Origin of the sequence: Sphingomonas hankyongi, assembly GCF_023516575.1 — a bacterium.
In the GTDB taxonomy this organism is placed as follows: domain Bacteria; phylum Pseudomonadota; class Alphaproteobacteria; order Sphingomonadales; family Sphingomonadaceae; genus Sphingomicrobium; species Sphingomicrobium hankyongi.
Map to the genome: position 1 here is coordinate 332406 of NZ_JAMGBE010000001.1, position 441870 is coordinate 774275.

Consider the following 441870-nt stretch of genomic DNA (forward strand, 5'->3'; position numbering starts at 1 on the left):
CCGCGACCGCCTTCGTCATCCCGCCATGCTCTTCGACTTCCTGGATCAAGGCCCAGGCCTTATCCTCCAGCTCGCGCGTCAATCTCTCAACGTAGAAGCTGCCTCCGAGCGGATCGGCGACCGCCGTCACGCCGCTCTCCTCAGCGAGGATCAGCTGCGTGTTGCGGGCGATGCGTGCGCTGAAATCGGTGGGCAGCGCAATCGCCTCGTCGAAGCTGTTGGTGTGGAGCGACTGGGTGCCGCCCAACACCGCGGCGAGCGCCTCGATGGTGGTGCGGATGATGTTGTTGTACGGGTCCTGCTCGGTGAGGCTGACGCCCGACGTCTGGCAGTGGGTGCGGAGCATTTTCGACCGGTCGTTCTTGGCGCCGAGATCGGTCATGATCCGGTGCCACAAAGTGCGCGCGGCGCGCAGCTTCGCGATCTCCATGAACAGGTTCATGCCGATGCCGAAGAAGAAGCTTAGGCGAGGCGCAAAATCGTCAATGTCGAGCCCATCGGCCTTAGCGCAGCGAACATATTCCATGCCGTCGGCGAGCGTGTAGGCGAGCTCCTGCACCGCCGTCGCTCCCGCCTCGTGCATGTGATAGCCGGAGATGGAGATCGAATTGAACTTCGGCATCTCGGCCGCGCAATAGCCGATGATATCACTGACGATCCGCATCGAGGGCTCGGGCGGGTAGATGTAGGTGTTCCGGACCGCGAACTCTTTCAGGATGTCGTTCTGGATCGTGCCGGTGAGCTTGTCGTGGCCGACGCCCTGCTCCTCGCCGGCGACGATGAAGAAGGCCATGACCGGAAGCACCGCCCCGTTCATGGTCATGCTGACCGACATCTCGCCGAGCGGGATGCCGTCGAAGAGCAATTTCATGTCCTCGACGGTATCGATCGCAACGCCCGCCATTCCGACGTCGCCGGCGACGCGCGGGTTGTCGCTGTCGTAGCCGCGGTGGGTGGCGAGGTCGAAGGCGACGCTGAGGCCCTTCTGCCCCGCCGCGAGGTTACGGCGGTAGAAGGCATTGGACTCCTCGGCGGTCGAAAAGCCGGCGTACTGCCGGATCGTCCAGGGCCGGCCCGCGTACATGGTCGCGTAGGGCCCGCGTGTAAAAGGCGCGAGGCCTGGATAACCGCTGTCGATGCCGCCCGCCGCATCGGGTCCGTAGACCGTCTCTAGCCTGATGCCCTCGAACGTCTCGCGCGACAGGTCCTTCCCGCGCGATTCCTTCGCGGCGAGGGTTTCCCAGTCCTGGCGCTTGTCAGAGGTCATATGCGGCACCCGTGTACCCCGGCGAAGCCGGGGGTCCAGTCAAAAGAGCAAAGTCGGGGCTCCTGCCTTTACAGGAGCACAGGTTCAATCAGCAGATTTGCTCAACGTCCAAACTGCCCGCGGGAAGCGGACTGCAAAGTTCGGCAGCGGGCACTGTCGGATCCAGCCACGCGCCGAAATCGTCGGGGGCGAGCACGACGATCTGGCGGTTGTGATAGGGCTGCACGTCCTCTCCGGGCTCGGTCGTCAGCATCGTGAACGCCTCGCCGACCTGCGGATCGGTGCGCCACAAGCCCGCGATCGCGAACTGGTTCGCGTCCTTCATCGTGAAGCGCCATTTGTGCTTGCGCTTGGCCTTGGGGTCCTCCGGCTTGGTGAATTCGAAGAAACTATCCGCGATGATCAGGCAGCGGCCGCTTCCGAATTCCCGCCCGTCGGAGCGGAAGTTGAACACTGGCTTTCCCCCCGGCGCGGGCCAGCTCCAGCGCCTCACCACAAGGTCGAAATCGCCATCGTCGGCGACGCGCACGATCGGCCCGGGATCGGTGATCGCGACCTCGCGAGGCTGGAGGTTCGGGACGCCTTCAGGAAAGCGCAGCGGAATCTGGATGTCGCGGAACAATTGCGCGACCTCGTCCACCGATTTGGACTGCGTGTAGAGGTTGCACACGGGCTAGTGCGCCGGCGTTTCCATGATTTCGGTCAGAACGCCGCCCATGTCCTTGGGGTGGACGAAGAAGACGAGCGTCCCGTGCGCGCCGATGCGCGGCTCGCCCAGGACACGCGCGCCCTTCGCCTCGAATTCGGCCTTGGCTGCGTGGATCTCCGGCACTTCGAAGCAGACATGATGCTGACCGCCGAGCGGGTTCTTCTCGAGGAACTTCACGATCGGGCTATTCTCGCCAAGCGGCTCGATCAGCTCGATCTGGCTGTTCGGCGTGTCGACGAAGCAGACGCGCACGCCCTGCGCGGGAAGGTCGAAGGCAGGCCCGTGCGGCTCCGCGCCGAACATGTCGCGGTAAAGCTCGAGGCTCTGCTCGATCGACGGCGTCGCAACGCCGACATGGTTGAGGCGGCCTAGTTTCATGAACTTACTCCGTCATGCTGAACTTGTTTCAGCATCCATTCCTTCGCATGCACTGCCGCCGTGAAACAGCCGTGCGTCTACATGCTTGCCAGTCAGGAATATGGGACGCTTTACGTCGGCGTCACCTCCGACCTGATCGCGCGACTCTATCAGCACCGAACCGGCGGTGTGAAGGGATTCACAGCAAGGTATGGCGTAAATAGGCTCGTGCGGTTCGAGCAATTCGAGACGATGCTCGATGCCATCTCAAGAGAGAAGCAGCTCAAGCGGTGGCATCGTCAGTGGAAGATCAACCTCATAGAGAGCGAGAATCCGCGGTGGGCGGATTTAGCTCCTAGCTTGGGCCTGCCGCCGCTTCCGTCACCCTGAGCTCGCTTCGTTTTCACTCTCGGCAATGGATGCTGAAACAAGTTCAGCATGACATTGCCTAAGACTCGACCGTAACCTCGGTCGTCACAGAGTTGGCGATGAAGCAGGCTTCGTGCGCGCGGTGGTGCAGGTCGGCGATGTCCGCTTCGTCGGGCGTGCCGCCGTGCCAGATGATGCGCGGACGCAGGGTTACGCGGGTGATCGCAATCTTCCCGGCGCCGTTCTTCTCCATCACGCCCTCGGCCTCGTCGTGATAGCTGTCGACCGTCCACCCGTCGCGCCGGGCGAAATCCAGGAAGAACAGCATGTGGCAGGAGGCCAGCGAGGCGACGAACGCTTCTTCGGGATCGACGCCCTTCGGATCGTTCCACGGTGCGGGGACGACATGCGGGCTGGGACTTGCCGGAACCACCGCGCCGCCGTCGAACGCCCATTCGTGCGCGCGGCTATACTGACCTTTGGTGAAGTCCCCATCGCCGGTGCGGTGCCAGTGAATCGAGGCGCTGTAGGTGCTCATGACTGCCTCACAGCGGAATGTTGTCGTGCTTCTTCCACGGGTTCTCGAGCTGCTTGTTGCGCAGCTTTCGCAGGCCCATCGCCACGCGCCGTCTCGTCGAATGCGGCATGATCACCTCGTCGATGAAGCCCTTGCTCGCCGCCACGAAGGGGTTGGCGAAGCGTTCCTCATATTCGGCGGTCCGCTTGGCGATCTCTTCCGGATTGTCGGCGTCCTTGCGGAAGATGATCTCGACCGCGCCTTTGGCGCCCATCACCGCGATCTCGGCGGTCGGCCAGGCATAGTTCAAGTCGCCGCGAAGATGCTTGGAGGCCATGACGTCGTACGCCCCGCCATAGGCTTTGCGGGTGATGACTGTGATCTTCGGCACCGTCGCCTCGGCATAAGCGAAAAGCAGTTTCGCGCCATGCTTGATGATCCCGTGATGCTCCTGCCCGACGCCCGGCAGGAAGCCCGGCACGTCGACGAAGGTCAGGATCGGGATGTCGAAGGCGTCGCAGAAACGAACGAAGCGCGCCGCTTTCTTCGAAGAATTGATGTCGAGCACGCCCGCAAGCACCATCGGCTGGTTGGCGACGATGCCGACGGTTCGCCCTTCGATCCGAATGAAGCCGACGAGGATGTTCGGGGCATGATTGGGCTGGATCTCGAAGAAATCGCCTTCGTCCGCGACCTTCCGGATCAGCTCATGCATGTCATAGGGTTGGTTGGCCGACGGCGGGATAAGGGTGTCGAGGCTGTCCTCGATCCGGTCGACCGGATCGTCGCACGGCCGCTCCGGCAGGTCGTGGCGGTTCGACAAGGGCAGGAAGTCCACGAACTCGCGGGTCGCGATCAGCGCGTCGATGTCATTCTCGAACGCCACATCAGCGACCCCGGACCTTGTCGTGTGGGTGACGGCGCCGCCCAGCTCCTCCTGGGTGACGATCTCATTGGTGACGGTCTTCACCACGTCCGGCCCGGTGACGAACATGTAGGAGCTGTCCTTCACCATGAAGATGAAGTCGGTCATCGCTGGTGAATAGACGGCACCGCCCGCGCATGGCCCCATGATCAGGCTGATCTGCGGGATGACCCCCGACGCGAGCACGTTGCGCTGGAACACCTCGGCATAGCCGGCGAGGCTGGCGACGCCCTCCTGTATGCGAGCGCCGCCGCTGTCGTTGAGGCCGATCAGTGGCGCCCCGACCTTCATCGCCATGTCCATGACCTTGCAGATTTTCTCGGCATGGCGCTCGGAGAGCGAACCGCCAAAGACCGTGAAGTCCTGCGCGAAAACATATACAAGGCGACCGTTGATAGTGCCCGAGCCGGTGACGACTCCATCGCCCGGGACCTTCTGCTTTTCCATGCCGAAGTCGGAGCAATTGTGCTCGACGAACATGTCATATTCCTCGAAGCTGCCGGGATCGAGCAGCACCGAAATGCGCTCGCGGGCGGTCAGCCGCCCTTTGGAATGCTGGGCCGCGATCCGCTTCTCGCCGCCGCCAAGGCGGGCGAGCTCACGGCGCTTTTCGAGCTCTTCAATGGTCGTCGCCAAGCCTGTTTCTCCTCGGCGTTATCCCTTCCACAGCCCCGCTTGGCGCGTCAATCGGTCACCTCGGCGAATGTTGCGCCGCACAACAGCAGGAATCGCCCTAATTTCGATCAGTGTTGCGGAACCGGAATGGCCGCTGCCCCGTTCATCCATTGGGTTTCCAACAGCAAGAGGTAGAACCAGAAATGCTGACTCGCGTCGGGGTGCCAGTTGACCGTGTAGCCGAGCCCTCGGTCCCGGATCAGCACCCTACAACTTTGATCTGTTTTTCGCACCTGCGGTGGGACTTCGTGTTCCAGCGTCCGCAGCATCTGATGAGCCGCTTTGTGAGGGACATGGAGGTTATCTTCTGGGAGGAACCGATCGAAATCGGACCGAAGGAAACATCCTACCTCAAAGTTCGCGAGGCTGAAGGCGTCGCGAATTTGCGGATCGTCGTCCCCCACCTTCCCGAAGGCATGCCGGAGGACGCCCGCGAAGCGACCCTGAAGCGCCTGCTCGATGCGCATCTTTCGACCATTAAGGGTCGGTTGGTCTCCTGGTATTACACGCCCATGATGCTGCCATTCTCGCGGCATATCGAGGCAGACGCCGTCGTGTTCGATGCGATGGACGAGCTCAGCAAGTTCAAGTTTGCGCCGACCAAGCTGCTCGATCTGGAGCAGGAGCTGATCGACAAGGCAGACGTCGTGTTCACGGGCGGGTCGAGCCTCTTCGAGGCGAAGAAGGACCGCCATCGCAGCGTCCACTGCTTCCCTTCTTCAGTCGACCGCACGCACTTCGCGAAAGCGCGCGCCCAGATGTTCGATCCTGCGGACCAAGAGGACCTGTCGCGTCCGCGCCTCGGCTTTTACGGCGTGGTCGATGAGCGCTTCGATATCGAGCTACTCGACCGGGTTGCCGCGATGCGCCCGAACTGGTCGTTCGTGATGGTCGGTCCGGTGGTCAAGATCAGCGAGGACGAGCTGCCGCGCCGGCACAACATCTGTTACCTCGGTGGAAAGACGTATGAGCAGCTCCCCGCTTATCTGTCCGGCTGGGACGTCGCCCTGATGCCGTTCGCGATGAACGAATCGACCCAGTTCATCTCGCCGACCAAGACTCCTGAATATTTGGCCGGCGGGAAGCCGGTGGTCTCGACTCCGATCAAGGACGTCGTGCGCCACTATGGGCACCTCCAGGGCGTCCAGATCGCCTCGACGCCCGAGGAATTCGTCGCCGGGTGTGAGAAGGCGCTCGAGCTTTCGCGAAATCCAGAAAGCGGATGGCTCGCCGAAGCCGACCTGATGCTTTCCGCGACCAGTTGGGACACGACGCAGGCGCGCATGGCCGGCCTCATCGCCGAGGTTCTCGGCGAGCCGGCAGCGACACGCTCTTCCGCCTTGCTCGTGGCGGCAGAATGACCGGCGAAAATCGCGGCACCAGCCGCTACGATTATCTGGTCGTCGGGGCCGGCTTCGCTGGCTCCGTGATCTCCGAGCGCCTTGCTTCACAGCATGGCGCGCGCGTCCTGCTGATCGACCGCCGCCCGCACATTGGCGGAAACGCTTACGACGAGCCAAATGAGGCCGGGATCCTCTACCACAAATACGGCCCGCACATCTTTCACACGAACAGCGACCAGGTCGTGGACTACCTCTCGCAATTCACCGAGTGGCGGCCCTACGAACATCGCGTTCGCGCGGTCGTGCGCAACAAGCTGGTGCCGATCCCGATCAACCGGACCACGCTCAACAAGCTGTTCGATCTCGACCTCGAGACCGACGAGGAAGCGGCCGAATATCTGGCATCGCGCGCAGATCCAGTTGCCGACATCCAGACGTCCGAAGACGTCGTCATCAATGCGGTCGGCCGCGAGCTCTACGAGCTGTTCTTCCAGGGCTACACCCGCAAGCAATGGGGGCTCGACCCAAGCGAGCTCGACAAGTCGGTGACGGCGCGCATCCCGACGCGGACCAACACCGACGATCGCTATTTCACCGATACGTTCCAGGCCATGCCGCGCGACGGCTACACTGCCATGTTCGAACGAATCCTCGACCATCCGCTGATCGAGGTTCGGACCGGCGTCGATTTTCGTGAATTCAAGGATCGCGCGCACGAGATCGCCGACCACGTCGTCTACACGGGACCGATCGACGAATATTTTGATCACCGCTTCGGCAAGCTGCCCTACCGCAGCCTGAAGTTCGATCACCAGACGCTTCAGCAGGACCGGTTCCAGGAGACCGGAACCGTCAATTACCCCTCGCCCGAAGTGCCTTACACCCGGATCAGCGAATACAAGCATCTGACGGGCCAAGAATCCGACGTCACCACGGTGACCTACGAATATCCGTCGGCAGAGGGCGATCCTTATTATCCCATCCCGCGCCCCGAGAATCAGGAGCTATTCAAACGTTACGAGGCGCTTGCGGACGCTACCGAGAATGTGACGTTCGTCGGCCGCCTCGCGACCTATCGCTATTACAATATGGATCAAATCGTCGGGCAGGCGCTCGCGACCTTCCGGCGCATCGACGAGCGCAAGCAGCGTGACGGGCTTCAGCCGGCGGCCGTTGCCGCGGAATAGCAACGTTCCCGCTTCCCCGTCGCCCGCGCGAGCAATATGTGCGGGCCATGGCTGCATCGCTTGATTCTCCCGGCGTTGCCGAGCCGGCGGCGAATGGCGTGTCGGTCCCGGCAGCGAGATCCTACGTCAATCCAGTCCTGGACGAGGATTTCCCAGACCCGGCAGTCGTCCACGCCTACGACGGCTATTATTACGCTTACGCGACGCAGACACTGCGCGAGGGCAAATGGATCAACATCCAGGTCGCGCGCTCGTCTGACCTGGTTCACTGGCAGCATCTCGGGGATGCACTGCCGGACAAGCCCGCGTGGGCCCAGGGCACGCAGGATTTCTGGGCACCTTACGTGCTCAAGGACGGCGACCGCTACCTGATGTATTATTCGGCGACGCCCGATCTTTGTGACGTCCCCGAGCGAGGACATTGCCTCGCCATCGCAAGCTCCTTGTCTCCGGCGGGTCCGTTCGTCGACATCGGCCTCCCGCTGCTTCTGGGCATGGGGTTCGAATATATCGACCCGATGGTCTTCGATGACCCAGTCAGCGGCAAAAGATACCTCTACTGGGGATCGGGATTCCAGCCGATCAAGGTGCAGGAACTCGCCGATGACCACATGTCATTCGCGCCGGGCAGCGAGCCGGTCGACGTCATATGGCCGAACCCGATCGAGGGCGCATTCCCGCGCCTCGTGGAGGCCGCCTGGGTCGTGCACCACGACGAATATTATTACATCTTCTACTCGGGCGATAATTGCTGCGGGCCGGACGCGGAATATGGCGTCATGGTAGCCCGGTCTCGCGAGCCCACAGGACCGTTTGAGACCCTCGAGGAAGCCCGGGGCATCCCCCACAGCCTGATGCTCTTCAAAAGCGATCGCTGGCTAGCGCCCGGACATAATTGCATCGTGACCGACGCCGCGGGCGAGACCTGGATCATTTATCACGCGATCGACGTAAACCGGCCCCGCCAGCGCCAGGAAGATGAGATCAACAGCCGCCGGATCATGCTTATCGACCGCATCCAGTGGCGCGACGGATGGCCGTTCGTCGGCACTCCCTCCGAGGATCCTCAGGCCGCGCCGGTGACTTGAACAACCGTCGCCGCGGCGTGTTGTCACCCCATGGCTGAACGCAGCGCCGACGCGATCTTCCCGACTTTCTTCATGGCGGGTTTCGAATGCTCGACCTTCGTGTGGAAGGACCGCCAGCGAAAGGATTATGTCAGCGCGACGGGCCACGACCTCCATCTGGAGGCCGATTTCGAAGCGGCGATGGATCTCGGCATCGGGACGGTCCGCGAGGCGGTTCGCTGGCCGGTCGTCGATCTCGGCGGAGGTCGCTATGACTGGTCGAGCGTCGAAGCGGTCCAGAAGGCCGCGACGCAATGCAAGCTGACGCCGATCTGGGACCTTTGCCATTACGGCTTTCCCGACGGCTGCGACCCGTTTTCCGATGAATGCCGCAAGCGCTTCGTCAATTACTGCCGGGAAGTCGCCCAATTCGTCACGAGCACCGCCGACGGACCGTATTTCTTCACGCCGATCAACGAAATCAGCTTCTTCTCCGCCGCGGCCACCGACCTCGAATGGATGTATCCGTTCGCGAAGGGGCGGGAGGATGAGCTCAAGCGCGCGCTCGCGCACATGGCGATTGAAGGCGCCAAGGCGATCCGCGAGGTCGAGGCAAAGGCGCGGATGGTGCATGTCGATCCGATCGTGCACGCGGTTCCCCCGCCCGACCGACCGGACCTCGCCGACGAGGCGCGGGACGAAGCTCACCGGAAAGCTTTTGAAGCGTGGGACATGCTGTGCGGCCGGCTCGCACCCGAGCTCGGCGGCTCAGCCGACATCCTCGATATCGTCGGCGTCAACGTCTACCATTATAGCCAGGTCCAGCTCGACGCCGACAAGAAGCGCGAAATCCTCGGCCCACGCGACCCACGTCGCAAGCCTTTGAGCGAGTTGCTTCAATTCGCCTGGGAGCGGTACCGCCGACCGATCATCATCGGCGAGACCAGCGGCTTCCAGGACAATCGCGCCCAATGGCTGCGCATGACGATGGAAGAGTCGTTCAAGGCCATCAACGCCGGCGTCGATCTTCACGGGGTGTGCCTCTACCCGTTCGTCGACCTACCCGACTGGTGGTCGCAGAAGTGGGCGAAGATCGGCATTTACGATGTGGCCGACAAAGAGGCCTTCGAGCGCGTGCCCTACGATCCGTACATCGAAGAGCTGCGGCGATGGCAGAAATTGCTCGACCAGCCCGAAAATGTCGAACCGGACGGCTATGGCCACGAATGGGGCCGGGTCCAGCTTGCCGAAGTCCGGAAATATGCAGCGAAGTCGGCTGCGCCCGCGGAACAGCCTGCCTAGCGGGCTATTCGAATCCGCCGGAAGTTGCCTGAAGACTCCTCATCCACGCCGAAGATCGTCCGTTGTCTTTCAAGCTCGTCGGCGAGCGGCCGATAAACGTGTCGCTTGCCGTCCGAACCGATCGGCGAGAACAGGCCGACCTCGCAGTGCCGGCTATTGTCCCAGCCGGGATAAGCGGTGACCGGGTAGATGCAGATGCCCTTTACGTCGGCACCACGCGTGAGCGCGTCGCGTACCTCATCGCAGACATAATGCAGCCACGCAGGACGGCCCGACCCCTCGGCGCCGGTTTCCGAAATGAAGACCGGCTTGCCATAGCGTTCGGCTACCTCGACTAGCATGTCGGACAGGGGCCGATATTCGTGGTGTCCCATCGGTATCGTGGGGCCTTCGAAATACCATTGGTTGTGCGGATAGAAGTTGAGCCCAACGACATCGACGAGCGACGGATCGCCGCCGAGCTGGGGCTCGGCCCTGCCCGTGATCCAGTCGTAAGCCTCGTACATCCCCTGCAAATTCCTGCGGGCGGCACGGATGGTGGGCCGGCGCTGGTTATGCGGTGCGATGTGGATCAGTGGCTCGGCCCACACGATCGTGGCGTCGGGCCAGCGTTGCTTGATTTCTCGCGAGGCCATGATGCCGGCGCCGACGAGTTGATATTTGAACCAACCCTGCTCGTCCGGGCCAACCCTCGGAAAGTAGCCGTCGTCGACCGCCCAGGACAGGAAGTTGATCTCATTCAGAGGGCAAACGACCGGCGTGCGTCCGCTTACCGTTTGATGCAACTCGAGCGCGGCGACGGCGAAGTCGGTGAAGCGCTGCGCAAAGCCCGGGGCCGCTTGGTCCACGCAGTCCGGGGAGCCGTAATGGAAAAGGTCCCAGATGATCTGCAGGTCGAGCTGTTCTGCGGCCTCCAGGGCGGGAAGCCAGCTCGACCAGTCGTAATTGCCCGGGGTCTTCTCGATCAGGTGCCAGCGAAGGCCGTCCCGCAGCGTCCTGAGGCCCAGTTCGGCGCATTGCCGATAATCGGACAGGACGTGACGGTCGTGCGAGGTCGCGCGTATCAGGTCGAGACGCACGCCATCACGCCGCCGGTGCGAAGAACATTCGAACCCTGCCTGAAAGAAGCTCGCGAAGATGTTGCCCTTGTCGCTCATTGACGCAACCAATGCGTGATCATGGGAAATAGAGCCTCATCGGCCCCGCAAATAGCACGGCCCGTCCGAACCAGGCTAATTTGCGGCCGTTTTGGCATGCTTGGCACATTCGTCTGCCTCGTGCTTTGAGCGAGCAGGAGGATAGGCCCGATGCGCCAGAATTGGCCTGAGCGACTTTGGCTGGTCAGGCACGGCCAGAGCCAGGGGAATGTCGCGCGCGATGCGGCCGACGCAGCCGGGCACCACGAGATCGCGATCGACGTTCGCGACGTTGACGTGCCGCTGTCTGAGCTCGGACATCGCCAGGGCGAGGCGGCCGGCCGGTGGTTCGCTTCGCTACCCGCTAACGAGCGGCCCGAGGTCATACTCGCCTCCCCATATTTGCGCGCAAAACAGACGGCTGAGCTGATCTGCAAGGCGGGAGCGCTTGCAGGGGGCCCGGCGCGCACGATTATCGACGAACGCCTCCGCGAGCGTGAATTCGGCGTGTTCGACCGGTTGACCACTGCCGGGATCCGCGCGCGTTTCCCCGAAGAGGCCGCTCACCGCACCCGCCTCGGCAAGTTCTACCATCGACCGCCCGGCGGAGAGAGCTGGGCCGACGTCATCCTTCGCCTCCGATCGATGCTGAACACGATCAACCTGCATTACTGCAATCGGCGGGTCGCCGTCGTCTGCCATCAGGTCGTTGTCCTGTGCATGCGCTACATCCTCGAGGAACTCGATGAGCAGCAAATCCTTGCGATCGACAAGCAGTCCGAAGTTTTGAACTGCGGCATCTGCGCCTACGAGTTCGAACCTGATGCAAAGGGCCTTTGTGTGCCGGAACTCGTGCTGTGGAATTATGGCGCGCCACTCGAAACCGAAGGCACCGCGAAGACCTCGGCGCCGGACGCTCTTGCAGGGTCACGGTGAGCGAGGGCCAGGTGCTCGACCGGAGCGCGCTCGAAGCTCATCCCCTGCCCCCGGTCGTCGACGGCGATAAGGAGACCAAAGGTCGCATCCTCATCGTCGCAGGGAGCCGCGAGGTCCCCGGCGCCGCGATGCTGACCGCAACCGCGGCCATGCGCGCTGGCGCGGGCAAGTTGGCCATCGCGACCATGGAAAGCGCGGCGCCCTACCTTGGGGTGTCGATGCCCGAGGCGATGGTCGTTGGCCTGCCCGAGGATGAAGATGGCGGTTTCGGCGGCGACGCCGTCGAGCTTTTGCGCGGGTATGCCGACGAAGCAGACGCCGTCGTCGCGGGGCCAGGCATGACGCAGAACGAATCGTGCGAACGCATTTCCCGCGCGCTGCTCGAATGCTCCGCTGCGGTCGCTTTGGACGCCGCGCTTCTGCACGCGCTGTCATCACCGATACCCGAACGCGACCAGGCGCCAGTGCTGCTTCCCCATGTGGGAGAGCTCGCGTCGCTGCTGGGCTGCGATGAGGAGGATATCGACCGCGACCCGATCGGCTGCGGTCATCGCGCAGCTCAGCTCTATCGATCGATCGTGCTGGTCAAAGGGGTGAAGAGTCACGTCGTCGCGCCGGACGGGTCGACGTGGACATATCAAGGCGGCGCGCCGGGGCTCGGTGTATCGGGCAGCGGCGACGTGCTTGCCGGCATCGTGGGCGGCCTGCTCGCGCGCGGGGCCGAGCCGCTCAATGCATTGCTTTGGGCGGTCTGGCTTCACGGCGAAGCCGGCGCGGCCCTCGCGAAGGAGGTGGGTCCAATCGGCTTTCTCGCTCGCGAGATCGCAGACGAGTTGCCCGCGCTACTTCCGCGTTGAGCTGTGCCGCTCGAGCTCGTCGCCAATCAGCCTGACTACGTGCAGCACGTTGGTGGATCCTGCGGTCCCGAAAGGAATTCCTGCCATCAGCACGATCCGCTGGCCACCCTGCGCCAGGCTGTGGCGCAGCGCCATGCGCTTACCCTTCTCCACCATTTCCTCGAAGCTCGCGACATCTCGCGTGTGCACGGCGTGCACACCCCAAAGCAGTCCCATCCGGCGCGATGTATTGATCGACGCGCTCATTGCCAGCAGGGGCACCGGCGGCCTTTCGCGTGCGATGCGCCGGGCCGTCGAGCCTGAGCTCGTGTAGCAAACCATCGCGCTGGCCGAGACGGTACTGGCGATCTGACGGGCGGACCCTGCGAGAGCATCAGCGGTGGTGGGCTCGAGCTGGGTTTGCGTAAAGTGCACTCGCGCCTGGTAGGTATGATCGCGCTCCACGCTTACCGCGATCCTGTCCATCATCGCGACTGCCTCGACCGGATATTGGCCGGCCGCACTTTCCGCGGACAGCATCACCGCATCGGCCCCGTCGTAGATGGCCGTGGCAACGTCGCTGACCTCGGCGCGCGTAGGCGTCGGCGACGTGATCATGGATTCGAGCATCTGCGTCGCGACGACGACAGGCTTTCCGAACTGGCGCGCGCAGGCAACGATCCGGTTCTGGAGCGGCGGAACCTCCTCGGGTGGAAGCTCCACGCCAAGGTCGCCGCGCGCGACCATCACGCCGTCCGCAAGCGCGATTATGTCGTTCAATCGGTCGATCGCCGCCGGTTTCTCGATCTTCGCCATCAGCGCCGCGCGCTCGCCGATGAGGGAGCGCGCCTCCGCCACGTCTTCCGGCCGCTGGACAAACGACAATGCGATCCAGTCGGCGCGCTGCTCCAGCGCGAACTCGAGGTCCGACCGGTCCTTCTTCGTAAGCGCCGGGATCGGCAGCAATACATTGGGAACGTTGACGCCCTTGTTGTCCGAAACGCGCCCTCCAACGACGACCTCCGCCTCGATGCGATTGTCGTCGGCCTTGAGGACCTTCAGCCTCACCTTGCCGTCGTCGACCAGGATATGGGCGCCCGGATTTACCGACTGGAACAGTTCGGGATGCGGGAGCTGCACGCGCTCGCTGCTGCCCGGTGCCGCGTCACGGTCGAACAGGAAGCGCTGGCCGCGTTCGAGCGTTGCCTGTCCGCCTTCAAAGTGGCCGACGCGCAGCTTTGGCCCCTGCAGGTCGAAAACAATGGTCGTCGGTCGGTGAAACTCCTTCTCGAGGCCACGGATGGCCTCGACGAGACGCGCCTTCTGGCGCTTGTCGCCGTGACTCATGTTGATGCGAAATGCGTCAGCGCCGGCCGCCATCAATTTGCGGATCGTCTTGGCGTCGCTTGAAGCCGGTCCGAGCGTCGCCAGGATCTTCACTTTACGAGCGCGGGGCGGAAGCGTGTCAGTCGCGGAGGCAGTCATGAGCGTCCGCCCTTAACCGGTTAAGATGACGGTTCAACCCGTGCGACCAGCGTTTCCAGGAAGCTGTCGATTGCCGCGACGGCTTCCGGTTCACTCAGTTCCGGCGCATGGCCTGTCGCGGGGATGACGGCGAACTGCATGGACGGCGCAAGCTCGCACATCTTTTGGGCAGCACGCGCCCCAAGCAACTCGCTGATCTCCCCTCTGATCACAAGAAGCGGTTTTTGCGCGAGTGCGAGGAAAAGCGGCCACGTGTCGATCTTGGGGACGGGGCCCGCAGTCTTGAACGGCTCCGCAATGGCCATGTCATAATCGAAGCGGATTTCGCCATCCTGCTCGCGGCAATTGCGTCTTGCCATGGCAAGCCAATCACTCTGTCCGTAGTTGGGAAAGGCCGGGCCATGCTTCTCGGCAACCGCCGCCGCGGCTTCTTGCCAGCTGCCAAACCGGGCATCGTTGCCAAGGTAGGTCATGATCCGGTCGATCCCGACATCCTCGAGCTCCGGGCCCACATCGTTGAGAATCGCGGCGTGGATCCGATCCGGCACAGTGGCAGCGATCGCCATCGTGACCAGGCCGCCAAGCGAGGTGCCGACGAAGATCGCCTCATCAATCCCCAGGCTGTCCAGCAGTTCGATCACGTCGCCGGCATATGTCAGAGGATTGTACCGCGCGGGGATGGGATCATGGTCGCTATCCCCCCGGCCGCGAAAGTCGACGACGATGACACGAAAGCGGGGGGAATAGCGCTCCGCGAATTGAGCGAAATCCCGAGCGTTGCGGGTCAGCCCGTGCAGGCAAAGCAGCGGTGGCAATTCCGAGCTGCCCGGATAGTCGCGATAATGCATGCGCAAGTCATCGCGAAGCTGCACGTAGCCATCGCGGTAGGCCTGCTCTCCGGCGGCTTCTCCGGAAGCCATCACTTGCCTAGCCCCGCGCGCAATGCCCGGCTCGTCGCGGCTGCGACGGACGCGGGGTCGGCGCTGGCCCACACCGAATAGCGCAACCCCAGGAACACGTTCGCGCCCATCAAAGCCCAGGCGAGGACTTCCAGATCCTCATGTGAATAAGAAGATGCAATTTCACCCCGCTCCCGCCCGGCGATGAGCCGCGCAGCGATGCGCTCGGCGGTGGTCTCATAATGCGCCCGAAAGCCCGCGGGATCCACGAATTCGGCTTCATCGATGATCCGGTACACGTGGCGATATTCGCGTGCGAACCGCAAAAAGGATTCGAGCGCTAGACGTTCGCCGTCGAAAACGTCTCCGGCTTCCTCCAGCGCCGGCGCAACATGGTCGCGGACCTGCGCCGACATGTCCCGGACAAGCGCTTCGAACAGCGCCTCCTTGGAATCGAAGTATGTGTAGAAGGTCCCGAGAGCGACGCCGGCCCGCTGGGTGATCCCGACGATCGAGCTGTCTGAAAAGCCGCGCTCCCCGATTTCGTCGCGGGCCGCATCGAGGATCTTCCTCAGCGTGCGCTCGCCCCGCGCCGTGCGGGGAGCCTTGCCGCTGCTGGCAACGCCGATCTGCCCGTCATTGCTCAAGCCAGCCCCCATGAACGCTCCCTACCGAGTCCCCGCGCAAAATCGCAAGTTGAAAGCCGGTTCAACTTTCATTATGCCTGCGATTATCGACGCGCGCAACGCACATGCGCCGTCCAAGGGGAGATACAAAAAATGCGCGTTTCGATCGCACGCGCCGCGATGTTCGGCACGGTTGCCGCGGCGGCCCTTCTTGCAGCTCCAGTTCTGGCGCAGCCGACCCAGTCGAGCGATCCCGCGCCGGCTACCGATGCGCCGAGCGACGCCGCACCGGCTGCTGATGTGCAGACCGAGGATGAGGCCGCCGCCGCGAGCGACCAGCAGATCGTCGTGACTGCCCGCCGCCGCAATGAGTTGCTGCTCGACGTGCCGGTTGCTGTCACGGCTTATTCCGGAGAGCAGCTTGAGCGTCAGGGCGCGCTGGACATCACCGACATCGGCGACACCACTCCAAACGTCACGCTCGAAACCTCACGCGGCACGAACACGACGCTTACCGCCTTCATTCGCGGCGTCGGCCAGCAGGATCCCGTGGCGGGCTTCGAGCAGGGCGTCGGCATCTATCTCGACGACGTATACCTCAACCGCCCTCAGGCAGCTGTGCTCGACATTTATGACGTCGAGCGGATCGAGGTCCTGCGCGGCCCGCAAGGCACGCTTTACGGCCGCAACACAATCGGCGGCGCGGTGAAATACGTGACCCGGCGAATCCCGGGCGACGGCCCGCACGTCAATGCGCGCGTGAACGTGGGCACGTATGGCCAGCTCGACGTCGTCGGCTCCGCTTCGACGCCGCTGACCGACGGTTTCAGGATCGGCGGTTCGGTCGCGCGCCTGACGCGCAACGGGTTCGGCGAGAACCTCACGACCGGCGAAGAGAATTACAACAAGGACATTTGGGCGATCCGCGGCACATTTGAGGCCGTCCCAAACGATGACATGTTCCTGCGCTTTTCCGGCGACTACAGCTGGGACGACAGCAACGCGCGCGGCGGCCATCGCCTGATTCCAAGCCTGGTGACCCATCAGCCTGTGCTCGACGACGTGTTCGACACCCGGGGCGGCCTTGCCGACCCGAAGCAGAAGGTGACGGGCGGCGGCCTCGCGCTGCACGGTGAAATCGGAGTCGCCGAAGGGATCAAGATACGTTCGATCACCGCGTATCGAAAGGACACGAGCCATACGCCGATCGACTTCGACGCGTTGGAAGCCGTGGATGTCGACGTGCCGGCCATCTACAAGAACAAGCAGTTCAGCCAGGAGCTGCAGGCGGTCATCGAAAAGGGTCCGTTGGGCGGAGTCGTCGGCGCATATTACCTCAGCGCCAACGCCTTCACCGCCTTCGACGTCCGGCTGTACACGTCCGCCCCAACGGTCCTGCCCGGCCTCACCGGTCTCACCCAGGGGGACGTCGACACCAATACCTGGGCGGTGTTCGGCGACTTCAGCTACGACATCAACGACATGTTCAGCGTGTCGCTGGGCGGGCGATATACGAACGACAAGCGTAAATCCCGCATCTTACGCCAGAATTACATCAACGGCGGCTCACCCTTACTCGGCGGCTCAAACGGTTTCGGGGTCGGCGTGCCGTTCCTCGACCCCACTTCGGATTATCTCGGGCGGCGCACCGACAAGGCCTTCACGCCCCGCGCCTCGATCAGCTTCAAGCCGAACAGCGATCACAATTTCTACCTGAGCTATTCGCAGGGATTCAAAGGCGGCGGCTTCGATCCGCGCGGCCAAAGCACGGCATGCCGCGGAGCGACCGGCGGCACCTGCACCGAGGACGAGCTGTTCGAATTCATGGCGTTCGATCCTGAAAAGGTGAACAGCTATGAACTCGGCTGGAAAGGAGCCGCGCTCGGCCGCCGCCTCAAATGGGCGCTCGCCCTGTTCCATGCCGACTACAAGGATGTTCAGGTACCCGGCTCGTTCGGGACCGTGCTTCAGGGCGTTCCCACCTTCATCGGCGTGACCACCAATGCCGGCAAGGCGCGCTTCAACGGAGTCGAGCTGGAAACCACTGCGGACGTTGCCGAGAACCTTGCCGCCGCCGGGGACAGGCTGCGGCTGTCCGGCACGGTCGGCTACCTCGACGGCAAGTACAAAGAGTTCATCACGACGACGCTATTCGATCCGGTCACCGGCGCACCGTTGCCGAGGGCGATTGAGATCGACGCCGCCGACTTCTTCCACATCCAGAACACACCGAAATGGACGCTCAGCGGCACGGTTGAATATGACGTACCCGTTGCCGGCGGACGCCTGAACGCCAACACCACCCTATCCTACCGCAGCGCCAGCCAGCAGTTCGAATGGAGCACGCCGCCGCTCGACCAGTCGGGCTTCGCACTGTGGGACGCCAACCTCGTCTGGCGCTCGCCGGGAAGCCGTTACACTGTTGGTCTTCATGGCAAGAACCTGACGAACAAGAAGTACATCGTCTCCGGCTACAACTTCCTCAGCCAGAATTTGCTGACCGGTCAGTTCGTGGGCAATAATCAGGCACCGTTCAACGTACCGTTCGGCCAGCCGGGCTTCGACCCGACGCTCGGCACCGAAGGCGTGCTCACGGCCTTCTACGGAAATCCGCGCCAGGTCTGGCTATCGCTTGGCGTGAACTTCTGACCGTTACGACCAGCTCGATTGAATGAAAAGGGCGGCTTCACGGCCGCCCTTATTCATTGGAGTTTATTCGAAGATCCGGGTTTTGAGCGTCGAAAAGCCACGCGACAGCATCCACGAAGGCCTCGATAACGGCGCGCTTGGGTGAGCTGCCGTTCCAGACGGCCCAATATCCATATTCCGCAAGTACGGAGCGCTCGAATATACGTACCAGCCGGCCGGAGGAGAGATCATTCCGCGCCAGTTGCGCTCGAGCAAGCGCTATACCATGGCCGGCGACCGCCGCTTCAAGGACCGTCGCCGAGTCATCGATGTGAAGACTGGATGTTTCCGGCTCAGTCCCCGCGATGAACCAAAGGCGCCAGCTGCTTTCCGGATGGTGGATCAGGACGTGGTTTCGAAGCCCGGCCTCATCTTTGGGAAACGCGCCTCGAAGATATTCGGGGCTCGCGACCGGAAAGAGTTCTTCCTGCGACAGGAGCCTGCTCTGAACTCCGCGCCAACCGCCAGGGCCGAAGCGGATTGCCACGTCCACGCCGTCGTCGAAGTTGGCCAGACCGTTCGACGTGCGAAAATCGAGCGAGGTATCGCCGCACGCGTCCCGCAGCGTCCGCAGCTCCGGCAGCAAGATTTTCTGCGCGATCGACGCAGTCGTGGACACAACGAGCCGATCGAGCGTGCGCCAGGGAGCGATGTCGAAGGCATCGGACAGCAGGCCCAGGCTAAGCCTGACGCGCGCCGCTAGCGTCTGACCCGCGGGCGTCAGGGCAACCGAGCGGCCTTCCCGAATGAACAATTGCTGGTCAAGACGATCCTCCAGGGCTTTGATCGCATGACTGATCGCTCCGGGCGTAAGGTTGAGCTCTTCAGCTGCACGGGTGAAGCTTGCATGACGAGCGGCCGCCTCGAAGGCGGCTACCGAACGGAGCGAAGGCGGCCTGACGGGCAAGTTGCGCACAAGCTGCCATCTGAGTGAATTTTATTCAACGATCCGCAGATTCATCCGCGAGAAAACCGGCAACTTGATTCCATAGCAGAAGCCCGTCATGCCGGCCCGACCGAGAAGGCTCCAGCCAACAGATGCGACTGAATCAGCCCCTTACGCAGCTGCCGAGCCGCTTCACGATCTCTCAGGCTCCGGCGCGAGACCGCGAAGAGCTCTGCGAAGCGGGATGACCGAAATCCCTTATCGCGATCGCTTCGATCGCCCGACGCTGATCCTGAGCAGTCCACGCTCGGGGTCGACCTTATTGTTCGAGACGCTTGCGCATGCGCGCGGGCTCTTCACCGTAGGCGACGAGAGCCACGGGCTGATCGAACGCATTCCGGGACTCGGCCCGTTCACTCGCGGCTGGGATTCAAATCGGCTCACCGAGCACGACCTCAACCCCGAGGTCGCGGAGCGGCTTGCCCAATCGTTTTACGAGGCCCTCCGCGATCGAGCCGGCGCCCGCCCGGAGGGGCGAGTGCGGATGCTCGAGAAGACGCCCAAGAATGCGCTGCGGATTCCCTTTTTCCGGGCGCTGTGGCCAGACGCCAAATTCATCTATCTCTATCGCGACCCACGCCAAACTCTTGCGAGCATGATGAGGGGCTGGGAGTCAGGACGTTTTCGAACCTACCCGCGTTTGCCCGACTGGACCGGCCCTTCATGGTCGTTCCTGCTCGTCCCTGGCTGGGAGTCGCTTCGCAATCTGCCCGGGCCGGAAATCGTCGCGCGCCAATGGGCAATCACCACAACCATTCTGGTCCGGGACCTCGAAGAACTGCCTCCGGACCAAGTGCGCGTCCTCGATTACGATGAGTTCCTTGCTAGTCCCCAGCAGAGCGTTGAAAGGCTGGCAAGCTCGCTGGAGCTGGGCTGGGATCGAGAGCTTCCCGCAACCCTCCCGCCTTCCCGGATGACGTTGACCGCGCCCCGGCAAGACAAGTGGCGGTCGCTCGAAAGTGAAATCGAGGCTGTCCGGCCTCTGTTTGCTACAGCCGACGACTTAGCGCGCGACTTCATCGCGCGGGTGAAAAAGTCGAGCGGAGACGCTTGCGCCTCGCGCGAATAGGACTATATCGGGCAAATCCAACAAATAGACGGCTCCGCCGCACGGTGACGTGCGCCCCGGGGCTTTTCCCGTCCTCTCCGGGACAGGGCCCGAACGGCGCACGGGCCAAACGCATTGGAGAGGGTTGCGGGTACAGCGCTCCAGACAACGACCGGCTGAAGCCGGAAACCATTGCGGGGCGCTCGAAATGCGTCCCCGCGCAGCGCAGGGAAGCAAATGGCCACCAAAGCGATCGACGCACCTCGCAATATCTCCAGCGGGGCCAAGACCAAGCAGCGGCGCATCCGCAAGATCTTCGGCAATATCCACGAGATCTCCGAAATGCCGAACCTCATTGAGGTTCAGCGCGAGAGCTACGAACAGTTCCTCCGTTCCGATCCGAAGACGGGCTACGTCTCGGGCCTGGAAAAGACCCTTCGCTCGGTTTTCCCGATCGTCGACTTCGCGGGCACCGCGCACCTCGATTTCGACCATTATGAGCTCGAAGATCCGAAGTACGACACCGACGAGTGCCGCCAGCGCGGTCTTACCTATGCCGCGCCCATGCGCGTCACCCTGCGCCTGACCACCTTCGAAATCGATCCCGAGACCGAGGCCAAGTCCGTCATCGATATCAAGGAGCAGGACGTCTACATGGGCGACATGCCGCTCATGACGATGAACGGCACCTTCATCATCAACGGCACCGAGCGCGTCATCGTGTCCCAGATGCACCGTTCACCGGGCGTCCTGTTCGATCATGACCGCGGCAAGACCCATGCGTCTGGCAAGTATCTCTTCGCCGCCCGCGTCATCCCTTACCGCGGCAGCTGGCTCGATTTCGAGTTCGACGCCAAGGACATCGTCAACGTCCGTATCGACCGCAAGCGCAAGCTGCCGGTCACAGCCCTGCTTCACGCTCTCGGCTTGTCCAGCGAGGAAATCCTCAACACGTTCTACAACCGCGTCTCCTATGCGCGTGGCAAGAACGGCTGGCAGATCCCGTATTCGGCCGAGGCATGGCGCGGCCTGAAGCCGACGCACGACGTTGTCGATGCCGACACCGGAGAGATCATCTTCAAGGCCAATGAGAAGATCACGCCGCGCCGCGCCAACCAGGCCGGCAAGGACGGGGTCAAGAACCTCATCATCCCGACCGAAGAAATCTTCGGCCGCTACTCGGCTTACGATCTCGTCAACGAGAAGACCGGCGAGATCTACATCGAGGCCGGCGACGAGGTCAGCGAGGAGAATCTCGCGAAGCTCGACGAAGCAGGCGTGAAGACGCTCGAGCTGCTCGACATCGACTTCGTCAACACTGGACCCTGGATCCGCAACACGCTGAAGGCGGACAAGTCCGAGGACGGCGACAGCGCGCTTGCCGACATCTATCGCGTGATGCGCCCCGGCGAGCCGCCGACGCGCGAAACGGCCGACGCGCTCTTCTACGGGTTGTTCTTCGACCCCGAGCGCTACGACCTTTCCGCGGTCGGCCGCGTGAAGCTCAACATGCGCCTTGGCCTCGACGCCGAGGACACCGTGACCACGCTCCGCCGCGAGGACATCCTGGCGGTCGTTCAGGAACTCGTGAACCTGAAGGACGGCAAGGGCGAGATTGACGACATCGACAACCTCGCCAACCGCCGGGTTCGCTCGGTCGGTGAGCTGCTGGAGAACCAGTATCGCGTCGGCCTCCTCCGCATGGAGCGCGCGGTCAAGGAGCGCATGAGCTCGGTCGACGTGTCGACGGTCATGCCGAACGACCTCATCAACGCCAAGCCGGCGGTTGCCGCGGTGCGCGAGTTCTTCGGATCGTCGCAGCTGTCCCAGTTCATGGACCAGACCAATCCGCTTTCGGAAGTCACCCACAAGCGCCGTGTCTCGGCGCTTGGGCCGGGCGGCCTCACGCGTGAGCGCGCCGGCTTCGAGGTCCGCGACGTCCATCCGACGCACTATGGCCGTATTTGCCCGATCGAGACGCCGGAAGGCCCGAACATCGGCCTCATCAACTCGCTGGCGAGCTTCAGCCGGGTCAACAAGTACGGATTCATCGAGACGCCGTACCGGAAGGTCGTCGACGGCAAGGTTACGAAGGAAGTCGTCTACCTTTCGGCGATGGAAGAGGCGAAGCACACGATCGCTCAGGCCAATGCCGAGCTGAACAAGGACGGGACCTTCGGCGAAGAAATCGTTTCGGCACGCCGCAACGGCGACTTCCTGATCGCTCCCCGCGAGCAAATCACCCTGATGGACGTCAGCCCGAAGCAGCTGGTGTCGGTCGCCGCCTCGCTCATTCCGTTCCTCGAAAACGACGACGCCAACCGCGCGCTCATGGGCTCGAACATGCAGCGGCAGGCCGTGCCCCTGCTCCAGGCTGAAGCGCCGCTCGTCGGCACAGGCATGGAGGAGACCGTGGCTCGCGATTCCGGCGCAGCCATCGCGGCCCGCCGGTCGGGCGTCGTCGACCAGGTCGACGCTACCCGTATCGTGGTTCGCGTCACGGGCGAGCTGAAACCCGGCGAATCCGGCGTCGACATCTACACGCTGATGAAGTTCCAGCGCTCGAACCAGAACACCTGCATCAACCAGCGTCCGCTGGTGAAGGTGGGTGACACGGTCGAGGCCGGCGAGACAATCGCCGACGGACCTTCGACCGAATATGGCGAGCTGGCGCTCGGACGGAACGTGCTCGTCGCGTTCATGCCGTGGAACGGGTACAATTATGAGGACTCGATCCTGATCTCCGAGCGGATCGTGAAGGACGACGTCTTCACCTCGATCCACATCGAAGAGTTCGAGGTCATGGCCCGCGATACGAAACTTGGGCCGGAAGACATCACCCGCGACATCCCCAACGTCGGCGAGGAAGCGCTTCGCAACCTCGACGAGGCGGGGATCGTCTACATCGGCGCCGAGGTTGAGCCGGGCGACATCCTGGTCGGCAAGATCACGCCGAAGGGCGAAAGCCCAATGACGCCGGAGGAGAAGCTTCTCCGCGCCATCTTCGGCGAAAAGGCCTCGGACGTTCGCGACACGTCGCTGCGGCTTCCGCCGGGCGTAAGCGGAACGGTTGTCGAGGTGCGCGTCTTCAACCGGCACGGCATCGACATCGACGACCGTACCCGCGCCATCCAGACCGAGGAGAAGGAGCGGCTCAAGAAGGACGCCGACGACGAGCGCGGCATTCTCAACCGCGCCACCTTCTCCCGCCTTCGCGAGATGCTTCTGAAGCAGGTCGCGACGGCTGCTCCGAAGGGCATCAAGAAGGGCTCGACCCTCGATGACGAGACGCTGGAGTTCGTCGATCGTCACGAGTGGTGGAAGGTCGCCGTCAAGGACGACAAGCGCCAGGCCGACATCGAGGCGCTCAAGGCTCAGTATGACGAGGCCAACAATGCCATCACCCGGCGCTTCGAGGATCGCGTCGAGAAGCTCGAGCGCGGCGACGAGCTGCCGCCGGGCGTGCTCAAGATGGTCAAGGTCTTCGTCGCCGTTAAGCGCAAGCTTCAGCCGGGCGACAAGATGGCCGGCCGTCACGGCAACAAGGGCGTGATCAGCCGCATCCTGCCGCAGGAGGACATGCCGTTCCTCGAGGACGGAACGCCGGTCGACATCGTGCTCAACCCGCTGGGCGTGCCCTCGCGCATGAACGTCGGGCAGATCTTCGAAACGCACCTGGGCTGGGCTTCGCGTGGTCTTGGCCGGCAGATCCAGGAGATGCTCGAAGGCATGCACGAGCGCGGCAAGGAGCTTTCAGGCAAAGACGCCAAGTCGCTGCGGACGAAGCTCAAGGACGTCTACGGCGATCATTATGCCAAGGACATCGACGCGCGCGACGACGATGCGGTCATCGATCTTGCCTCCAACCTCACGGCTGGCGTCCCGATGGGCACCCCGGTGTTCGACGGCGCTCGCGAGCCGGATGTTTCGGCGATGCTCGAAAAGGCGGGTCTCGATCCGTCGGGACAGGTGACCCTGTTCGACGGCCGTACCGGCAATCCTTTCGACCGCAAGGTGACGGTGGGCTACATCTACATGCTGAAGCTGCATCACCTCGTGGACGACAAGATCCACGCGCGCTCGATCGGCCCCTACTCGCTCGTCACCCAGCAGCCGCTGGGCGGCAAGGCGCAGTTCGGTGGCCAGCGCTTCGGCGAAATGGAGGTGTGGGCGCTCCAGGCTTATGGCGCCGCCTACACGCTTCAGGAGATGCTGACGGTCAAGTCCGACGACGTGATCGGCCGCACCAAGGTCTACGAAGCGATCGTCAAGGGCGATGACACGTTCGAGGCGGGCATTCCGGAGAGCTTCAATGTGCTCGTCAAGGAAATGCGCTCGCTCGGCCTCAGCGTGGAACTCGACAGCGTCGCGGATCCGGACGCGGAACCGACCGCAATCGCCGCCGAATAACAGAACTTCCAATCAGGCCCCTCCCGTCCGCGGGAGGGGTCAGGAGCCTAAAGAATGAACGAACTGACCCCCTTCGCCAATCCGATCGCCAAGCCGGAGACCTTCGACGAGATCCGCATCGGCATCGCGTCGCCGGACAAGATCCGCAGCTGGTCGTTCGGCGAGATCAAGAAGCCGGAAACGATCAACTACCGGACGTTCAAGCCCGAGCGTGACGGCTTGTTCTGTGCGCGCATCTTCGGCCCGATCAAGGACTATGAGTGCTTGTGCGGCAAGTACAAGCGCATGAAGTACAAGGGCATCGTTTGCGAAAAGTGCGGCGTCGAGGTGACCGTGTCCAAGGTTCGCCGCGAGCGCATGGGCCATATCGAGCTTGCCGCCCCGGTTGCGCACATCTGGTTCCTGAAGTCGCTGCCGAGCCGCATCGGCCTCCTCCTCGACATGCAGCTCAAGCAGCTGGAGCGTATCCTCTATTTCGAGAGCTACGTGGTGATCGAGCCGGGCCTGACCGCGCTCGAGAAGTACCAGCTCCTGACCGAAGATGAGCTTCTGTCCGCGCAGGATGAATATGGCGAAGACGCCTTCTCCGCCGGCATCGGCGCTGAAGCGGTCAAGACCATGCTCATGGACCTCGACCTCGCGGGTGAGAAGGAAACGCTGCTCAAGGAGCTCGCGGAGACGAAGTCGGAGCTGAAGCCGAAGAAGATCATCAAGCGGCTGAAGGTCGTCGAAAGCTTCCTCGAGTCTGGCAATCGACCTGAGTGGATGATCATGGAAGTCATTCCGGTCATTCCGCCGGAACTCCGTCCGCTGGTGCCGCTGGATGGCGGCCGCTTCGCTACGTCGGACCTCAACGACCTTTATCGCCGCGTCATCAACCGTAACAATCGCTTGAAGCGGCTGATGGAGCTGCGTGCCCCGGACATCATCGTCCGCAACGAAAAGCGAATGCTGCAGGAAGCAGTCGACGCATTGTTCGACAATGGCCGCCGCGGCCGCACGATCACCGGCGCCAACAAGCGTCCGCTGAAGTCCCTGTCCGACATGCTCAAGGGTAAGCAGGGCCGATTCCGCCAGAACCTGCTCGGCAAGCGCGTCGACTATTCAGGCCGTTCGGTCATCGTGACCGGTCCGGAGCTCAAGCTGCACCAGTGCGGCCTGCCGAAGAAGATGGCTTTGGAGCTCTTCAAGCCGTTCATCTACTCCCGCCTCGACGCCAAGGGCCTCTCAATGACCCTCAAGCAGGCGAAGAAGTGGGTCGAAAAAGAGCGCAAGGAAGTCTGGGACATCCTCGATGAGGTAATCCGCGAGCACCCCGTTCTTCTGAACCGCGCACCGACGCTTCACCGCCTCGGCATCCAGGCGTTCGAGCCGGTCCTGATCGAGGGCAAGGCGATCCAGCTTCACCCGCTGGTCTGCGCCGCCTTCAACGCCGACTTCGACGGCGACCAGATGGCCGTGCACGTTCCGCTGAGTCTTGAGGCACAGCTGGAAGCCCGCGTGCTGATGATGTCGACCAACAACATCCTCTCGCCCGCCAACGGCAAGCCGATCATCGTCCCTTCGCAGGACATGGTCCTCGGCCTCTATTATCTCTCGCTCGAGAAGGAGGGAGAGCCGGGCGAAGGCATGCTGCTATCCGACATGGCCGAGGTGCACCAGGCGATCGCCGCAGGCGCCGTGACGCTTCACTCGAAGATTGTCAGCCGTGTCCCGCAGACCGACGAGCAGGGCAACACCTACATGAAGCGGTTCGAGACGACCGCTGGCCGCATGCTGCTCGGCGAGACGCTTCCGAAGAGCCACAAGGTCCCCTTCGAGACCGTCAACAAGGTGCTGACCAAGAAGGAGATCGGCGACGTCATCGACATCGTCTATCGCCACACTGGCCAGAAGGAGACCGTGCTGTTCGCCGACGCGATCATGCAGCTCGGCTTCCGCCACGCTTTTGCGGCCGGCATTTCGTTCGGCAAGGACGACATGGTCATCCCCGCCGCCAAGGAGAAGCTGGTCGACGAGACGCGCGCGCTCGTGAAGGACTACGAGCAGCAATATCAGGACGGCCTGATCACCCAGCAGGAAAAGTACAACAAGGTGATCGACGCCTGGTCGCGTTGCGGCGATCAGGTTGCAAGCGCCATGATGAAGGAAATCTCGGCGACCCCCAAACTGGCCAACGGTCGCCAGGCAGACCTGAACTCCATTTACATGATGGCCCACTCCGGCGCTCGTGGCTCGCAGGCCCAGATCAAGCAGCTCGCGGGCATGCGCGGCCTCATGGCCAAGCCCTCAGGCGAGATCATCGAAACGCCGATCATCTCGAACTTCAAGGAAGGCCTGACCGTCCTTGAATACTTCAACTCGACCCACGGCGCCCGCAAGGGACTTGCCGACACCGCGCTCAAGACGGCGAACTCGGGTTACCTGACCCGCCGTCTCGTCGACGTGTCGCAGGATGCCGTGATCATCGAAGAAGATTGCGGCACCGACCGCGCTCTTGAGATGCGTGCCATCGTTCAGGGTGGCGCGACGATCGCGTCGCTGGCCGAGCGCGTGCTCGGACGCACGACTGCCGAAGACATCATCGATCCTAAGACGAGCGAAGTGGTCATTGCCGAAGGCGCTCTGCTCGACGAGGCGATGGTCGCAAAGCTTGAGGAGATCGGCGTCCAGGGCGTCAAGATCCGCTCGCCTCTGGTCTGCGCCTCGAAGCAGGGCGTGTGCGGCAAGTGCTACGGCCGCGACCTTGCGCGGGGTACGCCGGTGAACATCGGAGAAGCGGTCGGAGTTATCGCTGCCCAGTCGATCGGTGAGCCGGGCACGCAGTTGACGATGCGGACCTTCCACATCGGCGGCGCGGCGCAGCTCAACGAGCAGTCGAACCTTGAGGCGCCGGTGGACGGCACCATCGAGTTTCGCGACATGCCGACGATTGTCGACCCGCGCGGTCGCCACCTGTCGCTGTCGCGCTCGGGCGAGATTGCGATCGTCGACATGGACGGCCGCGAGCTCTCGACGCACCGCGTCCCATACGGCGCCCATTTGCTGTGTGAGAGTGGCCACATCGTGAGCCGTGGCGATCGCATCGCCGAGTGGGACCCGTCGTTCAGCCCGGTGATCACCGAGAAGGCCGGTACCGTGAAATACCAGGACCTGATCGAGAACCGGACGATGACGGAGCAGCTCGACGAGTCGACCGGAATCACGCAGCGCGTCGTCACTGACGATACGGCCAAGTCGAAGAAGGAAAGCCTGCATCCGCGGCTGACCCTGACCGGCAAGGCCGCAAAGGAGGCGGGCGTTTATCGTCTCGCGGCCGGAGCGATCGTCGCTGTGGAAGATGGCCAGACGGTCGAAGCCGGCGAGGTGCTCGCCCGTATGCCCCGCGAAGCGGCGCGTACGCGTGACATCACCGGCGGTCTTCCCCGCGTCGCCGAGCTCTTTGAAGCACGCAAGCCGAAGGAAAACGCGATCATCGCGAAAGTCTCCGGCAAGGTGACCTTCATGCGCGACTACAAGGCGAAGCGTAAGATCGCGATCGTGCCGGACGACGGTTCGGAGCCGGTCGAGTATCTCGTGCCGAAGTCGAAGATCATCGACGTCCAGGAAGGCGATTATGTGAAGCGCGGCGACAACCTCGTCGGCGGTTCGCCCGATCCGCATGACATCCTGGAAGTGCTCGGGATCGAGGCCCTGGCCGAGTATCTCGTGAGCGAGATCCAGGAAGTCTATCGACTGCAGGGCGTGAAGATCAACGACAAGCACATCGAGGTGATCGTTCGCCAGATGCTGCAGAAGGTTGAGATCACGGACGGCGGCGACACGACGTTGCTGCCGGGCGAGCAGGTCGACCGCGAGGAGATGGACGACATCAACTCGAAGCTGGAGAAGAAGCAGAAGCGCGCCGAAGGCAAGCCGGTTCTCCTCGGCATCACCAAGGCGTCGCTCCAGACCCGCAGCTTCATCTCTGCGGCATCGTTCCAGGAGACGACGCGCGTGCTGACCGAGGCTGCCGTGCAGGGCAAGACGGACACGCTCATGGGTCTCAAGGAGAACGTGATCGTGGGTCGCCTGATCCCCGCCGGAACCGGTGCAGGCATGAACCGCCTGCGGGTCGCTGCGTCATCGCGGGACACGGCGCTTCGCGCTGCACACCGCCGGATGCAGGAGGCGCTGATTGCTCCGGATTCTGCGGAAGAGCTGCGCGCGGCCGAAAATGCACGTTCGCCGCGGGATAACACCGGAACGGGCGACGATCCTCTCGCCGCAGTCGTTCCGAGCGGTCACGGCACCGATGCCGACGCCGGCGATTATCTGCAAGACTAACTAAACCCTTCTAGCGAGGGCAAAATAAAGACCCCGTCGGAGCGATCCGGCGGGGTCTTTTTTACCGCTGTCGAGCGGTCAAACGCGTTACTTGCAGTGGCCTGTGTTCATCGTGTTCTCGGTACAGTTCGCAACCGAGTTCACATCAGCGGCGGCCCCGCGGACGGTGTTGCAAGCGGCGATTCCGAGAGCTCCGCCGATGAGAACAACCGTCATTATCTTCCGAACCATTGATCGCTCCTCCATTAAGCATCCGGAACAATCATGGCGTTACGAACAGCAGTTTGTCTACTGGCTGAACGACTTCAGCACTTGCCGCCGTTGATCGTGTTCTCGGTGCAATTCGCGACCGAATTGACGTCCGCCGCAGCCCCGTGAACGGTGTTGCAGGCCGCAATCGCCAAGGTGGCGCAGATCAAGGCAACGCTGGCAACTTTCTGAAGCATGTGAGCCTCCTCTTTCTTATCAACGGCAGGTCTAACGCGGCGAACGGCATTGCGCTCCATTCCGGAAGCGCAATCGTCTTGTCGGTTATCGGCGAATTGCCGTCAGACGGCGACGGGCGCCGAAATGTGCGGGTGCGGTTCGTAATTCTCGAAGACGAAGTCTTCAGGCTCGTAGTCGAACAGGCCTTGGCCACGATCCTTGATCACGAGCTGGGGCAGCGGTCGCGGATCGCGCGATAGCTGAAGGCGGGCCTGCTCCAGGTGGTTCGAGTACAGGTGGACGTCGCCTCCGGTCCACACGAAAGTCCCCGGCTGCAGCCCCGCCTCTCGAGCCAGCATGTGCGTAAGCAACGCATAGCTGGCGATGTTGAACGGGACGCCAAGGAAGAAATCTGCGCTGCGCTGGTAGAGCTGAAGGTTCAGCCTGCCGGCGGCAACTTGCGTCTGGAACAGGCAATGGCAGGGCGCCAGCGCCATCCGCTGTATTTCCCCCGGATTCCAGGCGGTGACGATCTGTCGCCGCGAATAGGGGTCGCGACGAATGAGATCCACGAGATTGGCGATCTGGTCGACATGCCGCCCATCGGCCGTTTCCCAGTTGCGCCATTGCTTCCCGTAGACAGGGCCGAGGTCGCCCTCCTCGTTTGCCCATTCGTCCCAGATGCTGACGTTGCGATCCTTCAGCCAGCGGATGTTCGTGTCGCCCCGCAGGAACCATAGAAGCTCGACTATGATCGAGCGCAGGTGCAGCTTCTTGGTGGTGAGCAACGGAAAGCCATCCGCCAGGTCGAATCGCATCTGCCCCCCGAAGAGCGACAAGGTGCCGGTTCCGGTACGGTCCTGCTGCTCGACGCCCTCGTCGAGGATTTGCTGCATCAAGGCGAGATATTGGCGCATGGCTCTACCCTAACGAAGACGGCGGCCTCGTCCAACGGCTGTCGATACATCCATAACGGAGTCCAGTTCCGACTTGGTTGAACTGGCCATCACGGCACTCACTCTTAAGCTGGCACGATGCGTTACCAGCGTGCCGAACCGCCGCTCAAGCTCGATGGCCTGAGCGTTGCGCAATCCTTCTTCGCGGCTTGCTTTTCAGACGCCGACCCCTCGCGGGAACGGCTGATCGTCGCTCATCTCGACGACGAGGCGCGCTGCCTCCACCTGTCCCAGCACCAAGGAGACGAAACCGGTACGTCGTTCCCGCTTCGCGAGATCGTGGTCGATGCGGCGATTCATGGCAGCGCTGGAATCGTGCTCGCCCACAATCATCCGAGCGGAGATGCGACGCCCGGCGATTCGGATTGCCGCGCTACCCGCCGCCTCGCGGCGGCCGTTCAAGCGCTCGACTGTGCCGTGATTGACCACCTCATATTCGCCGGTGGCGACTGCACGAGCTTGAGGAGCATGGGGCTGCTCTAGGATCGCATTGGGCAGCTAGTGCCACCGCACTCCGTGGAGTAGTGGGCCGCCATGGCTGTTGTTGCCGCATATCTGTATCGCGACGGGCACCGTGTGAGGTCGATCAAGATCGACGAGCCGGTCAGTTGCCGGGAGGTGAAAAGCGAGTTCGTCTGGATCGGGATCGCCGATCCCACACAGGACGAGATGCGCTCGCTCGCCAATTGCTACGATCTCCACCCACTGGCAGTCGAAGACGCGATCAAGGCGGATCAGTTGCCGAAGATCGACGTTTACGGCGACCAATTGTTCGTGGTGGCCCGCACGGCGCGCCTGGAAGGCGATCATATCGATTATGGTGAGACAGCGATCTTTGTCGGGCACAGCCACATTATCAGTGTCCGCCATGGATCTACCCGAGCGCATACGGCGCTGCGCGAACAGCTGGAAAAGGCGCCCAGGCTGCTCATGCACGGGGTCGATTACCTGCTTCACGCGATCCTCGACTATATCGTCGACGGATATCTGCCTCTCATCGAGGACCTCGAGGAAGAGGTTCTGGAGATGGAGACCAAGGCCATCGACAGCTTTCTGGGCCGCGATGAGGTCAGTCGCATTTTCACCGTCCGCCGCGAGCTCATCCGCTTCCAGCGCATCCTCGGTCCGATGGGGGAAGTGGCGAGCAAGCTCGCCCGGCAGGAGCTGCCCTGCGTAGACCCGGAAGCGCGAATCTACTTTCGCGATGTTTCGGACCACATCCGACGGGTCCAGGCTCGCGTAGACGGACTTCGGGACGTCCTTGCCGGCGTTTTCGAGTTCAGCTCGCTACTCGAGCAACAGCGGCAGGGCACGATCACTCGGCAGCTTGCCGCCTGGGCGGCGATTCTCGCGGTTCCGACGGCGATCGCGGGCATCTACGGCATGAACTTCCACAACATGCCGGAGCTGAGCACCCAATATGGCTATTACGTCGTTGTCGGGGTCATCGTCATGATCTGCCTGCTGCTCTACGCACGTTTCAGGCGGACGGGCTGGCTTTAGCTTCGTTCGGATCGGCAAGGTTTGATTTTGGAGGGTTCCGGCTTCGGCCCGGCCGACCGAAACGCCATCAGATAAGCGTCGCTGCTCGGCAGTTCCTCGAAGTGGGCCGACTGGAGCGCTAGCGCGGCGAGTTCGCAGCGAAGCTGCTGCGGTGGGATGCCATGACGATCCGTGGCTCGATTGGAATCGACCACGATCACCAGACCGCCCGGCTTCAGGGCATCTCGCAAGTGCCACAGGAACGCGTAGGGCGATTGCACCTCGTGGTACATGTGGACGAGGAAGACTCGATCGAACGACTGCTGCGGGAGCATCGGATTGTCGGGGCTCCCGAGCTTCACCGCGACGTTGTCGAGCTGTTCTCGCTGGACCCGCTGACTCAGCGAATCCCGGACCGCCGGCATGATGTCCTCCGCGAGGACCCGTCCCTTCGGCCCGACCGTGCGGGCCAGCCGAACCGTGTAATAGCCTTCGCCGGCGCCGACGTCGGCTACGGACATTCCGGGCTTCACGCCGGCAAGTTGTATGACCTGTTCGGCCTCGCCGACGCGGTCGCGAGCATCTTCCGTTGAGAATGCGTCGCCGACAATCGGAGAGACCTTGCGTTCCGCCTTCGGGAATTGCGGCTGGGACGGCTCCGCGCGGCACGCGGCCAGCCCAAGGATTAGCGCCGCCGCTGCGCGCCTATTCCACATCCTCGACCTCGACGGTCTCTCCGGTCACGCGTTGGGACAGGGCCGCGGCCATGAACCGGTCGAGGTCGCCATCCAGCACATCCGTCGGCGACGTCGAAGTCACTCCTGTGCGCAGGTCCTTCACCAACTGGTATGGTTGCAGCACATAGGATCGTATCTGGTGGCCCCACCCGATATCGGTCTTGGCGGCATTGGCAGCGTTCGCCTCGGCCTCCCGTTTTTGCAGCTCCGCTTCGTACAGGCGCGCCTTCAGCTGCTTCATCGCCGAGGCGCGGTTCTTGTGCTGCGACCGCTCGTTCTGGCAGGCGACGACGATCCCAGTGGGAATGTGCGTGATCCGGACTGCGCTGTCCGTCGTATTGACGTGCTGACCTCCCGCGCCGGATGCCCTGTAGGTGTCGATCCGAAGGTCCTTGTCCTCGACCTGGATGTCGATATCCTCGTCGACTTCCGGATAGACCCACACGCTCGAGAAGCTGGTGTGGCGCCGAGCGTTGGCATCATACGGGCTGATCCGTACCAGCCGGTGGACCCCGCTCTCCGTCTTCAAGTTGCCGTAGGCATTCTCGCCTTTGACGAGGATCGTTGCCGACTTGATGCCCGCCTGCTCGCCTGAATGATGGTCGATCATCTCGACTTTGTAGCGGTGGCGCTCGCCCCAGCGCGTGTACATGCGGAGCAGCATCTCCGCCCAGTCCTGGCTTTCGGTGCCCCCTGCCCCGGCGTTCACCTCGATATAGGCGCTGTTCGCGTCGGCTTCCCCGGCCAGGAGGGCCGCCACCTTGTCGCGCTCCGCGCGGTCGGCGAGATCGGCGAGGCTGCGGATACCGTCCTCGACGAGGGCGTCGTCCCCTTCTGTCTCGGCAAGCTCGATCAGCTCGGCGGTATCGGCCAGTTCCCTCTCGATCGCGCGCGTCGCTCCGATCGCCTCGTCCAGGCGGCGCCGTTCGCGCATGACGTCCTGCGCCGCCTTCGGATCGTTCCAAAGGCTAGGGTCCTCGACCTTCGCATTCAGCTCATCCAGTCGCTTCATGGCGCGATCCCAATCGAGAAAGCGGCGGAGAAGCGCCGTGGCGGCATTGATCTGATCGATATGGGCCTGCGCTTCGGCGCGCATGTCGCTGAACCTTCGTAAATCCTATCGGGCAACAGCCCTATTATTGCGTATTCGTCGTTGGCAAGACGCTGGGCTGCGGCTGGGGTGCGACTTGCCTCGGCCGCTGCGCCGCGGCCGCTCTCTGCTGCTGCCGCAACTGCTGCAGCCGTTGCAGCTGCTGCAGCTGTTGCTGCCTTGGGTCGACATCCTCTTCGCCATAGGGGTTGCCCGACCGCCGATACGAGCGCCGCGGTTCGGTCTGCGGCTGGAACGCCTCCCAGATCACCGAGGATTTCGGGTCTTCCTTGGTCGGGAACACGCCGTAGACGCGCTTGCCGCTCGCCCTGTCGATTCGAACCCAGCGAATGCCGGCGGGCGCAACGAACGGCACCTTTGGCTGGTCCTTGAGTGCGGTCTGCGCCCATTGCTTGAAGATCGGCGCCGCGATGCGGCCGCCCTGCGCGGCATGACCCATCGGCCGCGGCTGATCGTAGCCCATGTACACTCCACCGACGATGTCAGGGGTGCCGCCGACGAACCACACGTTGGTCGGTCCTGACGTCGTTCCCGTCTTGCCGAATAGCGGCCGGTCGAGGTCACGCAGCACGGTCGCGGTGCCGCGCTCGATCACGCCGGTCATGATGTGGACCATCTGGAAGGCGGCCATCGGGTCGAGCAATTGACGCGTTCGGCTGGGGGGGCGCGGCATCGTCTTGCCGTCCCAATCCGCCGCATTGCAATTTTCCATCAGAGCGCAGCGATTGTCGGTTCGGAAGATCACCTTGCCGTTCCGGTCCTGCACATAATCGATCGTGGTGGGACGCACCGACCGGCCCTGGTTGGCCAGGATCGCATAAGCGTTGACGAGCCGCTGAACGGTCGTTTCGCCCGCGCCCAGCGCGATAGACAGATAGTTCGGGAAGTCGCCGACGCCGAGCTTCTTCGCATTGGCGATGACCTTCGGCATGCCGGTCTCAGACGCGGCCCGAACCGTCATCAGGTTACGGGACTGCTCGACGCCCCAGCGCATCGTATGCGGCCCCGCATAACGGCGGTCGAAGTTCACGAAGCACTTATTGCCGAGCCCCGCGCCCTGATAGACGCAGAAAGGCGCGTCCACGATGATCGACGCAGGCGTCATTCCGTTCTCAAGCGCCGTCACATAAACGATGGGCTTGAACGCCGAACCCGGCTGGCGAAGCGCCTGCGTGGCGCGGTTGTAGGCCGACCCGACGACATCGAAGCCGCCCTGCATCGCCAGGACGCGGCCCGTGTGCACTTCTTCTGCGACAAATCCACCGCCGATCTTCGGCACCGAGCGCAGCGCATAGGCGCCTGGGCTCTCTTGCTTGACGATGATGATCATGCCCGGACGCAGATAATCGAACGCAACGCCGCCCACGCCCCGCTTAGGCATGGCGGCTGCCGACCGAGCTAGCGTTCCGGACGATCCGTTGGTGAATCCGATCCGGGCTTCTCCTGCGTTCTTGGAGAGCACGACTGCCTTGCGCCAGTCTGTGAAACCGACGCCGATCGGCGCCCGGTCGAGCGCACCCGCCCAATCGCCGGAGAGATCGACGCTCTTTTCGGTGTCGATCCAGCCGCGCCCCGCGCCGTCGAACTTCGCAAGTCCTTCTCGGAGGGCTTCGGCGGCCGCGTCCTGCATCATTGGGTTCATCGACGTGCGAACCCACAATCCGCCGGCGTAGACGCTGTTTGGCCCATTGTCGGCATTCTCGCCGAACTGCTTCATCAGGCTGCGGCGAACATCTTCCATGAAATAGCCGCCCTGCTGGCGGAACTTCTCGTTGCTGCCGTAGCGGATCGTGCCGAGCGGCATCGTGGCCGCCTCGCGCCATTGCTCCTCGCTGATGTAGCCGTTGCGATACATCTCCCGCAGCACGTAGTTGCGGCGATCGAGCGCCTTCTGCGTCGCTCTGACCGGGTCGTAATTGGCTGGAGCCTTGGGGAGGACTGCGAGATAAGCGGCTTCCGGCAGCGTAAGCTCGTTGATGTCCTTGTCGAAATAAGCGCGCGCGGCCGACTGGACGCCGTAGGCATTGCGGCCAAGGAAGATAGAGTTGAGGTAGATTTCCAGGATCTGCTGCTTGCTCAGGGTCGATTCGAGCCTGAACGCCAGGATCGCCTCGCGGATTTTCCGGCCGATATTGTAGCTGCTGTCCTTGAGCAGATATTTAGCGACCTGCTGCGTGATCGTGGAGCCGCCTTTCGCGCGTCCACCGCCCGTCACGCTCTTGGTCGTGAAGTCGGCGACCGCTCCGATCAGCCCCGCATAATCGATGCCGCCGTGACGGAAGAAGGTCTTGTCCTCGGCCGAGATGAACGCATTGACGACCAAGGGCGGGAATTCGTCATAGGCGAGCTCGACGCGTCGCTCGCGCGCGAAAGTCTGTACCAGGTCTCCGTCATAGCCGCGCACGTTGGTCGGAAGCGGAGGCTCATAGGCCAGGAGTTTTTCCGAAGATGGAAGGCCGCTAGCGAAATACAGCCACACTCCGGAGAAAAAAACGAACAGGCCGAGCGCGGTCCAGGTGCCGCGACGGACCCATTTGCGCTGCCACCAAGGCTCGATTCGATCCCGGACCCTCTCATTGAAGGCGACGAGGTCAGGTAGCTGCCATTGAGGAACGGTGAGGCGTTCGAACTTCATTCCGCGCGGCTCTAGCCCTTTCGGCGAGTGGCTGGAAGCAGTTAACGGCGTGAACGTGTTGCGACGTCCGCCTCAACGGCCTGGGCCAGGGCGAGGACCATCGCACTGCGATGCTCTGGCGAGCGCAAAAGAGCCTCGTCGTCGACGTTGCTGATATAGCCTGCCTCGAACAGCACGGCAGGCGTGTCCGCGCGGCGCAGCACGTGAAATGCCGCGAACCGATGAGGATCGGGTCGTAGTTCGAACCGCCCTGCGGACTTCCTGAGCAGCCGCATCGAGAAATCAGCCGAGGCGTTCATCTCCGATCGCATCGCAAGGTCCGCCAGCATCGATGCAACCGGGGACGCATCCTGGGCAGTCGCTACGGCGTCGCCGTTCTGGGCGGCCGCGAGGCGCGCTGCCTCCCCGTCGGACGCCACGTCAGAAAGGGAATAAACGGTTGCCCCACGCGCGAGAGGGTTGGGCGCGCTGTCGGTGTGGAGAGAGATAAACAGGCTTGCGCCGAGCCTCCGCGCCACCGCGGCGCGGTCTTCGAGTGTCAGGTAACGGTCATCGTCGCGCGTAAGGGCGACACGCACCCGGCCCCGCTCGACCAGGATATCGCGAAGCTCCCGCGCAAGCGCGAGCGTCAGCTCTTTCTCCCGCACCTCGCCCGAAACGCTCGTGGCCCCCGGGTCGCGTCCTCCATGGCCAGCATCGATGACGATGATGGGGCGCCCTGCAGCGGAGGGGGCGCCGTAAATGCGGTCGTTGGTGGCAACCGGCATTCCAACGGTCAGGCTCGCCTGTCTCGCCTCGCCCAGCAGGGCGGGCCGGTCGTCCACCGCCGACGCGCCGCTCCTGCCGGCCGCGGTAAGACCGAATAGCGCCACGGCAGCGACGACCAAAGTCACGCCGGCGAGCAGTTTTTCGCGAGGAACGCGATCCTTCACCCAAATTCCGCCAAACCGTTGAGCCACAAGCCAAGTTATCATGCCTGATTGGTTAATGGTAAATTATCCACGATTTCCTATTTATGGAGTGGCGGTGCGGTTGCGACGGTTACGAGCCGGTGCTAACCGCTCTGTCGATCTCCAGCTTTTGCCTGGAGATATCCGCCGCCGCCGGTGCGAAAGGTGCGCGGCTTTCGAGGTTGACGCTTGCATGATGCCACAGAACGCCCTTTGTCCGCTCGAATGTGAAGCGGCGGTCGCGTTCCCTGTGCCGAGGCGCGGGATGGCACGTGCAGCAGACGCAACAATCATAAATCACCCCGCTCCATTGGGCCGCAGTACGGCCCGGGCGGCACTAATCATGGCGCGGCGCCGGCACGGCCGGCTGCATCTTCGCGCCCGGAGAATTTTCAATGTCCATGCGCATGCTGATCGACGCGCGCCACCCGGAGGAGACCCGGGTTGCGGTCGTGAAGGGAAACCGGATTGAGGAGTTCGACTTCGAATCCGCGGAGCACAAACAGCTCAAAGGGAATATCTATCTAGCCAAGGTTACCAGGGTGGAGCCGTCGCTCCAGGCGGCCTTCATCGATTATGGCGGCAACCGCCACGGCTTCCTGGCCTTCAGCGAGATCCATCCGGATTATTATCAGATTCCCAAGGCGGATCGCGAGGCTTTGCTTCGCGAAGAGGCCGAGCACGCCGCCGAGGAAGAGCGGCTTCGCGCGGCCGAATATGAAGCCGCGGAAAGTGACGAAATCGACGACGACGAGGGCCCTGCGGACGCAGAGGTCACCGAGGCCGCCGCGACCGCCACGGCCTCCGAGGCGGGCACCGGTTCGAACCGCTCTCCAGTCGATGAATCCGCGGCGGATGAGCTCCGGCGCAAGCGCCAGGAGCTGCGCCGGCGCTACAAGATCCAGGATGTCATCCAGCGGCGTCAGGTCCTGCTCGTGCAGGTCGTCAAGGAAGAGCGCGGCAACAAGGGTGCGGCGCTCACCACCTATCTGAGCCTGGCGGGCCGCTATTGCGTGCTGATGCCGAATACCAGCCACGGCGGCGGCATTTCGCGCAAGATCTCCAACGGCGCCGACCGCAAGCGCCTGAAGTCGATCATGACGGACCTGAAGCTGCCATCGACCATGGGGCTGATCGTCCGCACCGCTGGCCTCCAGCGGACCAAGACCGAGATCAAGCGCGATTTTGACTATCTCGCGCGGCTTTGGGACGAGATCCGCGAGCGCACGCTTTCGAGCACCGCTCCTGCATTGATCTACCGCGACAGCGACCTCATCAAACGCGCCATCCGCGATCTCTACCACCGCGAGATCGAGCAGGTGATCGTCGAGGGCGAGGAGGGGTTCAAGGCTGCCCGCGGCTTCATGAAGCTGCTGATGCCGAGCCACGTTCGCCGCGTTCAGCTTCACAGCGAAAGCACGCCCCTGTTCCAGCGCCACGGCGTGGAAGACCAGCTCAGCGCGATGTACCAGCCGGTCGTCCAGCTGAAATCGGGCGGCTACCTGGTCATCAATCCGACCGAGGCGCTGGTCTCGATCGACATCAACTCCGGGCGGTCGACGCGCGAGCACAATATCGAGCAGACCGCGTTCAACACGAACATCGAAGCCGCCACCGAGATCGCGCGCCAGTTGCGCCTGCGTGACATGGCCGGCCTCGTCGTCATCGACTTCATCGACATGGAACAGAACAGCCATGTCCGTAAGGTCGAGAAGGCGATGAAAGAGGCGCTCAAGAACGACCGCGCCCGCATCCAGGTCGGCCGAATTTCCAGTTTCGGCCTCATGGAGATGAGCCGCCAGCGGCTGCGCACCGGCGTGCTTGAAGCCTCGACCAAGCCATGCCCGCATTGCGAAGGCACGGGACTGATGCGGACGGCGGCATCGGCAGGCCTGTCCGCCCTGCGGATCATCGAAGATGAGGCAGCGCGCGGCCGCGGCGAAAAGGTGTTGCTCCGCGCCGGTCGCGAAGCAGCGGTCTACGTCCTCAACAAGAAGCGCTCCGAGCTTGCCGACATCGAGCTTCGCTACGGCGTCTCGATCGAGATCGCGATCGACGAGACGTTCGAAGGTGCCAAGATGGCCGTCGAAGCGTCCGGCCCAAGGCCGGTCGCGGCGGCCCCGCGCGCCGAAGCACCTGTCGTCGAAGAGGACGAGGACGAGGAGGAAACCCTCGAAATCTCGCTGGAGGAAGAAGAGGGCGAGGACATCGAGGCCTATGCCGAGGAGCCGGCCCGCGAAGAGCGCCAGGGTCGTCGTCGGCGCCGCCGCCGTCGCGGCGGGCGCGGCCGCGGCCGCCGTGAAGAAGCGGAAGGCGGCGCGGAGGAAGCGAAGCAATCCGAAGCATCCGAAGAGGCGCCGGCGCAATCTCAAGAACAAGTCGACGAGGAGCCGCAAGCCGAGCGCGAACAGGCCCCTCGGAAGCGTCGTCGTCGCGGCAAGCGAAGCGACGTGGAGGCGATCGAACCGGACAGCTCGCCGATGGTAGAGCGGCCGATCGACGAGGAACCGCCGATCGCCGAGACCCAGCCGGCCGAGGAGTCGAAGCCCAAGCGCCGGCGGTCGAAGAAGGTGGCCGCCGAAGAGACTCCGGTGTCGGTGCCTGAGCCGGCTCCAGCCGAAGCTCCTCCGGCCGAAACCGTCGACCAGGCAGCGCCTGCTACGGAGACACCGGCAAAGCGCGCCCGGAAGCCACGAGCCAAGAAGGTCGCTGACCAGGCCGCACCAGCAGAGGCCGCTCCGGCCGATGCGGTCGCCGTACCGGCAGCGAACAACGATACCGCGCTGGACGAGGGCGAGCCGCGTCGCGGCTGGTGGCAGCGCACCTTCGGGTAAGTAGGCAGCTTTTCATCGCGCGTTCAGGCGCAAAGATGGTAAGCCGCCCCCGATGACATCACCGGTCTCCCGGCTTGCGCGTCTGGTAATGCTCGCGCTGATGCTGTTTTCTGTCAGCTGGCAGCCCGCAGCCGCGCAGGACTCTGGTCCCTCGATCCTTCGCGACAGCGAGACGGAAGCCCTGTTCCGCGACGCCTCTCTGCCGCTCATCCTGGCTGCCAACCTGGATCCGAACAGCGTGCAGGTCGTCCTTTTGGGCGATCCGGAGATCAACGCCTTCGTCGCGACGGGGCAGACCGTCTACATTCAGTCCGGCCTGCTGCTTGCTGCGGACGACGTTGGTCAGGTCCAGGGCGTGATCGCGCACGAGCTCGGGCACGTTGCCGGCGGTCACTCGATCCGCCTGCAGCAGGGTGCAAACCAGGCCACGGGCATAACCATCGCGACGATGGTGCTCGCCGTTCTTGCGATGGCGGCAGGCGCCGGCGAGGCAGGCATGGGCATCTTGGCGGCCGGCCAGCAGGCCGCGATGGGGGAGTTCCTGGCTTTTAGCCGAACCCAGGAAAGCTCAGCAGACCAGGCCGGCGCGAAATATCTGTCGAAAGCGGGCATCAGCGGGCGCGGGCTGCTGAAGTTCTTCAGCAAGCTGCAGAATCAGGAATATCGGCTCGCGATCTATGCAACCGACAGCTACGCCCGGACGCACCCGCTCTCATCGGAACGCATTCAGGCACTAGAGCAGGAATTCCGGCAGGATCCGGCCTGGTCGCACCCTGTCGACCCCGGGCTCGAGGCGCGCTTCGAGCGCGTAAAGGCGAAGCTTCTCGGCTTCTCGAACCCGAAGCAAGCCGTTGTGAAATATCCCGAGACGGACCAAAGCATTCCGGCACATTATGCGCGAGCCTATGCCTACCACGTCGGCGGTTATCCGGACAAAGCGCAGTCCGAGGCCGATGCGCTGCTGGCCGCCGACCCCCACGATCCCTATTTCCTGGAGCTTAAGGGACAGGTCCTGCTCGAAGGCGGCAAGCCTGCCGAGGCCATAGCGCCGCTTCGCGAGGCGACTACGCGTTCCGGAAATGCACCCCTCATTGCGGCCATGCTCGGGCATGCCCTCGTGGCGACCGAGGATGCCAAGAACTTCGTGGAGGCGAAGCAGGTCCTGAAGACCGCCGTGGCCCGCGACAATAAGAACCCATTCGCCTGGTATCAGCTGGGGATCATTTACGACCGCGAGGGCGATCAGGCGCGCGCCGCGCTGGCGACTGCCGAACGAAACAATCTCGAGGACAATCCGAAGCTCGCCCTCGCCAGCGCGCAGACCGCAATGAAGGGCATCCCGCAAGGGTCGCCCGACTGGCTTCGCGCGCAGGATATCGCCATGGTTTCCAAGGCCGAGCTGGCCAAGAAAGACAAACGCTACCGGGACAAGGACGAAAGCAAGCAGTGAACGAAAAGAGAGGATCGTCGCTGATGACGGCGGCGATCGCGGGGGGGTTGATAGGGTCGCTGCTCACCGCGGCTTTGCTCATCTTCGCGATGCCGGAATATCTCAGCAGCCGCATCGTGCGGCAGGGCATGTTGGCTAATCCCAACATCCTGTCGGAGACGGTCGATGCTCTGCGGGATCAGCAATATGCTCCAGTGCTGGCCTCAAACCGCCGCGCCCTGGAAACGCCCTTCGGAAGCTCCTGGAAAGGCGCCGAGAAGCCCGAGGTGACGCTGGTCGAGTTTTACGATTACGCCTGCCCCTATTGTAAGGCGAGCAACCCCAGCGTCGACCGCTTGCTGCGCGAGGATCCGGGCTTGCGCATCGTCTATCGTGAGCTTCCAATCCTGGGCCCCGACAGCGTCGTTGCCGCCCGCCTCGCTCTTCAGGCTTCCAAGCAGGGCCGTTTCGGCCAGTTCCACGACACCTTGTGGAAGGCGGGCAGGCCGGCCCCGCAAACCATCGCCGTAGCGGCGCAGGCCGCGGGCATCCCGGCGCAGCCGGTCAAGGACCCGGCAATCGAAGCGGAGCTGAAGAGCAATTTCCAGCTCGCGGGCCAGCTGGGCGCAACGGGCACTCCGGTGTTCATCGTCGGCGATAGGGTGATGAACGGGGCAGTGGGCTACGAAGCGCTGAAGAAGGCGATAGCGGACGTTCGCGCGAAAGGCTGAGCTACCCGCCCTCGCCTTTGAATCCTTGCGCGATCACGTACCACTCGCTCGAATCCTTGCGGCTTGCCGGAGGCTTCGCGTGCTTCACGCTCGTGAAGCTCCGCTTGAGCTCGGCCACGAGCTGATTGTCGGCTCCGCCGGCGAGGACCTTGGCGACATAGGCGCCGCCGGGCCGCAGCACTTCCTGCGCAAACTCCAGGCCCGCCTCGACCAGCGCCATGGTGCGCAAATGGTCGGTTTGCTGATGGCCGACCGTATTAGCCGCCATGTCGGAAAGCACGAGGTCTGCCGGCCCTCCAAGAGCCTCGTTGAGCTTTGCAGGCGCATCCTCGGCCATGAAATCCATCTGGAGGATGGCGACGCCGTCGAGCGGGTCCGTCGGAAGCAGGTCGATGCCGACGACGCTGGCCTGCGGAGCCTTCCGGCGCACGACCTGGCTCCAGCCGCCGGGAGCAATACCGAGGTCCACGACGGACTTCACACCCTTGAGCAGTCCGAAGCGCTCGTCGAGCTCGATGAGCTTGTAGGCGGCGCGGCTTCGATAGTTCTCGGCTTTCGCGCGCTTAACGTAGGGGTCGTTGAGCTGTCGCTCGAGCCAGCGCGTCGATGAAACCTTGCGGCCCTTGGCCGTTCTGACGCGCTTCACAATTGCCAGCCGTCACGCGCCATCAGCGAGCGCAAAATGCCCTCGCGGATGCCACGATCGGCGACACCCAGGTTCTTCGCCGGCCAAATCTCCATGATGGCTTCAAGGATCGCGCACCCGGCAACCACCAGATCGGCCCGTTCGGTTCCGATGCATGGAAGGCACGAACGTTCCTCATAGTCCATGCCCGCGATCATGCCGCTGATCTTCTGCATGGCTTCGATAGGCACATGAAGACCGTCTACGGCGCGGCGGTCGTAAGAAGGCAGCGCGAGATGAACACTCGCCAGTGTGGTCACGGTGCCGCTCGTGCCAAGCAGGCGAATACCCTCGCGCGTGTCGGGCAGCATGAGCGCGAAATTGGCGAACGCGCGCCGCACGCGCTCGCGCATGCGCTTGTAGGCCTTGATTCGGTCGGGACCTTCGAGCGCCTCCCGCCCCTCGCTCTCCGTAAGCGACACGACGCCCCACGGAGCGCTCCACCAGCTGTGGATTCGTGGCGTTCCGTCCACCTGGTCCACCAGGACAAGCTCGGTCGAACCGCCGCCGATGTCGAAGATAAGCGCCGGTCCATCGCCCGGCTCGAGCAATTTGTGGCAACCCAGCACGGCGAGGCGCGCCTCTTCCGCCGGCTCGATAATATCCAGGACGATGCCCGTCTCGTCGCGGACCTTGTCGGCGAACTCGTCGCCGTTTGCCGCGCGACGGCACGCCTCGGTCGCTACTGAGCGTGAAAGCGACACGTTGCGCCGCCGGAGCTTGTCCGCGCAGATCGAAAGCGCGCCGAGCGCCCGGTCCATGGCGTCCTTCGAAAGGGCGCCCGATTGGGAAAGGCCCTCGCCCAGCCGAACGATCCTTGAAAAGGCATCGATGACGGTGAAGCCGCCCTCCTTGGGCCGCGCGATCAGCAGGCGGCAATTGTTCGTTCCAAGGTCGATTGCGCCGTACGTGTGGCGATGCGTCTCGCGCTTCCACGGCGGCCTGGGTTCTGATGGCCTGCTCTGCTCAACATGCCCCTGCAGAGCCGGCGCACTGGCGACTTGCTGCGCCATCACACACGCCCATTCTTTTTCACCGCTCAGATCAGCGGCTAACTTGATCCCGTTTAATCACATCAGGGGTGCGTTGGGCAAGGTCCTGCCGGTTTCGCGCCGTTGACACGGCCCGGGCGGTGTCTCTATCTCGCCGCCTTTCCGCCGCCTGCCGGCGTTGCCCCGTCGTCTAATGGTAAGACTACGGACTCTGACTCCGTCAATCGTGGTTCGAATCCACGCGGGGCATCCAGGATTATTGAACGCGCTCGACCGTTCCGCCGCTCGACACCGCCGAAGAAACGTCTGGATTGCCACGGTAGCGAATGGCTCCGCCGCTGTTGACGGCGGCGGACAATTTGGCCGGCGTGCCTAGCTCGATGCTCCCGCCGCTGTTGACGGCGGCGGAGACGTCGCTCGCGCGCAAGCTGCGCATGTCGATCTTGCCACCGTTGGAAACCGCGACCGCGATGTCGCCCTGCGAGGCGAAGCCGTCGCCGAAACGCATTTCGCCGCCGTGCGAAACGGCAACGGCATCGAGGTTCGGCGTTTGGATCTCGACATCGAGCCGATAGCCCTCGGGACAGCGCACATTGCAGTTCTCAATTTCGAGGCTCGCATGCTTCACTTTGAAGCTCGTGTAGGCGCTGCTGCCGTTGCGAATCGTCACGCGCTGAACGGCGCCTGGAACAATCCTCACCGTTCCACCGCCTTTGAGGCCGACCGCGTTGAAATGCGGCACTGCGACGGCTTCGGCTGCGCGCGATTGCGCGGCCGGAAATAGGACCGTGGCGGAGGCCAGGCAGAATATCGTGACGATCGGGCGCATGATTCACTTCCTTCGTGGGGGCATTCGCTACATTTGTAGCGCTCTGTTCGAAGGCTGTCCAGCCGCTTGCCGATAAGCCTTCCCCTATGCATGAGGTGCCGAATGGACCGCCCTCTCACCGTCATCGGCAGCTTCGTCAGTCCCTATGTGCGCAAGGTTCTCGCCTGCCTGTCGCTCAAGGGCCTGGCCTATGAAGTCGATCCGATCACGCCGTTCTTCGGCAATGACGAGTTCGAGCGGCTGAGCCCGCTGCGGCGCATCCCGGTGCTCACCGACGGGGACTTTCACATCAGCGATTCCTCGGTGATCTGCGCCTATATCGATGAAGCTTATCCCGGCCATCCCCTGTACCCCCGGGACCCGAAGGACCGGGCACGCTCAAGGTGGGTGGAGGAGTTCGCAGACAGCCGGCTGGGCGAATTGTTCATCTGGGACCTATTCTACCAAAAGGTCGTCCGCCCCCTGGTTTGGGGTGAGGCAGGCGATCAGGAGCGGATCGATCGCGCCCTGACCGAAGGCATTCCCGCTGCCCTCGACTATCTGGAGGAGGAGCTGCCCGCCGAAGGGTGGCTATTCGAGGAAATCGGCGTCGGCGACATTTCCGTCGCCAGCTTCTTCCGCAACGGCGCCTACGCTGGCTTCGAGGTCGACGGAGATCGCTGGCCGCGAACTGCGGCGTTCGTTCAAAGGGTGCTGGAGCACTCCGCCATGGCATCGCTTCTGCCGTTCGAGGACGTTCAGCGAAGCGTGGACATCAAGGGTCGCCGGCAGGCACTGCTGGATGCCGGCGCGCCGCTTTCGCCACACACGTGGGGCGTGCGGGAGGCCCGGAAAGGCCCGATGCGCCTCTGAAGCTAAGCCGCTCGCTGGGACCCGCCGAGCGGCCCGGAAATCCAGTGTTCGAAGCGCGTCAGCAGCGAGGGCTTGGATGGGATGAAGCCCGGCTCTACGGGCGGCGCGACGCTTTCCGTTTCGTAGAGCATCAAATTCTGCGGAATCTTTGGCCTTAATGTCTCGCGACCGCGCAGCAAATCCTCGGCCATGGCGAGCGACCGGTGCACATCTTCGGCCGTGAATGGCTTGGTCAGGCAGCCAAGGGCAAGGTCCGGCATGGGAAAGCTCGGCGCCTTGCCGCTTACGAACAGGCAGGCGACGCCTATGTCGTTCAGCCGAACGGCCACCGAAAAGCCGGTCGTCGCATGGGCCAGGTGCAGGTCGAGCAGGACCAGGTCCGGATCATGCTCCTCCGCGGCAGCGATTGCGGCATCTGCGTCCGCCGCCATCGCCACTACGCGATATCGCGGATTATCCTCGACCAGATATTTGAGCGTCGTTGCAAGCTGCGTGTCGTCCTCGACAATTTGGATCCTCAGCACTCGCGGCCTCCCCTCTTCCGAAGATTCCCCCCGGAAAATCCGTAACTTGGAGACTCACCCGAAATGAGTCTGCTGCGAATCCCCCTTGAACGAGATTATCGGCGAACCGAGTCCCGCCCGCGCCGAAGCGCAAAAAGAAGGCGCCCCGGGATAACCCGGAGCGCCTCCACCCCCTCCAGCCTTGGCTGGTTAAGCGCGATAGAAGATATGCGCGCCGATCTGTTGAGCGCGGCTCAGGCGACGGCCCCACGAGGGCGCGACATAGGTCGCATGATACCAAAGGACGTCGTCGGAGACGCTCGGAACGATGTTTGCGGTCGCGAGGCGAACGATTCCCACCGCGTGCCTCCAGGAGGCGGACGCTTCGTCCACCGACGGGAACTGGCCGCTGTGCGGATTGACGAAGGAGAACTGCCACGGCTGCCTGACCACGCCGCACCAGCTCCCGGGGTACTTGCCCGAAGCGGCGCGGTTCATGATGACCCGCGCAACCGCAAGCTGCCCTTCCAGGGCTTCGCCGCGCGCCTCGTGATAGACGGCAACCGCCATGCAGCGCGATTCCTCGTCGAGCTGCGCGCTCGCGCCATATTTGTCGACCAGGGCGTAAAGCGGCCAGCCGGCCTTGTAGAGCCACGACGCTTCCGTGGTGATGGACGGCGCCAGCTGCAACGTCACCGAGCGCGCGGGCTGCGCCTGCACGACCGAGCCGTTGCCCAGCGTGACCGCAGTGGTCGTCGCAACGGCCTTCTGGACCAGGTTTGCGACCGGCGCGGCCACGTTACCGAGCGGCTTGGCAGCCGCATTGATGTCCAGCGCCTGCACGGCGGCCGGATTTGCGGTCAGCTTAGAATAATCCTGAGCAACCGCTTCGCTCGAACCGAGCGCAAGCATAAACATGCCCATCACCGCGGACGCACCGCGGCTGCCAAGCAGCTTGATCACTTACCTTTTGCCCTCAAATGGCGGACGAAGGGCGCTCACTGGCCACCTCTGCTCGTCCGTCTTGCTCTCGAGCCTGGCGTCTAACGCGCCGCTGGCTCACTCGCTTTTCAATCGCTGAAGCCCAGATATGGAATGTGTTAACCGGTTCCAAGCAATGAGCGGTGAACCGTTTAACACCCGCGATGGAATCCGGAACACTTTCAATTTGTTCACTTTTTCGGCCATTTGGCGCGATTTGCGGCTCAACTGGCCGTCTCTACCCATCGGCTCATCGGACGGGTAACGATTAACTGTTTCACCCAGGGACAAGTTGAATGGCTTATTGGCTGATGAAGTCGGAACCTGAGAGCTACAGCTGGAGCGATCTTGTGCGCGATGGCGGTACCGAATGGGACGGAGTGCGCAACAATGCGGCTAGGCCGCACCTGAAGGCCATGAAGGTCGGCGACCGGGCGTTCCTTTATCATAGCATGAGCGACAAGGCGGTCGTCGGCATCATGAGAATCGTGCGCGAGGCACAGCCGGATCCGAAAGATGCCGATTGGGTCTCCGTCCGCGTCGAGCCGATCGAAGCCCTCGCGCCCGTCACCTTGTCGACGATCAAGGCGGAACCTCGCCTCGCACAGATGGAGCTGATCCGGCAGTCGCGGCTGTCGGTCGCCCCTGTCAGGGAGGCCGAATGGGACGTCGTCCTCGAGCTTTCGAAGCGCGACTCTCCGTAGAGACAGGTGTGCCGCCCTTGGACACATTCTCACTTCAGCCTCGACTTTGGGCTTAGATTAAAAGAAATTAACCGCGATCGGGCGCGTGAGTCGCGGCACGCGTGTGTCCCTGTGCCTGCGTAGTGCAGCCGCGATATTGAGCTGAGCGCAGTCTCAGCGGTGAAGGAGCGGGGACTCTGTCCGGGACTGATCTTTTCATTTCCTACGCCCGTGCGGATCGCGCGACTGCGCGCATGTTCGCCGACGGCCTCGCTGCGGAAGGTTTCAGCGTCTGGTGGGACGCTTCGCTTCACTCGGGCGAGACGTTCGATGAGGTCATCGAGCAGAAATTGCGGGATGCCGGCGCGGTTGTCGTCCTGTGGTCGCCGCGCTCGGTAAGCTCGCGTTGGGTGCGCGCCGAAGCGACGCTCGCCGACCGCCGCAAGAAACTGGCGCCCGCAATCATCGAACAATGCGACCGCCCGATCATCTTCGAGCTGACCCATGCCGCGGATCTCTGCGAGTGGACCGGCGACGTCACTGACATCCACTGGCGCACGTTCGTCGACGATCTTCGCAGGCTGCTCGAAACCCGCAGGAATGAGGAAGCAGCCGCGCAGGGGCACGCAGCGCCGCACCCGGCGCCAAAGCCCGCTCATCATCCGGCTCCGCAAGCGCAGCCTGCTACCCGTCAGCCGCTGCGGCCCGGCAGTCACGAGGTCATCTTCGCTGGACGCAGCCGCGCTCCGGCCGCAACCGACGAAAGGCAGGAGCATGCCGGCGAGCTGCCGGTTCAGCAGGCGCCGGCGGCAGACCCCCAGGGAGAGGTGCATTGCCTCGAATTGGAGGATTCAGCGCTCGGCGACGACGTGTTCATCATCGACTCTTCAGGCGTGAAGATCGGCCGCAAGGATCCGGCGGACATCGTCCTTTCGGACAAGAGCATTTCGCGCGAGCATTGCATCATCGGCCTGGCCAGCGACGAGTTGCTCGTCACAGACCTGAACTCGACCAACGGGACTTATATCGATGATTCCCGCATCACTCGGGCGACCATCCTGCCTGTCGGATCGCTCCTGCGGATCGGCCAGGTCGCCTTGCGGCATAACGTGCGCACGCGTGCCGAAGCCGAAGCGCACGGCAGCTTCGTCAGTCCGAACAGGGGCTTGCCGCCGGGCAGGCTGGCCGCGGCGTCCTGACCTGACGCTTGGCAAGCTAAACGCTTATTGATCCTTGCCCAGGAACTGAACGTAGGCGCGCGTCTGGTTCGCCTGCTTGATGAGGCGATCGGCATCCCGGTCCGACTGAATGCCGCGCATCGAATCTCTTAGGGTCTTGAGATTGGCGTCGTAATTCCTCGCGAGCGCTGCATTCTGGCTGTTGCCCGATTTCATGACCCTTTTCGCCTGCGAACGGGCATCGTCCACGATCGAATAGAATTGCGCGAGCTTGGCCTTGGACACGCCCCCGCCCGAGCTTCCGCTTTCTTCGCTGGCCGTGCTGGTCGAGGCAGTGGCAGTCGCGGCCTTCGATTTCGCGGCGACGGCTGACTGCGCACCGGTCTTGGCCTGCTGCGCGGCCTTCATCTGCGCTTTCTGCAAAGCCTCCAAGCGGGCTTCCGCGGCCGCGGCCTTTGCCTGTTCCTTGCGCAGGGCCACATCTTCGGTGGGCTGTTCGGTCGTCGGCGCCGCCTCTTCGACCGCTGCATTGCCTGTTTCGTTGACGGCGGCGTTCACGTCGGTCGTCTCACCCGTTCCGAGCGCTGCAATCGCGCCTTCCGAATTATCGGTTCCGGTCGTCGCGATCTCGGACGCGTTGGTGTCGGCGCCGGACCCTCCGCGCATGGTCAGCGCGCCCACTCCCACGACTGCAAGCACCGCCGCGGCCGCGCCCGCCATGACTGCAGGACTGACCTTTTTCTTTTCGGATGGCGTTCCGGCAGCGCCTGCCTTCGGAGCCTTCGCTGCCGGCGGCGGAGCCGGCGTTTTGGTCGGCGTAGCGGCGGCCGCCGCACCGGCAGCCCCAACGGCGGCTGCAGCCAAGCCAGCGCCCGCGGTCCCGTCCGCTTCGGCGGGCTCGGCGGCTTCGTCTTTCTGCCCCTTGCGCTTCTTGGCTCCAGTCTCTTCACCGGCGCGCTTGAAGCTCGCCTCCTTGGGATCCTTCGGAACGCCCGTCTCCACCGGCTCCTTGAGATCCACCGGCGTCGGAGGCACCGGGACTATGCCTTCGGATTCGACCTGACCGGCGTAGAATCGCGTAGCGTCGTCGCCATCGACGATTCCGACATTCTCGTCCTTGCCGAACATCGCGAGCCAGTCGCCGATGGACTGCGGCCGCTCGTCCGGTTTCACGACCATCGCGGCATCGACGCCGGCGAGGAACCTCTTGGTGTAACCCGGCCATTTGCCTTCCGACAGCGGCTTCCCGAGCCCGGCATGCAGCCGCTCGAGCACTTCCGGCGGCTTCTCGCCGGTGATGCACTCGTACATGACGACCCCAAGGGCATAGATGTCGGTCCACGGCCCCTGCGGATATGTTTTCACATATTGTTCGATCGCGGCGTAGGGCGGCGTGTGGAACGTGACCTTCGTGCTCGTGGCCTCAGCGGCTTCGAACCGGGCGGAGCCGAAATCGATCAGGACCGGCCGATTGTCCTCGTTGATCAGAATGTTCGGCGGCTTGATGTCACGATGGAGCACACCAACGCGATGAGCCCGGTCGAGCCCTTCCGCGATCGGCCGGAGGATGTTCCACAGGCTGCGCTCGTTGAAGCGCCGGCCCTGCTTGACCATCTTCGACAATGACGTTCCGTCTTCGAAGTCCATCACCATGTAGGCGGTGCCGTGGATCTCGAAGAGGCTCCGAACGCTGACGATGTTGGGATGCCTGGAAGGGGTGGACAAGTTCCAGAGGAGCTTCGCTTCCTCGACGAACTTCTTGAGGCCGAGCGCGTGCACTTCTTCGGCGTCGGAATCGATCGGGACGACCGTGTCGTCCGAATCCCGCTCGCTGATCGAGCTCGGGAAATATTCTTTGATCGCGACGAGTTCGTCGAAATAGATGCCGCGGCCCTTGTAGACTATGCCGAAGCCGCCAACGCCCAGAACTTCCTCTAGCCGCCACTCACGCAGCACAGTGCCCGCAGGCAACGCCTTATTGCTGTACGCCTTGGTCATTCGCCGAGAGCCCCCCTCGACATTGGTTATGAAAAAGGAAATCGCACGAACGTTAAGCGATTGCTAGTCTGCGCTTAGCAGGATTCGCGGGGGCAGAATGCGCTTTGAATGCGTCAGTCGCACTCATGTTGGTCTGAAGCGCAAGATCAACGAGGATTCGATCCTCGTGGAAACGCCGCGCGGCCTGTGGGCGGTCGCCGATGGAATGGGTGGCCACGAGGCGGGGGAAGTCGCAAGCGCGATGGTCGCCGAGGCACTCCGGAACCTGCCGAGCAGCGATAATCTCGACGAATTCGCCACCAGCGCAACGGACTCGCTCCGTCGGGTGAACGACGATCTGATCCGGCTCGCCCAGACCATGGATAGTGAACGAACGATCGGCACGACCGTCGTAGCGCTAGCGATCGATGGAGACCGCTTCCGCTGCCTGTGGGCTGGAGACAGTCGCGCCTATTGGCTCCGTGGTGGCCAGATCATGCGGATCAGCCGCGATCACAGTCTGGTCCAGGACTTGGTCGACGTCGGGATGCTCAAGCCGGAGGAGGCCGAGGGCCACGAGAACGCAAACGTCATTACCCGCGCCGTGGGGGTGCGGGAGACGCTAGAGCTGGATAGCGTCAGCGGAGACGCGCGGCCAGGCGATCTTTTCCTTCTCGCAAGCGACGGGCTGACGAGGCTCGTCGACGATCAGGAGATCGCTGCCGAGATCACCCGCGGGTCGCTGGACGAGGCGGCCGACAATCTGATCGAGAAGGTCCTCGAGCGCGGAGCGCCCGACAACGTATCGCTGATTATCGTCCGGCAGAACTAAAGGCTTAAGCCGCTTCGAGCTTTCTCGCCTGGCGCTTGCGCTCGTGCGGGTCGAGGAACCGCTTGCGGATACGCACGACCTTGGGCGTGACTTCCACCAGCTCGTCGTCCTGGATGTAAGCGATTGCCTGCTCGAGGCTCATGCGCCGCGGCGGGGTGAGGCGGATGCCTTCGTCCTTGCCGCTAGCCCGGAAGTTGGTGAGCTGCTTCGATTTGAGCGGATTGACCTCGAGGTCCTGCGGCTTGGCATTCTCGCCGATGACCATGCCCTCATAAAGATCCTCGCCGGGCGAGATGAACAGCACGCCACGCTCTTCCAGCGCGTTGAGAGCGTAGGCGACCGCCTTCCCCTGCTCCATCGAGATGAGGACGCCGTTCTGCCTTCCGGTAATCGGCCCCTTGTACGGCCCGTAGCGTTCGAACAGCCGGTTCATGATGCCGGTGCCGCGCGTGTCGGACAGGAACTCGCCGTGATAGCCGATGAGGCCGCGGCTGGGCGCGCTGAAGGTCAGCCGCGTCTTGCCGCCGCCCGACGGACGCATGTCGGTCATCTCGGCCTTGCGGAGCGCCATCTTGTCGATGACGGTGCCGCTGAACTCGTCATCGACGTCGACGACGACGGTCTCATAGGGTTCCTCGCGGCCCGACGGGCCGTCGCGGAACAGGACGCGCGGCCGGGAAATCCCAAGTTCGAATCCTTCGCGGCGCAAAGTCTCGATGAGCACGCCGAGCTGAAGCTCGCCGCGACCCGCGACCTCAAAGCTATCGTTGTCGGCGGCGGTAGTGACCCGGATCGCGACATTGCCCTCGGCCTCGCGCTCGAGCCGCTCGCGGATCACGCGGCTCTGCACCTTGTCGCCGTCCCGCCCGGCATAGGGGCTGTCGTTGACGGCGAAGCTCATCGCGAGCGTCGGCGGGTCGATCTCTCGCGCGTGAAGCGGCGCGGCGATCGACGGGTCGGCAATGGTGTTGGAGACGGTCGCCTTGATCAGGCCGGCGATGGCGACGATCTCGCCCGCTTCGGCGCTGTCGACCGGCACGCGCTCGAGCCCGCGGAAAGCGAAGATCTTGGTCGCACGGCCATCCTCGACGAGGTTGCCGTTCACGTCGAGCGCCTTGATCGGCATGTTGACGTCGAGGCGGCCGCTATCGATGCGGCCGGTGAGGATCCGGCCCAAGAACGGGTCGCGGTCGAGAAGCGTCGCGAGCATCCGGAACGGGCCGGCGTCGACGCGCGGCGCCGGAACGTGGCTGACAATGGTCTCGAACAAGGGCGTGAGGTCGCCTTCGCGAACGTCGTCGGTGAGGCCAGCGTAGCCGGCGCGGCCCGAGGCGTAGAGCGTCGGGAAATCGAGCTGCTCGTCATTCGCCTCGAGGTTGAGGAACAATTCGAACACCTCGTCGAGAACCTCGGCCGGGCGCGCGTCGGGGCGGTCGATCTTGTTGACGACGACGATCGGCTTGAGGCCGAGCGACAGCGCCTTGCCGGTGACGAACTTGGTCTGCGGCATTGGGCCCTCGGCGGCGTCGACGAGCAGGATCACGCCGTCGACCATCGACAGGATGCGCTCAACCTCCGCGCCGAAATCGGCGTGGCCGGGTGTGTCGACGATGTTGATATGCGTTCCATGCCAATCGACCGAGGTGCACTTGGCGAGGATGGTGATCCCGCGCTCCTTTTCGAGGTCGTTCGAATCCATCGCCCGCTCCTCGACGCGCTGGTTGTCGCGGAACGTGCCGGACTGGCGGAAGAGCTGGTCGACAAGTGTCGTCTTGCCGTGATCGACGTGCGCGATGATCGCGACGTTGCGCAGGTTCATGTCAATTTTCCCGGAAAATTCGAGCCGCCCCCTAGCTCAAATTGGCTCATGCTGCAATGCAGCATGGCAACAGCTTTCGAGGCAAAGCGTTCATCGCACGAGGGAAATGTGCAGGAGATGAACCATGCCCCGTGGTGCGTACACGAGTAAGCAGGACCGCAAGGCTGACCATATCGAAAAGAGCTACGAGAAGCGTGGCGTTTCCAAGAAGGAAGCCGAAAGCCGGGCCTGGGCAACGGTCAACAAGCAGGACAAGGGCGGCAAGAACGCCGGTCATGGCCGCTCGTCGAGCCGCAGCGCCGCCGCCAAGAAAGGCTGGGAAACGCGCCGCCGCCGCGGCAACGGCTGAGGATTAGCGCTCTAGGATTTCGATTGCGCGTTCGATCGCACGAAGCTCGCTATGAGCTAGCCGCTCCAGCCTCAGCGCCAAACCTGAGCTCGATCTCGGCTGATCGGCGAGTTCGTCTCGCCCCGCCTGCGTAAGCCGTAGTGCAAGCCGCCGACGGTTGTCGGGATCCTGCGTGCGCTCGACAAGGCCAGCGCGGACCAGCAGGTCGACCGACCGGCTGACGGCTGGCGCTCCGCGTCCCACCGCCTTCGCGATCTCGTTCAGGGTCGCCGGTGCACGGGCGCCGATCTCGGCCATCAACCGGCGCCGGGCGCGCTCGGCTCGTTCGGCCGGGCCGTCCGCGACCCAATTGTTTGCGATAATGGTGAAACGCTGCGCAAGCGCGGCTGGAGAGGATCCGCCAAACATCGTTTGCAGACTAACAACAATGACGCGTCCCGCAATATTGTTGATCTGAATTTGACGCTTCGGTTGCACTCGTGAACGCGCCCGGCGATGACGCGCCCATGGCAACCCGCCCGCGTCTTCCACGAAACGTCTGGACCCTGGGTTTCGTCAGCCTGCTGATGGACCTGTCGAGCGAGATCTATCACTCGCTGCTCCCGGCCTTCATCACGCTGGTCCTGGGCCTCCCCGCGACCGCCCTGGGTGCGATCGACGGCGTCGCAGAAGCGACGGCCAGCTTCGCCAAGCTCGCTTCCGGCCGGCTGTCGGACCGCACCCTGAGACGCAAGCCGTGGGTCGTGGCAGGCTATGGCCTTGCCGCGCTTTCGAAGCCGCTCTTCCCTTTGGCGATGAGCGCAGCCGCAGTCATGGTCGCTCGCTTCGCCGACCGGGTAGGCAAGGGCATCCGCGGCGCCCCCCGGGACGCGATGATCGCTGACGAAACGCCGGCGGAGATCCGCGGCAAGGCCTTCGGGCTGCGCCAGGCGCTCGACACCGCCGGAGCACTGCTCGCCCCGCTCGCCGCCATCGCGCTGATGGCCTTGCTCGCAAGCGACATTCGCGCAGTCTTCTGGTTCGCCGTCGTTCCGGCAGCCTGCTCCTTCCTTCTTGCCTTGCTCGTCCTACGCGAGCCCGAGCATCACAACCCACCGACCAAGCGCGCTCCGCTCTTCTCCGGCTTCCGGGAGCTTAACCGGCCTACCAAGCGGCTTCTCGCCGTCGGCTTCCTTTTCATGCTCGCGCGTTTCTCCGAAGCCTTCCTGATCCTGAAGGGCATCGAAATCGGCCTGTCGGAAGCGCTCTCGCCGCTGACGCTTGCCCTTTTCAATCTGGCCTATGTCGTGCTCGCCTACCCGGCCGGCGCACTCAGCGACCGGACTAGCCCGCGGACATTGCTCGCCGCGGGGATCGTCGCCTTGATCGGAGGCAATTTGATCCTGGCGTGGACCAGCAGCTATGCCGGGCTGATCGTCGGCGTCCTTCTCTGGGGGGCGCACATGGCGCTTACCCAGGGCATATTCTCACGCATGATCGCCGACAGGGCTCCGGAGCACCTGCGCGCCACGAGCTTCGGCGCCTTCTGGTTCGTCAGCGGCATCGCCTCGCTACTCGCCAGCCTTGCCGCTGGCCTGCTGTGGGACCGGGACGGGAGCTCCGCGACCTTCATTGCCAGCGCCGGTACGGCGACGGTGGCCCTGGCGATGCTCAGCCTGCTTTCGAGCGAGCCTCCTGTCCCTGCCCGATGACGACTGGCTCATCGACGGGGTCCTTGAACGGCGGCATCCGACCCGACGCACGATTGCGATCGACGAACTGGTGCTTCAGCGCGGCAGCGACGTGGAGCGCGATCAATCCAATCAGAAGGAAAGCGGCGAGTTCGTGGACCCCACCTGCGAATTCTCCCATCTGCTTCGATATTCCCGGTAGAACCGGGATCCGCAAACCGCCCAGCAACTCCGTGGTGGACCCCTTCGACTGACCCGAGACGGCGAGGTAACCGCCGATCGGCATGACGATCAGCAGCAAGTAGAACAAGCGATGGTTCCAGGTGCCCGCGATCCGTTCCCATTGCGGCAATTCCGGCGGATAGGGCGGGGGCGGATTCTGCAGCCGGTAGGTCAGCCGCGCGAGCACGGTCAGCAGGATGATCGAGCCGATCGTCTTGTGCCAGGCGAATAGCTCTCCCCGCTCGGGTCCTTGCGCCATGTCGGCAAAGCTCAGGCCCAGCCAGATCTGGAAAAGCACCAACGCGACGGTGACCCAATGGAAGGCCACGGCAATGTTGGAATAGCGGCGAAGCGGATGCTGTTCGCGTGCTTCGGTGGCGTAATCGGCCATTACTCGTCTCCGACTCTGAGATCGGAGAAACGAGCGGCGGCTTCAAAAGGTGCCTAGCGCGTGAAGCGCTCGCCCTTCCCGGCCTTGTCCAGAAGCAGCTGCGAGAAGCTGAATTCCGGCTTCATCCGCTCTTCCTGGCGCTTCAGGCCCTCGACGATCTTGTCCAGCCCCTCGGTATCCGCCCAGAACATCGGGCCGCCGCGATAGACCGGCCAGCCGTATCCGTAGACCCAGACGACATCGATATCGGAAGCGCGCTGGGCGGTGCCCTCCTCCAGGATCTTCGCGCCTTCGTTGACCATCGTGTAGAGCGTGCGCTCGACGATCTCTTGGTCGCTGATCTCCCGGCGCTCGACGCCCTGTTTCTCGGCGAAATCCTCGATGATCTGCTGCACGACGGGTGACGGGCTGGGCCTGCGCTTCTCGTCATAATCGTAGAAGCCGGCACCCTTCTTCTGGCCCCACCGATCGATTGCGCAGAGGGCGTCGCGAACATTTTCCACGCGGTTCGGGTCGCGGTGCCAGCCGATGTCGACACCGGCGAGGTCGGCCATCTGGAACGGCCCCATCGGCATTCCGAATTCGACGTGGACGCGATCGACCTGCTGGGGGCTGGCCCCCTCAAGCAGCAGCTTGGTCGCCTCGACTTGCCGCGGCATCAGCATACGGTTGCCGATGAAGCCGTGGCAGACGCCGGCGACAACCGGCACCTTCCTGATCTTCTTGCCGATCTGCATCGCCGTCAGAAGCACGTCGGGTTCGGTCTTGTCGCCGCGTACGACCTCGAGAAGCTTCATCACGTTGGCCGGCGAGAAGAAGTGCATCCCCACCACGTCGCCAGGACGCGAGATGCTCGCGGCGATCTCGTTGACGTTGAGGTAGCTGGTATTGGACGCGAGGATCGCTCCGGGCTTGGCGATCTTGTCGAGACGCCCGAAGACCTCCTTCTTCACGTCCATATTCTCGTAAACCGCCTCGATGATCAGGTCGCACTGACCGAGGGCCTCGAAATCGAGCGTCGGCTCGAGCAGGCCCATCGCCTTGCCCACCTGCTCCGCGGTCAGCTTCCCTTTGGCCGCGCTCGCCTCATAATTGCGCAGCATCACGCCCGTGCCCCGGTCGAGCGCTTCCTGGCTCATCTCGACGATCGTCACCGGGATGCCGGCCGACAGGAAATTCATCGAGATCCCGCCGCCCATCGTGCCTGCGCCGAGAACGCCGACGCGCTTGATGTCGCGCGGCTGCGTGCCTTCCGGGAGCCCGTCGATCTTCGCGGCCTTGCGCTCCGCGAAGAAGAAATATTGCTGCGCCTTCGCCTGGGTGCCGCTCATCAGCTCCATGAACAGCTTGCGCTCTTCCAGCACGCCCTCGGCATATGGCTTCTCGCACGCGACCTTCACGGCGCGGACATTGGCCTCCGGAGCGTCGAAGCCACGAAAACGCTTGGCGTTGGCGGCCCGAAATTCCTCGAACACCGTCGGGTCGCACTCGTTGAGCTTATATTGCCGCTCCGAACTCTTCGGGAGGGGACGCACGTCACGCACCTCCTCCGCATAGCCGACGGCATGAGGGATTAGCTCGTCCTCGATCAGACGGTCGATCAGTCCGCAATCGAACGCCTGCTTGGCGCCGATCGGGTTGCCGGTCGCGCACATTTCGAGTGCTTGCCGGACACCGGCCACTCGCGGCAGGCGCTGCGTTCCACCGGCTCCCGGCAACAGCCCGAGCTTCACTTCCGGAGTGCCGAGCTTCGCCGAAGGCACCGCAACGCGATAGTGGCAGGCCAGCGCGACCTCGAGGCCGCCGCCGAGTGCCGTCCCGTGGATCGCAGCCACGACCGGCTTCGTGCAACTCTCGATTCGATCGACGACCTGCGGCAGCATCGGTTGCTCGAAAGCCTTGGGGGTGCCGAACTCGGAAACGTCGGCACCGGCGAAGAAGGTCTGTCCCTCGCACGCGATGACGACGGCGCTGACGCTGTTGTCGGCCTCCGCTTCCTCGATCGCAGCTACAAGACCATGCCGCACCGCATGGCCGAGCGCGTTCACCGGCGGGTTGTTCGACAGGACGATCAGGACGTCGCCATGCTTGGTCGTCGAGATCGGGCTGGTGGTCGGCTTTTCCATCACGTCGCTCATCGGTTCCTCCGAGGCGCCGTGGCTAGGCTCCGTAACCGTTGCTGACAAGGCTGTTAGGCTCGACAAGCGCAGCCTCGCGGCGGATAGACGCCGCATGAGCGACCTCGACAGATTCCGCGCCGAAACCCGCGAGTGGCTCGAGGCTAATTGCCCGGCCGAGATGCGGCATCCGATCCGATCTGAAGCCGACCTTTGCTGGGGCGGACGCAACTGGGCCTTCCAGTCGGACGCGCAGAAGCGCTGGCTCGAGGTCATGGCGGATCGCGGCTGGACGGTTCCGGAATGGCCGAAAGACTATGGCGGCGGCGGGCTCACGCCCGTGGAGGGGCGAGTCCTCAAGCAGGAGATGGCAAGGATCGGCGCCCGATCTCCGCTCACCAGCTTCGGAATCTCGATGCTCGGCCCCGCTTTGCTCAAATTCGGGACCGAGGAGCAGAAGCGCCACTATCTTCCGCAGATCGCTCGCGGCGAAATCCGCTGGTGCCAGGGCTATTCGGAGCCGGGCGCCGGGTCGGACCTCGCGGGACTTCAGACCAAGGCGGAAGACAAGGGCGACCACTGGCTGGTCAACGGCCAGAAGGTATGGACCAGCTACGCCGACAAGGCCGACTGGATATTCTGCCTGGTGCGCACGTCGAGCGAGTCCAAGCAGGGTGGCATCAGCTTCCTCCTCTTCGACATGCTCACGCCAGGCGTGTCCACCAAGCCGATCCTGCTGATCAGCGGTTCGTCGCCCTTCTGCGAGACCTTCTTCGACGATGTGAAAGTCCCGAAGGGGCAGATCGTCGGCGAAGTGAACCGCGGCTGGGACGTCGCCAAATATCTGCTCGGCCACGAGCGGGAGATGATCGCGGGCATGGGGCTCGGCAGTGGGATAGGCACCGGCGGCACCAGCAATACGCTCGGCGGCTGGCTGACGCCGGCCGACCCGATGCTGCGTGCCGACATCGCCGCGTTCGACGTGGATGCGCTCGCCTTCGCGGCAATGAGCGAGCGCTTCGCGGCAATGTGGAAGGCTGGTGAGGCGCATCCCGCCAGCCCGTCGATGATGAAATATGCGGGCACCGAGCTTAACAAGCAGCGCATGGAGCTGGTGATCGCGGCCGGCGGTTCCGATGCGCTTGAGTGGGACAGCGAACGGTCGAACAATGGCAAGGCGCCGCGCGACTGGCTGCGCAGCAAGGGCAACTCGATCGAGGGCGGCACGAGCGAAATCCAGCTGAACATCGTCGCAAAGCACATATTGGGACTGCCCGGAGCATGAGCCTGCTCACCGACGACCAGAAGATGCTGCAGGAGACCGCGGCGAGCTTCCTCCGCGAGGAAGGCGCGATCTCGAAGCAGCTTCGGCATTGGCGCGATACTGGATGCACGGACGGCTATGGCACGGCCCTCTGGAAGCAGTTCGGCGACCTGGGTCTGACGGGCATTTGCATCCCGGAGGATCCGGGCGGTCTGGGTCTCGGCGCACTGGAATCCGCACTGGTGCTCGAAGAGGTGGGTCGCAACCTGACGCCTTCGCCGTTCCTCGCCTCGGCGGTCGTTGGAACTCGCGCCATCGAGGGCACGGCGCATGCCGATCGCTGGTATCCGGCCATTCTGTCCGGGGAGGCGGTGCTGACGCTCGCCGTGGACGAGAACAAACGCCACGCGCCACTCGAAACCGCATTGAAAGCCGAGCGCAGAGGCAACGGCTTCGTTCTGAACGGATCCAAGCAATTCGTCGTCCACGGCAATTCAGCCGACATGGTGGTCACCGCGGCACGGACGTCGGGATCGCCCGGCCAAGCCGAAGGCCTCACCCTGTTCGCAATTCCCAAGGGCAGCGCGCAGGTCGAGACCGCGTCGCTCGTGGATAGCTCGAAGGCCGCCCGGCTGGTGTTCGAGGATGTTGCCGTCGATTCAGACGCGGTGATCGGCGAGGTCGACAAGGGCTGGTCACGGCTGTCGCGCGCGCTCGATGCCGGCCGTGCTGGTGCAGCCGCGGAGCTGGTGGGTGTCGCTGCGGGCGCGACGGCGATGACGCTCGACTACCTCAGGCAGCGCAAGCAATTCGGCAAGACGATCGGCGAGTTCCAGGCGCTGCAGCATCGGGCTGCGCATCTTTATGGAGAGATCGAGATTGCGCGCGCTGCTGCGCTCAAGGCCGCACAGCTGATCGATTCAGGGGATGAGAAGGCCGAGCTTCACGCCGCCGTTGCGAAAGCCAAGGCCGCTTCGGTCGCCTCCCTCGCGGTTCGCGAGGGTGTGCAGATGCATGGCGGCATCGGCATGACCGACGAGCACGACATCGGATTGTTCATGAAACGGTCCGCCGTCCTCGGCGAGCTGTTCGGAGACGTCTATTATCACCGCAATCGGGTTGCGGAGCTGAGCGGCTATTAGCCGCCCTTGGCCTTGTAGCCGCCGATTATGCCCAGGATGAAGCTGGTGAACAGGGCGAGCTGGACCTTCCCTTCCGGATCGTGCCAGCCGAAATAGCCGGCGCCCCACCCAAAGAGCGCGATGAACATGGCAATTGCCACCCCCATTACCATCGCTGAGTCTCCCCCTTTACGAGTACAAACGGGCATCTTCGGCCCACAAGGTAAACAGATCGTAAAACTTGCCCGGTCCCGCGCCCCGCGCCATAGGGCCTCCCGCACCCTCCAACTGCAGGCAAACACATGAAAGCGCGCGTCTTCGTCACACTGAAGCCCGGCGTCCTGGACCCTCAGGGCAAGGCCATCCACCATGCCCTGGAAGGACTGGGATTCGCGGGCGTCAACGACGTGCGCGCCGGAAAGCTCATCGAGCTCGACCTTGCCGACGGCACCAGCGACTCCGACATCGAGGATATGTGCCGGAAGCTGCTTGCCAACACGGTGATCGAGAACTTCCGGATTGAACGGCTGGAGCACGCCTGACTGCCACTTTTCCCGCATATTTGGCGGGTAGGAGCGCCGTGTCGGCCAGGAGCATGTGAATGAAGAGTGCGGTCATCGTCTTCCCCGGATCGAACTGCGATCGCGATCTCGCGGTCGCGCTCGAGCAGGTGACCGGCCGCAAGCCCGAGATGGTCTGGCACAAGGACGCCGATCTGCCCGAGGGCATCGACTTCATCGGCATTCCCGGCGGATTTTCCTACGGCGACTATCTGCGATCCGGAGCGATGGCCGCGCGTTCGCCGATCATGCGAGCAGTCAAGGATGCCGCCGATCGCGGAGTCCCGACGATCGGCATCTGCAACGGCTTCCAGGTGCTGACGGAGACCGGCTTGCTGCCCGGCGCCTTGATGCGAAACGCCGGGCTGAGCTTCGTCTGCAGGCCCGTGTCGCTCAAGGTCGAGAACAGCCAGAGCCTTTTCACCAGCGGCTACGAAACCGGGCAGACGATTACCGTCCCGGTCGCCCATCACGATGGCAATTATCAGGCAGACGAGGCGACCCTCGATCGTCTCGAAGCAGAGGGCCGCGTCGCATTCCGCTACCTTGAGGAAGTCAACGGCTCTGCGCGACGGATCGCCGGCATCCTCAACGATACGGGCAACGTCCTGGGCCTGATGCCTCACCCCGAGAGGGTCATCGAGGCCGCGCACGGCGGCACCGACGGGCGCCGCTTGTTCGAGGGCCTGCTGGAGACGGTGGCCGCTTAAGGCCCGACGCTGAACGGAGTGAACTCAGTCTTCTCGTCGTAAACGTCAAAGCCTTCGCGGCGCTTGAGCCAGCCGACGACCGCATAAGTGACGGGCGTCAGGATCGCTTCCCACGACACCTTCAGCACCCATTGGGTCAGCATCACCTTCAGCAAGGTCGCGCTGTCCAGCACCCCGAAAAAGGCGAGCGGGTAGAAGAACAGGCTATCGACGCCCTGCCCCGCGACGGTCGAGCCGATGGTCCGCGTCCACAGATGCTTTCCCTCGGTCCAGATTTTCATCTTGGCGAGCACGAGGCTGTTGACGAACTCGCCCGCCCAGAAGGCGATGATCGAAGCCGCGACGATGCGCGGCACCTGCCCGAACACCGCGTCATAGGCCTGCTGACCGGTCCAGCCCGGATCGGCCGGCAAGGCGACGACCACCCAGCTCATGAAGGCCATGAAGATCAGCGCGACGAAGCCTGCCCAGATGCAGCGTCGTGCGCGGGCGAACCCGTAGACCTCCGTCAGCACGTCGCCGATGACATAGGAGAGCGGGAAGAAGAGGATGCCGGCACCGAACGGCCAGGGGCCGATCCCGGGCAGGTTGATGTTGGCGATCTTGCCCGCGCCGATGACGTTCGACAGCAGCAGGATGGCGACGAAGGCGGCCATCACGAAATCGAAATAGCGGAACCGGCGATGCGCAACTTCATGCGCCTCGACGTGCTTCAGCCCCTCCCCCTCGGCATCCATCGCGCGGAAGCTAGCGCGGTTCCGCTGCGGGTCAATTCCGGTTAGGTCATCCCCACGCGCGCCCGTAGCTCAGTTGGATAGAGCACGAGCCTTCTAAGCTTGAGGTCGTAGGTTCGAATCCTACCGGGCGCGCCAGCAGCCGGATGCCGCTAAGCGGTTTCCGGACGCTGGAGTGCTCTAGGGTTCGAACCTTTTCGGGGTCGAAGCGAAGCGGAGACGACCGAGCGAAGCGAGGGCAATCCTACCGGGCGCGCCAGGCTTTCCCGGACGTCGCGGCTAGAAAGAGATTGGCATGGCAAAGCTCGTGTTTGGGATGAACCAGTCGCTGGACGGCTACGTCGACCACACGGCTTTCGGGCCCGGTCCCGTGCTTTTCAGGCACTTCATCGAGCAGGCGCGCGAGCAGGTCGGCAGCATCTATGGCCGCAACCTGTACGAGATCATGCGCTATTGGGACGAAGATCATCACGAATGGGACGAACCGGAACGCGAGTTCGCCGACGCCTGGCGACGACAGCGGAAATGGGTCGTTTCTCATACCCTGAATTCGGTCGGCCCCAGCGCCTCGCTCATCGTCGATGACCTGGAGGGCGAGATACGACGGCTGAAAACGGAACTCACCGGGGAAATCGAAGTCGGTGGGCCCAATTTGGCGCGAACCCTGACCAGGCTCGGCCTGATCGACGAATATAGGATTTACCTGCACCCGGTCGTGTTGGGCCGGGGCAACCCTTATTTCGCCGAAGCTCGACCGCCGCTTCGGCTCGCGGGAAGCGATCAGATCGACGAAAATGTAATCCGGCTCACATACGTTCCCGATTGATTGGTGCAGCGCGCCTCAAGGAACCAACTTGCCCGGATTCATAATCCCGAGCGGGTCGAGCGCCTGCTTGATCGCCCTCAGCGCGTGGATACGCGCGGGCGAGCTCAGCCTCTCGAGCTCGGCGCGCTTCAGCTGGCCGATGCCATGCTCGGCCGAGATCGAACCGCCAGCAGCGGTGACCAGATCGTCGACCAACCGCGTGATCGCCGCGCCTTCAGCCTCGTACCAGTCCGGCGAAGCATGGCTTGCCGCCCGCACGTGGAAGTGGATGTTGCCATCGCCCAGGTGACCGAAGCCGCTTGCTATGACGCCTGGAAATGCCCGCTCGACCTCGGCGCTGGCCTCGACGAGGAAGCGCGGCATGTCGGCTACCGCGACCGAGATGTCGTGAGCGAGCGTCTGGCCTTCGGCTCGCTCCGCTTCCGAGATGCTGTCGCGGATCTTCCAGAATGCCTCCGCCTGTGCCTCGTTCGAGGCGATTGCGGCGTCGGCGATAATCCCCTGCTGCAATGCTTTGCCGAGCAATGCCTCAAGCTCCGCCGCGATGTCCACGTGTGCGTCGGGCGTGGTGGCTTCCACCAGAGCGTGCCAGCGATGCTCGCCCGTCAGCGGAGCGCGCGTGCCGGGGATATGCTTGAGCACGAGATCCAGCGAGTCCTGCGGAACCAGCTCGAAACCTTCGACGGTGCCGGTCCGCGCTTCGAGGAACCTCAGGAGGTCGAGGGCGCGGCTTGGGCTGTCGAGCCCCGTCCAGGCAACGGCGCGCTGCGCGATGGCGGGAACCAGCCGGACCGCAACCGCCGTGACGACGCCGAGCGTGCCTTCCGCTCCAATCAGCAATTGGTCGAGGCTGTAGCCGCGATTGTCCTTCTTCAGGCCGGATAGCCCGTCGTGCACGGATCCGTCAGGCAGCACCGCCTCCACCCCCGTCACCAACGCACGCATCGTGCCGAACTTCAGCACCTGGGTACCTCCCGCGTTGGTCGAGGTGAGGCCGCCCAGCGTGCAGCTTCCGCGGGCTCCGAGCGTAAGAGGAAAGCGCATGCCGACCTCGTTCGCAGCGTCGTGAAGCGTCGCCAGGATCACGCCGGCCTCCGCCACCGCGCACCGGTCCTCTGCGCTGACCGAGCGGATGCGATTCATGCGCCGCAGCGAAAGCAGCAGGGCGGAGCCGTCCGACGGAGGCGTCGCACCCGCCGCCATGCCCGTATTCCCACCCTGCGGCACCAGAGGCACGCGATGCTCGGCGGCGAGCCTGACGATCTCCGCCACTTCCACGGTCGACGAGGGAGCCAGGACCGCCGCGGATGCGCCATGGACACGGCCTCTCCAGTCACTCACCCATGGCTCGATCTCGGCCGGATCGGTGATGACGCCCCTTGGCCCGAGCCTCTGCCTCACTTGCTCGATCAGCTGCGACTGTGCGCTCATGGTTCGTGCCGCTTGGCACGCACGGTCGGGCGCGTCAAAACGACGGCATGGAGAAATGTCCCGTCACGATTGTCGTCGCCCGCGCGCAAAATGGGGTCATCGGCCGCGGCGGGAAGCTTCCATGGCATCTCCCCGCGGACCTCAAGCGCTTCAAGCAACTGACGATGGGCAGCGCGATGGTGATGGGACGCCGCACCTTCGACAGCCTGCCCGGCATCCTTCCGGGCCGGCGCCACATTGTCCTGACGCGCGACCGCAACTGGTTCGCGATCGGCGCGGAGAAAGCCTGCGGAGCGCAGGCCGCGCTGGACCTCGCGGGCGGGGAGCCGGTCTCGGTCATCGGCGGCGCCGATATCTTCGCCCTGTTCCTGCCTCTCGCGGACCGGATCGAGCTCACCGAAGTGCTCGAGGATATTCAGGGCGACACGTCCTGGCCCGATCCTCGCCACTCGGGCGACTGGCGCGAGGTCTCGTCGGAATTGCATCCGGCGGAGGACGGCCGGCCGGCCTTCCGCTTCGTAACCCTCGAGCGCGGCTAGGTCCGCGGACGCGCGGTCGCAAACGCGCGAAGCCGCTTCATCTGCCCGGCCAGGACGCCGTCGACGAGCGGCGCAAGCTTGTCGGCGCCACCGTTCGCAAAGCCCGCGGCCCGATAGTTCAGGGTCAGCTGGGAGCCGGCGGCGGTCGACTTGACCTGCACGTCCATCACGCCCGTCGTCGCCTCGTAAAGCAGGGGCCCCAGCGCACCGGTGAGGACGACGCGCTTACCGGGTTCGACGTAAACGACCCGCATATGCTCAACTCCGCCGCCGCCCTCCGGGAAGCGCTCGCAGAAGCATCCGCCCGGGCGCAGGTCGAGCGAGAGGTTGCTGGAATCGCCGCTGTAGGTGTGTTCCGCGTCCCACCAGCCGCTGACGTTGCTGAAGGCGGCGAAGGCGACCTCGGGCTTCACCACGAGACTGACCGTCTGGCGGACTTCGAAGCCATTGGATGAAGCGCTTACGACTTCGGCCGGCGCAGCGGAGGCGGCCATCAACGACGCTAATGCAACCCATGCCTTCATTCGCTCGACCCCCTGAGCGAATGATGCAGCGATCAGGCGTTCCCGTCTAGGATCGCATCGATCTGGGCCGCGACTGCTTCGACGGACGCCATGCCGTCCACGCGGCGCACGAGGTCCTTCGCCTCATAATAGGGAAGGATCGGCTGCGTCTTGGCGCGATATTCGGCCATGCGGGTCCGGACCGTCTCTTCATTGTCGTCCGGGCGCCGCTTGAACTCGGTCGATCCGCAGGCGTCGCAGACTCCTTCGATCTTCGTAGGCCGGAAGCTGTCGTGATATCCCGCGCCGCAATTCGCGCAGCTGAAGCGGCCGGTGATCCGCTTGACCAGCTCATCCTCGTCCACCGCCAGCTCGATCACATGGTCAAGCCGACGTCCGCGCTCGGCAAGCAGAAAATCGAGAGCCTCAGCCTGCGCCTGCGTCCGCGGAAAGCCGTCGAAGATGGCGCCCTGCTCGGATGCGGCGTCGAGCCGCTCCCCGATCAGCGCGCTGACGATCGCGTCGCTGACGAGCTCGCCGCGTTCCATCACGGCCTTGGCCTGGAGGCCGACGGGCGTGCCCGCGGCGACCGCCGCGCGGAGCATGTCCCCGGTCGACAGCTGCATCATGCCGCGCGCCGCCTGAAGGCGTGCCGCCTGCGTGCCCTTGCCCGCCCCCGGCGGCCCCAGAAGAATGATGTTCAGCAACGCGAACCCTCCCCCCTCGTTCGCCGCGGACTAGCGCCTGCGCGGCGTCGTCTTGAGCTTAGCCTTCTTTATGAGGTCGCCATATTGGTGAGCAATCAGATGGCTTTGGATCTGGCTGACCGTGTCCATCGTCACGTTGACGACGATGAGCAGGCTGGTGCCGCCGAGACGGAAACTGAGACCTGCCTGCGCGGTGAGCATCTCCGGGATAAGGCAGATGAGGACCAGATAGGCGGCGCCCACGACGGTGATGCGGTTGAGCAGGTAATCGAAATATTGCTCGGTCGCCTTGCCCGGGCGGATGCCGGGAATGAATCCGCCATGCCGCTTCAGATTGTCGGCCGTTTCCTCGCTGTTGAACTGCACGGCCGTGTAGAAGAAGCAGAAGAAGGCGATGCCGAGGCCGTAGAGCAGCATGTAGAGCGGCGAGCCGTGCTGCAGATAGGTGCTGACGGTGATCAGCCAGTCGCTGGCGCTCCCTTCGGCCGACGTCCGGTTACCCGCCCACTGCAGGATCGTCAGCGGCATCAGCAGGAGCGACGACGCGAAGATCGGCGGGATGACGCCTGCGGTATTGAGCTTGATCGGCAGGTGCGAGCGCTCCTGCTGCATCCCGCGCGCGGTTTGCCGCTTCGGATATTGGATCAGCACGCGACGCTGCGCCCGCTCCATGAAGCAGATGAACAGAACGAGCGCGGCGGCGATGGCGACGATGCCCACAACCACCAGCGGGTTCAGCGTGCCTGTGCGGCTGCCTTCCAGCAGCTGGGCAATGCCCTGCGGCAGACGCGCGACGATGCCGGCCATGATGATGAGCGAGACGCCGTTGCCGATGCCTCGGCTGGTGATCTGCTCACCGATCCACATGAGGAACAGGGTGCCGCCGACAAGAGAGACGGTTCCGGCGATCTCGAACAGGAGACCCGGCTGTACGACCGCCTGGATGCCCTGGTTGACCGACTGGGATTCGAGCCCGCGGATCGCCAGATAGCCTTGCACCAGGGTGATCGCGACCGTCAGGTAGCGAGTATATTGGTTGAGCTTCTTGCGGCCGGTCTCGCCCTCTTTCCTGAGCTGCTGCCAGGACGGGTAGAGCGTGGCCCCCAGCTGCACGACGATCGACGCCGTGATGTACGGCATGACGCCGAGCGCGATGATGCTGAAGCGCTCCAGCGCGCCGCCGGAGAATGTGTTGAACACGTCGAGGATGCCGCCGCTCTGCGTCTGGTAAAGCGTCTGCATTGCGACTGGATCGATGCCGGGGACCGGGACGAACGACAGCAAGCGGAACAGGATCAGCGCGCCAAGCGTGAACCAAAGCCTCTTCTTAAGCTCGGTCGCCTTCGAAAAATTGGCGAGACTGATGCTGGAGGCAAGTTGTTCGGCTGCGGATGCCATTCAAAAAATTCCCTGGAAAAACAAACGGCGGCGAGAGGCCTGAAATCCCCCGCCGCCGATATAGTGGCTCATCGCCTGTTGTCTAAGACCCTTAGGCTTCGGCGGCGGCGCGCTTGCGCGAACCCTTCTTCGCGGCAGCGAGCTCGGCCGGATTCTTGCGCTCGATCAGCTCGATCGATCCGCCAGCCTTCTCGACTGCCTCGCGGGCACCCTTCGACACGCCGGCGACCTTGAAGGCCAGCTTGGCCTTGATTTCACCCTTGCCGAGCAGGCGGACCCCGTCCTTGCCGCCACGGGCAAGGCCGGCAGCCTTGAGCGCGTCATGGTCGAGCGTGCCCTTGGCTTCGAGCTTGCCGGCGTCGATCGCCTTCTGGACCGCACCGAGGTTCACCTCGGCATAATCCTTGGCGAAGATGTTGTTGAAGCCGCGCTTCGGCAGCCGCATGTGAAGGGGCATCTGGCCGCCTTCGAACCCGGCGATCGACACGCCCGAGCGCGACTTGGCGCCCTTCTGGCCGCGCCCGGCAGTCTTTCCGAGACCGGAACCGATGCCGCGGCCGACTCGAACGCGTCCCTGACGGGCACCCTTGTTATCGCGAATTTCGTTAAGTTTCATATCGTTGCACTCGCTTTCGCTTTTGTCGCGCATGCCCAAGATGGGCAGGATTGGTTATGCCGCTTCTTCGACCCGAACGAGATGCTGCACCTTGCGGACCTGGCCGAGCACTTCGGGCGTGCCCTCCACTTCCACGCTGCGGTGCAGCTTGTTCAGCCCGAGACCGACGAGCGTCGCGCGCTGCGTCTTGTCGCGGCGGATCGGCGATCCGGTCTGGGTGATCTTGATCTTCGCCATCACTCTTACTCCGCGATCGCTTCGGCCTGGGCTTCCGCCTCGGCAGCGCTTGCGCCGCCACGGCCGAGCAGGTCGGCGACCTTCTTGCCGCGACGCTGGGCGACAGCGCGCGGGCTGGTCTGTTCCTTGAGCGCCTCGAAGGTCGCACGGATCATGTTGTACGGGTTCGAGGTGCCGACCGACTTGGTGACCACGTCGTGGACGCCGAGACTCTCGAAGATCGCGCGCATCGGGCCGCCGGCGATGATGCCGGTTCCGGCCGGAGCCGAACGGATCGCAACGCGGCCGGCGCCGAAATGGCCGATGCCGTCATGGTGCAGCGTGCGGCCGTCGCGCAGCGGAACGCGGACCATTGCCTTCTTGGCAGCCGCAGTCGCCTTGCTGATCGCTTCTGGAACTTCGCGAGCCTTGCCGTGGCCGAAGCCCGCACGGCCCTTGCCGTCGCCGACCACCACCAGCGCCGCGAAGCCGAAGCGCTTACCGCCCTTCACGGTCTTGGAGACGCGGTTGATGTGGACGAGCTTCTCGATCAGCTCCTCGCCGCCTTCCTCGTCGTCACGACGCCCACGGCGATCGTCACGACGCCCGCGGCCGCCACGGCCGCCGCCATCGCGCCCGCCGCGTCCGCCGCGAGGACCGCGCCCGCGCGGAGCCTGCTGCTGCTGCTCCTCAGCCTGGGCCGGGGCCGCCTCGGCGACCTGCGCGACCTCGGTCGGGTCGGTGTTGGTCTCGTTGGTCTGGTTCTCGTCTTGCATTCTAGAACTCCAGTCCGCCTTCGCGGGCGGCGTCGGCCAGCGCCTTCACGCGGCCGTGAAACAGGAACCCGCCACGATCGAAGACGACGCTCGACACGCCGGCCTTCTTCGCGCGCTCCGCAAGCGCCTTGCCGACAGCGACGGCGCTATCCTTCGTGGCGCCCGTCTTGAGCTTGATGTCCTTGTCGAGGGTCGAGGCCGCGGCGAGCGTCTTGCCCGCGCTGTCGTCGATGACCTGCGCATAGATGTGACGGCCCGAGCGGTGGACCGAAAGACGCGGCTTGCCGGATGCACGCGAACGAAGCGACGTGCGAACGCGGCGGCGGCGACGATCGAAGAGAGAGAGTTTCGCCATGGCTTACTTCTTCTTGCCTTCTTTGCGGAAGATATACTCGCCGCGATACTTGATGCCCTTGCCCTTGTACGGCTCCGGCTTGCGCCAGCGGCGGATCTCGGCGGCAACCTGACCGACCTTCTGGCGATCGATACCGGTGATCTCGACCGTGTTCTGGTCGGGCGTCTTGATGTCGATGCCTTCAGGAACCGGGAAGTTCACGTCGTGGCTGTAGCCGAGCTGTAGGCGCAGGTTCTTGCCCTGGGCCTGCGCGCGGTAGCCGACGCCGGTGATCTCGAGCACCTTGGTGAAACCTTCGGTGACGCCGGTGACGAGGTTCTGCACCAGCGTGCGCTGCATGCCCCACGCCGCGCGATTGCGTTGCGCGTCGACGAGCGGGGTGACGCGGATCTCGCCTTCGGCAACCTCATATTTCACGAGATCGTCGAGCAGCTGCATCGCGAGCTGGCCCTTCGGCCCTTTCACGGTGAGCGTGCCGCTTTCGACCGTCGCGGTGACGCCGGTCGGCACGGCAATCGGTTTCTTGCCAATGCGGGACATTAGAACACCTCCGCCAGCACTTCGCCGCCAACGTTCTGCTCGCGCGCTTCGGCGTCCGACAGCACGCCGCGGGGGGTCGACACGATGATCGTGCCGAGACCGTTGCGGATGCGCGGAAGCTCACGCGCCGCGGAATAAACGCGACGGCCAGGCTTGGACACGCGGGCCAGGTGCTGGATCGCCGGCTGGCCCTCGAAATACTTCAGCTCGATGCGCAGGCCCTTCTGCCCGGCAAGTGCTTCTTCGGAATATCCGCGGATATAGCCCTCGCGCTGAAGCACATCGAGCACGCGCGTGCGCAGCTTCGACGCCGGCGTCAGGATGCTATCCTTGCGCGCCTGCTGGCCGTTGCGGATGCGGGTGAGCATATCACCCAGAGGATCGGTCATCGCCATCCGTTACAATCCCTTACCAGCTCGACTTGATGACGCCCGGAATCAGGCCCTTGTTGGCCAGCTCCCGAAGCATGATCCGCGAAAGACGGAACTTGCGATAATAAGCACGGCTGCGGCCGGTCAGCTCACAGCGATTGCGGACGCGCGTCGGGTTCCCGTTGCGCGGCAGCTCCGCCATCTTGAGCCGAGCGATCAGCCGCTCGGTCTCGTCGCGCGATTCATCGTCCGCGATCGCTTTCAGCTTCGCGTACTTCGCCGCATTCTTCTCAACGAGCTTCTTGCGACGCTCGTTCTTGTTGATCGAACTCAGTTTCGCCATGACTTAAGTTCTTCTCTCCTAACGGGCAGACCGCTTACGCGGCCTGCCGCTGCTCCTCAGTCGGGAAGGGGAAGTTGAACAGGCGCAGCAACTCGCGCGCCTCTTCATCCGTCTTCGCCGTCGTTGTGATGATGACGTCCATGCCCCGGACCTTGTCGATCTGGTCGTAGTTGATCTCGGGGAAGATGATCTGTTCCTTCAGGCCCATCGCATAATTCCCGCGGCCGTCGAACGACTTGGGGTTGAGGCCGCGGAAGTCGCGGACACGCGGGAGGGCGATCGTCACGAGACGATCGAGGAACTCGAACATGCGGTCGCGACGCAGCGTGACCTTGCAGCCGATCGGCATGCCTTCGCGCAGCTTGAACTGAGCGATCGACTTCTTCGCCTTGGTGATCACCGGCTTCTGGCCCGAAATCTGCTGCATCTCGGCGGCAGCGGTCTCGACGCGCTTCTTGTCCTGCGTTGCCTCGCCGACGCCCATGTTGATGACGATCTTCTCGAGGCGTGGAACCTCGAGCCGGTTCTTGTAACCGAACTTTTCGATCATCGCCTTGACGATCGTGTCCTCATACTCGGACTTCAGGCGCGGCTTGTAGTTCGCCGGCGTCTTCGACGGCTTGTCGGCCGTCTTCGCGGCCTTGGGCACCGAAGCCTCTTCGACCTTCGGCAAGGCTTCGATCGCCTCGGCTTCGGCCTTCTCAGCCTCGCCGACGCGCTCGACCTCTACCTGCTCGGTCTCGGGCGTCTCAACCGCCTCTTCGACCTTCTTTTCCTTATCAGCCATGGATCAGCTCTCCAGACTTGGCCGCAACGCGGACCTTCTTGCCGTCACGCTCCTCGAAGCGGACGCGGGTCGGCGCACCGGTCTTCGGGTCGGCGATTGCGACCTTCGACACGTGCAGCGGCGCTTCCTTGCGCTCGATCCCGCCTTGGGGATTGAGCTGCGACGGCTTGCGGTGGCGCGCATGGACGTTCACGCCCGACACGACGACCTTCATTTCCTTCGGCATCGCCTTGACGACCTCGCCGGTGCGGCCCTTGTCCTTGCCGGACAGGACCACGACCTTGTCGCCCTTCTTGATCTTCTGCGCGGCCATTACAGCACCTCCGGCGCAAGGCTGATGATCTTCATGTGCTTCTTCGCGCGAAGCTCACGGACCACCGGGCCGAAAATACGAGTGCCGATCGGCTCCTCGTTCTTGTTGACGAGCACCGCCGCGTTCGAATCGAAGCGGATCACCGAACCGTCGGGACGGCGGATGTCCTTCGCGGTGCGAACGATCACCGCGCGGTGAACGTCGCCCTTCTTCACGCGGCCGCGCGGAGCGGCTTCCTTGACGCTGACGACGATGATGTCGCCGACGCCGGCGGTACGGCGCTTCGAGCCGCCCAGCACCTTGATGCACTGAACGCGCTTGGCTCCGCTGTTGTCCGCAACGTCCAGGTTGGACTGCATCTGGATCATGGTTCGACCCTACCTCTTCCCAAATCTACTCAGGCGTCCGCTTCGGCGACGTCTTCGGCCTTGGCCTTCTTCGTCGACTTCTTGGCGGGCTTCTCAGCCTTTTCCTCTGCCGGCTGCGAAGGCTCGGCGTCGGTCGGCGCAACGATTTCCGGCTCGTCGATCTCGACTGCGCCGATCTTGGCTGCACCGATGCGGTCGACGACCTTCCACGTCTTCAGCTTCGAGATCGGGGCGCATTCTTCGATGCGCACGATCTCGCCGACGTGGAACTCGTTCGCCGCGTCGTGAGCGTGATACTTCTTCGACAGCTTGATGATCTTGCCGTACAGCGGGTGCTTCACCCGCCGCTCGACGCGGACCACCACGGTCTTGTCACCCTTGTCGGACACCACGGTGCCGGTGAGGACGCGCTTTGGCATTCCTATTCTCTCCTCAACCCTGCTGCGTTTCGGCAGTGCGGGCGCGCTGGTGCTGAAGCGTCTTGATGCGCGCAATCGTGCGGCGCACCTCACGCACGCGGCTCGGCTTTTCGAGCTGGTTGGTCGCCGACTGGAAGCGGAGGTTGAATTGCTCGCGCTTCAGTTCGATCAGCTGCTGCTGCAGCTGGTCGTCGGTCTTGACCTTGAGATCGTCGATCACGGCCACCTTACTTTTCCTCTTCCATCAGGCTCTCGCCCAGGCGGGCGACGACCTTGGTCTTGATCGGCAGCTTTTCCGCCGCGCGCTCGAAGGCCGTCTTGGCGATCGCGCCGGGGACGCCGTCGAGCTCGAACAGGATCCGGCCAGGCTTCACTCGGGCGACCCAGAATTCCGGCGAGCCCTTGCCCGAGCCCATGCGGACTTCGGCAGGCTTCGACGACACTGGCACGTCCGGGAAGATGCGGATCCACAACCGGCCCTGGCGGCGGATGTGACGCGTGATCGCGCGGCGAGCCGCCTCGATCTGGCGGGCAGTGATCCGCTCCGGCTCCATGGCCTTCAGGCCGAAAGCGCCGAAGTTGAGCTCGGTCCCGCCCTTGGCATTGCCATGGATGCGGCCCTTGAAGGCCTTGCGGAACTTGGTGCGCTTGGGTTGCAGCATCTCTTACTTTCCTTCGCGCTTACCGGTTGCCACGCTCTTCGCGCGCCGGACGGACGCCGGAGGTTTGAGCCTCCATCATCAGCCGGTCCTGCGCGAGCGGGTCGTGGCCGAGAATCTCGCCCTTGAAGACCCACACCTTCACGCCGCAGACACCGTAAGCGGTATGCGCTTCGGCCTCGGCGTAATCGACGTTGCCGCGCAGCGTGTGCAGCGGAACGCGGCCCTCGCGGTACCATTCGGTCCGCGCGATCTCCGCTCCGCCCAGACGGCCCGCGCAGGTGATACGAATGCCCTCGGCGCCAAGGCGCAGCGCGGACTGCACGGCGCGCTTCATGGCGCGGCGGAACGCGATACGGCGCTCGAGCTGGTCGGCGACGCCCTGCGCGACGAGCTTGGCGTCGATCTCCGGCTTGCGGATCTCGACGATGTTGAGGCTGACCTCGGAGCCGGTCATCTTCTGAAGCTCGCGCTTCAGCTTCTCGATGTCCGCGCCCTTCTTGCCAATGATGACGCCGGGACGAGCAGCATAGATGCTGATGCGGCAGATCTTCGCGGGACGCTCGATAACCACCTTCGAGATCGCCGCCTGCGGCAGCTTCTCGACAATGTAGCGGCGGATCTTGAGGTCCTCGAGGAGCAGCCGGCCGTAATCGTCGCCTTCGGCGAACCAGCGGCTGTCCCAGGTGCGGTTGATCTGCAGGCGAAGCCCGACAGGAGACGTTTTCTGACCCATTACGCTTCTTCCTGCTCGCGCACGACGACGCGGATGCGGCTGAACGGCTTGACGATGCGCGACGAACGGCCGCGCGCGCGGGTCGCGAAGCGCTTCATCGAGATCGACTTGCCGACGCTTGCCTCGGCGACGACCAGAGCGTCGACGTCGAGATTGTGGTTGTTCTCGGCATTCGCGACGGCGGAGGCCAGGACCTTGTAGACATCCTCGCTCATGCCCTTGGGGCTGAACTTCAGGATGTTCAAAGCCTGCTCGACCTTCTTGCCGCGGATCATCTGGGCGACGAGATTGAGCTTGCGCGCGGAGCCGCGGATCGTGTTGCCGATCGCGAGCGCTTCCTTCTCGGCCACCTTGCGGGGTGCAACTGGCTTGCTCATCAGCGCTTGCCCTTCTTGTCAGCGGCATGGCCGTGGAACGTGCGCGTCGGTGCGAACTCGCCGAGCTTCATGCCGACCATCTCTTCATTGACCGACACCGGCACGAACTTGCGGCCGTTGTAGACATTGAAGGTGAGGCCGACGAACTGCGGCAGGATCGTCGAGCGGCGCGACCAGGTCTTGATCGGCGCTCGGCCACCCTTGTCCTGCGCAGCTTCCGCCTTCTTCAGAAGCGAAAGCTCGACGAACGGACCTTTCCAGACGGAACGGGCCATGGATTAACCCTTCTTCTTCGCGTGACGCGACCGAATGATGAACTTGTCGGTCGCCTTGTTGTGACGGGTACGAGCACCCTTGGTCGGCTTGCCCCAGGGGGTAACCGGATGACGGCCGCCCGAAGTCCGGCCTTCGCCACCGCCGTGCGGGTGGTCGACCGGGTTCTTGGCGACGCCGCGGGTCAGCGGACGCTTGCCCAGCCAGCGCGTGCGGCCGGCCTTGGCAAAGGTCTGGTTCGCATTGTCCGGGTTCGACACGGCGCCAACCGTCGCCATGCAGTCGGAGCGCACATAGCGCTGCTCGCCTGAATTGAGCCTGACGATGACCATCCCGCGATCGCGGCCGACGACCTGGACGTAGGTGCCTGCGGCACGCGCAATCTGGCCGCCCTTGCCGGGCTTCAGCTCGACATTGTGGACGATGGTGCCGACCGGCATCTGGCCGATCTCCATCGCATTGCCGGGCTTCACGTCGACCTTCTTGCCGGCGATCACCTTGTCGCCCTGAGCGAGACGCTGCGGAGCGATGATGTATGCCTGCTCGCCACCCTCATAGGTGATGAGCGCGATGAAGGCCGAACGGTTCGGATCATACTCGAGCCGTTCGACGGTCGCGGCGACGTCCCAGGTACGGCGCTTGAAGTCGATGTAGCGGTACTTCTGCTTGTGACCGCCCGCGATCCCGCGCGAGGTCACGTGGCCCTTGTTGTTGCGGCCGCCGGTCTTGCGCTTGCCTTCGGTCAGCGCCTTGACGGGCTTGCCCTTCCACAGCGCGGACTTGTCGACCAGGATCAGGCCGCGGCGGGCCGGAGAGGTCGGCTTATATTGCTTGAGTGCCATTACGCCCGCACCCCTTCCGTAATGTCGATCGACTGGCCCTCGGCGAGGGTGACGATCGCCTTCTTCACGTCCGAACGCTGATAGGGCCTGCCCTTCCAGCGCTTGGTCTTGCCCTTGCTGACGATCGTGTTGACGCCCGTCACCGTGACTCCGAACAGCGCCTCAACGGCCGCCTTGATCTCGGGCTTGGTGGCGCGCGGCGCGACCTTGAACACGACCGAGTTCGTCTCCGACAGCATCGTCGACTTCTCGGTGATGTGCGGCGCGAGCACGATGTCGTAGTGGCGCGCGTCTGCCGCCGCCTGCTGCTTCTTAGCCATTGAAGCGGTCCTCCAGCTTCTCGACCGCGGCGCGGGTCAGGACCAGCGTCTCGTGGCGCATGATGTCGTACACATTGGCTCCGATCGCCGGCAGCAGGTTGACGCTCTCGAGGTTCGAGGAAGCGCGCGCGAAACCGACGTTCAGCGCATCGCCGTCGATCACCAGCGCGGTCTTGCCGAAACCGAGCTTTCCAAGCTGCTGCTTCAGCGTCTTGGTCTTGCCCTCGGCGACGTCGAGATTGTCGATAACGATCAGCTGGCCGTCGCGGGCCTTCGCGGACAGCGCCATCTTGAGACCGAGCTGCCGAACCTTCTTGTTGAGGCTCGACGTGAAGACGCGGGCACGCGGGCCGTGCGCCTTGCCGCCGCCGATGAAGATCGGAGCCTTGCGATCGCCGTGGCGAGCCGTTCCGCCGCCCTTCTGGCGACCGAACTTCTTGCCCGTGCGTGCAACATCGCTGCGCTCGCGGGCAGCGCGCGCCGGAGCGCGGCGGTTGACCAGCTGCCAGGTTACGACGCGGTGCAGGATGTCGGCTCGCGGCTCGACGGCGAAGATCTCGTCGTTGAGCTCGATGTCACCGCCCTTGCCGGCGTCGAGGGTCTGTACTTTGACCTTCATCGCTTGCCTTCCTTGCCTTCGTCGGCGTCAGAGGCAGGCTTTGCGCTGTCCTCAGCCGCTTGGGCTTTTTCATTTTCTGCAGTCTGGGCCTCGTCGGCTGCTCCGGCCTCTGCGGCAGCTTGGGCTTCCGCCTCGGCGGCAGCGCCAGCTTCCTGCTCGGCCGCGATCGCCGCCACTTCTTCGTCGCTCGGCAGCGCCGGAATCTCATGTACCGCCGCATCGTCGACCAGGCCGGCCTCCGGCACTTCGATCTCGTCGAGCTTCTTGGTGTCAAGGATACCGGCCGGATATGGCGCGGTCTCATTGCGCGGCAGCTTGATCGCGTCGGTGACGGTCAGCCAGCTGCCCTTGTGGCCGGGAACCGAGCCCTTGATGAACAGCAGGCCGCGGATCGGATCGGTGCGCACGACCTCGAGGTTCTGCTGCGTGCGGTTCCGGGCGCCCATGTGGCCGGCCATCTTCTTGTTCTTGAAGACGCGGCCCGGATCCTGGCGGTTGCCCGTCGAACCGTGCGAGCGGTGCGAAACGGAGACGCCGTGGGTCGCGCGGAGACCGCCGAAGCCCCAGCGCTTCATGGCGCCCGCGAAGCCCTTGCCCTGCGTCACGCCGGCAACGTCGACGAACTGGCCAGCGACGAAATGGTCCGCGCTGATCTGCGCGCCGACGTCCAGCAGCGCGTCGTCAGCGACGCGGAACTCGACGACCTTTGCCTTCGGCTCGACCGAAGCCTTGCCGAACGCGGAGCGCTGCGGCTTGTTGACGTTCTTGGCCTTGGCCTTGCCGGCGCCGAGCGCAACGGCAGTGTAGCCGTCACGATCGCTCTCGCGACGCGCGACAACCTGCAGCTCGTCGAGCTGCAGAACGGTAACTGGAACGTGCCGGCCATCCGCCTGGAACAGGCGGGTCATGCCGACCTTCTTCGCGATCACGCCAGTGCGCATGATCAAACTCCTCCACAGAGGCACCCGGCCCATCCGGGTGCGTGCAGCCCGTCAAAATGTTTGCGTGCCCCGCCTGGGCTAGTGCTCCCTTGAAAGGAGCGGCGGGGACGCAGCCCGGAGCTAGTCTCCGGCGGTATCCTCGCTGTGCTCCCGCGAAGGCAGGAGCCCAGTACTGGGTCCCTGCCTTCGCAGGGACGCACTGGCGTCAAGCCAGCTTGATCTCCACATCGACGCCGGCGGCGAGATCGAGCTTCATCAGCGCATCGACCGTCTGCGGCGTGGGCTGCACGATATCGAGCAGCCGCTTGTAAGTCCGGACCTCGAACTGCTCGCGCGACTTCTTGTCGACGTGAGGCGAGCGGTTGACGGTGAACTTCTCGATACGCGTCGGCAGGGGAATGGGACCGCGGATGAGAGCACCCGTACGGCGCGCCGTGTCGGCGATGTCGCCAGTGGCCTGGTCGAGCACTCGATGATCGAACGCCTTCAGGCGAATACGGATATTCTGCGTTTCCATGTCCCTACCGATGCGAAAGAGCCACGGACCGTTGCCGGTCCAAAATACAAGAGGCCGCACCCGTTTGATCCGGTTTCCCGGAACGGACGACCTCAGCTTGAATATTGGTGACGGTGACGAATCCCCGTCGGTGGAGGCGCCTCTACAGAGGACGGCCGGTCAGATCAACCCCTGTGCGCCAAGTTCGCGCGGCAAATGTCACCTTTGGGTGGAAAGCAGACATTTGCGGCTAGCAGGATCTGGGACGGAAAGGGCGAGTCGCATCGATTGGCTAGGCAGACGCCTTACCAGACGATGAACTCATACGGCGTCACCGGCAGGCCATTGACGATGCCGGTTATCTCACCCGGTTGGTATTGCCCTTCGAATTGCAGAGTCATGTACGCATCACTGCTGCCATAGCGGTAGAGCGTTAGCGTCGTCACGCCGTTGGAATAAGCGAGAGTCGCTTGGCCGTTGCCGTCCGACAATTCGCTCGCGAGCCGAGTTTCCCCGACATACTCCCAGCGCTGAAGACCCGACGCACTCGTGTTCGCGTCAATCCAAGCGAGATCGCCTCCAAATTCGAGTAGATCCTCGGCAGGATTGAAGTCCCTGATGGTGTCTATGCCTCCGATCGAATTGGAGTCGTCCGGACTTATGTATGCGAAGAAATCGGCGCCGGCTCCGCCCGATAATAGATCGGCACCCAGATAACCATGGATTGAATCGCCATCAGCACCGCCGTCGAGAATGTCGTTGCCTACCCCTCCGTTCAGGAGGTCAACCCCCGCGCCGCCTGAAAGTGTGTCATTACCTGATTCGCCAAGGAGGCGATCATCGCCATTGCCACCGTCGAGCAGGTCATTTCCGTTGCCGCCATAGATGCTGTCGTTGCCATCATGACCGTAAAGCTTATCGTTCCCGCCCTTGCCGTTGATGTAGTCCGCTTTGCGGCTCCCGTTGATAATGTCGTCACGGCGATCGTTACCCTGGTACGTGCCCATGGATTTGCTCCCCGACTCTAACGGATGCTGTTAAATTATCATTTATCATGATGATGGTAAATGAGCGCCGCCGCGGTCTGCTAGTGTCCGCTTTGGGTCGAAAGCGGACGTAGCGTCGCCGTTCTCAGGTCGGGAAATGCCCTAAAGAAAAGGCCCGGCGCTTCGACAGAAGCACCGGGCCCTTCATGATCTAGCGCCCTCAGGCGCGAGACTTACTTGGAGATCGTGCCGACGACGCCTGCACCGACGGTGCGGCCACCTTCACGGATCGCGAAGCGCAGACCCGGGTCCATGGCGATCGGAGCGATCAGCTTCACGCCCAGGCTGACGTTGTCGCCCGGCATGACCATCTCGGTGCCTTCCGGCAGCTGCACTTCGCCCGTCACGTCGGTCGTGCGGAAGTAGAACTGCGGACGGTAGTTCGCGAAGAACGGCGTGTGACGGCCGCCCTCGTCCTTCGACAGGACGTAAACTTCCGCCTGGAAGTCGGTGTGCGGCGTGATCGAGCCCGGCTTGCACAGGACCTGACCGCGCTCGACATCCTCACGGCCGATGCCGCGAAGAAGCGCGCCGATGTTGTCGCCTGCCTGGCCCTGGTCGAGCAGCTTGCGGAACATCTCGACGCCGGTGACGACGGTCTTCTGGGTGTCGCGGATGCCGACGATTTCGACTTCCTCGCCAACCTTCACGACGCCGGTCTCGACGCGGCCAGTCACGACGGTGCCGCGGCCGGAGATCGAGAACACGTCCTCGATCGGCATCAGGAACGGCTTGTCGAGCGGACGCTCGGGCTGCGGAATCCAGTCGTCGACCGCCTTCATCAGCTCCATGATCTTCTCTTCGCCGATGTTGGCGTCGCGATCCTCGAGAACCGCGAGAGCCGAACCGGAGACGATCGGAATGTTGTCGCCGTCGAAGCCGCGCTTGGAAAGCTCCTCGCGGATTTCCAGCTCGACCAGCTCGAGAAGCTCGGGATCGTCGACCTGATCGACCTTGTTGAGGAAGACGACCATGGTCGGAACGCCGACCTGCGCCGCGAGCAGGATGTGCTCCTTGGTCTGGGGCATCGGGCCATCGGCGGCCGACACGACCAGGATCGCGCCGTCCATCTGCGCGGCGCCGGTGATCATGTTCTTCACATAGTCGGCGTGGCCCGGGCAATCGACGTGCGCATAGTGACGCTTGTCGGTCTCATATTCGACGTGCGCGGTCGAAATCGTGATGCCGCGCTCGCGCTCTTCCGGCGCCTTGTCGATGTTCGCGAAGTCGACCGCTTCGCCGCCGCCGTGCTTCGAAAGCACCTTCGTGATCGCGGCCGTCAGCGACGTCTTGCCATGGTCGACGTGACCGATCGTGCCGATGTTGCAGTGCGGCTTATTCCGCTCGAATTTAGCCTTAGCCATTTTACGCCTCTTCTTCTGGAAATCGGGCGCGCCGCCCGTTCGCGAGCGCGCCCATAGCTAACAAAATACGGTTACGCCAGCTTCGCCTTCACCTCGTCGGCGACGTTCTGCGGCACTTCGTCATAGTGCGAGAACTGCATCGTGTACTGAGCGCGGCCCTGCGTGAAGGAACGCAGTTGGTTCACATAGCCGAACATGTTCGCCAGCGGCACGATTGCCTCAACGACCTGCGCGTTGCCACGGCTGTCGGTGCCCTGGATCTGGCCGCGCCGGCTGTTGATGTCGCCGATGACGTCGCCGAGATAGTCCTCCGGCGTCACGACCTCCACCTTCATCATCGGCTCGAGGATCTTGATGCCCGCCTTCTGGGCCGCTTCACGCATCGCACCGCGACCCGTGATCTCGAACGCGAGCGCCGAAGAGTCGACGTCGTGATACTTGCCGTCGAGCAGGTGCACTTCGAAGTCGACGATCGGGAAGCCGATCAGCGAACCGGTCTCCGCCGTTTCCTTCATGCCCTTCTCGACCGACGGGATATATTCGCGCGGAATATTGCCGCCCTTGATCTCGTCGATGAACTGGAAGCCGCTGCCGCGCTCGCCGGGAACCACCTTCACCTTCACTTCGCCGAACTGGCCGGAGCCGCCCGACTGCTTCTTGTGGGTGTAGGTAAGCTCGATCGGCTTCGCGAGATATTCGCGATAGGCGACCTGCGGAGCGCCGACGTTGGCCTCGACCTTGAACTCGCGCTTCATGCGGTCGACCAGGATCTCGAGGTGGAGCTCGCCCATCCCCTTGATGATGGTCTGGCCCGACTCATGGTCGGTGGTGACGCGAAAGCTCGGATCCTCGGCGGCCAGGCGGTTGAGCGCGATGCCCATCTTTTCCTGGTCGGCCTTGGTCTTCGGTTCGACTGCGACCTCGATCACCGGGTCCGGGAATTCCATGCGCTCCAGGATGATCGGCTTGTTCGGATCGCACAGGGTGTCACCCGTCGTGGTCTCCTTGAGGCCGGCGATCGCGACGATGTCGCCGGCATAGGCCACGTCGATGTCCTCACGATTGTTCGCATGCATCAGAAGCATGCGCCCGATCTTTTCCTTCTTGTCCTTCACCGAATTGGCAACGGTGCCCTTCTCGAGCTTGCCCGAGTAGATGCGCGCGAAGGTGAGCGAGCCGACGAACGGATCGTTCATGATCTTGAACGCGAGCGCCGAGAATGGAGCGCTGTCGGACGCCTCGCGGGTGTCCTCGGCCTCGTTCGCCGGGTTGATGCCTTCGACGGGTGGAATGTCGAGCGGGCTCGGCAGATAGTCGACGACCGCGTCGAGGAGCGGCTGGACGCCCTTGTTCTTGAAGGCCGAGCCGCACAGAACCGGCACGAACGAGAAGTTGAGCGTGCCCTTGCGGATCAGCTTCTTCAGGGTCGCGGTGTCGGGCTCATTGCCTTCGAGATAGGCCTCCATGACATCGTCGTCCTGCTCGACGGCCATCTCGATCAGCTCCTGGCGGGCTGCGGCGGCTGCATCGGCAAGGTCGGCCGGGATCTCTTCGTACACGAACTTCGCGCCCAGGCTCTCGTCGAGCCAGATGATCGCGCGGTTCTCGACGAGGTCGACCAGGCCCTTGAAGCCGCTCTCGATGCCGATCGGCAGGTAGAGGACCGCGGGGCGGGCGCCCAGGCGATCCTTGATCATGCCGACGCACATTTCGAAGTTGGCGCCCGTGCGGTCGAGCTTGTTGACGAAGCACATCCGCGGGACCTTGTACTTCTCCGCCTGGCGCCACACGGTCTCGGACTGCGGCTCGACGCCGGCGACGCCGTCGAAACAGGCGACCGCGCCGTCGAGCACGCGCAGCGAGCGCTCGACTTCGATGGTGAAGTCGACGTGGCCCGGCGTGTCGATGATGTTGATGCGGTGCTCCGGCCCGTCACCCGCCGTCCAGAAGCAGGTGGTCGCGGCCGACGTGATGGTGATCCCGCGCTCCTGCTCCTGCTCCATCCAGTCCATGGTCGCGGTGCCCTCGTGGACCTCGCCGATCTTGTAGGACTTGCCGGTGTAATAAAGGATGCGCTCGGTCGTCGTCGTCTTGCCGGCGTCGATGTGCGCCATGATGCCGATGTTGCGGTAACGCTCGAGCGGATGGCTGCGGGCCATTGTCTTGTCTTCCTTCGATGTGTGGAGAAGCGCCTCGGCGGCTTCCCCACCTATATGGGTAGTAAAATTACCAGCGGTAGTGGCTGAAGGCGCGGTTCGCCTCGGCCATGCGGTGCGTGTCCTCACGCTTCTTGACGGCGTTTCCACGGTTCTGCGCGGCATCCATCAGCTCGCCCGACAAACGCGCGGACATGGTCTTCTCGGATCGCGCGCGCGCCGCAGAGATCAGCCAGCGTATGGCGAGCGCCTGGGCGCGCTCAGGACGAACCTCGACGGGGACCTGGTAGGTCGCGCCGCCGACGCGGCGGGAGCGGACCTCGATGCCCGGCTTCACATTGTTCAGCGCATCATGAAACACGCCGATCGGCTCGCGCTTGAGGCGGGTCTCGACATTGTCGAGCGCGCCATAGACGATGCCTTCAGCGACGGACTTCTTGCCGTCCAGCATGACGCTGTTCATGAACTTCGAGAGGACGATATCCCCGAACTTCGGATCGGGAAGGATTTCGCGCTTTTCAGGGCGACGACGACGAGCCATTGGATAATTCCTTTCTCTTCAGCCGGTCCGGAACCTGTCCGGGGCTTACTGCTGTCGGTTATTTCGGACGCTTGGCGCCGTACTTGGAACGGGACTGCTTGCGGTCCTTCACGCCCTGCGTGTCGAGCACGCCGCGAAGCACGTGATAGCGAACGCCCGGAAGGTCGCGCACACGGCCGCCGCGGATCAGCACCACGCTGTGCTCCTGGAGGTTATGGCCCTCGCCGGGAATGTAGCTGATCACTTCGCGCTGGTTGGTCAGGCGGACCTTGGCAACCTTGCGCAGCGCCGAGTTCGGCTTCTTCGGGGTCGTCGTATAAACACGGGTGCAAACGCCGCGCTTCTGCGGGTTCTGCTCCATCGCAGGGACCTTCGATTTGGCCTTCTGCGGTTCGCGACCCTTGCGGATCAGCTGGTTAATCGTTGGCATGAAGCCCTTCACCTTTCATTGCCGGAAAACCCGGCGGTTACTTTGCTCAACACGAAAAGCGCGACGCCCAAGCAGCTTCAGGCCGCTTGGCCACGCGCAGATTGAGCAATGTTCAGCTCTTGCCCGGCGCTAGCGGTGCGCTCGGACGGGCGGGCACATAGGGGAGAGGCTGCTAACGGTCAACCGCCGGATGGGGAGGAAGCGGCACCTTTCCGTCGAAATCGCATCGCGTCCGATCGAAACTAGCAGTAAATCTGCGGCGTTGAGCGATATGCCAGCGTTGCCATTCCAAGGAGAATATAAGATGGCACACAAAGGATTGATCGTCGCATTCAGCGCGATCTTCGCCGCTTCCCCAGTAGCCGCCACCCAGACGGATCCCACATCATCGCAAGAGCCGGCGATGACCGCTCCTGCCGGGACCCCTGAAACCAAATATTGCATGCACATCGAAGCGATCACCGGCAGCCGCCTCGAAGAGGTAAAGTGCTGGACCCGCGCCGAGTGGGCCGAGCAAGGGGTCGACGTCGATCACGATTGGGCCAAGGAAGGTGTTCGCACCGTAGGCTGAGATCGATCAGGTGGCTGAGATCGATCAGGGCCTGAGGCGATATTCCGCCAGCCGCACGTAAAAGGGTCGGCAGCGATCCGCGAGGCGTTGCGCCTCCTGGGGTAGCTCGACAGGTTCGGTCTCCGGCGGTCCAAAGCCGGTGCTGGCTTCGACCGTCGCATACCAGTGGGGCGCCCAGGGGCCATCCGTGTCGCGCGGGCCGGGCTCCCAGCATAGCATGTGCGCATCCCACTCTATGTCGAGCGCTTCGCAGAGCTTCGACAATGTGGATTGCGGGTCGGCAAGCACGTCTGCGGCATCGATGACCGGCGGCGCGCGACCGAGACGATCTGCCTCTCGCTCGAAGAACTCGGCCTGCCGTTCCATGCCGAAATCCTCAAACTCCGCTACCTCCCGCTTGCGCAGATAAGATGCGATCATTCGCTCCGGCTCGCGGATCAGGAACGCATGGGTGAAGCCTTCAAAATCCTGATATCCAATCGGCCCCGCCATGTGATGCCACATGTGCTTCTGGTACCAGATGGGCGATCCGTCCGGGAGCACTCCTCGCAGCGACGCCATGACGCTTGCCCAGTCGCAGTCCATTTGCGCGATGACCTCCTCGCGCATCGGATGGTCGGCACCGGTCTCTTTCAAGAAGCAGCCGTAGAAAGGCTCGTCCGACACGAACGTATCGGAGCGGTTGCCGAAGCTGCGCATCATCGCGGTGGAGAGGTTCCTGGGGCCGGACCACATCGCGATGCGCGTGGTCACGGACGATTCTGCTCCATTACGTCACGCTCGACACGATCGGCGTAGAGCTGCTGCAGGCGTTCGACCATTGGACCGCGGCATGTGAGGCCACGGCCGTCGATTTCCCGAACGGGCACAATTCCGGCGAAGGTTCCAGTGACGAAAGCTTCGTCCGCGCCGTAGACATCGGTCAAGGAGAAATCCTTCTCGATCGCTGGAATTCCCGCTTCGCGCGCGATCTCCAGCGCCAGCCCGCGCGTGATCCCGCCGAGGCAATATTTGCCGCTCGAGGTCCAAACCTCTCCGCTGCGAACGATGAAGAAGTGCGTCGAGTTGCAGGTCGCCACGAAGCCATGGGGATCCAGCATCAGCGCTTCATCTGCGCCTGCCTGCGTCGCCTGTATCGAGGCCAGAATGCAGTTCAGCTTGGAGTGCGAGTTGATCTTCTGATCCTGCACCGCGGGATCGCCGCGGCGGACATGGACCGTGAACAGCTTGAGCCCATGCTCGTTAACGCCCTCCGGCGGCTGCTTGTATTCCGGCACCACGACGACGGTCGCAGGCGTAACCACGACGCGCGGGTCCTGATAAGGCGTCGACCGCACCCCCCGCGTCACCATCAGACGAACGTGGACCCCCTCGTCCATGCCGTTCGCGTCGAGTGTCTGGTACAATCGCTCGGTCACGGCTTCGCGTGTCAGGCCTACGTCCATGGCGATGGCCTTTGCGCCTTCGAACAAACGGTCCAGGTGGCGGCCCAGGAAGGCTATCCGGCCTTTGTGAACGCGCAGGCCTTCCCAGACTCCGTCGCCGAGCATGAAACCGGAATCGAAGACGGAGACCACCGCCTCCGCCCGGGGCTTCAGCTCGCCATTGACGTTGATCAGGATCGACGCGTTCCGAGGGTCGGACACGTCATGCATCGATTTTCCCATGGCGCAGTCGTGCAGTGCCCGATCGCGGTTGGCAACTATTCGGTAGTCTTGCCGTCCCATTCCTCGTGGGTGGCCATCGCTTCGTCCCTCGTATGCTCGACCAGTTGGTCCACGTGCTCGGGTGGGCCATAAATTGTGTAGAACCTGAGTGGCTCGCTTCCCGTGTTGCGAACGTTGTGCCGCGCACCAGCGGGAACAATGATTCCGCTGCCGTCGCTCACATCATAGGTGTTGTCGTCGATGTCGACCTGACCGTGCCCATCCTCAAAGCGAAAAAACTGATCGCGGTCCTGATGGACTTCGGCGCCGATGTCACAACCGGGGGGTAGGCTCATCAGCACCAGCTGAAGATGCCCGCCGGTATAAAGGACACGCCGGAAGTCGGAATTGGCCGTCGTCTGCCGCTCGATATTGTCATGATAGCCCTTCACCGCTCGTCCTCCTTCGTGGGGTCGTGGCCCCAGTTCATCAGGCTGTACCGCCAGCGCGACGTATATAGGTTATCCGGGCGCTGAGCCGAATGGCGTCGGATGTAGCCGACCACCTTGCGCATATGTGCATAATCGTCGGCGGTAAGCTCAGGCTGCTTCTTTTGCAGGATTCTCGCGATGCGCCGGCCGCTCGCATGACCTATACTTTCCCTTGCGTTGCCGTCAGGGCCCTTCCAGCCCACCTTGCGGCTCTCTTCCGTCTTGAGCCAGCGTTCGATCTCACTGGCGGTCATGTTGACGAGCGAACGGAAGTCCTTGCGGACCTTATCGGGGTCGAAATCCGGCACAAACGTCGAGATGGGCGTTCAGCGCACAACGGCAATATGGCCAAAGGTCCGGCTACTTCTTCCGTTCTTTGGCAGCGCCTTCCATCGGACGAACGAAGACACGGCTAACCTCCGGCCATTGGTCGCGAGCCTCTGTCTCAACGCCCTGGATGATGCGCTCCACATCGCCCGCTCGCATGTCGTTGTCGAAATCGACGTTGATCATGACAGTGATCTGATCGGGAGAGGCGTGAAGAGTCAGCACATGACCGACGCCGACCACCCCCGGCTGACTGCTTACGAGCTCACGCAACCTGCGAACGAGCGCGGGGTCGGCAGCCTCGCCGATCAACAGGCCCTTGGACTCGTACGCAAGGACGGCAGCGGTGATCGCGAGGATGACGCCGATCACAATGGAAGCGGCACCGTCATAGAACGGGTCGCCGGTAAGTTGGGCCATGGCGAGGCCGATCGCCGCAGCGATGATTCCAGCCATTGCAGCGCCGTTTTCCAGCAGGACGATGAAGGCGGGCGGATCTTTCGATTGGCGAATTGCCTTGAACCAGCCGGTCCTGCCCTTCGCTTCCTTGAACTCGCGGTACGCTTCGAGCGTGGACCAGCCTTCCAGCAGAAACGCGATGAGCAACACGCCATAGGCGATGATCGGCGACACCGCTTCTTCCGGATGCGCGATGTGGATGATGCCTTCGTAGATGGACACCCCGGCGCCGAGGGCGAACACGAGGACAGCCACCACGAAGCTCCAGAAATAGAGCTCCCGCCCGTAACCGAACGGATGGTATTTGTCGGGTGGCTTCCTGGACTGCCTCCGACCCCACATCAGCAGCAGCTGGTTGGTTGAATCTACGACGCTGTGAACGCCCTCGGTCAGCATCGCCGAGGAGCCGGTAATTGTTGCCGCGACGAACTTCGAAGCCGCGATTCCGAGATTCGCCGCCAGCGCAACGACGAGGGTTCGCGTGCTGGCCGTAGGCGCGCTCATGGCTGCGGGCTGCGCGCTTTCACTACGGTCCCGCCCTTGATCACCGCATCGACATGCTCGAGCAACGTCACATCGCGCGTCGGGTCCCCGCGCACTGCGACCAGATCGCCATAAGCTCCCGGGGCTATCGTCCCAACGTCGGTTCGGCCGAGAGCCTCCGCCGCGTTACGGGTCGCCGCCTGGATCGCTTCGAGCGGGGTCATCCCGTACTGGACCATCACCCGGAACTGCTGGGGTACCATCGCATGCGGCATCACACCGGCGTCCGAGCCGAAGATCATGCGAACGCCCGCGGCATGCGCCTTGCGGAAATTGTCGCGCTGGATCTGGCCGATCTCCGCGTCCTTTCGGATATTCTCCTCAAGCTCGCCGTTCTTGCGCCCCTCGGCCTGCGTATAATCCGTGTTTTTGATATCCATCGAGAACCAGACAGGCCGGGCGCGGGCCTTCGCAAGCTTGATGCTTTCGTCGTTGAGCAGGCTCGCGTGCTCGATCGTGTCGATGCCCGCGCGGATCGCGGCATTGATCCCGTCCGCGCCATGGGCGTGCGCGGCAACTCGGAGGCCCGCCATATGCGCCTCGTCGGCGATCGCTCGCAGCTCTTCCTCCGTCAGCTGCTGCTGACCCGGAGTATCTCCGCGTGAGAAGACGCCGCCGGTGGCGCAAACCTTGATGACCTCGGCGCCGAACTTGCGCTGACGCCGCACCTGATATTTCAGCTCCTCCGGGCTGTCGCCAATACCTTCCTCTTTCTCCTTCTTCTGCATGCTGGGCGGAAGATAGGTATCGTCGCAATGGCCGCCCGTCGCACCCAAAGCGTGACCGGCAGGAACGATACGCGGTCCCACCACATATCCGGCCTCGATCGCCTGTTTGAGCCCGACGTCGGCCCAATCGCCGGAGCCCACAACGCGCATCGTCGTGAAGCCTCCGTTCAGCATGTCGCGGGCGGTGCTCGTCGCTACGACCGGCCAAAAGCTGTCGGTGTATTCGAGATAGCGGTACCCCCCGATGTTCGCCGGACCAAGATGCGTGTGCATGTCGATCAGGCCTGGCAGCAGCGTCTCACCGGAAAGATCGACATGCTTGACCTCGGCGCCCCAACGAACGGTGCGCGCATCGCCGACCGATGTGATGTGACCGCCATCGTCGATGAAGATGGCCGGGTTCTCCACATAACGACCGCTATTCACGTCCAGGTATCGGTCGGCGGTTACGACAGTGGCGGCGGTCACCGGCCCCGCCATCAACGACGCCACGGCAGCGATAAGACCAAGCTTCATATCTTCCCTCGGCAAGTCAGCGCGAAAATTTGAGCGCCCTGAGCGCCGAGATGCCGAGATAAAGCGTGCATCAGGAACTGCAACCGGCTTCCCTTTGCGAAGGCGCGATTGGTCAAATGTGCGACGATTTGCGCTGTGCCAACGTGGGAATATCACGTTGAAACAAGGGCTTGTTCATCCACCCCTTTCGGTTAAGCTGACGGCGGCAATAGCTGCAGCTCGCACGCAGCTAAACAGGGGAGAGTGCGATGCGTGAAGATCGATTGAACGACGCCGCCTTGGGCGGAGGCCACGGGCGCGGGATGGATATGAGGCCCGACATCCCGTTCTCGACGGACAAGATTGTCGGAATTGACCTCACGCATGTAATTCACAGCGACTTCGCCGCAGCCAGGGGCGGTCCTGGCGGCGGTGGTGGTGGCGGCGGTGGCGGTGGAACCTCCTTCCCGTCCTACATCAGCGGCGCGGCCGACGGCAAAGCGGGTTTTGATATCCAGATCGACTTCATCGGAACGAGCTGGACGCAGCCGCTTCATGACGTGTTTGTCAGCGCCGCCGACCGGCTGACTTCCCTGATTACCGCCGACATTCCCGACGTCAGCGTGCGCAGCAGGGGCAAGATCACCACGGTGGACGACATCACGATCACCGCGGAGCTCGGCCAGATTGACGGGCTGTACGGGGTCCTCGGTCAAGCTGGCCCAACCTCGGTCAGAACGACGGGCTCGCTTCCGGCCACGGCGCAAATGAAGTTCGACATCGTCGATGTGAATGACATGGGCATCACCGTATTCAGCGAGGTTGTGCTCCATGAAATGGCGCATAGCCTCGGTTTCGGCTCGATCTGGGGCCGTCTGGGGCTTGTGACCAACGGCGAGTTCACCGGCACGAGCGCGAACAACGAATATCACGCGATGGGCGGTTCCGGGCTCATTCCGGTCGAACAGGATGGCGGATCGGGCACCGCCGGCTCGCACTGGGATGAGGAAACCTTCGGCAATGAATTGATGACCGGCTACATCAACGACGGCCAGAATTACTTCACCGCGATGAGCGCGGCCTCGTTCCGTGACCTCGGCTACGTCATCACACCGAACTACTCGACCTGGGCCGATACGGGATATCACCTCGTCTAGGACGGTCGGAACTCAGTGCCGGGCCGCGTGGGCGGCCCGGCACTCATCCCTCAGATGTGAATGACCCGGCCGAAGGCTGCGAGCACGCTTTCGTGCATCATTTCGCTAAGTGTCGGATGCGGGAATACGGTCTGGATGAAATCGTCCTCGACCAGTTCCGCCTGCTTGCCGACCGTATAGCCCTGGATCAGCTCGGTGACTTCGGCGCCGATCATGTGGGCGCCCAATAATTCGCCGGTCTTCGCGTCGAAGACGGTCTTCACAAAGCCTTCCGTCTCACCCAGCGCAATCGCCTTGCCGTTGCCGATGAAGGGGAACTTGCCGACCTTCACCTCGTAACCCGCCTCCTTGGCCTTGGCTTCGGTGAGACCGACGCTCGCGACCTGCGGACGGCAGTAGGTGCAGCCGGGGATATTCCTGGGATCGGTCGCGTGCGGGTGCGCGTCCTTGTTTCCAAGATCCTTGGCGATGGCCTCCGCAGCTGTGACGCCTTCGTGGCTCGCCTTGTGCGCAAGCCAGGGTGGCGCAGTGACGTCGCCGATCGCCCAGATGCCGGGGACATTGGTGCGGCAATGCTCGTCGGTGTCGATATGGCCCTTGGTCGTCTTCACGCCCAAAGCCTCGAGGCCGATATCCTCGGTATTGGGGACGATGCCGACCGCAACGATGCAGTGGCTGAAGCGATGATCGGCGGACTTTCCGTCGCTTGCCTTGATCTTCGCGGTTACGCCCTTCGCATCGACCTTGAGGCTCTCGACGCCGGCGCTCGTCAGGACTGTCATTCCTTGCTTCTTCAGCTGTTTTGCAAGGAAGTCGCTGATCTCAGCATCCTCTACCGGCACGACGCGGTCGAGCATCTCAACGACAGTGACCTTCGCGCCGAGCTCGGCATAGAAGCTTGCGAACTCGATCCCGATGGCGCCCGATCCGATGACCAGAAGCTCCGTCGGCATTTCGGGCGGGGTCATTGCATGCCGATAGGTCCAGATCCGCTTGCCGTCCGCCTTGGCGAACGGCAGGTCGCGCGCTCGAGCGCCCGTCGCCACAATGATGTGCTTCGCGGCGAGGTCGGTCGCCTTCCCATCGGCGGCGGTGACTTTGAGCCTGCCTTTGCCCGTCACCTTGCCCTCGCCCATGTGCACGGCGATCTTGTTCTTCTTCATCAGGCCGGTGACGCCCTTGTTGAGCTGCGAGGCGACGGCACGACTGCGCGCAACGACCTTGGCCAGGTCGAAGCCCGCCCTTTCGACCGACAGGCCGTAGGCGGCGGCGTTCTGCATCTGGTGGAGGACCTCGGCGGAGCGCAGGAGCGCCTTGGTCGGGATGCAGCCCCAATTGAGGCATATTCCCCCCAGCTTCTCTCGTTCGACGATCGCCGTTTTGAGGCCGAGCTGCGCCGCCCTGATCGCGGCGACGTACCCGCCGGGTCCCGAGCCAAGGACGATCACGTCGTAAGTTTCAGCCATTTGCCTGTTCCTCTGCCGCGATTTCGCGCGGCCTGTTGCTGTCGTCGAGTGCGACGAAGGTGAATTCACCTTCCGCGACGATCGTTTCCTTTTCTCCGTCGCGCTCACGCGCGACCGCTTCCGCCTTGAGGCGAAGCGAAGTCCGCCCTTGCTTGAGAAGATCGACGTAGACGCTGAGCTCGTCCCCGACCGCCATCGCGCCTGGGAACTTCACCGCGTCAGCGGCGACGAGGATCGCTTTGCCGTTCGTGCGCCGCGACGCGAACGAGCCGCAGGCGAGGCCCATTTGCCCCATCAGCCAGCCGCCGAACACGCCGCCATAAGGATTGGTGTCCGCAGGCATTGCAGTGACCCGGATCAAGGGAGCGCGGCCAGCCAATCCCGCGGCCTCAGCGGGTATGCCAGTTGAACACGAGCCGCAGGAAGATTGCCGAGCCAAGAAACACGGGGATCGAGAATAAAAGGCCAGGAGATCCTGCGTGAGGATGGATGGTTCCCCAGCCGGTCCAGTTGTTCATCCAGACGCCGGACCGCAGGTCGAGGCCCGTGGGCAGCACGAAACCCAGGATCGCGCCCAGGACAAGTGCGGTCATCCATTTCATGTCAGGCCAGCATTCCCAGCGGGTTTTCGACCAGCCGCTTGAAGGCCTGCATCAGCTTAGCGCCGTCGGCCCCATCGATCGCGCGGTGGTCGAAGCTGCCGGTTGCCGACATGACGGTCGCAATCTGGAGCGAGTCGTTGATGACATATGGCCGTTTCTCGCCGGCTCCGATGGCCATGATCATGCCCTGCGGCGGATTGATGACAGCCTCGAACTGCTTGATGCCGTACATGCCCATGTTGGAAAGGCTGGCAGTGCCACCCTGATATTGCTGGGGCTGCAGCTTGCCGTCGCGCGCAAGGACGGCCAGCTCCTTCATCTCCGTGGAGATGGCGGAGACGCTCTTGGTGTCGGCGCCCACGATGATCGGCGTAATCAGCCCCGCGGGGATCGAGACCGCGACCGAGATGTCGGCGCGGTTATATTTGAGCATGTGGTCGCCGGCGAAGGCGACGTTGCATTCCGGGACTTCCGCCAGAGCCTGCGCCAACGCCTTGATCAGCAAATCGTTGACCGAAAGCTTCACGCCGCGACTTTCGAGGCCGGCGTTGAGCTCCGTGCGGAGCTTGAGCAGCGCGTCGAGCTGGATGTCGACGGTGAGGTAGATGTGCGGAACCTGCTGCTTCGCCTCGGTCAGGCGGCGCGCGATGGTCTTGCGAATGTTCGAAAGCTTGACCTCTTCGTGCGGGATTCCCTGCTCGATCGGGCCCGGCATGACGAGATGCGTTCCGAGAGCGGGAGCGACCGCTTGGGAAGGCGCGGCGGTCGGCGCAGTCGCCGGAGCCTTGCCTGCCGCCGCATCGATATCGGCCCGAACCACGCGGCCGCCCGGACCGCTGCCCTGGACCTTCGAGAGGTCGATGTTTTGAGCCTGCGCCAGACGGCGCGCGAGCGGCGACGCTTTAACCCGGTCGCCTTCCGCGCGGGCCGGAGTTGCCGCGGGCTGGGGCGGCGCAGCCGGAGTTTCGACCGGCGCCTGCGGCGGAGGCGCGCTCTTTGGAATCGCGTCCGCCTTGGGCTCGGCAGCCGGCTTGGGCGGAGCAGGCGCGGCGGTGTCGGCTTTGGGCGGCGTCGCCGCGGATGCATCCTCCCCCTCGCCTGCAAGTATGGCGATCGGCGCTCCTACCTTCACCCCTTCGCTGCCTTCGGGAACCAGGATCCTCGCGACTGTCCCCTCGTCCACCGCCTCGAATTCCATCGTCGCCTTGTCGGTTTCGATTTCCGCCAGGATGTCGCCCGAAGCGACCTTGTCGCCCTCCTTGACGAGCCATTTGGCGAGAGTTCCCTCCTCCATGGTCGGGGAGAGTGCGGGCATCTTGAGTTCGATCGGCATGCTGATCTGTCCTTGGCAGGCTCGCGCGGGTCAAAGCCAATGCGGCAGGCGGGGTCAAGGGGCAGCTGGAAAACATCGCACCGGCTTGCGCTTAAGCCCGGTTTAACGCAGCACTCGAAATTGCATGGGGGGACAGGAACTCAAGCGCACCTATCTGGTGGTCGTCGACGACAGCGCGGAAGCTGCCGTCGCGCTACGCTTCGCTGCCCGCCGTGCCGCCAAGACGAACGGGCGGATCGAAGTGCTGGGAATCGTCGAGCCCCAGGATTTCGTGCAATTTGGCGGGGTCCAGGCTGCGATCGAGGAAGAACAAAGGTTGCGCATCGAAGGCGTAGTCAGCGCGTCGGTCGGCGAAATCCTCAATGAAGCCGGGATCGAAGCTACGATCATCGTTCAGCACGGTGAGCCCGCAAAAGCCGTGCGCGACTATGTTGGCGAACGTGAAGAGGTTGCGGCGCTGGTGCTCGGTGCGGCTCCAAGCGGCAATCCAGGCCCGCTCGTGTCCAACTTCTGCGGGACCGACGCCGGCAAGCTGCCCTGCCCGGTCATGCTGATACCGGGCGGCCTGACGGACGAGCGCCTCGAGCAGCTCAGCTAGAGCGCTTTCGAGAGTATCTCGGCCAGCTTCACCACACCGGCCTCGTCTTCTTCCGAGAAGCGCGCAGCCTTCGGGCTATCGATATCGAGCACACCCAGCAGCTCGCCGTCGCGGATCAGCGGCACCACGATCTCGCTGTTCGATGCGCTGTCGCAGGCGATGTGGCCCGGAAAGGCGTGAACATCCTCGACGCGCTGCAGCTTGCGAGTTTCCGCGGCCACGCCGCAAACGCCTGTCCCGAAGGGAATGCGGATACAGGCAGGTCGGCCCTGAAACGGGCCCAACACCAGCTCGCCCCCGACATTGCGGTAGAAGCCGACCCAGTTGATGTCCGGCAGCGATTCCCAGATCAGCCCGGCGGCATTGGCCATATTGGCGACCGCATCGCTTTCGTCGCCGATCAGCGCCTCGAGAGCGGCCGCCAGGTCACGGTAAAGGGTAGCAGTGTCGGCTGCCGCAATCTTGAAGTCGTACATCAGTCCAGTTGCACCTTTCCGCGCGCCTGCTTCACTACGCTGCGCTGCCGTTTCCTCTCGACTCGCTCCGCCTTCGCCGCCCGGCTTGGGCGGGTAGGCCTGCGCTTCGCTTGTACGATATGGGCTTCGGCGATCAATTCCGCCAGTCGTCGCCGGGCGTCGGCGCGGTTGGCATCCTGGGTCCGGAACTTCCGGGCGGTGATCAACAGCTCGCCGGAATTCGTCATTCGGCTGCCGGCGATTGCTTTCAGCCGAGCATAGGCGTCGGGGTGCAGGCCGAGCCTGAACACGTCCACTCGGAGCTGGACGGCGGTCGCGACCTTGTTGACGTTCTGGCCGCCTGGCCCCGTCGCGGCGAGGAAGCTCTCGCTGAGCGCGTCCTCCGGAATGATGACATCTTCAGGCCGCATCGCGCCACTCGCCGAAATGCTCCGGGAGGGGCGCTGAAACGTCGATCAGCTCGCGCCGCTCGCGCGGCACCACCAGCCGAGATGCATGGAGGAGCATATGTCCGCCCGGAACGCCATAGACGCGATCGCCAACGATCCCGGTGCCGAACGCCTCGCGCGCATGCGCGCGTATCTGGTGTGTGCGCCCGGTGATGGGCGCGAACTCGATCAGGCTGCGGCCATCGCGCACCGCGACCCGCCGCCAATTCGTCACCGCTGACTTTCCTTCGGGATCAGCGACCATCCGCCACCCGGCCTCAGCGCTGGATTTCTTCGCCAGCGGCACATCGATGGTGCCCGTCTCCTCCTGCACTGAGGCTGCAACGACGGCGAGATAATATTTACGGACCTGGCGCGCCTCGAAAGCCTGCTGAAGCGCGGCCCGGACGCGTGCGTTGCGCGCAAGCAGCAGGCACCCCGAAGTATCCTGGTCCAGCCGATGCATCGGCGTCGGCGAGGAACGGAAACCGCAGCGCAACTCGGCCAGCCGCGCAACGACGCTGTCCCCGCCGCGCCTGGGCTCATCGACAGGGAGACCGGCAGGCTTGTCGATGACCATCGCTTCGCCATCGATAAAAATGATGCGGTCGGAGAGGTCCATCCGCTCCGGATGCACCAGCGCAACCATGACCGCAAATCCAGGCGTTCTCTCTGCGCTGTGGATGGATTTGTGACTCCTTTGCAACGAAACCAAGGAATCCAGCGTGTTACACAATATTAACCTTTTCCCTGCAGACCACGAATGGTTAATGCAGGCTTCAAGGCCGTTAAGAGTGAGTAACGCTCAGGCCGTGAACGGGGGGACCAGCCATGCGCGTGCTGCTGATTGAAGACGAGCCGACGACGGCAAAGAGCATCGAGCTGATGCTTGGGACCGAAGGCTTCAACGTCTACACGACCGATCTTGGCGAAGAGGGCCTCGATCTCGGGAAGCTGTACGATTACGACATCATCCTGTTGGACCTGAACCTGCCGGACATGCACGGCTATGACGTGCTGAAGAAGCTGCGCACGGCCAAGGTTTCGACTCCGGTGCTGATCCTGTCGGGCATCGGCGAGATGGACTCCAAGGTTCGCGCTCTCGGTTTCGGCGCCGACGATTATGTGACCAAGCCCTTCCATCGCGACGAGCTGGTTGCGCGCATTCATGCGATCGTCCGCCGCTCTAAGGGCCATTCGCAATCGGTCATTCGCACCGGCAAGCTCGCGGTGAATCTCGACGCCAAGACGGTCGAGGTCGACGGCGCCCGCGTGCATCTGACCGGCAAGGAATATGCAATGCTGGAGCTGCTTTCGCTCCGCAAGGGCACGACCCTCACGAAGGAAATGTTCCTGAACCACCTCTACGGCGGCATGGACGAGCCCGAGCTCAAGATCATCGACGTGTTCATTTGCAAGCTGCGCAAGAAATTGAGCCTGGCCTGCGGTGGCGCCAATTACATCGAGACCGTCTGGGGTCGCGGGTATGTGCTGCGCGATCCGGAGGAGGCGAGCGAGCCGGAGCCTCAAGCGGCGGTCGCCTGACAATATTCAAAGGGGCGATGGGGAGAGAAGGCGGGGCCGCGAGGCTCCGCCTTTTTCTTTTCGTCAGGCGTCGATCAGCAGGCGCTTGCGATCGCGGCGGGTCGGAAGCGTGATCTCTTCCGGTCCGAGAGCTTCGAGGACGTCTTCATCCATCCGCCGCCAACCGTCGCGGCCGAGCCGCTCCAGCGGCTTGAAAGCCGTCTTGTACGCCATGCGCGAAGAGCCTTCGACCCAATAGCCAAGATAGACATAGGGCAGTCCAGCCCGAGCCGCGCGGATGATGTGGTCGAGGATGATGAAGGTGCCCAGCCCCTTACGAGCATCCGGACCGACATCGAAAAAGCTGTAGATCATCGACAGGCCGTCGCTCTGCTGGTCGGTAAGGCAGGCGCCGATGAGACGGCCCTGCCGGCCATCAACCGACGGCTCGCGGTACTCGATCACGAACGTGCGGACCGGCGTCTGCTCGACCATGTCGGCGAAATCGCTCTCGTCCATCTCAGCCATGCCCCCGCCCGGATGACGTGCCGCCAGGTAGCGGCGCAGAAGGCTGTATTGCTCGTCCGTCGTCCACGGCTTGCAAGCGGCGACTTCAAGATCGGCGTGGCGCCGCATGAGCTTCCGTTGCGTCGAATTGGCTTCGAACTCGGCCGCGAGCACGCGGACCGAGACGCAGGCCGAACAATCGATGCAGCTCGGCCGGTAGGCGACCGACTGGCTGCGTCGAAACCCGATCCGTCCCAAGGCTTCGTTGAGTTCGCTGGCGTGGCGGCCGCTGAGTTCCGTGAATACCTTCCGCTCGACCTTGCCCGGAAGGTACGGGCACGGGTTCGGGCTCGTTACGAAAAACTTGGGAAAGCGGAATGGTGCGCTCACCCGCGGCCTCTCCAATGATTACCTTGCTCTTTATGCGGCTGGTAAACGCCGAAGAAAAGAGTTGGGAGGCCTGAATCAGGCCAAAGTTCTGCACTGTCCCGCTGCGAGACAGGAAGATTCAGCCGTTCGGAGCCAAACTAGTCGAGCGAAGCGCGCTCCACTTTGAATCCGGCAGCTTCGAGTCGCGCCACGACATCGTCGATCGCGCTGGCATCCCGAGCCTCGCATTCGACCTCGATCATCGTGTCCTTGGCCGGCAGCCGAGTGAAGATCCGGCTGTGATTGATCTCGATGACGTTTACGCCCGCTTCGTAGACCTTGGCGGTGATCGCCGCGAGCGCGCCGGGCTGGTCATGAGCCGCGACATGAAGCCGGGCGATGCGGCCTGCGCGCACGAGGTCGCGGACCAGCACGTTGGCCAGCAGGTGCGTATCAATATTACCGCCGCAAAGTACGGTTGCGACCTTCTTGCCTTTGAACCTTTCCCGGTCGGAGAGGATCGCTGCGAGACCGGCCGCGCCCGCGCCTTCGACGACAGTCTTTTCAATGCCGACCAGCATGGCGACCGCGCGTTCGAGATCGCGCTCCGATACCAGCATCACATCGTCCGCGAGGTCTTTCAGGATGCGTGAGGTCAACTCACCCGGCTGCTTTACAGCAATGCCTTCTGCCAGCGTGTCGCCGCCAAGCGGCATCTGGCACTCCTGGATCGCGCATTTCATCGACGGGTAAAGCTCGGCCTCGACGCCGATCAGCTCGATGTCGGGCTTCAATGCGCGCGACGTGATGGAGATTCCGGACATTAAGCCGCCGCCGCCGATCGGAACCACGATCGTGTCGAGATCGGGCGCTGTGTCGAGCATTTCGAGCGCCACCGTTCCCGCGCCAGCGATGATCTGGGGATCGTCGAACGGATGGACGAAGACATAGCCCTTCTCGAGCGTAAGCTCGCGCGCCTTTGCATAGGCATCGTCGAACATGTCGCCGTGCAAGACGACATGCGCGCCGTGGCCTTCGGTCTGAGTCACCTTCACCGTCGGCGTCGGCTCAGGCATCACGATCGTCGCCGGGATACCGAGCCGCTTGGCGTGATAGGCCACAGCCTGCGCATGATTGCCCGCCGACGCCGCGATCACGCCGCGAGAGCGTTCCTCGGGCGTAAGTTGGAGCAGCTTATTGAGCGCGCCCCGCTCCTTGTAGGCGGCGGTGAACTGCAAGTTCTCGAATTTGAGCCAGACTTCCGCTCCTACGATTTCGGAAAGCGTACGGCTGACCAGCATCGGCGTTCGCACCACCGCGCCGTCGATGCGTTGCTGGGCTGCGCGGACATCATCGATCGTCGGCGGTTGCATGGAAGAAGACTGGAGCATTCGGCTGCTGCGCCTACTCGTTCCCCCGCCCGCAAACAATGCTAAGCCGTGGCATGCTTAGACCCGCTCTCGCCCTCGCCCTCGGACTTCTCGCCTCAGCGGCTTACGCCGACACGCTTATCGACAACGTCAACGGGATGCAGGTCGGTGCGGACGGCAAGCTCCAGCACTTCACCGGCTTGCTCCTCGGGGATGACGGGAAGGTCAAGGAAGTGCTCAATGGCCCGCCTCCCGCAGTTCGCTATCCGCATATCATCGACGGCAACGGCCGCACGCTCCTTCCCGGGCTGATCGACGCGCACGGGCACGTGATGGGGCTCGGCCTGGCCGCGCTCCAGCTCGACCTGGTCGGGACCAATTCCATCGCCGACCTGCAGCGGCGCCTGCGCGATTATGCGGCCGCGCATCCGGGCAATGACTGGATTAGCGGCCGGGGTTGGAACCAGGAGCTGTGGCCCGAAAAGCGCTTCCCCACCGCAACAGACCTGGACGCTGCCGCTCCCGACCGCCCGGTGGTCCTGGAGCGCGTCGACGGTCACGCGGTGATCCTGAACGGCGCCGCGCTGAGGGCCGCCGCGATCACGTCGGCGACGAAGGATCCCGTCGGCGGCAAGATCGAGCGGGATGCGAGCGGCAAGCCCACCGGCCTGCTCATCGACAATGCGATCGACCTGGCGTCGAAGGTTGTTCCAGCGCCGTCCGATACGGTTCGAGACGAAGCGCTGATCAAGACGCAGGACGCTTTGCTCTCGGTGGGCATCACCGCCGTAGGCGACATGGGCACGGAGCCGCAGGACTGGGGCGCTTTCCGCCGCTCAGCGGAGGCTGGCAGATTGCAGTTCCGGATCATGAGCTACGCGCTAGACAGCAAGTCGATGCGTGCATTGATCCCGAACGGTCCGACCTCCTGGCTCTACAATGACCGTCTGAAGATGGGGGGGATCAAGCTTTATGCCGACGGCGCGCTCGGCTCGCGTGGCGCTTGGCTGAAGCAGCCTTATGCGGACAAGCCCGACACGCGCGGCCTGCAATTCCTCAAGGATGAAGAGATCCTCGCTAAGGCCGAAGAGGCCGCGCAGCATGATGTGCAGGTCGCGGTGCACGCGATCGGCGATGCCGCGAATGCGCAGGTGATCTCAACCTATGAGCAACTGGCCCGCAAATATCCGGGCGACCGTCGCTGGCGCATCGAGCATTTCCAGATCGCCGACCCGGCCGACATCCCCCGCCTCGCGCCGGCGGGAATCATCGCCTCGATGCAGCCTACGCATCAGACCAGCGACCGCCTGATGGCCGAGAAGCGGCTCGGCCCGAACCGGCTCGCCGGCGCTTATGCATGGCAGACGGTCCTCAAGAGCGGCGCGAAGCTAGCCTTCGGGTCCGACTTCCCGGTGGAATCGCCAAATCCCTTCCCCGGCCTTTCCGCTGCCGTGAGCCGGCAGGACATGAACGGACAGCCTCCGGGCGGCTGGGTCCCGAGCGAGCGACTGACCTTTGCGCAGGCGCTTAGCGCCTTCACTCGGGGCGCGGCTTATGCAGGCTTTGCGGAGGACAGGATCGGCGCGCTGGAACCAGGCAAATGGGCAGACTTCATCATTGTCGATCGCGACGTCAGCAAAGTCGACCCTCAGGCACTCGCGCGAACCCAGGTGCTGGAAACCTGGGTAGGAGGCAAGAAAGTGTGGGAGCGCTCCGCTAGCGCCGTGCAGTCTGAGCGCGGGAAATAAGCATCGACGGCGTCAGGATCTGCGGAAGCTCCTCCGGCGCCTTGCCCGGCCGGTACCAGAGATAGAGCGGCACTCCTGCCCGGCCGCGTGACTCCAGGAAGCGGGTGATATCAGGATCGCCGTCCGTCCAGTCGCCCGCGAGTACCGCAACGCCACCGTCGTAGAACGCCTGGCGTACCTCTTCGCGATCGATCGCAGCAGCCTCATTCGCCTTGCACGTGAGGCACCAGTCCGCGGTGAAGTAAACGAACGCATTATGTCCGGCGCCGAGCTCGGCCTGCACGCGAGCTTCGCTCCATCGTTCCGCGCCCTCGACGACGCGCGAAGCGGGGTGCGGTGCTGGCATTGCCCACAGCGCGAGGGCGGCGATCGCGACCGCAACCAACGTGGCCGCATAGCCGGTCTGCTTTGCCTTTTTCTGGAACAGGCCGGCTCCTGCCAGAAGGAGCGAGAACAGGACAACGGCGACGAGGCCGATCTCGAGTCCCTTCGCGCCTCCGAGCCGCCACAAAAGCCACAGGCACGCCAACGCCGTGGCACCCATTGGAATGGCGAGGAAGCGCTGCAGCTTCGCCATCCATGGTCCGGGCTTGGGTAGCCTCGTCCTCAATGCAGGCACGTAGGCGACCGCCAGGAAGGGAAGCGCGAGGCCAAGGCCCAGCGCGGCGAACACCGCGACCCCGCCAGCGGGCGGGAGCAGCAGGGCGGTCCCAAGGGCCGCGCCGAGAAACGGGCCGGCGCAGGGCGTTGCGACAAAAGCCGCTAATGCTCCGGTGCCGAAGCTTCCGCTCATCATCCTCGCGCCGCCGACAGCAGGCAGCTCGTACAAGCCAAGCAAGTTCAGCGTGATCGCAGTCGTGAGCAGCAGCAGGATCAGGATCGTGCGTGGATCCTGTAGCTGGAAGGCCCAGCCCGCTTCGGCCCCTGCCGCGCGTATCGCCAGAAGCGCCACGCCCAGCGCGCCTGTGCCGACTATCGCGCCGGCAGTGTAGGCAAGCCCGTCGCGCTTCGCTTCAGGCGCTTCGCCGCCGGCGCGGGAAAGGTGCAGCGCCTTCAATGCGAGGATCGGGAACACGCACGGCATGAGGTTCAGAAGGATTCCGCCCAGAATTGCGGCAAGAACCGCCCAAACGACCGCCGTTGCGTCCTTGCCGCCGATTCGCGTGCCGCCTTTGGGCACCTCCCCCGGGACGGCGTTGAATTCCAGTCCGCGGCCATCGCCAAGCGCGAGCACGCCCGCAAAGCGCTGCGGCGCGTTACCATTGCGCCTCAATTCCGCGACTAGCAGGTCGCCCGCGCGGCGGAACGACTGCCTGGCCTGGTAATCGACGACCCCGTCTGTTTCCGGAAACAAGTAAGCCTGCTCTGCGGCCACATTTGCGGGAAGCGGTATCGCGACGCGCAGCGTGTTGCCGGCGACTTGGAGCTTGCCGAGAGTCGCAAGCGGCTGCGGAATAGCTCGACGCCACTGGTCGAATTGCGCTCGGTTCGGCGTACCGCTGCCGATCGGCAGGTCCAGAGCAAGTTCGCCCTGCTCCGGCACGCAGATCTTGTCCGTACAGGCAAGCCAATGCGCCTGCGCGCGGATCGGCACCGTGCCGCTCGCGTTGCCCGGCACCTTCAAGCGGACGAGCAGGGCGTAGTCGCTCTCATAGACATAGTTCATGAGATCGGCGACGGTCAGGCGGCTCGGGACCGGATACTGGAGTTCACCGGCAGTAAATCCGGCCGGAAGCTGCCAACGGACATCCATTGGCAGGCCCGCGTCGCCCGGATTGAGCCAATAGCCATGCCAACCCGGGTTGGGGCGCATGTGGATCGCGAGCTCGACCTCGCCGCCGGCTGGTGCGGGCCCCTCGGCGACCAGCCGCGGTTCAATGCCGCGTGCGTGCACAGCCGCCGGCATCAGCAGGACTGCGAGAAGCAATATCAGCCGGCGGATCATTACACTGCCGTCATTGCGAGGAGCATGGCGACGAAGCAATCCACCTTTTGCTGCTGACTGGATTGCTTCGCTTCGCTCGCATGACGCCGAACGTCAGTCGAGGTTCGGTCTCAACCAGCGTTCCGCCTGATCCATGGCTACATTCCGGCGAGGAGCATAATCCTCGAGCTGGTCGCGGCCGATCCTCGCAACGCCGAAATATTGGCTGTCGCGGTGGCCGAAATAGAACCCCGAAACCGCTGAGGTCGGCAGCATCGCGAAATTCTCGGTCAGCGTGACTTCGCCGGGATGGCCGCCGAGCATGTCGAACAGGATCGTTTTCAGGCTGTGATCGGGGCAGGCCGGATAGCCCGGCGCTGGTCGGATTCCCTGATATTTTTCGCGGATCAGCTGCTCGTTCGAAAAGTGCTCGTCGGCATAGCCCCACAGGCGGTTTCGAACGGTGGCGTGAAGGACCTCGGCGAAGCTCTCGGCAAGCCGGTCGGCGAGCGCCTTAAGCAGGATGTCGTCATAATCGTCGATGGTCTGCTTGAAACGCTCGAGATGCGGCTCGAGCCCGTGAATGCCGACCGCGAAGCCGCCGATCCAATCCTCGCCGTCGGGATTGATGAAGTCCGCCAGGCACATGTTCGGGCGGCCCTCGCGTTTTTTCACCTGCTGGCGAAGGAAGGGCAGCCTGGTCCAGTCGTTGCCGGCGAGTACCAGGACATCGTCGCCCTCACGCTTGCAACGCCACAAGCCGACCGTGGCCTTGGGCGTGACCCACCGCTCGGCAATAAGCTGCCCGAGCATCTCGTTTGCGTCCTTGAACAGGCTGCGCGCGCTTTCACCGACGATCGAATCATCGAGAATTGCGGGATAGTTCCCAGCCAGCTCCCAGGCGCGAAAGAACGGCGTCCAGTCGATCGATGCGCGAAGATCTGCGAGCGGCCATTCGCCAAAATGATGAAGCCCCGGATAGGCGGGAGCCGGCGCCTGGCCCGAAGGGTCGAACGGAAACGCGTTCGCCCGCGCCTCCTCCAGGCTCGCGAGCTCGCTCTGACCGCTGCGTTCACGCGACTTCCTAAGCTTGTCGTAATCGTCGGCGGTCGTGGCAATCAGCGGCTCGCGCTGCGTGTCCGAAACGAGCGACGATGCGACACCAACTGCACGACTGGCGTCGAGCACATGGATCACAGGGCCTTCATAAGCCGGGTCGATACGCAGCGCCGTGTGCGCCTTGCTGGTGGTCGCACCGCCGATCAGCAGCGGCAGCTTCATCTCCGACCGCTGCATCTCTCCGGCAACTGTCACCATCTCGTCCAAAGACGGGGTAATCAGCCCTGACAGACCAATCATATGCGCCTGATTGCCGTTGGCGGCCTTCAGAATGTCCTGCCACGGAACCATGACCCCGAGGTCGATCACTTCGAAGCCGTTGCACTGCAGCACAACGCCCACGATGTTCTTGCCGATATCGTGAACGTCCCCTTTGACCGTCGCCATCACGATCCGGCCCTTACCAGCGGTGGCGCCGCTTTTTTCCTTCTCCGCCTCGATGAAGGGAATGAGATGCGCCACGGCCCGTTTCATGACGCGTGCCGACTTCACGACCTGCGGCAGGAACATCTTGCCCGACCCAAAGAGGTCGCCGACGACGTTCATGCCATCCATCAGCGGGCCTTCAATTACCTCGATCGGTCGGGCAAACTCTTGGCGAGCCTCCTCCGTGTCCTCGACGATATGCGCGTCTATGCCTTTCACAAGCGCATATGACAGCCGCTCGGCAACCGGCAGGGATCGCCATTCGGCAAGCTTCTTCTCTTCCGCTGCGTCGGTCCCTTTGAAGCGCTCCGCTAGCGCAATCAGCCGCTCGGTCGCATCATCACGCCGGTCGAGGATCACGTCCTCGCAGGCGTCCCGGAGCTCGGGATCGATCGCATCATAGACGTCGAGCTGGCCGGCGTTGACGATTCCCATGTCCATTCCTGCGGGGATCGCATGGTAGAGGAACACGCTGTGCATCGCCCGGCGAACGGTCTCATTTCCGCGGAAGGAAAAGCTCAGGTTCGATAGGCCGCCCGAGATGTGCACTCCGGGGCAGCGCCGGCGAATTTCGCGTGCGGCTTCGATGAAGTCCATCGCGTAGCGACGATGCTCGTCGATCCCGGTAGCAACCGCAAAGATGTTGGGATCGAAGATGATATCCTGCGCATCGCTGCCGTCAGCGACGAGCAGCCTATAGGCACGCTCGCAGATCGCGACCTTGCGCTCCGCAGTGTCAGCCTGGCCCACCTCGTCGAAAGCCATGACGACAACTGCTGCGCCATAGGCGCGGCACTTGCGTGCAAGCTCCAGGAAAGGCCCTTCGCCCTCCTTCAAGCTGATCGAGTTGACGATCGGCTTGCCCGAAACGCATTTGAGCCCGGCTTCGATGACGCTCCACTTCGAGCTGTCGATCATCACCGGCACGCGCGCGATATCCGGCTCAGCTGCGATGCGCTTCAGGAAGGTGGTCATCGCGGCTTCGGAATCGAGCAGCGCCTCATCCACGTTGACGTCGATGATCTGCGCGCCGTTCTCGACCTGGTCGCGCGCGACCACAACGGCCCCCTCATAGTCACCGGCCAGAACCAGCTTCTTGAACTTGGCGGAGCCCGTCACATTGCAACGCTCGCCGATGTTGACGAACCGGGCGCCGGCGCCCGCCTGCTCCACTTTCGAGAGCTCCATGCCTCAGGCCGCGATCAGCATAGGCTCGAGGCCGGCCAGCAAGGTGCCGTCTCGTGCCGCCGGGACGACGCGCGGCGTGCAATCACGCGCCGCCCCGGCGATTGCGGCGATGTGCTGCGGCGTAGTGCCGCAACAGCCGCCGACGACGTTGACCAGGCCGCCTTCGACCCAGTCGCGAACTTGCGCGGCAGTTTCGGCCGCCGCTTCGTCATATTCTCCCAATTCGTTGGGCAGCCCGGCATTGGGGTAAGCCATGACCAGGGTGTCGGCGATCGACGCCAGCGCCGCGAGGTGCGGTCGAAGCTGGGATGCTCCGAACGAGCAGTTGAGCCCGATGGTGACCGGTTTTGCGTGCCGAACGCTCGCCCAGAAGGCTTCGACCGTGTGTCCGGACAAATTGCGCCCCGACAGGTCGGTGAGCGTCATCGAGATCATCAACGGCAGCTCGCGGCCGAGCGCCTGCTCCGCCTCCAGCGTCGCCATGATCGCTGCCTTCGCGTTCAACGTGTCGAAGATCGTCTCGATGAGGATGAAGTCGACACCGCCTCTCGCCAGCGCGTCGATTTGTTCGCGATAGACGGCCTTGACCTGGTCGAAGTCGACTTCGCGATAAGCCGGATCGTTGACGTTCGGCGAAAGCGACAGCGTCTTGTTCGTCGGCCCGAGCGCCCCGGCGATCCAGCGCGCCTTGCCGTCGCGAGCGGAATAACGATCGGCGACTTCCCTGACGATGCTCGCCGACGCTTCATTGATCCGCGACACGAGCGTTTCCGCTGCGTAGTCGGCCTGGCTGATCGCATTGGCGTTGAACGTGTTCGTGGCCAGAATCTCCGCCCCCGCCTCGGCGAAGCTTTCACAGATCGACCGCACCACCTCAGGCTGCGTGATATTGAGAAGGTCGTTGTTTCCGCGCTGATCCTTTATGAGGTCGAGACCGGCGCAAAAATCCGCGCTCTGCAGCCTGTGCGCCTGGATCAGCGTGCCGTAGGCCCCGTCCTTTATCAGGACCCGCTTCGCCGCGGCGGCGCGCAAGTTCGCGCTGTTGCTCACCGCGCCCGCACACCGAGGAGGTGACAGATCGCGTAGCTTAGCTCCGCCCTGTTGAGCGTGTAGAAATGGAAGTGGCGAACGCCGCCAGCGTAGAGCTGACCGCAGAGCTCCGCCGCTACCGTGGCCGCGATCAGCTGCCGCGCCGCCGGCAAGTCGTCGAGACCTTCAAAAAGGCCGTTCAGCCAGTCCGGGATCGCCGCGCCGCACATTTCCGCGAACCGGCGCGTCTGCGCGACGTTCGAGACCGGAAGGATGCCGGGGACGATCTCGATCTCGATTCCGGCCGCGGCAGCTTCATCCTGGAAACGGAAGTAACAGTCTGCAGAGAAGAAGAATTGGGTGATGGCCCGGTCCGCGCCTGCATCCACCTTGCGCTTGAGGTTCTCCAGATCGAACGCCCGCGACGACGAGTCGGGATGCACCTCCGGATAGGCAGCGACCGATACGTCGAATGGAGCGACGCGCTTAAGCCCGGCGACCAGGTCAGCAGCGTCGCGATAACCCTGCGGATGCTGCCGGTATTTCGTGCCGGGCTCGGGCGAATCGCCCCGCAAAGCCACGATATGGCGAACGCCGAGATCCCAATATTCCCGCGCGATTGCGTCGATTTCGTCGCGCGGGGCGCCGACGCAGGTGAGGTGCGCGGCGGGCGTAAGCGACGTCTCCTTCAGGATGCGCTCCACCGTCGCGTGAGTGCGCTCTCTTGTCGAACCGCCGGCGCCGTAGGTTACCGACACGAAACGAGGCTCGAGCGGGGCAAGCGTCTGGATCGACGACCACAACGTCTCGGCCATCGCATCGGACTTCGGCGGGAAGAATTCGAAGCTCACGGCAATGTCCCCGCGAGCCTGTGCAAACAATGGCTCGTGATGACGCAGCTGTTCCCACGGATGCCGGTTCATGCGGCCCTCCGTTCGCGTTGCTGCTGCTCGGACTTGGCGCCGCGCCAAAGCGCGACGGTCAACTCGCCCCCTGGCAGATGCTCGACGTGATTCAAGGCGAGACCCGCAGCAGCGAACCAGGCCCTAATCGATTCATCATCGAAGCCGAGACGGATATGCGCGTCCGTCTCCCGAAGCTCTTCGCGGTCGTGCGCCGCAAAGTCGACGATCAGCAAGGTTCCGCCGGGGCTGAGCACGCGCGCGGCCTCGGAGATCGCAGCCGCGGGCGAATGCGCATAGTGGAGGACCTGGTGGATGATCACGCAATCGGCGCTCTCGTCCTGCAGGGGCAAGGCGTACATGTCTCCCTGCCGAAGGTTGGAGCTTACGCCGGCCTCCTCTAGCTTCACGCGAGCAAGCCGAAGCATCTCCGACGATTTATCGATGCCGATGGCATAAGCGGCGCGTGGCGCGAATAGCTCGATCATCCGGCCGGTGCCGGTTCCGATATCTACGAGTCGGCCCAGCGGACGCTTGCCCAGGGTGCGATCGATCGCTTTCTCGACATCAGCCTCTGCGACATGAAGCGAGCGGATCTGGTCCCATATTCCCGCGTGGGCGCTGAAATATCGCGCGGCGGCCTCGGCGCGCTCGGCGCGAACGACCTCCAGACGAGCCGCGTCTGCCGCAAACAAGCCCTCAGTTCCCGCATCCGCCCACAGTTCGATCAGCGCGAACATCGGACTGACCTGTTCTTCATGGGACAGTGTCAGGAAAACCCAGCTGCCTTCCTTCCGGCGCTCGAGAACGCCGGCGTCGGCGAGGATCTTGAGATGGCGAGAGACGCGCGGTTGGCTCTGGCCAAGAACCTGCGCAAGTTCGCCGACCGAGAGCTCCATCTGCCGCAACAGACCCAGGATCCGCAGCCGTGTAGGGTCTGCGAGCGCCTGGAAGCGGTCAGCAAGCGGGAAGGTCGCAGTCACCGGATAACGATATAAAGATATCTTTATATGGTCAATTCGAATACAAACATTGATGTCTTGTGCACTGCTAGGGATTGTAGCTATGCCAGGACATTCGGCTCTGGCGAATCGCGAGAGTCGGGGGAGATGCCTGTCCCCATGGCATCAATGAAGGGAGTGAAACGAACATGAAGAAGGTTGCACTGACCGCTGTTGCTCTTCTCGGCCTCGGCCTCGCCGCGTGCCAGAACAATGCTGGCGATAACAACGCCGCCAATGAGACTGCGGTTGAGAACAACGCGGAAGCCGACGTCAACGCGGCCACCGACGACGCCGCGACGAGCGCCGACAACGCGCTGAACGCTGCGAGCAACGCCGTCGAGGATGCGGGCAACGCCGTCGACAACGCCGGTGAGGCACTCGAGAACGCAGCCGACAACGCTGCGCACTAAGTTGCGTTAGTTCCGAGCCTTTTTCGGAGATGGGCCGTCCGGATGCCGGGCGGCCCTTTTTTTATGCGCGGAGCATCGCCGCGCTTCAGGATGCGATGCGCTTGCGCCCAAATCCGCCAGCTGGCCTCAGCGCGGCCAATGAGCATCGACAGCCATCCGGTCGAATTGCGCCGGCTGAGACCCCAGGGCGAGCGAATCCGCATGACCCTCGGCGCGATCGGCGGCGCGTTCCAGTTCCTCGAAGCGGCTGAGGGCGTCCTTCACGTGCTCGCCGTACAGGAGTTGTCGCGCACGAGCGCTGCTCTCGGCAGCGTGAAGGCGCGTCTCCGCCATATGATTGCGGCGGTAAATGCCGCTGAGATTGATCTCCAGGCTCTGGATGTCGCTCGCGTGCGTCGTAAGCAGGCGCCGCATCTGGGAGACATCCTTTTCGAGGTCGGCGACGCGTTGCTGCGTCCGCATGCGCTCCTCGATCGCAGCGCGCGCAAGATCATTGCGCTCGTGGGAAAGTGCGACCGCCGCTTTCTCCGTCCAATCATCGGCCGCACGCTTCAGCTGCTCGATGGCATGCTCCCAGTCGGCGATATCGCGACCGAGACGCTCCGCCATCCGCCTTTCTTCGTCGAGCGCCTGCTGCATGTCTTGGGTGACGTTGTGGATGGCGGGAACCGGCGTTCGTGCCGCGCGAGCCGAGAGCTGGCGATATTCCTCGTCCGACCAAGACTGGCCCATCGAACCGCGCAGTGTCGGGAACAGATCGCCAGTGCTGCCCCACGGCGTGCACAGCCAAGTCCAGAATTGCGCCATGCGGCCGACGAGACCCTTGATGCCAAGCACCAGGATCCAGGCCCACAGGAGCATGAACAGCAACGGCCACACTACGAGATCCACACCCACGCAACCCCTTCACCCGCAAAGGTAACCCGCAGATAAGGAAGTTTCGTTGACGAACCGTTGAAACGCGAAAGACGTTAAGCACCGAGATGCCGATCCTCAGACCTCTGTTCCTTTGCGCAGCCCTTCTGATCGCATCGTGCCGCGACAAGGAACCTCCGGCACCGACATCCGCGGAGTCCGCGCAGCTCAACGAGGCCGAGGAAATGCTCAACGGGCTCGCCCAAAATGAAGAAGGGCCGGAGCAAAGCCCCGGCCCTTCCAATTCGTCGGAGTGAGCTCCGGACCTAGAAGTCCATTCCGCCCATTCCGCCCATGCCGCCACCGGCCATCGCCGGCGCCGGCTTGTCGTCCGGGGCTTCGGCAATGGTCGCCTCGGTGGTGATCAGCAGGCCAGCGACTGAGGCTGCGTCCTGAAGAGCCGCGCGGACGACCTTGGTCGGATCGATCACGCCTGCCTGGACGAGATTCTCATATTCCTCCGTCTGGGCATTGAAGCCGAGCGTCGCATCGGCCGCGTCGATCAGCTTGCCCGCGACCACGGCGCCGTCATGACCGGCATTCTCCGCAATCTGGCGGACCGGAGCCTGCAGCGCCTTGCGGATGATGTCGACGCCACGAGTCTGGTCGTCGTTCTCGCCCTTGAGGCCTTCGAGCGCCTTCGTCGCATAAAGCAGCGCAGTACCGCCGCCTGGAACGATGCCTTCCTCGACCGCGGCGCGGGTCGCGTGGAGAGCGTCGTCAACGCGATCCTTGCGCTCCTTCACCTCGACTTCGGACGCGCCGCCGACCTTGATCACCGCCACGCCGCCGGCGAGCTTCGCCAGCCGCTCCTGCAGCTTCTCGCGGTCATAGTCGGAAGTCGTGCTTTCGATCTGCTGGCGGATCGCGCCGACACGGCCCTCGATATTCTCCCGGGTGCCGTTGCCGTCGACGATCGTCGTATTGTCCTTGTCGATCGTGACGCGCTTGGCCTGGCCGAGCATGTTGGTCGTCACATTCTCGAGCTTGATGCCGAGATCTTCGCTGATCATCTCGCCGCCGGTGAGGATCGCGATATCCTCGAGCATCGCCTTGCGGCGATCGCCGAAGCCCGGAGCCTTGACCGCTGCGACCTTCAGGCCGCCGCGCAGCTTATTGACGACGAGCGTGGCGAGAGCTTCACCCTCGATGTCCTCGGCGATGATCAGGAGCGGACGGCCGCTCTGAACAACCGCTTCCAGGATCGGGAGCATCGCCTGCAGGTTGCTGAGCTTCTTCTCGTGGATCAGGATATAGGGATCCGAAAGCTCGACCTGCATCTTCTCAGGGTTGGTGATGAAGTAGGGCGACAGATAGCCGCGGTCGAACTGCATGCCCTCAACGACGTCGAGCTCGAACTCGAGACCCTTGGCCTCCTCGACGGTGATCACGCCTTCCTTGCCGACCTTCTCCATCGCCTCGGCGATCTTCTCGCCGACTTCCCTGTCGCCATTGGCGGAGATGATTCCGACCTGTGCGATCTCGTTGGAGCCGGAAACGTCCTTCGAACGGCTCTTGAGGTCCTCGACGACCTTGCCGACGGCGAGGTCGATGCCGCGCTTGAGGTCCATCGGGTTCATGCCCGCTGCGACCGACTTCATGCCCTCGCGGACGATCGACTGCGCAAGCACCGTCGCGGTCGTCGTGCCGTCGCCAGCGATGTCGTTGGTCTTCGAGGCGACCTCGCGGACCATCTGCGCGCCCATGTTCTCGAACTTGTCCTTGAGCTCGATCTCCTTGGCGACGGTGACGCCGTCCTTGGTGATGCGCGGAGCGCCGAAGCTCTTGTCGATGACGACGTTGCGACCCTTGGGACCGAGCGTCACCTTCACGGCATTCGCAAGAATGTCGACGCCGGCGAGGATGCGCTCCCGCGCATCACGGCTGAATTTCACGTCCTTGGCTGCCATTTGGCTACCCTTTCGTTCTCAGATTTGCGTTGCTGTTTGGAAGCGAAGGCTCAGCCCACGATTCCGAGGATGTCGCTTTCCTTCATGATGATCAGGTCTTCACCGTCGATCTTCACCTCGGTGCCCGACCATTTGCCGAACAGGATCTTGTCGCCAGCCTTGACGTCGAGCGGCGTAACCTTGCCCTCTTCGCTTTTGGCGCCGCCACCGACGGCGACGACTTCGCCTTCCTGCGGCTTTTCCTTGGCGGTGTCGGGAATGATGATCCCGCCTGCAGTCTTTTCATCAGCCTCGACTCGACGGACGAGGACGCGGTCATGAAGCGGCCTGAAACCCATGGGTCTTAACCCCCTCTTTCTCTCTAGTTAAACTTCCGTTGGCACTCTCCCCACGAGAGTGCCAGCGATGGCGCGCATGTGGTTGTCGGCTGTTCATCTGTCAACGGGTGACGAGACGGACTTTTTTCAGCCGTGCCGAAGATGGGTCAGCCCGAGACTTTCACGCATGATCCAACGCCAGATCATCAAGACGGCGACCGCTGCCAACCCGCTGGCGAGGCCGATCCAGATGCCGACGCCGCGCCAATCGAGGCTGAAGGCCAGCCAAAGGGCGATGCCGAGGCCCACCACCCAATAGCCGACAAGCGCGAAGACCAGCGGCCACTTGGTGTCGCGAAGCCCGCGAAGCATGCCGGCGCCTATCACTTGTGCGCCGTCCACGAGCTGGAATGCCGCTGCGACGCGCAGGAAGCCGACCGCAAGACCGATCACCACCGCGTTTTCGGGCACGTCCGCAAGGAACAGCGTGACCAGCGCGCGCGGCACAATCCACATGATGAGGGCCATGGCTCCCATGAATCCGACGCCTACGATCCACGCCGTCCAGCCGGCGCGCGCGATGCCGGCCCGGTCTCCGCGGCCGAGCGCCAGGCCCACCCGAACCGTAGCGGCTTGCCCAAGGCCGAGAGGGACCATGAACGTCAGCGCAGCGAGCTGAAGCGCAACGGCATGGGCCGCGACCGCCGGTGTCCCGATCCAGCCCATAAAATAGGCGGCAAGCGCAAATACGCCCATCTCGAGCGCCATCGTGGCGCCGATCGGCCAACCGAGCCGCACCAATGCCAGCGTGCGCTCCCAGTCGAGCCGCCAGAAACGGCCGAATAGATGGAAACGACGAAAATGCCGATCGCTCGATACGAATAGGATGAGGGCGCCGCACATCGTCGCCCACGTCAGGGTGCTGCCAAGCCCCCCGCCGACGAGTCCGAGGGCGGGCAGACCGAAATGGCCAAAGATCAACGCCCAGCTAAGCGCCGCATTCACACCTATGCCGGCGACGCTGAGCCACAAGACAACGGCTGGCCGCTCGAGTGCTGAAACGAAGTTTCTCAGCAGCTGGAAGAGCAACCACGGCGCCGTGCACCACATGTAAGCGCGCAGAAACGTCTGCCCCTGGCTAGCCAGCTCCTCCGTCTGGCCGAGCGCCCGCATGATGTCGCCGACATGCCAGAGCAGCAACCAATAGGGCGGCAGGGTGAAAGCAAGCAGCCAAAGGCCGGCGCGGAACGTCCGCCTCACGTCCCGGACAGCATTGGACCGTTGACCCAGCGCCGTCGCCATCATGGGTGAGGAGGCTATCAAGAGGCCAAGCAACAGCAGGTTGAACGTGTAAGTCAGATTCAGCGCCAGCGTAGCGGCGGCCAGCTGGGTCGCGCCGAGCCATCCCATCAATAAGACGTCGGTCGCAGTGATGATTTGGGTCGTCAGGTTCGCGAGCATGAGAGGCCAGGCCAGCGAAAACATGGCGCGAAGCTCGTCGCGCCACTCGCTTCGCCCGGCGACCGGTAAAATCTCGGCATCGCTCTCCACAGCTGCCGCGCGTAGCTGCAAGGACTCCGGTCGAAAAGGTTTGGCCGGGCCGCCTCGCGTCCGCTACCGGGGCACGAGCAAGTTGAGGAGCGAAGATGAAGTTCGTCCGTGCGGTGTGGAAGTTGCTTGTCGGGATCAAGGACGCACTCGTCCTGATCTTCATGCTGCTTTTCTTCGGTGCCCTTTACGCGGCACTTTCCGCTCGGCCCGCTCCCATCGGGGAGGGCGTTCTCGACCTGGCGCTCACCGGCAACGTCGTCGAGCAGCCGGCGCGGATGGATTGGGCCGACCTCGCAGCCGGGGGGACTGTGATCCGCGAGCACAGGCTGCGCGACCTCGTCGCTGCAATCGACTCCGCGCGCACCGACAAAAGGGTCAAGGCGCTGGCGCTCGACCTCGACAGCTTCACCGGTGGCGGACAGACGGCAATCGGCGACGTCGCCGACGCGATCCGCCGCGTGCGCGCGTCGGGTAAGCCGGTCGTCGCCTATGCGACCGGATATACGAACGACAGCTACCAGCTCGCCGCGGCCGCGTCTGAAATCTGGTTGAATCCGCTCGGCGCCGTAGTTGTGACCGGACCTGGCGGATCCAACCTCTACTACAAGGGATTGCTCGACAAGCTCGGCGTCACCGCCAATATCTACCGCGTCGGCACGTACAAGGCGGCAGTCGAGCCGTTCATGCGCGAAGACATGTCTCCGGAAGCCAAGGAGAATGCGCTTGCGCTGGGCCAAGCGACCTTGGAGACGTGGCGGCAGTCGATCCGCCAGGCCCGTCCCAATGCCGATGTCGACGCCATCCTGCGAGACCTGCCGGGCGCAGTCGCCCGCGCCAATGGCGACATGGCCAAGGCGGCGATCCAGGCTCATCTCGTCGACAAGATCGGCGGTCGCGACGCTTTCGAGGCGCGGCTGGCGCAGCTCGGAGGCGAGGACGCCGACGACGAGGCCGGTTTCAAGCGAATCAAGCTTCCGGCTTACATCAGCGACAAGGTCGATCGCGATCCGGACGGGCCGATCGGAATCGTCACCGTCGCCGGCATGATCGTCGACGGGGAAGCTGCCCCCGGCACCGCGGGCGCGGACACGATCGCCCATGCGATCGAGCGCGGCCTGCAGGATGGAGGACTCAAAGCCCTCGTGGTTCGCGTCGACAGTCCCGGAGGCTCGGTCTTAGCTTCTGAGCGCATTCGCGACGCCCTTCTCACAGCGAAGGAAAGCGGCATCCCGATCGTCATCTCGATGGGTAGCGTCGCCGCTTCCGGTGGCTACTGGGTGGCAACCGCGGGAGATTATATCTTTGCCGAGCCTTCGACGATCACGGGCTCGATCGGAGTTTTCGGCGTTCTCCCCAGCTTCCAGGGGACCCTGCAGAAGCTGGGTCTGGGCGCGGACGGCGTGAAGACGACACCACTTGCCGGCGAACCGGACCTGCTGAAAGGCCCCTCGCCTGAAGTGAACCAGCTCATCCAGACCGGCGTCGAAGCGACCTACGCACGGTTCCTCAACATTGTGGCGAAGTCGCGGAAGAAGAGTCCCAGCGAAATCGATCGTATCGCGCAGGGCCGCGTTTGGGACGGCGGAACCGCTCGCCAGCTCGGTCTCGTAGACGGCTTCGGCGGCATGGACGAAGCAATCGCCAAGGCGGCCGAGCTCGCCAAGCTCGGTGACGAACGCGACGTCCGCTACCTCGAGCCACCCAAGAGCTTCCGCGAGGAGCTGGTGGAGACGCTGGCTGGCGAGGAGTCCGGCGAGCCCGCGGAAACGAGCGACGCATTTGCGGCATTCGCGCGCCAGCCTCAGGCGCAACTCAGCGCCGCGCTTTATGAGCTAAGGATGATCCTTTCGGGTCCGACTATTCAGGCGCGCTGCCTTGCCTGTCCGCCGGTAACATCCGTGGCGCTTCGTCCGCGCGACGTGGGCCTCCTCGACCTGGTGAAGGCGTGGCTGTCCTAATTCGGCCCGCCCGGGCAGACGACGCAGCGGCGCTTGCAGGGATTTACGCTCCCTACGTTACGGATAGCCGGATCAGCTTCGAGGAAATCCCTCCGGAAGCGGATGAGATGGCGCGTCGACTGACTGGCGATCGGCCTGGATACTATCCATGGTTCATCGCCGAAGTTGACGGCAAGGCGTGCGGCTTTGCGTCAAGCTCGCCCTTCCGCGCGCGGCCCGCATATCGCTGGACTGTCGAAACCGGCATTTATCTTTCGGCCGACATGTGCGGTCAGGGCATTGGCCGGGACCTCTTGGCAAGGCTGCTCACAGTGCTCGAGGGGCAAGGTTATGTCGCCGCAATAGGCGCCATTACGCTGCCGAACGCGGCGAGCGTCATCCTCCACGAACGGCTGGGATACGCCCAGGTCGGCACTTATCGCCGCGTGGGCTTCAAGCTCGGCGGTTGGCTGGACGTTGGCCTGTGGGAAAGGAACCTCGCGGCGCGAGAAACCGACCCGGAAGAACCGAGACCCTTTACCGAGGTGCCGGCCTAGCAGCTCAGATGTGGATCGGTTTCCCGGTGACCGCCATCGCCGCTTCCTTGAGCGCCTCGCTATGCGTCGGATGAGCGTGGCAGGTGTAAGCGATGTCTTCGCTGGTCGCGCCGAACTCCATCGCCTGAGCGGCTTGGGCGATCATGGTCCCCGCGACGGAGGCGATCATCCACACGCCGAGGACGCGATCGGTCTTGGCGTCCGCAATGACCTTCACGAAACCGTCGGGCTCATGGTTGGTTTTGGCGCGGCTGTTGGCGAGCATGGGGAACTTGCCGACCTTGACCTCGCCATGTTCCTTGGCCTGTGCCTCTGTGAGGCCGACGCCGGCGATCTCCGGCATGGTGTAAACGACGCTCGGAATGACGTCGTGGTTCACGATGCCGGTGAGCCCCGCGATATTCTCCGCGACGGCGATGCCTTCATCCTCAGCCTTGTGAGCAAGCATCGGGCCGGGGATCACGTCACCGATCGCCCAGATGCCTTTGACGCTGGTGCGGAAGTCGTGATCGGTCTCGATCTGCCCGCGCTGGTTCGCCTGGAGGCCTGCCTTGTCGAGAGCGAGACCTTCGGTGTTGGGCCGCCGCCCAATCGATACAAGGACGGCATCCGCTTCGATCGTCTCGGCGGCCCCGCCCTTGGCGGGCTCCACAGTCAGCCTGGCTTTCCCGCCGTCGACCTTGACGCCCGTCACCTTGGTTCCGAGCTTGAACTCGACGCCCTGCTTCTTGAAGATCTTGTTCGCTTCCTTGCGAACGTCGTCGTCGAAGCCGGGGAGGATCTGGTCGAGAAACTCGACGCAGGTGACCTTTGCGCCCACGCGGCGCCAGACGCTGCCAAGCTCGAGGCCGATGACTCCCCCGCCGATCACCACGAGATGCTGGGGCACCTTCTCCAGCTCTAGCGCGCCGGTCGATGAGACGACGATCTTCTCGTCGATCTCGACGCCGGGGAGCGGCGTGACCGATGAGCCGGTTGCGATGACGATGTTCTTTGCGCGGACCGTGCGATCGCCGACCTTTACGGTATCGCCGCTTTCGAAGCTCGCATGGCCCTTCAGCCACTCGACCTTGTTCTTCTTGAACAGGAACTCGATGCCGCCAGTGAGGCCTTTCACAGCATCCTTGCGCTGGCCGTGCATGGCCTCGAGATCCAGCTCCGGCGTGACCTTGATGCCCATCTTGGCCATCGCACCGCCCGCGGCGGCCTCATAATATTCGGAAGCGTGGAGCAATGCCTTTGACGGAATGCAGCCGACGTTGAGGCATGTGCCACCCAAAGTGTCGCGGCTTTCCGCGCAAGCCGTTTTAAGGCCGAGCTGCGCGGCGCGGATCGCGGCGACGTAGCCGCCGGGGCCGGCGCCAATCACCAAGACGTCGAAATCATATTCAGCCATGTTTCTCTTTCGGGGGACGATGCTTTGGCGCGCGACATAAGCGGGCACCGGCCTTGAATCCACCCCGGCCTATTTCTGTCGTACTCAGCCAGCCCCGCGCCGGCATCGTTTGGCGTTCCCGAGCTTGCGGTCGGCACGAGCGCCAATTAACCCTGACGCCATGATAAAAAGCCGTTCGGTCGCGTTGCTTTGCGCACTTCCCGTTCTGATTGCCGCCGCGCCGAACTGGAAGGCGCAAGCCCTCGCTGCCGCCGCGCCATTCATCGATAGGGCCAATGCCGAATGGGAGACCGCTATCGTCACGGGTGACGCAAATAAGCTGAGCGCGCCTTACGCTGACGGCGGAATCTTCATCGGTCCGGACGGGTCGACGATCGTCGGCCATGACGCCGTTCGCGCGATGTACGCAAGGCCGCGATCCGCGCAGGTGGTCAAGGCCCGCATCAGCAGCGACGGTCGTGCTGCAGCCGACCCCGATGACGTCTATGAATGGGGAAGTGCGACGATGACCGTGAGGCGGGACGGCAAGATCAAGAGCGCAACGGGGCGCTATCTAACCGTCTGGCACCGTGACGGCCGCGCCTGGCGCATCACGCGCAACATCGCATTCTGATTTTTACGTCCCGGATCAGAGATCGATCAGCAGCCGCGTTGGGTCCTCGATCGCTTCCTTGACGCGCACCAGGAAAGTAACGGCTTCGCGGCCGTCAATCAGCCGATGGTCGTAGCTGAGCGCCAGATACATCATCGGACGAGCAACGATCTGCCCGTCCTTGACGACCGGCCGCTCCTCAATCCGATGCATGCCCAGCACGGCGGACTGAGGCGGATTAATGATCGGCGTCGAAAGTAGCGAACCGAACACCCCGCCATTGGAGATGGTGAACGTGCCGCCGGTCATCTCATCGACCGAAAGCGTGCCTTCCTTTGCCCGCTTGCCGTAATCGGCAATCGTCTTTTCGATTTCCGCGAAGCTCAATTTATCGGCATTGCGCACCACCGGCACAACGAGACCCTTGGGCGCGGATACCGCTACCGAAACGTCGAGATAATCGCGGTAGACTATCTCGTCGCCTTCGATGCTCGCGTTGACCGCCGGCACGTCCTTCGCGGCAAGCGCGCACGCTTTGACGAAGAAGCCCATGAAACCCAGCCGGATGCCGTGCTTCTTCTCGAACAGGTCCTTGTAGCGGCCCCGCGCCTCAATCACCGCTGACATGTCGACGTCGTTGAACGTCGTCAGCATCGCCGCCGTATTCTGCGCTTCCTTAAGGCGCCGGGCGATCGTCTGACGTAGGCGCGACATCTTGATTCGCTCTTCGTGCCGATCTCCGACTGCGGGAGCCGGCACTGCCTTCGCCTGTGGAGCGGGCGCGGACGCGCGAACCTCCGGCTCCGGCTGGGGGGCTCGCGCCGTCTCGCCGTCCTTCTGCGATTGCGCGGCCGCCAACACGTCGTCCTTCGTCAGCCGGCCATCCTTGCCCGTGCCCTTAATCTTGCTCGGATCCACGTGATATTCGAGCACGGCACGGCGAACCGCGGGCGACAAGGTGGTGATGTGATCGTCGTTGGCATCCGGCGCATGCTCATCGCCGCGCAAGGCCGGCGTCTCGCCAGCTCCCGCCGGATTGGTGGTGGCGTCTGCCACTTCCTGCGCCGGAGCAGCAGCAGCTTCCGCCGCTTCGCCGATCCGCGCGATCACTGCGCCCACGGCAACGGTGTCGCCTTCCTTGACGAGCTGCTCGGTCAGCACTCCAGCAGCGGGCGCCGGCACATCCACGGTGACCTTGTCCGTCTCGAGGCTGGCGATTGCCTCATCGGCCGCCACGTTTTCACCAGGCTTCTTCAGCCACTGGGCGAGCGTGCCTTCGGTGATCGATTCCCCGAGCGCGGGGACCTGGACGTCGGTTGCCATTCTAATCCTTCATTCGGCGGCCACGGCCGGGCTTGCGGAGTGGCTGCTATGACCGAGCGCGGCGGCGATCAAGGCCGCCTGCTCCGCGGCATGCCGCTTGGCAAGCCCGGTCGCCGGAGAGGCGCCAGCGTCGCGACCCGCATATTGCGGCCGCAACCGATCGAAGCCGGCCTCGGCGAGAGCTGCCTCGATCAAAGGCTCGACAAAGAACCATGAGCCATTGTTACGTGGTTCTTCCTGCGCCCAGACGATGTCCTGAAGCTTCGGCATGGCCTTGAGGCGCTTGACCAACGGTTCGGACGGGAACGGATAGAGCTGCTCGACGCGAACGATCTCCACGCCGAGATCTCCGCCGGCGTCGCGCGCTTCCATCAGATCGTAGGCAAGCTTGCCCGAGCACAGGACGAGACGTCGCGTCTCGCCTTCCGCAGGCCCATTCAGATCGGACAAAAGACGGCGGAAATGACTTTCGCCGGTGAAGTCTGCCTTGGTCGAAACCGCAAGCTTGTGACGCAGGAGCGACTTCGGCGTCATCATCACGAGCGGCTTCCGGAAATCGCGCCGCATCTGCCTGCGCAGGATGTGGAAATAGTTGGCAGGCGTCGTGCAGTTGGCAACCTGGATATTATCCTCGGCGCATAGCTGCAGATAGCGCTCCAGCCGAGCCGAGCTGTGCTCCGGCCCCTGCCCTTCGAAGCCGTGCGGCAACAGCATGACGAGGCCGCTGGCGCGGAGCCACTTGGCTTCGCCGGCGGCTATGAATTGATCGATGATGGTCTGCGCCCCATTCGCGAAATCGCCGAACTGGGCTTCCCACAACACAAGCGTGCGCGGATCGGCGAGCGAATAGCCATATTCGAAGCCGAGGACGCCGAACTCCGAAAGCGGGCTGTCGCGGACTTCGAAACGCCCGCCGCCAGCAGTCGTAAGCGGAATATATTTCTCGCCGCTTTGCTGATCGACCCAAACCGCGTGGCGTTGGCTGAACGTGCCGCGGCCGCTGTCCTGGCCCGAAAGGCGAACGCACTGACCCTCGGCGAGCAGGCTTCCATAGGCGAGCGCTTCGGCCGTCGCCCAGTCGAACCCCTCGCCGCTTTCGAACATCTGCTTCTTGGCGTCGAGAATGCGCTGCAGCGTCTTGTGGATGTTGAAGCCCGCAGGAACCGTGGTCAGGACCTGACCAAGGCGCTCGACCTCCGCATCGCCGATGGCGGTCTGGATGTTGCGGCGCCCAAGCACCGGCTCCTCCGGCCGCCCGAGGCCCGCCCAGCGGCCTTCGAACCAGTCCGCCTTGTTCGGCAGATAGGATACCGCAGCCTCGAACTCCTGCTCGAGGTGAGCGATATAATCCTTCGTTTCGCGCTCAACCCAGGCCTGATCGACGACGCCCTCGGAGATGAGACGCTTCCCGTAGATCTCACTGATCGGCGGATGCTTCTTGATCGCAGCATACATCTGCGGCTGGGTGAAGCTCGGCTCATCGCCTTCGTTGTGGCCGAAGCGCCGGTAGCACCACATGTCGATGACGATGTCGCGGTTGAACGCCTGCCGAAACTCGATGGCCAGCTTGCAGACCCAGGTCACCGCCTCGGGATCGTCGCCATTGACGTGCAGGATCGGCGCCTGGATGCCCTTGGCCACGTCCGAAGGATATGGCGAGGAGCGGCCGAATTGCGGGCTGGTCGTGAAGCCGACCTGATTGTTGATTATGAAATGGATCGTGCCGCCGGTGCCGTAGCCGGGAAGACCGGAAAAGCTCAGGCATTCCCACACCACGCCCTGCCCGGCGAACGCGGCGTCTCCATGCAGCAGGATTGGCAGGACGGTATCGCCTTCCGGATCGCCCTTGATCGTCTGCGAAGCCCGCGCCTTGCCAAGTACGACTGGGTCAACTGCTTCTAGGTGGGACGGGTTCGGAAGCAGCGACAGGTGCACCTTGTTGCCGTCGAACTCCCGGTCCGACGATGTCCCGAGATGGTATTTGACGTCGCCCGAGCCCCCGACGTCGGCAGGATTGGTCGCCCCGCCGGCAAACTCGTGGAAGATGGCCTGCGCCGGCTTGCCCATCACGTTCGAGAGGACGTTGAGTCGACCGCGATGCGCCATGCCGACGTCGATCTCCTCGACGCCGAACTGGCCGCCATATTTGATCACCGCCTCGAGCGCAGGGACCGCGCTCTCCCCACCGTCGAGGCCGAATCTTTTCGTCCCGACATATTTGCGGGCGAGGAACTTCTCCCACTGCTCGGCATGGATCACCTTGGTCAGGATCGACTGCTTGCCCTCGGGAGTGAATTGGACCGTGTCCTCGGGCTTCTCAATTCGCTCCTGGATGAAGCGCCGCTCCTCCAGGTCGTTGATGTGCATGTACTCGAAGCCGATGTGACCACAGTAGGTCTCTCGAAGTATCTTCTCGATCTCGCGCACCGTTGCCGTCTCGAGGCCAAGCGCTCCGCAAATGAAGATCGGCCGGTCCAGGTCAGCGTCTGAAAACCCGTGATAGGCGGCCGTAAGGTCTGCGGGGATTTCCCGCTTGGAGAGGCCGAGCGGATCAAGATCCGCCGCAAGATGACCGCGCACGCGATAAGTACGGATCAGCATCATCGCGCGGATGCTGTCCTCCGCCGCGCGGCGGACATCGTCAGGCTTGGCGCCTGCAGTCGCCGCCCTTTCCGCAACCGCAGACTTTAATTTCTCGATCGTCGCCTGCGTAGGATCCAGCCCAAGGTTGATCTCGTCCAGGTCAGACAACGGCCAGTTCGGGCGCGCCCAGCTCGGACCCGCTTCTCGCTCGATCATGAAGGCTTGTTCGTCTGCCATCGATTACGCCGTTGCCAGCAGCTCCCTGAGGGTCCGGCCCAGTTCAGATGGGCTCGGGCTAACCGTTATTCCAGCGGCCTGCATCGCGGCGATCTTGCTGTCCGCATCGCCCTTGCCGCCGGAGATGATTGCGCCAGCGTGGCCCATGCGCCGTCCCGGAGGGGCCGTGCGCCCGGCGATGAAGCCGACAACGGGCTTCTTGCGGCCGCGCTTCGCTTCGTCGGCGAGGAACTGGGCGGCATCCTCTTCGGCGCTGCCGCCGATTTCCCCGATCATGATGATCGACTTGGTCTCGTCGTCGGCGAGGAACATCTCGAGGACGTCGATGAACTCGGTCCCCTTCACGGGATCGCCTCCGATGCCGACCGCGGTCGACTGGCCCAAGCCTTCATTGGTGGTCTGGAATACCGCTTCATAGGTTAGCGTGCCGGAGCGGCTGACCACGCCGACGCTGCCCTTCTTGAAGATGTTGCCCGGCATGATGCCGATCTTGCACTCGTCCGGAGTGAGAACCCCCGGGCAGTTCGGGCCGATCAACCGCGATTTCGAACCCGACAGGGCGCGCTTGACCTTGACCATGTCGAGAACCGGAATGCCCTCGGTGATCGTGACGATGAGCGGCACTTCGGCGTCGATCGCTTCGAGGATCGAATCCGCCGCGAATGGTGGCGGCACGTAGATAACCGATGCCGTGGCGCCAGTTTTCGCCACGGCCTCCTCGACCGTGTTGAACACGGGAAGGCCGAGATGCTCTGTACCGCCTTTGCCTGGAGTGACTCCTCCGACCATCTGCGTCCCGTAGGAAAGCGCTTGCTGCGTGTGGAACGTACCAGTCTCTCCGGTCATCCCCTGGGTGATGACCTTCGTATTCCTGTCGACCAGGATGCTCACGCCATTGCCTCGGCGACGAGGCTCTCGTCGATCTGCTTGCAGGCTTCGAGCAACTCCTTCACCGCGTCGACGCTAACCTGGAAGTTCTGCTTGGCTTCGTCATCCAGCGCGATCTCGATCACTTCTTCAGCGCCGTTGGCACCGATCACTGTGGGAACCCCCACGTAAAGACCGTCGAGACCATATTTGCCGTCGACATAGACGGCGCAGGGAAGGATCCGCTTCTGATCGCCCAGATAGGCTTCGGCCATCGCAATGGCGGACGTTGCCGGCGCATAATAAGCGCTGCCCGTCTTCAGCAGCGCTACGATTTCACCGCCGCCACCACGCGTGCGCTTCACGATCTCGTCGATGCGCTCCTTCGTCGACCGGCCCATCTTGACCAGATCGTCGACCGGGATGCCGGAAATGGTGGTGTAGCTGGTGACCGGGACCATCGTATCCCCATGCCCACCGAGCACGAAGGCATTCACGTCCCTGACCGACACGCCGAATTCCTGCGCCAGGAAAGTCGCGAAGCGCGCCGAATCCAGGACGCCGGCCATGCCGACCACCTTGTTGTGCGGAAGGCCGGAGAATTCGCGCAGCGCCCAGACCATCGCGTCGAGCGGATTGGTGATGCAGATCACGAAGGCGTCGGAGCAATGCTGTTTGATGCCCTCACCGACCTGCTTCATCACCTTGAGGTTGATGCCGAGAAGGTCGTCGCGGCTCATGCCGGGCTTGCGCGGCACGCCGGCAGTGACGATCACGACGTCTGCGCCGGCGATGTCGGCGTATTCGTTGGTGCCTTTGAGATTCGCGTCGAACCCGTCGATCGGTCCGCATTGGGATAGATCGAGAGCTTTCCCCTGCGGAATGCCCTCCGCAATGTCGAATAGGACAATATCGCCAAGCTCGCGCATCGCCGCGAGGTGAGCGAGGGTTCCGCCGATCATTCCGGCGCCGATCAACGCAATTTTCTTGCGGGCCATTTTCGCTGGTGCTTTCCTCTATGTTCCGGGTGCGCCAAGGTGCGGCGCGTACGTGGGCGGCGCTCTAGCCCCGTGGAAAGAGTCGGGCAACCGAGGAGCCGTGGCTTTTGATGTAACAACGAGCGTCAAAGTTCGTTCATGTCGCGAACAATAGGATGACGACCTATGAAACAACTATTCTTGATCGCGGGCGCCGCAGCGGTTTCGCTGGCCGCGCCGACATTCGCGAAGCCGGGACAGGGTCACGGTCAGGGTCAAGGGCACGGCAACCCGCATGCTTACGGCGCCGCGGGCCCAGTCGGATATGGCGCAGGCGGTTGTCCGCCAGGGCTGGCGAAGAAGAACAATGGCTGTCTTCCGCCCGGCCAGGCGAAGAAGCTCTACAACGTCGGTCAGCGCTTCCCGACCGGCTACGGCTATGCCTGGAACTACAACCAGATCCCGTACGATATCCGCACACACTACGGCCTGCCGCAGGCCGGCAATTACTATTATGGCGATGGGTACATCTATCGCGTCGATCCGCGGACCATGCTGATCCAGCAGGCGGTGAGCGCGCTTCTCTACCGCTGACGTCGATCGGGAAACATGGCCGTCCGCTTCGCCGGGCGGCCTTTTCTTTGAGGCTCCGCCCATGCTAGCGGCTCCGCCCAAGCAAGGAGTTGTCGCTTGGCCGAATTCACGCTTCCCAAGAACAGCAAGATCCAGAAGGGCCGCACCTACGAGCCCGAGCAGGGCAAGCGCCTAAAGTCGTTCAAGATCTATCGCTACGATCCGGACAGCGGCGCCAATCCCCGCTTCGATCGCTACACCATCGACCTCGACAAATGCGGCCCGATGGTCCTCGACGCGCTGATCAAGATCAAGAACGAGATCGACCCGACGCTGACCTTCCGGCGGTCCTGCCGGGAAGGCATCTGCGGATCGTGCTCGATGAACATGGATGGCCGCAACAGCCTGGCCTGCACGACGGCGATCGAAGACTTGAAGGGCGACGTCCAAATCACGCCCCTGCCGCATATGGAGGTGGTGAAAGACCTCGTTCCCGACCTTACCCATGCCTACGCACAATATGCGCTCGTGCAGCCATGGCTCAAAAGTGCGACGCCACCGCCCTCGCGCGAGCGGCTCCAATCGCCGGAAGATCGCACCAAGCTCGATGGGCTTTACGAGTGCATCCTCTGCTTTTGCTGCTCGACGAGCTGCCCAAGCTACTGGTGGAATGCCGACCGCTTCCTAGGCCCGGCGATCCTGCTCCAGGCTTATCGCTGGCTGGCCGACAGCCGCGACGAGGCGACCGGCGAGCGGCTCGATCAGCTTGAGGACCCATTCCGGCTCTATCGCTGCCACACGATCATGAATTGCGCGAACGTGTGCCCGAAGGGCCTAAATCCGGCCAAGGCTATCGCCGAGACCAAAAAGCTGATCGCAGAACGGGCCGCGTGAGCGACGTTCCAACTGGCAACCCGGGCTCCGCCGACCAGGCGGGCATCCCCCGAGGCGCCTCGCCCGATCCGGACAATCCCGGCTGGTACAGTTGGGGGGATTTTCCCCGCGGAAGTTTTGCCGGCGCGACTGGTCGCCTGCTGTTCAAGCCCGATGGGCCGGGCCGGGGCATCGCACGCATGTTTCCGACCGAGGCGCATATGAACATGGGCGGATCGCTGCACGGCGGCTCGGTCATGAGCTTCATCGACATGTCGATGTTCGCGGGCGGTCTGTGCGCCGGCATGGCGCCGGGGCATTTCGTAACACTCGATTTGACCACCCATTTTCTCGCCCGCGGTCAGCCCGGGCCGCCGCTCGACGCGCATGTCGAGCTGGTACGAGAGACGCGGGGACATGCTTTTCTCCAGGGCGTGGTCAAGCAGAACGGCGAAAATTGCTACAGCTTCAGCGGTACGTTGAGGCGCATCCGTGAGCGCAACGCCCCGGCATGATCGGACCCGTCCGGGCTGCCTATGACGAGCTTCTCACGGCGGGCGAGCTGAAGGCCGATCCGGCTCAAGCGAGAGCGGTCGCGGCACTGGATCGGCTAGCGGCCGCTGCCTCCCCAAGATCCTTCCTTTCGAAGCTGTTCGGTAAGGAAAGCGATGGACCCGCAGGGGTTTATCTTTGGGGCGGTGTCGGACGGGGCAAGTCGATGCTGATGGATCTTGCATTCGACACGATCGCGACCGAGCCCAAGCGCCGGGTCCATTTCCATGCCTTCATGATCGAGACACATGCGCGTCTGAAGAACGCCAGAGCGAAAGAAGAGGGCGACCCAATCGAGCCGGTCGCCGAACAAATCGCTGCTGAAGCGAGCTTGCTATGCTTCGACGAGATGCAGGTTACCAACCCTGCGGATGCGATGATCCTATCGCGACTATTCGAGAAGTTGCTCGATCTCAGGGTGATGGTGGTCACGACGTCGAACCGCCCACCAACGGACCTGTACAAGGGCGGGCTCAATCGCGAGCTCTTCCTGCCCTTCATAGGGCTGGTGGAGCGGTGCATGCTCGTGGTCGAGGTCAACGGACCGACTGACTATCGGCTCGATCGCTTGACAGGCGTCGACGTATGGCATGTGCCCAACGGCCCGAAGGCAACCGCCGACCTGAGCCGCGCCTTCTTCCAACTGACCGACTATCCCGTGGAGGACCGGGCGAAGGTTCCGACCGAAGATCTCGATGTCGGCGGTGGCCGGACCTTGCACGTGCCGAAAAGCCTGAAGGGTGTCGCGGTCTTCTCATTCAAGCGGCTGTGCGGCGAGCCTCGGGGCGCGGCGGATTACCTCGCGATCGCGAGACGCTACCACACGGTGATCATCGTCGGCATCCCGGTCATGGGGCCCGAAATGCGCAATGAGGCCGCGCGGTTCGTCACGCTCATCGATGCGCTTTACGAGCATAAGGTGAAGCTGCTGGCCGCGGCCGATGCCGAACCGGCCGGCCTTTACGCGTCAGGCGACGGCAGCTTCGAGTTCCAGCGGACCGTCAGTAGGCTCGAGGAAATGCGAAGCGCCGAATATCTTGCCGAGGGCCATGGCGTAGCGGCTTGACGGTTGCGTAATGCAACCTAGCGTGCGCCGCCTCGAGGGGAGATTCTTTTATGCGCTTTGTCGCCGCACTTGCCGTTGCCTTGTCGTCCAGCGTCGCGTTCGCCGCAATTCCGATCGACGTTCCTTCCAAGCTTGATCCGACTTGGCAGGCCAAGACGCGCGAGTTCTTCAAGCAGACGATTGAAACCCCTTCGGTCGTGGGTCGCGGCCAGGTGGGCCGGGTGGCCGAGCTCGTGGCGGACCAGCTTAAGGCCGGCGGTTTCCCGGCATCGGATATGCAGATCATCCCCTACGAGGGGCTCAACGGCGACAAGACCGCGGCGTTCGTTTTCCGCTGGAAGGCAGCCAAAGCGACCAAGAAGCCGATGCTGATCATTGGCCACATGGACGTGGTCGAGGCCAAGCGTGAGGATTGGAAGCAGGATCCCTTCCAGTTCATCGAGAAGGACGGCTATTTCTACGGGCGTGGCACGTCCGACATGAAAAACGGCATCGTCGCGACCACGCTTTCGCTGGTGAAGCTGAAGAAGGAAGGCTTCAGGCCGGACCGGGACATCATCCTCTATTTCACCGGAGATGAAGAGACCAAGATGAACGGGGCGCTCTTCGCCTCGACGAAGTGGCGCAATCTTATCGACGCCGACTTCGCTCTTAACGCGGACGGCGGCGGCGCATCGTTCGACAAGGAGGGCCGCCCGCTCGGTTTCTCCCTGGGCGCAGCAGAAAAGGTCTACCAAACTTACTTCTGGACCGTTCACAACCGCGGCGGGCACAGCAGCCGCCCTCGGCCGGACAACGCCATCTATGAGCTCGCAGACGCACTGAAGAAGCTCCAGAACTACCGTTTCTCGCCACAGCTCAACCCCACGACGCGCGCCTACTTCCACGAGCGCCAAAAGGCCGAAAAGGGCGCGCTTGGGGATGCCATGCGGAGGTGGCTGGCAAACGAGAAGGACGAGCAGGCGGCCGACCTTATCGAGGCCAATCCTCTCGAAGTCGGCCTGACGCGCACTCGTTGCGTGGCGACGATGCTCAAGGGCGGTCACGCCGACAACGCTCTCGCGCAAAGCGCGACTGCCGTGGTCAATTGCCGGATGATGCCCGGGACGGAGCCCAAGAACGTCCAGGCCGAGCTTCAGCAGCTCGTGGGGCCCAATGTGGAGATCGTCCCCGATCCGGAGTTCATCGGCCAGCCGACGCCGGTCCTGCCCCTGCGTGACGACGTCACAGCAGCGGTCAGGAAAGCCGTCACCAAATTCTACGGCGCGGACATGGCCGTCATCCCGTCCATGTCGACCGGAACCAGCGACGCCTCATTCTTCCGCGCGGTGGGCATACCGGTTTACGGAACCGATGGAGCCTTCGGAATCAGCCCGGACGACGAGCGTGCGCATGGACTGGACGAGCGTATCCCGGTCCGCGCGATGTATGACGACGTGCTGTTCTGGGAAGAACTGGTCCGCGACCTCGCGAGCTAAGGCGGCTCAGGCGGCGGCGGTTGCGCTGGCCGCCTTCAGCACCTCCTCGGCGTGCTTCGGCACTTTGACCTTGCGCCAAGATCGTAGCACCCGGCCGTCGGCGCCGATCAAATAGGTCGCGCGTTCCATTCCCATATATTTGCGCCCGTACATCGACTTCTCGACCCAAGTGCCGAAAGCGTTTGAAATCCGTCCGTCCTCGTCCGAGGCTAACGGCACGGCGAGCCCATATTTGCCGATGAACTTTTCATGGCTCTTCATGGGGTCGCGCGACACTCCGACGACCTTCACTCCGGCTTTATCGAAGTAGTTTGCGAGCGCCGTAAAATCCTGTGCCTCACGTGTGCAGCCCGACGTATCGTCCTTCGGATAAAAATAGAGCACCAGCGGCTGGCCGGGTGCGGAAAGATCGATCGCGGAGCCGTCGCTAGCGCTGATCGTAATCGCCGGAGCCTTGTCACCTTCCCCAATCATTGTTCACCCTCTCGCTTGATGCTGTCCCAGAGCTCGGCGACGCTTTGTCGCGCTGCGTCGTGGCCGGCGAGCAATGCGTCCCAACTCCCCGCGCCGCAAGCCTCAGCAACGAGCTGCCAGGTCTCCGCCGTGGGCTTCACGTCATCGGGCGCCACCAGCCGCATCAACACCAACATCCTGGTGAGCAACTTTTGTGCATCAACAATATTTGAGTTCAGTAAAGAATCGGCTTCCAGTTCTGAGAGGGCGACATCGAGACGGGGATCGAGACCAACATGCCTTGTTAACTGCAACACGTGGACCGCGAATTCGAGATCGACGAGGCCCCCCGGTCCCAGCTTCACGTCGAGCGCGCTCTTCGCGGGTTTGTGGTGCTCCATATCGGTGCGCATCTTCGCGGCATCGCGGGATACCTGCGCGATGTCGCGCGGCCGCCGAAGGATCGCATCGATGACGCCCTGCACTTGCGCCCTGCCCTCGTGTGACCCGAAGACCGGGCGCGCGCGGCACAACGCCATATGTTCCCATGTCCAGGCTTCGTCTCTCTGGTAGCGTTCGAAGGCTTCTAGCGAGACGACGAGCATGCCTTTCGCACCCTCAGGGCGGAGGCGGATGTCAACATCGTAGAGCGGGCCCGCGGCCGTCGGCACGCTGAGGGCCGCCGTCACTCTGCTCGCGAGCCGATTGAAGTAGTCGTTTGGCCCAAGTGGCTTTGCACCGTCCGAGACGGAGCCTTCGGGCGCGGTGTGCAGATAGATGATGTCGAGGTCCGAGGCGTGCGTCAGCGCGCAGCCGCCGAGGCGCCCAAGCCCCAATATCAGCAGTTCGCCGGCCGCAAAACTGCCATGGCTTTCCTCAAACTCTCGGCACGCCGCGGACGCGAGCGCCCGCACTGCCCCTTCCGCGACCCGCGCATAACCGAAGGCGACCTCAAGAGGGTCGCGATGCCGATCGATGAGCTGGACGCCGAGCGCGAACCGCCGCTCATTCACGAGCCTTCTTACCCGGTCCAGCGCGACGTCGTAGGGATGACCGTGCATGGCCGCTGTCAGCTGATCCGCAAGTTCCTCCGCAGGCGGAGGCATCTCGAAGCTCGAAGCGTCGAAAAGACCTTCCAGCAGCTCCGGTCGGCGAGCCAGCTGATCCGCAAGGGTGGGGGCATGGGCCAGTATCTTGGCCAGGAGTCGCGCAAGGTTGGGGCGGGCTCCAAGCAGGCGGAACAGGTTGATGCCGCTCGACAGCCGCTCGACGATGTCGCTGAGGCGGTTGAGCGCATGGGCCGGATCGGCGCCACTGGCGATCGCCTGGAGCAATCCGGGCAGCATGGCTTCGAAGGCCTGCTGTGCCGCCGGCGACCTCAGCGAGCGGGCCTTGCCCGACCGCCAGGCCGCGACGTGCCGCGTGGCGAGTTCCGGTTCGGTAAAGCCTAGTCCCTTGAGCTCGCTCGCAAGAAGGTTCGGGTCGTTCGAAAGGCGGTCGTCGCCCTCCGGCGACAGGCTGTCGAATAATGAGCCGGCCGCTTCCACATGGGGTTCGAGCAGGCGCAGGAGAGCGCTGCCCGAATCGAGCCCATGCAGATGCGCGACATTCTCGAGGGCCTCGGGCACCGCGGGAAGCATGTGAGTCTGAGCGTCCTCGACCATTTGAACACGATGCTCGATCGTTCGCAGCAATCGGTATGCTTCGCTGAGCACCGACGCAGACTTCTCATCCATTCTCCCCGTCTCAACGAGCGCCGCTAATGCATCCAGCGTGGCGCGGTTGCGCACCGACATGTCGCGGCCGCCATGAATCATTTGCTGGATCTGGACGAAGAATTCGATTTCGCGGATTCCCCCGCGCCCGCGTTTCAAGTCGTACCCGGGGCCAATCTTCGCGCCTTGGGCGAAATGGTCGCGGATCCGCGCGGAAATCTGCCGCACGTCCTCAATAACGCCGAAGTCGAGCGACCGCCGCCAAACGAAGGGGCGTATCGCCTCCAGGAAGCGCTCGCCGAGTTTTTTGTCGGCGGCGCAGGCGCGCGCACGGATGAAGGCAGCACGCTCCCACGGCGCGGCGCTCGACTCATAGTGAGAGATGGCGGCGTCCACCGGCAGAACGATGGGCGTGACCTCTGGCGAGGGCCGCAGTCGAAGATCGACCCGTGCGACATAGCCGTCGGACGTCCGCCGCTGGAGAAGTTCGATCACCCGCCGGCCGATGCGGACCGCCGACTCCCCCGCGTCGTCACGATCGCGCTTTGCGAGCATTGCGGGATCGAACAGGAAAAGCAGGTCGACGTCAGACGAATAATTCAGCTCACCGCTGCCGAGCTTGCCCATTGCGATCACAGCAAAACCCGCGGCACCGGCGCCCGGCACCCGCTCCTCGATCGCTTGAGCCAGCGCACGATCTATTGCGGAATCCGCAAAATCGGAAAGCAATGTTGTCACCTGTTCGAGCTCGATCTCTCCCGAAAGGTCCCCCAGCGCGACTGCGAGGGCCAAAGCGTACCGACGCCTCCTCAGCTCGACTTCGACTTCGGGCGCGACTTTAGAGAGAGCGACGTCAATTGCCGCCGAAGTCCCAATGCCAAGGAACGTCTCGGCCACATCCGGAAGCTGCTCGATCGCTTCACGCAGGAAGGGAGAATGAGCCTTCGCGCGGATGACCGCGCTTTCACGAGTCTTAGTGTTGCCGTCAGACCTCATTCGACGAACAGATGGCCGAAAATGCCCTTCGACGAAACTTCCCCCGCGTTTTAGTCGTTTGTCTCTCAAATGAAGCTGGAACGAGAAAACGTTGCGGCGTCGGAATTAGATAGCATGGACCGTCGGGTCATTCGTGTGGACATTCCGCCCGCTCACGCCGGTATCACGGCCGCGCTGCGCCGCGCCTTCGAGGCTGCGGCGGCAGAGCCGAGCGACCGTGATTTTGCGGAGCTGTTGCGGAAGTTGAACTGAAAGGAATCGCCGCGATCACTCGCGTTCGTGGTCCCGGCTTAGTTCATCCACCTCGCCCATGATTGTCTGCAGGGCTGACTTGTCAGGGTCGGTCCGGTGTTGCCGACGCGATGGCAATTTGCCGCTCGAAAGCAATTGTTCGAGCGCAACCCTTCCGCGCGCCACGCGGCTTTTGATCGTGCCGACCGCGCAGCCGCAGATTTCCGCAGCTTCTTCGTAGGCGAACCCGCCCGCGCCCACCAGGATCAGCGCCTCGCGCTGGGGCTGCGGCAAATGCATCAGCGCCCGCTGCATGTCGCCAAGCTCGATGTGCCGGTCCTGGCTTGCGGGTGCTGCGAGGATCTTCGACGCGGTAATATCGTCCCATTCGCCCTTGAACCGGGCTCGCCGCATCTGGCTCAGGAACAAGTTGCGCAGAATAATGAAGGTCCAGGCACGCATGTTCGTGCCGGCCTGGAAGCGCTGGCGCGCAGCCCATGCCTTCAACAGCGTTTCCTGGACGAGGTCGTCCGCAAGATCGCGGCTTCCCGAAAGGGACCGGCCGAATGCACGCAAATGCGGAATAACCGCCGACAGCTGTTCCTTGAATTCCGGATCCGACAACGGGACGTGTTCGGCCGGGGCTTCGCTCAGTTCCTCAATACGATCTTCAGCCAAGGACTGATCCCCACCCGTTATGCACACGGCCTTGGAGCCGTGAGGTTTGATCCAAGATGAACAGCGAACGTGGCAGAAGCTAGGTGCTCAAGACCGCCCGACGAAGACGATGATCGCAAAAAAAATCACGACCAACAGCGTACCGATGACCAGCACGTTGCGCGCAACGCCGGGCGTTGACCCGGCTCGCGCCTCAGTGGTGGTTTCCCGAACGGAGGGTTCGGTGTGCAGCGGATCGACCATTAAGCTCTCGTCACGAAATCACTGTTCCCCCGGCCAACGCGCCTGCCCGGCCCCTGTTCCGTGATCAGGCGGCAGGAACGGTGGCTGCGTCGAAGAACAATGCTTGTGCGATCGCCGCTTTAACGGTCGAACGCTGGAATGGCTTGGTGATCAGGAAGGTAGGCTCCGGTCGAGTTCCGGTCAGCAAGCGCTCCGGGAACGCTGTGATGAAGATCACCGGTACCGAGAACTCGGCTAGGATGTCCTTTACCGCGTCGATACCGCTTGAATCGTCGGCAAGCTGAATGTCGGCGAGCACCAATCCCGGCGGGTGCTGCCGCGCCTGGGCGACCGCTTCGTCGCGCGTGACGGCAACGCCAGTCACGTTGTGGCCGAGGTCACGAACGATCGTCTCGATATCCATCGCGATGATCGGCTCGTCCTCGATGATGAGCACATCCGCCAGCGTCTGGCGCTCGATTTCCTCGAGCGCCTCGGCGACGAGCGAATCCACGTCCGCGGGAGACGCGCCGATCAGATAGGCGGTGTCCTCCGAGGAAAATCCCTCGAGCGACGTGAGCAACAGCGCCTGGCGAGACAAAGGGGTGATTCGCGATAGGCGCGCCTGCGCGATGCCCTCTGCGCCAGTCAGGCTCTGGGATGGCTCCTCGCCTTCCTCGATATTGGCGGTCGACCAGATCGCATGGAACGTCTTGTAAAGTCCAAGCCGCGGATCGACGTCGCGCGGGAATTCGTCGGGCTGCGCCACGATTGCCTCTAACGTCGCGCGAACGAACGCATCCCCGTGCGCCTGGCTGCCCGTCAGGGCACGCGCATAACGGCGGAGGAATGGCAAATGTGGAGCGAGTTCCTGGCCAAGCGACATAAGTGAAGGCTCTCCATCAAATCGATTTGCCGCGTCTTTGGCGGCGCCTCGGAATTGTTGCAACCCTGGAAGGACCGTTCGTCAGCCCGGCTTTCTTCCGCCCCCAGAGAATGATCAGCACTGGAACAAAGCACCGGCCATTTGGTTTCCCTCCCGGGCTAACCGCACGTGAAATCTACGACTGTGGACGAAGCAGTGGTTGGCCCAAGCTGTATCGGGGTTGGACAGATCCACAGTTAGACCGTTGCGCCGCAAGGCTGAATTTGTATGACGCGCGCTTGTACCCGCGCGAGGGGGGACGAGAGGTTGAGTGCCAAAAATAAGGGCGAGGCGGAAGGAGCAGGGAACATCAGGCGCTCCAGGTCATCCTCGGCTTCCGACAGAAAATCCCGCAAGCAGCGATCCGGCGACCTCGGACGCGCCTTGCGCACGATTTACGACGATACGCTTCGCGAGCCCGTCCCCGACGATTTCGCCGATCTCATCGGGAAGCTCAGCTAGGTTCGTCGGCTGGAGCGCTGAATGAGCGCGGCGGAACGATTCGCCCGTCTTCCGACGGCAGCCAAGCTCCTCCTCATACTCACCGCGGTGCTCCTGCCGATCGGTATCGGCCTGGCCTACGTCGGTCAGGAAGGCATTCGCGAAGCCAATTCGGCATTGGAAGGCCGCAGCCAAGACCAGGCGCAGGTGGCCGCTCGGTCAATCGAAAGCTTGATTGCCCGTAACGCCCTGGCGTTGCGCATTGCCGCCAACGGCGGCCTTGAAGGCGGCGCATCGAGGGCTTGCGACCGAGCGCGCAACGCGCTTGCGATCGCGCCGGCGGTGTCCCAAGCGTTCGAACTCGAATCTCCGGATGGGAATCCCATCTGCCAAACCGTCAGCCTCGGCGACACGAGCTCGCTCCCGGTGACGGCGCCCGGCGCAATTACGGTGCAAATCTCTCCTGCGGGGAATGCCATCGCGCTTCGCACCGGAGTCATCAATGGCATGGCTACAGCCGTGATCCCCCTGCAGGAGCTGCGCGCCGCCATCTCGGACGCGGGATTCGACATCCCTCTCCTCGTCATTCGCGACCGCGACGACGAACTAACGCTCATCGACCCGGGCGAGGGCGTCGACGATCTCGCAGTCAGCGACTGGCCCATCGCCGGCACCGATCTGAAAGTTCGTGTGGGCATGGCCGAACAGCGCATCACTACCGCCGACCGTCTCTTATTACTCCTTCCGCTCCTGATGTGGGTCGCGGCCGCGCTGATCGCCTGGCTGCTCGTTTCGCGGTTGCTCATCCGCCCTCTCAAGCGGCTCCAGCGATCCGTTCAGGGATACGACCCGGCGCAAGGCCCGCTCCAGCTTCCGCGAAAGGTAGGCCCGTCGACCGAGATACAGGACCTGCGCGATGCCTTTGGGAGGGCGTTTTCACGGGCCGAGGAATCCGAACGTGAGGTCACGACAGCTCTCGAAGGGCAGAAGCGGCTGGTGCGGGAAGTCCACCATCGCGTGAAGAACAACCTGCAGGTGGTGGCCTCCCTGCTAAACATTCACGGACGCAGCGCGGCGACCACGGAAGCGCGCGCCGCTTATGCCTCGATCAGCCGGCGAGTGGGCGCTCTTTCCATCGTACACCGGAACCATTTCGCCGAGATGGAGGAAAGCCGGGGAATCGCGCTTCGGCCGCTGCTTACCGAGCTTGCCGCGGAGCTCCGCGCAAGCGCACCGGAGGCCGCGCGTGGACTGATGATCGAGCTGGACCTCGACAGTGTTTACACGACCCAGGATGCCGCGGTTGCCGTGGCGTTCCTCGTCACCGAAATCGTTGAGTTCGCGATGCTGAACTGTCCGCAGGACCCAATCGAGGTATCGCTTCGGCGGAGCAGTGAGCTGACGGGCCGGCTTACTCTCAACAGCCGGGTGCTCGTTCCCGAAGGCGACTCGAACGAAACGCCAGAGAAAGTTCAATTCGAGCGGATCGTCGGGGGTCTGGCGAAGCAGCTCCGATCCAACCTCGACCGCAAGCTGGGCCGCTATAGCGTTGATCTGCCGGTGTTTCCCGCCTGATGCGATCGCCGAGATCGTTACGGCTGTAGCCAAAAAAAGATTCTGATCGCCGGAACTGTTCTCGAAGAAGGGGCGTTATGCAGTTCGGATAGTGACCTTTTGCCCCCCCGCTCTCGCTATCCGCTTAAATGGGCCCGGAACCGCCAACCCTCCCCCCCCCCGGTGGCGCTTCCGGGCCCTCTTCTGTCTGGGGCTCAGCAACTTCGGCACCTTCTGACCGCGCGGCTCGCCTCGCGGCGCGCCAGTGCGTGATACGGATCGCCAGGATCGCCAATTCGTAAAGGCCGTACAGCGGCACTAGCAGGATCAGCATTGACACGACGTCGGGTGGCGTCAGCACCGCAGAAACCGCGGCGGAGGCCACGATGGCGTAGCGCCGTGACTTCGCGAGTTGCTCGCGCGTGACGATTCCTGCCCGCTCGAGGATCATCAGCAGGATCGGCAGCAGGAACGCGGCGCCGAAACCAAACAAAAATCGGGTGACGAAATTAAGGTAGTTTCCGACGCCGGGCAGAGCTTCCTGGCTGACGCCGCCCACATCGCCTTGGAACCCAAGCAGGAAATGCAGGGCCCAGGGCATTGCGATGAAATATGCAAAAGTGGCCCCGCCGGCGAAAAAGAAGGGTGTCGCCAGCAGGAAGGGCAAGAAAGCCTTTTTCTCCTTCGCGTAGAGGCCGGGCGCGGTAAAACGCCACAGTTGCGTCGCAAGCATCGGGAAGCTGAGCATGAAGGCCGCGAACAGCGCGACCTTCACCTGCACGAAGAAGGCTTCAAAAATGTCCGTGTAGATGAGCTTGCCTTGCCCTGCTTTCAGCAGCGGCTGCACCAGGATCGCGAAGATATCCTTCGCGAATGCAAGGCAGATGAAGAAGGTCACGACCAAGGTCGCAAGGCACCATAGGAGGCGGCGCCGGAGCTCGATCAAATGCTCGAGCAGCGGCTGCTTTGTCTCGTCGATGTCCTTCATGGAAGGGGCCGCTCGGTGGGCGGGCGCGGGTCTTCGTCGGCGTCACCGGGCTTCATGACCGGAGGCATCGCATCTGGCTGGCCAGCGCCGCCGAGCTCATGGTCCGGCGGATAAAGCCGCATGATCCGCTCATTCTCCTCGCGCCACTTCTTCTCCATTTCTTCCAACTCGGCTTCGCGCATCATGCTTTCGATGCCGGAAGTGAAATGGCGCGCCATGCCTCGAACGCGGCCCATCCAATAGCCGATCGCCCGCAAGACTTTCGGGAGGTCCTTGGGACCGATGAAGATTAGAGCAAGGATCGCGACGACCGCTAGCTCAGTGCTGTCGACGCCAAACATGGCGGATGCCCCTCAGGGCTTAGCGCGCTTGATCGTCCCGCGGCGGCGGGGCGGCGCTGTCCTCACGGCGGGGCGTCACGTCGATCGGTTCGTCCTGGCGAATCTGGCGCGGCGGCTCGGAACGACGCTGCTCGTCGTAGCGCTGACGCTTTTCGTCATCCTCGTCTGCCATGCCCTGCTTGAAGCTTTTCAGGCCTTTGGCAACGTCTCCCATCATCGCGGAGAAGCGGTTGCCTCCAAAGAGCAGCAACACGATGACCGCGAAGATCAGGATATGCCAGATGCTAAAACCGCCCATGGGGAAACTCCTTTGAGGCGGGTATCTAGCCCTCCTCGTCCTCGCTTTCCAGTTGCTCTTCGCCGAGCGACTGGAACATGCCCTCATCGAGCGGATCCAGCAGCCCGGCAGCCTTCAGATCGTCAATGCCGGGCAGGTCGCGGCGCGAACCAAGGCCGAAGTGGGTGAGGAACTCCTGCGTGGTCGCATAAAGCAAAGGCCGACCGGGCGCTTCCCGTCGCCCAGCAGGACGAACCCACCCCGCATCCATCAGCACGTCGAGCGTACCCTTGGAGATCTGCACTCCGCGAATTGCCTCGATCTCAGCCCGGCTGACGGGTTCATGATAAGCGATGATCGCCAGGGTCTCGGTCGCTGCCCGGGAAAGGCGGCGCGGCTCCTCCCGGGTTCGACGCAGCAAGTGCGCGAGATCGGGTGCGGTCTGGAAGTGCCACCGGCCGCCACGCTCGACCAGCTCTATCCCGCGCCCCTCATAGTGCGCCGAAAGTTCGCCAAGCGCGATCTCTATGTCGCCGTCGCCAACATGCTCGCGAAGCTCGTCGGTGCTGAGTGGTGACGCAGAAGCGAACAGGGTCGCTTCCACAGCTCTGGCAAACTCATCCATCAGGCCGCCCTTCGGAGGCGGATCGGCGCGAAAGCGTCCTCCTGGACGAACTCCAGGCGACCGCGTCTGGCCAGCTCCAGCATCGCCAGGAAACTTGACGCGAGCGACGAGCGCCTGAACTTCGAGTCTTGAGTTGTCGGCAGGAAGCTTTCGAGGAAAGTCCAGTCCAGCGCTGCCCCGATCATTCGTCCGACGCGCTCGATCGCCTCGTCCAGCGTCATCACCGAACGCGCGTGAACGACGTGCATCGCCGGCGCCGTGCGCGCCTTGACGGCACCATAAGCGGCAAAGAGGTCGAAATCGCGCACCTGCCACGCAGACTTCCGAACCAGCCGGAGGCCTTCCGGCGCGCCGCGAAGGAATACGTCGCGCCCGACGCGATCGCGCCCGAGCAAGCGAGCACCGGCCTCGCGCATCGCGTCGAGCCGCTGAAGGCGCATCTGCAGGCGGAGGGCGATCTCTTCAGGACTCGGATCCTGCTCCGGATCCTTGGGAAGCAGCAGGCAAGATTTGAGATATGCCAGCCAGGCGGCCATCACCAGATAGTCGGCAGCAATCTCAAGCTTCAGCGCGCGGGCTTCGGCAAGATAGGTCAGATATTGCTCGACCAGTTCCAGGATGGAGATTTGCGCGAGATCGACCTTTTGGGCCCGAGCCAGGTTCAGCAGGAGGTCGAGAGGCCCCTCCCAGGCGCCCAGGGTCAGCGTAAGCTCGTCCGACTGGCGGACCGGTTTGCTGTTGAAATCCGCGTCGGTGTCCATCTCAGGCCAGCGCCAGCAAGGCGTCGCGCTTCGCGACCATCTCGGCAAACTCCGGCCCTTCGTCGTCGACGAGCGTCGACGCCATAGCCCGCGCCAATCTCGCCTCCGCCTCGGGCGCGAGATCGCCAACATGCGCGGCCACATCGAGCATTTCATCGAACTTGCCGGAGCAATGCAGCACGGCATCGCAGCCTGCCAGGAGCGATCGCTTTGCGCGCTCTCCCGGCGTTCCGGACAAGGCCTCCATCCCGATATCGTCGGTCATCAGGAACCCGTCGAAGCCAATGCGCGTGCGAATGATGTCTCGAATGATTCCCGGCGATTGGCTTGAGGGCCTTTCGTCATCCCATTGGGTGAACAGGATGTGGGCGACCATCCCCATGGGTGCCCATGCAAGCCGCTCGAACGGCTCAAGGTCGGTCTCAAGATCCTCGGCGCTGGCAGTAACCACCGGCAGTTCCTTGTGGCTGTCGACCAATGCGCGTCCATGTCCCGGAATGTGCTTGACGACGCCGACGACCCCGGCGGAGGCGAGCCCATCGAGCACCGCACGTCCGAGCGCCGCGACCTGCATCGGCTCCGAGCCCATTGCCCGATCGCCAACGATGTCACTGGCCCCTTTCTGCCGGACGTCGAGCACGGGCAGGCAGTCGACGTTCACGCCGACCTCTCGAAGCATCAAGGCGAGGGCGCGCGCATTGGCGCGAGCCGCCTCGATCGCGGACGAAGGAGCGATGCGGTAGAGGCGGTCGAACGCCTCGCCCGGTGGAAAGGCAACCCACTCGGGTGGCTTCATCCGCGCAACGCGACCTCCCTCCTGGTCGATCAGGACAGGAAGGTCGGCTCGTCCATGGATTGCGCGAAGATCGTCCGTCAGGCGCGCAAGTTGCGCGCGATCGATGCAATTGCGCGCGAACAGAATATATCCCGCGGGATCGGCATCACGGAAGAAAGTGCGTTCGTCTTCGTTCAGCTCGGCGCCGGCCAGGCCATAGATCGCCGCCTGCATCAGCGTGCCACGAAGCAGTTCTCGCCTGCTGCCTTCAATGCCTGGCAGGCTTCGCGGGCTGCGGCCGGCGAGGGAGCGCCAGCGCGAAGTCGGATCCCGCCGGGAAAGGGCACGATCATCTTGCTGAGCGCCGCAACGCTAGGGAACCTCGCGGCAAGCGCGCTCCATGCCCGCTCCGCCTGCGCCTGATTCTGGAAGGCACCGAGCTGGATTACGCTGCCGGAGCCGCCGGACGTGGGAGGTTCCGCCGGGAGGGGAGTTTTCCCTTCGGCGGGCGCCGCCGTCGGCTTCGGCTCCTGCTTGGGTTCGGGCTTGGGCGCCGCGACCGGCGTTTCCGGCACGGCGCTGAGATCCAGCTGTGCGTCCTTGTCCTCACCGGCGCTGGTCTCGAAGGCGGTCTGGCTTTCGCCGGCAACATCGAGACCACCCGGGTTCGGTGGCTTTACTTTGTACGGCCCGGCTTCTGCCCGGATCAACTCGGGCGGGCCGCTAACATCGCCGCCGCGGCTGCCGAGCCAGAAAAACGTGCCCGCCACCAGTGCTCCCGCAGCAAGGACGACGAGGAGGGCGGCAAGCATCTTGCGCCCCGAAACGCCGCGCGGCTCGTCTTCGTCTTCAACCGCCTGCAGCCAGGGCAGTTGTCCGTCGTCGTAAGTGCCGCGCTGGTCTGTCATCGCTCAACCTTGGCCTTCCAGGGCAGCCCGACCACGGCACAGCTGAAATGAATCGTCTGCATCCTTTGGCAAAGAACCTCCGAATGCGCCTGCGATGTCGTTCCGATCTGGAAGCGATAGAAAGTCCTTCCGCGCGAATTGCGGTCCGTGACGACAGTGGCCGGAAGCCGGCCGACTGCAGGATAGGCACGCTGCATGCGCCGCCAGCCGAGCTTGGCCTGCTGCCGAGTCCCGAATGCGCCTATCCTCACGACCCGGCCGTAGGCGCCCTTGCTTTCGGTCGATGGCCACAGCCGCAGCGGTTGCGGCTTTGCAACCGCCGGCGGAGTTGCAGCCGCTGGCGCGGTGGCCGGTTTCGCCACTTCGGATTTCGCCGATTCTGGCTTCGCAGTCGCGCGCTCCTGTTCCTCCACGGTCTTGGACAAATCGCTGCTCTTCATGTCCATCGGCGAGAGTTTTCTCGAGCGAACTAAGGTTCGCCGAACCGGTGACGGCGGCACGGCGATGGTAGGGGTCGGGGACGGCAGAACTTCAGGCGCGGTAGCGATCGGCACCTGCGGCTGAATATTTGAGGCGGCTTCAGGAAGCTTTGCCGTCGACTGCGTTGGGGGAGGTGCGAGCGCTTCCGGGGACTCCCGGGCCGACTGCGTGCCCAGCCAGAAGGAGCCGCCCGCTACCAGCAGTGCAGCCGCCACAGCCCATCCAGCCAACTCACGACCGCTCGGCGACCTCGGCCGTGACTTCGTCCGAACAGGTGTGGGTGCGGCGCGCGGCGTTTGAGCCGGCTCGTCGTCAAGCCACGGCAGCCGGTCCATGCCGACCGCCGCCTGGGCGTCGGTCATTGTCAGCGCATCTCCTCGGTCGCGGTGACCCCCATGAGCCCTAAACCGCTCCGAATAATTTGCGCGATTCCGAGAGCCAGTTCCAGCCGCGCGCGAGAAAGCTGTGGATTGTTTTCAAGCAGGAAACGCCGCGAGGGATCGTCGTTTCCCCTGTTCCACAAAGCGTGAAATTCGGCAGCCAAATCATAGAGGAAGAAAGCGATCCGGTGCGGCTCGTGCGCCATGGCCGCGCTTTCGATCGCTCTTGGGTATTGGGCGGCTCGCCTAACGAGAGCGAGTTCCTCATCATCCAGCAGCGCCAGATCGGGATGCTCAGAGAGATTAACGCCGGCATCCGCAGCCTTGCGCTTCAACGAGCTGATCCGCGCATGGGCATATTGGACATAGAAGACCGGATTGTCCTTGGAAGCTTCGAGGACCTTCGCGAAGTCGAAATCCAGGGGCGTGTCCGCGCGCTTCGTGAGCATCATGAAGCGCACGACGTCCTTGCCGACCTCATTTACGACGTCAGCGAGCGTAACGAAGTCGCCGGCCCGCTTCGACATCTTCACCGGCTCGCCGGCGCGGAACAGGCGCACCATGTTCACGATCTTGACGTCGAGATCGACGCGACCGTCGGTTAGTGCCTTCACCGCCGACTGCACCCGCTTCACGGTGCCGGCGTGGTCGGCGCCCCAGATGTTGACCAGATGGTCCGCGGATTGAGCCTTTTCCCAATGATAGGCCGCGTCCGATCCGAAATATGTCCAGCTGCCGTCCGACTTCTTCATCGGGCGGTCCTGATCGTCGCCGAACTGCGTCGACCGGAACAATGTCAGCTCGACGGGCTCCCACTCGTCGTGGGGATCGATGCTCTTCGGCCGCTCAAGCTCACCTTCGTAGACGAGGCCTTTCTCGCGAAGGACCTCCATCGCGCGGGTGACGGAACCCGATGCCTGCAACTCCGCTTCGGAAGAAAATTTATCGTGATGGATATCGAGGAGGCCAAGATCGTGCCGGATAAGGTCGAGCATCGCCTTGATGGCAGCCTCCCGAAACGGAGCTAGCCACTCTGTCTCGGGCGCATCGACGAATTTGTCGCCATATTCGGCAGCGAGCAGCGTGCCGACAGGCTTCAGATAATCGCCCGGATAGAAGCCTTCGCCAATCTCCCCGATCTCCTCGCCCAGCGCTTCGCGGTACCGAAGATGCACGGACCGGGCGAGCGTATCGACCTGCGCGCCCGCGTCGTTGACATAATATTCCTTCGTGACGCGGAAGCCGGCGGCCTCGAGAAGGCGGGCGAGGCTGTCCCCCACGACTGCTCCCCGGCAATGACCCACGTGCATCGGCCCCGTGGGGTTTGCCGAGACATATTCGACGTTCACGCGCTCGTTCGCGCCGATCTTCGACAGGCCATATTTCTCCCCGTCCCGAACGATAGTGCGCAATTCGTCGCGCCAGGCGTCCGGGGACAGGCGAAGGTTGATGAAGCCGGGTCCCGCGACCTCCACAGAAGCCACGGGCGGCAATGCCTGAAGCTTTGGCTTGATCGCCTCGGCAAGCACCCGCGGATTCGTCCCGGCCGGCTTCGCCAGCACCATCGCAGCATTGGTGGCGAGATCGCCATGGGAAGGGTCGCGCGGCGGCTCTACAGTTACGTTCTTGCGGTCAAGCTCCGGAGGCAGCGTGCCGTCGGCAACGAGGTCGTCAAGCACTCCATCGAGAAGCGCGGCATATTGGGCGTACAGGCTCAATTTCAGTCCCGAATTTCCGGAAAGCGTGCGCCTCTAGCGCAGCCGCGCCCGAACGTCACCTGTCAGAACCGGTCGGGCAGATGTACCGGTCCAACCAGCTCTTCATGCCGGGCGATTGCGAACCGATCCGTCATCCCGGCGATGAAGTCGCCCATGTTCCGCAGCTTTCGCTCCTCGTCGCCTTCGCCGCGCCAAGCCTCCGGCAGGAGTGATGGGTCGTTGCGATAGGCGGCCGCGAGGTTCGTCACGACCCGCTCGGCCTCAAGCCGCACAGCTTCGAGCTCCGTTGATCCATAGAGGCGATCGTAGAGGAAGCGCTTCAACTCGCGCTCTTCCGCCGCGAGATCGACTGAAAAGCCGGCAAGCTGCACGCCTGCCGCGCGAACATCGTCAATCGTTTCGACTCCAGCTTCTGCGACGCGCCTCTGAGTCTCCGCCAGCACATCTTCGACCATGGTCCCGATCATGTCACGGGTGAGTGCGCGTTGCCGCTTATCCGTGGAGATTCCGGGATGACGCTCGGCCACCCGATCCCACAGCCGGTTGACGATCGACAGCTCCCGCAGCTCGTCGATGTCTAGCAGGCCGGCCCGCAGTCCGTCGTCGACATCGTGATTGTCATAAGCAATGTCGTCCGAGATCGCTGCGACCTGGGCTTCAAGGCTCGGCCAACTCGTCAGGTCGAGGTCCCACTGGCTGTTCGCTTCCCTGAGCGCCCATGAGGGATCGAGCACCGGCCCGTTATGCTTTGCCAAGCCCTCGAGCGCTTCCCAGCTGAGGTTGAGTCCGTCGAAGTCCGGATAGGGCATCTCCAGCAAGGTGAGGATGCGTATGGTGTGCGCGTTGTGGTCGAACCCGCCGGCCTCGGCGAGCGCTGCGTCTAGCGCATTTTCACCCCCGTGACCGAAGGGAGGGTGGCCGAGATCGTGGGCAAGACAGAGCGCCTCGGTCAGGTCTTCGTTCAGTCCCAACGCTCGCGCAATGGTGCGGCCGATCTGCGCGACCTCAATGCTGTGCGTCAGCCGCACCCGATAGTGATCGCCGTCAGGAGCAACAAACACCTGCGTCTTGTGGCGCAGGCGGCGGAAGGCGACAGAATGGATGATACGATCGCGGTCGCGCTGGAAGATGTCGCGCGGACCGCGCGGACCTGGGTCAGGCTCTGGATGGCGACGGCCCACCGACATTGCCGGCTGGGCGACGACGCCTGGAGGAAGCTTCATTATGTGCCGAGTGGCACAATCGTATCGGATTCGGAACTGGTCCAGCTGAATGCGTTGATGCCCACGGATTCCAGGTCCTGCTGGAAGATCTGCGCGTCGGAGCTGCCGCGGAACGGTCCGATCACAAGTCGAGAACGGTCCGGGCTCCTGGCGACATAGCCGCTTATACCGTCAAACAGGTCGCTGTTGCGGGACTTGATACGGCGGAACTGACCCGAAAGCGCATCGGCATTCTGACCGCTTGCGAGCTGTAGCCAGAGCTTTTTCTCTGAGGCCGTGGCGGGACTTGGCCGGGCTTGGGCAGCGCGCGCCGGAATCTGGGCTGACGCCAAATGCGCAGGCGGCGCCGATTGCCAGCTCGGAGTTGCTTGCGCAGCGGGCCTCGGAGCGCGCAGCAATTGATCGATCGGCAGAGCCGGAGAGTCGGCGGATGAGTAATTCACCGACGGAGCTGAAGGCGCCGGTGGCGGTCCGCCGTAAGCATAAGTGTCGGACGTATCCGGGAAGATTCCGAGGTTGACGGCAGCAGCCTTCTGGCCCGCCGGCAGCGCGGGCAGACGCTTCAGGAACGGCGCGATGCTCGACCAGCTACCGGGCATTGCGGCATCGAACGCGGCCATGGCCCCGTTGCTGTCGCCGCTCAACGCGAGAATGAACGCACGGCAGCGCCGCGCACCGGCATCGCCGCCGAGCGACGCCAGCGTCTGTAGCGCCTCGGACTGTTTACCGCTTATCGCCAGGCTCAGCGCCAACCGGCGGCGAGCTTCCGCGCCATCGGATCCAATGAGTGCGGCACGGTAATCCGCCTGCGCCTCCGCTTGACGGCCGAGCAGATCGTAGGCGAGGCCACGATCGGCACCGATCACAGCAACAGGCGCTCCGAGCTGCTGCGCGCGGGCGAAATATGGAAGGGCGGCCTGCGCCTCTCCGTTGGCTACTGAAACTGCGCCCATGCCTGCCTGCGGCAGCGGACTGCGCGGGTTTGCCTCGTCGGCACGCGCGAAGAAGCCCGCAGCAGCCTGCGCGTCACCGACCGCGAGAGCGGCTCGGCCCGCGCCAATCAACGCCGAAAAATCGGTGGGGGTGGACGCCAGCAGGCGCACGTAGCGCGCGAGCGCGGCAGAAGGGGTCTCCGCATATTGTGAATAGCTCGACTGAGCCGACGCAGGCGCGACTGAAAAGGCCGCACCCGCACAGGCCAGCGCCAAAACCAGTGATCTGCGCATCGCTCCCCGCATCAAACTCCCCGTGGAGTAGAGAATCTTACGGAGAGCTTTCTGCCTAGATGCTTTACGATGAGCCGTGCCGACGCGGCGGTGAGGCGGCTGCTGTTTCGCATTTCCCGCCGCCGAATAGACAAAAAAGGCGGCCCCGGAGGGCCGCCCGATGGTGTTTGAGGACGTCTGACTACTGGTTATTCTGCCGGTTGAGGAAACGCGGAATATCGATCGGCTCGCGGAAGCCGGGTTCATCGCCCTCGATCTGCGCCTTGGGAGCGCCGCGAGCGATGTTCGACATACGCTCGAACAGGGTTCCCCCGGCAGTTCTAGTACCCGCATCCACGGCGTCGTCATCGTCCGGCGGAGCAATCGGCGGCGCACCCACGGGTGCCGTCAGGATGTCGTCGGCATCCAGGAGAAGCTCGTTCTCGTCATCTGTCTCATCGCCGAGTTCGAGCGCCGCCTCTTCGTCGGATTCAGGCGCTTCCGCTGTTTCCGGCTTTGCGAAGTTGGCAGCGGGCACCGGGGCAGCGGCACGCTGCGGGAAGGTGAAGACCTTGCCCGGAGCCGGCTGGGCCGAGGCCTCCGCCTCGATGCCGGTCGCAACCACCGAAACCCGAATCTTGCCGCCAAGGTCGTTGTTGAAGGCCGAGCCCCAGATGATGTTCGCGTCGGGGTCAACCAGCTCCTTGATATGGCTGGCGGCCTCGTCGACCTCCATTAGGCGCATATCCTCGCCGCCGGTGATCGAGATGATGACGCCCTTGGCGCCCTTCATGCTGACCCCGTCGAGCAGCGGATTGGAGATCGCCTTTTCTGCCGCCTCGATCGCCCGGTTGTCTCCGTCTGCTTCGCCCGTTCCCATCATGGCCTTGCCCATCTCGCTCATCACCGAACGAACGTCGGCGAAATCGAGGTTGATGAGTCCCGGCATGACCATGAGGTCGGTGATGCCGCGAACGCCCTGTTGCAGCACCTCGTCCGCCATCTCGAAGGCTTCCTTGAAGGTCGTCTCCGAATTGGCGAGCCGGAACAGGTTCTGGTTCGGAATGACGATCAGCGTGTCGACGTGCTGCTGAAGCTCCTGGATTCCGGAGTCGGCTGAGCGAGAGCGACGGGCCCCCTCAAACGCGAACGGCTTGGTCACGACACCGACGGTCAGGATGCCCTTGTCCCTGGCGGCCTTGGCGATGACCGGGGCCGCGCCGGTTCCGGTGCCGCCGCCCATGCCGGCCGCGATGAAGCACATGTGTGCGCCCTCGAGCGACTGGATGATCTCGTCGAGGGTCTCTTCCGCCGCGGCACGTCCGATCTCGGGCCTGGAGCCTGCGCCCAGTCCCTGCGTGATCTTGAGGCCGAGCTGGATCCGGCGGTCCGCGTCGGAAGCGTTGAGCGCCTGGGCGTCAGTGTTCGCAACGACGAAATCGACACCTTGCACGTCGGCACGCATCATGTTCGCGATCGCGTTCCCGCCCGCACCGCCGACGCCGATCACGCTGATCCGCGGACGAAGTTCGTCGACTTCCGGCCGGATGAAATCGATGCTCATGACCAAAATCCCCCCAAAAGCAGCAACGCGTTGAGCCTACAGGATGAATCTTTGAATCATCGCGAGTCGCAAGCCAAGCGAAAAAGTTAACAATCGCGACGAAAGTGGGGAAAAAGTGGCTAGAAAGACTCACTTTCCGCGTAAACGGCCCCGCCCGGCCGGGGCAGTTGCTCGCAACTCGTCGCGAATTGGCTTAGCTGCGCGGGCTCAGGGGGCTTCGCTGACCGCATACACACCACAAAACGGGTGCCATTTTGTTCGACACGTACACCGAGATCTTCGCGGATCGGGCGAGCAGCTACCATCAGGCAATGGGGCTCGCGCCTGAGGCACGTGCAGCCGAGTTCGAGGCAGTCCTAGAGCCGCTGCGAGGACGGGGCCCGGGCGTCGTGTGCGACATTCCCGCGGGCGGCGGCTATCTTGCTCCCTATCTTCCTCCGTACCTGTCTTATGTCGGGGTCGAGCCGGTTGAAGAGTTCCGGGAGCTTGCGCCAAAGGACCGCGAGACCATCCTCGCGCCGATCACCGAAATTCCGCTTCCCTCGCAATCAGTGGATCACGTGATCAGTCTTGCGGGCCTTCACCATGAAGAACAGCTTCCCCTGGTCTTCAGAGAAATGCGGCGCCTGATTCGCAAGCGAGGCACGGCTGTCCTCGCGGACGTCGCAGTCGGCACGGCGCCTGCTCGCTTCCTGAATGGGTTCGTCGCCTGCCACAACCCTCGAGGGCACAACGGCCGATTCCTCGACGACAAAACATGCCTTTCGTTGGCGGAGTCGTCCTTCCGCGTCGTCGATGACAGCTTGATCAGCGTCCCCTGGCAGTTTCGCGACAGGATCGAGGCAGGCGAGTTCTGCTCGGGCCTCTTCGGCATTGACGCACTCTCGCCGCCCGAGGTCGCCAGTTCCCTCGAGCGCGAGATAGGCCTGGACGCCGCGGGGAGCGGTGTCGAGCTTCGCTGGGTATTGCGGCGCATCGTCTGCGAAGCGGCCTGAGCGACCGATGGCGAAGCTTGTGATCGTCACGCACGAGTTCGACGTATTCGTCCGGCGCGATCCGTCTGGCGCAATTTCCAGCATGTACATGCTCTGGGATGTCATGAACCACCTCGCCGCCATGGGTCACGATTGCCACGTGACGACGGGGCCAAAGCCCCATCCGGGAGATATCGCTCTGTTGCACGTCGATGCGTCGGTGGTCCCTGAAGAATATCTCGCCCTTGCCGCACACTATGAAGCAACGATCAATTTCGCGGCCACGGATATCACCAAGCGCCGTATTAGCAGTCTCCGCTTGGCGCCGGGAGACGATTGGTCCGGGCCGGTGATCGTGAAGTCAAACCTCAACTCGGAGGGCAAGCCGGAAGTCGCCCACAATCGTCTTGCCGAAAACCGCAAGCGAGCGATGCCGCACCCGGGCGCGATGCGCACTCCCTACCGCATCTTCAATCATCGAGACGAGGTCGACGACGCGGATTGGCAAGACCCGTCGCTTATCGTGGAGAAGTTCATCACCGAGCCCGATGCATCGGGCGGCTTTGCGTTCCGCACCTGGGTTTTCATGGGATCGCGGGAGCGCTGCACGCGCTTTGTTGGCCCGAAGCCAATCGGCAAGGCGAACGACGCTGTGGAAAATAAACCGGTCGACGTTCCGCCTGAGCTTCGCGCCGAACGCGAGCGGCTGGGCTTCGACTTCGGCAAGTTCGACTGGATCATGCACGACGGGCACGCGGTTCTGATCGACGCGAACCGCACGCCAGGTACGGCGCGATCGATAGAAAGCTTCATAAGCGCGGGATCCAAGAACCTGGCCGATGGGTTGAATGGACTGATCGCCGACCGGCTCCCGAGGCGATTCAAACGGGGATCTGTTGGATCCTTGGCACGCCAATGACCCACCACAAAGCACCGGCAGCCGCGACCGCGGCGGTCACTACGAACGCAGTGCCGTAACCAGCGCTATCTACGATCGCACCCGTGGCGACCGGACCGAAGATTCCCGAAAGATTCCCGACGGCATTCTGGAAGCCTACCCAGGTTCCCGCCGCTCTCGGCCCGGAGAACATCTGCGCTACTGCATATGTGTTGAGGGACAGCGCTCCGGTCGCCATTCCTGCGACACAAAGCAGCACAGCGATTTCGACCTTCGTGCTTGCATAAGCGAGGCCGAGAACCGCCCCTGCGGCCACCAGCTGACCGAGCATCATCATCCCTCTGCGAACCGACGCTTCGCTCCGGCCATTCCTCGTCCACCAATCGGAGATGCCGCCGAACGTCAGTGCGGCGACGGCCTGCGCCGCATAGCCCAGTGTAGCGAGCAACGTCATTTCGGGGATCGACAGGCCGCGCGACTGTGTGAGGTACAGCGGCAGCCAGGCCAGTATGAAATAGAAGACGTAGTTGCTGGCGATGTGCGCGATGGACATCGACCACAGCGACCACCGCCCGATCAAAAAGCGAATGGGGACATTCGGTTCGACCTTTTCGTCCACAACGTCCAGTCCACGCGTTGTCCTGTGCCAGGGCAGCAGCCAAACGAGCGTCACAACGCCGAAGGCGAGGAAGATCGCGCGCCACCCGAAGGAGGCGAGGATCATCCCGCCGACCAAAGTTCCCGCCGCAGGCCCGAGGGCGATGCCTAGCGCCAGTGCAGCGTTGGCCATACCGCGCCGCTCCGGTGGGACATGGCGAGTGATGATCTTCGATCCGCCAGGAAAAGCGATCGTCTCTCCGACCCCCAGCAGGATTCTGAGTACCAGCAGCGACGCAAAGCCGCCGGCAAGGCCCATCGCCAGGGTGCTCAGCGCCCACAGGACCAAGCCGCCGGCCATCAGGCGATAAACAGAGAAGCGATCGACGAGCCAGCCGACGAAGAGCTGGACCGGCGCGTAAACCCAGAAGAAGGCCGAGACGATGAGGCCGAACTGGGTGGCGCTGAGGCGCAGCTCGGTCTTCATCAAAGGCGCGGCGATACCGATGGCGCCGCGGTCGACATAATTGAGGAAGACGGCGGCGCCCAGGAGCAGCACGAGCAGCCCCACCGACGGCCTTGCTCCACGCGCCGTCAGAAGCCGCCCTTCATGGCGCTGATCAGCCGGCCGAACATCCCCGTGGCCTGCCTGCGCTGGGCGATCGGACCGAGCGCGATGTCGCGAATGTCGCCAGTCCCCGAGCCGGCCAGCAACGCGAGGCCAACGAGCGTCGAGAAAGCCGGGCCGCTGTGGGCGTCCGGAAGGCCGGTAATCTGCTTCGGCCGGCCCACGCGAACTGCACGTCCGAGCACACCCTGCATATAATCCGCGATATTCTTGAGCTCGGCCCCGCCGCCCGTCAGCACCACCTGCCGGCCTACGGGCCCGGTGAAACCGAGGCCTTTCAGCGCTGCCTCAACCTCGTTGGTCAGCTCCTCCACGCGCTGGCGGATCACCATCATCAGCTGGGCGCGCGTGATCTTCATCGGCTCGGCGCCGGGCTCCGCACCAATCTGCGCCGCTTCGATCATCTCATGATTGTCGCGCGGGCTCGTCATCGCAGAGCCGTAGAAGCATTTGAGCCGTTCCGCGTCGCGCCGCTGCACAGCGAAAGCCGCAGCTATGTCGTTGGTAATGTCGCGAGCACCCAGCTCTACCGAGCGCAGACCGACGAGCATGCCGCCAAAGTGCACGGACACATTCGTCACCTCGGCACCAAGCTCGACCAGCGCCACACCGAGTTCGCGTTCCTCTTCGCTGAGGCACGCAAGCGCTGCCGCAATCGGCGAAGCGACGATCGCCTTGACGCCCAGGTGCGCCGAGCGGATGACCGTATCGATATTCCTGAGCGGAGCAGGATCGGCAGCGATGACGTGGATGTCGACGCCGAGCCGATTGGCGAAAAGGCCGATCGGCTGCTGCACGCCCTGCGCGCGATCGATCGTATAGAGGGCTGGGTGAGCGTGCAGAACGACCTGCCCATTGCGGTCGATTGCCCGCCGGCCCGCCCCCATCAGTTCATCGATATCCGATTGCTCGATCGGATGACCGCCGAGCTCGACCTCGACGTTTGCGACATCGCTCACAAGGCCGCCGGCACCGTAGCTCGCCCAGACATCGTCGACCGTCACCGCCGACATGCGCTCGGCGAGCTCGACTGCCTCGCGCACTGCGAACTCGCTTGCTGCCATGTCGGTGATGTATCCGCGCTTGACGCCGCGGCCCTCGCGCTGTCCCGTGCCCAACACCGTCAACCGGCCATCATCGCCGCGCGTGACTATCAAGGCGCTGACCTTCGACGAACCGATGTCGAGTGCCGCGATTACCTCTTGCTCGCTCGGCTGGGCCAACTCGTCGTCCTCAGCCCTTGTTCGCGGCGTCTTCGCCGGAAATCGGCTCGCCGGGAGCACGCGGCAGACGTGCAATCATCTTGCCGGGGATGCGAAGGTCGAAGCGCAGGATTCCGCGGCCGAGCAACCCGGTGGACCGGTCCATCTTCGCGAATTTCTGGAGTGCTGCACCGGCCGCCTGGTTCCCTTCGGGGAGGGCAATGGTCTCGCCCGATTGGAAATTAAGGTCCCACCGACGGCGGCCGACCCATGTGGCGGAAGCTAGCTGCGGCTTGAGGGTCGGAACCCCCGCCATGAGCTGGTCAAGCTCCTGGCTGTGCGCATTCGCCCCCGGCCCAATGAGGAGCGGCAGGTCGGGCATCTTCGAAATCGGAACGCGATCCAGCACCACGCCCTCACCATCGATCAAGGCAAGCTGCCCCTGGTTCTGCCAAAGTGCTGCGGGCGTGCGCTCGACGATATCGATAACCAGCGTGTCGGGCAGTCGCCGCGACACTCGGGCGTCGCTCACCCAACCGAACTGCAGTAGCCGATCGCGGATCGCGCTGACGTTCACAAGCGGCTGCGGCGCCTTGGATTTGCCAGTCGTCTCCGCTGCGCGACGCAATTCATCGGTCACGACTTCATCGACCAAACGGCGGTCCATGCGATTGATCCCGACGATCTGGTACCCGTTGACGATAAAGCCTGCGCGCCCGACGGCGGCAGCGGCCGAACGCTCGGCTTTGGCGGGAACGTCGAGCGCGACCAGCACTACGACGCCGATAGCGAGCATGAAAGCTGCGAAGGTCAGGCCAGCCAGCTTGTTGGCCCGGGCCTGGTCTACGGGCAGCTTCTTGGCGATGTTCTTCGGAACCGTGACCTTGGCCGGCTTGCGCGTCTTGTTGCGCGCGCCGCCCCCGCGACGGACATGGCTGGCGCTCATTTGAGCGCCTCCTCGATCAGCCGCTCGACCAGCTCGCCGTAAGCGATGCCCTTGAGTTTCGCCTGCTCCGGGACGAGGCTCAGCGGCGTCATCCCGGGCTGTGTGTTCACCTCGAGCAGGTAGATGCCGGCTTCCCCTTGCTCATCGTCCCAGCGGAAGTCCGATCGCGACGCCCCCTTACAGCCAAGCAGGCGATGGGCCTTGGCCGCCATGGCCATCATTGATCCGGCGATATTGTCAGGGACCTCGGCGGGGCAGACATGGACAGTCAACCCGTCCGTATATTTCGCGTCATAATCGTAGAAGCCGGCGACCGGCTTCAGCTCGGTGACGGCCAGCGCTTCGTCGTTGATCACCGCGACAGTCAACTCGCGCCCCTTGATGAAGGGCTCGGCGAGAAGCTGGTCGAAATGATGCCACGGTCCTTCGACATCGCGGCCGATCGGCGAGCCGTAATTGCCGTCCGCGGTGACGATCGCGACCCCGACCGACGAACCCTCGTTGACGGGCTTGAGAACGTAAGGCCGCGCAATCGGGTCACGCTCGAACAGGCGTTCACTGTCGACCAAAGTACCCTCGGGCATGCGGACGCCATGCGGGACGAGCACCATCTTGGTCAGCTCTTTGTCGATGGCGATGACTGAAGTTTCGAGACCGCTATGTGTATAGCGCAGGCCCATCAGGTCCATCATGCCCTGCACCGTCCCGTCTTCGCCTGGCGTTCCGTGGAGGGCGTTGAAAACGACGTCAGGCTTCAGCTCCGCCAGCCGCGACGCAACATCACGGTCCATGTCCAGTTCGGTCACATTGGTCCAACCGCGTTCGCGCAGCGCCTCCGCCACCCCGCGGCCGCTCGTCAGCGACACTTCTCGCTCGGAAGACCAGCCGCCCATCAACACGACGACATGCAAATCCTTGTTCATTCCGTGCCGACCCGCTGGATTTCCCATTCGAGAGTGATGTTGCTTTTTGCCTTAACTCGGCGGCGAACTTCCTCGCCCAATGCCTCGATGTCGGCACTGGTTGCGCTACCGAGATTGAGCAGGAAGTTGCAATGCTTTTCCGAGACTTGTGCGTCGCCGATTGTCAGTCCGCGGCATCCTGCCGCGTCGACGAGGGCCCACGCCTTGTGACCAGGCGGATTCTTGAACGTGGATCCCCCCGTCCGGCTGCGCAGGGGCTGCGACTCCTCGCGGGCTCGCGCGATGGCATCCATCTCCGCGCCGATCGCGTCGGGCTTGCCGGGGATCCCGCGAAAGGTCGCTTCCAGGACCACGGCGCCTTCGGGCACTTCGCTGTGCCGATAGGTGTAACCGAGCTTGTCGGCCGGCCATTCCTCTACATCGCCTGATCGCAGCGCGAGCTTTGCCGAAACGAGAATGTCGCTGACTTCGCGGCCATATGCGCCGCCATTCATGCGGACGAAACCGCCAACCGTCCCTGGAATGCCGCGCAGGAATTCGAGCCCGGCGATGCCGGCGTCGCGAGCAGTGGAGGAGACAAGGATACCGCTGGCTCCGCCGCCACAGCGCAACGTCACCTCATCCACACGCTCGATCTTCGCAAAAGGCTTGCCGAGTCGAATGACCACACCGCGAACTCCTCCGTCGCGCACGATCAGGTTGGACCCGAGCCCGAGCGCCATGACCGGCATGTCGCTCTCAATCTGCCGCAGGAACTGAACGAGGTCCTCGGCATCGCTCGGCTCGAACAGCCATTCCGCACTTCCGCCGCTCTTGAACCAGACAAGCGGCGCCAGCGGCGCGTTCGGCGTCAGCTTGCCGCGTACGGCCGGCATGGTTGCGACGGCGCTCATTTAGTCGCCCTCGCACCGCGGACGCCATCCGGAATGGCCGCCGCCCACCTGGTGATGTCACCCGCGCCCATACAGATGATCATGTCGCCTTCGGCGGCGAGGTCCCTCAATTCCCGGCTCAACTCGCCAAGGTCGGCCACGGCGCGGACCATGCGGTGGCCGCGCGCGCGCAGGCCCTCGACAAGAGAAGCCGAATCCACGCCCTCGATCGGCTCCTCGCCGGCCGGATACACCGGCGCGACGAAGACGACGTCTGCGTCATTGAACGCGCTCTGGAAGTCTTCCATCAGCGCCTCGAGCCGGGTGTAGCGATGAGGCTGCATCACGGCGATCACCCGCCCTTCGGCGCCTTCGCGCGCCGCCGAAAGCACGGCGCGTATCTCCGTCGGGTGATGAGCGTAATCGTCGATGACCATCGCACCGTCGACTTCGCCGACATGGGTAAAACGCCGCTTCACGCCTTCGAACTTCTCGAAGCCTGCAACGATCGCGTCGTCAGCGATGCCAAGCTCCAATGCGACCGCGATTGCCGCGAGCGCGTTCTGGACATTGTGACGGCCGGGAATCGGCACGTAGATGGCAACAGTGCGGCGCTCGCCGTCCTTGCCCAGGATGACGGCATCGAACCTGCTACCCCCGGGAACCGGAGTGACATTATCCGCGCGGACATCTGCGAGCGCCGAGAAGCCATAAGTCACGATGCGCCGGTCGCGAATTCGGCCGATGACGTTTTGCACTTCCGGATGGTCGACGCACAGGACGGCGAGGCCGTAAAAAGGCACGTTCTCGATGAACTCGACGAACGCGTCCTTTACCTTGTCGAAGTCGCCATAGTGCTCGAGATGTTCGGGATCGATGTTCGTCACGACCGCGATCGTGCCGTCGAGCCGAAGGAAGCTGCCGTCGCTCTCGTCGGCCTCGATCACCCACCAGTCGCTCTTTCCGAGGCGCGCATTCGATCCGTAGCGATTGATGATGCCGCCGTTGATGACTGTCGGGTCGAGGCCGCCATTGTCGAGGAGGGCCGCGATCATCGATGTAGTCGTCGTCTTCCCATGCGTGCCTGCGACGGCCACCGTCTTCTGCATGCGCATAAGTTCGGCGAGCATCTCGGCGCGCTTGACCCGCGGCAGGCGCCGCTCGGCCGCGGCATCCATCTCCGGATTGTTGTCCTTAATCGCGGAAGAGCAGACGACGACCGCCGCCTCGCCGATATTTTCGGCCGAGTGGCCGATCATGACCTTTATGCCCTCCTTGCGCAGCTTTTCGACGACATAGCTTTCGGCGACGTCGGATCCCTGCACTGTGTAGCCAAGCTGGTGCATCACCTCCGCGATGCCGGACATTCCGATCCCGCCGATCCCGACAAAGTGGATCGTCCCGATGTCCGTGCCCAAGGCCTTCATCATGCGGGGACGCCCCCCGCAGGAGCTCCAACGCGAACGCGAGGTGTGAGTCCCGCTCCGACTTCCACTGGGGCAAGCCCGTTCCCGATCCGCTCGACTAGGTCGGCAAGGTCGCGGGCCGCATGGGGACGACCGACGGAAAGTGCGCGGGCGGCGGCATTGTTCAACGCAATAGGATCGGCCGCCATCGCCTCGATCTGCCGCGCCAGCACTTCGGCCGTAAAGCTCGCCTGCTGGATCGTGCGCGCGCCGCCTGCCTTGGTCATCTCGCGCGCATTGGCCGTCTGATGATCGTCGGTCGCGGCGGCAAAAGGGATCAGGATGGCAGGCCGACCGGCCGCGCTTAGCTCCGCAATGGTCGAAGCGCCCGCGCGGCCAATGAAGAGGTGCGCATCGGCGAGCTTCTCGGCCATGTCCTCGATGTAGGTTGTGAGCTCCGCTGGAATGCCCAGTTCCGCATAGCGGCCGCGAACACCTTCGATGTCCTCCGGCCGGCATTGCTGCACGACCTGCAGGCGCCTGCGCAAAGAGGCTTCGAGCATGCCGAGGCCTTCGGGCACAACCTGCCCGAGCACCGTCGCGCCCTGACTTCCACCCGTGATCAGTATTTTCAATGGTGCGAATTCGTCGAACGGCGGGAACGGAAGTTCGCCAAGTTTCGCGATTTCGATCCGAACCGGATTGCCGACCAGCACCGTCTTCGCGCCATATTTGGGCTTGAGCCGATCGACCTGGTCGTAAGCCGTGCCGATCGCTTCTGCCTCGGCAGCGAGGAGTCGATTAACCCGCCCCAGCACCGCATTCTGTTCGTGAAGCACGGTGGGGATTCGAAGAGCACTCGCTGCGAGCAGGGACGGAAACGCCGGATAGCCTCCGAAACCTACGACTGCATCGGGCCGGTGTTCGCCGTACAACCGCTTGGCCTGCGCCCGCCCGCGGGCCACGGCTCCGAGCGCCTTGATCCATCCGACCGGCCCCCCGCCCAGGCGCCCGGCAGGCAGGATGTGAACCGGTACATTTTCGAAGATGCCGGGGAAGCGCGCCCCGCGCTCATCGGTGATGAGAAGCACGCCATGGCCGCGACTTTTCAATTCCACGGCTAGCGCATGGGCGGGGATCATGTGCCCGCCGGTGCCGCCCGCCGCCAATACAAAGTTCATGCCGTTAAGCTCTCCCCGCTCCATCTCACCACGTAGGGCGAGCGGGTCAGATACGGGTTCCGCCGCGTGAAGGCGAGCAGCAACCCCATGCCGATCGAGAGTGCCAACATCGAGCTTCCGCCATAGCTGATGAACGGCAACGTCATTCCCTTGGAAGGCGCCAGTTGCACGTTGACCATCATATTGATCAGCGCCTGCAGTCCGAACTCGATCACCAGGCCGGCGGCGGCAAGGATCGCGAAGCTGTTTTCCTCGTCGAGCAGCTTGATCAGCACGCGCGCGACAATGCCCAGATAGAGGCACGCGATCGCGAGGCAGGCAATCAGCCCGAACTCCTCGCCGATGACGGAGAAAATATAGTCGGTGTGCGGCTCCGGGAGCCCGAACTTGCGGGTGCCTCCCCCCGGGCCCATGCCGAACAGGCCTCCCGCGGTCAGCGTCCGCATCGCATTCTCGACCTGGAAATTGTCGCCTTCGCCGAAGAGGAAGCCGTCAATGCGAACCGTCGCGACCGGATAAAAGAAATAAGCGAGGATCACCCCGGCGACCGCAGCACCGGCGAGGATACCCAGCGTACGGAGGCTCACGCCGGCCAGCGCAAGCATCGCAATCCATACGCAGCAGTAGATGATGGTCGATCCGAAGTCCGGCTGCTGCATGAGAAGCGCCGCAACCGCTCCCGTGATCAATGCCGAAAGGAGGAACACCGGAAGCGACTTGTCTGCCTCCTTCAGGCTGAGCAGCCAGGCCATGGCGATGACGAAGAAGGGCTTCAGGAATTCGGAAGGCTGGAGCTGGCCGACGCCGATTTCGATCCACCTTTTCGCGCCGTTCACCTCCGGCCCCAGCACGGGCACGAAGATCAGCAGCACGAAGAAGAATGCCGCGCCGAACAGCGAGAGGCGGCGCGCGCGGTCCCTGGGCATCATCGAAATGCCGATCATCACCGGAACGCCGAGCGCGATCCACGCAAGCTGGCGCCAGAAATAATAGAGCTCGGAGAAGTGGACTTTGCCGCCCGAATAGCGCTCGGCGGCGGCCGGCGACGCGGCAGCGACTGCGATCAGCCCGATGCCGATCAGCGTCGCGACAAGCAGGAGCAGGACCTTGTCGATCTCCCAGAACCAGCGTCCCAACGGCGACGTGTCGGAACGGCCGTAATTGCCGGGGTCCATCAACGCTGCCTTGGCTTTGATCTTGCCCGAGATGCTCCCGATCATAACCCCTCCACCAATGACCGGTATTGGTCCCCCCGGTCCTCGAAGTCGCGGAACTGGTCGAAACTCGCGCAGGCCGGCGACAGCAGCACCGTATCACCGCTCTGGGCGTCCGCAGCGGCCTGACGCACAGCATCAGCCAGTTTTCCACAGTTTTTCACGGACATGTGAGGACTTAACAGTCCATCGAACAGCTCAGCGGCTTCGCCGATCGTGTAGGCGGAGCGGACGTGGCCGAAGTGCGGCGCGCATTCGTCGAGATTGTCGGTCTTCGCCTGCCCGCCCAGGATCCAGCGGATCGACGGGAAGGCCGCGAGGGCGGGAGCGGTGGCGGTCGGGTTGGTCGCCTTGCTGTCGTTGACGAACAGGACGCCGTGCTTCTCGCGGATGCGCTCCATGCGATGCGGCAGGCCGGGGTAGGTCCGGAGGCCTTCCTCTATCTCACCGGCGCCTATGCCGAGAATCTCACAACTCTCGATCGCGGCAGCGGCATTCTGAGCATTGTGCGGACCTTGCAGAGAGGGCCAATTCCTCTGATCAAGGCCCGCATCGCGGCCGCGAACCGTGACACCCGTCGACATTTGAAGCAGCCGCTCTTTCGACGCGCAATATGCCTCGAAGCTATCGTACCGATCGAGATGGTCGGGCGTGATGTTGAGCAGCACCGCGACGTCGCAGTCGAGGCTCTGCGTCAGGTCGATCTGGTAGCTTGAAAGCTCCAGAACATAGACCCCGCCTTTCGGAAGCGGGTCTTGCGCGAGGATTGGAAGCCCGATGTTGCCGCCCATCGTCGTCGGCACTCCGGCGGTTTCGAGGATATGATGAACGAGCGCGGTCGTCGTGGACTTGCCGTTGGTGCCGGTGATTCCGACGACCTTGTGCGGCGGCAGCTCGAGCCGCGCGCGGGCGAAAAGCTCGATGTCGCCAATGATCTCGACGGCGGCATCCCGCGCCCGCTTCGCAATCGGGTGACGATTGAGCGGAACGCCGGGTGAAACTACCAGCGCATCAAAGTCGCCGATTTCGCGAAAATCTGTGTCCCCGCGGAGGCGGGGATCCAGCACGAGGCTCCTGCCTTCGCAGGAGCACAATTCTGCGTTTGCCCGTGCATTCGGATTTTCATCCCACGCCGTGACCTTCGCGCCGCTGGCAAGCAGCGCCTCGACCGTCGCCAGCCCGGAGCGAGCGAGACCGTAAACCGCGTAGTGCTTGCCGGCGAAGGCCCGGGCCGTGATCACCGCAGCTTCAGGGTTGAAAGACCGGCAAGCGCAAGAATGAATGCGATGATCCAGAAGCGGATCACCACCGTCGGCTCCGACCAGCCCTTATGTTCGAAGTGATGGTGGATCGGCGCCATCAGGAATACGCGTTTGCCCGTGCGCTTGAAGACCGCCACCTGGATCACGACAGACAAGGCCTCGACTACGAACAGGCCGCCGATGATGACGAGCACGAATTCGTGATGCGTCGCCACGGCGACGGCTCCGAGCGCTCCGCCGAGCGCCAGGCTGCCGGTGTCCCCCATGAACACCGCGGCGGGAGGCGCATTGAACCACAGGAAGGCCAGGCAGGCTCCGACCACTGCGAGCAGCAATACCGTGAGGTCGCCCACGCCGAGGATGTGCGGAATCCCGAGGTAATTGGCGAAGCGCGCGTTACCGACGAGATAAGAGATGAGGAGGAAAGCGATCGCCGCAATCACGACCGGCATGGTCGCCAGGCCATCGAGCCCATCCGTAAGATTTACGGCATTGCCGAAGGCGACAATCACGAACGCGCCGAACGCAATGTAACCCCAACTGAGGTCGACGACCGGGCCTTGAACGAAGGGTAGATAGAGGTTCGTCGTGCCTTCCTTGACGATGAGCCAGGTGGCGAAACCGGCGATCAAGAATTCGAGCGCGAGGCGAGTCTTCCCCGAGAGCCCGGCATGGTGCGCCTTCTTCACCTTGTCATAATCGTCGAGGAAACCGATCGCGCCGAAGCCGGCGGTCACCAGAAGGCAGGCCCAGACATATGGGTTCTTGAGGTCCATCCAGAGCAGGACCGAGACCGACACGGAGATGAGGATGAGGAGCCCGCCCATCGTCGGCGTTCCCCGCTTGGCGAGGTGCGTCTGCGGGCCGTCGGCGCGAATGGGCTGGCCCTTACCCTGGCGTTCGCGAAGGTAGGAGATGAACCAGGGACCCAAGAGCAAGCCGATGAGCAGTGCAGTCGCGCTCGCCGCGCCCGCGCGAAAGCTGATGTAACGGATCAGGTTGAGGACGCCGGGGAAGCCCAGCTGCTCGGCAATTACGTAGAGCATGACGGCGCCTTCGCCACATGCTCGACCAGCTTGGCAAGCCCCACGGAGTTCGACGCCTTGACCAGGACCGCGTCGCCGGGCCGGAGCATCTGCATCAGGTCCTCGATGGCCTCGTCGACGGTCGCGGTCAGGTCGAGCGCGATCTTTCCGACGATCTGCTCTGCAAGCGGCCGCATCTCGTCTCCGATCAGGATCAGGCGATCGACATGCGCGCCGAGAACGGCGGGGGCGAGGCCGGCGTGAAGGGCGTCGCTATGTTCGCCCAGCTCCCGCATCGGTCCCAGGACCGCGATCCTGCGGCCCACGTCGCGTTCATCGCCGAGGCTTTTCAGCGTCGCCGCCATCGACGCGGGGTTCGCGTTGTAGCTTTCGTCGATGAGGAGCACTTCGCCGTCTTCGAGCGGCACCATGTGGCGCTGCCCGCGTCCCTTGAGCCCGGCCATGTCGGCGAGCGCCAATCCCGCGACAGCCACATCTTCGCCCAATGCTTCGACCGCGGCGAGCACTGCGAGCGCGTTGGTGACCCAATGCTCGCCGCGCTGCGAAATTGTGAAGGTGAGCTCCCGTTCCAGGAGGGCCGCGCTGATCAGGCTTCCGCCCCCTTCTGCCGCCACCGCATGAATCGCGTGAACGTCTGCGTCGCCGCCCCCAAAGGTGATGATCCGATCGGCATAACGGCGCGCGGCCCTCACCAGACGATCGCGGTGTGCCGTGTCGTTCGGGACGATTGCGATGCCGCCGGGCTCGAGACCCTGGAAGATCTCGCCTTTCGCGTCCGCGATGGCTTCTTCCGAGCCGAGGTTTTCGATGTGGGCGGGGGCGATGGCCGTCACCAGCCCGAGGTCGGGTCGGATCTGCCGGGTCAGCGCTGCAATCTCACCCGCATTGTTCATGCCCATTTCCAACACCGCGAATTCGGCATCGCGCGGCATGCGGGCGAGGCTCAGCGGAACGCCCGTATGATTGTTATAGCTTTTAACCGAGCGGTGAACCTTGCCTGGTCGGCACCGGTCCAGCGCGGCGTAGAGCGCCTCCTTCGTGCTGGTCTTGCCGACCGATCCCGTGACCCCGAGGATCGTTGCGCTGGTCCGCTCGCGCGACGCCCGACCGAGCGCCTGCAACGCTGCAAACGTGTCTTCCACCAGCACGTGGGGACCACTGACGGGCTGCGACACGATCGCGCCCGCCGCTCCCGAGGCAAATGCCTGATCCACGAATTTGTGGCCGTCATGGACCGTGCCGGGCATGGCGACGAACAGGTCTCCGGGCTGGACCTCGCGGCTGTCGAAAGTCACGCCGCTCACCACGAAAGGTGTGCTCGCGATCCCGCCGGTCGCCGCCGCGATCTCCTCGGAGGTCCAGAGAGCGCTCAAGCGGCGACCTCCCGCGCGACCAGCGCGTCGTCGAAGGGCAGCACGCGGTCTCCGACGATCTGGCCCGTCTCATGACCCTTCCCGGCGACGAGGACGATGTCTCCGGCTCTCGCGCGCCGAACCGCCTCGGCGATCGCTTCGCGCCGTCCGCCCACTTCCAGGGCTCCCGGCGCCCCGGCGAGGATCGCAGCCCGGATCTCCGCAGGGTCTTCGCTGCGGGGATTGTCGTCGGTGACGATGACGATGTCCGACATGCGGGTCGCGACTGCGCCCATTTCGGGCCTCTTGCCTTGATCTCGATCACCCCCCGCGCCGAAAACGGTGATCAGTCGCCCCTCGACGTGCGGCCGCAAGGCCCCGATCGCCGCGTCCAGCGCATCGGCGGTGTGCGCGTAGTCGATATAGATTGGCGCGCCGGCACTGGTGATCACCGCGCGCTCCAGACGGCCCCGAACCGGAGCGACGCGCTGCATCGCCGAGAAGACAGCGTCCCACTTGCCCGCCGTCGCCAGCGCAAGCCCGGCCGCGGTGAGGACGTTGGCAGCCTGATAAGCACCGATCAGCGGCAGAGCGAGCCGGTACGGCCTCTCGCCATGCTCGAGCATCAGAGTCTGACCCAGCGGCGTCGGAACCTGCTCGACAAGGCGGATGGTTTCGCCCCTGCGGCCTACCGTCAGGACCTCATGACCAGCCCGTTTCGCGCGTTCGATCACCTCTTCGGACTTGGCATCGTCGGTCCAGACGACCGCGGGCTTGCCGGCCGGAAGTAGCTCTTCGAACAGCCGCATCTTGGCTTCGAAATAGGCCTCCATCGTCTCATGATAATCGAGATGATCGCGGCTGAAGTTGGTGAACGCGGCAGCGGCCAGCGGAACTCCTTCGGCGCGATGCTGGTCGAGGCCGTGGCTGGACGCTTCATAAGCGACATGGCTGATGCCCATGCGCTTCAGGCCCGCGACATTGTTGAGGAAGGTGACGATGTCCGGCGTCGTCAAACCCGTCTTCACCTGGTCGTCGGACGTCGTCACTCCAAGCGTGCCGATGGAAGCCGAGCGATGGCCCGACATGCGCCAGATCTGGCGCGTCATCTCGACCGTTGAGGTCTTGCCGTTGGTCCCCGTCACCGCAACGACGGTCTCCGGATAAGGCGCGTAGAATTTGGCCGCGAGATCGGCGAAGCGTCTGCGCGGCTTATCATCGGCGAGATGCGGGACGCGTGTAACGGCGGCTTCAGGCCGGGCAACCACCGCCACCGCCCCGCGATCGACGGCGATTGGGATGAAATCCTCGCCATTGAAGACCTCGCCTTTGAACGCGCCGAACACGCTGCCCGGAGCAACCTTTCGATGGTCGATCGCAAAGCCCGTCACTTCGGAATCGCTATCGACCCCGGCGAGGTCACGAAGGCGCATCGCGATTAGTGCTCCGCTTTTTCGTGAACGAACGGAAGCACTTCCGCCATGTTCGGCTCGCGCGTCTTGTTCGGGTGCACGCCAAGCATCGGAGCGATCCGGCTGACAGTCCGGCTGATCACCGGTGCGACGTTCCAGCCGGCGGTATGGAAGCCGTAAGTGTCGGCGGTTGCTTTGGGATCGTCCAGCATTGCGACGACCACATAACGGGGTTCGTCCATCGGGAAAACGCCCGCGAACGTCGTGACCACCGCGGAGGATGTGTAATGGCCGTTGAGAAGCTTCTCCGCGGTGCCGGTCTTGCCACCGACGCGATAGCCGGGCGCATCCGCCTTCTTGCCGGTGCCTTGAGTGACAACCAGCCTGAGCAAAGCGCGCATGCGGTAGCTCGTATCCTCGGTGAACACGCGCACGCCCTTCGCCGGCGGATGGCGGCGGTCGACCTTCAACAAGGTCGCGGGCCGGTAGATGCCGCCGTTGAACAAAGTCGCATAGCCCGTCGCCAGGTGCAGCGGTGTGACCGCGATTCCGTGGCCGTAGCCGACGGTCATGACCTCCAGCGGCCCCCAATTGTTGCCCGGCGTGAGCGCCCGGGCCCGCTCCTTGAGCTCAATCTTCACCGGCCCAAGGAAGCCCATCTTCCCGAGGAAATATTGCTGTCTCTGAGCCCCGACCTGAGCGGCAATCTGCGCCGTCCCGATGTTGGAGCTTTCCTTCATGATCTCGGCGACGGTGCACGGACGCCCGAAAGGATGGGTGTCCGTGATCGTGTGCCCGTAGGCTCTCAAAGCGTCGGGACAATTGTAGATCTGGCCGAAGCTTTTGATGATGCCGCTATCCATCGCCATCGCGACTGTGAACGGCTTGAACGTCGAGCCGAGCTCGTAAACGCCGAGCGTAGCACGATTGAATCGTGCTTCCTGGCTGCCCTGGCCGGCTGCGTTCGGGTTCAGTTGCGGAAGCGAGGTCATCGCGAGGACTTCGCCGGTATGAATGTCCATGACGATGCCGGCCGCCCCTAACGCCGAGAACGTTGTCATCGCGTCGAGCAACTCATGCTCGAGAGCCTGCTGTAGCCGACTGTCGATCGACAATATCAAAGGATCGCCGCGGGTGGCCGCGTCCGACAAATAACCATCGAACGCGCGTTCCATGCCGGCAACGCCGTGCCCGTCGATATCTGTGTAGCCAATCACGTGCGCGCCAAGGCTCGTCTGAGGGTAGAGCCGGTCCGGCTCGCGCTGAACCGCGAGGCCTGGCTCACCCAGTGCGTTCACCGCTTCGACCAGGGCCGGTGCCGCGCGCCGGCGTAGGTAGAAGAACGGCTTACCCGAGGTCAGCAGCGCATAATATTGCTCTTCGCTCTTCTCCGGCATGAGCCGGGCAAGATTGCGAGCAAGCTCCAGCTTGCTGCCGATCACCTTGGTCGGGTGAAGCGCGATGATCCATGCGTCAATCGTTCGCGCCAGCGGCTCGCCGTCGCGGTCGACGATATCGCCGCGGTCCGGGATGAGCGTCGTCAGCCCGACCTTCCGCCCAGCATGATCGCCGAACGCTGCGAGGTACAGGATTCGGAGCGCGATCAACGCGATCACGCCGGCGTAGACCAGCATGCCGAACATCAGCCGCTGGTGCATCAGGGCGAGGAGCTGGCGACGCTGGCCGACGAGCCGAAGCCGCTCGGGCCGTGGCGCGACGAGAGCGGGCGTCGGAGCGTTCATTGCGTCTTGGCGGAGTCCTTGGGCGTTTTCTTGACGGTGGGCGTAGCGGGCTTGGCCTGCAGCGGCGCGAGCGGATCGACCTTCGCCATCCGCACCTCTTTTGTCACCGGTTTGGCGGCCGCGAGGCCCGGCTTATCCACGGATTTCTTTTTGTCCGGCTTCGCCGCCGCGGCCGGAGCATCCGTGGACTTCAGCCCGGACGCCGGGGGCACGGCGGCGGGCTTTGCCGGGACCTCGCGCGTCCCGGATATCTTCAAACTTGCTTCATGGAACAGCGCGCGTGGATTCGACGCGGGGACCTTGCCCGTGTCATCCGCAGCAGGCTCGCCGATCGGCGCGCTCGCACCAGGCGCCGGCGCCGCGGCAAGCACGACAGGCGCGTCAAATTCCACCTTGCGCTCCGGCCTTGCGAGGCGGGCGAGCTCAAAGCTCCCCCCGAGCAACTGGTCGGCGGACGGCGCCGACAAGGCGAGCACCTTCACATTCCAGCGCTCCAGCTGGGCGAGGCGTCCGCGCGTACCGATCTCCGTCTGGAGCACGCGAAGGTCGCGCTGTGCCAGGACGATCTTGGTTTCGACATCTTCCAGCGAAGCGCGTTCGGATGCGACGCGAAGCGACACGAGATAGCAGCCAAGTGCTGCACCGGCGCAACTCGCGACCATGAAGACGGAGCGGAAGCTACGGGCACTCATTGCAAGGTGGCCTTCCATGCTGGGGCCGAGGTGCGCACCGCGCTGCGCAGCCGCGCCGAGCGGGCACGGGGATTCGCGGCCAGTTCGCGCTCCGTCGGGGAAACCGGCTTGGCGACCCGATCGAAAGTCGGTTCCTTCGGGTCGACAAGCACGGGACGGTGGCGCGAACCGGCCGGCGTCCCTCCGCTGCGCTCGCGGAAGAAGCGTTTAACGATGCGGTCCTCGAGACTGTGAAAGGTGACGACGGCCAGCCGGCCGCCAGGACGAAGTGCGCGTTCGGCGGCTTCAAGGCCCTGCTCGAGCTCCTCGAGTTCCGCGTTCAGGTGGATGCGGATCGCCTGGAATGTTCGCGTCGCCGGATCGCTCTTCTGCCCCGGCCAGAAGCCGGCGGCGCGGCGCACGATTGCAGCGAGCTCACCGGTGCGCCCGATCGGCCGTCCGGCCACGATTGCGCGTGCGATCGAACGGGCGCGCGGCTCCTCGCCATATTCGCGAAGGACGCGTGCGATCTCCGCTTCGTCGGCCTCGTTGACGAATTCGGCGGCGGTGAGCCCCGCCTGGCTCATCCGCATGTCGAGCGGCCCGTCAGTCTGGAAGGAGAAGCCCCGTTCCGCGCGGTCGAGCTGCATCGAGCTCACGCCGATATCCAGGGCGATTGCGTCGACCTGCCCGATGCCGCGCTCCGCCAGGACGCGGTCCATCTGGCTGAAATTCTCATTCACCAATGTCAGCCGGGCGTCCGGGACGAGTGACCTTCCTTCCTCGATCGCGTCGGGGTCGCGATCGAAGGCGATCACTCGTCCCGCCCCCCAGGCAAGAATGGCTTTGGTGTAACCGCCCGCTCCGAATGTCCCGTCGACGACCGTCGCGCCCTCCTGAAGAGCGAGCGCCTCGACGACCTCGCCGACCAGCACAGGCACATGGGGGCCGATGTTCCTGCCGGCGCCGGTCATGCGGAGGCTCCGCGCTCTTCGAGGCGGAAGCGAGCGATGTCCTTGAGGTCCTCAGGGATGCGCGCGTCGCCCAGCAGCAATTGCGGGTTCCAGATCTGGAATGTCTCACCGGTGCCGAGGAAAAGGACGAGATCTTCGATCTGCCCTTTGCGGCGCATCATCGGGGGCATGAGGATTCGGCCCGAACTGTCGTAAGGCACTTCCTCGGTGGCGGCGAACGCCATCAGATTGCGCTGCTGATATTCCAGCTGCGCGTCGGGGCTGGTCTCTTCCTTCTCGAGCAGGCGCTCCAGCTTGGCATGCTTGAGCGCGGCATATGCGGGGTCGTAGGCGCTGAGGCAGGGGAAAGCCTCGTGCTTGGCGAGGACCACGGTGCGGGCGTCGCCGCGGCGTTCGATCACGGTGCGCAGGAATGACGGGATGGATACGCGGCCCTTTCCATCGACCGCGTTCAGCGCGCTGCCCTGAAACAGATGCTCTAGCGCCACGCCAAACCACTCCCCTTCGCAGCGCGCGAGACGTCGTTCGCGGAGACGCGCTTTCACGTGCTCCGCGGCAGGATCGAATCAACGGGATCGCCCCCCGCGCTACAGCCTGTGTTGGTAACTCAACGGGCTGCGGGATACAACGGGATTTTATGGGATTTTATGGGATTGATTGGAAAATCGCGGTTTTCAGCGGTTTTCTTTGACGCTCATGCGGGATGTTCGATGCTCCTGCCAACCCTTTGAACCCTGTGGATAAGTCTGTGACTCGCGAATCGCATGGCTCACTCGCGCTCAAGCGTATTGAGCTCCGCGAGCACAGCATCGAGATTCTGCTGTGCGCCGGCGATATGATCGACGTCGATCAGGTCGGCGTCGGCAATCACCGTCGCCTTGCCCCGGCCCACAGCGCAACGGGCCACGAGGCCGTTTGCCTCGATTTCGCAATCGCCGACCAGCGAGCCCGGTGAATTCGCGATGATGTCGTAGCTCCCCAGCTTCATCTGCCGCGGTCCGCGGCGATCGGGAGCGTCGAGCCTCAGACCCCAGTGCCCGAGCAGCCCGGTGTCGGCAAACGTCGGCGTCGGCCGCAGTGGGTCGCCGAGCGGCCTTTCGCTTGGCCATTCCAGCATAGGATCCGCGAGCAGGAGCACGCGCCCGCCGCTGCGAACCCAATCATCCAGCGCGACCAGATTTTCTGGCGTCTGGGCGCGAGGATGCGCCATCAGGAGCAGACGGCCCTTGGCGAGCTCATTTGAGTCGGCAACGCTGATCGGCAGTACGCGATAGCGACCTTGCAAAGCCCTGAGCGCAGGCGAGCCAACATTGTTGATCGCGAAGTCCTCGCCGAACATCAGCGGCAAGCTGGTCAACAGGAGCAGTGGCGGCTTCGAAGCCTCGTTCGGCCTGCTGCCTAGACTATCTCGCCGAGCGGCAAAGGCAATCGCCGCGAGTATCAGCGCCAGCAACACGGCCGCCGCGACGGCGGCCCGCAGCCGCCGGCTCATTGTCCGTCGGCGGCGCTGTTATTCGACGTGGCAGAAGCGCCCGGCGCCACGCCCAGCTCGGCGAGCGGTTCGTTCGGCTCGTTCTGCACGACTTGCTGCGACCCATTTGAATTATCGTCGCCGCTCGATTTGCTGATGATCGAGCCGAGCAGAACGAGCAGGAAGGCAAAGGCCAGACCCGTCAAGCCGATGCGAATCCGCTGGGCGCTGCTACCGGCTTGATCAGGCATCGCAATCGACGAAGCTATGTCCCGCTTCGACAATATGCAAGCAGCCCGATTGACTGTTGTTCACTATGGTGCGCAAGGCGCGCTCATGACTCGCACTCCTCTGCTCATCACGCTCGCGGCGGCCGCTGCGCTCGCCGGCTGCAACAGCGAAAGCCACACCATCGTTTCGGGACCCGACGAAGGCGAGCCGACGAACGTCGCCGCCAACGCCAACGTGACGCTTCCTCCGTCGATCTCGGCGAGCAAGGTCTATCGTTGCGCCGACAATGACGTCGTGTACGTCGACTGGATGTCGGACGGAACGGCGAACATCCGCGCCAAGAAGGACGATAATCCAACGCACCTGAGCGCGGCCCAGCCGGGCAAGCCTCTGACCGCGCAAGGTTTCTCACTCAACGGCGCGCCAACGGCGTCCAGCGTGAAGATCGCTGTCCCCGGCCAGTCGGAAGAGACCTGCAAAGCTTGATCGGTCTTTTCCGTATTCTTGCTCCGTGGCCTCATCTCTGCTGAGGCTGCGGAATTCTCCCATGCTTGCAACCCGCCGCACCTTCGCAATCGGCTCGCTGAGCGCGATCGCCGCTCTGCAAATTCCCACGCGCGCGTTCGCTCAAGCATCCGGCGGAATGGGCGCCGCGTTGGACTCGATCCGCGCTTATGCCGAGGCGCATCGGCGACGGTACGGCCTGCCGGGACTGACGCTCGCGCTGACTACGCCGGATGGCCTGAACACGGTCCTCAATTTCGGGCTGGCAGACGCCGACGCGCGCGCGCCAATCGGATCCGACACGCTGTTTCAGATCGGGTCGATCAGCAAATGTTTCGTCGGCGCACTGCTGCATCAATATGCATCTGAAGGCCGCTTCAAGCTCAGCGATCGCCTGAACGCATTGCTTCCTTCGGTGCCGCTTCCGGAAGGAAATGCGGTGACCGTCCAGCATTTGCTGGATCATGTCGCTGGCCTCCCCGGAGACGCGCCAGCCTTCCCCGACGGCGGTCTTTGGACCGCCTATGCGCCGGGCGCTCACTGGCATTATTCAAACACCGGCTATGACATCCTGGGTAAGCTGGCGGAGCATGTCGGCGGCAAGCCGCTGGCTCAGCTTCTTCGCGACCGGATGTTCGTTCCGCTCGGCATGCGTCGCAGCCGCGGCGCAATCACCTGGGCCGACCGCCCGCAATATGCGCAAGGCTATGACGCCGCCGACATGTCCGCTCCCTGGGTCTGGGGAACACCGCTCGAACCGTCCGCCTGGGTCGACGTGACGTTCGGCGCCGGAAGCATCGGATCGACCGGCGACGACATGGTCCTGTTCCTTCGCTCGTTGGCGAATGCGGCGCAGGGCAAGGGCGGGTTGGGCCTCGGACCTCAGCAAGGCCTCGCCTTTACCCGCCAAGCGGTGCCCAGCGACACGCCCGGAATGCGCTACGGAAATGGCCTGATGCACGTCGCGAACGCGGGCCGCTCCTACCTGCATCATACCGGCGGCATGGTGAGCTTTTCCTCGTCCTTCCACCTGGACGTGGCAAACGGCATCGGCGCCTTCGCAAGCACGAACCTGAGCGGCTTTGCGGGCTACAGACCGCGGTTACTGACTCGCTTTGCCGTGGACGCGTTGACTCATGCTGGGGCAGGACGGCCACTGCCCTCTCCGCCACCATTCGATACGCCGCTCACGAATGCTGCCTCCTACGTTGGCAGATACAGCGGGCCAGCCGGCGAGTTCGAAATCCGAGCAGGCAGTCCGCTGACGATCGTCGCCGGTGGAGAGTCGGCGCCACTCCAGTCCTGGGGCGGCGAGACCTTTCGGACATTGCATCCCGCCTTTCGTTTCTTCTCTTTGCTGTTCGAGCGCAAAGGCACGACCGTCTCGCGGGCTCACTGGGGTCCGGCAAGCTTCGTGCGCGCCGGCAGCGGAGCCGCCCTGACGGCGTCCGATCCGGAACTCGCCAAGCTCGCCGGCCGGTTCGTCAATGACAGCCCGTGGTGGGGCACGAATGTGATAGTGGAGCGCGGCGGCAAGCTTTGGCTCGGCACGGAAACGCCCCTCACGCGAATCTCGAATAATGTCTGGCGGGTTGGCGAGGAGTCATGGTCGCCCGAACGGGCCGCGTTCACAGACTTCATCGACGGACGGCCGCAGACCTTGATCTTCTCCGGCGAAAAGTTCCTGAGGCACGACGTCTAGGACGCTGCCCTAGCCGCCGCTTCGCACGCCCGCTAATGGGCCGCGCATGGACGTTCTAGAAGCTCCCCTCATCACAGCCGAAACCGTCGCCGAGCACGGGCTCAGCCCCGACGAATATCACCGCATCCTGAAAGCGCTCGGGCGCGAGCCGAACCTCGTCGAGCTCGGCATCTTCTCGGTCATGTGGTCGGAGCATTGCAGCTACAAGAGCTCGCGCGTCCACCTGAAAAAGCTGCCGACCGAGGCGCCGTGGGTGATCCAAGGGCCCGGCGAGAATGCCGGCGTGATCGATATCGGCGACGGGCACGCGGCGATCTTCAAGATGGAGAGCCATAACCATCCGTCTTACATTGAGCCCTATCAGGGCGCGGCGACCGGCGTCGGCGGCATCCTGCGCGATGTGTTCACCATGGGTGCGCGGCCCGTCGCGAACATGAATGCATTGCGGTTCGGTCGGCCAGATCATCCCAGGATGCGGCATCTGATCGCGGGTGTGGTCGCGGGCATCGGCGGCTACGGCAATTGCGTTGGCGTCCCGACCGTAGGCGGCGAAGTGAACTTCGACACTGCCTATGACGGCAACATCCTCGTCAACGCAATGACGGTCGGCGTCGCCAGGACCGACAAGATTTTCTATTCGGCCGCCAGCGGCATCGGCAATCCGATCGTCTACGTAGGCTCGAAGACCGGCCGGGACGGGATTCATGGCGCAACCATGGCGTCCGCCGACTTCGACGAGAATAGCGACGAGAAGCGGCCCACCGTCCAGGTTGGCGATCCCTTCACCGAGAAACTTCTGATCGAGGCGTGCCTGGAGCTGATGGCGACGGACGCGATCGTCGCCATCCAGGACATGGGCGCCGCTGGCCTCACCTCTTCGTCCGTGGAGATGGCGAGCAAGGGCGGCGCCGGCATCCGCCTCGACATGAATAAGGTGCCCTGCCGCGAAGAAGGCATGACGCCGTACGAAATGATGCTCTCCGAAAGCCAGGAGCGCATGCTGATGGTCTTGAAGCCGGGTCGCGAGGCGGAGGCCGAGAAGATCTTCCGCAAGTGGGAGCTGGACTTCGCGGTGATCGGCGAAGTCACGGACACCGGTCATATGGTGCTCGAGTTCGATGGCGACGTGGTCTGCGACATCCCGCTCAGACCCCTGGCCGACGACGCGCCCTGCTACGACCGGCCTCACATGAGCCTCGACGAATATAAGTCCTGGGCCAGGGTCAAGCCGCTCGGAGACATGCCCGAGAGCACGGACATCGCCGCGGACCTGCTGAAGCTGATCGCCTCGCCCAATCTCGCTTCGCGGCGCTGGATCTGGGAGCAGTACGATCAGTCGGTCGGCGCCGACACGGTGCAGCGGCCAGGCGGAGACGCCGCCGTGGTCCGCGTACACGGTACCAGCAAGGCGCTGGCGATCACTACCGACTGCACGCCGCGTTATTGCTATGCGGATCCGTACGAAGGCGGGAAGCAGGCGATCGCGGAGGCGTATCGCAACCTCTGCGCGGTCGGCGCGAAGCCGCTCGCGGTCACCAATTGCCTCAACTTCGGCAACCCGCAGCGCCCGGAGATCATGGCCCAGTTCGTCGAATGCCTCCGCGGCATGGGCGATGCTTGCCGCGCTCTCGACTTCCCGATCATCAGCGGCAACGTCTCGCTCTACAACGAGAGCAAGGCGACCGGCGGCGGAAGCGCCATCCTGCCCACGCCGGCCATCGGCGCGGTCGGACTGCTGGAGGATTGGCAACGGAATGCGAGCGTCGGGTTCAAGGGCGAGGGCGAGACGCTCGTGCTGCTTGGGCACTCCACCGGCCACGTCGGCCAGTCGCTCTGGCTGGACGTGATCCATGGTCGACGCGATGGTCCGCCTCCTCCGACCGATCTGGACGTCGAAAGCCGGCTCGGCGAATTGCTGCGGAAGCTGATCGGACGCGGACTGGTGTCGGCAGCGCACGACGTGGCTGATGGCGGAGCGCTCGTGGCCATCGCCGAAATGGCGCTCGCCGGCGGCCTGGGCGTCGAGGTCACCCTTCCCAACGTGGCGAACCCGGCCGCAATCCTTTTCGGGGAGGACCAGGGTCGCGCATTGGTCACGACAGCGGACGCGGATGCGGTGATCGCCGAAGCGACGGCCGCCAACCTGTTCGCCGCATCGATCGGCAAAACGGGCGGGGACTGTGTAGCGGGACCTGGATTCAACGCGTCGCTTAGCGATCTGCGCGCTGCTCATGAAGGCTTCTTCCCGAGGCTGATGGGGGCCGAACTCACCCCGGAGTTCTGATGCCTGCCGGCTACTCGGGTACGCCACTCGCAAAAAAGCTGTCGCTGAAGGACGGCATGCGTGTCTGGTGGGATGACGTCCCGCATACGGTCCGCGACGAAATCGCAGCCGAAGACTTGCAGCTCAAGCTGCTGACCATTCCGGAAGCCCCGATCGATGCGGCGAACGTCTTCGTGATCGAACGACCGAAGCTCGAGGCGACTCTCCATCAACTCATGCCGTTGCTCGCTCCATCGGGCTTCATCTGGGTCAGCTGGCCGAAGAAGGCGTCGAAGGTTCCCACCGACATCACTGAGGACACGATCCGCGAGGTCTGCCTGCCGATGGGCCTGGTTGACGTAAAGGTTTGCGCGATCGACGAGGTCTGGTCGGGCCTCAAGCTGCTGCGTCGAAAGGCCCGGCCCTAACTCTTCTTCTTCTTTTTGGGCGCCGCCTTGGGCTCCTCGACGATGCGGTACGGTTGAAATTCGCAAAGCGTCGTCGACGACTGGACGTAGACGATGTCCTTCGTCCCGTCCGCTTTGATCATCACCGGCACGTCGTCCTTCATCTGCCAGAATTTCAAATCGTCCGGGCCCATGATCTGAGGCATGCCGTACTTGATGTAGTTGCTCTTGCTGAAGGCCACCGGCGTGTCGCTCTTGAACCAGTCCAGCTTCGACGCGGAGACATGGCCGGTCGGAACCAGCTTGTCGCCCTGCACGGCACAATAAGCCGCGGGCTCGGCCGGCTGAACTGCAATTGCCAGGGCAATGATCGCGGGGTTCATGACAGGCTCCCTCGACTCAGGAGAAGCAAGTCGCCTTTAGCTCTCTCGCGTGACAGATGAAAGGTAAACCGTTTTAACGCAAAGATAATGCTACTTGCGAATAAGTCGCATTATCGATTATATAGGCAGGATGATTGTCTGCCTTTGCAACCGTCTGACCGAATCCGACGTCCGAGAAGCGGGGCGCCGCGGCGCGGCAACGCCCGAGACCGCCTATGCCTCGCTCGGGTGCGACGTGCAGTGCGGCTGTTGCCTCGACTACGCCCAGGAGGTCCTTGCGGAGGAACGGCCGAAGCGTCCGCACCTGCGCGTCGTCGCCGCCTGACTTGACCGTTGTTAATTGCCGGCGCATCGCGCCCTTCGCGACGCGGAGGTGAGGATGAAGGGCGATCCCAAGGTCATCGAGCTGCTGAACGACGCGCTCAAGGAAGAGCTGACCGCGATCAACCAATATTGGCTGCACTATCGCATGCTCGACAATTGGGGCGTGGCCAAGCTCGCCGAATATGAGCGCAGCGAATCCATTGACGAGATGAAGCATGCCGACCGCCTGGCCGAGCGGATCCTGTTCCTCGACGGCCTACCCAATTTCCAGGCGCTTGGGCGCTTGCGGATCGGCGAGAATGTCGAGGAAATACTGCGCGCCGACATGGATGCGGAGCAGCAGGGCGCGACCCTGTATCGTGAGCTAATCGCTCACGCTGAGACCGTTCGGGATTACGTGACGCGCGATCTGGCAGGCGAGATCCTCGCCGATGAAGAGAAGCACATCGACTTCATCGAGACGCAGTTCGAGTTGATCGGGCGGATGGGCCTGCAGAATTACATCCAGCTTCAGAGCGAAGCCGCCGAGAGCGACTAGATCCGACCGAAATTCTGGTTGGTGACCTTGCGCCCGAAGCCAGCCTGGCCTGACCGGGTCATGAGAGGGTTGGTTGCCCTGTCGAAGAGATGGACAGTCTGATCGAACAGATTCCGTAACTCGACGACCTGCGGAACGAGCTCGTCCGGGAAGCGATGGGTTTCAACGCACAGGCGAGCGGTGGATTCGATCAATTCCGCGATCTTGGCGAGCGGCTCGGCGCCGAGCTGCCGGGCTTCGCCCTTGATCGTGTGCGCAGGGATGACGAGCGCAGGAGTATTCTCCTCACGCATCGCTTCCTCGATCTGCGCGACGGACTTCGAGCCATCCTCGCGGAAATAGCTAAGGATCCGGATGAAACCCGGTCCCAGCTCCGAGCGATTCTTCTCGAATAGCCCCCAGTCGACGATATCCGGCTGCTCGTCGTTCACTTTAATTCCTCGCCTCCCGATCCGTTCGGGCGTGCTCCCACGCCGTCATTGCTAAGGGCAAAGAGTAAACTTTGGCTTAGCGTGTCCGCCGATCGAAGGGATTTGCCCTGCCGCGAAATTCCAACCGCAGCGGCACCGGCCCGAGTTTCAGGTCGCGGCGCATCGCATTGAGGAGATACCGTCGATAGCTGTCCGGAAGCTCTTCGAGCCGATTTCCGAAGACGACGAAACTCGGGGGCCTGGATTTCACCTGGGTGATGTAGCGCAGCTTGATCCGCTGACCTTTCGGCGCAGGCGGAGGATTGGCTTCGACAGCAGCCTCGAACCAGCGGTTGAGCTCTCCCGTCGGGATGCGCTTGCTCCAGGCGTCGCGCAGGTCGAACGCCACGTCCAGCACGGTGTCGATGCCCTTGCCGGTTTTCGCCGACACTGTGAGCAAAGGCACGTCGCGCAATTGCGACAGGCCCTCTGAGAGCGCCGCTTTCACTCCGTTGAACAGTGAGGACGCGTTCTCCGCGACATCCCATTTATTGAGCGCGAGGATCAGCGCGCGCCCTTCTTCGATCGTTTGCGATGCGATCCGCAAATCCTGAGATTCGAGGCCGCGCGTCGCATCGAGCAAGAGCACTACAACCTCGGCATAGTCGATGGCTCGGCGCGTGTCGGCGGCCGACAGGCGTTCAAGCTTGTCGTCGACCTTGGACCGCTTCCTCAGTCCTGCGGTATCGACCAGCCGCACAGGCCGGCCCTTCCATTCCCAGTCGAGGCTGATGGAGTCCCTCGTGATCCCGGCTTCCGGCCCGGTAATCATCCTATCCTCGCCAATCATCCGGTTGACGAGAGTCGATTTGCCTGCGTTCGGGCGGCCCACGATCGCGACCTTCAGCGCGTGCTCGCCCTCCTCTTCCTCGTCGGCCTCGAAATGTTCGTGCTCGACGTGCGGGCGAAGCGCCTCGAACAGGTCGGCAACGCCTTCCCCATGCTCCGCACTGATCGCAACCGGATCGCCAAGGCCCAGACGATAGGCCTCATAAGCCCCTTCCTGCCCTGCCCTGCCTTCGGCCTTGTTTGCCACCACGATGACGGGTGTAGTCTCGGCGCGAAGCCAGCGGGCAATTTCCTCGTCGAGCGGAGTGACGCCCTCGCGGCCATCGATCAGGAACAAGGCCGCATCCGCATCGCGCACAGCAGCCTCGGTCTGCTGGCGCATTCGACCGGGCAAGGTTTGGGGATCTTCATCTTCGAACCCGGCCGTATCGAATATGCGGAACTCCAGCCCCAGCAGGTTCGCGTCGCCCTCACGCCGGTCGCGCGTCACCCCCGGCTGATCGTCGACGAGCGCCAGCCGCTTGCCGACCAGGCGGTTGAACAGAGTCGACTTGCCCACATTAGGGCGGCCGACAATCGCTACGGTAGGCAAGGGCATGGAAGGGCCGATAGCAGCGCCTTGCGGCGCGCGGGAGGCCTTACCTGTACGCGTGCAGCTGCGCGGCGTCGTCGTAGATGTAGAGCGTCGAATTGGCGACGACCGGCGGCAGGCTGATGCCGGCGCTCACCCGCGTCTGGCTCTGATAGCTTCCGCTTGCCGGATCGACGTTTACGATGACACCGTTCGATCCGACCACGATCAGCCGGTCGCCAGCGAGGATGGGACCCTTATAGTCGATCTGCGCCTTCTTCGACTTGGGGCGCTGGAACTGCGGCAGCTGGTTAACCCAGCGAATGTGACCGTTGCTGCGCTGGATGCAGATCAGCTTGGCATCGTCCGTGACGACGAACACCCAGTCGGGCGTGACCCACGGCGTCGCGATGCCCGCGATGTTGAGCTCCCACTGGCGCTGACCGCTCGTGAGCTCGAGCGCGACCATACGACCGCCCTGACCGAGCGCGATCACCTGGCCGTTGTCGATGACCGGGCTCGCGTCGATGTCGGAAAGAGACGCCACGCTGGTCTGAATGCTCGTGCGCTGGAGCGCGTCCTGCCAAACCATACGTCCGTTCTCGTAGCGATAAGCATTCAGCTCGCCGGACGAGAAGCCAGCGACCACGGTGCCGGAACCGACAGCAGGAGAAGCGGAGCCGAAGATCCCCGCGATCTCCAGTGCCGCCGCCTGCGACCAGTTGGTCGCACCGTCAGCCTCCTTGAGCGAGAAAATCTGGTTGTCCTGAGTCATCACATAAATTGTGTCGGCGGCCACCGTCGGAGCGCCGCGAAGCGGGCCAGCCGGGCGCACCTGCCAGACAATGCCTCCGTTTCGCTCGTCCATCGACGCGACATATCCGAGGCCGTTGGTGGCGATGATACGTCCGTTCGAATAGGCGATGCCGCCGCCGTATAGCGACGCTTCATTGCCTTTATCGCTGGGGGTTTGGCTTGCCCAAAGCAGCGCCCCGGTTTGCGCGTCGAATGAGCGCACCGCTCCGAGCGTGTCGATCGTGAAGATGTGCCCGTTGGCAACGATGGGAGCCGCAGCGAGCCGCGCCGTCAGGCTACTGCCGCGTCCGGCCGAAACCGTGAACGCCTGCCCCAGCGCCGTGCCGAGCGCCAGGTGGCCCATCGACTTGGTCGCATTGCCGCCCGTCATGGCCCAATCGGTGTTCGCGACTGCCGGAGGCAGGCTCATCGGCATCGACAGCGTCGCCGGATCGACCTGTACGTCGCCCTCGACGTCGAGAACCGGAATGCGCTCGCCGAGCACGGGGGTCTTGGGCGCCGACTTCTTGAACACGCTGCAGCCGCTGCCCGCGAGCAGGACGGCAGCGAGGACGGCAATTCGCAGGTTCTTATTCTTATGGATCATCGTCGGTCCTACTGGGCCGGCGCTTCCAGCGCCGCGCTCACGTCCACGCCGAGGCTAGCGGCGAGTTGCACGGAACGGGCGCGGATCGCATCCGGAACGGTCTTGTCCTTGGCAATTGCAGCGAAAAGCTGCGCCGCCTCTTGCTTCTTCCCTTGCTTGATCTTGGCTGCAGCGGTCATCTCGCCGGCCGTTCCAAACCACGGGTTACCAGGCTTGGCCAACGGGTCGAGCCGCGCAACCACCTCTTCTGGCTTAAGCTTGTCGAACTCAAGAGCGGTCTGTCTGATCAATGCGAGGTCGCGATAAGGCTTGGGCAGCTTGTCGTCGCTTGCAACCTGGTGGAATTTTTCAGTGGCCAGCTTGAGGTCGTTGTCCTCAATCGCCATCACGGCGCGGGTGACGAGGGCCGAGGCGCGAACGGCATTCGAACCGTCCTTCGATAGCGCGTCCAGCTGCTCCGACACGCCCTTTCGGTTGTTGGCTCCCAAGCGCTGGTAGATGTCGCTGATCTGCTCGACCTGGGCCTGGGCCCGCGCTTCCTGACGGTGCTGCCAGTAAATCCAGCCTCCGCTGGCCGCCAGGAGCAGAAGGACAGCGCCCACCATCCAGCCGCCGTATTTCTTTCCGAAATCGGCCAGGCGATCGCGACGGAGGTTCTCGTCGACCTCCCGCAGGAACGTGTCAGTGATATTCGGGGGTTGCGCCAAAGACGTGCCTCAGTCCGCTCGGTCGGGGTTCACTTCGCCGGTCGCTTCCTTCCCCATAGCTGATGAACGGAAGCTGGCGGCGCTTCGTCTAGCGGCTGTGCGGGCAAACGCAAAGGGGGTGGACTCCAGCTATCTAGGACGAGGCTCCAGATAGAGGTACTGATCGTCGAAATCGGCGACGCCCTGTAACTCCGGGAGATTCAATATGGTCGCTCGGCGGCCCTCCACCTGAATCAGGTTCATCCGGCGAAGCTCCTGAAGAGTCCGGTTCACGTGAACCGACGTCAGCCCCAAGCACTCGCCGAGCTCTACCTGCGTGAGTGGGAAGTCGTAGGAATTACCGTCAGTGAGACCGGAGATCCTCAGGCGAACCAACAGCTCGCAAAAGAGGTGGGCCATACGCGCGAGGGCGGATCTGCGTCCGAGAGACAACATCCACTCGCGATGGATAGCGGCGTCGATGTTGGTCATCGTCCAATAAAGCCGCGCAATATGCGGAAAGTCAGCCGTGAGCTTTCGCAGCCGTTCATGCGGGACGACCGCCATGCGACAAGGAGTCAGCGTTACCAGGTCATGATCGAGGGTCTTCAGCGTGAAGCCATGAAGGTCGGCAAAGTCCCCTGGCACGTGCAGCTCGGTCATTTGCCTCTGCCCGCTGGGGAGATCCTTCGCCCGGCCCAACCATCCCTTGCAGAGCAGCAAGCTCTCGCGGATGTCGCGACCGGCATGCACGATTGTCGAGTGCGCCGGGTGATCCACGATGTCACCGATCATCCCGTAGATTGCCGCCTCTTCCTCAGGCGACACGCTGTCGCGAAGACGCAGCTTTTTCATGTGATACTCAAGCATGTGCAGTCCCCGTGAAGGGCCTTGAGCACTGACTGCTAGGGGATCAGCGCTACCGCGTTCCTGATACAGGTTAGGACGCGCGCCGCGATCATGCATCGGGAGCGAGATGGGCTACCGAAAGGGTCACGACATGCCGAGCGAGCAGCTTATTGCGATCGGAAACTCGCACTTCCACGGCGGCGACCGCTTCGCCGGCAATCACATCGGCGGCTACACGGACGGCGCTCCGGATCGCATTCCGGGAAGCGTCTTCGAGCGAGGGATAGTCGTTTTGCTCCGAGCTATCGAAATCAGAGTTGATCATGCGAATGTGGAAGTGCGGCATCACACCGTTCACTAGGACCGGACACCCGCTTGCTCCGCTTAACCAGGTTATATTTTAGGCTTGGGCTGGTACATCTGCTCGGTCGTCGGGAAACTGCGCGAGCGAACCTCGGCGGCATAGGCCGCCGCCGCTTGCCCGATCCGCGTAGCCAGATCGTCAAAGCGCTTCACGAACCTGGGCGTTCTTTCGAAGAGGCCGAGCATGTCCTCCGTGACGAGCACCTGGCCGTCGCACTCGGCGGAAGCACCGATCCCAATGACCGGCGCCTCGACAGCTCTGGATATATCCGTCGCGATCCCCTCCATCACACCTTCGACGACGATCGCAAATGCGCCGGCGTCATTCGCGGCGCGAGCGTCGGCCAGAATCTTTTTGGCCTCCTTGTCGCTCTTCCCCCGAGCGCCGTAGCCGCCGAGTATGTTAACCGCCTGCGGCGTGAGACCGACATGCCCGATCACCGGTATCCCCCGATGGGTGAGGAACGCGATCGTCTCCGCCATCGCTTCGCCGCCCTCGAGCTTCACTGCAGCGCAGCCGGTTTCCTTCATGATCCGGGACGCGGAGGCGAAGGCTTGCTCCGGCGAACCCTCGTAGCTGCCAAAGGGCATGTCGACGCCGACGAGCGCATGCCAGCTGCCCCGGACGACCGCGGCGCCGTGCGCGCACATCATCTCCATGGTCACAGGGATGGTGGACGGCAGGCCATAAATAACCTGGCCCAAGCTGTCGCCGACAAGCAGGATGTCGCAGTGCGGATCGAGCAGCTGCGCCATGCGCATCGTATATGCGGTGAGCATCACGATCGGCTGCTCGGTCTTGCCGCCTGCCTTGCGCGCACGAATTGAGGGAGCGGTAGTCCGCTTTCCGGGCACCGGCGACGGCGTCGCGCGGCTGGTCGAGGTGTCGATAGTGAAGGTCGACATGGCCGAGGCTTCTAGCGGCGGACCGCAACAGCCGCCAGTGGAGCATCGCTACGCACCTGCAACGATAGGAACTTTTGACCTTTCCAAGGCGTCGAAACGGCAAGTGCGGGCGCGCCTCGCGTGATCGATGGAGTTCAAAGATGTTAGATCGCCATTGGCTTGGCGACATCGGACTTGCGGTGCTCCTTGCCGTGCCGACAGTCGCGTTATCCAAGCCGCAAGCACCGGATTTCGACCGGCATTCCACCGCCACTGCGCTCGTCAAGCAAGCCGCGGCCGCGGACCGCTCGCCGGCCGATCGGCGCTTCGCGCTGACTGGCCGCGCCTAGCTAAGCCAGCCCCGCTGCCCCGAATGCCGCGCGAACCAGAACACGGTCCATGTGAGTGCGGTCACCACGATCGCAACCAGGAGATCGTTGGCTGACATATTCTCGCGGAGCGGCGTCACCAGGATCAGGCCTGCGAGCCAAATGAGCACCGCCACCAGAGACACGAGCAGCGCTGGCACGGAGAGCTTCTTCTTCATCACCAGCAAGATCGTGCCGGCGAGCCCAACCCATACCGCAACCGCGTAAGCACCCGTTACCCAGATGGGCTCCGCCTCGAACGCAGCCCGCTGATCGAGCGGCATCGCGGCCGGATCCGCGAGCACATGCATAAGGTAACTGATACAGCCCAGGCCCATGAAGAGCAGCGACGCGATCGCTGCCGGCATGAACCAGCCGGCAAGCGGCCTCGGTGCATATTCGTTGTCCATCAATTCCCCCTCGGTCAATTCGCGCCTGCGTCAGGACAGGAATGTACGCACGAAGTCGCTTTCAGGACGAGCCTCAATTTCCTCCGGCGGAGCGAATTGCTCTATCCGGCCCTCGTTCAACAGAGCCACGCGATCGGCCAGCGTGAACGCCTCCTCGTGATCGTGCGTAACGAAAACGCTCGTCAGTTCCAGCTCCTCGTGGATGGTGCGCAGCGCGCCGCGCAGTTCGCGGCGAACCTTCGCGTCCAGCGCGCCGAACGGCTCGTCCAGAAGCAGGATTTTCGGATCGCGGGCAAGCGCACGCGCCAGCGCGACCCGCTGCCGCTGACCGCCTGAAAGCTGGCTTGGATATCGGTCGCCCAAGCCAGGAAGCTGCACGAGCTCCAGCAGCTGCGTAACACGGCGCTTGATCTCGCCACCCTTCGGCCGACTGCGGCGAGGCATCACGGTCAGGCCGAACGCGATGTTGTCCGCCACGGTCATGTGACCGAACAGGGCATAATGCTGGAACACGAATCCGATCCCGCGCGAAGCGGCGGATGATTTCGTCACATCCCGGTTCCCGAACCGTACGCACCCGGCTTCGGGCGTCTCAAGTCCGGCGATGATGCGCAGCAACGTCGTCTTGCCCGAACCGGAAGGACCAAGCAGGGCAACGAACTCGCCGTTCCCGATTTCGAGCGAAACGCCATTGAGCGCGGGATAGTCGGAGAAGGTTTTCGACACCCCCTCAATGTGGATCGACATATCAGGTCCGCGCAGCAAGTGCGGCTCGATATCTCCACTCGAGCGCGCTCTTGAGAGCAAGGGTGACGAGCGCAAGGAGCGTGAGGAGCGAGGCGACGGCGAAGGCGGCGACAAAGTTGTACTCATTGTAGAGAACCTCGACGTGGAGCGGCATTGTGTTCGTCTCGCCGCGGATGTGCCCGGAAACGACGCTGACCGCTCCGAACTCGCCCATCGCACGGGCGTTGCATAGCAGGACTCCGTAGAGGAGGCCAAAGCGGATGTTGGGTAGCGTGACGTGCCAGAATGTCTGCCACCCGGAAGCGCCCAGCGTCAGCGCTGCTTCTTCATCGGCCCTGCCCTGTGCAGTCATCAGCGGGATTAGCTGGCGAGCGACGAACGGGAACGTGACGAAGACCGTCGCCAGGACGAGCCCGGGAAGCGCAAAGATGATCTGGATGTCCCGGTCGATGAGCCAGGTGCCGAACCATCCCTGCGCGCCAAATAGCAGAACCCAGACGAGGCCCGACACCACCGGCGAGACCGAGAAGGGCAGTTCGATGAACGCGATCAGCACCGCCTTTCCGCCGAACTGGAACTTGGAGATCGCCCAGGCGGCTGCGACGCCGAAAATGGTGTTCAGCGGCACGGCGATCGCTGCAACGAGCACCGTAAGCTTGATCGCCGCGCGTGCATCCGGCTCCGAAACGGCCGCGGCCCAAGCCTTCGCCCCGGCACGGAAGGCCTCGGACATGACCGCCCACAGGGGCAGCAGGAGCATGAGCGCGATATATGCGAAAGCCGCCGCCATCAGCAGCGCCTTCACGAGCGGCGGTTCGCGCAAGGTCGACCGGGTTCCCACTAGCTGCGCCTGCGTCGCTGCCAATGTTGAAGCAGGTTGAGCACGAGCAGCATCGCGAAGGACACGGCCAGCATCACCGTCGCGATGGCTGCGGCGCCGGCATAATCATATTCCTCCAGCTGCGTGATGATCAGCAGCGGCGCGATTTCCGACTGGAACGGCATATTGCCGGCGATGAAGATGACGGAGCCGTACTCGCCGGCTCCGCGGGCGAATGCGAGCGCGAAGCCGGTTGCGAGAGCAGGAAGGATCGTCGGCAGGATGACCCGCCAGAAAGTCTGCCACCGGCTTGCACCTAGCGTAAGGGCCGCTTCTTCCATTTCGCTCGAAACTTCGGCGAGCACGGGCTCCACGGTTCGCACGATGAAGGGCAAGCCGATGAAGACGAGAGCGACCACGACGCCCGCCGGCTTGTAGGCTACCGGCAAGCCGAGCGGGGCGAGCACTTTCCCGATCATTCCCGTGTCCGCGTAGAGCGCGGTCAGAGCGATGCCCGCCACCGCTGTCGGCAAGGCGAACGGCAAGTCGACGAGCGCTCCGAAGAGCCGTTTGAAGGGAAAGCTGTACCGCACCAGCACCCAGGCGACGAGCAAGCCGAACACGCAATTGACCGCTGCGGCGAGAAGCGCCGCGCCGAACGTCAGGCGGTAGGAGGCGAGCGCCCGCGGCGACCCGGCCGCCGCCCAGAAAGCATCCCAGCCGTCGGTCGTGCTTTTCAGGAATACCGCGCTCAGCGGGATGAGGACGATCGCCGAGAGCCAGAAAATGGTGATGCCCAGAGAGAGGCCGAACCCTGGCAGCGGGGAGTGACGACTGCTTCGGGCAATAACGCTGGGCATCACCATCTCCAGGTCAGAAGTCCAGGTGGAGCCGCGTTGCCACGACATCCCCCTTGGTCTCAGACCCGACCGGGTCAAGAGGCGTGTTGTCGCCCCAGAACCGGACCCAGTTGAACATGAGCTTGGCGAAGGGATTGAAATACCAGTTCAGGCCGAGTGTGACGCTGCTCGCCTCATTGCCTGCCCGCGCCGGAAGCGGCGTGCTGGATAGATCCAGATGATCGTAACGAAGGGCGACTTCGAAAGCGCCGAGGCCGTCCTTGCCGAGTTCCCGGAAAGGCCGAACCCGATCGAAATTGCCGCCGCGGAACGGTCGCGTTTCGCCTGTCAGCATGTAAGCGGCATATCCATAAAAGCCGGTGAAATGCTCGTCGGCGAAGCCGTTGCGATCCAGCCACAGGCGCCCGGCCTCGCCCGCGACGGTCAGAGGCCCGAATACGCCTGCTGCTTCCAATCCGCCGTAGCGAAGTGACTCGACGTCGGGGATGATGCCGCTGTCGGCGATATTGCCGTTGTCGACGCGAATGTTCGGACGGTCGCTCAGGCGAACAGCGTCCTCGACGTCGCCGGCCGCGTTCGCGACCTTGAGAGCCGTGCGATAGTAGCCTGAAACCCCGAGATGGACGATCTTGCCCGCGTCGAAGACGGGCTCCCAGGTCGCGCGGCCGTTCACGCCCCAGCTTTCATCTGGGGTGTCGGTGACCGGCGTATTGGTCGACCGGCTTACGCTCTCATTGTCGCCGAAAAGTCCCACCGCGAGATTCAGATTCTCCCTGGGCGCATAAGCCGCCGAAATGCCGATCCTGCGCTCCGCCCCGGCATTACCGAAGGCGTTCGTGAACATGCCGCGTTCCAGAAAGATGTTGTAATTGTCGCTGTTGTTGGACTCGAGCCCGAACGGCGCCTTGTGCTGCCCCAGCGTAAGGACTGTCTTCGGAATCTTCGTGTACTGGAGATAGGCGTCGGTGATGTTCACCGCATTGCCAGCGAAATCGACTTCGACGCGGTAATTCCACCATTTGAAAGCCGTACCTTCGAAGCCCAGACGGGCCCTCCGGAAGGCGGTGCCGTTGTTATAGTCATAGCCGCCTTCGCGTTCGAAGAAGGCAGCGGCATCCGCCTCTACGACGCCGCGTGGCTTGAAGGTGAATTGACCCGTGGGCTCAGAGATGGTCGGGGCCCAGGAGAACTGGGCAGCTTTTGCCGCGCGCGTCTCGACGGTTTGCAACCGGCCCTCGTTCAGCTCCGCCTGTTGCTCGAGCTCCGCGTTGCGCGCCTCAAGCTGTTTCACTCGCGTTTCGAGCGCGTTCAGGCGATCGAGAACTGGATCGCCGGTCGGCTTGGCGGCCTGAACCTGCTGGGAGTCCTGTTCACTGGGCTCCAGCGTGTCGATCGGCGAGGCGTCGGCCTGGTCTGGAGTCGTTGTCGTCAGATCCTCGCCTTCCTGAGCCCAGGCGGGCGTAGCGAGGGCGAGCAGCGAGGCGCCCGCAAGCAGCAGGATACGCATTTGATTACCCCTTTGGATTAGTCGGCGAGCGGGATCAGCGCTTGGCGGCTTCGAATATCTGGTCGAACAGTCCGCCGTCGTTGAAGTGAGTTCCCTGCGCTTTCGCCCAGCCGCCGAAGCTTCGGTCAATCGTGAACAAGGTCATGTTCGGGAACGTGCCCTTGTACTTCGCCGCGACCTGCGGATTGCGCGGCCTATAGTAATTACGCGCGATGATCTCCTGAGCCTGCGGGGTGTAGAGGAACTTGAGATATGCCTCCGCAACCGCGCGCGTTTTGTGACGGTCGACATTTTTGTCGACGACCGCAACCGGTGGCTCGGCCAGGATCGAGACGGACGGCCGGACAATGTCGAACTTGCCTTTGCCGAGCTCCTTGGTCGCGAGGAACGCTTCATTCTCCCAGGCCAGCAGGACGTCCCCCTGCCCGCGCTCGACGAACGTCGTCGTTGCCCCGCGCGCGCCGGAATCGAGCACTGGAACATTGCGGAAGAGCTTCACCATGAAATCCTTGGCCTTGGCCAGGCTGCCGGTCGTCTTGCGGGCGTAGCCCCAGGCGGCGAGATAATTCCATCGCGCGCCGCCGCTCGTCTTCGGATTGGGAGTAATGACCTTCACCCCGGGACGAACAAGATCGTTCCAGTCGCGGATGTTCTTCGGGTTCCCTTTGCGCACCAGGAACACGATCGTCGAATAATAAGGCGTGCTGTTGAGCGGCAGGCGCTTCTGCCAGTTGGATGCGATCAGGCCCCGCTGGGCGATCTCATCTATGTCGTAGGCCAGCGCGAGCGTCACGACGTCGGCCTGCAGGCCGTCTATCACGGCCCGCGCCTGCTTTCCGGAGCCGCCGTGGCTCTGCCTGATTTCAACTTGTTGCTTGGCCTGTGCGGCCCACCGCTGGGCAAAGGCCGCGTTGATGTTTTTGTACAGTTCGCGCGTCGGATCGTACGACACGTTGAGCAGCTGAACCGGTGCGGCGAGCGCCGTCGATGGCGTTAGCGCGACCGCTGCGAGCGTTACCGAAAGGACCAGTTTCCTTGCGAATGTCATCACCGACTCCCCTGTTTCCTGAGTCGACTAATGGCTAAACCCTAGTTCTCTACTAGACAATAGGGGAATATGTTCAACTCGCCGCTGCCGGGCCTCAATTCGGCGCGGCCAGCCGGTCTTCCCACTGGCCGGCTTCGGCCAACGAGATTCCATCGAGGACTGCCGTACTCTGGTCCCGCAAGATAGAAAATGCGCGGCGAATCGCGCACGTCGCCTCGTCGTGACAGTCGCCGCATGGCGCGTAGAAATTGACGCTCGCGCAGGACACCAGGGCGATCGGCCCTTCCATCGTCCGCACAATTTCGCCGAACGATATCTCCTCCGGTCGCCGGGAGAGAACATATCCGCCCTTGGGACCGCGAGCGCTTTTGACGAGGCCGGCCTTTTTCAGGTCGAGCATGATGAGCTCGAGGTATTTCGGAGGGACGCGCTGCGTTTCCGCAATGCGACTGAGCTGCGTGGGACCATTGCCCTGCTCCTCGGCCAGGAACAGCAGGGAGCGGAGCGCATAACGGGTCTTCTGGGCGATCATGTCGAGTTCAAGACTAGCCTTTAGCTGTGCTGGAGGCAAAGCGGCCTGACGCTGCGGCAGAACGGTCTGCGGCGCGACCGCAAGAGCATCCCGCCACAGGCCTCATTCGTTCCGGTGCTGGGTCCAAGTAAGGGACCTTCGGCAGATCAGACGAGCAGGAGAGGATGCATGGCCCAGCACGGTTATCTACACGGAGAGTATGACCGCGACTTTACCGGCGACGACGATCGCAGCGACCGGTGGAGAGATCGCGACGAGGATCGGAATATCATGTTCGACCGGGGTGACCGCGAGCGCAGTTGGCGTAATCGCGACGAGGGCCGCTGGCGTGGCGGCCGTGAAGATGATCGCGGATTTTTCACGCGCATGGGCGACGAGGCGCAATCCTGGTTCCGCGACGACGAGGACGAGGGAAGCCGTGACCGCGGGCGCTTGCGCGGACGCGGCGGCTCGGACGCGAGCGAATGGTTCGGCGGCCGCACAGAGCGCCAGGGCGGCACGGCCGGCTTCGGCTGTCGGTCCGACTGGGAGCGTTCCCCGCGCAGCTTCAGCAGCAACCGCGACGATCATTATCGCAGCTGGCGCGACAAGCAGGTGCAGGCGCTGGACCAAGATTATGCGGATTATTGCCGCGAGCGCGAACAGCAGTTCCATAGCGACTTCGACGCCTGGCGCAGCCAGCGACAACAGAACCGCGGGCTCCGCGGACAATGGGGCGCGGAGCAAGGCCGCGGACCGGACGAACAGACGTTCACCCCGCAAACGACGGCGGTCGGCAACACGATGACGACCAGCGAAACGCATGAGCCGCAATCGACGACGGAGGAAGAGAGCACCTCGACCATCGGAACGCGCGGCAAGCGCTAACGCTTAGAGACGAATGAAAGAGGGCGGGGCCCGTACGGCTCCGCCCTTTTCTAGCCTTCGATGATGACTTCCGACCCGATCTTGGTGAGGCCGAAGAGCTTCTCGGCGAACTTAAGAGGCATGCGTACGCACCCGTGACTTGCCGGATAGCCGGGATTGTTTCCGCCGTGGAAGGCGATGCCATATTCGTCGATGCGCTGCATGAACGGCATCGGCGCATTGTCGTATTTCTTGGAGCGGTACATCTTCCGCTTCTCGAGCACTTTCCAGTTGCCGAGCGGCGTGACCATGCCGGTCCTGGCACTCGAGATCGTGGTCGCGCCGACCACCCGGTCGCCACGATAGACGTAGGCCATCTGGGTTTTGAGATCGAGCACGACGCGCGTCTCACCCTCGGTGGGGATCGCGCTCGCCCAAACAAACTGACCCGGCTTCAGGCCGCGCGTTCCAAGCTCTGCGACCATATCCTTATATGCCTGGGGCGCGGCTCCCAGGCTCCAGCGGTAATTCACCGGCTGGGCTACCGGATGGGCCGGACGCGCTACCGGTTGGGGCCTCGGTTTCTGCCCGCCGAACAGCCCGAATAATCTCGCGTCCGCGGCGCTGGACAGGCCAACGAGCGCCGCGACCAATATCGCCAGTTTGCTGAACCGCATTGCCGCCTTCGCCTCGATTCCGTTGGCGAATGATCAGCAATAACGGTCGGGCCGTGTCAATGTGCCGGTAAACGGCAAGTTACTGGTTAACATCGCTATTCGCTGCATTACAGGGAGTTCATTTGACTCCCGTAACAAGCGGGCGCAACCGGTCGCTCCGCCGGCACCGCAAATGGGGATGATCGTGCCGGTCACTTCTGTCCCGTTTGCGACAGCAGGGGGGTAGCGATGAGCACTTCCAGGATTCGACTTCTCACCATTTGTGCAGCGTCATCCATGTTCGTCATCCCGGCTCCGGCCGCGGCGGCAGATGACCCTCGCGTAGCGGGGGAAATCATTGCGCTAGCCAGGTCGCAGTGGGCGGCCGAGATAGCGGGCCAACCCGCGGCGCAGCAGATGTCGCAGCTCGCCGACGATTATACCGAGTTCAACGGCGACTATCCGACGCGTATCGACGGCAAGGACCTGGCGGTGCGCATGGGTGAAGTCGCGCCTTACGCGAAGCCGGTCTTAGCCGACATGTCGAACGCAAAGGTGCAGGTCTATGGCGACACGGCGATCCTGACCTACAACTATACAGGGATGACCCGGAGCGCGGATGGCAAGGTCAACCCTTCAGTTGCGAAATCGACCCGCGTGTACGTGAAGCAGGGCGGCCAGTGGCGACTGGTGCACGCCAATTTCGCTCCCGTTGTTCCGCCGCAGCCTTGATAGGATTGGAGCCCGCGTCGGGGAGCGGGCTCATTCCCACTCGATCGTGCCGGGCGGCTTCGACGTATAATCGTAGACCACCCGATTGATTCCGGCGACCTCGTTGACGATGCGCGTCGCCACCCGGCTCAGGAACTCGGGCGCGAACGGATAAGTGTCGGCGGTCATGCCGTCGACGCTCGTCACGGCGCGCAGCGCGCATACGCTGTCGTAGGTGCGATAGTCGCCCATGACGCCGACCGTGCGCACTGGAAGCAGCACCGCGAACGCCTGCCAGATCGCATCGTAGAGGCCCGCGTTGCGGATCTCCTCCAGATAGATGGCATCTGCCTTGCGCAATATGTCGCAGCGCTCCTTGGTCACTTCGCCGGGAATGCGGATCGCCAGGCCCGGGCCCGGGAATGGATGGCGGTCGACGAACGCTTCCGGAAGTCCAAGCTCGCGCCCGAGCTCGCGGACCTCGTCCTTGAACAATTCGCGCAGCGGCTCGACCAGCTTCATGTTCATCCGCTCGGGCAGCCCGCCGACATTATGGTGGCTCTTGATCGTCACCGACGGGCCGCCTGTGAAGCTGACGCTTTCTATGACGTCGGGATAAAGCGTCCCTTGCGCGAGGAAATCCGCGCCGCCGATCTTCTTCGCCTCGGCCTCGAACACGTTAATGAACTCGGCGCCAATGAACTTGCGCTTGGCCTCCGGGTCGGTGACGCCCTCAAGCCCGCCGAGGAAATCCGCGCTCGCGTCCACGTGTACGAGCGGGATGTTGTAGCTTCCCCGGAATAGGCTCACGACCTGTTCGGCTTCCCCGAGCCTCATGAGCCCGTGATCCACGAACACGCACGTGAGCTGCTCGCCGATTGCCTCGTGAATGAGGACTGCGGCGACAGCGCTGTCGACGCCGCCCGACAGGCCGCAGATGACCCGGCCGCTGCCGACCTGCTCGCGGATCTCCGCGATCTTCGCGTCGCGGAAGCTGGCCATCGTCCAGTCGCCGGCACAGCCGCAAATATGCCGCGCGAAATTAGCGAGCAGCTTGCCGCCGTCAGGTGTGTGCACCACCTCCGGGTGGAACATGACCGTGAAGCGCTTGGCGTCTTCGTTGGTCGCGATCGCGAACGGCGCGCCTTCGGACGTCGCCACGACATCGAAGCCCGGGGCGAGCGTCTCGACGCGGTCGCCGTGGCTCATCCACACCTGATGCGTTTCGCCGACCTGCCAAAGCCCGTCGAACAAAGCGCTCGGCGCCTTCACCTCGACATACGCCCGACCGAATTCCTTCTGGTCGGACGCGACCACTTTGCCGCCTAGCTGCTGGTGCAGGGTCTGCTGTCCGTAACAGATGCCGAGCAAAGGAACCCCGCTGTCGAATGCGATTTGCGGTGCGCTCGGCGCGTCCTCCCACATGACCGAGGATGGGCCGCCGGAGAAGATCACGCCTTTCGGCTGCATCCGCTCGAATGCCTCGGCGGCGGCGTTGAACGGAACGATTTCCGAATAGACGCCAGCTTCGCGGATGCGGCGAGCGATCAGCTGGGTGACCTGGCTGCCGAAGTCGATGATGAGGATGGAATCTGTGGGCTGGACCGTCATGGCGGGCGGTTAGTGGCGGGCGTCCATCCTGTAAACCCGACGTGGCAGCTTGTCTTTCTCAACGCCGCCTTTAGCGTCTCTCACAATCACGTTGGGGGGCAGTATCATGTTGCGTCGAGTTGCGATGCGTAGTGTGCACGGGTTGGTCGTTGGGGCGGCCGCGGTCCTTGGTGCGCTGAATGGGAGTGCGGTTCACGCGCAATATTCCATCGCCGCCCCTGATCCCGATGCTCCGCACATCATGTGCAAAGCATATAAGGTAGGGACCAACGACGTGTGGGCGTCCGGGGAGGCGCCGAACGTACGGGAATCGTACAGCCGGTTCGAATATTACGCACGGAAGTATGACGAGAATCTACGTTCCGATTGCCAGCGCTTCACGAATATCGACCCGGATTACCGCAAGAGCTTCGAACCCGGCGAGACCTATCAAGGCAGCTTTGGCGATACATACACGCTGATCCAGGCACCGTTCCTGCCTGAGGATTGGTCGACCACGCCGACCCCCGAGGAAAAGACGAAGGCACAAGCGGAGAAGAAGGGCAGGAAAGGCGAGGCGGCAAAGCCGGCCACCGCCGAGGCGGCTTCCCCCGAACCAAAGAAATCCGCTGCCCAGATCGCCGCCGAGGAAGCGGCGGCGCGCAAGGCAAAGTACGAGGCCGAATTCCAGGCGAAGCAGGACGAATATGAGCGCCAGCTCGCCGAGCGTGAGCGCAAGATCCAGGAGTTCAACGAACTCACGGCGAAGATGGAAGCGCAAAAGCAGGCCAATCTCGCAGCCGCCGCAGCCGCTGCGGACGCGTATAAGAAAGAGCAGGATAAGTACGCGGATGTCGTTCGCCAGCATCAGGACGAGGTTGCGCGCTACGAGGCCCAGGTGAACGGGACAGCGGCCAATCCCCCGGCCGGCAAACCCGGCCGCTTCCAGGTCACCGGCGGGATTGTCGACACGCGGGATGCGGCAATGGCGTCCCTGATGCGAGATCCGCGCGGACCCCAGATTACCGATATCCGGTGCGACGAAATCACGTTCTACAATCCGCCTAAATGGAGCTGCTTCGGGTTCGTCATCGAAACGAGGACGCCGGGGCAAGGAAGCGCCCAATAGAGTTACTTAAGTAGCCGCTTAAGTGTCTTGCGCGCGCAGGCGACGCGGGATACTTAAGCGCATGCTTAACGATTCGCCTCAGCTCGATCGTGCATTTCAGGCGCTGGCGGACCCGGTGCGGCGCGGCATGCTGGCGCGCCTGTCGCGCGGCGCCGCTTCCGTTTCCGAGCTGGCCGCTCCACTGGACATCAGCCTGCCGGCGGTGATGCAACACCTCAAAGCGCTTGAGCAAAGCGGTCTGGTGCGATCCGAGAAAAAGGGCCGGGTGCGCACGGTTCAGCTTGAGCCCAAGGCCCTCTCCGCCGCCGAAGCCTGGATCGCCGGCCGTCGCGCGGAATGGGAGGCGCGGCTCGACCGCTTCGAGGCTCACCTTTCGACCCTTAAACGCGACGGAGAACCGCAATGACCAACGAGACCGACCTCGTCCTCGAACGCACGCTCGATGCACCGATCGACCTCGTCTGGATGGCGTACACTGACCCCGAACATCTCAAGCAGTGGTTCGCGCCGAAGCCGTACCAGATCACCGAGTGCCAGCTCGACCTCACCCCCGGCGGCATCTTCCGTATCCGAATGGTCGGCCCGGACGGATTCGACACCGGCCATGGAACGCCAGGTTGCGTGCTGGAGGTGGAAGACCAGCGCAAGCTGACATGGACCAGCGCGCTTGGCCCAGGCTATCGTCCGAACGAGATGGGGGAAGGCTGCGAATCCTTCCCGTTCACGGCGATTGTGACGTTCGAAGACGCTGGCAACGGCAAGACCGCTTACAGGGCCGTCGCGATCCATAAGGACATCGCCGACAAGGAGGCCCACGAGAAGATGGGCTTCCACGACGGCTGGGGTACGGTCGCGTCCCAGCTGGAGGAACATGCGCGCAGCCTCGCGGTTCGCGCCTGACAAAGAAAGTGCGCCGGAGTCTTTCGACCCCGGCGCACCTCACGTGACGATTTCGTCAGTTCTTAATATCGGCGATAGCCGTAGGCCGCATACGGGTCATTCGGGTTGTACTGATTGTACTGGCTGTACCCGTTGTAATTGGAGCCGTACACGCCCTGCGCCCGATCGATATCGACGTCGGTAATGTAGCCGCGATAATCGGTCTTGCACTTGAACGTCAGGTCGACGGGCGCCTGGCCGTTATAGCCGTAAGCCGCGCCGTAGCGGCCGCTCGTCGCGACGCCACGGATCGTGAGTCCACCGCTCGAGCGCTGCTCAACGCGGCTGATGCCGAGCACGTGGCCCTGGCCATAGCTGTTGTTATAGCCATAACCGTTATAGCCGTAGCCGTTGTAGCCGGCATTGCCGACAAGGCGGGCCTGAACGGCGTTGGTGCACTGGCTCACGGCGACCTGGCTGTTGGCCCCATAGCCGTAGCCATTGTAGCCGCCGTAGCCGTTGTAGCCGCCATAGCCGCCGCCCAGCACCTGCCCGATAACCTGGCCGACGACGTTGCCGCCGTAACCGTAGCCCGGATAATATTGCGCAGCAGCCGGGGCCGCGGCGAACAACGCAGTGGCCACAGCGCCACCCGCCAAAATCTTGGTCAAAGCCTTCATGGCCCACTCTCCTCAAACTCAATTCCCGACTCGCCCGTGACAACGCACGGGTCCGCTGTTTGAGTTTCTATCGTTACGTGGTTGTAGCGAAGCTTAACCGATCAGTTGCCAATCGTTCAGCCGGCTGACAGCGCTCGTTCATCGAAAGCGCAGGGAAAGCCGGCTCGAGCTTCTCTAAGGGCGCTGGGAAGATGCCGTTTCGATTGCTGCTTCATGAACACAAGTAACTGTGTTTGTTAAAGGAATTAGCCAGCCTTACTTGACCCGATGACCGGTGCGAGTCATGCAGTGGCAATCTGAAAGGGGGGCAAAGATGCCTGTAATCAAACGTCTTGCGTTCACCGCGACGGCCCTCGCGCTTGCTGCGTCGCCGGCAGTTGCAGCGAATACGACGCTGACCAATTTGACGGAATCGCAGGCTTTCCCGGCGATGCAGTCGACAATCAAATACACCAGGGTCAGCACGACGAAGGCAACCGGCACCGGCAATTACGCCCGGGCGACGAGCACAGTTCGCTATGACAAGGCGACGAACAGCTACATCCTCCGCGACACCGGAAGCCTTGCTCTGACGTCGACCTTCGACCTCGACAATGCGGACGCGTCGTCGACGCCCCAATTCACGGTCGTGAAGCACGGCACCAACGAAACGCTGCGCATATATAATCCAGGCGCGACCACGCAGGGCATTGCCCTGACGTACACTGGCTACGGGCAATGGCGGCGCACGGGTACGCCCCAGTTCGGAACCGGCACCGCGGTCAATGACACATATTTCGTCTACGGCCTGAAAACGCCATCCGCCGATGTGCCTCGCACCGGCAGCGCGACATATACGACGGCGCTCGATGGGACCTACGCCAACGGCACCGGCGTCTATGCCGTCAACGGAACGGGCAGCCTGACGGCGAACTTCGGCGCCGGCACCGGAACGATCAACTACTCGGCCAATTTGGCGGGCGTTCGCGAAGGCGACAGCGCGGCGCTTGCAGGCCTTGGCGCACTGACCGGGGGCGCTGGCACGATCACCTATCGCAGTTCCGGATTCACCTCGACCGTCGCCGCCACTGGCGGTGGCTTCGCGCTGGGCGTGAACGGGAACTTCTACGGCCCGGCGGCGCAGGAAATCGGCGGGCTCTTCCGGCTGACCGGGAACGGCGGAAACGGCCAGGGTGCCATCGTCGGCACGCGTCCGTAGAGGATCGTCCGGCGAATTTGCGAAGGGGGCTCCGCGGGGCCCCCTTTCGCTGTGAGAAGCTGACTGGAAGCCGATGCTGCTCCCTCTGATCTTATCGGCACTTGCGGTGCAGGGTGCCTCAGCTTCGCCACTAGACCCTTGCGCTGGACAAGCCAATTGCACCCGGGCCGGCGCGGCGCAACTATTCGCCCTCGCCGATCGGCTGTTCACACAGGGCGATCTCGCCGGCGCGGAAGTCATCCTCATCGCCTTGCAGCAGGATCCCGACCCGAAGCTTCGGGCCGAGGCGCGTTTCCGCCTCGCCGCGGTACGCGAGGAGCGTGGAGACATAACTGGCGCGGTCGCAGCACTTCGCGAGCTGCTTGCGGAGCAGCCTGACGCGCAGCGGGCAAGGCTCGAGCTGAGCCGCCTTCTCGCGGCTGAAGGAAAGCCCGACGAAGCGCGCCGCGAGCTCGCCCACGCGCAGGAGGCAGGCCTCCCTCCCGACGTCGCGCGAACCGTCAGCCGTTTCTCCAACCTCCTGAGCGCAACCAAGCGCCGCGGCGGCTCAGTGGAAATCACCGCAGGACCGGACAGCAACGTCAATCGATCGACCAGCAGTCAGTTGATCGACACCGTCATTGCTCCGTTCCAGCTCGACCCCGATGCGCGGCGCCAATCGGGAATGGGAGTCACCGCCAGCCTGGAAGGATATTCCCGCGATGATCTTGGAAAAACTACCGTCCTCACGCGCGCCGGGGCCCGCGGCGACTTCTTTATGGGCAAGGGACGCTTCAACGACGTCCAGGCCTATGCGGGAAGCGGGCCCGAGTTCGACACCAAGATCGGGCGCATCCGGCCCGCCGCGACCGTCGAACGGCGCTGGTTTGGCGGACATCCCTACAGCGTAGGGTTCGGAGGCGCGTTGAGCTGGATCGGAAAGGCGACCGCCAAGAGCCAGGTTGAGATCGACGCGTCGATCGTGCGGCAATGGGTCAATGACAATGATGTGCTGGACGGCACGCGCTACGCCGCTGTCGTGACTTACGACCGCGCTTTATCGGAGGATACCACTGCACGCTTCAACCTGCGCGGCGCGATCCTGGATGCGGCTGCCAACGCGGAATCGCTTCGCCAGGGCGCGGCAGAAGCGATCCTCGCCCACGATCTGGGCTTCGCCAATGTCTTCGCGAATTTGGCGTACACGAAGACCCATGGCCAAGCAGTGCTACCGCTGTTCGGCAAGGCGCGTGACGATGACCGCCTCGACGCAGGCGCCGGAATCGTTGCGCGGCGGGCATTCGGGGGTTTCTCGCCGTTGCTGCGGGTGACCTACACCCGCAGCTGGTCGAATATCGAATTGTACGATTACAAGCGCGCGCGCCTCGACTTCGGGCTCACGCGCGGGTTCTGACTTGCTCAGGCCGCTTCGAATTCTTCCTCGGTCATGACCGGGCCGCTGTCCTGGCCCTTGGCGGCCACGTCGCGGTCGACGAACTCGATCACCGAGATCGGCGCTGCGTCCGAAGCGCGGATGCCGGCCTTGATGATGCGCGTGTAGCCGCCGTTGCGGTCGGCGTAGCGCGGACCGATCACGTCGAACAGCTTGGTGAGCTGCGCATCGTCCATCAGCCGCGACTGGGCGAGACGGCGGTTCGAAAGGCCGCCATGCTTGGCGAGCGTGATCAGCTTCTCGACATAGGGGCGAAGTTCCTTCGCCTTGGCCGTCGTGGTCGTGATCTGCTCGTGCTTGATGAGCGCGGCTGCCATGTTGCGGAACAGGGCCGCACGGTGGCTCGAGGTGCGCTGAAGCTTACGTCCGCCAACGCGATGGCGCATGGGTCATTCCTTTCGTTCGTCAGGGGACCGTGCAAGGTATCCCCGGCCAGGCGGACTTTCGGGAGCCGCCATTCATCCCAAATGACAACGGCGAGCGCTGACGCCCGCCGGATGCGCAGCCCTCAAGCGGAAATGCGGCGATTAGTCAAGGTGCTGGCTGCCAGGCGGGCGACCAGCGGCGTCAGGCCGCGATGGCTGCTGGCGTGATAGACCGACCCCGCGTCCAACTCCCGGCAGAGGCGGCGGTGCGCTTCGCCCAGCGCATGATAAGGCAGTCCCGGCAGCAAATGGTGCAGCGCGTGGTAACGCAGCCCGACCGGAGCCCACAGAGCGGGTAGCGTGCCTGGCGGTGGCACGTTGACGCTATCGAGATATTGCTCGGTCACGCTCATCGGCTCGCCCTCATTCTCCCAAAGGTGGGCAACGAGCGTGCGGATCTGGTTGAGGAACATCACGCCCGACGAGATGGCGAGGAACAGCAGGAACTCGCGCATGGGAATGACCCCAGTCGCAACCATCGTCAGGAGCGCGATCGCCCACAGGCTGCAGGCAGTCTCCATCAACGCCCATTCGCGCGCGAAATCCCCTTCGGGCGCCGGGCGGCGGAACTTCGGGTTGATCTGCAGCCCCGAATATTTCTCCACGACCACGCGGCGCAGCTTCCTGGAAAGAAGCGACAGCGGCGCGAGGATTCCAAACCGGATAAGCATCCCGATCGGCGCTAGCGCCGCGGCCACCAGGAACACCGGCAAGGTCCAGGGCTTCATCAGCGCGAGCGGCAGATATTCGGGGTCGTTGACGGTCCCGTAATAACGCTTGGCGTGATGCTGGTTGTGCACGCCCTCGTACATGAAGCTCGGCACGAGCAGCGGAATGCCGACGATCAGGTTCCAGACAAGGCGGAAGCCGGGAACGGCGCCGCTCTTGATGTGCGTCAGCTCATGGATGAACGAGCCCGCGCGATAAAGCGCGAGCACCGCGACCAACCCGGCCGCAATGGCGATCCATGCCGAAGCCGAGAGCATAGCGGCGAACAGTGCGCCATATCCCAAAAGCGCCGAGCCGATGAGGTCGGCCCAATAGATGCGAGCATTGGGGACGTTCAGCTCACGAGTGAGGCTCGCCGCGGCCTTGAGCATCGCGGCATCGTCTTGCGCGCGCGCCGTCGACTGCCGCGCTGGCGCAGCATTAGTGCGTGGACGATCGAGGGTCGCTGTCTGGTTCATATTGTCTTTGGAAGAACGCTATTTGCCCGGAGATAGTGGCGGCATCGTGGCGCTACAATGAATGACGTTGGCTGGCGCTTGCTCCTTGTAGCGGCTAGCCGTACGCCATGAATTCGCCGTCAGTGACGATCCGTCCGGTCGAGACCAAGGCCGACCGCAAAGCCTTCGTGGACTTCGCCTGGCGCGTCTACCGCGACGATCCCGCTTGGGTACCGCCCCTGAAGGACGAGGTTCATGGCCTCATCACGCCGGGCAAGAACCCCTGGTTCGAGCATGCGCGCGCCCAGCTCTGGCTTGCCGAGCGCAACGGCGAGATCGTCGGGCGCATCAGTGCGCAGGTGGATGAGCTGGTGCTCGAGCAGATGGGCGCCGGGACGGGCCAGTGGGGCATGTTCGAAGCGCTGGATGCCGAGGCTGCGTCAGCGCTCATCGCCACCGCCGAGGATTGGCTGCGCGCTCAAGGGATGACCAGCGCGCTTGGACCGATCAGCCTTTCGATCTGGGATGAGCCCGGGCTGGAGATCGAAGGCTTCGACCAGGATCCAACCGCGATGATGGGCCATCATCGCCCGGAATATCGGGGTTGGATCGAAGGGGCTGGCTACGAGAAGGCGAAGGACCTGCTGACCTACGAAGTCGACATCGCCAGCTGGGACGATCCCAAGATCAACCGCCTGATCGCCGCCGGCGAGCGGAACCAGCGCATTCGCATCCGGATGGTCGACAAGTCGAAGTTCGACCAAGAAGCCCGGATCATCCTCAACCTCCTCAACGACGCCTGGTCGGGCAATTGGGGATATGTGCCGCTGACAGAATCCGAGATCGCTTATGCCGGCAAGAAGCTGAAGCCGATCATCTACAATGAGCTCGTGCGGGTGGCCGAGCTGGATGGCGAGCCGGTCGCGTTCATGATCACCATCCCGGACATCAACGAGCTGACCAAGGACCTTAACGGCGAACTGTTCCCCTTCAACTTCATCAAGCTCTTGTGGCGGCTTCGCAAACCGAAGGTGAAGCGCGCGCGCGTGCCCTTGATGGGAGTCGCGAAGAAGCTGCACCACTCGCGCCTGGCGAGCATGCTGGCCTTCATGCTCATCGAATATACGCGGCGCGATTGTGTCGGGAAGTTTGGAATCAACACCGGCGAGTTCGGCTGGATCCTCGAGGACAACAAGGGAATGCTGTCGATCGCCGAGCTGCCGGGCGCTCGCGTCAATCATCGCTACCGGATCTACCAAAAGACGCTCTGACCGCCGACGTTTTCGTTAGTGCGCGGCGTGGGAAATCGGCCCTTCGTCACCCTCAGCTGCAATGCGCAGGTTCTGCATCATGCCATGGTCACCGTGGTACATGATGTGGCAATGCGTCACGAAGTCGCCCGTGAAACGCTCGTATCGCGTGCGGAATGCGATGCGGACGTTCTCCTTCACAAAGACGGTATCCTTCCACTGGCCCTTCAGGCCCGCATAATCGGGATCGAACACGGCGCTTTTCGGATCGGTGACGTCGCGTCCTTCAGCATCCTGAATCGAGATGATTTGGAACGGATTGACGTGGATATGCAGGGGATGGTCGTCGATGAGCGAGGTGGCCCGCCATTCCTCCGCCTTGCCCAATGGCAGGACCGCGTCGATCCGGTCGTGATCGTAGGTCCTTCCATTGACGTGAAATATTTCGGCGTTCGGACCTTCGATGATGTTCAGGGTGACTTCGCGGTAGCCGCTCACTTCCTGCTCGGTGATCGGCTTGTGCCATGTGAAGGATGACAGCTTCAGGCCGTCCCTCAGATCGCTGACGACGCGATCGCGAATGGGCGCTCGTTCCGTGCCGCCCAGGGCGGTTTCCGCGGAACGGATCAAGGCGGACTGGAGCTGAGCTTCCGCGTCGACGTCGACTGGCGCAGTCCCTCGCGCCTCAACAAGCGCGACCATCCGGGGCGGATTATTCCTCTTCAGGTTGATCCGGCTGGTGTCGTTGACCATGCAATATTTGCCCGCGGCGGGCAGCCGGATCAGGAGGTCTGTGCGCTCGCCTGCAAATAGTACGGCCTCGTCGGTCGGGCGAATTGAGGAGCGCGTGAGCCCGTCCATCGCGATCTGCCACATCGGCAGGGGCTGGCCGACGCAATAGCGCTCTCGCCACGCGATCTGCTGCTCGGCCCTCACCTTGCGCAGCGGCGGCGCGGCGGGATCCAGACGATAGAGCCGCATCCGCATCGATTCTCCGGTGCCCGCGTTGATGAGGCGCCACCGCTCGAATGTCCCTGCCTTCGCGCCGCCAAGCTCTGGTTCTACCTTGCCGTTGATGCCGGTGAAGCGGCCCGAGAATCGCCAGCCCCAATCATTGTCGAAGCTTTCGATTCGACCGATCTTGCCTGGCGAGCAGGTGAAAGGCCGTACCGGTTCGCCTTCCTTGTTTCGCTCGCCCTCGATGACGCCTTTCTCGTCCAGACACCCATATTCCATCTGCTGGAAGATCATCACCCGCTCCGGAAAGGCTCGTCCGCGCTCGTCCCTGAGCAGGATGTCGATGTCGCCGGGCGTGGTCAGCGTCGGAAGCCGATTGCCAGTGACGATCAGCGCGCCGGCCATTCCGCTACCCACCTGGGCGAAGCCGGCGCCGTGGCGATGCGGATGGTACCAGTAGGTGCCCGCGGGATGATCGACGGGTATCTCGTAGCGATATTGGAAGTCCTCGCCGGGAGCGATCGACACGAGCACGTTGTCGCTATGCCCGGAGGGCGAGATCCACAGTCCGTGCGTGTGGAGATTGGTGTCGTTGAAGCAGGTTTGGGTCGCGCGTTGCTCTGCGGTGCAGGGCTCCAGTCGATTGGCAATGTCGATCGCGAGCTCCTGGCCGGGCGCGACACGAATGGTGGGCGCTACGAAATCGCCATCGCGAATGCCGTCTCCTCGAAACGATCGTAGCTCGACGCGATCGTCCTGGAGCGTCCACGGATTGTAGATCTTGCCGGGCGCGCGCCCGACTTCAAAATGATAATGCAGAGGCGCAGCGGCCGCCGACGCCATCGCTAATGCCACGCTCGCGGTGATCGCCCCCATATGCGCTCCCCCTGGGTTCCCCACGCGCACTGATGGTTGGTGTGGACCCTAATCCCCGCTCCTGCAAGGAGCGGATTCAACTCCTCCTTCAGGACAATTCGAAGGTCAGCGAACCGTTCATCGGAACAGCATTCCACTGGGCCGTCAGGTCGTCGAGCCGCGCGCGAATGGCCTGCACGTCCCCGACCGATACCGGGACAGCAGAATGGCCGCGCGCGTCGCAGGCATGCTCGTAGGTGGCGAGCAGCTCCTCGGCAGGGACGCGCCCGCCCCACATCTCGGCCTGGAAGCTCTCGACGAGCCGTTCCACGGACTCTTCCGCGTCCCCGCCGCTGGTTCCGAAGTCCGGGGCCTGGCCGCCGGCGACAAGCGACAGGAAGCCGCGGTGCGCCAGAATGCTCTCGACGCCATAATGCACCATGTCATGCGGGATGATCCCCTGCTTCGGGCAGTCGACGGTTTCCGACGATCCGTCGGGCCGCTCGATCAGCAGCGCGTCATATTTCCCGCCGCGCTTGGTGAACGTCAGCCGCACGGTCTCAACTCAGCTCCACCCAGGTCGGCGCGTGATCGCTCGCTTTCTCCTGCGCCCTCGCCCATTTATCGACGCCGGCGCCGCGCAGCATGTCCGTCGCCTCAGGCGAGCAAAGCAGGTGGTCGAGGCGGAAGCCGAGGTCCCGCTGCCAGCAACCCGCGGTATAGTCCCAGAAGGTGTAGAGCTTCTCCTCGTTCGGATGGAATGCGCGCAACGCATCGGTCCAGCCCTGATTGACGATCCGGCGCCAGGCAGCGCGGGTTTCCGGTTGCATCACCGCATCGTTCTGCGTCGCGCGGGCTGAGAAGACGTCGCGGTCTTCGGGTACGACGTTCCAGTCCCCGCACAGGACAACCGGCCGCTCGTCCTTGAGAAGGCCCGCTGCATGCTCGCCTAGGCGTTCCATCCACCGAAGCTTGTAGTCGAACTTCTCCGTCCCGATCGGATTGCCGTTCGGAAGGTAAATCGAGGCTACGACCAACCCGCGCACCTCGGCCTCGATATAGCGACTATGGGTGTCGTCCGGATCGCCGGGAAGACCGACGCGGCGCAGTTCCGGCGAATCCCCTTTGGCGAGGATCGCAACGCCGTTGAAACCCTTTTGCCCGTGCCAGACGGCGCTGTAGCCCGCAGCTTCTATGTCGGCGATGGGCAGCGCCTCGTCGGCGCATTTGAGTTCCTGGAGGCAGGCGATTTCGGGCTGCTCGCGCTCGAGCCATTCGACCAGACGCGGGAGGCGCGCGCGTATTCCGTTTAAGTTGTAAGTGGCGAGCTTCATGGGCCGGCCCTAAACGCTGAAGGCTAGACCGAGAAGCTGCTTCCGCAGCCGCATCCGGACTGGGCGTTCGGATTCGTGACCCGGAATGACGCGCCGCCGAGATCCTCGACGAAGTCGACCGCCGACCCGCGCACCAGTTCGAGGCTCATCGGATCGACGACGAGCTTCACCCCGTCCGTTTCCGCGATGGCATCTTCTGCCTCCGGCCTGTCTGCCAGCTCGAACTTGTAGGTGAAACCGGCGCAGCCGCCGCCATCCACGGCGAGACGGAGGATTGCGGGCTTCTGCTGCCGAGCGGCGATCCACGCCACCCGCTTGGCGGCGCTCTCGGTAAGGCTGATGGAAGCTTCGCTCACGGGAGCGAGATAGGAAGCGCCCCGCTTGGGGGCAAGGAAACTTACTTGCCGCCCGTGCCCGGTCCGCCAAGCGCAACCGCATCCATCGACGCAGTGCCGGAACGGCGCTGCATGGCAAGCACGTAATCGGTCGACTTCATGAAGGGGATCGGGTTCACGGCCCGCCCGTCGATCCGCACTTCATAATGAAGGTGGTTACCGGTCGAGCGACCTGTCGAGCCCATGCGGCCGATCAACTGGCCACGAGCGATCTTGTCGCCCGAGTGAACCAGGATCGCCGAAAGGTGCCCGTAGCGCGTGGTGATGCCGCGGCCATGATCGACCTCGATCAGGTTGCCGTACCCGCCCGAGTTCCAGCCAGAGCGGAGCACGGTGCCATCGGCGGTCGCGTAGATCGGCGTTCCATAGGGTCCGGCAAGATCGATGCCGGGGTGCATTGCTGCGCCGCCGCGGAACGGGTCTGAACGAACGCCAAAGGCGCTCGTGAAGGATGCGTTCTGCTTGACCGGCTTATCGGAAGGAATGGCGATCACGCCGTCCTGAAGCTGGTCGAGCTTTTTCCAGCTGTTGAAGAGGGCTTTGAAGGTGGCGTTGGTGCCGCCGTCGAACGGACCGCCGACGCCATCGTTTCCGGCCTTGGCCGGATAGAAGCCAAGCTTGCGAAGCGAAGCCTCATCGACCTCTTCACCGGCGAGCGCTGCTGCGAGCGCGATCTGGCGTTGCTCTACCTGCTGGACACGGCGCTCGGTCTCGGCCGCGAGCTTCGCGACTTCGGCGGAATAGCCGTCACTATTGGCAGTGGCGATGGGAGCATCGGGAGAAGCGACGAGGCGGGCAGTGGCGAAGCCGGCCCAGCCGATCATCGCGAACAGGAATGCGCAGAAGACGAGCTGAACGGACGCGGTAATCCGGAAGCGCCGAAGCTTGGAACCGTCGTGAATGAAAAAGTCCCGGTCCCGGAACACACCTGCGGCGGCCAGAAGTTGCGCCATTTTGCCTCGCTCCAAACTCCAGGCGCCACGCGCAAACGCACGGCTCCTGATCAGCCATTAAAGTAAGGAGCTCCCCAGCCCCCCTGCCGTCATGCGGATGCCCGCCGCTCGAAAGCAGGAGTGGAGACTGAACGCGGATGGTTAATGAATTCAACAGCAGGTTCCCCTTAGCGGGACGAACCGCCGGGTGAGTGCGATGAGCCGATCTGAACGGCGTGTCGCCAGCAATTTCAAGCCGTTGTGCGCTGCAACAATCTGTCCAAATCGATTCGCAAGCGAATCTTTTTCCGCCTGCCTTGCGGTCGCCAAAATCGGCCGTACAACCGTCGGCGGGCCACGCCGTCCCAACGCGGCGCGAGCTCTCTGAGAGGAGAGTGACATGACTGAATCCGCCGAAGCCGGTGCCATCGTGCGCCGTGCAAAACCCGATATCCTGCCTCCCAATCCGCATTTTTCGTCCGGTCCCTGCGCAAAGCCGCCGGGCTGGTCACCCGCTGCGCTGCGCACCGATTCGCTTGGACGTTCGCACCGCGGCGCGATCGGCAAGGCGAGGTTGAAAGACGCGATCGAGCGAACGCACGCGCTGCTCCGGCTGCCGGCGGACTACCGGCTTGGGATCGTACCCGCTTCCGACACCGGAGCCGTTGAAATGGCGCTCTGGTCCATCCTCGGTCCGCGCCCCGTGACCATGCTCGCATGGGAGAGCTTCGGCGCCGGCTGGGTCACCGATGTGATCAAGCAGCTCAGGCTGGAAGCCGAGGTCCGGACCGCCGACTATGGCGATATTTGCGACTTGAACGCGGTCGATCCTGCGAGCGACATTGTCTTCACCTGGAACGGCACGACGAGCGGGGTGCGCGTGCCCAATGCGGAATGGATCGCGGCCGACCGCACAGGCCTGTCGATTTGCGACGCGACGTCGGCGGCCTTTGCCCAGGACATCGACTGGGCCAAAATCGATGTCGGCACTTTCAGCTGGCAGAAAGCGCTCGGAGGAGAAGGCGGGCACGGGATGCTCGTGCTGAGCCCGCGCGCGGTCGAGCGGCTCGAAAGCGAGCCTGCTCCCCGTCCGCTGCCCAAGCTCTTCCGCATGACGAAAGGCGGCAAGCTGATCGACGGGATCTTCAAGGGCGATACGATCAACACGCCGTCGATGCTGTGCGTTGAAGACTGGCTGTTCGCGCTGAGCTGGGCCGAGCGGATCGGCGGCCTCGAGGCGCTGATCGCCCGGGCCGATGCCAATGCCGCCGCGCTCGGCGATTGGGTTAAGCGTGCCGATTGGATCGAGCATCTTCCGTCCGACCCGTCGATAAGATCGAACACCTCGGCCTGCCTGCAGTTCGCAGATCGCTCCGACCCAGAAGCGAATGGGGCTCGGCAGAAAGCCATCGTGAAACTGCTCGATGACGAGGGCGCCGCATATGACATCGGCGCCTACCGCGATGCGCCCCCCGGACTTCGCATCTGGTGCGGCGCGACCGTGGAGACATCGGACATTGAAGCTCTCGGGCCCTGGCTCGACTGGGCCTGGGAGCAAACGGCATGAACAATGAAGTACGCGTGCTCATCGCCGACAAGATGGACCCGAGGGCGGCCGGAATCTTCCGCGACCGCGGCATCCACGTCGATGAAAAGCCGGGCCTCTCTCCCGAAGAATTCGCAAAGGCCATCGGCGACTATGACGGCCTGGCGGTGCGCAGCTCCACGCGGGTCACTGCGGCAATCATGGACGCCGCCGCGCCGCGGCTGAAGGTCATCGCCCGCGCGGGGATTGGCGTCGACACCATCGACGTCCCTGCTGCCAGCGCGCGGGGTATCGTCGTCATGAATACGCCGTTCGGAAATTCCATAACGACCGCGGAGCATGCGATTGCCATGCTCTTCGCCCTCGCCCGCGAAATTCCGCAGGCCGATCAGTCCACGCAGTCCGGCAAGTGGGAGAAGAACCGCTTCATGGGGGTGGAGCTCACCGGCAAGACGCTCGGGCTGGTCGGCTGCGGCAATATCGGATCGATCGTGGCGGACCGTGCACATGGGCTCAAGATGAAAGTCGTCGCCTACGACCCCTTTCTTTCGCCCGAACGCGCGATCGAATTGGGCGTCGAGAAGGTCGAGCTGGACGAGCTGCTCTCCCGGGCTGACTTCATCACTCTTCACACGCCGCTGACCGACCAGACGCGCGGCATCCTCTCGAGAGAAGCGCTTGCGAGCACCAAGCGCGGCGTAAGGATCGTCAATTGCGCTCGCGGCGGACTCATCGACGAACCCGCGCTGAAAGAGGCGCTGGATAGCGGCCATGTGGCCGGCGCAGCCCTCGACGTGTTCGCCGAGGAACCTGCGAAGGACAATCCCCTGTTCGGGACTCCGGGCCTGATTTGTACACCGCATCTCGGCGCCTCGACGACCGAGGCGCAGGTGAACGTTGCGATCCAGATCGCCGAGCAGATGAGCGACTTCCTGCTGCTCGGCGGCATCACCAATGCAGTCAATGTGCCCTCGCTGTCTGCGGAAGAGGCCCCGCGCCTGAAGCCCTATATGAACCTCGCGGAACAACTCGGACGACTGGTCGGGCAGATCGCCGGAACCGGAATCCGCTCGATCGACATCGAGGTCGAAGGCCATGCCGCGGAGCTCAACATCAAGCCGATCACCGGCGCTGTCCTCGCCGGACTGATGGGCACCTGGTCCGACACCGTGAATATGGTCAACGCACCCTTCCTGGCGAAGGATCGCGGCATCGGCGTTCGCGAGATCCGCAACGAAGGCGAGGGCGATTACCACACGTTGCTCGCCGTGACGGTCGGCACCGAGGATCAGGGAGCCCGCCGCGTCGAAGGCACGATCTTCGGCAATCGCGCCGCGCGTCTCGTCAACATATTCGGCGTTCCGATCGAGGCCGAGCTGACCGGCCAGATGATCTACATCGTCAACGACGACCAGCCCGGGTTCATCGGCGCACTCGGCACCCAGCTTGGCGAGAACAGGATAAATATCGCGACGTTCAACCTCGGCCGCCGCAAGGATGAGCGGGAAGCGATCGCGCTCATTGCGGTCGACGATCCTATCTCCGCGGAGGTTGCTCAGCAGCTGCACGAACTGCCGGGCGTGCGGGAGGTGGTGCCGCTCAGCTTCTAGGCGTCGAGCTCGAGCTGCGTGAACCGCACGGGCATCACGTGGCGCGTCGACAGGTTGCCGTCAGCACCCTTCTCCACGACGCTCAGCTGCTGAATCTCCGTCGACCCGAGGGGGATGACCAGCCGCCCGCCGGAGCTAAGCTGTTGGAGGAGTGGCTCGGGCGTCTCCTCCGCCGCGGCCGTAACGATGATGCGGTCGAACGGCGCGTGCTCCTCCCAGCCGCGCGAGCCGTCGCCAACGCGAACTGCGATGTCGTAACCGATGGCGGCAAAGCGCGCCGCGGCGGCTTCGGCGAACTCCTCGACGACATCGACGCTGAATACTGTTGCGCCCATGTCCGCCATGACCGCGGCCTGATAGCCGAGACCGGTTCCCACCTCGAGCACGCGCATTCCGGGTTCGATCTCGAGCAGGTCGATCATCAGTGCCGATATGAATGGCTGCGAGATGGTCTTGTCGAAGCCGATCGGGAGGGGCGTGTCCTGATAGGACATGAGGATCAGCGACTGCGGAACGAACAAATGGCGCGGCACGTCCATCAAGGCGCGTCGAAGCTGCGGGCCCGGCGCATCCCTGCCGATCTCGTCCCCCGCCAGGTCGAAATGGATGTCGATCACCTCGACCATTTGCCGACGATAGATCGCCAGATGCTGCTCGGTGAGCGGCTTCATGACGGCTCGAACGGACCCGCGAGACTGTCGTTCCGATGGCTGTCTTTGACCACCGCTTCCGCCTCGCCTAGAGCGCCGCGGCAATCAAGGGGAACAACGTGGCAAACGTGACCGTCATCGGCGCCCAGTGGGGCGACGAAGGCAAGGGAAAGATCGTCGATTGGCTGGCCAGCCGGGCAGACATGGTGGTCCGCTTCCAGGGCGGACATAACGCCGGCCACACGCTCGTCGTCGGTGACGAGACTTACAAGCTCTCGCTTCTTCCCAGCGGCATTGTCCGCGGCACGCCCTCGGTCATCGGGAACGGCGTGGTGCTCGACCCCTGGGCACTCAAGGCCGAAGTCGAAAAGATCGCTGCTCAGGGGATCAATGTGACCCCCGAGGTTCTGATGGTCGCGGAAACATGCCCGCTGATCCTCCCTATCCACCGCGACCTCGACGCGCTTCGAGAGGATGCCTCCGGCGCCGGCAAGATCGGCACGACACGCCGCGGCATCGGCCCCGCCTATGAAGACAAGGTCGGTCGCCGCGCGATCCGTGTCTGCGACCTCGCCCATCTCGACGATCTCGAACCCTTGCTCGACCGGCTCTGCGCGCATCACGACGCGCTGCGCGCCGGCTTCGGCGAGCCGCCCGTCGACCGCGCCCGGCTTCGGTCCGACCTCGCCGAGATCGCCCAGTTCGTGCTTCCCTTCGCCCGGCCGGTGTGGCGCGACCTCGATACCGCTTTCCGCCGCGGCAAGCGCATCCTCTTCGAAGGTGCTCAAGGCGTGCTCCTCGATGTCGATCACGGCACCTATCCGTTCGTCACCTCGTCCAACACCGTCGCTGGAACGACCGGCTCCGGCAGCGGGATGGGTCCGAATGCCGCCGGTTTCGTCCTCGGCATCGTCAAGGCCTACACCACCCGCGTCGGCTCCGGCCCCTTCCCAACCGAGCAGGACAACGAGGTCGGCCAGAAGCTGGGCGAGCGCGGCCACGAGTTCGGCACCGTCACCGGCCGCCGCCGGCGCTGCGGCTGGTTCGACGCGGTCCTCGTCCGCCAGGCAGCCGCGGTGAGTGGGATCACCGGCATCGCGCTCACCAAGCTCGACGTCCTCGACGGCTTCGAGACGGTGAAGATCTGCACAGGCTACAAGATCGACGGCCGCAAATATGACTATCTCCCCCCTCACGCGGCCGACCAGATGCGCGTCGAGCCCGTCTATGAGGAGTTCAAGGGCTGGGAGGGCTCGACCCGTGGAGCGCAGAGCTGGGCCGACTTGCCTGCCCGCGCAATCAAATATGTCCGTCGCGTGGAGGAGCTGATCCGCTGCCCCGTCGCGCTGGTGAGCACCAGCCCCGAGCGGGACGACACGATTCTCGTTCGCGACCCCTTCGCGGGTTAGTGCCGCACTTCGAACTCGCGATAACCCGCGGGTTCGGCCTCTTCCGTCTCGAATGTCTCGACCTTCGCATGCGCGGGCCCATCGCGCATCAGCGTAAGCAGCCGTTCGACGCTGTCATCTTCGCCCTCGACATGGGCCTCGACCGAGCCGTCGTCGCAATTGCGCACCCAGCCATGCACGCCGAGTTGCCGCGCTTCGTCTCGCGTCCATGCGCGGAAGAAGACGCCCTGCACCCGCCCGGCCACGCGAACATGCCGCGCGACCGTCGGCATCACACCGTCGCGATGTCGGGCGCGTCCTCGGCCTTCATTCCGACGACATTGTAGCCCGCGTCGACGTGGTGGACCTCGCCGGTGACACCGGAAGACAGATCCGACAGCAGGTACAGGCCGGCGCCGCCGACGTCCTCGATCGTCACGTTCCGCCGCAGCGGCGCGTTCAGCTCGTTCCACTTCATGATGTAGCGGAAATCGCCGATCCCGCTCGCGGCCAGGGTCTTGATCGGACCGGCGGAGATGGCGTTCACGCGAATGGCTTCCGGACCGAGGTCCATCGCCAGATATTTGACGCTGGTCTCGAGCGCCGACTTGGCAACGCCCATGACATTGTAGTGCGGAATGACCTTCTCGGCGCCGTAATAGGTCAGCGTGAGGAGCGAGCCGCCGTTGGGCATCATCGCCCGGGCGCGCTGCGCGACGGCTACGAAGCTGTAGACCGAGATATTCATCGTCATCAGGAAATTGTCGACGCTCGTGTCGACGAACTTCCCGCGCAGCTCGTTCTTGTCGGAATAGCCGATGGCGTGGACCACGAAATCAAGCGAGTCCCAGCGCTTGCCCAGCTCCGCGAAAGCGGCGTCGAGCGCATCGTTGCTGCTGACATCGCAGTCGATCAGCATGTCCGAGCCAAGCTCCATCGCCAGCGGCCGCACTCGCTTCTCAAGCGCCTCGCCCTGGTAGGAGAAAGCGAGCTCCGCGCCCTGCTCACCCAGCGAACGGGCGATGCCCCATGCCAGCGAACGATCGTTGGCAAGGCCCATGATCAACCCGCGCTTGCCTTGCATCAGTCCTGTCAAAGTTGCGGTCCCCCAGTTTCCAGCTCAGATTCAACGTCCTCGCCCGGCTGAGGCTCCTCGACTTCGAGCTCGTCGGTGTAAGGTCCGCTGTAAACCTCGCCCTTTAGCGCGGTGGCGCCCGCTTCCGCCAGCGCTGCGTTCAATTCCGCGCCCATCACCACGCCAAGCCCGATGATGAAGAAGAACAGCAAGGCGATCATCACTCCCGCAAGACTACCGTAGGTGAGGTTATAGCCGCCGACCCAGCGCATTGCCTGCGGCAGGATCTCGACCGTTCCGAGCCACCACACGGTAATCAGCAGCGCGCCCGGCCACTTCCGGCAGCCGCGCCTGCGGTAGCGGGACGGCGTTAGCGCGAAGAACAGGGCGTAGAAGGTCACAAGCAGGGCCAGAGCCGGGATGATGCGGTAGACCTCGACCGTCCCGATCACGTTGGTGGCGAACGGCAGCCACGCCTCGATGGCATGCTGGACCGAGCTCAAAGCGACGCTCGCGGCGAACGCGAACATCAGCAGCACCACGGCCATCAGGATGAATGCGAGCGAGCCGAGCCGATATTCCCAGAAAGGCGCGCAATATTTCACGCCATAGGCGCGGCGAAGAATATCGCGGATGGTCTCGACGAAGCTTGCGGCGGTCCACAGGCCGATGAGCGCGCCGAGCCACAGCAAGGGCCCGGTCCTCGCGGTGAGCACCTCCCCGATCGGCTCGCGCAGGGTGTCGGCGACATTGGGGGGAAGCTCGGCAAGGATCGTCGCCACAGCCTTCGCGCCGTCCTCCCCCTGGCCCAGCAACTGGGCGACGGCCGTCGCCAGGATGAAGAAGGGAAAGAGCGCGAGGATGGAGAGGTAGGCGAGATTACCAGCGTGAATGAAGCCGTCATTGTAGACGCCGACGAGTATGCGCTTGACCACCTCCAGGATGGTGACCCGCGGCTTGAGCTTCTCCTCGACCTCCGTGCCGAAGGCCGCCCGCATGCTCGCGAGACGCTTGCGCCTAGCTTCGGGCGATTGAGGAGAAAGATCTCTCATTCAGCCTTCGCTACACCCCCCATGACGCGCGCGGATTGCCTCCGCCGTCCCATTTTTCGGCAAACTTCTGCAGCTCGGCATCGTCGGGGGGAACGTCGACATCGACCGACACGAGCTGGTCGCCGCGCTTACCGTCCTTGCCCATGAAACCGCGACCCTTGAGGCGCAGCACCTTCCCGGAAGTGGTGCCCTTGGGAATCGTCAGCATGACCGGGCCCTCCGGCGTCGGCACCTTGATCTTGGCGCCAAGCACAGCCTCCTTGAGCGTGATCGGCAATGACAGCCGGATGTCGTTTCCGTCGCGGCTGAAAAAGCGATGCGGCGCGATCTCTATGGTGATGATTGCGTCTCCGCGCCCCGCGGGGCCGTCCTCGCCCTTGCCTGCAAGCCGGATTCGCGTCCCATCCTCCAAACCTTTCGGGAGCTTGAGATCGATCGACTTGCCGTCGGCGAGGGTGATCCGCTGCGGCTTCAGTGCGACTGCGTCGTCGAACGCAACCTTCAGCCGGTAGGCGACGTCCGCGCCTTTCTGAGGCGCGCGCGCCCGCTGCCGGAAGCCGCCGAACCCGCCGCTTCCCGCGCCGCGCGACCGGCCGGTGGCCGCACCGAACAGCCCCTCGAACAGGTCGCTGAGGTCCGGCGATTCCCCACCCCCGAAGTTGAAGCTCTCGAATCCCGCGCCGGCTCCAGGATGCTGGCTCGCGCCGCCGTAGCTGCCGCCCCCGAAACCCGCGCCGAACGGCATCTTCGGATTGCCTTCCTCATCGATCTCGCCGCGATCGTAGCGGGCGCGCTTATCCTTGTCGGACAGCAGGTCGTAGGCGTTGGTCACCTCGGCGAAGCGCTTGGCCGCTTCCGGATTGTCCTTGTTGCGATCGGGGTGAAGCTGCTTGGCGAGGCTGCGATAGGCCTTCTTGATCTCGTCCTCGCCCGCGCCGCGCTTGATGCCGAGACGGTGATAGAGGTCGAGTGCCATTCATCTCCTCATGCAATAACCGTAGCGGCCTGACCAGATGGGATGCCCTGAGCGCGTTCGCCACCGTCCCGTTCGAAAGTCACGAAGTTGCCAGTGTGGCGCGCGATTCAACGCGCCCGCGCAGAGCGGCGAGCGCCGGGCGAAGTTGACGGCATTGTGACCTTCGTTGGAGCGTTCGCCGGCTCCGCCAACGCAACGTGGCGTCCCTCTGTTGTCGATCCGGATTGCCCATCGCCCAGTCCTGAGCATGAATCAGGGACTGTAGGACAGCGATTTTCAGCGGTCGACCGATGGCTGGGCCGCTCGTGGCAGGAATGGGTGGAAAGCGGACACTAGCAAATCATCAAGTGCGCAGATCACAAATTCGTTGGTGGGAATCGTGCCGGCATTGTTCCGGATGGGTGTGGAGCGTAATCTGCGCGGGTGGACGCGACGGGCAGCGTAGAGATTTTCATCTCCTATGCGCGATCCTGCGAACAGCACGCTATGCGCATCGCGGCGGTGCTGGAGGAGCAGGGATATACGGTCTGGTGGGACGAAGACCTCCCTGCCCACCGCCCCTACAGCGAGGTGATCGAAGAGCGCTTGCGCTCTTCGCGCGCAGTGCTCGTTATTTGGTCGGCTGGTGCGGTAAGATCAGAATGGGTGCGTGCGGAAGCAGACGCGGCTCGTCTCATGCACAAGCTCGTCCAACTTAGCATCGATGGGGTGCTTCCACCGATGCCCTTCAACCAAATCCAATGCCCCGCGCTCGATGGATGGGCCGGCGATCGCGAGGATCGCAAATGGCGCAAGATCGAGGCGAGTATCGCTGAGCTGGTGCGCGGAACAGGACCGGTCGCCCCGCATCAGCGGCCAAGCGAAGTAAGCCCCGCCAAGCAGTCGGTCTGCGTGCTGCCCTTCGTCAACATGAGTGGCGACCTCGATCAGGAATATTTCAGCGATGGCATCACGGAAGATTTGATCACCGACTTGTCGAAAGTCTCGGCGCTAGGCGTCATCGCTCGCAACACCAGCTTTACATTCAAAGGCCGGGCAATCGAAGCGCGGTCCTTGGGCAGGGAACTTCGAGTCACCCACATTGTCGAAGGGAGCGTACGCAAGTCGGGCGGTCGCCTCAGGATTACTGCGCAGTTGATCGACGCGTCCATCGGTCATCATCTGTGGGCAGAGCGCTACGACAGGGAGCTCGCCGATATCTTCGACATTCAGGACGAGATCTCCCACGCGATCGTCGATGCGCTGAAGATCAAGCTTTTGCCTGCCGAAAGAACTGCCATTGAGCAGCGCGGCACGGAGAATGCGGATGCTTACAATCTCTATCTCATGGCGCGCCAGCATTGGGCCGTCGGCAATGACGGGGATTGGGACCGCGAAGAGCTCATTATCCGCATCTGCGAGCGGGCAATCGATATCGACCCGAGTTACGCGAATGCCTGGGCGCTTATGGCGATCGCGCAAACTCAAATACGCTTCCGAAAGGGGAGGAAAGACGTTGACGGCCTGCCGTCGGCAGAGCGCGCGCTCGAACTTAACCCTCATCTCGCCGAGGCTCACGCAGTCAGAGCTTGGTCCCTGCTTGAGCAGGAGCGCGCCGATGAAGCCAATGAGGAGGTCGCAACGGCGCTTAGGCTTGATCCGGAGAGTTGGGAGGTCAACCGGGTCGCCGGCAAGGTCCTGTTCCTACAGGGCCGGCTTAGAGAAGCCGCAACCTGTTACGCCAAGGCCTCAGAGCTCATGGAGGCTGACTATAGCGCGTCAGGCATGCTCGAGTGTTGTTACCGCGGCCTCGGCGATCTCGAAGGGTCACGGCGCGCGGCGCAGATGACTTTGCGCCGCGTGGAGAAAGCGCTTGTAAATAACCCCCGCGACGCGGCCGCCATGGCGAATGGCGCAGGGAGTCTGGCGGTTCTGGGCGACCATCGAAAAGCTCGTGAGTGGGCGGAAAGCGCCCTGTCCCTAGATCCCCACAACTACATCCTGCGGGCTAATATCGCCTGCGCGTTCGCCCGCGAGCTCAACGATCACGAGCGTGCGATGGACCTGGTGGAAGATACGCTCATCCATCTAGGACAGGACCATGTGCGGCACGTTGCGCACGATCCAGACTTCAAAGCGCTTCACCAATATCCGCGCTTCATAAAGATTCTGGACGATGCGCGGCGCCGCCTCGCTGCTTCCAAATAGCGGACTGCTCTGTCGACCTGAGCGGGCAGTATCGCGAATGACCAGACTGGGTGGAGGGCGGACGTCAGCCACTATTGTTGTTGATGGGTGGAAAGGATGACGTCACGGCAAGAGCTCCCGCCGCGCGTCGTAGCCCCATGCAGTTTCAGTTCACGACGCGCTTCTTCCACCGCCAACCTAATGAGCGCTGCGGACTCGGCAATGTCCGACCCTGATTCTAATGCCCCGACTGCCAAAGATATCGCGGTCAAGCGCTGCCCCACTTCTTCATCGATGGTGTCCAGGCGTGTGGCGTGACCGGAGCGCTCTCATCTTAATCTTGGCCAGCGCGTGCTCCAATATCACCTGGCGTACGGGGGCTTCCTTCGCTCGTCCGCGCATGTCCGGGAGCTTTGAAGCCGTGCGCAAAGCCCTTCGTAAACCCATTTGCCGAGCAGCCTCGGCATTCGTGAGCACAGCATTAATGTCCGCAATGGGTCGAAAGCGGACGTAAGCAACAGTCTGGCAATTGCACGTAATTGCGGCATGATGCGCCGATGCTGGCGTGGCGTCGACAGGCTCAGCCGTTCGGATTGACCGTGCTTTTGGGTTCAGTAGCAGGCGCGACCATCGTCGCTGCCAGCATCTTTGGATTGCCGGATTCGGGTGAGTGGATTGGGGCCGTGCTCGTGACGGCCCTTGTGGCGCTAATGGCCCTGCCCTTCGTCGCACTCGGATTGGGCATCTTTGGCGTTCCGCTGACGACTTTATTGGACCGGCGCGCTTATCGATGGTGGGGTGGAACTATCGCCGTCCTATTGGGTGCGATCGTGGGTAAGTTGATGTTCCTGGTCATGGACACGCTGTTGAGGTTCAACGGCTGGTTCCCAGGCGTTAGCGAGCCCGGAATCGCATTTGGCGCGCCCACCGCATTTGCTTGGTGGCTGATCATGCGGAATCGTCTGTCCGCACGCGAATAATGTGTGCTGGTGAATGATCGCCAAGCCTTCGCCTCGAAGCAGACGATCAACGGCCAGTTAAGGTCTCCCGGTAAGTAGCGGTGTTGGCGGCGGCGGAGCGAACTCCAGCGGCGCTACTGCCGCGCCGGGTGAGTCCGCCGTGACGACGCGGTACAGTGCCTTCCCAACGCCACTGTAGGTGATCGCCTCGATCAGAATGAAAGCGCTCAGCATCGCTGCGATTCCCCAGCGCCAAGCCGGATGAACGCTTCCGCTTCGCCGCAGGTCTGCGACAACCCCGGCGATCGGAAACAGCAGGCCCGCCGCGAACGACGCTTCCCACGCCCAAGGTTGTATGAGCGGCATGGGAAGAAGGCGACCGAACCCAGGCCCCATCAGCATGGCCATGCCGCAAAGGTGGAGGCGGCGGTGCCACTCGGTGCGCCTCCTCAGCGCGATTGCCGAGCCGGTCAGGAGAGCAAAGGCCAGAATCGAAACTGGGTCAAAAACCAGGAAGTGCAACGGCCTGAAAAAGAAGGGCACCTGGCCGCGGCGCACCATCGCTATCGTCACCGCGAAGCCGAGCACAATCATCGGCACGATCCAGCCCGCGGCAACCCAGCCGAGGCGGCGGTGGATCTCCATGCGGTCGCTCGCCACGAGGATATTTTGCGTGAGGTAGATCGCTATCCAACCCATGAAAATGATTGCATGGGCGTGGACGAGAGGCGGCGAGTAAAAGGTCGATCGCCCCATCGCCAGCTGATTGGAGAAGCCCGCTACGATCACGAAGGCCATCGCGATTGCTGCAAAAAGAAAGAAGCGCTCGTCCCCCCGTCGGTGCGCGTTCGGTATTTCGGTGAGAGTGGCCATCAAGTCCCCCTCAAACTGAGGACCGTCAGATTAGCGGAGCGGCGGCCGTGTTCAAGGAAATGCGCCGACCAGCAAGCCGTCGCTTGAATATCCGCAATGGGGCGGAAAGCGGACATTCCGCATCCCGATACAACAAGCGTATAGGGCCCCGTCACCGCTATGAGTCGGGCGGCGGCCTGTGATCCTGCAAAGGAGAAAGGCCATGAACGCACGATCGAAAGTCGCACTCCTCGCAAGTCTCGCCCTCGCAATTCCGCAAATCGCGGTCGCGTCGCCGGCCCCGAGCGCGAAACTGTGGAACGGCACCTGGCACCTGGATACAGCGAAGTCGAAGTTCGCTTCTTCCGCCAAACAACAAAGCGAGACGCGGACCTATACGGTTTCCGGCAACAAGATCACGATGAAGTCCAGCTCGAAAGACGCGTCCGGCAAGACGATGAATTTCAGCTATTCGGCCGCGTGGGACGGCAAATGGTATCCAATGACCGGCAATCCGAATGCGGACCGTATCGCGGTAACCGCCGTCAGCGAGCGTGAGATCAAGGCCAAATCGACGCTTCATGGGAAAGCATCGACGGAATCGAAAGCGGCGGTATCGGCAGATGGCAAGCACCTGACGCTCACGAGGAAAATGCTTCGACTGAAGGGCGCGCCGACCGACGTGCTGGAGTTTTCGCGTTAAGCTGTCAGTTGAGACCTGAGGTGCGGAGTGCCGTTCATCATGGCCTCACGAGAGCTTCCGCAACAACGGTTAAGAAAATCGGTTCGCTAACCTTGGGTAAGCTGTCGGCCGCCGGCTGGCGAGATAAATAGTGCCCCATCCCAAACGCACGCGACGCGAGGTCTTGGGATGGAAGGCTCGCCCGACCCCCCGAGAGTCAGGCGAGCCTTCTTCGCTCGTGAGAATCCGTGCAGGACACGCCTCTCGCTAAGCCATTCCTTCGACATCAATTGTTCTGACGTTTATCCCGCGCAGCCGATTTGCATTGAGGGCATACGTCCTCGTGGAAAGGCGGATAGTCGGCGATCGCGAAGCTCCTGTTTGGATAATCAGGGCAATGCTGGTCGAAGTGCCAAAACTTCTGCCACCTGCTGCCGTCACGGCCGCGACGAAATTCCACCATTATGATCCCAGCCTCGATGACCGTTTCCCTACGCGCGTGGGGGATGTTCGCGCGACGCGCCGTTTTACGAATTGCGACAGGAATTTGCCTTTTCACGAAAGAGGAAGAGCGGCGCCGCCAATGCGAAGTCCGAGCTGGAAGGGGCAATTGCAAAGGCGGCTCGGTACTTTCGCGCCGAGCCGCCTCTACGCGAGAAGCGATTTCTCAAGCTTCGGGGGACTCAGCCGAGAAATCGCCCCTCAATGACGGGCGTTCCCATGTCCGCAACTTGGAAACCGAGATGACCTCTTATCGCGAGGCTCTGGCCAACATTCTGCTCGGCGGAAACTTGGCGACGAGGCGGCCTTCCCGCCACAGCTCCGACCTCACCGGCAGATGCCTCTCGTAAGCTGCATCTATGGCGTCGGGATCGGAGTGACAGTCGATGCGATCGGAGCGGATGAACTTGCCGCTCGGATCCAAATAGTGAAGACGGTAATCGGTCATGGTTCCTGTCCATGCCGCAGTCCTTCAAGGCCCGAACTCAGCAACTTCCCGGACAAGGCGGGGCGTGTAGCTACTAGATTTGTTCCTAACCTATGTTACGCCTTGTCTGAGGTGCTGCTCATTGAGATTCGGCAAAAATCAGCATGCTGCCGGCCTCAACACGCTCCCCAACAGGGGCCAAGGGGTGGGCGTGGCTCGGGTTAGCGGCTCGGCCTCCCCCTTCGGACGCCGGGCCGCTTTCCACCCCTCATGGTCGAAACAAGTGGGCTGAGCTCAGAATCTTGCGCCGAGGCGCACTCTCAGCTGGTGAGACCGGCTTCGGCCTTCCTGATGGCTTCTTGCTCGCGAAACTTCTCTGATCGTTCTGCCTTTGCGGCCAGCGCGTTCCAAGCTGCTTCGGATCGAAGCGATCGCTCGCGCACATGGTCGAGCGTTGCCGCGTCCGCCTCCGCCCGCGCCTGCTCGGCACGGGCGAGGAAGAAGTGCAGGTTCGACGAGCGCAAAATCTCTGCCATGACGTATCGCCTACTCCGCGGCGCCGTCATTCTCTTCGGCCGCTTCGGCCGACGCGGTTTCGTCCGCGGCCGGCTCGTCCGCCGAGCGCAGGTTGGCGGCGGCCATCTTGCCGCGACGATCTTCCTCCAGGTCGTAAGCGACCCGCTGGTTCTCGCGAAGGGTGCGCATGCCCGCGCGCTCCACGGCCGTGATGTGGACGAAGGCATCCGGACCGCCCTCATCCGAGGAGATGAAGCCGTAGCCTTTGTCTTCGTTAAAGAATTTGACGGTGCCTGTGGGCATATTCATTCCTTCCCATGGCGGACCAAATGACGATCCGCTTCGTGCTAGGAGCGACAAGACAGGGAAGAAGGCCGCAGAGCGCCTTTGACCGTCGATTTGCGGCTAGTAGCGAGCGCTTGATAGGCCCGAAACGACCGAAATGTAAGGCAGGAATCTCTGAGGCTTCGGTGGAATGCGGACTTGCCGGTCGCCAGTTGCGATGCGTAAACGCCCTCATGAAAGTCCGGCCGTTCCAGGAAAGCGACGCAGCGGCGCTAGCCGAGATCTTCTTCACCGCCGTGCATGAGATTGCGGGCGCTCATTACGGTGAGGAGCAAATCCACGCCTGGGCCCCGGCAATTCCATCGGCTGACCGCTTCCTGGCGCGTGCGCGCGACGGCCGGACTTTGCTGGTCGCCGTAGACGACAATGACCTGCCCATTGCGTACGGAGACTGCGAGGCGGACGGCCACGTCGATCACCTCTTCTGCCGTCCGGGCTATTCACGGAAAGGCGTCGCCGCCGCGCTTTACGAGGAGCTCGAGCGCACCGTGCGAACGGCAGGCATATCGCGGCTCTATGTGGAAGCCAGCGAGCCGGCGCGGCGGTTCTTCGAGAAGCATGGCTTTGCGGTCGAGAGCCGCAACGATTTCGAGATCGGCGGCGTGCCGATCCACAATTGGCGGATGGCGAAGGATCTGTAGCCAGTACGCCTAGTTTGAACGCGCCGCGGCGTCGTCCGCGCTCCTGGCGTCTTCGACCTCCAGTTTGGCCGCCTCCTCCTCAAGCTCGCTCGCCATGTCGTCGAGAATGTGGCGCGTCTGATCGTCCGTCGCGTGCCTGGCGAGTTCGCGGCAGTGGGCGCCCCGAGCCCTTAAGGCTGCGGTTTCGGCCATGGGAGTAAAACGATTCTACTGTTGTTTGTGTCCGGCCTGCGGGCAAAACCTCATTCCCTTCTGCGGGCCAGGCGCTAGCCATAGGGGTTTTTCAGGTCACACTTACCATATGGACGTAAGCACTCTGGCGCGTCGGAAACCGGAACAGCTCAGGCTATCGTCTCGGGAATAAGGCGTTGGTGACGGGCTGGCTAAGCTATCTTGTAGGCTCGAATGTCGGTGCAACGGCACGCGCCGAGCTCACGCATCAAGACCGCATCCACGGGGAATATGACGGGCCGCACTTCGAAGACATGCCTCCCGACTTCCCGGCAAACTATGGCGGCGAACTTCTGATGGGCGCGATCGGCCTGAACTGGGAACCGACCATCGGAAGCAGACGCGGGCCACAACTGGGAATCGAGGTTGGAGTCCCGCTCTATCAAAACGTCAATGGAGTGCAGCTTCCCCAACGATGGCAGCTGTCCGCCGGCATCAAGCAGTTCTTCTAGGCAGTTCGAGCGCGGAGATTAGGGCACGCGCGGCGTCCGCATTGTGCTACAAGGCCGGCGGGACTCGAACACTTATCGTTTCTATAAAAGTCGGGTCTCCAACGAACGGCTCGGTAGACCCCTTTCCGGGCCGTTTGTGTCAGCGGTCAACGGAAGGCGCCGCCTGGTCAGCTCAGCTAGCAGCGCACCTTATAATCATAGTGCACCTGACCGTTCTGATCGACCCAATAGCAGTAGCCGCGCGTGTCCCGATTGTAGGTCTGCGTTCCGATCACCGAACCGATGAGACCGCCAACGCCGGCGCCGATCGCCGCCCCGGCACCAGTGCCGAAGCCCGGAATCACCGAGCCCGCGATCGCTCCGGCGCCGGCGCCAAGCGCCGCTCCAATGGCCGTGGACTTCACCGCGTAATCGGTATGGGGATTTGTTGCGCAGCCTGTAAGCGCCAGGCTGGTCGCCGCAGCGGCTGAAAAGAGCAGACGTGTCATGCTTCGACCTTCCGGTTCTTATTCCCCCGCGGCAATCATGCCGCACCGGCGTCGGCGCTCGTGGACGGTGCCGGAAGCCGAAAATATCGGGAAAAGCGTGGAGCTGTTCAGGACGCGGCGTCTGGGTCGCTGGAATCGGCGGCACGCAAGTAGTAAAGCCAAGGGCGACCCGGCCTTGGGGGCATCCATCAACCGGGTCGCCCCTTCGCGCCCGATAAGGGCCGTGCCGTCGCCAACGTTAAGCGGCGGAGGGATCGCGGCTTCTCACGGGCGTGACGGAGAGGACCCTGCTTGAGCGCAGGTCTCGCCGCGATGGAGAGACTCCCGCATCGCGCGAGAGTCGCACATCGCTGAGAACACGCAAAAGCGCCTCCGATAAAACCCTTGGAAATCAGCGATCTGTGGATAGCGGGCGCTTCACCATCCGCGGTTCGCGGAGGATCGACGGAGCATTGGGAGCCCCGTCGAGCTGAAGCGCGTGATCAAGATAGATTTCTACGCCAGGCGGAAGGATCACGCCGGCCTGCGCGTGGCGCGTGAAGATATGGCGCGACTTGCCTGGCCCGCGGTCGAACCAATTGGGATCGTCGAAAGTACCCCCAAGGAGCCCGAGGAAATCCGGAAAGCGCTCGAACGAGAGATACAGGCTGGTGCCGCATCGTCCGCAGAAGTGGACTTTGACGATCTTCCCGCTGCCGTCCGATCGGCGCTCATAGGCCTTCGGCGCGCCCCGGACCTCCATATCCTCCCGGCGAAAGATCGGTTCGACCAAATAGGCCGATCCCGTGAGCCGCTGGCAGAAGGTGCAGTAGCAGACCGTCACGCGAACCGGCTCGGCACTTGTCGTGTACCGCACGTCGCCACACAGGCAGCCGCCCTCGTGGGGTTTGGCGGACGCAACTGCTCCTGGAGAATTTGGATTGGTCACGTGAGCGCCCCTAGGCCAAAGCTTCCGACTGGTCGAATTGACGCGTTGGATGGCGGGCAACCGACCATTTCCGCCTTTGCCAACCGCCCTTGTGGCCGCCATCGAGGCGGCGCTAAGGCGCACAGGTGACCGACCCGTTCGCCCTCTTCGAAGAATGGCTCGCCGAGGCTCGAGAAGGCGAGGTGAACGATCCCGAAGCCATGGCCTTCGCCAGCGCCGACCCCGACGGCCGCCCGTCCGTTCGCATCGTCCTGCTGCGCCATGTCGGCCGCGACGGTTTCGGCTTCTTCACCAACCTGGACAGCCGCAAGGGCACTGAGCTGGCGGCAAACCCATTTGGCGCTCTCGCCATCCATTGGAAGTCGCTGCGGCGCCAGGTCCGCGCGGAAGGTCGCGTCGAGCAGGTCTCGGACGCGGTAGCGGACGCCTATTTCGCCTCGCGAAGCCGGGATTCGCGGATCGGTTCCTGGGCGTCCGACCAATCCCGCCCGCTCGAGAGCCGCGAGAATTTCGAGCGGCGCGTCGAGGAGATGCATGAGCGCTTCGAAAGCGAGGAGGTGCCGCGCCCGCCGCGCTGGTCGGGCTTCCTCCTGACGCCCGACAAGATCGAGTTCTGGAGCGACCGGCCGCACCGGCTGCACGAGCGCCGCCTGTTCACGCGGCAGGCGGACGGCAACTGGTCCGAGGGATTGCTTTACCCATGACCAAACCTCCCATCACGACCGAAGAGCGGTCCCGGCTGACCGCTCGGGCTGCGGTTGCCAGCACCGCAATGGCGATCACCCTGATCGCGATGAAGTCCTGGGCGGCGTTCCAGACGGGGTCTATGGCGATGCTCGGGTCGCTCGCCGACAGCGGGCTGGACCTGGTCGCGAGCCTGATCGTGCTGCTGGGGGTGCGCGTCGCCGCGCAGCCCGCGGATCACGAGCATCGCTTCGGGCATGGAAAGGCGGAGGCCCTGGCCGCCCTTGTCCAAATCATCCTGATAACGCTTTCGGCATTGTTCATCGGCGTGCGGTCGATCCAGCGCCTGTTGAGCGGCGCGGAAACGGGTGCTGCTGAGCTCGGCATCGGTGTGTCCATCGTCGCTATCGTCCTGACGATCGTTCTCATCACCTACCAGCGCCACGTCGTGCGCCGTACCGGCTCTCTCGCGATCGGCACGGACCGTCTGCATTATTCGTCCGACCTGCTGCTCAATGGATCGGTCATCCTCGCGCTGGTGCTCGACCAATATGCAGGGTTCGTTGGCGCCGATGCCATTTTCGGCCTGCTGATCGCCCTGTGGCTGATGTGGGGAGCATGGAGCGCGTCCAGCCACGCGCTCGACCAATTGATGGACCGCGAATGGCCCGACGAGCTGCGCGAACGCTTCCTTGCGGCGGCGAAGGAATATCCGGAGCTTGCCGGGCTCCATGACTTCCGGACCCGCACCAGCGGGACGCATAATTTCGCGCAGTTCCACGTGTGGGTCCCCGCGCATTGGACCGTGCAGGAGGCGCACGATCGCCTCGACCGAGCCGAGGAAGATCTGCAGCGGCGCTTTCCCGACACCGAGATCCTGATCCACGTCGATCCGGAAGGGCAGACGGACCGCGAGACAATCCTTCCGTCGGAGATTACGGAGCGCGCGACATGACCTCCCTTCCCTTCTTCCAGGTCGATGCTTTCGCCGAACGCCCCCTGACCGGCAATCCCGCGGCGGTCATGCCGCTCGAGCGCTGGCTCGACGATGAGCTGATGCAGGCGATCGCGGCGGAGAATAATCTCAGCGAGACGGCGTTCACGGTCGCGAGCGATTGCGATGAGGCCGACTATGATCTGCGCTGGTTCACACCCGCCGCCGAGGTAGACATGTGCGGCCATGCGACCATTGCCGCGGGCCATGTATTGATGACGGGTCATCCGGTCCGGTTCGCCACCAAGGCCGGCGTCCTGCTCGTGTCGCGGCGCGACGATTTGCTCGAGCTCGACCTGCCCGCAGCGGATCTGACGGAAGTCCGCGAGCCGGCGATGTGCGAGGCTCTTGGAATCCCGGACGCGCCGGCCTGGTTCGCCGCCGGATGCAATGACGCGGCGATCGTCGAGCTCGCCGACGAAGCCGCAGTCCGCGCCGTACGCCCGGATTACAAGGCGCTCGCGGGCGTTCCGCGAATGGCTGTCGTGACGGCCCGCGGCGACGCGGAAACGATCGTCAGTCGCGTGTTCGTGCCTTATCTCGGCATCGACGAAGACCCGGTCACCGGTTCGGCGCATGCGGCGCTCGTGCCTTACTGGGCCGAGCGGCTCGGCCGAAAACAGTTCACTTCGCTGCAGGCAAGCAAGCGCACCGGCCTGCTCCACTGTCGGCTTGAAGGGGACCGGGTCATTCTCGGCGGTCAATGCCGAACCATGATCGTCGGCAATTTCCAGCTCTAGCTGCGCAGCTTTTCCTCGAGCGCGTCGAGCAAGGGAAGCTGGCTTGGGAGCATGATCTCGCGCGCTTCGCCAATGGTGAGCCAGCGCGCTTCAACGGCTTCGGGAAAGCGCTCACGCCGCCCGCTTTTGGGCGGCCATTCCATCTCGAATTCGGCGCTGGCGATGGCCGATGGATCCAGGTCGCCTTCAACGGCGAAGGCCTCCACGACCTTGCCGCCGGACTGACGCACTGTTGCGAGGGCGGCCGGGACGCCGGTGAGGCGGGTGCCGGTCTCCTCCTCGAACTCGCGCAAGGCGGCATCGAGCGCACCCTCGCCGGGTTCCACCGCACCCTTAGGGATCATCCAGGCGCCAACGTCCTTGTTCTTCCAGAATGGCCCGCCGGGCTTGATCAGGAGGACCTGAGTGTTCCCGTCGCGGGTCCGGAACAGGAGGATCCCCGCACTATGCAGCCGCGACATCGGGCACATTCTGCCGGGCGGCAACGGTCTCGGCAATCCAGCCGCCGCCGAGGAGGCGCGTGCCGTCATAAGCGACCGCCGCCTGCCCCGGAGCCACGCCATACTCGGGATTTGAGAAGCTCACCCAGTCGCCCTCAACGCTGGCCGGCACCGCCGGCGCGAGCGAGCGGACCTTCACGCTGACCTCATGCTGCTGCTCACCGAGCCAATTCCAGTCGCTGACGCGCATGGCGCCAACGGCGAGCGCCGAGCGGGGCCCGACAACCAGCCGCCGGCGCTCCGGATCGATGCTCACGACATAAAGCGGCTCGCCCTGGCCACCGATCTCGATTCCGCGGCGCTGTCCAACCGTGAAATGGACCACGCCGCGGTGCCGTCCGAGCACTCGCCCGTCGAGGTCCACGATATCGCCCGGCGCCTCCGTTTCGGGACGGATCCGCTTCACGAGGCCCGCATAGTCGCCATCCGGGACGAAGCAGATGTCCTGGCTGTCGGGCTTCCCTGCGACTTCGAGATCGAGCTCGGCCGCAAGCCGCCGCACGTCGCTCTTGGGAAGGTCGCCCAGCGGAAAGCGCAGATATTCCAGCTGCTCGCGCGTGGTGCCGTAGAGGAAGTAGCTCTGGTCGCGCCGTGGATCGCTGCCCTTGTGAAGCTCAACGCGATCGCCGTTCGCCACCCGCCGGACGTAATGGCCCGTCGCCAGGCAATCGGCTCCAAGCTCGCGCGCAAAGGCGATGAGATCGGTGAACTTCACGCCCTGGTTGCACAAGGCACAGGGAATTGGCGTGCGGCCTTGCGCATATTCGTCGACGAACCGGTCGATGACATCCGCACGGAAGCGGCTCTCATAATCGAGGACATAGTGAGCGATACCGAGACGGTCGGCGACCATCTTGGCGTCGTAAATGTCCTGTCCTGCGCAGCAGGCCCCGGAGCGGCGTACCGCCTCGCCATGGTCGTACAGCTGCATCGTGACGCCGATGACCTCCGCACCTGTGCGTGCAGCGAGGGCAGCCGTCACGGAACTGTCGACGCCGCCGGACATGGCGACGACGATTCTGGCGCCGCCTGCGGGGCGGTTCAGGGCGAAATCGACAAACATCGGAAAATCTCTTCAGCCGCTCTTTACCCGAATTTCACTCCTCGCCGCTAGAGCGAGGGCAAGGAGAACGGGAGGGGGCTTGTCGCTTGGCGCGTCACGAGAAGGATTTTCACGCGACGGGTGAGCCGGTGAGCCTCGACGAGTTGCTCGATCTCCTTGAGTGCGCTGGGGAATCAGCGCGTCATGCGGCAATCGCCTGCTACCTTTCGGCAGGCGACGGGTGGCGCGACGCGGTGAAGCAACTCGGCGGTGCGTTCGCAGAAAGGGAGACAGGGTTAAAGGAGCGTAAGCCTGACTAACCGAGGCGTTAACCAGCGCGTTTCAGAATATTTTCAACGCGGGCCGCTTAAGAGGCTCGAACTGGCAATGATTAAGCAGGTGTAACGGAATGCTCGAGAACCAGAAGATTCGTCCGGCTCAGGTCATCGGGCCCCTCGGCGAGCCGCTGACGCTCGATTCGTTGCCCCCTGCGGCAACGACGCGATGGGTCGTGCGCCGCAAGGCCGAGGTCGTTGCCGCGGTCGCCGGTGGCCTTCTGAGCGTCGACGAAGCCTGCAAGCGCTATTCGCTGAGCCTCGAGGAATTCACCAGTTGGCAACGTGCCGTCGACCGCAGCGGAATGCCCGGCCTGCGCGTGACCCGCATCAAGCAGTATCGCGATCAGTACGAGCGCCAGCAGCGCTACTGATTCGTTACAGCGGCAAAGCGATCCAGCTTTTCCGCCGCTTTCAGCTGCATTCCGCGCAGCAAATTTCTAGACAGACCCTTCCGAATCCGGAACAACTAAGGCGCATCACGCGTCTGTGATGCCGGAAACGGCCGCCGCTTCATCGTACAGGCGGCTCGACAAAGAGGAGGGAAAGCTGATGGGAATTATCATTTGGCTGATCGTCGGCGGTATTTGTGGCTGGCTTGCTAGCCTCATCATGCGCACCGATGCTCAGCAAGGCATCATCCTCAACATCGTCGTCGGCATTGTCGGCGCGGTGATCGCGGGTCTGCTGTTCGGTGGCAGCATCAACCAGGGCGTCACGATCGAGACGTTCCTCTATTCGCTTCTCGGTGCGGTCATCCTGCTCGCAATCGTCAACCTGATCCGCAGGGGTTCGGTCCGCTAGCCGTAACTTGCTTCAACATCCAAGGCCGCGCGGCATGTGCCGCGCGGCCTTTTTCTTTGCTGCTAACGGAGCTCGAAAGTCATCGCGAGGCTGAGCTGAACCTTCTGCTCGCCGGGATCGATCTTGGTGCTCGCAGACTGCGCGCGCGCTTCCATCATCACGGGCATCGGCGGCGGCACGGGATAATTGCCCCCGCTTTCGCTGACGGCGAGAAGGCGCACGACGCGCATCCCCAGCGTACGGGCATAGAGCTCCGCCCGCGCGCGACCAGCGGCAAGCGCCTTGGTGCGCGCTTCATCCAGCGCCTCTTCCGGCTTGTCGATGGTCAAGCTGGGCCCATTGATCTGGTTCGCGCCCACCGCGACCAGCGCGTCGAGGATATCTCCCGTCGCCGCAATGTCGCGAAACCGCACATTGACCTGATTGGACGCCGTGTAGCCGGTCAATCGAGGCGGCTGGTTTTCGGCATAGCGATATTCGGGATTAAGGCTGATGTTGCTCGTCTGGATGTCGCGGTCTGCGATCCCAGCCTTCTTCAGCGCGTCGCGCACGCGGTCCATCTGGGCGGCATTCTGCTGCAAGGCCGCACGAGCCGTCGCGGCGCGCGTCACGACGCCTGCAGAGACGGTTGCCACGTCGGGGACCCGCGTGGTTTCGCCAGTCGCGCTGATATCGAGGCGGGTGCCCGCGATCGCTTCCGAAAAAGTCGGCGCCGCCTGGGCAACAGCAGCAGAAGGCGCCAGCGCCGCGCCAAGCGCGAGCGCCGCGATCAATGCACGTTTCATTGAGCAATCCTTGATTTTTGCGTCACAACCGCCAGCGTTGTCCGCCAGCCATGGCTGCTACCTGAACGTAACGATCAGACCCGGCGACGTCCGGCGATGACCCGGTAGATCAGGAGAAGCAGGAACGCGCCAACGACCGCAGCCACGAAGCCGGCACCTTCGTTCGTGTCGTACCAGCCGATAGCCTTGCCGATCCAGCCGGCCAGCAGAGCGCCGGCAATGCCGAGCAGGATAGTGACGATGCAGCCGCCCGGATCTCGGCCCGGCATAAGCAGTTTCGCGATTCCGCCGGCGATCCCGCCGATGACAATCCAGGCAAGGATTCCATAATCTTGCATCATGATTCGTCCCCTTTTTCCGCGCGGTGCTTTTACAAGCATGCGCCAATGCCCAAATTGCGCTAACGCGCGCTTGCGGCGCAAGTGCCGCCGTTAGTCGAAAAGCAGTAGCGAGGCCGACGGCGCAGGCGTCTGTTGCGGTCGGTGCCTTATTAGGCTAATACACCATCGACGCATTTTTGGCAGATTCGGTAACTGAGCGAGGAATGATGAACCGCGAAACTTCTATCCACAGCTCCGACACGCTCGTGGTGGTTGATCGTTCGCGCCAGCGCCGGCGGTGGATCATCATCGCCGTGGCGGCGGTCCTGCTTCTCGCGCTTGGCGTCGCGCTGATGATGCGCGGCGGCGAATCCAAGACCGCGGATACAGCCGCGGGCAGCGCGCAGGTACCGAACGTCAGTGTCGTTGTCCCGGGTCGCACCCAGGTGGGCAAAACGATTACGGCTAGCGGTCCGCTTGGCGCTCGGCGCGACCAGCCGGTCGGCATCGCCGGATCCGGCGGCCGGGTCGTACGAGTCTTCGTGGATGCGGGCAGCTGGGTCCGCGCGGGCCAGGTTCTCGCCGTCGTCGACCGCTCGGTCCAGGCGCAGCAGGCTGCGCAGCTCGCCGCACAGGTCGATGCGGCGCGCGCCAACGCGGCACTCGCACAGAGCAATTATGAGCGGGCGCTCGCCCTCAAGGGCCGCGGCTTCGTCTCCAAGGCAGAGATCGATTCCAAGAAGGCGACGCGCGACTCCGCTTATGCCCAGGTTCGCGTAGCGCAGGCGCAGCTTGCGGCCACGCGCGCCGAGATCGGCCGTCTCAACGTGACCGCCCCGACGAGCGGGCTTATTCTTTCGCGCAGCGTCGAGGCGGGCCAGGTTGTCGGTGCCGGATCGCCAGCCTTGTTCCGCCTTGCCGAAGGTGGCGAGATGGAAATGCGCGCGCAGCTCTCGCAGCAGGACTTGGCCGGGGTGCACGTTGGCATGCCCGCCACCGTGACTCCGGTGGGGTCTACGACGAACGTCACCGGATCCGTGTGGCAGGTCGCGCCGGTCATCGATCCGCAGTCGCGGCTCGGTGAGGTCCGGATCGCGGTCCCCTACAGCCCGGCGATGCGGCCAGGCGGTTTCGCCGAAGCGCGGATCAGCAGCGGAACGACCACAGCTCCGCTCCTCCCGCAAAGCGCGGTGCTGAGCGATGACAACGGCAACTACGTCTACATCATCAATTCCAAGAACGTAGTCGAACGGCGCAACATCCAGATCGGCAGCGTGGACGATGCCGGCGTAACCATCGCCGCAGGGTTGTCCGGAAACGAAGCGGTCGTTCTTTCGGCCGGGCCGTTCCTCAACCCCGGCCAGAAGGTGAAGCCGCAGCGTCAGGCAGCGCGCTAAGCGCTAGGAAAGTCGTAAAGTCATGAATTTCCGTAACATTTCGTCCTGGTGCATTCGCAACCCGGTCTTCCCGATCGTGCTTTTCGTCGGGCTCATGCTGGCCGGGCTGATCGCGTTCGCCCGGATGCAGGTGAACAATGCGCCCGACATCGATTTCCCGGCGGCGATCGTGCAGGTCTCGCAGCCAGGCGCGGCGCCGAACGAGATGGAGACGCAGGTCACGCAGAGGGTGGAATCCGCGGTTCGCGGGATCAACGGCGTCGATGAGATCAACAGCACCGTAAGCGAAGGCAGCAGCCAGACGTTCGTGACCTTCGAGCTCGGCACTCCGCCGGACCGCGCGGTCAACGACGTGCGCAACGCCATCTCCCAAATCCGCAGCAACCTGCCCGACGGCATCCTGGAGCCGCAGATCACCCGCGTCGATGCCGAGGACGAGCCGATCATGGTCATGTCGGCCGAGACTACCGACATGACGCTGGAGCAGCTGAGCTGGTACATCGACAACACAGTCGCGAAGCGCTTGCTCGGCGTCGAAGGCATCGCTGCGGTGTCGCGCGGCGGCGGCGTGGATCGCACCATCAGAGTGATCCTCGATCCGGCGGCGCTGCAGTCGCAGGGCATCACCGCCGCCCAGGTCAACCAGCAGCTTCGCCAGAGCAATTTCAACGGCGCGGGCGGCCGCGCCGAAGTCGCGGGTTCGGAGCAGTCGGTCCGCGTTCTCGGCAACGCCAAGGACGCCTACGCACTTTCGCAGACACAGATCTCCCTGCCCGGCGGGCGCTTCGTGAAGATCGCCGACCTCGGCGAGGTGAAGGATGCATCGTCCGAGCAGCGCACGCTGACCAAGATGAACGGCCACCAGGTCGTCACCTTCTACGTCCAGCGGGCGAAGGGCTCCTCCGAAGTAACCGCCTATGCCGCCGGCATGGATGCGCTGAAGAAGCTCGAGACGGAAAATCCGAGGGTCACTTTCGCCGAGATCGTCAACCGCGTCGATTATACCGAAGCTCAATATCGCTCGGCGATGGAAGGCCTCGTCGAGGGCGCCGTCCTCGCGGTTCTCGTCGTCCTTCTCTTCCTCCGCGACATTCGCGCGACGGCGATTTCCGCGCTCGCGATCCCCCTCTCCGCGATCCCCGCCTTTTGGTTCATGAGCATGATGGGCATCACGATGAACTTCATGTCGACCATGGCCATGGGCCTGGTCGCGGGCGTTCTCGTCGACGACGCGATCGTGGAGATCGAGAACATCGTTCGCCACATGCGCATGGGCAAGTCCGGCTATCAGGCGGCGCTCGACGCGGCCGACGAGATCGGCCTGGCGGTGCTCGCAACGACCATGGCCATCGTCGCGGTCTTCCTGCCGGTCGCGCTGATGCCCGGCATCGCGGGCCAATATTTCAAGGCGTTCGGCTTCACCGTCGTCCTGTCGGTCCTGATGAGCTTGCTCGTCGCCCGCATGATCACGCCGCTCATCGCCGCCTATTTCCTGCGGTCGCACGGCGCGCAGCCCCACGCGAACTGGAAGTGGATGGACGTCTACCTCAAGGTGCTGAACTGGAGCCTCGACACGTCGAAGGCGCATGCCCTGCTCGCGAGGCTGCCGAAGCCGGCCCTGAAGTTCAGTTACTACGCGCTCGCCGCCTTGTTGGTCCTGCCGATCCTCGCCGCGTTCGGCGCCGGCACCGGCGCCGGGATGATGGGCCTTGGCAAGATCGGGGTTCCGGGTGCGATCGCCTTTCCGATCGCTTTCCTCCTCGGCGTTGCCGTCGCTTACGGCGTGGCCAAGCTGATCGCATGGCTGGTCCAGGCGGTCGCGAGCGGAAGCTTCGCCGATTGGCACGGGATCGTGGTCGCCCGCTGGAATGCGCGCATGCACGACCACCGCATGGCTATGGTGGCCGCAGGCGTCGTCACGCTGCTGGTCAGCGTCGCGCTCTTCGGAACGCTCCCGCTCTCCTTCTTCCCACCGCAGAACGACGATTTTGCGCGGATCAACGTGACGCTGGCCCCCGGAACGACGATGAAGCAGACCGAGGTCGTGGTCGACAAGGTCGCGGCGATCGTCGCCAAGGACCCCAGCGTCGAACGTGTCTTCGAGCGCGTTAACGTGGGCGACGGCCGCGTCAGCATCGTGCTCAAGAAGGACCGCAAGGTCACCAGCACCGAGTTCCAGCGCGCGCTTTCGCCGACCCTCGCGCAAATCCCCGACGCGCGCGTCAGCTTCCAGTCGCAGCAGGGCGGCGGGCCCGACCCGGATTCGCGCGATATCATGCTCTATCTGGGCGGCGACGATCCGGTTCAGCTGACGTCCGTCGCGAACGAATTGGTCAAGGAAATGGCGACCGTGCCCGGCCTTGTCGCTCCGCGCGTCGGAAGCAACCTCGCGCGTCCCGAGATCACCATCAAGCCGCGCTTCGACCTCGCGGCTGATCTCGGCGTCACCACGGCTGCATTGAGCCAGACGATCCGTATCGCGACGTTGGGCGATATCGAGCAGAACAGCGCGAAATTCTCGCTGTCCGACCGCCAGGTGCCGATCACGGTTTCGCTGTCAGAGAATGCGCGACGCGACATCGAGACCCTGAAGAACCTCCCGGTTCCGACCTCGGATGGCGGCTCGGTCCCGCTGAAGGCGGTCGCGGATATCGGATTCGGCTCGGGCCCGACGACGATCAACCGCTCGAACCAGCTTCGCCGGCTGTCGATCGGCGCCGATCTCGCCCCCGGCGTGGTGGAAGGCGACGTCTGGGCCAAGGTCTATCAGCTCCCAGCTTACAAGAACCTGCCGCAAGGCGTTCAGCAGATGAATCTGGGTAACCAGAAGTGGCAGGCCGAGTTGCTGTTCAACTTCGCGGTCGCGCTGATTTCCGGCGTGCTGCTCGTGTTCGCGGTGCTGGTGCTGCTCTACCGCCGCTTCCTGGCGCCGTTCGTCAACATGGGGTCGCTGCTTCTGGCTCCGTTGGGCGCGGCGATAGCGCTGCACTTCGCGGGCCAGCCCGTGTCGCTGTTCGTGCTCATCGGCATCTTGATGCTGTTCGGGATCGTTGCGAAAAACTCGATCCTTCTCGTCGATTTCGCCGTGGAGATGATGAATCACGGCATGCCGAAGAACGAGGCGATCTGGGAAGCCGGTCACAAGCGTGCCCAGCCAATCGTCATGACGACCGTCGCGATGGTCGCGGGCATGCTTCCCACGGCGATCTCGATCAGCGGCGACAACAGCTGGCGCGCGCCGATGGGCATCACCGTGATCGGCGGCCTGATATTCTCGACGATCCTGACCCTGCTTCTGGTGCCGTCCTACTTCTCGATCGCCATCTCGATCGAATCCCGTCTTGGCCGGATCTTCCACCGCTTGGTCGGCGCGGACGCGCACCGCCAAAGCGCGCCGGTTCCTGCGGAATGACACCCCTATTGTGAACCCGGGCGCCGGCTCGTCTATTGAGCCGGCATGAGAGCGATGACGAACGGAGCTCTGTCCCGCTTCAACCCGGCGCAGCCTGGCGCGCGAGGGATGAAGCGGGTCGCGACCGGCCTTCTGGTCGTGATGGCTGCGGTTTTCCTTGCCGCGCGTGCTTTCGAGAGCCGCTATCCGTGGCTTTCGTTAGTGAAGTCCTTCGCCGAAGCCGCGATGGTTGGCGGGCTTGCCGACTGGTTCGCGGTGACCGCCTTGTTCCGGCACCCGCTGGGCCTCCCGATCCCGCACACGGCGATCATTCCGCGCAACAAGGACCGGATCGGCGAAGCGCTTGCAAACTTCATTCGCGAGAATTTCCTGATCCCCTCGGTCGTGGCTAGGCGGATGCAGAATATCGACGTCGCCGGTGCGACCGGACGGTTTCTTCGGACCCCAGCGGGCGAAGGCACGCGGATTCGCGCCGGCGCATCCCGCCTCATCGCCGATATCTTCGAAAGTCTCGATGACGAGCGGCTGGGCGGCATCGTCAAAGGGGCGATTTCGGCGCGCCTGCGCAAGATGGAAGTGTCTCCTCTGCTCGGCCATGCGCTGGCGTCGGCGATCAATGAGGACCGCCACGTGCCGATGCTGGAGGCGGCTATCCGCTGGATGGCGCGCGCGCTCGATGCGAACGAGCCGCTTATCCGCGAGATGGTCCACAAGAAGGCCAATTGGGTCCTGAAGCTCGCTGGTCTCGATGCGAAGCTCGCGGACGCGATCATCGACGGCCTCAAGAAGCTGACGGTGGAAATGTCCGAGGATCCTGCCCACCCCGTCCGAAAAAAGGTCGAGGAAGCGCTCGCGCAGCTCGCCAACGACCTGCAGACGCGTCCCGAAACGCGGGCTCGGGTCGAATCGATGAAGGACCAGTTGCTCGACAACAAGTCGGTCAGCCTGTGGCTCGACACTTTGTGGCAGAAAGGTCGCGAAGCCGTGATCCGCGCCGCCCGCAACCCGGACGCGGTGCTCGCAGGCAAGCTCGGCGAGGTTCTCCGCTCGATGGGCGGCACGCTCGAGAAAGACGCGCGCATCCGTGCCGCGATCAATCAGTTCGCACGCCGGGCAGTTGTCGGAATGTCGGCGAGTTACGGCAGCTCGATGGTGAAACTCGTTTCCGAGACGGTTCGGGGCTGGGACGCCCAAACCGTCACCAACCGCCTTGAAGCCGCAGTCGGGCGCGACCTTCAATATATTCGCATCAACGGCACGCTCGTCGGCGGCCTCGTCGGCCTCGTCCTTCACGTCGTGGACAAATTATGAGCGATCCCGTTCTCGACGCACTTGCCGAAACCGCCCGCAATAGGGGCCTCAAGTTGGTGCGCTCGCGGGTGCGCAGTCCGGGCAAGCGACGCTTCGGCAAGGTCGGCCTGACGGACAAGGCGGGCGAAGCCGTGTTTGGAATGGACGACAAAGGCCCGAACGCGAAACCCGAGGATGTCGAACATTACCTTCGCAATCTCGGCGCGAAGGACTGGGGCGCCTCGCTCGATGTCGCGGTCATGCCGCGCAAGCGCAAGGCGAAGCCTCGCCGGGAGGCAGCCAACGACGCCGAACCTGCGGCTCAACCGAAAGCCCCCAAGGAGAAGCCGCCGAAACCCAGGCCCGAGCCGGTGCTCAAGATCCGCCAAGCGAAGCCGGGCGATGCGGCGCGCTTGGTCGAGCTGATGAAGCTTCTCGGTCATGAGGTAACCGAAAAGGGCGTGCGAAAGCGCATCGCAGCGCTGGGCAAGGCGAAGCTGCCCCAGATCGTCGCCACGCTCGACAAGCAGGTCGTCGGCCTCGTCGGCATCCACGCGATGACTGCGATTCACCGCGACAAGCCGGTCGGGCGCATCACCATCCTCGTCGTCGACGAGAGCGCGCGCGACAAGGGCATCGGGCGCATGTTGACCGAAGCCGCGGAAAAGGAATTACGGAAGCTCGGATGCGGCCTGCTGGAAATCACCAGCAACGACCGTCTCAGCCGCGCGCACTCATTCTACCGGCACCTGGGATACGAGCGCACCAGCATGCGCTTCTGCAAGCAGCTTTAGCCGGCGCTGCGCCGCTCGATCGTCGCCCCCACGGCAGACAGCTTTTCCTCCAGCCGCTCGTAGCCGCGATCAAGGTGGTAGACGCGCAAAACTTCCGTCTCCCCTTCCGCGGCCAGTCCCGCGAGCACGAGGCTCATCGAGGCGCGGAGGTCGGTTGCCATCACGCTAGCGCCGGTCAGAGCCTCGACGCCCTTCACGATGGCGGAGCGCCCGTGGATATCGACCTCGGCCCCCATCCGGCGAAGCTCGGGCACGTGCATGTAGCGGTTCTCGAAGATCGTCTCTTCGAGGAAACTATCGCCCTCGGCGAGGGCGAGCATAGCCATGAACTGGGCCTGCATGTCGGTCGGAAAGCCGGGAAAGGGCGAAGTCGAAAGCGCCAGTGGCCGCATCCCATTGTCGGAGCTGACCTTGATCCCCCGATTGTGGAATTCGACGATGAGCCCGCACTGGGCGAGCGCGTTCAGCGTCGCCCTCATGTCGTCCGGCCGCGCGCCGATGAGGTCGAGCGAACCGCCTGTAATTCCCGCCGCGCAGGCGTAGCTTCCCGCTTCGATCCGATCGGGCATGACCTCGTAGGTAGTGCCGTGGAGGCCTTCGACGCCAGTGATCACGAGGTGTGAGGAGCCGATGCCGCTGATCTTCGCGCCCATCGCGACGAGCAGGTTGCAGAGATCGACGATTTCCGGCTCGCGCGCCGCATTGAACAATTGGGTTTTGCCGCTCGCGAGCACCGCGGCCATCACCGCATTCTCGGTGGCGCCTACGGAAACGACGGGGAAGCTGTAGTCGCCGCCCTTGAGACGGCCCTTGGGCGCAGTCGCCTTCACATAGCCCGCCGCAAGTTCGATCTCGGCGCCGATGCATTCGAGCGCCTTCAGGTGGAGGTCGATGGGCCGGTCGCCGATCGCGCAGCCGCCGGGCAGCGAGACCGTCGCTTCGCCCATGCGCGCCAACATCGGCCCGAGCACCAGGACCGACGCGCGCATCTTCCGCACCATGTCATACGGAGCGACCGTCGAGACGATCTCTTCCGCGTGGAGCGTCATCCTGCGGCCGAACTCGCCTTTCTTGACGCCCGCGACGCTGGTCGAAACTCCAAGCTGGTTCAACAGGTGGCTGAACGTGTCGACATCGGCCAGGCGCGGCAGGTTGGTGAGGGTGAGTTTCTCTTCGGTGAGAAGCGCGCAGGGCATGAGCGTAAGAGCCGCATTCTTCGCGCCGCTGATCGGGATCTCGCCTTTCAGCTTGGCCCCACCCTTGATCCAGATGCTATCCACCGGCGCGCTTTAGCGCGTGACGGCGGTGTTACAAGCGAGGTCGCCTATGCCTTCTCCAGCGTGCATTGCAGCGGGTGCTGGTTCTCCCGCGCGAAGTCGATGACCTGAGTCACCTTCGTCTCCGCGACTTCGTAGGTGAACACGCCGCACACGGCGACGCCCTTCTGATGCACCTGCAGCATGACGCGCGTCGCGTCTTCTATCCCCATCGAGAAGAAACGCTGGAGCACGAGAACGACGAACTCCATCGGAGTATAGTCGTCGTTGAGCATCAGGACCTTGTAGTTCGAAGGCTTCTTCGTCTTGGGGCGCGTGCGGGTCGCAACGCCGGTCTCGATGTCGTCGAGCCCGCCGCCGTTGTCGTCGCCATTCGCCATTGTCCAACGCATACGCATGTCACCCTAAAATATGGCAAGCTGAGATGCTCGCAAGGCGGGTGTTGCGCGCTTGTCCCAAAAAAATGGCGGCCACCCCGTCAGGAGCGGCCGCCACAACGTTGCCTAGACTAGGAGGGGAGAGGGTTCAGGCAACGAAAGTGTTGAAGCGCTCGGCATTGGCCGTGGCGCGGTTCGAGATCGGCTGGAACGCCTCACCGGCGAGCTTGACCAGCGACTCGGTCAGCTTCGAGGTCTCGGCGACCGCACGGTCGAACGAGGCGCGAGCGAAGTCGCTCTGAAGCTGCAGATACTCGGTCGGCGACTTGGCTTCCGCGAGCGAACGGATCGCATCGGCAGCCTGCTCAACACCATCACGGCTGGAAGCGACGACGTCCTGGCCGATGGCGCGGGCGCCCTCGGTGGCGACGCGGCCGGCCTCAACGATCGCCTCGACATTGGCGCGGGCGAGATCGGCGAGCTCTTCGGTCACCTTCTGGGTCTTCTTGACGAGTTCCTGGGAACGGTCGCCGGCGTCGGCGAACATGTTCTGGAAGGGCGCGAACGCCGGAACGGCCTCAAAGCCGTTGAAGAAGTTGTTGGTCACAGTCTCAATCCTTTCCTGGGCCGCAGCGACGGGCTTCACAGCCGCCTTGCGGATCTTGCGGCCGGCGGCCTTCGCGCGGCGCGTGTTGGTCTTGGGGGCCTTGGCGGTATTCACGGCAGCGGCCTGACGCTTCACTCGGCGAGCCGTCTTGGCGCGCTCGCGCTTGGCAACCTTGGCGGTCTCCGCGACAACCTTCTTGGTCGTCTCTGCCACGGTCTCGGCGATCTTCGCCGGGGCTTCAGCAGCGGCTTCCGCCTGAATGTTGGTTTCGTCTGCCATTTTGATGCATTCCTCCAAATATGTTGCACTGCACAATAATGGTTGCACTGCACCATTTCAAGAGGAATTTTGTGCAGTGCGGCATTCCGCCGCTTGACGGCCACGGCTTGCCGGAAGAAGAACGGCCATGGACAGTCCGACCGATGCGAACGCCCGTCAGCGCCGCGGCCTCCTGATCGTCCTTTCGTCCCCTTCCGGGGCCGGCAAATCGACCATTTCGCGGCGACTATTGCAGGATAGCGCCGACCTCTCGATGTCCATAAGCGCAACCACGCGGCAAATGCGCCCGGGCGAAGCTGAAGGCCGCGACTATCACTTTGTCGACGATGCCACTTTCGAGCGCATGGTTGAGGAAGAAGACTTCGCGGAATGGGCCTATGTCTTCGACCACCGCTACGGCAGCCCAAAAGAGCCCATCAAGGAGGCACTAAAGGCCGGTCGCGACATCCTCTTCGATATCGACTGGCAGGGCACGCAGCAGCTGAAGAGCGCCTTTGGGAGCGACCTCGTCTCGATCTTCATCCTCCCCCCTTCAATGGAGGAGCTGGAACGCCGGCTGCGCGCCCGGCAAACCGACAGCGAGGACATCATCCAAAGCCGCATGCGTCGAGCGGCAGGCGAAATCGGCCACTGGGACGCTTATGACTACGTCCTCATCAATGACGACCTCGAATCATGCATCCGGGACGTGAAGGCCATCGTTGCGGCGGAGCGCCTGCGCCCCCGGCGTCACCCATATCTGTCGGATTTCACGCGCAAGCTCGTCGAGCGACCGAACGACTAATCGAGCAGGGCCAGGAACCGTGCCGCTGCCATGAAGTCGGACCGACGGTTCTCCAGAGCCGCCACCGCCTCGGCATCATCGCCCCATTGCTCGAGCTGCCACCGTTCATCGATGCTGACCGCATCCCATGCCTCTTCGGGCGTCATCGCCTTTTCGAGCACCGCGAGGGCCGCGACCAGCGATCCGCCGATCGTGACCAGCGGCGACAGGCCCGCAAGGCGGAATGCATCGAGCGCGGACACGGCATGCGCCAGCCGGTCGACGGTCGCAGGCGGCTGGGGCACGTGCAGCATGCCGGAGGTCGTGACGAAATCGACATCGAATCTTCGGCGGGCCCAGGCCAGCAACGGGTCCCAGGCGTTCGACTGGCGCTCGACGAGATCTGGAGGCCAGTCGCTTCGGTAGCAGGCGAGGTCGGCCTCGCCATATCGCGCAAGGCCGCCGGCGAATGCCTGCCTCTCGGGCTCGACACGGTCGATCGCCGCATTCGCGAGACCGGTCATCGGCATTGCGCGCGGATGGACGGTTTCACCTGCGCTGCGCCATTCTTCGGCAACTGCTTGTCCGAGCGGCTCGGTTGGAAGCAGCAGCGCGGCGCGTGCCGGAGTCCGCAGCGGCCGATCGTCCAGACGGATCGCCCAGCCCCCGGCTTCGTGCTGGACTTCGACCTCTTTCCAGAAGCGTCTCATTCTGACTGAGCGTCTTGTTGATCCCAGAGTTTCTTCAGCAGGCGGGGCGCGAACAGGGCGTCGATGACCCCCAAGATGGCAACGATTGCGCCAAGCTGCGGCCATCCTCCCGGGCGCACCAAGTCGGAATAGATGATCGCCAGTCCCAGGAGCATGACTGCCAGGCCGAAGGCGCGGACGCCTGTATACGCGAGAAGCCGGTTGCGGTGCTTGCTTTCGTCACCCATCGACGTGCTCCCGAACGAGGCTCAGCACGTCGGCCGGATGCGCGGCGACGGCCGCGGCTCCGGCCTCCAGCAATTCATGCTCATCGTGGTAGCCCCACCCGGCCCCGATCGCCGCTGCGCCCGCAGCGGAGGCCATCGCCATGTCGAAGCTCGTGTCGCCGACGACAAAGCTCGTGCTTGGTGCGGCCCCTGCTTCGGCGATCGCCTGTAGGACCATCGACGGATGCGGCTTGGAAGGATGCCGGTCCGCGGTCTGCAGCGAAACGAAGCGAGCATGGATGTCGTGTTGCTCGAGGCAATGCTTCAGGCCGCGATCCGACTTGCCGGTCGCGACGGCCAGCAGCCACGCGTCCTTCTCGAGCGCGTCGAGCAAATCGAGCACACCGTCGTACAGAGGCTCTTCCACCCTTCCTGCTGCGCGAAGTTGCCAGAATGCACGCTTATAGTCCTCGGCGAATTGCGCGTGCTCGTCCGGTGACGCGTGCGGGAGCAAAGCGGCCATCGCCTCGACGAGGCTCAGACCGATCACGCGCCGGCTGGCCTCCAGCGGCGGGACTTCGAGCCCGTTCTGCCGAAATGTTTCCGAAAGTGCGGCATGAATTGTCGCCCCGCTGTCGACGATCGTGCCGTCGCAGTCGAAGATCGCGAGTTTATTCATTGCCCGCCTTCAACTCGTGGATTGCGGCCACGATGTCGCCCCTCCCGGCGTTCCGTTGCCCTTCGATCGTGGCTTCGAGATCGGCTCCCGACTTGTGCTGGTTGAACTTGCGCGTTCCCCTGATCGCCGTTGGGTTCACTTCGAAGCCAACGATCGCGCGGGTCATCGCTTCGAACTTGCCCGGAGTCATCTTGTCACGCGTCCATGGCCGCGCCGGCGAAACGCGCCGCTCGTGGACATCCCCCAACCCGTCGAGCAGCTCGACCAGTTCATCCGGCGACAATGTCCGCGCTAAACCTTCGATCTCCACGGCCTCGTAGTGCCAGGTGGGGACCTGGTCCTCCGACACGTACCAATTGGCGCTCTGATAGGCTTCGCGCCCTGAAACGCTGATCAGCAGGTTTCGGCCCGCGACATGGTGAGCGATGCGGTTGCGCTTCGACACATGGAAGCGGACGCGGCCATCCTTCACCAGGACGGGTGCATGCACAACGAACAATCCTGCATCCGACGCTGTGAAGATGTGAGCGAACGAAATCGCGTTCACGAAACCCATCATCTCTTGCACATCTGTCCAGTCGAACGCCTTGTTGGGGTGCATCAGCGCCTGCCGCGTTTCGGCGCGGAACCGCGCGACCGGCGCTCGCCCCGACGTGACGATGCTTTTGGCTTAGCCGCTCTGCGGGGCGCCGCAGTAACGGCTGCGCGGGGTGGAAGGGTGTCTCCCTGGCTCGCCTCGAAGCCCATGGTTGCCAGGCTCTCGGCGATATGCGCCGGCAAGTCGGCGGTCACGTCGATCTTCCTGCCGGCCGGCGCGTCGATCCGCAGGCGGCGCGCATGGAGGTGCAGCTTGCGGCTGATTCCGCCGGTCAGGAACGCTTCGGCGCCCCCATATTTCGCGTCACCGACGATCGGGAATCCCATCGCTGCCATATGCGCTCGCAACTGGTGCGTGCGTCCTGTCAGCGGCTCCAGTTCGACCCAGGCGGCGCGGTTTCCGGCGCGGTCTATCACGCGCCAGCGCGTCTTGGCGGGGAGGCCGTGCTCCTCGTCGATATGCATCTTCTCGCCGCCGGTGCCCGGTTGCTTCGCGAGCGGTGCGTCGATCGTTCCTTCGGCAATGTCGGGAACGCCGACGACCAGCGCCCAATAGACTTTCTTGGCTGTGCGACCTGAGAAGGCCTTGGCGAAGTGGCCCGCCGAGCGCGCGGTCCGGGCGACCAGCAGCGCGCCGGACGTGTCCTTGTCGAGACGGTGGACGAGCTTCGGCCGCCCGCGCTCGTCCGCGAGCCCGTCGAGCAGCCTGTCGAGATGGTGAGTAGTCTTGGTTCCCCCCTGGGTAGCGAGGCCGGGCGGCTTGTTGAGCACGAACGCGCCATCGTCCTCGTAGATGACCATGTCGCGAACGAACCTCTCTTCTTCCTCGGTCAGAGGGTCGCGCCGCGGCTGCCGACGCGCGGGCCGGGCCGGCTGAGTCTCGACAGGCGGCAATCGAATTTCCTGACCTGCCTCGATCCTGTCCCCCGGAACCGCGCGCTTGCCGGCAAGGCGCAACTGGCCCGTTCGCGCCCAGCGCGAAACGAGGTTGAAGCTGACGTCGGGCATGTGCCGCTTGAACCAGCGGTCGAGCCGGATTCCGTCATCGTCATCGGACACGGTGAAGGTACGCTGTTCGCTCACGGTGCGGCGATTAGCCGAAGCTACGGCTCGCGTCCCGCCCAAAACTCGAAGGCTCGCCGTTGGATATTCCGAATGAGCTTCGCCGCCTTCGGCCCTTCCCATCCGCCGGAATAGCCATGCTTCTTTGCGCCACCGATCCACCAGCCCTGCCCAGGCAGGCCGTCGGACTGACGCACAACCAGGACGGCGAGCTCGGGCTCCCCGCGCTCCTCCGCTTCGTCATCGACGAAGGCGAGCACCTTGCACAAGGCGCGCATCTTGGGCCGCGTGAAATGGTGGCCGAGCAGTTCGAGCACCTGCGAATAACTGATGGCTTCGCCGGCCCGCGCGGATGCGACCAGGATGGCGCGGACCTCCGCCGGGTCCGCAAGGAGACCCGCGCGCTCGTCGCTCACTTCGGCTGGTTCGCGACCGGGGTCAGCTCGAACACGTCGAGCTTGGACGAACTCTGCGGCCACGGGATCACCAGCCGCCACTTGAACGGGCCGATCCGTTCGAGCACGCCGGCCATGTCGCGCTTCGGGTCGTCCCCGTAGGCCAGGGGCTGGTCTTCTTCTCCGAGCGCGAGGCTGCCGAGGAAGATCAGGCGATTAGAATTGTCGTCCTCCCACAGTCTTCCCGCGGGCCGTTGGCTTCCGGTCTGCTTGACGATGGTCAGCAGGTCGTCCTCGACCTCGACGTAGCAGAAGAAGGGCTTGAAGCTTTCGAACGACCGGGTCTTCGGCGTTGCCGAGCCCAGCTTGATGAGGCGGCAATTATAGCTGCCGGGAGTCGGCGCCGGCCGCGGAAGCGCCGCATCGGGGCGAAGCAATACGCCCTCGCGCCGGACATCGGCGGCAAACCTCCGCCGCGCCTCGCCCAACGCATCGGTCCAGGCCGAACCGAGGCGAGCGAGCCGGTTTTCGTCCGCGTCGGTTGCAACTTGCCTCCAGACATCGGCTTTCAGGGGCGCTCCGACCACGACAGTCGGCGTTACTCCGGGCGGGACTTTCGGCTTGGGCTCACAGCCGGCGCCAAGCAGCGCGAGCGCCGCCAAACCGGCCGTTCGGACTTGCAAGCCCACGAGTCGCGTCACGCGCCCCCCATTAACCCTGTTGAATTTGCCCAAACTGGCAGTCGGCGCGCCGAGTTTCAACCAACAGCGCGTTGAGCACGTTCTTTTACAAGACGGTGCACGCGGCTAGGCGAACGCGGGGTGAATCACTCTCAATCAGAAAATATCCCCGCGAGGGACCGGATAGCGCATCGCGGGCGAGCCGGATTCATCTACGGCCTCAGCGCTTATGCGCTGTGGGGCGTCCTCCCACTCTACTTCAAGGCGATCGCCACGATTCCGGCGATCGACATCGTCGCGCACCGGATCCTGTGGTCGCTGCCGTTCCTGGCCCTGCTCATCTGGATCGCCAGGGGCTCCTCCAAGATCCGGGCCGCACTCGCCAGCCGCAAGACGCTCGGCGTGCTCTCGCTGACCGCGCTGCTGATCGGTGGCAACTGGCTCCTCTACGTCTATGCCGTCACCAGCGGCCACATCCTGGCGGCCAGCTTCGGTTACTATCTCAACCCGCTTGCGAACGTCCTGCTCGGGCGCTTCGTGCTCCACGAAAGGCTGAATCGCCTTCAATGGACGGCCGTCGCCATCGCCGGCGCCGGTATATCGGTGCTGGCTGCGGGGGCGCTCGGCCAATTGTGGATCAGCCTGACGCTTTGCGGCAGCTTCGCTCTCTACGGCCTGCTGCGGAAAATCGTCGCGGCCGACGCCGTGAGCGGGCTGGCGATCGAGACTGCGTTGCTTTTCCCGATCGCGATCGCCTGGCTCCTGTGGCGCGGCGCCAGCGGAGCACATGTCATGGGCGCGGACGCGATGCAGACGAGCCTGTTGCTCGTCGCGGGAATCGTCTCGACAACGCCCCTGCTCCTGTTCACCGCAGCAGCGCGCAAGCTCGCTTACTCGACGCTCGGCATGCTGCAATTCATCGCTCCGACGCTCCAGTTCCTGATTGCGGTGCTGCTGTACGGCGAGCCTTTCACGCCTGCCCATGCAGTCGCCTTCGCCGCGATCTGGGTTGCGCTCGGGCTTTACGTGACTGCGCTGGTGCGCGCGCCCAAGCTGCCGCAAGCGGCGGAATGATGTTAGGACGCGTCTCATGCTGAACCTTGTCTCGATCCTCATCGGTATCGTCTCGCTCATCTTCGCGGTGATCGCCTTCCTGCCGCTTCTCGGCTGGGCGAACTGGCTGATCATACCGCTGGCGGTCATCGGCGCAGCGGTTGGCCTCGCGTCGAGTGGGAACACGGGGCGCAACCTCAACCTGTTCGTGATCGTCGTCGGCGTCATCCGGCTGATGCTCGGCGGCGGGATCCTTTGAGCGGCGACGCTCGGATCGACGCCTATATCGCGAAGGCCCAGCCCTTCGCGCAGCCGATCCTCAGCCACATCCGCGAGCGCGTCCGAGCCGCCGTGCCGGAATCCGAGGAGACCATGAAATGGAGCGCTCCGGCGTTCGTGCTCGACGGCAAGATCTTGATCGTCATGGCCGCCTTCAAAGCGCATGCGGCGCTCAATTTCTGGCGCGGACAGGAGATTGGGAACGGGTCCACGAAGGCTGGCGCGATGGGCCAGTTCGGAAAGCTCCAGTCCGTCGCCGACCTTCCGCCGGATGCCGAGCTCGACGCACTGATCCGCGAGGCGGCGGAATTGTCTCGAGAAGCGCCGGCGCCCCGCAAGACCAAGCACGAGCCCAAGGCTGCTCCGGGCCTGCATCCGGATTTTGCGTCAGCCCTCGCTGAGGCGCCGAAGGCGAAAGCGGCTCTGGACGGTTTTCCGCCCTCGGCTCAGCGCGATTATCTCGAATGGATTTCCGAAGCCAAGCAGGAGGCTACGCGCAAAAAACGGATAGCGACGGCCATCGAGTGGCTCTCCGAAGGCAAGCGCAGGCACTGGAAGTATCAAAACTGCTGATGCCGGGGGCATGAGCATGTTTTGATGCTCAAAACTGCTGAGCAGCTATCGCGACATCCTCAACGCCGGGCCGAACCGCGTCTGCGCTTCTCCTTCGACCGAAAAGCCGCAAATCTCGTAGAACCGTCTCGCTCCCGGCGCAGCGATCACCTTCAGCGTGAGCCCGCGGTTGCGCGCTTCATGCGTCGCGGCGTCCGCAAGCGCGCGGCCGATCCCTTGTCTCCATAGGTTCGGCTCGACGAACAAGCCGTCGAGCTCGCCTCCGACCACAGCCGCGAAGCCGGCGATTCGACCGTCGATCTCGCCGACGATCACCTGCCCGTTCGTGATTTGCGCTGGCGGCAGATGGATGGCGTCCGGATTTTCAATTAGCTGCTCGCGATACTCGCGCAGCTCGAGCGAGGCACGCCGCTGCAAATCCTCCAGTTCCTCATGCTCGTCCGGATAGGCGAGGCGCAGGATGAGCGCGTCAGCGTGCTTTGACATAGCTGCCCGGCGCGTCCTCGATCGCCTTGACTTTGCCGCCCCCCGGAATGCGCGCGCCCTCGACCTTTACGGTCGCGCCGTCCTGTTTCTTGAGCCACCCCAGCCAATCCGGCCACCAGCTCCCCTTGTGCTCTTCGGCGCCGTCAACGAACGCCTGCAGCGTTCCGCACGGGCGCTCGTTGATCCAATACTGATATTTTTGCGCGGCCGGCGGGTTCACGACGCCGGCGATATGCCCTGACCCGGCGAGCACGAACCGCTTCGGCCCGGCGAAATGGTCCATGATCTTCCACACGCTCTGCGGCGGCGCGATATGATCCTCGCGCCCGGCCTGGATGTAGGTTGGCGTCGTAACAGCATCGATGTCGATGGGCGTTCCGGCGACGGAGATGCCGCCTTTCTCAGCCAGCTTGTTCCCCCTGTAGAGCGTGTCGAGATAATTGCGGTGCCAGCCTGCGGGCAGATTCGTCGTGTCGCTGTTCCAGTGCAGCAGGTCGAACGGTGCCGGCTCCTCGCCCATCAGGTAATTGTTGACGACATAGCTCCAGATAAGGTCGCGGCCGCGCAGCAGGTTGAACGTCGCCGCCATGTAGCGGCCGTCCAGATAGCCCTTCTCCGCCGTCAGCTGTTGCAGCAGACCCATCGTCTCATCGCCTAGGAACAGCTTGAGGTCGCCTGCTTCCGCGAAATCGACCTGCGCCGTGAAGAATGTCGCGCTTGCGACCTTGTCGGCTTCCCCCTTGGCCTGGAGGTACGCAAGCGTCGCCGCAAGCGTCGTCCCCGCGACGCAATAGCCAATCGTGTGAACGCTATCGACGCCGAGCAGGTCGCGGACGCTGTCGATCGCATCGACCTGCCCATTGAGTACGTAATCGTCCAGGGAGGCATCGGCGATGCTCTCGTCGGCCGACTTCCAGCTCACCATGAACAGGCTGATGCCCTGGTCGACGCACCATTTGACGAAGCTTTTCTCGGGCGTGAGGTCGAGGATGTAGAAGCGGTTGATCCACGGCGGGAAGATGACGACCGGCGTTTTCATCACCTCGTCGGTGGTCGGCGTATACTGGATAAGCTGATAGAGCGGCGTCTGCTTGACCACCTTGCCGGGCGTTGTGGCGAGGTTCCGCCCGACCTCGAACACGCCGGGCTTGGTCTGCGTCAACTGTCCGGCCGCAATGTCTCGCAACATGTTCGATAGGCCCTTGAGCAGATTCTCGCCCCGGCTCTCGAGTGTCTTCTTCAGCACCTGGGGGTTGGTGACCGCGAAATTCGAAGGGCTCATCGCATCGACGAAGCTCCGCACCGCGAAGCGCAGCTTGTGCTGCGTATCGGCGTCGACTCCTTCGACATCCTCGACCGATCCGAGCAGCTGGTCGGAAATCTGCAGATAGCTTTTGCGGATGGCGTCGAAGATCGGGTTCTCCGACCATTCGGGAGCCGAGAAGCGGCGGTCCCTGACGGGCTGCGCATCGGTCGCAGGCGATGCGACGCCGCCGAGGACCTTGCCCCATGTCTCGAGGCCCTTGGCCCAGGCCTGGGCACCTGCGGTCATCATCGCCATCGGATCGCTCGATGCGCCCTGCTCGCCGAAGCCGAATGCCGGCGTCGGCCACGGCCCCGCGAGCGGAGCCTGACCCTGCTGCATCTGCTGGGCCCAAAACTCCATCATCATCTGCTGGGCGCGGCCCATCACCAGCGTCCAGTGCTGCCAATCCTCAAGCGTCGGAATAGCGCCGACGCCGCTTCCCGTTTCCTGCGTCATTGCGGCTACATAGTCCGTGCCGCGTCTAATGAGGAGAGCAGGCCGTAGCGGCTACTTCGCCTTGATTTCGCTGTGGTAGACCGCACGCCACAATTTGCCGCTGCGGTGCCACACCGAAGACGCCCGGTAGACGCCCGAGACATCCTCTTTCCCCTGGGTGCCTTTGACGTCGACCGTATAGGTCATCAGCACATCCTCGGGATCGATCATCCGGTGCTTGAAGTCGGAGATCTTGAAGCTCTTGAGGTTTGAGACCTTGAGCATTTGCAGCTCATGGTCGCGGCCGAAGGTACCCTCGGCATAGACGGCCACGAAGTCAGGGGTGAGCAAGCCCTTGAACGTGTCGGCCTTCTTGTCCTTGAAGGCCTGCCAGACGGATGTTTCCTTATCCAAAGGAGTGGCTGCCTGCGCTGCGACTGGCGCGGTCGCAACGGCCGCAATTGCAGCAATCGAGATAATCCTCATGTCAAATACCCCATGCTTGAGGAGGGCCGAACTCGTCATCCTGTGGCGTCGCAACTTCTATCGGGATAAGTCCGGACAACTTTGATGCGAGGGGGTGCAGGTGCAGCAAATTCCCACTGCGCTGGAGATGCTCGACTATTTCGGCATAGCCGTCTTCGCGATCTCGGGCGCTCTTGTCGCGGCGCAACGCCGCACCGATTATGTCACCTTCCTATTCTTCGCGGCCGTAACGGGCATTGGCGGCGGCACGCTGCGCGACCTGCTCATCGGCGCGCCCGTCTTCTGGATGCATAAGAACGCGACCCTGCTGATCTGCATCGCGGCCGCCACGGCAGTCTGGCTGTTGAGCAGCCGCCGGTTCGCCGGAAGGGCGCTCGTCTGGTTCGACGCCGCCGGCCTTGCAGCATATGCGGCTTATGGCTCGGCAAAAGCGCTCGGCTATCATGTCGCGCCCGTTCCCGCGTTCGCGATGGGCGTGATGACGGCCTGTGCCGGTGGAATCATCCGTGACGTGCTCGCGGGCGAGCCTTCCAGCCTGATGCGCCGGGAGCTTTACGTGACGCCCGCCGCGCTTGCCGCGGGCCTGTTCGTCGGCCTCACGCTTATTCACGTGACGTGGCCGATCGCCGCTGCGGTCGCGATCGTCGCCGGCTTCGTCCTGCGCGGCGGCGCAATCGCGCGCGGCTGGTCGTTGCCGGGTTACAGCGGCTAGCGTTCCGTCATGCGCGCGCTCGTCTCCATCGCTTTGTTGCTTGCCGCCCCCGCGATTGCGGCGCCCAAACCCGACGCAATGGTCGGAATCGCCTTCACCAGCAGAGGCGACGTCGCGAGCTTTGCCGAAGGGACGGCGGATCCGCACAGCGGGCGCAAGGTCACCATCGACGATCCCGCCCGCATTGCTTCGGTCAGCAAGATGTTCGTCGCGATCGGCGTATTGAAGCTGGTCGAGCGTAATCGCCTGGACCTTGACGCCGACGTGTCATCCTATCTCGGCTGGCCGTTGCGCAATCCCGCTCATCCCGAAGAGGCGATCAGCCTGCGGATGCTCCTGTCTCACACCGGCTCTATCCGCGATCACGACGATCAGTACGCCATTCCTCTCGGCACCAGCGTGCGCGAGACCCTTGCCAACCCCACTTCGTGGGACCTGAAGCACGGTCCGCGCGAGGCCTATTTCGCCTATTCGAACATGAACTTCCCGATCGCCGCGTCAGTGATGGAGCGCGTGACCGGCGAGCGCTTCGATATCTGGATGCGCCGGGAAGTGCTCGATCCGATGCGTATCGACGCCTGCTTCAACTGGCCGACCTGCAGTGACGCCGCAGTCGCTCGGGCAGTCGTGCTCATGCAGGACGGCAAGGCGGTGAAGGACGACCTGGGCGGTCGCCGGCCGGACTGTCCAGTGCTCGCGAAGGACGGAGAAGCTTGCGATCTGTCGCGCTCGCCGCTGGGCGAGAATGGCGCATTATTCGGGCCGCAGGGCGGATTGCGCATTTCGGTTCGCGGGCTGGCGCGGCTTGGCCGGATGCTCCTCAACCGGGGCGAGCTCGACGGTGTGCGCGTCCTTTCACCAATGTCCGTTGATCTGATGCTGACGCCCCAGTGGCGCTTCGACGGGCGCAATGGCGCGCGCGACGCCGAAAGCGCGACCATCTGTTCGTACGGGCTTTCCGCGCAGCAAATCCCGACCCGCGGATGCGCCGATGATCCCGGCACGCGCGGTGCTCAGTTCGTCGGCCACGCGGGCGACGCCTACGGACTTCGTTCGGGAATCTGGATCGACCGCAGGCGCGGCCGTGGCATCGCTTATTTCGCGACGGGGGTTCCCGAGGATCCGCCGGAACTCAGCACCTTCAGCCAAGCTGAAAGGAACGCGTTCCGGCGCAGCTATGCGCTGCTGCCGCACTGAGGAGACTAGCGATGAACCTCGCTTACGCGATCAAATATGTTGCCGACATGGACAAGGCCATTGCCTTCCATCGCGACGTCCTCGGTCTCGAGCTTAAGTTCCAGTCTCCGTTTTGGAGCGAGTTCGCGACCGGTCAGACGACGCTGGCGCTACACGCCGCGTCTGATGCGCATGCGCCAGGTACCGTCCAGCTGGGCTTCGCTGCAGAAAGTCTTGGTGAATTCTATGACCGCCGTGACGAACTCGGTCTGGCCTTCACTCAAGCACCCACCGAAATGCACGGGATGCACATCGCGCGCCTACGCGACATCGATGGGGCCGAGACCTCCGTCAGCGGCCCCATCTAGTCATCAGAAGCCGCGTTCCGGAGCCGGAGGCGGCGGAGGCGGCGGAGGCGGAGGCATCGGGCACGTATCCGTGACCAGCACTACGGAGCCGTCCGGGCACGTCTGCGTTGCCGGCGGAGGTGGCGGAGGCGGCGGTGGCGGAGGCGGAAGCGGCGCCTCGCGCGCGTTATAATTATAGATCAGGCTCGCGAGCAGGCTGTGAGACTTGAACTCGCTGTCCAGGTCATTGACGAGGAAATGATCGCTGATGCTGCCAGCGCTGAAATAGCGATACTTCAGACCGAGGTCGAAATGGCGCCATACCGGTGCGCGCACGCCGGCGATCAGCTGCCAGGCGAGGCCGCTATCCTCGATGTCGGCGTTGTTCGCGGGATCGTTGAACGTCTGCCGTACCCAAGCGATGCCAAGGCCGCCGCCGAGGTAGAAATTGACGTTCTCGTCCTTTCCGAAATCGACCATGGCGTTCGCCATCAGCGAATAAGCGCGGCTGTGGCCGTCGCTGCATTCATCGTCGCCGATGGAGAAGCAGGGGAAGTCGACATCGTCGCTGACGAATGAATAATCGTCATGCTTCGCCCATTTGTGGCTGCCCTCGATCTCCGCGCGGAACATGCCAAAGTCGTAACCGGCGATCAGGTCGCCATCGACGCCGAACTTGTGATCGATTTTGACGAAGTCGTTGCCGTCGAGCTGGACGTCGGAATCGTTCGCGAACATTCCACCAATCTCGATACCGAAATAAGCCGCATTATCGCGAGCGTTCGCCGGAGCGGCGATGAGGGCCAGCGCGGCCCCCGCGAGCAGATAGACTTTCATGAATACCCCCGTTTGCTGCCTTTCGGCGACGCAGCAATTTAATCTCAAGTTAATTCAAAGTCGAGCGTCCGACATTGGACCGCTTGCCGCAGTGCAGCATCGGCGGCATGACGGCCGGCGATGACCGAAGAATTCTACCGAATCCGCCGCCTGCCTCCGTATGTCTTTGCCGAGGTCAATGCGATGAAAGCCGCAGCGCGAGTGCGCGGCGAGGACATCGTCGATCTCGGCATGGGCAACCCGGACGGTGCTCCGCCCCGCCACGTGATCGACAAGCTCGCCGAGGTCGCCGCCAAGCCGAACGCCCATCGCTATTCGGCCAGCCGCGGCATCCCCGGCCTCAGGAAGGCGCAAGCGGCTTATTACCAGCGCCGCTTCGGCGTGAGCCTCGATCCGGACAGGGAAGTGATTGTGACGTTGGGGTCGAAGGAAGGGCTCGCGAACCTCGCCCAGGCGATCACTGCGCCAGGCGACGTGGTGCTCGCGCCCAATCCCTCCTACCCGATCCACACCTTCGGCTTCATCATCGCGGGCGCCGCCATCCGCTCGATCCCCGCCGCCCCCGGCGAGGATTTCTTCCATCGGCTTAACATGGCGATGCGCTACACCGTCCCCCGGCCGAAGGTGCTCGTGGTCGGCTATCCGTCCAATCCGACCGCTTATGTCGCCGACCTTCCTTTTTACGAGAAGCTCGTCGCGTTCGCGCGCGAGCATGAGCTGATCGTCATCTCCGACCTCGCTTATGCCGAAATCTATTTCGGCGGCACGCCGACGCCTTCGATCCTGCAGGTCGACGGCGCGAAGGACGTCGCGGTCGAGTTCACGTCGATGTCGAAGACCTATTCCATGGCGGGGTGGCGCATCGGATTCGCGGTCGGCAATGCTCGCCTGATCGAGGCTTTGGCGCGCGTGAAATCCTATCTCGATTATGGCGCGTTCACGCCGGTGCAGGCCGCGGCGGTGGCCGCGCTCAACGGACCGCAGGACATCGTCGACTATAACCGCGCGCTCTACAGGAAGCGCCGGGACGTCCTCGTCGAAAGCTTCGGCCGCGCGGGTTGGGACATTCCGGTCCCGCAAGCCTCGATGTTTGCCTGGGTGCCGATTCCGGAGCGCTTCCGCGACCTGGGCTCGATGGAATTCTCAAAGCGGCTTCTGACCGAGGCTCATGTGGCAGTCGCGCCGGGCGTCGGTTTCGGAGAGGAAGGCGAAGGCTTCGTTCGCATCGCGCTGGTGGAGAACGAGCAGCGGCTGCGGCAGGCGGCGCGCGGCGTTAAGAAGATGCTGAGCGCCTGACCTCGCTCAGGCGTCCTGCATGTCCTTTGGCGAAGGCCAGCCCTCGAACAAAGATCCGCGGCGGTTGACCTCGAGCAGCCTTTTCATCTCCCTGCCACACGCGTCGATGTCGTCTTTCAACATCTGAATGGCTTCGTCGACTTCCCGTTCTTCGTTGCAATCGCCAGAGAGATGCTGCGTCCGCGTCACTATCCGTGCGCCATATGCGCCATGTTCGACGTGGAACTTGCCGAGGATACCGGTCATGTCCGTTCTCCATGTTTCGCGCGCGCACGATACACGCGAAGTAACGGATTTACCTCTCAAAAGCGCGCCGACACACCCGTATAAATCTCGACGTCCGGAGTCTGCCGGTTGAGCCCGAAGTTGGCGCCGCCATCCAGCTGTACATTATCGCTCAGCAGATATGCGACCGCTGCGTCCGCGGAATATTGCCTGATCGTCGCCCCGGGGTTCCAATCCCACTGGCCCCACAGCTCGGCGGTCAGCGAGAGCTTAGGCGTCGCGGCGATGCCGACGTCGATCATTTGAATCATCGCTGCATGATGGCCGTGGCCATCCGCATCTGACCGCAAGTCGATCTCCGGCGAGGATGCGAGGCTGAACGCTCCGCCCAGCGACAGCCCGAGCGGCACCACCAGCCCCGCTTCGACCTTGCGGTTGCCGAGATCGTGCTTGGCGGTCGGTATCTTTACGAACGGGTCGATCGCGGCTTGCAGCGCGCTGTCATCGTTCGTCAGCCGGACCTTGGCCCTGACGACCGTGTCGCCGATTCCGGAAGCGCGCTCGCTGCCCGCGCCGCCTTTCACGCGCAGGCTCTCGAACGGCACGATCCCGATTTCGACGTCGGCGCGGCTGCCGATTCCGTACTTCAGCATCGTCGCGCCGATCACCGTGTAATCCGTCTCGAAGCCGCCGGTCTTATCGGAGGTCCAGTCGGCGAGATCCGTCTCGACCTGCAGATGCCCCGCGGGAACGGTGCAAGTGCCCGTGCCTTTCGCTGGCCGGTCTGCGCAGATCGGTTCGATGTCGGCGGCCGCTGTCGCCGCAGGGACCGCCAGCAATGCCGCCGCAACCAGCCATCTCATATACGCAATTGGCTCCCCAGCTCGACCACACGGTTGGTCGGAAGCTTGAAGAACTCCATCGCGCTTTCCGACGTGCGCATCATGAAGGCGAACAGCTGCTCGCGCCAGAGAGCCATTCCGGGCTCTTCCCTCGTCGCGATCAGCTTTTGCCGGCCGAGGAAGAAACTCGTGCTCATCATGTCGAATCCGCCGGTGGAGTGCATGCTGGTCAGGGCTTGCGGAATGTCGACCTCGTCCATGAACCCATAGTGCAGGATCACCCGGCAGAAGCCCTGTCCTGCGTCGTGAAACTCCAGCCTTTGCTCGGGCGCAACATGGGGCACTTCCTCGACGCTGACATTGAGGATGATAACTCGCTCGTGGAGTACCTGGTTGTGCTTGAGGTTGTGCAGAAGCGCCGAGGGAACGACGTCCGCCGACGCCGACAGGAACACCGACGTACCGCGCACGCGATGCACCGATCTGGCGGCCGACTTGATGAAGACCTCAAGGGGGATCGAGTCATGCTCGAGCCTTTCGCGCAGCAACCTCCGGCCGGTCGCCCATGTCGTGAGAACGGTGAAGATGACCGCGGCGACCACGAGCGGGAACCAGCCCCCGTCGGCGATCTTGGAAAGGTTTGACGCGAAGAAGCTGCCGTCGACCAGCGCGAAGGTCCCGATGACCAAGCTCGCGAGCACGCGGTTCCATTTCCATACCTGGAAGATCAGCACGGCCAGCATGACCGTGGTTATGATCATCGTCCCGCTGACCGCGATGCCATAGGCCGATGCGAGCTTGGTGGACTCGCGGAAGCCAAGCACCAGGAGGACGATCATCACGAGCAGCCCCCAGTTGACTGCGGGAATGTAGATCTGGCCCGCCGCTCTCTCGCTCGTATGCTCGGTCCTCAGGCGTGGCAGAAAGCCGAGCTGGACCGCCTGGTGCGTGACGGAAAATGCGCCCGAGATGACCGCCTGGCTGGCGATGATGGTGGCGGCCGTTGCGATGAACACGAGTGGAAGGCGCGCCCATTCCGGCGCCATCAGATAGAAGGGGTTCGCGACGGCTTCGGGGTTGCCGAGCAGGAGCGCTCCCTGGCCCATATAGTTGAGCATCAGGCAGGGATAGACGAGGGTGAGCCAGGAAAAGCCGATGGCCCTGCGGCCGAAGTGACCCATGTCGGCATAGAGCGTTTCCGCACCGGTCACCGCGAGAAAGACCGAGCCCATGGCAAGGAAAGCCAGCGTCTGGTCGTGGAGGAAGAAGCGCACCGCCCAGTGCGGGCTGACGATCTCGATGATCTCTGGATGACTGATGATATTCGCAACACCGAGCGCGGCCAGCGCCGCGAAATAGATGAGCACGACGGGGCCGAAAATCGCTCCGACGCGCGCCGTCCCGTGCGATTGGACGAAGAACAGGGCAACGAGGATCACCACCGAGATCGGAAGCACCAGGTGGCCGAATGCCGGATTGACGATGTTGAGCCCCTCGACGGCCGAGAGCACCGAGATCGCCGGCGTGATCATCGCGTCGCCATAGAAGAGCGAGGTCGCGAGCACTCCCAGCACGACAAGGCCGTAGGTCCAGCGCTTCTCACCCAGGTTGCGGGAGATCAGCGCGAGCAAAGCGAACGAGCCGCCCTCGCCCCTATTATCCGCGCGCATCGCCACCAGCACATATTTGAGCGTGACGATGACCATCAACGACCAGAAGATCAGGCTGAGCACGCCGAAGATGTGCAGCCGATCGACCGCGAGCGGATGGGGCCCGATGAAGCTTTCCTTCATCGCGTAAAGCGGGGAGGTGCCGATGTCGCCATAAACGACTCCGATCGCGCCGAGCATGAGCGCCGGGAGCGAATGCCTGTGGGGTCCGCCGCTCGCGACTGACGCGGCGGGTGGTTCAGCAATGGTCGCCATGATGGCCGCTGATGTGCGGTTCAGGCGCGTAAAGATTCTATGTGGATTTCATGCGGGTGGCGTAAGGAAACACAGGGCAATCGGTTCTGCCGCCCTCGACGAACGACCGTTGCAGGCGCATCTGGCGCGCATGACTGGAGTCCTTGGAAACAGGGCCGGCGGTTTGCGCGGCTATGCCGCTGCCGCTCTTATGGTGGCGGCCTCGACCCTCACCGGTCTGGTGCTGGCTCCCCGTTGGGGCAATTCCGCGGTCGACCTCGTTTACCTGCCAGCGGTGCTCGGTGCCGCAGTGCTGGCCGGACTGGGCCCATCTCTCGTCGCAGCGGCCGCTTCGGCGCTGGCCTACAATTATTTCTTTACGGCGCCCTACCACACGTTCCGTATCCACAGCCCGGCCGATGTTGTGACCGTCATCATCCTGTTTCTGGTGGCGGTCGTCACAAGTCATCTTGCCGCGTCCATTCGCAAGCAAGCCGAACTCGCGAATGCTCACGCGGCGCGGAACGCGACGATCGCTGGGTTCGCCCGGCGACTGCTGTCTTGCACGACCGAGCAGGAGATCGCCGATGCAGGCGTCGACGATCTCTCGGTGCTGTTCGAATGCAATGCCGTTCTCCTGGCCGGAGATGCGGAACCGAGGCCGGTCGCGGCTCGCCCTTCTTCGGTCCGCTTGACTCCCAGCGATCTCGCGGCGGCGGCCGTCGTCATCGCTACCGGCCAATCTGCCGGTCGTGGCGTCACCAAGGTCACCACCGTCGAATGGCAGCTGCATCCAATCCGTTCGGGATCGAATGTCATCGCCGCCATAGGCCTGGCGCGCGATGACGGCATGCCGCCCGTAACCGCGGACCAGTTGCCGCTCCTGCAGAGCCTGCTCGACCAGCTCGCCTTGGCGCTGGAACGCGCGCGGCTCGAAGCCGGGGCGCGGGACTTCGCAGCCCTTCGAGAGCGCGATCGGCTTCGTTCCGTCCTGCTTTCGACCATTTCCGACGACATCGGGCCGCCAGTCGCCGCAATCGGCGGCGCGGTGCGGGAACTGAAGCGAGCGGGAAGCAGCGACAAGGAGACCGTCTCGTCGATTGGAAGCGAGGTCGCCAAACTTCAGCGCTACCTCGAAAATCTGCTCGATCTCGGCGCGGATTCTGACCGCAAGCCGCTGCAGGCTGCCGGCATCACCATCGACCTGTTCCACCGCTCCGTATTCAGGGATGGCAAGGAGGTGCACCTGACACCGAAAGAATATGCGGTGCTCGCGGAGCTCGCGAAGCATCCCGGCCGGGTGCTCCCACACGACCACCTCCTCCGCGCGGCCTGGGGGCCGGCGCAGGAAGGCCAGACCGAATATCTGAGGGTCGCGATCCGCGCGCTTCGGCAGAAACTGGAAAGAGACCCAAAGCAGCCGGCGCTCATCCTCAACGAGCCTGCGGTAGGGTACAGGTTAGCCCCTCATTTAAGCTAACCTCTTGCGCGGACTGAGCGTTCGCCGCACAACGGCGCCGCCGGAGGGGCCATGGCGCGAGTTTTCCTAAGCTACGCCCGGGACGATGCACCCGCCGCCAAGCAATTGGCGGGCGGCATTGAGCGCGCCGGCCATCAGGTCTGGTGGGACCACCATATCCAGGGCGGGTCGCGCTTCGCCTCCGAGATCGACCGCGAACTCAAGAGCGCCGATGCGGTCGTCGTCCTGTGGACCAAGACGTCCATCGATTCGCCCTGGGTGCAGGACGAAGCGGCGGAAGGCCGCGACAGCGGCCGTCTGGTTCCGGTGATCATGGGCGCCGACAAGCCGCCGCTCGGCTTCCGCCAGTTCCAGTCCATCGACTTCGGCGCCTGGGACGGCGCCGGCGATCCGCCCAATTTCAGCCAGCTCATCTTCGCGATTGCGCAAAAAGCCGGCGATGCTCAGCCCAAGGAGCCGGAGGCCAAGCCCGAGTCCAAGGCAAAGGCGAGGGAGCGGCGACTTTCCGTCTGCGTCCTTCCGTTCCAGAACATGAGCGGCGATACCGAGCAGGAATATTTCAGCGACGGGATCAGCGAGGACATCATCACCGACCTGTCGAAAGTCTCGGCCCTTTCTGTCGTCGCGCGCAACACCGCTTTCACCTTCAAAGGTCAATCGGTCGATGTGAAGGAAGTCGCGAAGACCTTGGGCGTCGACCATGTCCTCGAAGGCAGCGTGCGCAAGTCCGGAAACCGCGTGCGAATCACGGCGCAGCTGATCGACGGCAAGGCGGGCGATCATATCTGGGCCGACCGCTACGACCGCGACTTGACCGACATATTCGAAATCCAGGACGAGATTTCGAAAGAGATCGTGCGCGCCCTCAAGGTCAAGCTGCTGCCGGAAGAAGAAAACGCGATCGAGAGCCGTGGGACGTCGAGCGTCGAGGCGTACAACCTCTATCTTATGGCCCGTCAGCATTGGCTCACCGGCACCTACGGCAACAGCCGGCGGGACGAGGTCATCATCCGCATCTGCAGCGAAGCAGTGAAGATCGATCCCAATTATGCGCAGGCTTGGGCAATGATGGCGCTTGCGCAGGCGGAGCTGCATTTCTGGCATGGCAAGCCGGACGATCCGATGCCGGCCGCGGAGCGCGCCCTCGCGATCGATCCCAACCTGGCCGAGGCGCATGCGGTGAAGGTCCGCAACTTCGAGCAGCAGGGCGATCGCGAAGCCGCCGACAAGGAACTGGAGGAGGCGCTCAGGCTCAGTCCGGACTCATGGGAAGTGAACCGTGAAGCCGCGCGGCTGATGTTCCGGCTCGACCGCCTGCAGGATTCCATTCGATATTATGAGAAGGCGGCGCAGCTCTCCGACAGCGACTTCCACAGCTGCCTGATGTTGCAATCCTGTTACCTCGGCATCGGCGATGAAGCTGCCGCGCTCGAAGCCGCGCGGCGCACGCTCGAGCGCGCCGAAAGCGTGCTCGCGAAAGACCCCACCAACGGCGCGGCAATCGCTGGCGGCGCCAGCTCGTTGATCATGATGGGCGAGGTCGAGCGCGGGAAGGACTGGACGCAGCGCGCGTTGCTGCTCGACCCCGACAACCTCAGCGTTCGTTACAATGTCGCCTGCAGCCTGACGTTCCGGAATTCGGACCTCGACGGCGCGCTTGAGCTGCTCGACGAATATTTCGAGCGGTCCGAAAGCCCGGGACACATCCATCATGCGGAGATCGATCCGGACATGGACCCGCTGCGCGACAATCCGCGCTTCATCGCCATGATCGCCGCCGCCAAGAAGCGCCTCGGGCTAACCGAAGAAATTGCCGCCGCCGAATAGTCGCGCCTGCCGCTCTCTCCGTTGTTGCGCTGCGGCAAATCCACAGGAAAAAATGCGTTAACCATCATTTACCTGCTTGCATCCAAATTCGGATGAGGCACAATAGATAGTAGCGCGAGAGGGGGAACACTCAATTACTGGTGTTCGGCGCCGGAATCACTATATTCCGGTGACGGGCCGACTCGTCCCCGATTTCCACAGGGACGAGGCATGTGAAAAGCCCCGTTAAGCGCCAAAAGGGACTAGGATGTCCGCCATGGCTCCGAGTCGAACATTTGAGGAACAAGCAGTCCTGGAAAGGGCTGATGCAGGACGGGGAAGCGCGATGGATTTCAGTACCGGTACACAAGTCCCCAGCGACGATCTCGCGACGACGACCACCAGCGGCAGCAAGGCGGTGCACGCGCCGAGGTTCGACGTCGAGACCGACACGGCTCGCGATGAGTTGCTGACCGAGTTCGGCAAGGAAACCTTGCGCGACCGCTACCTGCTTCCTGGCGAGAATTACCAGGACCTCTTCGCGCGAGTCGCGGCGGCTTATTCCGACGATCAGGAGCATGCGCAGCGCGTCTACGATTACATCTCGAAGCTGTGGTTCATGCCCGCGACGCCGGTGCTCTCGAACGGCGGCACCGGGCGCGGCCTCCCGATCAGCTGCTATTTGAACAGCGTGTCCGACAGCCTCGAAGGCATCGTCGGCACCTGGAACGAGAATGTGTGGCTGGCCTCGAAGGGCGGCGGCATCGGCACTTATTGGGGCTGCGTGCGCGGCATCGGGGAGCCGGTCGGCCTCAACGGCAAGACCAGCGGCATCATCCCGTTCGTGCGCGTGATGGACAGCCTGACGCTGGCGATCAGCCAGGGCTCGCTCCGCCGCGGATCGGCTGCCTGCTATCTCGACATCTCGCATCCGGAGATCGAGGAGTTCCTCGAGATCCGCAAACCATCGGGCGACTTCAACCGCAAGGCGCTGAACCTGCACCACGGCGTGCTCGTCACCGACGAGTTCATGCAGGCGGTGCGCGACGGCTCGGAGTTCACCTTGCGCTCGCCCCGCGATCAATCCGAGCGCGGCAAGGTCGATGCGCGCAGCCTCTTCCAGAAGCTGGTCGAGACCCGCCTCGCGACCGGCGAGCCGTACATCATCTTCATCGACGCGGTGAACAAGTCGATGCCGAAGCATCACCGCGATCTCGGCCTCAAGGTTTCGACGTCGAACCTCTGCTCGGAGATCACGCTGCCGACCGGCAAGGACCATCTCGGCGCGGACCGCACCGCGGTCTGCTGCCTGTCCTCGCTCAACGTCGAGACCTGGGACCAGTGGAACGGCGACAAGCAGTTCATCGAGGACGTCATGCGCTTCCTCGACAATGTGCTTAGCGACTACATCGCCCGCGCTCCCGACGAGATGGCGCGCGCCAAATATTCGGCGGAGCGCGAGCGCAGCGTCGGCCTGGGGATCATGGGCTTCCACTCCTTCCTGCAGGCACGCAACATCCCGTTCGAAGGGGCGATGGCGAAGAGCTGGAACCTCAAGATCTTCAAGCATATCCGCGCGCAGGTCGACCAGGCGTCGATGATGCTTGCGAAAGAGCGCGGGCCCTGCCCCGACGCCGCCGACATGGGCGTGATGGAGCGCTTCAGCTGCAAGATGGCGATCGCTCCGACCGCGTCGATCTCGATCATCTGCGGCGGCACCTCGGCTTGCATCGAGCCGATCCCGGCCAACATCTACACGCACAAGACATTGTCGGGTTCGTTCTCGATCAAGAATCCATATCTGGAGCGCCTGCTGCAGGAGAAAGCGAAGGACGCGCAGACCGTCTGGAACTCGATCCTCGAGAATGGCGGAAGCGTGCAGCACCTCGACTTCCTGACGCAGGAAGAAAAGGACGTGTTCAAGACGAGCTTCGAGATCGACCAGCGCTGGCTGCTCGAGCTTGCCGCCGACCGCACGCCCTTCATCGACCAGGCGCAGTCGCTCAACCTGTTCATCCCGGCCGACGTCGACAAATGGGACCTGATGATGCTGCACTTCCGCGCGTGGGAGCTGGGCATCAAGTCGCTCTATTATCTCCGCTCCAAGTCGGTGCAGCGCGCCGGTTTCGCTGGCGGGGTCGAGGCCGACAACACGCCGGAGCTCAAGGAAATCCAGCTCGCGTCGACCACCGATTATGACGAGTGTTTGGCATGCCAATGATCCCTGCCGCCTTCCGCCAGTCGCGCGCGCTGAAGTTCGCGGGCGGCGCGCTCGTCGCGTTGATCGCGCTCGACCTGATCGCGGCCGTGGTCACGGTCTGGTTCGGCGCGGAGCTGCTCCGCAAATGACCATGGGCACCTTCATCGAGATCGCGGCCGGAGTCGCGCTCGGCGCGGGTGCCGTGTGGCTTTACCGCGGCCGCGCGAAGCAGGACGGCAATTACGGCAGCCAGACCGCCGTGCTGCTGCTGATCATCGCCGCGATCCTGCTGATCCACGCCTTCGGCCTGCTCGAATATCATCCGAGCCAGGCGGAGATCGAGGCGTCGCGGCTATGAAGCGCTTCGCCATCCTCGCGCCGTTGATGCTGCTCGCCGCCTGCGCAGCGACGCAAGCGGCGGATGCGGTCGCGCCCAACACGCCCGGCTTCTGGCTCGGCCTGTGGCACGGCTTCATCTTCCCGGTCGCCTGGATCGTGTCGCTCTTCGTCGACAAGGTCGCGATCTACGCCGTCCCCAACAACGGCGGCTGGTACGACTTCGGCTATTTCCTCGGCATCGTCGTGTTCGGCGTCGGCGCCCGCAAGTCCCACACCGTTTACCGCGACCGCGTCGTGCGCGTCCGCGACTAGAGTTCAAGGAGAGTAAGCATGCCGCTCCTGCAAGCATCCAAGACCTACAAGCCCTTCGAATATCCGTGGGCGTTCGAATATTGGAAGCGCCAGCAGCAGATCCACTGGATGCCGGAGGAAGTGCCGCTGGGCGAGGATTGCCGCGACTGGGCGCAGAAGCTCACCGCGCATGAGCGCAACCTGCTGACGCAAATCTTCCGCTTCTTCACCCAGGCCGACGTCGAGGTGCAGGATTGCTACCACGACAAATACGGCCGCGTGTTCAAGCCGACCGAGATCAAGATGATGCTGACGGCCTTCTCCAACATGGAGACGGTCCACATCGCGGCTTACTCGCACCTGCTCGACACGATCGGCATGCCGGAGAGCGAATATAGCGCCTTCCTCCAGTACAAGGAGATGAAGGACAAGCACGATTACCTGAGCACTTTCGGCGTCGACACGGACGAGGACATCGCCAAGACGCTGGCCATGTTCGGCGGCTTCACCGAAGGCCTGCAATTGTTCGCCAGCTTCGCCATGCTGATGAACTTCCCGCGCTTCAACAAGATGAAGGGCATGGGCCAGATCGTCAGCTGGTCGGTCCGCGACGAGAGCCTTCACTGCGAAGGCATCATCAAGCTGTTCCACAGCTTCGTGAAGGAACGCGACTGCCTGACCAAGTCGGTGAAGGAAGACATCATCGACGTCTGCCAGAAGACGGTGCGGCTCGAAGATGCGTTCATCGACCTCGCGTTCGAGATGGGGCCGGTCAACGGCATGAGCCCCAAGGAGATCAAGAAGTACATCCGCTACATCGCCGACTGGCGGCTGGGGCAGCTGGGCTTCGCTCCGGTCTACATGGTCGACGAGCACCCGCTTCCCTGGCTCGCGCCTCTGCTCAACGGCGTCGAGCACGCCAATTTCTTCGAGACCCGCGCGACGGAGTATTCGAAGGCCGCGACCCGCGGGAACTGGGGCGAGGTGTGGGACAATTTCGACCGCCGCATGAAGGCCAAGTCGGACGCCGCCGCGAACGATGCGTCGCAGGGCGATGGGCCGGACATGTTCGAGGCTGCTGGAGTGGCGGCGGAGTGATCGGATCACTCTTTCAAGGATGCCCAAAGGGAAAAGTGTCTACACTTCGCCAACGTCTCGCGTTGGTCGAACATCTCCATCGGAGGTGCTTCAATTGAAAGACGTTCAGGATATGACCGAGGAGGAATGGTGGCTTCACCAAGCCCGCGAATGGGCCGCTCATCGCTATCGCGCGGAAGGATACAATGACTTCGCGAAGGTCGTTGAAGATGGTGGTGCGGATGGTTGTTCCTTAGTTCGATTAGGTCGATTCTTCACAGAACCGCAGACACCGCTTAGTCCGGAGTATTCCGCGGCATGGAATGAGGCTGCTGCGCAAACCGACGCCGCACGAGCTAGAATATAACTGTGGCGACTTCTTGACGTTTATCAACAATTCAAGAGGATAGCGGCTGCCGAATCAATGATTCAGCCACTCAGTCCCTGCGTCTGAATGGCGCGGAGCGACACATGGCACTTAATACTGTGAACCTCGATGCGATGATCATGCGCTCTGACTTCGCGAGCATGATTCCAAAGCCGCGACCCAGACATCCGATAATTTCGAAAAGATCGCGCTCAAGGATCTTGTCGGCGACGGTGCATGGCTCCCAAAATTACTGCGAAAGCCCGATTTCCAACGCGAGACCACCCAATGGCGGCCGTCTCAAATTGCGATGCTCGTAGAAAGCTTCCTGTACGGCGAATTGATACCAGCCGTAATTTTGTGGAAATCGGACACGCACGTGTTCGTGATTGATGGCGGGCACCGCTTGAGCGCACTCTTGGCCTGGGCCCAAGACGATTACGGCGATGGACCAAAATCGCTAACATTCTTCAAGGGAGAAATCCCAAACGCTCAAAAGACTTTGGCGCGACGAACGCGCAGCGAGATACTTCTCAAGGCTGGTACGTTTCAGCACTTTCAGGCGAAGCTTGCGTCGCAGAATGACGACGATGCGCCGGACCCGCGCATAATGAATTTCGCAACTCGTGGTCTGCAGGTGCAATGGATCGTTGGCGACGCGGACAAAGCGGAATCGTCCTTCTTCAAGATTAATACCCAGGGTTCCGTTCTCGATCCTGTCGAAACTCGAATCTTAAAGAACCGACGCAAGCCGCCCGCCATCGCAGCACGTTCAGTTGTTCGGGCAGCAACGGGTCACAAGTACTGGTCAAAATTTCCGGACGAGGCTCAAGGAAAGATCGCGCAAAAAGCGAAAGAGATTCACCGAGCCCTTTTCTCGCCGGAAGTGAGCTCGCCAATCAAAACGATCGATTTGCCATTAGGAGGAACGACGTCCGTTACAGACGCACTAGATCTTCTAATCACTCTCGCTCAGCTCGCTGATCGCGACTCCCGCCCCATAGAGGATTTCGCCGACGACGAGAGTGGTGAGTCGACCATTGAGGTTCTGCAGGAACTCGATCAGGTCGTCTCACGAATGATCGGAAACAAGCCTAAGAGCTTGGGCCTTCATCCCTTCGTTTACTTCTATACCGCCAAAGGCCGACATTACCCGCCCCTGATGCTCGCGATGTTCAGCCTCATCGCAATGACAAAAACTGGTTCAAGACCTTCACCGACCGGCGCGCGAACGTTGAAAGGCTGCTCATTGAACACAAAGGCATAATCACTTTGTTGTTATCCGCCCTTGGCAGCAAGCTGCGCGTCGATGGCGGCGTGAAAGTCCTGACATTTATCATCGAGACAGCAGCACAAGCCGGTGCGGAAATTAGCCCCAACGCCTTCGCCGAGATTCTTGGGCTGGAAAGCAGACTGTATACGATCCAATCAAAGCCAGGAGCTGATTTTTCAGAGGACGCGAAAAGTTCAGCTTTTCTGCGGGAAGCTTTCAAACAGGCGCTCACATGCCCCCTCTGCGGAGGCTATCTCGACCCTACCAAGTCCGCTTCTTATGATCACGTGCTAAGGAAGAAAGATGGAGGTGATGGTCAGGCGCAAAACTGCCAGATCACCCATCCGTACTGTAACAGCCTTAAGGGTTGAATCTTAGGTAGCCGAGCAAGGCTCCGGTCCTGCAAGCGAACGAAAGCCCAATAGCAATCACACCCCCACAGCAGTAGGTGATCGCCCGGAGTCTCCAGCCGACGAAGGAGCCGACCATGGCCGCCGAACCCCTGCGCATGGATGTCGCGAAAATCGCGCCCGACGCCTACCGCCACTTCCTGCAGCTCGAAGGCCTCATCATGCAGCATGTCGACCGTAAGCTGCTGCACCTGCTGAAGCTGCGCGCGTCGCAGATCAACGGCTGCGCTTATTGCATCGCCATGCACACCGACGAGGCGTTGCGCGAAGGCGAGCCGGTCGAGCGGCTGACCCTGCTCGACGCATGGGAGGAATCGACCCTCTATTCGGAAAAGGAGCGCGCCGCCTTCGCCTGGATCGAGGAGGTGACCTTGATCGCCGACAGCGGCGCGTCACGCGAAGCCTATGAGGCGCTGAAAGTCCATTTCAGCGAGGAGGAGATCGGCTGGCTGACGCTCGCCGCGGTGCAGATCAACGCCTGGAACCGCATCGCGATCAGCAGCCGCGCGCAATATGACCGCGCCATGTTCGCGCATGCTGCGCCCGCGCAGAAAGCGACCGAACCGGCTTGAGCCACTCCCTTTTCGTCATTCCCGCGCAGGCGGGAATCCAGCCCCGAGGCTGAAGTTCAGGGCATTTCCGGCGATTCCGCGGGAACGGGCCGCGGCCGCGCCTGGTCGTCGATCGCCACGAAGGTGAACAGGCCTTCGGTCACCTTGATCCGGATCGCTCCGCTGTTGCGCCACGCCATCACCTCGATCCGGACCTTCATCGACGTCCGGCCGACGCTTTCGACCTCCGCATAGACGGAGATCAGGTCGCGCAGGTGGATCGGGGCGATGAACTCCATCCGCTCGATCGCAATCGTTGCGACCGGCCCTCCCGAGCGGAGCCGCGCGATGATGCCCCCCGCCATGTCCATCTGGCTCAACACCCAGCCGCCGAAGATGTGGCCGTTGGCGTTGATGTCGGTCGGTCCCGGCATCACCCGGAGAATGGGTTCGCGGCGAACTTCGGCGTCGGTCATGGGCCACCCTTTTCGAAACGGCGGCCCAGCTCAGCTTGCTCTCCTTCCGCGCACAATCGGGTTCAACCCGACATGCGCTGGATGTCGTGCGTGGGCGGCTCAATGGGTCCAGTCGAGCGTGAGCTTCTCGAAGTGCCACCGCCGCTGCTCTGCGGTTGAGCCATCGACGTCATTGACGCGGCGGAGCACCGCCTCCCCCTCGATCCGCACCGGGCGACCGTCCTTGTCGTTGGCGGTGATTGTGACCGGCGCGGTGTAATAGCTGGAGCCCGCGGCGGCGCCCATCGTCCCGCTCGGGATTGCGACTGTGATCTTGCCGAGGCCGGCGAACATGTCCGCGAAGGATGCCTTGCTCCACTTCTCCTGGTCGGCGGGGCTGAGCAGCGCCCAGGCCTGCGCGAATTCCTTCAGCTCGATCGCCCGTGCGAAGGACAGCAGCACATTGCGCGCGCCTTTCTCCCCGCGCTCGGCCTCAGGCGTCAGCAGGGGCGGCCTTAGGTCCGGCTGAGTAGTCGCCGGCGGCTCGGGCTCGGGACCCTGATTTGTATCCGCGCTGGGGCTCGGCCCGGTCGCGGGCGTCGGTTCGTTCGTCGACACCGCGTCATTGCCGGGGATCGCAGCTTGTTCGCACGCGACGAGCATCAAGGGCGCGAACGCGGCACACATGATCTTCCTGTCCATGTCGAAGAAAGCGATGCGGCGCGGCGGTCGTTCCCGTCAGGGCCCTTTCGCCCTTGCCGCCTTGGCGACGGCCTTGCCCCTGGCCTCCAGCTCCTTCTGCTCGCGCGCATGCTTGGCGGCGAGGTAGAGCTGATATTCGGTCGGCTGCGGGTCGGTGACGAACATGCTGCCGATCTCCTTCCCCTCCGCGACGCGCTTCGCCATCTCCGCGGCGGTCAGTGCCGCGCCCACCAGGTTGATGCCCGCCGTCATGCAGCCCTGCGGGCCGACGGTGCAGGCTCCGGTGTCCGGGATGCTCTCCGGCCCCGGCCGGACCGGCCGCCCGCCGCGGTTCATGCGCTTCACCGTCAATATGTCGGGATCGATGCGATAGCCCTCCTGGCGCTCGGCGCAGATGACGATCTCGCGCGTGTCGGCGCTCGGCCGCGTCGGGCAGGGATCGGCGGAGGCGACATTTATCGGCGGCTCATCCGGTGCGACCGTCGCGGCCTGGTGCATTGCCTCGACTGGCGGCGCTTGAGGTGGTGGCGCTGCCGCTGCTGCGGCGGCTTGCGCTGCAAGCGCGAGTGCTACTGGCAGGCCGATCGGCATCGCGAAACCCTGCCCCGTATGGGCTTGCCGCGCAATGAACATCCGAAGCCACCGAGCTAAAGTCCGGTCGCCGCGACCGTTCGGTCTCGGCTCAAAGATCTCCGCAGTCTTCGGCCCTCGTGGCCAGCACGGGATCGTCGATCGGGTAGCTTCTGCCGTGGACCGCCAGCGTCGACATCCTGTCGAATTGCAGGGTTCCGTCGCGGGGCGAACGGACGGGCTCGACGATGAAGGCCGCGCGGAAAGGATGGAATCGAACGGCGGCCGCGACCTTGAGTTCAGGTCCGCCCGCGATCGATCGGTTGAGCGTCACGACGATCGGATTGCTCAAGCGCTGACATGCGCCCGATGCCGAGACTCCGCTGTCGGCGTCGCGGATCAGCGTTTCGAGCCGGACCTCGTCCAGGCCCTGGACCCGCCATTCGACCGGCCGGCCGGGGGCTGCCGCTCCAGGCTGCGCCGAGGCCAGCAAGACCAGGACCAGCGCCCGCGGGGCACGGCGCATGAGCGTCACAGGAGCGTCCAACCGAAATGGACCAGGAAGGCGACGCCTATCAGAAGGGCCGTCAAGCCAACCAGCTCCAGCAGGCCTGGCGACCTGCGCCTGACGCGCCTCGGCCTGTCGGCGACTGACGAATGCCGCTCACGCCACATCGGTCCCCCTCCCCCGCGCGGGCGCGCCGAAGGCACGCACCTTCCAATAACGGTGAGGTTATGGCGCGCGGCGTAAGTCGGTTTGCCAGATTGCGACAGGAGCTTGCCAATGAGCGCCTGCCCGCAATGGGTGCAAAAGGCGGAATCAGGCCAAACTCATCCGTCTTCGCGATCTTTCGATTGCGAGAGGAGCAGCTTTTCGGCCCGCGTGGTCCGCGACATCGAGATGACGTGGTCGACCCCCTGGATGGTAATGGCCAGCGTCCCCTGCTCGGTGACCGCGACGAAGCCCTTTTCCTTGAGGTACCACTTCAGGAACTCGAAATGCTCGTCCGAGCAATTCAGCATATTCTGGAGATAGAAGCCGACGACGCCCGCGTCCTGCGCATGCTCCCTCCGCCGCTTGTAAAGGTACATCAGGATCCTGGCATGGTCCTCGGCATCGTCGAGCGCCGCTGACTCGTCGATCGCGCCGTCCTCGCTCGTCGGGAAGCGATATTCGGAACCCCGCACGTTGCGCTCGTACAGCGTGTCATATTCGGCGCGGCGCTCAGGATCCCTCAAGACCCGGTAAGCTTCGGTCACTTCATAGAAGCGCGTGCTGTCTTCGGTCCCCGAATGGTCCGGGTGATACATCTTGGCGAGGTAGTGGTAGGCCGATTCCAGGATCTTCGCGTCGCAGTTGGGATTGACCTGCAGCACGTCGTAGAAATCGATGAAGGCTTGGCCGTCGGCCATGTCGGAATTGCCCCAATGAATTTCGCAATGCGTAGCGGGTCACACTGACAGTGGCCAGTTAACCTTGGTTGATGCCCGCTGGGCAAATTGGCCTTTCCTACAGCGGCTTGCATGCGCCATGTGCTGGGGCCGGATGCAGTGAGCGGTCCTGCGCAAATCTTCGTAGGTCACGAAGTGGAGGAATTGGAAGCAGCCCCTGCTTCGTTCAGGATTCGCGCCGCACGGTCAACTTGGTCAACTTCCCCTTAGGCGAAATCCAACAGCGTAGGATTTGGGACGCCGCTAGTGGCTGGTGAAGTCGCTCACCCCGAACGTGATGATCACCACCGCCAGCGCGAACAGGACAACGCCGATGACCGTGAAAAAGATCTCGCGCTCGGTGGGGTAGGCGCGCACCGATTTCTGCTCGACTTGCGGCACGGGGTCGCGGCGGATGCGCGACGGCCGCTCGGCCGGCTTCAGCTCGACGGTCGGTTTGCTCAACTTGCTCACCCGCCCGTCCTAGCAGCAGCGGGTTATCAGGGGGTTAGCGCCGCGACATTGACCGCTGCGGTCAAAGTCATAGACTCCACTCGCGCAGGACAGGGGGCGCCAATGGCTACCGCGACCAGGCAGCGTGCGCGCAGCATGGATGAGTTCCGCACGGGGCAGCAGAAGTTCGTGACGGCGGCGCGCGCCGCTTATGCCGCGGCGCCGCTTTGCCCGTTACCGACGGACGTCATCATCTCGCCCTACGGCAAGTGCGGCACGACCATGCTGCAGCAGGCGTTCCACACGCTGCGCACCGGCGGCGACATGGATTTCGACGACGTTTCGCGGGTGGTCCCGTGGATCGAGATGGCCCCGATCCTCGGCATCGACCTCAACGCGCCGCAGCGCGCCGAGCCGCGCGGGTTCAAGAGCCATTTGAGCTACACGCTGGTGCCGAAGGGCGCGCGCTATGTCGTTCCGCTGCGCGATCCCAAGGATGCGTTCGTATCGATGTACCGCTTCATGGAGGGCTGGTTCCTGGAACCCGGCACGGTCCCGATGGAAGATTTCTTCGAAGGCTGGGCGAGCGGCGGCGGGCCCGAGGGCGAAGGCTATTTCAGCCACCTTTTGAGCTGGTGGGCGGTGCGGGAGCAGCCGGACGTGCTGCTGTTCACCTACGCGAACATGGTCCGCGACCCGGCGGGCCATTTGCGCCGACTGGCGGCGTTTGCCGGCATCCCGCTCGACGATGCGCTGCTGGAATTGGCGCTCGAGCGGACCAGCCGCGTGTACATGCTCGCGAACAAGGACCGCTTCGATGACGCAATGATGCGGGAGCTGTCCGAAACCAAGGGCGGCCTTCCGCCCGGCAGCGACAGCGCGAAGGTGCGCGCGGGAAGCGAGGCGGGCAACCATCGCGACGAGCTTCCGCACGCACTCGCTGAGCGGATCGACGATTTGTGGGCGGAGAAAGTCGCGGCGCCGCTGGGCTTCGCAAATTTCGCCGCGCTGGAGGCGGAGCTCTACAGATCGGCCTGATCAACTCCCGCGCATCGCCGCACGCTGCGCGGCGGCCGACTCGAGCAGGTTCATGTCCACGGGCCTGTCGCCACCCGCCGCCAGCATTGCCGCGAGGCGCGCGCAGCGCAGGATCTCCACGCCGGAAAAATCAAATTCGCCGGCAAGGCGCTCCACATCCACGTCATTGCCTTGCGGGAGTTTCAGGGTCCCGAGAATCTTGCGCCAGAGGAGCGCGCGCGCAGCTTCGTCCGGCAGTGGAAAGTCGACAATCAGGTCGATGCGGCTGAGGATGCCTTCGTCCAGCTTGCCGGCCGCATTCGAGGTGACGATGGCGAGTCCTTCGTAGGGCTCGATGCGGCGCAGCAGATGACCGATCTCCTCATTGGCGTGGTGGTCGGGAGCGCCCTTCAAGTGAGGCCGCTTTCCGAACAATGCGTCGGCCTCGTCGAACAAGATTATGGCTTTCTGCTCCGCCGCGACGTCGAAGAGCTGATGAAGGTTCTTCTCGGTCTCACCGATAGATTTGCTGACGATCGCACGCGGGTCGACCTGGAGCACGGGTCGTTCCGTCGACCGCCCGAGCGCCGTCACTGCCATCGTCTTCCCCGTGCCCGGCGGACCGCGAAAGATCGCGCGCAGACCGCCGTCGATATAGCGCTGCAGGCCCCATTCACGGAACACGGGCAAGGGCTGCACAAGCCAGTCCGCGATCCAGCCGAGCCGTTGTTCGGTTTCCGCGGGCAGCACTAGCTCGTCGGGCTCGGTATCCGTGCTAATCCGCCTCACGCCGGTTGGAATCAGCTGCACATCGTCCGTCGGCCCAGCCATTGAGCGCCCTCCCGATTGCGGGCTGCTTCTACAGCACAACAGCAGTGAAGTGCATCTCGATCACGAAGTCAGGCGCTCGGTGTGGACGGCCAGTTGAAGAGCGGGAGCTCGTCGCCGTCCCAGCGGCGCACCAGGCGATTGCGGCACCAAAGCTCCGCCGGCCGATGGTCTTCCGTCCTGGCGCCTGCTGTCGCGATTGCGTCCGCGTCGCTGGTTGCCTGGATGTCAGTGCGGCCCCCGTCGGAGGAATAGAGATGATAGGTGAGCAGCACGCTCGACCTTAGTCGCTATAACGCCGGTCGTTGTCCTGCTGGCTGCGCCCGAGCATTTCCTCGGTGCGCCCCAGCAGCCGCTCGCAATTCTCGATGGCAAGCCTGCACATCCGCGTCGCATGCCTGATCTTCGCGGTTCTTGGGTCTGCAGATTTGGTGGCCATGATCCCGGGTAAAAAAGAGGCGGTCCAGTTAGCCGACCGGACCGCCAATGACGCCACACGCTCCCCAACCGGGAAGCATTTTTTTGGAGGAACGCTGGCTGAGGTCGAAAACGCCTCGTTCCAGCGAGGGTTCCTACGGCTGCTAGGCCGCCTTTCCGGCGGCGCGGGATCGCGCGAACAATTCCACTTCGTTCTTGACGCGGATCCGCTGCTTCACCTCGATCGTGCTGTCGGCTTCCTGGCTGACGCAGCGGCCATGGCAAAGGCACAGATTTTCCAGCGTGTCGGTTTCCCCGTCAACGAGCGGGCGAATCTGCTCGAGCTTCGGACCGCGGTCGTGGCCACGGGTGAGGTCGAAGCGGATCGGCCGCCTGCAGCGGCGGCAATTGTCGCCGTCGCGTCGCCTCAATTCGTCAACGCGCTGCTGCGCCTTTTGGCGCTTGGCTTTCCAGGGATTGAGATACTGGACGAATAGGCTGGTCGACATGGAATCCCTGATATTCGGATCGCGTTACCGACCGGTTATCGCCGGCGCGCAAAGCATCGCTTCAGCCGGCTTGGTTTCCGATGTGTAAACTCTTCCGACATGGGCATTTTCTCTAATTGAACGACAGGCGGGGTCGAGCGTTCATCTCGCATCCGGAACGGATACCAGAAAGGATGAGCGACATGCGCTTGATGTTGCTTGGTTGCGCGGCAGCCGCGTTGACGATCACCGCCCCCGCCCTGGCGCGAGATTCGGGCGGCGGCGGATGGCACAATGGCGGAGGCCATGGCGGCAGCCATCACGGTCACCACCAACGCCTGGAACGGCTCGACGTCTTCGCGTCTGCAGACGACATGGGACGCCACCGCCACGCCAGCGACGGCTTCGTCGGCGGCTATGGCTACGGTTATGGCATGGAAGACCGGACCTTCGAGCCCGACAGCTATAACGATTGGTGGCACGACAATCCGGCCCGCGCCTATCCGCGTTGGGTTCAGGACAATAAGGATTGCGCTCCTGAACGCATGTGGTGGCATGGCGACACTTTGCGCTGCTGACCGCAGCGGCGTGACGGATCAGGTCTGGTATTGCGTGCCGGTTCCGACCGCCTGATCGACATTGTTCCAGTTTTGCTGGACCTTGCCGCCGGTTGCGGCCAGCGCGCCAGCGATAGCGACGGCGATGAGCGACGCCAGCAGCGCGTATTCGATTGCCGCAACGCCGCTTTGGCTGCGCGCAAGATCGCGCTTCGAGAATCCGCTTTTGTCCACGGTCGCATATTAACCGGTGCCGATTGCCGCGGGTTCAACGAAAGTGGTTAACGGGCTTTTCGGAAAATCAGCACCATCCTGTCTTGAAACCCGCATAGCGGTGCACAAGCCCGGTCCGGCGCAGATCGTCCGCGATCGAGCCATAACTGCCGTCCGCTTGCTTTCGCCGAAGCACCCGAAGATCGCGGCCATATTTGTCGTAAGACCGCGTCAGGGGGGCAAGCATCTCGAACGGGGCCTCGTTCAGCTCACGCTGCAGCATTGCGGTCGCCAACTCGGCGAGCCGCGCTTCCTGCGCGCATTGCGCCTTCACCTCCGGCGCATCGATGCCGACGATGCGAATCTTGCGGCTTCCGAGCTTGAACGTGTCTCCGTCTATCACGCAAGCATGCCCTCTCCCGGGGCCGCAGCGCGTAAACCTCTCCTTGACGAGTTCAGGCTCCCCGGAAAGGAGCTCCGGCGGTTCAACAAGGTCCGGATCGGATGCGGCATAGGCACCGGCGAGGACCAACAGTAGCGCAACCGGTCGCTTGAATGGGAACCTCCGGCGCGGCGGCGGCCAGAAGCGCGGACCGTCCAGCCGGCGACCGTAATCCTGGATGCGGGTCCAGCTCCGCCGGCGCTTGAATCCGAACAACTCGCCCATGACCGGGCGAGCTTGCTACAGTACGCGGCGGCCGTCGATATTGCCGGCGGGGGCGTAGCGGCAAACGAGCACGTCCCGGCCGTTGCCGCGCGCAACTCCGCATCCGACACGGGTCGTCGTGCTCCATACCAGCTGCGTGTAATGACCAACGTCGGACCAGCGGCCCGTGCGGCTCACGTTGGGAAAGGTCCCGGCCACGAACCAGCGCTTCTCCGATGCCCAGTCCCTGACCATCTGCTCGGCACTGAACGCCCCTGCGGTCCCCATCCACAGGTTTTCGCCCGCACCGGCGCGCGAGCGCCTGTCCGAATGCCGGAAAGTTCCGGTGGATGCGAGTTGCCGGGCATAAGCAGATGCGCCACTGGCCAGTGCCTGGTCCCAGGCCAGTGGTGCGACACGAACCACGGCGCGCTCGGCATTTTGCGCAGCCAACAGCCGATTGGAGGATGTGCCGGCGGGCGTGAAGGGGGCATGGCCCGCCGGCACTGGGGAGGAGGCAAGAGGACTGGCAGGGATCCCACAGGAAGCCAGCGAAGCCGTCGCAAACAGGACGGACAGCCGGCAGCAATACTTGACCACGATGGAGCCCCGCGAACGCAATCCGGCGAACTTAGAAGGCGCGGGGCGAACGCCAATGGATTTACGGTCAGCCGCTGCAGCGATGCGCCGAACTTGCCCGTGCCGCTAACCCGTCAAACTGCTATTAAATCGATACGGGGGTTAGACATGACCAGGGACCAGAAAATCGTAATCACTGGCGCGCTCAGCGGCATAGTCGCGATGGTGGTGCTGGTGGCGCTCCTGTCGACCGTGATCGCTCCGCCCGAAATCGCCGACAGCCCAGGCGACCGGATCGCCTATGCAGCGCCCTGGGCAGTGGTGGCGGCTCTGCCGCTGTTCGCGATGCTGGTGGCAATCGGCAACGAGCGTTTCCTCAGCGAAGCGATCGACCCGACATTAGGCAAGGAAGACCAGAAGATGGTCGTGAACGGGCGGGTTGCGGACAACACGCTGCAGCAGTTCGTCCTTTTCCTCGTCGGATTGGTTGCGCTCGCCTGTAGCGTGCCGCGCGATCGGCTGAGCATCATTCCGGCGGTGGCGATCACGTTCGTGGTGATGCGGATCGTCTTCTGGATCGGTTACCGGATCCATCCACTCTATCGAGCGCCTGGCTTCTCCTCCGTCGCCTACATGAATCTCTTCATTTTCATCGCCGTATTCTGGTTTTGGCTCCGCTGAAAAAGCGCTTGCAATCAGTAACTTCCATTGTAGTTAGGCACAAACCTTTCGGGAGTGGACTATGCTGCGCGTTGCGACTGCACTGTTGATCGTTGGCGGCGCGAGCGCTCCGCTCCAGGCTCAGGTGACCGCACCTGCCCCAGCCGCCGGCCAGCCTCAGAAGGCGCAGGTCGTGAAGAAGCGCGTGTGCACGGTGGAGCAGGCCGACGACATCGGATCGCGAATCTCGACGCGGAAAGTTTGCCGCATGGTCGAGGAGAAGGCTCCCGAGACGGTGAGCCGCGAGCAGCAGCCGGGCACGGCGGCAAAGCCGAACGCCGACTAACAAGCTACTGGCTTAGCCCTTCCGGCGATCCGCCGGTTCGGCGAGATGCGCGACGGGCAACGCCATTAGCCTCCCTGCCGGCCGGTTGCGCTTCCAAGTTCTCGGTCCAGGTACATCAGGAGCATCGCTGCCCGCTTGGCGTCCTCTGAATTATCCGCGCCAACCGAATGCCCGCCTTCCATATATTCGTGGAAGTAGACCCGATTGCCATATTCCATCAGCCGCGCAGCCGCCTTGCGCGCATGGCCCGGATGGACGCGGTCATCCTTGGTCGAGCCGTAGATGAACACTGCCGGATAGCGGACGTCGCGCCGCAGGTTCTGGTACGGCGAATATCTGGACATGAAGGCCCAGTCCTCCGGCTTGTCCGGATCGCCGTACTCGTCGATCCAGGACGCCCCAGCGAGCAGGTGGGAGTAGCGCTTCATGTCGAATAGTGGGGAACCGATGATCGCGGCCGAATAGAGGTCCGGCCGCTGGTTGAGCAGGGCGCCTACGAGCACGCCGCCGTTGGACCGGCCGGAAGCCGCAACCTTGCCCTTGGCCGTCACGCCGATGCGGATGAGATCCTCGGCTACAGCATGGAAATCGTCGAAGCTGTTCTGCCGCTTTTCGCGCAGCGCCGCTTCATGCCATTTTGGGCCATATTCACCGCCGCCCCGAATGTTGGCCAGCACGTAAGCGTTACCTTGCTCGACCCAGAAAAGGCCGAGCGGACCGGCGCGATAGGGCTGGCCGGTCAGGTAGCCCGGAGTCTGAGCGCTGCGGAATCCTCCGTAAGCGTGGATAAGCGTCGGAACCGGTCCCGCGACGCCTTTCTTCCGCACCAGGAAATAAGGAACCCGCGTGCCGTCCTTCGACCTTGCGAACCGTTGCTCCACCTCGAAAACGCTTGCGTCGAACTTGGGCGGAAGGCTTTGCACGGCCACCGGCGATGCATTCGGAGTCACTGCGTAAAGCGTCGGCGGCGTCAGCATGCCTTCCACGGTCACGAAAGCTAAGTCGCGTTCGCTCGCCGTTTCGAGCAGGTGCAGAGTGCTCCTCGCCGGGAGATCGATCGTCTTGCGCGCCCAGGCTGAACTTGGCGCCCGGGGCGAGAAAGCGAACAGCTTGCCCGAAACATCATCGAGCGCCTTGACCCAGAGGGTACCCTTGGAGACTGCGATCTCCTCGATGGCCTGCTTCGGGCTCGGCGCCATTAATAATTCCGGACGCGTCGAGCGGCTTGCCGCGAGGTCCGCGAGCGAATATGCGACGATCGATCCCGCGGGCAGGCCCTGCTCCGCCTTGTTGAAGAAGGTGATCAGCCTCCCCCCAATGACATCCTGCGCGTCGGCGGAATCGGGCACGGGCGTCCGGATGACGCGCCCGTCCGGCAGCACCATCGACAGCTCGTGGGTCCAGTAGGTCTTCGAGCGTGTGATGAAGTTCCAGCGAGTCGCTCCGTCGGCATAGCCGAACGGCGTTGCGGAGACGTCGCCCTGCTCACCCGTGAGGAGGGTCCTTGCGGAGCTCAACGCGGAGCCGCGCGTCCACAGCTTGATGATGCGCGGATAGCCCGAATCCGTCAGGCTGCCGGCGCCATAGTCGGTGCCGACGAGGAGATGATCGCGGTCGAACCAGCTAACATTGCTCTTTGCCTCCGGGACCACGAACCCATTGTCGACGAACCTGCCGGTGCCGATGTCGAATTCACGAACGACGTCGGCGTCGGTGCCGCCTGGACTGAGGGACACGAGGCAGCGCTGGTAATCGGGAGCGAGGCAGCTTGCGCCGTGCCAGACCCAGCTCTTGCCTTCGGCTTTCCCAAGAGCATCGACATCGATCAGCGTGCGCCACTGCGGCTTGCCGGCCGTGTAGGATTCGATCGAGGCGATGCGCCAAAGCCCTCTAGGGTTCTTGGCATCGCGCCACAGGTTCGTGACCTTGTCGCCGAGAACGTCCTCCGGCCCGGCTATCTGCTGCTCATCGTCCAGGATATCGAGAGCGCGCTTGCGATATTGCTCGAAGACCGGGCCCTTCGCGACCAGCTCTTCGGTCGCGGCGTTCCACTGCTTGACCTGCGCCACGGCGCGCGCACCGTCGATCTCCTCGAGCCACAGATATGGATCCTCGGTCGTCGGGGCCTGAGCGAGCGCGGCAGTGCAAAAGAGTGCGGCCGCAGCGACAAAAGTCGACTTGCGCAATTTGATTCTCCGTCGGTTTGGCTCGCTTCGTGCAGACGTGGAAAGCTGGCGTCAACGGATGGTTCGACAGACCGGCGAACGAAGGATCAGTCGCCGCTGATTGTGGGATCGATCTTTTCGGGCTCGTCGATGATCGGCTTTCCGACGTCCCCTTGCCCGACCGTGCGGCCCGCCATTTCCAGCATGCGCTCGAGTGGGATTCGCGCCTTGTCCATCACCTCTGGCGAAAGCTCGATCCTCGGTTCGAGATCCCGCAGCGCGACGTACAATTTCTCTAGCGTGTTGAGCGCCATGTACGGACACATGTTGCAGTTGCAGTTCCCGTCGCCGCCGGGGACGCCGATGAAGGTCTTGTCCGGCGCCGCCTTTTCCATCTGGTGGATGATGTGCGGCTCGGTCGCGACGAGGATTGTGTCCGCGGGGGAAGTCAGCGCGAAATCGAGGATCGACTTGGTCGAGCCGACATGGTCGGCATGATCGACGATGTGCGGAGGGCATTCCGGATGGGCGGCAACCGGTGCTCCGGGATGCTCGGCCTTGAGCTTGAGCAGCTCGGTCTCGCTGAATGCCTGATGGACGATGCAGATTCCCGGCCACAGCAGCATCTCGCGCCCGGTCTTGCGGGCGAGATAGCCGCCAAGGTGGCGGTCGGGACCGAAGATGATCTTCTGATCCTCGGGGATCTGGTCGAGGATGACCTGGGCGCTGCTGCTGGTGACGATGATGTCGCTGAGCGCTTTCACCGCAGCCGAGCAGTTGATGTAGGTTAGCGCGATATGGTCCGGATGCGCCTTCCGGAACGCGGCGAACTGGTCCGGTGGGCAGCTGTCCTCAAGCGAGCAGCCGGCATCCATGTCGGGCAGTATAACCGTCTTGTCGGGCGAAAGGATCTTGGCCGTCTCCGCCATGAACCGCACGCCGCAGAATGCGATGACATCGGCATCGGTTGCGGCCGCCTTGCGCGACAGGTCGAGGCTGTCGCCGACGAAGTCCGCGAGGTCCTGGATTTCGGGCTTCTGATAATAATGCGCGAGGATCACGGCGTTGCGCTCGCGCTTCAGCCGCTCGATTTCCGCGAGGAGGTCGAGCCCTTTCAGGCTTGGCGATTGAACCGTCATCTACTGCCCCTGAGCAGCGCGTCGCCGCTCCGCTTCCTTGATCGCATCCTCATATGGGGTCGAAAGGTCGAGATAGGAAGGATCGTCGGTCCCTTCCGTCGGGAAGCGCGCGACGACTTTCGCATTGTCGAACCCCGCGGCCTTGAGCGGCATGACGAAGCTTCGCTCGATCGCCGCCCGCGCCGCCTGCCGCGCGAGCCGCATGGGCACCTCGGCTGAGGCCTGCTTGCGAAGGTCCGCCACCGCTGCCGCGCGATTGGCCTGGTCGAGGCTTTGCTCGGCGTTGGTCAGCGCGGTGAGCACGCCGCCTTCGCCATATTCGCGGGCTGAATTGAGATCGACGTCCGGGCCTGCGACCTCGATCTCAGGGAGCTTCACGCTCAGCGTCTTGGAGGCAGCGTCCCATTTTACATCGTTGGGCTGAAGCTTCGACAGATCCAGCTCGTAACGGACATCGCCCGGCAGGATCAGGGTGCGCTCCGCCGAGAAGCCGAAGCGGCTGGTGTGCGAGCTGGTGACGGAGACGTAGCGGGCGACGAAGGCGATCAGCCGATTCTGCGCGCGCATCGATTCTAGGCTCGCCTCGGCGATCGTCTCCGGCTTCGGCCCACCGAAGATGCGGTCGGCGACACCGGACGCGACGCCGAACAGGACGCCGAGGACGAGCGCCACGGCGATCATCGCTATCACGAGCAATTTGCTTAGACGGCTGTCCATTGCTGTTCCCGTCGTTCAACGAGCCCGCGCCGTTCGAGGTCCACCAGGTGCGCGAGGACGGAGCCGCCCGCTGCCGCGACGAGCCTTGCGTCGAGGCCCGGATAAGCCTTGGCCACGATCTCCGGAATGTCCCGCGCTCGCTCCCTCACCAGGCGCAGGATTTGCTTCTCGCGCTGCATGCGATGCCCGATCAGGTGACGCACATATTGCTTCGGATTGGTCACCGGCGGCCCGTGCGCGGGGTAATAGACGCGGTCGTCCCGTTGTCGGAGCTTGTCGAGGCTACGCATATATTCCGCCATGTCGCCATCTGGCGGGACGACGACCGTCGTCGACCAGCCCATCACATGGTCGCCGCTGAGCAGCGCATCGCCAAATGCAAAGCATAGATGGTTGGAGGTGTGACCCGGCGTGGCGACCGCTTCGACTGGCTTGCCGTCAACGGCGATCGCTTCGCCATCCCGCAGCACCCGATCCGGAGCGTATGCGGCGTCGAAGCCGGCCTCCAGCCCGGTTCCGTCCATGGACAGCGATGCGCATCCGATGATGGGCGCTCCGGTCGCTTGCGCCAGCGGCCGCGATGCCGGGCTATGGTCCCGGTGCGTGTGCGTGCACATGATCGCCGCGACGCGCCGCCCGCCGATGGCATGCTCGAGGGCTTTGAGGTGATCCGGAATGTCGGGTCCCGGGTCGACGATCGCGACGTCGTCTTCTCCCAAGAGGTAGGTCTGTGTGCCGTAATAAGTGAACGCTGAAGGATTATGCGCGAGGACCCGCGCGATCCCGGGTTCGAGCTGCTCGAGCTTTGCATAAGGGGCGTCCACGGCAGCGCTCCTGCCACGGACGCCCCCGAATTGGCAAAAGGCGTCAGCCCTTCGCGCGAAGCTCGGCGATCTTCGCGCGGATCTTGGCGAGCAGCACATCCTTGCGATCGGCCGGGACGTGTCCGTCCTTCTGCATGTCCACTTCCGCCTTTTCGAGGGCCGACAGGAGGCTCTCTCCCTTGGCCGAGCAGAGGACGAATTTGACCTGCTCCGTCTTGCCTTTGACCTGGGTCGTTCCCGCATCTGCCTCGAACTTCTCGCCGGGGCAGTCGCCCAGTTCCATGGCGTGCTCACCGTGACCCTTCTTCACGACCACGTCCTTGTCGCCGCGCATTTCGTGGATTTCGATCTTCTTGACGAACTTTTGGGTTTCGCCGGCCGCGGCCTCGTGTGCCGCACTGGCCGTCGCTACGCTTCCAAGCGCCAGGGCCCCTGCAAGAGCGATCCCGGCAGCGCGGCGCAACGGCCCGTGGTTGAGCTTGAGCATCATCAGTCTCCCTTTGAGTTCGTCGATAGTGGTGAGGGCACAGAGCGAACGGGGCGCCGGGCGCGCGGCACAGCGCAGGATCGTCTGCGCATAGTCGGGCGCGGCATCGGCTCCCGTCGAGGCGAGGACGCTTGCATCGCAGGCTGCCTCCATGTCCCTGCGGAATGCCCGCACAGCCATGTGCATAAGTGGATTGAACCAGTGGATGGACGCTACGATCAGCGCTGCGAACGCCGCCCAGATGTCGCCGCGGCGATGGTGCAGTTGCTCATGCAGGAGCGCGAACCTCTGCTGCTCCGGCGAGAAACGCTGCTCAAAATCCATCGGCACGAGGATCAAAGGATGGATCAGGCCCGTCGCCATCGGCCCTTCGATCCTGCTGCTGGCGACGACGTCATAGGACACGCCGTCGATGTGCAGCGGCCGGCCGTTGGCCAAAGCGTCCGCCACGAAAGCGTGATGGCGCATCCAGTGCAGCGCCAGGTAGGTGATCGCACCCGCCAGCCAGACTCCTCCGACGATGACAGCCACCGCCAGGCCGTTCGACGTCGGAGAGGAACCGACGATCAGGGAGTAGCTTGGAGCGTTGCCCCCTACGGCCGTGGCAATGCTCGCCGGCATTAAAGGGAGCGGCGGAAGGATGAGGCGTATCGCCGGGGCGCACCACAAGGCATAGGCAGCCTTGGAGCCGAACATTCGCGCCACGGGCTTGCGGATGAGCAGCACCAGCGCGACCAGCGCGGTCGTCGCGATCATCATGTCGATCAGCCATGCGGTCATTTGCGGAGCCTCCTGACGAGCGCCTCAAGCTCTTCGAGATCCTTGGGATCCAGCTCGCGCTGCTCGGCGAGCTGCGCCACGAGCGGCGACACTTTCCCTCCGAATAGTCGGTCGACGAGGCCGCCCGCTTGCCGCGCCGCCACTTCGTTCTGCGCCACCGCCGGACTGTAGAGATTGCGCCTTCCCTGCTGCTCGGCAGTCACGGCGCCCTTGGTCACAAGTCGCGAAAGCAGCGTTTTGACGGTGGTTAGGCTCCACTGGAGCGACTGCGGAAGACGCTCGAAAACGTCGCTCGCTCCAAGGGGAGAATCTTGCCACAGCAGCTGCAGTAGCTGCATCTCGGCTTCGGTGATGCGCGGGGTCCGACGTGCCATTCGACTACAGTTGTAGTCGTCGGCTGAACGGCAGATGAACGTTCGTTAGGCCTCGGCTAGGACGGTATCTACAGGCGCAGCGAGGCCGGTGCGCCGCCGTGCAGCGGCCGCGAACGCCTGCGGGTAAACCTGCCCGAACAGCGCTTCCATGCTGCTGTCCCAGCTATATTCCAGCGCAAGCGCACGGGCCCGGTCCGACATCGCGCCGATGTCGCCGTTCCAGAGGTCCAGCAAATTGTGTGCCATGGCATCGGCGTCGCCCACCGGTCCAAGGCGTCCGATCCGGTCAGTCACACGATCAAGCATCGCCCCCGCCGCCACGCCGACCACCGGCAGACCCGAAGCCTGCGCCTCGATGATCGAAATGCCGAACGTCTCGTCAGCCATCGCCGAAACGTAGATGTCAGCGCTCGCCAGCCAGCGCGAAAGCGCCGCCCTGTCCTTCACATAGCCTGGCATCACGATGCGCGGGTCAGCGAGCGCAGCGATATCCTCTTTGAGCGGCCCCTCGCCGATGAGGACCAGCTTGGCGCCGAGCTCTTCCGGGAGGCGACGGAAGGCGTCGACCACGAGATCTGGCTTCTTCTCGCCGTCCAGACGTCCAACGTAGATAAGCAGGGGCTGCTCGTCGGTCAGGCCGAGCTTCCGCCTCAGCTCCGCATCGCGCCTTTGGGGTCCGAACTCCCCAAGCTCGACGCCGAGGGGCACGATGCCAAGAACCGGCACGCCATAGGCTCTGAGTTTCGATGCTCCGCCGTTCTCGCTCAAAGCGAACACGGCGTCGAACCGCCGGTAAAGACTGCCGCAATAGCGATAGCAGATGCGGCCCAGCAGCCCCGCCATCGCGCCGCCGATGAACCTGCTCAGCGGCCGCTCGACGTAGACGGTCGGGAAATCGGTCATGTAGGCAGCGACGATCGTCGCATCGGGGTGGCGGCTGCGGTGCCCGATCGCCGCCCAGGGCAGATTATAAGCGTCCTGGCATTCGATCAGGTCGGGCTGGAAATGGTCGAGTGCCTCACGCACCGCACCATTGCGAAGCATCAGGCGATAATGCGGGCTTCCGGGGACCCGCGGCGAGCGGATGGTCACCGTCACCGCGCGGTCTTCCTCGATCACTTCGTCGCGGCTGCCAGGGATGATCATCAGATGTCGGTGAGCCGTGGCTTCGAGGATGTGCCTCCGCTTGTGCAGCATGTACGTCCGCACGCCGCCGCCGACGTTCGACCAGCTTTGCGTAAGGTCGCAAAACAGCTTGGACCCGAGTCCGAGCGGGAAGTCGGGATCGTCGCGGCTCATCGTGATGCGTAACCGCGCAAGGGCGTCAAAGTGCCAACAGCCGCCATGCAAGGCCCTTTCTGTCGGGATTCTTTACGCATGACGCCGGCTCTCCAAATCAAATTTGTCAGAAAATGGCTGAAATCAGCCGTTTTCTTTAATTGGCACGCCGATTGCTACTATAAACGCGTCCACTTGGTTCCACGCCAACGAAGGGACGGTTAGGAGCGGTTCTCTGGTCCCCTCCAAACCGTCCCTTCCTCGTTTATGCCCCAGATAAGCGCGGAAGTCGCCTACGAGGGCTGAGCCCCTAGCAGTTCCTGAAGCTCTCCGCTTTCGAACATCTCCATCATGATGTCGGAACCGCCGACGAATTCGCCCTTCACGTAGAGCTGCGGAATCGTCGGCCATTCGCTGAAAGCCTTGATGCCCTGGCGAATCTCGGGGTCCTGCAGGACGTCCACCGTCTCGTAGGTCGTCCCGAGACGATCGAGGATGGCGACCGCGCGGCTCGAAAAGCCACATTGCGGGAACAGGGCCGTGCCCTTCATGAACAGCACGACGTCGTTGCTCTGAACGAGGTCGGCAATGCGCTGGTTGGCGTCACTCACTTCGAATCTCCAAATTCAGCTATTGCGGTTTCGAGCTGCAATGCGTGGAGCTCACCCCCGACACGTCCCCCAAGAGCCGCGTAGACGGCCTGATGCTGCCTGATGCGGCTCAATCCCGCGAAGGTCTTGCTCACCACGCGCGCTGCATAATGATCGCCGTCTCCGGCAAGATCGCGAATGGACACATCCGCATCGGGAATCGCCGCCTTGATCAGCCTTTCGATCTCACTTGCCGCCATCGGCATGGCCGGGCTCCCGTTAGAGGTTCGTCGCTTCGATGATCTGGCGACGAGCCTCGACTTCCTTGTGCTTCAGCGCCTCACTGACCTGTGATTCGTCGCAATCGACGCCCGCGGCTGTCAGATCGCCCAGCACCTTGCGGATCACGTCGTGATCGCCGGCCTCCTCGAAATCGGCGCGTACGACATCCTTGGCGTAGGAATCGGCTTCCACCTCGGTGAGACCCATCTGCCGCGCCGCCCACTGACCGAGCAGCTTGTTGCGCCGCGCGATGATGCGGAACTTCATTTCCTCGTCGTGCGCAAACTTGGACTCGAACGCGCGCTCACGATCGTCGAACTGGGTCATGCTTATCCCTTGATGGTTTCGGCGCGAGATAGGGGTCGAGTCGCTTTCCGTCCAGCGTCCCCGGCAGCCGGGGCCCTATCATTCTCAGCGGACGAGGAGGTACAGCGCCGCAGCGGCCGCCGGGATCAGGATGGCATAGGCCCAGGGGGGAATTCCCGTCCGGGCGCGGCCCTCGCCGCATCGCTCCCAATAGTCATGCTCCACGGTCCATGCCCGCGCCACCAGCGTGTCCAGCGGCTCATCCTCGTCGGCCGGATCGCCGCACGCCTCGAAGTAGCGACACAGCAGCAGCTTGAGCTCTTCCGGCCGATTTTCTCCGGCGCTCGGCAAGATGCGCACGGCCCCGCCGTCCGTGTGAATGTCGAATGGCTGCCCATCTCGGCCATATGCGGCGCGGTAGACCCAGTCTTCGACGTCGGTTGCTTCGAGATATTTCTCGGCCTCCGTAACGTTCGGGAAGATCAGCAGCGGCTCATCGGCCTCGACGAACACGACCTCGCGCGGGACGTCGACCGATTCGAAACCGCTCACGACCCGTCCATGGTCACTACGAGTTTGCCGATGGCGTTGCGGTCGCGGAGCGCCGTTATCGCCTCGCCGGCTCGCTCCAGTGGATAGGTTGCGCTGATGCGGGGTCTGATCTTGCCCTCGTCCCACAGCAGGAACAGCCGCGCGACATGTGCGGAATTTGCCTGCCGGTCCCGGGCTGCGAAGGCGCCCCAGAACACGCCGCACACGTCACAGCTCTTGAGAAGCGTCAGGTTGAGCGGCAGCTTTGGGATGCCTGCGGGAAAGCCGACAACCAGATAGCGGCCTTCCCAGCCGATCGCCCGCAGCGCCGGTTCGGCATAATCCCCGCCCACCGGATCGAAGATGACATCGGCGCCGGCGGGTCCGACCGCATCCTTGAACAATTGAGCCAGGGCTTTCTGGCCCTCGCGATCGAACGGGCCTCGCGGATAGACGATTGCCTCGTCTGCGCCGGCTGCCCGAGCCGCCTCGGCTTTGTCGTCCGACGACACGGCTGCAACAACTCGCGCGCCGTGGGCCTTGCCAAGCTCGACGGCCGCCAGCCCCACTCCGCCCGCCGCCCCAAGCACGAGCAACGTCTGATCAGTGGCGAGCCTGCCGCGATCGACCAGCGCATGGATCGAAGTCGCATAGGTCAGCAGCAGCGCAGACCCTTCGGCGAAGCTGCGTCCATCCGGAAGCCTGAACGCAGCGCCCGCCGGAATCACCATCTTTTCGGCAAGCCCGCCATATCCCGTGACCGCGATTACCCGGTCGCCGGGCGTCCAGCCCTCGACACCTTCGCCGACCGCCTCGACCTCGCCGGCGATCTCGCCGCCGGGCGCAAACGGTCGCGGGGGTCTCATCTGGTATTTGTCCTCGATGATCAGCACGTCGGGATAATTGATCGCGCAGGCGCGGACCCGAACCAGCAATTCACCGGGGCCCGGCTCGGGATCCGGAACTCGCTCTACCCGAAGCGTGTCGGGTCCACCCGGCTCGTTCGAGAGCAGGGCGCGCACGGGGCCTACTCCGCAGCCTGCGGGAAGGCAGGAAGCTTTGAGACGTCGTTAGGCTCGTGCTGGATGATCACCTTCGCGCCGGTCTGCTTCGCAAGCGCTTCGAACTTGTCCATCGACTGCAGCGACTGCTCCTTGCTCGTGTTGAAGCTCGGCACCGCCTTCTTCTCCCGCGCGATGGTCGAGTGATAAACGTCGCCCGATAGCAGGACCGGCCCGCTCTTCAGCTTCACGAGCAGCCCCAAATGGTCTGGCGTGTGCCCAGGCAGGTGAATTGCGGTCACGCTTCCGTCGCCGAACACGTCGGTGTCGCCGCTGACGAGCGTCACCGTCTTCCCACCGCCGCGCCAGCCCTTGAGCGAATCTTCCGGCCTGCCCTCGAGCATCTGGAAATCACGCTTGCCGATCACGAGGCGCGCGTTGGTGAACTGCGCGGCCTGGCCGACATGGTCGCCGTGCATGTGGCTGATACCGACCACATCGACGTCTTCGGGCTTCACGCCGACCTGCTGCAACTGGTCCGCGAGCGTCCGGTCGATGGCGGCGGTCATGCCGTCCTGCACCATTGGCTTGTCCTTGGTCTCGGCCGGGAAGCCGGTGTCCCAGACCATCTGCTGATCGCCGTGGCGAATGAGGTAGCAGCTGTCGACGACCTTCCCCGGACCGGGGGGATAGACGCCCGGACGGTCGGAAAAGAAGCCGTTCATGTCCTTGAACTCGGCATGGCCGCAGTCGAGCCGAGTTAGCGTGATGGGGAGAGGTGCGGCGGCAGGCGAGGCGCCATTGCCGGGAGGATCCTGGGGCTTGTCGGCGGGGTGGCTGTTGCACCCTGCAACGGCGATTGCGGCCGCGACGATTGCTCCAATCCTGCGCATGACCAATGCTCCTCGACTACTCCGTATATTGCGCGGTTGTCTTCTCGCGCACTTCTTGTGCCGTCACGCCGGGTGCCAGCTCGATCAGCTTGAACGGGCTCTCATGGTCCGGGCGCTGGAAAACGGCGAGGTCGGTGATGATCATGTCGACCACATTCTTGCCGGTCAGCGGAAGCGTGCATTCCGGGATGAACTTCGCGTCGCCGTTCTTCGACGTATGCTCCATCACGACGATGATCTTCTTCACGCCCGCGACGAGGTCCATCGCGCCGCCCATGCCCTTGATCATCTTGCCCGGAACCATCCAGTTGGCGAGATCGCCGTCCTGGCTGACTTCCATGCCCCCAAGGACCGCCAGGTCGATATGTCCGCCGCGGATCATCGCGAAGCTCTGCGCGCTGTCGAAATAGCTCGACTGCGGAAGCTCGCTGATCGTCTGCTTCCCCGCGTTGATGAGGTCCGGATCGACCTCGTCCTCATAGGGGAACGGACCGATGCCGAGCATACCGTTCTCGCTTTGCAGGGTGACCGTCATCCCCGCCGGGATGTTGTTCGCCACAAGCGTCGGGATTCCGATGCCAAGGTTGACGTAATAGCCGTCGCGCAGCTCCTTCGCTGCGCGCGCGGCCATCTGGTTGCGGGTCCAGCCCTTGGTTTGAAGCTGGGTCGCCATCATGCCGCCTCCCTTTCGCGAACCGTGCGGAACTCGATCTTCTTCTCGTAAGGCCCGCCGAGGATCATCCGCTTCACGTAGATCGACGGCAGGTGGATTGCGTCCGGATCGAGCGATCCTACGGGCACGATCTCCTCGACCTCGGCGACGCACACCTTCCCGCACGTCGCGGCCGGCAGGTTGAAGTTGCGCGCGGTCTTCCGGAAGATCAGGTTGCCGCTCTCGTCGGCCTTCCATCCCTTCACGACCGAGAGGTCGGCGCGGATGCCGCGCTCGAGGATATATTCCTCACCGTCGAATTCCTTGACCTCCTTGCCCTCGGCGACCTGCGTCCCGAAGCCCGTCTTGGTGTAGAAGCCGGGGATGCCGGCGCCGCCCGCGCGCATGCGCTCCGCAAGCGTGCCCTGCGGCGTGAACTCGACCTCCAACTCACCGGCGAGAAATTGGCGCTCGAACTCCTTGTTCTCGCCGACGTAGGACGAGATCATCTTCTTGACCTGCCGCGTGCGCAGCAGCTTGCCGAGGCCTTCATTGTCGATGCCGGCATTGTTGGACGCGATGGTGAGATCCTTGACCCCGCTCGACTGGATTGCGTCGATCAGCCGCTCGGGGATTCCGCACAGGCCGAAGCCTCCGGCCGCGATGGTCATGCCGTCGAACAGCAGCCCTTCGAGCGCACGTTCAGCGCTGTCGTAAATTTTCTGCATGCGCCGCCAATAGAAAAGCAGCGGCTGTGGTCAAGAACGGCCGGTACGCAGCCCTGCCGCTCGGACCCCCGCCTCGGCGCATGCGGCGTCATCGGCTGGCGCTTCGCCGGAGACTCCCACGGCGCCGATCCGCGCCTTTCCGTCGGCGCTGAATAAAGGAACGCCGCCCGGTACGATCACCACGCCGGGCGCGCGGTCGAATCCGGGCGTTGCGCGTGCGCTCTCAAGCATCTGCGCCGTCGAAAAGCCCCAGGCGGCGGCCGCTTGCGCCTTGGTCAGCGCGAAGTCGAAGATGCCGCTGGCGTTCCCGTCCATGCGCAGCGCAGCGACTATGTGGCCGCCGGTGTCCACCACGACGATCGCATGACTCTGCTTTTTCGCGACGGCGTGCGTGGCGCAGCCTTCGATGATCGCTCGCGCGGCGCCCGCATCGAGTACGGGCGCCGATTGCGCAAACGCAGAACTCGCAATCGCCGCAGTCAGTGCGGAAAAGCAGCTCAGGAGGCGGATCACGGGTGGGTCGCGGCGGCGGCGGGCCGATAGGTAAAGTCGAAATTCGGGCTCCAGGACTTTCCTTCGTCGGTGGATTGCTCGCCGAATTGCCGGACGCTGCCATCGGGGTTCCTGGAGTAGGTCATCCGGACCAGCGGGCCGCCCCATTTGCCTGTGATGACCATCGCCTGGCCGTTCCAGCCTCCGGTGAAGAAGGCACGCGATCCGCTCGAATCGATCCAGAACTGCTCCCAGCGTTTCTCGCCGGGAACGTAAATGCTGAGAGAGCCTCCAGGACTATTGCTCAGGGGCATCCAATTCTCCCGAATGCCGCAGCCGTAAACGGGCTCGATCAGGCTGTGCGCGACGAGCTTGTCCTTGCCGGTGGGATAAACGTCCCAGCGGCCGACCCAGAAATCGAGCCGGTGGAATTCAGGATCGGCACAGGGCTTGGCCGCCGGGCTCTTGGCCGGTTGGGCAGCCGCAGGCGCTGCGGCGACGGCCGCCAGCACGGCTGCGATAAGCAATCGAACCATATGTCCCCCCTCACTGCCAGAAGCTTTGGCGACGAAGCAATCACTGCCTCGGATCGCGCGGCTTCGCCCGCAAGGCGGTTTCTACGAGAGAACCGAAAGCGCCAACTAACCGCGAAGCTTGGCCAGCACTCCCTGCAGCTGCATCGCGTTCGACATGTCGCCTTCGACCTTCAGCTTGCCCATCATGAACGCGGTCATCCCATCGAGCTGGCCCGCCGACAATTGCTGCCAGTCGTCCCAGCTCACCTTGATGGTCGTGTCCGCGGCATTTGCGTCGGAAGCGATATCGCTGACCTGGTTCGAGATCCCGTCGAGAAGAATCGCGCCCTCGCCACCGCCGAAGTCGATCTTGACGCGCTTGCCCGGCACCCAGGCCTGACCTTCCTGCATCCGCTGGACGAGCTCTTGCTTGGTCATGTCGTTGCTTTCTCCTTTGTCAGCAGGCTAGCCGCCCGTTGCAGCCGTAACAAGCGAGGCTTATCTGGCGCCGATGGGATACGAAACCTCACTCCAGCTCTTCATCGACGGCGTTTGGAAATCCGGCGAAGGCCGCGACAGTCACGAAGTCGTCAACCCGGTCGACAACAGCCCGATCGCCGAAGTCCCCTATGCAACGAAGGCGGACCTCGACGAAGCGCTATCCGCGTCGGAGCGCGCGTGGCCGGAGTGGCGGGCGATGGATGTCGAGAAGCGCGGTGCGATCCTGCACAAGGCCGCAGCACTGCTTCGCGAACGCGCCGACCACATCGCCGCGACGATGACGCAGGAGCAGGGCAAGATCCTTGCCGAATCGAAGGCCGAAGTGATTGCTTCGGCACAGTTGTTCGACTGGTACGCCGAAGATGCGAAGCGCGATTACGGGCGCACGCTTGTGCGGCCGGCAGGCCAGCTCAGCCGCGTGATCCGTCAGCCGGTCGGCCCGACCGCGACCTTCACGCCGTGGAATTTCCCCCTCTATTTGCTTGCGAAGAAGGTCTCGGCCGCGCTCGCCGCGGGCTGCACCGTGATCTCGCGGCCTCCCCACGAAACGCCGGGTGTCGGCACGGAGATGTTCCGCGCGCTCGGCGATGCAGGCATCCCCGCCGGCGTCGCCCAGCTCGTCCACGGCGATTCCAGGCTCGTCAGCGAAACCCTGATCGCGAGCCGCGTCATCCGCAAGGTCAGCTTCACCGGGTCGACCGGCGTGGGCAAGCATCTGATGCGCCTGTGCGCCGACAGCATGACCCGCGTCACGATGGAGCTCGGCGGGCATGCGCCGGTGCTCATCTTCGACGACTGCGATCTCGAAAAGACGCTCGACATGGTCGTCCCGCAGAAGTTCCGGAATGCCGGCCAGGTCTGCGTCTCGCCGACGCGTTTCTACGTCCAGCGCGGCATTTACGACGCCTTCGTGAAGGGTTTTGCCGAGCGTACGCAGAAGGTGAAGATCGGCAACGGCCTCGAGGAAGGAACGCGCATGGGTCCGCTCGCCAATGCGCGCCGTCCCGACGCGATCGAAACCCTGGTGCAGGACGCCAAGGCCAAGGGCGCGCGCGTGATGGCTGGCGGCGAGCGCGGCAACGGCGGCTTCTTCTTCCAGCCGACTCTTCTCGCCGACGTCCCCGACGAAGCCGAGATCATGAACGAGGAGCCGTTCGGCCCGGTCGCCGTCTCGCGTCCGTTCGACACGTTCGAGGAAGTGATCGAGCAGGCGAACCGCCTGCCCTACGGCCTCGCCGCCTTCGCATTCACGGAAAACGGCCGCAGGGCCAACCTGATCGGCGATCTCGTCGAAAGCGGCATGGTCGGCATCAACACGTTCGCCATCTCGCTCGCGGATGCGCCGTTCGGTGGGGTCAAGGACTCAGGATTTGGGTCGGAAGGCGGCAAGGAAGGCCTTGAGAGCTATCAGGTCGTGAAAGCGATCCACCAGGCCTGAGCCGCTACCATCGCGCTTGGAAGATTGAGCTGATCGAACGCGCATTTCCGAATTGGGAAGACTTGTTCGAGTTGATCAACGCGTGAAGGAGCGGGATTCCCGCTTTCGCGGGAATGACGGGGTAGCTAAGTGCGCCCCATGACCAAACGCAGCGGCGGCCGCATCCTCGTCGACCAGCTCAGGATTCAGGGCTGCGACCGTATCTTCACCGTTCCAGGCGAGAGCTTCCTCGCCGTGCTGGACGCGCTGCACGACACGCCGGAGATCGAGACGGTGGTGTGCCGTCAGGAAGGCGGCGTCGCTTACATGGCGGACGCGGACGGCAAGATGACGGGGCGTCCCGGAATCGCATTCGTCACGCGCGGGCCCGGAGCGACCAACGCCAGCGCCGGCGTCCATGTCGCATTCCAGGATTCGACGCCGATGATCCTGTTCATCGGCGATGTCGCGCGCGGCGACCGCGATCGCGAAGGCTTCCAGGAAATCGACTTTCCGGCCTTTTTCGGGCCGATCACCAAATGGGCCGCGCGGATCGAGGATGCGCGACGCATCCCCGAATATGTCGCTCGCGCCTATCGCGTCGCCGCCGCGGGCAGGCCGGGCCCCGTAGTGCTTGCGCTTCCGGAGGATATGCTTCGCGACGAGGTCGAGGCGCTCGACCGCCCCTGCGTTCCGCCGCTGGCCGAAGAACCCGATCCCGGCGCCATCCAGGCGATGTTCGAGCTGCTGAAGGAAGCCGCCGCGCCGGTGGCTATCGTCGGCGGCGCCGACTGGAGCCCGCGCGCCGGTCATCATTTTGCGAACTTCGCGCACCGCTACGGCATTCCGGTGGCCGCCGCATTCCGCCGCCAGGACGCGGTGTCGAACAGCTGCTCCGTTTATGCCGGCCAGCTCGGCTATGGCCCCAATCCCAAGCTGCAGCAGCGCATCCGCGACGCCGACCTCATCCTCGCCGTCGGGCCCCGGCTCGGCGAGGCCACCACCGACGGCTACACGCTCATCACGCCCGACCATCCCGGCCAGACTCTCGTCCACGTCCATCCCGACCCCAACGAGCTCGGCCGCGTCTTTCACGCCGACCTGCCCATCTGTGCCGACATGGGCGAGTTCGCGGAGATGGTCGACGAGTGGATCGACCCTGATCTTGTCCGCTTTTCCTGCGGCGATGATGCCCACAAGGAATGGCTCGAATGGTCCGAGCCGAAGCCGCGCGACGGCGTCAAGCTCGACCTCGGCCCCTGCGTCGCTGCGATGCGTGAGAAGCTTCCCGACACCACGATCATCTGCAACGGCGCCGGCAATTTCTCCGGCTGGTGGCACCGCTACTGGCGCTACGGCGTGCAGCCGACGCAGCTGGCGCCGACGAGCGGGACGATGGGCTACGGCCTCCCGGCGGCGGTCGCTGCGGCGCTGCGCTTCAAGGATAGGGCGGTGGTTTGCGTTGCAGGCGACGGCGACTTCCTGATGAACGGCCAGGAGCTTGCGACGGCAGCGCAATATGGCGCGAACCTGCTCGTCATCATCGCCGACAATTCGAGCTACGGCACTATCCGCATGCATCAGGAACGCGAATATCCGGAGCGCATCTCGGCCACCCACCTCGCAAACCCGGACTTCGCGGCGCTTGCGCGCGCATTCGGCGGGTGGGCCGCTACGGTGGAAACGACCGACGCATTCGCGCCCGCGCTCGATGAAGCGCTTCAGCAGCAGGGTGTGCGGCTGCTCCACTGCAAGACCGACGTCGAGGTGATCAGCAACGCGACGACGATCGCGAAGCTGCGCGACAAATCGAGCCGCTAGCTAGCGCTGCTTCTCGTCAGTCGAGCGGTCGAGCTTCCATGCCTGTTCAAACAGCAGGGCATGGATATCGCGCTTCTCACGAAGGGATCGGCGTCGCTCTTCAGCGTCCGTTTCGCTCGCGGACGGGCGATCGTGCGGGAAATGCTTCACCAGCTCGTCGAAATGGCCGCCGAAGCTGCCTTGCTTGATCGGACGTTTCAAAGACATCGCTGACTCCGGGAACAACAACGACCGACTCAGCCGATTCTATCCACAGAACCTGCCGGAATGGCGTTTTTCAGCTATCGCTCCATCCTTCCTCACCGACCAGAGGAACGAAACGCACTCCCCCGAGATCCGACTGCTCGAGCGTCCCGTCGGTGCGCTTGCGCACCTTCACGAGTGTCTGCGTCCATCGCGGATCGCCGACAGGCATCACGATCACGCCTTCCGGCGCGAGCTGCTGGATCAGCGTCTTTGGCACGTGGCTCCCGCTCGCCGCGGCCAGGATCGCGTCATACGGCGCTTCCTTCGGCCAGCCCCTGGTGCCGTCGCCCGCAACGATCTCGACATTGTCGTACCTGAGCTGCTTGATCCGCTCGCGAGCGATGCGGACGAGCTGTGGGTGCCGCTCGATCCCGATGACGCGCGAAGCAATGCGTCCGATGATTGCCGCCGCATAGCCCGAGCCCGCGCCCACCTCGAGCACCTTGTCGCCCGGCGCGATGCCTGCAGCCTGGATCATCAACGCGACGATGTAGGGCTGGGAAATGGTCTGGCCGGCCTCGATGGGCAATGGATGGTCGCCATATGCGAGATGCCGCCGCTCGGCGCTCACGAATTCTTCGCGCGGCACTGCCCTGAACGCCTCGAGGATGTGAGGCTCGGTGATCCCGCGGCTCCGCAGCTGCGTCTCGATCATCGCCTCGCGGTCTGCGCTGAAGTCCGTCGTCGCAGTCATCCGCCTTCCTCTGCCCGCCGACGCAACGCGCGAGCTTTGAACCTCGCTCCTATGCAACCCTTACAGGCTAGGCGCTGTTGATTGCGCCGTCTAAGCGCGCTCTCAATGGCCAACTACCAGAACATCATGCGTCTGCGCCCCGAAGTCCGCGATTTCGTTCGCAACCGGCGCTGGGTGCATCGGGGCGACGTCATCACCTATGGCGCGAACGTTCAATGCGGGTCCTTCTCGACGGACGCGCGCGGCTACCGTCACAGCACCTTTCGCGGGCAGACGCTTTCCGTCGCCGATTGCGCCCGGAGCGATAGATACGGCCTGGTGCTGGGTCCGAGCAACGTCTACGGCTTCGGCCTCGCAGGCAATGAGAACACCATGCCCTCGCTTCTCGCGGAGCGGTTCGGTTTTCCATTCGGCAACGTCGGATTGCCGGAGGGCAACAGCCGCACCTTATTCTCTATCCTCCTTGGGATCGCGGCCCGCGCTCCCCGGCCGCCCTCGGTGATCGTCCATATCAGTGGCGGCGACTATACCAATTTCTGCTACACCGGGCTCGCCGACCCTTTGTTCGGCTCACCAAACCTCAAGCAGATTGAAATGGCGCTTCAGGAGCGCAAAGGGCGCCTGCCTCCGCCCGAAAAGCAGATCGAAAGCCTGCTCAGCTTCACGAGCTTGTGGATCCGCGCGATCGCCGAGCTATGCCACGCCAGGGGTATCGCGCTTGTCCTCGGGCATGACACGACCTTCTTCGAGAAGCGGCAGCCGAGCGAGATCGAAATACAGTCGGAACTCGGCAAGCCGTTCGGTCCAGCGCAGGAGCGTCAGTTCGCCATGCACAAAAGATTTGCGACAGATTATTCCAATCGGCGCGAAGGCCTCGCCGGGCGGCTCGGAATACCGCTGGCCGGTCCGGGGATGAGCAACGACATCGGCTTCGTCGACGAGTTCCACTACGACCGCGAAGGTACGCGCGCCCTGTGCGACGACTTTGCGGCCGCGATCGAAACCGTTCTGAGATAGGCAATGGCCAATTACCCGAAGATCATTGCCGATCGTCCCGAGGTTGCGGATTTCATCCGGTTGCGCACGACCTTGCGCTACCGCGGCGAAGTCATGGCCTATCCGGGTAACATGTCGTGCGGGAGCTTTTCGACCGACAAGGCGGGATTTCGGCACACTACGCTTGGCGGAGAGAGCTTCTCGGTCTCCGACTGCCTGCGAAGCCAGCGATATGGGCTGGTCCTGGGCGCCAGCAACAATTTCGGCTTTGGAATTGCCGGGAATGAAAACACCATGCCGTCGCTGCTCGCGGAGCGCTTCGGGTTTCCCTTCGCCAATGCAGCGATGCCAGGTGCGACGAGCCGTAATCTCTCCGGCCTGCTGATCGCCTTCCTGGCCCGCTCCGGAACGCGGCCCTCCATCGTCGTCCTTTCCAACGGCGGGGATCTTGCCGGATTCTGCGAGGCATCAATGGCGGATGCTGTCTTCGGTCCGCCAAATCGCGGGCAGCTCGCGGGCCCGATGAAGGAGGCCTGCCTTACGGCGGATCCCGACCAGCATGTGGCGGCGTTCCTGCGTTTTACCGGCTTGTGGACGATGTCCATCGGCAACCTGTGCCGCGCGCTCAAGATCCCACTCGTCCTGATCCACCAATCGACGATCTTCGACAAGGCGAGGCCCAGCGCCACGGAAAGGGAGTTCGAGCTCGGCAAGCCATTCCGCAAGTTGCAGGAACGGCAATTCGACAACTTCAAGAAGTTCAGTCGGCAGTTTTACGAAGGGCGTAAAGCAACTGCCGAGGGTCTCGCTGTTCCGCTTGCTGGCTGGGGCCTGTCCGACAAGCTCAGCTTCATGGACGAGTTCCACCTCGACCAGGAAGGCATACGCACGCTCAGCAACGCCGTCGGCGATGCCGTCGCTCCCCTGCTCGGCTAGCTAGATCAGTCCCGCCAGCGGGCTGCTTGGATCCGCATAACGACGCTTCTGCATTCGGCCCGCAAGGTAGGCGAGCCGGCCGGCTTCCACGGCGGCCTTCATCGCGCGCGCCATAAGCACCGGCTCCTTCGCCTCCGCGATTGCGGTGTTCATCAGCACGCCGTCGCAGCCTAGTTCCATCGCTACCGCGGCATCGCTTGCGGTGCCGACTCCGGCGTCTACGAGCACCGGTACGCTGGCACCCTCGACGATCAGCCGGATGGTGACGCGGTTCTGGACGCCAAGCCCGGAGCCGATCGGCGCTCCTAGAGGCATGATCGCTACCGCGCCGGCCTCTTCGAGCTGCTTCGCGGCGATCGGGTCGTCGACGCAATAGACCATCGGCTCGAAGCCCTCCTTAACGAGGACTTCCGTCGCACGAAGTGTCTCGCGCATGTCCGGATAGAGCGTCTTCGCTTCGCCCAGCACCTCCAGCTTCACGAGGTTCCAGCCGCCGGCTTCGCGCGCCAGCCGCAAGGTGCGGATCGCGTCTTCGGCAGTGAAGCAGCCGGCCGTGTTCGGCAGGTACGTCACTTTCTTGGGATCGATGAAGTCGGTCAGCCGCGGCTGGCTCGCGTCGGAAATGTTGACCCGCCGCACCGCTACGGTGACGATCTCCGCGCCCGAAGCTTCCACCGCCGCCGCATTCTCTTCGAGGCTCTTGTACTTGCCTGTCCCGACGATGAGCCGCGATGTGAAGGTGCGGCCTGCCACGCTCCAGCTGTCGGGCCTGATGTCCTGCTGCACGGTCACTCAACCGCCTCCAACGAAATGCACGATCTCATAATCATCGCCATCCTCGACGCAGACCTCTCCCAGCGTCGACCGAGGCACGATCTCCAGATTGCGCTCCACGGCGACGCGCAAGGGGTCGAGCCCCAGCAGGTTGACCATCTCGGCGACGGTGGTGCCCTCGGGCACACGGCGGTGCTCGCCATTGACGCGGATGGAAAGGGAACCGTCGAGAGTCATTGACAAACGGCAGATAGGAAGGTCCATCGCGCCACGCAAATGACCGACACGATCTTTGTCCTGAATGGGCCGAACCTCAACCTGCTCGGAACCCGCGAACCTCGCATCTACGGGACCAACACGCTTGCGGATATCACCGCCATGCTCGAGCAGCGGGCGAAGGCGCTGAAGCTGCAGCTGGACGTCCGGCAGTCGAACCATGAGGGTGAGCTCGTCGACTGGCTGCACGAGTCCATGGCGAAGGCCTCGGCCGTGATCATCAACGGCGGCGGCTATGCGCACACCTCGATCGCCATCCGCGATGCGGTCGCGGCCCTGCCGATCCCGGTGGTCGAGGTGCATCTTTCGAACGTTTACGCGCGTGAGGGCTTCCGTCGGCAGAGCATGATCGCGCAGGTTGCGCGCGGCTCAATCGTCGGCTTCGGCCCGCTCAGCTATATGCTCGCACTGGACGCGGCTTCGCACCTCTGCAAGGGAGCGGGCGCGACGCAGGCGAAAAGCCAGATTCAATAGGGGATTCGGGTCATGGCCCAACCGCCGAAAGGCGCAAAAATCGGCGATATGCGCATCGATCCCACCCTGGTGCGGGAACTTGCGCAGCTGCTTACCGACAATGAGCTGACCGAGATCGAGGTCGAGGATGGCGATCGCCGGATCAAGGTGAAGCGCGAGCCTGCGGCATTGATCGCTGCCCCTTCTGCGGCGCCGGCCCTCGCGGCTGCGCCTGCGCTGACCGGCCCGCCTGCCCACGCCAAGGAAGACCTCGGAGCGCCGGTCGCCGAAGAGGACGCCGGCGGAACGTCGATCAAGTCGCCGATGGTCGGAACGGCGTATCTTTCGCCGCAGCCCGGCGCGGCGCAGTTCGTCAGCGTTGGCGACACCGTGAAGGCCGGCGACACGCTTCTGATCGTCGAAGCGATGAAGGTGATGAATCCGATCACTGCGCCGGAAGGCGGCGTCGTCAAGAAGCTCCTCGTCAGCGACGGCCAGCCGGTCGAGTTCGATCAGCCGCTCGCCGTGATCGGCTGAGACCCTCCCGATGAAGATCCAGAAGCTATTGATCGCCAACCGGGGCGAGATCGCGCTTCGAATCCACCGCGCCTGCCACGAAATCGGGATAAAGACCGTCGCGGTGCACTCGACGGCTGACGCGGATGCCATGCACGTGCGCCTGGCGGACGAAACCGTATGCATCGGGCCCCCGCCGGCCGCCGAATCTTACCTCAACATCCCGAACATCATTTCGGCGGCCGAGGTCGTGCACGCGGACGCGATCCATCCCGGCTACGGCTTCCTGTCGGAGAACGCGCAGTTCGCGGAGATCGTGGAATCCCACAACATCATCTGGGTCGGGCCCAAGCCCGAGCATATCCGGACGATGGGCGACAAGATCGAGGCCAAGCGCACCGCTGCAAAGCTCGGCCTTCCGCTCGTTCCGGGCTCGCCTGGCCCACTGACCAGCGTCGCCCAGGCGAAGAAGCTTGCGGCCGAGATCGGCTATCCGGTCCTCATCAAGGCGGCGTCCGGAGGCGGCGGGCGCGGAATGAAGGTCGTGCCGTCGGAAGACCAGCTCGATAGCCTCATGAGCCAGGCCGCCGCCGAGGCCCGCGCCGCGTTCGGCGACGACACCGTCTACATGGAAAAATATCTCGCCGACCCGAGGCACATCGAATTCCAGGTGTTCGGCGACGGGCAGGGCGGAGCGATCCATCTCGGCGAGCGCGATTGTTCGCTGCAGCGCCGCCACCAGAAGGTGCTCGAGGAAGCGCCTTCGCCTGTCATCACTCCGGAAGAGCGCCAGCGGATGGGCGAGACCGTGCGCAAGGCGATGAGCGAAATGGGCTATCGCGGCGCGGGTACCATCGAGTTCCTCTACGAGGACGGCGAATTCTACTTCATCGAGATGAATACCCGGCTGCAGGTCGAGCATCCCGTCACCGAGATGATCAGCGACATCGACCTGGTGCGGGAGCAGATCCGCGTCGCCGCCGGCGAAGGGCTTTCCTGCACGCAGGACCAGGTCCAGCTGCACGGTCACGCCATCGAGTGCCGAATCAATGCCGAGGACCCGGAGACGTTCGCGCCCTCGCCGGGCCTGGTGAAGAATTATGTAGCGCCCGGCGGCATGCACGTCCGCGTCGATAGCGGCCTCTACACCGGCTATAAGGTGCCGCCTTATTACGACAGCATGATCGGCAAGCTGATCGTCTACGGAATGACGCGCGAGGACTGCATCATGCGGCTGCGGCGCGCCCTCGAGGAATATGTTGTCGAGGGGATGAAGACGACCATCCCGCTCCATCAGAAGCTGGTCCGCGATCCCGAATTCCTCGCAGGCGACTATACGATCAAGTGGCTCGAGAAGTGGCTCGCGGAAGCGGCGGCGGGCTAATAAACTTTCCGCCTTGAGGGGCGTTTCGCTGGCGATACGACGAGGCGTCTATTGTCCAGTTACCGCGCTACAGCCAACCGACCGGAAAAGGCGAAGGCCATCGCCGCGGTTGTCCTCGTCCATGCGATCCTCGCCGCCGTCATCATCACCGGCCTGAACGTCAGCAGGGTCAAGCAGACAGTCGAACGCCTCGTGACCTTCGAGATCCGCGAGCCTCCGCCGCCGCCGCCGGTTCCCCCGCCCCCTCCGCAGCGGAAGCCCAAGCAGGCCAAGCTCGAAGAGGGCGCGGCCGGCAAGAAGGCCAACCCCTCGCCTATCGTAGCACCCAAGCCGCGAATTCCGGTGCAGTCGCCGCTGCCCGCCGCGCCGGTCGCTGGCACAGGAAGCGCAACCTCCTCGGGCGCGGCCAATTACGGCACGGGCACGGGGGCCGGGGGCACGGGTAGCGGCCGCGGCGGCGGAGGCGACTTTTCAAAGTTCACGCCGGCGCGGCGGATCACCAAGATCCCCGACCGCGAGTACAGGCGACTTTCGGCGACAGGCATCAGCAAGGGTACGGTTGGAGTGACGATCAAGGTCAACACCGACGGCACGCCATCCAATTGCCGTATCGCCCGAACCAGCGGCGACGGCAGCATCGACGCTCTGATGTGCGAGCTGACTTTGCGCTACGTGCGGTTCAGCCCCGCGCTCGACGACCAGGGCCGCCCCGTCGCGCAGGACATCACTTTTTACCCGAATTGGTATCGCTAGCCCTAGCGGGAAGCGACGTCGCCGCCTCCGCCGAGCGATGCAATCCGCGCTGCATCGCGCCCGTACACATCGTCATAATAAGCGATCGTGCCGCCGTCGGGCATCGCCGTCAGATAGGTGATGTAGACGGGAACGGGATCGTTCAGCGGGACGCGCTGCTCAGTGGTCGCGCTTTCCCAGTCCAGCTCCCTTCCGAACATCCACCGGCCCAGCCGGGCAGCATCCTCAAGGCGCACGCAGCCGCCGCTGTAAAGGCGCGCGGCCTGTTCGAAGAGCTCCCTTTCCGGATTGTCGTGGAGATAGACCCCTTCCGAATTGGGGAACATGAACTTCATTCGGCCCATCGAATTGTGCGGTCCTGGAAGTTGCCGGATCAGCACTTCCGTCTTTCCGTCGGCGACCGCTTTCCAGTCGATCGTCTTGGGATCGATGATGTTGGGGTTGTCCACCCAGTCCGACATGACCTGGTAGCCAAGCTCGTCGAGATAGCCGAGCCCGCGCTTGAGCACGTTGGGCGCGATCCTCTTGGCCGCGAGATCGGGCGGCACGTACCAATAGGGATTGAGCGCGGCGAAACGGATCAGCGCCGTCATGAGCGGAGTGGGGTATTTTGGCTTGCCCACCACGACCCGCATCGAGTCCACCGCCTGCCGGTTCTCGTACATGAAGAGCCGCTGCTGCGCCGCATTGACCACCACGTAGCGGTTTCGTCCGGCGGGCAGCACGCGTGCGCGCTCTAGGTTCAGCGTCAACAGCTCGCGCTCGTGATCGCTCGCATAGCCATGGCTCAGCAGCGCTTGCCTCAGCTCGCCATAGACGGGATGCATCCACCCGATCTGCCCGACATAGACGGCAAGCGATGGAGCGTTGGCGGCGTCGAGAAGTGCCGCGAATGGGGACGGCGCCCGCGGCTTAAGCTGCGGCTCGACATAGATGATGCCGATCCCGGGATCCTTGCGGAGATCGCTAACGTAGGCCGCGAACGCCTCGCTCAGTTGCTGGTCGGCGACCTGGGCGGCCTTTGGGTCGCTTCGCGCCCTGGCTACTGCCTCGTGCAGGGCGCTCACGTGATATTTGTCGGGGTCGAGACCATCGATTCGCGCGTTGGCGAGCACGGTCAGCAATTGCTGCGCCGCATCGCCCGACTTCGGCGTCAGCCACAAGGGTGCGCCGCTTCGCGCGCGGTAGAAATCGGCAACGCTCTGGCTTGGCAGCCTCACCGCCGCTGCGGCGACCGGCTGGGGCGCAGGCTTTTTCGCCTCGGCAGAAGCAATGGGCGTGGCCGCCAGCACCAGGCCGGCAACCACGCTCAACGCTTTTGAATAAACGTGCACCGGCGCGAGGCCGGTGCACGCATTACGCAAGTTTGACACTGTAACTCCGATATTCAGCGTTCCCATCAAAGCATCACTTTGATGGGCGGCCGATTAACCGCGCTCGCCACTCCGGGCAGGCGGCGGAGCCGAGTAGGTCGGCGCAGGAGCAGTAGAAGCAGGGGCACCCGCATAATACTGCCCGTTATAGACGTAGCCGTCCACCCGGCCGTCATTATTCTGGTCGGCCCAGATCGCGCCGGCGAGACCGCCGACCGCAGCGCCGATCACCGCGCCTTCGAGGACGCCGAGGCCCGGGATGACCGCGCCGGCAACGCCGCCGAGAGCCGCACCGCCGAGAGCGCCGGTCGCAACGCGATGAAGCGTCGGATCGTAGCCCTGAGGCGTGCCCGAATAATATTGGCCGTTGTACGTGTAGCCGTCGACATAGCCGTCATTGTTGCTGTCCGACCACACCGCGCCGGCGAGACCGCCAATGGCCGCGCCTACCGCGGCGCCTTCGATCATGCTGACGCCCGGGATTACCGCACCCGCGGCAACGCCGGCGGCCCCGCCAATCGCGGCGCCCTGCGCGATGTCGCCGTTCTGCGGCGTCGACGCACAGCCGGCCAATGCGACGGAACTCGCAAGAGCAAAGGCCAGAAGTGATTTTTGCATCGTCTTTCTCCCGTATCGTTAAGCTTTCCGGGACATGCTCCCGGGCCCCGGTCCCCCGGCGACGGTGCATGTCACAGTCGCAGGAACGACGATGAACGCTCATCGTTCCGCATGCGCGACAATGCCGGATAATCCGGTAAGGTGAGGTTGGTTCCGAGCTGAAACCCAACTGCTTGATTCTAATGAGAAAGAGGCAAGAGACTTGAAAGCGACCATCTACCACAACCCAATGTGCGGCACGTCCCGGAAAACATTGGAGATTCTCCGCGATTCCGGCTGCGACGTCTGGATTCGCGAATATCTCAAGCAGCCCCCGACCCACGATGAACTGGTGCAGCTTTACGACAAGGCGGGCATCCGCCCGCGCCAGGGGCTTCGAGCGAAGGAGCCGATCGCTGCGGAGCTCGGGCTCACGCGCCCGGACGTGACCGACGACGAGATCATCGACGCCATGGTCAAGCACCCCATCCTGATTGAGCGGCCGCTGGTCGAGACGGGCAAAGGCGTCCGTCTGTGCCGTCCGCAGGATAAGGTGCGCGAAATCCTGTAGGCTCGAAGGGGCATGAGTCGCCTCGATCCACGGCTGCTGTTGCAGGGCTACGCCAGCGGGATCTTCCCGATGGCCGACAGCCGCGAGGCGACCGAGCTGTTCTGGGTCGAGCCGCGGAATCGCGCGATCATCCCCCTTCACAAGTTCCACCTGTCGCGCACGCTTCGCCGCACTTTGCGCTCAGGCCAGTTCGCAGTGACCCACGACCGCGATTTTCCCGCCGTCATCGCCGCGTGCGCCGCGCGCGAGGAAACGTGGATCAACGCCGAGCTGGAGCGCGCCATGCTTGCCCTGCACGGCTCGGGCCATGCGCACTCCATCGAAGTGTGGGAAAATTCGGAGGGCGGTCCCGATCTCGTCGGCGGCCTCTACGGCGTGAAGCTCGGCCGAGCCTTCTTCGGCGAAAGCATGTTCAGCCGGGCGACCGACGCGTCCAAGGTCGCGCTCGCATGGCTGGTCGCTCGTCTCCGGGTCGGCAATTTCACGCTTCTCGATTGCCAGTTCATGACCAGCCATCTCGCCTCGCTGGGCGCGGTAAGCGTGCCGCGGGAAGCCTATGTCGCGTTGCTCTCCGCGGCGCTCGGCGGCGGTGGCGCGGTTTCGGGCGCGGCGACCGGCGTGCTGCTCGACGCCTTGTCGCGAATGCCCGCGGCCGAGCCCGACTTCGTCGCGCTAGACCGGTTGCTCGAAGTTACTGGGGCAGCCGGCGCTGCCGGCCCCGCCGGATATGTCATCTCGCAGCTCTTGGGCCAGACGTCATAGATCGGGTGCTCGACCACGTTGAGCGAAGGCGATTCCTTGTAGAGCCAGCCGGAGAACACCGGATGCCAGCTGCGATCGGTACGGCGCACGAAAACCCGGACAAAAGCGCCTGTCAGTTTCTCTTCTTCCCAGGGCGCGGTTGTCTCGCAGGCACGCAGCGAAACGATCAGATCCTTCCATTGGGCCGACTGACCCGGCTTCAGCACGATCGTGCGGGTGATGCCGTTGCGCTTGTTGAGCACGCCCAGCGTAGCGACCCTCTGCGCCATCGGGGTCACGCCCGCCTGGTTCAGATTCCGCTGGGCGGCGTTGGTGGCGGCCGAGGATTCGTTCTTGGTCTCTCCGCCCCGGCCACAGGCCGCGAGCGCGAAGGCGATCAGCAACGGGGCGGCAAGAAGTCTCACCCTTATTCGGGAATCCAGGGCTCGTAATCGCCCGTGGAGGCTGGCCGCACCTTGCCCGATCCCAGCGCACCATCCGGGCGGAAGGCGGCCATCGTACCGGTCAGGTTCGGCGTCGGCTCCTGCTGGAACTTCCGCACCGGCGGGAGCGCCTTTTCCGGGAGGTCGTCGATCGTGCCCTTGAGCCAAAGCTGCCACGCCGGCGGCACCCGGCTGCCGTCGTTCGATCCTTCGTAGATCACCCAGCGGCGGACGGGATTCTTCTTGTCGCGGAAATAGACGTTCCCGGCGTCGTCCTTGCCGACTTCCTCGCCGTGCAGGCGCGTCCACAGGCCGGTCCCGACCGTGGCCCCATTCCACCAGGTGAAGATTTTCGCGAGCGCGCCCATTGGCAGCGCCTCTGCCGAGTCATTGGCGGGAGCGCAAGCTACCGGTGCCAGCTGACTTGGTCGCCCGCTCGGATTCCAAGCTCCGCTGAGCGCCCGCCCCCGATTTCCAGCACGGCGGCGACAGGCTCTCCGGAACGTACAGGCTCCAGGGACTGTGGCCTGGTGTTGGCCGCGATCCGGGCAATGCTGCCGTCGGCACGGATGAAGATCATGTCCAGAGGGATCAGCGTGTTCTTCATCCAGAAGCCGACCTCCATCGGAGGATCGTAAGGGAAGATCATGCCGGCGTCGGGACCGAGATCGGTGCGGAACATGAGGCCCGTCGCCTGCTCTTCCGGCGAGACGGCGATCTCGACCGTGAATCGATGGGCCCCGGTCGCTGTCTGGATCGTAAGAGGCACTTTTTCGAGGCCGGTCTGACCTTGCTGCTCGACTGCTGCTCCTGCGCTGCTGGTCGGCGCGCTGCAGGCGGCCAGCACTGCAAGCCCGCCCAGCGCTAATCCGCCGAATCGTCGGAGTGAAGCTCGACCGCGGTCAGCCCTTTGCCGCTCGACGCGATCCTGGCCATCAGCTTCTGGCCCGGCTGCAGCTCCCCGACTTTCGCCTCGCGCACTGTTTCCATGTGCACGAAGACGTCCTCGCTCGAAGAATCCGACTCCCGTCTGAGGAAACCGTAGCCGCGTACGCGATTGAACCATTTTACCTCCACCGACTCGAACTCACCGGCTGCATCGGACAGGGCCCTGCGATCGGCGCGATCGGCGGAGGAAATGGCTGAACGATGAGGTTGGGGCAAGGCCGAGGACAGGTCGATGGAGATGACCCTGCGCGCCTGCAGTCCACGCTCGAGGCGAACCGGAATGCACTCGATGGTGGCCCCTTCGGGAACGCTCCGGCGGCCATGCTCGCGGAGGACGCTGAAGTGCAGAAGGACGTCGCCGTCGACGTCGTCGCTGACGACGAATCCGAAGCCGCGCGTCGCGTCGAACCATTTCACGCGTCCGGTGATAGGCTCCATTTCCACGCCGTCGGCAGGCGCGTCGTTTTGCATCGCGGCATCCGCGACGGCCTTCTCGTCCGAAACGGTTAGGGCCGGCGCATCCTGCCCGGCCTGCTTGGAAGTTCCACGCGGCACGGTCACGTCTTACCAGCGCACCCTAATGTCGGCAAACCGACTTTACACTCAGGTCAGTTACCTATTCCGCCTAGGGAGTCGGCGTCGACCGGCGACCCCGGATCGAGGGAAACGATGGCGCGCGCGATTTCCAGTCGGTGACCGGCTCGCATCATCGCCGCAAGCGCCTTCTCCCGCTGCTTTCGGTCGAGCGCCGGACCTGTCCCGAAAGGACCTATCCGTCGCCTCTCGGCGAAGCGCAGGGCGGCCGCCACGGCCTCGCCCTCGGCATGGTCGCATGCGGCTTCACCATCTTCGTTGGCGACGCCAGCCACCTTCAGCGTCTGGAGGACACGGCGCTTGCCGTAGCCGCGAGCGGAAAGCGCCTGGGCCTTGGCCAGGGCAAATGCGGAATCGTCTATATAGCCCTGCTCGGCGAAGCGGTCGGCGATCGCCCCGACATCGGGCCGACGATCGCCCGCCCACCCCCGTTCCCGGATCTTGCGCTCAAGATATTGCCGCAGCTTGTGCCGGGTTGTCGCGAAACGCCCGACATAGGCCAATCCGAGGTCGCGGAGGCCGTTTTCGTCGAGAGGGCGCGGCGTCCTGCGAGGCTTCATTGAAGGCATTGCGCCATGTTTGTGCCACAGTCGCCGACCATCAGAAATGTCTCATATGCGAACATCTGAGGGAAATACCGGCGTGCTCGATCGCAACGCCCCTGCAAACAGCGAATTAGCCCCTCCGGGCGCCACGCCGACACTGGACGAGCTGCCTCGCCGCGTCGCCGACTTCGAGACGCTCGGAGAAGCGCTCGATTATGCGGCGAAGGGGCGGCGCGGGCTCAATTTCCATGACGCCCGCGGCACCCTGGTGCGCGCTTACCCCTATTCCGAACTTCGCGAGGACGCGCTTGAAGCGGCTCAGCGGCTGATCGCGCTTGGCGTCAATCCCGGAGACCGCGTCGCGCTCGTCGCCGAAACCGGTCCGGAATTTGCCGCTTGCTTCTTCGGATCGGTCTACGCCGGCGCCTGGCCCGTTCCATTGCCCCTTCCTACCAGCTTCGGCGGACGCGACGCCTACGTCGACCAGCTTTCGGTGCAGTTGAAGAGCAGCGATCCGGTCCTTTTCCTCTATCCCGAGGAGCTTTCCGACTTCTGCGCCGACGCCGGCACTCAGATGGGCGTCGCTTCACGCGGCTGGGAAAGCCTGGCCGAGGTCGAGCGGGCGGCTGCCGCCCTGCCGACCGCACAGCCCGACGACATCGCTTATCTGCAATATTCCAGCGGCTCGACGCGCTTCCCGCACGGCGTTGCCGTTACGCACCGCGCCCTCCTGTCCAACCTGCGCGCCCATGGCATTGGGCTGGAGATCGAGGACGGCGACCGGTGCATCTCCTGGCTCCCCTGGTATCATGACATGGGGCTCGTCGGCTGCTTCCTGTCGCCGATGTCGCTGCAATTCTCCGTCGACTATCTGAAGACCGAGGATTTCGCGCGCCGGCCGCTCGCCTGGCTCGACATGATCACTCGCAATCCCGGGACCACGGTCAGCTACTCGCCGACATTCGGCTACGACATCTGCTCGCGCCGGATGAGCTCGCAGACGCGTGCTGAGGACCGGTTCGACCTTTCGCGCTGGCGCATCGCCGGCAATGGCGCGGACATGATCCGCCCGGACGTCATGCAGGCGTTCGTCGACTCCTTTGCCGGGGCCGGCTTCCAGGCATCGGCCTTCTGCCCCAGCTACGGCCTTGCCGAGGCCACGCTGGCCGTTTCGCTCATGCCGCCGGGCGAAGGCATCCGGCTCGAGCTCGTCGAGGAAAACGAACTGTCGGGCGGCGAGCCTGGCGATGACGAGCGTCCGCGCCGCTACCGGGCTGTCGTCAATTGCGGCAAGCCAGTGCACGGCATGGAGATCGAGATCCGCGGGGCCGAAGGCGAAGAGCTGCCGGACCGCGGCATTGGCAAGGTCTACGTGCGCGGCACGTCGGTCATGCACAGCTATTTCCGGGACGAGGAATCGACCCGCGCCTGCCTCAGCGACGACGGTTGGCTGGACACCGGCGACATGGGCTACATGTCCTCCGGCTACATCTTCATCGTCGGCCGCGCCAAGGACATGATCATCATCAACGGGCGCAACCACTGGCCGCAGGACATCGAATGGGCGGTCGAGCAGCTGCCCGGCTTCAAGTCCGGCGACATCGCAGCCTTCGCCATCACCGGCCCGTCCGGCGAGGAAACGCCCGCCGTGCTGGTCCACTGCCGCGTCTCCGACCCGCACGAGCGGGGCAGGCTGCGCGACGACATCCGCGAGCGGGTCCGCGCGATCACCGGCATCACGCCGGTTGTGGAGCTCGTTCCGCCGCGCACGCTGCCGCGCACCAGCTCTGGCAAATTGTCGCGGACCAAGGCGCGGCGCCTTTATCTGTCCGGCGAGATTCAGCCCTACGACATCGCCGCCTGAAGCGGCTCAACGCTGCCGGAGGTACGCCGCCAGGATCGAGTGCTGGCGCAATGCCTCCGCTTCATCCTCGCGGCGCATCGCGAAGCTCGTGAGATAGGGAATGACGAGTTCGACAGGGAACTCGAACTCTTGGTTCGCCCTGATCCGGCTGAGCAACGCGATGGAAAGGTCCTGCACGCGGTCCCAATCCGCCGCATGATATTCTTCCTCTTCGGAAAGCAGCTCCGACAGGGATCTTTTGAGCTCGTCGACAGTCATTTCGCAGCCGCAATGCTACGCGACTGCCGAACGTCCGCTTTAACCTGGATTATAGCCTTCGCGTCGGCAGCATCCGCTGCAGGACGCGGTCGCGCAGCACATAATGATGATAGAGCGCGGCCAGGGCATGCAGCACGGCGATGATCACGATCGCCCAGCCGATCCATTCGTGAAGCTCGCGCAGCTCACCTCGAAGCGGCCGCGCGATCTCGCCAATCAGCGGCGGGATGCCGAGCCCGAAGAATTCCATCGGCCGGCCCGCTCCCCAGCGGAAGGTGAAACCGAGCACGGCCTCGGCCGCCAGCAGACCGTAGAGCAGGTAATGCGTGCCCTTGGACGCCAGCTTGACCCAGCCTGCCTCGAGCGAGGGCACCTGATGGCCGGGGATCCAGCGCCACACGAGCCGCGCGAGGATGACGGCGGTGAGCAGCACGCCGAAGGACATGTGCGTGCCCTCCATCAATTCCTTGGCGGGCTTGGCGAACCAGTCCCACGTCTCTGCTAGCGCGAAGTTGGCGAACACCAGGAATGCGGTCGCCCAATGCAGCGCTACGGCCACATTGTCGTAGTTCGTGCCGTCATCGCCGGCGGCGATGCGGGTGGCTGTGTCGAAGGAAGTTTGATCGGTCATCTTCTCGGCGCCTAGCGGCTCAAGCGCTTATTGCAAGCGATTCGCAACAATGGCCGTGTTGCCGCCCTGGCAGGTGCGTGCGATGAGCCGCGCGGGGAGTGATATGCGCTGGAAGCCGATCCCATTCATCGCCGTCATCCTCGCGATAGCGGCGCCGATCGCGGCGCAGGTCCAGCAGGCGGTCGAGCCGGCGGTCCAGCCCGGTGGCGACATTCCGCGCGATTTCCGCGCCCCCCTGCGACCGCGCGCTCTTGCGCTTCCGGCCCCGCCTCGGCCGGGGTCCGACCTGCAATATCTGCGCCGCGAGGCGATGATCCCGATGCGCGACGGCGCGCGGCTCTACACGGTGCTCATCGTTCCTCGCGGTGCCAGGAAGGCGCCGATCCTGCTCGACCGGACCCCTTATTCCGCGGCGAGGGCCGCCGCGCGCGGAGCCGGCCCCTGGCCCGAGAACATCCTGTCACCCCTGTTCGCGGAGCTGATCCGCGCCGGCTACATCGTCGCCCTGCAGGACGTTCGCGGCAAATATCGCTCAGAGGGCGACTACGTGATGAACCGGCCCCTGCGCGGCCCGCTCAACCCGACCGATGTCGATCATTCCACGGATGCTTACGACACGATCGACTGGCTGGTCCGCAACGTGCGGGAAGGCAACGGGCGCGTCGGCGTGATCGGGACCAGCTACGACGGCTTCACCGCGGCAATGGCGCTGGTGAACCCGCACCCGGCGCTCAAAGCGGCGGTGCCGATCAACCCTATGGTCGACGTCTGGAAGGGCGACGACTGGTTCCACAACGGCGCCTTCCGCCAGTCGATGGTCAGCTATGTCTACGGCCAGACGGCCGCGCGCGATTCCGACCAGGAAAGCTTTCCCGGCGGGACCGACGACTACAATGCCTTCCTGCGCTACGGGTCGGCAGCGGAATATGGGCGGGCGCTCGGAATGGAGCGCATGCCCTTCTGGCGGAGGCTCCTGCGTCACCCCGATTACGACGCCTACTGGCGGCAGCAGGCCGTCGACAGAATCCTTGCCCGCACCGGGCTGACCGTCCCGACCCTGATCGTCGGCAGCCTGTGGGACCAGGAGGACATTTACGGGGCCGCCGCCCTGTTCCAGGCGATGAAAGGCAGCGGCAAGGCCCGTTTCGCGCTCGGTCCCTGGTACCATGGGCAGGTCAATTATCCGGGCGTTTCCCTCGGCCAGCTCGACTGGGGCACGGACACGGCGCGCTGGTTCCGCCTCAACGTCATGATCCCGTTCCTCGACGCGGAGCTGAAGGGCGGGCCAGCGGCCAATGTCGCTCGCGTCACCGCTTTCGAAGTTGGGCCCAACCAGTGGCGCCGCCTCGACGACTGGCCGCCCGCCTGCCTGCGCGGTTGCGGACGCAGCCTTACCGCCCTGCATCTCTCCGACAGGTCTCGCCTGGCCTTCGACGAGCCCGGAGCAAACGGATCCGACACCTATGTCTCCGATCCCGCCCGCCCGGTGCCCTACCGTCCGCAGCCGAGCCTTTCGCCCTGGGCCAAGGGGTCGACCTGGCCCTACTGGCTCGTCGACAGCCAGCGCTATCTCGAAGGGCGCAGCGACGTCCTCACTTACTCCAGCGCGCCGCTCACCGCGCCACTGAAGCTCGCCGGAACCCCGCTGGTGCACCTTGTCGCCTCCACGACCGGCACCGACAGCGACTGGGTGGTGAAGCTGATCGACGTCTATCCCGACGCCTACCCGGCGAAACCTCTGCTCGGGGGCTACCGCCTGCCGATCGCGATGGAGGTGATGCGCGGCCGTTACCGCGACGATCCGTCAAAGCCCAAGGCCGTGCCAGCGAACCAGCCCGTCACTTACGAGTTCGCGCTCCCGGCGATCAGCTACACCGTCCAGCCCGGACATCGCCTGATGGTCCAGGTCCAGTCGAGCTGGTTCCCGCTCTACGACCGCAACCCGCAGACCTTCGTCCCCAATATCTTCTTTGCGAAGGCGAGCGATTATCGCACCGCGACGCAGCGCATCTTCTACGGCCCGTCCGGCACGTGGATCGGGCTGCCCGTTGTGAAGTGACCTTGCGCCTTGCGCCGGCGCTGGCTACCTCGCGCGACGGCCTAGGAGTGTAGCTCAGTTGGTAGAGCATCGGTCTCCAAAACCGAGGGCCGGGGGTTCGAGTCCCTCCACTCCTGCCACGCCTTCATCTTGAAGACTCGGACAACCGACGCTAAGTCGCATCCCAGCCCCGCCGGCCCGAGAGGTCCGCGGGGCGCTTTTCTATCTGCAAGAGAGCATCGAGACAGTGGCGAGAACGAGCGTCGGCGAATTTGTCAGGCAGGTCCGCGCCGAGACCGCGAAAGTCCACTGGCCGACCCGCAAGGAAACGGTCGCGACCGCGATCATGGTGATGATCATGGCGCTCCTGCTCGCGACCTTCTTCTTCGGCGTCGACGCGTTCTTCTCGACGCTCGTCAAGTTCCTGCTCGGCCTCCTCGGCTAAGCGCACACAACGTTATTCAAGGCACAGACCCATGTCCCGCTGGTACATCATCCACGCTTATTCCGGTTTCGAGAACAAGGTCCGCGACGCGATCAACAGCGAAGCGAACCGTCTCGGCCTCACGTCCTTCGTCGAGCAGATCGAGGTGCCGACCGAAACGGTGACCGAGATCAAGCGCGGCAAGAAGGTGCAGTCGGAGCGCAAGTTCATGCCCGGCTACGTCCTCGCCAAGCTCGAGCTCAACGACCAGGTCTACCACCTCGTCAAGAACACGCCGAAGGTGACCGGCTTCCTCGGCCCCAACGGCAAGCCGCAGCCGATTCCGGACGCGCAGGCCGCGCGCATGCTCGACAGCAGCGAAGCGAGCGCGGCCCACGCGCCCAAGCAGAAGATCAGCATCGACTATGAGATCGGCGACTCGGTCAAGGTCCTCGACGGCCCGTTCGCGAGCTTCAACGGAGTGGTGGAGGAGCTCGACTTCGACCGCAGCCGCGTGAAGGTCTCGGTGAGCATCTTCGGCCGCGCGACTCCGGTCGAGCTCGAGTTCGAACAAGTGGAAAGGGTGAAATAGCCAGCGGCTATTCCCACTTTCGTCATCCCGGACTTGATCCGGGATCCAGCTCATCAAACACCAAAAGGGCCGCTTCCGCGGCCCTTTTCTGTTACAGGGATTGCTGAAGGGGGGCGCATTCATGGCCAGCGGCGAGAAATTCGAACGCCACCGCCAGCCCTGGCGGCAGGACGAGATCCAGAAGCTTCACCAGCTCGCCGGCAAGGGCATGAGCGTCCGCGCCATCGCCAAGGCGCTCACCCGCAGCGAGGAAAGCGTCAAGGACCGCGCCAAGGCGGATCGGCTGAGGATCAGCAAGCTGAGATAGGTCAGAGCCCTGACTATTGTCAGGAGCGCGCTTCGCCATGCTTAGAATTCCCTGTCCTACAGCCCGCCATCTGTGATCTAGAATCGCGGATGAGCGCGGCGATCTTCAAAGGTCACAAAGTGGACGAAGTAGAAGGAGCCCCCGATTCATTCACTTCGCGTGCGCCGCTGCGCGGACGGCACGCGCAGCAAAGGTCACAGCAAAGTCAACTTCGGATGCGCGCCCGCAAGAGGGAAAGGCCAGTTCAGGACGCTCGCGGCACAGTCAATTTGGTCAACTTCGCGAGGCGCGACATCAGCAGCAGGTCAGAGGAACTTCTGCGCCTGCTTGAGCACCATGCCGCACGCCTGCGACTTCATGTCGCCGCTGAGGCTTCCGAGCGACAAGGCATTGCCGCTCTTGCCGGTCAGGATGTTGCCCGCCTGCCCCGCAGTATAGCCGCTCGACCCCGCGACGCCGGGCTTCTTGGTCAGGCTGCTCAGCACGTTGGTCGCTCCGCCCGCGCTCGCGCCGCCGAGCAAATTGTTCTGCAGGCAATAGCCGAGCACTCCGGCGGCATTGCCCATGCCCATCGAGGAAATGCCGGACAGGCCGCCAAGCCCGCCCATGCCGGGGAGGGACGGGAATTGCGCCGAAGCGGGGGCGGAGGCGGAGGCGGCGGCGAATGCAGCGAAGAGGAGAAAAGCCCTGGATCTGGTCATGGCTGGGTTCCTTTCGCGTTCCGCGCTAGGACCGGGCCGCTGGGCGCGAAATCAGGGACAGCACCGATGCCCTTCACTTCAGCGACTTTTTCCCTTAAGGGCGCGCCCTTCCGGACATTCGGAGTGTCGTTCCCCTGCGAAGGCAGGGGTCCAGGCTTCACGTTCGGACCGGGCTCCTGCCTTCGCAGGAGCACGAAAAAGCTGCGGGAGGATGCCTCGGCATCCGCTTGGACCGCTAAACTTCGACGTCTTCGTCGAACCCCGGGCACTTGATCCGGGGTCCAGCGAGACAAAACGAGAGTGAGACCATGGCAAAGAAAATCACCGGCTATATCAAGCTGCAGGTGCCCGCGGGCACCGCGAACCCGGCGCCGCCGATCGGCCCGGCGCTCGGCCAGCGCGGCGTCAACATCATGGAGTTCTGCAAGGCGTTCAACGCCGCCACGCAGGAGCTTGAGAAGGGCGCACCGATCCCGACCGTCATCACCGTCTATGCGGACCGGTCGTTCAGCTTCACCACCAAGACGCCGCCCGCGTCCTTCCTGCTGAAGAAGGCGGCGAAGATCCAGAAGGGCTCCTCGGAGACCGGCAAGGCGAGCGCCGGGACGATCCGCCGTTCGCAGCTGCGCGAGATCGCGGAAGTGAAGATGAAGGACTTGAACGCCAACGACCTCGACGCGGCGTCGAAGATCATCGAAGGCAGCGCCCGCGCAATGGGCCTCGACGTGGTGGAGGGCTAAGAGATGGCGAAGCTGACGAAGAGGCAGAAGGCCCTGACCGCGGTCGACCGCGAGAAGTTCTACGGCGTCGATGAGGCGATCAGCCTCGTGAAGTCCAACGCGACCGCCAAGTTCGACGAAACCGTCGAGGTCGCGCTGAACCTGGGCGTCGACCCGCGCCACGCGGACCAGATGGTGCGCGGCGTGGTCAACCTCCCCAAGGGTACCGGCAAGACCGTGCGCGTCGCCGTGTTCGCCAAGGGCGGCAAGGCCGACGAGGCCAAGGCCGCAGGCGCGGACGTCGTGGGCGCCGAGGACCTGATGGAGACCATCCAGGGCGGCACGATCGATTTCGACCGCGTCATCGCGACCCCGGACATGATGGGCGTCGTCGGGCGCCTCGGTAAGGTGCTGGGCCCCAAGGGGCTGATGCCGAACCCGAAGCTCGGCACCGTCACCATGGACGTCACCAAGGCGGTGACCGACGCCAAGTCGGGCCAGGTCGAGTTCCGCGTCGAGAAGGCGGGCATCGTCCACGCCGGGATCGGCAAGGCGAGCTTCTCCGAGGACGACCTCAAGGAGAATTTCCGCGCGTTCATGGATGCGATCATCAAGAACAAGCCGTCGGGAGCGAAGGGCAAGTTCGTGAAGAAGCTTTCGGTGTCCTCGTCCATGGGCCCGGGCGTGAAAGTTGCGCTGGAGGAGATCGCGGGAGCCTAAGTGCTTCTCGCAACTGCGAAAAAATGGAGGCCGGGCGGAAACGTCCGGCCTTCTTCGTCTCGGGTCGTCGCCTCGTGCCAACGGTTCGGCTGTGTCGTGAATGCAACAGTTTTCTACAGAGTCACCCCATCAGGTTGTTGCACTGCAACCAAAGCGGAAGGTCTTTGTTCGGGGGTTCGAACAGGGGTTCATCTTCAACCACAAAAGGGGTCTATCCTCATGCGTAAACTTTGGCTTGCTACCGCCGCAGCGGTTGCCGTCGTGGCGACTCCCGCCGCGGCTCGCGACGGTTCCGGCTACATCGGACTGGAAGGCGGCGTGCTCTTCCCGAAGGACCAGGACATTGATGCCGTGGTCGACTTCGACGACAATACCGACGTCGCCGACGTCGTCGCCGACAATGTTGCCGGCCTCGACTTCAACACCGGCTATGACCTCGACCTCGTGGGCGGTTACGACTTCGGCATGTTCCGCCTCGAAGCAGAGGTCGGCTACAAGCGCGCCAAGAACGACAACATCACGCTCGACGCGGATGTGCTTGACGAGATCAACGCCGGTGCGGGCACCGACTTCACCAACGAAGATCTCGACCTCGGCGGTTCCGCCAAGGTGTGGTCGTTCATGGCCAACGGCCTGCTCGACTTCGGCGGCAACGGCGGCGTCGGCGGCTATGTCGGCGGCGGTTTCGGTCGCGCCAGCGTCAAGGAATTCGGCGACAGCGACAGCGCCTGGGCGTGGCAGCTCCTCGCCGGCGTCTACGCGCCGGTCAGCAGCAATATCGATGTGGGCCTGAAGTATCGCTACTTCCACACCGGAAAGCTGAATTATTCGGACAGCTTCGCCTTCGACGCGACCGACACCGGCGTCAGCGGAGGTGTCGCGACCTTCGGCATCAACGATCACTTCAGCTCGCACAGCCTTCTCGCGAGCCTGATCTACAACTTCGGCGCGGCCGCTGCTCCGCCGCCTCCGCCGCCTCCGCCTCCGCCTCCGCCGCCGGCTCCTCCGGCGACGCAGACCTGCCCGGACGGGTCGGTGATCCTGGCGACGAGCGCATGCCCGGCTCCGCCGCCTCCGCCTCCGCCGCCGCCGGTCGAGCGCGGCGAGCGCGGACGCTAAGTCCCAAGCCAGCACCTACCCAAGGTCTGGCGATCGAGGTCCCGGGCGAGGCGTCCTGCTTCGCCCGGGACTTTCGCTTTCTGTTGCTGCGCCGCAAGAAGCGCCCCCGGTCGATGCTGCACCGCAACAATTTAGTGGATTGTTACCGTCCGGCGAACTAACCGGCCCCTGCTCCCTCGGGAGTTAGTAAAAGGGGTTATAAATGAAAAAGTATCTGCTTCTCGCCGCCGCGGGTCTCGCGGTGGCGTCTCCTGCTGCGGCGCGAGACGGTGCCGGCTACATCGGCCTCGAAGGCGGCATCCTCTTCCCGAACAACACCGACGTCGACGTCAACGTGACGGCCGACGGCGAAACGATCGCGGACGAGAACAATGCGTTCGAGATCGATTACAACACCGGCTACGACATCGACCTGGTCGGCGGCTATGACTTCGGCATGTTCCGGCTCGAAGCCGAGCTCGGCCTGAAGCGTTCGTCGCTTGACGACGTCGACGTCGACGATTCCGTGCTGGACGCGATCAATGACGAGTTCGACCTCTACCTCACGCAGGACGATCTCGACCTCGGCGGCCACGCCCGCGTCATGTCGGGCATGATCAACGGCCTCGTCGACCTCGGCAACGAGAATGGCGTGAACGGCTTCCTTGGAGCCGGCATCGGCCTCGCCGGCGTCAAGTATAGCGCGTTCGGCGACAGCGACAGCGACAGCGCCTTCGCATGGCAGCTGCTCGCCGGCGTTCGCACCCCGATCAGCGAAAACATCGATCTCGGCCTGAAGTATCGCTACTTCCATACCGGCGACCTGCACTTCAACGACAGCTTCGACTTCGATGACGTGACGTTCGGTGGGCGCCTGTCGGGCCACTACAGCTCGCACAGCCTGCTCGCGAGCCTGGTCTACAACTTCGGCGCGGTAGCGGCTGCTCCGCCCCCGCCGCCTCCGCCGCCGCCGCCGGCAGCTCCGGCGACGCAGACCTGCGCCGACGGTTCGGTGATCCTGGCGACGGACGCATGCCCGCTGCCGCCGGCTCCGCCTCCCCCGCCGCCTCCGGCGAACTCGGGCGAGCGCGGCCGCTAATCGCGAACCTCTCCGCTCACCGCGAGCGGAAGGGGCAACAGGGGGTCCCGGGCGAGGTTTCCGCCTCGCTCGGGATTTTCTGTTCCTGGCTCCCAGAGGGCCAACGACTTGATCATGTGCGCGATTCCGCTATAGGCGCGCTTCGCGTCCGGCCCCGGCCGGTCGCACTCGTCCGAGACAGCTGCCGAGGCCCTCTCTCCGGAGACCCTCTTAATCTGCAGCCTAGACGGGGACAGGAATCACCGGAGCGCGATTTGCGCCCCGTCGTGCGTTGCTGCTGGCAGCGCCATCGATCCAATGCCCCACGGACACGAGCGCTCAGGCGATTTCGCCTGGGTATTTGTTGAACCTCGGCCGGAGTCCGCTTCGGTCGAAATGTTGGAGTTGGCATGGATCGTTCGCAAAAAGCCGATCTGGTTGCCGCGCTGAAGGACGTCTTCTCCGAGACCAGCGTGGTGGTCGTCACCCGCAATCTCGGGCTCTCCGTGGCGCAGTCCACGGAGCTGCGGTTGAAGATGCGCGACGCCGGCGCCCAGTTCAAAGTTGCGAAGAACCGGCTTGCACTCATCGCGTTGGACGGCACGCGTTACAGCCCGATCGGAGACCTTCTGAAGGGTCCGACCGCGCTTGCAACGTCGACCGACCCCGTCGCGGCCGCAAAGGTCGCGGTGGACTTCGCCAAGACGACCGACAAGTTCGAGATCGTCGGCGGCGCGATGGGCGACACCGTGCTCGATGTGAACGGGATCAAGGCGCTTGCCTCGCTTCCGTCGCTCGACGAGCTGCGCGCGACCCTCGTGGGCCTCATCCAGGCTCCCGCGAGCAAGATCGCCCGCACCGTCAACGAGCCCGGCGCGCAGCTTGCCCGGGTCTTCGGCGCCTATGCGGCTCAGGCTGCTTAAGGCCGACCTTTTTCAATCAACGCACGACACATGGGGCGCTGCCCCGCAAAGGAGTATCAAATGGCTGACATTGCAAAGCTGGTCGACCAGCTGTCTGAACTGACCGTCCTCGAGGCCGCGGATCTCGCCAAGGCCCTCGAAGAGAAGTGGGGCGTCTCTGCCGCGGCCGCGGTCGCGGTTGCCGGCCCGGCCGCTGGCGGCGGCGCTGCCGCTCCGGCCGTTGAAGAGAAGGACGAATTCGACGTCATTCTCACCGGCGACGGCGGCAAGAAGATCAACGTGATCAAGGAAGTCCGCGCAATCACCGGCCTTGGCCTGGGCGAAGCGAAGGCGCTGGTCGAAGGCGCGCCGAAGCCGATCAAGGAAGGCGTCAACAAGGACGAAGCCGAGAAGATCAAGAAGCAGATCGAGGAAGCCGGCGGCACCGTCGAGCTCAAGTAAGCTTCCTTTCGGTTTTTGAGTACAAAGGGGCGGCTCCTCCCGGGGTCGCCCCTTTTTGCGTTGGCGGACGTCACCCGTAAAATGGGAGCCTGGTCCACAGGATATTCTGAATGCGCCTGACCCAACCACTCCTGAAATTGCCCATTTCCTTCTCCGAGGAGCGGCTCGCCGCGGAAGTGCAGGCGCTGCCCTCCTCCGCATGGCAGCCGCATCCTTCGAACTTCGAAGGCAATGATGCGGTCAGGCTCGTCACGCCAAGAGGATCGGCGACCGATGATCTCGCGGGACCGATGTTCCCGACCGAGGCGCTCCGCGCCTGTCCCTACATCATGCAAATCATGGCCGAGCTCGGCGCTGTGTGGGGCCGCAGCCGCCTGATGGGCCTGGGGCCGGGACGCGAAGTGCCGCCGCACGTGGACAGCCATTATTACTGGCGCACGCACTTGAGGATACACATCCCGGTCATCACCAACCCGAAGGTGACCTTCATGTGCGCCGACCAGTCCGTGCACATGCAAGCCGGAGAGTGCTGGGCATTCGACTCCTACCACGGCCACGGCGTCCGCAACGATGGGGACGAAAGGCGGGTCCATCTCGTCCTCGACACCGTGGGAGGGGCACGATTGTGGGACTTGGTTGATGGCGCGCAAAATGGAGGCGCGGATGAGTTCTTCCTTGAACCGGATAGCCGTGCCGCCGAGCCGATCGCCTATGAACAGGTCAATTCTCCCAAGGTCATGTCGCCGTGGGAGATCCGCGGTCATCTCGCCTTCCTTCGCGAACATGTGCTGCCCCACCCCCAGCTCAACGATGTTTGGCGAGCGCTGGATCGGTTCGTCACAAGCTGGATGGCCGCGTGGGCGCGCTTTGGAACGTCCGACGAGGGCCTCCCCTTGTACCGCGAACTGACCCAGGAAATCATCGCGGAGCTGACGGCCTTGCGCGGGGGCGGGATCCTCCTCGACAACAGCAAGGCCTTGTACCGATTCCTGAACGAGATGATCTTCATAAATGCGGTAGCGCAGCGACCCGACGAGCTGGTCGCGCCCGAAACCTGCCCAAAGGCGGAGCAGCTTGCTTCGTGACTTCAGTGCGTGCCGCGGCTAACAGACCGGGCGGCCGATTCTAGCGGCAGGCAATCACAACAAACTGGATGTGGAGTTCGTCAAACATGGCGGAAGGAAGTGTCGCGGCGGATCAGCTGCGGCTGTTCATCGAGCGGATCGAACGTCTCGAGGAAGAGAAGAAGGGCATCGCTGACGATGTCCGCGACGTCTATGCCGAGGCCAAGGCCAACGGTTACGACCCGAAGATCATGCGGATGATCGTGCGCCTGAGGAAAATGGAGACCCATACCCGCCAGGAACAGGATGCCGTGCTCGAGACCTATCGCGCGGCGCTCGGTTTGGAATAAGAAACAGCCATGGCGGGCCATTCCAAATTCAAGAACATCATGTACCGGAAGGGGGCGCAGGATAAGAAGCGCTCAGCCCTCTTCTCCAAGCTGAGCCGCGAGATCACGGTCGCGGCGAAGATGGGCTTGCCCGATCCGGACGCGAATGCGCGGCTGCGTGCCGCGGTGATCGCGGCTCGCGCGCAGTCGATGCCGAAGGACAACATCCAACGGGCGATCGACAAGGCGACAGGCAACGATGCCGAGAATTACGAGGAGATCCGTTACGAGGGCTTCGGTCCTGGCGGAGTGGCGCTGATCGTCGAAGCGCTATCCGACAATCGCAACCGGACCGCGACCAACGTCCGCACGGCCTTTTCGAAGAATGGCGGCAACCTCGGCGCGAGCGGAAGCGTGAGCCACGGATTCGAGCGGCTTGGCCTGATCGAATATCCGGCGAGCGCCGGCGATGCCGACAAGGTGCTCGAGGCAGCGATCGAGGGCGGCGCGGACGACGTCGAAAGCGACGAGGACGGCCACCGCATCTGGACCAGCATCGACAGCCTCCACGAGGTCGCGCGCGCACTGGAGCCGATGCTCGGCGAGGCCGAGGGCGCGAAGCTAGCCTGGAAACCGTCGACTGAGGTCGAAGTCCGTGGCGGCGACGCCGAGCAGCTGATGAAGCTGATCGACACGCTCGAGGAAGACGACGACGTCCAGACCGTCTGGGGCAATTACGACGTGCCCGAGGAAGAGCTCGAGAAGCTGGCCTGACGTGAAGATCCTCGGCCTCGACCCAGGACTTGGGACGACCGGCTGGGGCTTGATCGAGGCCGAAGGCAATCGCCTCCGCCACATCGCGAATGGGCAACTGAAGACGGACACGACAGCGGAGCTGCCGCGCCGGCTGGCACATCTTGCGAACCAGCTCGACGCCCTGGTCGCCGATCGGAAGCCGGACACCGCTGCCGTCGAGGAAGTGTTCGTCAACAAGAACCCGCAGTCGACGCTGAAGCTCGGCCAGGCGCGCGGGGTCGTGATCATGGTCGCGGCGCGCGGCGGCCTCGACGTTGCGGAATATGCCGCCCGGCTGGTCAAGAAAGCGGTCGTCGGCAACGGCAATGCCGAAAAGGTCCAGGTCCATGCAATGGTTGCGCGCCTGCTGCCTGGGGCGCCGATCGCCGGTCCCGACGCCGCCGATGCGCTGGCCGTGGCGATTACCCATGCTCACCACTTGGCGAGCAAGCGCTCCGGCATTAGCCGTTAGACAATGATCGCGCGTCTTACTGGAACGCTTGCCGAGATCGGCGCAGACGGCGCCGTCATCGACGTTGGTGGCGTCGGTTATCTCGTGCACATGAGCGGACGCACGCTCGATGCGATCGGGCCGCTCGGGGGCGAAGTGCTGATCCTGACCGAGCTGCAGGTCCGGGAGGATGCCTGGACCTTGTTCGGCTTCGGGTCGGCCGTGGAACGCGATGCGTTCCGGGCCCTGACCAGCGTGCAGGGCGTCGGCGGACGGCTCGCCCTTGCGATCCTCTCCGTCCTTTCGCCGGACGACCTCGCGCGCGCAATCAGCCAGGGAGACAAGGCGATGATCGGCCGCGCGAACGGCGTCGGGCCCAAGCTGGCGATGCGCATCGCCAACGAGCTCCAGGGCAAGCTTGGCGTGGCGGGCCTCGGCGCTTCGCTTTCTCCTGCTCCGCGCGCGGGAGCAGCCGCGGATGCGCTGTCAGCTCTGTCGAACCTCGGGTTCAAGCCCGCCGAAGCGAGCGCGGCGGTCAATGCGGCCCAGGACGAGCTCGGCGCGGACGCTTCGCTCGATGCGCTGGTTCGACTGGCGCTTAAAAAGGCAGCCAAGTAGGAGATTCCCCGGACGTATTGCTGCGCTCAATGCTGCAATGACTGTCACGGAACTGACATCAATCCGTTCGAGGGTCGGATGCGATGATCATAGCGGTTTACAGCGCGAAAGGCGGCGTCGGGAAGACGACGCTTGCAGTGAACCTCGCCTGGGCGAGCGCGGCGCTGTCGAAGCGGCGGACATTGCTGTGGGACCTCGATGCCCAGGGCGCGGCCAGCTACATCCTGGGCCAAGAACCCCTCAGCAAAGGCGCGCGATCGAGCATCACGCGCGACGGCGATGCCGCAAGCTTGATCAAACCCTCGAACACGGCGGGCATCGACATCCTTCCGGCGGACGACAGCCTGCGCTCGCTCGACTATGCGTTTCACGACCTCGGAAAGCGCAAGCGCCTCGCGAAGGTCGCCGCCGAGCTCGAGCGCGACTACGACCGGATCGTAATCGACTGCCCCCCGGGCCTGACCGATACGTCCGACCAGATCCTGCGCGCATCCGACCTGGTGGTTGTCCCCGTCATTCCTTCCGCGCTGTCGCAGCGCTCGCTCGACGTCATCAAGGCCCATGTGGCGCGCAAGAAAGGGCCCAAGGTGACGCTCGCCCCGGTATTCTCGATGGTCGATCGCCGGCGCGCGATCCACCAGGCGGAGCTAGAGAAACACAAAGGCTGGCCGACCATTCCGATGGCCAGCGCATACGAGCGGATGAGCGACCTGCGCGCGCCGATCGGCGAGCTGCTGCCTCGATCGGCCGCGCCGGTCGAAGCCGTTGCGCAGCTTTGGCGAAGGATCGAAAGGGCGCTGAACAAATGATGGAACGCACTGCATCCTGCCGCTGCGGGCAGCTGAAAGCGACGACGAGGGGCGAGCCGGTCCGGATGTCCGTTTGCCACTGCCTCAATTGCAAGAAGCGCTCAGGCAGCGCCTTTGCCGCGCAGGCCCGCTGGCCGAAGGCGGATGTGGGGATAGAGGGCCGCTCGGAAACCTTCATCAAGGTCGCCGACAGCGGCAATCGGGCCACCTTTCATTTCTGCCCCGAATGCGGGTCCGACGTTTATTATGAGATCGACGGCAAGTTCGACGACAAGTTCGACGATCTGATCGCCGTCCCACTCGGCGCGTTCGACGACCCCTATTTCTTCAAGCCCGGTTACTCGGTCTGGGAGTCGCGCAAGCACCACTGGGTCGAGGTAACAGGGGACATCGAGCACATGTGATCACCCGTCCCAAGCGTCCTTGTATACCCGCAGGAAATTGCCGCCGAACAATTTCTCCAGCCGCGTCTGGGTCCAGCCCCGCTTCGCCAGGTCACCCGCCAGGCGCCGGTAGCGGTCGATACTGTTATAGTCCGAGAGCAAGGGATAGACGCCGATCGCCTCGCCCGGCGAGGCTATGCCGGCATCGATGCGCTGCTTCTGCCACTCGTCGAGCTTTTTCCTCGTCTCAGCGTCGAGCATTGTCGGAAGCACGCCATTGTCGGTGCCGATGCCGACATGATCCTCACCCGCGACCTTCGCCACATGCTCGATATGGGCAATGAGGTCGGTTCCTTTCGGGTGGCTGTCGAGCGTCAGGAACGGCATGAAATAGACGCCGACGACGCCACCCTTGTCCGCAACCGCCTTGATCGTTTCATCAGCCGTGTTGCGGGGATGATCGGTAAGCGCCTTCGCGCCGGTATGGCTGATCACGAGCGGACGTTTGGCGTGCGCGGCAGCCTCGGCCATGGTGCGCGCTCCGCCGTGGCTGAGATCGAGTAGCAGCTTCTCTGCCTCGATCCGCTCGATCGTCGCGCGGCCGAGCTTCGAAAGCCCCGCATTGGCAGGCTCGAGCGCACCATCGCCGGCGAGGTTGCGATTGTTGTAGGTGAGCTGGACGGTCATCACCCCGTCCTTCTTCAACTGCGCCAGGCGATCGAGCTCAGGGCCGACCATGGACGTGTCCTGGGTACCAAGGATAACGCCGAACATGCGTGAGCGCTTGGCCTCCAGGATATCGGCGGCGCGGCGAACCAGAAGCAGGCGGTCGGGATTTGCACCCAGGAGGTCGTGCCTAGCGGCGATGTCCTTTTGATATTCGGCCCAGCCGTCGGCCGAGTTGCCCACCGGAAAGACGGTGTCGCGGACGACCGTAACGCCGGTCGCGAGCGTCTCTTTCCACGCGCGGTCGCTCAATCGGGTGACGCCCTCGGTCCCATAGGGATCGTCGGTGCCGCCAAGGGCATCGATGACGATCGCCCGGTCGAACCAGTCCCCGCCCGCCTTGCGCGCCAGGGCGGGCGCCGAGGCGAGCACCGCGGCGCCTCCAATCATCATGGACCGCCGATCGACCTGCATGCCCCTTCCCCCTCACGCTTCTTGTCGAGCGCCCATGCATCTGCGAATCAGGGAGCGATGGCAACCGACCCCGCCCGCATCACCACGCCCGAGCGCACCAGCGAGGATGCGGACGCGGCGCTTCGCCCAAAGAGCCTCGACGAGTTCATCGGCCAGCAGGCCGCGCGCGAGAATCTGCGCGTGTTCGTCCATGCCGCAAAGGGACGGGGCGAGGCGCTCGACCATGTGCTGCTCCACGGCCCTCCCGGGCTCGGCAAGACCACGCTCGCCGGGATCCTCGCGCGGGAAATGGGGGTGGGCTTCCGGGCCACGTCCGGTCCGGTGATCGCCAAGTCCGGCGACCTTGCGGCGCTGCTGACCAACCTCGAGGACGGCGACGTCCTCTTCATCGACGAGATCCACCGGCTCAATCCGGCGGTCGAGGAGGTGCTCTACCCGGCCATGGAGGACCGGGCTTTGGACCTGATGATCGGCGAAGGACCGTCAGCGCGCTCGGTTCGGATTGAGCTGCCGCGCTTCACGCTCATCGGCGCAACGACGCGGCAGGGTCTGCTGACGACACCGCTTAGGGATCGCTTCGGCATTCCGGTGAGGCTGAACTTCTACACTGTCGAAGAGCTGGAGCAGGTCATCCGCCGTGCGGCGCGCCTTCTCGGCGCCGAGCTCAACGACGACGGCGCGCGGGAGATTGCGCGCAGGTCGCGCGGGACCCCGCGAATCGCCGGGCGGCTGCTCAGGCGCGTGCGGGATTTCGCACATGCCTCCGGCAGCGACACGATCACCGCCGATGCGGCAGACCGCGCCTTGTCGCGGCTCGAAATCGATGCGCTCGGCCTGGATGCCATGGACCGGCGCTATCTGACGATGATCGCCGATCTCTACGGGGGCGGGCCGGTCGGTGTGGAGACGCTTGCCGCCGGACTGTCGGAGCCGCGCGACACGATCGAGGACGTGATCGAGCCTTTCCTCATTCAGCTGGGCCTCATCGCTCGCACTGCACGAGGGCGCTGCCTGAACGGCCGCGGCTATGCCCATCTTGGGCTGCCGGTACCGAAAGGAGGCCAGGCGGGATTGTTCGACCAGGGAGCGTCACCCAAGTAATGCGTGCCTTCATTCTTGCCGCTGCCGCGCTTGCCGCAGCGGCCCCCGCCGGCGCCCAGACGCGAGCGGCCGCTGCAGCCCCAGATTATGCAAAAGACTCCGGCTGGCTCTGCTTGCCCGGCCGGGCCGACATCTGCTCCACGCCGCTGCCGACCACGGCGCTCAATTCGAACGGTTATGGCTCCGTGGGTCGTAGCACCGTCGCCAATAATCCCGCGATCGACTGCTTCTACGTCTATCCGACGGTTTCCAGCGATGCGGGGCTAAACAGCGACATGAATCCGGGTCGCGAGGAAAAGCTGGCCACCGAGAGCCAGTTCGCTCGCTTTGCCGGCGTCTGCCGTCCCTTCGCTCCCGTCTATCGCCAGATGACCCTCGCGTCGGTCGCGGCTTATGCGGCCGGCGTCGACATCACGCAGGCGGCGGTTCTGGCTTATGGCGACGTGGTCGCGGCCTGGCGCAATTACATCGCCACCAGGAACGCAGGCCGTCCGTTCGTGCTGATCGGGCACAGCCAGGGCAGCCTGATGATCCAGCAGCTGATCGCGCGCGAGATCGAAACCAAGCCCGACGTCGCGCGGCGGATGAAGCTGGCCATCATACCGGGTTACAACGTGCTGGTCCCGCAGGGGCGCCTGGTCGGCGGAACGTTCAAGAAAACGCCCTTGTGCAACGGCCCAAGCCAGACCGGCTGCGTCATCACCTGGACGAGCTTTCGCGAGAAGAACGCGCCGCCCCCCGGAGCCATCTTCGGCTATGCCGACAAACCGGGGATGACGGTCGCTTGCGTCAATCCGGCTCGGCCCGGCTCGCGTAACTGGGAGAGCCTCGACAGCTATTTCTTCACCCGCTCGACCTTGCCGGTCCCCGGCGGTCCGGTGCAATGGTCGACCGACGGCGCGCCGCCGACCCCCTATGTCCGGACGGAAGGTCTGGTCTCGGCACGGTGCGTCAACGAGGGGCAGCGAGGCTATCTGTCGGTGCGCACCAACGCGGATCCGAAGGACAAGAGGACCGACCGCATCGGCGGCGAAGTGGCGGTGCTTGGCATGTTCCTGCCCGGCTGGGGAATGCATCTCGCCGATATGGCCATCGCCGAGGGCGACCTGATGAGACAGGTCGGAGACCGCGCGGGCAAATGACAGATTTCGACACCCCCTATCGCGGCGGCTTCATCGGGCCGGAGCATCACTTCGCCCTCACCGTCTATTTCGAGGATACGGACACCGCAGGCGTCGTCTATTACGCCAATTATCTGAAGTTCATGGAGCGGGCGCGCTCGGACATGCTGCGTGCGGTTGGGGTCGACCAGCGCGATGTGCTCGATGGCGGCGGCGGCGCTTATTATGTCGCGGAGGCGAACATCAGATATCTCAGGCCCGCGCGGCTTGGCGATGACCTGGTCGTCGTCAGCACCGTCGACATTGTCCGAGCTGCATCGGTCCAGATTCATCAGCGAGTCATCCGGGGCAGTGAACTGTTGACCGATGGACGGGTGACCGCGGCGTTCCTGGATGCGAACGGGCGTCCGCAGCGGCAACCCAAGGAATGGGTCGAGAAGTTCAACGGGATCATCAACCGGAAGTGAAAAAGCTATTGATATCGATGCTGGCGGCGGCCGTCGCCGTGCCAGCAGCCGCGCAGCAGGCCGTGCCCGTGATTGCGGTGCCGCCCTTGTCCTCGCCCGCGGACAAGCAGACTAGCGCCGGAAGCACGCTGGCGATCGCCTGGCAGGCGACAGAATTGATCGCACAGGATCTCCGCACGACCAGCGAAGTGCTTGCGCTGCCGCCGAACCAGCAGAAAGACTTCTATTCCTATCCGGAAGTCACGGCGCCGACTTTTTCTCGATGGCGAGCAAAAGGCGCAAAGGCGCTGCTCACTGGCTTCGTCCAGGCCAGGCCAGACGGCCGTCTCGCCGTCGGCTGCTATGTCTACGATACCGAAAAAGGCACCGAACTGGGCCGCACGGGCTTCGTCGTCGCTCCAGACGACTGGCGGCGCGCAGCGCATAAATGCTCGGGCCTTGCTTATAAGAGCCTGACGGGCGCGCCGGGCATCTTCGACACGCGCATCGCCTATGTCGCAAGGACCGGTTTCGGCACGGCGCAATCGAGCCGCATCGCGACGATGGACAGCGATGGACTCAACCACAGCTATGTAACGCCTCCGGACGGGCTGGTGACGACGCCCAGATTGTCGCCGGACGGGGAGCGCCTCGCCTATGTGAGCTTCAGTGGCGGACAACCGCACATCCTGGTGCGCGACCTGGATTCGAACGAGGAACGCCCGCTCGCCGGGACCAGCTTGCCGAGCTTCTCGCCTCGCTTTTCGCCGGACGGCAACCGCGTCGTCTTCTCGATGACCAACGGCGGGAACACAGACATTTACGTGACAGGCGCAACCGGGGGTTATCCGCAGCGCCTCACGACCTCACCGGGAATCGACACGAGCCCGAGCTTCTCGCCCGACGGGCGCAGCATCCTTTTCGAAAGCGATCGCTCTGGAACTCAGCAGCTGTACGTCATGAGCGCCGACGGATCGAACCAGCGCAGGATCAGCTTCGGCGGGGGCTGGTATGCCGCCCCCGAGTGGAGCCCGGATGGAGAGATGATCGCATTTACGAGCCGCGGAAACGACGGATTGCGAGTAGGCATCATGAAGGCAGACGGGACCGATGCCCGTGTGCTTACCAGCGGGCCACGCGACGAGGGCGCCAATTGGGCCGCGAGCAGCCGCGAACTCATTTTCCAGCGCGTTGATGTTGCGGGCCGGCCCGGAATTTATCGCGTGACCTTGTCAGGAGGGGAGCCGCGCAAAGTGACTGTCCCGCAGGACGCCGCGGACCCCGACTGGTCGGGGGCGCGCGAATGACACGGCCGCCAGTCTTTCTGGCCGCGGTTGGCCTCCTCATCGGCGCCGAGGCGAGCGCCCAGCTTCGAGTGCCGCCTGTGGTACAGCGGGTGCTGCCCGGACGGCAGCCGGCGCAACCCGTGCTGGTCGGCATCGATGCTCTTCGTGCGGATTTCCTTGCGCGCACCGGGGGCAACACGGTCTATTTCGCTGGGGACAGCTTCGGCCTCGTTCCCGCCGCCAAGACCAATCTCACGGCGCAGGCGCAGTGGCTAAGGCAGCATCCCGAGGTGGTGGTCAGCATCGAGGGGCATGCGAGCCCGCTCGACACGCGCGACCATGCGCTGGCCCTCGGAGCTCGGCGGGCGCAGGAGGTCCGCGATTTCCTCGTTCTGATGGGCGTTCCCGCCGCCCAGCTGACAGCCGTCAGCCTGGGCAAGGAGCGGCCGGTCGGCGCCAACTCCCGCGTGGAGACGATACTGGTTCGTTAAGCGGCGCGGCGCTGATAGCCGCAAGCGCTAAGCCAGGCCCGCGCCTGACGTTGTGCTTCGGCGATCTCTCGAGCGGTCATCTCGGCTGCGATCTCGGCACGGCATTGCTGCCCGCGAGTGCAACCCGACAGCGCCGCCAGATTGAACCATTTGTGCGCTTCGATCAGGTCGACCGCAGCTCCGCCGCGACCCGTGGAATAGGTCACGCCAAGCTCGAACAATGCGTCGACGTCGCCGTTTTCCGCGTCTGCAAGACGGCTGCGGATCAGGAACTCCGCGCTCTTCTGGCTGATGGCACCCATGAATTGTCCCCCTCAATCCTTTATGAGGACAAATTCGTCCGCCGATCCCAAAGAAATGGTTAACGGCGAAAAACCATGATCAGACGGAGATATTGTCGATTAGCCGCGTCGTGCCGATCACGGCCGCAGCAATCAGGCGCATTGCACCCGCCGGAGCTTCGATCGGCTCGAGCGTGTCAGCATCCACCAGCGCGAAATAATCGGTCCGGGAAAAGCCGGCGTCGACGAGCGAGCTTCGCGCTGCCTGCAGGACATCGGCGACGGAGCTACCGCCAAGGATCTTTTCGCGCGCATCATGGAGCGCACGAGGCAGCGCCAGCGCATGCTGCCGCTCGTCAGCAGACAAATATGCGTTGCGCGACGACAGAGCCAGGCCGTCCGGTTCGCGCACCGTCGAGACACCAACGATCTCGACCCCGAGACCAAGGTCCGCAGCCATTCGCCGGATTACGGCGAGCTGCTGGAAATCCTTCTCGCCGAACAGCGCCACATCGGGCCGCATCGCGAGCAACAGCTTCGCGACTACGGTAGCCACGCCGTCGAAATGGCCGGGGCGCGCCTCGCCCTCCCATCGCTCGCTGATGCCGGAGACGCGGACCGTCGTCGCGAAACCTTCGGGGTAAATGTCCCTGACCGCGGGCATCCACAACAAGTCGCAGCCGGCCTCTTCGAGCATGGATGCGTCTTCGGCCTCACGCCGAGGGTAGCGGCTGAAATCCTCCGACGGTCCGAACTGTGTCGGATTGACGAAGATGGTCGCCGCGACCCGGTCGGCCCTGCGCTTCGCTTCGGTGACCAGCGCGATGTGGCCGGCGTGGAGCGCGCCCATGGTCGGCACGAGGGCCAATGTCGCCCCGCCGCGCAGTTTTTCGCGCACAAACGCCAATTCTTCACTGCTACGAACGGTTTGCACGCGGGCGCGGCCTCTTATAAACCTGTTAACGGGGCGGCGTTTCGATGCCGTAGGGGAAAAGATCAAGCCATGAGCCAACCGCATTTCATCGTCTTCGCCAATGAAAAGGGCGGAACCGGCAAGTCGACCACGGCAGTCCATACGGCCGTCGCGCTCGCGGCTTCCGGCCATCGGGTCGCGGCTCTGGACCTCGACAGCCGCCAGCGGACGATGACGCGCTATCTCGAAAACCGCGACGCCACGATGCGCCGGCTCGCGAAAGATCTGCCGCAGGCATCCTACGAGGTGCTCGAGGATCACACCGAAGACGCGCTTGCAGCGGCGATCGACCGACTTTCGATGGAAGCGGACGTGCTGGTCGTCGACACGCCGGGCCGCGACGATGAGCTGGCACGTTCCGCGATCCTGCGCGCCGACACGCTCGTCACGCCAATGAACGACAGCTTCGTGGACCTCGACCTGATCGGCCAGGTGCATCCGGAAAATTACAAGATCACCAAGCCGAGCTTCTATGCCGAGCTGATCTGGAACAGCCGGACGGCGCGCGCCAAGCAGACCGGCAAGAGCGTCGACTGGGTCGTGCTTCGCAACCGCCTGCAGCATATCGAGAGCCACAATTTGCGACGCGTCGGAGCCGCGCTCGACGAGCTGGCCCGCCGCGTGGGCTTTCGAGTCATTCCCGGCCTGGGCGAGCGCGTCATCTACCGCGAGCTGTTCCCGAAAGGCCTGACCCTGCTCGACCTGCAGCAGCTGGGCGAAGTCGGCATTGCCCACATCACGGCCCGGCAGGAGCTGCGCGAGATGATCGCCGGCCTCGGAATCCCCGGCCAGGAAGAGCAGAAGCTGGCCGCCGTCGGTTGAACCAAAGCGCCGCCCCTGCGTAAGGCGGCGAAATGACTCACCGGTTCAACCCCACCATCCTCCGCGAATATGACATTCGCGGAATCGTCGGAGACACGCTGACCGAGGCCGACGCCTACGCGCTCGGCCGGACGTATGCGGCGCTCGCTCGTGATGAAGGCGCGCAGCGCATCGCCGTCGGCCGTGACGGACGGACGCACAGCGGGGCACTCGAAGCGCAGCTCGTGCGCGGGTTGACCGAAGGGGGCGTGGACGCGGTCATGGTGGGGATGGGCCCCTCGCCCATGCTCTATTTCGCGACCTATCACCTCGATGTGGACGGAGGCATCCAGGTCACGGGCAGCCACAATCCGGCCGACTACAACGGGTTCAAGCTGCTCCTCAAAGGCCGGTCCGTCTTCGGCGCCGAAATTCAGGCGATTGGGCGCCGCGCCGCAGCCGGCGACTGGAGCCAAGGCTCGGGCACGATCGAGGAAGTCGATGTTCGCAGCGCCTACGTGGATCGATTGCTCGAAGGCTTCTCGGGCAATGCCTATAGGGTCGGCTGGGATGCGGGCAACGGCGCGGCGGGGCCAGTCCTCGACATGCTCGTCGACCGGCTACCCGGACAGCACCACGTGATCTTCAGCCAGGTCGACGGCAATTTCCCGAACCACCACCCCGATCCCACGGTCGAAGCCAATCTCGCCGACCTCAAGGAACTGGTTGCGAGCGAGCAGCTCGATTTCGGGATCGCCTTCGACGGGGACGGCGACCGTATCGGCGCGGTCGACGGCACCGGTCGCGTGATCTGGGGAGACCAGTTGCTGATGATCCTCGCCGAACCGGTGCTGAAGGAGCGGCCGGGCGCTACGATCATCGCCGACGTCAAGGCGAGCCAGATGTTCTTCGACCGCGTCGCCGAGCTGGGCGGAACGCCGCTGATGTGGAAGACCGGGCACAGCCTCATCAAGTCCAAGATGAAGGAAACGGAAGCACCGCTTGCGGGCGAGATGAGCGGGCACATCTTCTTCAAGCATCGCTGGTACGGTTTCGACGACGCCCTCTACGCCGCAATCCGGCTGATCGAGGCGGTCAGCGCCTCGGGCCGCTCGCTCACCGGGATCATGGATGCCATGCCGAAGACCATGGCCACCCCGGAAATGCGCTTCCAGGTCGACGAGAGCCGCAAGTTCACGATCGTCGATGAGGTCCGCGACCGCCTGTCCGCGGACGGCGCCAAGGTGGACGACACTGACGGGGTGCGGGTGAGCACGGGCGACGGCTGGTGGCTGCTCAGGGCGTCGAATACGCAGGATGTCCTCGTTGCGCGCGCCGAAGCCAAGGACGAAGCAGGCGTTGAGCGCCTCGTTGCGCAGATCGACGAGCAACTCGCCAAGTCCGGCGTGAAGCGCGTCGAGATTGCTCACTAGCGACGGATCGTCTTGAGTGACTGGCGCACGCCGTTGCTGTATGGCGGCGTCATGCTGGAGCAAATGTCTCCACGTCACCGCGATCACGAGCGGGAACGGCTCCAACTCATGTTCGAGCACGCTCCCGGCTTCATGCTTCTCGTGGAGGGTCCGAGCCACAGGATCGCGATCGCCAACCGTGCCTTTTCCAACATGGTCGGCGGTCGTGAGCTGGCCGGGAAAATCCTGTCCGACGGCCTTCCCGAATTCATTGAGCAGGGCGTGGACGAGATTCTCGATGGCGTGACCCGCTCGGGCGAGGCGTTCGTTGCGCAGGGCATGCCTCTGGCGGTCGAACGGTCGGACGGCTCGATGGAAGAGATCCTGGCCGATGTCGTCTTCCAGCCGATCCCACCGTCGGAGGGACATCCCGCCGGCGTCTTCATCCAGGGCCAGAATGTCACCGATGACAAAAGGAGCCAGGCGCTGCGCACGGCGCACAGCAAGGTGCTCGAGCTGGCGATCGGCGACAGCCCATTGGAAGAGACGCTGAGCGCACTGATCGACATCGTCGAATCGTCGTCGAGCACGGGCGTCATGGGCTCGATCCTGCTGCTCGACCCGGACGGCAAGCATTTGCGCCACGGCGCCGCGCCCAGCCTGCCAAAAACTTACATGAAGGCGATCGACGGAGCCGAGATCGGCGCCTGCTGCGGCTCCTGCGGCACCGCCGCATACCTCGGCGCCGCGGTGTTCGTGTCCGACATCGCGACCGATCCCCTATGGGCGGACTACAAGCAGCTGGCCTTGCCGCACGGTCTGCGCGCCTGCTGGTCGATCCCGATCCTGACCCGCGGGCGGAAGGTGCTGGGCACGTTCGCAATGTACCATCGCGAGCCGCGCGAGCCGACGATCCGCGACCTGCTGCTCGTCGACCTCATTACCCAGACCGCGGCGCTGGTGATCGACAGGGATCGCGCGCTCAGGGAGCTACAGCACATCAGGCTCGGGCAAGCGTCGGGTCAGTCGTCTTCGTCCTCGTAGCCCACCAGGTTCAGCTCGCACGCCTTGATCTGGTGCGTCATGCACCAATGCTTGAGCGCTTCCTCGCGACCGTGCGTGATCCACACTTCTGCCGGCGCGAGCTCGCGGATTGTTATCGTAAGCTCATCCCAGTCGGCATGATCGGAGATGATCAGCGGAAGCTCGACGTTCCGCTGGCGCGCGCGCTGTCGGATCCGCATCCAGCCTGAAGCCATCGCCGTTACCGGATCGGGTAGACGCCGGGACCAGCGGTCGTTGAGCGCTCCCGGCGGTGCGATCACGACATGGCCAGCCATCTCCTGCTTGGACGCGCCACCGGTATGGCGAAGTTCGCCAAGCGCGATGCCGAAGCTTTCGTAGAGCTGGTTCAATCGCTCGATCGCGCCGTGGAAATAGATCGGATCGTGGTGCCCCCGCGCGCGGAGCTCGGTGATGATGCGCTGCGCCTTGCCGAGCGCATAAGCACCTACGAGCACGCACCGGCTCGGGTCCGAGTGGAGGCGGTGAAGCAGCCTGTCGATCTCGCTGCCGGTGTCGGGATGACGGAAGACCGGCAATCCAAACGTCGCCTCAGTGATGAAGATGTCACAGGGAACGGGCACGAAGCACGGGCAGGAGGGATCCGGCCTGCGCTTATAGTCTCCCGACACGACCACGCGTTCGCCCTTGTGCTCCATCACGATCTGGGCGGAGCCAAGCACATGGCCGGCGGGGACGAACCTGACGTCCACACCGCCGACGCGAATGGTTTCGTCATAGGCAATCCCCTGCCCGCGCGGCTGCGGTCCGTAGCGCGTTGCCATGATCGCCAGCGTCTCCGGAGTGGCAAGCACCGCGCCATGTCCACCGCGGGCATGGTCAGAGTGGCCATGCGTGACCCATGCCCGATCCTTCGGCTGCGACGGATCGATCCACGCGTCCGCGGGACGGACGTAAATCCCTTCCGGGTGGGACTCGATCCAGGAACCTAAGCGCGCCATTGCGAGCTATATAAGCGAACGACACTAGAGTTCCCGCGGGAGGAGACGCTTATGGATGAATCTATGTGGGGGATCGTGAATATCCTTGGGCCGGCGATACTGCTCATCGTGCTGGTCTGGCTGGTGATGCGGAAGCGATCGACCGGAAAGACGGGCCGGACCGAGCAGGCCACGCGCGATCTGTATCGCGAGGAGGAGGAGCGCCGCCGCGAGGGAACCGACGAACTCTGAGCGCGCCCACGCTTCCAGGCGTCGTCCAGCAATGGTTTGAACGAAAGGGCTGGGAGCCGCGCCGCCACCAGCTCGAGATGCTGGAGCTTGCGCGGCGGGGACGGAGCGCATTGCTCGTTGCAGCGACTGGCTCAGGGAAGACGCTTGCGGGTTTCCTCCCAACCATCTGCGAGCTGGCGGAAGACCCGAACGAAGGCCTCCACACGCTCTACGTTTCGCCGCTCAAGGCGCTTGCAGTCGACGTCCAGCGCAACCTGATCGGCCCGATTGAGGAAATGGACCTGCCGATCCGTGTCGAGACGCGGACCGGCGACACGCCATCCGACCGAAAGGCCCGGCAGCGGGTCAAGCCGCCGCAGATCCTGCTCACGACGCCGGAATCGCTGAGCCTTCTGCTCAGTTATCCCGACGCGTCGACCATGTTCGAAGGACTGCGCGCGATCGTCGTCGACGAGCTGCACGGCTTCGCGAAGGAAAAGCGCGGCGACCTGCTCTCCCTGTCGATGGCGCGCCTGCAAAAGCTGGCCCCGAGCCTGCGCCGCGTCGGGTTGTCGGCCACGATCAGCGACCCCGACGCCTACCGTTCCTGGCTCGCGCCAGGCGCCGACATGGATTTGGTCGACGTGGTCATCGGCGACCCGGGTGCGGAGCCCGACCTTTCAATCCTCATCCCGGAGAACAAGATCCCCTGGGGCGGCCACAGCGGGCGGCATGCGGCGCGCGAGGTCATGGACCTGATCGAGGCGCACAAGACGACGCTGGTTTTCTGCAACACGCGCAGCCTCGCCGAGCTTATCTTCCAGGACCTCTGGGCGGTAAACGAGAAGGCGCTGCCAATCGGCATCCATCACGGTAGCCTCGCGGTCGAAGCTCGACGGAAGGTCGAGGCGGCGATGGCTGCCGGGAAATTGCGCGGCCTGGTCGCGACCGCGAGCCTCGATCTCGGGATCGACTGGGGCGACGTCGACCTGGTCGTCCAAATGGGCGCTCCAAAGGGCAGTTCGCGGCTCCTTCAGAGGATCGGGCGCGCCAACCACCGGCTCGACGAGCCTAGCAAGGGCACGATCGTGCCGGGCAACCGGTTCGAATATCTCGAAGCGCGAGCGGCTCTCGATGCGATCGACGACGGCGAGCTCGACCCGGAGGTCTTCCGCCCCGGAGCGCTCGACGTGCTTGCGCAGCATATCCTCGCCATGGCGGTCGCCGCTCCGTTCCAGCAGCAGGAATTATTGGCCGAAGTGCGCTCCTCCGCGCCCTATGCCGGGCTGAAGGACGAGACGTTCGAGGAGATCCTGAGCTTCATTGCGACCGGCGGCTATGCATTGAAGGCCTACGATCGTTTCCGACGGCTCGTTCCCGAGCCCGGCGGAATGTGGCGCATCGCCCGTCCGCAAATCGCGCAGCAGCATCGCCTCAATGCCGGGGTCATCGTCGAGCAGCCGTTGCTGACCGTGCGTTTTCGCAACGGCCGCAAGCTCGGCACGATCGAGGAAGGTTATGCGTCCACGCTCGCTCCGGGCGACCATTTCTACTTCTCTGGCCTCAGCCTCGAGGTCGAGCAGTTCAAGGACACGGACATCATTGTCCGGGCGTCATCCAAAACCGCGCGGATCGTCACTTACGGCGGTCAACGCATGTCGATGTCCACCCATCTTGCGAACCGCGTGCGTCACATGCTGTGCGACCGCAACGACTGGCACCGTTTCCCCGACGACGTGCGCGACTGGCTGGAGGTCCAGTCGGAGCGCTCCGTGCTTCCCGAGCCGCACCAACTTCTGGTCGAGACCTTCCCGCACGAAGGCCGCCACTACATGGTCGCCTACAGCTTCGAAGGGTGGAACGCGCATCAGTCGCTCGGCATGCTGATCACGCGGCGCATGGAAAGCGCCGGCCTCAAGCCGCTGGGATTCGTCGCCAACGATTACGGCCTCGCCTGTTACGGTCTGGAGTCCATCCGCGATCCGAAGGCGCTCTTTTCGTCCGACATCCTGGAGCAGGAGTTCGTCGACTGGGTCGAGAATTCCATGCTCCTGAAGACCGCGTTTCGTGAGGTCGCCGTGATCGGCGGATTGGTGGAGCGGCATCATCCCGGCAAGAAGAAGTCAGGTCGCCAGGTCAGCTTCTCGACCGACCTCATTTACGACGTGCTGCGCCGCTACGAGCCACAGCATTTGCTGTTGCGAGCCGCTTGGGACGACGCTCGCCGACGCATGACGGAACTGGGTCGGCTCGTCCGCCTGGTCGATCGTGCGGCGGCGACGATGCTTCATGTCGAGGTCGATCGGATCACGCCAATGGCCGTGCCGCTGATGGTCATCGTCGGCCGCGAGGCCCTTCCTCCGGGCGCCGAAGCCGACGAAACGCTGCTGGTGCAAGCCGAAGCGCTCGCACAGGAAGCGATGAGCCTGTAAGCTGCTCGAATGCGAGGCCTTTTCCTGATTCCTGTTGCACTATCCCTGTCCGGCTGCGTGGTTGCAACGGTGGCGGAGACCGCCGTCGACGTGGTCACGCTACCGGTGAAGGTGGTCTCGGCAGGCGTTGACGCGGCGACGACCAGCCAGTCCGAAGCGGACGAGAAACGCGGGCGCGAGCTGCGCAAGCAGGAGGAAGCGCGCGGCCGTGAGCTGCGGTTGCTTCAGGAACGGTGCCGGAAGGGTAAAGCCCTTCCGACCGACGATTGCAGTGGCGTCCCAGTAGGCTAGCGGCCCGCGCGCGCGACCTCGTAGAGGAAATCTGCGTAAAGGACCGCCTGGTCATCGAACCCGGCGGTCTTGGGATTGGTGCTGTCGATCAGCAGCCATTCGTCGGGCGCATGGGCGCCCCCTCCACGTCCCGCTCCGAACTGCCCCGCCGCCATGTTGAGCGGCGGCCCGGTGAACACCACGCCCGGCCAGCTGCCAGCCGAGCGGGCTGACATCGTCATAGGGATCTTCGCAGCTGCGAGCGTCGCCTGCTCGGCCTTGATGAGTGCGCTATTCTCATTGGTCTGCGTTGGGCTGTAGCCGCCGCTGACGATGACCTCGATATCGCCGAAGCCGCGCTTGGCGAGATGAGCCTTGAGCTTGCTCACTGCCTCTTCCTTGGTCATGTCCGGGACCAGCCGAAGGTCGAGCTTCGCCTCGGCCTTGCCGGGAAGAACGGTCTTTCCGCCGGGCCCGGTGTAACCGCTCACGAGGCCCTCAATGTTCACCGTCGGCTGCGAAGCAAGCCGGTACGAAGCCGTCAGATAATCTTCATTCTTGTACCAATGCTTGATTCCCAGCGACTTCATGTCGTCGGCTTCGTTCGAGGCGGCCACGTCGGCGGCAATCAGCTCCTTCTGACGCGCGGTCAGCGGCTTCACATTCTCGAACCAACCATCGATCGCCGGAGTCTGACCGTCTTCGGCCACCAAAGTGTTCAGCGCCTTGATCAGGTGCCAGACAGGGCTGTCGACGTTCGCCTTGAGGCTCGAATGGATGTCCTTGTTCGGCCCTCTTCCCCATTTCTCGCCGCTGGAGACCAGCTGCACCTCGATCACGCCCTTGGCGCCGAGCAATAGGCTAACGTTTCCGTCGATCGCCTGATTGGGGGACGGAATGAACACGCCCACCGACTTTTCCAATGCGGCACGCACGTCGGGCTGGGTAACGACATTATGGAAGTTCGGAGATCCGATCTCCTCCTCGCCCTCGGCTACGAGCACCAGGTTGACGGGAAGCTTCACGCCTGCCGCCTTGAAGGCGTGCAGGGCCGCAAGGAAGGCGGTCTCCGGTCCCTTCTGATTGACCGCGCCACGGCCGATCATGACCTTGCCTTCCCCGGGACGGTCGACGATGCGACCTTCGAGCGGCGGGGAAGTCCACTCCGATGGCTCGTAATGCTTGACGTCGTACATGAAGTAGACGGCGACCGTCTGCTTCGCGCCCGCGTCCAGCGTCGCGAAAACCCCCGGCACGCCGCCGCTGTCCACGACCCGAGCCTGCTGGAAGCCGGCGTCGAGCGCCAGCTTGCGCATATATTCGGCGCCCTCGCGATGATTGATGTTCATGTTCGCGATCGTCGGCAGCTTGATCCAGTCGCGCAGTCGCTCGACCGTCGCGTCGTGGTTCGCGTGGATTGCAGCGACCACCTTATCGCGCCCGGGATCGCCCGGCGCGGCCCATGCGGGAACCGCGGCAACGCCAGCGGCGAGCATCACGGCAAGATTCAAGAAAGCTCGGCTTCTCGTCATGTAGTCCCCCTCTTCTCCGATCCGAGACTGGACGGACCAATTGTCGAAGTCCAGACGAGGCCGATGCGCTACTTCCTCGACACCGAATATAACGGATGGGGCGGAGAGCTCATGTCTCTCGCACTGGTGCCCGATCAAGGCGAGGAGCTGTACCTGACGCTCCAGACGGATCGCCCTCCCATCGAGTGGGTCGAAAGGCATGTCGTTCCATACCTCGACATGGTTCCGCACCAGCTTTCGTGCCCGCGTCTAAGTCGCGCCGACGCGGCGCATGCGGTCGAGCAATATCTGCGCCACGACAGAGAGACCCTGATCGTCGCCGACTGGCCCGAGGACGTATCCCAGTTCTGCAGCCTGATGGTCACCGGCGAAGGGAAGATGATCGAGGTTCGCCATGTGACCTTTCGATTGTGGCCAATGAGCAACTTCAGCACGGCGGAAAACAGCAAGGTCCCGCACAACGCGCTTCACGATGCCCGGGCGCTTCGCGACCATGTGTTGACGCTGGAACCGTGACCGTCGATTGGTCGGCCATGGTTCCCTTTTCGTTCGCGAGCGAAACGTTTCTGGCAACAGCGGAAGGCGCGCTCTTCTGGCCCGAGCGCGAAACGCTGCTTGTCGCCGATCTGCACCTCGAAAAGGCAAGCTGGTTCGCGCGGCTTGGACAATTTCTGCCGCCTTACGATTCGCAGGCAACATTGTCGGCTCTTGCGAAGGAGGTTGAGCGAACAGGAGCGAAGCGGCTCTACTGCCTCGGCGACAGTTTTCACGACCGCTTCGGCTGCGAGCGCCTTCCGCGCGACGCGCGCAGCTTGCTGACGGAGTTGACGACGGCACTCGATTGGACGTGGATCGTCGGCAACCACGACCCCGGCTTCGCCGATCATTGCGGCGGACGGCTGGTCGAAGAGGAGGAAGTCGCGGGCATCGTCCTTCGTCACGAGGCCGTCCGTGGCGAGCTGCGGCCCGAGATGTCGGGCCATTTTCACCCGAAGCTGAGGCTCAACGTCAAAGGACGGCACGTGTCGCGCCGCTGCTTCGTGGTCTCCCCCAGCAAGATCATCTTCCCGGCGTTCGGATCGCTGACCGGCGGGCTCGATGCCCATCACCCGCAGATCATCGAGAATGTGGGTCCGGGAGCGTCGGCGCTGGTGCCGACCACCGATCGGCTGCTGCGCTTCCCGCTGGCCGCCTAGGAAATCGTGACCTCAATCGCCATCGCCCCTGTCGGCGAGAGGAGCAGACGCGCCGTGGCCGGGCGGCGCTTCCCAAAGGTCGCGGCCTGGAGCTCATTGCGCGCAGCATGGCGATCGAATTTGAAGCCTTGCGCCTCGGCAGCGCTCTTCAGCCGATCGAGATGTTCGTCCAGATTGGCGATGCCGTCTTCGGGATCGAAGCGCATGATCTCTTCAAGGTCGGGGTGCGGGCTCATCTGGGCGCATCATTGTAGGCGCGGCTTGCCAACCGCAAGCCCCGCGATTGCGCCAGGCCAGCGCTGTTCGTAACAACCCCTCATGAAAGCACGCACAATCATCCTGGCAGGCGTTGCCCTGTCGCTTTTTTCCGCTGCCGCGACGGCGGAGCCGATCGATCCGAAGGTCCAGGCGCGCATCGACCGGATCCTCAAGCGAACGCCGCTCATCGACGGTCATAACGACATCGCCGAGCAGCTTTCCGAGAACTACAAACGCAGCATAGCGGGGCTCGCTGCCGGCACGGACCAGCGTCAACCCAATCCGCTGATGACCGACATGGCACGGCTTCACCAGGGGCGCGTCGGCGGCCAATTCTGGTCCGTCTATATCGACGGGACGATCACCGGCGACGCGGCGATCCGCGAAACGATCGAGCAGATCGACGTGGTGCGGCGCATGATCGATTCCTATCCGAACGACCTCGAGCTGGCGGCCACCGCCGACGATGTGACCCGCATTCACAAGAGCGGGCGGGTGGCATCGATGATCGGCATTGAGGGCGGTCGTCAGATCGGCGGCTCGCTGGCCGCGCTTCGCCAATTCTACAATCTCGGCGCACGCTACATGACGCTGACCCACAATCAGACCACCGAATGGGCCGACAGCGCCACCGACGACCCCAAATATGACGGGCTGAGCGCCTTCGGCGTGACCGTCGTTCACGAGATGAATCGGTTGGGCATGCTGGTCGATCTCAGCCACGTTTCGGCGGCTACGATGAAAGACGCGATTGCTGCGAGCCGCGCCCCGGTGATCTTTTCCCATTCGTCGGCGCGCGGATTGGTCGGGCACCTCCGCAACGTCCCCGACGACGTGCTCGCGCTGCTGCCCGCGAACGGCGGCGTCGTGATGGTCAATTTCGTGCCCGACTTCGTCTCCGACGCCGTGTGGCGCTGGGGCGCGGAGAAGAATGCCGAGGAAGCGCGGCTCAAGGTCTTCCATCGCGACAGCAAGGCCGAAGTGGAAGCGGGCCTGAAGGCCTGGGAGGCGGCGCATCCGAGGCCTCCGGTGACAGTTCCCGCCATCGCCGATCACATCGAGCATATCGTGAAGGTCGCGGGCTACGACCACGTCGGGCTCGGCGGCGATTTCGACGGCATTCCCTACACGCCGGGCGATCTGAGAGGCGTCCAGGATTATCCGAACCTTTTCGCCGAGCTGATCCGCCGGGGTTGGTCGGATGAAAATCTCGGGAAGCTCGCCGGCGGAAACGTCCTCCGCGCGCTTCGCCAGGCCGAAGCCGTCGCTGCGTCGATGAAGAATGAACCGGCCGCGATGTCTCCAGTCGACGAGGCGCCGGCGCAGTGACCGGACAGCCCCTTCGCGCGGCGATCATCCCGGTCACTCCTTTGCAGCAGAATTGCACCTTGCTGTGGTGCACCGCGACCATGCGCGCGGCTTTCGTCGATCCGGGCGGCGACCTGCCCAAGCTGAAGGCCGCGGCCCAACAGGCCGGAGTGGCGGTCGAGAAGATCCTGCTGACGCACGGTCACATCGATCATTGCGGGGCCGCAGGGATCTTCGCGCAAGACCTTGGCGTACCGATCGAAGGGCCGCACAAGGACGACATCTTCTGGATCGATCGTCTCGCGGAAGATGGAAGCCGATACGGCATCGCGGGTCAGCCATTCGAGCCCGACCGCTGGCTTGCGGATGGCGATGAGGTGAAAGTGGGCGAGCTCACGCTCAAAGTCCGCCATTGCCCCGGCCACACTCCCGGTCACGTCGTCTTCCATCATCCGGGATCGAAGCTGGCGCTGGTCGGCGACGTGCTGTTTCGCGGCTCCATTGGGCGCTGGGACTTCCCTCACGGCAATCACGAGCAGCTCATCCGATCCATTACGGAGCGGCTTTGGCCGATGGGCGATGAGACGGCGTTCGTTCCGGGCCATGGACCGATGTCGACCTTCGGGCACGAGCGCGCGACTAACCCGCTCGTGAGTGATGCCGCGCTCGCCGCGGCCTGAAAACGTCCGTAACTTCACGGAGTGCGCGGCAGCCGTGTGCATTCCACTGTGCGCACCGCACTTTGGAGAGCTGGCATGCCGGCGGGGGAAGGACGGGTCGCGCTCATCACAGGCGCGAGCTCCGGAATCGGAAGAGCAACTGCGCTGGCTTTCGCTCGCGACGGATATGCAACGGTCGTCGCCGACGTCGCCGAGGAGCAGGGACGGGCCACGGCGACCGATTGCGGACGGTTAGGGCAACAATCCCGCTTCATCTGCTGCGACGTGTCTGACAAGGCGAGCGTGCGGCGACTCATCGCTGAAACCGTCGCGAGCTTCGGCCGGCTCGACGCCGCCTTCAACAATGCGGGAACCCTGGGCGAACTCGCCCAGACGGGCGATTGCAGTACCAGCAACTTCGACCGTGTCATCGCCGTGAACCTGCGCGGGACGTGGCTGTGCATGCGCCAGGAACTCCGCCAGATGGCCAAACAGGAAAGCGGCGGAGCCATCGTCAATTGTTCCTCCGTGGCCGGGCTGGTCGGCTTTCCCGGTATCCCCGCCTATGTCGCATCGAAGCATGGCGTCGTCGGCCTCACGCGGGCGGCTGCACTGGAGTACGGACGTCAGAAGGTGCGGGTGAATGCGGTATGCCCCGGGCCCATTCAGACGGCGATGCTGGACCAGCTGATGCCGGGAGTGCCTGGAGGCGAAGAGGCTTTGGTCCAGCTGGAGCCGGTCGGCCGCATAGGCGCGCCTGACGACATCTCCGCTGCCGTAGTCTGGCTTTGCAGCCCAGAAGCGAGCTTCGTGACGGGCCAGGCCATCGCCGTGGACGGCGGATGGACGACGGGCTGAAGTGACTTGCCCGCAGCGCTTGCGATCTCAGCGCTTTACGCTATAGGGACCGCGGTTCGCGACGATCCGGGCGCCGCCGCGGGACTTTCCCGTCGAGAGAAGGCGCAGATCGTCGCAATTTTTATTTGATTGAAGGTGTGCCGGAATGGCTGTCCCTAAGAGAAAAACATCGCCGTCGAAGCGAAACATGCGCCGCAGCCATCACGCGCTGCAGGCCAAGAGCTTCCAGGAATGCCCGAACTGCGGCGAGTTGAAGCTCCCGCACAACATGTGCTCGGCATGCGGCCATTATAACGGCCGCGAGATCGTCCCGATCGAGGCCTAAGAGCGGCGGCCCGTATGAGTGGGGGGCCGCGTATCGCGATCGACGCAATGGGTGGCGACACGGGCGCCGCGGCTATGGTCGCGGGCGTCTCACGAGCGCGGCGTCACGATCCCTCCCTCGAATTCCTCATTTACGGCGATGAGAAGCAGGTGCGCCGCGAGCTCGCTGCGCATCGGAACCTGGAAGCCGGCGTCCAGCTGGTCCATTCGGCCGAACAGATCGAATCCAGCGAGAAACCGAGCCAGGCGATCCGGCGAGCGCGCACCACCTCGATGGGCATGGCGATCAACGCGGTGAAGGAAGGCAAGGCGGATGCCGCCGTATCGGGCGGAAATACCGGTGCCCTGATGGCCATGTCCAAACTGGCCCTCCGGACCATGCCGGGGATCGACCGTCCGGCGCTTGCCGCACTGCTCCCGTCGCTCGGCAAGCATGATTGCGTGATGCTGGACCTCGGCGCGAACACGGAATGCGACGCCCAGAACCTGGTCCAGTTCGCTGTCATGGGATCCGCCTACGCTCGCACCGTCCTGGGAATCTCCAAGCCTCGCGTGAAGCTGCTCAATATCGGGACCGAAGAGCTCAAGGGCACCGACGAGCTGAAGGAAGCCGCGGCTTTGTTGCGGGAGGCGGATTATTTGCCGCTGCGGTTCGACGGATTCACGGAGGGCGATCAGCTATCGAGAGGCGAGATGGATGTTGTCGTCACCGATGGGTTCTCCGGAAACATTGCCCTCAAGACGGCCGAGGGCACAGCCAGGTTCGTCACCGATCTGCTCCGCCGCGCATTCAAGAGCTCACTTCGGTCGAAGGCTGGTTTCGCCTTGTCCCGCCCGGCACTGAACCTCCTCAAGGTCCACCTGGACCCCAACAATCACAATGGCGCGGTTTTCCTGGGGCTTAACGGCCTGGTCGTGAAGAGCCACGGCGGCGCGAATCCTAAGGGCGTAGCGAATGCCGTCGGCGTCGCCGCCAGCATGGTGCGCAACGACATCACCCGGAAGATCGGGGACGACCTCGACAACTTCCGCGCCCACGCTTTCGCCAACGAGGCCGCGCAATGACCCGCCGTTCCGTCGTCGCAGGTGTGGGGTCGGCGCTGCCCAAGCGGCGAATCGACAATGAAGAGCTGGCGCAGCGCGTGGATACGTCCGATGCGTGGATCGTCGAGCGGACGGGGATCAAGAGCCGCTATATTGCGGACGACAGCGAGACGACTGCGAGCCTCGCCACCGAGGCCGCGAAGCGGGCGCTCGAACATGCGGGGGTTTCGGCGGCGGAAATCGACCTGATCGTGCTCGCGACGGCCACGCCCGACCAGACCTTCCCATCGTCGGCGACCAAAGTGCAGGCGGCGCTGGGGATCAACGACTGCATCGCGTTCGACGTGCACGCGGTTTGCACCGGGTTCCTCTACGCACTGTCAGTTGCGGATTCGATGCTGCGATCAGGCAACGCCCAAAGGGCGCTGGTGATTGGAGCGGAGACGTTCAGCCGCATTCTCGACTGGGAAGACCGCGCAACATGCGTGCTGTTCGGCGATGGCGCGGGCGCGCTCGTACTGAGCGCCGAGGAGACGGATGGCGGCATCCTTGCCACGAAGCTCCATGCCGACGGTCGTCATAACGACCTGCTCTTCGTCGATGGCGGTCCTTCAACGACCGGAACGGTCGGCAAGCTCCGGATGAAGGGCCGTGAGGTATTCCGCCATGCGGTGGTGAATCTGGCGGACGTGCTGAACGAGGTGCTCCAAGGTGCCGGCCTGACGTCGGCCGACGTCGACTGGGTCGTCCCGCATCAAGCCAACATGCGAATCCTGGATGCGACGGCCAGGAAGTTGGGCCTTCCGCCTGAAAAGGTGGTGGTCACCGTAGACAAGCACGCAAACACTTCAGCCGCTTCCGTGCCGCTCGCTTTTGACGCGGCGATCAAGGACGGCCGCATCAAGCGCGGCGATCTGGTTGTGCTTGAAGCGATGGGCGGTGGCTTTACATGGGGCGCGGCAGCGCTCAGGTATTGAAAAAGATAGAAAATCCGTGGAATGTCGAATTGCCGACGGCATGGATTTCCGTTACGAAGGCGTATTGATTTTGGCGGGGGCGCCGGCAAAAGGCGGGAGATGGAAATGGCCGATCTAGGCATCGCGCGGCTTAACAAGGATTCCGATGTGAACGGTACGCTGACGCGCGCCGATCTCGCGGATGTCGTGCATAACAAGCTCGGTCTGTCGCGCGCCGAGTCGGCGGGCCTTGTCGAGCGCGTGCTTCACCACATGTGCCACGCTCTCTCCGAAGGCCAGAATGTGAAGATTTCCGGCTTCGGGACCTTCATCCTTCGCGACAAGGGCGAGCGGATCGGCCGCAATCCCAAGACCGGGGTCGAGGTTCCGATTGCTCCGCGCCGCGTGATGACCTTCCGGGCCAGCCAGATCATGCGCGACAGGATCGCGACGTAGGACACCCGATGGCGACGCGGACAAAGGATCCCGACGCCCTCAAGACGATTGGCGAATTGTCGCAGGAGCTGGGCGTTGCGCAGCACGTCCTGCGTTATTGGGAGTCCCGCTTCCCGCAGCTCAGGCCGATGCAACGTGCCGGCAACCGTCGTTACTATCGTCCCGCGGACGTCGCGCTCGCGCGCCGTATCCACCGGCTCCTCAATGAAGAGGGATATACGGTGAAAGGTGTGCAGAAGGTGCTTCGTGAAGCCGGCGGAGATGGCGAACCCGCTCCCGAAATTGCGGCGGCCCCGACGCAACAGCAGCCTGTGCGACCGGTCCACGGAGAATTCCGACAAAGCAGCCTAGACGTCTCGCGCCTGCTGGCGCTTCGCAATCGCCTGGCTGAGGCGCTGGACCTCTAGTCGAGATCCCGCGGCAGTATCAGCGTTCTGATCAAGCCCGAGGCGGGCTCGACCTCATCCCAGCGCACCGCCGGCAGCTCGATCGTCACCGCAGCAGCGGTGGGCAGATTGTCCTCGATCTTGGCCCGCAAGCCTTCCTCATCGTCGCGAGCGAGGTAGAGGATGATCTCGTGAAGCCCCGGATTGTGGCCGACCATTAGCGGCGCGTGCGCATCCCCTGGAAGCGCGCGGACTTTCGTCAACAGTGTCTCGACGTCGGCCGCGTAAAGCTCCGGGTCGAACTGGACTTCGAGCTCCTTCCCGAGGCCCTCGACAACACCGTCGATGGTCTGCCGCACGCGAACTGCAGGACTCGCGAAGACGATGTCGAATTCCATTTTCCGGCGGCGCATCTCCCGGCCGACCAGCGGCGCGGCCTTTCGGCCACGATCATTCAAAGGTCGATCGAAATCGGATAGCCCCGGGTGGTCCCAGCTCGACTTGGCATGTCGGAGAATCGTGAGGAAGGTCATTCCACGGCCTCTGCCTGACGTTGAGGATTGAACGCCTGCCGCGATTCCACGCGCGCGATCGCGACGTCCAGCGGCACGCGATGAATGGCAACGCCGGACGGAAATGCAGAAAGCAGCCGTGACGGCATGGCTGCCGAAAGAATCACGAATGTCCCGCAGTCGCCCTCGCGGCGGATCAGCCGGCCGAACGCCTGCGCCAGACGAGCGCGGACCACGCGATCGTCATAGGCGCTGCCTCCGCCCGCCATGCGCCGGGCGGCATGCAGCACGGTCGGGCGCGGCCATGGCACGCGCTCCATCACCGCCAGGCGCAGCGATTCACCGGGCACGTCCACGCCATCGCGCAATGCGTCGGTCCCTAGCAGCGACGCGTGGGGGTCAGCGCGGAAGATGTCGACGAGCGTCCCCGCGTCCATCGGATCGACGTGCTGCGCCAGGAGCGGCAAGCCGGCGCGCGCCAGCCGATCGGCGATCCGGGCATGCACAGCCTTCAGCCGCTGGACCGCCGTGAAGAGCCCGAGCGTACCGCCCTTTGCCGCCTCGATCAGCCTTGCATAGGCGCCAGCAAGCGAAGCGATGTCGCCCTGCCGGACGTCAGTGACGATGAGCACTTCCGCGCAGCTCGCATAGTCGAACGGGCTCTCCGCTTCGAAATGCTGGGCAACGCCACCGATGTGCAGAGCGCCGGTCCGTGCTTCGGCTGCCGTCCACCCTTCGCCGCCTCGCAGCGTCGCCGAAGTCACCAGCACCCCATCGGCGGGCGCGATCACCGCCGCCGCCAGGGGTTTCGTCGGGTCGAGCCAGCGGCGATGCACGGCGACGTCGAATTCGCGCCCGTCCGCGCGGTCCACGGCGAGCCAGTCGACGAATTCAGGATCTGCCTCCCCTCCAACGCGCGCCACCAGGGCAATCCATGCGTTGAGCGTCTCACGTCGCCAGGCCAGGCCGCGAAGGGCGCCCTCGACTCGCGCCCGGGCCTGGCTATCGAGCCAGTCGGGCGCATCTTCAACGACTGCTTCGAGCCGCCGTGACAGCGCGGCAAGAGGCTTCTGAAGCGCCTCGAGCGTTTTCATGGCATCGGCCGCTCGCGAGACCAACGGCCCATCAGCCGAGGCCAGCTCCGTTTCGAGGCCATATCCGGCTTCCTGGGCCTTGGCCCGCGCGTAAACCGTACCCCGCACTTCCAGCAGGAAGGCTTCAATGGACCCGAACGGCGCGCCTTCGATCAGGCGTTGCAACCAGCCTTCGGACGGCAGCGCACGGGCCGCCTCGACAGCCGCATCGAGGGCTCGCGCACCCTCCTCGTCATAAGACGCCACGTCCATAAGCCGTGCCGCAAGGCCACGCCGACGCCCACGCGACCTCCCCTCCGGCCCGACGATCCAGCGCCGCATCTCGATCGCTTCCTGGCCGCCGAACACTACCGAGAAAGTCGAGTCGGCCGCATCGAACAGATGATGCCCCTCGTCGAAGAGGATGCGCCCGGGGGCGTCTTCCCGCGCCCGGGCGGCATTGACCATCACCAGGGCATGATTGGCGATGACGATGTCGGCTTCCCGACTGGCGCGCTCGGCGCGCTCGATGAAGCAGCGACGATAGTGCGGGCAGCCCGCATAGACGCATTCGCCGCGTCGGTCGGTCAGGGCTGTCGAGCCCGCGCGGCGGAACAGGGTCGGCAACCAGCCGGGGAGATCGCCGCCGACCATATCGCCATCGCGCGTATATGCGGCCCAGCGTCCAACCAGTTGCGCGAGGATCGCAGGCCTGCCCGAGAACGAACCCTGCAGGGCGTCTTCCAGGTTCAGCAGGCAAAGGTAGTTTTCGCGGCCCTTGCGGACGACGATCCTGCGCGCGCGCTCTTCAGGATTGGCGAACAGCTTCGGCCCCTCGCCGTCGAGTTGCCGCTGGAGCGCCTTCGTGAAAGTCGAAACCCAGACTGTTCCGCCAGCCTCATCGGCCCACAACGACGCCGGCGCGAGATAGGCGAGCGTCTTGCCGATTCCGGTGCCCGCTTCGGCAAGGAGCAGATTGGGCGCGTGCCGGTCGCGCTTGGGGGCGAAGACGTTGGCGACGGCCGCAGCCATGGCACGCTGACCCTCGCGCGGCTCCGCGCGCCCGGTCAGCCGGTCGAGCTTTCGCGTCGCGGCGTCGGGTTGCACGATCAGCGGCCGCGGCGGAGGCCGCTCGGCCGCCTCTTCCCATTGCCTCAGGCGCGAGAAGAGCATGCGCTCGCCCCGCTCTGGGCGTTCGATCCGAGCACCGACAAGCGGAGCCCAGCCCCATCCCAAGCGGTGAAGGGTCGCGTTCGACGTCCATGCCCCTTCGCGTTGAGTCCAGGCGGAATCGCTTAGTGTCGCAAGCAGGGCTTCGGCGATCTGTCCCAGTACTGCCGCGGCGGCCGCGTCACCTGATGGCGGCTCGATGCCGACGGAGTCGCAAAGACCGGCGACCGTCGGAACCGCGAAGCGCGCGGGATGGACGAAAGCGAACAGCTCAAGGAGGTCCAGCCCGCTGAGCTCTGGATAGCCGAGGCGCTGCCCCACAAGCGGCGCATTCAGGACGATATGCGGCGTTTCCGCGGCCTGGGCCACCGCTTCGCCCCGCGTGGCTTCGCGCGCCTGTCCCGTGCCGTCGGTCAGCCAGACTCCAGCATGCGTGGCGTGAAGCGTGGGCAGAGGCGGTACGCGCGGCATTCGCTGACCCTGCCTTGATGAGAACAGAAGAGCAACGTCCTAGAGGCTCGCTCCGTCGTAATGCACGATTTCGATCGTTTCCAAGTCGGCCTCCGGAACGCAGCGCAGGTTGATCATCGCCATCGAACTGCCGTCTGGGCCTTTCCCTTGAGCGAAGGGTTGCACGCCGCAATTCTTGCAGAAGCGGTGATCGATCACGTGCCGGTTGAATTGGTAAGTTTCCAGTTGGTCCTCGCCGCGATTGACGGATACCGCGCTGCCAGGGACCGCACCCAGGACCAAGCTTTTGATGGAGCAGTGCGAGCAGTTGCACATCACCGCCTTGCCGGGGATTTCCGCATCGACGGTCACGCTGACTGCCCCGCAGTGGCAATTTGCTTCGAAGCTCATTGGAGTCCTTCCTTCCTCTGATCCTGGCGACAGGATTTGCAGATAGCCGATGGGGACGGTTTGTCGCATGCCACGAGTGCCCCTAGAGGCTGACGATCGTCCACGCGGAGAAACTCCAAATTGAGTGATTGGTCCCATGGCTACGACGTGTCGACCGAATATAGCTACGGCTTCTATCGTGAGATGGGGCCGGACTGGCTCGACCTTTGCGCTTGGATCGGCGGGTTCGATCCACCGCGGCGACAGGGCTCCTTTCGCTACCTCGACCTTGGCTGCGGCCAAGGGTTCGGCTTGTGTCTCCTCGCCGCCGCAAACCCGAAGGCTGAATTCGTCGGGATAGATTTCCAGCCGGAGCACATCGCCCATGGCCAAGGCCTGGCCGAAGCTGCGGGATTGTCGAATGTGCGTTTCATCCAAGCGGATTTCCTTGACCTGGCCGCCGATTGGCCAGCGGACCTGGGCACCTTCGAATATGTTGTTCTCCACGGCATCCTGAGCTGGGTTTCGCCTTCGCTGCGCGACGCCGTGACGACGTGCCTTTCGCATGGGACCGCGTCGGGCGGGCTCGTCTACGTCAGCTACAACGCGCATCCGGGCTGCCTCAGCACGATACCGCTGCAGCACCTCAGCCAGCTGATCAGGAAATCGAGCGACAAGCAGGGTGCCGCAGCCGTCGAGGCGTCAATTTCGCTGCTGGACCGGCTCTCTGCCGCAGGTGCCCCGGTCTTCCAGGTGCTGCCCGCACTGAAGGCGCGCGTCGAGGCGCTGAAAGGTCGCGACAAAAACTATCTCGCTCACGAATATCTGACCGAAAGTTGGCGGCCGTTTTGGCATTCGGAGGTCGCAGGCCGGTTCCGTCGTGCCGAGCTCGATTACGTCGGCTCGGCCACGATGGCCGACAATCTGACCACCGAATTCCTACCCCCTGCACTTCACCAGGCGGTCACCGAGCAGGAGAGCGCAGAACTTCGTCAAGACCTCCAGGATCTCATCATCAATCAGGCCTTTCGCCGCGACATCTACTGCCGCGGCGCGACGGCGCGGGGGACTCGAAATTCGGCGTCGAAAGATACGCTGCCCGTCTACCTTGCTGCCTCGGTTGATCGAGCTTCGACGCTGAGCTTCGCCACGTCGTTCGGACAGGTGAGCTTCGATCCAGCCATCTTCACGCCCACTATCGACGCGCTGAGGAACGGTGCCAAGTCGCTCGCCGAGCTGTTTCGGCTGCCCAACGCGACTCCGTGGCAGCCGCGGCACATCCTGCTTCTCTTGCTGCACGCCAATGTCCTGGCCCCGGAAGCGGCCGAGCCGGGCGACATCAAGATCGCCCAGCGCCTAAATGCGGTGATCGCCCGGGCGGCGACGGAGAACGCACCATATGAGTATCTCGCGGCGGCGCGCCTCGGCTCGGCGATCCAGGCCAATGCGAGCGATCTTGCGCTGCTCCGTAACTGGATGGAGTCTGCGGGTGGCATTTCCCAATCCCTTCCGCCCGCATTCCTGACCGATACCCTGCCGCGCTGGCAGCAGCTTGGCGTGGTGGAATGATCGAGGCCACCTGCGGGTGGCAGGGCCGGACGCCTTTCGCTAGACGCGCTCTCGATGACTGAGGTCCCCGACATCCGCTCTGCGGCGCTCGCTTCCAAGGCCTGGCCGTACGAGGAGGCGCGCAAGCTGCTTAAGCGCTGGCCGGACGGAAAGCCGAAAGGCGAGCCGGTGATCTTCGAGACGGGCTACGGCCCTTCGGGACTGCCGCACATCGGGACGTGGAACGAGGTCGCGCGAACGACCTTCGTGCGCCAGGCCTATGAGGAGCTGACCGGCGGCGCTCCGACCCGGCTGATCGCATTCAGCGACGATATGGATGGGCTCCGCAAGGTCCCCGACAACGTCCCGAACCAGGCATTGCTGACCGAGAACCTGGGCAAGCCGTTGACGCAAATCCCGGACCCGTTCGGAACGCACGAAAGTTTCGCGCATCACAATAATGCGATGCTGCGTTCGTTCCTCGACCGGTTCGGATTCGACTACGAATTCGTGTCGGCGACGGATTGCTACACAAGCGGCCGGTTCGACGACGTCCTTCGCCAGGTCCTTCGCAGCTGGGATGCGATCATGGACGTGATGCTTCCAACGCTGGGAGAGGATCGGCGCAAGACCTATTCGCCTGTCCTGCCCATCTCACCGAGCAGCGGCCGCGTGCTGCAAGTTCCGGTAGAGGTCGTGGATGCCGATGCCGGAACGATCGCTTTCGAAGACGAGGAGGGCCGCGTCGAGCAATCGGCGTTCGGGGGTCAGGCAAAGCTCCAATGGAAGGTCGACTGGGCCGCGCGCTGGGTAGCGCTGGGCGTCGACTATGAAATGGCTGGCAAGGACCTGATCGACAGCGTTACGCAATCGGGAAAGATCGCCCGCATTCTGGGCGGCCGCGCTCCCGAGGGCTTCAATTATGAGATGTTCCTCGACGAAAAAGGCGAGAAGATCTCCAAGTCGAAGGGAAACGGCCTCAGCCTGGAGGAGTGGCTTCGATACGGCAGCGAACCCAGCTTGGCCTTCTACATCTACCGCGAGCCCAAGCGCGCCAAGAGCCTGCATCTTGGCGTGATTCCGCGCGCGGTCGACGAATATTGGCAGTTCCGCGGCAACTATCCCGGACAGCCGGTCGAGCAGAGGCTCGGCAATCCGGCGCACCACATCCACGGCGGCAAGGTCCCGACCGAGACCCTCCCGCTCACCTACGGTCTGCTGCTCAACCTCGTCAGCCTTCCCGGCATTCATGACAAAGAAACGGCATGGCGCTTCGTCCAGCGCTACTCACCGGACAGCTCGCCCCAAACGGACCCCGAGCTTGATGAGCTGATTGGGCTTGCCGTCAATTATGCGCGGGACTTCGTCGCGCCGACACTCAAGCGCCGACCGCCGACGGAGATGGAGGCGCAGGCTTTGCGCGATCTCGACAATGAGCTCGCGAAGCTGCCCGCTGAATCCTCCGCGGAGGAAATCCAGACCCAGGTGTTCGAAGTCGGCAAGCGCCATCCGTTCGAGTCCTTGCGCGGCTGGTTCCAGGCGCTCTACGAAACTTTGCTCGGCTCTTCACAAGGGCCGCGCATGGGAAGCTTCATCGCGCTCTACGGGATCGAAAATAGCCGCCGCCTCATTGCGGAAGCCCTCGAAGCAGTCGAAGCCTAAGGCAGCAGGCCAGGCGCGCGCCGTCCGACATCGAAAATCGGAACCGCCGCCCGAGAGACTTCCGGCGAAGTCTCCACGACCATCACCGACGCGCGGGCGTGATGATACGGACAACCGGCGTCTTCCGCATTGGCGATGACCGCGCTGCGTTGCTCTGCGGAAAGCGGAGCCACCGCTAATAGTGCGCTCAGAACGAGCAGGTTGCGCATATGGACCAGCATCTGCGGGACTCCTCGATGCTGCTTTATACCTCAGCCGACCGTCCCGTTTCGCGCAAATTCCAGGCGACGAATGCCAGAATTTGGCAGTGCTTAGCGCAGGTTAGCGAGAGCGATAGCGGAGGTCGATTTCACTCCCGAGCGCTTCAGCGCTTCATCGAGCGCGTCGTCCGCCGACGTCACGACGTCGGGCTTCACGCCGATCCCTTCCCAACCCTGGTCCGTGTCGGGGTCGAACGTTCGGCCGAACGGGATGAAGGCCGAGTAGCCGGCGCCAAGCGAGAGCGGATATCCGAAGTTCCCCGCCCCGCGCGTCGTCTCGCCGATTAATGCCGCGCGATGCGTGCGCTTCAATGCCAGCGCCATATGCTCGGCAGCGGAAGCCGAAAAATGCGAAGTGAGCAAATACACCTTCGCTCCAGCCAGTGCCGGCTCCGCCGCCGGAGTCACGAAGTGCCGCCGCCGCGTAACGCCCTCAGGTCCCGAAATAAGCTCCAGCGTCGGTTCCGAATCCGCATCCCCTAGGCGCTGCTCGACGCTCATGCGGGCGTCCATGTCGACCAAGGCAGTCTTCTTCGCGAACAGTTCGGGGAAAAGCACATTCATTTCGTCCATGCCGCCGCCCTTGTGCTGCCGCGCATCGATGATGAGCGTGCGCGCGCCTTTCACCTCGGCCACGAACGACCGCAGCCCTGAGATCGTCGCTTCGTTGCCGTAAAACGCGCTGAAAGAGATGTAGGCGACCCCCGGCGCCAGCCATCCCGATGCAATGATTGTGCTGTCGTTGCTGGGCGCGATCGCCTCGCGCCGTGCGCCACTCCCGCCGGTCTTTGGCGGGAGCAGCTTCAAATGAGCGTCGTAATGAATGGCGCGAAGGTCCGACGTGACCGCTGCGGCAAAACCCTCCGCGCTATCGAATTGATTATAGGCGCCCGCGGCGCGCTTCGCCCGCAGCATCGCGGCATATTTCCTGCCGACGTCCGGCAACACGAAGTCGCTTTCAAGCGCGTCGGCGAGCTTCGCCACAACCGCATCGGCTTCACTTTGCACGAATGGAGCGGATGCTGCAGCGGTGTATGGAGTCGCGGGGGCGGGCGCAGGCTGAGCCGAACAAGGCACCGCCATGCACATCGCCAGAGACGTGAGCATGATTGAGGTACGCATTTTTAAAAAATCCCTTCCAGCCCAGCGTACGGATCGTGGAAAATTACGGAGCGCAAAGTTTGTGCTCTCAGCGATAAAATTTGGCACAAGCACGTCATGCTCGACCAATTTGACGCAGCGCTGCTGGATCTGGCCCAGCGCGACGATTCGAGGACGGCCGATTCCATCGCCGCCGAGATTCCGCTGTCCCCATCCGCAATCGCGCGCCGACTCCGGCGCCTACGGGAAGGGGGATGGATCGCGAGGACCATCGCGATCCTTTCGCCAAAGCTGACGAGCAGCCGGCTACGCGCATGCGTGCTGGTTCAATTGTCCGAGCATGCGGACCAGCGCGGGAAGCAGGAACTGCTGCGGCGGCTCCACGAGACCGAGGAGGTCCAGTTCGCCTACGAGATTAGCGGAACGTACGACCTGCTCGTGCTGGTCGACTGCGCGAACATGGACGAGTTCGTCGCGCTGGCCGAAGGCCTGTTCGCTTCTGATGCGACGGTGCGGCGCTACGAAAGCAACTTCGTGAAGCGCGAGCTGAAGTTCGCCCCGTTCGTCCGATTGTCCGACGCAGCGACGAGCTAAGCAGACAAAAGCGGCTCAGCGCCTGCCCTGGGGTTGGCTGGGGACGACCTCGAGGATTGAATCGCCGGCCTGGACTTTCGGCGCCGGACCCGCGCCCCAGGGGCTAAGGACTTCGGCGCCCCGATGAATACGCACTGCTCGGCCCTCGGATATGTCCCTCAGGGACTGGCCGACCTCGTCTGCCGTCGCTTCGCGTTCGCGAAGCCGGACATGACCTCGCGCGGTGATCAGGTCTCTCAAATATTCCGCGAGATGCTCGCCATGGCTGGCGGCCGCGAGCAGCAGGCCTGCGAAGCTGGTTGGATTGACCACCACATCGGCACCCGCCTGCTGGGCGAGGATCTCATTGTCGGCATTTCGTATTGCAACCGCGATCCGTAGCCCTGGCGCAAGTTGACGCGACGTCAGGACCGTGAGGATGGAGGTATCGTCGCTACCGCAACTGATGATGACCGTCTTGGCGTGCTCGATATGGACAGCCTCTTGCACCTCGTCGCGAGTGGCGTCGCCTCGGATGGTTGCTACCCCTGCTTTCTTGGCGACTTCGATCGCTTCCTCGTCCGCGTCGATCACGACAACATGAGACAAATCGGTTCCTCCAGCGATCAACTCAGCCAATGCGTTCTGTCCGCTACGGCCGAAGCCGGCCAAGACAATGTGATCGTGTAAGGTTCGCTGGATCCTTTGCATGCGCCACTTCTCCCAGCTGCGTTTGACGAGAAACTCGGCCGCCGTGCCGAGAAATATGAGCCACAGGAATATGCGGATCGGCGTGATCAGGAATGCGTCGATTAGCCTGGCCCGCTCCGTGACGGGTGCAATGTCGCCGTAGCCGACCGTCGTAACCGTGATCATGGTGAAGTAGATGACATCCGCGAAGCTTACGTGGTCGTCGGTGTTGTCGCGCAAGCCGTCCCGATCGAACCACAAGATAGCGAACGCCACGGCCAGCAACGTAAATGCGATCGCGATCCGGACCGCGAGACCATGGGACGCCCGCAAGGCCTGTCGCTGCAGCGGCTGAAGCTCCCGCTTGCGAAACACCGGCACCAACCCCTACCGCTGTAATCCGAAGATCGTCCGCATGACCTTTCGGCCACAAGCGCCGTCAACTTCGAAACGTTCTCGCGGCCGAAGTCAGTCGGGGGAATCACCGAGCAGCGTTCCGGGATTGATTATTACGTCGGCCCTCCACGCATAGCAGAAGGCCGCGCGACGAGGAGCTTGCTAGCTCGCTTTTTTCGCCGCGATCCAGCGGTCGATCTTCTGTTCGAGGATCGCGAGCGGCAGCGCGCCGGTCATCAGCACCTGCGCGTGGAATTCGCGAATGTCGAACTTCGGACCGAGCTCGGCTTCCGCCTTCCGGCGCAGACGCTGGATGGTGAGCGCGCCGATCTTATAGGCGGTCGCCTGGCTGGGGATCGCGATGTAGCGCTCAACCTCGGCGGTCGCGTCGGTCCTGGAGATGTCGCTATGGTCCATCATATATTTGATGGACTGGTCGCGCGTCCAACCCTTGGTGTGGATTCCCGTGTCGACCACCAGCCGCATCGCGCGCAGCATCTCGTCGGACAATGTCCCCATCCGCTGGTACGGATCCTTGTAGAAGCCCATGTCGTAGCCGAGCGTTTCGGCATAGAGGGCCCAGCCTTCGGCAAAGGCCGTATTGCCGCCGAAGCGCATGAATGGCGGAAGGGCGTCGTTCTCCTGCGCGAGGCTGATCTGGAAATGGTGACCCGGCTCGCCTTCGTGGAGGAACAGGGTCGTCATGCCCGGAGTCGTTCGCGCGGGCAGGTCATATGCATTGAAGTAAAAGGTGCCCGGCCTATTTCCGTCCGGCGTACCCGGCTCGTAGCTGCCGCCAGCTTCGAATTTCTCCCGGAACGGTTCGTACGGCCGAATCTCCAGCTTAGCCTTGGGCATCGTCGAGAAATATTCCGGAAGCTTGGCTTCGACCTTCTTGCCGATGTCATAATAGCCTTGGGTGAGCGCTTCCCGGCTCTTCATCTTGAACTTCGGATCGGTCCGCAGATAATTGAAGAACTGGTGGAGGTTGCCTTTGAAACCGACCTCCTGCCGCACCTTCTCCTGCTCGGTGGTGATGCGCTCGACCTCCTGAAGGCCGATGTTGTGGATTTCCTCGGGCGTCAGCGGCAGCGTCGTCGTCGACTGCACTTGATACCGGTAAAGCTGATCGCCACCCTTCATGTACATCAGGCCAACGCCTTCGCGGGCGTTCCCTAGATATTCGTTCTTGAAGAAGTCGCGAACCCGAGTGAGGGCGGGATAGAGTTCATCGGTGATCGCCGCGCGATATTCGCGGGTCAGCCGCTCGCGGTCGGCGGAGCCGATGGTGTCCGGGAACTGCTTGACCGGCCCGTAATAAGGCGAGTCTTCCGGCTTCATCTTGAGCTGATTGTCGAGCTGCTCGATCATGTTGCGGACGGTCAGCTTGGTCTCGACCACGCCGCTCGCCTCGCCCTGCTTGAAACGCCCGATCGCGCGGTCGAGGTAGGTCACGAACTCCTTGTGACGCTTGAGGTTGTTCTCATAATCCTCGAGCGTCTTGAATGGCGCGGCACCCTTCCCGCTCGCGAACGTCGGGTAGAAGGTGTGGAAGCCGAAGAAGTGATTCATCGGGCGCACGGCGGTCAGCGCCAACAGGTCGGGCTGGAGCCCGCGCAAAGTGTCCTTGGTGCTGTAGTCGAAGACATCATAGGCGAGCTGGTCGGTCGCATTGAGCTGGTCGCGCGGGATCGCGTGCAAGACATTCAGATCATTCTCGGCGGCGGCGCGCTCGGCGGCGAAATATTCGTCGGTGATGTTGTCGCCGAGATGGTCCGCGTAACGCAGGTCGCCACGGAACAAGGCATTCAGGGGATTGCGCTTGAGCGAGGCTTCGTCGCTGTCCTTGAACAGCTGGAACAAGCGGTCGTGAGCGCTGGCCTGCGGCTCGGCCGGTACCGGCGGAGCTTCGACAGCGGGAGCGGCGGGAGCAACCGGCGGAGCCGTGGTCGCGCAGGCGGCGAGCGCCAGCATGGAAATGGACAGGGTCAGGCCACGAACGGCTTTCATCATTCTCGAAGCTTTCGGCTGGAATTGGTGTGTTAGGCGCCTAATGCGGAAGGGGCGCCGCGGCAATGCCGCAACGCCCCTTCGATCAACGGTGCCGGTGTATCTACCAGAAGAAGTCGTAGATCACGTCCACGACCTGGCCGCTCCACATGTCCACGAGGATGGCGTCGTCATAGTAGCGGATCCAGCGCGTGCCTGGCGGAGAATAGGGCAGGCGATACTGCCACGGGTCGTTCAGCCAGTAGCTGCTGCGATAGTAATTCGGCCACATGCGCCAGCCGATCGAATAGGGCTGATAGCCCCAGCCGAACGGATCGTAATAAGCGCCGAGGCTGAACAGCGACCGGTGACGAAGGCGCCAGTTGTACCAATTGTAGCGGCTGTTGCTCCGCCAGTCGGTGTTCCAGTGGACCGGCGCGCTGTGCCGCACGGTGGTCGGAGCAGGCGGCTGGGTTCCCGGCCGCGGAGTGTTGCTGACGACGGGGACGCGGGCGTCGCGCCGCTCGGCCTGGCGGAGGACGCGCTGGTCCAGCCTCGCCTGCACGCGGTCCTCTCGGACCTGGACGCGCGCCGCACGCTGCGTCTCGACCGCTTCGCGGCGGGCTGCCCGGCTCGCCTCGATGTCGCGGCTGCCGATCGATCGATCAGCTCGCGGCTGAGTGGGAGCGCGCTCAACGTGCACCTGCTGGCGATCCTCGCGAATCTGCTGGCGATCCTCACGGCTCTGCTGGCGGTCCTCACGAGTCTGCTGACGGTCCTCGCGGCTCTGCTGGCGCTCGGTCCGCGTGTCGTCGTCGTTGTTGCGGTCGCGCGGGGCGGCAAGCGCGGGCGACGCCGCGACGCTTGCCAGAAGAAGGGGGATCAGGAACTTACGCATTTACATTGCCTCACAGGGTTATTGCGGAGGCAAATGCTCCTCGCCAGATGAGCCGTCGCTTAACCGTTTCGGAGCCGTATATTCAGCTTTGTCAGTAACGACCGGCGCGGTCGTGGACGCGGCGCGGCGGATAGCTTTTCGAATGCGGGAATAAGCCCCGCAGCGGCAGATGTTCGGAAGCGCGGCGACCTGCTCGTCCGAGGGAGAGGGGCTGGCTTCGAGGAGCGCGGCGATCGCCATGATGAAGCCCGGCTCGCAATAGCCGCACATCGTCACCTGCTCCGCCAGCCATGCTTGCTGAACTGGGTGCGCGCCGCCCAGTCCCTCGATTGTAGTGATCACCGCGCCTTCCAACTCGGCGAGCGTGACGCTGCAGCTCGTCGCCGCGCGCCCGTCGATGATCACGGTGCAGGCGCCGCAGTCGCGGCTGTCGCAGCCATATTTGGTGCCGGTGAGGTTGGACGCCTCGCGCAACGCCCACAGCAGGGGCGTCGCCGGGTCGAGCCGATAATCGATCCCCTCTCCGTTCACGGTCATTCGCGTCATGATCCAACGCTAGCGCGACGCGCGCCGCGCTGCCAAGATACCGCCATGTCTCGGGTCACCGCGGCGATGGGAATCGCACTAGGCTATGAGGGGTCGGGCGAGGGCGACCGCACGCCGATTGTCTTCCTTCACGGAGTCGGATCGGACAAGTCGGTATGGCGGCCGCAGCTTGAGCGATTCGGGCAGGAAAGGCGTGCGATCGCCTTCGACTATCCCGGGTACGGCGACAGCGATCGCGCACCCGAAGGCACCACCCGCGACGATTTCGCCGCCGCGATACTGGCGGCGATGACGGAGCTCGGAATCCAGAAGGCGCATGTCTGCGGCCTTTCGCTCGGGGGCGTCGTTGCAATCGCCCTTCATCATGCCTGGCCGGAGCGCGTCACCTCGCTGATCCTCGCGGACACGTTCGCCGATCATCCCGAGGGTCAGGCGATCTACGATCGGTCCGTGGCGGCGAGCGAGAATATGCGTGCGCTCGCCGAATCGCGCGTGGACGTGCTGATGGCGCAGCCTTCGGATCCGGCGGTCCGGAATGAGGTCATCGAGACAATGGCCCGCATTGACCCGCCAGCTTATCGGGTAGGCGCCGAGGCCGTCTGGATGGCGAACCAGGTTGCGCGCGTCCACGACATTCGCGTACCGACGCTCGTGCTTTGCGGAGCCGAGGACAAGATCACGCCGCCGGCGCTTTCGGTCGCGCTCCAGCGACTGATCCCGGGAGCGCAATATCAAGCGATCGAGCGCGCCGGCCATCTCAGCAACATCGAACGGCCGGAGGAATTCAACACCCTGGTGGGTGCCTTCATCCGCGGGGTGGACTCGCGCAGCTGAAGAGCGAGCCTGCGGGACGGATAGCGGCACGCTTGCGCGCATCAATCAATCAGCGCGGAAACCCCCGATCCCAGCGGGAGGGAGCTTGTCGCGGATCTTTCTCAGCTACGCGTGAAGTGATGTCGACGCCGCGAGGCAACTCGCGGAAGGAATCGCGCAAGCTGGCCACGACGTCTGGTGGGATCGGCAACCAAGCACCTCGGCATGGAGGAGGCGGCGGAGTAGCTAATTGCGGTTGATTTGAAAACGAAGGGCCGCTCCCGTCATAGGAGCGGCCCCTCTCTACTTACTGCTCACGTCAATCAGACCGGGAACAGGTCTCCATTGATGACGAGGTGATCCGTTCCGACCTCGAAGCCGGTGATGTGCACCGTTGCACCCGAGACTCCGAGAATGGTCACGTTCCCATTCTGGCCAACCACGACCTGAACGTCATCGTCATCGTTGATGTTGATCGTGTCCGCATCACCGATGCCGCCAACGCCGAGGTTGATGTCGATGTCGGTGACATTGGTGCCGGACGGATCGTTGATCGTCACCGTATCGGCTCCACCGAAGGCATTGAGGGTCACTTTCTCGATGCCGGTCAGGTCCATCAAGATGTTGCCCTGAGCCCGGGTGAACAGCGCGTGATCTCCGTCAGAAGACAAAGCGAAGGTTTCCGGATTGCCGTTGCCGTTGAAGAGCATCTCGTCGAATCCCGTGCCACCGTCGACGCGGTCGCTGCCGTCTCCCGGATCCCACTGAAACACATCGTTGCCAGCGCCGAGTATACCGATGTCAGTGCCCTGATCGCCGTCGACGAAGTCGTTGCCAGCACCCCCAGTGAGGATGTCGTCGCCGCTTCCGCCGGTCAGCACATCGTTGCCGGATCCGCCGAGGATGAAATCACTTCCTCCGTGACCCGACAGGATGTCGTTACCGGAGTCTCCGCGAAGGTCGTCATTGCCACTACCGCCAGTCAGCGTGTCGTCCCCGGCTCCGCCGAACAATCGCGCTGCAGGCAGCGGGCCGTTCGTTTCGTCGAGCGTGATGACGTCGTTGCCGCCGTTGCCGAACGCGCGGATCAGATCCGTGTCGGCAATGTTCGGCGTCCCGCCAGAGATGTGGACGGTACCGCCGTTCCCGAAAATGTCGCCGGATCCATCGCGGCTAATCGTGATGGGATTGTCTGAGTCGTCTCCAACGAACAGCACTTGTTTGGAGTGAGGTTGAAATTTTCCGATAATGCTCATTTTGCAAATTCTCTTCGATGTGATTGAGCTCCCCTCTGTGACCTAGGGTGCTACGACCACGCCGCTTGCACGGACTTCAACCGGGCTCCGTCCACGAGCTGCTCCTTCCTTCATTGTTGGGGACAACAGGGGCGGTCCCTCCGGAAGCACTGGCTCACGAAGCTCATTTCCCTCGAAACGCGATGGCGACGACTTAGCCGAGCGCCGCGGCGGCCCGTATGATCCAGTGACCGGCAAAATTGATCAAAACACCGGCTGATCATCATTTTTTCGATCAGTTAGATCGCCTGGTCCACTCAGCGGCGGCGACGCGGATCAGTTCAATTGCCGATGGCGGCGTACGCTTGGGGTCGCAAAGTGCACCCGAACAGCGGGAGGCAGCGAACATGCGCGTCATTCGATATTGGCTGCTTGCGATCAGCCTGATGGTCGCCGTTACGATGGGCTCGAGCAGAGCGAGTGCCGCAACCGCCGCGCAACTCAACGCGGACGGCAAGGCGGCGCTGAGCCGGCTCTACGCGCAGTCCGACCGGGCCAGGCGCTACAGTCGCGATGCGCGTGCGATCCTGGTCTTTCCCAAGATCGTGAAGGCGGGCTTCATGGTGGGCGGCCAGGGCGGCGAAGGCGTTCTGTTCGTACGCGGCCAGCCGACCGCATATTATAAGATCGGCGCGGCCTCCTTTGGGCTGCAGGCGGGTGGACAGTCCTTCAGCTACGCATTGTTCCTGATGAACGACCAGGCGGTCCGCTATCTGGACCGAAGCGACGGCTGGGCGATCGGTTCTGGCCCCAGCGTGGTGGTGGTGGACAAGGGCAAAGCAATGAGCACGACCACGACTACCCTGGCCAAGGACGTCTATGCCTTCCCCTTCGGTCAGAAGGGCCTGATGGCGGGCCTGGGGCTCGAAGGATCGAAGATCTCGCGCATCAAGCGGTAGGCCGCGGAGATCCCTACTGTCCTAGTGGCGCGTTGCTGTGCCATGCTGCGGCAATGCGGTTTCATGAGCATCAGTTGAACCCGGGAGCGACGCGGTGAAGATCGCCTGCGTCGGCGCCGGGCCCGCCGGCCTGTATTTCGCGATCACGATGAAGCTGCGCGACCCCGCGCACGAGATCGAAATCTTCGAGCGCAACCCGGCCGGAGTCACGTTCGGCTGGGGCGTCGTCTTCTCCGATCTCACCGTGGACAACATCACGCGCAACGACCCCGAATCCGCAAAGACGATCACGGAAGAGTTCGCGCACTGGGACGATATCGACGTCCACTTCCGCGGCGAGACGATTACGTCCGGCGGGCACGGATTCATCGGCATCGGACGCAAGCGGCTGCTCGAGATCCTGACCGGCCGCGCACGCGAGCTTGGAGTCGTCCTTCACTTCGAAGCAGAGTGCGATCCCGCGGATCCGAAATGGCGAAGCTACGACCTCGTCATCGCGTCCGACGGCATAAATTCCGGCTTTCGCGATGCCGACCCCGAAGCCTTTGGGGTCGATGTCGACGTCCGTTCGAACAAGTTCGTCTGGCTGGGCACGTCGAAGGTGTTCGACGCTTTCACCTTCGCGTTCGAGGAAACCGAGCATGGCTGGATCTGGGCACACGCCTATCGCTTCGCACCCGACTGTTCGACCTTCATCGTCGAATGTTCGGAGGAGACCTGGCGCAAGTTCGGCTTCGACCGGATGGACCAGGCGGAAACCATCGCCGCCTGCGAGAAGCTGTTCGCAAAATATCTCGACGGGCATGCGCTGCAGTCGAACTCCGCGCACCTGGTCGGCTCGGCCGCATGGCTCAATTTCCGGCGCATAAAGTGCGAGCGATGGAACGCCGGCAACGTGATCCTGCTGGGGGACGCCGCGCACACCGCGCATTTCTCGATCGGCAGCGGGACAAAGCTCGCACTCGAAGATGCGATCAAGCTCGCCGACGTGCTCAACCGGCCCGGCCTCAGTCTCGAAGCGGCGATGGACGAATATGTGGCCGAGCGGAACCTTGAAGTCCTGAAGCTGCAGAACAGCGCGCGCAATTCCACCGAATGGTTCGAGACGCTGGAGCGCTACACGCATTTCGAGCCATTGCAGTTCGCTTACTCGCTACTCACGCGCAGCCAGCGCATCAGTCACGAGAATCTGCGCCTGCGCGATCGGGAGTGGCTGGAAGGCGTTGAGCGCTGGTTCTGGAAGCGCGCGACGGACGGCAGGACGAACAAGACCGCGCCGCCCATGTTCGCCCCCTTCAAGCTGCGCGAGATGGAGGTACAAAATCGCGTCACGGTCTCGCCGATGGCGATGTATTCCGCGCTCGACGGCACGCCCAACGATTTCCATTTCGTGCATTATGGCGAGCGGGCGCTGGGCGGAGCGGGCCTGATCTTCACCGAGATGACCTGCGTATCTCCCGAAGGGCGCATAAGCCCCGGCTGCACAGGCATGTGGAACGACGATCACATCGCTGCCTGGAAGCGCATCGTCGACTTCGTCCACGGAAATTCGAAAGCGAAGATCTGCCTTCAGCTCGGCCATTCCGGCGCCAAGGGATCGACCCGCGTCGGATGGGAAGAGGACAATGCGCCGCTGCCACACGACAATTGGCCGGTGATCGCGGCGAGCGACGTCCCGTGGTCGCCCGTCAACCAAATCCCTCACCCGATGTCGCGCGCCGACATGGACGCGGTGCGCGATCAGTTCGTCGCGGCAGTGCGAATGGGGCTGGAATGCGGTTTCGACATGATCGAGCTCCACGCCGCGCACGGCTATCTGCTGTCCGGCTTCCTGACCCCGCTGCAGAACAAGCGCGCGGATGAATATGGCGGCACCCTGGAAAACCGCCTGCGCTATCCGCTCGAGGTGTTTGCCGCGATGCGCGCCGCCTGGCCCTCCGACAGGCCAATGTCGGTGCGCATTTCCGCAACCGACTGGGCTGGCGATAACGGCATCACGGCGGACGATGCAGTGGAGATCGGCGAGGCATTCGCCCGCGAGGGCGCGGACCTGATCGACGTGTCTGCCGGCCAAACCTGGACTGGCGCTCAGCCAGTCTACGGTCGAATGTTCCAGACCCCATTCAGCGACAAGATCCGCAACGAAGCGCGACTGGCGACCATGGCGGTGGGAAATATCTACGAGCCCGACCACGCCAACTCGATACTGGCCGCGGGCCGCGCCGACCTGGTCGCGCTCGCGCGTCCGCATCTGATCGACCCGTTCTGGACGCTCCGCGCCGCAGCTCAGCTGGACTATCGGGACGTGCACGTGCCGCCGCAATATCTCAACGGCATGAGCCAGCTCGCGAGAAATTTGAAGCGGGAAGCGGAGGCAGCTGCTGCGCTGCGCGTTTAGCGGCAGCGATCTAGTAATCAGGTTATGGCCGCAAGATTATGACCCTTTGCGGGACAGATTTGCTGTTTCCCCGTAGAAAAACCTCAGTTCTTCTCCTCATAGTTGGCTGCCCCGACCATTTGTATCCTAGAGCTCAAGCGCGTGGACCATGGGATATAAAAGGGGGAACTTATGGTATACTATCGGTTATACCAGCTTCACGGTCCAAAGAACGAGGTCGAGAGCTTCCGCGAGTTCGAGGCGGATGACGATCTGGTCGCAATCGCTCAATGCGAGCCTTTGCATCGCCTCAATCCGATGGAGCTTTGGTCGGGCCATCGAAAAATCCGTCGATGGGAGGGGGTAGTGTCTGAAGCGGGCGCGCTTAATGAAATCTCGGGGACTCTCAAGATTTCGGGTGAGGCCTAACCCCAAACCGCTGCTTTGCCGGTGGAAACCCGACGTTTCGGCTTAGTAGCACCCGCTACGGCGCCGTCGGGCCATTCCCCAATATCGCTATTCTTTTCGGAGACGTAACAGTCTGCGCTGAAAAGGAGAATCATCCATGGTCGCCGAAACGGGGGCAGCCGCGAACGTCGAGCAGATTTTCGGCTCGCCGGAATCGACCCCAGTCGCAGACGAGCTCCAGAAGCTCACCAGCATGCTCGAAGCGCTGTGCCCAAAGGACAGCATCATCAGATTCGAGTTCGATGGACAGTTGCGGTTGCACGTAGATGTGCGCCGGTTCGAGGAGATGACGACTCTCGAAGCCTTGTTGCCTACGGCTTGCGGCGGGATCTTTCACGGCGTGCAAAGGGGCGTGGCCCAAAAGCACTCCTTCTTCCACCGGCTGAGCGCAGTCGTAGTCCATTGACGCTTCGCGCGAAGCGCTGACCCGCTTCAACTCGCGCGGTCCGGGACTATCCCGATAGGGCGAGCGCGCGCGCTTCAATAAATCGCCCATCGTCCGGGGACCTGTTCGGGGGAATGGCCTGAACGAGGTGTTTGGTGAAGCGTCTCATCCAGTTCGGACTTCTCGGCTTTGCGGCAGCTTCCGCCGCTGCTCATCCAGCTTCGCACAGAAGCCTCTCGGTCGCGCAAAAGGCGGCCCGCCTCAATCCCGGCCAATATGTGTGGGAGGCCAGGGCCGCATCGAGCGGACCGCTCTTCCTGGTGATCGACCTCCGCGCGCAACGGGCCTTGGTCTACCGCAACGGCGTGCCGATCGCCGCATCGACGATCTCGACAGGCCGGCGCGGACGTGAGACGCCGACCGGCCTCTTCGCCATCCTGCAGAAGGAGGTCATGCATCGATCGCGCACCTATGACGATGCGCCCATGCCCTACATGCAGCGGCTGACGTGGAAGGGGGTCGCCCTGCATGGCGGCCGCCTGCCTGGTTACCCAGCGTCGCATGGCTGCATCCGCCTCCCCAGTGGCTTCGCCAAGCTGCTCTATGGCGCCACAAGGCTCGGCACACCTGTCATGATCACGGACGGCACTGGCCTGCCGATCACTCGCCGGGCCTGAGGGGGTTGGCCGAGACGAAGGCTGCCTGACGCCTTAGGGAGCGCGAATGCGGCTCCCTGCGGTCGGATCGACATGTCGCCGTACGATTTTGCTCCTTCGACGTGCTGCCCTCGAAAGCTCAATCCTTCGCGAATTTGGGCCATTTCATGTTCCTGTAACCTCGCGGCAATGTGGCGCTCGTCACAGGGGCCCGGCGTGCCATCATGACACGCAAGCCATGTCTCCCGGGAGGCCCGAGATGATAAAATATCTGCTGGCAGCTTCGGCGCTGCTGGTCTTTGCCACGCCAGCCGCAGCGACGGACAACAGCTTCTATGTCGGAGGCGACTTAGGAGCTGTCTGGCCGAAGAGCCATAATCTCGAAGGATCGATCGACTTCATAGATCCACGCCTCACCGACATTCCTTTCAGAACAGTCGGGGACCTTCACTACAAGGCCGGGATCGATGGTGACCTATTGGCCGGCTACGACTTTGGAATTTTCCGCCTGGAGGGCGAGGTCGGCTACAAGCATGGGAACATCAAGTCATCGCAAACCGCGCAAGACTTCCTCGATGCGATCAACTCCGCAGCCGGAAGCACGTTCACGACGAGCGACTTCAACATCGATCGCAAGACCAACGTCTGGTCCGGCATGGTGAACGGCTGGCTCGACTTCGGCGGCAACGGAGCTGGTCATATCGGCGGCGGCATCGGCGCGGGCGCGGGCTATGCCGGCGTCCATGAATTCGGAAGCAGCCACAGCACCTTCGCGTGGCAGGGACTTGCCCAGCTCTATTACCCGGTCAGCGACCAGTTCGATGTGGGTATCAAATATCGTTACTTCCATGCCGGTAAGAACGACGGAACAGATACACTGACGTGGGACGCACCAGCGGTTTGCGCGGGACCTGCGATCTGCTCGGGCGGAACGGCAGTCCTCGGTGATAATGCACGGTTCGTATCGCACAGCGCCTTGCTCAGCTTGGTCTACAACTTTGCCGCCGCCAAGCAGCCGGCCCCGCCGCCCCCTCCTCCTCCGCCGCCGCCGCCTGCACCCGCTACGCAGACGTGTCCGGACGGTTCAGTAATCGAGGTCACGGCGACCTGTCCCCCGCCGCCGCCGCCCCCACCGCCGCCGGTAGCCGCACCGGAACGCGGAAATTGATATGATCGGTTGAGGCCGCGCTGCTCACAAACGCAGCGCGGCCTAGCGACGGAGCTTGAGCGCAACAGCGTGCATTGTTGCCGAATGGTTCGCTGGCGGAGACGGAGGAATCCGAACTCCTTACTGAAGGTCATGTTTTATCTAGCTTTTTTTATTTCGGATGATGAGCGCTGTTGCTCGCCAGTGTTGCTCCTGGGGCTCGCTTGAGTAGCAATTTTCCGCCAGGAATTAGCCACGTTAAAAGCCGCGCTGCCGAGCGTTCAGTCGCGGAACGGTCCGTTCACCGAGATTGGATCCATGCTGTCCGATGCGCCTAATTAGCCGCAGTTTTCTGCGGTTTTTCGGCATTTGATTCAATTTTTCGGTCGACCGTTTCCGAAGTAGAATCCTTCGAGTCACAGGAGGATACAGATGGACGACGCCAACGTACGCGACCGGCTGATTGACATAGCTGCCCGCTCGGGGATCACCGGAGAGAGTCGCACCACGATCTACAATCGGATTCAATCAGGCGAGATCACCGTTGTGAAGCGGGGACGGCGCACCTTCCTGAGTGAGTCCGAGGCCTATGCGGAGGTGCGCAATTGCCTAGTCGCCGCTCGGGCAAACCAGGTAACGCACCGCGAAGGACCGGGGAAATGAACACCGAGAGCGCAGCGGCACCATGCCCGTGGGGATGCCCACCCGACGAGGAAGAATGCCCCTTTAAAATGTCACAGCGAAGCGGTCTGCCCGTGACAGCATCTCGCGCAGGTGCAGACTATCAGCCCTTCGACGATCCGCTGCCGATGTCTAATCGAAAATGGCGCCGTAGACAGTTGTTAAAGCAGCTCGAGGTCGGACAAAGCTTTACCCTGCGCGGTACGGAGTTGACGTACTCTTCGCTCAAAAACCTTTGCTACAACTGGAGCGTCAAGCTCCGTAAGACTTTTCGCTGCTCCGAATTGGCAGATGGTCGTTTCAAAGTAAGTCGGCTGGCATGAAGTTTAACGCGTTTAGCGTTCTGTTTAACAGCTAAGATGCTGAGATCGCAGCACATTTAATGATTTAGTGCGTTTAACGGATCAACCTCATCTTGATGGCGACTATAATAGGGGGATCTACGTCGCACGTGTTAAAAGTATTAAATCATTAAATGTATTACGGTTTTTGGCGTGAAACCGCCTTTGCTGCGTTTAACGCGGCCTCAAATTACTTTAAATGATCCGGTCATCTCCCCCGAAAATTCGTGGGCACGCCCGTGGTAAGCAACACGATTATGCAACACGCGCCACGGCGTTTCGCTTTTTCCCATATTAGACCAGCGTCTTAAGTGCGAGGTTCGGCGTCTATCTCTTCCGCCAAACCCTCGCTTGAAGTTGGCGGTATGGCTGATTCCCCGTCCGCCGAACTAGAGAGAGGGGGTTGTACCACCATCAGAGCTGCGCGTTTCTAGCACCACGGCTGCTTCCCCCGTGATAGTATCGCGCAAGCCCTTCCTTTACGTGTCTTCATCGCCCTGAAGTGTTGAAACGTAGGTTTCGCAGCCCTCGATGAATGACCGGCTGTATCCGCCGCAATCGCTTGCGTCGATGATGTCGTGGTCGCGCGCCCAATCGAACCCCGCGTTATGCCCGCTGCAATCGTCCGTGCATAAACTTGTGTCGCCCACCTCTTCGAAGTCTCGAGTTTGGGAGAAGTTTTCGCAAGCGATACCATCCCCATCTGCGTCCAGGTCTTCGGAGTATCCGTCGTTACCTTCTTCGAGCGGGGCAGCCCCATCTGCAATGGCCTCGTCACAGGTCTCATACGCGGCATCCGCTGTTTCATACGGAGCGAGCGCTCCGCTGTCTGTGCCTGTGTCCCCGTCTCTCTCGCGACCACCATTGGGCGAACAGGCGGTAAGTAGCGCTGCGTATAGAAGGGCCGCGCGCCTCATGCCCGTCGTGCCTGCCCCCGTTGCGGATTTACGTTCCTGCCCATCGTGTCCGCGAGCTTGCTCAGCAATCGTCCGAAGCCAAGGAACATCCACACTTCAAAAACGATGGCTCAACAGCCGACGTAGTATTGAGCGTCCCGACCAATTACTTCACCGGATATAGAAAAGGTTGCACATGCCACAGTGTTGCAGTTTGCCGGCCGCGCTTCAAGCGGAGCCAAACGTCCGCCTCCCACCTATTGCGAACACTAGAAGCCGATGCGAAACCGGCTCGATGCATCTCCGGTCGATGACGTGCGACACCAACTAACTGGCAACGCCGGCATGTACCATGTGGCGCGAGAGCTATCACGCAGAGGATGGCACGTGATGCCTACGGTTCGAAATGCCCGGGGAGCGGACCTATATGCGGCCAGCGAAGATGAGGCTCGCGTTCTCCCTATTCAGTCGAAAGCGCTCTCGAAGCGGGCCCCGGTACCCCTGGGAGGCTCGCTTGATAACTTGTGCTCGCACTGGTGGATTATCACCGTCAATGCGAATTCTGATCTGCCCACCTGCTACATCCTTACCTTAGAAGAAGTGAAGGCGGCCGCGCACCGCGGCGTGAATCAAGTCGGAAAGGTGTCGTTTTGGCTGCAGCCGAAGTCATATGCGCTGCCGGAATACCAGGAGGCGTGGCATCGGTTAGGCGAGCCGTAAACACGCTGCCAGATTTCGCGAATTCTGAGTGGCGGCGGATCATATGTCCGCCTAATCTCTAGTAATGGTCTGTTTATTGTGGTTGCTGCGCAACTGCCCCATGGCATTTCCTACACATTGTGAGTCATGATGTAGACATATTCGGGAAAGCGATCGATCTCCGCCTTTTGGCCGCCCACCTCTGCAGACCAATGCTCCCAACCCTCTTTCTTTGTCGCCGGCTCTCCGAGATCGAGACCGTATGCCCCGAGATCCTCGACACGCGGCAGGGTTAAATTCGCAGCCTTGCCATTTACGAAGAAGGCGCTGTTGTAGCCGCCATACTCGCACAGCGTTCCGCCAGATTCCTCGTGGCAGTCTGGGTTCGACCCCATCGCGGCGTCGACAGGCGAACGCTCCTTTCCGATCAAGGCGGCGGCATCGAGTGTCACTTTCGCGCTCTCGGGCGCGGAGCAAGATGTCGCGATTGCACCGATGATAATTGTGACGATCTGCCGCATTCCAACCCTCGCTTACCTTACCATCTGCCTTTTACCCATTCGAAAGGTGCACGTTCGTCTTGGGTATCAGCGGCTGATTGCCACAGGCCATCCGCGCCGCAAACAAATCATGGTGCCCGGATCCACCTTTTCTTCGAACGATCTAAATACCTTCGCATTGTGCGACAGTAGGGCCGTGCGGGTGACTACTCAATTTGTTACCCGATAGAGACCCAAGGCCTCCTGAAGCGCTATGTCGAGCTGGCCGATTAGCGCTTCTACCTCTTCATTCCTCTCACACTTTCCCTCCTTTATGATGCCGGTGACGATCCAGCCTATCAGTTCGTAGCGATGAAGCTGACGCTCCGAAGGCGTCATCTCGTCCATGTAGTTTGGTGCTCGTACAACCTCGCGTTCCTGTGCCATCTGATCCCCAGCTCCCGTGACAGGACCCGTAGGTCGGAGCCCGTGCGTCCTCAATGCCGGGGGGTTGCTAAAGGTACAAGTTGTGAGCCTCGGGTATCCGTGCTCAGGAGAATTGCCGCAGCATGGGAGGGGCGCACGGTGACCGACGGCCACGTCAGTATCAAATTGGCCAGTTTGGCGGCGGCAGCGAGCCTAGGTCTTAACTCCTGTGGCGTCGGAAGCTGCTCGACCTACGCCTCCGATTACTCCTGCTCTTACGTCGAAAATGATGCTGAGTACGAGGTTTGGTATTGGCGCAATCTCGATAGAGATGATGACGCAGATGAGACCCTAATCGGCCGGGCCGTCGGGCTACGCATGTGCGAGGACAACGCACGGGCGTTCGCAGCCGCTATCGGTGAAGACTTCAACTACCGGGCCTACATCTGTGTCCTAATGAAAGACGGCATGCGGATGGAGAAGCACCGATTCATCGAAACCTAGCCATTAAGGTCAATCGCCACAGACAACCCTTATTTGAAAGTTGTTCTCATGAAAGAGTCTAATCGGGCTGACCTGATCGGAAGCCTTGTCGGTATGTCGCGCTTCGCCCTTGGGCTCCTTGCCTTTTGGGGCGGATGGATGTTCCTTGTCGGACAGGAGTGGTGGTCTTGGACCGACCAGGCCACGATACATGCGCTTGCCTTCGGCGCCGGCCTATTCGGCAGCCTTTATCTCAAGCTGCACGAGGACGTCTGGTCCAAGCGGCTCGGGGAAGCCCGCCGCGCCGAAAACGAGGCCCGGCGTGAAAGCCGCAGAGCCTGACGAACCCCAGATGCGTGATCCGATGGAGGCCATCGCACTCGGCTCGAATCGGTCTTGACTCTTGGTCGCCTAACCGATCAATTCAAATTGCTCGGTTCCCGGGGGAACTACATGAAACCGCTGACTATTTTCGCGCTCAGCGCTCCACTCCTAATTATCTCGCTTCCGGCTGAGCCTGCTCTGGCGCACGGTGGGGGTCTCAATTCAGAGGGCTGTCACAACAATCGCAAAACGGGCGACTACCATTGCCATCGGGGAGGGACTAGCTCGCGCTCAAGAAGCAGCAGCCTCGTGCCCCAGAAAAGCGGTGCAGCATACCACAATTGCACTGCCGCAAGGGCCGCAGGCGCTGCTCCCGTGATGCGCGGTGACCCTGGCTATGGACCACATCTTGATCGTGACAACGATGGCATCGGGTGCGAATAGCCGGCTAGGACTAAGAGGGGGAAGTGTCAGTGTGGCGTAAGATGGTGTTGGGGGTCGCTGCCCTCACTGTAGCGAGTCCGTCGCATGCGGAATGGCTGGAAATCACTACCTCTTCCAACGGCGGCGTGTACTTTATGGATCCGGACCGGATTCAAAAGGCCGGCAGCCGAATCAAAGCATGGTTCAAAGTTGACCATTCCCGAAATGCTTCGGTGAAATACCGGAAGGAAATGCTCCTTTTCAGCATGAACTGCGAAGCTCGGACGTCCAAGCTTATTTCGTTCAGCGAATATGACAGTTACGACAAGGTCCTGCGGTCGCGAACGTTTCCCGAATATGGTTTTTCCGACGTCGGCTTCGAACCAGTGACGCCAGAGACCGTAGGTGAAACAATGCTCGAGGCCGCTTGCATATTTAAGGACCAATGATGGTCGGGCGGAGGAAAGGCTGTCCTCGGTGTGCGGAGTATGTGAGAGCTGCTGCGCAAGTATGTCGATACTGCGGACATGAATTTGAGCTCAGTCAGGGGCCAGCAAGCAAGTCTTCGTCACGACGTATCAAACTGTTGGCGGCAGGTGCGGCAACAGCCGCGCTGACTGGGTTCGTAGCTTGGGGCGTACTCAGTGATTTGCGGAGCCCTCCTGCCGATGCGATCACCGTGACCTCCGCTCAGCCAGCAAGCGCCACAAAAGACCTAGCGGCCGTGAGCCCCGATCTTCCTGAAATCCCCGTGGGTAGCTTGTTTGCCTGGGCAGCGGACCGAATGCCTGCGGAGGTCCTTCGGCGACTTGGGCCATACAACCTGCGTGTGAGTAAGCGCACAGACGAAGGCCTTGTCGCCCCGGTCGTCGAAGTTACTGCATATGAACAGTCGGTGCGGATGGAAGGGGAGCTAACCCATCCATCGTTCAGTCACGAGATATCCGCGGTTCAGGTTCGGGCTGGAGCTCCGCCTGTTGTGATGCTGCAGAGCTTTTCCGGAGGCGCCCATTGTTGCACCCATGTGCAACTCGCCGGATTGTCCCAAGGACAGTTGAAAATAGTTGATCTGGGATCTTGGGACGGTGCCGAAATCGAGAAACCGTCGGACGTGTCGGGGGATGGAATCGCGGACTTCGTCTTGCGAGATGATGCCTTCCTTTATGCGTTTGCCGCCTATGCGATGAGTTTCGCGCCCCCCAAGGTGTTGAACGTTGTTAACGGCCGCGTCATCGATGTCTCGCGCAATCCTGCCTTTCGAACACTGTTCCTCGAATCAATGCGAGAGGCGGGCCAAGTGTGTCGGTCCGACGAAGACGGCATGACTCGAAATGGCGCTTGTCCAGCTTACGTTGCATCAGCTTCGCGGGTTGGAAAGTTGGACGAAGCTTGGCGTCAAATGGTGCTGGCGTATGACGCCTCGACTGATTGGGAGCTACCCCAAGGGTGCCGCGTCAAAGTAGCCAGCGAATGCCCCACAGGGTACAACATTTTCTATAAGAGCTATCCTGAGGCGCTTCTCGGATTCCTTAAGGATCTTGGGTACGTCGAGAAGGGGTGGCGGCCGCCTGAATTGCGTTCGCCTGAGGCAGGTCCCGCCCCTATTCCAGATACCGCGTAGCTCCGGAGCGGGAAGCCAATGCGGTTGGGATTATTCGCGTTCCTTGTTGCGCTGCCTCTTATCGACTCCTCCGAGCCCATGACCCTCGTGGCGCCGGTGGCGATCAACCGCGGCTCGGTCTTTCTTTGTACGCCGACTGCAGTTTGGGATGGCGATGGGCCCATTTGGTGCGCCGAGGGTCCGAAGGTCCGCATTGCTGGGGTGGCGGCGCGAGAGATGGACGGCTCATGCACCACCAATCAACCGTGTCCCCGCGTTGGCGCGATCGATGCACGAGACCGGCTTGTCGCACTCTTCGGCGGCCCCCGTGGCACCAGGCCGGAGGGGCATATCAAAGTTCAATCTGGGACAATGCGTTGCGTGTCAGATGGTTCGGCCGGTGGCTCGCGAACCGCTGCGTGGTGCACGTCACCCGCCTTCGGTGATCTGTCGTGTGCGGTTGTTCAGGCCGGCGGTGCTGTGCGTTGGGCGCGATACTGGAAGTCTCATGTTTGTAGGTAGGATCCATGCAGGCAGATGAGCGAAAATGCCCGCATTGCGCGGAGATCATCAATCGCGAAGCGAGAGTGTGCAAACATTGCGGTCGAAGCAGCAACGAGAGTCCAACACTCCTTCTCGCAATTATCGGCGTCGTTCTGCTGATCGCCGCGGCTCGATCGTGTGGATCAAACGAACGGCCGGTTCGGGAAGAAGCGACACGGGTCGTCACCACCACCGTTTCAAGCAATCCGTCGATCTCGAGCGAAGAATGCGAACGCCGGGGCGTCGACTATTACAAAGAGATTGGTGCCTACCCAACCCTGAGCGATGGAAGAGTCGCGGAAGACGTCGCTATCGAGCGCTGCGGGCGCACCACAACTGCTTTTGGGCCTTGGAACTGATGGGTTCAGAACAATGATAAGAACGACAGCATCAATCAGATGCGATCTGCCAATCGTTCAAGTAGCTTAGCAGCACACCCGCGGCGGACGGTGCGTCCGCCATTTGCTCTCCAGCACCCAGTTGCGGTCATACTTGAGGACGCTACTTTAGGTTCAGCCAGGTTCTACAAGGTAGCTATGCAGTGATTAGAGCCAAATCTCACGAGAGGAGGGGGAGCATTCCTGGCATAGAGGAGCCAGGTCGCTCAACCACGCTCTGGCGTTATATGAGTTTGAGTAAGCTGCTGCAGATGCTGGAATCTGGGAGCATTTGGTTCTCGCGTGTCGATCAGCTTATTCAAGCCGACCCGTACGAAGGAAGCTTACCGTTTGGGCTGCTTGAGGATGAGGACGAACGACCAAGAACACGCGACGCTGCGATAGAGCAGAAGCACCAAATGGCGCCAGGCTCGATGTCTAAAAGCAGGCAGTTGTTCCGTGAGACATTTCGTCAGCAGAGATCAAACACGTTTGTGTCCTGCTGGCACTCTGGCGCAAGCGACAACGACGCGATGTGGCGACTTTATGGCGCAGAGAAAGATGGCTCGGTTTGCGTCAGATCCACCGTCGCGAAACTTGCCCCTCGGCTGCCGGCGTGGGTCATGCTCGGTCGAGTAAATTACGTTAGCTATGATGAGCCTTGGCTCGAAGAGGCCAACGCATATATCCCCTTCTTTCGGAAGAGAACTTGCTTCGAGCACGAGAGGGAGGTGCGATTACTTTTCAACAAGACTCTCGACGATATTCCTAACGGTCCGGGACAAACCGCGACGGGTTTTGCAGTTGCATTCGATCCCGAACAGACAATTTCCACCATCTACATCTCACCAACGGCGCCGGCATGGTTCGAGCAGGTCGTGCAGAGCAGTGTCAGGCGGCTCGGGATGAAGATTGAAGTCGCGCCTGCGCCAATGGCACGAAAGCCAGTATTCTAAGGATAACTGATTTGTAAGATCGCAATTAAGTTCGGAAGGGCTAGCCCCTCCGAATCCCGATCGAAAGAATACGTCGATCGGCTACGCTCGCCGCCACCCTTATCTGTGCTTCCCCCGTTCTTACGGCAGGACAGCCAGGCTCTCCGCCTTCCGCCGCGAGAGCGAGGCGATGATGTTATTCAGCCGCCGTAACAGATCGTCGTACGTCAGGATGTCGATCATATTGGCGTACTTCCGCTTGATAACCTCAAAATCAAACATCTGACGATCCGATAGAGCCGGTTGCCCATTAGGCAGTCGATCACGGCCCAGGATGATCATCGCCTTTGGATTGGTAACGCGGATCGAAAGGGATCCGGGTAACGAAGGTCCATAGCGATCGGTCAATTCACGCTCTCCTGGCACACCCCATTTAGAAAGGTGGAAGAGGTACTTTTCGGCCTGCATGATGCTTCCCGAAAGTTCGCGCGTCGGAAGGCTGTTATCTCGGTAGAGAGTCTTTGTGACCACGACGTTATCGAATGGCTTTTTAATCTCAATGACATCGATATTGCCGCCCGCGTCTACGAGACACAGATCGATAAACCGTCGCCGCGTACGACCTGGTGTCGTGTAGAAGTCCGCAATCTCGACATTCTCGAGGACAGCAATGTACTTCGGAAAGATGAGTAAGATGACCTTAATGATCATCCGTTGCCAATCTAGTTCGGAATAAGAGTTGGCGGCCTTCAGCCAATCGTCGATCGTGTCACGAACGTAAACGAATTTGTCGATCTCCGCTTGCAGAAGCTCGTCTTGGATAAGCGGTTTGTCAGTCACCGACGATTTACGTCGACTCAAATATTGTTCGTAGTTTTCTCGCGCACTCTTGAGGCTGTCGAGAAATTCGCCGATGATCGTTTCCACTCGTGCGCTCGCGTAGCGATCCAATTCACCCGAGTTTGGAAATCTTCCCAGTAACTCTCGAAATGCCTCTATCGGTATCTTGTCGTCCCGGCTGCCTCCGATGATGATCTCCGCATCGTGACCCTTTACCTTAGCAATCCGGCGAAAAATGCCGACGTTTCGCTCCGCAATAAAAAGTTTGCGCTCCAACCAGACATTATCGGAAATTAGAACATCGTTCGCTATGCCCAAGATCCTCCCGGCAATTCGGAAGTAGCCAGCGTCCCTCGTGGCAAAATGGAAGCGAAATATCGGTTCGGAAAATTCGTCTTCGGCCTCTTCCGACGGGGCGTCGATCAGATCTCCATTCTTGAATGTGAATCCTCGACTGATCGTAACTTCACCGAGCGTATTCAATTCGCGCAGAATCCACTCAGCGCTATTCAGTTCCGGCTCATAAACCAGGATGACGCTCCGAGTATTTACTTCGAACTTTATCACCGGCTACTCCCTAGATATCGGACCCTCGTGGCACGCCACCCTAATTGATGCTTAATCGGGACCCTGTGCCTTCCTTGAAAGGTCAAAACGGTGGATGACCTACTCGAACGTTTGCATTCCTTCCGCGATAGGCGGGACTGGGCGCAATTTCACACACCGAAAGATTTGGCCATTTCGGTGATCGTCGAGGCTGGGGAGTTGCTGGAGGTATTTCAGTGGCAGCCTGCTGACGCGCCAATTGATCCGAGCAATGTCAGGAAGATCGCCGACGAAGCAGCCGACGTTCTCATATATCTCCTGCTGCTTGCCGACCGAGTTGGATTTGACCTGCTAAGCGCGGCCAGCAACAAAGTGGACGAGAACGAACTGCGATTTCCCGAGACCCAGACCTTTGGTGTCGCCAAACCTCCAAAAGCCACTTAGTTTTAATGAGCGGATGTATGCGTCGAATGGAGCCGCAATGAGTCTGTCGCTTCTATCCAGTCCCGAGGCCGTTCGCTCGGCCATGGCCGAATATGACGAGCTCGGTCAGGACGAATTCTTGGCCAAATACGGCTACCGCCCGGCAAGGGCTTACTTCTTGGAAGAAGGGGGTCGCCGTTATGACTCTAAGGCAATCGCCGGGGTTGCCGTGGGTAAGCAACACCCCCAGCGAGGTCCTTTGAGATCCGATGAATTTAGCGGTGGCTTCAACACTGTCCGTGAGAAACTCCAACAGCTGGGCTTCAATGTTGTAAGCGATGGCGCTCCGAGTGCGCCCGCGGTTATTTCCGCGTCTGATCTCCAACTCTTATCGCAAGCCAGGGCATCAGGCGCACGGTACACAGACCTTACCGACGACCAGATTGCGGCATACTCAAGAGTCGACTCGTCTCTCCGACAACTCGGCGACCTGGTGCTCGAAGAGCTAGGGTCCGTGGACGAGTACACTCGTGCTTTAACGGCTGGCTTTCATCTCCAAAGTGGTGTGCGCGGCAGTCAGCCCAAAGACCTTTGGTTTGGCGTATATGCATCGGAAAACAGATCGGCTTTTGCAGGCAATCCGCAGATCTTCGCGATCGCATCCGGCCGGGGTCTCGAATATGGCTTCGGTGCTTGTACGCATCCCTCGGACTTTTCGAATCAGGAGATTAAGCAAAGGGTCCGGACCGCAGCACCCCGCATTTTTGAACTGCTGCCGCAACCGGGAAGTCCAGAAGCCCATGCACTTGACGAGAAGTTGCAGCAAACCGGTGGATGGAAGTTTCGGCGGAAGGCTCGGCTCGACGCAGGGGGGTCAGAATTCGCCACTCTGGATGAGTGGCTTCGCTTTATGCATTCCACCCAAGGGAAGCGCGAAGCAGGTGGAGGGATCTATCGCTTTATTCTGCCGGCTGAGATCGACGGTGCAGATCTCGAGAAAGAGCTCACAGAAGCAGCACGGATTTTCAGACCGCTGATGGAAAGCGTTCGAGCCGGTAGTCGGAGCACGTTGAACCAAGCGATCACATTAGAGGACCTGCCTAGTTTCGGATCCCTCCTGCGTGATGCCCTGGACAAATTCGCTGCTGCAAGAACGGGGCCGATGGGCAGATCCCAGCCTCTTTGGGACGCAATGGACAGGGTAAAACAGAAGTTGAGATCTCTGCCCGCCGTCGCAAAACGAGAGCATATCCGAGTGAAATGGAGTCTCGGTCAGGGGGTGTGGGCGAAAGTGCCTTGGATCGCCTTGATGGACGAGAGGCACACGACAAGCACTCAAAGCGGAACCTATGCGGTCTTTCTCGTGAGCGAGAACCTGCAACGTGTTTACCTAAACCTAGCTCAAGGGGTCACTGAGTATCTGAACCGGTACACGGCGACTCAAGCGGCTCAGGAATTGGAAGATAGAGCCGCTGAGCTCCGTTCCGAAGTGGGTGAGCTAGCCGAGTCCGGCTTCACCTTGGACAATAAGACCGACCTGGGTTCGGATGGCACTCTCGCGAAGAACTACGAACGAGGAACCATCGCGCACAGGAAATTCGAGCTTGAACACCTTCCTTCTGATGCCGAGCTGAATGAGCTGCTTGAGGCCCTTCTGTCTGCTTATGATCGAATCCTACTGGGTCTGATTAGAACGCCTATTAGCCTTGACGATGCTACGCCGACAGTGACCGATCCGTACGGAATCGACGAGGCTCTGGACGGCCTGTTTGCTGGGCGCGATCTAATTGAAAAAATTCTGAGCGTATGGGCCACGAAGAAGAACATTGTTCTTCAAGGCGCCCCGGGGGTGGGAAAGACATTCGTGGCTCGCCGTCTTGCGTTTGCGCTCATTGGTTCCAAGGAACCGGCGCGGGTCGAAGCAGTCCAGTTCCACCAATCGTACGGGTACGAGGATTTTGTCCAGGGATACCGGCCTACGGATGCCGGTGGCTTCGCAGTTCGTAACGGCGTTTTCTACCGCTTCTGCGAGGAGGCCGCCAAGCACCAGGAACGTAGGTATGTGTTCGTCATCGACGAAATCAATCGCGGAAATCTGTCAAAGATTTTTGGCGAGCTCATGCTTCTCATTGAGCCCGAAAAACGCTCGTCCGATTGGGCTACGCGGCTTGCATATTCCAAGGCCGATGAGCCGCCGTTCTACGTTCCGGATAACGTGCACATCATCGGAATGATGAACACCGCCGATCGGTCTCTCTCGATGGTTGATTACGCCCTTAGGCGGCGCTTCGCTTTCTTCGACATCGAACCAGGCTTTGAGCACCCCGCGTTCGCCACGTACTTATCCGCGAAGGGTGTACCAGGGGACGTCATCGACCGAATTCGGAGCCGTATGGGTGAACTCAATGCTGCGATCGCTGCTGACAAGGTGAACTTGGGTCCAGGCTTCAGGATAGGGCACAGCTTCTTCGTACCCAACGAGCAAGTCACTGATGCCGAGGTTTGGCTCGCGCGCGTCTTCGAGACGGAGATCCAACCGCTTCTCAAGGAATATTGGTTCGACGATCCGGCGCAAGCCGACAGCTGGTACGAACAGATCGTTCAGTGACCATCCCGATCCGTAACCTTTACTACCTCTTCACGTACGCATGGGCGCGATTCCCTCCCGGCGAAGAAGTGCCGACCGGTGTCGACGAATGCCCGGATCTGCAAAACTTGCTGGCCAAACTTCTGATCGACGGAACACATCGGCTGATCCGCCGGGGATTGGACCGGGGCTACATCTCGCTGGAGGAGGACACTCGAACGCCTCGTGGGAAGCTGCTTCTAGATGAGATCATGAAGCGGCAGACTCTTCGAAACGGGCAGCTCGCTTGCACGTACGATGAACTCTTGCCGGACATTCTGCACAATCGCATTCTGAAGTCGACGCTCAAGCTCTTGGCGACGGCTGAGCGTCTAGAGCCGTTTTTTAGGCATGAGCTCTTGCTTCTGCACCGCCGTCTCCAAGGAGTTTCCGATTTCCGCCTGGATGCGGCTTGCTTCAAGCGGGTGCAGCTTTCCAGAAACATTCGGCAGTACGGATTACTTCTACAGATCTGTGAACTCGTGTTTCACTCTCTGCTACCAGACGAACAAGGCGAGGGGTCTCGCTTTGCGGACATCCTCGACGACGAAACTCGGATGTCAGCCGTCTTTGAAGACTTCCTCAGAAATTTCTACGCGTACGAGCAACAGACCTTCTCGGTCGGACGAGAGGTATTCCCCTGGGAGGCCGAGCCCTTAACGATCGGTGCACTTAGCTACTTGCCCGCCATGCAAACGGACATCACGCTGCGATCCCCAGATCGCGTGATCGTGGCCGACGCTAAGTACTACAAGGAGACCCTGACGCGATTTCATGGAGGGTCGAAAATCCATTCTTCCAATCTCTACCAGCTTTACGCGTATCTAAAGCACACCTCCGCCAGGCATCCCACGATCCCGACAGATGGGGCGCTGATCTACCCGACGGTGAACCGAGATCTGTTGGTCGATTTCGAGCTCCCCGCACATCACATCCGGGTCGCCACCGTCGACCTGTCCCGCCCCTGGCATGAGATTCATCACCACCTGCTCGATGTGCTGTTCAAACCTTACGGCGACGACGCCGCAGCTATTGCCGCTTAGAGGGCACAAGCTTGCGAGCTATCAGAACGGCGGTAAGTGCGCCCACCAGTAAGCGCAAAAACATCCATGGAAATCGCCGGAAAATTCATTCGCTGAGGCGGCCGATGTATCCGCCGACCCTGCCTAGCTGGATACCCGCAGCGCTACGAAGAGGAGTGGCTAAGTTCCAGTCACGAGCTTCAGCTGCGCCCGCGCACGACCAGTCCGCGTTCGGAGCAAAGGATCGACGGCGGTCATCGTCTCGAGCCACCCGAGAAAGATTTGCGCGTCCGTCTTTGCAAGTTGGGCGCGCGAAGAAAGCTCCAGCATCCAGTCGCCTATGGCGTCGCGCCATGCTGCTGCATCTTCGCGGCTCGCGGCGGCAGTCAACATCAGCTGCATCTCGAGTGCTGCCTCAATGACGCCCGGCGCACGCAGACGCAGGTGTCGATCGAGGAGCCGCACGGTATCGGCAAGGGCCGGCAGCCGGTGCGAAGCTGCTAGCGTCGCCAGCCCCAGTAGATAAGCGTGGACTTGTTCGGGCTGCTCGTCGCCGAACAGCCGTGGCCCGGCCTCTTCGATCCTCACGGCTGCCCGCTCAACCAGGTTGTTGGAGAGATTGAACATGACTTCGCAATTGATGAGCGCGTTCAACGAACGAAAGGTGAGGGGCTCGTCGGTAAGGCCGCGCTCGATTGTCTCGAGAAGCTCGGGAGGTGGGGGGCGCAGCGTCCCACTGATCCCGCCCTCGAGAGGTCCAGGCCAGAAGATCATCGGAAGCTGAAGATGATCCTTGAGGCTGCCGGTCTCGTCGGTCAGGGCCGCTCGGAGCGCGGGCGTCAGCAAATTCTCGTCAAGCCCGTTCGCCGCGCTCGAGAGCCGGCCCGCAAGCTCATTTTTGAGCTGCGTCGGCGAGATCATGTCGGGACGCCATCTCGGCTCCTGCCGGAGATCAAGAAGGCTCTGGACGGCAAAGCGCCAGCCGCGCTCTTCGAGGCAATAATTGGCGAGCCGGCCCGTCTCGACTTGTCCGAAGACTGCACGGACAACGAGCGAAGCATGCGCAATAGCTGCCTGCCGCCGCCGAAACGGCGGCCAATCAGGAAGCACGCCGTGAAGGCTCAACTCCGCGTCGACATAAATGGCGAGGCTCGAAAGGAGATGGATAGGGCCAGCCTTATCTTGCGGGTCAAGCGCTCCGAGCTGCTCGGCAATGGCGACGAGCATCGGCTCGAGCTCGGGATCGGCTTTCGCCCTGGAAAGCGCATGTTCGCCGAAAGCAACCTTGGAGACGAGGTCTGCGGTTTGCACCGCCCAGTGGCCAAGTGTTCGCCAGTCGGCCTTGCTCAGGGCATCGAAGTCGGCGCCAGCGAGGATCTCGGGCTGACTTGCCCGGAGCAGTAGCCATTGAATCCGCTCCAGCGGCTTGTTCTCGGCCCAGTCGACCTCGTTCCGCAGGGGGTCAGCGAGGAACTCCTGGAGGCTTCCGGAAGTGCTCGGCCCGACCAGCCGCTCATAATATTGGTGATGTTTGGGGACGAGAGTCGCGGGTTCGATGCCGCCCGCTTCGAGGCTTTGTAAGATCTCCTGGAGGACGAATGGCGGGAAGGCCTGCTGATCACGATTGAGCGTCTCCATCTCCGCTGGTGAGAGGGGGGCCTCGAGCAGACGGGTTCGCCATGTTTGAAACGATGCAGGCCGAACCCGCCCGTCCTTCAGAAAGCGGTCGAGGATCGCGACCCGGACTCTTGGGCGAGGATGTAGGCCCGCGATCCCGCGCACTCTGTAGCTGCTCGACTTGTGCCGAAAGCACAGTGCCCACCCGCTCTTCGGCTCGGTAGACAGGCGCCAGGATCGTCCGGACTCGTCCTTCACGTTGAGAGTATTGGCGGGCGCCGCGTAGAGGGCTTTCACAGCTTCAAAGACGGCCGATGCCTGGAAGGCCGCGTCGCCAATTTGCATCGTCGCTTCGAGCTTCAGGCCGCTGGCCTCTTGTAGCGACTCATCTTCCAGCATCCAGAGGGTCAGGAATTTCGGAAACCGGTTCAGCATTATCCGGTAGGAGTCGATGAGCTTCGCGCCGAGTTCCTTGGTGCTTTCCTCAGCAACCGAGCGAACGAAGCTGCGGAGCGCTTGCAGCATGTTAGTGCGAAGCCACCGCGCATTGCCGAGAAGAGGACCGATGAACCGCTCTTCGACCCACGTCTCGAACGCGGGCCTCACGCGCTTGTCCGCCTGGTCGAGTCGGCTGGTGACCGTGATGACGTCGAGGAGGACGGCAGAGCCCGCCATCCCGTCGAGCTCGCGGCTCACCCGTGAGTCGGCCCAGCCGCTCCGGTCAATGAGGCCGAGCAGCCACTCGGACCGGGCCGCCCGCTCGTCATCCCTGACGACGTCGCGCCACTGCGCGGCTAGGGCGTCGGCAGCCGCAATGTGGAGCTGGTTGAGCCAGGGACCGTCCTTTTTCGGGTCGAACCAGCCGCGCGCCTGAATCAGGCGGACGTTCTCGCGCAGCGCCCGCAGCTCTGCCGTTTCAAGGAGCCGCGGCGGGTCCGCAGAAGTGTCGACCGCCGCTTCGTCGACCAGCCTTTCAAGCTCCATAGCATCAACCGGGACGAAAGCCGCGCCTGCGCGGCGCAGGCGGTCACGCATTGTCTCCAGCCGACCGGGCTCGATGCGTCCAGCAGCTGCAAGGCGCGACAGGCATTCGATCGACGATACTATGCAGTGGGATTGGCCGAGGTCGTCGAAACGTTCGTATCTGTTTAGGAACCGGTCGTCGGTCACGAGGAAGCCGCTTTGCCGGGCAAGCGAACTGAGCGTCTGGCCGGTCTGTTCGTCCTTATCGCCTCGTGGCGCAGCGTCGAATGCGAGACGCCCTGCCTGGCGCGCGCGTGTCAACGACCCGCGAATGCGCGTGAGAACAGCGTGCGCCTCGTTGGCGACCGCATCCACCTCGAGGAGAGCCTTTGCTTCGTCGAGCTCTGTAGGGGAAACGATTGGGATCAGCCCGGCATCGACGATCCGGTCCAGCAGCCGAACGTGGCGGAAGTAAGCGACCGACAAATCGCTCAGATAGAGGGTCGCGCCCTTTTGGATGATAGGCTCATCCGGCCAGCGCTCCTCCTGCAAGGAGAGATAGGCGCGGGCCGCATCCGCCTCGTCCTTCCGGATGTGGCCGAGCCTCGACAGCGCATCGACCACCGCGCTGCAGCTCGCAAGATGCGCCCGATATTCAACGAGGGGCACTGCTTCGCTGGACAGCGTCCCGACTCGCGTAATCGGAAAGGGATGAATGAAGAGATGCTGCCCTTCGCTTTGCGAGGCTGCGTGGCTCAGCATGTCGGCGCGCCCGCGGCCGAGTTCGAGCATTAGGCCGGCATCGGGAATCTGTGTCGCTTCGAACGCCTGAACTTTGCCCCTGGCGACAAGCTCGAGGAGACGCCGCCCGAAGGCGATCTGACTCGGCTGGTGATAGCCAAGCCGCGCACGCTCCTTGAACAGGCTGATGAAGACATCGTGTCGAACGACGACGCGTTTGAAGGAATCCAGTACCGGGTCCAATGCATCAAAGGCCGCAAGTGTCACGATGGCGCTGGTGTCGAGCGAGATCGCGTCGTCCGGGATCGGCTCATCGGCGAGCGGCATGGCCCGGCCACTGAACAAAGGAATGAGGACTTGACGGCGAACGTCGATGACCTTCGGATTGGCGAGCAGCGGGGAAAGCTGCATGTCGAGCCAAGAGCGCCGAAACATCGTTCCCACCAGCTCCAGCGGCAGGGCGCCGGCGGCATGATGGTTGAGCGCCTCCTCGACCCTCGCTTCCCATTCGGGCTGGCCCTCCACGAGGTCGGCCAGTGACGCTTTCTGAACCGGTCCGTTCTCGCCTGATTGCTCAGCGGCGCGAAGGATCCAGCTGCCGGCTTCCGGCAGCTCGTCTTCTGTCCCCGAACGTGTCGCAGCCATATAGGCGGAGATAAGGATATCGGGTGCGTCCGGTGCGGCGGCGACCGCCTCCTGGGCGAAGGCCGTGGCCCGCTTGGCGCCGACCTCGGCGGCGAGGTTCGCGGCGCGGACGAGCTCCTCGGCGGAGCGCTTGGCTCGGTGCTGCCACTGCTCCTCGAGGAAGCCATCGAGTGCGTCCCACTCGCCGGTGGCGATCAGGAGCTGCATTTTGAGCGTCCGGTCGTCGACGTGATCTCGCCCCGCCTCGAGCTTTTCGAGGATATTCATGGCCTCCTCGAACCGACCCTGGCGGAAGTTGATCCAGCCTGCTTCCGCGAGAAGGTCTGGTGAGCGTTGGACCACGTCGCCGGCGAGCGCGAGGGCGTCGAGCGCATCCTTGTCCCGCCCGTGGCGAACGAGATGGCGGACAACGTCCGCAGCGATATTGCTGTTGGGAAGATCCCGAAGCAAGGTCTTGGCAAGCTCGACGAACCGGTCGGGAGCGCCGGCTTTCAAATAGCGTCCGATCAGCGGCAAGAGCCGTGCCGTCTGCGGATCTTCGCGATAGGATTCCTCGAGAGCCTCGATGGATGCATCCCGATCCCCGCTCTCCAGGAAGCTCGAGAGGACCGACCTGAGACCCCTCGGCAGGCTTTCCGGCGCCGACTCGAGCACCGCGCGCGCCTCTTCGCGACGGCCTAGCGCGGCGAGGCTGTTGACCTCGATTGTGACGCGGTTAGCCGGATCGAGGATCCTCTCGAAGGTCTCCCGGTGTCGCTTGAGAAAGTCGAGGGCGTCGGCGGGAGCAGATACGCTGAAATCAAGCAGCAACGCGAGCATCGGCTCCGCGACCTGGCCGAGGTTGCCGGGACTGCGCGCGAGACGCCGCGAAATGCTGAGCTCGGCCGCCTTCCGGTCGACCTCGAGCTGGAACCCCAGCGCGAGCGGTAGCAGTGCGAGACTCTGCGCCGGATCACGAAAGCTCGCGCGAAGCTCGGTGAGAGCTACGTTCGATGCGTCGGGATCGCGCAATTGGAGCCACAGCGCGTAACGGCGCGCCGCCGCGGCGTCGCTGGCGAGCTTCAGTTCGCCGCAATGGTCAGCCGCGCGGAGCATCAGTGTCCGGGCGAGCCGGCGGGCTTCGATTGAAAGGCCGTCGTCCTTCAATGGAAAGGCAGCGGGACTTGCCGGCGGCCCCTGAAGCACTATGGGCTTGAGATCGGTGGGCACGGTGCTGGCCACGAGCAAGGCCGCCGTTGCCCACAGCAGCGCGGGCGTTTGCCGGTAATCGGCTTCGGAAACGGCCGCGCTCACCGCCGCTGCATCGTCCCAGCGGTCAAGCTCGGTCAGCGACACCATCAGGACATAGCGGCCGTCGCTGTCCAGCGCCTTGGCCCCGAGGCCTGCGTGGTCCGCGCGTTCGAGCCCGGCCTCTGTGCCTAGCCCGAAGCGCATGATCTGGAGCATCGCGGTCGCCTCGACCGGCGAGCGGTCCGGATCGAGTAATTTGAGCCCGGCTTCCCAGTCACTCATGGCGGTCAGGAAGGCGCGAGCGACCAGCAAGGTCTCGGACCGCTCCGACGCGATCTTTTCCGCTGCTTCGAGGAAGAGGTGGGGGTCTTCACCCTCTTTGAAGGCGAGCACGCGCGCACACCAGGCGAGCGCATCTGCCCGGACTGCGGTGCTCGCGGTTCGCAGCATGCCGTCGATGAGGTCCTTGCTCAGGTCTCGCGCCTGGCTCGCGGCATCGGCCGATGCGAAAAAGCGCGATCGCCGCAGACGATCAAGCCGCTCCGCGGCCTCCTTATCGGCGAGTTCGCCCGTTTCCGACGTCTTCAGGAGGCTGCGCAGACTGGCTTGCGTTTCGAGGAGGACCGCCTCGCCAGGCGTCACGTCGCGGCGAAGGCTCCGCAGCACGAAGTCGACGGCCTCTCCGAGCACGTCCTCGCCGCCGGGCGCTCCGTCACCGGCATCTGCCGCGAGCACTGCGTAGTGGGCGAGCGCGTCGGAGATGAGGGCGCTGTCGTCCTCGCCACGGATTTTCGCTCGGACGATCGCTTTGACGCTGACCTGTGCCTCCCTCGTCTTAATCCAATCCGACGAAACGCTCTCCGCGAAGATGTCCGGACGGACCAACCGCGCCTTCCAGCTAATCCTCAGAGCCTCGGGCAAGCTCTGCGGATCGTTGGCGAGAATCTCGATCGCTTGGTCGAGGCTGGCCTCGAGCGCGTCGATCTCGGTCAAAAGCTCGTCGGAGCCGCGGCGGCGGGCAAGCTCGCGTCTCACCACCTTGACGCCGGTCGACGCCGCCTTGGCGGCCGGGCCCGCGAGCTTCGAGGTCAAAGGATCGATCGGCAAACGGAGGCCGTTACACTCGAGGCAGCGTCAACCGGCCGTAGTCCCGATCAAGCATCAGGATGTTACTTTGGCCGATATCATCGAAGTTGATCGAGCCTTGCTCGTGCCAGCGCTTTGTTTTCGGCTGCGCAAGGTCATCGATAATCCTGCCGCCCGGAAGGTGAACGTAATTGGCCAGGTCAATCGGATCGATCATCCTTGCCCTCTTATCGCTGGTCTTGGCCTTGAAGAGCCACGCGATACGCCGATCAACTGGCAACTCCTCGCTTTGCGTGCGGACAGCTGCCTGGTCGCCGCCGATCAGCTCGCGGCCGAGCGGTGTAATCTGGTATTCCGCCTCCTTGCCGACATCTCGCCGAACCACGAGATCGTGCGCGAGGAGCTGGGTCAGCACGTTCGAGAGATGCGCGCTTTTGATGCCGATATCCTCGAGGAGATGGCGGCGCCGAAGAAAGCCGTTCGCGCGGTCCAGCCGCTCGAGGATTGCGCGCGCCCGGGGGCGCTCGGCGGTCGACCGTGCGGGGCTGATCTCAGCGAGATTTACGGACTCCCGCATCAAATCGACAAGGGCCGTCAGACGTTCGGCGGCCGCTTCGTCGTCGAGCTCGAGCCTCGCCTTGACGTTCTGAAGCAGTGCAAGCCAGTCGCGGATCTCGGGATCGAAGCGGCGCTCGACGAGCAGCGACCAGACCTTGCGCGCGAGAGCCGCATACACTCGCCGGGTCGCCCGCCCATCCTGCTCCAGCTCCTCGCGAATGGCGAGGCGCGCAGTTTCCGGAATCGCGTCGCTGAGGTCGAGGGCCTCTCGACGAATCAAAGCTGGCATCGTCTTTCCTCATAGCTATAAGAATCACACAATACACTACACTTCACTATTGTATATGCGCATAGGTTAAGAGGGTTCCAAGGTGCTCGCATACCAGGGCCCTTTTACCGTGACCGGCTTAGCCAGGAGCGGCTGACGGGGAAAAGCCATCACCTTGCCGGTCACCACCTTGGCTGGTCGGGCCGGCTGGGCTACCGCGAAGGTGCGAGTTCCGAAGCGATTGCGCATGGTGTCGGCGGTTACGCCATGGCCGGCCATGGTGGTTCTTTCGCTGACGCTTGAAATCATCGAAGGCACTATCGCCACGTCGACGTCGAGCCGACGGTAGGGGACGTCGCACGTCCCCTCGAGAAAGTCGCGGCAGATGGCGACGGTCACCAGCTCATCCTCGCAGATGAGGATATGGACCTCATCGCCCGGAACGATCGCCTCGAACCGCCCGCCAAAATCGAACTTGGCCCATTTGAAAACCTCGAACAAAAGCCTGCCATGCCCATCGAGCACGGCGGCGGCATTGCGCATACCCCCACTATCGCGGTGCCAGCTACCAGCGACGAGATAGCGAAGTGCAGGCTCCCCATCGAGCGCCGAACGCTTGAGCTGCGACTGGAGATGAGCGACGCTCGCGTCCGGCATGGTCAACTCGGCCCAGACGATGACAGCACATTCGTCGCTCCGGGCGCTTGCGAGCTGCTGATCGATTAGCGTCTCGGCGTTGAAGCCGTCGAGTTGCACGATCGTGAATCCGGAGCCGTCAGGCGGCGAGAGCTTCGGTACGAGACCGGGGAACAGGGCTGCGCCATAGCGCCTGGCTCCTCCCTTCTTCTCCTTGTCGGCATCGGCGCGATCGAGAGCGAACGGCGAGCGGTGAAGGCGCACCTTGAACGACTCGATGCCGGTCGGAATGACGCGGTGGTGGATAAGCGCCCGGCGGAGGAACGGCTTGCCTTCGGCACTCGCAAGCGGCGTCATGCGCGGAATGACATAATGAAGACCATCCGCCGTCCTCCACAGATCCTCGAGCTCCTCGTCCCGATCGGTTTCGAGGAACTGCCGGCCTTCGAGCGCGACGCGTTCGAAGGCTCGCAACAGCCGCGCCGCGTCGAGCAGCGTCACGTGAGGATCGTCGCCCTCAGTGATGGCGATCTCGCCACCGACGATGCGCCGGGCGCGCTCCTGAATGCCGTCCATCAGCTCGGCTTCGCTGATCTCGCGAAAACCCTGGAGGATCTGCACAGGGGTTTTAGCGAGAGCGGCATAGATCGACGCGATGGCGTCGGCGATTTGCCCATGATCATCCGAGTGGGTTTCCGCGAGGCGTGTCGCGAGCGCTGCCCAGCAGGCCGAATCCAGCTCGGTCATATACCGCTTGCCACTAGGACGGAGAGAACGACGTAGTCAGCGCCCCGGTGTGGCGATCCATTCACTCGACTCCAACTGTCCCTTGTGAGGCGTACGCTTGTCATGTGCAGCGGCGCATTTGCCGCTGTCCACCCGCGGCTGCAACCGTCAATGAGGTTCTATATTGCCTTGGGTGTGGATTTTGTCGGACGCCGAGCATACTTATGAACGCAGTACGACGGACTCCCGCTCTGCGGATTGATCTGATCGCTGCCGGTCGATGGTCGTAGTCGGAGCATTACTCCGTCCGAAACTCCTCTTCGTCGACTCTCGTGCTTATTGAGATGCTATAAATCTCGGCTGTCCGGTAGCGAAGCTTCGTGCCGGTGAAACAAACGACCTGCACTTGCCCGGTTCCAGCAACGGTCGCGAGCTCCGCCAATCGCTCCTGAGGAGCGAAAATATACCCGAAGAGTTGCCCATCGCGAGCCCACGCAGATCCGATAGTCAGCTGACTGTCACCCAGCGTCTGGTCCAGCATCCCGGCACGCCCACTACACGTAACTTCTACACGATCGAACTTCGGCACTTTCGGCTGAAGTAGCTCACCGGAGAATGTCAGCGTTGCAAGCTCCTCATATGCGCTTTGGTCGAGGGAGCTTTTGGGGTTGCCGGCGCGCAACGCGTAGTCGTACTCCCAGCTGCTTACCCGTATGAGATATTGAACGAACTCCTGGCGTTTACTGCTTGTCCGTTTGCGCTTCTTCCGTGAAGTGGACCGCTTCGCTGTCTCTGCCACCGCTTCACTCCCGCTTCGGGTGCCTGAACTGTAGGCCCGGCGGACGCGGTGTCCGCCGAACCCGCTCGGTAAGGTTCTGAATTTTCCACTGCTTCCAATGGCGCGTCTAGCGGCTGTTACTGTTCCGTGTTGCACAAGGCATTTTGTGGCTATGCTCAGCAAGGCACCGGGAGAGGTAATCCGTGCTTTATGCGCCTGAGGAACCTGAAGCCGATACTATCCGGGTTCCGGTTGTCCGCGTGTTTGATGGTGACGGGTTTCTAACGCGGATTCGCAAAGTTCCGGGTAATAGCGAGATTGAAGCCACGGTGCGGTTTGGCTTCACCGATGCGCCTGAGTTGGAGCAGCCGGGCGGCTATGAAGCCAGAGATTTCTTGAGCCGCTTGATTGAAGGCCAATGGCTCGACTTAACTATTCTGTTGAAGACCAACACCTCTCAGATAGTGGACGCTTACGGGCGCATCGTTGCCGTGCCTTATCTCAGGCAAGAGCGACCCGCTGACCCGGCACCGGCTTCAATGATCAGCCGCCTTATGAGGCCAACACGCAAGCAGTCATACTTCTCAAGAAACATTGAGCTTGAGATGGTTTTGAACGGCTGGACATGGGTTCTCGACCGCTACTGCCCGGATGAGCGCTACTTTGAAGCGCTTGAAGACGCCCAGCGGCACAGGCGCGGCATTTGGGCCGCCGACAACAATATTCACCCGTGGGAATTTAAAAAACAGCGGCACGTCAACCGAAGGCGGCGCCAGGGCAGAACCGCGAGTGCGCCAACCCCGGTTTCTAGCGCAAGCGTCGGCGCGAGTTGCCCAAGTGAGGGATGCGACGGTCGGCTCGTGCCGCGCTCGGGTAAGTTCGGCGAGTTCTACGGATGCTCTAGATTTCCAAAGTGCCGCTTTTCGCGCAGTGCCGTTCCTTGAGCTAAGCCGATTTTGAAGCCGCAAGCTCAATCACGTTATCTTTGCCACGGCAAAAGTCGCCCCACGCCTTCATTAGCTCGATGCGCCGGTCGAAAAACTTACTGCGAAGGTAAGCTGCTTCAGTCTCGTTGGGATTGGAGTGATTCAGCGCCGCTTCAGCGATCTTGTCAGGAAAGCTGGTGGCGTCAGCAATCCAATCCCGGAAACTCGACCTGGCAGTGCCGTGAGCGGTTATGTTGGGACATGCCGCGTGAAGCACCTTGTTGATTGCAATGTCCGACAGGATTGAGCCGCTAGGGTTGGGGAAAATCAGGTTCAAACCTTCAGCCTTGCGGTCAGCTTGGACGGCCAGAATTTCGAGCGCTTCAGAGTTGAGCGGAACCCGGTGAGCTTCTCCATTTTTGGAGCGCTCTTCCGGCACAGTCCAAACGTCGCCTTCCACTTCATCCCAAGTCGCGCCGCGCACTTCCATTGATCGGGCGGCGGTCAGGATTGAGAATCGGAGCAACAGCGCGGAAGTCACATCAGGCTTGGCGCGAAGGCTAGCCATGATCGCCGGAACGTCCTTCCAAGGCGGAGCCGCGTGTGACTTTAGTTTTCCGTTGGCCTTTGCCACCTTGCGAGGGTTGGGCAGCAGCGTTTTTAGGTTGCCTTTCCAGCGAGCAGGGTTGCGCCGATCAATGCCCTCTTTGGTGAAGGCATAATCAAGCACGGCTTCGACCCGCATTCTGACGCGAGTGGCGGTTTCCGTTTTGACTGCCCACAGTGGCAGCAGCAGCTTGTGTATGTCGTCCGCCGTTATGTCGCTGACCGGCATTTCGCCAATGAAGGGATAGGCATAGGTTTCGAGCGTGTTGCGCCACTGTTGCCGATGCTTTGGATTTTTCCAGCCGCTCTCAAATTCGCCAATATACGCCAGCGCAAAGTGGCGAAAGGTTTTGGCGACGGGTGGCCTGATTCGCTCAACCGGGTCACGGCCATGCTCAACGTCAGTTCGCATTTCGTCAGCTAAGTCGCGAGCCGCCTTCAGCGAGCGGGGGGCCGGATAAGAGCCAAGACCAATTTGCTTGATCTTGCCGGCTTTAGAGTAGCGGAAAACCCAAGCCTTAGAGCCGCTGTTGCTTACGCGAAGGATTAGGTTCGGCTCAACGGTATAAACGCCCGGCTTCGCGCTGGCGATCGTTTTGTCCGTAACACTCTTGAATGTGGGCATTTTAGCCACCTTTCCCGCCGCCACCACGCCAGCAAGTGTGCTGTTACAGGGCGCTGTTTCATTTGGGGCCAAACACCCCCAAATCCGTGTGGATGCAGGTGGACAGCCGAAACCTCGAAAGTCAAGGTTTTCAGCCATTTCCTAGAGCGTTTTTGGCGGTTTCGCTAGACCGCTGGCGGAGACGGAGGGATTCGAACCCTCGGTACGGGAATCCCCCGTACGGCGGTTTAGCAAACCGCTGGTTTCAGCCACTCACCCACGTCTCCGGATGCGAAGCGCTGGCCTCCTGGGCCGAGCGCGAGCAGCGAGGAGCGCGCTATATAGGCGAGATTTCCAAGCATCAACCTGAACGGCAGCTATTTCGGGATTACCTCCAGCGTCATGTCGAGAGCCATCCCTTCACCTGGGCCAAGCACCCGCATGCCGAGGTCCGGCCAGCGCTCTTCCGGCTCGTTGAGCGCCGCATTGGCATGCGTCACCGGCTCGGCAACGAAGATGCCGCCAGCCGACGGGGAGTAGAGCTGGAAGAAGCGGGCGTCGGGCGAGGACATGCGGATCGTGAACGGCAAATCGGGATCGCTGATCGTCGCGCTTCCGCCCCACCCTGCGAAGCCATGATCGAGGTCCTGGCCGCATACCAGCCGGTCCCGCAGGTCGAAACGTCCGGTGGCCGGCACCTTCTGAACCGGCAGGACATGCTCGTCGATCGTCCAGGCATGGGTCACCTGCGTGTCGACCAGCGTCCGCGGTCCGCAGTCGAAATAGGGATGCTGGCCAAGCCCGCAGGGCATCGCCTCATTCGAGACATTGCGGCAACTCAGACGGAGCGAGAGCCGCCGCTCGTCCAAGACGAACACCTGCTCCGCCTCATAGTCCCACGGCCATTCGCCCCCACGATGCGAAAAGCTTAGTGTGGCGTTGCGCTCTGCTGAGCGCTCCACCAGCCAGGGCGCGAGCCAGCCCTGACCATGCAAGGGACTGGGGTCGCCGGCCATGTTCGGTTCGAGCCGGATTTTTCTCCCGCGGAACATGAATCGACCGCCGCGAATGCGGTTCACGAAAGGGACAAGCGGGAAGCTGGCGGCCTCAAGGACATTTTCGCTGCGGCTGTTGCATTCGCGCAATATTGGGATGGCCCGATTGCCATCGACCCATTCGAACGCAGAAATACTGCCGCCAACACAAGGGTTTAGCGCCAACCTCAAGGAGCCGGCTTGCAGGCTTACGGCCGTCATTTCCTAAACTCCCGCTTTCCAAACCATTCACAGGACGGCAACTCTCTTGGGGATAATCGCCGACTGGACGTTGCGCGGTGAATCGCGCCGGAAGTATTTAACGCCCCGGGGGCCGGGGAGGGTCACGAATGAGTAGGCGAGTCAAAGAGTTTGTCGACATTGCCGACCATGTGTCGATCGACGATCTCATCGAGCGGCTCAGAGAGCTGAGGGATAGCCTTCCGAATGATGCCGAAGCCGAGCTGCGATTGCGCGGCGACGAGGTCTTCGGCCACAGGATCACCATCAGCTATTTCCGCGAGCAGACCGAGGAAGAGGCCGAGTTCGAGCGCCGCTACGCCGAACAGGAGCGCGAAGCCAAGGAGCGCGAGCTTGCGCGGCTCCAGGCCGAGCTGGGCGTCGTGTGCTACGCCGCGCCGGGCAAGCGCGGGAAGCTGCGCATCGTCGCCTAAGCGATCCCGTTCGGCCTGAACTTGAGCGCCAGGCCATTCATGCAATAGCGAAGGCCTGTTGGCCTGGGCCCGTCGTCGAAGACATGGCCCAGATGCCCACCGCAACGAGCGCACATCACCTCTGTGCGAAGCATGCCGAAGGTGCGGTCGGACCGCGTCACGACCGCGTGAGGCAGCGGCTTCCAGAAGCTCGGCCAACCCGTTCCGCTGTCGAACTTCGCGCCCGAGCTGAAGAGCGGCGTCGCACAGCCTGCGCAAACGAAGGTCCCGCGGCGGTGCTCGTCGTTCAGCGGACTGGTGAAGGCGCGCTCGGTCCCGGCCTCGCGGAGGATATGGTAGCGCTGGTCGCCGAGCAGCCGTTTCCACTCGGCGGGCGAGCGATTCACCGCGAACTTCATCCCGCTGTCGGCCTCGGCCGATGTCGGCAAGCCGTACAGCAACAGGCTGACTGCGCCGGCACCGGCGAGGCCGAGGAACAGCCTGCGGTCGTTCATCTTTGGTTACTCCACCGTAACAGACAGGATCGTCGCCTAGACGACTCCTGCTGAACCGGAGCAAAACCTTTCATGCTCATCCTATTGCTCGCCTACCTCGGTGGAATCCTGACGATCCTCAGTCCCTGCATCCTGCCGGTGCTGCCATTCGTCTTTGCGCGTGCGGACCGCAGCTTCCTGAAAAGCACGCTGCCGATGCTTGCCGGAATGGCGGCAACTTTCGCGCTCGTTGCAACGCTCGCCGCTGTAGGCGGCGGCTGGGCCGTCCGCGCCAATGCCATTGGCCGATGGGCCGCATTGATCCTGCTCGCACTGTTTGGACTGGCCCTGGTGTTCCCGGGGCTTTCCGATCGCCTGACGCGCCCGATCGTAGCGCTGGGCTCGCGGATGTCGGAACGTCAGCCCGGGGAAGAAGACAGCATCTGGTCATCCGTCGTACTGGGTATAGCGACAGGCCTGCTTTGGGCGCCCTGCGCCGGACCGATCCTAGGCATCATATTCACGGCAGCAGCATTCCAGGGCGCAGGGTTCAACACGACCCTGCTCCTGCTCGCTTATGCTCTCGGCGCGGCGACTTCGCTCGCCGCCGCGCTTCTGATCGGGGGCAAGGTCTTCGCCCGGATGAAGCGCTCTCTCGGCGCAAGCGAACGCATCCGCCAGATACTCGGCCTGCTCGTCCTTCTCGGGGTGGGCGCGATCGCGCTGGGGCTCGACACGCGGGTGCTCGCAAAGCTCTCGAGCGCGCAGACTGCGAGCATAGAGACCGGTCTCGCCCGCAAGCTCGGGATCGGTCAGGACATGGGCGAATCCAGCACGCGCACCAACGCAATGGGGCAGCTGGTCCTGCCCATCGAAGGAAGCCTGCCATCGTTCGACGGCCTGGGCCCTTGGTACAACAGCCCGGCGCTCACCAGCGGCGAGCTGAAGGGCAAGGTCGTGGTGATCGATTTCTGGACCTACAGTTGCATCAACTGCCTGCGCTCCATCCCGTTCGTCAAAGCGTGGGACGAACGTTATCGCCGCGACGGGCTCGTCGTGATCGGCGTGCATGCACCGGAGTTCGCGTTCGAGCGCGAGCCCGCAAATGTCGCCCGCGCGATCAAGGATCTCGGCATCAGCTACCCGGTCGCGCTCGACAACGGGTATGTTCTCTGGCGGGCGCTCAAGAACAATTACTGGCCTGCGCACTACTTCATCGATGCGCGTGGGCGCATTCGCTACCATCATTTCGGCGAGGGCGATTACGCCATGTCCGAGCGGGTGATCCGGCAGCTGCTCGCGGAGGCCGGACGTGCACCGACAGACGCGCAAATGTCGAAAGCCACCGGAAGCGGCGCGCAGGTCCAGGCGAATGTCGCCGATATCCGATCGCCCGAGACCTATGTCGGCTACGCGCGCGCAGACAATTTCGTGTCGCCGGGCGGCCTGCTGCGCGACGGCGCGAAGACCTATGCGAATGCACCGTTGGAGCTCAACGACTGGGCATTCGAAGGAAGCTGGAACGACGGCCGGCAAAGCGCCCGGTCGGTTGCAGCCGGCGCCAAGATCCACTTCCGCTTCCACGCGCGCGACCTGCATCTCGTGCTCGGCTCGGCAACCGGCAAGCCGGTGCGCTTCCGGGTCCTGCTCGACGGCCGCGCGCCAGCCGCCGATGCGGGCGTGGACATCGGGCCTGACGGCGGCGGCTCGGTGAAAGAGCAACGCCTCTATCAGCTGGTCCGGCAGAAGGGCGAAGTCCGCGATCGCACGTTCACGATCGAGTTCCTCGATCCGGGCGCAGAGGCCTTTGCATTCACTTTCGGGTGAGGTGACCAGCTGTCACGACGCACCTGAAGGACCTAGGCGCGGTGCGTGTCCGCCGCTTCGTAGAGCCGACAGATCATGGCCCGCTCATGTTCGCTGAGATACGGGTTCCAGACGTCGATGATCAGGACGGCGCGGTCGCGATCGCTGCGGTTCCATGCCTCATGCTCGATCGTATCGTCGAACGCGAAAGCGGAGCCTTCAACCCAGCTGCGCGTCTCGCCGCCCACTCTGAACTCGCACCCTTGAGGAACGATCAGCGGCAAGTGGACGACGCTTCGCACATTGGTCACGCCGGTGTGCGCCGGAATGTGGCTGCCGGCCTTCAATATCGAAAAGAAGACGTTCGGCGCGCGGCCCTTGATCTGGCAGATCGGCAGGGAGTCGAGCAGGGCAGCGGTGCGCGGGGCGCGATCACAAGCCTCATCGAACCTCTCGCCCTCCTTCCACAAATGGAAGGCGCCCCAGTCCAGCGATTTGTCGAGGCCCGACCATTTGTTCGCGGGCACTCCGGGCGGCAAGGAAATGTAAGGGGTGAGGCCTGGCCCAGGGTCGGCCAGGATGGCGTTGAGCTCGGCGAGGATCATGCCGGTGGCGGCCTCGAGTTGGTCCAGCCACGGGAAATGCTCGCGGTCGAAGAATTCGTCGGCAGGCAGGAACGGATAATGCAGACCCTCGCACTGATTGGTGTAGATCGGGCGCCGTCCAAGCCAGGCATCGGCGGCCGCTCGCATCCGCCGCTCATCGGGCGCCGTCGCGACGGCCAATTCGCCGGCGAGCGCTGTATCAACGGCATCGACGAGCGTCCGTTGCTGATCCTCGACATACTGCCGGGCGTGACCGAGGATCGCGGCGAACTCCTGCGTGGGATTATTGATTCCGGAGGAAAGGGCGAGGACGGCCGTCCAGCGCTCGGCCGCCGGGGTCTTTTCTCCCAGCCGCTCATGAAGCTCCGCTATTCGGACCAACGCAAGAAGGTCGGTTTGATCGATGGCGAGAGCTTTTTCGAGCGCAGCTCGCTCGCGCTCGGAATCGCCGAGAGTCCGGCGGGCGGCAGCGAGGTTGAGCCAATGCGATCGTTGGCCGGGCTCGCCCCTGCACGCGATTTCGAAATGCATTGCGGCGGTACCCGCGTCGCTGCGGGCCAGTGCGTCGGCCCCGAGCCAGTTACGCGCGGTCGGCTCCCCCTCGTCCATTGAGAGCACCGCTTCGAATAGCCGCCGCGCCTCGTCACGCAGGCCCGACTGCCCCGCGCGCTGCGCTTCAGCGAGATGCTGCCGGATGCGATCCGCCGACATCTTGGGATTGACGCAGAGCGGGCTGAGTCCGTCAAGAACCGACGAAAATGGCGGAGCGGGAGGGATTCGAACCCTCGATACGGTTTTGCCGTATACTCACTTTCCAGGCGAGCGCCTTCGACCACTCGGCCACCGCTCCGCATGCCAGGAAGGCGGCCCATGTAGGCAAGGCTGGCACAGTGGGCAACCTTGCAGCTGAAGGCGGCCTGCCCCTATGCCCCGGCCATGCGACGCTTCGGACCTTCGCCCACTGCAGACGAGATCGGCGCGATCGCACGCCAGACCCTGGAGTCATTGCCAAAGCAATTCTCTCGAAGCCTCGATGATGTCGTTTTGCTGGTCGAAGATTTTGCTGACGACGACACCCTGCGGGAGATGGGCATCGAGGATCCGTTCGATCTCAGCGGCATCTATGAAGGCGTCCCGCTGACCGAGCGCAGCGTGGACCAGTCGGGTACGTTGCCCGAACGCATCCGGTTGTTCCGTCGTCCGATCCTGGACGAGTGGGCTGACGGCGAGGACACGCTGGAACATCTCGTGGCCCACATCCTGATCCACGAGGTCGGGCATCATTTCGGGCTATCCGATGAGGACATGCACGCGCTCGAGGAAAGCATGGCGTGACGGCATTGCTGCGGTTCGACGACGTGGCGCTGAGGCGCGGCGGCCGGCTGCTGTTCGAGGGGCTGAGCCTCGACCTGCATCCAGGGGAAGCGTTGCACGTGATGGGGCCGAACGGCAGCGGGAAGTCCAGCCTCATCCGCTTGGCCGCCGGGCTTTTGCGCGCCGAGCGGGGGCGCGTGGATCGTGCCGCGCTGGCCCTTGCGAACGATGATCTTGCGCTCGACCGAGAGCTGCCGCTCAGAAGGGCACTCGGCTTCTGGTCGCGAGATATTGAAGCGCCGATGGAATGGCTTGGCATCGATCATCTCGCGCATGTGCCCGTGCGGCTGCTCTCGTCGGGCCAGGCGAAGCGCGCGACCATCGCACGTGTTGCAGCTTCAATGGCTCCGCTCTGGCTGCTCGACGAACCACTCAACGCGCTCGACGCGAAAGGCGGCGAATGCCTGTCCGTCCTCGTCGAGAAGCATCTCGCCTCCGGAGGCGCGATCGTCGCGGCATCGCACCAGTCCCTGCCGGGCAGGTGGAGCAAGCTGGAGCTCGGCGCGTGATCGCGGCGCTGATGGTCCGCGATATTCGGCGCGGGTTCACAGGAGGAGCATGGCTGCCGATCGCATTCTTCCTTCTCGTCGCAACGCTGGTGCCATTCGCGATCGGTCCCGACGCGAAACTCCTGTCACGCATCGCGGCTGGGGCGTTGTGGATCGCGGCACTGACGGCGGCGCTCCTGCCAATCGAACGGCTGATCGAGCCTGACCGCGCTGACGGTGTGCTCGACCAGCTCGCGATTCACGGCCTTGCCGAAGAAAGCATCGCCTTCACCAAGATCGTGGCGCACTGGCTGACCTTCGGGCCGCTGCTGCTTATCGCTGCAATTCCCGCCTCGGCCCTGTTGGCGATGGATAGGCCAGGCGTCGGCAAGGCGCTGCTGGCGCTTGCCGTCGGAACGCCCGGCCTCGCTTCGCTCGCGGTCGCGGTGGCGGCGGTCACCGCTGGGTTGCCGCGTGCCGGAGCGCTCGCGGGATTGCTGCTACTGCCGCTTGCGGTGCCTTTACTGATCTTCGCGGTCGGCGATGCGCTCTTGCTCGAAGTCGCCGTCTCGCTGGTGCTCACGGCTGGAGCACCCTTCGTTGCGGGCGCTGCGATCCGCGCTGGCCGCACCTAGTCCTTCGACCAACGCGCGAAGATTGCCGTGGGCAGCAGCAAGCCCCTCGCCTCTTCCCGCACAGCCATCTCACCCATCTCGACCGATCCGCCGAGGTCGTCGAGCACCTGCTTCACAAGCTCCCCAATCGCGAGCGCCGACATGCGCACCGCATAGACGGTGAGCACAAGGAAGCGACTGCGCTCGTCGAGCAGCTTGCGGCAGTCGGCGAGCAGCGGAGCCAAATTCTCCTCGAGTCGCCAAATCTCGCCATCGGGTCCGCGTCCGAACTTGGGCGGATCGAGCAGGATCCCGTCATATCGCCGTCCGCGCCTCACCTCGCGGGCGGTGAACTTGGATGCATCGTCGACGATCCAGCGGATCGGGCGGTCGCTCATCCCGGATAGTCGCGCATTCTCCCGGCCGTATTCGACCGACTTCTTGGAGGCATCGACATGGACGAGGCGTGCGCCTGCATCACTCAGCTGGAGGCTGCCGACACCGGTGTAGCCGAAGAGGTTGAGCACCTCGGCGTCGTCGGACCGCTCCCGCATCCAGTCCCATTGCGGCGCCATGTCCGGGAAGAATCCCAGATGCCGGAAAGGCGTCAGTTGCGCCGCGAACCTGACGCCGCCGCGCGACAACTCCCATTGAGCGGGCATCTGTCGGTGCTGAGTCCAGCGTCCGCCGCCTTCTTCGTCGGATCCGGGAGTGAAGGTCGCGTCGGGGTCCCAGTCGTCACGCGCTGGAGGCCACATCGCCTGAGGCTCGGGCCTGACGACCTTGAACCTCCCGTAGCGTTCGAGCTTTTGACCGTTGCCGCAATCGACCAGCTCCCAGTCGTCCCAGGGCTCAGCGACGAGAGTGGTCAGTTCGCTCACGCCGCGCGGACGGCTGGTACGCCGATGGTAGCGGTCGCCCGCGGACCTGAGAGCATCTTCGCCCCCGCAGTCCGAACCTGCTCCAGCGTGACGGCATTGAGCTGGTCCAGGACCTCCGTAGGCGTGACCAGCCGGCCGTAAACCGCAAGCTGGCGGGCGCAATAGGACGCCTGTCCCCATGGCGTCTCCAGGTGCATCATCAACCCGGCGGCCGCGCGCCGGCGTACCCGGTCCAGCTCGCGCTGAGTGATCGTATCGACGCTCTGGTCCAATATCTCCTCGATCAGTTGCGACGCGGCTGCGGCCTCGCGAGGCGAGGTGGCGGCATGCACGTAAAGCAGCCCGGTATCCGTGAAGGGATGAACCGACGAACTGACCGTGTAGGCGAGTCCCCGCTCTTCGCGCACTTCGTTGAACAGGCGAGAGGACGCGCCGCCGCCGAGAACATCGGCGAACAGCCGGCATGCAAAATAATCGTCAGCGCGTTCGGCCGGGCCTTCGAACCCGAACGTGATCTGCGCCTGTTCGCTGGCGCCCCGTCGGACGCGAACACCGCCGGTGAAATGAGCGCCAGTACCATGCTCGGCCTGGCCTTCCGGCAAGTGGGCCAGATGCTCATCGGCAAGGCGAACGAGATCGTCGTGGACGACCTTGCCGGCCGCGGCGACAATCAGATCGCCGGCCCGATAGTTCCGATCGCGCCAGTCGTGGAGATCGGCGGCGCTTATCCGTCGGATGCTCGCTTCGTCACCAAGGATTGAGCGCCCGAGCGGCTGATCGACAAACGAGGCGGCCCACAGCTCGTCGAAAATGAGGTCCGACGGCGTGTCGAGGACTTCAGCCAGCTCCTGCAGCACGACCTCTTTCTCGCGCTCAAGATCATCCGCGTTCAGGCGAGCGCGAAGGATGATGTCCGACAGCAACTCCATCGCGAGCGGGACATGCTCCGCCATAACGGCAGCGGTGTAGGAGGTGCCGTCCCGCTCAGTGCAGGCGTTCAACTCGCCGCCGACATCCTCGATAGCCTCATTGAGCTCGCGGGCGGAACGCTCTCCTGCGCCCTTGAACACCATGTGTTCGTAAATATGCGCGACGCCGTTCAGATGTGCCGGCTCATCGCGAGCTCCGCACGAGGCGAAGAGGCCGAGAGCCGCCGTCTCCAATCCCGGCATCTCGCGACTGACCACGCGAAGTCCGTTGCTAAGAGTGCTGAGCTGCATCACTTCGGTCGCGCTTCCTGTTTGAGCCGCTTCCTGGCCGCCATCCCATAGATAATGAGCGCGATTGTAGCGAAGCTGAACCACTGGATTGCATAAAGGCGGTGATTGTTCGGGATCGCAGCGGTCGAAGGCGGCGCACTCGGCTGCAGCCCCGGAGCCGGTGACGCGGCCACCAGGCGCATGCGCGTGCGCGAATCTGGTGCAATGATCCCGCTGACCGGGCCGCCGCGCCAGCTCGTGATTGCGTTCGGGTTTTTCGACCAACCGACTTCCACACTCATGCCGGGCCCCTCGGCCCCGGTGCTGCAATCGATCACCTGCACATAGCCAGGCTCGCCGCCTACGCTGTGGCCGGCGACGGCACGTTTGCCGACCGGACTCAAGCACACCCCGGTCGCATGCCGGAACAGAGGAAGCTGATCGTCGGCTAGAGGAGTGGTCGGCCAGGTGATCGGTGGCAGGCGTTGCGCCTGATCATAGCGCGCCAGCAGACTTTCCTTCCACGCCGCGCGGTGGAGCTGCCAGATTCCGAGCGCGACCATGAGTGCGACGGAGGCCGCGACAATGATCGTCGGAATGGCGAGCCGCCGCATCATTTTGCGATCCTGCCCTCGCGAGCGCGATGCCTGTATTCCTGTCCAAGCAGCCATGCCTTCGCGACCCGCAGGCCCCCGACAGTCAGGCCCGTCGCCACCGGAATCCAAATCAGATGCACCCAGATCGGCGGCTCGACGGCCGCATCGAGCACCAGGGCGCAAACGACCACGATCGCCCCCACGATTAGGATCAGGAAAGCCGCCGGGCCGTCCCCAACGTTGAAGTCCGCGAAATCCAGGGCGCAAGAGCGACACTTCGAAGCGAAGCGAACCCAGCCCTGAAAGAGGGTGCGAGCGCCGCAGCGGGGACAGCAGCCCGTGAGCGCCGCCGCGAGCGACGGTTCGCTCATGACCTTGTCAGCCGTGGGTCGGCGCGCCCCAGCCGCCCCACAGGTAGATGGAGGTGAAAAGGAACAGCCACACCACGTCCACGAAATGCCAGTACCAGGCGGCCGCCTCGAACCCGAAATGCTGCCGAGGCGTGAAGTCGCCCTTCATGGCCCGGAACAGGCAGACGCTGAGGAAGATCGTTCCAACGATCACGTGGAAGCCGTGGAAGCCGGTCGCCATGAAGAAGGTGGCGCCGTAGATATTGCCTTTGAACGCAAACGGCGCGTGGATGTACTCGTAAGCCTGGACGCTGCTGAACAGCAGCCCCAGCAGGATCGTCAGCAACAGCCCGAGCTTGAGCCCGTCGCGATCGCCGTGGATCAGCGAGTGGTGCGCCCATGTGACGGTCGTGCCCGAGCAGAGCAGGATCATCGTGTTGAGGAGTGGGAAACCCCAGGGATTGAGGACTTCGATTCCCTTGGGCGGCCATTGCCCACCGACCGCGTCGACGGTGGACGGGAAGAGTGAGGAATCGAAGAAGGCCCAGAACCAGGCAAGGAAGAACATCACCTCGGAGGCGATGAAAAGGATCATCCCATAGCGAAGATGAAGCTGGACGACGGGCGTGTGGTAGCCGGTGTGGGCTTCGCGGATCGTGTTCGACCACCAATTGTACATGGTGACCAGCACGCCGAGGATGCCGAGCGCAAACACGAACTTCCCGTAGGGATTTTCGTGCCACCACATGACGAGACCGCTGAACAGGAGTCCGCCGCAGACCGCACCGATAAGCGGCCACGGATCTGGATCGACCAAATGATAATCATGGTTCTTCGTCGCGGCCATTCGTGGGCTTTCCTCTTGATCCTTTGTGGCGGCTCTAGCGGGCTGTTCCGCCACTTTCCACAGGGTAAAATGTATAGCTGAGCGTGATCTCGTCGATGTCCTTCGTGTCCTCGTCGTTGAGGATGGCGGGATCGACGTAAAAGATCACCGGCATATCGACGGACTCACCGGCCTTCAGCGTTTGCTCGGTGAAGCAAAAGCACTCGATCTTGTTGAAATATTTGCCGGCTTGCGTGGGACTCACGTTGAAGACCGCCTGACCGGTGATTTCCCGGGCAGTCAGGTTCTTCGCGCGGTAGAAGATCTGCGTCCTGGCGCCCGGCGCGACGCGAACCGTCTCCTGCACCGGCTCGAACCGCCACGGAAGGCCCTTATCCACGTTGGCATCGAAGCGAACGCCGATATGGCCGGCCACGGCGCCCGGTGCTTTCTCGGCGCGCTGCGGAGTTCCGCCGAAGCCGGTGACCTGGCAAAACATCCGGTAGAGCGGCACCGACGCGAAGGCGAGGCCAACCATGGCCGCGACCAGCAGCGCCATCAGGAGCGCAGTCCGCGTGTTCCTTTGCGCGATGGCGGTCACCAGTTCATCCCCGTCTTCGCGATGGTGATGAAGAACAGCAGCACGACGAAGGCCCCCAACAGCAGCGCCAGTATGCGCGCGCGCTCGCGCTGGCGGCGGACGACCTCGTCTTCGTGCCTCATCATGCGATCCAGCGGTCCGCGACGAGGACAGTGAACAGGGCGAACAGGTAGAAGACCGAAAAAGCGAACAAATGCTTTTCCGGCTCCATTTGAGCTGGGTCGGTGGAGCGATTGGCCAGCACGCGCGCGGCGAGCACCAGAAAGACGAAGTTCAGGATGATTGCGCACACTCCGTAAATCGGACCCGCCAGGCCAAGGGGCCAGGGCGCGATCGCGGCTGCGGCCATCGGCAGGCTGTAAAGGAAGACCTGACGCCGGGTGGGCTCGATGCCCTTCACTACCGGAAGCATCGGGATTCCGGCGGCGGCATAGTCGGAGCGTACGAACAGGGACAGCGCCCAGAAGTGGGGCGGCGTCCACAGGAATATGATCGCGAACAGGAGTATGGCCAGCGCGCTGACCTGGCCCGTCGCGGCAACCCAGCCGATGAGCGGCGGGAAGGCACCCGCACCTCCGCCGATGACGATGTTCTGGGGCGTCCTCGGCTTCAGCCAGACGGTGTAGATCATGACATAGAAAAGGATCGACGCGGCGAGGAGGACTGCCGCCAGCCAATTGGTCGCCAGCCCCATCAGGACGACGGAAAAGCCGGCGAGTCCGACGCCGAAATGCAGAGCGGATTGACGGTCCATGCGCCCGGCCGGGAGCGGCCGCTTGGCGGTACGCCGCATCTTTGCATCCAGCTCGACCTCATACCATTGATTGAGCGCTCCGCACGCGCCCGCGGCGAGCGCGATGCACAGGATCGCTGTGAAGCCCAGCACCAGCGGCGGAAGAGCCGGAGCAACCAGCAGTCCGCACAGTGCTGTGAACACAACGAGGCTCATCACGCGCGGCTTGGTCAGCGCGAGTATGTCGCGCCAGTCCGCCGGCAAAGCGGCTGGGTTGGTCATCTCGATGGCGGGCATTTGCGGGTGCCTATAAGGGCTTGGCCGAGGGAGGAAAAGACCGCCTGGAAACGTTCAGCATAGCCTTGCTATGCCCGCGCCATGACGATGCGTATCCTCGCCGCCGCGCTGCTCGCGGCCCTGCCAGCTCCGTTGCTCGCTCAAGCCGCGCCGGCGGCGGTAGCGGAAGCCGCCTCGCCGGCCGAAGACCTCGTGCCGGTCGCGATCGAAACCAGCCTGGGCAGGATGGTCATCGCGCTCGATCGAGGGCACGCGCCGGCTACGACCGCCAACTTCCTGAAGTATGTTGATACCCACCGCTTCGATGGCGAGACCTTTTACCGCGCGATGCACCAAGAGGGCGGAGGCGGGTTGATCCAGGGCGGCATCCTCAGCGACGCCCGCAAGCTGTACAAGCCGGTCGCTCACGAACCGACGTCGCAAACCGGCCTCAAGCATGTGGCGGGCGCAGTCTCCATGGCCAATGCGGGGCCCGGCACCGCAACCGCCGGCTTCTTCATCGTGATGTCAGACATTCCCGGCCTGGACGCCGGCGGACCGGGCGGCGATGCGAACGGCTTCGCAGTGTTCGGACATGTCGTCGAAGGAATGGATGTCGCGAAGACGATCTTCGATGCACCCCTGTCGCCGACCAAGGGCGACGGTCCGCTAAAGGGTCAGATGCTCGACCCGCCAGTGAAGATCAGCAAGGTATCGCGGATCGATGCACCCGCTGCGAAGTAATGCTCGCGCCTAAAGCGAGCTAGGATCGTTGGGCTGCTTCCCGCCGAAGACTAAAGCGAGGGCCTCGTAGCGCTCGGCCATTTCGCTGTGGATTTCCGCCACCTTCGGGTGGGTTGCGCGGTCGCTCATCGCTCGCTCGTGAAGCTCGCGATCGGCGAAATAACGGGCTTCGATTTCTTCGGGCATTTGAGGGCGGGAACGCGGAACCGCGCCTGCGGTTCCGCGTGCCAGTATTTCCCCCGAACGACCGCCTAGTCGATCCGCGGAAGCGTCGAAAACTGGTGGAAGGGCGGCGGGCTGCTGAGCGTCCACTCGAGCGTCGTCGCACCCTCGCCCCACGGGTTCGCGGGAGCCTTCTTTCCGGCCGCGAGCGACCAGAACAGGTTGATGAAGAACACCGCCACGCCGGCGATGGTGATCATGTAACCATAGGTCGCGACCTGATTCCATTCGGTGAAGGCGGGCGTGTAGTCGGGGATACGCCGCGGCATGCCGTCGAGCCCCAGGAAGTGCATCGGGAAGAAGACGGTGTTCACGCCGATGAACATCAGGAAGAAGTGAATTTTCCCGAGGAACTCGTTGTACATCTTCCCGCTCATTTTCGGGAACCAGTAATAGAAGGCCCCGAACAGCGCGAAGACCGCGCCGAGGCTGAGCACGTAGTGGAAGTGCGCGACGACGTAATAGGTGTCGTGCATGTAGTTATCGACGCCGCCGTTCGCGAGCACGACGCCGGTGACGCCGCCAACCGTGAACAGGAAGATGAAGCCGATCGCCCAAAGCATCGGCGTCTCGAATGTCAGCGAGCCGCCCCACATGGTGGCGATCCAGCTGAAGATCTTCACGCCGGTCGGGACCGCGATGATCATGGTTGCCGCCGTGAAGTACATCTTCTCGTCGACGCTCATGCCCGTGGTGAACATGTGGTGCGCCCAGACGACGAAGCCGACGACGCCGATGGCGACCATCGCGTAGGCCATGCCGAGATAGCCGAAGACCGGCTTGCGGCTGAAGGTCGCGACGATCTGGCTGACCATGCCGAAGCCCGGCAGGATCATGATGTAGACCTCCGGGTGGCCGAAGAACCAGAAGAGGTGCTGGTAAAGCACCGGGTCGCCGCCGCCCGAAGCGTCGAAGAAGGTCGTCCCGAAGTTGCGGTCGGTCAGCAGCATGGTGATGGCGCCGGCGAGCACCGGCAGCGCCAGCAGCAGCAGGAACGCGGTCACCAGGACCGACCACACGAACAGCGGCATTTTGTGCAGGGTCATGCCCGGCGCGCGCATGTTGAAGATGGTGGTGATGAAGTTGATCGCTCCGAGGATCGAGCTCGCGCCCGCAAGGTGAAGCGAGAAGATCGCCATGTCGACCGCGGGGCCCGCGGAGCCCGAGGTCGATAGCGGCGCGTAGACCGTCCAGCCGGTGCCCGCGCCCAAGCCGGTGCCACCCGACACGAACGAAGAGCCGAGAAGCAGCAGGAAGGACGGAACGAGCAGCCAGAAGCTGATGTTGTTCATGCGCGGGAACGCCATGTCCGGCGCGCCGATCATGAGCGGCACGAACCAGTTGCCGAACCCGCCGATCATCGCCGGCATGACCATGAAGAAGACCATGATCAGTCCATGCGCGGTGATGAGCACGTTCCAGTGGTGCGTCCACTCGTCGAAGTTCGCCGTGCCCGCGCCGATCGGCCAGGCCTTGTTGAGCACCTGGATGCCCGGCTCCATCAGCTCCCAGCGCATGATGCCGGAGATCGCGCCGCCGATGACCCCCGCGATGATCGCGAAGATCAGGTACAGCGTGCCGATGTCCTTGTGGTTCGTCGACATGAACCAGCGGACGAAGAAGCTCGGCTTATGGTCGGCGTCGTGATGCGCGTCATGCGCTTCGTGCGGCCGGAGATGCATTGAGTCGGCGGTGGTGCTCATGGATACGCTTTCGGGTCCTAATTCTGTGCGGTCGCGGGCTGGTTGGTCGCAGGCTGTTCGATGGCCGCTGCCGTGTTCGGTGCGGTGGCGGCAGCTTCGGTAGACGGAGCGGCCGCGGGCGCAGCCGCCGGCTTCGACCCGGGCATGGCACCGCCCTTCGACGCGACCCAGGCGGCGAATTGCGCCTGCGGCACAACCTCGACCGCGATCGGCATGAAGGCATGGCGCGCGCCGCAAAGCTCCGAGCATTGCCCGAAATAGACGCCCGGCTTGTCGACCTTGGCCCAGGTCTCGTGAAGCTGGCCGGGGTTCGCGTCCATCTTCAGCCAGAAGGCCGGGACGGCGAAGCTGTGGATCACGTCGTCGGCGGTGACGAGGAACTTCACGACCTTGCCTTGCGGGATGACGATCCTTTGGTCGACGGCCAGAAGCGGCGGTCCGTCCGCATCCGTACGCGCCCTCTGGTTTGGCTGCCGCGTCGGATCATTCGCTTCCTTCAGCATGTAGCTGTCGAAGTTGACCCCATGATCGGGATATTCGTAGCTCCAGTACCATTGGTGGCCCGTGACCTTGATCGTCACGTCCGCCGGCGGCGGCGTATACTGGTGGCGAAGGAGCCGGATCGACGGGATTGCGATCGCGACCAGGATCAGCACCGGCACCAGGGTCCAGATGACCTCGACCGCCGTATTGTGCGAATTACGCGAAGGCGTCGGATTCGCGCCGCGGCGATAGCGGATCATCGTCCACAGCAGCAGCCCGAGGACGAACACGCTGATGATCGCGCAAAGCGGCAGCAGCCAGTTGTTATGAAAGGACGCGGCCTCCTCGCCGATCGGCGTCACCTGCTCCTGAATGCCTTTCCGGCCTAGGATGGGAACGCCAAGATCCTTGGCGGCCGGCGTCTCCTTGTAGGCGCCCAGGCTGTTTGGCGGCGTAGCCATCGTGGTCGGGCCCGCTGCGGCGGATTGTTCCGAAACAGGAGCCGTCGGCGCATCCGCCTGTACGGCGTTCTGGGCAGTTCCGCCCGGAGGTGTGGCGCTTGGAGCAGGCGCGGCAGCAGCCGGAGCCGCCGCGGGCGGCGTCTGGGCCGCTGCAGGTGTAAGCCCGGCCGCGGCCAAGGCGATCGCCCATCCAATCAATCTCATCTTCACCCCGGTTGCGGTCGTTGGGACTGGGAGCGCGAGGTGCCGCGATCCCGTGTTTGGGCCGCTCTATAGGCGCGGCTTTACAGAGCCTCAAGCGGGACTTGGAGGAGGTGTTGAAGCACGTGTTCGCGCGGCCTATTGCGCCATCCTGACAACAGCCGGAGCGGCAATGACCGACGACGAGATCCTCGCAGAGTTCCGCGCCGCCGACGCGCTGCTTGAAGGCCATTTCATCCTGTCTTCCGGTCTTCGCAGCCCGCGCTACCTGCAATGCGCGCGCGTGCTGATGGATCCGGCGAGGGCGGAGCGGCTGGCGCGCGCGCTGGCCGCCAAGCTTCCCGCCGACCTGCGCGAGCGGATCGACGCGGTCGTCTCGCCGGCCATGGGCGGGGTCATCATCGGCCATGAAATGGGACGGGCACTCGGCAGGCCGGCGATGTTCCTCGAAAGGCCGCAGGGCATATTCGAGCTCCGGCGCGGCTTCCGCATCGATTCCGGCACCAGGGTCCTGATGGTCGAGGACGTGGTCACGACCGGCCTTTCCTCCCGCGAGGCGATCGAGGCGGTGCGCGCCACGGGCGGCGAAGTGCTGGCTGAGGCAGCGCTGGTCGACCGCTCCAGCGGCAAGACCGATCTCGGTGTCCCATTCCATCCGCTGATCCGGATCGACGTGCCGACATACGAAGCGGACTCCGTGCCGCCGGAGCTCGCCGCAATTCCTGCCGTGAAGCCGGGGAGCCGCGCCGCAGCATGAAGCGCGGCACATTAATTGGCATCTCGATTATCGTGACGGCCGCGCCCTGGCAGGCCGCCGCAACTCCGTCGGACAGTGTCGTCCGGCAAGTGCGGTCCCGCGCAGACAAGGCAGCTTTCGAGGGCGCAATCCTGATCGGAGAGAAGGACGGCAGCCGCTCAGTCCTGACCCTGGGCAAAAATCCCGTGCAGCCAGGCGCAATATGGCGCTGGGCATCGATCACGAAACAACTGACCGCTGTTCTCGCCATGCAGGAGGTCGCGCGAGGCCGCCTCGACCTCGATGCTCCCGTTTCCCGATATTGGCCCGACTGGAAGGCGCCGGCAGCATCCAGGATCCGAATTCGCGACCTGCTGCTTCATAACAGCGGCCTTCCCCAGCCCGACGAGAGCAAGGCGGATCCTGACGGGGTACCGGCTTTCTACCGCAGCGGCGCGGTCGCGCCCGCAATCAGCGCAGGCGCCTTTTGCGCCGGCAAGCCGCGCGCCGAGCCGCCGGCCAAATTTGAATATAACAATTGCGACAGCATCGTCCTGGCCGAGGTACTGGCGAGGGTTACGGGCAAGCCCTTCGCGCGGCTGCTACAGGAGCGCCTCTCAGAGCCCCTCGGGATGCGCAGCGTGGGGATCTTCAGGGTCGACCAGCCTGCCGCAAGCCATGTTCGTCCCAATGGCGAGTTTTCGAAGGAGGACGCGCTTCTGAACCTTGGCGTCTACGGCGCTTCGGGCGGCGCCTACGGCACAATCGCAGACCTTTGGAAATTCGATCATGCCCTCCTCGGTGGACGGCTGCTGCCGCGGTCGGCTCGCGAAACGATGTGGAAGAGCGACAAGTCCAACGGCTTCTATGGCTTCCACCAGTGGATCTATCCGTCGAGTTTGAAGGGCTGCGGCAAGCCGGTCCGGATCGTCGAACGCCAGGGGCTGGTCGGGGGCATCGAGCTTCGCAACTATCTGCTCCCCGAAAGCGGGCGCGGGCTGATCATGTTCAGCAGGCACCGGCCGACGAACCTCGGGGACCCATGGGAAAATAAAGGCTTCGCCTTCGATCTGCTATCAGCCGTGGCGTGCAGGCGATGAAGCTGCGGCTGGGCGTCAACATCGACCATGTCGCGACGATCCGGAACGCGCGCGGCGGCGATCATCCCGATCCGGTGCGCGCGGCGATCCTGGCGGCCAAGGCGGGCGCGGACGGCATTACCGCGCATCTTCGCGAGGACAGGCGGCACATCACCGACAATGACATCGACCGGCTGATGGCCGAGATCGACCTGCCGCTGAATCTAGAGATGGCAGCGACCGAGGAAATGCTGGAAATCGCACTGCGACACCGGCCGCACGCCGCCTGCATCGTCCCCGAAAAGCGCGAGGAGCGCACGACCGAAGGTGGCCTGGACGCTGCGGGACAACACAATCATCTCGCTTATTTCGTGGACAAGCTGGGCGCGGCGAACATTCGCGTCAGCCTCTTCATCGAGCCGTCCGAGGAACAGGTTGCAGCTGCCGTTCGTCTGGGCGCGCCCGTCGTCGAATTCCATACTGGCCGGTATGCGCATCTCGACGGGGAGGCGCGCGCCAATGAACTGACGCGTATCGCCGATTGCGCGGCGCTCGCCGTCAAGAACGGGATCGAACCGCACGCCGGCCACGGCCTGACCTTCGACAATGTCGTGCCTGTCGCCGCAATCCCGCAGGTTGCCGAGCTCAACATAGGCCATTTCCTGATCGGCGAAGCGATCTTCACCGGCCTCGATGCAAGCGTCCGCCGAATGCGCGAGCTAATGGACGCGGCAAGATGATCGTCGGCATCGGATCTGATCTCTGCAACATCGAGCGGATCCAGAATTCGCTCGATCGCTGGGGCGACAAATTCCTGCAGCGCGTGTTCACCGACGTCGAGCGGGCGAAAGCCGCGCGCCGGCCGCACACGATCGCCGGCACCCTGGCCAAGCGGTTCGCGGCCAAGGAAGCATTCTCGAAGGCGGTGGGCACCGGGTTCAAGCGCGGCGTGTTCATGAAGGACATCGGCGTCGTTAATCTGCCGTCAGGCGCGCCGACGCTACAGCTCACCGGCGGTGCCAAGGCGCGGCTTGACGCCCTTGCGCCGGAAGGCCACGCCATCGACATACATTTGACGATGACAGACGATCACCCATGGGCGCAGGCCTTTGTCATCCTGACCGCCCGAAAGCTGGAGCCCTGATTGTTGACCGATACTGTGCCCGAGGCGACTGAGCAGCCTGCCTCGACCCCATCCGATAAAAAGGACAGCAAGGGCTCCGCTTTGTGGCGCGAGATCAAAGGCCTGTTGTGGGTGTTGCTCGCGGTGCTCGCGTTCCACAGCTTCATCGCCAAGCCGTTCTACATCCCATCCGAATCCATGATGCCGGGCCTGCTGACCGGCGACCGGCTCGTGGTCAGCAAATATCCGTATGGCTGGTCGTGGGTCAGCCCGAGCTTCCACGTCTTCCCGCCGATGGAAGGGCGCCTGCTCGGGAAGCTCCCCGAGCGAGGCGACATCGTGATTGTCACGCCGCCCGGCACGCGCACCGATTATATCAAGCGGGTCATAGGCCTTCCGGGAGACATCCTGCGGATGACAGACGGCACGCTCTACATCAACGGCCAGCCGGTGAAGCGCGAGACGCTTGCCCCGGCGATGGTTCCGGTCGACGCCAACTCGCCATGCGGGTCGGAGCGGGACCCGGCGCTCTATAATTTCCGCACGCGCGCCGCGAACGGCGAATCGTACTGCCGCGTCCCGGTCGTCCGTGAGACGCTGCCTAATGGCCGGACCTATGAGACCGTCGAGCTCGGCCGCTCGATCACGGACAATTTCGGGCCCGTCCGCATCCCGGCTGATCACGTCTGGCTGATGGGCGACAATCGCGACGATTCGGCGGATAGCCGCGTGCCGGAATGGCAGGGCGGTCTTGGAGGCCCAGTGCCTTGGGAGAATATCGGCGGCCGTGCCGAGTTCATCACTTTCTCGCTCGACGGCACGACGGAATGGTTCAACCCGCTTACCTGGCTCGAAGCCTTCCGCTCCGGCCGCGCCGGCCGATCGCTGCGTAACGAATAATGGCCCAGCCGCCGACCACCGAGCCTCACGTAGAACGGCCCGGTCCGGCGGAATTTCGCGATCCTGTCGTCCGGCGGGAGATGGCCAAGGCTGCCGTGTGGCTCGGCATGGCCTTGCTCATCGTCGGCATCGTGGTCCTCGCCCAGCCGCTCCTGTTGATCGTTGGCGGTGCGATCTTCGCTGTCTTCCTCGATGGGGGCGTGCGGCTGCTCGGCCGCTATCTGCCGGTTGCGCGCGGGTGGCGGCTCCTGCTCGTCCTCATGCTGGGGTTTGGCTTCCTCGGCTGGGTGTTCTGGTTCGCCGGAACGACCATCGCGGCGCAGTTCGAGGACTTGCGGCAGGTAGTAACCGCCCAGTTCCATCGGCTGCTCGAGTTCGCGAGCTCCCTTGGACTGATGCCGCGGGGCGAGCCGAGCAATCTTGGCAGCCAATTCCTCGGCTCGGTCGGAAGGCTGACCAGCGCAGTCGGAAGTGTCCTCGGCGCCGTCACCAGCGTCATCGCCATGCTGGTCATCGGCATATTCCTGGCTGCCGAGCCGCGGATCTACGATCGCGGGATCGCCTGGATGCTGCCCCTGCGGCACCGCGCGGGTTTCTACCGCATCGCCGCCCATGTCGGCTTCACGCTGCGGCGGCTGTTGTTCGGCCGCCTCGTCGGGATGCTGTTCGAAGGCGTTTTCACCTGGCTCATGCTGACCCTTGGCGGAGTTCCGATGGCCGCCTTGCTGGGCCTTGTTACCGGCGTCCTCGCCTTCATTCCCAATATCGGGGCCATCACATCGGGCGTACTGATGGTTGCGGTCGGATTCAGCGCGGGGCCGCATCAGGGGCTCTACGCCATCTTCGTCTATTTCCTGGTGCAGAACATCGATGGCTATGTCGTCCTGCCCTACATCGCGCGAAAGACGGTCGACCTTGCCCCCGCGATCGTGCTGGCGATGCAGCTGCTGATGGGCGCTTTGTTCGGCATTCTGGGAGTGCTGTTCGCCGATCCGATCCTGGCTACGATCAAAGTCGTGCTGGTCGATCTCAGCCGGAAGCACGCGGAGGAAAAGGCCGAGGCCGAGAAAGTCGTGGCAGCCCCGGGCTGAGACCTATTGTTGCGGGGCGCCGCCCTGCATCATGGCCGCTGCGTTCGGCGCGACCTGGACCACGTGGATATCGAATTCGAGGTCGGCGTTCGGCGGAATCGGCCCGCCTGAAGGCGGATTGGCGCCATAAGCGAGATCGGACGGAATATGGAGCTTGTAGCGGCCGCCCTGCTGCATGCGGGTGAGGCCTTCGGCGAAGCCCGGGATCACCTGCCCTACGAGGAGCGGAGCGGGGCCCTTGCCCTCAGTGCTGTCGAAGACGGTCCCGTTCTCCAGCTTGCCGGTATATTCGATGAGGACGCCGTCCTGAGGCTGGATCAGCGGGCCGCTGCCCGGCTGCACGGTCGTAACCTGGACTACGCGGCTCTTGACCGATTCGGCACCGGCCCAGGCGAGACCGAGGCCGCCGAGAATCACGATAAGAAAGCCGAGCCAAAGCTTCAGCGCCCGGCCGCGATGGGCGGGACGATGGGCGGCTTCGGCGACGGACATCCGGGGCGGGAAGCTTAGCGGGCGCCTTCGCGCTCGGCGCGCTTGCGCTCGAGCTTGCGAGCGCGGCGAATCGCAGCGGCACGCTCGCGGGCGCGCTTCTCCGAGGGCTTCTCATAGTGACGGCGCAACTTCATCTCGCGGTAGACGCCCTCGCGCTGCAACTTCTTCTTGAGCGCGCGCAGCGCCTGCTCGACATTATTGTCGCGAACGATGATCTGCATAAAAGCTCGTCACACTCCTCGAATTATTTCAGCGGCTAGGCGGCGCATTTTCGCCGGCAGCACAATATCGTCCGTCAGAGGCTAGCCTCGGCGGAGGCGGCCCCTTAGCAGCACCCGCTATGTCGTTCAACCCGTACGTGGCGCACGCGTATTGCGACGAGTCGTTGGGCCGGGACGGTGAAAAGAGAAACATGAACGAATGGGTTATCGGCCATTAACCGATTGAATGATAAACCATCCGCTTCACAACCGGAGGGTGGGAATGTCCTTGAATCGGCGGGAAATGTTGCGTCTGGGTGCAATCGGTGCGGCCGGTGCGATGCTTTCTTCTGCGGCTAGCTCGAGCGTGCTGCCGTCGCTGATCATGCCTGGCACTCATCCCGGCGCAGCGCCTGTGCCGCCTTCGCCGAGCCCGGCGCAGATCCTCGCGCCGACCGCCCCTGCGGGCATCGATCCGCAGCTTTTCCAGCGCGCCAAGTTCGCGCTCGACCAGCACAAGATCGGCCCGCGCGACGCGATCGGCATCGTCGATTTCAGCAAGCCTTCGAGCGACCCGCGCTTCCACGTGGTGGACCTGCGCAGCGGCGTGGTTGACACCTATCGCGTTGCTCACGGCCGGGGTTCGGATCCCGATCACAGCGGCTTCGTCGAGCGGTTCTCGAACGATTTCGGCAGCCACGCCACGTCGAACGGCACTTACACCACCGCCGATTATTACAACGGCAAGTACGGCCTTTCGATGAAGGTCCGTGGGCTCGACTGGAGCAACTACAACGCCGAACCGCGCGCCATCGTCATCCACAACGCCTGGTACGCCGAGCCGGAGATGATCGCGACGCACGGCAAGCTCGGCCGTTCGGAGGGCTGCTTCGCGTTCAGCCGCGACGATCAGTGGTCGGTGATGCGCAAGCTCGCCGGCGGCCGGATGATCTTCGCCGACAAGCTGCAGACAGCCTGAGCCGGTAAACACCTGAAGAGTTCAAAGCCCCGGCCTTGCCGGGGCTTTTTCTTATCTCGCGGTAGCGACCTCGGTCTTCGGTTTCGGCGCGAACATCTTCGCTCCACCGTCCTTGGTCTGGAGCGCCGCCAGCGCCTTGCCGTCGCGTCCGTACAAATCGTTGTAATCGACGATCTTGCCGTCGTTCAGGGCCGCGGCGCTGAAATAGACGATATAGACCGGCACCGGTTTCACGAAGTTCGCCTGCTTGGTCTTCCCGCTGGCGAGCTGCGCCTGGATCTTGTCGGGCGTCCATTCGCCGCCGTCGTCTCCCAGCAGCTCGGTCGCGAGATCGAGGATATGCTCCGTGCGGATGCAGCCGTGGCTCAGTGCGCGCATGCGGCTGCTGAACCGGCTCCGCGCATTGGTGTCGTGCAGGTAGATGTTCTGCGGATTGTACATCACGAACTTGACCTGTCCCAACGCGTTGGTCGGCCCCGGCGGCTGACGCCAGCGCTTCCCATCGGACGACTTTACGAAGCCCTTCTTGCCCACGACCTCGTGGGTGATGCTGGGCGGGACTTCCCACCAGGGGTTGAGCATCACGCCGACCGCCATGGCCGAAAGCTGCGGGGTCGGAGTCTTGGTCGCACCCGCGATCGCCCGATGCTTCCAGCGATTCACGCCATTCTCGACCAAAGTGGCGTGAAAGCCGGGCACGTTGACGATGATATATTTTTCGCCGAGCTCGCGCGGCAACCAGCGCCAGCGATCCATGTTCAGCTTGATGCGGTTGAGCTTGGCCGCATCCGACGCGGGAGTAACCGCCAGCGCTTCCTTGAGCGCAGCATATTGCGGATGGGTTGGAAGCAGCCCGTCGAGCGCGCCGCGGATGTTGTGGCTCGCCAGCGCCGACCGCAGCAGCGCATCCTGCCTGGCGGCATCGAGGTCCTTGTCGACGACGAACCACTGAGTCCGGGCCGACCTGTGGACATGGCCCAACGCGAGGTCGTTGGAAACGCGATTGAAGCGGCTCGTCGCCTCCTGCGACATCAGCAGCGGGTTGCCCGAGCGGATCGCAGATTCCAGCCCGGCCAGGTCGTAATCAGCGGGCTCGAGCCCATCGCGGCCGATCTGCTGAATATAATAAACCAGGTCTTGCGCGCTCACCGGATCCCAAACGGCCGGCGGCAACGGCGGCGGTTCCGGAAGCGGCTGCGCCACAGGGGCTCCCGGCACGGCGCCTTGATTCACAGGGACCGGAATTGCCGGCGTGCCCGTAACAGGACCCTGCGTCACCGGCCTTGCCAGCGGAGCCGGCGCCTTCGGCGCGGGCGCTGTCGGAGCTGGAGCCGGAGCGACCGGGCGAAGCTGCGCAAGAGCCGGAGAGGCGACGATCAGGGCGGCGCAGCAAGCGAGTGACAGACGCTTTGCGCGAAAGCCGAAGTGCGACGTCAAACCATTCATTTCAAACGATTACCCCCAACTACGCCCAGTCATACACGCCGCCTGTCGGCGCTACCAGTGACGCGGCGGCAACACTCGCCGCGAGAAACAATGCAAACGCATCGCAAACCAATCCTTAAGGGGGGCTGGCTAAGTTCGACATCCAGCCATGTGGGGAGGCTTTAGGTGTCGTCCAGGTTCATTCTCGACGGTGCGATGATTCCGCGCAGCGAGAAGCGTACGATCGATGAGCGTGATGAGCCGCGTTATGCTGCCTCGTCCAGCACGGCGGTGATGGAGTTTCGCGGCCGCAAGCACGTCATCCGCCTCATCAATGTCTCCAAATCGGGTGCCATGGTCATTTTCCCACACACGCCGAACATCGGCGAGCGACTGACGCTCCAGCTGCTTGACCGCGGAATGGTCACGGCACAGGTGCGCTGGGTCAAGGACGGGCGGATCGGCTTGTCCTTCCTCACGCCGATGGAGTAGGTTTCGCGTGGAGATGAGTTTTTCGATGATCAAGGCGCGCATCGCCGAAGACCAGAGCGATCGCCGGCGAATGTCCCGCTGGTCGGTCGACCTTGACGCCAAGGTGCGCGAGTTGGGCGCAAGCGGCGTCGAGGCCCGCGTGCTGAACATCTCCGAAAGCGGCTTCATGGCCATATCCGACGGGCGCTTTGAAGTCGGCTCGCGCGTATGGTTGATCCTGCCGGGGCGCGAGCGCGCCAACGCGCTGGTGAAGTGGACTGCGGGCGACAAGCTCGGCGCTGAATTCGCCGAGCCGATCTCGCTCGAAGGCCTGAAGGCCTGACCTTACCCAACATCTGACCGAACCCGTCCGTCGGTTCGTCTCGTTCTTACCTCCGAACTGCCGAGACCGGCCTCGCGACGCGCAACCGCCCGCATCGTCGCTCGTTGGGGTCGGCGCAAAGGAAGGAATGCAGATGCCTGTAGGCTTCACCGCAAGCGAACTTCGCAGGCCCTCAGAGCGGGGTTATCACGCCGTCTATCGCGAACATGAGGTCAATCACTGCCCCGGCTGCGGCCGCACCCAATGGCTGATCGGCCGCATGTCCGCTGAATGTGCGTTCTGCGCGACCGCGCTACCGCTCGCCGAGGCGAGCATGCGCTCGCACAACGGACCGGTGGTCATCCAGCACAAGAACCGGCACGCGGACGCCTGGGCGGCCTAGCCGCGCTCGCCCGTCACCTTCCGTCGAATCGGAACCTGGACGTTGCACAGATCGACGCCGCCCGCAGGTCGCTTGTAGAAATCGTCGTTTCGGTTGGCTCGGACTCGCAGATAGTCAGCGAAGCTGGCGCTTGAAGTGTCGAGATATTCGAATGCCGGCCGGTCGGCGACGGGCATCTGGCTTGCAAGCCTCAGTGCGCTGATTGGAACGTACTGGGCCTTGTCCTTGTAAAACCCGAGGGCTTCGGTGCCGCGAGGAAGCGAGCTCAGCCGATCGATGCCTTCGATGACGCGCCCGACAACAGCGAGGTTGCGATCCATATGCCGCGGCGCGTGGCCGATTACCGCGTAAAGCTCACCGCCGGTCCCGGTGTCGGGATCGAGCCCCCGCCCTACGCCGACCGTCGCGTAGCAATGGGCAAGCGTCGCCCAGCCGTCTTTCGGGCTGTAGGCGACCGGCCAGCCGTTGGCGAAGCCCGCCGCCGGCGCATAGGGATCGGGCGAACCGAGAGGCGTGATCACCAGCCCGTCCATCGCGCGCCAATATTCCGCCGGAGGCTTTGGCGTCACGCCCTGCGGCCAGGGCTTCTCGCTGTCGTTATTGCCCCATTGGGCCACATAATTGTCCTGAACCCGATATACGGTGGCGCCAGCCCAGTAACTGGCGCGGGCAAGCGCTTTCACGTTGGCTACGTGCACGGGAGTGAAATCAGGGGCCAGCTGGACAACGACCCGGCCTCCGTTCTGCAGGTCGAGCACCAGCAGGTCATCCGCCGGGATCGTTTTCCAGGCTGAAGCCGGAGCGGCCGTGACGATGTCGGTAGGAGTCGCAAGCTTTTGAGGAGGCGCTGCCCCGATCAGGGCCGCTGCGGTACTCACCAACAACAATGCACGCATGTTTCCTCCCCCTCTGTGGCCGGTCTAGCCGACGATAACGCCGCCCGCTATCGCCGGTCCATGTATCTTGCGACGCTGATGTTGTTGGGCTCGGGTGAGCTGGGTCGTGAATTCGGGATTGCCGCCAAGCGGCTGGGCTGCCGGCTGATCGCCTGTGACCGCTACGCCGGGGCGCCGGCCATGCAGATTGCCGATGCATCGGAAGTCTTCGCAATGCTCGACGGGGCTGCGCTCCGCGCCGCGGTCGAGAAGCACAAGCCCGACTTCATCATCCCCGAGATCGAGGCCATCGACACCGCTACGCTGGCTCAGCTCGAAGGCGAAGGATGGCGCGTCGTTCCGTCAGCGAAGGCAGTGCAGCTGACGATGAACCGCGACGGCATACGCGACTTCGCTGCGCGAGAGCTGGGCCTGGTTACCTCGAAGTACCGTTTCTCCGAAAGCCGAGACGAGGCGATCGCTGCCGCCGAGGAGATCGGGCTGCCGTGCGTGATCAAGCCGGTGATGTCGAGCTCGGGCAAGGGACAAACCGTTGCAAAGACCGCGCAGGATGTCGGCAAGGCGTACGGCTATGCCGTAGCCAACATGCGCGGGGATCGACCGCGGGTGATCGTCGAGGAATTTGTCGAGTTCGACAGCGAGATCACTTTGCTCACGATCGCGACCAAGGACGGCATCCTGTTCTGCCCGCCGATCGGCCATCGCCAGGAGGCAGGCGATTATCGGGAAAGCTGGCAGCCTGCCGGCATTCCGCGCGAGGCGCTGCATTCGGCGCGACACCAGTCCCGCAAGGTCGTCGAGGCGCTCGGCGGACACGGAATCTTCGGCGTCGAATTCTTCGTCCGCGGCGACCAGGCAATTTTCTCGGAGCTTTCGCCCCGGCCGCACGACACTGGAATGGTCACGCTGATCTCCCAGGCGCCGAATGAGTTCGAGCTGCACCTGCGGGCGATTCTCGGGCTACCCATCCCGTCGATCGAGCTGATTGGTCCTTCGGCATCGGCAGTGATCCTCGCCGACAGGGAAAGCGATTCTTTCCACTATGAAGGGGTCGAAGAAGCGCTGGCAGTCGGCGCGCCAGGAAGCCCGGTCGATCTGCGCATTTTTGCCAAGCCGAACACGCTCAAGAACCGCCGCATGGGTGTCACTCTGGCGCGCGCCGAGAGTGCTGAATCTGCAGTCGCCCGTGCTGTCGCTGCAGCCGGTCGCGTCCGCATTCGTTATGATGGCAAGTAAGGAGCCCCCGATGCGAGCCCGCCTAATCCTATTGGTGTCCGCCCTTGCTCTCGGATCTTGCGGGCAGGAGGCCGACAATAGTTCAACCAACCGGCCGCAGATCAAGGTGCGCGGCGCAACGCAGGATGCCCTGCACGACCTCGATGCGATGAACCTGGCCATCGCTCTCAAGCGCGCGATCTATGGCGCGGGATATCGCTGCAAGAGAATCACGGACGCTGGGTTCGTTGGGGAATATCAGAATCTGGACATGTGGATGGCACATTGCGTCGAAGACCGCGGCGGGTCGCGCGATTGGGCGATTTTCACGGGCCCGGACGGAAGTGCGCAGGTCCGGGATTGCCGGGACGTGCCTGGAAGCGGGCTACCGCTTTGTGAAATCAAGAAGCGCCCGAAAGGGAAATTCGGGACTGTCGGCTAAGCGCTAGCTCGCGATGATCAATTGGGGCTGCACTGGCGAGTTTCCTTATACTCGCCGGCTGCGGTGCGCTCCTTCACGGTCACGCATTTGCCCTGCTTCGACTCTTCCCGCCAGCTGCCGTCCGCATTGGTCACGCGATTGGCCTTGGGAACCCGCTTGCCGTCCTTGATCTCGTAGTTCCAGCCGCGGGGCGTGGACTGGTTCTGCGCGTTGGCCGTGCCCGCCGTCGCGACGAGCGCGACCGCGCCGAGCATCAGCGCTTTCATGGCGGTGGTATTCATTGCACGGCTCCTCATCAAATCCGTCTACCACCCGACACATGAACCCGCCCTGACGGCAGGTTGAGCGTCGGACACGACGAATCGTTCACTAGGAAGGTGGCGTTTTTTCCTGCTTTTACAAGGGGCTCCGCGCAGAGCGGAACGCCTGGAGCTTAGCCCTGGCGAGCCTTGAACCGGCGGTTCGTCTTGTTGATGACGTAGGTACGGCCGCGACGGCGGATGACACGGCAGTCACGGTGGCGCGCCTTGAGCGACTTGAGAGAATTGCGAATCTTCATGGCGCGGCGCCTGCCTCGTTCACTGCTGTTACGTTGTTGGAAAGGTCCGAAAACCGGCGGTTCCCCTAGAGAGCGCTGGGCGCCAAGTCAAGGCGTGCACCCTAGTGCAGCACCATATTATCGCCTTTGATCTAGACCGACGCGAATTTACTGAGAAACGACTGGCGCTAGCGGCCAAGCGTTCGTGCGACGGCATCCTTCCATCCGTCGAGAAGCCGTGAACGCTCGCTCTCCGACATCCGAGGCTCGAAAATGTCTGACCTTGCCCACGTGTTCGGCAACGCCTCGATGCCTGACCAAATGCCGGTCGCGAGGCCGGCATGAAATGCTACGCCCAGCGCCGTCGTCTCGACATTCGCGGGGCGCTGCACAGGCACTTCGAGGATGTCGGCGAGGAATTGGCACATCCAGTCGTTCCCGGCCATTCCGCCATCGACGCGGATGGCCGTTGCCTTCCGCCCGGCGTCACCCGTCATGGCCGTTGTGAGATCGAACGTCTGATAGGCAACCGACTCCAGTGCCGCCCGCGCGAGATGCGCCCCTGTCGCATCGAGCGTCAGGCCGAGGATCGCACCGCGCGCTTCCGGTTCCCAATATGGCGCGCCAAGGCCGACAAAGGCCGGAACCATGTAGATCCCGTGGCTGCTCTCGACGCGCGTCGCCAGGCTGTCGGTGTCTCGCGCATCCGCAATTACTCCCAGGCCGTCTCGCAGCCATTTGACCGCAGCGCCTGCAACGAAGATCGAGCCCTCGAGGGCGTAGGATGTCTCACCGTTGATCCGATAGGCGGGGGTTGTCAGCAATCGGTTATGGGATTCGATCGGCTCTTGGCCTGTATTGAGCAGCAGGAAGCAGCCTGTTCCGTAGGTCGATTTGACCATCCCAGGTGCGAAGCAGCCCTGCCCGAACAATGCCGCCTGCTGGTCGCCCGCCATTCCGCCAACCGGGATCGGAGCGCCGAAAAGGTCGGACAGGGTGGCACCGAAGATGTGGCAATTATCGTGGACATCCGGAAGGATCGCTTCAGGCACATCGAACATCCGGCAGAGTTCCGCGTCCCAGCTTTGCGCATGAATGTCGAACAGCATCGTGCGCGAGGCGTTGGTGACATCGGTCGCGTGAACCGCGCCGCCAGTGAGCCGCCAGAGAAGGAAGCTGTCGATCGTTCCGAAGGCCAGCTCGCCTCGATCTGCCCGTTCGCGCGCTCCCTCAACATGGTCGAGAATCCATGCGAGCTTGGTTGCTGAAAAATACGGATCGAGAAGCAGTCCGGTTTTGGCGGTCACGAGCGGCTCCGCGCTGTCAGCCCGCAGGCGAGCACAATGGTCGGCACCGCGCCGATCTTGCCAAACGATCGCGCGATGAATCGGCTGTCCCGTTGCGCGATCCCACACGACGGCCGTCTCGCGCTGGTTGGTGATTCCAATCCCAGCAATGCCAGGCATGGGGACGCCACTCATGGCGACGGCATCCCGAGCCGTCGCCAGAACGCTTTGCCAAATCTCCTCGGGATCATGCTCAACCCAGCCGAGCCGGGGATAATGCTGGGTTAGCTCGCGTTGCGCGTGAGCGACCTTTTGTCCGCTGGCATCGAACAGGACCGCCCTCGTCGAGGTTGTGCCCTGGTCGATGGCGAGGACATGGTCAGAGCGCATTCGCCAGCAGCTTTCGCTCCCAGGCGAGCGCATCCCCGACGATCTCGTCGATGTCGGCGTGAGCCGGCCGCCAGTCGAGCTCTGCGAGCAGCTTCGCGTTCCCGGCGACCAGCATCGGCGCATCGCCCGCGCGCCTTCCCTCCATGGCCCGCGCGATTGGCGAGCCATTGGCCCGGTCGACTGCGTCGAGGACTTCAAGCACTGAAAGCCCGCGCCCGTAGCCGCAGTTCATGACCAGATTCTGCTCGGGCCGCTCGATCAGCTTCTCCAGCGCTGCGACATGCGCCGCAGCAAGATCGCTGACGTGGATGTAATCGCGAATGCAGGTGCCGTCGGGCGTCGGATAGTCCGATCCATAGACAGCGACATGGTCTCGCTTGCCGACGGCTGCCTCGACCGCGACCTTTATGAGATGTGTCGAACCGCGCCCGATCTGGCCGGACCGGCCCTGGGGATCGGCCCCTGCCACATTGAAGTAGCGCAGGGCGCCGTAGTTGAACGGATAGGCGGCCGAGGCGTCTTCCAGCATCCGCTCGGTCATCAGCTTCGACGCGCCATAGGGATTGATGGGCTGCTTCGGATCGCTCTCCTCCACCGGTACCCGCTCCGGCGCGCCGTACACTGCGGCAGTGGAGGAAAAGAGGATATGCTTCACGCCCGCCGCGACCGCGGCGGTGACCAGCGAGTGCGAAGCGACGGTGTTGTTCCGGTAATAATCGAGCGGCTTCTCGACGCTCTCCGGCACCACGATTGAGCCCGCGAAATGCATGATCGCGCCGGTCCGTTGTTCCGCGAAAATGCGCTCGACGAGAAGCGTGTCCGCGATATTGCCTTCGTAGAAGGGCACGCCTTCCGGCACGACCTGCCGCGTTCCGTTGGACAGATCGTCGATGACTGCCACGCTCCAGCCCGCGTCGAGCAGGGCCAGGACCGCATGGCTTCCGATATATCCGGCGCCGCCGGTTACGAGCACTGGAACCTTGTTCATCGCACGGCGCTAGCGAAGCGGCGGCATATGCGCCAGACCAGAACTATTGCCGTTTACCCCTTCGTGATGACTCGTTGGTAAACTCCTGATATCGCACGCCCGAAGGGGCTTGGATGACGGACATTTTCGTCTCCTACGCGAGGAGTGACGAACCGCACGCGCAACGGGTCACCGAGGCGCTTCGGGCGGACGGCTTCCGTGTCTGGCGCGACGAGGACCTTCCCGCGCACCGGCCTTACGCCGAGGTAATCGAGGAACGGCTGAACTCCGCCAAGGCGGTGATCGTTATCTGGTCGGCCGAAGCGGCCAGGTCGCACTGGGTGCGCGCCGAGGCCGATACCGCGCGCACCGCGGGAACACTCGTGCAGGCGACGCTCGACGGCAGCATGCCGCCGCTGCCCTTCAACCAGATCCACTGCGCCGACCTCAGCAGCTGGGACGGCAAGAACCATGCGCCCGGCTGGGCCAAGCTCAAGGACAGCGTCGCCGCCCTTGCTGGCGCTCCTCCGTCCGCAGCCGCGGCGACCAAGGGCAAGCGCGCTGCCCACAGCCAGGTCTGCGTCTGCGTGCTGCCATTCCAGAACATGAGCGGAGACGCCGAGCAGGAATATTTCAGCGACGGTATCAGCGAGGACATCACGACCGATCTGTCCAAGATCTCCGCGCTCGGCGTGACCGCCCGGAATACCGCCTTTACCTTCAAGGGCCGCGCGGTCCACGTCTGCGAGGTGGCGAAAGAGCTCGGAGTCAGCCACGTGCTCGAAGGCAGCGTGCGCAAGGTCGGGGACCGCGTGCGCATCAATTCGCAGCTGATCGACGGCGCCACCGGCGAGCATGTCTGGGCCGAACGCTACGACCGCGACCTCACCGACATCTTCGCCATACAGGACGAGATCAGCCACTCGATCGTTCGCGCATTGAAGCTCAAGCTGATGCCCGACGAGCGCAAGGCGATCGAGCAGCGCGGAACGGCCAACGCCGACGCCTACAAATTGTACCTGCTCGCGCGCCAATATTGGGTCACCGGCAACCACGGCGACATCAAGCGCGAGGAGCGCGTGATGCGGATCGCAAGCAAGGCGGTCGAGCTCGATCCTTATTATGCGCACGCATGGGCGCTGCTCGGGCTCGCCCAGTCCAACCTTCGCTACGGCTTCCGCAGCGAGGTGGAGGATGGAGTCGCCGCCGCGCATACCGCGCTCGCCATCGACGCGACCATCGCCGAGGCCCATTGTCCGATGGTCCGGCGGCTGGAGCAGCGAGGGCTCCACGACGATGCCGCTGCGGCCCTTCAGAAGGCGCTCGAGCTCGACCCCGAATCATGGGAAGTGAACAAGGAAGCCGCGCGCGTCCGGATCCGCGAGCGCCGGATAGAAGACGCCACGCGGCACTATGAGAAGGCCGTGTCGGTGATGGACTCCGACCTCCATGCCTGGGGTTGGCTGGTCAGCTGCTATCATGCGCTCGGCAATGCCGAGGCCGAGCGTGAAGCAGCGGAAATGGCGGTCGCCCGAGCGGAAGACGTGCTTTCCCACGACCCGAGCAACGGTGCGGCATTGAGCTTCGGCGCGCGCGGCCTCGCCGTGCTGGGCAAGGTCGACAACGCGCGCGAGTGGATGGAGCGCGCCATGCTCGTCGATTTCGACAACCTCGACATGCGCTTCAACTTCGCCCGCATGCTTGCCGCCCAGCTCGACGACCTGGATGGCGCCCTCAAGCTTCTCCAGCGCAACTTCTCGTCAATCGACGCCTACATGCTCAAATTGGCCGAAGCAGACCCCGACCTCGATGCGCTTCGCGGAGATTCCCGTTTCCTGAACATGATGGCGCGCGCGAAGAGTCGGCTGGGCGTCAAGGAGGAAGGCGGGATCGCTGCGGCGCTTGGCGCATCGCCTGCTTCCCGTTCGGCCGGCCTGTAATGGCGCGCCGCTGTTTGCCTGATCGCGAGCGCCGCACTATCAGCCCGGCCTGACTTCCACCTCATTGTTCAAGAAGGTCCGATGGCACTGGTGATTTCGAGCGCGTTCGACGCGGGCAATATTCGCGTCGCGAAGCAGAATGGGGACACGGTCGATCTGGAGATCGTGACCGATCACATGTCCGACTTCTATCAATGGTTCTACTTCCGGCTGTCGGGAGCAGCGGGCCGCGAGGTCACCCTGCGCATCACAAATTGCGCCGCTTCCGCCTATCCCAACGGCTGGCCCGACTACAAAGGCGTGATGTCGCTCGACCGCGAGGACTGGATCCGGATTTCGGAAACGAGTTACGCCGATGGCGTCCTGACGATGAAGCTCACGGCGCCGCAGGACTTGGTCTGGATTGCTTACTTCGCGCCTTATTCGATGGAGCGGCACCACGATCTCGTGACGCAGACCGCGGCGCTTCCCGGCGTCGGCTACCGCTCGCTCGGAAAGAGCCTCGATGGTCAGGACCTCGATTGCCTGACGATCGGCGAGGGCCCTCTCAATGTCTGGCTCTACGCACGTCAGCATCCCGGCGAGACCATGGCCGAATGGTGGATGGAAGGCGCGCTTGAGAAGCTCACCGACGAAGACGATCCTGTGGCCCGCGTACTGCGGTCCGAATGCACCTTCCGCATCGTTCCCAATATGAATCCCGACGGATCGAGGCGCGGCCACCTCCGGACCAACGCGGCGGGCATGAACCTCAACCGCGAATGGCATGCGCCTTCGGCCGAGAAGAGCCCCGAGGTCCTCTGCGTCCGCAATGCCATGGACGAGACCGGCGTCGATTTCGCGATGGACGTCCACGGCGACGAGGCGATTCCGGCCAACTTCCTCGCAGGATTCGAAGGAATCCCATCGCACACCGATCGCCAGCAGCGGCTCTTCAACCTGTTCGGCGAAACGCTCGAGCGCATCTCGCCCGATTTCCAGCGCGAGCAGGGCTATGAAATTCCCGCGCCGGGCGAGGCGAACATGTCGATGTCCACGACGCAGCTGGCGGAGCGCTACGGCTGCGTTTCGATGACCCTTGAAATGCCCTTCAAGGACAATTTCAACCTGCCCGACGAAGTCTACGGCTGGTCGCCTCAGCGCTCGAAATATCTCGCCTATGCGTGCCTCGATTCGCTGCACGCGATCCTTCCGGAGCTGAAGGCCGCGCGGACCGAGAAAGCGAAGACCGAGAAAGAGCTCGCCTGATGCCGACGCTCGTGCTGCTCCGGCACGGCCAGTCGCAGTGGAATCTGGAAAATCGTTTCACTGGCTGGTGGGACGTCGACCTTAGCGAGAAAGGCATTGCCGAAGCGCGAGCCGCCGGCGCGCTCCTTCGCGACCGCGGCCTGGATTTCGACTGCTGCTTCACCAGCGTGCTGACGCGCGCCATCCGCACGCTACACCTTGTGTTGCATCAGATGGATCGACTGTGGCTTCCGGTGACCAAGGACTGGCGCCTGAACGAGCGGCACTATGGCGGCCTGACCGGCCTCAACAAGCAGGAGATGATCGACAAGGTTGGCGCGGATCAGGTCAAGATCTGGCGGCGCTCCTACGACATTCCGCCACCGGATTTGGCCGAAGACAGCCCGTACAATGTTTCCGGCGATCGCCGTTATTCCGATGTTGCGGTGCCACGCACGGAAAGCTTGAAGGACACCATCGCGCGCGCCGTCCCTTATTACGAAAAGGAGATTGCGCCGGCCCTCCATGCAGGCAAGCGCGTGCTGGTCTCAGCGCATGGCAACTCGCTTCGGGGAATCATCAAATATCTGTCGGACATCAGCGACGATGAGATCGTCGGGCTGGAGATCCCGACCGGCAAGCCGATCGTATACGACCTTGCGGACGACCTTTCGGTCAACCGCCGTTACTATCTGGAAGACGCTTAAGCCGCGGCCTTCCGGCGGTACATTTCCTCGTCAGCGCGCGCCATGACCTGCGCGGGCGTGTCTTCTCCGTCGATCATCGCCACACCGATCGCGACGCTGAGCGGAAGCGAATCACCGTCATGGCTGAACTCGCAATCGCAGATCAAATCGGCCAGACGATTCGCCGTATCGTGGGCGCTTGTCTGATCGGCATTTTCGATGAGGATTCCGAACTCGTCGCCGCCGATCCGCGCGACGACGTCGCTGCGCCGGACGCCCCGGCTCAACAGGTCGGCAACCTGGATGAGGGCCTCGTCGCCCGCGCCGTGGCCGAAAGTGTCGTTGATCATCTTCAAGCCGTCGAGATCGACGAAGAGCATCGCGGAGCGATGCCCATAACGTGCTGCACGATCGACCAGGCGTTCCAGCTCGCGCATGAAGCCGCGCCGGTTGGGCAGGCTGATAAGCGTATCCTGGTGGGCGAGCTGGTCGAGCTGCTGGATATGCTGCTCCAGCTGCGCGACATGTGCGCGCAGACGACCAATTTCAGTAACGAGCGCCTCGACGTCGTTCACTTCCGTCACTTGGTCAGACATGGCCCCCGAGCAGCCCCCTCTGTCGTGCATGATTCATAGCGGCAAACCAAAGCCTTGAAAATCCAGTTGCTTGGCCGCGCTCCCCACCTCGCTAGAATCGCACGGCCAAGCAGCAATTGCGTGCCACGAATCCTGCCCTTAAACGAGCCGCCTGTGGGCAACTGCACCAAGGCGGGACAATGACCGAGCCGCTCGTCGGCATCATCATGGGTAGCAAGTCCGATTGGGAGACGATGCGCCATGCGGCCGATACGTTGAGCGAGCTCGGCGTCGCCCACGAGACCAAGGTGGTCTCGGCGCATCGGACACCCAAGCGGCTCTATGACTATGCCCATTCCGCGCGCGACAGGGGCCTGAAGGTCATCATCGCGGGCGCCGGCGGGGCCGCCCATCTTCCGGGAATGACCGCGTCGATGACGTCACTGCCCGTTCTCGGGGTTCCGGTCGAAAGCCAGGCGCTAAAGGGCATGGATAGCTTGCTGTCGATCGTTCAGATGCCTGCGGGGGTGCCGGTAGGCACATTGGCGATCGGCAAGGCAGGTGCCGTCAACGCAGGACTGCTGGCGGCAGCGATCCTCGCCAATTCGGATTCGCAGCTCGCCTCCCGGCTCGAGGCGTGGAGGGAACACCAGACGGGATCGGTCGTCGAAGCTCCCGAATGACGATTGCTCCAGGGTCCACCATCGGCATCATCGGCGGCGGCCAGCTCGGCCGAATGTTGTCCGTGGCCGCGGCGCAACTCGGCTACAAATGCCATATCTTCGATCCCCACGAGCATCCCCCCGCAGCCGACGTAGCCGCCAGGTTCACGCGTGCAGGGTTCGACGACCCTGCCGCCATCGAGGAGTTCGGGAGGTCGGTAGATGTCGCGACCTACGAATTCGAAAATCTCGCCGTGGGTCCGCTGCGGATGCTGGGCGACACGCTCCAGCCCGGGACGCGGTCTCTTGCAGTCGCTCAGGACCGGGCGCTCGAAAAGCAATTCATTGAGGACTGCGGAGGAAAAGTCGCCCCGTGGCGTCAGGTATCGAACCTCGAAGAAGTGCGGCGCGCGATAGAGCAGCTCGGCTGCGCCGTCGTGCTGAAGACCCGCCGGTACGGCTACGACGGCAAGGGCCAGGCGTGGATCCGCGCCGAAAGCGAGTGCGAAGCATGTTGGCAGGCGATTGGCGAACAACCCGCCGTCGCAGAGTCGGCGGTGAATTTTGATGCGGAATTTTCGGTGATCGTCGCGCGGTGGGCCGACGGCCTCCACGCTTTCTGGGACTCGCCGGTGAACGAGCACCGCGAAGGGATTCTTCGGCGCTCGACGGTGCCTTGCACCGCGCTGGTGGCCCGTCAGGTCGACGAAGCTCGCGGAGCCGCACTGCGCATCGCGGAGGCGCTCGGGCATGTCGGTGTGCTCACGGTCGAGTTCTTCGCGAGCAAGGACGGGCCGCTCGTCAACGAGATCGCACCGCGCGTCCACAATAGCGGGCACTGGACGATCGAGGGCGCCGAGACGTCACAATTCGAGCAGCATATCCGGGCCGTCTGTGGTTTGCCGCCCGGCTCGACCCGCCTCGTGAGCACCGGCGCGACGATGGACAATTTGATCGGCGAAGATGTCGATCGCTGGCCCGAGCTTGTCGCCGAGGAAGGCGCACACCTCCACCTTTACGGCAAAGGCGAGGCGCGTCCGGGCCGCAAGATGGGCCACGTGACCCGTATCACTCGGTAATCGCCCGACCGGAACCGAACGACTGGCCAGCCATTATCGGCCCATCTCGAAGTTCAGGAGATGGAGTCATGCGTTCTGTCCTGCTGTGGCTGATCGGCGTCCCAATCCCGATCATTCTGCTCCTCGCCTTCTGCACCCATCATCTTTGAGGGGTGCGCGCCCCGCCGACACCTAGTTCGGCCAGTAGACATATTCCTGATCAGGCTTCCACGGCGCGTCGGCCGGCACGTCGATACGGATCGGCTCTTCGAGCAGGGCCGGCCATAAAGGCTTGCTCTGCTCGCGGTCATGAGCGGCCAATTCGGTCCGCAGGCGCGCCACGACATCGGGCCTCGCGCCCGAAAGGTCCTTCCGTTCCGTCGGATCCGCACGCAAATCGAACAGCCAGATGCGCGGGGGATTTCGCGACAGCTGCAATTTCCAGTCGCCATCCCGCACCGCTTCATAGCCGCCGGACCGCCAGAAGAGGGTTCGCCCGCGAAGAGGCGGCTCCTGCCCGGTCACGAATGGCAACAGGTTTATGCCGTCGATGGAACGCCCGGCGGGGAGTGCAGCCCCCGCTGCGGCGGCAATGGTCGGAAAGACATCGATATGCTGCGCAGGCATGACCAGGCCTTCACCCGCTGGAATCCTGTCCGGCCAGCGCAGGAAGAACGGCACGCGTATGCCACCCTCGAAAAAGGTGCCCTTCCAGCCGCGGTAAGGCTTGTTGATATCGGGAAGGCCCGCATACCAGGCGCCGCCGTTGTCGTTGGTGAAGATGACGAGCGTATTCTTGTCGATGCCCTCGGCCTTTAGCGCCGCCATCACCTCTCCGACGCCGCGGTCGAGAGCGCGGACCATCGCGCCATAAACTCGCAGCTTGTTATCCTTGATAGCGGCGAGGGCGTCATAGTCGCTCTTCTCCGCCTGGAACGGGGAATGGGGAGCGCTGTACGCCAGATACATGAAAAAGGGGCGATGGCGGTTCGCCCGGATCGCCGCGACGGCCTGGTCGCTTAAATAATCCGTCAGATATTCGCCGGCATGGAAGCGGGGACCTCCGTTGAACTGGACAGCGTCGGTAAGGGCCATCCAAAGCAGGCGATCCAGGGGGTCGCGCGGAAGCTTCGCGGCAAAGGCCGTGTCCGGCTCATATTTCGACGCTCCGGGCATGAAACCTAGGCTCTCGTCGAAGCCCTGCGCTTCGGGGCGCATCTCCGGCGCCTCGCCGAGGTGCCATTTGCCGAGATGGATCGTGTGATAACCGCGGGTCTTGAGCAATTCCGCGATCGTCACTTCCTCGGCAGGCATCCCCATCTCTTCCATCGGCGGCGCCTTTCCCTGGAGCTCGGCGTGGTAGATGGTCGGATGCAGCCGATCCTGCTGCGAGTAGCGCGGCACATATTTGGCGAGCTGGTCGGGAACGGCAGTGAACTCGAACCCAAAGCGCGTTGGGTATCGCCCGGTCATCAATGCCGCGCGCGACGGCGAGCAGGTCGCGTTGGCGGCGTAAGCTTCAATGAACTCTGCGCCCTGGCGCGCAATCGCATCGATGTTCGGTGTCGGCACCAGCCCCCCGGCAACGCCACTGCGGCCACCTCTGACCGTGAGATCGTTGATTCCGAGATCGTCGGCGACGATCAGGACGATGTTCGGCGGTCTGGGACCAGTCTCGGGAGTTTGCGGACCCTCCGCCCAATGCACGGCCTGTGCCGGCTCGACGGGGTGCCGAAGCCGGTCGGCGAAGACCAGGATCTGAACCGGATAGAAATGCCAGGCCAGCCCTGCGGCGAGCACCAGCAGTCCAAATATTGCGACCGGGATGGTGACCCGCTTCACGGCCGACTCCAAAGGATGGGCGTCAACGCGTTACCGGGTCGATATCTCCGTCCCGCCGGCTCGAACGCAAGCGGGGCGTAGCATCAGGGCGCCTCGACCGTCTCAATCGGCATCCCGAGCTTCTCCAGCTGCGGCCGCACTTTTGCGGCATCGCCGACGACGATCCAGGTGAAGCCGTTCGGGTCCACTGCCCTGCGGATGGCCTGGTCCGCGCTTGCGGTCGTCAGTGCGCGATATTTGCCTGGCAGCGTCTCGTAATAATTGTCGGGCCGGCCGAGCAGGTCCATGCGCATCAGCGCGCTGATCACGGCCCCGGCCGTCTCGAACTCGCCGGGCAGCTCGTTGATGCTGCGCGCTACCGTGCGCGTCAGCTCATCCTGGGTGACGCCCTTGGTGCTGAGGAAATCCTGGACCTGCTTGTTCAGCTCCGCGAGCGCATCGCCCGTGCGATCCGCCTGGACCGGCGCCGAGATCACATAGCTGGCGCTGTTCTCAAGCAGCCGCTCTCCGCCGCCGACGCCGTAGGACCATCCCTTGTCCTCGCGCAGGTCGAGGTTGAGCCGCGACAGGAAGCCGCCGCCCAGCGTGTCGTTTGCAGAGTGCAGCGGGATGATGTCGCCTTTCGGGTCGATCGGAAGCAGCTGCGCTCCGACGATGCTCGACTGCGGCGCTCCCGGCCTGTTGACGAGCAGGATCTTCTGCGCGGTCGGCCGCGGCGGGGGCGCCGTAAAGGTCTTCGTACCCTTCGCCGCCGCGGGCGCTGCCCAATGCCCAAGCCGCGTCTCCAGCATCGGCTTCACCTCCGACAACGGCAGGTTCGACACGACGAAGAACTTCGCATTGTCGGGCCGCAGCCAGCGCTGCTGGAAGTTGGCGAGGTCGGCGCGCGTGAATGCGGCGATCGCCTTGGGGTCTCCCCCGGACGGGCCGCCATAAGGGTGCGAAGCGCCGAACAGGACGCCCGGCAGCACGCGGTTCGCGACTCGCGTCGGGTCCTTCTGCAGCTGCGCGATGCCGGTCAGCGCCTGCGCCTTCACGCGCTCGATTTCGGCCGGCTCGAACGCCGGGTTCAGCACCACGTCGGTGAACAGGTCGAGCGACGCCGCAAGGTTCGGCGAGAGCGTGTTCAGCATCACGTACGACCGGTCGGCCGAATTGCTCGAGCTGACGTTCGCGCCCAGCCGCTCCTCCGCCTCCGCGATCTCCTGCGAAGACAATGACGTCGTGCCTTCGTCCATCAGGCCCATCGTCATTCCCGCGAGCCCGCGCGCGCTCACCGGATCGGCTGCGTCGCCGGCATCGAACTGGAGCGCGAGCTGGGTGACCGGAACGCCGGTGCGCTGGACGAACTCGACCGGTATCCCGTTGGCGAGCTGGGTATGCTCGATGGCAGGGAAGTCGAGCGCGGACAATTGCCCCAGCGGCGGCACCTGCCTCGTCGGCTTGGCTGCGGGAGCGGCGGACTCCGATTTCGCAGCCGCCGCGGCCTTTGTTTCGGCATAGTCTGCATCACGCTCGCCCGGCACCAAGGTGATCGTCAGCGGCGGGCGGCTGATCCACTGCCGCATCGCCGCGCGAACGATGGCCGGCGTTATCCCGGCATAAGCGGCAAGCGTCTTTTTGTAATAATCGCTGTCGTTGGCGTAGGTCTGGCCCTCGGCGAGCGTCACCGCCTTGCCGCCGAAACCGCCGACCTGCTCGAGCCCGCGGATGCGCCCGCCGACCTCGCCCATGATCGCGCGCTGCACCTCGTCCTCGGTGGGGCCCTTGGCCAGGTAATCCGCGAGCACCTCGTCGAGCCGTTTCGACACGAGCGCGGGATCGACGCCCGGCTTCACCGTCGCGGTCATCGTGAAGATCCCCGCGCGCTGCAACGGTATGAGGTCGGCAGTCACGCCGACCGCGATCTTCTCCTCGCGCACCAGGAGCTTGTCGAGCCGCGAGCTGGCAAGCCCGCCGAGCACCGATCCGCCGATGTCCAGCGCGGCAAGCCTCTTGTCGAGCAGGCCCGGCACCGCCCAGAAGCGCTGGATCGTCGTTGCCGCGACATTGTCCTTCATCTCGATCGACTGCGGCTTGGCCAGCGTCGGCACGGTCGCCATCGCCGGGCGGTTGACCGGCCCGCGCCCAATGCTTCCGAAATATTTCTCGACCAGCGGCTTTGCTTCCGCGGCCGTCACGTCGCCGGCGATCACCAGCACTGCGTTGTTCGGCCCATATCGGTCGCGGAACCACTGCTTCACGTCTTCGAGGCTCGCGGCATCGAGATCGGCCATCGAGCCGATGGTCGTGTGATGGTATGGATGGCCGTCCGGGAACAGCCGGCCGAACATCTCATATTGGACGAGGCCGCCGGGCTGGCTGTCGCCCTGCCTCTTCTCGTTCTGGACGACGCTGCGCTGGTTATCGAGCACGCCCTGGGTGACCGCCCCGAGCAGATAGCCCATGCGGTCGCTTTCCATGAACAGGGTCCGCTCGAGCGCGCCCTTCGGCACCGTCTCGAAATAATTCGTGCGGTCGTAGGAGGTGGTGCCGTTGTAGTCGGTGGCCCCGATCTGCTGCAGATATTCGAAATAATCGCCGGGAAGATTCTCGGTCCCGTTGAACATCAGATGCTCGAACAAATGCGCGAAGCCGGTCTTGCCTTTCGGCTCATCCTTCGACCCCACGTTATACCAGGTGCTGACCGCGACGATCGGGGTCTTGTGATCCTCGTGGACGATGAACGTCAGGCCGTTCGCCAGGCGGAAGGTCGAATGGGGAATGGTGATCTGCTTGACCAGTGTCGGGATCGGGACCGACTTCGCTATCGGCGCGGCAGCAAGCGGCGGACAGGTGAGGACCGCGGCTGCGGTCAAAAGTGCAAGGCGGCTCAGGACGCGCATCGGCTACAGGTCTCCGGGCAGAAAATGTCAGGCGCAACCTAAAGCCGCGCGCGATCAACACAATTGCTGTCGGGCAAGACGGCTGGCTTTTCGATGAACGGGTTCAGGCGCCTAAGGGTTCGCCTTCGGGAGCACCTCGTCCAAGCTTGTCGGGCAACGGTTCGTCCGCCGGCGTGAAATCCAGGCTCACCGAGTTGATGCAATAGCGCTCGCCGGTGGGCGGCGGCCCGTCGGGGAAGACATGGCCCTGGTGCGATCCGCAGCGTGCGCAGACGATCTCCGTGCGGATCATGCCGTAGCTTGTGTCCTGGATGTATTTGAGATGGTCGGCCGCAAAGGGCTGGGTGAAGCTCGGCCATCCGGTCCCGCTCTCAAACTTTGCTCCGCCCCTGAACAGGGGCAGTCCGCACAGCCGGCACGTGAAGGCCCCCGGCCGCTTCTCGTCGAGGAACACGCCGCAAAATGGGGCTTCGGTGCCATGCTCCAGCAACACGTGGCGCTCTTCGTCCGTGAGGTCCGCCTCCAGGCCGCGCAACTGGTCGGCGCTCGGCGGCGTCAGGTCGAACTGCAAGGTGGTGAGGTCATTCATGCGCTTCTCCTCGAAGCGGGGCCCATAGCAGTTTTTGCTCGAAAATGCGGCGGGCAGATCCGTCCAGGCCCGCCCGCCGCCAGCGCTCAGTTGCGCAAGGTCCGGAACCCCGCGCGCATGTCGTCGACGAGCGCCTTTGTCTGTTCCCATGCGGCGAAATGAGCGCCCTCCGGATGCTTCTGATAATAAAGCAGGTTCGGATAGGCGGCCTCGGCCCATTTGCGCGGAACGGGGCAAATTTCCTCGGGGAAAGCGCTCACCACAGCAGGCACCTTCACGCCCTTAACCGCGAAGAACACCAGCTTGTTCTCCCAGTATAGGCGGGCGGAAGAAACCGCGGTCTCCGTCAGCCAGTAGAGGGTGATGTTGTCCAGGATCTCGTCACGGCTGAAGCCCAGCTGCTCGCCGTCGAACAGGCGCGCTATCTGCTTGTAGGTCCAGATATCGTGATCGATGATCCAGGCGGCGAGGCCGATCGGGGAGTCCTCGATCCCGTAGAGCGTCTGCGGACGGTTTCCCATCTCCTGCGCGTAGCCGAGACCGTATTTGTAGAAGAAGGCGACATGATCGAAGGAGCGCCGCTCTTCCTCGTCCAGCGCGCGGGGCGGCGCGGTGCTTGCCAGCGCGGCCGCGTTGATGTCGTCGGGAATCGCGCCGGCCATGTTCGTGTGGATTGCGAGCAATCCAGGAGGCGCCTGGACGCCCATCTGATCGACGATCAGCGCACCCCAGTCGCCGCCTTGCGCGACGTAACGGTCATAGCCCAGCCGCTTCATCAGCACGTCCCACGTCCGAGCGATGCGAGGAGCATCCCAGCCCGTAGTCGTCGGCTTTCCGGAGAAGCCGTACCCCGGCATCGACGGGATCACGACATCGAACGCGTCGGTTTCCAAACCGCCGTGGGCGGTGGGATCGGTCAGTGGCCCGATCACTTTCAACTGCTCGATTACCGAGCCTGGCCAGCCATGCGTGATTATGATCGGAAGCGCGCCGTCATGCTTCGATTTCACGTGGATGAAATGGATGTCGACGCCATCGATATTGGTGACGAATTGCGGAAGGGCATTCAGGCGCGCTTCGACCCGTCGCCAGTCGTAATCGATCGTCCAATGGCGCGCGAGCTTCTGCAGCGTCTCGAGCTGGACGCCTTGTGAAGCGTCGCTGACGACTTCTCGCGTGGGCCATCGCGTAGCGACGATGCGCCGGCGGAGGTCGTCGAGCGCATCCTGCGGTGCTGAATATTGGAAGGGCCGAATGGCAGTATCGCCGCTCTGATCCGCATCCCGGCGGGCGGCGATAATCGTTTGTTCGGCGATGCTGACATGCTTGGGTTCGGATTTGGGTTCGAGGGTCGGGGTCGGCGAGGGAGGCTGCGTGGTTTCGGCCATCCTCATTCTCCTGATTGGGGGACACGGGGCGACGCGTGACGAACGCGGTTGCTCGGCCGTGGAGAATGCTGGTGCGCTACCTGACGCGCGGCCTGAAACGGCGCTGCGCCTCTCTGCTGAGTCGGGTCAATAGGTGTAATCGCGACCGGCCATGGAACGTGCTACGGGCGCGCTGCGTCGCGAGCGAGTCGAGCGTTCGACGGTCCTGTTGATTGCCCGCCATTCGTCCTCATCGAGACACCGGCGCCGGCCCCGCCGACCGGCACCCGCTTTGAGCGAGGCAAGCGATGCCATTCATCACTACGAGAGACGGGACGCAGATCTTCTACAAGGACTGGGGATCGAGGGACGCACAGCCGATCGTGTTCCACCACGGCTGGCCGCTGAGTGCCGACGATTGGGACAATCAGCTGATGTTCTTCCTCGGCCATGGCTATCGGGTGGTCGCGCACGACCGGCGCGGGCATGGCCGATCCAGCCAGACCGACGGCGGGAATGACATGGACACTTATGCCGAAGACGTGATCGAGCTTGTCCGCGCGCTCGATCTTCGTGGCGCCGTCCATGTCGGTCATTCGACCGGCGGCGGCGAAGCGACTCATTATGTCGCGCGGGCCGATCCCGGCCGGGTCGCGAAGCTCGTGCTGATCGGCGCCGTTCCGCCCCTCATGCTCAAGACGGATGCCAATCCGGGTGGACTGCCGCTCGAGGCCTTCGACGGCTATCGCCATGCCGTCGCGGCGAACCGCGCGCAGCTCTATCTCGATATCCCGACCGGCCCCTTCTACGGCTACAATCGGCCGGGCGCGCAGCCGTCAGAAGGTATCATCCGCAACTGGTATCGCCAGGGCATGATGGGGGGCATCAAGGCCCAATACGACTGCATCAAGGCCTTCTCCGAGACCGACTTCACCGAAGACCTTCAGAAGATCGACGTCCCGGTCCTGCAGATCCACGGCGAGGACGACCAGGTGGTGCCTTATGAGGACTCAGCTCCGCTTGCGCACAAGCTCCTGCGCTATTCGACGCTGAAGAATTATCCGGGGCTTCCGCACGGCTGCATGACCACCCACCCGGAGATCATCAACAACGACATCCTGTCGTTCATCCGCGGCGAAGAATTGCCGACCGATGACCACAAGATCATTGTTGAGCCGATCCCTGCCTAGTGGCGAACGCCGCCGGACCGGGCTACTTCCCGGTCCGGCGGTCACTTTGGGCGGACAGTAAGGATGGCCGAAATCTCCGAGCTTACGACCTATGCGACGCGGGGCGCGCAGATGTTCCTGCGCTTCGACGATGACGAGATCGCGCGGCTCGCCCGCTTCGGCGAAAAGCGCTGCTATCGCGCGGGGGAGATGCTGGCGCGCGTGGGCGAAGCTGGCCCCGGCCTGATGCTGATCCTTTCCGGCCAGGTCGAAGTGACCCAGTCCGGGGGTGGCGAGCGAAGGCATATCGTCACGCATGAGCGCGGCAACTTCATGGGCGAGCTCGCGCAATTGTCGGGCAGGCCCTACCTCGTCGATGAAAAAGCGCTGACGGACGTCGAGGCCGTCGCAATTCCGGCTGATCGGTTGCGCGCGCTGCTGGTCGCCGAGGCCGAGCTTGGCGAACGCATCATGCGCGCCCTGATCCTGCGTCGGATGGGGCTCATCGAGTCCGGTGCCGGGCCCATCGTCGTCGGTGAGGACGCGGATGCGGACGTGCTTCGCCTGACCAACTTCCTGCGCCGTAACGGTCATCCCTTCGAGCAGCTCGATCCAAAGGAGGACGATTGCGCAAAAGCACTGATCGATCGCTTCCAGGTCGAGGTCGAAGAACTGCCGATCGTGCTCTGCCCGAGCGGAAAGCTGCTTCGGAACCCGAGCGAGGACCAGCTTGCCCGCTGCGTTGGCCTCGTCGGGCCAATCGATCCCGACAAACTCTATGACGTCGTCGTTGTCGGCGCTGGCCCTTCCGGGCTGGCGACTTCCGTCTACGCGGCTTCGGAGGGTCTTTCCGTTCTGACACTCGATTGCCGCTCCTTCGGCGGGCAGGCTGGCGCCTCGGCGCGGATCGAGAACTATCTTGGCTTCCCGACTGGCATTTCAGGGATGGCGCTCATGGGTCGCGCATTCAGCCAGGCCCAGAAGTTTGGAGTCGAGCTGGCAATCCCCGACGAAGCCGTGAAGCTCGAATGCGGGAATGACCCCTGCCACGTGCAGCTCGCGACGGGCGAGCGGGTCAAGGCGCGCTGCATCGTCCTCGCCACCGGTGCGCGATACCGGCGCCTGGAGGTCGATCGGCTCGAAGAATTCGATGGCTCCTCGGTCCACTATTGGGCCTCTCCACTCGAGGCCGACCTCGCAGCGGGACAGGATGTCGCGCTCGTCGGCGGCGGCAATTCCGCAGGCCAGGCCACCGTCTTCCTCGCCAGCCGCGCGCGCCGTGTCGTCCTGCTTGCGCGCCGACCGCTCAGCGCGACCATGTCCCAATATCTCGTCGACCGAATCTCGGCTCTGCCCAACGTCGATATCGTCGACGGTTGTGAGATCGCGAGCCTCGAAGGGTCGCAGGGCGTGCTGGAATCGGTAAGCTGGCGTGACCGGTCGACGGGGGAGCAAAAGCGGCATCCGGTCCGCTTCCTCTTCTCCTTCATTGGCGCGGAGCCGAACACGGATTGGCTGCAATCGTCGGGAATCCGCATGGACAAGCGCGGCTTCGTCCTTACCGGCGACGACGCGGGTGAGAACCGCTTCCCGCTCGAGACCAGCCGGCGCGGCGTGTTCGCAGTCGGCGACGTACGCTCAAGCTCGGTGAAGCGGGTTGCCGCGTCCGTCGGCGACGGTGCGCAGGTCGTCGCGGCAATCCACGCCTATCTCGCCAGCGCCTCCGAACCGGCGCCTGCGCCTGCAGCGGAGCCTGCTCAGGCCGCCGCCGAATAAAGCTTAGGGGAACGGCACTCCGCCGATCAGGTCGCCCAGCCCGAATTTCTTCTTCTTTTTCGGTTGTTGTTGCTGTGGCTGGGAAGGCGCCGGCTCGTCGCCGTCCATTCCTCCGCCCATCATCCCGTGCATGCCGCGCATCAGCGAAGCCGTCGTTTTGTAACGAACCTTGGCTGTCCACTTGGGGGCCTTGGGCGCCTCGGCGAAGTTCACTTCCGGCCCGTAGCCGATCATGGTCACCATGCCCGCCGGAGCTGCTGCCGCGACCTCGGCCGGAAGCAGGCATTCGTTGGCCGACGGGGGAAGGACCGTTCCTGCCGCGATCAGGCGCTTCACTTCTGCGGGCGCGAGATAATCGAGCGTCGCCATCGATGCGGTCTTGGCCGAGCTCCACATAATCACGTCGCCCGACTGGTTGCTTCCGAACATTGCGAGCGCATAGCCGGTCGCCTGCGCCGAAGGCTGCCAGTTGAGGCGAGCGGCCCCCGAGGGCAAGCCGCCGCCCTCGCGAAATCCCAGACCAGGCATGAAGTCCTGGCCCGCGGCGAGGCTAAATCCGATGTCGGGCGAGTAATTGCCCGCCACCTTGTGGGCTCCGAGGAGCGAGCCTGCCGCCGGGACGGCGCGGCTGTCGCGGTCATTCGGCCAGTGGCCGAAGCCGGGTGCGCTGTGCGGGCCGCTGACCGCCTTCGCCATGCTGGCCATCGATGCCATGCCCGGGGGAACCTTGCCCGGAGCAAGCTTGGAGAAGTCGATGACCGTCGGCTGGCCCGCGCTGACATGCTCGCCGCAGCCCCAATAGATCAGCATTCGGCCCTTGGGCTGCTGCCATTGCGTCGGCATGCCCGTCGGCACGGGCTCTTCCTTCGCGACCGCCGGAGTCACCAGCGGAAGGCTCGGGCCCATCTGCAGCCCGGTGGGGATCCAATGGTCCGCCTTCGGCCCTGGCGGGGCCTTCGTCTTGGACGCCAAACGCAGGTCGATCGTGTGCCCGACCGAGTTTCCTCCGCCCGACATCATCTGCATGACCTGGCTCATGTTCGGTCGGCCGCCACCGGTCATGCCGGCGCCGAAGCCGCTCGTGGTCGCCACGTCCATCCAGTAATTTGCGATTGGCGGCGGGTCCTTCGCCGGCGCTGCCGCGATGACGATGGCCGCGCACATGCCCGCGCCCACTACGCTTGTTCTTTTCATCGATTTGCCCCCGTTTGAGCAGCCTCTATAGCGCCGCTCGAAATGGCAGACATCAGCAAAATCCGAAATTTCTCGATCATCGCGCATATCGACCACGGGAAGAGCACGCTCGCGGACCGGCTCATCCTCCGCACCGGGGGCCTCAGCGAGCGTGAGATGACCCACGGCCAGGTCCTCGACAATATGGAGATCGAGCAGGAGCGCGGGATCACCATCAAGGCGCAGACCGTGCGGCTCGAGTGGAACGGCTACGAGCTCAACCTGATGGACACGCCCGGCCACGTCGACTTCGCCTACGAGGTCAGCCGCAGCCTCGCCGCCTGCGAGGGCGCGCTTCTCGTTGTTGATGCTGCTCAAGGCGTCGAAGCCCAAACGCTGGCGAATGTGTACCAGTCGATCGAGCACGACCACGAGATCGTCCCGGTCATCAACAAGATCGACCTCCCCGCCGCGGACCCGGAAGGCGTTCGCCAGGAGATCGAGGAGATCATCGGCCTCGACGCCAGCGAAGCCGTCCTCGCCAGTGCGAAGAGCGGGATCGGAATCGACGAGGTGCTGCAGGCGATCGTCGACAGGATCCCGCCCCCGAAAGGCGATCGCGACGCGCCCCTGAAGGCAATGCTCGTCGACAGCTGGTACGACCCCTATCTCGGCGTCGTCATCCTCGTCCGCGTCATCGACGGCGTCTTGAAGAAGGGCCAGCAGGTCAAGTTCATGCAGGCGGGCACCACGCACCTGATCGACCGCGTCGGCTGCATGCGCCCCAAGATCGAGCAATTGCCCGAGCTTTCGGCGGGCGAGATCGGCTTCATCACCGCGCAGATCAAGGAAGTCGCGGAAACGCGCGTGGGCGACACGATCACCGACGCCAAGCGCCCCGCCCCCGCCCCGCTCCCGGGCTTCAAGGAAGTCCAGCCGGTGGTCTTCTGCGGCCTGTTCCCGGTCGACGCCGCGGACTTCGAGAAGCTCCGCGAAAGCCTCTACAAGCTCCGCCTCAACGACGCCTCCTTCAGCTTCGAGACCGAGAGCAGCGCGGCGCTCGGCTTCGGCTTCCGCTGCGGCTTCCTCGGCCTCCTCCACCTCGAGATCATCCAGGAGCGGCTGACCCGCGAATATGACCTCGACCTCATCACCACCGCGCCGTCGGTGGTGTACCGGATGCACCTCACCCATTCGAAGAACGAGCCGGCGCAGGTGATCGAGCTGCACAACCCGGCCGACATGCCCGACCCCAACCGGATCGAGATGATCGAGGAGCCGTGGATCGAGGCGACCATCTATACCCCCGATGAGTATCTGGGGCCGATCCTCAAGCTGTGCCAGGACCGCCGCGGCATCCAGAAGAACCTCACTTATGTCGGCACCGGCGCCCACCAGCGCGCCCAGGTCACCTACGAGCTGCCGCTCAACGAAGTGGTGTTCGATTTCTACGACCGGCTGAAGTCGATCACCCGCGGCTATGCGAGCTTCGATTACCACCAGATCGGCCACCGTGAGGGCGACCTCGTCAAGATGAGCATCCTCGTCAACGAGGAGCCGGTCGATGCCTTGAGCATGATCACCCACCGCGGAACCGCCGAGGCCCGCGGGCGCGGCATGTGCGAGCGCCTGAAGGATTTGATCCCCAGGCACATGTTCAAGATCCCGATCCAGGCCGCGATCGGCGGCAAGGTCATCGCCCGCGAGACGATCAGCGCGCTCCGGAAGGACGTCACCGCCAAATGCTATGGCGGCGACGCGACCCGCAAACGCAAGCTCCTAGAGAAGCAGAAGAAGGGCAAGGCGCGGATGCGGGAATATGGGAATGTGAGCATCCCGCAGGAGGCATTCATCGCGGCCCTGAGGATGGGGGACGAAAGCTAAAGCTTCCGTCACCCAAGCGGCGTCTTTCACCATTCGGCCAAGGCCGGGGTTGCTATTGTGACTCGGCGTGGCAAGGTGCTTGCGCTCGGATCAAGCATGTTCGTTTGTGCCGGTGGGCGGTGAAGCACGAACGAAACGCGCAGGCCGAGATTGGAGCGAGATGACCGCGACTGAAGTTCTTGAAAAGCGTCGCGCCGCGTTACGCGCGTACGATAAGAAGGCGAAGGCCGACCCCGGTGGTGCACGCAAGCGCCTGATCGCGACCGGCATCTACACGAAGGCTGGGAAGCTCCGTCCCGAGTTCGGCGGAGAGCCCGGCAAAGCGAAGGATTGAGCCGCCTCGCGGCGTCGTTCGTCCTTGGCTATCACGGCTGCGAAGCCCGAGTTGCCCGCAAGATCATCAATTGCGAAGAGCCTCTTCGGGCGAGCGACAAGAAATATGATTGGCTAGGGCCGGGCACCTATTTCTGGGAGTCCGATCCTTTCCGGGCAATGGAGTGGGCGCAACAGGCGAAGACGCGCGGCCGGATCGAAACGCCCGCTGTCGTCGGCGCCGTCATCGATCTCGGTAATTGCCTCGACCTCCTCAACCGCGAAAATATTGAGTTGGTGCGCGATGCTCACCGGCTCTTCGTTCAGGAGCAAAAGCGCTCCGGGCTTCCCATACCGGCGAACCGCAGCCTGGAGGGCGAGCCGGAACGAATCCTTCGCTTCCTGGACCGGGCCGTTATCCAATTCCTTCATGAGATATTCGAGGTTGCGGGCGAGGCGGCGTTCGACAGCGTGCGCGGGCTGTTCCCCGAAGGTGACGAGCTTTACCCCGGCGCCGGGTTCCGACGGCGCAATCATATCCAGATCGCGGTATGCAACCCGAAGTTGATCCTTGGATTGTTCTACCCGCCGGATTACCCGCCAGCGGGCGACTAGGCTCGGTGCTTCCGCCCTAACTTTTGCTAATCTTGCGTGACGGCATCGTAACGATAGCCATTGCTCCACTACCGCCGTTCCCAAGCGGCGGTACTCGGCGGGCAGCCTTCAGGCTGGGCCGATTGGGGGGAGGTCCGCGCTCATCCGCAACCCACGGGCGAGAGCGGACCTTTCATCGAGGATTAGCCGGGCCAGACTGACGTCACGTCGGATTTACTCCGCGTGACGCATTTTATCTTCTATGGCGGCTCCAAGTGAATTTGCGGCGGTGACTCATCCGCCGATCCTCGATCGAAAGACAAACCAACCATGACCTACAACAGCACATTCAAGGACCGCGCCGCCCAGGCGGCCGAGGCCAAGCAGAAAGCGCTCGAGCGTTATCGCGCGCGGCCGCCGGTCGACCCGAAGGTCGCGGCGGAACGCGCCTCCGCCGCGCAGGAGCGGGAAGCCGCCAAGGCGCAGAGGGCCGCCGAGAGGAAAGCCGAGCGGCAAGCCGCCGCCGAGGCCAAGGCGGCCGGCGATGCGGCGAAGGCGGCAGCGGCGGCGCCGAAGACCGAGGCCGAGCTCAAGGCTGCGCGCGACGCGCGCTACGCTGCACGGAAGGCGAGGAAGTAAGTCGAGCGCCCGAGCATAAGCGAGCGCTCTGCAAGGCAGACGTGAGCTTATGTCGAAGAGAGCGCGAGGCTCGGCCGGCGCGCGAGCGAGCGGCTAAACCGCGAGTGAGACGCGACCGACGTCACGGGATTCACTCCCGTGACGGTCACCTACAAATTGTTCGCGACGGTGTTGAACACGTCGGCGAGGATCACCCCCAACATCTGGAACGCGATCAGGCACGCGACGGAGATGAGCGCGGCGATCCGGTCCGTACTCTTTGGACGTTGCGGCGCTTGTATAGTGGCTAGCTCTAAAACAATCGACTTCTTCCCGACAGTCCACTTTCTTTCTTATCGTTATTGCCTATAGTTGTTTCTGAGGGCCTGATGGGGAGTAGTACAAGTCATGTGGACGCCGACACTAAGCCCGTCGGAAAAAGAACTTGCCAGCACACGATCCGATTTCATGAAGCGTTGGGAGGTTCGGTTTTCCGAGGAAGCGCGAAGACTTCGAAGCCTCGAGCTTGATATTGGCAACTTTCTGCCAGCGTATCGGCGTGAGGTTGTCGAACCCCACCTTCCGAGCCCGGACCTGAAAGTCAGCGGAAAGTGGCAGAACGTAGTGCCTGCCCGCTTGGCGTCGAGAAACGCAGACGTCCCCTACGACACAGCAGACCCGACCACCTGGAACAAGTACACGCAGGCACTCTGCCCAGACTTTATCCATCTCTTCGAGGAATAACTCGTATGAGGCCATGTTCCCCAACTGGCCCTCGTGATCAGGATATTGAATTAGGGCCCCATAAGGCGGACTCGTGCAAACGAGGTGCACGCTTTCAGTAGCAACTTCGGCCAGCTGCAGGTTTCGTGCGTCGCCCTCGATGATCTTATGCGTGCTCAACCACGGCGCCGTCGGCTTACTCATGCTCACTCCCGCCCAATGCGCTACTTAAGACGGGCTCATGCTTCTACGGCCAGCCCCCCCGGTGTGTTTATCGGGGATAAGTACCGCAGGCTGGACTCGTCTATCGCCAGCGTTAGATTCACCTTATGTTCTACTTGTTTGTACTGGAACCGGCTGAGGAGTCCAGCCGTGCAAAAAACGAGTCAGTCCGTTTTGGTGCTTGTTGAAGTGTGCCCGCTAACCTCCATCGACAGCCTGCCGAGCTTCGAAATGCGTCTTCGCCGTGCGTTCCCATTCGGCTTGCTCCTCACCGCCGTGCTCGTCAGTCACCCCGGACTGACTGCGCGCGACGGTCCTCCGCCCCCTGCCTCTCTTGCCAATCGGCTCTCGCCGCCGCCTCCCAACTGCGTTGCTCCTCGGCGTCTTCGGCGTTTTGCTTTTCCCGCGCCAGCTCCTGCTCGCGGTTGTCCATCTTCGCCCATTCTTCCTGTGAGTATCCGCGCGCGGGATGGCTGAGCGCGCCATAGTTCCTGTCGTCGACGGCGGTGCTCCAGCCGCCCGCGCCGCGGTTCCCCCACGGCCCTTCGCCATGCTTCACCGTCAGGCGCGGGTCGGGATGTTGGGGCCGGGGCGGGTCGCCCTGCTCCTCCCAATAGACCCTTCGCGCATTGTCGAGCCAGGTGGAGAAGGGCGTCTCGACCACCTCCAGCAGGCGGTGGCCGCCGCGGCGCAGGTTGCGCAGCACCTCCTGCGCGTCCCAGCCGAACTTGCTCGCGGTGAGGTCGAAAAGGATTTCGATCATCGTGATCTGACGCAGGTAGAAATCGGCGGCGACGATCCGGCCGGCGAGCCGCGCCTCCCTCTCCGCCATCACCTTGCGCAGGAACTTGGCGCCGAGCTTCTCCATCAGCTCCATCTTCAGGTCGTTGGACATTTCGGGCTCGGGCTCGGGGAATGGCCCGCCGCCCGCGGACGAAAGAAGCTTAGCGCGGCGGGTGATGCCCGGCACCTCGCCCAGGAAAGGCGGCTGGGAGTCGAGGCCGTTGCGGCGGCGGCCGATGATGATCGCGGCGTCCCACGACTGGCGGAAGCTGGTCGCGCCG

478 protein-coding genes, 5 tRNA genes and 4 pseudogenes (2 of these 487 running past the window's edge) are annotated in these 441870 nt (G+C 63.4%); 206 read left to right on the forward strand and 281 right to left on the reverse strand.

Features of this window, described 5'->3' with window-relative positions; all coding sequences use genetic code 11:
* From scpA to mce, 3 genes are all read right to left on the reverse strand, one after another.
* On the reverse strand, positions 1-1267 hold the 5' portion of the coding sequence (scpA, locus tag LZ538_RS01755) for a methylmalonyl-CoA mutase (protein ID WP_249830281.1). It extends 869 nt beyond the left edge of the window; 1267 of the gene's 2136 nt are visible here — the first part of the coding sequence; the start codon lies at positions 1265-1267; its stop codon lies beyond the left edge, outside the window.
* An 88-nt stretch (positions 1268-1355) separates the two neighbouring features.
* Positions 1356-1937 carry an SOS response-associated peptidase gene (locus LZ538_RS01760; RefSeq protein WP_249830282.1) on the reverse strand — a complete coding sequence of 194 codons (582 nt, stop codon included), beginning with the start codon at positions 1935-1937 and terminating at the stop codon, positions 1356-1358.
* Between the two features lie 3 nt (positions 1938-1940).
* On the reverse strand, positions 1941-2354 hold the full coding sequence (mce, locus tag LZ538_RS01765) for a methylmalonyl-CoA epimerase (protein WP_249830283.1): 414 nt from the start codon (positions 2352-2354) through the stop codon (positions 1941-1943).
* Positions 2355-2414: 60 nt separating this feature from the next.
* Here mce and LZ538_RS01770 point away from each other — a divergent pair, with 60 nt between their 5' ends.
* Positions 2415-2723 (forward strand): GIY-YIG nuclease family protein, encoded by a 309-nt coding sequence (locus LZ538_RS01770; protein WP_249830284.1) that lies wholly within the window; start codon positions 2415-2417, stop codon positions 2721-2723.
* Between the two features lie 58 nt (positions 2724-2781).
* Here LZ538_RS01770 and LZ538_RS01775 read toward each other — a convergent pair whose 3' ends face one another.
* Both LZ538_RS01775 and LZ538_RS01780 read right to left on the reverse strand, forming a co-directional pair.
* Positions 2782-3240 carry an OsmC family protein gene (locus tag LZ538_RS01775; protein WP_249830285.1) on the reverse strand — a complete coding sequence of 153 codons (459 nt, stop codon included), beginning with the start codon at positions 3238-3240 and terminating at the stop codon, positions 2782-2784.
* 7 nt (positions 3241-3247) lie between these two features.
* Positions 3248-4780 carry an acyl-CoA carboxylase subunit beta gene (locus LZ538_RS01780; protein ID WP_249830286.1) on the reverse strand — a complete coding sequence of 511 codons (1533 nt, stop codon included), beginning with the start codon at positions 4778-4780 and terminating at the stop codon, positions 3248-3250.
* 311 nt (positions 4781-5091) lie between these two features.
* Here LZ538_RS01780 and LZ538_RS01785 point away from each other — a divergent pair, with 311 nt between their 5' ends.
* Genes LZ538_RS01785 through LZ538_RS01800 form a run of 4 tightly spaced genes read left to right on the forward strand, consistent with a single transcriptional unit; the run spans position 5092 to position 9718 of the window.
* Entirely contained in the window at positions 5092-6180 is a 1089-nt protein-coding gene (locus LZ538_RS01785; RefSeq protein WP_249830287.1) for a glycosyltransferase, read from the forward strand.
* Entirely contained in the window at positions 6177-7349 is a 1173-nt protein-coding gene (glf, locus tag LZ538_RS01790; RefSeq protein WP_249830288.1) for a UDP-galactopyranose mutase, read from the forward strand. The genes LZ538_RS01785 and glf overlap by 4 nt, the downstream gene beginning before the upstream one ends.
* Positions 7350-7396: 47 nt before the next feature.
* Positions 7397-8437, forward strand: coding sequence for a glycoside hydrolase family 43 protein (locus LZ538_RS01795; protein WP_249830289.1), 1041 nt, complete (start codon positions 7397-7399; stop codon positions 8435-8437).
* A gap of 30 nt (positions 8438-8467) precedes the next feature.
* The gene (locus LZ538_RS01800) at positions 8468-9718 is read left to right on the forward strand and encodes a hypothetical protein (RefSeq protein WP_249830290.1); all 1251 of its coding nucleotides are present in this window, start codon (positions 8468-8470) and stop codon (positions 9716-9718) included.
* Here the strand turns inward: LZ538_RS01800 and LZ538_RS01805 are convergent.
* Positions 9715-10875 (reverse strand): glycoside hydrolase family 1 protein, encoded by a 1161-nt coding sequence (locus tag LZ538_RS01805; protein WP_249830291.1) that lies wholly within the window; start codon positions 10873-10875, stop codon positions 9715-9717. The two genes, LZ538_RS01800 and LZ538_RS01805, sit on opposite strands and share 4 nt — an antisense overlap.
* Positions 10876-11025: 150 nt before the next feature.
* On the opposite strand from LZ538_RS01805, the gene LZ538_RS01810 reads away from it, so the two are divergent.
* Both LZ538_RS01810 and LZ538_RS01815 read left to right on the forward strand, forming a co-directional pair.
* The gene (locus LZ538_RS01810) at positions 11026-11790 is read left to right on the forward strand and encodes a histidine phosphatase family protein (RefSeq protein WP_249830292.1); all 765 of its coding nucleotides are present in this window, start codon (positions 11026-11028) and stop codon (positions 11788-11790) included.
* Positions 11787-12647 carry an NAD(P)H-hydrate dehydratase gene (locus tag LZ538_RS01815; RefSeq protein WP_249830293.1) on the forward strand — a complete coding sequence of 287 codons (861 nt, stop codon included), beginning with the start codon at positions 11787-11789 and terminating at the stop codon, positions 12645-12647. The genes LZ538_RS01810 and LZ538_RS01815 overlap by 4 nt, the downstream gene beginning before the upstream one ends.
* Here LZ538_RS01815 and pyk read toward each other — a convergent pair.
* From pyk to LZ538_RS01830, 3 genes are read right to left on the reverse strand one after another with little or no spacing between them, the layout of a single operon-like run.
* Positions 12633-14111 carry a pyruvate kinase gene (gene pyk, locus LZ538_RS01820; protein ID WP_249830294.1) on the reverse strand — a complete coding sequence of 493 codons (1479 nt, stop codon included), beginning with the start codon at positions 14109-14111 and terminating at the stop codon, positions 12633-12635. The genes LZ538_RS01815 and pyk overlap by 15 nt on opposite strands.
* 20 nt (positions 14112-14131) lie before the next feature.
* Entirely contained in the window at positions 14132-15031 is a 900-nt protein-coding gene (locus LZ538_RS01825) for an alpha/beta fold hydrolase (protein ID WP_249830295.1), read from the reverse strand.
* Positions 15031-15669: a TetR/AcrR family transcriptional regulator gene (locus LZ538_RS01830; RefSeq protein ID WP_249830296.1), complete on the reverse strand. Its 639-nt coding sequence runs from the start codon at positions 15667-15669 to the stop codon at positions 15031-15033. Before LZ538_RS01830 ends, LZ538_RS01825 begins: the two co-directional genes overlap by 1 nt.
* Before the next feature lie 120 nt (positions 15670-15789).
* On the opposite strand from LZ538_RS01830, the gene LZ538_RS01835 reads away from it, so the two are divergent.
* Positions 15790-18285: a TonB-dependent receptor gene (locus LZ538_RS01835; protein ID WP_249830297.1), complete on the forward strand. Its 2496-nt coding sequence runs from the start codon at positions 15790-15792 to the stop codon at positions 18283-18285.
* Between the two features lie 49 nt (positions 18286-18334).
* Here the strand turns inward: LZ538_RS01835 and LZ538_RS01840 are convergent, their stop codons facing one another.
* Positions 18335-19240, reverse strand: a complete 906-nt coding sequence (locus LZ538_RS01840) for a LysR substrate-binding domain-containing protein (RefSeq protein ID WP_249830298.1) — start codon at positions 19238-19240, stop codon at positions 18335-18337.
* Positions 19241-19454: 214 nt separating this feature from the next.
* Here LZ538_RS01840 and LZ538_RS01845 point away from each other — a divergent pair, with 214 nt between their 5' ends.
* The 3 genes from LZ538_RS01845 to rpoC all read left to right on the forward strand — a co-directional run bounded on the left by LZ538_RS01845 (position 19455) and on the right by rpoC (position 29054).
* Entirely contained in the window at positions 19455-20339 is an 885-nt protein-coding gene (locus LZ538_RS01845; protein WP_249830299.1) for a sulfotransferase family protein, read from the forward strand.
* A gap of 216 nt (positions 20340-20555) precedes the next feature.
* Positions 20556-24728 (forward strand): DNA-directed RNA polymerase subunit beta, encoded by a 4173-nt coding sequence (gene rpoB / locus LZ538_RS01850; protein WP_249830300.1) that lies wholly within the window; start codon positions 20556-20558, stop codon positions 24726-24728.
* A gap of 54 nt (positions 24729-24782) precedes the next feature.
* Entirely contained in the window at positions 24783-29054 is a 4272-nt protein-coding gene (gene rpoC / locus LZ538_RS01855; protein WP_249830301.1) for a DNA-directed RNA polymerase subunit beta', read from the forward strand.
* A 305-nt stretch (positions 29055-29359) separates the two neighbouring features.
* Here the strand turns inward: rpoC and LZ538_RS01865 are convergent, their stop codons facing one another.
* Entirely contained in the window at positions 29360-29500 is a 141-nt protein-coding gene (locus LZ538_RS01865; protein WP_249830303.1) for an entericidin EcnA/B family protein, read from the reverse strand.
* A gap of 102 nt (positions 29501-29602) precedes the next feature.
* Positions 29603-30397 (reverse strand): thymidylate synthase, encoded by a 795-nt coding sequence (locus tag LZ538_RS01870; protein WP_249830304.1) that lies wholly within the window; start codon positions 30395-30397, stop codon positions 29603-29605.
* Positions 30398-30514: 117 nt separating this feature from the next.
* Here LZ538_RS01870 and LZ538_RS01875 point away from each other — a divergent pair, with 117 nt between their 5' ends.
* Both LZ538_RS01875 and LZ538_RS01880 read left to right on the forward strand, forming a co-directional pair.
* A complete protein-coding gene (locus tag LZ538_RS01875) occupies positions 30515-30919 on the forward strand; it encodes a JAB domain-containing protein (protein ID WP_249830305.1) in 405 nt (134 codons plus the stop codon).
* Positions 30920-30970: 51 nt separating this feature from the next.
* Positions 30971-31939 carry a magnesium and cobalt transport protein CorA gene (locus tag LZ538_RS01880; RefSeq protein WP_249830306.1) on the forward strand — a complete coding sequence of 323 codons (969 nt, stop codon included), beginning with the start codon at positions 30971-30973 and terminating at the stop codon, positions 31937-31939.
* Here LZ538_RS01880 and LZ538_RS01885 read toward each other — a convergent pair.
* From LZ538_RS01885 to LZ538_RS01900, 4 genes are read right to left on the reverse strand one after another with little or no spacing between them, the layout of a single operon-like run.
* On the reverse strand, positions 31936-32634 hold the full coding sequence (locus LZ538_RS01885; RefSeq protein WP_249830307.1) for a class I SAM-dependent methyltransferase: 699 nt from the start codon (positions 32632-32634) through the stop codon (positions 31936-31938). The genes LZ538_RS01880 and LZ538_RS01885 overlap by 4 nt on opposite strands.
* The gene (gene prfB, locus LZ538_RS01890; RefSeq protein WP_249830308.1) at positions 32624-33751 is read right to left on the reverse strand and encodes a peptide chain release factor 2; all 1128 of its coding nucleotides are present in this window, start codon (positions 33749-33751) and stop codon (positions 32624-32626) included. The genes LZ538_RS01885 and prfB overlap by 11 nt, the downstream gene beginning before the upstream one ends.
* 40 nt (positions 33752-33791) lie before the next feature.
* The gene (locus LZ538_RS01895) at positions 33792-36401 is read right to left on the reverse strand and encodes a penicillin-binding protein 1A (RefSeq protein WP_249830309.1); all 2610 of its coding nucleotides are present in this window, start codon (positions 36399-36401) and stop codon (positions 33792-33794) included.
* A 41-nt stretch (positions 36402-36442) separates the two neighbouring features.
* Positions 36443-37375, reverse strand: coding sequence for an N-acetylmuramoyl-L-alanine amidase family protein (locus LZ538_RS01900; RefSeq protein ID WP_249830310.1), 933 nt, complete (start codon positions 37373-37375; stop codon positions 36443-36445).
* 371 nt (positions 37376-37746) lie between these two features.
* On the opposite strand from LZ538_RS01900, the gene LZ538_RS01905 reads away from it, so the two are divergent.
* The 3 genes from LZ538_RS01905 to LZ538_RS01915 are packed head-to-tail and all read left to right on the forward strand — an operon-like array spanning position 37747 to position 42345.
* Positions 37747-40185 (forward strand): Rne/Rng family ribonuclease, encoded by a 2439-nt coding sequence (locus LZ538_RS01905; protein ID WP_249830311.1) that lies wholly within the window; start codon positions 37747-37749, stop codon positions 40183-40185.
* Between the two features lie 52 nt (positions 40186-40237).
* Positions 40238-41635: a M48 family metalloprotease gene (locus LZ538_RS01910; RefSeq protein ID WP_249830312.1), complete on the forward strand. Its 1398-nt coding sequence runs from the start codon at positions 40238-40240 to the stop codon at positions 41633-41635.
* A complete protein-coding gene (locus tag LZ538_RS01915) occupies positions 41632-42345 on the forward strand; it encodes a DsbA family protein (protein WP_249830313.1) in 714 nt (237 codons plus the stop codon). The genes LZ538_RS01910 and LZ538_RS01915 overlap by 4 nt, the downstream gene beginning before the upstream one ends.
* Position 42346: 1 nt before the next feature.
* On the opposite strand, the gene LZ538_RS01920 is transcribed toward LZ538_RS01915, so the two are convergent.
* On the reverse strand, positions 42347-42991 hold the full coding sequence (locus LZ538_RS01920; protein WP_249830314.1) for an RlmE family RNA methyltransferase: 645 nt from the start codon (positions 42989-42991) through the stop codon (positions 42347-42349).
* A complete protein-coding gene (locus LZ538_RS01925; RefSeq protein WP_249830315.1) occupies positions 42988-44043 on the reverse strand; it encodes a Ppx/GppA phosphatase family protein in 1056 nt (351 codons plus the stop codon). The genes LZ538_RS01920 and LZ538_RS01925 overlap by 4 nt, the downstream gene beginning before the upstream one ends.
* 158 nt (positions 44044-44201) lie before the next feature.
* Between LZ538_RS01925 and LZ538_RS01930 the strand changes: the two genes are divergently transcribed.
* Positions 44202-44275, forward strand: a tRNA-Gln gene (locus LZ538_RS01930).
* Between the two features lie 3 nt (positions 44276-44278).
* Here the strand turns inward: LZ538_RS01930 and LZ538_RS01935 are convergent.
* Complete coding sequence (locus LZ538_RS01935; RefSeq protein WP_249830316.1) at positions 44279-44851, reverse strand: GIN domain-containing protein; 573 nt, start codon at positions 44849-44851, stop codon at positions 44279-44281.
* A gap of 102 nt (positions 44852-44953) precedes the next feature.
* Here LZ538_RS01935 and LZ538_RS01940 point away from each other — a divergent pair, with 102 nt between their 5' ends.
* Positions 44954-45703 carry a glutathione S-transferase family protein gene (locus LZ538_RS01940; RefSeq protein WP_249830317.1) on the forward strand — a complete coding sequence of 250 codons (750 nt, stop codon included), beginning with the start codon at positions 44954-44956 and terminating at the stop codon, positions 45701-45703.
* Positions 45704-45705: 2 nt separating this feature from the next.
* On the opposite strand, the gene LZ538_RS01945 is transcribed toward LZ538_RS01940, so the two are convergent.
* Together LZ538_RS01945 and LZ538_RS01950 are read right to left on the reverse strand one after the other, a co-directional pair.
* Positions 45706-46227 (reverse strand): response regulator, encoded by a 522-nt coding sequence (locus tag LZ538_RS01945; protein ID WP_249830318.1) that lies wholly within the window; start codon positions 46225-46227, stop codon positions 45706-45708.
* A 189-nt stretch (positions 46228-46416) separates the two neighbouring features.
* Complete coding sequence (locus tag LZ538_RS01950; protein WP_249830319.1) at positions 46417-47169, reverse strand: cell wall hydrolase; 753 nt, start codon at positions 47167-47169, stop codon at positions 46417-46419.
* A gap of 314 nt (positions 47170-47483) precedes the next feature.
* Here LZ538_RS01950 and LZ538_RS01955 point away from each other — a divergent pair, with 314 nt between their 5' ends.
* Together LZ538_RS01955 and LZ538_RS01960 are read left to right on the forward strand one after the other, a co-directional pair.
* The gene (locus LZ538_RS01955; RefSeq protein ID WP_249830320.1) at positions 47484-47891 is read left to right on the forward strand and encodes an EVE domain-containing protein; all 408 of its coding nucleotides are present in this window, start codon (positions 47484-47486) and stop codon (positions 47889-47891) included.
* Positions 47892-48088: 197 nt separating this feature from the next.
* Positions 48089-49069, forward strand: coding sequence for a TIR domain-containing protein (locus LZ538_RS01960; RefSeq protein ID WP_347402737.1), 981 nt, complete (start codon positions 48089-48091; stop codon positions 49067-49069).
* A gap of 24 nt (positions 49070-49093) precedes the next feature.
* Here the strand turns inward: LZ538_RS01960 and LZ538_RS01965 are convergent, their stop codons facing one another.
* Positions 49094-51046: a serine/threonine protein kinase gene (locus LZ538_RS01965; RefSeq protein WP_249830322.1), complete on the reverse strand. Its 1953-nt coding sequence runs from the start codon at positions 51044-51046 to the stop codon at positions 49094-49096.
* Between the two features lie 97 nt (positions 51047-51143).
* Between LZ538_RS01965 and LZ538_RS01970 the strand changes: the two genes are divergently transcribed.
* Positions 51144-51857, forward strand: coding sequence for a PP2C family protein-serine/threonine phosphatase (locus LZ538_RS01970; protein WP_249830323.1), 714 nt, complete (start codon positions 51144-51146; stop codon positions 51855-51857).
* 4 nt (positions 51858-51861) lie between these two features.
* Here LZ538_RS01970 and typA read toward each other — a convergent pair whose 3' ends face one another.
* Complete coding sequence (gene typA, locus LZ538_RS01975; protein WP_249830324.1) at positions 51862-53676, reverse strand: translational GTPase TypA; 1815 nt, start codon at positions 53674-53676, stop codon at positions 51862-51864.
* 124 nt (positions 53677-53800) lie between these two features.
* Here typA and LZ538_RS01980 point away from each other — a divergent pair, with 124 nt between their 5' ends.
* On the forward strand, positions 53801-54025 hold the full coding sequence (locus LZ538_RS01980; protein ID WP_249830325.1) for a plasmid stabilization protein: 225 nt from the start codon (positions 53801-53803) through the stop codon (positions 54023-54025).
* A 3-nt stretch (positions 54026-54028) separates the two neighbouring features.
* Here LZ538_RS01980 and LZ538_RS01985 read toward each other — a convergent pair whose 3' ends face one another.
* Positions 54029-54433 (reverse strand): MarR family winged helix-turn-helix transcriptional regulator, encoded by a 405-nt coding sequence (locus LZ538_RS01985; protein ID WP_249830326.1) that lies wholly within the window; start codon positions 54431-54433, stop codon positions 54029-54031.
* 98 nt (positions 54434-54531) lie between these two features.
* Between LZ538_RS01985 and LZ538_RS01990 the strand changes: the two genes are divergently transcribed.
* The gene (locus tag LZ538_RS01990; protein ID WP_249830327.1) at positions 54532-55716 is read left to right on the forward strand and encodes an MFS transporter; all 1185 of its coding nucleotides are present in this window, start codon (positions 54532-54534) and stop codon (positions 55714-55716) included.
* Here LZ538_RS01990 and LZ538_RS01995 read toward each other — a convergent pair.
* Together LZ538_RS01995 and LZ538_RS02000 are read right to left on the reverse strand one after the other, a co-directional pair.
* Positions 55676-56308, reverse strand: a complete 633-nt coding sequence (locus LZ538_RS01995; RefSeq protein ID WP_249830328.1) for a cytochrome b — start codon at positions 56306-56308, stop codon at positions 55676-55678. The genes LZ538_RS01990 and LZ538_RS01995 overlap by 41 nt on opposite strands.
* A gap of 53 nt (positions 56309-56361) precedes the next feature.
* Positions 56362-58434, reverse strand: a complete 2073-nt coding sequence (locus LZ538_RS02000) for a 3-hydroxyacyl-CoA dehydrogenase NAD-binding domain-containing protein (protein ID WP_249830814.1) — start codon at positions 58432-58434, stop codon at positions 56362-56364.
* 106 nt (positions 58435-58540) lie between these two features.
* Between LZ538_RS02000 and LZ538_RS02005 the strand changes: the two genes are divergently transcribed.
* Both LZ538_RS02005 and LZ538_RS02010 read left to right on the forward strand, forming a co-directional pair.
* Entirely contained in the window at positions 58541-59710 is a 1170-nt protein-coding gene (locus tag LZ538_RS02005; protein WP_249830329.1) for an acyl-CoA dehydrogenase family protein, read from the forward strand.
* Positions 59707-60831 (forward strand): acyl-CoA dehydrogenase family protein, encoded by a 1125-nt coding sequence (locus LZ538_RS02010; protein ID WP_249830330.1) that lies wholly within the window; start codon positions 59707-59709, stop codon positions 60829-60831. Before LZ538_RS02005 ends, LZ538_RS02010 begins: the two co-directional genes overlap by 4 nt.
* On the opposite strand, the gene LZ538_RS02015 is transcribed toward LZ538_RS02010, so the two are convergent.
* Positions 60828-60977 carry a hypothetical protein gene (locus tag LZ538_RS02015; protein WP_249830331.1) on the reverse strand — a complete coding sequence of 50 codons (150 nt, stop codon included), beginning with the start codon at positions 60975-60977 and terminating at the stop codon, positions 60828-60830. The two genes, LZ538_RS02010 and LZ538_RS02015, sit on opposite strands and share 4 nt — an antisense overlap.
* 135 nt (positions 60978-61112) lie before the next feature.
* Here LZ538_RS02015 and purS point away from each other — a divergent pair, with 135 nt between their 5' ends.
* A complete protein-coding gene (purS, locus tag LZ538_RS02020) occupies positions 61113-61352 on the forward strand; it encodes a phosphoribosylformylglycinamidine synthase subunit PurS (protein ID WP_249830332.1) in 240 nt (79 codons plus the stop codon).
* 59 nt (positions 61353-61411) lie between these two features.
* A complete protein-coding gene (gene purQ, locus LZ538_RS02025; protein WP_249830333.1) occupies positions 61412-62080 on the forward strand; it encodes a phosphoribosylformylglycinamidine synthase subunit PurQ in 669 nt (222 codons plus the stop codon).
* On the opposite strand, the gene LZ538_RS02030 is transcribed toward purQ, so the two are convergent.
* Positions 62077-62817, reverse strand: a complete 741-nt coding sequence (locus LZ538_RS02030) for a queuosine precursor transporter (RefSeq protein WP_249830334.1) — start codon at positions 62815-62817, stop codon at positions 62077-62079. The two genes, purQ and LZ538_RS02030, sit on opposite strands and share 4 nt — an antisense overlap.
* A gap of 58 nt (positions 62818-62875) precedes the next feature.
* Between LZ538_RS02030 and LZ538_RS02035 the strand changes: the two genes are divergently transcribed.
* Positions 62876-62952 (forward strand) — tRNA-Arg (locus tag LZ538_RS02035).
* Positions 62953-63109: 157 nt separating this feature from the next.
* Positions 63110-63640, forward strand: coding sequence for a dihydrofolate reductase family protein (locus LZ538_RS02040; protein WP_249830335.1), 531 nt, complete (start codon positions 63110-63112; stop codon positions 63638-63640).
* Positions 63641-63655: 15 nt separating this feature from the next.
* Here LZ538_RS02040 and LZ538_RS02045 read toward each other — a convergent pair whose 3' ends face one another.
* Positions 63656-65071, reverse strand: a complete 1416-nt coding sequence (locus LZ538_RS02045; RefSeq protein ID WP_249830336.1) for an FAD-binding oxidoreductase — start codon at positions 65069-65071, stop codon at positions 63656-63658.
* Positions 65072-65118: 47 nt separating this feature from the next.
* On the opposite strand from LZ538_RS02045, the gene LZ538_RS02050 reads away from it, so the two are divergent.
* The gene (locus LZ538_RS02050; protein WP_249830337.1) at positions 65119-65610 is read left to right on the forward strand and encodes a dihydrofolate reductase; all 492 of its coding nucleotides are present in this window, start codon (positions 65119-65121) and stop codon (positions 65608-65610) included.
* On the opposite strand, the gene LZ538_RS02055 is transcribed toward LZ538_RS02050, so the two are convergent.
* From LZ538_RS02055 to rpsL, 29 genes and pseudogenes are all read right to left on the reverse strand, one after another.
* Complete coding sequence (locus tag LZ538_RS02055) at positions 65607-66134, reverse strand: SRPBCC family protein (protein ID WP_249830338.1); 528 nt, start codon at positions 66132-66134, stop codon at positions 65607-65609. The genes LZ538_RS02050 and LZ538_RS02055 overlap by 4 nt on opposite strands.
* Positions 66135-66166: 32 nt before the next feature.
* Positions 66167-66817: an adenylate kinase gene (locus tag LZ538_RS02060; protein ID WP_249830815.1), complete on the reverse strand. Its 651-nt coding sequence runs from the start codon at positions 66815-66817 to the stop codon at positions 66167-66169.
* 33 nt (positions 66818-66850) lie between these two features.
* Entirely contained in the window at positions 66851-68218 is a 1368-nt protein-coding gene (secY, locus tag LZ538_RS02065; protein ID WP_249830339.1) for a preprotein translocase subunit SecY, read from the reverse strand.
* Positions 68219-68309: 91 nt separating this feature from the next.
* Positions 68310-68834 carry a 50S ribosomal protein L15 gene (gene rplO / locus LZ538_RS02070; protein ID WP_249830340.1) on the reverse strand — a complete coding sequence of 175 codons (525 nt, stop codon included), beginning with the start codon at positions 68832-68834 and terminating at the stop codon, positions 68310-68312.
* A gap of 54 nt (positions 68835-68888) precedes the next feature.
* Positions 68889-69071: a 50S ribosomal protein L30 gene (gene rpmD / locus LZ538_RS02075; protein ID WP_249830341.1), complete on the reverse strand. Its 183-nt coding sequence runs from the start codon at positions 69069-69071 to the stop codon at positions 68889-68891.
* Positions 69072-69076: 5 nt separating this feature from the next.
* On the reverse strand, positions 69077-69826 hold the full coding sequence (gene rpsE, locus LZ538_RS02080; protein WP_249830342.1) for a 30S ribosomal protein S5: 750 nt from the start codon (positions 69824-69826) through the stop codon (positions 69077-69079).
* A 1-nt stretch (position 69827) separates the two neighbouring features.
* Entirely contained in the window at positions 69828-70181 is a 354-nt protein-coding gene (gene rplR, locus LZ538_RS02085; protein WP_249830343.1) for a 50S ribosomal protein L18, read from the reverse strand.
* Positions 70182-70184: 3 nt separating this feature from the next.
* A complete protein-coding gene (gene rplF, locus LZ538_RS02090; protein ID WP_249830344.1) occupies positions 70185-70721 on the reverse strand; it encodes a 50S ribosomal protein L6 in 537 nt (178 codons plus the stop codon).
* Positions 70721-71116 (reverse strand): 30S ribosomal protein S8, encoded by a 396-nt coding sequence (gene rpsH, locus LZ538_RS02095; protein ID WP_249830345.1) that lies wholly within the window; start codon positions 71114-71116, stop codon positions 70721-70723. Before rpsH ends, rplF begins: the two co-directional genes overlap by 1 nt.
* A 13-nt stretch (positions 71117-71129) precedes the next feature.
* On the reverse strand, positions 71130-71435 hold the full coding sequence (rpsN, locus tag LZ538_RS02100) for a 30S ribosomal protein S14 (RefSeq protein WP_249830346.1): 306 nt from the start codon (positions 71433-71435) through the stop codon (positions 71130-71132).
* A 34-nt stretch (positions 71436-71469) separates the two neighbouring features.
* Entirely contained in the window at positions 71470-72084 is a 615-nt protein-coding gene (gene rplE / locus LZ538_RS02105) for a 50S ribosomal protein L5 (RefSeq protein ID WP_347402738.1), read from the reverse strand.
* Positions 72085-72214: 130 nt separating this feature from the next.
* Complete coding sequence (rplX, locus tag LZ538_RS02110; protein WP_249830347.1) at positions 72215-72535, reverse strand: 50S ribosomal protein L24; 321 nt, start codon at positions 72533-72535, stop codon at positions 72215-72217.
* Positions 72535-72903: a 50S ribosomal protein L14 gene (rplN, locus tag LZ538_RS02115; protein WP_192588030.1), complete on the reverse strand. Its 369-nt coding sequence runs from the start codon at positions 72901-72903 to the stop codon at positions 72535-72537. Before rplN ends, rplX begins: the two co-directional genes overlap by 1 nt.
* A 179-nt stretch (positions 72904-73082) precedes the next feature.
* Positions 73083-73322: pseudogene (gene rpsQ, locus LZ538_RS02120) on the reverse strand (30S ribosomal protein S17); the annotation flags it as partial.
* A gap of 13 nt (positions 73323-73335) precedes the next feature.
* A complete protein-coding gene (rpmC, locus tag LZ538_RS02125) occupies positions 73336-73548 on the reverse strand; it encodes a 50S ribosomal protein L29 (RefSeq protein WP_249830348.1) in 213 nt (70 codons plus the stop codon).
* Between the two features lies 1 nt (position 73549).
* Positions 73550-73984, reverse strand: coding sequence for a 50S ribosomal protein L16 (gene rplP / locus LZ538_RS02130; protein ID WP_249830349.1), 435 nt, complete (start codon positions 73982-73984; stop codon positions 73550-73552).
* Positions 73985-74003: 19 nt separating this feature from the next.
* Complete coding sequence (gene rpsC, locus LZ538_RS02135; RefSeq protein WP_249830350.1) at positions 74004-74717, reverse strand: 30S ribosomal protein S3; 714 nt, start codon at positions 74715-74717, stop codon at positions 74004-74006.
* Positions 74717-75094 (reverse strand): 50S ribosomal protein L22, encoded by a 378-nt coding sequence (gene rplV / locus LZ538_RS02140; protein ID WP_249830351.1) that lies wholly within the window; start codon positions 75092-75094, stop codon positions 74717-74719. Before rplV ends, rpsC begins: the two co-directional genes overlap by 1 nt.
* Positions 75094-75369: a 30S ribosomal protein S19 gene (gene rpsS / locus LZ538_RS02145; protein ID WP_249830352.1), complete on the reverse strand. Its 276-nt coding sequence runs from the start codon at positions 75367-75369 to the stop codon at positions 75094-75096. The genes rplV and rpsS overlap by 1 nt, the downstream gene beginning before the upstream one ends.
* A gap of 3 nt (positions 75370-75372) precedes the next feature.
* The gene (gene rplB, locus LZ538_RS02150) at positions 75373-76209 is read right to left on the reverse strand and encodes a 50S ribosomal protein L2 (protein WP_249830353.1); all 837 of its coding nucleotides are present in this window, start codon (positions 76207-76209) and stop codon (positions 75373-75375) included.
* The gene (locus LZ538_RS02155) at positions 76209-76529 is read right to left on the reverse strand and encodes a 50S ribosomal protein L23 (protein WP_249830354.1); all 321 of its coding nucleotides are present in this window, start codon (positions 76527-76529) and stop codon (positions 76209-76211) included. The genes rplB and LZ538_RS02155 overlap by 1 nt, the downstream gene beginning before the upstream one ends.
* On the reverse strand, positions 76522-77148 hold the full coding sequence (rplD, locus tag LZ538_RS02160) for a 50S ribosomal protein L4 (RefSeq protein ID WP_249830355.1): 627 nt from the start codon (positions 77146-77148) through the stop codon (positions 76522-76524). Before rplD ends, LZ538_RS02155 begins: the two co-directional genes overlap by 8 nt.
* 275 nt (positions 77149-77423) lie before the next feature.
* Positions 77424-78089 (reverse strand): annotated as a pseudogene (gene rplC / locus LZ538_RS02165) (50S ribosomal protein L3); the annotation flags it as partial.
* A gap of 205 nt (positions 78090-78294) precedes the next feature.
* On the reverse strand, positions 78295-78606 hold the full coding sequence (rpsJ, locus tag LZ538_RS02170; protein WP_028969184.1) for a 30S ribosomal protein S10: 312 nt from the start codon (positions 78604-78606) through the stop codon (positions 78295-78297).
* A gap of 284 nt (positions 78607-78890) precedes the next feature.
* A complete protein-coding gene (locus tag LZ538_RS02175) occupies positions 78891-79592 on the reverse strand; it encodes a calcium-binding protein (protein WP_249830356.1) in 702 nt (233 codons plus the stop codon).
* Positions 79593-79804: 212 nt separating this feature from the next.
* The gene (gene tuf, locus LZ538_RS02180; protein ID WP_249830357.1) at positions 79805-80995 is read right to left on the reverse strand and encodes an elongation factor Tu; all 1191 of its coding nucleotides are present in this window, start codon (positions 80993-80995) and stop codon (positions 79805-79807) included.
* 71 nt (positions 80996-81066) lie between these two features.
* Positions 81067-83154 (reverse strand): elongation factor G, encoded by a 2088-nt coding sequence (gene fusA, locus LZ538_RS02185; RefSeq protein ID WP_249830358.1) that lies wholly within the window; start codon positions 83152-83154, stop codon positions 81067-81069.
* 67 nt (positions 83155-83221) lie between these two features.
* Entirely contained in the window at positions 83222-83692 is a 471-nt protein-coding gene (rpsG, locus tag LZ538_RS02190) for a 30S ribosomal protein S7 (RefSeq protein ID WP_249830359.1), read from the reverse strand.
* Between the two features lie 58 nt (positions 83693-83750).
* The gene (gene rpsL / locus LZ538_RS02195; RefSeq protein ID WP_147044308.1) at positions 83751-84122 is read right to left on the reverse strand and encodes a 30S ribosomal protein S12; all 372 of its coding nucleotides are present in this window, start codon (positions 84120-84122) and stop codon (positions 83751-83753) included.
* Between the two features lie 304 nt (positions 84123-84426).
* Between rpsL and LZ538_RS02200 the strand changes: the two genes are divergently transcribed.
* A complete protein-coding gene (locus LZ538_RS02200) occupies positions 84427-84693 on the forward strand; it encodes a hypothetical protein (protein WP_249830360.1) in 267 nt (88 codons plus the stop codon).
* A gap of 24 nt (positions 84694-84717) precedes the next feature.
* On the opposite strand, the gene LZ538_RS02205 is transcribed toward LZ538_RS02200, so the two are convergent.
* Genes LZ538_RS02205 through LZ538_RS02230 form a run of 6 tightly spaced genes read right to left on the reverse strand, consistent with a single transcriptional unit; the run spans position 84718 to position 89403 of the window.
* A complete protein-coding gene (locus LZ538_RS02205; protein WP_249830361.1) occupies positions 84718-85446 on the reverse strand; it encodes a sulfotransferase-like domain-containing protein in 729 nt (242 codons plus the stop codon).
* Positions 85443-86348 carry an aminotransferase class IV gene (locus LZ538_RS02210; protein WP_249830362.1) on the reverse strand — a complete coding sequence of 302 codons (906 nt, stop codon included), beginning with the start codon at positions 86346-86348 and terminating at the stop codon, positions 85443-85445. Before LZ538_RS02210 ends, LZ538_RS02205 begins: the two co-directional genes overlap by 4 nt.
* Positions 86349-86395: 47 nt before the next feature.
* A complete protein-coding gene (locus LZ538_RS02215) occupies positions 86396-86791 on the reverse strand; it encodes a cupin domain-containing protein (RefSeq protein WP_249830363.1) in 396 nt (131 codons plus the stop codon).
* Positions 86788-87138 (reverse strand): DUF3140 domain-containing protein, encoded by a 351-nt coding sequence (locus tag LZ538_RS02220; protein WP_249830364.1) that lies wholly within the window; start codon positions 87136-87138, stop codon positions 86788-86790. Before LZ538_RS02220 ends, LZ538_RS02215 begins: the two co-directional genes overlap by 4 nt.
* Positions 87139-87190: 52 nt before the next feature.
* The gene (locus tag LZ538_RS02225; RefSeq protein ID WP_249830365.1) at positions 87191-88120 is read right to left on the reverse strand and encodes a cation diffusion facilitator family transporter; all 930 of its coding nucleotides are present in this window, start codon (positions 88118-88120) and stop codon (positions 87191-87193) included.
* The gene (locus LZ538_RS02230) at positions 88117-89403 is read right to left on the reverse strand and encodes a Xaa-Pro dipeptidase (protein WP_249830366.1); all 1287 of its coding nucleotides are present in this window, start codon (positions 89401-89403) and stop codon (positions 88117-88119) included. Before LZ538_RS02230 ends, LZ538_RS02225 begins: the two co-directional genes overlap by 4 nt.
* Positions 89404-89651: 248 nt before the next feature.
* Here LZ538_RS02230 and LZ538_RS02235 point away from each other — a divergent pair, with 248 nt between their 5' ends.
* Positions 89652-90539 carry a leishmanolysin gene (locus LZ538_RS02235; RefSeq protein WP_249830367.1) on the forward strand — a complete coding sequence of 296 codons (888 nt, stop codon included), beginning with the start codon at positions 89652-89654 and terminating at the stop codon, positions 90537-90539.
* A gap of 50 nt (positions 90540-90589) precedes the next feature.
* Here the strand turns inward: LZ538_RS02235 and lpdA (LZ538_RS02240) are convergent, their stop codons facing one another.
* From lpdA (LZ538_RS02240) to LZ538_RS02255, 4 genes are read right to left on the reverse strand one after another with little or no spacing between them, the layout of a single operon-like run.
* Positions 90590-92005, reverse strand: coding sequence for a dihydrolipoyl dehydrogenase (gene lpdA, locus LZ538_RS02240; protein WP_249830368.1), 1416 nt, complete (start codon positions 92003-92005; stop codon positions 90590-90592).
* Positions 91998-92366: an acyl-CoA thioesterase gene (locus LZ538_RS02245; protein ID WP_347402730.1), complete on the reverse strand. Its 369-nt coding sequence runs from the start codon at positions 92364-92366 to the stop codon at positions 91998-92000. Before LZ538_RS02245 ends, lpdA (LZ538_RS02240) begins: the two co-directional genes overlap by 8 nt.
* Positions 92367-92394: 28 nt before the next feature.
* A complete protein-coding gene (locus LZ538_RS02250; RefSeq protein ID WP_249830369.1) occupies positions 92395-92607 on the reverse strand; it encodes a hypothetical protein in 213 nt (70 codons plus the stop codon).
* A gap of 1 nt (position 92608) precedes the next feature.
* Positions 92609-93940 (reverse strand): pyruvate dehydrogenase complex dihydrolipoamide acetyltransferase, encoded by a 1332-nt coding sequence (locus tag LZ538_RS02255; protein ID WP_249830370.1) that lies wholly within the window; start codon positions 93938-93940, stop codon positions 92609-92611.
* A gap of 124 nt (positions 93941-94064) precedes the next feature.
* Between LZ538_RS02255 and LZ538_RS02260 the strand changes: the two genes are divergently transcribed.
* Complete coding sequence (locus LZ538_RS02260; RefSeq protein ID WP_249830371.1) at positions 94065-94538, forward strand: universal stress protein; 474 nt, start codon at positions 94065-94067, stop codon at positions 94536-94538.
* On the opposite strand, the gene LZ538_RS02265 is transcribed toward LZ538_RS02260, so the two are convergent.
* Genes LZ538_RS02265 through LZ538_RS02275 form a run of 3 tightly spaced genes read right to left on the reverse strand, consistent with a single transcriptional unit; the run spans position 94535 to position 96091 of the window.
* The gene (locus LZ538_RS02265) at positions 94535-95014 is read right to left on the reverse strand and encodes a GAF domain-containing protein (protein ID WP_249830372.1); all 480 of its coding nucleotides are present in this window, start codon (positions 95012-95014) and stop codon (positions 94535-94537) included. The two genes, LZ538_RS02260 and LZ538_RS02265, sit on opposite strands and share 4 nt — an antisense overlap.
* Positions 95014-95424, reverse strand: a complete 411-nt coding sequence (arfB, locus tag LZ538_RS02270) for an alternative ribosome rescue aminoacyl-tRNA hydrolase ArfB (protein ID WP_249830373.1) — start codon at positions 95422-95424, stop codon at positions 95014-95016. Before arfB ends, LZ538_RS02265 begins: the two co-directional genes overlap by 1 nt.
* Positions 95414-96091 (reverse strand): RluA family pseudouridine synthase, encoded by a 678-nt coding sequence (locus LZ538_RS02275; RefSeq protein ID WP_249830374.1) that lies wholly within the window; start codon positions 96089-96091, stop codon positions 95414-95416. The genes arfB and LZ538_RS02275 overlap by 11 nt, the downstream gene beginning before the upstream one ends.
* A gap of 182 nt (positions 96092-96273) precedes the next feature.
* Between LZ538_RS02275 and ctrA the strand changes: the two genes are divergently transcribed.
* Complete coding sequence (gene ctrA, locus LZ538_RS02280) at positions 96274-96987, forward strand: response regulator transcription factor CtrA (protein WP_249830375.1); 714 nt, start codon at positions 96274-96276, stop codon at positions 96985-96987.
* Positions 96988-97050: 63 nt separating this feature from the next.
* Here the strand turns inward: ctrA and LZ538_RS02285 are convergent, their stop codons facing one another.
* Positions 97051-97863: an arginyltransferase gene (locus LZ538_RS02285; protein WP_249830376.1), complete on the reverse strand. Its 813-nt coding sequence runs from the start codon at positions 97861-97863 to the stop codon at positions 97051-97053.
* 137 nt (positions 97864-98000) lie between these two features.
* Complete coding sequence (locus LZ538_RS02290) at positions 98001-99233, reverse strand: threonine ammonia-lyase (RefSeq protein ID WP_249830377.1); 1233 nt, start codon at positions 99231-99233, stop codon at positions 98001-98003.
* Between the two features lie 53 nt (positions 99234-99286).
* Between LZ538_RS02290 and LZ538_RS02295 the strand changes: the two genes are divergently transcribed.
* Positions 99287-100960: an amidohydrolase gene (locus tag LZ538_RS02295; RefSeq protein ID WP_249830378.1), complete on the forward strand. Its 1674-nt coding sequence runs from the start codon at positions 99287-99289 to the stop codon at positions 100958-100960.
* On the opposite strand, the gene LZ538_RS02300 is transcribed toward LZ538_RS02295, so the two are convergent.
* The 5 genes from LZ538_RS02300 to LZ538_RS02320 form a co-directional block, all read right to left on the reverse strand.
* On the reverse strand, positions 100929-102905 hold the full coding sequence (locus tag LZ538_RS02300) for a protein-disulfide reductase DsbD family protein (RefSeq protein WP_249830379.1): 1977 nt from the start codon (positions 102903-102905) through the stop codon (positions 100929-100931). The genes LZ538_RS02295 and LZ538_RS02300 overlap by 32 nt on opposite strands.
* 93 nt (positions 102906-102998) lie before the next feature.
* A complete protein-coding gene (gene metH, locus LZ538_RS02305) occupies positions 102999-105617 on the reverse strand; it encodes a methionine synthase (protein ID WP_249830380.1) in 2619 nt (872 codons plus the stop codon).
* Between the two features lie 3 nt (positions 105618-105620).
* Positions 105621-106667: a homocysteine S-methyltransferase family protein gene (locus LZ538_RS02310; protein WP_249830381.1), complete on the reverse strand. Its 1047-nt coding sequence runs from the start codon at positions 106665-106667 to the stop codon at positions 105621-105623.
* Positions 106664-107569, reverse strand: a complete 906-nt coding sequence (gene metF, locus LZ538_RS02315; RefSeq protein ID WP_249830382.1) for a methylenetetrahydrofolate reductase [NAD(P)H] — start codon at positions 107567-107569, stop codon at positions 106664-106666. The genes LZ538_RS02310 and metF overlap by 4 nt, the downstream gene beginning before the upstream one ends.
* Positions 107566-108531 carry an ArsR/SmtB family transcription factor gene (locus tag LZ538_RS02320; RefSeq protein WP_249830383.1) on the reverse strand — a complete coding sequence of 322 codons (966 nt, stop codon included), beginning with the start codon at positions 108529-108531 and terminating at the stop codon, positions 107566-107568. The genes metF and LZ538_RS02320 overlap by 4 nt, the downstream gene beginning before the upstream one ends.
* A gap of 167 nt (positions 108532-108698) precedes the next feature.
* On the opposite strand from LZ538_RS02320, the gene LZ538_RS02325 reads away from it, so the two are divergent.
* Positions 108699-108962: a circumsporozoite protein gene (locus tag LZ538_RS02325; protein ID WP_249830384.1), complete on the forward strand. Its 264-nt coding sequence runs from the start codon at positions 108699-108701 to the stop codon at positions 108960-108962.
* A gap of 126 nt (positions 108963-109088) precedes the next feature.
* On the opposite strand, the gene LZ538_RS02330 is transcribed toward LZ538_RS02325, so the two are convergent.
* Positions 109089-109859: a PspA/IM30 family protein gene (locus tag LZ538_RS02330; protein WP_249830385.1), complete on the reverse strand. Its 771-nt coding sequence runs from the start codon at positions 109857-109859 to the stop codon at positions 109089-109091.
* Positions 109860-109945: 86 nt separating this feature from the next.
* On the opposite strand from LZ538_RS02330, the gene LZ538_RS02335 reads away from it, so the two are divergent.
* Positions 109946-110134 (forward strand): hypothetical protein, encoded by a 189-nt coding sequence (locus LZ538_RS02335; RefSeq protein ID WP_249830386.1) that lies wholly within the window; start codon positions 109946-109948, stop codon positions 110132-110134.
* Between the two features lie 9 nt (positions 110135-110143).
* Here LZ538_RS02335 and groL read toward each other — a convergent pair whose 3' ends face one another.
* From groL to LZ538_RS02350, 3 genes are all read right to left on the reverse strand, one after another.
* Positions 110144-111787, reverse strand: coding sequence for a chaperonin GroEL (groL, locus tag LZ538_RS02340; RefSeq protein ID WP_249830387.1), 1644 nt, complete (start codon positions 111785-111787; stop codon positions 110144-110146).
* A gap of 50 nt (positions 111788-111837) precedes the next feature.
* On the reverse strand, positions 111838-112125 hold the full coding sequence (gene groES, locus LZ538_RS02345; protein WP_249830388.1) for a co-chaperone GroES: 288 nt from the start codon (positions 112123-112125) through the stop codon (positions 111838-111840).
* A gap of 126 nt (positions 112126-112251) precedes the next feature.
* On the reverse strand, positions 112252-113655 hold the full coding sequence (locus LZ538_RS02350) for an MATE family efflux transporter (RefSeq protein ID WP_249830389.1): 1404 nt from the start codon (positions 113653-113655) through the stop codon (positions 112252-112254).
* A 95-nt stretch (positions 113656-113750) separates the two neighbouring features.
* Here LZ538_RS02350 and sppA point away from each other — a divergent pair, with 95 nt between their 5' ends.
* On the forward strand, positions 113751-115613 hold the full coding sequence (gene sppA / locus LZ538_RS02355; protein ID WP_249830390.1) for a signal peptide peptidase SppA: 1863 nt from the start codon (positions 113751-113753) through the stop codon (positions 115611-115613).
* Entirely contained in the window at positions 115601-116149 is a 549-nt protein-coding gene (locus LZ538_RS02360; RefSeq protein WP_249830391.1) for a GNAT family N-acetyltransferase, read from the forward strand. The genes sppA and LZ538_RS02360 overlap by 13 nt, the downstream gene beginning before the upstream one ends.
* 4 nt (positions 116150-116153) lie before the next feature.
* Here the strand turns inward: LZ538_RS02360 and lpdA (LZ538_RS02365) are convergent, their stop codons facing one another.
* Positions 116154-117545 (reverse strand): dihydrolipoyl dehydrogenase, encoded by a 1392-nt coding sequence (gene lpdA / locus LZ538_RS02365; protein WP_249830392.1) that lies wholly within the window; start codon positions 117543-117545, stop codon positions 116154-116156.
* Between the two features lie 160 nt (positions 117546-117705).
* Here lpdA (LZ538_RS02365) and LZ538_RS02370 point away from each other — a divergent pair, with 160 nt between their 5' ends.
* Positions 117706-118158 (forward strand): YybH family protein, encoded by a 453-nt coding sequence (locus tag LZ538_RS02370; RefSeq protein ID WP_249830393.1) that lies wholly within the window; start codon positions 117706-117708, stop codon positions 118156-118158.
* Between the two features lie 15 nt (positions 118159-118173).
* Here LZ538_RS02370 and odhB read toward each other — a convergent pair whose 3' ends face one another.
* From odhB to mdh, 4 genes are read right to left on the reverse strand one after another with little or no spacing between them, the layout of a single operon-like run.
* Positions 118174-119460: a 2-oxoglutarate dehydrogenase complex dihydrolipoyllysine-residue succinyltransferase gene (odhB, locus tag LZ538_RS02375; RefSeq protein ID WP_249830394.1), complete on the reverse strand. Its 1287-nt coding sequence runs from the start codon at positions 119458-119460 to the stop codon at positions 118174-118176.
* Between the two features lie 9 nt (positions 119461-119469).
* The gene (locus tag LZ538_RS02380) at positions 119470-122280 is read right to left on the reverse strand and encodes a 2-oxoglutarate dehydrogenase E1 component (RefSeq protein WP_249830395.1); all 2811 of its coding nucleotides are present in this window, start codon (positions 122278-122280) and stop codon (positions 119470-119472) included.
* A gap of 3 nt (positions 122281-122283) precedes the next feature.
* A complete protein-coding gene (gene sucD / locus LZ538_RS02385) occupies positions 122284-123171 on the reverse strand; it encodes a succinate--CoA ligase subunit alpha (protein WP_249830396.1) in 888 nt (295 codons plus the stop codon).
* The gene (gene mdh, locus LZ538_RS02390; protein ID WP_249830397.1) at positions 123168-124145 is read right to left on the reverse strand and encodes a malate dehydrogenase; all 978 of its coding nucleotides are present in this window, start codon (positions 124143-124145) and stop codon (positions 123168-123170) included. The genes sucD and mdh overlap by 4 nt, the downstream gene beginning before the upstream one ends.
* Before the next feature lie 165 nt (positions 124146-124310).
* On the opposite strand from mdh, the gene LZ538_RS02395 reads away from it, so the two are divergent.
* From LZ538_RS02395 to LZ538_RS02415, 5 genes are all read left to right on the forward strand, one after another.
* Positions 124311-124718 (forward strand): hypothetical protein, encoded by a 408-nt coding sequence (locus tag LZ538_RS02395; RefSeq protein WP_249830398.1) that lies wholly within the window; start codon positions 124311-124313, stop codon positions 124716-124718.
* A gap of 96 nt (positions 124719-124814) precedes the next feature.
* The gene (locus tag LZ538_RS02400) at positions 124815-125591 is read left to right on the forward strand and encodes a succinate dehydrogenase iron-sulfur subunit (RefSeq protein ID WP_283937534.1); all 777 of its coding nucleotides are present in this window, start codon (positions 124815-124817) and stop codon (positions 125589-125591) included.
* Positions 125588-126085: a PaaI family thioesterase gene (locus LZ538_RS13330; RefSeq protein WP_249830399.1), complete on the forward strand. Its 498-nt coding sequence runs from the start codon at positions 125588-125590 to the stop codon at positions 126083-126085. Before LZ538_RS02400 ends, LZ538_RS13330 begins: the two co-directional genes overlap by 4 nt.
* Positions 126082-127188 carry a cell division protein ZapE gene (gene zapE, locus LZ538_RS02410; protein WP_283937535.1) on the forward strand — a complete coding sequence of 369 codons (1107 nt, stop codon included), beginning with the start codon at positions 126082-126084 and terminating at the stop codon, positions 127186-127188. Before LZ538_RS13330 ends, zapE begins: the two co-directional genes overlap by 4 nt.
* A 50-nt stretch (positions 127189-127238) precedes the next feature.
* Positions 127239-128666 (forward strand): M20/M25/M40 family metallo-hydrolase, encoded by a 1428-nt coding sequence (locus LZ538_RS02415; protein ID WP_249830400.1) that lies wholly within the window; start codon positions 127239-127241, stop codon positions 128664-128666.
* A gap of 6 nt (positions 128667-128672) precedes the next feature.
* Here LZ538_RS02415 and LZ538_RS02420 read toward each other — a convergent pair whose 3' ends face one another.
* Positions 128673-129140, reverse strand: a complete 468-nt coding sequence (locus LZ538_RS02420; RefSeq protein WP_249830401.1) for a peroxiredoxin — start codon at positions 129138-129140, stop codon at positions 128673-128675.
* Positions 129137-131830: a bifunctional [glutamine synthetase] adenylyltransferase/[glutamine synthetase]-adenylyl-L-tyrosine phosphorylase gene (locus LZ538_RS02425; protein WP_249830402.1), complete on the reverse strand. Its 2694-nt coding sequence runs from the start codon at positions 131828-131830 to the stop codon at positions 129137-129139. Before LZ538_RS02425 ends, LZ538_RS02420 begins: the two co-directional genes overlap by 4 nt.
* 114 nt (positions 131831-131944) lie before the next feature.
* On the opposite strand from LZ538_RS02425, the gene LZ538_RS02430 reads away from it, so the two are divergent.
* Positions 131945-132082 carry a hypothetical protein gene (locus LZ538_RS02430; protein ID WP_249830403.1) on the forward strand — a complete coding sequence of 46 codons (138 nt, stop codon included), beginning with the start codon at positions 131945-131947 and terminating at the stop codon, positions 132080-132082.
* 15 nt (positions 132083-132097) lie between these two features.
* Here the strand turns inward: LZ538_RS02430 and LZ538_RS02435 are convergent, their stop codons facing one another.
* The 3 genes from LZ538_RS02435 to LZ538_RS02445 all read right to left on the reverse strand — a co-directional run bounded on the left by LZ538_RS02435 (position 132098) and on the right by LZ538_RS02445 (position 133847).
* Positions 132098-132739, reverse strand: a complete 642-nt coding sequence (locus LZ538_RS02435) for a sigma-70 family RNA polymerase sigma factor (RefSeq protein ID WP_249830404.1) — start codon at positions 132737-132739, stop codon at positions 132098-132100.
* An 87-nt stretch (positions 132740-132826) separates the two neighbouring features.
* Complete coding sequence (locus LZ538_RS02440; RefSeq protein ID WP_249830405.1) at positions 132827-132982, reverse strand: hypothetical protein; 156 nt, start codon at positions 132980-132982, stop codon at positions 132827-132829.
* Between the two features lie 64 nt (positions 132983-133046).
* Positions 133047-133847, reverse strand: a complete 801-nt coding sequence (locus LZ538_RS02445) for a response regulator (RefSeq protein ID WP_249830406.1) — start codon at positions 133845-133847, stop codon at positions 133047-133049.
* A 267-nt stretch (positions 133848-134114) separates the two neighbouring features.
* Between LZ538_RS02445 and LZ538_RS13400 the strand changes: the two genes are divergently transcribed.
* A complete protein-coding gene (locus LZ538_RS13400; protein ID WP_430741938.1) occupies positions 134115-134348 on the forward strand; it encodes a NepR family anti-sigma factor in 234 nt (77 codons plus the stop codon).
* A gap of 21 nt (positions 134349-134369) precedes the next feature.
* Complete coding sequence (locus tag LZ538_RS02450) at positions 134370-135902, forward strand: sensor histidine kinase (RefSeq protein ID WP_249830407.1); 1533 nt, start codon at positions 134370-134372, stop codon at positions 135900-135902.
* Between the two features lie 124 nt (positions 135903-136026).
* Here the strand turns inward: LZ538_RS02450 and tatC are convergent, their stop codons facing one another.
* From tatC to ftsZ, 12 genes are all read right to left on the reverse strand, one after another.
* Positions 136027-136869, reverse strand: coding sequence for a twin-arginine translocase subunit TatC (gene tatC, locus LZ538_RS02455; RefSeq protein WP_249830408.1), 843 nt, complete (start codon positions 136867-136869; stop codon positions 136027-136029).
* On the reverse strand, positions 136866-137210 hold the full coding sequence (gene tatB / locus LZ538_RS02460) for a Sec-independent protein translocase protein TatB (protein ID WP_249830409.1): 345 nt from the start codon (positions 137208-137210) through the stop codon (positions 136866-136868). Before tatB ends, tatC begins: the two co-directional genes overlap by 4 nt.
* A gap of 19 nt (positions 137211-137229) precedes the next feature.
* Positions 137230-137508: a twin-arginine translocase TatA/TatE family subunit gene (locus tag LZ538_RS02465; protein WP_249830410.1), complete on the reverse strand. Its 279-nt coding sequence runs from the start codon at positions 137506-137508 to the stop codon at positions 137230-137232.
* A 25-nt stretch (positions 137509-137533) separates the two neighbouring features.
* Positions 137534-138112: an SMC-Scp complex subunit ScpB gene (gene scpB / locus LZ538_RS02470; RefSeq protein ID WP_249830411.1), complete on the reverse strand. Its 579-nt coding sequence runs from the start codon at positions 138110-138112 to the stop codon at positions 137534-137536.
* Complete coding sequence (locus LZ538_RS02475; protein WP_249830412.1) at positions 138112-138873, reverse strand: segregation and condensation protein A; 762 nt, start codon at positions 138871-138873, stop codon at positions 138112-138114. The genes scpB and LZ538_RS02475 overlap by 1 nt, the downstream gene beginning before the upstream one ends.
* 1 nt (position 138874) lies before the next feature.
* Complete coding sequence (gene nagZ / locus LZ538_RS02480; RefSeq protein ID WP_249830413.1) at positions 138875-139882, reverse strand: beta-N-acetylhexosaminidase; 1008 nt, start codon at positions 139880-139882, stop codon at positions 138875-138877.
* A complete protein-coding gene (locus LZ538_RS02485) occupies positions 139882-140556 on the reverse strand; it encodes an SPOR domain-containing protein (RefSeq protein ID WP_249830414.1) in 675 nt (224 codons plus the stop codon). Before LZ538_RS02485 ends, nagZ begins: the two co-directional genes overlap by 1 nt.
* Positions 140553-141398 carry an SPOR domain-containing protein gene (locus tag LZ538_RS02490; protein ID WP_249830415.1) on the reverse strand — a complete coding sequence of 282 codons (846 nt, stop codon included), beginning with the start codon at positions 141396-141398 and terminating at the stop codon, positions 140553-140555. The genes LZ538_RS02485 and LZ538_RS02490 overlap by 4 nt, the downstream gene beginning before the upstream one ends.
* A gap of 2 nt (positions 141399-141400) precedes the next feature.
* Positions 141401-143134, reverse strand: coding sequence for an arginine--tRNA ligase (gene argS, locus LZ538_RS02495; RefSeq protein ID WP_249830416.1), 1734 nt, complete (start codon positions 143132-143134; stop codon positions 141401-141403).
* 62 nt (positions 143135-143196) lie between these two features.
* Positions 143197-144357: a deoxyguanosinetriphosphate triphosphohydrolase gene (locus tag LZ538_RS02500; RefSeq protein WP_283937536.1), complete on the reverse strand. Its 1161-nt coding sequence runs from the start codon at positions 144355-144357 to the stop codon at positions 143197-143199.
* Complete coding sequence (locus tag LZ538_RS02505; protein ID WP_249830417.1) at positions 144357-145583, reverse strand: tetratricopeptide repeat protein; 1227 nt, start codon at positions 145581-145583, stop codon at positions 144357-144359. The genes LZ538_RS02500 and LZ538_RS02505 overlap by 1 nt, the downstream gene beginning before the upstream one ends.
* A gap of 181 nt (positions 145584-145764) precedes the next feature.
* Complete coding sequence (gene ftsZ / locus LZ538_RS02510) at positions 145765-147126, reverse strand: cell division protein FtsZ (RefSeq protein WP_249830418.1); 1362 nt, start codon at positions 147124-147126, stop codon at positions 145765-145767.
* Positions 147127-147380: 254 nt separating this feature from the next.
* On the opposite strand from ftsZ, the gene LZ538_RS02515 reads away from it, so the two are divergent.
* Both LZ538_RS02515 and LZ538_RS02520 read left to right on the forward strand, forming a co-directional pair.
* Positions 147381-148121 (forward strand): class I SAM-dependent methyltransferase, encoded by a 741-nt coding sequence (locus LZ538_RS02515; protein ID WP_249830419.1) that lies wholly within the window; start codon positions 147381-147383, stop codon positions 148119-148121.
* Between the two features lie 7 nt (positions 148122-148128).
* The gene (locus LZ538_RS02520) at positions 148129-149019 is read left to right on the forward strand and encodes an ATP-grasp domain-containing protein (protein ID WP_249830420.1); all 891 of its coding nucleotides are present in this window, start codon (positions 148129-148131) and stop codon (positions 149017-149019) included.
* Here the strand turns inward: LZ538_RS02520 and LZ538_RS02525 are convergent.
* The 18 genes from LZ538_RS02525 to LZ538_RS02610 form a co-directional block, all read right to left on the reverse strand.
* Positions 148982-150166: an MFS transporter gene (locus tag LZ538_RS02525; RefSeq protein WP_249830421.1), complete on the reverse strand. Its 1185-nt coding sequence runs from the start codon at positions 150164-150166 to the stop codon at positions 148982-148984. The two genes, LZ538_RS02520 and LZ538_RS02525, sit on opposite strands and share 38 nt — an antisense overlap.
* A gap of 23 nt (positions 150167-150189) precedes the next feature.
* Positions 150190-151446, reverse strand: a complete 1257-nt coding sequence (gene ftsA / locus LZ538_RS02530) for a cell division protein FtsA (RefSeq protein WP_249830422.1) — start codon at positions 151444-151446, stop codon at positions 150190-150192.
* Between the two features lie 10 nt (positions 151447-151456).
* Positions 151457-152371, reverse strand: coding sequence for a cell division protein FtsQ/DivIB (locus tag LZ538_RS02535; RefSeq protein ID WP_249830423.1), 915 nt, complete (start codon positions 152369-152371; stop codon positions 151457-151459).
* On the reverse strand, positions 152368-153294 hold the full coding sequence (locus LZ538_RS02540; protein ID WP_249830424.1) for a D-alanine--D-alanine ligase: 927 nt from the start codon (positions 153292-153294) through the stop codon (positions 152368-152370). Before LZ538_RS02540 ends, LZ538_RS02535 begins: the two co-directional genes overlap by 4 nt.
* Entirely contained in the window at positions 153291-154187 is an 897-nt protein-coding gene (murB, locus tag LZ538_RS02545; protein ID WP_249830425.1) for a UDP-N-acetylmuramate dehydrogenase, read from the reverse strand. The genes LZ538_RS02540 and murB overlap by 4 nt, the downstream gene beginning before the upstream one ends.
* Complete coding sequence (gene murC / locus LZ538_RS02550; RefSeq protein ID WP_249830821.1) at positions 154184-155593, reverse strand: UDP-N-acetylmuramate--L-alanine ligase; 1410 nt, start codon at positions 155591-155593, stop codon at positions 154184-154186. The genes murB and murC overlap by 4 nt, the downstream gene beginning before the upstream one ends.
* The gene (gene murG, locus LZ538_RS02555) at positions 155593-156753 is read right to left on the reverse strand and encodes an undecaprenyldiphospho-muramoylpentapeptide beta-N-acetylglucosaminyltransferase (RefSeq protein ID WP_249830426.1); all 1161 of its coding nucleotides are present in this window, start codon (positions 156751-156753) and stop codon (positions 155593-155595) included. Before murG ends, murC begins: the two co-directional genes overlap by 1 nt.
* Positions 156750-157973: an FtsW/RodA/SpoVE family cell cycle protein gene (locus tag LZ538_RS02560; RefSeq protein WP_430741939.1), complete on the reverse strand. Its 1224-nt coding sequence runs from the start codon at positions 157971-157973 to the stop codon at positions 156750-156752. The genes murG and LZ538_RS02560 overlap by 4 nt, the downstream gene beginning before the upstream one ends.
* On the reverse strand, positions 157970-159208 hold the full coding sequence (locus LZ538_RS02565; protein WP_249830427.1) for a Mur ligase family protein: 1239 nt from the start codon (positions 159206-159208) through the stop codon (positions 157970-157972). The genes LZ538_RS02560 and LZ538_RS02565 overlap by 4 nt, the downstream gene beginning before the upstream one ends.
* Positions 159205-160275 (reverse strand): phospho-N-acetylmuramoyl-pentapeptide-transferase, encoded by a 1071-nt coding sequence (gene mraY, locus LZ538_RS02570; RefSeq protein WP_249830428.1) that lies wholly within the window; start codon positions 160273-160275, stop codon positions 159205-159207. The genes LZ538_RS02565 and mraY overlap by 4 nt, the downstream gene beginning before the upstream one ends.
* Positions 160263-161648, reverse strand: coding sequence for a UDP-N-acetylmuramoyl-tripeptide--D-alanyl-D-alanine ligase (locus LZ538_RS02575; RefSeq protein WP_249830429.1), 1386 nt, complete (start codon positions 161646-161648; stop codon positions 160263-160265). The genes mraY and LZ538_RS02575 overlap by 13 nt, the downstream gene beginning before the upstream one ends.
* Positions 161645-163060, reverse strand: coding sequence for a UDP-N-acetylmuramoyl-L-alanyl-D-glutamate--2,6-diaminopimelate ligase (locus LZ538_RS02580; protein WP_249830430.1), 1416 nt, complete (start codon positions 163058-163060; stop codon positions 161645-161647). The genes LZ538_RS02575 and LZ538_RS02580 overlap by 4 nt, the downstream gene beginning before the upstream one ends.
* 5 nt (positions 163061-163065) lie before the next feature.
* On the reverse strand, positions 163066-164781 hold the full coding sequence (locus tag LZ538_RS02585) for a peptidoglycan D,D-transpeptidase FtsI family protein (RefSeq protein WP_249830431.1): 1716 nt from the start codon (positions 164779-164781) through the stop codon (positions 163066-163068).
* Positions 164778-165473, reverse strand: coding sequence for a hypothetical protein (locus LZ538_RS02590; RefSeq protein ID WP_249830432.1), 696 nt, complete (start codon positions 165471-165473; stop codon positions 164778-164780). Before LZ538_RS02590 ends, LZ538_RS02585 begins: the two co-directional genes overlap by 4 nt.
* A complete protein-coding gene (gene rsmH / locus LZ538_RS02595) occupies positions 165470-166426 on the reverse strand; it encodes a 16S rRNA (cytosine(1402)-N(4))-methyltransferase RsmH (RefSeq protein WP_249830433.1) in 957 nt (318 codons plus the stop codon). Before rsmH ends, LZ538_RS02590 begins: the two co-directional genes overlap by 4 nt.
* Positions 166423-166914: a division/cell wall cluster transcriptional repressor MraZ gene (locus LZ538_RS13335; protein ID WP_249830434.1), complete on the reverse strand. Its 492-nt coding sequence runs from the start codon at positions 166912-166914 to the stop codon at positions 166423-166425. The genes rsmH and LZ538_RS13335 overlap by 4 nt, the downstream gene beginning before the upstream one ends.
* Positions 166915-167195: 281 nt before the next feature.
* Entirely contained in the window at positions 167196-167918 is a 723-nt protein-coding gene (locus LZ538_RS02605) for a motility-associated ABC transporter substrate-binding family protein (RefSeq protein WP_249830435.1), read from the reverse strand.
* The gene (locus LZ538_RS02610; protein WP_249830436.1) at positions 167915-168148 is read right to left on the reverse strand and encodes a hypothetical protein; all 234 of its coding nucleotides are present in this window, start codon (positions 168146-168148) and stop codon (positions 167915-167917) included. The genes LZ538_RS02605 and LZ538_RS02610 overlap by 4 nt, the downstream gene beginning before the upstream one ends.
* A gap of 85 nt (positions 168149-168233) precedes the next feature.
* Between LZ538_RS02610 and LZ538_RS02615 the strand changes: the two genes are divergently transcribed.
* The 4 genes from LZ538_RS02615 (at position 168234) to LZ538_RS02630 (ending at position 173025) form a co-directional block, all read left to right on the forward strand.
* Complete coding sequence (locus LZ538_RS02615; protein ID WP_249830437.1) at positions 168234-168614, forward strand: hypothetical protein; 381 nt, start codon at positions 168234-168236, stop codon at positions 168612-168614.
* Between the two features lie 61 nt (positions 168615-168675).
* Positions 168676-170334, forward strand: coding sequence for a serine hydrolase domain-containing protein (locus tag LZ538_RS02620; protein ID WP_249830438.1), 1659 nt, complete (start codon positions 168676-168678; stop codon positions 170332-170334).
* Between the two features lie 46 nt (positions 170335-170380).
* On the forward strand, positions 170381-172618 hold the full coding sequence (gene purL, locus LZ538_RS02625; RefSeq protein WP_249830439.1) for a phosphoribosylformylglycinamidine synthase subunit PurL: 2238 nt from the start codon (positions 170381-170383) through the stop codon (positions 172616-172618).
* Entirely contained in the window at positions 172618-173025 is a 408-nt protein-coding gene (locus LZ538_RS02630) for a DUF3052 domain-containing protein (protein ID WP_249830440.1), read from the forward strand. Before purL ends, LZ538_RS02630 begins: the two co-directional genes overlap by 1 nt.
* Here the strand turns inward: LZ538_RS02630 and LZ538_RS02635 are convergent.
* Entirely contained in the window at positions 173022-173387 is a 366-nt protein-coding gene (locus LZ538_RS02635) for a hypothetical protein (protein WP_249830441.1), read from the reverse strand. The genes LZ538_RS02630 and LZ538_RS02635 overlap by 4 nt on opposite strands.
* 130 nt (positions 173388-173517) lie before the next feature.
* On the opposite strand from LZ538_RS02635, the gene LZ538_RS02640 reads away from it, so the two are divergent.
* Both LZ538_RS02640 and bfr read left to right on the forward strand, forming a co-directional pair.
* Positions 173518-173712, forward strand: coding sequence for a (2Fe-2S)-binding protein (locus LZ538_RS02640; RefSeq protein ID WP_249830442.1), 195 nt, complete (start codon positions 173518-173520; stop codon positions 173710-173712).
* A 54-nt stretch (positions 173713-173766) separates the two neighbouring features.
* Positions 173767-174249, forward strand: coding sequence for a bacterioferritin (gene bfr, locus LZ538_RS02645; protein ID WP_249830443.1), 483 nt, complete (start codon positions 173767-173769; stop codon positions 174247-174249).
* Here bfr and LZ538_RS02650 read toward each other — a convergent pair.
* The 5 genes from LZ538_RS02650 to LZ538_RS02670 form a co-directional block, all read right to left on the reverse strand.
* Positions 174246-174680: an Hpt domain-containing protein gene (locus LZ538_RS02650; protein ID WP_249830444.1), complete on the reverse strand. Its 435-nt coding sequence runs from the start codon at positions 174678-174680 to the stop codon at positions 174246-174248. The two genes, bfr and LZ538_RS02650, sit on opposite strands and share 4 nt — an antisense overlap.
* 76 nt (positions 174681-174756) lie before the next feature.
* Positions 174757-176106, reverse strand: a complete 1350-nt coding sequence (der, locus tag LZ538_RS02655; RefSeq protein WP_249830445.1) for a ribosome biogenesis GTPase Der — start codon at positions 176104-176106, stop codon at positions 174757-174759.
* Positions 176107-176146: 40 nt separating this feature from the next.
* Positions 176147-177481, reverse strand: a complete 1335-nt coding sequence (locus LZ538_RS02660) for a PQQ-like beta-propeller repeat protein (protein ID WP_249830446.1) — start codon at positions 177479-177481, stop codon at positions 176147-176149.
* Positions 177482-177489: 8 nt separating this feature from the next.
* Complete coding sequence (locus LZ538_RS02665) at positions 177490-178188, reverse strand: tetratricopeptide repeat protein (RefSeq protein WP_249830447.1); 699 nt, start codon at positions 178186-178188, stop codon at positions 177490-177492.
* 129 nt (positions 178189-178317) lie between these two features.
* Complete coding sequence (locus LZ538_RS02670; protein ID WP_249830448.1) at positions 178318-179022, reverse strand: Crp/Fnr family transcriptional regulator; 705 nt, start codon at positions 179020-179022, stop codon at positions 178318-178320.
* Positions 179023-179167: 145 nt separating this feature from the next.
* Between LZ538_RS02670 and LZ538_RS02675 the strand changes: the two genes are divergently transcribed.
* The gene (locus LZ538_RS02675) at positions 179168-179377 is read left to right on the forward strand and encodes a hypothetical protein (protein ID WP_249830449.1); all 210 of its coding nucleotides are present in this window, start codon (positions 179168-179170) and stop codon (positions 179375-179377) included.
* 32 nt (positions 179378-179409) lie between these two features.
* On the opposite strand, the gene panB is transcribed toward LZ538_RS02675, so the two are convergent.
* Entirely contained in the window at positions 179410-180285 is an 876-nt protein-coding gene (gene panB / locus LZ538_RS02680) for a 3-methyl-2-oxobutanoate hydroxymethyltransferase (protein WP_249830450.1), read from the reverse strand.
* A 140-nt stretch (positions 180286-180425) separates the two neighbouring features.
* On the opposite strand from panB, the gene LZ538_RS02685 reads away from it, so the two are divergent.
* Complete coding sequence (locus tag LZ538_RS02685) at positions 180426-180614, forward strand: hypothetical protein (RefSeq protein ID WP_249830451.1); 189 nt, start codon at positions 180426-180428, stop codon at positions 180612-180614.
* Here LZ538_RS02685 and LZ538_RS02690 read toward each other — a convergent pair.
* The 7 genes from LZ538_RS02690 to LZ538_RS02720 all read right to left on the reverse strand — a co-directional run bounded on the left by LZ538_RS02690 (position 180611) and on the right by LZ538_RS02720 (position 186556).
* On the reverse strand, positions 180611-181042 hold the full coding sequence (locus tag LZ538_RS02690; protein ID WP_249830452.1) for a hypothetical protein: 432 nt from the start codon (positions 181040-181042) through the stop codon (positions 180611-180613). The two genes, LZ538_RS02685 and LZ538_RS02690, sit on opposite strands and share 4 nt — an antisense overlap.
* 30 nt (positions 181043-181072) lie before the next feature.
* A complete protein-coding gene (locus tag LZ538_RS02695) occupies positions 181073-181789 on the reverse strand; it encodes a sulfate/molybdate ABC transporter ATP-binding protein (protein WP_249830453.1) in 717 nt (238 codons plus the stop codon).
* Position 181790: 1 nt separating this feature from the next.
* Positions 181791-182630, reverse strand: a complete 840-nt coding sequence (gene cysW / locus LZ538_RS02700) for a sulfate ABC transporter permease subunit CysW (RefSeq protein WP_249830454.1) — start codon at positions 182628-182630, stop codon at positions 181791-181793.
* Positions 182630-183469, reverse strand: a complete 840-nt coding sequence (gene cysT, locus LZ538_RS02705; protein ID WP_249830455.1) for a sulfate ABC transporter permease subunit CysT — start codon at positions 183467-183469, stop codon at positions 182630-182632. The genes cysW and cysT overlap by 1 nt, the downstream gene beginning before the upstream one ends.
* Positions 183470-183482: 13 nt before the next feature.
* Positions 183483-184976 carry a porin gene (locus LZ538_RS02710; RefSeq protein ID WP_249830456.1) on the reverse strand — a complete coding sequence of 498 codons (1494 nt, stop codon included), beginning with the start codon at positions 184974-184976 and terminating at the stop codon, positions 183483-183485.
* Positions 184977-185010: 34 nt separating this feature from the next.
* Positions 185011-186024 (reverse strand): sulfate ABC transporter substrate-binding protein, encoded by a 1014-nt coding sequence (locus tag LZ538_RS02715; RefSeq protein WP_249830457.1) that lies wholly within the window; start codon positions 186022-186024, stop codon positions 185011-185013.
* A gap of 94 nt (positions 186025-186118) precedes the next feature.
* A complete protein-coding gene (locus LZ538_RS02720; RefSeq protein WP_249830458.1) occupies positions 186119-186556 on the reverse strand; it encodes an RrF2 family transcriptional regulator in 438 nt (145 codons plus the stop codon).
* 168 nt (positions 186557-186724) lie between these two features.
* Here LZ538_RS02720 and LZ538_RS02725 point away from each other — a divergent pair, with 168 nt between their 5' ends.
* A complete protein-coding gene (locus LZ538_RS02725; RefSeq protein WP_249830459.1) occupies positions 186725-187423 on the forward strand; it encodes a hypothetical protein in 699 nt (232 codons plus the stop codon).
* A 50-nt stretch (positions 187424-187473) separates the two neighbouring features.
* On the opposite strand, the gene LZ538_RS02730 is transcribed toward LZ538_RS02725, so the two are convergent.
* The gene (locus LZ538_RS02730; RefSeq protein ID WP_249830460.1) at positions 187474-188079 is read right to left on the reverse strand and encodes a L,D-transpeptidase family protein; all 606 of its coding nucleotides are present in this window, start codon (positions 188077-188079) and stop codon (positions 187474-187476) included.
* A gap of 228 nt (positions 188080-188307) precedes the next feature.
* Between LZ538_RS02730 and LZ538_RS02735 the strand changes: the two genes are divergently transcribed.
* Entirely contained in the window at positions 188308-188790 is a 483-nt protein-coding gene (locus tag LZ538_RS02735) for a nuclear transport factor 2 family protein (RefSeq protein WP_249830461.1), read from the forward strand.
* A gap of 30 nt (positions 188791-188820) precedes the next feature.
* On the opposite strand, the gene guaA is transcribed toward LZ538_RS02735, so the two are convergent.
* Complete coding sequence (gene guaA / locus LZ538_RS02740) at positions 188821-190380, reverse strand: glutamine-hydrolyzing GMP synthase (protein WP_249830462.1); 1560 nt, start codon at positions 190378-190380, stop codon at positions 188821-188823.
* Between the two features lie 124 nt (positions 190381-190504).
* Here guaA and LZ538_RS02745 point away from each other — a divergent pair, with 124 nt between their 5' ends.
* The 3 genes from LZ538_RS02745 (at position 190505) to LZ538_RS02755 (ending at position 192388) form a co-directional block, all read left to right on the forward strand.
* Positions 190505-191488 carry a hypothetical protein gene (locus tag LZ538_RS02745; RefSeq protein WP_249830463.1) on the forward strand — a complete coding sequence of 328 codons (984 nt, stop codon included), beginning with the start codon at positions 190505-190507 and terminating at the stop codon, positions 191486-191488.
* 61 nt (positions 191489-191549) lie between these two features.
* A complete protein-coding gene (locus tag LZ538_RS02750) occupies positions 191550-191894 on the forward strand; it encodes an ArsR/SmtB family transcription factor (protein WP_283937537.1) in 345 nt (114 codons plus the stop codon).
* Positions 191891-192388 carry an SRPBCC family protein gene (locus LZ538_RS02755; protein ID WP_249830465.1) on the forward strand — a complete coding sequence of 166 codons (498 nt, stop codon included), beginning with the start codon at positions 191891-191893 and terminating at the stop codon, positions 192386-192388. The genes LZ538_RS02750 and LZ538_RS02755 overlap by 4 nt, the downstream gene beginning before the upstream one ends.
* 62 nt (positions 192389-192450) lie before the next feature.
* Here the strand turns inward: LZ538_RS02755 and LZ538_RS02760 are convergent, their stop codons facing one another.
* Positions 192451-193047: a hypothetical protein gene (locus LZ538_RS02760; protein ID WP_249830845.1), complete on the reverse strand. Its 597-nt coding sequence runs from the start codon at positions 193045-193047 to the stop codon at positions 192451-192453.
* A 313-nt stretch (positions 193048-193360) separates the two neighbouring features.
* On the opposite strand from LZ538_RS02760, the gene LZ538_RS02765 reads away from it, so the two are divergent.
* Complete coding sequence (locus LZ538_RS02765; protein ID WP_249830466.1) at positions 193361-194245, forward strand: HupA family protein; 885 nt, start codon at positions 193361-193363, stop codon at positions 194243-194245.
* 73 nt (positions 194246-194318) lie between these two features.
* The gene (locus LZ538_RS02770; protein ID WP_249830467.1) at positions 194319-195638 is read left to right on the forward strand and encodes a surface lipoprotein assembly modifier; all 1320 of its coding nucleotides are present in this window, start codon (positions 194319-194321) and stop codon (positions 195636-195638) included.
* A 5-nt stretch (positions 195639-195643) separates the two neighbouring features.
* Here LZ538_RS02770 and rplQ read toward each other — a convergent pair whose 3' ends face one another.
* Both rplQ and LZ538_RS02780 read right to left on the reverse strand, forming a co-directional pair.
* Complete coding sequence (gene rplQ, locus LZ538_RS02775) at positions 195644-196063, reverse strand: 50S ribosomal protein L17 (RefSeq protein ID WP_249830468.1); 420 nt, start codon at positions 196061-196063, stop codon at positions 195644-195646.
* Positions 196064-196185: 122 nt separating this feature from the next.
* Positions 196186-197289, reverse strand: a complete 1104-nt coding sequence (locus tag LZ538_RS02780) for a fatty acid desaturase family protein (RefSeq protein WP_249830469.1) — start codon at positions 197287-197289, stop codon at positions 196186-196188.
* Between the two features lie 107 nt (positions 197290-197396).
* On the opposite strand from LZ538_RS02780, the gene LZ538_RS02785 reads away from it, so the two are divergent.
* On the forward strand, positions 197397-198539 hold the full coding sequence (locus LZ538_RS02785; RefSeq protein WP_249830470.1) for an N-acetyltransferase: 1143 nt from the start codon (positions 197397-197399) through the stop codon (positions 198537-198539).
* Between the two features lie 15 nt (positions 198540-198554).
* Here the strand turns inward: LZ538_RS02785 and LZ538_RS02790 are convergent, their stop codons facing one another.
* The 5 genes from LZ538_RS02790 to LZ538_RS02810 all read right to left on the reverse strand — a co-directional run bounded on the left by LZ538_RS02790 (position 198555) and on the right by LZ538_RS02810 (position 203012).
* Entirely contained in the window at positions 198555-200351 is a 1797-nt protein-coding gene (locus tag LZ538_RS02790; protein WP_249830471.1) for a multicopper oxidase family protein, read from the reverse strand.
* Positions 200352-200439: 88 nt separating this feature from the next.
* The gene (locus LZ538_RS02795; protein ID WP_249830472.1) at positions 200440-200886 is read right to left on the reverse strand and encodes a hypothetical protein; all 447 of its coding nucleotides are present in this window, start codon (positions 200884-200886) and stop codon (positions 200440-200442) included.
* Between the two features lie 4 nt (positions 200887-200890).
* A complete protein-coding gene (xth, locus tag LZ538_RS02800; protein WP_249830473.1) occupies positions 200891-201664 on the reverse strand; it encodes an exodeoxyribonuclease III in 774 nt (257 codons plus the stop codon).
* Between the two features lie 23 nt (positions 201665-201687).
* A complete protein-coding gene (gene erpA / locus LZ538_RS02805) occupies positions 201688-202020 on the reverse strand; it encodes an iron-sulfur cluster insertion protein ErpA (RefSeq protein ID WP_249830474.1) in 333 nt (110 codons plus the stop codon).
* Between the two features lie 41 nt (positions 202021-202061).
* Positions 202062-203012 (reverse strand): M23 family metallopeptidase, encoded by a 951-nt coding sequence (locus LZ538_RS02810; protein WP_249830475.1) that lies wholly within the window; start codon positions 203010-203012, stop codon positions 202062-202064.
* Positions 203013-203391: 379 nt separating this feature from the next.
* Between LZ538_RS02810 and LZ538_RS02815 the strand changes: the two genes are divergently transcribed.
* Together LZ538_RS02815 and serA are read left to right on the forward strand one after the other, a co-directional pair.
* Complete coding sequence (locus LZ538_RS02815; protein WP_249830476.1) at positions 203392-204558, forward strand: phosphoserine transaminase; 1167 nt, start codon at positions 203392-203394, stop codon at positions 204556-204558.
* Positions 204555-206147, forward strand: coding sequence for a phosphoglycerate dehydrogenase (gene serA / locus LZ538_RS02820; RefSeq protein WP_249830477.1), 1593 nt, complete (start codon positions 204555-204557; stop codon positions 206145-206147). Before LZ538_RS02815 ends, serA begins: the two co-directional genes overlap by 4 nt.
* On the opposite strand, the gene LZ538_RS02825 is transcribed toward serA, so the two are convergent.
* Positions 206144-206818, reverse strand: a complete 675-nt coding sequence (locus tag LZ538_RS02825; RefSeq protein ID WP_249830478.1) for a protein-L-isoaspartate(D-aspartate) O-methyltransferase — start codon at positions 206816-206818, stop codon at positions 206144-206146. The genes serA and LZ538_RS02825 overlap by 4 nt on opposite strands.
* Before the next feature lie 98 nt (positions 206819-206916).
* On the opposite strand from LZ538_RS02825, the gene LZ538_RS02830 reads away from it, so the two are divergent.
* Positions 206917-208206 (forward strand): adenylosuccinate synthase, encoded by a 1290-nt coding sequence (locus tag LZ538_RS02830; protein WP_249830479.1) that lies wholly within the window; start codon positions 206917-206919, stop codon positions 208204-208206.
* Here LZ538_RS02830 and LZ538_RS02835 read toward each other — a convergent pair.
* Genes LZ538_RS02835 through LZ538_RS02850 form a run of 4 tightly spaced genes read right to left on the reverse strand, consistent with a single transcriptional unit; the run spans position 208203 to position 211288 of the window.
* Positions 208203-208478, reverse strand: a complete 276-nt coding sequence (locus LZ538_RS02835) for an acylphosphatase (RefSeq protein WP_249830480.1) — start codon at positions 208476-208478, stop codon at positions 208203-208205. The genes LZ538_RS02830 and LZ538_RS02835 overlap by 4 nt on opposite strands.
* Positions 208478-209281 (reverse strand): enoyl-ACP reductase FabI, encoded by an 804-nt coding sequence (fabI, locus tag LZ538_RS02840; RefSeq protein WP_283937538.1) that lies wholly within the window; start codon positions 209279-209281, stop codon positions 208478-208480. The genes LZ538_RS02835 and fabI overlap by 1 nt, the downstream gene beginning before the upstream one ends.
* Positions 209278-210312: a YihY/virulence factor BrkB family protein gene (locus LZ538_RS02845; RefSeq protein WP_249830482.1), complete on the reverse strand. Its 1035-nt coding sequence runs from the start codon at positions 210310-210312 to the stop codon at positions 209278-209280. Before LZ538_RS02845 ends, fabI begins: the two co-directional genes overlap by 4 nt.
* A gap of 10 nt (positions 210313-210322) precedes the next feature.
* On the reverse strand, positions 210323-211288 hold the full coding sequence (locus LZ538_RS02850) for a DnaJ C-terminal domain-containing protein (protein WP_249830483.1): 966 nt from the start codon (positions 211286-211288) through the stop codon (positions 210323-210325).
* A 423-nt stretch (positions 211289-211711) separates the two neighbouring features.
* Here LZ538_RS02850 and LZ538_RS02855 point away from each other — a divergent pair, with 423 nt between their 5' ends.
* Both LZ538_RS02855 and LZ538_RS02860 read left to right on the forward strand, forming a co-directional pair.
* Entirely contained in the window at positions 211712-213475 is a 1764-nt protein-coding gene (locus LZ538_RS02855) for a TIR domain-containing protein (RefSeq protein ID WP_347402731.1), read from the forward strand.
* Positions 213476-214047: 572 nt separating this feature from the next.
* Positions 214048-214434, forward strand: coding sequence for a hypothetical protein (locus LZ538_RS02860; RefSeq protein ID WP_249830485.1), 387 nt, complete (start codon positions 214048-214050; stop codon positions 214432-214434).
* Between the two features lie 57 nt (positions 214435-214491).
* Here LZ538_RS02860 and LZ538_RS02865 read toward each other — a convergent pair whose 3' ends face one another.
* Complete coding sequence (locus LZ538_RS02865; RefSeq protein ID WP_249830486.1) at positions 214492-215286, reverse strand: hypothetical protein; 795 nt, start codon at positions 215284-215286, stop codon at positions 214492-214494.
* Positions 215287-215488: 202 nt separating this feature from the next.
* On the opposite strand from LZ538_RS02865, the gene LZ538_RS02870 reads away from it, so the two are divergent.
* The gene (locus LZ538_RS02870) at positions 215489-215968 is read left to right on the forward strand and encodes a hypothetical protein (protein ID WP_249830487.1); all 480 of its coding nucleotides are present in this window, start codon (positions 215489-215491) and stop codon (positions 215966-215968) included.
* Between the two features lie 730 nt (positions 215969-216698).
* Here the strand turns inward: LZ538_RS02870 and LZ538_RS02875 are convergent.
* The 3 genes and pseudogenes from LZ538_RS02875 to LZ538_RS02885 all read right to left on the reverse strand — a co-directional run.
* Entirely contained in the window at positions 216699-216896 is a 198-nt protein-coding gene (locus LZ538_RS02875) for a hypothetical protein (protein WP_249830488.1), read from the reverse strand.
* 299 nt (positions 216897-217195) lie between these two features.
* Positions 217196-217411 carry a hypothetical protein gene (locus LZ538_RS02880; RefSeq protein WP_249830489.1) on the reverse strand — a complete coding sequence of 72 codons (216 nt, stop codon included), beginning with the start codon at positions 217409-217411 and terminating at the stop codon, positions 217196-217198.
* 76 nt (positions 217412-217487) lie between these two features.
* Positions 217488-217700: pseudogene (locus LZ538_RS02885) on the reverse strand (cold-shock protein); the annotation flags it as partial.
* Positions 217701-217909: 209 nt separating this feature from the next.
* Here LZ538_RS02885 and LZ538_RS02890 point away from each other — a divergent pair.
* The gene (locus tag LZ538_RS02890) at positions 217910-218377 is read left to right on the forward strand and encodes a GNAT family N-acetyltransferase (RefSeq protein WP_249830490.1); all 468 of its coding nucleotides are present in this window, start codon (positions 217910-217912) and stop codon (positions 218375-218377) included.
* Between the two features lie 9 nt (positions 218378-218386).
* Here LZ538_RS02890 and LZ538_RS02895 read toward each other — a convergent pair whose 3' ends face one another.
* Entirely contained in the window at positions 218387-218569 is a 183-nt protein-coding gene (locus LZ538_RS02895; protein ID WP_249830491.1) for a hypothetical protein, read from the reverse strand.
* 179 nt (positions 218570-218748) lie between these two features.
* Between LZ538_RS02895 and LZ538_RS02900 the strand changes: the two genes are divergently transcribed.
* Positions 218749-219060, forward strand: a complete 312-nt coding sequence (locus LZ538_RS02900) for a hypothetical protein (RefSeq protein ID WP_249830492.1) — start codon at positions 218749-218751, stop codon at positions 219058-219060.
* 176 nt (positions 219061-219236) lie between these two features.
* Here LZ538_RS02900 and LZ538_RS02905 read toward each other — a convergent pair whose 3' ends face one another.
* Both LZ538_RS02905 and LZ538_RS02910 read right to left on the reverse strand, forming a co-directional pair.
* Positions 219237-219548, reverse strand: coding sequence for a YMGG-like glycine zipper-containing protein (locus tag LZ538_RS02905; RefSeq protein WP_249830493.1), 312 nt, complete (start codon positions 219546-219548; stop codon positions 219237-219239).
* Between the two features lie 391 nt (positions 219549-219939).
* Positions 219940-220476: a GFA family protein gene (locus LZ538_RS02910; RefSeq protein ID WP_249830494.1), complete on the reverse strand. Its 537-nt coding sequence runs from the start codon at positions 220474-220476 to the stop codon at positions 219940-219942.
* Between the two features lie 125 nt (positions 220477-220601).
* Here LZ538_RS02910 and pdxH point away from each other — a divergent pair, with 125 nt between their 5' ends.
* Genes pdxH through LZ538_RS02925 form a run of 3 tightly spaced genes read left to right on the forward strand, consistent with a single transcriptional unit; the run spans position 220602 to position 222894 of the window.
* Positions 220602-221180 carry a pyridoxamine 5'-phosphate oxidase gene (gene pdxH, locus LZ538_RS02915; protein WP_249830495.1) on the forward strand — a complete coding sequence of 193 codons (579 nt, stop codon included), beginning with the start codon at positions 220602-220604 and terminating at the stop codon, positions 221178-221180.
* Positions 221177-222115 (forward strand): cation diffusion facilitator family transporter, encoded by a 939-nt coding sequence (locus tag LZ538_RS02920; RefSeq protein ID WP_249830496.1) that lies wholly within the window; start codon positions 221177-221179, stop codon positions 222113-222115. Before pdxH ends, LZ538_RS02920 begins: the two co-directional genes overlap by 4 nt.
* Positions 222112-222894, forward strand: coding sequence for a PhzF family phenazine biosynthesis protein (locus LZ538_RS02925; RefSeq protein WP_249830497.1), 783 nt, complete (start codon positions 222112-222114; stop codon positions 222892-222894). The genes LZ538_RS02920 and LZ538_RS02925 overlap by 4 nt, the downstream gene beginning before the upstream one ends.
* Here LZ538_RS02925 and LZ538_RS02930 read toward each other — a convergent pair.
* A complete protein-coding gene (locus tag LZ538_RS02930) occupies positions 222891-223355 on the reverse strand; it encodes an NUDIX hydrolase (RefSeq protein WP_249830498.1) in 465 nt (154 codons plus the stop codon). The genes LZ538_RS02925 and LZ538_RS02930 overlap by 4 nt on opposite strands.
* The gene (mnmA, locus tag LZ538_RS02935) at positions 223339-224457 is read right to left on the reverse strand and encodes a tRNA 2-thiouridine(34) synthase MnmA (RefSeq protein WP_249830499.1); all 1119 of its coding nucleotides are present in this window, start codon (positions 224455-224457) and stop codon (positions 223339-223341) included. Before mnmA ends, LZ538_RS02930 begins: the two co-directional genes overlap by 17 nt.
* 388 nt (positions 224458-224845) lie before the next feature.
* Here mnmA and sciP point away from each other — a divergent pair, with 388 nt between their 5' ends.
* Positions 224846-225145, forward strand: coding sequence for a CtrA inhibitor SciP (gene sciP, locus LZ538_RS02940; protein WP_249830500.1), 300 nt, complete (start codon positions 224846-224848; stop codon positions 225143-225145).
* Between the two features lie 178 nt (positions 225146-225323).
* A complete protein-coding gene (locus LZ538_RS02945; RefSeq protein ID WP_249830501.1) occupies positions 225324-225575 on the forward strand; it encodes a GlsB/YeaQ/YmgE family stress response membrane protein in 252 nt (83 codons plus the stop codon).
* Between the two features lie 62 nt (positions 225576-225637).
* On the opposite strand, the gene LZ538_RS02950 is transcribed toward LZ538_RS02945, so the two are convergent.
* The gene (locus tag LZ538_RS02950) at positions 225638-226360 is read right to left on the reverse strand and encodes an SIMPL domain-containing protein (protein WP_249830502.1); all 723 of its coding nucleotides are present in this window, start codon (positions 226358-226360) and stop codon (positions 225638-225640) included.
* Between the two features lie 74 nt (positions 226361-226434).
* Complete coding sequence (locus tag LZ538_RS02955) at positions 226435-226701, reverse strand: GlsB/YeaQ/YmgE family stress response membrane protein (protein WP_249830503.1); 267 nt, start codon at positions 226699-226701, stop codon at positions 226435-226437.
* A gap of 206 nt (positions 226702-226907) precedes the next feature.
* On the opposite strand from LZ538_RS02955, the gene LZ538_RS02960 reads away from it, so the two are divergent.
* From LZ538_RS02960 to LZ538_RS02975, 4 genes are read left to right on the forward strand one after another with little or no spacing between them, the layout of a single operon-like run.
* Positions 226908-228077, forward strand: a complete 1170-nt coding sequence (locus LZ538_RS02960; protein WP_249830823.1) for an efflux RND transporter periplasmic adaptor subunit — start codon at positions 226908-226910, stop codon at positions 228075-228077.
* 22 nt (positions 228078-228099) lie between these two features.
* A complete protein-coding gene (locus LZ538_RS02965) occupies positions 228100-231489 on the forward strand; it encodes an efflux RND transporter permease subunit (protein WP_249830504.1) in 3390 nt (1129 codons plus the stop codon).
* A 54-nt stretch (positions 231490-231543) separates the two neighbouring features.
* Positions 231544-232800: a DUF445 domain-containing protein gene (locus LZ538_RS02970; protein ID WP_249830824.1), complete on the forward strand. Its 1257-nt coding sequence runs from the start codon at positions 231544-231546 to the stop codon at positions 232798-232800.
* On the forward strand, positions 232797-233573 hold the full coding sequence (locus LZ538_RS02975) for a GNAT family N-acetyltransferase (RefSeq protein WP_249830505.1): 777 nt from the start codon (positions 232797-232799) through the stop codon (positions 233571-233573). Before LZ538_RS02970 ends, LZ538_RS02975 begins: the two co-directional genes overlap by 4 nt.
* Here LZ538_RS02975 and murA read toward each other — a convergent pair.
* The 3 genes from murA to LZ538_RS02990 form a co-directional block, all read right to left on the reverse strand.
* Positions 233570-234853: a UDP-N-acetylglucosamine 1-carboxyvinyltransferase gene (gene murA, locus LZ538_RS02980; protein ID WP_249830506.1), complete on the reverse strand. Its 1284-nt coding sequence runs from the start codon at positions 234851-234853 to the stop codon at positions 233570-233572. The two genes, LZ538_RS02975 and murA, sit on opposite strands and share 4 nt — an antisense overlap.
* A 44-nt stretch (positions 234854-234897) precedes the next feature.
* On the reverse strand, positions 234898-235242 hold the full coding sequence (gene clpS, locus LZ538_RS02985; RefSeq protein ID WP_249830825.1) for an ATP-dependent Clp protease adapter ClpS: 345 nt from the start codon (positions 235240-235242) through the stop codon (positions 234898-234900).
* Positions 235243-235375: 133 nt separating this feature from the next.
* Complete coding sequence (locus tag LZ538_RS02990) at positions 235376-236113, reverse strand: phasin family protein (RefSeq protein WP_249830507.1); 738 nt, start codon at positions 236111-236113, stop codon at positions 235376-235378.
* 127 nt (positions 236114-236240) lie between these two features.
* On the opposite strand from LZ538_RS02990, the gene gmk reads away from it, so the two are divergent.
* Positions 236241-236897, forward strand: a complete 657-nt coding sequence (gene gmk, locus LZ538_RS02995) for a guanylate kinase (RefSeq protein ID WP_249830508.1) — start codon at positions 236241-236243, stop codon at positions 236895-236897.
* On the opposite strand, the gene LZ538_RS03000 is transcribed toward gmk, so the two are convergent.
* Genes LZ538_RS03000 through LZ538_RS03030 form a run of 7 tightly spaced genes read right to left on the reverse strand, consistent with a single transcriptional unit; the run spans position 236894 to position 241226 of the window.
* Positions 236894-237586 carry an ATP12 family chaperone protein gene (locus LZ538_RS03000; protein ID WP_249830509.1) on the reverse strand — a complete coding sequence of 231 codons (693 nt, stop codon included), beginning with the start codon at positions 237584-237586 and terminating at the stop codon, positions 236894-236896. The genes gmk and LZ538_RS03000 overlap by 4 nt on opposite strands.
* A complete protein-coding gene (locus LZ538_RS03005) occupies positions 237583-237813 on the reverse strand; it encodes a hypothetical protein (RefSeq protein WP_249830510.1) in 231 nt (76 codons plus the stop codon). Before LZ538_RS03005 ends, LZ538_RS03000 begins: the two co-directional genes overlap by 4 nt.
* Positions 237806-238471: an HAD-IA family hydrolase gene (locus tag LZ538_RS03010; RefSeq protein ID WP_249830511.1), complete on the reverse strand. Its 666-nt coding sequence runs from the start codon at positions 238469-238471 to the stop codon at positions 237806-237808. Before LZ538_RS03010 ends, LZ538_RS03005 begins: the two co-directional genes overlap by 8 nt.
* Positions 238464-239072, reverse strand: coding sequence for an FMN-binding negative transcriptional regulator (locus LZ538_RS03015; RefSeq protein WP_249830512.1), 609 nt, complete (start codon positions 239070-239072; stop codon positions 238464-238466). The genes LZ538_RS03010 and LZ538_RS03015 overlap by 8 nt, the downstream gene beginning before the upstream one ends.
* Positions 239072-240151, reverse strand: coding sequence for an RluA family pseudouridine synthase (locus tag LZ538_RS03020; protein WP_249830513.1), 1080 nt, complete (start codon positions 240149-240151; stop codon positions 239072-239074). Before LZ538_RS03020 ends, LZ538_RS03015 begins: the two co-directional genes overlap by 1 nt.
* 20 nt (positions 240152-240171) lie before the next feature.
* Complete coding sequence (locus LZ538_RS03025; RefSeq protein ID WP_249830514.1) at positions 240172-240546, reverse strand: ribose-phosphate pyrophosphokinase; 375 nt, start codon at positions 240544-240546, stop codon at positions 240172-240174.
* The gene (locus LZ538_RS03030) at positions 240543-241226 is read right to left on the reverse strand and encodes a DUF4893 domain-containing protein (protein WP_249830515.1); all 684 of its coding nucleotides are present in this window, start codon (positions 241224-241226) and stop codon (positions 240543-240545) included. Before LZ538_RS03030 ends, LZ538_RS03025 begins: the two co-directional genes overlap by 4 nt.
* A gap of 120 nt (positions 241227-241346) precedes the next feature.
* On the opposite strand from LZ538_RS03030, the gene rarD reads away from it, so the two are divergent.
* Genes rarD through LZ538_RS03045 form a run of 3 tightly spaced genes read left to right on the forward strand, consistent with a single transcriptional unit; the run spans position 241347 to position 243110 of the window.
* Entirely contained in the window at positions 241347-242279 is a 933-nt protein-coding gene (rarD, locus tag LZ538_RS03035) for an EamA family transporter RarD (RefSeq protein ID WP_249830516.1), read from the forward strand.
* A 16-nt stretch (positions 242280-242295) separates the two neighbouring features.
* On the forward strand, positions 242296-242517 hold the full coding sequence (locus LZ538_RS03040) for a hypothetical protein (protein ID WP_249830517.1): 222 nt from the start codon (positions 242296-242298) through the stop codon (positions 242515-242517).
* Positions 242514-243110 carry a YdeI/OmpD-associated family protein gene (locus LZ538_RS03045; RefSeq protein WP_249830518.1) on the forward strand — a complete coding sequence of 199 codons (597 nt, stop codon included), beginning with the start codon at positions 242514-242516 and terminating at the stop codon, positions 243108-243110. Before LZ538_RS03040 ends, LZ538_RS03045 begins: the two co-directional genes overlap by 4 nt.
* A 45-nt stretch (positions 243111-243155) precedes the next feature.
* On the opposite strand, the gene LZ538_RS03050 is transcribed toward LZ538_RS03045, so the two are convergent.
* The 3 genes from LZ538_RS03050 to LZ538_RS03060 are packed head-to-tail and all read right to left on the reverse strand — an operon-like array spanning position 243156 to position 245823.
* Entirely contained in the window at positions 243156-243596 is a 441-nt protein-coding gene (locus LZ538_RS03050; protein WP_249830519.1) for a GNAT family N-acetyltransferase, read from the reverse strand.
* On the reverse strand, positions 243580-245358 hold the full coding sequence (locus LZ538_RS03055) for a PHA/PHB synthase family protein (protein WP_249830520.1): 1779 nt from the start codon (positions 245356-245358) through the stop codon (positions 243580-243582). The genes LZ538_RS03050 and LZ538_RS03055 overlap by 17 nt, the downstream gene beginning before the upstream one ends.
* A 51-nt stretch (positions 245359-245409) precedes the next feature.
* Complete coding sequence (locus LZ538_RS03060) at positions 245410-245823, reverse strand: nuclear transport factor 2 family protein (protein WP_249830521.1); 414 nt, start codon at positions 245821-245823, stop codon at positions 245410-245412.
* A gap of 127 nt (positions 245824-245950) precedes the next feature.
* Here LZ538_RS03060 and LZ538_RS03065 point away from each other — a divergent pair, with 127 nt between their 5' ends.
* Genes LZ538_RS03065 through LZ538_RS03075 form a run of 3 tightly spaced genes read left to right on the forward strand, consistent with a single transcriptional unit; the run spans position 245951 to position 248079 of the window.
* Positions 245951-246535 carry a trimeric intracellular cation channel family protein gene (locus LZ538_RS03065; protein WP_249830826.1) on the forward strand — a complete coding sequence of 195 codons (585 nt, stop codon included), beginning with the start codon at positions 245951-245953 and terminating at the stop codon, positions 246533-246535.
* Between the two features lie 9 nt (positions 246536-246544).
* Entirely contained in the window at positions 246545-247732 is a 1188-nt protein-coding gene (locus tag LZ538_RS03070; protein WP_249830522.1) for a serine hydrolase domain-containing protein, read from the forward strand.
* 11 nt (positions 247733-247743) lie between these two features.
* Positions 247744-248079 carry a VOC family protein gene (locus LZ538_RS03075; RefSeq protein ID WP_249830523.1) on the forward strand — a complete coding sequence of 112 codons (336 nt, stop codon included), beginning with the start codon at positions 247744-247746 and terminating at the stop codon, positions 248077-248079.
* Between the two features lie 3 nt (positions 248080-248082).
* Here LZ538_RS03075 and LZ538_RS03080 read toward each other — a convergent pair whose 3' ends face one another.
* Complete coding sequence (locus LZ538_RS03080; protein ID WP_249830524.1) at positions 248083-248895, reverse strand: outer membrane protein; 813 nt, start codon at positions 248893-248895, stop codon at positions 248083-248085.
* 120 nt (positions 248896-249015) lie between these two features.
* Between LZ538_RS03080 and LZ538_RS03085 the strand changes: the two genes are divergently transcribed.
* Positions 249016-250191: an LL-diaminopimelate aminotransferase gene (locus tag LZ538_RS03085; protein ID WP_249830525.1), complete on the forward strand. Its 1176-nt coding sequence runs from the start codon at positions 249016-249018 to the stop codon at positions 250189-250191.
* Between the two features lie 6 nt (positions 250192-250197).
* Here the strand turns inward: LZ538_RS03085 and LZ538_RS03090 are convergent, their stop codons facing one another.
* Genes LZ538_RS03090 through LZ538_RS03100 form a run of 3 tightly spaced genes read right to left on the reverse strand, consistent with a single transcriptional unit; the run spans position 250198 to position 253183 of the window.
* Entirely contained in the window at positions 250198-250437 is a 240-nt protein-coding gene (locus LZ538_RS03090) for a hypothetical protein (protein WP_249830526.1), read from the reverse strand.
* A gap of 56 nt (positions 250438-250493) precedes the next feature.
* Entirely contained in the window at positions 250494-251279 is a 786-nt protein-coding gene (locus LZ538_RS03095; protein WP_249830527.1) for a transporter, read from the reverse strand.
* Positions 251276-253183, reverse strand: a complete 1908-nt coding sequence (locus tag LZ538_RS03100) for a potassium transporter Kup (protein WP_430741940.1) — start codon at positions 253181-253183, stop codon at positions 251276-251278. The genes LZ538_RS03095 and LZ538_RS03100 overlap by 4 nt, the downstream gene beginning before the upstream one ends.
* A gap of 130 nt (positions 253184-253313) precedes the next feature.
* Between LZ538_RS03100 and LZ538_RS03105 the strand changes: the two genes are divergently transcribed.
* The 10 genes from LZ538_RS03105 to LZ538_RS03150 all read left to right on the forward strand — a co-directional run bounded on the left by LZ538_RS03105 (position 253314) and on the right by LZ538_RS03150 (position 262977).
* Positions 253314-254642 (forward strand): DUF4118 domain-containing protein, encoded by a 1329-nt coding sequence (locus LZ538_RS03105; RefSeq protein WP_249830528.1) that lies wholly within the window; start codon positions 253314-253316, stop codon positions 254640-254642.
* Between the two features lie 51 nt (positions 254643-254693).
* Positions 254694-256469 (forward strand): TIR domain-containing protein, encoded by a 1776-nt coding sequence (locus tag LZ538_RS03110; protein ID WP_249830529.1) that lies wholly within the window; start codon positions 254694-254696, stop codon positions 256467-256469.
* Between the two features lie 325 nt (positions 256470-256794).
* Complete coding sequence (locus LZ538_RS03115; protein WP_249830530.1) at positions 256795-258669, forward strand: ribonucleoside-diphosphate reductase subunit alpha; 1875 nt, start codon at positions 256795-256797, stop codon at positions 258667-258669.
* Entirely contained in the window at positions 258660-258797 is a 138-nt protein-coding gene (locus LZ538_RS03120) for a hypothetical protein (protein WP_249830531.1), read from the forward strand. Before LZ538_RS03115 ends, LZ538_RS03120 begins: the two co-directional genes overlap by 10 nt.
* Entirely contained in the window at positions 258794-259006 is a 213-nt protein-coding gene (locus LZ538_RS03125) for a hypothetical protein (protein WP_249830532.1), read from the forward strand. The genes LZ538_RS03120 and LZ538_RS03125 overlap by 4 nt, the downstream gene beginning before the upstream one ends.
* On the forward strand, positions 259003-259299 hold the full coding sequence (locus LZ538_RS03130; RefSeq protein WP_249830533.1) for a hypothetical protein: 297 nt from the start codon (positions 259003-259005) through the stop codon (positions 259297-259299). Before LZ538_RS03125 ends, LZ538_RS03130 begins: the two co-directional genes overlap by 4 nt.
* A gap of 18 nt (positions 259300-259317) precedes the next feature.
* A complete protein-coding gene (locus LZ538_RS03135) occupies positions 259318-260376 on the forward strand; it encodes a ribonucleotide-diphosphate reductase subunit beta (RefSeq protein WP_249830534.1) in 1059 nt (352 codons plus the stop codon).
* A gap of 599 nt (positions 260377-260975) precedes the next feature.
* The gene (locus tag LZ538_RS03140) at positions 260976-261989 is read left to right on the forward strand and encodes a DUF262 domain-containing protein (RefSeq protein WP_283937605.1); all 1014 of its coding nucleotides are present in this window, start codon (positions 260976-260978) and stop codon (positions 261987-261989) included.
* 5 nt (positions 261990-261994) lie between these two features.
* Complete coding sequence (locus LZ538_RS03145) at positions 261995-262366, forward strand: HNH endonuclease (RefSeq protein ID WP_249830536.1); 372 nt, start codon at positions 261995-261997, stop codon at positions 262364-262366.
* Positions 262367-262482: 116 nt separating this feature from the next.
* Positions 262483-262977, forward strand: coding sequence for a carboxymuconolactone decarboxylase family protein (locus LZ538_RS03150; RefSeq protein ID WP_249830537.1), 495 nt, complete (start codon positions 262483-262485; stop codon positions 262975-262977).
* Between the two features lie 56 nt (positions 262978-263033).
* On the opposite strand, the gene LZ538_RS03155 is transcribed toward LZ538_RS03150, so the two are convergent.
* From LZ538_RS03155 to LZ538_RS03180, 6 genes are all read right to left on the reverse strand, one after another.
* A complete protein-coding gene (locus tag LZ538_RS03155; protein ID WP_249830538.1) occupies positions 263034-263432 on the reverse strand; it encodes an acyl-CoA thioesterase in 399 nt (132 codons plus the stop codon).
* A gap of 99 nt (positions 263433-263531) precedes the next feature.
* Positions 263532-264098 (reverse strand): hypothetical protein, encoded by a 567-nt coding sequence (locus LZ538_RS03160; RefSeq protein ID WP_249830539.1) that lies wholly within the window; start codon positions 264096-264098, stop codon positions 263532-263534.
* 51 nt (positions 264099-264149) lie between these two features.
* The gene (locus LZ538_RS03165) at positions 264150-264704 is read right to left on the reverse strand and encodes a hypothetical protein (protein ID WP_249830540.1); all 555 of its coding nucleotides are present in this window, start codon (positions 264702-264704) and stop codon (positions 264150-264152) included.
* A gap of 91 nt (positions 264705-264795) precedes the next feature.
* Complete coding sequence (locus LZ538_RS03170; protein ID WP_249830541.1) at positions 264796-265209, reverse strand: hypothetical protein; 414 nt, start codon at positions 265207-265209, stop codon at positions 264796-264798.
* A 305-nt stretch (positions 265210-265514) separates the two neighbouring features.
* Complete coding sequence (locus LZ538_RS03175) at positions 265515-266096, reverse strand: J domain-containing protein (protein WP_249830542.1); 582 nt, start codon at positions 266094-266096, stop codon at positions 265515-265517.
* 282 nt (positions 266097-266378) lie between these two features.
* Positions 266379-266588 carry a hypothetical protein gene (locus LZ538_RS03180; protein ID WP_249830543.1) on the reverse strand — a complete coding sequence of 70 codons (210 nt, stop codon included), beginning with the start codon at positions 266586-266588 and terminating at the stop codon, positions 266379-266381.
* Between the two features lie 102 nt (positions 266589-266690).
* Here LZ538_RS03180 and LZ538_RS03185 point away from each other — a divergent pair, with 102 nt between their 5' ends.
* Positions 266691-267605 (forward strand): sulfotransferase domain-containing protein, encoded by a 915-nt coding sequence (locus LZ538_RS03185; protein ID WP_249830544.1) that lies wholly within the window; start codon positions 266691-266693, stop codon positions 267603-267605.
* On the opposite strand, the gene LZ538_RS03190 is transcribed toward LZ538_RS03185, so the two are convergent.
* From LZ538_RS03190 to LZ538_RS03205, 4 genes are all read right to left on the reverse strand, one after another.
* Positions 267606-268415, reverse strand: coding sequence for an ATP-binding protein (locus tag LZ538_RS03190; RefSeq protein ID WP_249830545.1), 810 nt, complete (start codon positions 268413-268415; stop codon positions 267606-267608).
* Positions 268416-268483: 68 nt separating this feature from the next.
* The gene (locus LZ538_RS03195; RefSeq protein ID WP_249830546.1) at positions 268484-268687 is read right to left on the reverse strand and encodes a hypothetical protein; all 204 of its coding nucleotides are present in this window, start codon (positions 268685-268687) and stop codon (positions 268484-268486) included.
* 8 nt (positions 268688-268695) lie between these two features.
* Positions 268696-268851 (reverse strand): hypothetical protein, encoded by a 156-nt coding sequence (locus LZ538_RS03200; RefSeq protein ID WP_249830547.1) that lies wholly within the window; start codon positions 268849-268851, stop codon positions 268696-268698.
* A gap of 142 nt (positions 268852-268993) precedes the next feature.
* A complete protein-coding gene (locus LZ538_RS03205) occupies positions 268994-269338 on the reverse strand; it encodes an HNH endonuclease (protein WP_249830548.1) in 345 nt (114 codons plus the stop codon).
* Positions 269339-269520: 182 nt separating this feature from the next.
* Between LZ538_RS03205 and LZ538_RS03210 the strand changes: the two genes are divergently transcribed.
* Positions 269521-269895 carry a hypothetical protein gene (locus LZ538_RS03210; protein WP_249830549.1) on the forward strand — a complete coding sequence of 125 codons (375 nt, stop codon included), beginning with the start codon at positions 269521-269523 and terminating at the stop codon, positions 269893-269895.
* An 18-nt stretch (positions 269896-269913) separates the two neighbouring features.
* Here the strand turns inward: LZ538_RS03210 and LZ538_RS03215 are convergent, their stop codons facing one another.
* From LZ538_RS03215 to LZ538_RS03225, 3 genes are all read right to left on the reverse strand, one after another.
* Positions 269914-270108, reverse strand: a complete 195-nt coding sequence (locus LZ538_RS03215; RefSeq protein WP_249830550.1) for a Flp family type IVb pilin — start codon at positions 270106-270108, stop codon at positions 269914-269916.
* Between the two features lie 67 nt (positions 270109-270175).
* Positions 270176-270754, reverse strand: a complete 579-nt coding sequence (locus LZ538_RS03220; protein WP_249830551.1) for a thermonuclease family protein — start codon at positions 270752-270754, stop codon at positions 270176-270178.
* Positions 270755-270769: 15 nt separating this feature from the next.
* On the reverse strand, positions 270770-271333 hold the full coding sequence (locus tag LZ538_RS03225) for a CAP domain-containing protein (protein ID WP_249830552.1): 564 nt from the start codon (positions 271331-271333) through the stop codon (positions 270770-270772).
* Between the two features lie 147 nt (positions 271334-271480).
* Here LZ538_RS03225 and LZ538_RS03230 point away from each other — a divergent pair, with 147 nt between their 5' ends.
* Both LZ538_RS03230 and LZ538_RS03235 read left to right on the forward strand, forming a co-directional pair.
* Positions 271481-271993, forward strand: a complete 513-nt coding sequence (locus LZ538_RS03230) for an MAPEG family protein (RefSeq protein WP_249830553.1) — start codon at positions 271481-271483, stop codon at positions 271991-271993.
* Between the two features lie 61 nt (positions 271994-272054).
* Entirely contained in the window at positions 272055-272318 is a 264-nt protein-coding gene (locus LZ538_RS03235; protein ID WP_249830554.1) for a hypothetical protein, read from the forward strand.
* Between the two features lie 65 nt (positions 272319-272383).
* Here LZ538_RS03235 and LZ538_RS03240 read toward each other — a convergent pair whose 3' ends face one another.
* The 18 genes from LZ538_RS03240 to LZ538_RS03325 all read right to left on the reverse strand — a co-directional run bounded on the left by LZ538_RS03240 (position 272384) and on the right by LZ538_RS03325 (position 286510).
* The gene (locus LZ538_RS03240) at positions 272384-274504 is read right to left on the reverse strand and encodes a prolyl oligopeptidase family serine peptidase (RefSeq protein WP_249830555.1); all 2121 of its coding nucleotides are present in this window, start codon (positions 274502-274504) and stop codon (positions 272384-272386) included.
* Between the two features lie 86 nt (positions 274505-274590).
* Complete coding sequence (gene nadA / locus LZ538_RS03245) at positions 274591-275622, reverse strand: quinolinate synthase NadA (protein ID WP_249830556.1); 1032 nt, start codon at positions 275620-275622, stop codon at positions 274591-274593.
* Complete coding sequence (locus LZ538_RS03250) at positions 275623-276339, reverse strand: DUF4230 domain-containing protein (protein WP_249830557.1); 717 nt, start codon at positions 276337-276339, stop codon at positions 275623-275625. It lies immediately after the preceding gene.
* Positions 276324-277163, reverse strand: a complete 840-nt coding sequence (locus LZ538_RS03255) for an MBL fold metallo-hydrolase (protein WP_249830558.1) — start codon at positions 277161-277163, stop codon at positions 276324-276326. Before LZ538_RS03255 ends, LZ538_RS03250 begins: the two co-directional genes overlap by 16 nt.
* 43 nt (positions 277164-277206) lie before the next feature.
* Positions 277207-278430: a M56 family metallopeptidase gene (locus LZ538_RS03260; protein WP_249830559.1), complete on the reverse strand. Its 1224-nt coding sequence runs from the start codon at positions 278428-278430 to the stop codon at positions 277207-277209.
* Positions 278427-278804 (reverse strand): BlaI/MecI/CopY family transcriptional regulator, encoded by a 378-nt coding sequence (locus LZ538_RS03265; RefSeq protein WP_249830560.1) that lies wholly within the window; start codon positions 278802-278804, stop codon positions 278427-278429. The genes LZ538_RS03260 and LZ538_RS03265 overlap by 4 nt, the downstream gene beginning before the upstream one ends.
* A 45-nt stretch (positions 278805-278849) precedes the next feature.
* Positions 278850-280103, reverse strand: a complete 1254-nt coding sequence (locus LZ538_RS03270; RefSeq protein ID WP_249830561.1) for a glycosyltransferase — start codon at positions 280101-280103, stop codon at positions 278850-278852.
* Positions 280104-280375: 272 nt separating this feature from the next.
* A complete protein-coding gene (grxD, locus tag LZ538_RS03275; protein WP_249830562.1) occupies positions 280376-280693 on the reverse strand; it encodes a Grx4 family monothiol glutaredoxin in 318 nt (105 codons plus the stop codon).
* Entirely contained in the window at positions 280690-280938 is a 249-nt protein-coding gene (locus LZ538_RS03280; RefSeq protein ID WP_249830563.1) for a BolA/IbaG family iron-sulfur metabolism protein, read from the reverse strand. Before LZ538_RS03280 ends, grxD begins: the two co-directional genes overlap by 4 nt.
* Positions 280939-280951: 13 nt before the next feature.
* Positions 280952-281281 (reverse strand): DUF1476 domain-containing protein, encoded by a 330-nt coding sequence (locus tag LZ538_RS03285; RefSeq protein WP_249830564.1) that lies wholly within the window; start codon positions 281279-281281, stop codon positions 280952-280954.
* An 84-nt stretch (positions 281282-281365) separates the two neighbouring features.
* Positions 281366-281812 carry a hypothetical protein gene (locus LZ538_RS03290; RefSeq protein WP_249830565.1) on the reverse strand — a complete coding sequence of 149 codons (447 nt, stop codon included), beginning with the start codon at positions 281810-281812 and terminating at the stop codon, positions 281366-281368.
* Entirely contained in the window at positions 281809-282813 is a 1005-nt protein-coding gene (locus LZ538_RS03295) for an NADPH:quinone oxidoreductase family protein (protein ID WP_249830566.1), read from the reverse strand. Before LZ538_RS03295 ends, LZ538_RS03290 begins: the two co-directional genes overlap by 4 nt.
* 5 nt (positions 282814-282818) lie before the next feature.
* Positions 282819-283685 (reverse strand): N-acyl homoserine lactonase family protein, encoded by an 867-nt coding sequence (locus tag LZ538_RS03300; protein WP_249830567.1) that lies wholly within the window; start codon positions 283683-283685, stop codon positions 282819-282821.
* Between the two features lie 16 nt (positions 283686-283701).
* The gene (locus tag LZ538_RS03305; RefSeq protein WP_249830828.1) at positions 283702-284358 is read right to left on the reverse strand and encodes a CoA transferase subunit B; all 657 of its coding nucleotides are present in this window, start codon (positions 284356-284358) and stop codon (positions 283702-283704) included.
* The gene (locus LZ538_RS03310; RefSeq protein ID WP_249830568.1) at positions 284358-285065 is read right to left on the reverse strand and encodes a CoA transferase subunit A; all 708 of its coding nucleotides are present in this window, start codon (positions 285063-285065) and stop codon (positions 284358-284360) included. The genes LZ538_RS03305 and LZ538_RS03310 overlap by 1 nt, the downstream gene beginning before the upstream one ends.
* 30 nt (positions 285066-285095) lie before the next feature.
* On the reverse strand, positions 285096-285578 hold the full coding sequence (locus tag LZ538_RS03315; protein ID WP_249830569.1) for a GlcG/HbpS family heme-binding protein: 483 nt from the start codon (positions 285576-285578) through the stop codon (positions 285096-285098).
* The gene (locus tag LZ538_RS03320) at positions 285575-286093 is read right to left on the reverse strand and encodes a hypothetical protein (RefSeq protein WP_249830570.1); all 519 of its coding nucleotides are present in this window, start codon (positions 286091-286093) and stop codon (positions 285575-285577) included. Before LZ538_RS03320 ends, LZ538_RS03315 begins: the two co-directional genes overlap by 4 nt.
* A 105-nt stretch (positions 286094-286198) precedes the next feature.
* Positions 286199-286510: an SCP2 sterol-binding domain-containing protein gene (locus LZ538_RS03325; RefSeq protein ID WP_249830571.1), complete on the reverse strand. Its 312-nt coding sequence runs from the start codon at positions 286508-286510 to the stop codon at positions 286199-286201.
* Between the two features lie 73 nt (positions 286511-286583).
* On the opposite strand from LZ538_RS03325, the gene LZ538_RS03330 reads away from it, so the two are divergent.
* Both LZ538_RS03330 and LZ538_RS03335 read left to right on the forward strand, forming a co-directional pair.
* Complete coding sequence (locus tag LZ538_RS03330) at positions 286584-288011, forward strand: NAD-dependent succinate-semialdehyde dehydrogenase (RefSeq protein WP_249830572.1); 1428 nt, start codon at positions 286584-286586, stop codon at positions 288009-288011.
* Positions 288012-288149: 138 nt separating this feature from the next.
* Positions 288150-289811, forward strand: a complete 1662-nt coding sequence (locus LZ538_RS03335) for a thiamine pyrophosphate-binding protein (RefSeq protein WP_249830573.1) — start codon at positions 288150-288152, stop codon at positions 289809-289811.
* Here LZ538_RS03335 and LZ538_RS03340 read toward each other — a convergent pair whose 3' ends face one another.
* Together LZ538_RS03340 and LZ538_RS03345 are read right to left on the reverse strand one after the other, a co-directional pair.
* Positions 289812-290018: a hypothetical protein gene (locus LZ538_RS03340; protein WP_249830574.1), complete on the reverse strand. Its 207-nt coding sequence runs from the start codon at positions 290016-290018 to the stop codon at positions 289812-289814.
* 70 nt (positions 290019-290088) lie between these two features.
* On the reverse strand, positions 290089-290751 hold the full coding sequence (locus LZ538_RS03345; protein ID WP_249830575.1) for a protein-L-isoaspartate(D-aspartate) O-methyltransferase: 663 nt from the start codon (positions 290749-290751) through the stop codon (positions 290089-290091).
* A 105-nt stretch (positions 290752-290856) separates the two neighbouring features.
* Between LZ538_RS03345 and LZ538_RS03350 the strand changes: the two genes are divergently transcribed.
* Entirely contained in the window at positions 290857-291768 is a 912-nt protein-coding gene (locus tag LZ538_RS03350; protein WP_249830576.1) for a hypothetical protein, read from the forward strand.
* 3 nt (positions 291769-291771) lie between these two features.
* A complete protein-coding gene (locus tag LZ538_RS03355) occupies positions 291772-292683 on the forward strand; it encodes an SGNH/GDSL hydrolase family protein (RefSeq protein ID WP_249830577.1) in 912 nt (303 codons plus the stop codon).
* Here the strand turns inward: LZ538_RS03355 and LZ538_RS03360 are convergent, their stop codons facing one another.
* Positions 292684-293475 carry a thiazole synthase gene (locus LZ538_RS03360; RefSeq protein ID WP_347402733.1) on the reverse strand — a complete coding sequence of 264 codons (792 nt, stop codon included), beginning with the start codon at positions 293473-293475 and terminating at the stop codon, positions 292684-292686.
* Entirely contained in the window at positions 293476-293694 is a 219-nt protein-coding gene (gene thiS / locus LZ538_RS13340) for a sulfur carrier protein ThiS (protein WP_249830578.1), read from the reverse strand.
* Positions 293695-293733: 39 nt separating this feature from the next.
* On the opposite strand from thiS, the gene aroQ reads away from it, so the two are divergent.
* The 4 genes from aroQ to LZ538_RS03385 are packed head-to-tail and all read left to right on the forward strand — an operon-like array spanning position 293734 to position 296839.
* Complete coding sequence (gene aroQ, locus LZ538_RS03370; RefSeq protein ID WP_249830579.1) at positions 293734-294207, forward strand: type II 3-dehydroquinate dehydratase; 474 nt, start codon at positions 293734-293736, stop codon at positions 294205-294207.
* Between the two features lie 12 nt (positions 294208-294219).
* Positions 294220-294723, forward strand: coding sequence for an acetyl-CoA carboxylase biotin carboxyl carrier protein (accB, locus tag LZ538_RS03375; RefSeq protein WP_249830580.1), 504 nt, complete (start codon positions 294220-294222; stop codon positions 294721-294723).
* Positions 294724-294733: 10 nt separating this feature from the next.
* The gene (accC, locus tag LZ538_RS03380) at positions 294734-296086 is read left to right on the forward strand and encodes an acetyl-CoA carboxylase biotin carboxylase subunit (RefSeq protein ID WP_249830581.1); all 1353 of its coding nucleotides are present in this window, start codon (positions 294734-294736) and stop codon (positions 296084-296086) included.
* 51 nt (positions 296087-296137) lie between these two features.
* Positions 296138-296839, forward strand: coding sequence for a TonB family protein (locus tag LZ538_RS03385; protein WP_249830582.1), 702 nt, complete (start codon positions 296138-296140; stop codon positions 296837-296839).
* A 2-nt stretch (positions 296840-296841) separates the two neighbouring features.
* Here the strand turns inward: LZ538_RS03385 and LZ538_RS03390 are convergent, their stop codons facing one another.
* Positions 296842-298212 carry a L,D-transpeptidase family protein gene (locus LZ538_RS03390; protein ID WP_249830583.1) on the reverse strand — a complete coding sequence of 457 codons (1371 nt, stop codon included), beginning with the start codon at positions 298210-298212 and terminating at the stop codon, positions 296842-296844.
* A gap of 54 nt (positions 298213-298266) precedes the next feature.
* Complete coding sequence (locus LZ538_RS03395; RefSeq protein ID WP_283937540.1) at positions 298267-298830, reverse strand: YMGG-like glycine zipper-containing protein; 564 nt, start codon at positions 298828-298830, stop codon at positions 298267-298269.
* Positions 298831-299032: 202 nt separating this feature from the next.
* Here LZ538_RS03395 and arsC point away from each other — a divergent pair, with 202 nt between their 5' ends.
* Together arsC and aat are read left to right on the forward strand one after the other, a co-directional pair.
* Positions 299033-299380 carry an arsenate reductase (glutaredoxin) gene (gene arsC, locus LZ538_RS03400; RefSeq protein ID WP_249830585.1) on the forward strand — a complete coding sequence of 116 codons (348 nt, stop codon included), beginning with the start codon at positions 299033-299035 and terminating at the stop codon, positions 299378-299380.
* A gap of 12 nt (positions 299381-299392) precedes the next feature.
* The gene (aat, locus tag LZ538_RS03405; RefSeq protein ID WP_249830586.1) at positions 299393-300142 is read left to right on the forward strand and encodes a leucyl/phenylalanyl-tRNA--protein transferase; all 750 of its coding nucleotides are present in this window, start codon (positions 299393-299395) and stop codon (positions 300140-300142) included.
* A gap of 35 nt (positions 300143-300177) precedes the next feature.
* Here the strand turns inward: aat and LZ538_RS03410 are convergent.
* The 5 genes and pseudogenes from LZ538_RS03410 to LZ538_RS03430 all read right to left on the reverse strand — a co-directional run.
* Positions 300178-300411 (reverse strand): annotated as a pseudogene (locus LZ538_RS03410) (DUF2155 domain-containing protein); the annotation flags it as partial.
* A gap of 137 nt (positions 300412-300548) precedes the next feature.
* On the reverse strand, positions 300549-300932 hold the full coding sequence (locus tag LZ538_RS03415; protein ID WP_249830587.1) for an NADH:ubiquinone oxidoreductase subunit NDUFA12: 384 nt from the start codon (positions 300930-300932) through the stop codon (positions 300549-300551).
* Between the two features lie 38 nt (positions 300933-300970).
* A complete protein-coding gene (locus LZ538_RS03420) occupies positions 300971-301411 on the reverse strand; it encodes a DUF192 domain-containing protein (protein WP_249830588.1) in 441 nt (146 codons plus the stop codon).
* A gap of 17 nt (positions 301412-301428) precedes the next feature.
* Positions 301429-302067 (reverse strand): cold-shock protein, encoded by a 639-nt coding sequence (locus LZ538_RS03425; protein WP_249830589.1) that lies wholly within the window; start codon positions 302065-302067, stop codon positions 301429-301431.
* A gap of 53 nt (positions 302068-302120) precedes the next feature.
* Positions 302121-302666 carry a regulatory protein RecX gene (locus tag LZ538_RS03430; protein ID WP_347402734.1) on the reverse strand — a complete coding sequence of 182 codons (546 nt, stop codon included), beginning with the start codon at positions 302664-302666 and terminating at the stop codon, positions 302121-302123.
* A 55-nt stretch (positions 302667-302721) separates the two neighbouring features.
* Between LZ538_RS03430 and LZ538_RS03435 the strand changes: the two genes are divergently transcribed.
* Positions 302722-304515, forward strand: coding sequence for a fatty acyl-AMP ligase (locus LZ538_RS03435; RefSeq protein ID WP_249830591.1), 1794 nt, complete (start codon positions 302722-302724; stop codon positions 304513-304515).
* A 6-nt stretch (positions 304516-304521) separates the two neighbouring features.
* Here LZ538_RS03435 and LZ538_RS03440 read toward each other — a convergent pair whose 3' ends face one another.
* Positions 304522-304773 (reverse strand): hypothetical protein, encoded by a 252-nt coding sequence (locus LZ538_RS03440; RefSeq protein WP_249830592.1) that lies wholly within the window; start codon positions 304771-304773, stop codon positions 304522-304524.
* Positions 304774-304822: 49 nt separating this feature from the next.
* Complete coding sequence (locus LZ538_RS03445; RefSeq protein ID WP_249830593.1) at positions 304823-305404, reverse strand: cytochrome b; 582 nt, start codon at positions 305402-305404, stop codon at positions 304823-304825.
* 49 nt (positions 305405-305453) lie between these two features.
* Between LZ538_RS03445 and LZ538_RS03450 the strand changes: the two genes are divergently transcribed.
* The 5 genes from LZ538_RS03450 to LZ538_RS03470 all read left to right on the forward strand — a co-directional run bounded on the left by LZ538_RS03450 (position 305454) and on the right by LZ538_RS03470 (position 308765).
* Positions 305454-307463 carry a CocE/NonD family hydrolase gene (locus LZ538_RS03450; RefSeq protein WP_249830594.1) on the forward strand — a complete coding sequence of 670 codons (2010 nt, stop codon included), beginning with the start codon at positions 305454-305456 and terminating at the stop codon, positions 307461-307463.
* 43 nt (positions 307464-307506) lie between these two features.
* Positions 307507-307582: transfer RNA gene (locus LZ538_RS03455), tRNA-Trp, on the forward strand.
* Between the two features lie 107 nt (positions 307583-307689).
* Positions 307690-307887 carry a preprotein translocase subunit SecE gene (secE, locus tag LZ538_RS03460; protein WP_249830595.1) on the forward strand — a complete coding sequence of 66 codons (198 nt, stop codon included), beginning with the start codon at positions 307690-307692 and terminating at the stop codon, positions 307885-307887.
* A 31-nt stretch (positions 307888-307918) separates the two neighbouring features.
* The gene (gene nusG / locus LZ538_RS03465; protein ID WP_249830596.1) at positions 307919-308458 is read left to right on the forward strand and encodes a transcription termination/antitermination protein NusG; all 540 of its coding nucleotides are present in this window, start codon (positions 307919-307921) and stop codon (positions 308456-308458) included.
* 121 nt (positions 308459-308579) lie between these two features.
* Positions 308580-308765 carry a hypothetical protein gene (locus LZ538_RS03470; RefSeq protein WP_249830597.1) on the forward strand — a complete coding sequence of 62 codons (186 nt, stop codon included), beginning with the start codon at positions 308580-308582 and terminating at the stop codon, positions 308763-308765.
* A gap of 305 nt (positions 308766-309070) precedes the next feature.
* On the opposite strand, the gene LZ538_RS03475 is transcribed toward LZ538_RS03470, so the two are convergent.
* Positions 309071-309466: a DUF2501 domain-containing protein gene (locus tag LZ538_RS03475; RefSeq protein WP_249830598.1), complete on the reverse strand. Its 396-nt coding sequence runs from the start codon at positions 309464-309466 to the stop codon at positions 309071-309073.
* Between the two features lie 308 nt (positions 309467-309774).
* On the opposite strand from LZ538_RS03475, the gene rplK reads away from it, so the two are divergent.
* The 13 genes from rplK to LZ538_RS03540 all read left to right on the forward strand — a co-directional run bounded on the left by rplK (position 309775) and on the right by LZ538_RS03540 (position 318915).
* On the forward strand, positions 309775-310206 hold the full coding sequence (rplK, locus tag LZ538_RS03480) for a 50S ribosomal protein L11 (protein ID WP_249830599.1): 432 nt from the start codon (positions 309775-309777) through the stop codon (positions 310204-310206).
* A 3-nt stretch (positions 310207-310209) separates the two neighbouring features.
* Positions 310210-310905: a 50S ribosomal protein L1 gene (gene rplA, locus LZ538_RS03485; RefSeq protein WP_249830600.1), complete on the forward strand. Its 696-nt coding sequence runs from the start codon at positions 310210-310212 to the stop codon at positions 310903-310905.
* A 219-nt stretch (positions 310906-311124) separates the two neighbouring features.
* Positions 311125-312024, forward strand: a complete 900-nt coding sequence (locus LZ538_RS13180) for an outer membrane protein (protein ID WP_283937541.1) — start codon at positions 311125-311127, stop codon at positions 312022-312024.
* Between the two features lie 202 nt (positions 312025-312226).
* Positions 312227-313102: an outer membrane protein gene (locus tag LZ538_RS03495; protein WP_249830601.1), complete on the forward strand. Its 876-nt coding sequence runs from the start codon at positions 312227-312229 to the stop codon at positions 313100-313102.
* A gap of 389 nt (positions 313103-313491) precedes the next feature.
* Positions 313492-314004 (forward strand): 50S ribosomal protein L10, encoded by a 513-nt coding sequence (gene rplJ / locus LZ538_RS03500; protein WP_249830602.1) that lies wholly within the window; start codon positions 313492-313494, stop codon positions 314002-314004.
* A gap of 60 nt (positions 314005-314064) precedes the next feature.
* Positions 314065-314445 carry a 50S ribosomal protein L7/L12 gene (rplL, locus tag LZ538_RS03505; protein ID WP_249830603.1) on the forward strand — a complete coding sequence of 127 codons (381 nt, stop codon included), beginning with the start codon at positions 314065-314067 and terminating at the stop codon, positions 314443-314445.
* Between the two features lie 110 nt (positions 314446-314555).
* Positions 314556-315530, forward strand: coding sequence for an aspartyl/asparaginyl beta-hydroxylase domain-containing protein (locus LZ538_RS03510; RefSeq protein ID WP_249830604.1), 975 nt, complete (start codon positions 314556-314558; stop codon positions 315528-315530).
* 86 nt (positions 315531-315616) lie between these two features.
* Positions 315617-315859 carry a DUF2312 domain-containing protein gene (locus LZ538_RS03515; RefSeq protein ID WP_249830605.1) on the forward strand — a complete coding sequence of 81 codons (243 nt, stop codon included), beginning with the start codon at positions 315617-315619 and terminating at the stop codon, positions 315857-315859.
* A 9-nt stretch (positions 315860-315868) separates the two neighbouring features.
* A complete protein-coding gene (locus tag LZ538_RS03520) occupies positions 315869-316612 on the forward strand; it encodes a YebC/PmpR family DNA-binding transcriptional regulator (RefSeq protein WP_249830606.1) in 744 nt (247 codons plus the stop codon).
* 1 nt (position 316613) lies between these two features.
* Complete coding sequence (gene ruvC, locus LZ538_RS03525) at positions 316614-317105, forward strand: crossover junction endodeoxyribonuclease RuvC (RefSeq protein WP_249830607.1); 492 nt, start codon at positions 316614-316616, stop codon at positions 317103-317105.
* Between the two features lie 3 nt (positions 317106-317108).
* Positions 317109-317702 (forward strand): Holliday junction branch migration protein RuvA, encoded by a 594-nt coding sequence (ruvA, locus tag LZ538_RS03530; protein ID WP_249830608.1) that lies wholly within the window; start codon positions 317109-317111, stop codon positions 317700-317702.
* Between the two features lie 83 nt (positions 317703-317785).
* Complete coding sequence (locus tag LZ538_RS03535; protein WP_249830609.1) at positions 317786-318511, forward strand: ParA family protein; 726 nt, start codon at positions 317786-317788, stop codon at positions 318509-318511.
* Positions 318508-318915, forward strand: a complete 408-nt coding sequence (locus LZ538_RS03540) for a GFA family protein (protein ID WP_249830610.1) — start codon at positions 318508-318510, stop codon at positions 318913-318915. The genes LZ538_RS03535 and LZ538_RS03540 overlap by 4 nt, the downstream gene beginning before the upstream one ends.
* Here the strand turns inward: LZ538_RS03540 and LZ538_RS03545 are convergent, their stop codons facing one another.
* A complete protein-coding gene (locus LZ538_RS03545; protein WP_249830611.1) occupies positions 318916-320034 on the reverse strand; it encodes a dipeptidase in 1119 nt (372 codons plus the stop codon).
* A 57-nt stretch (positions 320035-320091) separates the two neighbouring features.
* Here LZ538_RS03545 and ruvB point away from each other — a divergent pair, with 57 nt between their 5' ends.
* From ruvB to LZ538_RS03570, 5 genes are read left to right on the forward strand one after another with little or no spacing between them, the layout of a single operon-like run.
* Entirely contained in the window at positions 320092-321135 is a 1044-nt protein-coding gene (gene ruvB, locus LZ538_RS03550; protein ID WP_249830612.1) for a Holliday junction branch migration DNA helicase RuvB, read from the forward strand.
* On the forward strand, positions 321135-322277 hold the full coding sequence (locus LZ538_RS03555) for a DUF3089 domain-containing protein (protein WP_249830613.1): 1143 nt from the start codon (positions 321135-321137) through the stop codon (positions 322275-322277). The genes ruvB and LZ538_RS03555 overlap by 1 nt, the downstream gene beginning before the upstream one ends.
* Positions 322274-322723 (forward strand): YbgC/FadM family acyl-CoA thioesterase, encoded by a 450-nt coding sequence (locus LZ538_RS03560; RefSeq protein ID WP_249830614.1) that lies wholly within the window; start codon positions 322274-322276, stop codon positions 322721-322723. The genes LZ538_RS03555 and LZ538_RS03560 overlap by 4 nt, the downstream gene beginning before the upstream one ends.
* Entirely contained in the window at positions 322720-324009 is a 1290-nt protein-coding gene (tolB, locus tag LZ538_RS03565) for a Tol-Pal system beta propeller repeat protein TolB (protein WP_249830615.1), read from the forward strand. Before LZ538_RS03560 ends, tolB begins: the two co-directional genes overlap by 4 nt.
* Positions 324006-324479, forward strand: coding sequence for an OmpA family protein (locus LZ538_RS03570; RefSeq protein WP_249830616.1), 474 nt, complete (start codon positions 324006-324008; stop codon positions 324477-324479). Before tolB ends, LZ538_RS03570 begins: the two co-directional genes overlap by 4 nt.
* Here the strand turns inward: LZ538_RS03570 and LZ538_RS03575 are convergent.
* Positions 324476-324781 (reverse strand): SEL1-like repeat protein, encoded by a 306-nt coding sequence (locus LZ538_RS03575; RefSeq protein ID WP_249830617.1) that lies wholly within the window; start codon positions 324779-324781, stop codon positions 324476-324478. The genes LZ538_RS03570 and LZ538_RS03575 overlap by 4 nt on opposite strands.
* Positions 324782-324860: 79 nt before the next feature.
* Positions 324861-325694 carry a pantoate--beta-alanine ligase gene (gene panC / locus LZ538_RS03580; RefSeq protein WP_249830618.1) on the reverse strand — a complete coding sequence of 278 codons (834 nt, stop codon included), beginning with the start codon at positions 325692-325694 and terminating at the stop codon, positions 324861-324863.
* A 69-nt stretch (positions 325695-325763) separates the two neighbouring features.
* Here panC and LZ538_RS03585 point away from each other — a divergent pair, with 69 nt between their 5' ends.
* Genes LZ538_RS03585 through LZ538_RS03595 form a run of 3 tightly spaced genes read left to right on the forward strand, consistent with a single transcriptional unit; the run spans position 325764 to position 328990 of the window.
* A complete protein-coding gene (locus tag LZ538_RS03585) occupies positions 325764-326555 on the forward strand; it encodes a division plane positioning ATPase MipZ (protein WP_249830619.1) in 792 nt (263 codons plus the stop codon).
* A 32-nt stretch (positions 326556-326587) separates the two neighbouring features.
* A complete protein-coding gene (gene pgmG / locus LZ538_RS03590) occupies positions 326588-327967 on the forward strand; it encodes a phosphoglucomutase/phosphomannomutase PgmG (RefSeq protein ID WP_249830620.1) in 1380 nt (459 codons plus the stop codon).
* Between the two features lie 12 nt (positions 327968-327979).
* Positions 327980-328990: a GAF domain-containing protein gene (locus LZ538_RS03595; RefSeq protein ID WP_249830621.1), complete on the forward strand. Its 1011-nt coding sequence runs from the start codon at positions 327980-327982 to the stop codon at positions 328988-328990.
* On the opposite strand, the gene LZ538_RS03600 is transcribed toward LZ538_RS03595, so the two are convergent.
* Complete coding sequence (locus LZ538_RS03600; RefSeq protein WP_249830622.1) at positions 328969-329970, reverse strand: ligase-associated DNA damage response exonuclease; 1002 nt, start codon at positions 329968-329970, stop codon at positions 328969-328971. The two genes, LZ538_RS03595 and LZ538_RS03600, sit on opposite strands and share 22 nt — an antisense overlap.
* A 51-nt stretch (positions 329971-330021) precedes the next feature.
* On the opposite strand from LZ538_RS03600, the gene LZ538_RS03605 reads away from it, so the two are divergent.
* The 3 genes from LZ538_RS03605 to LZ538_RS03615 are packed head-to-tail and all read left to right on the forward strand — an operon-like array spanning position 330022 to position 332903.
* Positions 330022-330201, forward strand: a complete 180-nt coding sequence (locus tag LZ538_RS03605) for a hypothetical protein (RefSeq protein WP_249830623.1) — start codon at positions 330022-330024, stop codon at positions 330199-330201.
* A complete protein-coding gene (locus LZ538_RS03610) occupies positions 330198-332612 on the forward strand; it encodes a ligase-associated DNA damage response DEXH box helicase (RefSeq protein WP_283937614.1) in 2415 nt (804 codons plus the stop codon). The genes LZ538_RS03605 and LZ538_RS03610 overlap by 4 nt, the downstream gene beginning before the upstream one ends.
* 9 nt (positions 332613-332621) lie before the next feature.
* A complete protein-coding gene (locus tag LZ538_RS03615; protein WP_249830625.1) occupies positions 332622-332903 on the forward strand; it encodes a hypothetical protein in 282 nt (93 codons plus the stop codon).
* Here LZ538_RS03615 and LZ538_RS03620 read toward each other — a convergent pair.
* Positions 332900-334414 carry a M20/M25/M40 family metallo-hydrolase gene (locus LZ538_RS03620; RefSeq protein WP_249830626.1) on the reverse strand — a complete coding sequence of 505 codons (1515 nt, stop codon included), beginning with the start codon at positions 334412-334414 and terminating at the stop codon, positions 332900-332902. The genes LZ538_RS03615 and LZ538_RS03620 overlap by 4 nt on opposite strands.
* A 63-nt stretch (positions 334415-334477) precedes the next feature.
* Between LZ538_RS03620 and LZ538_RS03625 the strand changes: the two genes are divergently transcribed.
* Together LZ538_RS03625 and pdeM are read left to right on the forward strand one after the other, a co-directional pair.
* Complete coding sequence (locus LZ538_RS03625) at positions 334478-334930, forward strand: hypothetical protein (protein WP_249830627.1); 453 nt, start codon at positions 334478-334480, stop codon at positions 334928-334930.
* A 17-nt stretch (positions 334931-334947) separates the two neighbouring features.
* Positions 334948-335610, forward strand: a complete 663-nt coding sequence (gene pdeM, locus LZ538_RS03630; RefSeq protein ID WP_249830830.1) for a ligase-associated DNA damage response endonuclease PdeM — start codon at positions 334948-334950, stop codon at positions 335608-335610.
* On the opposite strand, the gene LZ538_RS03635 is transcribed toward pdeM, so the two are convergent.
* Entirely contained in the window at positions 335607-335846 is a 240-nt protein-coding gene (locus LZ538_RS03635) for an aminotransferase class IV (RefSeq protein WP_249830628.1), read from the reverse strand. The genes pdeM and LZ538_RS03635 overlap by 4 nt on opposite strands.
* 82 nt (positions 335847-335928) lie before the next feature.
* On the opposite strand from LZ538_RS03635, the gene LZ538_RS03640 reads away from it, so the two are divergent.
* The 8 genes from LZ538_RS03640 to LZ538_RS03675 all read left to right on the forward strand — a co-directional run bounded on the left by LZ538_RS03640 (position 335929) and on the right by LZ538_RS03675 (position 341880).
* Positions 335929-337197 (forward strand): dipeptidase, encoded by a 1269-nt coding sequence (locus LZ538_RS03640; protein ID WP_249830629.1) that lies wholly within the window; start codon positions 335929-335931, stop codon positions 337195-337197.
* Positions 337194-337856, forward strand: a complete 663-nt coding sequence (locus LZ538_RS03645; protein ID WP_249830630.1) for an MBL fold metallo-hydrolase — start codon at positions 337194-337196, stop codon at positions 337854-337856. The genes LZ538_RS03640 and LZ538_RS03645 overlap by 4 nt, the downstream gene beginning before the upstream one ends.
* A gap of 75 nt (positions 337857-337931) precedes the next feature.
* Positions 337932-338693, forward strand: coding sequence for a glucose 1-dehydrogenase (locus tag LZ538_RS03650; protein WP_249830631.1), 762 nt, complete (start codon positions 337932-337934; stop codon positions 338691-338693).
* A 145-nt stretch (positions 338694-338838) separates the two neighbouring features.
* Positions 338839-339018: a 50S ribosomal protein L32 gene (gene rpmF, locus LZ538_RS03655; RefSeq protein WP_249830632.1), complete on the forward strand. Its 180-nt coding sequence runs from the start codon at positions 338839-338841 to the stop codon at positions 339016-339018.
* A 14-nt stretch (positions 339019-339032) separates the two neighbouring features.
* Complete coding sequence (gene plsX / locus LZ538_RS03660; protein ID WP_249830633.1) at positions 339033-340082, forward strand: phosphate acyltransferase PlsX; 1050 nt, start codon at positions 339033-339035, stop codon at positions 340080-340082.
* Positions 340079-341038: a beta-ketoacyl-ACP synthase III gene (locus tag LZ538_RS03665; protein ID WP_249830634.1), complete on the forward strand. Its 960-nt coding sequence runs from the start codon at positions 340079-340081 to the stop codon at positions 341036-341038. Before plsX ends, LZ538_RS03665 begins: the two co-directional genes overlap by 4 nt.
* Positions 341039-341143: 105 nt before the next feature.
* Positions 341144-341473 (forward strand): integration host factor subunit alpha, encoded by a 330-nt coding sequence (locus tag LZ538_RS03670; protein WP_249830635.1) that lies wholly within the window; start codon positions 341144-341146, stop codon positions 341471-341473.
* An 8-nt stretch (positions 341474-341481) separates the two neighbouring features.
* On the forward strand, positions 341482-341880 hold the full coding sequence (locus LZ538_RS03675) for a MerR family transcriptional regulator (RefSeq protein ID WP_249830636.1): 399 nt from the start codon (positions 341482-341484) through the stop codon (positions 341878-341880).
* On the opposite strand, the gene LZ538_RS03680 is transcribed toward LZ538_RS03675, so the two are convergent.
* Genes LZ538_RS03680 through LZ538_RS03690 form a run of 3 tightly spaced genes read right to left on the reverse strand, consistent with a single transcriptional unit; the run spans position 341877 to position 345475 of the window.
* Positions 341877-342392 (reverse strand): SixA phosphatase family protein, encoded by a 516-nt coding sequence (locus tag LZ538_RS03680; protein ID WP_249830637.1) that lies wholly within the window; start codon positions 342390-342392, stop codon positions 341877-341879. The two genes, LZ538_RS03675 and LZ538_RS03680, sit on opposite strands and share 4 nt — an antisense overlap.
* Positions 342389-345085: an ATP-dependent DNA helicase gene (locus LZ538_RS03685; RefSeq protein ID WP_249830638.1), complete on the reverse strand. Its 2697-nt coding sequence runs from the start codon at positions 345083-345085 to the stop codon at positions 342389-342391. Before LZ538_RS03685 ends, LZ538_RS03680 begins: the two co-directional genes overlap by 4 nt.
* 39 nt (positions 345086-345124) lie before the next feature.
* Complete coding sequence (locus LZ538_RS03690; protein WP_249830639.1) at positions 345125-345475, reverse strand: GFA family protein; 351 nt, start codon at positions 345473-345475, stop codon at positions 345125-345127.
* Positions 345476-345595: 120 nt separating this feature from the next.
* Here LZ538_RS03690 and LZ538_RS03695 point away from each other — a divergent pair, with 120 nt between their 5' ends.
* Together LZ538_RS03695 and LZ538_RS03700 are read left to right on the forward strand one after the other, a co-directional pair.
* Entirely contained in the window at positions 345596-347023 is a 1428-nt protein-coding gene (locus tag LZ538_RS03695; RefSeq protein ID WP_249830640.1) for a class I SAM-dependent methyltransferase, read from the forward strand.
* Between the two features lie 54 nt (positions 347024-347077).
* Entirely contained in the window at positions 347078-348664 is a 1587-nt protein-coding gene (locus LZ538_RS03700; RefSeq protein ID WP_249830641.1) for a lysine--tRNA ligase, read from the forward strand.
* Here the strand turns inward: LZ538_RS03700 and LZ538_RS03705 are convergent.
* Positions 348661-348885 carry a hypothetical protein gene (locus LZ538_RS03705; RefSeq protein WP_249830642.1) on the reverse strand — a complete coding sequence of 75 codons (225 nt, stop codon included), beginning with the start codon at positions 348883-348885 and terminating at the stop codon, positions 348661-348663. The genes LZ538_RS03700 and LZ538_RS03705 overlap by 4 nt on opposite strands.
* Before the next feature lie 90 nt (positions 348886-348975).
* Entirely contained in the window at positions 348976-350046 is a 1071-nt protein-coding gene (locus LZ538_RS03710) for a S41 family peptidase (RefSeq protein ID WP_347402735.1), read from the reverse strand.
* Between the two features lie 96 nt (positions 350047-350142).
* Here LZ538_RS03710 and LZ538_RS03715 point away from each other — a divergent pair, with 96 nt between their 5' ends.
* The gene (locus LZ538_RS03715; protein WP_249830644.1) at positions 350143-350619 is read left to right on the forward strand and encodes an Lrp/AsnC family transcriptional regulator; all 477 of its coding nucleotides are present in this window, start codon (positions 350143-350145) and stop codon (positions 350617-350619) included.
* 15 nt (positions 350620-350634) lie between these two features.
* On the opposite strand, the gene LZ538_RS03720 is transcribed toward LZ538_RS03715, so the two are convergent.
* The 4 genes from LZ538_RS03720 to LZ538_RS03735 form a co-directional block, all read right to left on the reverse strand.
* Entirely contained in the window at positions 350635-351669 is a 1035-nt protein-coding gene (locus LZ538_RS03720; RefSeq protein ID WP_249830645.1) for a potassium channel family protein, read from the reverse strand.
* Positions 351670-351846: 177 nt separating this feature from the next.
* Positions 351847-353694: a DUF885 domain-containing protein gene (locus LZ538_RS03725; protein WP_430741947.1), complete on the reverse strand. Its 1848-nt coding sequence runs from the start codon at positions 353692-353694 to the stop codon at positions 351847-351849.
* Positions 353695-353797: 103 nt separating this feature from the next.
* Positions 353798-354571: an RcnB family protein gene (locus tag LZ538_RS03730; protein ID WP_249830647.1), complete on the reverse strand. Its 774-nt coding sequence runs from the start codon at positions 354569-354571 to the stop codon at positions 353798-353800.
* Positions 354572-354589: 18 nt separating this feature from the next.
* Positions 354590-355117, reverse strand: a complete 528-nt coding sequence (locus LZ538_RS03735) for a (2Fe-2S)-binding protein (protein ID WP_249830648.1) — start codon at positions 355115-355117, stop codon at positions 354590-354592.
* Positions 355118-355162: 45 nt separating this feature from the next.
* On the opposite strand from LZ538_RS03735, the gene LZ538_RS03740 reads away from it, so the two are divergent.
* Entirely contained in the window at positions 355163-355951 is a 789-nt protein-coding gene (locus LZ538_RS03740; RefSeq protein ID WP_249830649.1) for an alpha/beta fold hydrolase, read from the forward strand.
* Between the two features lie 302 nt (positions 355952-356253).
* On the opposite strand, the gene LZ538_RS03745 is transcribed toward LZ538_RS03740, so the two are convergent.
* The gene (locus tag LZ538_RS03745) at positions 356254-357186 is read right to left on the reverse strand and encodes a calcium-binding protein (protein WP_249830650.1); all 933 of its coding nucleotides are present in this window, start codon (positions 357184-357186) and stop codon (positions 356254-356256) included.
* Positions 357187-357572: 386 nt separating this feature from the next.
* Between LZ538_RS03745 and LZ538_RS03750 the strand changes: the two genes are divergently transcribed.
* The 7 genes from LZ538_RS03750 (at position 357573) to LZ538_RS03780 (ending at position 363820) form a co-directional block, all read left to right on the forward strand.
* A complete protein-coding gene (locus tag LZ538_RS03750) occupies positions 357573-358124 on the forward strand; it encodes a lipid-binding SYLF domain-containing protein (protein ID WP_249830651.1) in 552 nt (183 codons plus the stop codon).
* Between the two features lie 94 nt (positions 358125-358218).
* Positions 358219-360522: a bifunctional salicylyl-CoA 5-hydroxylase/oxidoreductase gene (locus LZ538_RS03755; RefSeq protein ID WP_249830652.1), complete on the forward strand. Its 2304-nt coding sequence runs from the start codon at positions 358219-358221 to the stop codon at positions 360520-360522.
* 171 nt (positions 360523-360693) lie between these two features.
* Positions 360694-360930, forward strand: coding sequence for a hypothetical protein (locus LZ538_RS03760; RefSeq protein ID WP_249830653.1), 237 nt, complete (start codon positions 360694-360696; stop codon positions 360928-360930).
* Between the two features lie 136 nt (positions 360931-361066).
* Positions 361067-361375: a hypothetical protein gene (locus LZ538_RS03765; RefSeq protein ID WP_249830654.1), complete on the forward strand. Its 309-nt coding sequence runs from the start codon at positions 361067-361069 to the stop codon at positions 361373-361375.
* A gap of 134 nt (positions 361376-361509) precedes the next feature.
* A complete protein-coding gene (locus LZ538_RS03770) occupies positions 361510-362031 on the forward strand; it encodes a L,D-transpeptidase family protein (protein ID WP_249830655.1) in 522 nt (173 codons plus the stop codon).
* Positions 362032-362269: 238 nt separating this feature from the next.
* Positions 362270-363178, forward strand: coding sequence for an outer membrane beta-barrel protein (locus LZ538_RS03775; RefSeq protein WP_249830656.1), 909 nt, complete (start codon positions 362270-362272; stop codon positions 363176-363178).
* Positions 363179-363589: 411 nt separating this feature from the next.
* Positions 363590-363820, forward strand: coding sequence for a helix-turn-helix domain-containing protein (locus tag LZ538_RS03780; protein ID WP_249830657.1), 231 nt, complete (start codon positions 363590-363592; stop codon positions 363818-363820).
* Between the two features lie 838 nt (positions 363821-364658).
* On the opposite strand, the gene LZ538_RS03785 is transcribed toward LZ538_RS03780, so the two are convergent.
* The 3 genes from LZ538_RS03785 to LZ538_RS03795 all read right to left on the reverse strand — a co-directional run bounded on the left by LZ538_RS03785 (position 364659) and on the right by LZ538_RS03795 (position 366700).
* Complete coding sequence (locus LZ538_RS03785) at positions 364659-365096, reverse strand: excalibur calcium-binding domain-containing protein (RefSeq protein ID WP_249830658.1); 438 nt, start codon at positions 365094-365096, stop codon at positions 364659-364661.
* A gap of 809 nt (positions 365097-365905) precedes the next feature.
* The gene (locus LZ538_RS03790; protein WP_249830659.1) at positions 365906-366295 is read right to left on the reverse strand and encodes a hypothetical protein; all 390 of its coding nucleotides are present in this window, start codon (positions 366293-366295) and stop codon (positions 365906-365908) included.
* Between the two features lie 189 nt (positions 366296-366484).
* Positions 366485-366700, reverse strand: coding sequence for a hypothetical protein (locus LZ538_RS03795; protein ID WP_249830660.1), 216 nt, complete (start codon positions 366698-366700; stop codon positions 366485-366487).
* Between the two features lie 138 nt (positions 366701-366838).
* On the opposite strand from LZ538_RS03795, the gene LZ538_RS03800 reads away from it, so the two are divergent.
* The 7 genes from LZ538_RS03800 to LZ538_RS03835 all read left to right on the forward strand — a co-directional run bounded on the left by LZ538_RS03800 (position 366839) and on the right by LZ538_RS03835 (position 371385).
* Entirely contained in the window at positions 366839-367183 is a 345-nt protein-coding gene (locus tag LZ538_RS03800; protein ID WP_249830661.1) for a hypothetical protein, read from the forward strand.
* Between the two features lie 48 nt (positions 367184-367231).
* Positions 367232-367504, forward strand: coding sequence for a hypothetical protein (locus tag LZ538_RS03805; RefSeq protein ID WP_249830662.1), 273 nt, complete (start codon positions 367232-367234; stop codon positions 367502-367504).
* A 111-nt stretch (positions 367505-367615) separates the two neighbouring features.
* Positions 367616-367930, forward strand: a complete 315-nt coding sequence (locus tag LZ538_RS03810) for an excalibur calcium-binding domain-containing protein (RefSeq protein ID WP_249830663.1) — start codon at positions 367616-367618, stop codon at positions 367928-367930.
* A 29-nt stretch (positions 367931-367959) separates the two neighbouring features.
* Positions 367960-368358 carry a surface-adhesin E family protein gene (locus LZ538_RS03815; RefSeq protein WP_249830664.1) on the forward strand — a complete coding sequence of 133 codons (399 nt, stop codon included), beginning with the start codon at positions 367960-367962 and terminating at the stop codon, positions 368356-368358.
* A 380-nt stretch (positions 368359-368738) separates the two neighbouring features.
* Positions 368739-369530 (forward strand): hypothetical protein, encoded by a 792-nt coding sequence (locus LZ538_RS03820; RefSeq protein ID WP_249830665.1) that lies wholly within the window; start codon positions 368739-368741, stop codon positions 369528-369530.
* Positions 369531-370036: 506 nt separating this feature from the next.
* Positions 370037-370411, forward strand: a complete 375-nt coding sequence (locus LZ538_RS03830) for a zinc ribbon domain-containing protein (RefSeq protein WP_249830666.1) — start codon at positions 370037-370039, stop codon at positions 370409-370411.
* Between the two features lie 272 nt (positions 370412-370683).
* Positions 370684-371385, forward strand: coding sequence for a DUF2971 domain-containing protein (locus tag LZ538_RS03835; protein WP_249830667.1), 702 nt, complete (start codon positions 370684-370686; stop codon positions 371383-371385).
* 120 nt (positions 371386-371505) lie between these two features.
* Here the strand turns inward: LZ538_RS03835 and LZ538_RS13345 are convergent, their stop codons facing one another.
* On the reverse strand, positions 371506-372771 hold the full coding sequence (locus LZ538_RS13345; protein WP_249830668.1) for a Shedu immune nuclease family protein: 1266 nt from the start codon (positions 372769-372771) through the stop codon (positions 371506-371508).
* Between the two features lie 90 nt (positions 372772-372861).
* Between LZ538_RS13345 and LZ538_RS03845 the strand changes: the two genes are divergently transcribed.
* Genes LZ538_RS03845 through LZ538_RS03855 form a run of 3 tightly spaced genes read left to right on the forward strand, consistent with a single transcriptional unit; the run spans position 372862 to position 376842 of the window.
* Positions 372862-373194, forward strand: a complete 333-nt coding sequence (locus LZ538_RS03845) for a nucleotide pyrophosphohydrolase (protein WP_249830669.1) — start codon at positions 372862-372864, stop codon at positions 373192-373194.
* A gap of 37 nt (positions 373195-373231) precedes the next feature.
* Complete coding sequence (locus tag LZ538_RS13190; protein WP_283937544.1) at positions 373232-375781, forward strand: MrcB family domain-containing protein; 2550 nt, start codon at positions 373232-373234, stop codon at positions 375779-375781.
* Entirely contained in the window at positions 375778-376842 is a 1065-nt protein-coding gene (locus LZ538_RS03855; RefSeq protein WP_249830670.1) for a 5-methylcytosine restriction system specificity protein McrC, read from the forward strand. The genes LZ538_RS13190 and LZ538_RS03855 overlap by 4 nt, the downstream gene beginning before the upstream one ends.
* A gap of 159 nt (positions 376843-377001) precedes the next feature.
* Here the strand turns inward: LZ538_RS03855 and LZ538_RS03860 are convergent, their stop codons facing one another.
* The 4 genes from LZ538_RS03860 to LZ538_RS03875 all read right to left on the reverse strand — a co-directional run bounded on the left by LZ538_RS03860 (position 377002) and on the right by LZ538_RS03875 (position 386090).
* On the reverse strand, positions 377002-383124 hold the full coding sequence (locus LZ538_RS03860) for a tetratricopeptide repeat protein (RefSeq protein ID WP_249830671.1): 6123 nt from the start codon (positions 383122-383124) through the stop codon (positions 377002-377004).
* Between the two features lie 10 nt (positions 383125-383134).
* Positions 383135-383950, reverse strand: a complete 816-nt coding sequence (locus LZ538_RS03865; protein WP_249830672.1) for a hypothetical protein — start codon at positions 383948-383950, stop codon at positions 383135-383137.
* A 66-nt stretch (positions 383951-384016) separates the two neighbouring features.
* Entirely contained in the window at positions 384017-385312 is a 1296-nt protein-coding gene (locus LZ538_RS03870; RefSeq protein WP_249830673.1) for a hypothetical protein, read from the reverse strand.
* Positions 385313-385589: 277 nt separating this feature from the next.
* Entirely contained in the window at positions 385590-386090 is a 501-nt protein-coding gene (locus LZ538_RS03875; protein WP_249830674.1) for a hypothetical protein, read from the reverse strand.
* A gap of 182 nt (positions 386091-386272) precedes the next feature.
* On the opposite strand from LZ538_RS03875, the gene LZ538_RS03880 reads away from it, so the two are divergent.
* On the forward strand, positions 386273-387013 hold the full coding sequence (locus LZ538_RS03880; protein ID WP_249830675.1) for a topoisomerase DNA-binding C4 zinc finger domain-containing protein: 741 nt from the start codon (positions 386273-386275) through the stop codon (positions 387011-387013).
* Between the two features lies 1 nt (position 387014).
* Here LZ538_RS03880 and LZ538_RS03885 read toward each other — a convergent pair whose 3' ends face one another.
* From LZ538_RS03885 to LZ538_RS03895, 3 genes are all read right to left on the reverse strand, one after another.
* The gene (locus tag LZ538_RS03885; protein ID WP_249830676.1) at positions 387015-388226 is read right to left on the reverse strand and encodes a tyrosine-type recombinase/integrase; all 1212 of its coding nucleotides are present in this window, start codon (positions 388224-388226) and stop codon (positions 387015-387017) included.
* 173 nt (positions 388227-388399) lie between these two features.
* Positions 388400-388492 (reverse strand) — tRNA-Ser (locus LZ538_RS03890).
* Positions 388493-388582: 90 nt separating this feature from the next.
* The gene (locus LZ538_RS03895) at positions 388583-389461 is read right to left on the reverse strand and encodes an aldose 1-epimerase (RefSeq protein WP_249830677.1); all 879 of its coding nucleotides are present in this window, start codon (positions 389459-389461) and stop codon (positions 388583-388585) included.
* A gap of 128 nt (positions 389462-389589) precedes the next feature.
* Between LZ538_RS03895 and LZ538_RS03900 the strand changes: the two genes are divergently transcribed.
* Complete coding sequence (locus tag LZ538_RS03900; protein WP_249830678.1) at positions 389590-389913, forward strand: hypothetical protein; 324 nt, start codon at positions 389590-389592, stop codon at positions 389911-389913.
* Here the strand turns inward: LZ538_RS03900 and msrB (LZ538_RS03905) are convergent.
* Positions 389910-390407, reverse strand: a complete 498-nt coding sequence (gene msrB, locus LZ538_RS03905) for a peptide-methionine (R)-S-oxide reductase MsrB (RefSeq protein WP_249830679.1) — start codon at positions 390405-390407, stop codon at positions 389910-389912. The genes LZ538_RS03900 and msrB (LZ538_RS03905) overlap by 4 nt on opposite strands.
* A gap of 72 nt (positions 390408-390479) precedes the next feature.
* On the opposite strand from msrB (LZ538_RS03905), the gene LZ538_RS03910 reads away from it, so the two are divergent.
* Positions 390480-392213 carry a cytochrome c biogenesis protein DipZ gene (locus LZ538_RS03910; RefSeq protein ID WP_249830680.1) on the forward strand — a complete coding sequence of 578 codons (1734 nt, stop codon included), beginning with the start codon at positions 390480-390482 and terminating at the stop codon, positions 392211-392213.
* Positions 392214-392245: 32 nt separating this feature from the next.
* Here the strand turns inward: LZ538_RS03910 and LZ538_RS03915 are convergent, their stop codons facing one another.
* Together LZ538_RS03915 and LZ538_RS03920 are read right to left on the reverse strand one after the other, a co-directional pair.
* Positions 392246-393508 (reverse strand): aspartyl/asparaginyl beta-hydroxylase domain-containing protein, encoded by a 1263-nt coding sequence (locus LZ538_RS03915; protein WP_249830681.1) that lies wholly within the window; start codon positions 393506-393508, stop codon positions 392246-392248.
* Positions 393509-393556: 48 nt separating this feature from the next.
* Positions 393557-393647: transfer RNA gene (locus LZ538_RS03920), tRNA-Ser, on the reverse strand.
* Between the two features lie 86 nt (positions 393648-393733).
* Between LZ538_RS03920 and LZ538_RS03925 the strand changes: the two genes are divergently transcribed.
* Genes LZ538_RS03925 through LZ538_RS03935 form a run of 3 tightly spaced genes read left to right on the forward strand, consistent with a single transcriptional unit; the run spans position 393734 to position 395294 of the window.
* Positions 393734-394132 (forward strand): metallopeptidase family protein, encoded by a 399-nt coding sequence (locus LZ538_RS03925; protein WP_249830833.1) that lies wholly within the window; start codon positions 393734-393736, stop codon positions 394130-394132.
* Entirely contained in the window at positions 394129-394680 is a 552-nt protein-coding gene (ccmA, locus tag LZ538_RS03930) for a heme ABC exporter ATP-binding protein CcmA (protein ID WP_249830682.1), read from the forward strand. The genes LZ538_RS03925 and ccmA overlap by 4 nt, the downstream gene beginning before the upstream one ends.
* A gap of 11 nt (positions 394681-394691) precedes the next feature.
* Positions 394692-395294, forward strand: coding sequence for a heme exporter protein CcmB (locus tag LZ538_RS03935; protein WP_249830834.1), 603 nt, complete (start codon positions 394692-394694; stop codon positions 395292-395294).
* Here LZ538_RS03935 and LZ538_RS03940 read toward each other — a convergent pair.
* The 8 genes from LZ538_RS03940 to LZ538_RS03970 are packed head-to-tail and all read right to left on the reverse strand — an operon-like array spanning position 395291 to position 400756.
* Positions 395291-396154, reverse strand: coding sequence for a class I SAM-dependent methyltransferase (locus LZ538_RS03940; protein ID WP_249830683.1), 864 nt, complete (start codon positions 396152-396154; stop codon positions 395291-395293). The two genes, LZ538_RS03935 and LZ538_RS03940, sit on opposite strands and share 4 nt — an antisense overlap.
* On the reverse strand, positions 396151-397458 hold the full coding sequence (locus LZ538_RS03945) for a M16 family metallopeptidase (RefSeq protein ID WP_249830684.1): 1308 nt from the start codon (positions 397456-397458) through the stop codon (positions 396151-396153). Before LZ538_RS03945 ends, LZ538_RS03940 begins: the two co-directional genes overlap by 4 nt.
* Positions 397374-397970: an SURF1 family protein gene (locus tag LZ538_RS03950; RefSeq protein WP_249830685.1), complete on the reverse strand. Its 597-nt coding sequence runs from the start codon at positions 397968-397970 to the stop codon at positions 397374-397376. Before LZ538_RS03950 ends, LZ538_RS03945 begins: the two co-directional genes overlap by 85 nt.
* The gene (locus LZ538_RS03955; protein ID WP_249830686.1) at positions 397967-398320 is read right to left on the reverse strand and encodes a DUF983 domain-containing protein; all 354 of its coding nucleotides are present in this window, start codon (positions 398318-398320) and stop codon (positions 397967-397969) included. The genes LZ538_RS03950 and LZ538_RS03955 overlap by 4 nt, the downstream gene beginning before the upstream one ends.
* Positions 398321-398327: 7 nt before the next feature.
* Positions 398328-399146: a cytochrome c oxidase subunit 3 gene (locus tag LZ538_RS03960; RefSeq protein ID WP_249830687.1), complete on the reverse strand. Its 819-nt coding sequence runs from the start codon at positions 399144-399146 to the stop codon at positions 398328-398330.
* Between the two features lie 34 nt (positions 399147-399180).
* On the reverse strand, positions 399181-399684 hold the full coding sequence (locus LZ538_RS03965; protein ID WP_249830835.1) for a cytochrome c oxidase assembly protein: 504 nt from the start codon (positions 399682-399684) through the stop codon (positions 399181-399183).
* Between the two features lie 38 nt (positions 399685-399722).
* Positions 399723-399851, reverse strand: coding sequence for a hypothetical protein (locus tag LZ538_RS13195; RefSeq protein ID WP_283937545.1), 129 nt, complete (start codon positions 399849-399851; stop codon positions 399723-399725).
* A complete protein-coding gene (locus LZ538_RS03970) occupies positions 399848-400756 on the reverse strand; it encodes a heme o synthase (RefSeq protein WP_249830688.1) in 909 nt (302 codons plus the stop codon). The genes LZ538_RS13195 and LZ538_RS03970 overlap by 4 nt, the downstream gene beginning before the upstream one ends.
* Positions 400757-400837: 81 nt before the next feature.
* On the opposite strand from LZ538_RS03970, the gene LZ538_RS03975 reads away from it, so the two are divergent.
* The gene (locus LZ538_RS03975; protein WP_249830689.1) at positions 400838-401479 is read left to right on the forward strand and encodes a peptidylprolyl isomerase; all 642 of its coding nucleotides are present in this window, start codon (positions 400838-400840) and stop codon (positions 401477-401479) included.
* A gap of 9 nt (positions 401480-401488) precedes the next feature.
* On the opposite strand, the gene LZ538_RS03980 is transcribed toward LZ538_RS03975, so the two are convergent.
* From LZ538_RS03980 to coxB, 3 genes are all read right to left on the reverse strand, one after another.
* On the reverse strand, positions 401489-401665 hold the full coding sequence (locus LZ538_RS03980; protein WP_249830690.1) for a hypothetical protein: 177 nt from the start codon (positions 401663-401665) through the stop codon (positions 401489-401491).
* Between the two features lie 65 nt (positions 401666-401730).
* The gene (ctaD, locus tag LZ538_RS03985; protein ID WP_249830691.1) at positions 401731-403404 is read right to left on the reverse strand and encodes a cytochrome c oxidase subunit I; all 1674 of its coding nucleotides are present in this window, start codon (positions 403402-403404) and stop codon (positions 401731-401733) included.
* 17 nt (positions 403405-403421) lie between these two features.
* Positions 403422-404552, reverse strand: coding sequence for a cytochrome c oxidase subunit II (gene coxB, locus LZ538_RS03990; protein ID WP_249830692.1), 1131 nt, complete (start codon positions 404550-404552; stop codon positions 403422-403424).
* A 169-nt stretch (positions 404553-404721) separates the two neighbouring features.
* On the opposite strand from coxB, the gene pyrE reads away from it, so the two are divergent.
* The 6 genes from pyrE to LZ538_RS04020 are packed head-to-tail and all read left to right on the forward strand — an operon-like array spanning position 404722 to position 409478.
* Positions 404722-405306, forward strand: coding sequence for an orotate phosphoribosyltransferase (gene pyrE / locus LZ538_RS03995; RefSeq protein WP_249830693.1), 585 nt, complete (start codon positions 404722-404724; stop codon positions 405304-405306).
* Positions 405303-406385 carry a serine hydrolase domain-containing protein gene (locus LZ538_RS04000; RefSeq protein ID WP_249830694.1) on the forward strand — a complete coding sequence of 361 codons (1083 nt, stop codon included), beginning with the start codon at positions 405303-405305 and terminating at the stop codon, positions 406383-406385. The genes pyrE and LZ538_RS04000 overlap by 4 nt, the downstream gene beginning before the upstream one ends.
* Positions 406382-407104, forward strand: coding sequence for a pyridoxine 5'-phosphate synthase (locus tag LZ538_RS04005; protein WP_249830695.1), 723 nt, complete (start codon positions 406382-406384; stop codon positions 407102-407104). The genes LZ538_RS04000 and LZ538_RS04005 overlap by 4 nt, the downstream gene beginning before the upstream one ends.
* The gene (gene acpS, locus LZ538_RS04010) at positions 407101-407508 is read left to right on the forward strand and encodes a holo-ACP synthase (RefSeq protein WP_249830696.1); all 408 of its coding nucleotides are present in this window, start codon (positions 407101-407103) and stop codon (positions 407506-407508) included. The genes LZ538_RS04005 and acpS overlap by 4 nt, the downstream gene beginning before the upstream one ends.
* Positions 407509-407511: 3 nt before the next feature.
* Positions 407512-408387: a signal peptidase I gene (gene lepB / locus LZ538_RS04015; protein WP_249830836.1), complete on the forward strand. Its 876-nt coding sequence runs from the start codon at positions 407512-407514 to the stop codon at positions 408385-408387.
* A complete protein-coding gene (locus LZ538_RS04020) occupies positions 408387-409478 on the forward strand; it encodes an AI-2E family transporter (protein ID WP_249830697.1) in 1092 nt (363 codons plus the stop codon). The genes lepB and LZ538_RS04020 overlap by 1 nt, the downstream gene beginning before the upstream one ends.
* A 3-nt stretch (positions 409479-409481) precedes the next feature.
* On the opposite strand, the gene LZ538_RS04025 is transcribed toward LZ538_RS04020, so the two are convergent.
* Together LZ538_RS04025 and rpsU are read right to left on the reverse strand one after the other, a co-directional pair.
* A complete protein-coding gene (locus tag LZ538_RS04025; protein ID WP_249830698.1) occupies positions 409482-409970 on the reverse strand; it encodes an FKBP-type peptidyl-prolyl cis-trans isomerase in 489 nt (162 codons plus the stop codon).
* A 14-nt stretch (positions 409971-409984) separates the two neighbouring features.
* Positions 409985-410191: a 30S ribosomal protein S21 gene (gene rpsU, locus LZ538_RS04030; RefSeq protein WP_155265546.1), complete on the reverse strand. Its 207-nt coding sequence runs from the start codon at positions 410189-410191 to the stop codon at positions 409985-409987.
* Positions 410192-410474: 283 nt separating this feature from the next.
* Between rpsU and LZ538_RS04035 the strand changes: the two genes are divergently transcribed.
* On the forward strand, positions 410475-411149 hold the full coding sequence (locus tag LZ538_RS04035; RefSeq protein WP_249830699.1) for a murein L,D-transpeptidase catalytic domain family protein: 675 nt from the start codon (positions 410475-410477) through the stop codon (positions 411147-411149).
* Positions 411150-411200: 51 nt separating this feature from the next.
* Here LZ538_RS04035 and LZ538_RS04040 read toward each other — a convergent pair whose 3' ends face one another.
* Positions 411201-412595, reverse strand: a complete 1395-nt coding sequence (locus LZ538_RS04040) for a L,D-transpeptidase family protein (RefSeq protein WP_249830700.1) — start codon at positions 412593-412595, stop codon at positions 411201-411203.
* A gap of 165 nt (positions 412596-412760) precedes the next feature.
* Between LZ538_RS04040 and LZ538_RS04045 the strand changes: the two genes are divergently transcribed.
* From LZ538_RS04045 to LZ538_RS04055, 3 genes are all read left to right on the forward strand, one after another.
* Positions 412761-413066 carry a PilZ domain-containing protein gene (locus tag LZ538_RS04045; protein WP_249830701.1) on the forward strand — a complete coding sequence of 102 codons (306 nt, stop codon included), beginning with the start codon at positions 412761-412763 and terminating at the stop codon, positions 413064-413066.
* 25 nt (positions 413067-413091) lie between these two features.
* Positions 413092-413388 carry a PilZ domain-containing protein gene (locus LZ538_RS04050; protein WP_249830702.1) on the forward strand — a complete coding sequence of 99 codons (297 nt, stop codon included), beginning with the start codon at positions 413092-413094 and terminating at the stop codon, positions 413386-413388.
* Positions 413389-413515: 127 nt separating this feature from the next.
* A complete protein-coding gene (locus LZ538_RS04055) occupies positions 413516-413770 on the forward strand; it encodes a hypothetical protein (RefSeq protein ID WP_249830703.1) in 255 nt (84 codons plus the stop codon).
* Here LZ538_RS04055 and LZ538_RS04060 read toward each other — a convergent pair.
* Complete coding sequence (locus LZ538_RS04060; protein ID WP_249830704.1) at positions 413767-414666, reverse strand: peptidylprolyl isomerase; 900 nt, start codon at positions 414664-414666, stop codon at positions 413767-413769. The two genes, LZ538_RS04055 and LZ538_RS04060, sit on opposite strands and share 4 nt — an antisense overlap.
* A 60-nt stretch (positions 414667-414726) precedes the next feature.
* Between LZ538_RS04060 and purT the strand changes: the two genes are divergently transcribed.
* A complete protein-coding gene (gene purT, locus LZ538_RS04065) occupies positions 414727-415902 on the forward strand; it encodes a formate-dependent phosphoribosylglycinamide formyltransferase (RefSeq protein WP_249830705.1) in 1176 nt (391 codons plus the stop codon).
* 10 nt (positions 415903-415912) lie between these two features.
* A complete protein-coding gene (locus LZ538_RS04070; protein WP_249830706.1) occupies positions 415913-416323 on the forward strand; it encodes a hypothetical protein in 411 nt (136 codons plus the stop codon).
* A gap of 17 nt (positions 416324-416340) precedes the next feature.
* On the opposite strand, the gene LZ538_RS04075 is transcribed toward LZ538_RS04070, so the two are convergent.
* From LZ538_RS04075 to galE, 4 genes are all read right to left on the reverse strand, one after another.
* Positions 416341-416604, reverse strand: a complete 264-nt coding sequence (locus tag LZ538_RS04075) for a hypothetical protein (protein WP_249830707.1) — start codon at positions 416602-416604, stop codon at positions 416341-416343.
* A 152-nt stretch (positions 416605-416756) separates the two neighbouring features.
* Positions 416757-416882: a type B 50S ribosomal protein L36 gene (ykgO, locus tag LZ538_RS04080; RefSeq protein ID WP_118857849.1), complete on the reverse strand. Its 126-nt coding sequence runs from the start codon at positions 416880-416882 to the stop codon at positions 416757-416759.
* A 167-nt stretch (positions 416883-417049) separates the two neighbouring features.
* Complete coding sequence (gene glpK, locus LZ538_RS04085) at positions 417050-418537, reverse strand: glycerol kinase GlpK (RefSeq protein ID WP_249830708.1); 1488 nt, start codon at positions 418535-418537, stop codon at positions 417050-417052.
* Positions 418527-419525: a UDP-glucose 4-epimerase GalE gene (galE, locus tag LZ538_RS04090; RefSeq protein ID WP_249830709.1), complete on the reverse strand. Its 999-nt coding sequence runs from the start codon at positions 419523-419525 to the stop codon at positions 418527-418529. Before galE ends, glpK begins: the two co-directional genes overlap by 11 nt.
* A gap of 113 nt (positions 419526-419638) precedes the next feature.
* Between galE and LZ538_RS04095 the strand changes: the two genes are divergently transcribed.
* From LZ538_RS04095 to gpmA, 3 genes are all read left to right on the forward strand, one after another.
* On the forward strand, positions 419639-421444 hold the full coding sequence (locus LZ538_RS04095; RefSeq protein ID WP_249830710.1) for a TIR domain-containing protein: 1806 nt from the start codon (positions 419639-419641) through the stop codon (positions 421442-421444).
* An 81-nt stretch (positions 421445-421525) separates the two neighbouring features.
* Positions 421526-422692 (forward strand): M14 family metallopeptidase, encoded by a 1167-nt coding sequence (locus tag LZ538_RS04100; RefSeq protein WP_249830711.1) that lies wholly within the window; start codon positions 421526-421528, stop codon positions 422690-422692.
* Positions 422692-423378, forward strand: coding sequence for a 2,3-diphosphoglycerate-dependent phosphoglycerate mutase (gene gpmA / locus LZ538_RS04105; RefSeq protein ID WP_249830712.1), 687 nt, complete (start codon positions 422692-422694; stop codon positions 423376-423378). Before LZ538_RS04100 ends, gpmA begins: the two co-directional genes overlap by 1 nt.
* Here gpmA and LZ538_RS04110 read toward each other — a convergent pair.
* Positions 423375-423953: a GGDEF domain-containing protein gene (locus LZ538_RS04110; protein WP_249830713.1), complete on the reverse strand. Its 579-nt coding sequence runs from the start codon at positions 423951-423953 to the stop codon at positions 423375-423377. The genes gpmA and LZ538_RS04110 overlap by 4 nt on opposite strands.
* 179 nt (positions 423954-424132) lie before the next feature.
* Between LZ538_RS04110 and purE the strand changes: the two genes are divergently transcribed.
* Positions 424133-424615 carry a 5-(carboxyamino)imidazole ribonucleotide mutase gene (gene purE, locus LZ538_RS04115; protein WP_249830714.1) on the forward strand — a complete coding sequence of 161 codons (483 nt, stop codon included), beginning with the start codon at positions 424133-424135 and terminating at the stop codon, positions 424613-424615.
* Entirely contained in the window at positions 424612-425673 is a 1062-nt protein-coding gene (locus tag LZ538_RS04120) for a 5-(carboxyamino)imidazole ribonucleotide synthase (protein ID WP_249830715.1), read from the forward strand. Before purE ends, LZ538_RS04120 begins: the two co-directional genes overlap by 4 nt.
* Before the next feature lie 171 nt (positions 425674-425844).
* Here the strand turns inward: LZ538_RS04120 and LZ538_RS04125 are convergent, their stop codons facing one another.
* From LZ538_RS04125 to LZ538_RS04140, 4 genes are all read right to left on the reverse strand, one after another.
* Positions 425845-427494, reverse strand: a complete 1650-nt coding sequence (locus LZ538_RS04125) for a sulfatase-like hydrolase/transferase (protein ID WP_249830716.1) — start codon at positions 427492-427494, stop codon at positions 425845-425847.
* A gap of 83 nt (positions 427495-427577) precedes the next feature.
* Positions 427578-430379 carry a M16 family metallopeptidase gene (locus LZ538_RS04130; RefSeq protein ID WP_249830717.1) on the reverse strand — a complete coding sequence of 934 codons (2802 nt, stop codon included), beginning with the start codon at positions 430377-430379 and terminating at the stop codon, positions 427578-427580.
* A 103-nt stretch (positions 430380-430482) separates the two neighbouring features.
* Positions 430483-430968, reverse strand: a complete 486-nt coding sequence (msrB, locus tag LZ538_RS04135) for a peptide-methionine (R)-S-oxide reductase MsrB (RefSeq protein ID WP_249830718.1) — start codon at positions 430966-430968, stop codon at positions 430483-430485.
* A gap of 86 nt (positions 430969-431054) precedes the next feature.
* Positions 431055-432356 (reverse strand): epoxide hydrolase family protein, encoded by a 1302-nt coding sequence (locus LZ538_RS04140; protein ID WP_249830719.1) that lies wholly within the window; start codon positions 432354-432356, stop codon positions 431055-431057.
* 287 nt (positions 432357-432643) lie between these two features.
* Between LZ538_RS04140 and LZ538_RS04145 the strand changes: the two genes are divergently transcribed.
* Both LZ538_RS04145 and LZ538_RS04150 read left to right on the forward strand, forming a co-directional pair.
* Positions 432644-433525 (forward strand): alpha/beta fold hydrolase, encoded by an 882-nt coding sequence (locus LZ538_RS04145; protein WP_249830720.1) that lies wholly within the window; start codon positions 432644-432646, stop codon positions 433523-433525.
* Between the two features lie 63 nt (positions 433526-433588).
* Positions 433589-435280: an FAD-dependent oxidoreductase gene (locus LZ538_RS04150; protein WP_249830721.1), complete on the forward strand. Its 1692-nt coding sequence runs from the start codon at positions 433589-433591 to the stop codon at positions 435278-435280.
* Positions 435281-435283: 3 nt separating this feature from the next.
* On the opposite strand, the gene LZ538_RS04155 is transcribed toward LZ538_RS04150, so the two are convergent.
* Positions 435284-436474, reverse strand: coding sequence for a hypothetical protein (locus tag LZ538_RS04155; RefSeq protein WP_249830722.1), 1191 nt, complete (start codon positions 436472-436474; stop codon positions 435284-435286).
* A 42-nt stretch (positions 436475-436516) separates the two neighbouring features.
* Here LZ538_RS04155 and lepA point away from each other — a divergent pair, with 42 nt between their 5' ends.
* The 4 genes from lepA (at position 436517) to LZ538_RS04175 (ending at position 439882) form a co-directional block, all read left to right on the forward strand.
* Positions 436517-438337 carry a translation elongation factor 4 gene (gene lepA, locus LZ538_RS04160; RefSeq protein ID WP_249830723.1) on the forward strand — a complete coding sequence of 607 codons (1821 nt, stop codon included), beginning with the start codon at positions 436517-436519 and terminating at the stop codon, positions 438335-438337.
* Positions 438338-438497: 160 nt separating this feature from the next.
* Positions 438498-438671 (forward strand): hypothetical protein, encoded by a 174-nt coding sequence (locus LZ538_RS04165; protein ID WP_249830724.1) that lies wholly within the window; start codon positions 438498-438500, stop codon positions 438669-438671.
* A complete protein-coding gene (locus LZ538_RS04170) occupies positions 438668-439264 on the forward strand; it encodes a hypothetical protein (protein WP_249830725.1) in 597 nt (198 codons plus the stop codon). Before LZ538_RS04165 ends, LZ538_RS04170 begins: the two co-directional genes overlap by 4 nt.
* A gap of 309 nt (positions 439265-439573) precedes the next feature.
* Entirely contained in the window at positions 439574-439882 is a 309-nt protein-coding gene (locus LZ538_RS04175) for a DUF6481 family protein (protein ID WP_249830726.1), read from the forward strand.
* 402 nt (positions 439883-440284) lie between these two features.
* On the opposite strand, the gene LZ538_RS13410 is transcribed toward LZ538_RS04175, so the two are convergent.
* On the reverse strand, positions 440285-440788 hold the full coding sequence (locus tag LZ538_RS13410) for a DNA methyltransferase (protein ID WP_430741941.1): 504 nt from the start codon (positions 440786-440788) through the stop codon (positions 440285-440287).
* A 301-nt stretch (positions 440789-441089) separates the two neighbouring features.
* Positions 441090-441870: the 3' portion of a hypothetical protein gene (locus LZ538_RS04180; RefSeq protein ID WP_249830727.1), read on the reverse strand. Its footprint extends 257 nt past the window's final position; only the last 781 of its 1038 coding nucleotides appear in the window; its start codon lies off the right edge, out of view — the gene reads right to left on this strand; the stop codon is at positions 441090-441092.

Excerpts from the sequence above, each read along its gene's own strand:
- LZ538_RS03620 (WP_249830626.1), bottom strand. The coding sequence starts at position 334,414 with ATGACGAGAAGCCGAGCTTTCTTGAATCTTGCCGTGATGCTCGCCGCT.
- LZ538_RS04150 (WP_249830721.1), top strand. The coding sequence starts at position 433,589 with ATGGCCGAAATCTCCGAGCTTACGACCTATGCGACGCGGGGCGCGCAG.
- LZ538_RS03865 (WP_249830672.1), bottom strand. The coding sequence starts at position 383,950 with ATGCCAGCTTTGATTCGTCGAGAGGCCCTCGACCTCAGCGACGCGATT.
- LZ538_RS03075 (WP_249830523.1), top strand. The coding sequence starts at position 247,744 with ATGAACCTCGCTTACGCGATCAAATATGTTGCCGACATGGACAAGGCC.
- lpdA (WP_249830368.1), bottom strand. The coding sequence starts at position 92,005 with ATGGCTGAAACTTACGACGTGATCGTCCTTGGCTCGGGACCCGGCGGG.
- LZ538_RS03710 (WP_347402735.1), bottom strand. The coding sequence starts at position 350,046 with ATGCGTACCTCAATCATGCTCACGTCTCTGGCGATGTGCATGGCGGTG.
- murC (WP_249830821.1), bottom strand. The coding sequence starts at position 155,593 with ATGAAGGCCTTGGGCACGGACATCGGGACGATCCACTTTGTCGGGATC.
- LZ538_RS02780 (WP_249830469.1), bottom strand. The coding sequence starts at position 197,289 with ATGAACCAGACAGCGACCCTCGATCGTCCACGCACTAATGCTGCGCCA.
- tatC (WP_249830408.1), bottom strand. The coding sequence starts at position 136,869 with ATGAAGGACATCGACGAGACAAAGCAGCCGCTGCTCGAGCATTTGATC.
- LZ538_RS02505 (WP_249830417.1), bottom strand. The coding sequence starts at position 145,583 with ATGCGCAGATCACTGGTTTTGGCGCTGGCCTGTGCGGGTGCGGCCTTT.
- LZ538_RS03910 (WP_249830680.1), top strand. The coding sequence starts at position 390,480 with ATGCTCATCCTATTGCTCGCCTACCTCGGTGGAATCCTGACGATCCTC.
- LZ538_RS03745 (WP_249830650.1), bottom strand. The coding sequence starts at position 357,186 with ATGAGCATTATCGGAAAATTTCAACCTCACTCCAAACAAGTGCTGTTC.
- gmk (WP_249830508.1), top strand. The coding sequence starts at position 236,241 with ATGGACAGTCCGACCGATGCGAACGCCCGTCAGCGCCGCGGCCTCCTG.
- LZ538_RS02975 (WP_249830505.1), top strand. The coding sequence starts at position 232,797 with ATGAGCGATCCCGTTCTCGACGCACTTGCCGAAACCGCCCGCAATAGG.
- accC (WP_249830581.1), top strand. The coding sequence starts at position 294,734 with ATGAAGATCCAGAAGCTATTGATCGCCAACCGGGGCGAGATCGCGCTT.
- LZ538_RS01845 (WP_249830299.1), top strand. The coding sequence starts at position 19,455 with ATGACCGAAATCCCTTATCGCGATCGCTTCGATCGCCCGACGCTGATC.
- acpS (WP_249830696.1), top strand. The coding sequence starts at position 407,101 with ATGATCGTCGGCATCGGATCTGATCTCTGCAACATCGAGCGGATCCAG.
- LZ538_RS02730 (WP_249830460.1), bottom strand. The coding sequence starts at position 188,079 with ATGCGGTTCAGCAAACTGGCGATATTGGTCGCGGCGCTCGTTGGCCTG.
- LZ538_RS03040 (WP_249830517.1), top strand. The coding sequence starts at position 242,296 with ATGCTGAACCTTGTCTCGATCCTCATCGGTATCGTCTCGCTCATCTTC.
- LZ538_RS01825 (WP_249830295.1), bottom strand. The coding sequence starts at position 15,031 with ATGGCTTCCGGAGAAGCCGCCGGAGAGCAGGCCTACCGCGATGGCTAC.
- LZ538_RS03250 (WP_249830557.1), bottom strand. The coding sequence starts at position 276,339 with ATGGACAGCCGTCTAAGCAAATTGCTCGTGATAGCGATGATCGCCGTG.
- gpmA (WP_249830712.1), top strand. The coding sequence starts at position 422,692 with ATGCCGACGCTCGTGCTGCTCCGGCACGGCCAGTCGCAGTGGAATCTG.
- LZ538_RS01795 (WP_249830289.1), top strand. The coding sequence starts at position 7,397 with ATGGCTGCATCGCTTGATTCTCCCGGCGTTGCCGAGCCGGCGGCGAAT.
- LZ538_RS13400 (WP_430741938.1), top strand. The coding sequence starts at position 134,115 with ATGACGCGCGCTTGTACCCGCGCGAGGGGGGACGAGAGGTTGAGTGCC.
- LZ538_RS03495 (WP_249830601.1), top strand. The coding sequence starts at position 312,227 with ATGAAAAAGTATCTGCTTCTCGCCGCCGCGGGTCTCGCGGTGGCGTCT.
- mraY (WP_249830428.1), bottom strand. The coding sequence starts at position 160,275 with ATGCTCTACGTAATTGCCGAGCAGCTGGGCTTCCCCGGCGTCCTCAAC.
- LZ538_RS01905 (WP_249830311.1), top strand. The coding sequence starts at position 37,747 with ATGTCCATGCGCATGCTGATCGACGCGCGCCACCCGGAGGAGACCCGG.
- LZ538_RS03330 (WP_249830572.1), top strand. The coding sequence starts at position 286,584 with ATGGGATACGAAACCTCACTCCAGCTCTTCATCGACGGCGTTTGGAAA.
- LZ538_RS01995 (WP_249830328.1), bottom strand. The coding sequence starts at position 56,308 with ATGGCCGATTACGCCACCGAAGCACGCGAACAGCATCCGCTTCGCCGC.
- ruvB (WP_249830612.1), top strand. The coding sequence starts at position 320,092 with ATGGCAACCGACCCCGCCCGCATCACCACGCCCGAGCGCACCAGCGAG.
- xth (WP_249830473.1), bottom strand. The coding sequence starts at position 201,664 with ATGAAGCTCGCCACTTACAACTTAAACGGAATACGCGCGCGCCTCCCG.
- LZ538_RS02720 (WP_249830458.1), bottom strand. The coding sequence starts at position 186,556 with ATGATCGCCCAGAAGACCCGTTATGCGCTCCGCTCCCTGCTGTTCCTG.
- LZ538_RS03265 (WP_249830560.1), bottom strand. The coding sequence starts at position 278,804 with ATGGCACGTCGGACCCCGCGCATCACCGAAGCCGAGATGCAGCTACTG.
- LZ538_RS03445 (WP_249830593.1), bottom strand. The coding sequence starts at position 305,404 with ATGACCGATCAAACTTCCTTCGACACAGCCACCCGCATCGCCGCCGGC.
- LZ538_RS03430 (WP_347402734.1), bottom strand. The coding sequence starts at position 302,666 with ATGAAGCCTCGCAGGACGCCGCGCCCTCTCGACGAAAACGGCCTCCGC.
- LZ538_RS04165 (WP_249830724.1), top strand. The coding sequence starts at position 438,498 with ATGACCGCGACTGAAGTTCTTGAAAAGCGTCGCGCCGCGTTACGCGCG.
- LZ538_RS03520 (WP_249830606.1), top strand. The coding sequence starts at position 315,869 with ATGGCGGGCCATTCCAAATTCAAGAACATCATGTACCGGAAGGGGGCG.
- der (WP_249830445.1), bottom strand. The coding sequence starts at position 176,106 with ATGCCCTTGCCTACCGTAGCGATTGTCGGCCGCCCTAATGTGGGCAAG.
- purS (WP_249830332.1), top strand. The coding sequence starts at position 61,113 with ATGAAAGCGCGCGTCTTCGTCACACTGAAGCCCGGCGTCCTGGACCCT.
- rpsL (WP_147044308.1), bottom strand. The coding sequence starts at position 84,122 with ATGCCAACGATTAACCAGCTGATCCGCAAGGGTCGCGAACCGCAGAAG.
- LZ538_RS03575 (WP_249830617.1), bottom strand. The coding sequence starts at position 324,781 with ATGGGTGCCATCAGCCAGAAGAGCGCGGAGTTCCTGATCCGCAGCCGT.
- LZ538_RS03200 (WP_249830547.1), bottom strand. The coding sequence starts at position 268,851 with ATGGCCACCAAATCTGCAGACCCAAGAACCGCGAAGATCAGGCATGCG.
- LZ538_RS03125 (WP_249830532.1), top strand. The coding sequence starts at position 258,794 with ATGACCATGGGCACCTTCATCGAGATCGCGGCCGGAGTCGCGCTCGGC.
- tatB (WP_249830409.1), bottom strand. The coding sequence starts at position 137,210 with ATGTTTGGCGTCGACAGCACTGAGCTAGCGGTCGTCGCGATCCTTGCT.
- LZ538_RS03545 (WP_249830611.1), bottom strand. The coding sequence starts at position 320,034 with ATGCAGGTCGATCGGCGGTCCATGATGATTGGAGGCGCCGCGGTGCTC.
- groL (WP_249830387.1), bottom strand. The coding sequence starts at position 111,787 with ATGGCAGCCAAGGACGTGAAATTCAGCCGTGATGCGCGGGAGCGCATC.
- LZ538_RS03450 (WP_249830594.1), top strand. The coding sequence starts at position 305,454 with ATGGCCGTGTTGCCGCCCTGGCAGGTGCGTGCGATGAGCCGCGCGGGG.
- rplJ (WP_249830602.1), top strand. The coding sequence starts at position 313,492 with ATGGATCGTTCGCAAAAAGCCGATCTGGTTGCCGCGCTGAAGGACGTC.
- ruvA (WP_249830608.1), top strand. The coding sequence starts at position 317,109 with ATGATCGCGCGTCTTACTGGAACGCTTGCCGAGATCGGCGCAGACGGC.
- LZ538_RS02585 (WP_249830431.1), bottom strand. The coding sequence starts at position 164,781 with ATGAACGCTCCGACGCCCGCTCTCGTCGCGCCACGGCCCGAGCGGCTT.
- LZ538_RS02420 (WP_249830401.1), bottom strand. The coding sequence starts at position 129,140 with ATGATTGGGGAAGGTGACAAGGCTCCGGCGATTACGATCAGCGCTAGC.
- LZ538_RS03790 (WP_249830659.1), bottom strand. The coding sequence starts at position 366,295 with ATGCGGCAGATCGTCACAATTATCATCGGTGCAATCGCGACATCTTGC.
- LZ538_RS03870 (WP_249830673.1), bottom strand. The coding sequence starts at position 385,312 with ATGACCGAGCTGGATTCGGCCTGCTGGGCAGCGCTCGCGACACGCCTC.
- LZ538_RS03785 (WP_249830658.1), bottom strand. The coding sequence starts at position 365,096 with ATGAGGCGCGCGGCCCTTCTATACGCAGCGCTACTTACCGCCTGTTCG.
- LZ538_RS03650 (WP_249830631.1), top strand. The coding sequence starts at position 337,932 with ATGCCGGCGGGGGAAGGACGGGTCGCGCTCATCACAGGCGCGAGCTCC.
- LZ538_RS03635 (WP_249830628.1), bottom strand. The coding sequence starts at position 335,846 with ATGAGCCCGCACCCCGACCTTGAAGAGATCATGCGCTTCGATCCCGAA.
- zapE (WP_283937535.1), top strand. The coding sequence starts at position 126,082 with ATGATCGGACCCGTCCGGGCTGCCTATGACGAGCTTCTCACGGCGGGC.
- thiS (WP_249830578.1), bottom strand. The coding sequence starts at position 293,694 with ATGACTCTCGACGGTTCCCTTTCCATCCGCGTCAATGGCGAGCACCGC.
- LZ538_RS02710 (WP_249830456.1), bottom strand. The coding sequence starts at position 184,976 with ATGCGTATCCTGCTGCTTGCGGGCGCCTCGCTGCTCGCCCTCGCTACG.
- LZ538_RS02210 (WP_249830362.1), bottom strand. The coding sequence starts at position 86,348 with ATGCATGACGTGTCCGACCCTCGGAACGCGTCGATCCTGATCAACGTC.
- LZ538_RS03190 (WP_249830545.1), bottom strand. The coding sequence starts at position 268,415 with ATGGCTGGGCCGACGGACGATGTGCAGCTGATTCCAACCGGCGTGAGG.
- LZ538_RS01835 (WP_249830297.1), top strand. The coding sequence starts at position 15,790 with ATGCGCGTTTCGATCGCACGCGCCGCGATGTTCGGCACGGTTGCCGCG.
- LZ538_RS04070 (WP_249830706.1), top strand. The coding sequence starts at position 415,913 with ATGCGAGCCCGCCTAATCCTATTGGTGTCCGCCCTTGCTCTCGGATCT.
- plsX (WP_249830633.1), top strand. The coding sequence starts at position 339,033 with ATGAGTGGGGGGCCGCGTATCGCGATCGACGCAATGGGTGGCGACACG.
- LZ538_RS03970 (WP_249830688.1), bottom strand. The coding sequence starts at position 400,756 with ATGCCCGCCATCGAGATGACCAACCCAGCCGCTTTGCCGGCGGACTGG.
- LZ538_RS02380 (WP_249830395.1), bottom strand. The coding sequence starts at position 122,280 with ATGGCAGACGAACAAGCCTTCATGATCGAGCGAGAAGCGGGTCCGAGC.
- LZ538_RS03665 (WP_249830634.1), top strand. The coding sequence starts at position 340,079 with ATGACCCGCCGTTCCGTCGTCGCAGGTGTGGGGTCGGCGCTGCCCAAG.
- LZ538_RS03585 (WP_249830619.1), top strand. The coding sequence starts at position 325,764 with ATGAGCCAACCGCATTTCATCGTCTTCGCCAATGAAAAGGGCGGAACC.
- LZ538_RS02465 (WP_249830410.1), bottom strand. The coding sequence starts at position 137,508 with ATGGGCGGTTTTAGCATCTGGCATATCCTGATCTTCGCGGTCATCGTG.
- rplA (WP_249830600.1), top strand. The coding sequence starts at position 310,210 with ATGGCGAAGCTGACGAAGAGGCAGAAGGCCCTGACCGCGGTCGACCGC.
- scpB (WP_249830411.1), bottom strand. The coding sequence starts at position 138,112 with ATGGATGAGTTTGCCAGAGCTGTGGAAGCGACCCTGTTCGCTTCTGCG.
- rplP (WP_249830349.1), bottom strand. The coding sequence starts at position 73,984 with ATGCTGCAACCCAAGCGCACCAAGTTCCGCAAGGCCTTCAAGGGCCGC.
- rpsN (WP_249830346.1), bottom strand. The coding sequence starts at position 71,435 with ATGGCGAAACTGAGTTCGATCAACAAGAACGAGCGTCGCAAGAAGCTC.
- serA (WP_249830477.1), top strand. The coding sequence starts at position 204,555 with ATGAACAATGAAGTACGCGTGCTCATCGCCGACAAGATGGACCCGAGG.
- LZ538_RS02055 (WP_249830338.1), bottom strand. The coding sequence starts at position 66,134 with ATGAAGGCATGGGTTGCATTAGCGTCGTTGATGGCCGCCTCCGCTGCG.
- LZ538_RS02230 (WP_249830366.1), bottom strand. The coding sequence starts at position 89,403 with ATGAAGCTTGGTCTTATCGCTGCCGTGGCGTCGTTGATGGCGGGGCCG.
- LZ538_RS03705 (WP_249830642.1), bottom strand. The coding sequence starts at position 348,885 with ATGCTGGTCCATATGCGCAACCTGCTCGTTCTGAGCGCACTATTAGCG.
- LZ538_RS01865 (WP_249830303.1), bottom strand. The coding sequence starts at position 29,500 with ATGCTTCAGAAAGTTGCCAGCGTTGCCTTGATCTGCGCCACCTTGGCG.
- LZ538_RS01940 (WP_249830317.1), top strand. The coding sequence starts at position 44,954 with ATGGACCGCCCTCTCACCGTCATCGGCAGCTTCGTCAGTCCCTATGTG.
- groES (WP_249830388.1), bottom strand. The coding sequence starts at position 112,125 with ATGGGTTTCAGGCCGCTTCATGACCGCGTCCTCGTCCGTCGAGTCGAG.
- LZ538_RS03475 (WP_249830598.1), bottom strand. The coding sequence starts at position 309,466 with ATGACCAGATCCAGGGCTTTTCTCCTCTTCGCTGCATTCGCCGCCGCC.
- fusA (WP_249830358.1), bottom strand. The coding sequence starts at position 83,154 with ATGGCCCGCAGCCATCCGCTCGAGCGTTACCGCAACATCGGCATCATG.
- LZ538_RS02605 (WP_249830435.1), bottom strand. The coding sequence starts at position 167,918 with ATGAGCCGGCGGCTGCGGGCCGCCGTCGCGGCGGCCGTGTTGCTGGCG.
- LZ538_RS03830 (WP_249830666.1), top strand. The coding sequence starts at position 370,037 with ATGCAGGCAGATGAGCGAAAATGCCCGCATTGCGCGGAGATCATCAAT.
- rplN (WP_192588030.1), bottom strand. The coding sequence starts at position 72,903 with ATGATCCAGATGCAGTCCAACCTGGACGTTGCGGACAACAGCGGAGCC.
- rplO (WP_249830340.1), bottom strand. The coding sequence starts at position 68,834 with ATGAAACTTAACGAAATTCGCGATAACAAGGGTGCCCGTCAGGGACGC.
- LZ538_RS03130 (WP_249830533.1), top strand. The coding sequence starts at position 259,003 with ATGAAGCGCTTCGCCATCCTCGCGCCGTTGATGCTGCTCGCCGCCTGC.
- rpsS (WP_249830352.1), bottom strand. The coding sequence starts at position 75,369 with ATGGCCCGTTCCGTCTGGAAAGGTCCGTTCGTCGAGCTTTCGCTTCTG.
- murB (WP_249830425.1), bottom strand. The coding sequence starts at position 154,187 with ATGAGCGCCGTCGCAACCATGCCGGCCGTACGCGGCAAGCTGACGCCG.
- metH (WP_249830380.1), bottom strand. The coding sequence starts at position 105,617 with ATGGAGCTCTCGAAAGTGGAGCAGGCGGGCGCCGGCGCCCGGTTCGTC.
- LZ538_RS02845 (WP_249830482.1), bottom strand. The coding sequence starts at position 210,312 with ATGAGAGATCTTTCTCCTCAATCGCCCGAAGCTAGGCGCAAGCGTCTC.
- LZ538_RS03440 (WP_249830592.1), bottom strand. The coding sequence starts at position 304,773 with ATGACTGTCGACGAGCTCAAAAGATCCCTGTCGGAGCTGCTTTCCGAA.
- rpmD (WP_249830341.1), bottom strand. The coding sequence starts at position 69,071 with ATGGCGAAGATCAAGATCACCCAGACCGGATCGCCGATCCGCCGCGAC.
- LZ538_RS03090 (WP_249830526.1), bottom strand. The coding sequence starts at position 250,437 with ATGACCGGTATCCTCGGCAAGTTCCACGTCGAACATGGCGCATATGGC.
- rpsJ (WP_028969184.1), bottom strand. The coding sequence starts at position 78,606 with ATGGAAACGCAGAATATCCGTATTCGCCTGAAGGCGTTCGATCATCGA.
- LZ538_RS02635 (WP_249830441.1), bottom strand. The coding sequence starts at position 173,387 with ATGAACCCCGCGATCATTGCCCTGGCAATTGCAGTTCAGCCGGCCGAG.
- LZ538_RS02235 (WP_249830367.1), top strand. The coding sequence starts at position 89,652 with ATGCGTGAAGATCGATTGAACGACGCCGCCTTGGGCGGAGGCCACGGG.
- LZ538_RS02610 (WP_249830436.1), bottom strand. The coding sequence starts at position 168,148 with ATGCCTGATCAAGCCGGTAGCAGCGCCCAGCGGATTCGCATCGGCTTG.
- LZ538_RS02560 (WP_430741939.1), bottom strand. The coding sequence starts at position 157,973 with ATGATCGGGAGCATCTCGGGCAAGATCAAAGCCAAGGCAGCGTTGATG.
- LZ538_RS02250 (WP_249830369.1), bottom strand. The coding sequence starts at position 92,607 with ATGAAATGGATGACCGCACTTGTCCTGGGCGCGATCCTGGGTTTCGTG.
- LZ538_RS03185 (WP_249830544.1), top strand. The coding sequence starts at position 266,691 with ATGGCTACCGCGACCAGGCAGCGTGCGCGCAGCATGGATGAGTTCCGC.
- LZ538_RS03640 (WP_249830629.1), top strand. The coding sequence starts at position 335,929 with ATGAAAGCACGCACAATCATCCTGGCAGGCGTTGCCCTGTCGCTTTTT.
- LZ538_RS04130 (WP_249830717.1), bottom strand. The coding sequence starts at position 430,379 with ATGCGCGTCCTGAGCCGCCTTGCACTTTTGACCGCAGCCGCGGTCCTC.
- LZ538_RS02660 (WP_249830446.1), bottom strand. The coding sequence starts at position 177,481 with ATGATCCATAAGAATAAGAACCTGCGAATTGCCGTCCTCGCTGCCGTC.
- lepA (WP_249830723.1), top strand. The coding sequence starts at position 436,517 with ATGGCAGACATCAGCAAAATCCGAAATTTCTCGATCATCGCGCATATC.
- LZ538_RS02755 (WP_249830465.1), top strand. The coding sequence starts at position 191,891 with ATGACCAACGAGACCGACCTCGTCCTCGAACGCACGCTCGATGCACCG.
- mce (WP_249830283.1), bottom strand. The coding sequence starts at position 2,354 with ATGAAACTAGGCCGCCTCAACCATGTCGGCGTTGCGACGCCGTCGATC.
- LZ538_RS03730 (WP_249830647.1), bottom strand. The coding sequence starts at position 354,571 with ATGCGTAAGTTCCTGATCCCCCTTCTTCTGGCAAGCGTCGCGGCGTCG.
- LZ538_RS02760 (WP_249830845.1), bottom strand. The coding sequence starts at position 193,047 with ATGAAGGCTTTGACCAAGATTTTGGCGGGTGGCGCTGTGGCCACTGCG.
- murG (WP_249830426.1), bottom strand. The coding sequence starts at position 156,753 with ATGAACTTTGTATTGGCGGCGGGCGGCACCGGCGGGCACATGATCCCC.
- LZ538_RS01885 (WP_249830307.1), bottom strand. The coding sequence starts at position 32,634 with ATGTGGAATAGGCGCGCAGCGGCGGCGCTAATCCTTGGGCTGGCCGCG.
- LZ538_RS03055 (WP_249830520.1), bottom strand. The coding sequence starts at position 245,358 with ATGACGCAGGAAACGGGAAGCGGCGTCGGCGCTATTCCGACGCTTGAG.
- LZ538_RS03070 (WP_249830522.1), top strand. The coding sequence starts at position 246,545 with ATGCGCGCGCTCGTCTCCATCGCTTTGTTGCTTGCCGCCCCCGCGATT.
- rplQ (WP_249830468.1), bottom strand. The coding sequence starts at position 196,063 with ATGCGCCATCGCGTTGGCGGACGTAAGCTTCAGCGCACCTCGAGCCAC.
- glf (WP_249830288.1), top strand. The coding sequence starts at position 6,177 with ATGACCGGCGAAAATCGCGGCACCAGCCGCTACGATTATCTGGTCGTC.
- LZ538_RS02675 (WP_249830449.1), top strand. The coding sequence starts at position 179,168 with ATGCCGAGCGAGCAGCTTATTGCGATCGGAAACTCGCACTTCCACGGC.
- LZ538_RS01980 (WP_249830325.1), top strand. The coding sequence starts at position 53,801 with ATGCCCCGTGGTGCGTACACGAGTAAGCAGGACCGCAAGGCTGACCAT.
- rplV (WP_249830351.1), bottom strand. The coding sequence starts at position 75,094 with ATGAGCAAGCCAGTTGCACCCCGCAAGGTGGCCGAGAAGGAAGCGCTC.
- LZ538_RS03535 (WP_249830609.1), top strand. The coding sequence starts at position 317,786 with ATGATCATAGCGGTTTACAGCGCGAAAGGCGGCGTCGGGAAGACGACG.
- LZ538_RS02850 (WP_249830483.1), bottom strand. The coding sequence starts at position 211,288 with ATGGCACTCGACCTCTATCACCGTCTCGGCATCAAGCGCGGCGCGGGC.
- LZ538_RS03325 (WP_249830571.1), bottom strand. The coding sequence starts at position 286,510 with ATGACCAAGCAAGAGCTCGTCCAGCGGATGCAGGAAGGTCAGGCCTGG.
- LZ538_RS01875 (WP_249830305.1), top strand. The coding sequence starts at position 30,515 with ATGCGTTACCAGCGTGCCGAACCGCCGCTCAAGCTCGATGGCCTGAGC.
- LZ538_RS02475 (WP_249830412.1), bottom strand. The coding sequence starts at position 138,873 with ATGGACACCGACGCGGATTTCAACAGCAAACCGGTCCGCCAGTCGGAC.
- pdeM (WP_249830830.1), top strand. The coding sequence starts at position 334,948 with ATGGTTCCCTTTTCGTTCGCGAGCGAAACGTTTCTGGCAACAGCGGAA.
- LZ538_RS03515 (WP_249830605.1), top strand. The coding sequence starts at position 315,617 with ATGGCGGAAGGAAGTGTCGCGGCGGATCAGCTGCGGCTGTTCATCGAG.
- LZ538_RS04155 (WP_249830722.1), bottom strand. The coding sequence starts at position 436,474 with ATGAAAAGAACAAGCGTAGTGGGCGCGGGCATGTGCGCGGCCATCGTC.
- purE (WP_249830714.1), top strand. The coding sequence starts at position 424,133 with ATGACCGAGCCGCTCGTCGGCATCATCATGGGTAGCAAGTCCGATTGG.
- mnmA (WP_249830499.1), bottom strand. The coding sequence starts at position 224,457 with ATGTTTGTCGATTTCGCCCTGAACCGCCCCGCAGGCGGCGCCAGAATC.
- LZ538_RS03160 (WP_249830539.1), bottom strand. The coding sequence starts at position 264,098 with ATGTGTGCCGCGTTCGCGCCCTTGATGCTCGTCGCGTGCGAACAAGCT.
- LZ538_RS03100 (WP_430741940.1), bottom strand. The coding sequence starts at position 253,183 with ATGGCGACCATTGCTGAACCACCCGCCGCGTCAGTCGCGAGCGGCGGA.
- rsmH (WP_249830433.1), bottom strand. The coding sequence starts at position 166,426 with ATGACCGGCGCCGGCAGGAACATCGGCCCCCATGTGCCTGTGCTGGTC.
- LZ538_RS02615 (WP_249830437.1), top strand. The coding sequence starts at position 168,234 with ATGACTCGCACTCCTCTGCTCATCACGCTCGCGGCGGCCGCTGCGCTC.
- LZ538_RS02260 (WP_249830371.1), top strand. The coding sequence starts at position 94,065 with ATGGGGGGACAGGAACTCAAGCGCACCTATCTGGTGGTCGTCGACGAC.
- LZ538_RS03320 (WP_249830570.1), bottom strand. The coding sequence starts at position 286,093 with ATGGTTCGATTGCTTATCGCAGCCGTGCTGGCGGCCGTCGCCGCAGCG.
- LZ538_RS13190 (WP_283937544.1), top strand. The coding sequence starts at position 373,232 with ATGAGTCTGTCGCTTCTATCCAGTCCCGAGGCCGTTCGCTCGGCCATG.
- LZ538_RS03260 (WP_249830559.1), bottom strand. The coding sequence starts at position 278,430 with ATGACCGCATGGCTGATCGACATGATGATCGCGACGACCGCGCTGGTC.
- LZ538_RS03150 (WP_249830537.1), top strand. The coding sequence starts at position 262,483 with ATGGCCGCCGAACCCCTGCGCATGGATGTCGCGAAAATCGCGCCCGAC.
- LZ538_RS03165 (WP_249830540.1), bottom strand. The coding sequence starts at position 264,704 with ATGCCGATCGGCCTGCCAGTAGCACTCGCGCTTGCAGCGCAAGCCGCC.
- LZ538_RS03700 (WP_249830641.1), top strand. The coding sequence starts at position 347,078 with ATGACTGAGGTCCCCGACATCCGCTCTGCGGCGCTCGCTTCCAAGGCC.
- LZ538_RS03625 (WP_249830627.1), top strand. The coding sequence starts at position 334,478 with ATGCGCTACTTCCTCGACACCGAATATAACGGATGGGGCGGAGAGCTC.
- LZ538_RS03220 (WP_249830551.1), bottom strand. The coding sequence starts at position 270,754 with ATGGGCGAGTTGTTCGGATTCAAGCGCCGGCGGAGCTGGACCCGCATC.
- LZ538_RS03435 (WP_249830591.1), top strand. The coding sequence starts at position 302,722 with ATGCGAACATCTGAGGGAAATACCGGCGTGCTCGATCGCAACGCCCCT.
- rpmF (WP_249830632.1), top strand. The coding sequence starts at position 338,839 with ATGGCTGTCCCTAAGAGAAAAACATCGCCGTCGAAGCGAAACATGCGC.
- LZ538_RS02485 (WP_249830414.1), bottom strand. The coding sequence starts at position 140,556 with ATGACAGACCAGCGCGGCACTTACGACGACGGACAACTGCCCTGGCTG.
- LZ538_RS01775 (WP_249830285.1), bottom strand. The coding sequence starts at position 3,240 with ATGAGCACCTACAGCGCCTCGATTCACTGGCACCGCACCGGCGATGGG.
- LZ538_RS02790 (WP_249830471.1), bottom strand. The coding sequence starts at position 200,351 with ATGGGGGCGATCACCGCGAGCGTGGCATTAGCGATGGCGTCGGCGGCC.
- LZ538_RS13195 (WP_283937545.1), bottom strand. The coding sequence starts at position 399,851 with ATGATGAGGCACGAAGACGAGGTCGTCCGCCGCCAGCGCGAGCGCGCG.
- LZ538_RS03570 (WP_249830616.1), top strand. The coding sequence starts at position 324,006 with ATGACACGGCCGCCAGTCTTTCTGGCCGCGGTTGGCCTCCTCATCGGC.
- LZ538_RS01895 (WP_249830309.1), bottom strand. The coding sequence starts at position 36,401 with ATGAAGTTCGAACGCCTCACCGTTCCTCAATGGCAGCTACCTGACCTC.
- pyrE (WP_249830693.1), top strand. The coding sequence starts at position 404,722 with ATGACCGACGACGAGATCCTCGCAGAGTTCCGCGCCGCCGACGCGCTG.
- LZ538_RS03270 (WP_249830561.1), bottom strand. The coding sequence starts at position 280,103 with ATGAGCCGCGACGATCCCGACTTCCCGCTCGGACTCGGGTCCAAGCTG.
- clpS (WP_249830825.1), bottom strand. The coding sequence starts at position 235,242 with ATGCGTTGGACAATGGCGAATGGCGACGACAACGGCGGCGGGCTCGAC.
- LZ538_RS03960 (WP_249830687.1), bottom strand. The coding sequence starts at position 399,146 with ATGGCCGCGACGAAGAACCATGATTATCATTTGGTCGATCCAGATCCG.
- LZ538_RS03540 (WP_249830610.1), top strand. The coding sequence starts at position 318,508 with ATGATGGAACGCACTGCATCCTGCCGCTGCGGGCAGCTGAAAGCGACG.
- LZ538_RS04060 (WP_249830704.1), bottom strand. The coding sequence starts at position 414,666 with ATGCGTGCATTGTTGTTGGTGAGTACCGCAGCGGCCCTGATCGGGGCA.
- LZ538_RS02590 (WP_249830432.1), bottom strand. The coding sequence starts at position 165,473 with ATGAGTGCCCGTAGCTTCCGCTCCGTCTTCATGGTCGCGAGTTGCGCC.
- LZ538_RS03950 (WP_249830685.1), bottom strand. The coding sequence starts at position 397,970 with ATGATGCGGCGGCTCGCCATTCCGACGATCATTGTCGCGGCCTCCGTC.
- LZ538_RS03955 (WP_249830686.1), bottom strand. The coding sequence starts at position 398,320 with ATGAGCGAACCGTCGCTCGCGGCGGCGCTCACGGGCTGCTGTCCCCGC.
- LZ538_RS04040 (WP_249830700.1), bottom strand. The coding sequence starts at position 412,595 with ATGAATGGTTTGACGTCGCACTTCGGCTTTCGCGCAAAGCGTCTGTCA.
- LZ538_RS03350 (WP_249830576.1), top strand. The coding sequence starts at position 290,857 with ATGGCCAACTACCAGAACATCATGCGTCTGCGCCCCGAAGTCCGCGAT.
- LZ538_RS03395 (WP_283937540.1), bottom strand. The coding sequence starts at position 298,830 with ATGCAAAAATCACTTCTGGCCTTTGCTCTTGCGAGTTCCGTCGCATTG.
- LZ538_RS01800 (WP_249830290.1), top strand. The coding sequence starts at position 8,468 with ATGGCTGAACGCAGCGCCGACGCGATCTTCCCGACTTTCTTCATGGCG.
- LZ538_RS02905 (WP_249830493.1), bottom strand. The coding sequence starts at position 219,548 with ATGACACGTCTGCTCTTTTCAGCCGCTGCGGCGACCAGCCTGGCGCTT.
- LZ538_RS01870 (WP_249830304.1), bottom strand. The coding sequence starts at position 30,397 with ATGCGCCAATATCTCGCCTTGATGCAGCAAATCCTCGACGAGGGCGTC.
- LZ538_RS01970 (WP_249830323.1), top strand. The coding sequence starts at position 51,144 with ATGCGCTTTGAATGCGTCAGTCGCACTCATGTTGGTCTGAAGCGCAAG.
- mdh (WP_249830397.1), bottom strand. The coding sequence starts at position 124,145 with ATGGCCCGCAAGAAAATTGCGTTGATCGGCGCCGGAATGATCGGCGGA.
- galE (WP_249830709.1), bottom strand. The coding sequence starts at position 419,525 with ATGAACAAGGTTCCAGTGCTCGTAACCGGCGGCGCCGGATATATCGGA.
- LZ538_RS02930 (WP_249830498.1), bottom strand. The coding sequence starts at position 223,355 with ATGTCGCGGCTGCATAGTGCGGGGATCCTCCTGTTCCGGACCCGCGAC.
- LZ538_RS02725 (WP_249830459.1), top strand. The coding sequence starts at position 186,725 with ATGGCCCAGCACGGTTATCTACACGGAGAGTATGACCGCGACTTTACC.
- LZ538_RS03015 (WP_249830512.1), bottom strand. The coding sequence starts at position 239,072 with ATGCACCCCAACAAGGCGTTCGACTGGACAGATGTGCAAGAGATGATG.
- LZ538_RS02290 (WP_249830377.1), bottom strand. The coding sequence starts at position 99,233 with ATGCTCCAGTCTTCTTCCATGCAACCGCCGACGATCGATGATGTCCGC.
- LZ538_RS03925 (WP_249830833.1), top strand. The coding sequence starts at position 393,734 with ATGCGACGCTTCGGACCTTCGCCCACTGCAGACGAGATCGGCGCGATC.
- purQ (WP_249830333.1), top strand. The coding sequence starts at position 61,412 with ATGAAGAGTGCGGTCATCGTCTTCCCCGGATCGAACTGCGATCGCGAT.
- LZ538_RS02895 (WP_249830491.1), bottom strand. The coding sequence starts at position 218,569 with ATGGCCGAAACCGCAGCCTTAAGGGCTCGGGGCGCCCACTGCCGCGAA.
- LZ538_RS03900 (WP_249830678.1), top strand. The coding sequence starts at position 389,590 with ATGAGTAGGCGAGTCAAAGAGTTTGTCGACATTGCCGACCATGTGTCG.
- cysT (WP_249830455.1), bottom strand. The coding sequence starts at position 183,469 with ATGCCCAGCGTTATTGCCCGAAGCAGTCGTCACTCCCCGCTGCCAGGG.
- LZ538_RS02925 (WP_249830497.1), top strand. The coding sequence starts at position 222,112 with ATGACCTCCCTTCCCTTCTTCCAGGTCGATGCTTTCGCCGAACGCCCC.
- LZ538_RS04025 (WP_249830698.1), bottom strand. The coding sequence starts at position 409,970 with ATGTCCGTCGCCGAAGCCGCCCATCGTCCCGCCCATCGCGGCCGGGCG.
- LZ538_RS03805 (WP_249830662.1), top strand. The coding sequence starts at position 367,232 with ATGAAAGAGTCTAATCGGGCTGACCTGATCGGAAGCCTTGTCGGTATG.
- LZ538_RS03095 (WP_249830527.1), bottom strand. The coding sequence starts at position 251,279 with ATGAGATGGCTGGTTGCGGCGGCATTGCTGGCGGTCCCTGCGGCGACA.
- ctrA (WP_249830375.1), top strand. The coding sequence starts at position 96,274 with ATGCGCGTGCTGCTGATTGAAGACGAGCCGACGACGGCAAAGAGCATC.
- LZ538_RS02535 (WP_249830423.1), bottom strand. The coding sequence starts at position 152,371 with ATGAGCGCCAGCCATGTCCGTCGCGGGGGCGGCGCGCGCAACAAGACG.
- LZ538_RS02750 (WP_283937537.1), top strand. The coding sequence starts at position 191,550 with ATGCTTAACGATTCGCCTCAGCTCGATCGTGCATTTCAGGCGCTGGCG.
- LZ538_RS03230 (WP_249830553.1), top strand. The coding sequence starts at position 271,481 with ATGACCAGGGACCAGAAAATCGTAATCACTGGCGCGCTCAGCGGCATA.
- LZ538_RS03470 (WP_249830597.1), top strand. The coding sequence starts at position 308,580 with ATGGCCAGCGGCGAGAAATTCGAACGCCACCGCCAGCCCTGGCGGCAG.
- rplB (WP_249830353.1), bottom strand. The coding sequence starts at position 76,209 with ATGGCACTCAAGCAATATAAGCCGACCTCTCCGGCCCGCCGCGGCCTG.
- LZ538_RS02265 (WP_249830372.1), bottom strand. The coding sequence starts at position 95,014 with ATGTACGACTTCAAGATTGCGGCAGCCGACACTGCTACCCTTTACCGT.
- nusG (WP_249830596.1), top strand. The coding sequence starts at position 307,919 with ATGTCCCGCTGGTACATCATCCACGCTTATTCCGGTTTCGAGAACAAG.
- LZ538_RS03560 (WP_249830614.1), top strand. The coding sequence starts at position 322,274 with ATGACAGATTTCGACACCCCCTATCGCGGCGGCTTCATCGGGCCGGAG.
- LZ538_RS02735 (WP_249830461.1), top strand. The coding sequence starts at position 188,308 with ATGAGCACTTCCAGGATTCGACTTCTCACCATTTGTGCAGCGTCATCC.
- LZ538_RS03670 (WP_249830635.1), top strand. The coding sequence starts at position 341,144 with ATGGCCGATCTAGGCATCGCGCGGCTTAACAAGGATTCCGATGTGAAC.
- LZ538_RS03715 (WP_249830644.1), top strand. The coding sequence starts at position 350,143 with ATGCTCGACCAATTTGACGCAGCGCTGCTGGATCTGGCCCAGCGCGAC.
- LZ538_RS03760 (WP_249830653.1), top strand. The coding sequence starts at position 360,694 with ATGGTATACTATCGGTTATACCAGCTTCACGGTCCAAAGAACGAGGTC.
- LZ538_RS03300 (WP_249830567.1), bottom strand. The coding sequence starts at position 283,685 with ATGCGCAGGATTGGAGCAATCGTCGCGGCCGCAATCGCCGTTGCAGGG.
- LZ538_RS02200 (WP_249830360.1), top strand. The coding sequence starts at position 84,427 with ATGGCACACAAAGGATTGATCGTCGCATTCAGCGCGATCTTCGCCGCT.
- LZ538_RS01830 (WP_249830296.1), bottom strand. The coding sequence starts at position 15,669 with ATGGGGGCTGGCTTGAGCAATGACGGGCAGATCGGCGTTGCCAGCAGC.
- rpsU (WP_155265546.1), bottom strand. The coding sequence starts at position 410,191 with ATGCAGATCATCGTTCGCGACAATAATGTCGAGCAGGCGCTGCGCGCG.
- rpsE (WP_249830342.1), bottom strand. The coding sequence starts at position 69,826 with ATGCAAGACGAGAACCAGACCAACGAGACCAACACCGACCCGACCGAG.
- LZ538_RS02990 (WP_249830507.1), bottom strand. The coding sequence starts at position 236,113 with ATGGCAGACGAAACCAACATTCAGGCGGAAGCCGCTGCTGAAGCCCCG.
- ctaD (WP_249830691.1), bottom strand. The coding sequence starts at position 403,404 with ATGAGCACCACCGCCGACTCAATGCATCTCCGGCCGCACGAAGCGCAT.
- LZ538_RS03340 (WP_249830574.1), bottom strand. The coding sequence starts at position 290,018 with ATGTCTTTGAAACGTCCGATCAAGCAAGGCAGCTTCGGCGGCCATTTC.
- rplR (WP_249830343.1), bottom strand. The coding sequence starts at position 70,181 with ATGGCGAAACTCTCTCTCTTCGATCGTCGCCGCCGCCGCGTTCGCACG.
- pgmG (WP_249830620.1), top strand. The coding sequence starts at position 326,588 with ATGACTCACCGGTTCAACCCCACCATCCTCCGCGAATATGACATTCGC.
- coxB (WP_249830692.1), bottom strand. The coding sequence starts at position 404,552 with ATGAGATTGATTGGATGGGCGATCGCCTTGGCCGCGGCCGGGCTTACA.
- LZ538_RS04050 (WP_249830702.1), top strand. The coding sequence starts at position 413,092 with ATGATCAAGGCGCGCATCGCCGAAGACCAGAGCGATCGCCGGCGAATG.
- LZ538_RS02300 (WP_249830379.1), bottom strand. The coding sequence starts at position 102,905 with ATGATCCGCCGGCTGATATTGCTTCTCGCAGTCCTGCTGATGCCGGCG.
- LZ538_RS01900 (WP_249830310.1), bottom strand. The coding sequence starts at position 37,375 with ATGATAACTTGGCTTGTGGCTCAACGGTTTGGCGGAATTTGGGTGAAG.
- LZ538_RS02620 (WP_249830438.1), top strand. The coding sequence starts at position 168,676 with ATGCTTGCAACCCGCCGCACCTTCGCAATCGGCTCGCTGAGCGCGATC.
- typA (WP_249830324.1), bottom strand. The coding sequence starts at position 53,676 with ATGAACCTGCGCAACGTCGCGATCATCGCGCACGTCGATCACGGCAAG.
- LZ538_RS04020 (WP_249830697.1), top strand. The coding sequence starts at position 408,387 with ATGGCCCAGCCGCCGACCACCGAGCCTCACGTAGAACGGCCCGGTCCG.
- LZ538_RS03120 (WP_249830531.1), top strand. The coding sequence starts at position 258,660 with ATGCCAATGATCCCTGCCGCCTTCCGCCAGTCGCGCGCGCTGAAGTTC.
- purT (WP_249830705.1), top strand. The coding sequence starts at position 414,727 with ATGTATCTTGCGACGCTGATGTTGTTGGGCTCGGGTGAGCTGGGTCGT.
- LZ538_RS02810 (WP_249830475.1), bottom strand. The coding sequence starts at position 203,012 with ATGGCGCAACTTCTGGCCGCCGCAGGTGTGTTCCGGGACCGGGACTTT.
- LZ538_RS02295 (WP_249830378.1), top strand. The coding sequence starts at position 99,287 with ATGCTTAGACCCGCTCTCGCCCTCGCCCTCGGACTTCTCGCCTCAGCG.
- LZ538_RS02640 (WP_249830442.1), top strand. The coding sequence starts at position 173,518 with ATGATTGTCTGCCTTTGCAACCGTCTGACCGAATCCGACGTCCGAGAA.
- LZ538_RS03065 (WP_249830826.1), top strand. The coding sequence starts at position 245,951 with ATGCTCGACTATTTCGGCATAGCCGTCTTCGCGATCTCGGGCGCTCTT.
- LZ538_RS02580 (WP_249830430.1), bottom strand. The coding sequence starts at position 163,060 with ATGCGCCTTCGTGACCTCGCCGGGGTCGATAGCGATTCCGAAGTGACG.
- rpsH (WP_249830345.1), bottom strand. The coding sequence starts at position 71,116 with ATGGCGATGACCGATCCTCTGGGTGATATGCTCACCCGCATCCGCAAC.
- LZ538_RS02015 (WP_249830331.1), bottom strand. The coding sequence starts at position 60,977 with ATGGGGGTGGCAATTGCCATGTTCATCGCGCTCTTTGGGTGGGGCGCC.
- rplK (WP_249830599.1), top strand. The coding sequence starts at position 309,775 with ATGGCAAAGAAAATCACCGGCTATATCAAGCTGCAGGTGCCCGCGGGC.
- LZ538_RS01805 (WP_249830291.1), bottom strand. The coding sequence starts at position 10,875 with ATGAGCGACAAGGGCAACATCTTCGCGAGCTTCTTTCAGGCAGGGTTC.
- LZ538_RS02370 (WP_249830393.1), top strand. The coding sequence starts at position 117,706 with ATGATAAAAAGCCGTTCGGTCGCGTTGCTTTGCGCACTTCCCGTTCTG.
- LZ538_RS03675 (WP_249830636.1), top strand. The coding sequence starts at position 341,482 with ATGGCGACGCGGACAAAGGATCCCGACGCCCTCAAGACGATTGGCGAA.
- LZ538_RS03415 (WP_249830587.1), bottom strand. The coding sequence starts at position 300,932 with ATGGGCGCGCTCGCGAAAATCTTCACCTGGTGGAATGGGGCCACGGTC.
- secY (WP_249830339.1), bottom strand. The coding sequence starts at position 68,218 with ATGGCATCCGCAGCCGAACAACTTGCCTCCAGCATCAGTCTCGCCAAT.
- LZ538_RS02875 (WP_249830488.1), bottom strand. The coding sequence starts at position 216,896 with ATGACCGATTACCGTCTTCACTATTTGGATCCGAGCGGCAAGTTCATC.
- LZ538_RS03690 (WP_249830639.1), bottom strand. The coding sequence starts at position 345,475 with ATGAGCTTCGAAGCAAATTGCCACTGCGGGGCAGTCAGCGTGACCGTC.
- LZ538_RS03155 (WP_249830538.1), bottom strand. The coding sequence starts at position 263,432 with ATGACCGACGCCGAAGTTCGCCGCGAACCCATTCTCCGGGTGATGCCG.
- LZ538_RS02785 (WP_249830470.1), top strand. The coding sequence starts at position 197,397 with ATGAATTCGCCGTCAGTGACGATCCGTCCGGTCGAGACCAAGGCCGAC.
- LZ538_RS02970 (WP_249830824.1), top strand. The coding sequence starts at position 231,544 with ATGACGAACGGAGCTCTGTCCCGCTTCAACCCGGCGCAGCCTGGCGCG.
- LZ538_RS03280 (WP_249830563.1), bottom strand. The coding sequence starts at position 280,938 with ATGCCGATGGCGGCAAGTGAGATCGAAAGGCTGATCAAGGCGGCGATT.
- LZ538_RS02440 (WP_249830405.1), bottom strand. The coding sequence starts at position 132,982 with ATGGTCGATCCGCTGCACACCGAACCCTCCGTTCGGGAAACCACCACT.
- LZ538_RS03795 (WP_249830660.1), bottom strand. The coding sequence starts at position 366,700 with ATGGCACAGGAACGCGAGGTTGTACGAGCACCAAACTACATGGACGAG.
- LZ538_RS02765 (WP_249830466.1), top strand. The coding sequence starts at position 193,361 with ATGCCTGTAATCAAACGTCTTGCGTTCACCGCGACGGCCCTCGCGCTT.
- LZ538_RS02050 (WP_249830337.1), top strand. The coding sequence starts at position 65,119 with ATGGAGAAATGTCCCGTCACGATTGTCGTCGCCCGCGCGCAAAATGGG.
- accB (WP_249830580.1), top strand. The coding sequence starts at position 294,220 with ATGGCCCAACCGCCGAAAGGCGCAAAAATCGGCGATATGCGCATCGAT.
- LZ538_RS02965 (WP_249830504.1), top strand. The coding sequence starts at position 228,100 with ATGAATTTCCGTAACATTTCGTCCTGGTGCATTCGCAACCCGGTCTTC.
- pyk (WP_249830294.1), bottom strand. The coding sequence starts at position 14,111 with ATGACTGCCTCCGCGACTGACACGCTTCCGCCCCGCGCTCGTAAAGTG.
- LZ538_RS04120 (WP_249830715.1), top strand. The coding sequence starts at position 424,612 with ATGACGATTGCTCCAGGGTCCACCATCGGCATCATCGGCGGCGGCCAG.
- LZ538_RS02490 (WP_249830415.1), bottom strand. The coding sequence starts at position 141,398 with ATGACCGACGCCCAGGCGGCGGTCGGCATGGACCGGCTGCCGTGGCTT.
- LZ538_RS01810 (WP_249830292.1), top strand. The coding sequence starts at position 11,026 with ATGCGCCAGAATTGGCCTGAGCGACTTTGGCTGGTCAGGCACGGCCAG.
- LZ538_RS03775 (WP_249830656.1), top strand. The coding sequence starts at position 362,270 with ATGATAAAATATCTGCTGGCAGCTTCGGCGCTGCTGGTCTTTGCCACG.
- lpdA (WP_249830392.1), bottom strand. The coding sequence starts at position 117,545 with ATGGCTGAATATGATTTCGACGTCTTGGTGATTGGCGCCGGCCCCGGC.
- LZ538_RS02155 (WP_249830354.1), bottom strand. The coding sequence starts at position 76,529 with ATGGCTAAGAAGCAGCAGGCGGCGGCAGACGCGCGCCACTACGACATC.
- LZ538_RS03895 (WP_249830677.1), bottom strand. The coding sequence starts at position 389,461 with ATGACGGCCGTAAGCCTGCAAGCCGGCTCCTTGAGGTTGGCGCTAAAC.
- LZ538_RS02425 (WP_249830402.1), bottom strand. The coding sequence starts at position 131,830 with ATGAGGTCTGACGGCAACACTAAGACTCGTGAAAGCGCGGTCATCCGC.
- LZ538_RS02450 (WP_249830407.1), top strand. The coding sequence starts at position 134,370 with ATGAGCGCGGCGGAACGATTCGCCCGTCTTCCGACGGCAGCCAAGCTC.
- msrB (WP_249830679.1), bottom strand. The coding sequence starts at position 390,407 with ATGAACGACCGCAGGCTGTTCCTCGGCCTCGCCGGTGCCGGCGCAGTC.
- LZ538_RS01785 (WP_249830287.1), top strand. The coding sequence starts at position 5,092 with ATGAGCCGCTTTGTGAGGGACATGGAGGTTATCTTCTGGGAGGAACCG.
- ftsZ (WP_249830418.1), bottom strand. The coding sequence starts at position 147,126 with ATGAGCATCGATTTCATCCGGCCGGAAGTCGACGAACTTCGTCCGCGG.
- tuf (WP_249830357.1), bottom strand. The coding sequence starts at position 80,995 with ATGGCTAAGGCTAAATTCGAGCGGAATAAGCCGCACTGCAACATCGGC.
- LZ538_RS03810 (WP_249830663.1), top strand. The coding sequence starts at position 367,616 with ATGAAACCGCTGACTATTTTCGCGCTCAGCGCTCCACTCCTAATTATC.
- LZ538_RS02890 (WP_249830490.1), top strand. The coding sequence starts at position 217,910 with ATGAAAGTCCGGCCGTTCCAGGAAAGCGACGCAGCGGCGCTAGCCGAG.
- bfr (WP_249830443.1), top strand. The coding sequence starts at position 173,767 with ATGAAGGGCGATCCCAAGGTCATCGAGCTGCTGAACGACGCGCTCAAG.
- LZ538_RS01910 (WP_249830312.1), top strand. The coding sequence starts at position 40,238 with ATGACATCACCGGTCTCCCGGCTTGCGCGTCTGGTAATGCTCGCGCTG.
- LZ538_RS03085 (WP_249830525.1), top strand. The coding sequence starts at position 249,016 with ATGACCGAAGAATTCTACCGAATCCGCCGCCTGCCTCCGTATGTCTTT.
- LZ538_RS03735 (WP_249830648.1), bottom strand. The coding sequence starts at position 355,117 with ATGACGCGAATGACCGTGAACGGAGAGGGGATCGATTATCGGCTCGAC.
- LZ538_RS02520 (WP_249830420.1), top strand. The coding sequence starts at position 148,129 with ATGGCGAAGCTTGTGATCGTCACGCACGAGTTCGACGTATTCGTCCGG.
- LZ538_RS02175 (WP_249830356.1), bottom strand. The coding sequence starts at position 79,592 with ATGGGCACGTACCAGGGTAACGATCGCCGTGACGACATTATCAACGGG.
- LZ538_RS02745 (WP_249830463.1), top strand. The coding sequence starts at position 190,505 with ATGCGTAGTGTGCACGGGTTGGTCGTTGGGGCGGCCGCGGTCCTTGGT.
- LZ538_RS03680 (WP_249830637.1), bottom strand. The coding sequence starts at position 342,392 with ATGACCTTCCTCACGATTCTCCGACATGCCAAGTCGAGCTGGGACCAC.
- LZ538_RS04005 (WP_249830695.1), top strand. The coding sequence starts at position 406,382 with ATGAAGCTGCGGCTGGGCGTCAACATCGACCATGTCGCGACGATCCGG.
- LZ538_RS04035 (WP_249830699.1), top strand. The coding sequence starts at position 410,475 with ATGTTGCGTCTGGGTGCAATCGGTGCGGCCGGTGCGATGCTTTCTTCT.
- LZ538_RS03310 (WP_249830568.1), bottom strand. The coding sequence starts at position 285,065 with ATGCAGAAAATTTACGACAGCGCTGAACGTGCGCTCGAAGGGCTGCTG.
- LZ538_RS02955 (WP_249830503.1), bottom strand. The coding sequence starts at position 226,701 with ATGATGCAAGATTATGGAATCCTTGCCTGGATTGTCATCGGCGGGATC.
- LZ538_RS03740 (WP_249830649.1), top strand. The coding sequence starts at position 355,163 with ATGTCTCGGGTCACCGCGGCGATGGGAATCGCACTAGGCTATGAGGGG.
- LZ538_RS13180 (WP_283937541.1), top strand. The coding sequence starts at position 311,125 with ATGCGTAAACTTTGGCTTGCTACCGCCGCAGCGGTTGCCGTCGTGGCG.
- LZ538_RS03210 (WP_249830549.1), top strand. The coding sequence starts at position 269,521 with ATGCGCTTGATGTTGCTTGGTTGCGCGGCAGCCGCGTTGACGATCACC.
- LZ538_RS03605 (WP_249830623.1), top strand. The coding sequence starts at position 330,022 with ATGGATGAATCTATGTGGGGGATCGTGAATATCCTTGGGCCGGCGATA.
- LZ538_RS04110 (WP_249830713.1), bottom strand. The coding sequence starts at position 423,953 with ATGTCTGACCAAGTGACGGAAGTGAACGACGTCGAGGCGCTCGTTACT.
- sppA (WP_249830390.1), top strand. The coding sequence starts at position 113,751 with ATGAAGTTCGTCCGTGCGGTGTGGAAGTTGCTTGTCGGGATCAAGGAC.
- LZ538_RS02670 (WP_249830448.1), bottom strand. The coding sequence starts at position 179,022 with ATGAAAAAGCTGCGTCTTCGCGACAGCGTGTCGCCTGAGGAAGAGGCG.
- LZ538_RS03935 (WP_249830834.1), top strand. The coding sequence starts at position 394,692 with ATGGTCCGCGATATTCGGCGCGGGTTCACAGGAGGAGCATGGCTGCCG.
- LZ538_RS03110 (WP_249830529.1), top strand. The coding sequence starts at position 254,694 with ATGGCGCGAGTTTTCCTAAGCTACGCCCGGGACGATGCACCCGCCGCC.
- LZ538_RS03980 (WP_249830690.1), bottom strand. The coding sequence starts at position 401,665 with ATGCCCGAAGAAATCGAAGCCCGTTATTTCGCCGATCGCGAGCTTCAC.
- rpsC (WP_249830350.1), bottom strand. The coding sequence starts at position 74,717 with ATGGGTCAGAAAACGTCTCCTGTCGGGCTTCGCCTGCAGATCAACCGC.
- rpoB (WP_249830300.1), top strand. The coding sequence starts at position 20,556 with ATGGCCACCAAAGCGATCGACGCACCTCGCAATATCTCCAGCGGGGCC.
- LZ538_RS01880 (WP_249830306.1), top strand. The coding sequence starts at position 30,971 with ATGGCTGTTGTTGCCGCATATCTGTATCGCGACGGGCACCGTGTGAGG.
- LZ538_RS02695 (WP_249830453.1), bottom strand. The coding sequence starts at position 181,789 with ATGTCGATCCACATTGAGGGGGTGTCGAAAACCTTCTCCGACTATCCC.
- glpK (WP_249830708.1), bottom strand. The coding sequence starts at position 418,537 with ATGCGCTCTGACCATGTCCTCGCCATCGACCAGGGCACAACCTCGACG.
- LZ538_RS02960 (WP_249830823.1), top strand. The coding sequence starts at position 226,908 with ATGAACCGCGAAACTTCTATCCACAGCTCCGACACGCTCGTGGTGGTT.
- LZ538_RS03080 (WP_249830524.1), bottom strand. The coding sequence starts at position 248,895 with ATGAAAGTCTATCTGCTCGCGGGGGCCGCGCTGGCCCTCATCGCCGCT.
- ykgO (WP_118857849.1), bottom strand. The coding sequence starts at position 416,882 with ATGAAGATTCGCAATTCTCTCAAGTCGCTCAAGGCGCGCCACCGTGAC.
- LZ538_RS03345 (WP_249830575.1), bottom strand. The coding sequence starts at position 290,751 with ATGACTGCGACGACGGACTTCAGCGCAGACCGCGAGGCGATGATCGAG.
- LZ538_RS01925 (WP_249830315.1), bottom strand. The coding sequence starts at position 44,043 with ATGGCGCAGCAAGTCGCCAGTGCGCCGGCTCTGCAGGGGCATGTTGAG.
- LZ538_RS03135 (WP_249830534.1), top strand. The coding sequence starts at position 259,318 with ATGCCGCTCCTGCAAGCATCCAAGACCTACAAGCCCTTCGAATATCCG.
- LZ538_RS02865 (WP_249830486.1), bottom strand. The coding sequence starts at position 215,286 with ATGGCCACTCTCACCGAAATACCGAACGCGCACCGACGGGGGGACGAG.
- LZ538_RS02880 (WP_249830489.1), bottom strand. The coding sequence starts at position 217,411 with ATGGCAGAGATTTTGCGCTCGTCGAACCTGCACTTCTTCCTCGCCCGT.
- LZ538_RS01955 (WP_249830320.1), top strand. The coding sequence starts at position 47,484 with ATGGCTTATTGGCTGATGAAGTCGGAACCTGAGAGCTACAGCTGGAGC.
- LZ538_RS03235 (WP_249830554.1), top strand. The coding sequence starts at position 272,055 with ATGCTGCGCGTTGCGACTGCACTGTTGATCGTTGGCGGCGCGAGCGCT.
- LZ538_RS02690 (WP_249830452.1), bottom strand. The coding sequence starts at position 181,042 with ATGGACAACGAATATGCACCGAGGCCGCTTGCCGGCTGGTTCATGCCG.
- LZ538_RS03205 (WP_249830548.1), bottom strand. The coding sequence starts at position 269,338 with ATGTCGACCAGCCTATTCGTCCAGTATCTCAATCCCTGGAAAGCCAAG.
- LZ538_RS04000 (WP_249830694.1), top strand. The coding sequence starts at position 405,303 with ATGAAGCGCGGCACATTAATTGGCATCTCGATTATCGTGACGGCCGCG.
- LZ538_RS04140 (WP_249830719.1), bottom strand. The coding sequence starts at position 432,356 with ATGGCCGAAACCACGCAGCCTCCCTCGCCGACCCCGACCCTCGAACCC.
- prfB (WP_249830308.1), bottom strand. The coding sequence starts at position 33,751 with ATGCGCGCCGAAGCGCAGGCCCATATCGATCAGATCAATGCCGCCACG.
- aat (WP_249830586.1), top strand. The coding sequence starts at position 299,393 with ATGAGTCGCCTCGATCCACGGCTGCTGTTGCAGGGCTACGCCAGCGGG.
- LZ538_RS03285 (WP_249830564.1), bottom strand. The coding sequence starts at position 281,281 with ATGACCCAGTTCGACGATCGTGAGCGCGCGTTCGAGTCCAAGTTTGCG.
- LZ538_RS03005 (WP_249830510.1), bottom strand. The coding sequence starts at position 237,813 with ATGGGTGACGAAAGCAAGCACCGCAACCGGCTTCTCGCGTATACAGGC.
- rpsG (WP_249830359.1), bottom strand. The coding sequence starts at position 83,692 with ATGGCTCGTCGTCGTCGCCCTGAAAAGCGCGAAATCCTTCCCGATCCG.
- nadA (WP_249830556.1), bottom strand. The coding sequence starts at position 275,622 with ATGACGGTTCAATCGCCAAGCCTGAAAGGGCTCGACCTCCTCGCGGAA.
- LZ538_RS02815 (WP_249830476.1), top strand. The coding sequence starts at position 203,392 with ATGACTGAATCCGCCGAAGCCGGTGCCATCGTGCGCCGTGCAAAACCC.
- LZ538_RS02335 (WP_249830386.1), top strand. The coding sequence starts at position 109,946 with ATGCCGATCCTCAGACCTCTGTTCCTTTGCGCAGCCCTTCTGATCGCA.
- LZ538_RS02685 (WP_249830451.1), top strand. The coding sequence starts at position 180,426 with ATGTTAGATCGCCATTGGCTTGGCGACATCGGACTTGCGGTGCTCCTT.
- LZ538_RS03750 (WP_249830651.1), top strand. The coding sequence starts at position 357,573 with ATGCGCGTCATTCGATATTGGCTGCTTGCGATCAGCCTGATGGTCGCC.
- LZ538_RS03885 (WP_249830676.1), bottom strand. The coding sequence starts at position 388,226 with ATGCCCACATTCAAGAGTGTTACGGACAAAACGATCGCCAGCGCGAAG.
- LZ538_RS03685 (WP_249830638.1), bottom strand. The coding sequence starts at position 345,085 with ATGCCGCGCGTACCGCCTCTGCCCACGCTTCACGCCACGCATGCTGGA.
- LZ538_RS03725 (WP_430741947.1), bottom strand. The coding sequence starts at position 353,694 with ATGAAAGCCGTTCGTGGCCTGACCCTGTCCATTTCCATGCTGGCGCTC.
- LZ538_RS02945 (WP_249830501.1), top strand. The coding sequence starts at position 225,324 with ATGGGAATTATCATTTGGCTGATCGTCGGCGGTATTTGTGGCTGGCTT.
- guaA (WP_249830462.1), bottom strand. The coding sequence starts at position 190,380 with ATGACGGTCCAGCCCACAGATTCCATCCTCATCATCGACTTCGGCAGC.
- odhB (WP_249830394.1), bottom strand. The coding sequence starts at position 119,460 with ATGGCAACCGACGTCCAGGTCCCCGCGCTCGGGGAATCGATCACCGAA.
- rplX (WP_249830347.1), bottom strand. The coding sequence starts at position 72,535 with ATGGCCGCGCAGAAGATCAAGAAGGGCGACAAGGTCGTGGTCCTGTCC.
- rplF (WP_249830344.1), bottom strand. The coding sequence starts at position 70,721 with ATGTCCCGCATTGGCAAGAAACCGATTGCCGTGCCGACCGGCGTCACC.
- LZ538_RS04100 (WP_249830711.1), top strand. The coding sequence starts at position 421,526 with ATGGCACTGGTGATTTCGAGCGCGTTCGACGCGGGCAATATTCGCGTC.
- LZ538_RS03010 (WP_249830511.1), bottom strand. The coding sequence starts at position 238,471 with ATGAATAAACTCGCGATCTTCGACTGCGACGGCACGATCGTCGACAGC.
- LZ538_RS03780 (WP_249830657.1), top strand. The coding sequence starts at position 363,590 with ATGGACGACGCCAACGTACGCGACCGGCTGATTGACATAGCTGCCCGC.
- LZ538_RS03170 (WP_249830541.1), bottom strand. The coding sequence starts at position 265,209 with ATGCGCCGTGCCCCGCGGGCGCTGGTCCTGGTCTTGCTGGCCTCGGCG.
- LZ538_RS02950 (WP_249830502.1), bottom strand. The coding sequence starts at position 226,360 with ATGAAACGTGCATTGATCGCGGCGCTCGCGCTTGGCGCGGCGCTGGCG.
- LZ538_RS01965 (WP_249830322.1), bottom strand. The coding sequence starts at position 51,046 with ATGACCAAGGCGTACAGCAATAAGGCGTTGCCTGCGGGCACTGTGCTG.
- LZ538_RS03615 (WP_249830625.1), top strand. The coding sequence starts at position 332,622 with ATGCGAGGCCTTTTCCTGATTCCTGTTGCACTATCCCTGTCCGGCTGC.
- panB (WP_249830450.1), bottom strand. The coding sequence starts at position 180,285 with ATGTCGACCTTCACTATCGACACCTCGACCAGCCGCGCGACGCCGTCG.
- LZ538_RS03915 (WP_249830681.1), bottom strand. The coding sequence starts at position 393,508 with ATGTCGGCGGATCGCATCCGGCAGCATCTCGCTGAAGCGCAGCGCGCG.
- LZ538_RS02630 (WP_249830440.1), top strand. The coding sequence starts at position 172,618 with ATGCCTGCCGGCTACTCGGGTACGCCACTCGCAAAAAAGCTGTCGCTG.
- rplL (WP_249830603.1), top strand. The coding sequence starts at position 314,065 with ATGGCTGACATTGCAAAGCTGGTCGACCAGCTGTCTGAACTGACCGTC.
- LZ538_RS02395 (WP_249830398.1), top strand. The coding sequence starts at position 124,311 with ATGAAACAACTATTCTTGATCGCGGGCGCCGCAGCGGTTTCGCTGGCC.
- LZ538_RS03175 (WP_249830542.1), bottom strand. The coding sequence starts at position 266,096 with ATGGCCGACGGCCAAGCCTTCATCGATTTCTACGACGTGCTGCAGGTC.
- LZ538_RS02040 (WP_249830335.1), top strand. The coding sequence starts at position 63,110 with ATGGCAAAGCTCGTGTTTGGGATGAACCAGTCGCTGGACGGCTACGTC.
- LZ538_RS04095 (WP_249830710.1), top strand. The coding sequence starts at position 419,639 with ATGACGGACATTTTCGTCTCCTACGCGAGGAGTGACGAACCGCACGCG.
- LZ538_RS02870 (WP_249830487.1), top strand. The coding sequence starts at position 215,489 with ATGAACGCACGATCGAAAGTCGCACTCCTCGCAAGTCTCGCCCTCGCA.
- rplD (WP_249830355.1), bottom strand. The coding sequence starts at position 77,148 with ATGAAGGTCAAAGTACAGACCCTCGACGCCGGCAAGGGCGGTGACATC.
- LZ538_RS04055 (WP_249830703.1), top strand. The coding sequence starts at position 413,516 with ATGCAGATGCCTGTAGGCTTCACCGCAAGCGAACTTCGCAGGCCCTCA.
- sciP (WP_249830500.1), top strand. The coding sequence starts at position 224,846 with ATGCTCGAGAACCAGAAGATTCGTCCGGCTCAGGTCATCGGGCCCCTC.
- LZ538_RS02225 (WP_249830365.1), bottom strand. The coding sequence starts at position 88,120 with ATGAGCGCGCCTACGGCCAGCACGCGAACCCTCGTCGTTGCGCTGGCG.
- aroQ (WP_249830579.1), top strand. The coding sequence starts at position 293,734 with ATGACCGACACGATCTTTGTCCTGAATGGGCCGAACCTCAACCTGCTC.
- LZ538_RS02010 (WP_249830330.1), top strand. The coding sequence starts at position 59,707 with ATGAGCCTGCTCACCGACGACCAGAAGATGCTGCAGGAGACCGCGGCG.
- rpoC (WP_249830301.1), top strand. The coding sequence starts at position 24,783 with ATGAACGAACTGACCCCCTTCGCCAATCCGATCGCCAAGCCGGAGACC.
- LZ538_RS02255 (WP_249830370.1), bottom strand. The coding sequence starts at position 93,940 with ATGCCGATCGAACTCAAGATGCCCGCACTCTCCCCGACCATGGAGGAG.
- LZ538_RS04175 (WP_249830726.1), top strand. The coding sequence starts at position 439,574 with ATGACCTACAACAGCACATTCAAGGACCGCGCCGCCCAGGCGGCCGAG.
- LZ538_RS03060 (WP_249830521.1), bottom strand. The coding sequence starts at position 245,823 with ATGAGGATTATCTCGATTGCTGCAATTGCGGCCGTTGCGACCGCGCCA.
- metF (WP_249830382.1), bottom strand. The coding sequence starts at position 107,569 with ATGAACCGGCATCCGTGGGAACAGCTGCGTCATCACGAGCCATTGTTT.
- LZ538_RS02275 (WP_249830374.1), bottom strand. The coding sequence starts at position 96,091 with ATGGTTGCGCTGGTGCATCCGGAGCGGATGGACCTCTCCGACCGCATC.
- LZ538_RS02030 (WP_249830334.1), bottom strand. The coding sequence starts at position 62,817 with ATGGATGCCGAGGGGGAGGGGCTGAAGCACGTCGAGGCGCATGAAGTT.
- nagZ (WP_249830413.1), bottom strand. The coding sequence starts at position 139,882 with ATGCAGGCGGCGATCTATGGCCTGGCCGGCGCCGAGCTGAACGAAGAC.
- LZ538_RS01985 (WP_249830326.1), bottom strand. The coding sequence starts at position 54,433 with ATGTTTGGCGGATCCTCTCCAGCCGCGCTTGCGCAGCGTTTCACCATT.
- LZ538_RS02000 (WP_249830814.1), bottom strand. The coding sequence starts at position 58,434 with ATGGAAAAGCCGACCACCAGCCCGATCTCGACGACCAAGCATGGCGAC.
- LZ538_RS02770 (WP_249830467.1), top strand. The coding sequence starts at position 194,319 with ATGCTGCTCCCTCTGATCTTATCGGCACTTGCGGTGCAGGGTGCCTCA.
- LZ538_RS03965 (WP_249830835.1), bottom strand. The coding sequence starts at position 399,684 with ATGGCGCTGCTGGTCGCGGCCATGGTTGGCCTCGCCTTCGCGTCGGTG.
- LZ538_RS02325 (WP_249830384.1), top strand. The coding sequence starts at position 108,699 with ATGAAGAAGGTTGCACTGACCGCTGTTGCTCTTCTCGGCCTCGGCCTC.
- LZ538_RS03600 (WP_249830622.1), bottom strand. The coding sequence starts at position 329,970 with ATGGCGCGCTTAGGTTCCTGGATCGAGTCCCACCCGGAAGGGATTTAC.
- LZ538_RS03765 (WP_249830654.1), top strand. The coding sequence starts at position 361,067 with ATGGTCGCCGAAACGGGGGCAGCCGCGAACGTCGAGCAGATTTTCGGC.
- LZ538_RS02920 (WP_249830496.1), top strand. The coding sequence starts at position 221,177 with ATGACCAAACCTCCCATCACGACCGAAGAGCGGTCCCGGCTGACCGCT.
- LZ538_RS03335 (WP_249830573.1), top strand. The coding sequence starts at position 288,150 with ATGACCAAACGCAGCGGCGGCCGCATCCTCGTCGACCAGCTCAGGATT.
- LZ538_RS02415 (WP_249830400.1), top strand. The coding sequence starts at position 127,239 with ATGCGCTTTGTCGCCGCACTTGCCGTTGCCTTGTCGTCCAGCGTCGCG.
- LZ538_RS02005 (WP_249830329.1), top strand. The coding sequence starts at position 58,541 with ATGAGCGACCTCGACAGATTCCGCGCCGAAACCCGCGAGTGGCTCGAG.
- LZ538_RS02045 (WP_249830336.1), bottom strand. The coding sequence starts at position 65,071 with ATGAGCGCACAGTCGCAGCTGATCGAGCAAGTGAGGCAGAGGCTCGGG.
- LZ538_RS03000 (WP_249830509.1), bottom strand. The coding sequence starts at position 237,586 with ATGAGACGCTTCTGGAAAGAGGTCGAAGTCCAGCACGAAGCCGGGGGC.
- LZ538_RS13410 (WP_430741941.1), bottom strand. The coding sequence starts at position 440,788 with ATGAGTAAGCCGACGGCGCCGTGGTTGAGCACGCATAAGATCATCGAG.
- LZ538_RS02825 (WP_249830478.1), bottom strand. The coding sequence starts at position 206,818 with ATGAAGCCGCTCACCGAGCAGCATCTGGCGATCTATCGTCGGCAAATG.
- LZ538_RS03050 (WP_249830519.1), bottom strand. The coding sequence starts at position 243,596 with ATGTCAAAGCACGCTGACGCGCTCATCCTGCGCCTCGCCTATCCGGAC.
- LZ538_RS01990 (WP_249830327.1), top strand. The coding sequence starts at position 54,532 with ATGGCAACCCGCCCGCGTCTTCCACGAAACGTCTGGACCCTGGGTTTC.
- LZ538_RS04075 (WP_249830707.1), bottom strand. The coding sequence starts at position 416,604 with ATGAATACCACCGCCATGAAAGCGCTGATGCTCGGCGCGGTCGCGCTC.
- purL (WP_249830439.1), top strand. The coding sequence starts at position 170,381 with ATGGACGTTCTAGAAGCTCCCCTCATCACAGCCGAAACCGTCGCCGAG.
- LZ538_RS03115 (WP_249830530.1), top strand. The coding sequence starts at position 256,795 with ATGGATTTCAGTACCGGTACACAAGTCCCCAGCGACGATCTCGCGACG.
- LZ538_RS03355 (WP_249830577.1), top strand. The coding sequence starts at position 291,772 with ATGGCCAATTACCCGAAGATCATTGCCGATCGTCCCGAGGTTGCGGAT.
- LZ538_RS03555 (WP_249830613.1), top strand. The coding sequence starts at position 321,135 with ATGCGTGCCTTCATTCTTGCCGCTGCCGCGCTTGCCGCAGCGGCCCCC.
- LZ538_RS02715 (WP_249830457.1), bottom strand. The coding sequence starts at position 186,024 with ATGACATTCGCAAGGAAACTGGTCCTTTCGGTAACGCTCGCAGCGGTC.
- LZ538_RS02445 (WP_249830406.1), bottom strand. The coding sequence starts at position 133,847 with ATGTCGCTTGGCCAGGAACTCGCTCCACATTTGCCATTCCTCCGCCGT.
- LZ538_RS02500 (WP_283937536.1), bottom strand. The coding sequence starts at position 144,357 with ATGAAGCTTCCTCCAGGCGTCGTCGCCCAGCCGGCAATGTCGGTGGGC.
- msrB (WP_249830718.1), bottom strand. The coding sequence starts at position 430,968 with ATGAATGACCTCACCACCTTGCAGTTCGACCTGACGCCGCCGAGCGCC.
- LZ538_RS02835 (WP_249830480.1), bottom strand. The coding sequence starts at position 208,478 with ATGCCGACGGTCGCGCGGCATGTTCGCGTGGCCGGGCGGGTGCAGGGC.
- LZ538_RS02430 (WP_249830403.1), top strand. The coding sequence starts at position 131,945 with ATGGACCGTCGGGTCATTCGTGTGGACATTCCGCCCGCTCACGCCGGT.
- LZ538_RS04145 (WP_249830720.1), top strand. The coding sequence starts at position 432,644 with ATGCCATTCATCACTACGAGAGACGGGACGCAGATCTTCTACAAGGAC.
- LZ538_RS03105 (WP_249830528.1), top strand. The coding sequence starts at position 253,314 with ATGACTGGAGTCCTTGGAAACAGGGCCGGCGGTTTGCGCGGCTATGCC.
- LZ538_RS02540 (WP_249830424.1), bottom strand. The coding sequence starts at position 153,294 with ATGAACAAGGATTTGCATGTCGTCGTGTTGATGGGCGGCTGGTCTTCC.
- LZ538_RS03305 (WP_249830828.1), bottom strand. The coding sequence starts at position 284,358 with ATGGCGACCCAGCTTCAAACCAAGGGCTGGACCCGCAACCAGATGGCC.
- LZ538_RS03975 (WP_249830689.1), top strand. The coding sequence starts at position 400,838 with ATGACGATGCGTATCCTCGCCGCCGCGCTGCTCGCGGCCCTGCCAGCT.
- LZ538_RS01935 (WP_249830316.1), bottom strand. The coding sequence starts at position 44,851 with ATGCGCCCGATCGTCACGATATTCTGCCTGGCCTCCGCCACGGTCCTA.
- LZ538_RS03510 (WP_249830604.1), top strand. The coding sequence starts at position 314,556 with ATGCGCCTGACCCAACCACTCCTGAAATTGCCCATTTCCTTCTCCGAG.
- arfB (WP_249830373.1), bottom strand. The coding sequence starts at position 95,424 with ATGCGGCCTGAAGATGTCATCATTCCGGAGGACGCGCTCAGCGAGAGC.